We start from the raw sequence: 452965 nt of genomic DNA, 5'->3' as shown, positions 1-452965 counted from the left end.
ACGTCCTGGGCCACGCCCTGCGCATCGCTGTAGCCGATGTTCTTGACGCCGCTCAGATCGACATGACCAACAAACTGGTCACCGAAATCCCGCTTCAGGTTGTCACGGCCTTTTTTGCCGACGGTCAGGATCTTGACCGTCTTGCCATGCGCCAGAAGGTCCGTCGCGTGGTTCCGGGCAAGCTTTGCGATATTGGCGTTGAAACCACCGCAAAGGCCACGCTCTGCGGTCATGACGACCAGCAGATGCACGTCTTCCTTGCCGGTCCCGCGCAACAGGAGCGGAGCGGATTCGCTGCCCGCGACAGAGGCGGTCAGCCCGGCCATCACCGAATTGAAGCGCTCCGCATAGGGGCGCGACATTTCGGCAGCTTCCTGTGCCCGCCGCAGTTTCGCGGCGGCCACCATCTGCATGGCCTTCGTGATCTTCCGCGTGGATTTCACGCTTTCGATCCGGTTTTTAAGGTCCTTCAGAGAAGGCATGCGCCCACCCCCTTACGCGAAATCTGTGGCGAACTCGTCCAGAGCGGCCCGGATTTTATCCTCGGCCTCGCCTTTGATTTTCGGATCTTCCTTGGTGATCCAGTCCAGCAGGTCCTGGTGCTTGCCGCGCAGATGCGCCAGCATGCCTGCCTCGAAGCGACCCACGTCCTTCACGGCGACCTTGTCGAGATAGCCATTCACACCCGCGAAGATCACGCAGACGATTTCCGCGTTGGTCAGCGGCGCGTATTGCGGCTGCTTCATCAACTCGGTCAGACGTGCGCCACGGTTCAGCAGCTGCTGAGTGGCGGCATCAAGGTCGGACCCGAACTGGGCGAAGGCCGCCATCTCGCGATACTGCGCGAGGGACAGCTTCACCGGACCAGCGACGGATTTCATCGCGTTGGTCTGGGCCGAGGAGCCAACCCGTGACACCGACAGACCGGTGTTCACAGCAGGGCGGATACCTTGGTAGAACAGTTCCGTTTCAAGGAAGATCTGGCCGTCGGTGATCGAGATCACGTTGGTCGGAATAAACGCCGAAACGTCGCCCCCTTGGGTTTCGATGATCGGCAGCGCCGTCAGCGACCCTGCGCCATTGTCTTCGTTCAGCTTCGCGGAACGCTCCAGCAGGCGTGAGTGGAGGTAGAAAACGTCACCCGGATACGCTTCACGACCGGGCGGACGACGCAGCAGCAGGGACATCTGGCGATAAGCAACAGCCTGCTTGGACAGGTCATCATAGATGATCAGCGCGTGGCGGCCATTGTCGCGGAAGTACTCGGCCATCGCTGTCGCGGCATAGGGCGCAAGGAACTGAAGCGGTGCCGGCTCGGACGCGGTTGCGGCCACGACGATGGAGTAATCGATCGCGCCGGTTTCTTCGAGACGCTTCACCAGCTGTGCAACGGTGGAACGCTTCTGACCAACCGCGACGTAGATGCAGTAGAGCTTCTTGCTCTCATCATCGCCCGCAGCGTCGTTGTAGGATTTCTGGTTCAGGATCGCGTCCAGAGCCACGGCGGTTTTACCGGTCTGACGGTCACCAATGATCAGCTCGCGCTGGCCACGGCCGATCGGGATCATCGCGTCAACGGCTTTCAGGCCGGTCGCCATCGGCTCGTGAACGGATTTACGCGGGATGATGCCCGGCGCCTTGACGTCCGCGACGCGGCGCTCTTTCGCGTTGATCGGGCCCTTGCCGTCCAGCGGGTTGCCCAGACCGTCAACAACGCGGCCCAGCAGCTCTTCGCCGGCGGGAACGTCCACGATGGAGTTCGTGCGCTTGACGGTGTCGCCTTCTTTGATGTCACGGTCGGTGCCGAAGATCACGACGCCGACATTGTCGCTTTCCAGGTTCAGGGCCATGCCCATGATACCACCGGGGAATTCGACCATCTCACCGGCCTGCACGTTATCCAGACCATGGATACGGGCAATCCCGTCACCCACGCTGAGCACGCGACCGACTTCAGCAACTTCGGCTTCCTGACCGAAATTCTTGATCTGGTCCTTCAGGATCGCAGAAATCTCTGCTGCTTGGATACCCATTTATCCGACCTCTTTCATTGTATTCTGGAGAGAAGCGAGCTTCGAACGGATCGACGTGTCGATCATCTTGGAGCCCACTTTTACGATAAGTCCGCCGATGATGCTCTCATCGACAGTGGCATTGATCGTGACATCCTTGCCGAGACGATCCTTGAGGGACTTGGCGAGCTTGTCCGACTGCGTCTTGGTCAGGGCTTTCGCACTGACGACCTCCGCAGTCACCTCGCCTTTATCCTCAGCGATCTGCTCGCGCAGAGCCGTCAGCAGTTGCGGCAACACGAAGAGGCGGCGCTTGGACGCCATCAATGCCAACGTGTTGGACATGATGGTCGACAGACCCATTTTCGACGCCAGCGCGGAAATCGCGGCGCCTTGCTCTTCGCGTGAGTAGATCGGAGACCCGATCAGGTTGTTGAAATCACCGCTCTCGGCCAGCGCACCAGACAGCGCGTCGAGATCGGATTCGATGGCCGCGACGGAATTGTCGTCCTTGGCCAGATCATACACGGCAGTGGCGTAGCGGGCAGCAATGCCAAAGGAAATCGAAGCTGGTTCGGACACATCCATCCCTTCATAGCTTTGCCCCGGTTTTCGGTCGCAACTGCGCCCGCCGGGGTCGTTCCCAGCAACAGGTGTTAGTCCCCGTCGCAAATCACGGGCGGCATAGCAGAGCCTTTTCGCGCTCGCAACATAGGAAATTCTGGCGCGAATTTTCGCTTTGTTAACGATTTCAGCAACTTGCCCCAAGGTGCGACGGATTGGACCATTGTAAAGGTGACAAAAACACCGCGCTTTGCGGCCAATAGCGCGCGAGTCACACGCGCTAAAGCCGAATTTGTGCGGTCGCGGCGCCCTCCGCCAGACGGCCCCGACTGGACCCGGCTGGAATCGCGGGGCACCTCAAACCGGGTCAGACGCCGAAAATCGTCGCCCCGTTTTCCGCCGCTCCGACCGCCGCGCGGAACGGCGCGAAAAGTTCGCGGCCAACGCCGGTGTGATAGGCGGACAGATCGGCCGTTGCGACCTCGCGCGTGCTCAGATCCACGTCCAGCACCTCCAGCGTCCCGGCTTCGGCATCCAGCCGCACGATGTCGCCGTCACGCAGCCGCGCAATCGGGCCACCATCCAGTGCCTCGGGGCAGACGTGAATGGCCGCAGGCACCTTGCCAGACGCGCCAGACATGCGCCCGTCCGTCACCAGCGCCACCTTCTGGCCCCGCCCCTGCATCACGCTCAGCATCGGGGTCAGCGAGTGCAGTTCGGGCATCCCGTTCGCCTTCGGCCCCTGAAACCGGACCACAACGATGACATCGCCGGTAAATTCGCCCGCCTTGAACGCGGCTTTTGCCTCATCCTGATCGTGGAAGATGCGCACCGGCGCCTCGACGACGCGGTGTTCTTCCTTCACGGCAGAGACCTTGATCACGCCGGTCCCGAAATTACCGGACAACCGCTTGAGACCGCCCGTCGGCTGGAAAGGCGAAGACGCCGGGCGCAGGATCTTGTCGTTCAGCGTGTCCGCCGCGCCATCTTCCCAGGTCAGCGCGCCATCCTTCAGCTTCGGTTCTTGCGTATAGCGTTTCAGCCCCGTGCCCGCGACGGTGCGCGTGTCGTCATGCAGCAGGCCCACCTCCAGCAATTCGCCCATCATGTAGCCAAGACCGCCCGCCGCGTGGAAGTGGTTCACATCGGCCAGACCGTTGGGATAGACGCGCGCCAGCAACGGCGTGACTTCGGACAAATCGGCGAAATCTTCCCAATCCAGCACGATGCCCCCGGCCCGCGCCATGGCGATCAGGTGAATCAGCAGGTTGGTGGAGCCGCCAGAGGCGTGCAGCCCGACGATCCCGTTGGCGAACGCCTTTTCATCGAGGATATCGCAAACCGGCGTATAGTCATTGCCCAGCGCGGACAGAGACAGCGCCCGCCGCGCGCCCTCTTCGGTCAGGGCCGTGCGCAGATCGGTGCCCGGATTGACAAAGCTGGCCCCCGGCAGGTGCAGGCCCATGAACTCCATCAGCATCTGGTTGGTATTGGCCGTGCCGTAGAATGTGCAGGTGCCAGGGCCGTGATAGGCGGCCATCTCCGCCTCCATCAGCTTGTCGCGCCCGACCTCGCCCGCAGCGAATTGCTGCCGAACCTTGGCTTTTTCATCATTGGACAGGCCGCTGGTCATCGGGCCTGCCGGCAAGAACACCACCGGCAAATGGCCAAAGGCCTGCGCCGCGATCACGAGGCCCGGAACGATCTTGTCGCACACGCCAAGGAAAACCGCCGCGTCGAACACGTTATGGCTGAGCGCGACCGCCGTCGACAATGCAATGGCATCGCGCGAGAACAGCGACAATTCCATGCCAGCCTCGCCTTGCGTTACGCCATCGCACATGGCCGGAACCCCGCCCGCGACCTGCGCCGTGCCGCCCACCTTGCGCACCGCCTCGCGGATCTGCGCCGGGTAGGTTTCGAACGGCTGGTGCGCTGAAAGCATGTCGTTATAGGCGGTCACGATCCCCAGATTACCCGCCGATTTCGTGGCGAGCGCGGACTGATCTTCGCCCGCCGCCGCATAGGCATGGGCCTGACCGCTGCAGGACAGGTGCGCCCGCGCCGGTCCATCCGATGCGGCCTTGCGCATCCGCTCTAGGTAGACGCTGCGCGTGGGCTTGCTGCGTTCGATGATCCGGTCAGTGACTTTTTCGAGCGTTGCGTTGAGTGGCATGACGGCCCCCATATGAGGTGAAGTGTGTTAGCGATAACATTACACGGGTTCTTACCGATATTCAAACCGTGGCAATCGGCGGCCCGCACGGGTCAGCCCGCAGGGCCCGCCACCGGCTTGGAGATGCCTTCCAGCACAGGGATGCCTTGGCGTTGCGGCTTGCGCTGCGTGTTGCCCTTGGGCGGATAGACCCGCTTTGACGCCTCGACGATAAAGACGCCGCCCACGATGAAGGCTGGCATGGTGCGCCCCACCTTCTCAAGCAGTTTCGCGGATTTCATCCAGATACGCCGATGCGACGGAAATTGATACAGCGCGCCCAAATGCCTTTCAGGCAGAAACTGGTGCTTTCTAAGCTGCGTCTCAAGCTGGCTCGACGAATAGGGGTGCCCATAGCCAAAGGGCGTCGCGTCCCGGCGCGACCACAATCCGGCCCGGTTGGGCACGATGAACAGCGCCTTTCCGCCCGGCCCAAGGACTCGCCATGCTTCTTCCAGCAGCGCGCTGGGATGTTCAGATGTCTCGAGCCCGTGCATCATGATCAGCCGGTCCACATGCCCGGTTTCAAGCGGCCAGCGGGTTTCTTCGCACAGGACGGACACATTGGGCATGTTGTTCGGCCACGGCATCACCCCTTGCGGCCCCGGCATCAGCGCAACAACGCGGCGCGCGTCCTGCAAATAAGGGCGCAGCAGCGGCACGGAAAACCCATACCCCACCAGCGTCTGGCCCGTTACCTCTGGCCACAGGCTCGCCACCCGCTCGCGCAGGCTGTTTTGCACAGCACGGCCCAGCGCATGGCGGTAATAGAAATTTCGCAGATCCTGCACGTCCAGATGCAAGGCTCCGGTCTCCTGTGGCTTGTCATTGGCGCGTCCCAACGCCACTCTTCAATTGCAGTGTATCAAGCAAAAGACAAATGACCATGCCCCTGGAAATCGTGACCATCCCCTGCCTTGAAGACAATTACGCCTTTCTCGCCCATGATCCAGCCACGGGCAGCACCAGCCTGATCGACGTGCCGGAGGCAGCACCGATCCTTGCGGCCCTGCGCAGCCGCGACTGGACGCTGGACCAGATCCTGATCACGCATCACCACTGGGATCACATCGCCGGGCTGGATGACGTGCTGAAAGTGCATAAAGCGAAAGTGGTCGGCGCTCGGGCCGATATGGGGCGCCTGCCGCCGCTTGGCCAGATGGTGGAGGAAGGCGATACCGTAACCATCGGCGACGAACGCGGAACCGTCATCGACGTGTCCGGTCACACGGTGGGGCATGTGGCGTTCCACTTCCCCGACTCGCACGCCGTTTTCACCGCAGACAGCCTGATGGCCCTGGGCTGTGGCCGCGTCTTCGAAGGCACGAAACCGCAAATGTGGGAAAGCCTGTGCAAGCTCGCCGCGCTGCCGCCGGAGACGATGATCTATTCCGGCCACGAATATACCGAGGCGAATGCGAAGTTCGCGCTTAGCATCGACCCGGACAACGCGGCCTTGCAAAAACGCGCCGCGACCATATCTGAACTGCGTAGCCGCGAGGAACCGACCGTGCCCTCGCTTCTTTCTGAAGAACTTGAAACCAACCCTTTCCTGCGTGCGGACGTTCCCGCGCTTGCCGAGAATATCGGCTTTAAAGGGGCGCCCGCAGTCGATGTCTTTACCGAAATCCGCACCCGGAAAGACAATTTCTGATTGAAAATAACGGCTCAGGTTTCAGGCACTGATGGGAAAAGTGAGCAGTTGTGCAAAAGAAAAACCTTGAAGCTGCCGCCGTATCAACCAAACTCTAAGACTATGAGGCCATGGTTGGTGTTGCCCCTCCCGGGTATGGCGCGTCTGTGACGGCGCCCGCACCGACCCAGATCAGAAGGAGCACAGCCAGTGCCTTCATTCTCGACGACACTTGAACAGGCAATCCACGCAGCGCTGGCGCTGGCCAATGCGCGGCGTCACGAATTTGCTACGCTTGAACATCTGCTTCTTGCGCTGATTGACGAACCCGATGCACTGCGCGTGATGAAAGCCTGTAGTGTCGACACGGAGGAGCTGCGGCAGACTCTGGTCGAGTTCGTGGATGAGGATCTTGCGAACCTTGTCACCGAAATCGACGGGTCGGAAGCTGTGCCGACAGCCGCTTTCCAACGCGTGATTCAACGCGCTGCGATCCATGTCCAATCTTCCGGGCGCACGGAAGTGACCGGGGCGAACGTCCTTGTCGCCATCTTTGCTGAACGTGAGTCGAACGCGGCGTATTTCCTGCAAGAACAGGACATGACGCGGTACGACGCCGTGAACTTCATCGCCCACGGTGTCGCCAAAGACCCGTCCTATGGTGAAAACCGGTCGGTGAAAGGCGCGCCTGAGCCTGAGGACGAGCCGCAAGGCGTGACCGAAGGGGATAAAAAGGAATCCGCGCTCGCGAAATACTGCGTGGACCTCAACAAGAAGTCGCGCGAAGGCGATGTCGATCCGCTGATCGGTCGCTCGCATGAGGTGGAACGCTGCATTCAGGTTCTGTGCCGCCGGCGCAAGAACAACCCGCTTCTGGTGGGCGATCCCGGCGTGGGCAAAACCGCAATCGCGGAAGGCCTTGCGCGTAAGATCGTGCAGCACGAAGTCCCCGAAGTCCTGGCGAATACGACGATCTTCAGCCTCGACATGGGGGCCCTTCTGGCCGGAACGCGCTATCGCGGTGACTTCGAAGAGCGCCTGAAAGCTGTTGTGTCCGAACTTGAGGATCACCCGGATGGTGTTCTTTTCATCGACGAAATTCACACCGTTATCGGTGCCGGGGCGACTTCGGGCGGGGCGATGGACGCGTCCAATCTGCTGAAGCCGGCTTTGCAGGGCGGTAAATTGCGGACGATGGGGTCCACCACCTACAAGGAATTCCGCCAGCACTTCGAAAAGGACCGCGCCCTGTCGCGCCGGTTCCAGAAGATCGACGTGAATGAACCTTCGGTCGAAGATAGCGTGAAAATCCTGCGCGGTCTGAAACCCTATTTCGAAGATCACCACGCGGTGAAATACACGAACGACGCGATCAAAACGGCGGTGGAACTGTCTGCGCGCTACATCAATGACCGCAAGCTGCCGGACAAGGCGATCGACGTGATCGACGAGGCAGGCGCAGCGCAGCATCTGCTGCCCGAATCCAAGCGCCGCAAGACGATCGGCGTCAAGGAAATCGAATCCGTGGTGGCCAAGATCGCCCGCATTCCGCCCAAGAACGTGTCGAAGGATGATGCGCAGGTCCTCAAGGATCTCGAAGTTAGCCTGAAACGCGTGGTCTTCGGCCAGGATGCCGCGATCGAAGCGCTGTCCTCGGCCATCAAGTTGGCCCGTGCGGGTCTGCGTGAACCTGAGAAGCCGATCGGCAACTATCTCTTTGCGGGTCCGACCGGTGTCGGCAAGACCGAGGTCGCCAAGCAACTGGCCGATACGCTGGGTGTTGAGATGCTCCGCTTCGACATGTCCGAGTACATGGAGAAACACGCGGTGTCCCGCCTGATTGGTGCGCCTCCCGGCTATGTCGGGTTCGATCAAGGTGGTCAGTTGACGGATGGCGTCGATCAACATCCGCACTGCGTGCTGCTTCTTGATGAGATCGAAAAAGCGCATCCCGATGTCTACAACATCCTGTTGCAGGTGATGGATCATGGCACGCTGACCGATCACAACGGGCGCACTGTGGACTTCCGCAACGTGATCCTGATCATGACCTCCAATGCTGGCGCGTCCGAGCTTGCGAAAGCCGCGGTTGGCTTTGGCCGCGACCATCGCGAAGGCGAAGATACAGCCGCAATCGAACGGACCTTTACTCCGGAATTCCGGAACCGGTTGGATGCGGTCATCTCCTTCGCGCCGCTGCCGAAGGACGTCATTCTGCAAGTGGTCGAGAAGTTCGTTCTGCAACTGGAAGCGCAGCTTCTGGATCGCGGCGTGACAATCGAACTGACCAAGCCGGCTGCCGAGTGGCTGGGTGACAAGGGCTATGATTCCAAGATGGGCGCGCGCCCCTTGGGCCGGGTCATCCAAGAGCACATCAAGAAGCCTCTGGCGGAAGAGTTGCTGTTCGGCAAACTGTCCAAGGGCGGTGTCGTCAAGGTCGGCGTCAAGAATGGCGAATTGGAACTGCGCATCGAGGGGCCCGGCAATCCGCGCCTCGGCAAGAACAAGCCGCCCCTGCTTACAGCGGACTGATGCGCCGCGCCGTTGCGCTAATCTTTTGCTCCCTCGCCAGCACCTCTCTGGCGGGGGAGTTTCATTTGCAGCCCCCGATTGATTGCCCACTGGGCGAGGATCAGCGCTGCTTCATCCAACAATATGTCGATCGCGATTCCGGGCCTGGGGCGACCGATTATCGCTGCGAAACGCTCAGCTATGACGGCCACAAAGGCACCGACTTCGCGCTGCGCAGTCTTGATGAGGTCGCAAAAGGCGTGCCCGTCATAGCCGCCGCGCCGGGCCGGGTGCGTGCAACGCGCGACGGTTTGCCCGATCAACTGCTCACCGCGCAGAACGAGCATCAGATCGAAGGCAAGGAATGCGGCAATGGCGTCGTCATCACGCATGAGAACGGATGGGAGACGCAATATTGCCACCTGCGGCGCGGCTCCATCACTGTGCGCAACGGCCAGACAGTAGACGCGGGCACGCAGATCGGGTTGGTCGGACTCTCTGGGCGCACCCAATTCCCGCATGTCCACCTGAGTGTCCGTAAGGACGGCCAGCCCATCGACCCGTTCGCGCCAGACGCCACGAGTTGCAGCATCACGCGCCCGGCAGAGGATCTGTGGATCAAGACCCCCGACTACCAGCCCGGCGGGATCATCTCTGCAGGGTTCTCGACACAAATCCCGGACTATGATGCCGTGAAACAAGGACGCGCGGGAATTGACGAACTCCGTCTGGACAGCCCGGCCCTGGTTCTGTGGGGACACGTGTTCGGCAGCCGCCCCGGCGATACGCTGCGCCTGTCCATAACCGGGCCGGACGGAGCGACCGTGATCGAAAAGGACCTCGCCCTTGAAAAAGCGCAGGCGCAACTCTTTCGTGCGATTGGACGCAAGACAGGGGGCGCGTCATGGTTTGGTCCGGGGCAGTATCGGGGCGACGTGGCGCTGATCCGCGATGGCACTGTAATCAGCGACACAACCATTCAGTTGCAGGTCGCCCGGTAACAACTGCGCCTATTTTTCGGTGAACTTGATTTCGATCCGGCGGTTCTGGGCGCGCGCTTCGGGCGTGTCCGCCGGATTGATTGGCTGATATTCCCCATACCCGTTGGCAGACAGACGCTGCGGCGGGATGCCAAGCGCACCGGACAGATAGCGCACCACCGACAGGGCGCGGCCTTGGCTCAACTCCCAGTTATCGGCAAATTCCCCGGTGCCCAGCAGCGGTACATTGTCGGTATGCCCATCGACCTGCAGCACCCAGTCGATACCGGGCGGGATGTCGTTTGCGATCTGGCGGATGATCGACGCCACTTTTGCGATCTCCGTGCGCCCCGCTGCGGATAGGTCCGCGCGGCCCGGATCAAACAGCACTTCGGACGAGAACACAAAGCGGTCGCCCACGACCTGAACGCCTTCTTGATTGCCCAGCAGATCGCGCAACTGGCCGAAGAATTCCGACCGGTATTTCTCCAGGTTTTGGGCCTCTGCAGCAAGCTGTTCCGCCTCTGCCGCCAGCCGCGCACGTTCGGCTTCAAGCCGCGCGCGCTCTGCCTCTTCCAACTGCCGACGCTTGCGTTCTTCGGCGGCGACGCGGGCCAAGGCGGTGTTGAGCTCGGTTCCCAGCGATTGCAACTGCACTTCGCGCGCACTGTCCCTTTCGCGCGCGTCATCCAACAGCGACTGAAGTTCGCCCAGCTGCGTGCGCAATGCGGCAACCTGTTGGTTCAGAAGTTCCGCATTCCGCTGCGCTTCGGTGCTGATCGCCTGCTCTTCGCTCAACTGTCGGCGCGCGGCGGCCAGAAGGGCCGCTTGTTTCTCCGCCTCGCTGGTTTGATCCTGCGCCAGCGTCTCCGCCGCCAGCCGCGCTGCCAGCGCTTCGGCCAGACGCTCGCGCAGCGTGTCGCGGTCAAGATCCGCCGTCTGCGCCGCGCTTTCGACCTGCGACAAGGCGTTGGCCAACTGCGATTCCAGATCAGCCGCGCGCGCGGTCAGCGCCGCCACCTGCGCCTCTGCCGTCGCGCGGTCCTGCGCGGCGCTTGCCTCCAGCGCGGCGATCCGGGCGGCTGCGTCCTGCACTTCCTTCTCAGCCCGCGCTTCGATCTCCGCGATGCGGGCCGCCGCCTCTTCCAGCAAGGCACCCTGCGCCGTCTGGGTGCCTTCCAGCCCCTCCACCCGCGCGCGCGCGGCAGCAAGGTCCGCAACCAGCCCGGTCCGTTCCTCTTGCAGCGCAGCGAGTTGATCGCGCGTCGTGGTCAGTTCCGCCTGCGCTGCGGCCAAATCGCTTTCCAAGCCCCCGGCACGCGCTTCGGCTTCTGCGACCATGGTCCGCGCGTCGGAATTGAGCAGATCGACCTCCTGCATCCGCAGCAGTGCCGCCGCCAATTGCCGGTCCAGATCATCCTGCGCCGATTGCGCCGCAGCAAGCAGCGTCAGCGTATCTTCGGCGCGTTGGCGTTGCTGTTCCAGCGCCAGGGTCATCGCGGTCAATTCGGCATCCGCATCCTGCAACTTTTGGCGCAATGCTTCCGCTGCGGCCGCATCCGCTAGCCGCGCAGCTTCTTCGGCACTCAGGGCCTGCTGCGCCGCGTCCAGATCCGCCGCCAGCGCCTGAGACGTTTCCGTTTGCTCGGCATTGCGCTGCCGCAAATCCGCTATCAGCGCTTGCAACGCATCCCGCCGCGCCGCCGCCAATCGCGCCGCTTCCGCCCCTTCGTCTATTTCCGACCGGGCCTGCGCCAACGCGAGGTTCAGCGCCTCTTGTTCAGACACCAGCGCTGCCTCGCGATCCTGTAGCGCGGCCGTTTGATCTTGCAGCGTGGCTACTCGCCCCAGTGCATCGTCCCGTTCCGCCAAAAGCCCGGCAACCTGCGCCTCAAACGCCGTGATCCGCCCTTCGGCTTCGGACAAGGCTGCGGCGGTCTGATCGCGTTCTCCGGTCAAAGCGGCAATGCGGTCCTGCGCGGTGCCAAGCTGCTGCGTCAGTGTCGCGATCTGTGCGTCATTGGACTGAATGGTTGCAGACAAGGCGCCAACGCGCGCCTGCAATTCCGCGCCTTGTTGTTCGGACAGTCCAAGCGCCTGCGCCAGCGCCGCGACCTCCACCGCAAGCTGGTTCAGCTCGCTTTCCTGCCCGCTGATGGTTTCGCGCAGGACGAATTGCACCACCATGAAGATCGACAAGACGAAGAACAGGACCAGCAAAAGCCCGGTCATCGCATCGACAAAGCCCGGCCAGATCGCCGCCTGAAACCGTTGCCCTGTGCGTCGGGAAAGCGCCATGGTCTATGCGTCCGGCCCGGACCGGACCCGCAACCGGCGCACATTCGTGCGGTCGCCTTTCAGCGTGTCCAGCACTTCGCGCAGGTCGGACCGTAGTTCGCCAACGCTTTCCTGACGTCCGGCGCTGATCTCCTCCAGCAGGCGGAGCATTTGCACATCGATGGACCGCAGCCGCATCCGGCTTTCCGCATCCAGCCCCTCGCCCGCGCCTTGCTTTTCCATCAACCCGATCAGTCGCTCTTGCCCCTCTGCCACACGTTCAAGGGCCTGCGTCGCCGCGTCGCCAGAATCGAACTTATCGACCAGCCGGGTCATCGAATCCGCCAGCTTGCCAAGCTTTTCATCCACCATCGCCCGACTGACATCGGAATCGGTGAACATCTGCTGGAGGCTCTCCATCTGCTCGGCCATGTGATCGACAACGCCGGACAAGGCCGCCGCATCGCCCGCGCCGCCTTCGTCACCAGACGCGAAGCCCAGCCGCGTGATCGAGCTGAGCCATTCTTCAAGCTCGCGGTAAAACCGGTTCTGCCCGTGCCCGGCAAAAAGTTCGAGAAGCCCCACAACCAGCGACCCGGCCAACCCCAGTAGCGACGAGGCAAAGGCCACGCCCATGCCGCCAAGCTGCGCCTCTAGCCCGGTCATCAGCCGGTTGAACACCTCGACGCCGCCTTCGCCATCCTGCGGCGCAAGGCTGCGGATCGTATCCACGACCGCCGGGACTGTCGTCGCCAGCCCGTAGAACGTGCCCAGCAGGCCCAGAAAGATCAGCGTGCTGACGATATATCGGGTGATCTCGCGCACTTCGTCGATGCGCTGCGCGACGGAATCGAGGATCGACCGCGAGGAAGACGCGTTGATCTGCATCCGCGAGCCGCGCGAGCGTAGCAGGGTCGCCAGCGAGGCCAGCAGTTGCGGCGCCTTGCCCGCCTCTTGATCCTCAGCCGCGAAGCTTTCGATCCAGCGGACCGATCCGATCAGTTGGACCACCTGCCAGATGCAGGACACGATGCCGATGATGAACACGAACAGGATGAAACCGTTCAGATACGGGTTCGCCATAAAGACCGGCAGCACGCGCGGCAGTGCAAAAAACGCCCCCATGCCGGTCAGCGCCAGCACGATCAGCATCGAAATCACCTGCCGGATTGGCTGGGAGAAATGTGGTTTTGCCTCTGCCTCAGGCCGTGCCATCGCCTGTTCTTGCCCCCCGGTCACCGCTCATATTGTAGTCTTGGCACAAGGCTACACCACAAAATGGGGCCGGAGCCAATGAATTATGAACAAATCCTTTGCACCCGCCGCACCAGCCAGTCCAAATCGGAATCCGCCAATCCCAATTCGCGTAAATGCAAGGCAGTGTTGTAGAGATATTCGGTGTTCGGCCCGCGCCCACCAACGGCGCTGGCGATGATCTGCGCCTGCTCTTCCAAGGCGATCCCGCCGCAATATTGATCGTGATCGGGGTCAATCACATAGGTCACCGCGCGCACGCGCCGCCCGTCCACAAGTTCGATATCCAGTTCCTTTTCGAGATAGGCAGAGGACACCAGCTCTCGCTCACGCAGATAGGCCAGCGTCGCCTCTTCCGTTCCCGGCGCAGCGCGCAGCGCCACCCCCTCGCAAGAGGTGCCATCGGCCTCGTCCAGCGCCAGCACCAGACCGGGATGGTCGACCGTACCGCGGTGGTGGATCGATCGCATACAGAAGGAACGGGCATAGCCCGGCAGCCGTGCGACAACCTGCTCCGCCACGTCAAAGCCCGGATTCCACAAAAGCGATCCATAACCGAAAACCCACATGCGCGCCTCACTGGTTCTTTGTGTCGCGCCGATCTATAGGGTCCGCGTCCGGAACGACAAGGGGCAGGCGATGCGGCGGTTGGTAACGATAGGTGTCGGAGCGGCGCTTTTGTTCTGCCTTTGGTGGGCGGGCGCGGCGTGGTGGTTCAACACGGGCCTCACCGGCTGGTTCGACGCGCGCCGCGCGGAGGGATGGCAGGCCGAGCTGGAGGCGACAACGTCGGCCGGGTTCCCCGCGCGCGTCGATACCGTGCTGGAAGGCATCGCGCTGGCCGATCCGGGCACCGGCCTTGCGATTGAGGCGGAGAAACTGGTGATCTCCGCGCGCACGATCTGGCCCGGTGATCTTAGCGTCGCTTTGCCCGAAACGCCGATCCACATCGCAACGCCTTGGGACCGCTGGACGATCACGGCGGCAAATGCACGGGCGGATTTGAACCTGCATCCCGGCACTGCCCTGCAATTGGAGGCAATGCAGAAACGCTCCGGTCCGTTTACCCTTGCCCGCGTCGATGGAACATCTGTGCTGGGCGTCGCGGCGTTGGACCTTGCGCTGATCGAAACGGGTGACGCCGCGCAATACGACCTGCGCTTTGACGTCACGGATTTCACCCCCGGCGATGCGATCCGCGACATCGCCTTGTTGCCGCCCGACTGGCCCTTGGTCTTTGACGTGTTGACCGCTGATATCGGTCTTGCGCTGGATCACCCAATTGACCGTACCGCATTGGAGACCCGCCGCCCGCAACCGCAGGCCGTTACGCTCCGCCGGGTAGAGGCGCATTGGGGCGACATGCGGTTTCTTGCGACCGGCGACGTGATCCGCGATCCGCAAGGCCGGGCCGAGGGGCATTTGGTGGTGAAGGCAGAGAATTGGCAGCAGATGCTGGACCTGGCGCAAGCGGCCGGGATGATCCCGCCTGATTTACGTCCGCAAATCGAAGGCATGTTGCGCGGTCTGGCCTCGGGCACCGGCCGGACAGAGGATCTGGACGTGACCTTGCGGTTCGAAAACGGCCTGACACGCATTGGGTTCCTGCCGCTGGGGCCCGCCCCAAGCCTCGTGATCCGCTAGCTGCCTACTTGCAATAGGGTCCGCCGCGATAACGCGCGGTGTCGAAGTGGAAATGATCGCGGTGAAAGCGGTCAGCGCGCGGCCCAAGCACTGTTCCGAAAGGCCCGCAGGCCCCTTTATGCATCTTCCGCAACGCCCCCGATGTGCTGGACGCGCCCCACCCTTCCAAAACCGTAATCAGCCGGTCATTGGCAAGGTAAAAGCCAGAAATGTCGATGGCGCGGCCTTTGCCATGCTCAGATATCCGGGCGCCTTTCTGGTTGTTCCGCGTCCGGCAGGCGTAATGTGCCGCCACGCGCAACCGCGCCAGCCCACCGCCCTTTCGGCGCAGCGCCGGCTTGGCGCTTTGATCGACCCATGTTTTCAAGGCCTGAGCGGTCTCGCAATCCATGACGGAATGTTGTGTGAGCGCCACGCCTGAAACCGATTTGACCCGCACCGCCTCTGCGATGCCGCAGCCTTTGATGCGCCCCGGCACACGCCCGACGACCTCGCCCTGAATGGCGATATCACCGCAGACCGCGCCGCGCCGCAGCGCCCGGCGGCTTTCTTTGGCCCGCTTTTCGGCGCGCTTGGTACGGAAAAAGGGGCGGCGCGAGTTTTCCACCGGCGCGACTTGCGGCGTGGGTGCGACCCCATCGGCGGCGGGCGTCGCAACCGGCGCCGCAATCGTGCTTGCGCCCCCGTCCCGCACGGCTGGGCGCAGCGATGTGTTCGGCGCATTCGCCACTGCGGTGCTGGCCAGCAGCAGGAGAAGCGCCACGAGCCTCATTTTTTCTGTGCCCGGCCGAAATCCGGTGCATCCGTGTCCTGACCGGCTTCGATGATGCCCCGCCGGATCGCGCGAGTGCGGGTGAAATAGTCGAACAGATGGTCGCCATCCCCGGTTCGGATCGCCCGTTGCAGGGCGAAAAGCTCTTCTGTGAAGCGCCCCAGAATTTCCAGCGTCGCGTCCTTGTTGGTCAAAAACACATCGCGCCACATCGTCGGATCAGATGCCGCGATCCGCGTGAAATCCCGGAAGCCAGCGGCAGAGTATTTGATAACCTCGCTATCGGTCACGCGGCCCAGATCGTCGGCCACGCCCACCATCGTATACGCGATGAGGTGCGGCGTATGAGAGGTCACGGCCAGAACAAGGTCATGGTGTTCCGGGTCCATCTCGTCGGTATTGGCGCCCAGCGCCTGCCAGAAGGATGTCAGCCGCGCCACCGCGTCCCGGTCTGCACCCGGCACGGGAACGATGATTGTCCACTTGTTGTCAAACAGTTCCGCGAAACCGGCATTCGGACCACTATGTTCGGTCCCGGCCAGCGGGTGTGCGGGCACGAAATGGACATTGTCCGGCAGATGTGGCGCGACATGATCGATGACGTCCCGCTTGACGGAGCCGACATCGGTCACGGTGCAGCCGTCTGCCAGCACCGGCGCGATCTCTTGCGCCACGCCGCCCATCGCGCCCACCGGGACGGCAAGAACCACCAGATCGGCCCCTTCGCAGGCAGCCGCAGCGCTGTCTTCGACGCGGTCGCAAAAGCCCAGCTTTCGGACGGTGTCGCGCGTCTCTTCGGATCGCGCATAGCCCACGATTTCACCCGCAACGCCGCCGCGCTTCATCGCCCAGGCCATCGACCCCGCGATCAGGCCAAGACCGATCAGTGCAACACGGTTGTAGATTGGCGTGCTCATGCGGCTCTCCAGCGGGTCAGGGAATCAATTACGCGGCCGGTCTGCTCTGCATCGCCCACGGTGATGCGCAACCCTTCGGGAAAGCCATAACCGGTCACGCGGCGCACGATGATCCCGTCCGCTTGCAACGTCGCATCCGCCGCGCCGGCCTCGTCCGGGGAGGCAAACCGGGCAAGCACGAAATTCGTCTGCGACTCGTCGCATTCCACACCAAGCTGCCGCAACGCGCCGGTAAGCCGCGCCCGCTGGTCAGCATTCAGCGCGGAGCAGGTGTCCAGCCAGTCACGGTCGCGCAGGGCGGCCTCGGCGGCGGCAAGTTGCACAACACTTAGATTGAAGGGCTGGCGGATACGGGTCATCACGTCAATCAACGCCTTGGGACCATAGCCCCAGCCGACACGCAGCCCGCCCAGCCCGTAAATCTTGGAAAAGGTCCGCGTCATCAGCACATTGGGCCGCTCCTTGGCCAGCGACCGCCCCCCGTCATAGCCTTCGGCATATTCGGTATAGGCCCCGTCGATCACCAGGATGACACTGTCCGGCAGCCCATCGGCAAGCCGCACAAGGTCTTCATCGGGAAGGATGGTGCCAGTGGGATTGCCCGGATTGGTCAGCAGGACGATCCGCGTCCGGTCCGTCACGGCGCCAAGGATCGCATCCACATCCACGACACGCACCGCTTCGGGCACCTTCACCGGGGTCGCGCCCGCCATGTTCGCAAGGATCGGGTACATGGAAAACCCGTGTTCGGTATAGATGATCTCATCCCCCGGACCGGCAAAAGCCTGCGTGACGAATTGCAGAACCTCGTCCGAACCGACGCCGCAGATCACGCGGTCTGCCTCGACCTGCCACATCTCGGCAATCGCCGCCCGCAAATCTGCGTGATCGGTCGATGGGTAAAGATGCATGCCCGCCGCAGCCTGCGTCAGCGCAGCGATGGCCGAGGGGGGCGGGCCCAATGGGTTCTCGTTCGAGCTAAGCTTGAGCACCTGCGCAACCCCATCCAGATGGGATTTGCCGCCCTCATAAAGCGCAATATCCATGATACCGGGTTGGGGCGTGATGACAGCCATGAAAACCTCCGTTGCGTGACAGGGTTTTAGGCCCGCCCGCCCGCAGTGACCAGTGCCAATTCGCCGCCCCCGGCCCTGCCTCAGACCGCGGCACCTTCGGCAGGTTTCCATTTGAACCGAACCCGCAGAATACCGTGGTCATTGGTGCCGCTGTCCTTGTGATCGTCGAAATCAAGGTGGTCGTTCAGCACCACCATATCGTCGAAGGCCCAGATCCGGCGCTTGGAGTTGTCATAGAACTCCTGACTGAACAGCACATGATCAAGGCTTTCGCGCTGCCCTTTGTAGACATGCGTATAATAGACATCCCGGACCGACCGGTATTCCTGTATCGTCTGCGCCGTATAAAGCGCGTTATCCCCGCCGCCCGACGACAAGGGCGACAGAAACGTCGGCTGCTCTGACAGGATGTTGAGCGTGTTGCTGTCCTTGCCGTCATTCATATCCCCGATCACCACAACCGGCGTATCGGAATTCTTCACCAGCTTGGTGATGATGATGCGCAGCGCGGTCGCCTCTGCGGTGCGCCGGATCGTCGAGAGCGCATACCCGATTGCGTTGGTATGTGGGCTATGCGTGCCCCGGTCATACCATGCCTCGTTCCAGACCTGCGTGGGGCGGCGCGATTTGAAGTGGCAGACAAAGACGTGAATGACCGGCGTATCCTCGCGCGGTTGAAGCCGAACATGCAGAACGGGCCGCGAAAATTCCCGCAGCCAAATCGCCACATCAGGCTGCTGCGGGTCGTCGCCCTTGGTCGACAGGATCATTTCCTCGGGGAACTGGGTGATCCACTCCGGCTCACTCACCAACATGTCGGACCGCACCGCCCCCGCGCACACGATGCGACTGCCGGAATGATCGGGCGGGGTCAGCGGGCGGTGGGTGCTGTCCAGACCGGCCTCCGCCAGCGTGGCGGCCAGCGCGGCGGGGGCCCACAGCTCCTGGAAGCCGATGAAATCGGCGGAGAGCAGCGACAGCGACGCACCTGTAAAGGCGATTTTCCGGTCATATTGCGCCTGCGTCCAACTGGCCCCGTTATACAGCGGCGCGCCCGGCAACTGCAGGTTCAAGAGGTTGAAACTGGTAAAGGAAATGTCCCGCGATGCCATAATTGGCCCCCAACGATTTGTTCAATGGGGCAAGCCTACCACAGGTTGAGCGGCGCGCGGCAAAAAGAAACCGCGCCGAAAAGTCCGGCGCGGTCCCAAAAGCATCTGTGAAAGGGCAGAGCCCGATCAGTTTTTCGCGTAGAATTCGACGACGAGGTTCGGTTCCATCATCACCGGATACGGCACATCGCCCAGCTGCGGGGTGCGCACGAAGGTCGCGGTCAGCTTGGAGTGGTCCGCGTCGATGTAATCCGGAACGTCACGCTCGGGCAGTTGAACGGCTTCGAGGATCGCTGCCATTTGCTTGGAACGATCACGCACTTCGATCACGTCGCCCTCTTTCACGCGGTAGGAGGGGATGTTCACGATGCGGCCATTCACACGCACGTGCTTGTGGTTCACGAACTGACGTGCGGCGAAGATGGTCGGAACGAATTTCGCGCGGTACACAACGGCGTCCAGACGGCGTTCCAGCAGACCGATCAGGTTTTCACCGGTATCGCCCTTCACACGCTCTGCCTCACCGTAGATGCGGCGGAATTGCTTTTCGGTCAGGTCGCCGTAGTAACCTTTCAGCTTCTGCTTGGCGCGCAGCTGGATACCGAAGTCGGACAGTTTGCCCTTGCGGCGCTGACCGTGCTGGCCGGGGCCATATTCACGGCGGTTCACCGGGGATTTCGCACGGCCCCAGATGTTTTCGCCCATGCGGCGGTCAATTTTGTACTTGGCAGCAGTTCTTTTTGTCATCTGCTGATCTCCTCTTCAGTTGTGATGTCGCCTCATCCTGTTCGAAAACCGAAGCCCGGTTTTGCGGGAAAAGACGCACGAGAGGGCGTTGTCCTTTCCCCGGATTTGGCCGGGGCGACAGGCATCCCCTTGCGGGGGCCACCAACACCAATGAGCGCGCGCTTATACGCGCATATCTGCACGAGTCAACAGGCGTGTGACCCGTCCTGTCACACGCGCCTGTTACGCAAGGGCCGCGCAGGCTGCGTGGCGCGGGCATGTCACCACGTGGTCATTCACCAAACCCATGGCCTGAATCGCCGCATACACGATGGTCGGCCCACAGAATCGGAACCCCTGCGCCTTCAAATCCTTGGACATCCGCTCTGACATCGGGGTGAAAGCAGGCACCTCAGCCAGAGAGGCCCAACGGTTCTGGAGCGGCGTTCCATCGACATATTTCCAGAGAAATTGATCGAACCCCTCCGCCTCTTCGATCTTCAGATAGGCCTGCGCGTTAAGGATTGTGGCTTCGATCTTGCCGCGATGACGGACAATGCCGGGGTTGCCCAGCAGCGTTTCGACCTCTGCCGGGCCCCAGTTTGCGATGGTTTCAGGATCGAACCCCTTGAATGCCTCGCGGAAATTTTCCCGCTTTTTCAATATCGTGATCCAGCTCAGCCCGGCTTGGAATCCATCCAGGACAAGCTTTTCCCAAAGCGCGCGGGAATCGCGTTCCGGTACACCCCATTCGGTATCATGGTAATCAATGTAAATTTCTTCAGAGCCGACCCAGCCACAACGATCCATCTCACCCGCCTTGCATAAAATGAGCCACGTTACTGACCATTAAGCCCTTCTTAGGGGAAATGAGCCAGCCTGTAGCGGTGAAGTACGACACGGAACGGCCCACGCATATGCCCCCACGCCACCACCTTGCAAATATTCCGCCCGGAAATTCCAGCCCCCTTGAGTACGCTGTGCGAAAGCGGGACGAGGAAACGCTCAACATGGTGGCGGATGCTGTCCGGTACAAACAGGCGCTTTTGGCCTATCAGCCCGTTGTGCGTGCGCAGACGACGAATTCCGTCGCGTTCTACGAGGGGCTGATCCGCGTTCTGGATGCCACCGGGCGGGTCATTCCCGCAGCGGACTTCATGCCCGTCGTGGAAAATGAGGAACTTGGCCGCACCATCGACACGCTATCGCTGGCCATGGGGTGCAAGGCGCTGGCAGAGGTACCGAATCTCCGTTTGTCGATCAACATGTCCGCCCGCTCCATCGGGTATCGCCCGTGGCTACGCACGCTCAATCGCTGGCTCGACAAGGATGACAGCATCGGGCCGCGCCTGATTCTCGAAATCACCGAAAGTTCGGCGATGACGGTGCCCGAACTGGTGGTGGACTTCATGGACCGCCTGCAAATGCGCGGCATTTGCTTTGCGCTGGATGATTTCGGGTCCGGCTATACCGCGCTGCGCTACTTCAAGGACTTCTTCTTCGATATCATCAAGATCGACGGCCAGTTCATCAAAGGCATCGCCCGCGACCCAGATAACCTTGTTCTCACGCAAGCCATGCTGTCCATCGCCAAGCAATTCGACATGCTCTGCGTGGCCGAAATGGTCGAAACGCCCGAAGATGCCGAGGTGCTAACCAAGATCGGCGTCGACTGCATGCAAGGGTTCAATTTCGGCGCACCGACGATCAAGCCCGATTGGCTTCCCCGGTCAGGGCATATGGCACGCCGCCGGGCGTAGTCGCGTCAAACAGCCTCAGCATCCTTTCGCATATCAGACCACACCGCCGTTGCCGCCACGCATCCAATTCGTTATGCCGGTGGTTGAGTTTGGTGGGTCGGATTGGGTTTTTTGCCCTTCCAAGGCAGAATTTACCCGAGATGTCTCTCCACGATTTAGGCAGAGGGAGAACTCATGACCAATGTAGTAATTGCATCCGCGGCCCGTACGGCTGTCGGCAGCTTCGGGGGAGCGTTTTCGAACACGCCGGCACATGATCTGGGCAAATGTGTGCTCGAAGCGGTGGTGGAGCGCGCGGGGATCGAAAAGGCCGATGTGTCCGAAACCATCTTGGGTCAGGTTTTGACAGCGGCGCAGGGCCAGAACCCGGCGCGCCAAGCGCATATCAACGCGGGCCTGCCGATCGAATCCGCCGCTTGGGGCATCAATCAGGTCTGCGGCTCCGGTCTGCGCGCCGTCGCCCTTGGCGCCCAGCACATCCAGCTTGGCGATGCGGATATCGTCGCCGCAGGCGGTCAGGAAAACATGACCATGTCGCCCCATGCCGCAAATCTGCGGGCCGGTCACAAGATGGGCGACATGAAATACATCGACACGATGATCCGTGACGGACTGTGGGATGCCTTCAACGGCTATCACATGGGCCAGACGGCTGAGAATGTCGCTGAAAAGTGGCAAATCTCACGTGATCAGCAGGACGAGTTCGCGGTCGCCTCTCAGAACAAGGCCGAAGCGGCACAGAAGGCCGGCAAATTCGATGACGAGGTCGTGGCCTTCACCGTCAAGACGCGCAAAGGCGACATCGTCGTCGACAAGGATGAATATATCCGCCACGGCGCGACCATCGAAGCCATGCAGAAGCTGCGCCCGGCCTTCACCAAGGATGGGTCCGTAACCGCCGCCAACGCCTCTGGCCTGAATGACGGCGCGGCCGCCGTTCTTCTGATGTCTGCGGACAACGCGGAAAAGCGCGGCATTCAACCGATGGCGCGGATCGCATCCTATGCAACGGCAGGTCTTGACCCGTCGATCATGGGTGTCGGCCCGATCCACGCGTCGCGCAAGGCGTTGGAAAAGGCAGGTTGGAGCGTCGATGACCTTGACCTTGTCGAAGCCAATGAAGCTTTCGCCGCGCAGGCCTGCGCCGTGAACAAGGACATGGGCTGGGATCCGTCGATCGTGAACGTCAATGGCGGCGCGATTGCGATCGGCCACCCGATTGGCGCCTCCGGTTGCCGCGTTCTGAACACGCTGCTGTTCGAAATGCAGCGCCGCGACGCCAAGAAAGGCCTTGCGACACTTTGCATTGGTGGCGGCATGGGCGTCGCCATGTGCATCGAACGGCCCTGATTTCTAAGGTGGGGGCAGAGCATTTCTTTGCCCCCACCCCGTCGAACGGGCCGCTCCAGTAAAAATTCTTAAAGAAATATTATTGCGCAAGTTGCGCCCGGGAAGTAACAAGATTTCGACACTAAATTGGAGGAGACCCCATGTCCCGAGTAGCTCTAGTCACCGGTGGCAGCCGCGGTATCGGCGAAGCCATTTCAAAAAAACTCAAAGCCGATGGCTACACAGTCGCTGCCACCTATGCAGGGAATGACGAGGCCGCCGCCAAGTTCACAGAGGCGACCGGCATCAAGACCTTCAAATGGAATGTCGCCGATTACGATGACTCCAAAGCGGGCATCGCAAAGGTCGAGGCAGAGCTTGGCCCCATCGACGTCGTCGTTGCCAACGCGGGCATCACCCGTGACGCGCCGTTTCACAAAATGACGCCGGAACAATGGCATCAGGTCATCGACACCAACCTGACGGGCGTTTTTAACACCATCCACCCGATCTGGCCCGGTATGCGCGAGCGTAAATTCGGCCGCGTGATCGTCATTTCGTCGATCAACGGGCAAAAAGGCCAGTTCGCACAGGTCAACTACGCCGCGACCAAGGCGGGCGATCTGGGGATCGTGAAATCCTTGGCACAGGAAGGCGCACGCGCAGGGATTACCGCGAACGCGATCTGCCCCGGCTACATCGCGACAGAAATGGTGATGGCCGTGCCGGAGAAAGTGCGCGAGGCGATCATCAGCCAGATTCCGACAGGCCGCTTGGGCGAACCGGAAGAAATCGCGCGCTGCGTTGCCTTCCTCGCCTCCGATGACGCGGGCTTTATCAATGGCTCCACCATCTCGGCGAATGGCGGCCAATTCTTCGTCTAACCGCCACATAAGCCACTGAATTCAGGGCCGTTCCCTTGGGGAGCGGCCCTTTTTCTGTCTGCAGGTGGGGAATTCCGGACCTGACAAAACTGCGAAACACGTCAAAGTTGTGCTACTTTAGGTTATATTTAAACGCAATTTTGGAGGCTACTATGACCAGTGCACACGGCTCCAGTCAGCTTCGAGGCCTTGATGCCTTTTGTTCACGAGAACATCATTACCACGAGGGCGACCGCTTTGGACGCATGTTTCCCGATCTGTCCCCGCTTTTCACCGACCCGCGCGTTTTGGACAGTCTTGGCCAGCCCGGCGGTGTCATGGATGGTGGGCCAAACGGCACCACATCGCAAAGCAATCCAGTGGGTTTTGTCTTTTTCGGACAGTTCGTTGACCACGACATCACGCTGGATGTGACGTCCAGCCTCGACAGCGTCAACAACCCCGAAAACACGCCGAATGTCAGATCCCCAACGCTTGATCTGGATTGCATCTATGGGCTTGGCCCCGAAGCGCAGCCCTATCTGTACCATCCCGACGGCGCGTTCAAAGGCGTCAAGCTGATCACCGGCGCGGAACTGGGCACTGGGGCACATGCGGCTGATGATTTGGCGCGCGTCGGCGATATCGCCCTGATTGGCGACTTCCGAAATGACGAGAATCGAATCGTCAGCCAGATGCAATTGGCGATGATCCGCTTTCACAATCGCATGTGCGACGACCTGCAGGGCAAATACAGCGGCAAGGAGCTTTACGAAGAGGCGCGGCGGCTTTGCATGTGGCACTATCAGTGGTGCGTCGTGCATGACTTTCTGAAAAGCATCTGCGGCGAAGGTGTCGTGTCCCGGGTTCTGTCCGAGGGACGCAAGTTCTACAAACCCAAATCGCCCTTCATCCCGGTCGAGTTTTCGGTCGCCGGGTATCGCTTTGGCCATTCGATGGTGCCGATGAAGGTCCAGACCCAGCAAGGGGGCAGCATGTTCGAGCTGTTCGGCACGGTGCTTGGCAAGGGCTTTGGGCCGATCTCGGACGCCCGCGCCGTGACGGACATGCACGAGATGTTCGAAACGCATGAGGGGCGCACCGTGCAGCGTGCGGGCCGCGTTGACGCGAAGCTGGCCTCTGACCTGCTGGCGCTTCCCGCCAAGGTCGATCCCGAGGGACGGTCCCTCGCCACGCGCAACATGGTTCGCGGGCAGTCCTTCCTGCTTCCTGCGGGCGAAACACTCGCCCGCGCGATTGGCCGCCCGGAGACCGAGATCGAACAGGTCAGCGATGCGGCCCGCGCGGATGAGCCGGGCCTGCAAGGTGGCACGCCGCTATGGTACTACATCCTGCGGGAGGCCGACCTGATCGGGCGCGAGAATATCGACGGCACCCGCCAACCCGGTGAAGGGCTGGGCCCGGTGGGCGCGACGATCGTGGCAGAAACGGTGATCGGGTTGATTGAACTGGACCCGCGATCTTGGCTTGGTGAGAACCGCAATTGGCGTCCGCAGAACAGCACGACCGATCCAAGTATCGAGTTAAGCAGCATCGGTCACTTGATGACGTATGGCTGACGAAATCGCGTGCATAACGCGATTTTAACGCCACAAACCTATACCGGGGCCGGTTCAGCCGAACAGGAGGCCCCGGTATGCTGCACGGAAATGCCACCCCCCGACTGCCGGTGCGCGATGCGCGCGCCGCCCGGATTGCGGAACTCTCTGCCGAATATATCGATGCCTCGGCAGACCGACGCCAGGAAATCGGCGCAGAGATCGCCGGTTTGATTAACCGGCGCATCATCCCGCTTCACGGCAGTTAATTCAAAATTCGGCGGAATCACCGCGCCGATTTTCCGAACATCCAGCCCCAAACGTTTCGCACCGCTTGCGCGCGTTCGAAATGGGCGCGGCGGATGGCGGCATCGGTGATCTGACTGGTGCGTGCTTCAAGCATGGGTCTCTCCTCGGAACAGGTTTTCTTGATCTGCTCTAAGTATGATGCTTGTGATTAAGCTGACAAATGAGACTTTTCACGGCCTCAGTTTAGTTTTACTTATGTAAAATGCCAGATCGCCTTCCCCCTTTGACCGCCTTGCGCGCCTTTGAGGCGGCAGCGCGTCATATGTCCTTTGCTAAAGCGGCAGAGGAATTGAATGTCACGCCCGCCGCGCTGTCCTTCCAGATCAAATCGCTTGAGGACCACTTGGGCGCGCCCTTGTTCCACAGGCTCAATCGCGCCGTGACCCTGACGGAAGCCGGTGAAACCCTGGCCCCCGGCTGCCGTGACGGGTTCACCGCGCTGGTCGCAGCCTGGACGACAACGCGGCGCCTGCTGGATAGTGCGACGCTGACCGTCACCGCCGGACCCGCCTTTACCGCCAAATGGTTGGCCCCGCGCCTGTACGAATTTGCCCAGAAGCACCCTGCCATCGAACTGCGCTTTTCTGCGGCGCTGCGTATGATGGATTTCGACCGCGACCAGATCGACGTTGCGATCCGCTTCGGTCAAGGTCCAGATCAGGGGCTATGGTCTCTGCCCCTCGCCGAAGAATGGGTGACGCCCGTGATGACACCGGACCTGGCCAAGCGCTACCCGACGGCGCAATCGCTGCGGGACGCCGTGTTGATCATCGACCAATCCATCGATTTTCTCGAACCACCGGTGAATTGGACCACGTGGCTGACAGCCGCGGGGGTGGCGCCTTTTACTGCGCATGGACCGCGCTTTTCCCAAGCGGACCACGCGGTCGATGCGGCATTGGCCGGTGTTGGCGTCACGCTGGGTCGCCGCGCGCTGGTCATCAAGGACATCCACGAGGGCCGGCTTGTCGCGCCCTACAAGATCGCGCTGAACACCCATGCGCGCTTTCGTTTCCTGTGCCGCTCCGGCACGGAAGAGCGCCCGCATATCCGGGCCTTCCGCGACTGGATGCTGGCAGAGATCGAAAAGACGCGCGATGTCACCGAGGCGCTGCACATCGTCGATCCCCCGCCCTTGGAAACGTAAGGCCCCGGACCGTCACAGTCCGGGGCCACTCTTCTTCCGATTTTGCCTGCCGGTGTGACCCGGCCCAGGCGACCTACGGCCACCCCACCCACGCGATCAGTCTGTCAGTGCGACAGACGTTCAATCTCTTCCTTCAGTCGCAATTTCTGCTTCTTGAGATCCGCAATCTCAACGTCGCTCGTACTGGGCGCACGTTGCGCTTCCTCAACAGCGTCACTAAGGACTCGATGCTTTCTCTTCAGCTCCTGCAGATGCGAGCTAAGGGTCATGGGCGTTCTCCTCATTCGTGTTGAATAAGCCGAGTGAACCACAAATTCCGAGTCGCGTCACGCCGCAGTCGCGAAGCCATGCCAAACGCGGATTTTGTTCGACAAATTGCTCAATAAGTGATCGGCGCGCCGCAGCGCAGCACGTCTGAGACCACCTTTGTATAGTGATCCTTGTCACCCGGATGATCCGCCCCGCGGTGCAGGATCAACGGCGCATGCAATTTCAAAGGCGCGCGCCCTTCCTTGCGCCCCCGCATCAAGACAAGCTCCGCCGCCCGGTCAACGCGCGGCGCAAGTGGCAGCACCTCAAGGCTGCCAAGGCAGGAATTCATCGCGCTCAACGCGTCGGCCAGCCGGTCCGCCTTGAGGATCAGATGCAGATAACCGCGTGGTTTCACCCGGCGCGCGCCGATCCCGATCCACTCCGCCAGCGGCAGGTCTTCGCCCAAGGCGGCTTCGCGCACACGGTCGGGCGCGGCGGTGCCATGGGCACGATCATAATATGGCGGGTTGGAGATGACATGATCGAAGGACATCGCCCGCAGCGGCGCTGGCATCTGCGCCAAATCCGCTTGCGTCACGGTGAAGTCTTGCGCGGCCTCAAGCCCGTTGCGACGGGCCAATGCGGCATAGGCGGGCTCACGCTCCACCCCGTAAAGTTGCAATTGCGCGACCCGCACCCCGAGACACAGCGCCGCAGCACCGGCCCCACATCCCAGATCAAGCACCGTCTGACCCGGTTTCGCAGGCACCGACGCGGCCAGCAGCACAGGGTCCACACCGGCCCGATACCCCTTGACCGGCTGCCAAAGGTGAAGTTTTCCACCCAAAAACGCATCTTTTTGCAGGTTTTCAGCCGAAAATTCGGTCACGGGCTGACTTCGATACCATTGTCGCGCATTGCGATGCTGGCGCGGGCGTAATCATCTTCGCGCACCATCATACGGATAGGAAAAACATCCAATCCGCCGTAGAGGTTGCTTATATTTACGTCCAGTTCAAAGCACATTATATCCTCACCAGCCAGAAGCGCTTTGGCAAAAGCGGCGACAGTCGGGTCGGAGGTGCGCAAAAGCTCTTTCATACGCCTGATGTAACGGGGCTGAACCACAGAAGTCGAGAGCCGAACAGGAAACGGAATGGACGCCAGCTACAAACCGCATGATCGAATGGCCGAGCTGCTGGCAGATGAGCTTGCGCAGGTGAATGACCTGATCCGGGATCGCATGGCGTCCGAACATGCGCCGCGCATTCCCGAAGTGACCGCGCATCTTGTCGGCGCGGGCGGCAAGCGTCTACGCCCCATGCTGACCCTCGCCGCCGCGCGCCTATGTGGCTATGACGGCCCCTATCACGTGCATCTGGCGGCCACGGTCGAATTCATCCACACGGCGACGCTGCTGCATGACGATGTCGTCGATGAAAGCAAGCAGCGGCGTGGGCGGCCAACGGCGAACCTGCTATGGGACAACAAATCTTCCGTGCTGGTTGGCGATTATCTCTTTGCCCGCAGCTTCCAGTTGATGACCGAAACCGACAATATCCGCGTGCTGCGTATCCTGTCGAACGCTGCCGCGACGATCGCGGAAGGCGAAGTGCTGCAACTGACCGCCGCTCAGGATCTGGCGACGGATGAGGGGATTTACCTCAAGGTCGTGCGCGGCAAGACAGCGGCACTGTTCTCTGCCGCGACAGAGGTTGGCGGCGTTATCGCCGGCGCGTCCGAGGACGTGATCAAAGCGCTGTTCGATTATGGCGACGCGCTGGGGATTGCTTTCCAGATCGTCGATGACCTTTTGGATTATCAGGGCGTTAGCGCGGCCACGGGCAAGAATATCGGTGATGATTTCCGCGAACGGAAACTGACGCTGCCCGTGATCAAGGCCGTGGCACTTGCGAATACGGAAGAGCGCGGGTTCTGGGAACGCACGATCGAAAAGGGCATCCAGAACGATGGCGATCTGGAAACGGCCCTGACCCTGCTGAACGCGCACGGAACGCTTGAGGCGACCAAGCAAGACGCACTGAGCTGGGCGGACCGCGCCAAGGCCGCGCTGGAACAGCTCCCCGACCATGAAGTGCGCACGATGCTGCGTGATCTGGCCGATTACGTGGTCGAACGGATCAGCTGACACCGCCGCCAAGCGTGGTCGCGACGATCCACCAATCGGGATGTGCCGCTTCGATCTCATAGGCAGCGAATTTGGCGGCTTTGAGCGTGGGATAGATCGCGAAACAGGTCGCGCCGGAGCCGGACATTCGCACTAGACGCACATTCCCGGTTGAGCGCAATTCGCTGAGCGCGGTGTCGATGTCGCGCAGCAGCGCCGCTGCGGGCACCTCCAGATCGTTGCGCTGCCCGGCGAGCCACGCACAGCACGCATCCGCATCGGCAAAGTCCGGGATCACATCCGGCATCGGCGCATTGTCGCGGCTGGCCATTGAGGAAAAGACCTGCCCCGTCGGCACCACCCCCCCCGGATTGACCAGCACAGCAGGCAGTGGCGGCACTTGCACCGGGTCCAGCCTTTCACCAATGCCGCGCATCCGCATCGGCTGGGCGGCGTAACACACCGGCACATCCGCCCCAAGCGCAAGCACCGCGTCCGGATCCAGCCCCGCGCCCGATGCCCACAGCAACGCCGCTGCGTCGGAAGACCCGCCACCGATCCCGGCCCCATGCGGCAAGCTTTTGAACAATCGGATATGCCCGCGCCAATGCGCCAGTTCCGCCGCGCGCCACACAAGGTTGCGCGCATCTGTCGGAACGCCGTCCGCAAAAGGCCCCTGCACGGTCAGCGAAAGCTCCGGTCCCGGCGTGATTTCCAACCGGTCGCCGATATCGGCAAACACGACGAGACTGTCGAGCAGATGATACCCATCTGCCCGCTGGCCCGTCACATGCAGCGTCAGGTTGATCTTGGCCGGTGCCGTGATCTGCACGGCCGATGCTGTTGCTGTGCCCGCGTCAGTTATCGCCCGCGACCTTCAATGGTGGCTTGCCTTCTTCGGCCAGCAGATCGTCCAGACCGATTTCCAGCTTCTTGCGGATGCGGTCCGGGTCGGCCTCGGTATCGACGTTATCACCGTCGATGAAGGATAGCGCCCGCGACCACTGGAATTCCGCCTCGCGGTAACGCCCAACGGCCCAGTACACATCGCCAAGGTGATCGTTCACCACCGGATCGACCGGCATCAATTCCACCGCAAGCTCCATGTGGCCAACCGCCTCATCATAGCGGCCCAGCCGGTAAAGCACCCAGCCCAGGCTGTCCACGATGTAACCGCTATCCGGGCGGGCCGCGACGGCACGTTCGATCATCTCCAACGCTTCGTCCAGCTTGATCTGCTTTTCCACCATCGAATAGCCAAGGTAATTCAACACCTGCGGCTGGTCAGGCTCCAGTTCCAGCGCCGCGCGGAAATCGGTTTCGGCCTTGTCCCACATGTCTTGACGCTCAAGGCTGATGGCCCGCGCATACAGCAGGAACCAACGGTTGCGCGCCGCCTCATCCGTGCGGGCCAAGGCCTTGTCATAGGCATCCGTGGCAAGCGCGAATTCATCCTGCCCGCGATAAACATCGCCCAGCGTCGAATACACGACAGCCAGATCACCATGGGTTTTCGCAAGGTTGTTGAGCGCCTCGATCGCGGCGTCATCCTTGGACAGCTTGCGCAATGCGCTGATCCGGCCAAGCTCTGCCGCGTGGTAATCCACATGATCGCGCGGCATCTGCGCGAAAGCATCAATCGCCAACTCATACTGGCCCAGATCCTCCAGCAAATCCGCGACAAGAAGCAGCGCATCGCTGTGATCGGGGCGCAAAGCCTGCGCCATACGCGCATAAAGCAAGGTGTAATCCGCCTGCGCTTCGTTAATCAGCGCCGCGGCGATGGAGTAATAGACCTCTGCCAGACCATCCTGCGCGGTGTTCACATGGGAGAACGCGACAAGCTCGCCCTTTTCCAACCGCTCCCGCAGCGCCGCGATACCCGGATCGGAAGCTGGCCCGAAAGCATCGTCGAGACGGTCCAAAGCGTCCTGATTGCGATCAAGATTCGACAGGATTTCCGCGCGCGCCATTGCCCCGCGCCGGGTCAGCTGTACCAACCCTTGTTCATCTTCCGAAAAGATCGCCTCTGCCCCGGCGAAATCACCCGTCTGGGCCAGCGCCAAAGCCTTGTGATACAGCGCAAACCCCTTCAGCCCCTGTTGTTCAGAGAGTTCGTCGAACGTGGCGAAAGCGTCTTCAGCGCGCCCCGCACCAAGCTGTGCCCAAGCGCGCACCAGACCATCCACAAGCGGGCCAATGCCACGCTCTTCGCCCTTGCTGCGTTCGATCAAAGCCTCGAAATCGCCGCTGCGCGCAAGGTCGGTCGCCAGCATCATCTGCGCCACTTGGCTGCGCACGCCAGCCTTGTCCATCGCGCGGGCAATCGGCAGCGCGTCGTCGAAATTCCCGCGCAGCAACTGGGCCAATGTCAACGCTTCCTGCAATTCGGGATTGCCACGCTGCATCACCAAAGCGCGGGTGTAATAGCGTGCTGCGGCCGCGTAATCATGCTCTCGGTCGGCGATACGCGCGGCGAGATACGCTCCTGAAAGGCTGTTCGAGAGTGCCCCACTCGCAGGTCCGATAAGGGCCACGGCGGTCAGCGCAGTTCGCATCAACTTCAGCATTACCTGCCTCTTTTTGTCTGCTTCGGTTGATAAGCCTAACAGGTTCAAACCCGCGCGCAACGAAAAGGCTGTGACATCTGCGCGAGCAGCCGCCCAAATCCGGGCAGCGCCGCGACACTATGCGCGTTAAACCCGCCTTAAATCTTGGTGCCTATGATTGAACCGCGCAAAGATGCGGAAATGCGGAAACCGGAATGTCACGGCACACAGCCACACATCAACGTGCACAGACGCGCAAGGCGGCGAACAATTCCGCCGTGTTGCATCACCGCGGCAAACAGATCCCCGTCGTGCTCAAGAACGTGTCGCGCGATGGCGCTGCGGTTGTGCTGAAGGTTGGGTCCGCCAATTTGGCCCTGGATGGCCCGATATTTCTTGAAGTGCCGGGATTTGCGCGGCTGCCCTTTCGTGTCCGCTGGACCGATGACACCAGTTTGGGCGGGGCGTTCGACATCCCCCTCTCCCGCAAGGCCGGTTTCAACGCGCAGCTCGATCGGCTGCTGATGCGGATTGGCCGATAGAATATACCGGCCAATCCCGCCTGAATTTACATATTGGGGTAGTTCGGCCCATCCCCGCCCTGCGGCGTGACCCAAGTGATGTTCTTGCTTGGGTCTTTGATGTCGCAGGTTTTGCAATGCACACAGTTCTGGAAGTTGATGACGAAGCGCGGATCGCTGCCTTCTTCGCGCACGATTTCGTACACCCCGGCCGGGCAATAGCGCTGCGCCGGTTCATCATATTCGGGCAGGTTGACGCGGGTCGGGATCGTCGGATCTTGCAACCGCAAATGCGCGGGCTGGCTTTCCTCGTGATTGGTCATCGAGAAGCTGACATTGGTCAGCCGGTCGAAGCTGATCTTGCCGTCGGGCTTGGGGTAGTCGATCGGCTTGTGCTTGTCCACTTTCTCCGTCGCATCCGCATCGGACTTGCCATGCCCCAGCGTGCCCATCAAAGACAGTCCGAACAGGCTGTTGGTCCACATGTCGAACCCGCCGCCGACGAGTGAGGCGACAAGGCCGTATTTCGACCACAGCGGTTTGACATTGCGCACTTTCTTGAGGTCCTGACCGATCGCACCTTCGCGCACCTCGGCCTCGTAGGCGGTCAACTCGTCGCCCGCGCGCTCTGCTTTGATTGCCTCGAACGCCGCTTCTGCCGCCGCTTTGCCGGACAGCATGGCGTTGTGGTTGCCCTTGATCCGCGGCACGTTGACCATCCCGACCGAGCAGCCCAGCAGCGCCACACCCGGCGCAACCATCTTGGGCATCGACTGATACCCCCCCTCAGAAATCGCACGCGCGCCATATGCCACGCGCTTGCCCCCTTCGAGCAGCTCCTCGACCATCGGGTGATGCTTGAACCGCTGGAATTCCATATAGGGGAAAAGATGGGGGTTCTTGTAATTCAGGTGGACAACAAATCCGACGTAAACCTGATTGTTCTCAAGGTGATAGATGAAGGAGCCACCGCCCGCATTGCTACCCAAAGGCCAGCCCATCGTATGGGTCACAGTACCTTCGCGGTGCTTGGCCGGGTCGATTTCCCAGATTTCCTTCATGCCGATGCCGAATTTCTGCGGCTCTTTCCCGGCGGACAGATCGTATTTCGCGATCACTTCCTTGGCGAGCGATCCGCGCACCCCTTCAGACAGGAACACGTATTTACCGTGCAGCTCCATGCCCGGCTCGTAGCCGGGACCGGGCGTGCCGTCTTCGGACAGACCGAATTCGCCAGCGACCACGCCTTTGACTTCGCCATTCTCACCGTAAACCAGTTCCGAACACGCCATGCCGGGGAACACCTCGACGCCAAGCTCTTCGGCTTGCTCCGCCATCCAGCGGCAGACATTGCCCATCGACACGATGTAGTTGCCGTGGTTGTTCATCAGCGGCGGCATCGGGAAATTCGGCACGCGAATCTGACCGGCCTCCCCGAGCATGTAGAAGTTGTCCTCGCGCACAGGCACGTTCAGCGGCGCGCCCTTTTCCTTCCAATCGGGGATCAGCGCGTCCAGCCCGCACGGGTCCAGAACCGCGCCAGACAAGATATGCGCGCCGACTTCCGACCCTTTTTCCAGAACGACGACGTTCAGATCCGCGTCCAACTGCTTCAGGCGAATAGCCGCGGACAACCCCGCAGGCCCGGCGCCAACGATCACGACATCATATTCCATCGCTTCGCGTTCTATCTCTGCCATGATCGGCTCCCTTTTGGTACTGGCGCTCCACTCTCGCGCAAGAAAGTTTCGCGATTGGCTATCTCAGCGTAATCGGTTTTTCAATCACGACACCGCGTAAATTGTCCCGCTTTGCAGGGCAGTCCAACCGGAAAATGACGAATCAACGAGATTTCAGCACGATTGGCGCCCTCTCCGCCCCGCGCCGCCCTGTGTAAGGCTTATGGCCTGCCCCGATCCGCGGAGGAATCCGGGATATCGGCGGCGCGGTCCCCGATCAGATAGCGCGGCCCGGTGCCTTTTGTGGCCGCCTTGTCTTGCCGGTTATACAGCGCGCAGGCGTCAAGGCTTAGACACCCGCACCCGATACAGCCATCCAACGTGTCACGCATACGCTCCAACAGGGAGATCCGGTCATCCAATTCGGCACGCATCGCCCGCGAGACACGGGCCCAATCCGCCTTTCCGGGCGCGCGGGTCTTGGGCAACCGGTCAAACTCCTGCCGGATCCGCTCCAGCGAGAACCCGAATTTCTGCGCCACCATCAAAAGGCTGAGCCGGCGCAGGTCCGAGCGCTGAAATCGCCGCTGCCCGCCAGCGTTTCGCCACGGATGGATCAGGCCCTGCGCCTCGTAATACCGAATGGCCGACACGGAAAGCCCCGTCCGCCTGGCCAAGGCCCCAATACTCAACCCGTCGGAAACACACATTTTTTCCTCCTTGACCTAAACCTTGGTTGAGCAATTACGCTAACCGTGAAGTCAATTGAAAGGAAGCTGTTATGACTGCGAAACTTGAACATGCGAATTATACCGTGACGGATCCCGACGCGACCGCCGCTTGGATGTGCGATCTGTTTGGCTGGCAGGTCAGATGGTCCGGCGCGTCCAAGAATGGCGGACACACGGTTCATGTGGGAACGCCAGAACAATACGTCGCGCTGTATAAACCCGCCGGGCAGACCCTTGCGCCAAAGGATGATACTTACGAAACCGCTGGTGGCCTGAACCACATCGCGGTCACGGTCGATGACCTCGACGCGATGGAAGGCGCCATCCGCGCGCACGGTTTCGTCACCGGCAATCACGGCGATTACGAGCCGGGCAAACGGTTCTATTTTCACGACACGGACGGCATCGAATACGAGGTCGTAAGTTACGCCTGAAAGCGCCGATGGGATGCGCGCCCTCTTGCATTCCACCGTCCCTTTGGGTCAGGTATCTGGCAACGCAAATTCTCCACCGCCATCTTGGCGGAGCATTGAAAAGACGCCGACCCATGGAAAAAATCCTGATGACCAAGCGCGGTCACGCCGCGCTTGAAAAAGAATTGAAGCATCTCAAATCCGTCGAACGCCCCGCGATCATTCAAGCGATCGCGGAGGCGCGCGAGCTGGGCGACCTGAAGGAAAACGCGGAATATCACTCTGCGCGTGAAAAGCAGGGCTTTATCGAAGGCCGCATTCAGGAAATCGAAGGTGTGCTTGGTCTGGCCGAAGTCATCGACACGTCGAAACTGAGCGGCGCGGTCAAATTCGGCGCGACGGTGACCGTTGTCGACGAGGACACTGACGAAGAAAAGACCTGGCAAATCGTCGGAGAGCATGAGGCCAATATCGAAAAGGGCCTGCTGAACGTCAAATCGCCAATCGCGCGCGCTCTCATCGGCAAGGAAGAGGGTGACAGCGTCGAAGTGCGCACCCCCGGCGGTGAGCGCGCTTACGAAATACTGACGATTACCTACGTTTGACGCCGAAATGGCCGAGGAACAGTCCCCTCCCGCGTCCACCCCGACGCCACTGGGCATTTACGATCGCTCCCGCGACGGCGGGCTGGCGGCAAGTGAACTGATCGCAATTGGCCTGAGCATCCTTTGGCTGATCGGCGTCGCGCTGTTCTTCCTTGTCCTGCCCTCGACGGGACCGGAAACCGCAAATACCGGGCTGCGGGCGGTGCTTGTCGGGATTGCGGTCTTGATGCCGGTCGGGATGATCTGGATCGCCGCCACGGCCGCGCGCGCGTCCCGCGTGATGCGCGAGGAAAGCCAACGCCTGCAAGCGGCCATCGATGCGATCCGGCAGGCCTATATCGCGCAAAATCAGTCGGGCGGCATGGGCGCGGATACGTCGATTACGCGCAAGCTCGACGAGATTGCGGTGGCGGCGCGCAAGACGGAAATCACCCTGGCGACCTTCACATCGACCCGGCACGACGCCAACGCGGCCAAGCCCATAGATGCGGTGGCAGAGCCCGCCCCGGTGGACGATCAGCCAACGCTGGAACTGGGCACGCCGCCCGAAGTCTTCGCCCCGCCCCTCGCAACCGAGGATTTCCTGCGGGCCCTCAACTTCCCGGAAACCGCCGAGGACGAAGAAGGTTTTGCCGCCCTGCGCCGCGCCTTGCGGGATCGCGAAGCGGGGCAATTGATTCAGGCGGCCCAAGACGTGCTGACATTGCTGAGCCAGGAAGGCATCTACATGGATGACCTCAGCCCAGACCGGGCGCGCCCTGAAATCTGGCGCCATTTCGCACAGGGTCAGCGCGGCAAGCCTGTGGCCGGTCTTGGCGGGATTCATGACCGTTCGTCGCTGGCCCTTTCGGCGGCCCGAATGAAACAAGACCCGATCTTCCGAGACGCGGCCCACCATTTCCTGCGCAAGTTCGACCATACATTCGCCGCGTGGGAACCCCAGGCCACCGATCAGGAAATCGCGGCGCTCACCGATACGCGCACGGCCCGCGCCTTCATGCTTTTGGGGCGCGTGACCGGCACGTTCGACTAACGCGTTGCGGTCATGAGGTGCCGCACCGCAGTTCCCGTGACCGATGCGATATTCGGTCGGTATGACAGGGCAAATTCGCGGAATTCCCCCACCGATAAGGGATGCGCAAAAGCGTAACCTTGGAATGTGTGGCAGCCCAGTTCCTGCAAGATTCTAGCGTGCTCCATCGTCTCCACCCCTTCGGCGGTGACCTTCAATCCCATGAGTTTGGACATCCCGATGATCTGCCGCAGGAGACCGCGCGTCATCTCGCAATGAACGATCGGCATCACGAGGCGCTGATCGACCTTCATCACGTCCGGGCGCAAATGCATCAAACCAATCACCGACGCATGGCCAGAGCCGAAATCATCGACCTCGATCGACACGTCCAACTCGCGCAGACGATCCAATCCAAAGGTGAAAAGCTCCGTCTGCTCTTCGACCAAAACGGATTCCAAAATCTCGAACCCGATCTTGGGACCGTTCTGGGACACCCGACGCACGATATTCGCCATATCCGCGTTCTGGATGCGTGACGCAGACACGTTGAAGGACAATTTGGGTATTTCGATCCCGTCCTCGCGCAACTCCTCGGCATAGGCGATTGCCTTTTTGAACACGATGTCATCCACATCGTTCAACGCGGACAGCTGTTCGACCACAGGCAGAAATGTTCCGGGCATGATCCGGCCAAGGACCGGCGAGTGCCACCGCACCAAGGTTTCCACCCCCACGATGTCGAGCGTCTTGGCATCGAATTGCGGTTGGAAATATGGCTCGAATTCTTCGTTGAGAATGCCTTTGCGCACTTCGCGCGCCAAATCCCGCCGGTCCAGCACCTTGCGGTGGAGTTCGGGCGCATATAGCCGCACCGCGTTGCGCCCCTGCTCTTTCGCCTCATACAGCGCCGCGTCCGCGCCGATAATCAGCTGGTCCATCGGCAGCAGACCATCCAGCGTACAGGCCACCCCAAAACTGGCGCCGACGCGCACGGTTTTCCCTTCGAAATCCATGGGCTGTCGTATCCTGTTCAACATGCGCTGCGCCAGCGCCATCCCCTGCTTCGAGGTATTGCCCTTCTCCAGCAGCAGAACAAATTCGTCGCCCCCGACGCGCACTGGCAAATCCCCACGTTTCGTTTCCTCGCGCAGGATGTCGCTCACCTCGCACAGAACGAAATCGCCCGCGGCATGGCCAAGGGTGTCGTTGACATGTTTGAAGTGGTCCAGATCGATCCGCACAATCGTTGCGTCATCACCGGGGCGCCGCGCACGCTCGGCAAGTGCGATATCAAGCGTGCGGCGGTTCGGCAGCCCAGTGAGTGGGTCATGCAACGCCTGCTCTTCAATTTCACGCTTGGCAGCGATGATCGCGGCCCGTTGATGGCGCATCTCCGTAATATCATGCTGGATCGACATGAAACCATAGCATGACCCGTCCTGATTATGCAGGGGCGCGATGCTCAGCCGGATCCAATAATGCTTGCCCGTCTTCGAAGTGTTCTCGATCTCGACTTCGATCGGTTGCTGCGACCGGATTGCCTTGGCCAGTTGCTTCACCGTCGCGGTGTCCGTGACCTCGCTTTGCAGAACCACGCCGGGCCGCTGCCCGATGATTTCATCCGAACTATAGCCAGATAGCTTTTCAAATGCGGGGTTGGCCCAGATCACCCGCGATTGCAGGTCCGTCACCGTAATCGCGTTTGCAGACATCTGCGCCAGCGCCGCCAGTTCGGTCAGTTTGTTGGTCTGCTCTTCGAGCTTGATATGAGGGGCGATGATCACCGCCCGGCCCAGCCACGCGAACACGCTGAAAGCCACGAGCAGAACAAGCGAAATCGCACTGACCGTATTGGTGATGAGCTTCGTTCGGGTGAGGGCCAAACCTTCCGCATCCGGAAGCAATACGACCGCGATTCCGTATTCCGGCAACCGTTGTATCAGTGCTTTGGCACGTTTTTCGACCGGCAGGTTGCTTAGCTCTTCCTCGCTGACAAGCATGGTCGAGGCAGCGACCTCATTGGGCGGGAAAATATCCTGTTTGGGCAATGCGAACTCGGCCATCAATACGCCCTGAATCACGCTACCAGAACGCACAGGAACGGCCAGAAGCACATGCAGATGCCCCTCGCTCGCGCCCACGCTCACGCGCGAAGACGCCGAAGCAATCGAGTTTGCCGAAAGCAGCGCCTGTCCGCGAATGCGCGCCGAAGAAAACACCGCATCGCCGTCCGTCTGAAGCCCGTGCGCGACGATACGCTCGCCAGAGCGATCATACAGCGCCACCCATTTCAAGGTGTCCGGAAGCGGCAGGGTGGACAGGTAATTCTTGATGATGTTGGGGTCTCTCGCCTCGCCCAAAGCGACGTTTACGACATTCGACCGGGTGCCGATAAAGGTGAGGTACTGCTCATGCTTGGTCAGTACGTTTTCAATATTTCGGGCGTCCAAGTGTAGCTGATCACCGACCGCAGATTGCTGCAACTGGCGCAGAAATGGAATCGTGCTGAACCGGGCCGCCATCGCGGCACTCACGACCGCAAGGACCAAAACCACGACAACAAGCGCCCAAAACCGTCGACTGACGGAGGACGCCTTGGCGATCTCTGGCCCCTTGGACGGGTCAACCATATGCCGACCATCCCAAGATCAGCGGTAAGGAACCGCCTTCATACGGAACCAGAAAATTCCAACCAGCCAGCACAGCGGCCTCCAACACAACACACAACGCTGGCAGGTCTGGGGCAAAATTGGAAAAATCTCGTTAGCCCACGGACGAATACTTAAAATGAGCGGGATTATTCGCTGGAACGCCGATTGAGACCCGTGTCTGGGCGGCCAGAGCGCGCCTTCGTTGGTGTATGTGGCATGACTTTCGAAAATGGGCAGCGGCGTAAGGTAATAATTTACTTCGTGGCGCTATCGAGTGGCCGACTTGGATCACGAGGTATGCAATGCAAGCAAAACGTCTTCACAAAAGCCTAGGCTTCAAGATACCGCTTTTGATCAGCCTCATGGTCGGAATCATCCTTGCTGTCATGACGTATCTGTCCGCAAGGACGACACGCATCGGGATCGAGGCGGAAGCAACCGCAAAACTGGAAAGCACGGCCGCTCTTCAAGCCACGCTTGTCTCTACGCTTCTGCAAACGATCGATCGTGATCTGCAACTGCAAGCCACGTCGGAACTTACCTCAAACGCGCTGGACCAGTTCTCAAGCGCCTTTGCCGCCATCGAAAGCCCGATGGAAGTTCTTCAACGTGTCTATATTACGGACAACCCGCATCCAACCGGCGAGAAAGACAAGCTGACTGTTGCAGGAAATGGCAGCGACTATGATGCGCTGCATGCGCGCTATCACCCGTATTTCCACCGTCTCCAGCAGACCATGGGATATTACGACGTGTTCCTGTTCGATACCGATGGCAACCTTGTCTATTCGGTTTTCAAGGAGCTGGACTATGCGACCAATCTGAACACCGGGGAGTGGAAGGATACCGATCTTGGAAATGTTTTCCGACGTGCGCTGAACCTAGCGCCGGGCGAGCCTGCCGTTTTCGAGGACTTCGAACCCTATGGGCCCAGTTTCGGTGCCGCGGCGGCGTTCATCGCTCGGCCGGTTTTCAGCGAGTCGGGGGAGCGTCTGGGCGTACTCGCCTTCCAGATGCCCGTTGGTGAACTGAACGCGACCGTCGCACGTGCGACCGGGCTGGGTGAAACCGGCGAAGCGTTCCTGCTTGGCGAAGATGGGCTGATGCGCACGGATTCCTTGAAAAGCGTGGAAGACGATGTGCTGGCGACACGGGTCCCGGCAGAGGTTCTGACGCTCGCGTTTCAAGATCACACCAGCGCTTTCCCTATGGTCGATCGCAACGGCAATCACGTTACGGCCTATGTCGAAACCCTCAGTTTCCTTGGCACAAATTGGGCTTTGGTGGCAAAGCAAGACACCGCTGAGCTTTTTGCGAAAGAGGCAGAAGCCCTGCGGTCAATAACGTTGAACGGCGCCATAATGTTCATCGCCGCTTTGGGCGTGACCGTCCTTCTTTCCAAATCCATTGCCGCGCCCCTTGCGAAGCTCGCAAAAGCTGTAAGGTCCATTTCGGATGGCGCCTATGACACAACAGTTGAAAACCAGGCTCGGACCGACGAAATCGGCGACATTGGCCGGGCCGTCGAAACCTTCCGTGGCGCGTTATCCGAAGCCGCGGAGGAGGCTCATCTCGGCAGCTTCATCAGCGCGGGATTCGAGGTTTCCGGGGCCCCGATGATCCTGGCCGACACAGATTTTCGGATATTCAAGCTGAATACAGCGGCCAAAAAGATGATGAGAGAGCGTGCGGATGACTTCCGGCAGATCGTCGACGACTTTGATCCTGAAGGGCTCGTCGGTCAGCACATGGATATGTTCCACGCAAATCCGGCCAAGAACCGCGCCACGCTCGCTGCGGTCGAGAAGCTGCCGGCGAAATTGAAGCTGTCCATCGGGAATGCCTATGTTGGCTTGCTCGTCGATAAGGTGGAAGACCGTAACGGCAAGTTGGTCGGCTACATTCTCGAATGGCGTGACCAAACAAACCAAATGGCCAATCAGGTTATTTTGCAGGCCATCGACACACAGCAATGCCGAATGGAAATGGCGCTGGACGGTCGAATCAAATCCATGAACGATCTTATCCTGCAGACAATACAGAAACCGCGGGAGAAGGTTCTGGGGATGGATGCGACGACAATTATTCGTCCGCTGGATGGCGAAGAAGATTTCTGGCCCCGTGTGAGCAACGGCGAAAGCGTACATCAGAGTTTTCTGCTGAAATCTGACGCGGGTGAACGGATCATCGACGGCAGCATCAGCCCGGTGCCAAATCACAAGGGCGAGGTGAACGGGTGCCTTTTGCTGGGCGTCGACGCGACGGAAACCCACAAGCAGATGCATGAAGCCGAAGAACAGCGCAAACGGATGCAGGAAGAGCAAAGCGCTGTGGTCGAGAAATTGAGCGTCAAACTCAAGCAACTCGCTGTCGGGGATTTGACATGCGCAATCAAGGAAAGTTTCGCGCCCGACTACGAGCAGCTGCGCGCGGATTTCAACGAGGCGGTCGACAAGCTGAAAGACGCGATGCGCAGTGTTGTCGCGAATGCGGAACAAATTGACGATGAAGCCACCGCGATCAGTTCTGCGGTCCATGATCTGTCACACAGAACAGAGCGCCAGGCCGCGACACTCGAAGAGACCGCCACAGCCGTGGAAGAGCTGACCGCATCTGTGACGTCTGCCGCCAGCGGCGCCCAAAACGCGGCCGATATCGCAAGCGCGGCCCGCAACCGCGCCAAGGAAAGTGGGCAGGTTGTCGGACAGGCCGTAAGCGCGATGCACGCGATCGAGACCTCTTCAAACGAGATTTCGAAAATCATCAGCGTGATTGACGACATCGCCTTCCAGACGAACCTGCTCGCCTTGAACGCAGGCGTCGAAGCGGCGCGCGCGGGCGAAGCCGGGCGAGGGTTTGCGGTTGTCGCTTCGGAAGTGCGCGCCTTGGCGCAACGCTCCCTAGAGGCTGCCGGGGAAATCAACACGCTGATTACGTCCTCTGGTGATCAGGTCAAACAGGGCGTGTCCTTGGTGGCGGACGCGGGCACCGCGCTGGATCAGATCGTTAATTCCGTGGCAGAGATTTCCGACGTCGTGAACAACATCGCGACCTCAGCTGCGGAACAATCCTCTGGCATTGGTGAGATCAATACCGCGATGAGTCAGCTGGATGAAACCACGCAGCGTAACGCGGCCATGGTCGAAGAAACGACAGCAGCCAGCCAAGCGCTCGCCGCCGAGGCACAGACACTGGTCAAGACGACCGGCCGTTTCGACGTTGGAAACCGAAATGCCGCCGCGGCGCCGAGTGCACCCAAACAGCCAGCCCCTGCCCCCACATTGGCTCCCCCCCCGGCACCTGAACCGAAGCCCGCGCCCGCCGCGTCGGCACCGCCGCTGGACCAAGGCGGGTATCGTTCGCAAGGTTCTGCGGCGCTCGCCGAAGAACCTGCAGCGACGGGGTGGGAGGAATTCTAGGACGTCCCAGACATTCTGCCGGATCGCACGTGGAATGACTTTGTATCAATGCGATCCGGCGCCATGGTCCAGCATGGCAGGATCATTACAGTTGCAAGGACAACTGCGACCTACACAACGGATGATCCTGAACTGCCTGGCTTCCTACAAAGGAAGCGCCCGCTTACAGCCGCTGCCCCGTCGCCGCATCAAACACATGCAGCGCAGCGTTTGGCGCATAGGCCGTCATGGTTGCGCCGGGCGCGGGGTTTTGAGCGCTTTCGACCCGGATGGTCACCGGATCGCTTTGCCCCGCGAGTCTGGCATGAATGACGGTGTCCGCGCCAAGCTGCTCTGCAAACATAACCTGCAAGTCCAGCCTGAGCCCGGCCGCGCCGTCCTGCGGCTCAAGTACAAGATCCTCGGGCCTGAAGCCGATATGCGCAGGCGCCGCCAACTGATCGACCATCGCGCAAGGGCCCGGCAGCGATGCGCCCTCCGGCAGATCGATTTTGAGCCCAGCTGTCACAGGCCGCGCCTCGACAAAGTTCATCGCTGGGGTCCCGATGAATTCTGCGACGAAGCGCGTGGCAGGTTTTTGATACAGCTCCAACGGTGCGCCGATCTGTTCGATTTGCCCCGCATTCATCACAATGATCCGATCCGCAAGCGACATCGCTTCCACCTGATCATGCGTGACATAGATGAATGTCGCCCCCAAACGCACATGCAGGGCACGCAGTTCGGCGCGCAACTGCGTCCGCAATTTGGCGTCCAGATTGGACAACGGCTCATCGAAAAGAAACGCCTTCGGCTCCCGCACGATCGCACGGCCCATTGCCACCCGCTGCCTTTGACCGCCGGACAATTGGCGCGGTTTTCGATCCAGATACTCCTCAAGACGCAGGGTTCGCGCGGCCTCTGCAATCCGGGCCGCGATCTGATCTTTCGGCAAGCCCTCATTGCGCAGACCATATTCCATGTTCCGGCGCACGGTCATATGGGGGTAAAGCGCATAGTTCTGGAACACCATCGCGATGTCCCGCTCTCCGGGTTCAAGATCATTGACCCGATCGCCGCCAATGAACAAATCCCCTTCCGAGACTTCTTCGAGCCCCGCAATCATCCGCAAAATGGTTGATTTCCCGCAGCCCGACGGCCCGACCAGCACGATGAATTCGCCATCCGCGATATCGGCCGACGCGCCGGACACGGCCCGGACCTTACCGGGATAGACCTTACCAAGATTTCTGATCTCGACTTGCGCCATTCTCACTTCTCACTTTCTACCAGCCCTTTGACAAAGAGCTTTTGCATGGCCACCACGACGATGACCGGCGGCACCATCGCCAAGACGGCTGTGCCCATGATGTAATGCCAGACCGGCAATTGTTCCCCGGAATTCACCATCCGCTGAATGCCCATCACGACGGTGTAGAGGCTTTCGTCAGAGGTGATGATCAGCGGCCAAAGATACTGGTTCCAGCCATAGATGAAGAGGATGATGAACAGCGCCGCGATATTCGTCCGGCTCAGCGGCAGCAGGATATCCCAGAAGAACCGCAACGGCCCGGCGCGGTCGATACGCGCGGCCTCGACCAGTTCATCGGGGATGGTCATGAAGAACTGCCGAAACAGGAACGTGGCCGTGGCCGAGGCGATCAGCGGAATGATCAGCCCCTGATAGCTGTTCAGCATCCCCAGCTTGGTGATGACGTCATAGGTCGGAAGGATGCGCACCTCGACAGGCAGCATCAGCGTCAGGAAGATCAGCCAGAAGAACACCATGCGGAACGGAAACCGGAAATAGACGATGGCATAGGCGGCAAGCACCGACACCGCGATTTTGCCAAAGGTAATGCCCAAGGCCATCAGGCCGGAGTTCAGCATCATCTGGCCGACTGGAACGCCGCCTGCCTCGGGCAAGCCACCAGACAGCAATTGGCTGTAGTTTTCCCAGCCCTGATCGCCAAACCAGAGCGGGATTGGCGTGGACGACAGCGCCGATGCCGGATGCGTCGACGCAACAAGCGCCATCCACACGGGAAAGCATAGGAAGAACACACCCGTGATCAACACGGCATGGGTCAGTACGGTAAGATAGAAACGGTTCTCGACCATCAGTAATTCACCCGCCGATCAATGTATCGAAATTGCACGAAGGTCATCGCAACGACCAAAGCCATCAGAACCACCGATTGCGCGGCGGAAGATCCGTAATCCTGCCCGATGAACCCCGTGTTGTAGACGCGGAAGACAAGAATGGATGTGGCGTCTGCCGGGCCGCCCTCTGTCGTGGCGTGGATCAGCGAAAACGTATCGAAGAAGGCATAGACAAGGTTCACGACCAGCAAGAAGAACGTCGTGGGCGACAAAAGCGGGAAGACGATCGTCCAGAACCGGCGCCCCGGCCCCGCGCGATCAATCGCCGCCGCCTCGACCAGCGATTTGGGGATCGATTGCAGCCCGGCCAGAAAGAACAGGAAGTTGTAGCTAATCTGCTTCCATGCCGCCGCGACGATGACCATCCCAAGCGCTTGTTCACCGTTCACATAGTGGTTCCAGTCATACCCAAGCGCGCGCAACCAGTAGGACACGATGCCAAGCGACGGGTTCATCAGGAAGTACCAGATGACGCCAGCCAACGCGGGCGCGACCGCGTAAGGCCAGATCAGGAAAGTCCGATAGACCGTCGCCGCGCGCAGCACCCGGTTCGCGGCAACGGCAAGCGCCAGCGAGATGCTCATCGCAAGGAAGGTCACACAAAGCCCGAAGATCAGCGTGGTGCGGAAGCTTTTAAGATAGCCGGGATCGGCAAAAAGTTCGGTATAGTTCCGCAAGCCGACCCATTCACGCGAGAAGCCGAAGGCGTCTTCGATATAGAAAGAGCTTTCCAGCGCCTGCCATGAGGGCCAGAAAAAGAACACCAGCGTGACCAGGATTTGCGGTGCGACCAGAATGTAGGGCAACCAAGTGTTGCGAAACACGACACGTTTCTGCATGAGTTCGCCTTCAAAAGAAACGGGCCGAGGCAAACACCCCGGCCCGCATCTGGTTTCAGTTATCAGCCGTTGGCTTCTTCGAACTTGCGCAGCAGCGCATTGCCGCGCTCAACCGCCGCGTCCAGCGCCGACTTGGCGTCTTTGTCGCCCGCCCACACGGCTTCCAGTTCTTCGTTGATGATGTCGCGCACCTGCACGAAGCTGCCGAAACGCACGCCTTTGGACGCCGGGGTCGGTGCGTTCAGGCTCAACTGCTTGATCGCCGTGTCCGTCAGCGGATCGGATTCGTAGAAGCCTTGCTCCTTGGACAGCTCGTAAGCGGCGGTGGTGATCGGAACATAACCGGTGTTCTGGTGCCACATCGCTTGCTGTTCAGGCTGCGACAGGAATTGGAAGAACTCTGCAACGCAGGTGTATTCCGGTTGGTCGTGACCGCTAAGCACCCACAGCGTTGCGCCGCCGATGATGGAGTTTTGCGGTGCGTCCGCAACGCTGGTTTCAAGCGGCAGCATGGTTTGGCCAAACTCGAACTCGGTGATGTCTGTCTTGAACCCGCCGTAATAGGCAGAGGAGTTGATCCACAGCGCGGTTTCACCGTTCACGAACTGGGCGCGGCTGTCACCACGGCGCCCGCCATAAACGAACAGGCCCTCTTCGCCCATATCCGCGATGCGCTGGATGTGGTTCACGACCGCGTCGTTATTAAATGTGAATTCGGTTTTCAGCGATGCAAAGCCGTTTTCTTCGGTCGCCATCGGCAGGTTGTGCCAGGCGGAGAAGTTTTCGACATTCGTCCAGGACTGCCAGCCGAAGGAAAACGGCTTGGTCATACCATTGGCCTTAAGCGCACGCGCGGCTTCTTCAACTTCGTCCCATGTGGTGGGCACGGCAACGCCCGCGGCGTCCAGCGCCGTTTTGTTGTACCACAGAACCGGGGTGGAGGAGTTGAACGGCAGCGACAGCAGGTTGTTGTCCGTGTCGGTGTAATAGGAGATCACCGCAGGCAGATAGGCGGATTGATCGAAATCGATGCCGGCGTCTTCCATCAGTTTATAAACGGGATAGACCGCGCCCTTGCCTTCGGCTGCCATCATCGTGGCGGTGCCAACCTCGAACACCTGTGTGATATGCGGCTGCTGACCGGCACGGAACGCGGCGATGGAGGCCGTCATGTTCTCTGTGTAGTTGCCCTTGTAGGTCGCATTGATCTGGCAGCTATCGGAACCCGCGTTGAAGTCGGATGCGAACGTGTCGACCATCTGGCCAAGCTCGCCGCCCATCGCGTGCCAGAATTCAACCTGCGCCTTGTCGGCGGCAATGGCAGAGGATGCAACGGCAATGGATGCCACGGTTGCGCTGAGTACGGATTTCACTGTCATAAGGACTCCCTCGCGCCAGTTTGGCGCTTGCTGGCTGTATCAATCAGACGCGCTTTTCGCGCGCATGACGTGCCAGTTAGTCCAACAGTGTAACGGTCATATGACCGCCTGCCCCGGCGGTCACATTTGTTTTGTCTTACGTTAGGGAACTGAATCCTCAGGATTTCTTGCGGTCGTCCACCACATTCATCTGCGCAAGGCCGCTGCTGCCCAGATCGACAGACGCGAAGGGGCCGCCATGGCACATCTGCGCCGGATCGGTCGGATCGGCCTCGGGCGCTTCCGCCAAAACCTTTTCGGCGAACTCTTCGGCGTTGTCCTTCGGACGATAGCCAAGGAAAGACGCATTGGCGTTATCCACCGGGCAGCGGTCGTTGTTGGACACGCCGTAAGCGACGGTGAAGCCGACTGTTGGCGTATCGATGGCCCGTGTGACCAGTTGGATCAGATCGTCATAGGACAGCCACGTGCCCAGGGCGCGCGGGTTGTTCACCTGTGCCGCCGACAAGATCCGCAGATGGACGGATTCGAGCCCGCGTTTTTCCCAATACATGCGGCCCAGATCCTCGGTAAAGCACTTGGCCAGACCGTAGAACCCATCGGGCCGGTGCGCGACATCGGTGCCGATAAACTCGCGCCGGGGATACATGCCGACCGCGTGGATCGAACTGGCATAGACGATCCGCCGCACCCCGTGCCGGTAACCCGCCTCCCAGATGTTATAGGACCCGACGAAATTCGGCCCCCACAATTGTTCAAACGGGGCTTCGTCCACGATGGCACCGAAATGCACCACCATATCCGCGCCTTCCAACAGCGGTTTGATTTCGTCCATCTGGGCGAGATCCGCTTGCACGAAGGTCTCGCCCTCATACAGCGTGCCGATATCATCGACGATATCAGTGGACAGCAGCGTGTCGCACATCTTTGACAGCGGCTCCCGCAGGTAGGAGCCAAGGCGTCCGGCAGCACCGGTCAGAACGATCTTTTTCATATGACGGCCTTTTCTAGATAGGGTTCGTTGCGGATGATCCGGTCATAAGCGAACGGACTCAAGTCAAGGGTTTGGAACGCGCCGTGGATCAGCCATTCGGCCATGGCGCGCCCCATCGCAGGGGACTGTTGCAGCCCGTGGCCCGAGAACCCGTTGAGGAACAGGAAATTCTCCACCTCCGGATGTGGGCCAAGAACCGCGTTCTGATCCAAGGTGTTATAAGCGTAATGCCCGGCCCATTCGGTCACGATCTTCAGCGCATCGAATTGGGGAATCCGGGTCGCAATCGTCGGCCAGACGTGATCCTGCCAGCGGTTGTGATCCATCGCGAAGTCTGTCGGATCAACTGCCGGGTCCGGGTCGGCGGGGCAGCCCGCAAGGTACGTTTTCGGGCCATCTTGCCGGAAATGCACACCCGAAGGGTCAATCGTCAGCGGCAAGTCCCGATCCAGCGGCTTTTCGGCGCTGAAAATCCATGTGAAACGCTTGCGCGGTTCCACCGGCACATCCAGCCCGGCCATCTTCGCGGTAACGGCCGCGCGCGGACCGCTGGCATTGACAACTTTACCGCAGGACACGGTATCGCCGGAGGCCAGTGTCACATCGGTGATGCGCCCGCCCTGCCGTGTCATGCCGGTCACTTCGCCCTGCACATATTCGACGCCGCGCTCGCGTGCCAATCGGCGGAACCATTCAAACACGATCCCCCCATCCCAATAGCCTTCGTCCTTGCGATTGATCGACCCAAGAACGATCCCGTCAAGATCATAGAACGGATAGCGTTCGGCGATTTCATCGGGCGTCAGAAGTTCCGTTTCCGCGCCGCACGCGCGTTGCACCGCCTGATTGGCGCGCAGCGTATCTGCAAACTGTGCATTATCCGCCAGATAGAGATAGCCGTAATTCTGGATGCCCAGTTCCGGCACTTTGTCGTCTTTCATGTAGTCACGCAGATTTTTCACGAACTGCGCGCCGAACTGAGAAATCCGGATATTCAGTTCTGACGAAAACTGCTGGCGGATGCAGGAATTTGTGTGTGCCGTGGAACAGGCGGTGTAACTGGGGTCGCGTTCGACGACGAGGATCGAACCGTCGAAGCCCAGTTCTTTCAGCCACCACGCTGTCGACGATCCCATGATTGCCCCGCCGACGATTACAACGTCATAGGAGGTCCGGGCGGGTGTTGTGGGGAATACTGCCATCAGATGTCCTCTCCGCTGGCCGCGCGTTCCAGGATCGCGGCAATGTCGTCTTCTGTCAGGCCGTAGTCACGGGCCGCAGCTTCTGCTGTGATGTAGCCAAGCGCAAGATCGCGCCGCACCAATTCGGGATCGCGCGATGCCGCGTCACCGTAGCCAGCGCCACCGGGGAAGGCCATGTGCACCTGCACGCCCGGCGGCACGAATTGTCGCCCCTTGCCGCGCATCGCCACGCCGTCGGAGCGGACGATACGTGTCGCGCCGCCTGCCCCGCCGCCCGCACGCCCCAATGCCGGGTGATCCACGCGGTCCAGCATGGCGGACATGTCGAATTCATATCCTTCGGCTGCGCCCACATCCATATATTGACCAAGCCCGCCCCGGAATTGACCCGCCCCACCGGAATCCGGGCGCAGTTCCTTGCGCCAGACGATCACCGGGCCGACCTGTTCGGTCGCCTCGACGGGCATGGTCATGACACCCGATGGAAAGGCGGTCGCGCTCATCCCGTCCAATGTCGGACGCGCACCGGAACCGCCTGAGTTAAATGTCAGCACTTCGGCGCGCCGCGCGTTCTCTGGCGAGGGCATATCCGTACGCGGGCGTAGGGAAAGCTGGAAATTGCACAAGCACCCCGCCCCTTCCGCCGGAACGATACCGGGCAGCAATTTGTCAAGCGCGGAATAGACTGTATCGGGCACCATGTGACCGATCACATGCCGCAACGCCACGGGTGCCGGGGGCAGCGCATTGACGATGGTGTTCTCTGGCGCAGTGACCTCGAAGGGGGTCAAGGATGCGGCATTATTGGGAATTTCAGGCGCGATAGCGCATTTCAAAGCATAACAAGCATACGCCTTCGTATAGACAAGCGGGACATTTATGCCTTTCTTGTCTACACCGCTGGTCCCATCCCAATCACAGATGATCCGATCCTTTTCAATACGTACCCGTACGCAAAGATCGATGGGGTTGGAATATCCGTCGATCCGCATATGCCCGTCAGCTTCACCCGCTTGCAGGGCATTGATCCGCTCCAACGTGGCGGCGCGCGAATTGCTCAGGATGAAGTCAGAGACCGCGCCAAGGTCGGCCAAACCGAACTCCTGCATCATATCAATCAGGCGGCGATGGCCAATCTCGTTACAGGTCGCGAGGGCGTAGATGTCGCCGACCAGTCGATCCGGCTCGCGCACATTTCCGCGAATGATCTTGAGCAAGGTCTGATCGACCTCGCCGCGCTCGGCGAATTTCATGATGGGCAGGTACAGGCCTTCCTCATGCACGTCATTCGCGTCTGCGCCAAAACCGCGCCCGCCGATATCGGTCACATGTGCGGTACAGGCAAAGAACCCGATCAACCGGCCATCCATGAAGGCCGGAGTAACGACCGTGATGTCATGCTTGTGGCCGGTCCCTTCCCAAGGATCATTGGTCAGATAGACGTCGCCCTCATACATGGACGGCCGTCCGATCCTTCGGATGAAATGCCCCACGGCATCGGCCATCGCGTTCACATGACCCGGCGTTCCCGTCACCGCCTGCGCAAGCATCTCGCCCTGATCGTTGTAAACACCAGCGGACAGATCCCCTGCTTCCCGAACTGATGTTGAAAAGGCCGTGCGAACAAGGGCTTGGGCCTGTTCTTCAACCACGGAGATCAGGCGGTTCCACATGACTTGAAATGCGACTTGGCTGGTCATTCCGCCTCTCCCGCTGCGATCATATCCAAGGTGCCATCGCTTTGTGCCAGAACGTAGCGGCTGGCCGGCACCACAACCGTCGTTTCCGCTTCCGTCACCACGGCTGGCCCGGCGACCCACTGGCCTGCGGGCAGCGCGGCGCGGTCCACTTCCGCGGCTTGCGTCGGTTTGCCCAGCCCCGGATCGAACAGCCTTCGTCTGTGCTGTGGCTGCATTTCTTCTGCACGGACAAGCGGCGTTGCCCGGTCTGTTTTTTCAGCGCGGGTATAGGCGTTGACCGACCAGACCGTGATTTCCACGGCCATGCCCGTCACCGGACGACCAAAGAGCTTGGCATAAGCCGCATCAAACAGTGCCTGAAACGTGTCCGCGTCGGGGGCTGCGGCCTGCTCTGGCGTCAACTGCACCGGGATTTCCCAGCCCTGCCCTGCATAGCGCATGTATACCTTGTGATCGCTGTCGATCTGCGCTTCGGCATCGCAGGACCGTACAAAGCGCGTGGCTTCCTGCTCCATCTCGCTGAACAGGGTTTTGACCATATCCGGGTCGAAATGACTAAGGCGCATGAACACGGAACGGTTCGCTTCGAAGCTGAAAGGCGCGCGCAGGAAGCCGATGGCCGATCCGACACCCGCCCCCTGCGGCACAAGGCAGCGCGAAATCCCAAGTTTTTCGCAAAGCCGCCCGGCATGAAGCGGGGCCGCCCCGCCAAAGGCGATCATGGTGTATTCGGACAGGTCTTCGCCATTCTCAACCGCGTGTACCCGCGCCGCATTCGCCATGTTTTCATCCACGACTTCGGCCACGCCCCATGCTGCCTCATCCGCGTCCATGTTCAGGCGTTCCCCAATCTCTGACTCCAGCGCGCTGCGTGATTTGTCCGGAAACAGCGCGATCGAGCCGCCTGCGAAATTCTCGGGGTCGAGCTTGCCCAAAAGCAGGTCCGCATCCGTCACCGCCGGGCGCGTGCCGCCGCGACCATAGCTGGCCGGGCCCGGTTCCGATCCCGCGCTTTCCGGGCCAACACGGATTTGGTTCATCGCGTCCACATGCGCCAGCGACCCGCCACCGGCACCGATTTCGACCATATCGATCACGGGGATGGAGATCGGCATCCCCGACCCTTTCTTGAACCGATAGCTGCGCGCCACCTCAAAGACCCGCGCCGTTTTCGGGCTTTGATCCTTGATCAGGCAGATCTTGGCCGTAGTGCCCCCCATGTCGAAGCTCAACACCTTGTCCAAACCGTAGCGCGTGGCGATGTCAGCGGCGAAAATCGCGCCGCCCGCCGGGCCGGACTCCACAAGCCGCACCGGGAATTCCGCCGCGCTTTCCAGCGACATGATCCCGCCGCCCGAATGCATCAGGAAGACAGGGCAATCCGCGCCCTCGGCCGCAAGGCGATCCTTGAGCCGCCCCAGATAAGAGGCCATGAGCGGCTTGATATAGGCGTTCGCGATGGTGGTGTTGAAGCGCTCATATTCGCGCATCTGCGGCGAGACTTCCGATGACAGCGACACCGCCGCCTGCGGCATCCTTTCGGCCAGAACCTCGGCGATCAGGCGTTCATGCGCGTCATTGGCATAGGCGTGCAGCAACCCGACCGCGACGCTTTCATACCCGGCGTGTGCAAGCTCATCGACAAGCGTTTCGACCTCGGCCCGGTCCAACGGGATCAGAACCTTTCCAGCCGCGTCCATCCGTTCGCGCAGAACATAGCGGCGGTTGCGCGCCAGCAGCGGCGCTGGCAGCACGAGGTTCAGATCGTATTGTTCGAACCGGCTTTCAGTGCGCATCTCGATCACGTCACGGAAGCCTTCGGTCGTGATCAGCGCCGTTTTTGCCCCGCGCCGTTCGATCAGCGCGTTGGTCGCAAGGGTCGTGCCGTGGATGATCTGGGCGATGCTGTCCGGGGCAATCGAGGCCTTGGCACAAACCTGCCGCATCCCGTCGACAATCGCATCTTCAGGCGCGCCATAGGTCGTCAATACCTTGGTCGAAAACCGGCCCGCCGCCGTTTCCAGAACCACATCAGTGAATGTGCCGCCGATATCGACGCCAAGACGGGTTTGAGACGCTGCCATGAAAGTTCCTCGACACGAATTGAATCACGTCAGCCTAGCGCGGGGTTCTGGATATGCTCAAACTATTATATTGGATCGGAAGGATAGATTTTATTTATCCAGTGCGCGTGCCGTGGCGCTGGCGATCTGGGCGGCCTGCACCACATAGGATGGCGCGGTCTCCGCATCATAGCGCGCCCAGAATTCCAGCGATTCCGGCACCCAGACATAGTCCAACTCATCCAACAGCCCCGCGCGCAGCGGCTCTTCCGCCATGACAGCGGGCAGGCAGGCCACCCCCTGCCCGTCCTGCGCCATGCTGAGGCACGCACTGATATTGGTCGAGGACACGAAGCGCACCGGACTGTCTGACACCGACAAAAAATGCTCATTCAATTGCTCATAGGGCTGCGTGCCCTTGGCATGGGTCAGGATTGGCCTTTGGGCGATCTCTCCTGCTGTGACGCGCCGCCCCGACAGGCCCAGCTTTGGCGCAGCCAGCCAGATCATGCGAAACCGGCCAAGGTCATAATTTCCGGTCGTCTGCCGCGCGAATGGGCCGTTTTGGAGCGCAACGTCCAATTCACGCCGGGCCAGCGCCGCTGAAAGATTTGCGGAAAGATCAATCGTCAAGGCCACGTCGATGCCGGGGAACCGTTCGCGGAAAGCATCCAGAAAACGGCCCAGCCATGCGGCGACCACCATTTCCGTGGCGCCCAATCGCAGCACGCCCTCGAACAGATTGTCGTCACCCGCCGCCTGCATCATGCCATCGACCGCGCGCAGAACCGTGCGCGCCCGCGCCACCAAAGCGCGCCCCACAGGCGTCAGCCGCACCGAACCGGCGTCGCGATCCATCAGCTTTCGGCCCAATTGCGTCTCAAGCCCGCTGATCCGGGCAGAGATATTGGGCTGCGTCGTGTTCAACCGTTCCGCCGCGCGCCGGAAAGAGCCAAGATCGGCCACCTGAACAAGAGCCTCGATCTGTTTCAGCGTGATCTGCGCCATCGGAATTCCTTAACCCATATGGTCAGTAAGGCAGCCCGACATAGTTCTGCGCCATCGCGGCCTGCGCCGCCCTATTGGACCGCAGGAATTCCAGCTCGGCAATCTGCATCCGGCTGTCGAACTCGGACTGTTCCGGAAAACGATGCAGCAGCGACGACATCCACCATGAGAACCGCGAGACCTTCCAGATCCGGGCCAGCGCCGTCTGGGCATAGGCGTCAATCCTGGCAGTGGACCCGCCCTTGTAAAAATCGCACAGCGCTTCGAACAGGTAATGCACGTCGGAGGCGGCGGAATTCAGCCCCTTCGCCCCGGTTGGCGGCACAATATGCGCCGCGTCCCCGCACAGAAACAGGCGGTGCCAGCGCATCGTCTCACACACAAAGGACCGCAACGGGGCGATGGATTTTTCGATCGACGGCCCCGTCACCAGATTGCCCACCTGATCTGCGGGCAGACGCCGCTTCAGCTCGGCCCAGAATTGCGCGTCTGACCAATCTTCCGGCGAGTCATACATCGACACCTGAATGTAATATCGGCTCAGGTTGTCATTGCGCATGGAACACAGGGCAAATCCGCTTGGCGAATTGGCATAGATCAATTCGTCATTCACGGGCGGCGTCTCGCTGAGGATGCCAAGCCAGCCGAATGGATAGACTTTCTCGAACTCCTTGCGATCCTTGGTGGGAATGGTCTTGCGGCTGACCCCGTGAAAGCCATCGCACCCGGCGACGAAGTCACAGTCAATGCGGCGATCATCGCCATGCACGCGGTAGGTGACATAGGGCGCGTCCGTGTCCAGATCATGCAGCTCGACATCCTCGACCTCGAACTCAATCGCGCCGCCCGCCGCCTCACGCGCGGCATACAGGTCCGCCGTGACCTCGGTCTGGCCGTAGACGACGACGGGCCTTCCGGCATGTTCGGTGAAATCGACGCGAAACATCTCCTGCCCGTAGGAAATCAGCGTCCCGTCATGGACGAAACCTTCCGCATGAAGCCGGTCCGCACAGCCCGCTTGCTCCATCAGGTCGACAAGGCCTTGCTCAAGCACGCCTGCACGGATGCGGGACAGGACATATTGCTTGGTCTTGCGCTCCAGCACGATGCTGTCGATGCCGCGCGTGTGCAAAAGCTGTGACAGCAGCAAACCGGATGGACCGCCCCCGATGATGCAAACCTGTGTTTTCATGTGCCCCCTCCCGCAGAGTCGCCCGACATTAGAGTGCTGCCAAGGCCAGAGACAAGCATCGGCACGCCCAGAACGGGCCCGCCGTTCACGCCCCGGCCCTTGGCCTGCGTTCATTCGCGGCCAGCCCGCACAGCACGATCACGCCCGCGCCAAGCAGTTCGGTCAGCGTCACGGTTTCCGAGAACAGGACGTAACCGGCGAACAGGGCAAACAGGATGCGCGCATAAGGGAACGGGGCCAGCGCCGACACCTCTCCAAAGCGGTAGGCTTCGACAGTCAGCAACATACCAAACGTGGCCAACGCCCCGGCGAGGGCCAGAATGCCAAGATCCGGGGCGCTCAGCGCCGACCAGCCCAAAGCCGCCGCCGGCGCAGTGCCGATGGTGGCCACCAAGCCGATCCAGAACATGATCGTCGCCGTCCGCTCCGTGCGGGCCAGCACGCGGTTCTGAAAGATCAGAATCGCAGCCGTGAAGGACGAGGCCAGCCCGATCATGATCCCCGGCTCGAATGCCAGGGTGAACGCGCCACTGGCAAGGATCACCCCCGCAAACCCGATCAGCGTGGTCAGTCCGCGCATCCATCCAAGCCGCTCCCCCAGAACGAAAGGGGCCATGGCGACGACGAAAAGCGATGTGGTGAAGGTCAGGGTGGAGGCCACCGCGAGGTCGAGCATCTGGAAGCTCGCATAGTAAAGCCACCAGCACACAAGGCTGGTCAACCCGCGCACAACAAGCATCGGCCAGCGCGAAGAGCCATAGTGCAATCGCTTGCTGGTCCCGATCCAAAGCGCGACCAGCACAAGCTGGGACAGAGACCGGAAAAAGATGATCTGGCTGAAGGGCACATCGGGGCTGAGAAAGCGCAGCACGGTCACGTCCAGAGTAAAGACAGCCGCCGCCGCGACCAGCAGAACCGCCCCGCGATGGTTGTTGATCTGTGCCGCCGCGCTCATTCCGGGCGATAGGGCACGAAATCTGCGGGATCGCGTGCTGCCACCTTGCGCAGGATGCAGACCCAGGCCGCCAATCCGTCCGCAATGCTGCTGCGCCGGAAAAACTCGTTCGGGGCATGGAAATTTTCGTCGGAAAGCGCGAAGGAAAACATGACCGTATCCAGCCCAAGGATGCGTTTCACCATTTCCGTCAGGGGCAGCGTCGCCCCGATGCGAACCTTGCGCGGCGTGGTGCCTGTGGTCTGCGCCAGTGCGTCGCTTGCCGCACATAGCAGCGGATGGCCGCCGGGCACTGCATAGGCCCCGCAGGCCCCGCGCTCCCCCGTGATCTCAAGCGTCGCGCCTTCGGGCAGCAGCGCCTCAAGATGCGCGATCACCGCGTCCTGCACATGCTGCGGATCTTGCCCCGGAACAAGCCGCATCGTCAGCTTGGCGAAAGCCTCGTTCGGGATCACCGTTTTCGATCCCGCCCCGGTATAACCGCCCCACATGCCGTTCACATCCAGCGTAGGCCGCAGCCATAACCGTTCCAGCGTGTTGAACCCCGCCTCGCCATGGGCGGCGCCGCCGATGGGACCAAGCATGGAGTTCTCATCAAAGGGGATGCCGGAAATCTCCTCCCGCTCTGCCGTGCTGGGATCGGTGACGCCATCGTAGAAACCCGGCGCGGCGATCCGGCCCGATGCGTCATGCAGGCTGGCGATCAGCCGCGACATTTCATGCAGCGCATTGCGCACGATGCCGCCATAGCGCCCGGAATGCAGATCCTGCCCCGCCGTTTGCAGACGGATTTCAAAGCCCGCATTGCCGCGCGACCCGACATTAAGCGCCACGAGATCCGGCAACCACCGCGCGCCATCCGCAGACAAAACCGCATCGGCCTTCAAGAGCGCCCGGTGTTCTTCCAATATGCCGGGAAGCGAGGGCGATCCGGTTTCTTCCTCCCCCTCGATCAGCAGCTTTATGTTCACCGGCAGCGCGCCTTCGACCGCGATAAAGGCGGACAGTGCCTCAAGCGCGATCAGCATCGGCCCCTTGTCGTCGGAAATCCCGCGCCCAAACAGCCGCCCGTCCCGTTCCGTCACGGTGAAGGGCGGCGTCTGCCATTTATCCAGCGGGTCGGCCGGTTGCACATCGTAATGGGCATAGACCAGCAGCGTCGGCTTGCCCGGCGCATCCAGACGTTCGGCATAGATCGCGGGCTGCCCGCTGTGATCCCCCGGTTGCAGGCGTTGCCGGTTCCGGAACCCCGCCATGTCCAGACGCGCTTCGATCTGGCTGCGGGCGTCCTCCATCCCCTGCGCCATCGCGGGATCCGCCCCGACTGAGGGGCAGGCCACAAGCTTGATCAGCGCATCCACCAGCGCGGCCTCATGCGCGAGGGCATGGGAAAGAACGGGATCGGTCATGAACGCTCCGGGTCAGGTTATTCCGCCATCGACGCTGAGTATCTGCGCGCTGATCCACCCGGCCTCGTCCGAGGTCAGGAAACTGGCAGCGGCGGCAATGTCGTCGGCTGTGCCAAGGCGGCGGGTATGGATGCGGCTGACAAGCTGCGCCTGCCCTTCGGGGCCATAGGCCGCCCATTGCCGTTCGGTGGCGGGATTGGACAGGATGAAGCCGGGCGCGATGGAATTCACGGTGATGCCATGCGGACCCAGCTCAAGGCTCAACTGTTTGGTCAGGCCGACCAGCGCGTGTTTGGCGGCGGTATAGGCATGAATACCCGTAAGACTGGGCCGCAAGCCCGCCCCCGAGCTGATGGTCACGATCCGGCCCCAGCCGCTGCGCTTCATCGCGGGCACCAACGCCTGCGACAGATAAAGCGTGGCATCGACATTGGCGGCGAAAATCTCGTGCCACCTGGTTGGATCGACCTCTTCCAGCGGGGTGCCGACCTGCCCGCGCACGCCGCCCGCGGCATTGACCAGAATATCCGGGTCGCCATGATCGGCCCGCAGCCGCGCGGCCATCTCCTGCACCTGGTCTGGCGCGCCCAGATCGGCTGCGACATGGGGCAAGCCCAGCCTTTGGCTTCGGTCGGTCAGCGCCTCGCCCGGCAGATCGCACAACACCACCTGCGCACCATCCGCTGCAAGCCGCTTTGCGATGGCTGCACCGATGCCGCCGACGGCCCCGGTGACAAGCGCGATGCGGGCGCTCATTGGATCACCTTCGTCAATTCGTGGAAAGTGTCCGCCGACATGGGTCTGCGACCGTCTTCGATATCGTGGATCAAGGCGACAAGCCGTGTCAGCAGCGGAGTCTCCAGCCCATGCGCCGCTGCGATCTCGGTAATCGTACCGACCTGCGGATCAACCTCGGTCTTGCGCTTGCGCACGGCCAGGTCGCGGTAAATGCCCGTATGGGTCTTGGCCGTCTTGGCGTTGAACGCCGCCAGATCCGCGATGCTTTTCAACGCCGCCTCTTCAGGCGCGCCGGGCATGAAGGCCGAGGGCTCGAACCCGTTGAAGGGTTTGGGGTCCACCCCTTCGGCAGCGGCGGTGCGCATCACTTCACGCGCCAGCCCGGCAAAGGCGGCGCTGCGCGCGGGATCGGCGAAATTCGCGGTCATACTGTCTTCGGTGAGGGCGGTCGCGAAAAGCATCGCGCCATAGCCCAGCTTGCCCCAAAGATAGGCCCAGATATCGTCGGTGAGGATCGCGTCCGGTTCGAACACCTGCAAAAGCTGGTGCATCTCGCGGGTGCGGTCCCGCGTACTGCCGTCGATTTCACCGACCACGACAGCGCCGCGATTGCCGAAAAGAATGCGGCCTGGTTCGATCCAGTCCGCACCGTAATTCACGAAAGCACCCATCGTCCGCTCCGGCCCGGCCAAAGCGGCGATAACCCGTTCATTCAAGCCATTCTGCGCCGACAGGATGAAGCCGTCCTCGGCCAAGTGCGGCAGCAACGCCTGCACCGCAGCCTCTGTTGCCTGCGCTTTGACCGCCAGAACGACACGGCTGTAGGTGCCGACCAGTTCATCGGGAGTGACGCAATCGACGACCTGCGTGAACTGCTCCACCGGGCCTTCGATACGCAAGCCTTCCGATCGGCAGGCGGTGACATGCTCCGGCACGATATCGACCATTCGAACAGGGTGGCCGGCCCGCGCCCAATACGCACCAAGAATACCGCCGATTGCGCCAGCGCCCCAGATCAACACCTCGTCCTGCATCACGCGGCGCCCTGCGCGGGCCACGGACCTTCCAGCGCCTCGCGCACCTCGGCCACGCCGATATCCCAAAGGGCCTGCATCTCGTCATCGGGGCGCTGCCACGGGCCGCCAAACGCGCCATCCTCCAGCAAATCCCGCACCGCATCCGGGGCGGATGCCTTCATCAAGGCCATATCGACCACCGGCTTTTCGCCTTCGGGGGCTGGCGCATGGGCGAGCCGGGTCCAAGGAAAGTTCTCCATCCAGTTCGCATGAGACGCCGTGGTATCAAGCGATTGCGCCTTGGCCCATGTTTTGGGCGCGTTCCACCAATTGTGAAACTTGATGGATGTGTCGTTGTATTCGGTCATCAATTCCTGCGCGAGCGCACCCACCGGGTTGTTGCCGCCATGGCCGTTCACGATCAGGATTTGCCGAAACCCAGATCGGCGCAGGGAGGCGACCACATCACGCACCACTGCCAAAAGCGTTTCGACCCGCAGGCAAATCGTGCCGGGAAAGGCGTTGAAATACGGGGCCAAGCCATAGGGCATGACCGGAAAGACCGGCACGCCAAGCGGGTCCGCTGCATCTGCCGCGACCTTTTCGGCCAGAATCAGATCGACGCATAGCGAAAGCTGCGCGTGCTGCTCTGTCGAGCCAATCGGCAGAATGCACCGCGGGTCGCGTGCTGCGGCGGCCTCGACATCGCGCCAATTCATGTCCGCTACTTTCATCGGCTTACCCTTCTTCGTTTTCGTTGATGGCTTCGAAGGGCAGTTCATCTGCCCAGCTATGTGCTTCGCGGACCACCTTGGACATCAGTTCGAACAGCATCTGGCGCTCGCCCTCGGACAGCGCCTTGAGCATGCGCTTTTCCTGCGCCTCGAAGGTCGGGCGGGTTTCGTGGATCAGCGCCCAGCCCTTGTCGGACAGGTACAAAGCCTGCGTCCGCCGCCCACCCGGCGCCTTGCTGCGCGGTTTGATCAGCCCCAGCTTTTCAAGCTGCGTGATCGCGCGGCTCAATGTGTTTTTCGGAAACCCCGAGGTCCGCGAGACATCCCGCGCGCTGCCACCATCGGCCAGCGCCAGCGAATAAAGCACGACATATTCTGGCCGTTTCAGCCCGTATTCGTCACTGATCCAGCCATAAAGCGGCGTGTTGTAGAGCAGAGCAAGGTAGTTGATCCGAAAGGTAAACGGGCACGGATTATCCCAAAGCTTCGCTTCAAGCATGTCAGGCGGATCCGCACTATTCGAGGCGTTCAATTTTTCATCACCTGTAGTCCGAGACGCCAACATTTGCCGTGTATCTCCATAGCCCGCAAGGTTCGAGTTCCAAATAGAACTTGACTGATAGTTTATCTCTGCACATTCTGAAAAAGCAAGTTCCAAATGGAACACATGCAAAAACGCAAAGAAACGGACGGGGCTTGCTGCCTCTTCTACCGAACAGGAAGGGAAGATGATGAAATACCATAAATTCCTAACGCCCTTAGCCCTTGCCGTCAGCCTTGGCGCGGCAAACGTGGCGGCGGCGCAGCAGCTTACGATGGGCGTGCGCGGCGGGCCCGAATCCATGGACCCGCATTTTTCGGCTCTTGGCTCGCACGCGGAGGCGGCAAAGCATATTTTCGACACGCTGGTTTGGTCCGGCGATGACCTTCAGATCGAACCCGGCCTTGCGACAAGCTGGAGCCCGGTGGACGAGGACACCTGGGAATTCAAGCTGCGCGAAGGCGTGAAATTCCACGACGGATCGGATTTCGACGCAGAGGATGTGAAGTTCTCGATCGAGCGTATCCCGGTCGTGTCCGGCCCCACCACCACAACCATCTATGTGCGGCGCGTGGCCGATGTCGAAATCATCGACCCGCTGACGATCCACATCCATACCGATGGGCAGGCGGCAACGCTTCCCAATGACTTCATCCGGCTGTTCATCGTCTCTTCCGAGGCGGCAGCCGATTATTCGACGCCCGAAACGGCTGCGCAGGGCTTCAACAGCGGCGCGGCCACAATCGGGACCGGCCCCTACAAGTTCGTTAGCTGGGAGCCGAAAGGCGATCTGGTACTGGAACGGAACGACGATTACTGGCGCGGCAAAGGCGCGTGGGAAACCGTTGTGCGCAAGGAAATCCCCAATGACAGCTCCCGCCTTGCGGCGCTGAAAGCGGGACAGGTCGACGTGATCAACTATGTCTCCTCGGTCGATTACCTCGCCCTGCAGAACGATTCCTCTGTCGATGCGGTGATCGGCGACTCGGTCTATGTGATGAACCTCCAGCTTGATCAGCGCGAAGACACGCCTCTGGTGCGGGCGATCGACGGGTCGGATCTGGATGAAAACCCGCTGCGCGATCAAAAGGTCCGCGACGCGATTGACTATGCCATCGACCGCGAAACGATGGTCGATATCGTTCTGGAAGGGCTGGGCAAACCGGCAAATCAGATGATGCCCCCGGGCTTCTTCGGCTCTTCCGAAGATATCCCGATGCCCGAATACAATCCCGCGAAAGCCAAGGAACTGCTGGCCGATGCGGGCTATCCGGACGGGTTCGAGGTTGACCTCTATTGCACCGCCGACCGCCTGCCGGGCGATGGCGCGATCTGTCAGGGTCTGGGGCAAATGCTGACCCAGGTAGGGATCAAGACCAATGTCAACGCGATCTCCAAAACCGTCTACTTCCCTGCTCAGGCGCGGTTGGAATATTCCATGTTCATGAACGGCTGGGGCACGCTGACGGGCGAAGCGTCTTATACCCTTGGCGGTCTGGCACATTCCAACGACCCCGACGTCAAACTGGGTGCCTTCAACCGGATTGCCTACAAGAACGCGGAAGTCGACAAGCTGCTGCAAACCGGCGCAACCATGATGGACCCCGACGAACGCCGCGCGACCTATGAGGCCGCGATGGAGAAAGTCATGGCGGACAAGGCCTATATCTCTCTGGTCCAGTTGCAGACCGTCTGGGGCGCCAAAGCCGGTATGCTGGAATTCACCCCGCGCTTTGACGAAGACACGCTCGCCTTCTTCATCAAACCCGCGTCGTGATCTGCGCCACACCACACTTGTTCCGGGCGGCCATGCCGTCGCCCGGACACCCCTGAAAGACACGAGGACAGGCAGTGCTGGGCTTTATCATCCAACGGTTCATGCAGGCAGTTGTGGTTATGGCCGTCATGTCCGTGATCGTGTTCTGCGGCGTCTATGCCATCGGTAACCCGATCGACATCGTGATCCCGCCCGAAGCGACCGAGGAAATCCGGCTGAACACGATCCGCCGCCTTGGCCTCGATCGGCCCCTGTATGAGCAGTATTTCATCTTTATCGGCAATTTGCTGCAAGGCGATCTGGGACGCTCGTTCGTCTATAACGTACCGGTTCTGGAACTGATCGGCGGGCGTCTTCCCGCCACGCTGGAACTGGTGCTGATCTCTGTCATCTCTGCCACCGTGATCGGCGTGAGCCTTGGCATCTATGCGGGCTACCGCCCCGATAGCTGGCTGTCCAAGACGATCATGGCGGTGTCGGTGCTTGGCTTTTCCGTGCCGTCGTTTTGGGTCGGTCTGATCCTGATCCTGACCTTCGCCGTCAATCTTGGCTGGATGCCCGCAGGCGGGCGCGGCGACACGGTCGAAATCCTCGGGATCGAATGGTCCTTCCTGACCGCGGACGGGCTGTCCCATATCGTGCTGCCGGCGGTCAATCTTGCCCTGTTCAAACTGGCCATGATGATCCGGCTCGCGCGTGCCGGCACGCGCGAGATCATGCTGACCGATACCATCAAATTCGCCCGCGCTGCGGGCTTGTCGGAGGCCACGATCTTGCGCCGTCACCTGCTGAAACTCATTTCGATCCCGATCATCACGGTGTTCGGGCTGGAACTTGGATCGACCCTCGCCTTCGCGGTCGTCACCGAAACCATCTTTTCGTGGCCCGGGGTCGGCAAGCTGATCATCGACAGTATCAGCGTTCTGGACCGCCCGGTAATGGTGGCCTACCTGATCCTTGTCGCCTTCCTGTTCGTCACCATCAACTTCGTGATCGATCTGGTCTTTGCCCTGATCGACCCGCGCATCCGCCACGGGGCATCGGCATGAGCGATCAAAGCACTCCCCTGCGCCGCTTCTGGGCCGAATTTCGCGAAAACAAGGTCGCGGTCGTTGCGCTTGTCGTGATGGTGTTGATGGGGCTTTTGGCGCTTTTCGCCTCGGTCGTGTCACCGCAAAACCCCTATGATCTGGCCAACCTGTCGCTGATGGATAGCCGTCGCCCACCGGGGTTTGTCGGCTCTGGCGGCTATACACATCTGCTGGGCACTGACCCGCAGGGGCGCGACCTGCTTTCCGCGATTTTCTATGGGCTGCGAATCTCAATCCAGATCGGTCTGGCCGCCGGGTTCGTATCGCTAACCATCGGCACGTTTCTGGGCATTCTGGCCGCCTATCTTGGAGGCCGGATCGAAACGCTGATCATGCGGATGGTCGATTTGCAGCTGTCCTTCCCGGCGATCCTGCTGGCGCTGGTCATCGTGGCAATGCTGGGACAAGGCAAGGCGCAGCTGATCGGCGCCCTCGTTGCCGCGCAATACGCCTATTTCGCGCGCACGGCCTATGGCGCGGCAAAGGCCGAACGCGGCAAGGACTATATAGAAGCCGCCGTCGCCACGCCGCTGTCCACCCGGCTGGTGATGCTGCGCCACCTGCTGCCCAATTGCACCCCGCCGCTGATCGTTGTGGCGACCGTGCAAATCGCCAACTCCATCTCGCTGGAGGCGACGCTCAGCTTTCTCGGTCTGGGCCTTCCCGTGACAGAGCCATCCCTTGGCATGCTGATTTCCAACGGCTTCCCCTACATGATGAGCGGACGCTACTGGATTTCCGTCTATCCCGGTGTCGCGCTGATCATCCTGATCGTGGCGATCAACATCGTGGGCGATCAGGTGCGTGACCAATTCAACCCGAGGCTGCGTCGATGACCGATCCAGTGCTAAGCGTCCGCGACCTGCGCACCCATTTCTTCACCCGGGCCGGTGTGGTCAAAGCGGTCGATGGCGTCTCCTTCGATCTGGCCGCGGGGGAAATCCTTGGCCTTGTCGGAGAAAGCGGGTCCGGCAAAACCGTCACCGGCTTTTCCATTCTGGGCCTGATCGACGCGCCGGGGCGGATCGTCGAGGGCTCCGTCATGCTCAATGGCACCGAACTGACCAGCCTGCCCGAAGCGCAACTGCGCGCGCGCCGGGGCCGCGATATCTCCATGGTCTTTCAGGATCCGATTGCAACGCTCAATCCCATGCTGACCATCGGACAGCAGATGAGACTTGCGATCAACGCCCACGAAAAACTGGGGCGGCGCGCGGCAGAGGCACGCGCGGCAGAGCTTTTGACACAGGTTGGCATCCCTTCTGCCGAGGCGCGTCTGCGATCCTATCCGCATGAATTTTCGGGCGGGATGCGCCAGCGGGTCGCCATCGCGATTGCACTGTTGCACCGCCCGTCGGTGATCGTCGCGGATGAACCGACAACCGCGTTGGATGTATCCATTCAGGCGCAGATTCTCTATCAGATGCGCGATCTGGCCGCGCAAACCGGCACCGCGCTGATCTGGATCAGCCACGATCTTGCCGTGGTCTCCAGCCTCGCCACCAGACTTGCGGTCATGTATGCGGGCCGCATTGTCGAACAAGGCCCAACAGCGACCCTGCTGCGCGACCCGCGCCACCCCTATACCGCGGGGCTGATCGCCTCGCTGCCTGCCACGTCCAAGCCGGGCGAGCCCTTGGCACAAATCCCTGGCACCACGCCATCGCTGCTGTCTCTTCCCCCCGGCTGCCCCTTTGCCCCCCGCTGCGCGCGCCAGACACCGGCCTGCACCGAAGAACCCGCCCTGACAATCGAAGCGGATCGCGGCTGGCGCTGTTTCCACCCGGTCGGGCAAATGCACGAGGAACCCGCATGACCGCCTTTGTCAAAATCGATGGGGTCAGCCGTGTTTTCGGGCCGAACCTGACAACCGGTGAAAAGATCGCGGCGAAACTGGGCGCGCGGGTCGAAACACGCTCCGTCCATGCGGTGTCCGATGTGTCGCTTGAGGTGCGCAAGGGCGAAACCCTTGGTCTGGTGGGCGAATCCGGCTGCGGCAAGTCCACGCTGGGCCGTCTGATCGCCGGTATTCTGCCACCCAGTTCGGGCCGGGTGACCATCGACGGCGTGCCGGTCATGACGCATGGGGTCAAGGCGACGACCCGTGTCCAGACGGTGTTCCAAGACCCTTTTGCCAGCCTCGATCCGCGGATGAAGGTTGGGGACACGGTCGCCGAAGGCCCGATCACCCACGGGCTGACGACGCGCGCCGATGCGGCATCCTATGTGGCGGAATGGTTCCGGAAGGTCGGTCTGGACCCGGTCTGGGCGGACAGGTATCCGCACCAGTTCTCCGGCGGCCAGCGCCAGCGGATCGCGATTGCACGCGCATTGGCGATGAAGCCCGATGTGCTGATCTGCGATGAGCCGGTTGCCTCGCTCGACGTGTCGATTCAGGCGCAGATCATCAATCTCTTTCTTGAACTCACGCGCGATCTGAACCTGACCACCGTGTTCATCAGCCACGATCTGTCCGTGGTGCGGCATGTCAGCGACCGTGTGGCGGTCATGTATCTGGGCCGGATCGTCGAACTCGGCCCTGTGGCTGAGGTGTTCGGAACGCCCGCGCACCCCTATACCGATGCGCTGATCGGCTCTGTGCCCAAGCTGGTTCTGGATGGCGATGAACTGGTCCGGTTCGAGACGATCAAGGGCGAGGTGCCATCGCCCCTGTCACCGCCAGCCGGGTGCTTTTTCCACCCCCGCTGCGCGCTTGCGACGCCCGAATGCAGCCGCGACATGCCGTTGATGCGCCCCGTCGCCGGACGCGCGGAAGCAGACACGCGCGCGGTGGCGTGCCACCACTCGGAACAGCTTGTTCCCGGTTGATCCCCTGCGCGCTGTGACCGCAGGCCTACCCCTGTGCGGGCCAAGTGCCGAATGGTTGCTTTTCAAGCTGCATGGTTCCGTCCTCCCCCCGGAAGATATTGATCCATACCCGCCAATTGGCGTCATCGACCTCCGGGTAGTCCAGCCTGTAATGACTGCACCTGCTTTCCGTGCGAAAGAGCGAGGCGCGTAGCTTCATCTCTGCCGACAGGATCATGTTGCGCGTTTCCCATGCGAGGCGCAGTTCATGCAGATTGGCCGCGCGCAGCATCGGCGCATGGTGGTCGCGCAGCTCCTCGATATAGGCAAGCGCCGCCTGCATCATGGAGGCTTTCTTTACGTAAAGCACGAAATTCGGGATCATCACGCCCTGCAATGTCTGCGTGACCCAAGCCGGGCCATAGCCCGCCTCACGCCGGAGCGGGGCAAGAATCTGGTCCCTGATCTGCGCCAGTCGCGCGTCTGGAATGACCGATGCGGCGCGGCCCGACGCATAGTCTGCCGCCGCCTCTCCGGCGATGGCGCCTTGCACTGCCGACCCCGCCAGGGATGAGCCGATTTGCGTATAAATGCCGCCGGACATATGGCTGCCCAGCGCGTCGCCCGCCGCGTATAGGCCGGGGACCGTCGACGCGCAGCGGTCATTGATCGGCACGAGCCCCTCGGATTTATGGACCGCCATTCCTGCGGAGGCCCCGCCGACATTTGCGCCCGCCCCGAACCCCGGTGGCGGTCCGCCCGGTGCGCCGCCTTCGCCCGCGCCGGGAGGCGGCCCGTCACCGCCCGGCGGGCTATCAAAGTTGCGTTGGAACTCCTCTGGCACAAAAGGGCCACCCGCAACCGGAGTTTCGGCCTGCGGGGCACCGGGCCCACCGGACACCGGGTTGCCCAGCGCATAGGCGCGGTAGTTCATATCAACGCCCAGATCGTGATGCACATCGACTCCGTTGGTCGATGGCACCCGTTCGAACATATCCCCCCACCCATCGAAGGTTGCCGCGGGATGATCCACCCGCGTGGAATGCCCGTCATTCCATTCCTTTCCGGTGATCTTCGCCCCGATCCGATAGGCCATGACGCTGCCATCATGGGTCAGGTCGCCCAGCGGGAAGCCATTGGGTTTGAACCCGCCTGCCCCGGTACACAGGATCACGGATTTCGCCCGGATCGTGATGGTTTCCTCGGCATCCAGCCGAAAGCCTGCCGCCCCTGCGATCCGGCCATCCTCCTTGATCAGATGGGTGATCGTGACACGCTCCAATAGCGGAATGTCCCGGTCTTCGATGGGCCGCATGAACGGGCGGTGCGCCAGCGTCTGGTCGAAATAGCCCCAGCTTTGCAATTCGGCGGCCCGGTCGCGCGAATGTTCAGCCACTTGCCGCGTATAGACCGGGTTGTTGGTCCCCAGCGCAGAGCGCGAGACCGTATCGACGAAATCATCGATGCTGCCGCTTTCCGTCTTTGGGTCAAAGACGAAAAACCCCTTGCCGAACGGCGTCAGACCCGACGCGCCCAGCCGCCCCTTTGAGACGATCATCACCGCCGCACCCTCGTCATGGGCCTTTACCGCCGCGAACAGCCCGGCCATGCCGCCACCGATCACAAGCACGTCTGTGGCATGATCGGTATTGGTGAAACTCTCCGCGTCGATCTCGGCCGCGTTTTGCGCCCAGCCCGCAGCCCCAATGGCGGCAAGCCCTGCACTCGCCCCGGACAGGGCAATGAAATCGCGGCGGGTCGGGGCGGCGTTGTCCTCATGCGTGGTCATGACGCGGCTCCTTTCTGAACAGGATTTGGCGCAGTAGGCCGCGATGGCGCGCCCCAATACAGCTTTGCCAACATCGCAAAACCAATCAGCGCCAACACGATGAACAAGGCGGACATGCGCGGGTCGGTATGGCGCCCTAAGGCAATCGCATGCCACAGCGCCAGCAGGGTGAAGGCCGTCGCCAAGCCGCCATGCGTATAGCGCCACCCCCGATAATGGGTCGCAAGGCGTTTGATGATGGGCTTGCGGAAATAGGCGGTCAGGACGAGCACCAAAAGCAGCACCCAAGCCACAAGCCCCAGGACGAGGCCAAGATTATCCAGCGTGGTGATCATCGTGACGAACGCATCCCAGGGCCGCACCCCGCCTTCCAGCGCACGCGGAAGAACGATCAGCGCCGGATGGAGCAAGATCACCGTCACCGCCGTATAGGCGATGTATTTGTGGACCTTCTGTATCTGCGGCGGTTTGAACACGCTCAGCAGCCAGGTATTGCTTCGCGCCATGAAAAACTGCCCCAGCATCGCCGCAAAGGCGATCAGGGTCGCGAGCGAAATCGCCTCTTTCAACAGCGACCGCCGGGGCGCGTCACCCAAGGCGTAAAAGCTCAGCGGCAGGCCGACAAAGATGACAATCGCGGCAAGGATTGTGGCGCGTTGAATGGTGAGTTTCATGATCGCTACCCCCAAGGCACGACAACGGGAATGGACTTTTCGGGCGACATCTCGATGGCGTCGACCGGGCAATACATCCGGCACAGGTGGCAAATCTGGCAATCGGCAGGATAGGTGATGACAGCCTTGCCATGATCCATCCGGATCACGTCGCATGGGCAGGATTTCACACATTCGCCGCAGCCGATGCAGCCGTTGATACTTTTGATCGTCATGGTTTGCGTCTCATGCCTTGCTGCTATTCGGGCGCGGCGTCCCATTCGATGACAAAGCCACGGGCATAGCCCATCGGCATGCCCATGTTTTCGTACTGCGCGACGCCGGCGAAGTAGTCGCCCCATGTGGGGACGGGCTGGTTCAACTCACCGAACCCCATGATGTTCTGCCGGCCACGCCCATTGGGCTGATCGTTCGGACGCGGGTCGCGGTCGATCACCCCGTCATCCAGATTGACCGCCCAATTGGTGTACGCCCACGGCTCGCCACTCAGCCACACCCAGCCCTCATCGGACACGTCGGACCCGTCCACCTTGGTCCCGCCAAGAAACGGGCCGATCATGATGTTGTAATGCGGGTCGGGCGTGTAATCGGTTGGAAATTCCCAAAAGAAGTCCGTGTCATCGACCATGGCGAACACGAAGGCGTTTTCTTCGGCGCTGGAGATCGACGCGAGATAGCCGCCAGCGGACTGGGCCAACACGGCGGCCTGCACCCAACTGACATTCTCGGTCGGGACTTTGACGGCCTGATAGAAATGGGTGCCACCTTCGGGCCGGGTGAACGCTGTCACCGGGCCGCGTTCCACCGTGATATCTGCAGGCAACGTATCGAAGCTGTCGAAGATCGAATAATTCACCTCGAAACTGGCAGGGCCAATCGTCACCGTCTGCGTTGACCCCACCGGCGGCGGCGTCCCGATGTCGGCGGTTTGGGCATTGGCCCCCGCTCCCAAGAGTAAAAGGATCGCGAGACCGCACCGTGTTCTGCGCATTTGGCTCTCCTGCAAGGCGATGAATCGTCTGTTTCACGAAAGCTGCCGCTGTCCGGCGAACCGGCGCGGCGGCGATTGCGTGGCCAATATGCAAAGGACAGGCCGTCCCGAATTGCGTTTGGTCAATTCGCGGATCGTCCGCTATTTTCGCAAGCGCATCCGCCACCATGAGCCAATCTGATTGGGGTCAGCCGGACTTGCCGCGTGCAGACACGTTGCCCGCGTCCGGGCCGTTATCCGGTGATGCGCAGCCCGACCCGCGCAAAGGCGGCAAGCGCCCGCTCCGCAATGTCGTCACACAGGCAAATAGCGTCAAAATACCGTTTCATGAAACTTTCCGCGTCGGGAGCCGCCTGAAGCAGCAGAGTCTTTTCGAACTCCGCCCACGACATGTCCCCCACCTCGACATGGAACCAAAGCAAGATGGCATGATAGGCGAAGAAATCCGGCATGGGGCGCTTCTTGTATTCGGCGATGGCCTCTTCCGGTCCCTTGGTCATCATCAGGAACATCGCCTTTGGCATGTGATACCAATCGGGGCAAAGCGGATCGAGGACGAGCGCGCGCTCGACCAGCGGCATCCCCTCATCCCACTGCGCGCGGCGCACAAAACACATGCCCAGCATTGCCAGCATATCCGAATGGCATGGGTTCAGCAGCAATGCCCGCTTTGCCGAGGCGCGAAAATCGACGAACCGCTTGGCATGAAAGTTGGCAAGAGCCAGCGCCAGATGCCCGGTCGCGCTGAGAGGGTCGCGCCGAACCGCCTGCACCGCATGTTGCGTCGCACGGTCCAGCTTTCGCGGGTCACCGACATCGGCTGTCATGGTTCTGAAGTTTTCGATTTCGATCATCGCAAGCGCGGCATGCGCGTCGGCCAGGCTGGGGTCTTGGGCGATCACTTATTCCAGACCCCCCGTGACCTCATCCCGGCCCGTTTGATCCAGTTGCGCGCCGCGCTCATAATACCGGGAAAGCCATGCATAACTGTGCCACTTGACGGATGCGGGCGCGCCCAGTTGACGCTGCGCATAACGCCCGATGGGACCATGTTCGACCCCGAAGCGCGCCGCGATACGCGCCACCAATTCATCTTGCACGTCATACATCTTGTTAGTGTCGCTGCGAATGTCGAACCGTTCCGTCGTCAGAACCTTGTCGGCAGCCGCGTCGATGATCTGGACATGCGCTTCGATCCGCGCATTGCGAATGCGGTAGCCGCCTTGCAAAACGAAATCGGGGCGAAAGCGCTGATAAATCTGCCGAATACTCAGCCCGACCAATTTCGCGTTCTCCGTCGTGGCGCGCGACATGACGGACAGCCCGCGGAACCGGGACAGTTCGGAAATAAGGCCTTCGGTCAGAGCAAGCCCCATGGATGCGCAATCCGCGCCCAGCCCGATGCACTCAAAGGGCAATACCGCGATACTAGGCCGATCAGACGGCTTGGCCTGCGGAAGTTCTTCGGCATCCATGGGCTGGGACGCAGCCTGCGCCGGGTCGGGCTGTTGCGAAACCGCGTAAAATACCGGCTCATACCGCCCCTTGGGAATGACGATGCGCAATAAGTCGCTTGCGCCGTCTTGCAGGTAATACTCCTCCAGCTTCTGGCGCAGCGCACGCGCCTGAACCCGAACGATGGTATCGGTCTGCGGATCGAAATTCGGCTCCTTGTCGAAGACTTCCAGCCCGATCGAATAGCCCTTCAGCCGGTCTGAATTCCCGGCAAGACTTTGTTCCACAACATAAATCAGAAAGCGGGAAAGGCGCGGCGCATTGCGAAACTGCCGACTGTCGGCAATCCGCGCCAGATGCGTGCGCACGATGTCGCCAGAGGGCACGGACATATGCCTTAAATCCAATATCGATCCCAACCTTCTCCCCGCCTCTACGGGGGTTTTACTCGGCTCCCATCCGAACGGATTCACCGTGAATCACTTTAAGTGTGTTAAGAAACGTATACATTACATGCTGAGGGTTGTTCGACGCCTCGCCGCATTCATACCAGTCGGAAAACCAACGCGCCACAAGGGGGCTTTGGTCGTAAATATTGCCCGTGGCAAGAGGCCACTTGCGTATGCGGCGCATCCAGCGAAGAACCCAGACCCTCGGAACAGGTGGGACACGTGACTGGGATAATCAAAAGACCGCAAGGCGATCCGCTACGCGAACAGCCTTCAATCGGGTCAAAAGCCGTGCCGCTGAGGCATCTGTCACCCAGCGCCGCTGGCCACATGCCCGAAATGAACCCGCAGCCGTGCAAAACCGACCAGTCCGAAGTGCTTTCGCTGTTCGCGCGTCATTCATTCGAACAGCACTTCCAGACGAACAGCACCTTGCTGCTTCATGGGGAACCTGCGGACGCGGTATACCTCGTTGCCTCTGGAACGGTCCGCTGTTGCACCATCGACGCGGACGGCAGTCGCCAGATCTTTTCCTTCCAGAGAAAAGGTGAGGTGGTTGGCATAACGGATATGGATTACTGGCATTTCACCGCCGAAGCGGTGGACCACGTCATCGTGAAATCCATGCCGAAATCAATTCTTGAACAAGAACTTGCCGTCAATGTTGCCCTGAGACACGAGATCAGAGCCTGGGTGCGCGGCCTTCTTGCGGAAAGAGAGCGGCAGTTGCTGATGCTGTCGAAGTCGAAAGGGCCGGATCGGCTGCTTCACTTCCTGCAGGATTACGCCGCCAAGCGCCCAACGTCCGGCTTCGTCGTGCTGCCCATGTGCCGGCGCGATATCGGCGACCATATCGGCCTGTCGACAGAGGCGGTAAGCCGCGCCTTCAGCCATCTCAAGCGAGCGGGGCTGATTGAGCTGAAATCCTGCGAAAAATACCGCATCGTCGACGATCCCAAGGGGAATTTGGCGGCCCTTCCCAACATCAAGCCTGTTTGATGCAACCGGGTCTGGGCCGTGCATACCGGGGCGATCGCAAATCCCGGCACTGCCACGTTTGACGCACCGGCCCACGCGCGGCGGCGCTAGCTGGCCTTGGCCTTACTGTTCTTGCGGGGCTTCTTCAGCGCCTCGAAACCGATAATCACGTCCAGAAGTTCAGAGGTAATACCGCTTTGTCGCAGCGTGTTCGCCTCTGCCTTCAGATCATCCAGCCGATCCTCGACCGATTGCTCTGCCTGGCTCATCAACGCAAGCCGCGCGGCATTTTCGGACACCATCGCCTCTGCCGATGCCTTGAACAGGGTCGAGAACAGATAGCCCCGGATCAGCGCCTGAAACAGTTCGGCAGGGGGCGCGGTAAAGGTGGGAAGCGTGCGCGAGGACCATGGCCGGGCCTGCAACTCGTGCAAGAGCGCCGTGTTCAACGGAAGAAGCGGCAGGATGTGCTGTTCCTGCGCGCCGCCATCGCTGCGGGCGGTATAGGCAAGATCGACGGCAATTTCAGCCGGAGCCGCATCGCGCCGGATGTCATCCAGATGCCGCGTCAGCGCATTTGCGAGCCGCCCGATCCCGTCAACGGAAGCCGGGGGCAGAAACAGACCGTCATGCAGGATCGACTGATCGGCAAGCGCATCGGCCATCTGCGCCCCAACACAAAGAACCGTCGGCCCGTCGCCGTCCCTGTCCTTGATCGACCGCGCGACCGTCGCCGCCAGCACCTCGTTGTAATTTCCGCACAGCCCATGATCGGAGCCAAAGACAACAAGCACATGCGCGCCCACGGCCCCGGGTGTCTCGCTTGCCCCGTCCATCAGGCCCGCCGCCCGGACGAAGGCATGCAGCCCGTCCTTGACGATCTGGTTATATGCCTCGATCGCTTGGCCCGCACGCTCATAGGGCGCAGAGTTGATGACCGACAGCGTCTTCATGGTGCGTACGACACTATGAATGCTCGACATGCTACCCATTTGGCGCGTCAGGTCTTCAAGCGTCTGTGGCATCTGGCCTCTCCATCGCTGCGCGCGCATGCTGCCCGATGGCCCGCATCCGGCGATGCGCCTCCTCGTCCAGCCCGGCCCCGTTCAGGATCGTTTCAGCAATGTCCGCCAGATCGCGGCGCGCCGCGCCCCGGATATGCTGCATGACCTTGTCGGCGCCGCCCTCCGCCAGCCCGTCCAGCGCCCCGTCATTTGCCGCCGTCAGAATGGCAAGCTGTTCCACCGCGCTCATCGGATCGCGTTCGGCTTGGCGCAGCGCAGTGCGCACCGCAGCGCCGCGGGTGAGCCGCGCGCGGGTCGCGTCATCCAACCGCGTGCCGAACCGGGCGAAATCTTCAAGCTCTTCAAACTGTGACAGGGTCACGCGCAGGTTGCCCGCCACCGACCGGAAGGCCGGGCTTTGCGCCTTGCCACCGACCCGGCTGACCGATTTGCCAAGATCGACGGCGGGAAACTGGTTCTTGCGCACAAGATGGGGCGACAAGTAGACCTGCCCATCGGTGATGGAGATAAGGTTGGTCGGGATATAGGCCGACAGGTTTTCCGCCTGCGTTTCAACGACCGCCAGCGCCGTGATCGACCCGCCACCAGCCGTTTCGGTGAACTGCCCCGCCCGTTCAAGAAGCCGGGCATGGATATAGAAAATGTCACCGGGGAATGCTTCGCGCCCCGGCGGACGGCGCAACAGCAGCGATAGCTCGCGGTAGGATCGGGCATGGTGCGTGAGATCGTCGAACACAAGCAAAACGTCCTTGCCCTGCCCCGAGAAATACTCCGCCATGGCCGTCGCGGCATAGGGCGCGACATAGGACAGGCCCGCCGCCTCTTCGTCCCCGGCCGCCATGACGATCGTCCGGTCCGTCAGACCGCCCGCGCGAATGGCGTTGATCACCTTGGCGACCGCGTCGCCCCGCTGACCGATGGCGCAATAGATGCAGATCACATCGGTGGATTTCTGGTTCAGGATCGCATCGACACAGATGGATGTCTTGCCCGTCTGCCGGTCACCGATCACCAACTGGCGCTGGCCAAGACCAATCGGCACCGCCGCATCGATGGCCTTGAGCCCGGTGGCCAAAGGCCGTGAAATTGCCCTGCGCGCAAGGATGTCAGGGGCTTCTGCCTCCACCGGGCGCAGCATGTCGGCTTTGGACGGGCCTTTACCATCGGTCGGATTGCCCAGCGCGTCCACGACCCGGCCCAACAGACCGTCACCGACCCATGTGCTGACGACGCGGTGCGATCTGAACACCCGCTCTCCAACCGCGACCCGGTCAGACGCGCCCAGCAAGACCACGCCCAACCGGCCCGGCTCAAGGTCAAGCACGATCCCCTGCACACCGCTTTCAAATTCCAGCACCTCGTCGGACAATGCCCGGTCCAGCCCGGAAACAACGGCGATCCCGTCACCCGCTTCGGCGACTTCGCCCACCTCGCTCAGGCGCGGCGCGGGCGATGGGCTTTGCAGCACCAGCTGCAACAGGTCGTCCGGCTCCATCGGGTGAATGTCGGCAGCGTTACGCATCGCGGTCACAGCTTCGCCTCAAGGGCGTTTGTCAGACGGTCCGTCACCAGCGTGTCCAAATCGTCGATATAGGTGTCCACCGTCCATGCCAGCTGCGCGCCGCCCACACGCAGGGCAAGCCCCGGCGATTGGGTGGCGTCGGTGTCAAAGCGCACGGCAATCCCGTCAAACCGATCTTGCAATACCGCGCGGATTTCCTGCTGGATCGATGGGTCCAGCGGCGCGCGGCTCAGGACCACGGCATCGGGCGCGCTGCCTGCCGCCTTTTTCAGATTGCCGTCCATCGTTTCGATCTGACCGGCAAGATGCGCTGCGATCCGCGCTTCAAGCGTTTCATCGGCCAAATCGAAGACCGCCTTGCGGGTCAGTTCCAACAGCGCCTGCCCGCCCGCGCGGTGCAGCTTTGTCACGAAGTTGCGCGTTTCGTCGTCGCGGTGGGTCGCCCATGCCGCGCGCTCGCGTTCGATCCGCTCGCGGGCCTCGGACAGCAGGGCGTCTTTCTCCTTTTGCGCGGCTCTGCGCTCCGCCTCTGACGCTGACGCCTGTTCGGACTGAAGCGCCGCCAACTGGTTTCGGTATTCGGTCTCAGCCCTGCTCGCCTCTTCCTTGGCGCGCGCCGCGACTTCCATCCGTGCGGTGATCTCTGCCTCGCGCGCGTCGATCCCATCAAGGATGGGCCGGTAGAGAAACCGTTTGAGCAGCCAGACAAGCACCAGAAAATTGGCAAGCTGTGCGGCAACTGTGATCCAGTCGATGGACATTGGCTTAGCCGCCCGCCGTCGCCGCGGCTTCCACGGCTGCATTCCAGAACGGGTTGGCGAAGATCAGGATCATGGCAACCACGAAACAGTAGATCGCTGTCGACTCGATCATCGCAAGGCTGACGAAGAGCGTGCGCGACAAGGTAGAAGCCGCGTCGGGTTGCTGCGCGATGGCATTCAACGCCGTGGACGCGGCCTTGCCTTCCCCCAGCGCCGGGCCAATGGCCCCGAAGGAGACGGTCAGCCCGGCGGTGAAAATGGAGATGGCACCAATGATGGCGAGGTCTGTCATGGAGTGTCCTCCTGTGGGTCTGAAGATTTTCGCGGCGCGGTCGCGCTCGATATGTAAACGGTGGCAAGGATGGCGAAGATGTAGGCCTGGATCATGCCGGTCAGCAGGCCAAGCAGGTCCATCACCACCGGAAAGAAGAACGGCGCGACGGTCAGCAGGATGGCCGCGATGACCGCGCCGCTCATGATGTTGCCGTAAAGACGGATCGCGAGGGAAATGCCGCGTGAGAATTCCGAAATGATGTTGAACGGCAGCATGATGAAGGAAGGTTGCAGATAGGTCATGAGATAGCCCCCAAGCCCCCGGCTGGTGATGCCGAACAGCGGGACAGCCACCAGAACGGACAGCGCCAGCGCCGTGGTCGTGGACAAGGATGATGTCGGCGGCTCGAACCCGGGAACGACCAACAGCAGATTGGACGCCGCAACGAACAGAAACAGCGTGCCTGCGAAGTAGATCAGATGCCGCGATGGCCCGCCCGCGATCTCTTCGATCTGGCCCTGGATCGTCTGCACGATGACCTCCAGCGTGGTGCGCCAGCGGTTCGGCGGCACGTCGGCGCGCAGATTTCGGGTGATGATCATGGAGGCCACGGTCAGCACCGCCATCACGATCCACGTGTAGAAAATGGTCGCGTTCACCGCAAAGCCCCATAGGGTTAACATGGTGATTTCGTCGGGCGACAATGTCATTTCGGGCTGCCCTCTGGCTGCGGGGCGCGGGCGATGACCGTTGCGATATGGCGGCACAGGAAAAAGGCCAGACCATATCCGGCAAAGCCCCAAGGCCCGACATGGGTCGCCACAAGCCAGCCCGCCCCAAGAAGGGCCGAAATCCGCAGCGCCGCGCTGATTGCCAGCGTTCTCACCGCGTGTCCGCCCTGCAAGGCGCGCCGCATACCAAGGGCCAGTCCCGCGAAGAACACCACGCTCATGGCGATGCCAGCAGCGCCGCCGATTCCGAACGCGGCCCAATCCAATGCGATCATTCCTCGCCTCCTTCCTTGCTGACCCATGCGCCAGCGATGAATGCCCCGATCACCACGCCGCCAAGGATCAGGGCGATGGTCCACGAAAAGCGTTGCGGCGCGGCATGGTCCAGCCACAGCCCCAGAAACGCCCCGCCCACTGTCGGCACCGCGATGGACCAGCCGATCATCCCGAACGTCCCGATGCCACGCAGCGGGCTGGGGCCCGGATGATCGCGCGAGGATTTCATGCGCTTTGCGTGCCGCGCGATGTCTTCGGCGGGTTTGTCTGGATCGCGGCTCATACTGCCGACCTTTGCAATTCGGCGAAGCGGCGCACCATGTCGGCCTCCAGCCGGGATAGCGCCGACCGGGCCTGCCGCTCTTCCTCGTCCATCTGCACAAAGCTGGTCTTCACCGTCTGCTGGAGACTGCTCAGATCGTCGCCCCGCACCCCGCGCAGCACGGCCACCGAAACCTTGTGCCCCTTTTTGACCAGCAGCCCTTCATCGAGGCCAAAAATCTCTTCCGAGCCATCGGCCAGGTGCAGCGTCATCACCGACGGCACCAGCGCGGTGACGAAATCGACATGGTTCGGCAAGATGCCAAAGGCGCCGGTCGGGGCCACCCCCGTGAGACGCGCGGCGCGCCCTTCGAACAGCGTCGCCATTGGCAGGCGCAAGGTCACGGTCATGTCGGGCGCCATGCTCATGCGGCGTCCTCCAGCTCTGCCAGCCCGCCGATCATGTAATACGCGCTTTCGGGAAGCGGGAAGTCGGTCTGATTCAGGATGGTTTCACACCCGTCGAGCGTTTCTGCGATGGGCACGGTCCTGCCCTTCTGGGTGCTGAAGGCTTCGGTGGTCACGAATGGCTGCGTCAGGAACCGTTCAAGCCGCCGTGCCCGCGCCACGGTCAACCGGTCGGCGGATGACAGTTCTTCCAGCCCCAGCATCGCGATGATGTCGCGCAATTCGTCATAGGCGGCGAGCGTTCCGCGCACCGCCCGCGCAATGTCATAGTGCCGTTGCCCAATCACCGAAGGCGTCAACATGACCGAAGTCGATGCCAGCGGATCGACCGCCGGATAAAGCCCCTCGCTCGCCCGTTTGCGGGACAGGACGACCGATGCCGACAGATGCGAAAAGATATGCGCCGCCGCCGGATCTGTGAAATCATCGGCGGGCACATACACGGCCTGGATAGAGGTAATCGCCCCGCGCGAAGTGGACGTGATCCGTTCCTGAAGCGCCGCAAGTTCGGTCGCGAGTGTCGGCTGATAACCCACGCGCGATGGCATCCGGCCCATCAAGCCAGACACTTCGGAACCGGCCTGCACAAAGCGAAAGATATTGTCGATCAGCAAGAGCACGTCCTGCTGTTTCTCATCCCGGAAATACTCCGCCATGGTCAGGGCCGTATTGCCAATCAGAAACCGCACGCCGGGCGCTTCGTTCATCTGGCCGAACAGCATCACGGTCTTTTCGCGCACGCCTGCTTCGCCCATCTCGCGGTAAAGCTCTTCGGCTTCCCGCGATCGCTCGCCGATGCCGCAAAAAAGGCTGACCCCCTTGTGATGCTGAACCGTGTTGTTGATCAGCTCCGTGATCAGAACGGTCTTGCCCACGCCCGCGCCGCCGAAAAGTCCCGTCTTGCCGCCGCGTTCGATGGGCGACAGCAAATCGATTGCCTTGATTCCGGTTTCCAGGAACGCGGAATGCACGATCCGTTCGCTTAACCGTGGCGGCGGCTGATGGATGGATCGGCGCAACTGCGCGTCGGGCGCCGGGCGTCCATCGATCGGAGCGCCGAACACGTCCAGCATCCGCCCCAACACGGCCTCGCCCACCGGCACCTCGATCGGTCCGCCCGTGGCCTGCACCGGCATACCAAGGCTCAGACCGCGGACCGGCGCCATCGCCATGGCACGCACCGTCCGAGCGCCAATCAGCGCCGACACCTCAAGCGCGACCTCCCCGGCATACAGCAAATCGTGGATACGCGGCACCGCGCCCTCAAACGCGACATCGACGATGCCGCCGCGAATGGCGACGATCACGCCATCGGTCGCCGCCTCGGGCTGTGCAGCAGCGGCCCCCATGGTCAAGCGCGGTCTCCGTCGCTGCGCGTCACGCGCGTTCCCGCAACGCCGTTCAAAATATCCAGCGCATCGCCAAGCTGCCCGATCCCGGCAAAGCCGCCCAGCGCCGCGAAATCGCACGCGGCTTTCAGCTTTGGTCCCATTGATCCTGCGGGCAGTGCCATGGTTTTTCCGTCCTCTGGTGACAGTCTTTCAATCGCTTCGGCACCATCGGACCCGAAATTCGCGTAGACTGCTTTGACATCGGTCAAAAGAAGCAGCGCATCCGCACCGATATCTGCCGCAAGAAGAGCGCTTGCCGCGTCTTTGTCGATCACGGCCTCGACCCCCAGCATCGACCCGTCATTGCGCCGCATTACCGGAATCCCCCCGCCGCCTGCGCAAATGACCGTGACGCCCTGATCCAGCAGCAAACGCAGCACACGTAGATCCGGAATTTCGATGGGCGCGGGTGACGGTACGACCCGCCGCCAATGGTCGCCATCCTGCGCAATATGCCAACCGGCAGCTTTCGCGCGGGCTTCGGCCTCTTCCCGGGAATAGACCGGCCCCACGAATTTTGTCGGGTTCCGGAACGCAGGGTCTGCGGGGTCGACGACAACCTGTGTCAGCAGGGTGGCGACCGCATGATCGTGGCCCAGCGCGTTTTCCAACTCCTGCTCGATCAGATAGCCGATCATGCCCTCGGTCTCGGCCCCCAATACATCCAGCGGGTAGCTTTCATCCGGCTTGTATGCAGCCCCTTGCAGCGCCAGAAGCCCCACCTGCGGGCCGTTCCCATGGGTAACGATCAGCGTATGGCCCGCGCGGACCACCGCCGCCAAGGCCTGCGCGGCGACCCGCACATTGGCGCGTTGCCGTTCGGCTGTCAGCGGGTCGCTCCGCCGCAGCAACGCATTGCCCCCAATCGCTGCGACAACCAGCATCTCAATCCCCCAAAGTTGCGACCAGAACAGCCTTGATCGTGTGCATCCGGTTTTCCGCCTGATCAAAGACGATGGAGGCGGGGCTTTCGAAGACCTCTTCCGTGACCTCCATCGCGTCCAGACCGAATTCCGCCTTGATCTGCGCCCCGACAGAGGTTTCGGCATTATGGAACGCAGGCAGGCAGTGCATGAAGCGGGCGCGCGGGTTGCCGGTTCGCGCCATCACATCCGCCGTGACCTGATAGGGCTTCAGAAGTGCGATCCTCTCGGCCCATTTCTCTTTCGGCTCGCCCATCGACACCCACACGTCGGTATAGATGAAATCGGCCCCCTGCACGGCTGCGTCCACATCTTCCGTCAGGGTCAGACGTGCCCCAGTATCGGCCGCAGTCGCCTTGGCCTCGTCAACGATGCTTTGGTCCGGCCAGCACGCCTTGGGCGCACATAGCCGCACATCCATGCCCATCTTCGCCCCGCCAATCAGCAGGCTGTCACCCATGTTGTTGCCCGCGTCCCCCAGAAAGGCGAAGGCCACCTGATGCAGCGGCTTCTCGACATGTTCCTGCATCGTCAGGAAATCCGCGAGGATTTGCGTCGGATGAAATTCATCGGTCAGCCCGTTATAGACCGGCACACCGGAATATTCCGCCAACTGATCGACCACGCTTTGGCCAAAGCCGCGATATTCGATCGCATCATATATCCGGCCCAGAACCCGTGCTGTGTCTTTGACGGTCTCCTTGTGGCCGATATGCGATCCCGTCGGCCCCAGATAGGTGACGCGCGCGCCCTGATCGAAAGCGGCGACTTCGAAGCCGACCCGCGTTCGGGTGCTGTCCTTCTCGAAGATCAGCGCGATATCCTTGCCTTGCAGACGCGGCTGTTCGGTCCCGGCATATTTCGCCGCTTTCAGGTCCGCCGCCAGCTTGAGCAAAAAGGCGATCTCGCGCGGGGTGAAATCGCGCAGCGTCAGGAAATGTCGGTTCTTGAGGTTATACGCCATTCGATGTCCTTTCAGGTTCAGACCGCGTCGCGGATGGTGGGACAACTCATGCAATGGCCGCCGCCCCGGCCCCGGCCCAGTTCGGCGCCGGGAATGGCCAGAACCTTGATGCCAACCGCTTCCAGCGCCGCATTGGTATCATCGTTGCGGTCATACCCGATGACCACGCCCGGCCGGAGCGCCAGCACATTGTTCCCGTCGTTCCATTGCTCGCGGGAGCGCTCTTCCTTGGTGGCACCGCCTGTCGGCACGATGGTCAGACGCTTGAAGCCGAGCACTTCGGCGACGATCTCGAAGATCGGGCGGGTGTCGTGGCGAAACTGCAAGGGCGCGGCCCCCTCGCCGGGACGGATGTCATAGCAGGTCAATTCGTCCGCGACTTCCTTGAAGGTGGTCACAACATCGCCGCCACATAGCGTGAAGATCGTATCCAGATGCATCGCCGCGCGCGATTTCGGGATCGCAAAGGCCAGCACGCGCTGCGCCGCGCCGGTGTCGAACAGCGCCTCGGCCAATTGCCCGATACCCTGGGGCGATGACCGCTCGCCCATGCCGACAAGCACGGTGCCATCCCCCACTGGCATGATGTCCCCGCCTTCGACCGTCGCGCGCCCGTGGCCGACCGTTGGATCGCCGAAATGGATCGTCGTCCGTCCGGCAAATTTGGGGTGATACTTGTAGATCGCGGTGTTCAGCAGCGTTTCGGGTCTTCGGGCGGGCCAGAACATCGGGTTCACCGAGACCCCATTGAAAATCCACGCGGAATTGTCGCGGGTGAACAGCGCGTTTGGCAGTGGCGGCAGGATGAAGCCGTGAAGGCCAAGGTAACTGCCGAACAGGCCCGACGGCGCAAAGGGCAAGTCATCGGCGGCCAATCCGCCCAGCAGATATTCAGCCAATTGCGCGGCAGGCAATTCGTCCATCCACGCGCGCAGTTCTGGCAGCATACCCACACCGACCTGATCGGGTGTGATCCTGTTATCCAGTATCCAGTTGCGGCCATCGGGAATGTCCAATGTCTCTGCCAGCAGATCATTCACGTCGAGAACCTCGACCCCCTCGTCCCGCATCGTCTGCGCAAAAATGTCATGGTCCTTCTGCGCCTGCTTGACCCAGAACACGTCATCGAACAGCAGATCCTTGCAATTATCCGGTGTCAGTCGGCGATGCGCCAATCCCGGACGGCAGATGATGACCTGCCGCAAGATGCCGGTTTCGGAGTACACGCCAAGGGGATGCTCATTCATTTCGGAGTCTCCATCAAACAAGCGCCGCGATGCTCAGCGCAGCGGTAATGAACACGATCAGGATCAGAAGAAGCGGCCAGATGAAGACGAGCCAGCGGTCATAAGACACCCGCCCGATCGCAAGGCCGCCGATCACGACGGCAAAGGTCGGATTGATCAGGTTCACCAGCCCGTTCGCGGATTGATAGGCGGTGACGACAAGCCCACGCTCTGCCCCCGCGAAATCGGCAAGCGGCGCAAGGATCGGCATCGACAACACCGCCAGCCCCGAAGAGGATGGCACGAAAAAGCTCATGCCCACTTCGATCCAGAACATCAGGTTGATGAAGGCAAGATCACCCAGCCCGGCAAGCGATTGTTCTGCGCTGTGCAGGATCGTGTCGGCGATCCGGCCGTTTTCCATGATGACCACGATGCCCCGGGCAAGCCCGACCACCAGTGCCACGCCCAAAAGATCGCGCGCGCCATCCACGAAATTTCCGGTCAGCTGTTTCTCTCCCATCCGGGCGATCAGACCGATCACGATGGCGGACCCAAGAAACAGGGACCCCATCCGCGCCATCCACCAGCCTTGAGTGGAGACGCCCCAGATCATGACGGCGAAGGTCAGCCCGAAGATGGTCAAGACGATGGATTGCCGGCCCGTCAGCGCCGTGGCCCCGGCCCCGTCCGGCTGGTCCTGCAAAAACACCGCGCGATGCGCCGCGACCTGACTGGCCACGACAGAGCGCGAAATATCCGCCTTCACCCACGCGGCATAGCGCATGACGTAAGCCGCGCAGATGATCAGCCCGCCGATCAGGATCACGAAACGCAACACGATCCCGTCGGTGAACGGCACACCCGCCGCATTCGACGCGATCACCGTGGCAAACGGGTTGATCGTGGAGCCGAGAACGCCAATGCCAGCCCCGACCAGAATGATGGCAACGCCTGTGACCGCGTCATACCCCGCCGCGATCATGATCGGGATCAGAATGGCATAGAAGGCCAGCGTTTCCTCGGCCATGCCATAGGTCGTCCCGCCCAGCGCAAAAAGCGACATCAAGATCGGGATCATCCAGATTTCCCGGCCCTGCAATCGCCGCATCACCGCGCGAATGCCGGTGTCGATGGCGCCGGTCGCGTTCACGATGCCAAGAAACCCGCCCAGAAACAGAACGAACAGCGCAACGTCGATCGCATTCGCGGCATAGCTGTCAGGATCGTAAAAACCCGCTGTCGGGGCCAGCATGACATCCCAGACCCCCTGCGGATTGGGAGCGACCTCTTGGTATGTCCCGACCACCGCGACTTCGCGCCCCACATTGTCATCCATGACACGGTCATAGCTGCCCGCCGGGATGATCCATGTCAGCGCAGCCACCAGAAGGATCAGCAGAAACAGGATTGTATAAGCGGTTGGAAAGCGCGACTCGGTTTGCTGCGGCGCGCTGTTCTGGCTCGATGTGGAATCCGACATGATGTTTGCCTCCGTTCGGCGGCCGATCCGGACCCACAAGGTCGCAAGGATTGGCCGGAAACCTGCCCAAACAGTGTCAGGACAAGGCCGGGCGCGATTGACCTTCGTCAATCTGCGGATGGCACGGGGCCGCGATCCTCGCGAATGCACTGGCCGATTGACGCATATCAAACACTTCTGCCGACCGCCGCGTATCATCCTTGCGAATGACTGCCGCCGAAGGACGGGGTGATATGACGACGCAAGAGGAGGAAATGTCCCGCAAGCTGGGTCTGGGACCACACCGCAAATGGATGCCGTGGCGCACGCTTCTGGCTGTTGGCCTCGTCGCGCTGGGTATAATCGGCTGGGCCGTCTACGCGCGGCTCGGCGCTGACCAGAATGTCAGATATATCACTGAACCGGTGACCCGGTCCGATCTTGAGGTCGTGGTCTCGGCCAATGGCACGGTCGAACCGACAGACATGTTCGAAGTGTCGAGCGAGCTTTCCGGAACAATCCGTGCCGTGCATGTCGATTTCAACGATTTCGTAGAGAAAGGCGAAGTTCTTGCCGAACTCGACGTGGCGCGGCTGGAGGCAACGCTGGCGCTGGAACGGGCCTCGCTCGCCTCGGCGGAGGCCAATGTCGCGACCGCCGAAGCCAATCTTGTGGAAGCCAAGGCCGCCTATGAGCGCGGGATCGAACTGGAAAAGCGCGGGATTTCATCGCGGCAGGATTTCGACGCGAAAGAGGCTGCGTTTTTGAGTGCTGGCGCACAGGTCAAGTCGGCCAATGCATTGCGCGATGTGGCACAAGCAAGCGTCGCACTGGCAGAGGTGGATCTTGCGGCGGCTTCCATCCGCTCTCCGGTGAAGGGCGTGGTACTGGACCGCGCATATGACCCGGGCCAGATCGTCGCCGCCACCTTGTCGGCGCCCGTGCTTTTCACCATCGCAGAAGACCTCACCCGGATGGAGCTGGAGGTCGCCATTGACGAGGCCGATATCGGGTCGGTCGAAATTGGCCAGACCGCGAGCTTTACGGTCGATGCCTATGACGACCGGGAATTCAGCGCCGAGATTTCGCAAGTGCGGCTGGCGCCTGAAACGCTGGACGGTGTTGTGACCTATATGGGCATCCTGATCGTGCAGAATACCGACATGGCGCTGCGTCCGGGGATGACGGCGACTGCGGATATCACCGTCGCATCGATCAAGGACGCGCTTACCGTGCCGAATGCCGCGCTGCGGTTCAGCCCGCCGCAAGAGACCGAAGCCAGCGACAGTTCCGGTTCCGGTCTGGTCGGGATGGTCATGCCCCGCGCGCCCTCCGGCAAGGCCAAATCAGGCACCCATGGGCGCAGCGTTTGGGTGTTGCGGGACGGCGTACCGGTAGAGATCGACGTGGAGATCGGCGACAGCAATGGCAACCAGACGGTGATCCTGTCCGGCGATCTTGGCGAAGGCGACATGGTGATCGTGGACCGCATCGATGGCGACTGATCCTGCGCCCACGCTGATCGAATTGCGCGATGTCTACCGGATCTACGGCCATGGCGAGGCCGAGGTGCGCGCCTTGGATGGCGTGTCTTTCAAGATCACCACGGGGGAGTTCGTTGCCATCATGGGCCCATCGGGCAGCGGCAAATCCACCGCGATGAACGTCCTGGGCTGCCTCGACCGTCCAACGCGCGGGCACTACCTTTTCAATGGGGTAGAGGTCGGCGGCCTTGACCGGGACCAGCGCGCGCTTCTCCGGCGGCACTACCTTGGCTTCATCTTTCAGGGCTACAACCTGCTGCCGCGCACCACCGCGCTGCAAAATGTGGAACTTCCGTTGATCTACAAGGGCATCGGGCGCGCGGAACGCGAAGCGCGGGCGCTGGCGGCGCTGGACCGGGTCGGTTTGGCCAAGCGGTCGCATCATGAACCCTCGGAACTGTCGGGCGGCCAACAACAGCGCGTCGCCATTGCGCGGGCGCTGGCGAGCGATCCAAAGGTCATTCTTGCCGACGAGCCGACCGGAAACCTCGACACCAGACGATCCGAGGAGATCATGGAGTTGTTGCAGGAACTGAACCGGCGCGAAGGGCTGACGATCGTGATGGTCACCCATGAAGATGACATGGCCGAATTTGCCGACCGGCTGATCTGGATGGTGGATGGACAGGTCGAATTCGATCGACCCACCCGCAAGGGAGCCGCCTGATGCTGTGGGAAACCTTCAAACTGGCGCTGCAAGCCATCCGCCGCAACACCATGCGGTCTTTCCTGACGGTTCTGGGGGTCGTCATCGGCGTCGCGGCTGTGATTGCAATGGTGACAATCGGGGCGGGATCATCCGCGCAGGTGACGGCGGATGTGGAAACGCTGGGTGCGAATCGCCTGATGCTGTCGCCGGGGCAAAACCGTATGGGGCCGGGCAGCGGCAGTTCCTCTGCGCGCCCCTTCGATCTGTCCGATATCGACAAGATCGTCGAGCAGTTGGGCAGCATCGGTGTCGCCGTGCCCACCGCAACCGATCAATTGGTCGCCGTGTTCGGGAATGAAAACTATCAGACCAGCGTGACCGGCACTGATTCCGGCTATCTGACACTTTCGGAATGGGAACTTTCCTCCGGGCGGGGCTTTACCGACGCGGAAGAGCGTGGCCGGTCGGTCTGCATTCTGGGCCAGACCGTCGTGGATGAGCTGTTCGGCAGTGTCTCCCCCGTGGGCGAGGATATCCGTCTGGGAACTTTAAGCTGCGAGGTGATCGGCGTGCTGGAACCGAAAGGCGCGTCCACCTTCGGCACAGATCAGGATGATGTCATTATCATCCCGTTCCGAACCTATGCCCGCCGCATTGCAGGCACGATGGACGTTCCGATGATATCTTTGATGATGCGCGATGGCGTCTCGACAGATCGCGCGGTGAACGATCTGACCGCCCTGATGCGCGAAATTCGCCGGATCGGTGCGAGCGACGAGGACGACTTCACCATCAACACGATGGAGCAGCTTTCCGCTATGCTTTCCGGCATCAGTTCCGTCCTGACCGGCCTGTTGTCGGCGGTGGCAGGGGTGTCCCTTTTGGTCGGCGGGATCGGGATCATGAACATCATGCTGGTATCCGTGACCGAACGCACGCGCGAAATCGGTATCCGCATGGCTGTCGGCGCGCAGTCGGGCCAGGTTCTCCTGCAGTTTCTGGTCGAGGCCATCGTTCTGTCATCCATCGGCGGGCTGCTCGGGATCATTCTGGGCATGGCGCTTGGTTTTGTCGGTGCAAACGCGCTTAACGTGCCATTCATCCCGGACCCGAGTATCATCTTGATCGCTTTCGCGTTCTCGGCTGCGGTCGGTGTCGTCTTTGGGTATTTCCCCGCCCGGTCGGCGGCGCGGCTCGACCCGATCGAAGCGCTGCGACACTAGCGGGCGCGCCCCTACTGGCTGGTCGCCATGGTCCGGCGGAAACGGCTGAGCGCGATGGCGAAGAACAGGACGCTCAACCCGATCATCACCAGCATGTCGGACCAGACGATATCAAACCCTGCCCCGCGATACAGGATCGCTTGTGAAAAGGCGACGAAATGGGTCGAGGGAGAGATCTGCATCACCGTCTGCAACCAGACCGGAATGCTTTCAATCGGCGTGGTGCTGCCGGAAAGCAGGTTCATGATGACCAGAACCGGCATGGCCAGCAGACCGAATTGCGGCATGGATGTCGTGAAGGTCGCCAGCAGGATACCCAGCCCGGTGACCGACACGAGATACAGAACAGTGCCCGCGACAAACAACGGGATAGAGCCCGCAATCGGCACTTGCAGAACCCCCTGCACGACCAGCGCAAGCGACAGAACGGCCCCGATCACGATCACAAGACCATTGGCCCATATCTTTGCCAACATGATTTCCGATGCGTTTACCGGCATCACCAGAAGATGCTCGATCGTGCCATGCTCGCGCTCTCGAATAAGCGCGGCGCCCGTCAACAGGACCGCAAGAATGGTGACGTTGTTGATGATCTGCATCACCGACGAGAACCAGATGGATTGCAGGTTCGGATTGAATTGCGCCGTGATCACAAGATTGATGGGCAGCGCGCTGGCCTCGTCGTCGCCCGTGACGAACCGGTTGATTTCCGAGGCGATGATCTGCTGAAGATAGACCGCCCCGTTGCCTGCCTGCGTCATCGCCGTGGCATCGACGTTCAACTGCACCGACGGATAGTTGCCCGCGATGACATCCGCTTCGAACCGGGGGGGAAAGGACAGCACGAATACATATTCGCCACTGTCCATGGCGGCCTCCAGATCCGACAATTCGATCCGCTGCGCCGTGTCGAATTCAGGCGGCAGGATTGCATTGACGATGCGCCCCGTCAGATCGGATTGGTCCAGATCGACATAGGCTATCGCCGCATTGCTGACTTCGGTCTTGGCCCCGGTTGCCACGGCATAGATGGCAAAACTGAACATGTAGACGACCAGAAACAGCAGGATGGGATCGGCCCAGAGGCTGCGCAACTCCTTGACGCCAAGACGATAGATATTGAACAGCCACCGGCCCATCCTAACGCTCCTGCTTTTTCAGAAGGGCAATGGCGATTGCCACGAACAGCACCGCGAAAACTGCCAAAGCGATGTGGTTTTGCCAAAGCTCGTCGAACCCGAGCCCCTTGGTGAAGGTTCCGATACTGATCTGCTGATACCACGACGCCGGAAAGGCCAGACCGAACAGGCGCGCGCCGCCCGACAGGGACGACACCGGCACCAGCAGACCCGAGAAATTGACCGACGGAACAATCGCAATCACCGCGGTCGCGAATGTCGCCGCAACCTGCGTCTTGGTGAAGGTCGAAACAAGCACGCCAAAGCCCGTGGTCGCAATGACATAAAGCACTGTGCCAAGCGCCAAGGCCGTCACAGAGCCTTTGATCGGCACTTGAAACACGACATAGGCCAGCACCAGAAGCGAGGCAAAGCTGATCAGAGCGATGATGACATAGGGCAACTGCTTGCCCAGAAGGAATTCTGCCCGCGTTACAGGGGTGGACCGGAAATTCGCGATGGACCCCGTTTCCTTTTCCCGAACAACGCCGATCGCCGACATCATCGACGGGATCAGGATCAGCATCATCATGATGACCGATGGCACCATGGCGTTCACGCTTTCAAAGGATTGGTTGTAGCGATAGCGCGTTTCCACCCCCGCGCCTGTTGTATCGACGACCTCGCCATAGGTGCTTTCGATCTGCTCGTCCAAATAGGACAGTGCCAGCCCTTGCAGATACCCGCGCGCCGTTTCCGCGCGAAAAGGCATCGCCGCATCGACCGCGACCCTGACTTCCGGCGTTTCACCATCCAGAAGGCTGCGCCCGAACCCCGACGGGATCTCTATCGCGATGGCGATTTCACCCGCGCGCAGCCGTGTCGCCAACTCCTCTGATCCTGCCGCCGGGGCACGTTCCTCGAAAAACCGCGAGCCGGAGAACGCCTCCAATAACTGGCGGCTTTCAAGGCTTTGGTCCTGATCCGCCACCGCATAGGGCAGGTCTTCTACATCGAACGAGATGCCATAGCCGAAGGTCAGCATCAGGATGACCGGGCCAAGCAGCGCGAAGGCCAGCCGCAGCGGATCGCGCATGATTTCCGTCGCCTCGCGGCGGGCATAGGCCCACATGCGCGCCGGATTGAACAGCCCATCGCGCCGCGCCGCATGGTCGGGCTGATCCACCGCACTGGGCTTGGCGTCAACCGGTGCCTCTGCCGCCTCATCGGCGACGGCATCGCGCAGATGGCTGATGAACGCCTCATTGAGCGTTTCGCAGCCACGTTCGGCCACGATTTCATCGGGCGTTCCCACGGTCAGAACGCGGCCCGCATGCATCAGCGAAATCCTGTCGCAGCGTTCCGCCTCGTTCATGAAGTGGGTCGAAACAAAGATCGTCACCCCCTGCTCGCGCGACAGACCGATCAGGAGCCGCCAGAATGCGTCGCGCGCAACAGGATCGACACCGGATGTCGGCTCATCAAGGATCAGGACCTCGGGCGCGTGGATCACCGCAACGGCCAGCTGCAAACGCTGGCGCAGCCCCAGCGGCAGTTCGGTGGGTTTCTGGTCGGCCTCTTCCTCCAATTCGAAGGTTTTCAGCATCTCAAGAACGCGCGGCAGGCGACTGTCATTGGGGATCTGGTAAAGCTCTGCGTGCAGTTCGAGGTTCTGGCGCACCGTGAGTTCGCTATAGAGCGAAAAGGACTGCGACATGTATCCCACGCGCTGACGTGTGCGCATATCGCCCGCATCCAGATGTTCCCCGAACAGCAATGCCTCACCGCTGCTGGCGGGCAGCAAACCGGTCAGCATCTTCATGGTCGTGGTCTTGCCGCAGCCATTGGAGCCAAGAAATCCGAAAATCTCGCCCCGCGCGATTTCAAAATCCACATGATCCACCGCGGTGAAATCGCCGAATTGGCGCGTAAGCGAAATCGCCTGCACGGCAGGCCCATCGCCATTGGGCACGTAAGGCGGCACGGTAACCTCGCGGTGTCCGGCACGCTCATCCTCCGGCAACAAGGAGATAAACGCCGCCTCCAGCGTTGTTTGCCCGGTTTCCTCAAGAAGCTGCGCCGGGGCACCCGTCGCGATGACCTGACCGCCGGACATGGCCGCAAGCCAGTCGAATCGCTCCGCCTCTTCCATATAGGCGGTGGCGACGATGACGCTCATTCCCGGACGATCGGCGCGGATACGGTCGATCAAGTCCCAGAACTGCTGACGCGACAGCGGATCGACACCGGTCGTCGGCTCATCAAGGATCAGAAGGTCGGGATCGTGGATCAGGGCAGAGCAAAGCGAGAGCTTTTGCTTCATCCCGCCAGAGAGCTTGCCAGCGGGCCGGTCGGCAAACGGGTCCAGCCCCGTCGCGCGCAGCAAATCGGCGATGCGTGCGCGGCGCTCTGCCAGCGGCTGCGCGAATAGCCGGCCGAAAAAATCGAGGTTCTCCGCCACCGTCAAAGTCGGATAGAGGTTTCGGCCAAGCCCTTGCGGCATATAGGCAATCCGGTGGTTACAGGCCTTGATATGGGACCGGTCGCGGATATCGCCGTCCAGAACCTGCACCTCGCCGGACTGAAGCGCCCGCACCCCGGCTGAAAGGGCCAGCAAGGTCGATTTGCCAACGCCGTCAGGACCGATCAGCCCGGTCATGCACCCTGCTGGCACCTCAAGGCTGACATCTGCCAGCGCGGCAATGTCACCATAGCTATGAGACACCCCTGAAAGCCGGATCACCGATGATTGCGTCATTCGGGCAGTCTGACAACAAGGTTGGCCGGCCATTCGATGCTTTTATCAAGACGCACATAGCCCATGCCGGGAACGCCAGCGCGCGCACGGTCCAGATAGTCCGCCAGCAGCTCCGGCGAGATGGTCAGGTTGACGCGGAACATCAATTGCTCGCGCTCATCCGCCGTTTCGACGGAACGCGGTGTAAACTGCGCCGTGCTTGCCACGAAAGTCACCGTCGCGGGGATGACGTATTCGGGAAGGGCATCAAGGATGATCCGCGCCTCGTCCCCGATTGCCAGCCGCGCCGCATCGGCAGTAGGCAGAAAGATCGACATATACATGTCCGACAAATCCGTCAGCGTCGCCACGCGCCCGCCCGCGCCAAGGACTTCGCCTTCTTGCGCCAGCACATATTGCACCCGCCCGGGCCGAGGGGCCGTCAAAGCGGCGTCGCGAATAAGCGCCTCCAACCGGTCCACCGCAGCATCAGCCGATGCAATCGTCGCGTCCGCCAGGGAAATCCCCGCCTCAGCCGCAGCCACAGCCGCCTGCGCCGTGTCAAGAACGGTGCGCTGCGCGTCGGCTTGCGCGTCACTGAAGAAGCCGTCCTTGGCAAGCTGTGACACCCGTTTGAATTCAGCCTCTGCCGTCACCAGTTCCGACTTGCGCTGCCGCAACAGCGCCTCGGCCTGTAGCCTTTGCTGCTGCGCCTGAAGCACCGATGCCTGCGCTTGATGCAGCTGGGCCTCCAACTCGTCGGTATCCATCCGGGCGATGACATCGCCTGCCTCGACCCAATCGCCCTCGTCCAGGAGAACCTCTGCGATCCGCCCGGCCAGCTTGGTGGCGATCTCGATCCGCTCGGCCTCGATACGGCCATTCGATGACCGGATGCCCTCCGGCATCGGCGAGGTGAAAGTGTCCTGCCACCAGAATGCCGCCCCGCCGCCGGCGACCAAAAGCGCAATCACAAGGACCAGCCATTTTCTGTTCATGCACGTCTACCCATCCAATTGGTTCCGCGCCCGCGCTCAAAACCACCGCACGCGCGCTTGATTGGTCGTCCAATGCCATCCGCGCGCGTCCAACAAATGACCAATGTCAATCCGCAGGCACAGCCGCGCGATAATCCGGGGGCCAAACGCGCCCGGATTCGCGATTCAGAGACTTGGAAAGGTCGAGCCATGGCAAAAGTCACTTCGCTTCGAAATGAACCCTCATCGCAAGCCAAGACGAACGGAACGCCGCATCGCAAACTGCCGCATGCGCTGCACGTCGCGGCCGAGCCGAAGGCGATTTCCCATGCGCATACGACCATGGAGCAAGCGCTGGACAAAGGGTTGCGCGCGGCCATCGCGAAATTCACCGCCGGACTGTCGCCCATCGCCCTGACCGCCGCCTATGCGGATTGGGCGCTGCATCTGACGGCCGCACCGGGCAAGCGGCTGGAACTGATGGAGAAAGCGGCACGGAAATCTTGGCGGCTTGCCAATTATGCGACATTCTGTGCCACCAATCCGGGCGCGACAGAGACCTGCATCGACCCTTTGCCGCAGGATCACAGGTTCCGCAGCGAGAACTGGCAGAAATGGCCCTACAACCTGATGTATCAAAGCTTTCTGCTGAACCAGCAATGGTGGTACAATGCCACGACCGGGATCGAAGGCGTCACGCAGCAGCACGAGAACGTGGTGGAATTTGCGGCGCGCCAGATGCTCGACGTGTTTTCGCCGTCGAACTACGTTCTGACCAATCCGGACCTGCTGCAACGAACGATCACCCAAGGCGGCATGAACCTTGTGCGCGGCTGGCAAAACCTGCTTGAGGATGCCTCTCGCCTGAATGCCCGGCAAAAGCCCGTCGGCGCAGAGGAATTTCAGGTCGGTGAAAACCTTGCCACGACGCCGGGCAAGGTCGTCTTCCGCAACCGTCTGATCGAACTGATCCAATACGCGCCAACGACCGACAAGGTGCGGCCCGAACCGATCCTGATCGTTCCGGCGTGGATCATGAAATATTACATCCTTGATCTGAGCGAGACCAATTCGCTGGTTCGGTTCCTGACCGATCAGGGCTTTACCGTCTTCATGATCTCCTGGATGAACCCGGACGAAGAAGATCGCGATCTAGGCATGGACGACTACCTGTCGCTTGGCGTGATGGAGGCGGTCACCGCCGCGCAAACCATTGCAGACAGCGATGACATACACGCCATTGGCTACTGCCTTGGCGGAACGCTTTTGTCGATTGCGGCGGCGGCCATGGCCCGTGACGGTGACAAGCGATTGAAAACGCTGACACTCCTCGCGGCGCAGACGGATTTCACCGAAGCCGGAGAGTTGCAGCTGTTCATCAATGACAGCCAGCTGACCTTCCTTGAGGACATGATGTGGAACCAGGGGTATCTGGACACCACACAAATGGCCGGAACCTTCCAGCTTTTGCGGTCGAACGACCTGATCTGGTCGCATGTGATCCACGATTACCTGATGGGCGAACGCACCCCGATGATCGACCTGATGGCGTGGAACGCCGACCCGACACGGATGCCGTACCGGATGCATTCCGAATATCTGCGCAAGCTGTACCTGAACAACGATCTGGCCGAGGGGCGGTATAATTTGGGAGACCGCCCGGTGGCGATTTCGGACATCCGCGCGCCCGTGTTTCTGGTTGGGACGGAACGCGACCACGTGGCGCCTTGGCACTCGGTCTACAAGTTCAACCTGTTGTCCGACACCGATGTGACATTCGTGCTGACCAGCGGCGGGCATAATGCCGGGATCGTGTCGGAGCCGGGCCACCCGCACCGCCACTACCGGATCGCGACCAAGCTCAAGGATGCGGCCTATGCTGATCCGGAACGGTGGATGGCCGAGACTGAGTCCACCGAAGGCTCGTGGTGGTCAGCGCTGGCCGAATGGCTATCCGCGCGTTCGGACGCGCCCGTCGCCCCGCCCCCGCTTGGGGCAAAGGACAAAGGCTACAAACCGCTCTGCGATGCCCCCGGCACCTACGTGTTTCAGGAGTAACCGCAGATGGAAAACGCGCTGTTGAAAGGCAAACGCGGCCTTGTCGTGGGCATTGCCAATGACCATTCCATCGCCGCCGGTTGCGCCAAGGCGTTCCGCGAGGCGGGCGCGGAGCTGGCCGTGACTTATGTGAACGAAAAGTCGAAACCCTATGTCGCGCCCGTCGCGACCGAGGTCGATGCCCCGATCTTCATGCCGCTGGATGTCGAGATCGACGGCCAGATGGAAGCGGTGTTCGACACGGTCCGGTCCCAATGGGGGCAACTGGATTTCGTTCTCCATTCGATTGCCTTCTGCCCGAAAGACGATCTGCACGGTCCGGTCAGCCAATGCTCGAAAGAGGGGTTCGCAAAGGCCATGGATATCTCTGTCCATTCGCTTATTCGGCTGACCCGGCTTGCAGTGCCGCTGATGCCCGAGGGCGGCAGCATTCTGACCATGAGCTATTACGGGGCGGAAAAGGTCGTCGATCACTACAACATCATGGGCCCGGTCAAATCCGCGCTTCAGGGCACTGTGCGGTATCTGGCCGCCGAGCTTGGCCCGAAGCACATCCGCGTCAATGCGCTGTCTCCCGGCCCGGTCCAGACCCGCGCCGGGTCTGGCATCGCCCATTTCGACGCGCTGATCGACGAAGCGCGCCGGCGCGCGCCTGTGCACAGCCTCGTCACGATTGAGGATATCGGCCATGTCGCCGCCGGGCTGGTCAGCGACCTGTCCGCCAAGGTAACGGGCGACACCACCTATGTCGATGGCGGCTATCACGTGATGGCCTGACCATCGCGGCAATCAGAAACGGAGAAGAACCCATGTCCCTTCCAGAAGTTGTGCTTTGCGCCCCCGTCCGAACCGCCATCGGGACGTATGGCGGCACGCTCAAGGACATTCCGGCAACCGAACTGGGTGCGGCCAGCATCCGCGCCAGCCTGAGCCGGGCCGCGCTTGACGGCGCCAGGATCGGCGGCGTCGTGATGGGACAGGTCGTCCAGGCAGGGGCAAAAATGAACCCGGCGCGGCAAGCGGCCATCGGCGGCGGTGTTCCGGTCGAAGTTCCGGCCATGACGGTCAACCGCGTCTGCGGCTCTGGCGCGCAGGCCATCGCGTCAGCCGCGCAAGAGGTGTGGCTTGGCAACCTCTCCAGCGCCGTGGCTGGCGGAATGGAGAACATGGATCAGGCCCCCTATCTGATGGATGGCGGGCGCTGGGGCTATCGCATGGGGCCTGCTGAAATCTACGACAGCATGTTGCGCGATGGGCTGAACGATGCGTTTTCCGACAAGCATTCCGGCTGGCATACAGAGGATCTGGTGGACACGTACCAGATCAGCCGGGACGATCAGGACGCGTGGGCGCTGCGCTCGCAACAGCGCTTTGCCAAGGCCAAGGCCGCTGGGCATTTCGAGGCAGAGATCGTCCCATTCGAGATAAAGACCCGCAAAGGGGTCAGCACTTTCGAGCAGGATGAACATAACCGCCCCGAAACCTCGGCGGAGTCGCTTGCAAAGCTGAAGCCCGCTTTCCGCAAGGACGGCACCATCACGGCAGGCAATGCGCCGGGCCTTAACAGTGCCGGTGCCGCGATGATCGTGGCAGAGCGCGGCTGGGCGGAGCAGCAGCAACTGCAACCGCTTGCGCGCCTCGTGTCTTACGGCATCGGTGCTGTCGAGCCGGGCATGTTCGGCATGGGGCCGGTTCCTGCCGTGCATCAGGCGCTGGACCGTGCCGGCTGGAGCGTCGCTGACCTTGAGCGGGTGGAAATCAACGAGGCCTTCGCCGCCATCGCGATTGCCGTGACACGCGAACTGGGGCTGCCCGAAGAGGTGGTGAATGTCGACGGCGGCTCGATTGCGCATGGGCATCCGATCGGAGCGACCGGCGCGATCCTGACGACCCGCCTGATCCATTCCATGCAACGCGACGGCATCGCGCGCGGGCTTGTCACGCTGTGCATTGGCGGCGGCCAGGGCATTGCGCTGGCTCTCGTAACCATTCGGTGATCCGGGCCGCCCGATCCCCTTCCCCCAACCTGCAGACGACCGGACACACCACCATGCAATTCATCGAGAACAAGACGTTCGACGAGATCACGATTGGTGACACGGCGGAACTGACCCGCACGCTGACCCATCAGGATATCGAACTCTTCGCCGTCATGTCCGGCGACGTGAACCCGGCGCATGTGGACGCCGAATTCGCCAAGACCGATATCTTTCACAAAGTGATTGCCCATGGCATGTGGGGCGGTGCGTTGATTTCGGCGGTTCTGGGAACCGAATTGCCCGGACCGGGGACGATCTATCTCAACCAGAATCTCAGCTTCCGCCGCCCTGTGGGGCTGGGCGACACCGTGACCATCCGCGTGACGGTCACCGATAAAGTCGCCGAACATCACCATGTCACGCTTGCCTGTCTTTGCCTGACGGAAAGCGGCGAGGTCGCCATCGAGGGTGAAGCGCTGGTCATCGCGCCGACTGAAAAGGTGCGCCGCCCGCGTGTCATGCTGCCGGAGGTGCATCTGCATGAGCGCGGCGCGCGGTTCAAAGAGCTGGTCAAGGCGACCCAGGATCTCGCCCCCGTCGTGACGGCCGTGGTCCACCCCTGTGACGCACTGTCCTTGGAAGGGGCGCTTGAAGCCGGGGCGCAGGGGATGATCGTGCCGGTTCTGATCGGACCGAAAGCCAAGATCGAGAGCGTCGCCGCTGAAAACGCGCGCGATCTGTCCGGCGTGCGCATCATCGATGTCCCGCACAGCCACGCTGCCGCGGCCAAGGCCGTGGAATTGGCGCGGGCGGGCGAGGTGGCGATGCTGATGAAGGGCAAGCTCCACACGGATGAACTTCTTGCGCCCGTGGTTGACCGTGATACCGGTCTGCGCACGGAACGGCGGATGAGCCATATCTATGCCTTCGACGTGCCGACTTACCCCAAGCCGCTGATGATCAGCGATGCGGCGATCAACATCTTCCCCCAGCTTCCCGAAAAACGGGACATCGTGCAGAACGCGATTGACCTTTGTCACGCGCTGGGGATCGCCTGCCCCAAGGTCGCGCTGCTTTCGGCGGTCGAAACCGTCACGCTGGGCATCCCGTCGACTGTGGATGCGTCCGCGTTGTGCAAGATGGCGGATCACGGCCAGATCACGGGCGGGCAATTGGATGGGCCGCTGGCGTTCGACAACGCGGTATCTGCATCTGCCGTGGCCGCCAAGGGCATCACGTCGAACGTGGCGGGCGATGCGGATATCCTGATCGTGCCGGACCTCGAAGCGGGCAACATGGTCGCCAAGCAGTTGGTTTATCTGGCCGGAGCCGATGCCGCCGGGCTTGTACTGGGCGCACGTGTTCCGATAGTCCTGACCAGCCGCGCCGATGATGTCATGTCCCGCCTTGCCTCCTGCGCGATGGCGCAGCTTTTCGTCCACCATCACGGCATCGGCGGTCACACATGACGGAACATCGCTTGACCATTTGGACCGCTGCGCGGCGGCACAGCCTTTTGTCCGCCGCCATGCCGGATGCGCGTGACCCAAGCCCCCTGCCCGCCAAACCAACACACACAAATACAATGAACAGGCCAGACCCTATGAACCTGCAAAGCGCGCTTTTGGAACAATCGAATGACTGAAGTTTCGCAAGCAATCGCAGAACACATCCCCCGCGAATTCGGTTGTTCCACACGCCTGGCGCGGCGGGGGTTCCTTATGGGATCGCTGGCGAGCCTTGCGGCCTGCAATGGCGTCGGCCCCGACTATGTGCCGCCCACCATCGCGCTGGATAGCAGCTTCGTCGAAGGCGGCGCGCAGCAGGCGGGCGACGTGGCGGGGCAGCGGTGGTGGACCGAACTCCATGACAAGAAGCTGAATGACCTTGTGGCGCGCGGTCTGGCGCAGAACCTCAGCGTCACCGCAGCGATGCAAGCCGTCGCCGAGGCGCGCGCCAATGCGAAGGCCGTCGGTGTCGGAAACCAGATCAGTGGCGGCGTCAGTGCCTCCGTCACCGGGATCGACGTCAGCGAAGACACCTTTGGCATCATTCCCGATCAGGCCCGATCAGCAACGCTGAGCGCGGGCACCGCATTGGCGGGTGTGGATCGTCGGCGCGAAGCGGCATTGGCCGGGCTAGAGGCGGCAGGGCTGGATGTCGGAACCGCCCGGCTTGCTTATCTGTCGGGGATCGTCGGCGCGTATATCGACGCGCGATATTATCAGGAAGTGCTTGAACTGACGCGCCAGTCCATCGCCAACAACCGGCGCATACTCCAGATTGTCGAACGCGAACGCGCAATCGGGCAAGCCGCTGAACTGGACGTGGCACGAACGACCGCGCAGCTTGCGAATGTTTCGGCCCGGCTGCCCAGCTTGGAATCCGCGTTTCTGGCGAATGTCTACGGCATCGCCGCGCTCTTGTCGGAATCTGCCGACCCCTTGCTGAAGACCCTGCAAGTCGGGGCGCCGCAGCCCGTCGCGCGATCCTCGCCCCGCGTTGGCACACCGGCCAATCTGCTGCGCAACAGACCCGATATCCGCGCGGCAGAGCGGCGCTATGCGGCGGCTGTGGCCGCCATCGGCATCGCAGAGGCGCAGCTCTATCCGACACTGGCGTTGAGCGGGACGATATCGACTTCGGACACGACCGATGCGTCGATCTTCGGGCCAAGCCTGTCGCTGCCCATCTTCAATCGCGGCGCGCTGACCGCAAGGCGCAACGCCGCCATTGCCACCGCCGAACAGGCCGAAACCGCATGGCGCGGTGCCGTGCTGGGCGCGGTGCGCGAGGTCCAGACGGCGCAAAGCGCCTATCGGTTGTCAGGCCGCCGTGTCAGCCGCCTGCGCGACGCGGTGTCAGCGACCCGGAAAGCCTTCGACCTGACAGAGCGGGCCTATAAGGATGGCGCGATCCAGTTGCTTGACCTGCTATCCGCCGAACTGACCCTGACCGAGGCCCGCACCGCGCTGGCCCAAGCGTTGCAGCAATCGGCATCCGATTGGCTGGCGCTGCAAATCGCGACGGGAAGCGGCTGGGCGGCTGGCCCTAACACGCTCCCGGCCAAGGCGGTCGCAAGCGCCGAGTGATGTGAGGCACCAGAAGGCGCCGCACCCCTGCGGCGTCCGAAAATTGACCGAAGTCAATCTGGGTCACATCCAAAACGCTACGTCTGAATCCATCGGGGGAGATGACCGGAGCGCCGGGTCCGCTCGGTTCTGCGACATACCCCCCGATGCATATCACCAATTCGCACTGTCAGGAGAACGCGATGTCCTATGTCAGCAAGATAATCGAAGAGATGCAGGAAGTGGTCAAATCCGGGCAATCCGTTGCCGCCATTCTTCCCGCTGCAGAAGCGCAAAGCACGCATTTCTGGACGACCCAAGATACATTTCTGAACGAGTTGGAAAAGTTTTCCTCCGCGTGGTTCAAGCGCCGCCACGAGGCCACGAAACACGCCATGGAAGCCAGCAAAGAGTTGACCGAAAAAGCCTTTGGCAACCCGGCCGAAGCCATGACCATTCTGTCCAAATGGCAATCGGACATGATGGAAAAGCTGGCCGAAGACGCAAAGGACTACATGGAGTTGGTGACAAGCAGCACGGCAGCGGCTGTCAGCAATGAGGTCGAAGCGGTTCAGGAAAGCGCCGAGACCGTGAAACGTGTGACCAAGACCGCCAAGTCCGAACCGGTTTGATCCCCCTGCGCCGCTGACTCAGCCAAGGCCCACATCCAGAAGCAGCATCACGACCAAGCCGATCATCAAACCCACCGTGGCCTCATCTTGATGGCCACGGCGGTGCGTTTCGGGGATGATCTCGTGGCTGATGACGTAGATCATCGCCCCCGCCGCAAAGACCATGCCCCAGGGCAGCAGAACTTCCGCGACGCTCACCGCCGCCGCCCCGGCCGCACCCGCAATGGGTTCCACAAGGCCGGTCAGACCCGCGACGATGAAAGCGTACCACTTGGAATAGCCCTCGCTTTGCAGGGCCAAGGCGACGGCCAGCCCCTCTGGCGCATTTTGCAGGCCGATGCCGAACGCCAGTTGCAGGCCGGCCTCGACGTCGCCGCCAACAAATCCCACACCCACCGCCAGCCCTTCGGGGATGTTGTGGATCGTGATGGCGAAGACGAAAAGCCAGATCTTGGTCAGGGAGTCGCTTTGCGGTCCCTCCTTGCCGGAACGGAAATGCTGGTGCGGGATCGTGCGGTCCATTAGCCAGATCGCCGCTGCGCCCATTAGGATGCCGATTGCGGCGATGGTCGCGGGCCACCATCCCGGCCCGTAAAGGAGGGCGGAGGCTTCGATACCGGGAATGATCAGCGAAAAGAACGAGGCCGCCAGCATCACCCCCGCCGCAAATCCCAACAGCACGTCCTGCAGGCCGACCGAGAAGGTCCGCCTGAGCAAGACAGGCACTGCACCGACTGACGTCATCAATCCTGCGGCAAGACTGCCAAGAATGCCCGCCGCCAACGGGGTCATTGAGAGGGTCCGGCCGTCATTTGACCCGGCCCGACCAAAAGCGATGTGCCCGAAGGGCGTGTTTCCAGCCCTTCAGGCGTGGCACCGCGACGGCCACTTATACCGCGCAGATGGGCGCAGTTCGGTCCGATCAGGTGCTGTATCGCGCTCAATTGGATCGTGACACCTCGATCTTCTTGGTGTTTTGGGCCACTTCCGCGGGTTTGGGCACCGTCACCGTCAGGACGCCGTCCTTCACCTTGGCAGTCACCGCGTCGCCGTCGATATCGAACGGCAGGGCGATGCTGCGTTGAAAGGCACCGGACATACGCTCCACCTGAAGAAACTGACGGCCCTCTTCGTCTTTCCTCTCTTCGGTTTCGGATTTCTTCTGCCCTTTCACGGTGATCCGGTTGCCCGCCACCGATACGTCAATATCGTCCTCGGTCATCCCCGGCAGCTCGGCGGTGATGCACACCTCCTTGTCGGTTTCGCTGATATTGGACCGCACCGCGAAATCCGCACTGCGCGCCCAGAAGCCGCGATCGAAATCATCGAACAAAGAATCCACTTGCTTGCGCAGCGACACGAGCGGCTCGCTGTTACCGTCCTTATGTTGCAGCCAAGATGTCGGCAGCCAGTCGTGATAAGCCATGTCAGTCCTCCTTCAATATGTTGACGAATGTGCACACCATACCCGGACGGCCCAGCTTGCGTTTGACGTTCGTCAATCCACCACCGGCCCGAAGCGGCGATTGATCAACGTCAAGGAGATCGCAGTCTCGGCCTTTAGAGTATCCTCGTGAGAACAAGGATAACCGATATGAAAAACGGCACGATACTGATTGCGGTCGGTCAGGACGCGGCGATGGATACGCTCGCCGCGAAGCTGGAGACGATCCGCGCCATACCCGCAAAAGTCGCCATCCTGCTTGTCGGCGAAGTTCCCGAATTTCCATACTATGCTGCCAGCATCCCGCCCTACGGGGGCTCTGTGATCCCGCCGGAATGGCAGGAAGCGGTGGTCAAGAACAACGCGGCGCTCAAGGCCAAGCAGGACGAGATCGAAACGCTTCTTCAGCAACATGACGTCGCTGGCGGAGTGTCGGTCATTTCGACCGAGCCGTCGCGGATTGCCGATGCAATCGCGCGCCGCGCAATGCTGTGCGATGTCGCAATGGTCAGCGACGACCTGCGCGATCCCGGCACGCTGTTCCGGCAGGTCGTTTACGGGGTGCTCTTTCAATCCCCGATCGGGGTTCTGTTGAACGATACGGACGCCACGGCACTGCAACAGCCCAAGCGGATTTTCGTCGCCTGGAACACCCATCTGCACACTGCCCGCGCCGTTCATCAGGCCCTGCCCCTTCTACGGCAGGCAGAGCAGGTGACAATCGGAACAATCGATCCGGTGATGAGTGAGTATTACGAGGGTGAAGACCCCGGTGTGGATGTGGCCGGTTGGCTGACGCATCACGGCTGCAATGTCACGGTCCAGCAATATACCAGCGGTGGGAACGAGATCGGACAGTGCATTCTGGACAGGTCGAAAGAGGCTGGGGCCGACTTGATCGTGATGGGCTCTTACAGCCATTCAAGAACCCGCGAAGCGCTGTTTGGCGGAACGACGCGGACCTTGATGGAACAGACAGAGCAGCCCGTGTTTTTGGCGCACTGAGCATTCCTCCCCCCGCGTTTCAGAGCGCCACATGGCGTCCGGTCCGGCACGCGCTAGACCGGACGCCAACCAATCCGCAGGATGGAACCGCGCCCGTCAGCGCGCGGAGGCCGCGCGTGGAACCTTGGACGTATCGGTCTGTGCCTGCCGCGCAATCGGCGGGAATTCGGTGGGCGTGATGGTCTCTTTCTCAAGCAGAAGGGCAGCGCCCGCTTTCAGATCCTCCAGCCGGGAGGACAACACAGCCTTGGCCTGATCATACGCCGCCGCAATCAACCCGCGCACCGCCAAATCGATCTCTCTGGCGGTGGCCTCGGAATAGTCCCTTGAGGCAAAGACCGCGCTTTGCTGGTCCAGATATTGGCCCGGTTTGTCTTCCAGAACCGCCTGGCCGACCCCTTCGACCATGCCGAACCGCGTCACGCATTCACGCGCGATATCCGTGGCCTTCGCCAGATCGTCAGACGCCCCGGTAGACACCTCGTCGAAGATCAATTCCTCTGCCGCGCGGCCCGCCATCAGCACGGCCATCCGGTCCTGCAACTCGGAGAAGGTGATCAAGAAGCGGTCTTCGGTCGGGCGCTGCAAGGTATAGCCAAGCGCCCCGATCGAACGCGGAATGATCGAAACCTTGTGCACCGGATCGGCATGGGGAACATGCGCGGCGACAAGAGCATGGCCCATTTCGTGATGTGCGACACGGGTCCGTTCCGCATCGCCCAGCACCCGTGATTTGCGTTCGACGCCTGCCACGATGCGTTCGACGGCGGCGGTCAGGTCGGCCATTGTCACCTTGTCGCCGCTGCGCCGCGTCGCGACAATCGCCGCCTCATTCACCAAATTCGCAAGATCGGCCCCGGTGAATCCGGGGGTCAGCGCGGCAACCTGATCCAGGTCCACGTCATTTGCCAGTTGAACGCCCTTGGCATGCACCTTCAGGATTGCGGCGCGGCCCTTGCGCTCGGGCCGGTCAACGACGATCTGCCGATCGAAGCGGCCCGCCCGCAACAGCGCCGCATCCAGTACTTCGGGTCGGTTGGTCGCGGCCAGAAGAACGATGCCGACCCGCGGATCGAAACCGTCCAGTTCAGACAGAAGCTGGTTCAGCGTCTGCTCTTTTTCATCGCTGCCACCATAGCCGGACACCGCAGCCCGCGCGCGGCCCAGCGCATCCAGTTCGTCGATGAAGATGATGCAGGGCGCCGCCCCGCGTGCCTGTTCGAACAGATCGCGCACCCGCGCGGCCCCGACACCGACGAACATCTCCACGAATTCCGAGCCAGAGATCGAAAAGAACGGCACCCCGGCCTCCCCCGCCACCGCGCGGGCCAACAGGGTTTTGCCCGTACCCGGCGGCCCGACAAGCAGGATGCCCTTGGGAATATGCGCGCCTAGACGGCCATACTTTTCCTTGTTCTTCAGGAAAGAGACGATTTCCTGCAACTCGCTCTTGGCCTCATCCACCCCGGCCACATCATCGAAGGTCACGCCGGTCTGCGTTTCAAGATACACCTTGGCCTTCGACTTGCCGATATTCACGAGGCTGCCAAACCCTTGCGATCCGGACATGCGCCGCATCAGGATCATCCACAGACCGAAGAACAGAAGAACAGGAAGCACCCACGACAGCAGCGTCGTCAGCCATGTCTGGTCGGACCCGCCCGAGAAAGGAACATCATATTGTTCCAGCTCGGCGGCAAAGTCCGGGTCCACCCGGCGCACGACGAAGTATTCCCGGCCATCTACCGGCTCGCTCAGTCGGCCTTCGACCAGCGTTTCCGTTACCGTGATTTCGGCGATCCCGCCTTTTTCAAGGCTTTCAAGAAATTCGCTATAGGACAGCGGGGCCACGTCGCGATAGCCGATCCAGACCTGTATTCCCATCCACACCAGTGCCGCGATGAGCCAGAAGCCCCAGTTGAACTGTTGTCGCTTTTCCATCGCTTTCCTCGTCATGAACCCGGCCGGGGGCGGCGCGTGATGGCTTAACCGCCGGGGGCCGCGCTGGCCGCCTCATCATAGGCGCGCAGTGCCTCCGCCCCATAGACCGACGCAGGCCCGCCTCCCATCAGAATGGCAACGCCGATCATCTCCGCCACTTCCGCCCGCGTGGCGCCCGCCTTTACGACCGCTTGCGAATGATGCGCGATGCAACCATCGCATCGCACGGAAATCGCGATACCGAACGCGATGAGTTCCTTGACCTTTGTGGACAGCGCCCCCTCGGCGGTTGCCTCCATGACCAGGCGACCGAATGTCGCCGTCGCGCTCGGTATCTCTTCGGCCAGTTTCGCGTAACCGGAGTGATATTCGCTTGCGATAACTGAATAGTCTTTCACCTTCCAAACTCCCTTCCAGTCTGTCCTTGCAGGATATGCACCCGAGCAAGCCCATGTTTGACGTTCATCAATCCCCAGCCCCTTGGGCGCGGGCGGAAGGGGGCGCTCAGGACAAGCCTGCGCGGCGTGCGGAGAGCGCGATCAACACCATGGAAATGCCGGTGCTGAGGAAGTCGATGCCCACCAGCAACCCAAGAAGCACGGCAGAGGCTTCGGACAGCGCGGACAGGATGAATATCCCCAGCGCGATGCTCAGCAGGGCAGAGGTCAGCACCCACCCCCAGCCCCGCGCCGGGCGTACCCAAAACGCGTAGAACGACTGCGCAACCCCGGTCAGCATGAAGATGAACCCGACCAACACCGTCAATGCGACAGCGCCTTGCGTCGGGAAAACGATCAATAGCGCGCCGGTGATCAACGTGATCAACCCGGCAACGATCTGCCATGTAAACAGCCCCGTCCCCCGGAATGGGAACGCCGAAGCGACTGCGACCACGCCGCTGATGAAAAAGAGCCAGCCGATCAGAACGCCGACGATCAGCGAACTGAGCACCGGCATCAAAAGCGCCCCGATCCCAAGGGCGATCATCACGATACCGATCCAAAGCCAGATGTTGCGAAGCCGCGCGATGGCCGCTTCGGGATCGCGCGTTTGCGAGTTGAGCGTCATTTTCTGAATTGTCCTATCATGTGGTTGAAGATCGGGCCGCAAGCGCGACGCGCCCCCGGGCGGGCAGCAACGGGCATCTGGGCGCTATTTGCTCCAGCCATGCACATGCACATCCCGGCCCGAATGGCCTTTCAGGATTCGAACCGCCAAATCCTCTTTTTCCGCGTTCACCGTCCGAACCCACAGCAAGATACCGCCATTGTCGATCTGTTCCGCATAGTAATCTTTGTGGTGGCGCCCGACGCGCCTGGCCAGAAGCGTTCCTAGCACCCCTGCAGGCCCGCCCCCAATGGCAATCGCCGCGATGGAAGCCGCCAAGGTCGACACCGGCGTCAACATCGCCGCCATCGCGACATAGGAGCCCAGAAAGAAGAAACCGCCAGCGATGGCCCCTTCCAATTCGCCAATGGCCTCCTCAGAGACGAACGCCGCACGTGGGGCATCGGGGTTGTCTTCAAGATCCTCAGCGCGCCAATACGCCGATCCCAGCTTTTCCTTGAGCGCGTCCATGCTGCCCAACAGACTGATATCATAGCGGCTGAACCCGGCCATCCGCAGATCGTAAATCGCCTGTTGCAGCGTCTCGAAACTGCCGAAAACACCGACGGCCTCTGGGACGTCGATATATGTGGTTCGATGCGTCGGTTGCTCGGTGGTCATGGTCAGCCTCCTGCGAACACTGACTAAACCTAGCGGGAGGCAAAAGCCGCAGATTGACGTTTATCAATCACCGACCGCATCTTCTTCCCGAAGAGCTTGGCGACCCCGGCAGGATTCGAACCTGCAACCTGCCCCTTAGGAGGGGGCTGCTCTATCCAGTTGAGCCACGGGGCCGCGCGCCGTTGTCTTAGCCGCTTCGCGCGGTGATGTCATGCCCCCAGCAGGTCTGTTCCGGCGCGTCTTTCCGGCCCTTGCCTTGCGCGCTTGCTATGCCTGCGCCCCGCGCGTTATCATCCTGTCAAAAGCATACAGGTACGCCATTGTCCGATAACCCGCACCGCCCGCTCACCCTGCGTGATGTCTCAGCCGCTTCGGGCGTGTCGGAGATGACTGTCAGCCGCGTTTTGCGCAATCGGGGCGATGTGTCCGAAGCGACCCGGCAGAAGGTTCTGACAGCCGCGCGCGACCTTGGCTATGTCCCCAACAAGATCGCCGGTGCGCTGGCCTCGCAGCGTGTGAACCTTGTTGCGGTGATCATCCCATCGCTATCCAACATGGTGTTTCCCGAAGTCCTCTCCGGGATCAACGACGTGTTCGAAGACAGCCCGCTGCAACCGGTTGTGGGCGTCACCGACTACCAGCCCGAAAAAGAAGAACGTGTACTTTACGAGATGCTGTCGTGGCGGCCCTCTGGTGTGATCATTGCAGGGCTCGAACATTCGGAAGCCACCCGTGCCATGCTGGCCGCGTCGGGCACGCCGGTGGTCGAGATCATGGATACCGATGGCAAACCCGTCGACAGCATGGTCGGCATTTCGCACCGCCGGGCCGGGGCGGAGATGGCAAAAGCCATCATCAAGGAAGGCTATGAGCATATCGGCTTCATGGGCACCAAAATGCCGCTGGACCGACGTGCGCGCAAACGCTTCGAAGGTTTCACCGAGGCGCTCGCAAAGGCCGGGATCGAGATCGAGGACCGGGATTTCTACTCCGGCGGCTCTGCGTTGGCCAAGGGGCGGGAGATGACGCAAGCGATGCTGGAACGCTCGCCCGATCTGGATTTCCTTTACTATTCCAACGATTTGATTGGCGCGGGCGGTCTGCTTTGGCTGATCGAACAGGGTGTCGACATCCCGGGCCAGATCGGGCTGGCCGGGTTTAACGGGGTTGAGCTGTTGCAAGGGCTGCCGCGCCAATTGGCCACGATGGATGCCTGCCGCCGCGAAGTGGGCGAAGCTGCCGCCAAGATCATTCTTGAACGCACGGGCGAAGACAGCAGCGGCGAGGCGCGGACCATCACGCTGACCCCGACGATCAGTTTCGGCGACACGTTGCGGCGCCATCGGCGGTGATCACGCTTGGCAATGCGGACGCGCGCCGGGTCTTTCTGGATCGGCATGCCCTGCTTGACGCCCCCTCTGGCGCGCCGAATGGCAGCGCCCTTCTGGACCTGATCACACGGCTTGGCTTTGTCCAACTGGACAGCATCAATACCGTTGCGCGCGCGCATGACTTAACCCTGTTCGCCCGCCGGTCGCGGTATCGGCCCGAACATCTGCGCAGGTTGTACGACCGGGGCGGCGCGCTGTTCGAACATTGGACCCATGATGCCAGCGTAATCCCCCTGGACTTCTTCCCATGGTGGCGCCTGCGGATGCAGCGCGATGCGGACAAGCTGGTTCGACAGTGGCGCAATTGGCGACGCGATGGCTTTGAGGGGCAGATGCAATCGGTCTTGGACCACATTCGCGATCATGGCCCCTGCGGGTCTTCGGATGTGGGGCAGGACGAAAAGAAAGGCTCTGGCGGGTGGTGGGATTGGCACCCGTCCAAGACCGCGCTGGAATATCTGTGGCGCTCTGGCGCACTGGCGGTGGTGCGGCGGGACGGGTTCCGCAAAGTCTATGACCTGACCGAAAGGGTCATCGAAGACGCGCGCCGCAATGAGGTGCCCGAAGCCTCGGAGACCACCGATTGGTGCTGCAACGCCGCGCTGGACAGGCTCGGCTTTGCCACACCGGGCGAGATCGCGAAATTCTGGGATCATCTCACCCCGGCGGAGGCGAAGGCATGGGCGACCGCTGCCCTGAAGCGCGGAGAGATCGCCGAAATCTGCATCACCCAAGCCGATGGAAAACCGCGCAAGACGCTGGCCCGGCCCGATATCGCCACCGACGCAGCGCTTGAAAGGACGGCGCCGGCGCGGTTGCGCGTGTTGTCCCCCTTCGATCCGGCCTTGCGGGACCGCGCGCGGGCACGGCGGCTTTTCGGCTTTGACTACACGATCGAGGTTTTCGTGCCGGAGGCCAAGCGCCGCTATGGCTATTACGTGTTTCCCCTGATGCAGGGCGACCGCCTCGTTGGGCGTGTCGACATGAAAGCGCACCGGGATGCGGACAAGCTGCATGTGCGGGCGCTTTGGCCGGAGCCACGCGTGTCATGGGGCAAGGGTCGCCATGCGGCGTTCGAGGCCGAATTGGACCGGATTCGTCGTCTGGCCGGGGTGGAACATGTGACGTGGGGACAGGACTGGCTGCGCAGTGATTGACACGCGCGCGTTCAGACGCCCTTGATGCGGCCAATGACACGTATCTTGATTCACACCGACGCGCCGCAGCGCCATATCGCCTCATTGTCCGAAAGTTTTCCGGATGTGCAGATCGAAGGCTGCCAACGCAATTCCGACCTGCCCGGCAAGCTGGAAAAGTTCCGCCCGGACATTCTGTTCACGGTCAACATCACCTCTGACGCGCCCTTCCCCCGCGCGGCCATCCTGGCCAGCGAAACACTGGACTGGGTGGCTGTGGCGGGGTCCGGCACGGACCACATCGCGCCATGGGATGCTGACAAGCTGACCGTCACGAATGCTGCGGGTGTTGCCGCAGGCGTGATGTCCGAATTCGCGCTGGCCGCCTTTCTGCATTTCAACCTCGACATACCGGGAATCATGGCAGACCAATCGGCGCGGCACTGGGAGTCCAAGCGCAAGGTACGCTCTGTCGACGGGAAAACGCTGCTGGTCGTGGGGCTGGGCCATACCGGGCGCATGGTTGCCGAACGGGCCAAGGCGCTTGGCATGACCGTGATCGGCACCCGCGCCAACCCGCGCAAGACGCCCTTCTGCGACGAGGTCCACGCGGCTGCCAACCTGCCGCAACTGTGGCACCGTGCGGATTTCATCGCGATCTGCACGCCGGGGCTGCCCTCGACCCGCGGTTTGGTGGATAGCACGGCGCTGTCGCTGATGAAGCCGGACGCGGTTCTGGTCAATCTGTCGCGCGGCGGTGTCGTGGACGAAACCGCCCTGCGCGCCGCCCTGACCGAAGGCCGCTTGCGCGGCGCGGCAATGGATGTCTTCGAGACAGAGCCGCTCCCGGCGGATAACCCGATCTGGGACGCGCCCCGGCTGCTGATCTCGCCCCATTGTTCTGCCGTGCATGATGGCTGGGAAAACGCGGCCGTCAGGCTGTTCTCCGCCAATCTGGCGCGGCGTCTCGCGGGCGAGCCGCTTGAAAATATCGTCGATCCGAAAAGAGGGTACTGACCGATGGGCACGACACATGACGCCGAAGACGACATCCGCAACGAAGATATCCTGATCTATGTGAACGGTGCCCTGAAGCCACGGGCCGAGGCCGTGGTCTCGGTATATGACAGCGGGTTTCTTCTTGGGGATGGCATGTGGGAAGGCATGCGGCTTTACGGTGGCAAATGGGCCTTCTTCGATGCGCATATGGATCGGTTCTTCGATTCCTGCCACGCGGTCAGTCTTGATCCTGGCATGGATCGCGCGGGAATTCTTGAGGCGCTGACCATGACCGCCGAAGCGAATGGCATGACCGACAACGCCCATTGCCGCCTGATGCTGACGCGCGGGGTGAAGGCAAAGCCGTTCCAGCACCCGTCGCTGAGCCGGTCAGGGCCGACATTGGTCATCATCATGGAACATTCCACCCCTTCCACCGACCTTCAGCAAAAGGGCATCCGCCTTGCCGCAGTGCCGCAGGTGCGCGGCCTGCCCCACGCGCAAGACGCCAAGTTCAACAGCCATTCCAAGCTGAACTGCGTGATCGCCTGCCTGCAGGCCGAAGCCGCTGGTGCCGATGAGGCGTTGATGCTGGACCCGCTTGGGTTCGTGAACACCACCAATGCCTGCAACTTCTTCATCGTGCGCAAGGGGCAGCTTTGGACCTCGACCGGGGATTACTGCATGAACGGGGTCACACGCGCCAAGATCATCGAACTCGCGCGCAAGAACGGCATCCCGGTCTTTGAGAAGAACTATTCCCTTTATGAGGCCTATTCGGCGGATGAAGCCTTTCTGACCGGCACATTCGGGGCGCAGACCCCGGTCGCCAGCATTGACGGCAAGCCTATCGGGGACGGGAACCGGCCCATCATGCAGCGCCTTCAGCAGCTTTACAAAGCCGCCATCGCCAAGGATACCGGCGCGTCGCTCTAGCGCCTGTGCATCAGGTCAATTCCGCGTGGAAGCGGTTCAGGTAGGTCAGGATCGAATGCACGGGCCTGCCCGTCGCATCCGCCACCGCATCCGCATGGGGCGGCATATTGGTGCATTCCAGCACGATCGCGCCCACTTCAGGGTGATCTGCACAAAGCTGCCTGGCCGCCTCGATCATTTCGCGGCGCGCAGCCGGGACATCCAGCGTTTCCGCATCGCTGAGGATAGAGCGCGCGAAACTGCCCCGATCCACGCCGATCACCGGGGTGCCGGCCGCCACCCTGGCCGCCGCCAGATGCGCCGGGCTCAGCGACGCTTGGGAAATCGTGATGATCCCCGGCACCTGCCCCGGTGGCAAAACCGCTGCGATGCGCGGCACCTCTTCCAGCGCGGAAGAGGCAACAGGCACCCCGCAGGCCGCCTGAACCTCATCGCGGGCCAATGTCAGGAAGCCGCACGTCGTCGCCAACCCGGTGCAGCCCTGATCCACCAAAGCGCGCCCGGCGGCGATGAATGCCTCTGTCCACGGGCGCGGATCGCTTAGCACGATCGCTTCGGGCGTGGCGCCGGGCACCACATGATAACGCACCGGGAAATCAAAACTCGCCGGATTTCCCACATCCCCAAGGATGCGCGGAAACCGCGTATCGAGCATCAGAATTCCAAGCCGCGCGTTTTTCATGCACTACGCCTAAGGTTGCCATTGGACGGACGCAAGAGCGCTTGACCCTGCCGCGATTTGGGCAATGCTGGCCGCAACCAACAAAGAGAATACCCGTGACAGAACACGTCATCGTCATCGGCGCCGGGATCGTCGGGGCAAGCACCGCCATCTGGCTGCGCCGTTTCGGCCATGAGGTCACCGTCATCGACCGCATGGGCTGGGGGCAAGGGACATCACATGGCAATGGCGGCGTGCTTGCGGCCTGCGCGATGGTGCCCGTGACCGGGCCGGGATTGGTGCGAAAATCGCCGGCCATGCTGCTGGATCCGAATTATCCGCTGTTCCTGCGCTGGTCCTATCTGCCCAAACTCGCGCCGTGGCTGGTGAAATACCTGTCGCACGCAAATGATGCCGATACGCGCCGTATCGCAGATGGGCTGGCCCCGGTCGTGACCGACACCGCCGATCAACACGTGGCGCTGGCCAAGGGCACCCGCGCCGAACGCTTCGTCACGCTCAGCGATTATTCCTATGCCTATGCCGATCGCGCGGCCTTTGACGCGGACCGCTATGCGTGGGACATCCGCGCGGTCCACGGCTTTGTTCCGCGGATCACCGAAGGCGCAGCCGTGCATGAGGCCGAACCCGATCTTGGCCCGGACATCACCTGCCTCGCCACCATGTCGGACCACGGCTATGTGAGCGATCCGGGGGGCTACGTCGCCGCGTTGGGCAAAGAATTCGCCGCGCTGGGCGGCACCTTCGTCAAGGCCGAGGTCAAGGACCTCACCCTGACCGATGGCAAGGTGACGTCTGTCGAGACCAGCGCAGGCCGCTTCGACGCGAACCGGGTGGTGCTGGCGACCGGGGTCTGGTCGAAGCCGTTGATGCGCAAACTGGGACTGAACGTGCCACTGGAGTCCGAGCGCGGCTATCACATCATCTTCGCGAACGCCGAACGCGGGCCGCGCCATCCGATCATGGTTGCCTCTGGCAAGTTCGTGGCCACGCCGATGGCGGCAGGGCTGCGCTGCGCCGGGGTCGTCGAATTTGGCGGGCTGGATGCAGGGGCGTCGAAAGCACCGTTCGATTTCCTGCGCAAACAGGCCCGCAAAGCCTTTCCGTATTTGAACTGCACGGGCGAGATCGAATGGCAGGGCCACCGCCCGGCGCCTTCGGACAGCCTTCCGCTGTTGGGCCAGGTCGGTGACAGCGGCGTCTACACCGGCTTTGGCCATCACCATATCGGCCTGACTGCTGGTCCAAAAAGCGGTCGGCTCATTGCGCAGATGATTTCCGGGCAGCCACCGAACATGGACTTGACTCCGTACCACCCTGCGCGCTTCGCTTGAATCCACAACAAAACAGGGAAATGACCAGATGACCTTTACCAAGACACTTGCCGGAAGCTGCATTGCCGCTGCCGTTGCAATGCCAGCTGTCGCCGCTGAAAAGTGGGATATGCCAATGGCTTATGCGGCGTCGAACTATCACTCCGAAGTCGGCGCCGAATTCGCGCAATGCGTGACCTCCGGCACCGGCGGCGAGATCGAGATCACCACGCATCCGGGCGGCGCGCTGTTCGCTGGCGCGGATATCAAGCGTGCCGTGCAGACCGGTCAGGTTCCGATTGGCGAACGCCTTCTCTCCGGCCACCAGAACGAAAACGCAGTTTTCGGCTATGACAACGTGCCGTTCCTTGCCACGTCCTTCGACGATGCCGAAAAGCTGGCCGATATTGCGCGCCCGACCATCGAAAAACTTCTGGCCGAACAAAACCTGACGCTGCTGTATTCCGTGCCATGGCCGCCGCAGGGGCTGTATTTCAACAAGGAAATCAACTCGGTCTCTGACATGAAAGGGGTCAAGTTCCGGTCCTACAACAACTCCACATCGCGGTTTGCGGAACTGACAGGCATGCTGCCGGTGACGATCGAAGCCGCCGAAATCAGCCAAGCCTTCGCCACCGGCGTTGCCGAGGCGATGATCTCCTCCGGGGCGACCGGCTATGACCGCAAGGTCTGGGAAAGCCTGTCGCATTTCTACGAGGTGAACAGCTGGCTGCCGCGCAACTCGGTCATGGTCAACTCCGATGTCTGGGCCTCTGTCTCGGACGAGAATAAAGCCGTGATCACCGGCTGCGCCGAAACCGCCGCGGCAAACGGCCTGGAGCGGGCAAAATCCTATACCAAGTTCACCATGGATGGCCTGGCCGAAGGCGGCATGACCGTTGGCCCGGCAAGCGACGCGCTGGTGGAAGAGCTGAAAACCATCGGTGACACGATGGCTGCCGATTGGCTCGAAGCTGCGGGTGAAGATGGCAAGGCGATCATCGACGCCTTCAAGGCCGCGCAATAAGCGCACCCGGCCTGGCCCGCCCTGCGAACACGGTGGGCCAGCGCCGCTTTTTTCCGAACCAAGCCAAGAATACCACCGGTGTGCTCAAGGCACCGATCAAGGGGGACGACGTTATGGGGGCCATTCGGCGCGCACTTGATTTTCTGTATATGGTCAGTGGGCTGATTGCTGCGCTCTGCCTTGTCGCGATATTGGGGCTGATCGTCCTGCAAATGATCGCCCGCTGGACCGGCGAGGTCTTCCCCGGCGCACCCAATTATGCAGGCTACGCCATGGCGGCGGCGTCCTTCATGGCCTTTGCCAATGCGCTTGGACGTGGCGCGCATATCCGGGTGTCGATCCTGCTGAACGCGGTTACCGCGCGGGTGAAATGGTTGCTGGACCTCTGGTGTTTCGGCCTGGGCGCGGCAATCGCCGCCTATTTCACCTATTACGCCTATAACTTCGTCTATTGGTCGTGGAAGTTCAAAGATGTCAGCCAAGGCCAAGACGCGACCGCGCTGTGGATTCCCCAATCGGTCATGGTCGCAGGCGGCGCGCTGCTGACTTTGGCCCTGCTCGACAACCTTGTCCATCTCGCCTTGCGCGGCACACATCGCATTTCGAGCGACACGCTCGACGCCCACGCGGAGTAAGACAATGACCGAACTCTACGCGATTGCGATCTTCCTCGGGGTGCTTTTCCTTCTGCTCGGCACCGGCGTCTGGGTCGGACTGGCCCTGATGGGCGTGGCTTGGGTCGGGATGGAGCTGTTCACCACGCGCCCGGTTGGCGATGCGATGATCACGACGATCTGGGCCTCTGCCTCAAGCTGGACCCTGACCGCGCTGCCGATGTTTATCTGGATGGGGGAAATCCTGTATCGCACCCGGCTGAGCGAGGACATGTTCAAGGGGCTGTCCCCATGGCTGGCCCGCCTGCCCGGCGGGTTGGTTCACACCAATATCGTGGCCTGTACGGTGTTTGCCGCCGTATCGGGATCCTCGGCGGCGACGCTGACGACGGTGGGCAAGATGTCGATCCCGGAATTGCGCGCCCGCAAGTACCCTGAAAAGATGGTCATCGGAACATTGGCCGGGGCGGCGACGCTGGGCCTGATGATCCCGCCTTCACTCGCGCTGATCGTCTATGGTGTCACGGTCAACGAATCCATCACCAAACTGTTCTTCGCCGGTGTCTTCCCCGGCCTCGTTCTGGCGCTGATGTTCATGGGCTATGTCGCCGTGACCGCGCTGACCTCCAAGACGTGGAAACCGATGGTCGAACAGGGCATGACCTTTGCGGAAAAGCTGCGGAACTCGCGTTTCCTGATCCCGGTCTTCTGCCTGATCTTCGTCGTCATCGGGTCGATGTATCTTGGCTTTGCCACCGCGACCGAAGCCTCTGCCATCGGGGTGATCGGCGCCCTGTTGCTGGCCGCCGGACAGCGCAGCCTGACGTGGTCCAGCTTTTCCGAAAGCCTGATGGGGGCGATGCGGACCTCTGCGATGATCGCGCTGATCCTTGCCGGGGCCGCGTTCCTGAAACTGTCCATGGGCTTTACCGGGCTGCCCCGCGCCCTTGCCGATACCATCGCATCGCTGGAACTGTCCCGGTTCGAGCTTCTGATGGCGCTGCTGGTGTTCTACATCGTGCTGGGCATGTTCCTTGACGGGATTTCATCGGTGGTGCTGACCATGGCGGTGGTCGAACCCATGGTGCGCGACGCCGGAATTGACCTGATCTGGTTCGGCATCTTCGTGGTTGTCGTGGTCGAAATGGCGCAAATCACCCCGCCCATCGGCTTCAACCTCTTCGTGTTGCAGGGCATGACCTCGCACGAGATGGGATATATCACGCGCGCCGCCTTGCCGATGTTCCTGATCATGGTCCTGATGGTCTTTGCCCTGATTGCCGTGCCGGAAATCGCCACATGGCTGCCGGACAACATCCGACAAACGCGCTAGCGACAGCCAGACCGGACCGCCATGACCACGCCCCGAACGCGCACGCCCTGCCTCGATTTGCAGCCACAACTCCAGCGCCCTGCACCGGACCGCCGGATGATGCAGCGCAGCGGGCATGATGCCGCTGCGAGTAGCCGTGGCGCGGGCGCCTTGGGGTGGGCCAACACGTGATGCTGCGGCTCTGCGCCAAATATTCCCGCCCCTTGCTGGTCGCCGGGCTTGTGATCGGCGTCGGTCTGCCCGGCCTTGCCGCGATGATGGAGCCCTGGCTGCCAGAGATGGTCGCGCTTTTGCTGGTCATCACGGCCTTTCGCATCGGCCATCGCGCCGCTTTCGGGGCCTTGACCGACCTGAGATGGAGCCTGCCCGCCGTCGCGCTGTTGCAGCTTGCCTTGCCACTCAGCCTCATCGGGGCGCTCACCCTTGCCGGGCAGGGCAATACCCCGCTCGCCCTTGCACTGGTGCTTGCCGCCAGCGCCCCCACCATCACCGGCGGCGCGTCGCTGGCCATCATTCTTGGCCAAGATCCTGCCCGCGTTATGCAGATCCTGATCCTTGGCACCGCGCTATTCCCGTTGACGGTTCTGCCGGTGCTCTATTTCGGCCCCGATATCGGCGCGCCCAGCGTGATCGCGCTGTCCGGTCTGCGCCTGCTGGTGGTGATTCTTGGCGCGGCAGGAATCGGCTTTGCCCTGCGGCAGTGGTTGGTTCCGCACCCCACGCCCCGGCAAGTCGAACGCATGGACGGTGCCGCCGTTCTGTTCTTTTCCCTGATCGCCATCGGATTGATGGCCGCGCTGGGGCCGACACTGCGCTCAAACCCGTGGGAGGCACTGCGCTGGGCGCTGGCCGCCTTTACCCTGTGCTTCGGACTGCAAACGCTGGCGCTTGCCGTTCTGCATCGCACACGCCGCCTTCGCCACCTTGCCGGTCCGTTGGCACTGGCTGCTGGAAATCGCAACATTGCGCTGTTTCTCGTGTCGCTCCCGCCCGATACCATGGCCCCGATCATGATATTCGTGGCATGCTGGCAATTGCCCATGTACCTGACACCCATTCTGTTGCCCCGACTTTACCGATTGGCTTCCCCCCATGCCTGACACGCCCCGTATCGCTGCCGTTGGCCTGATCGGTCTGGCCGTCACCTTCGGAGACAAGATGTCCGACGCCGCGAACCGGGCGGCGATTGCCTTCCGCGCGGCTGTAGACGCCGCCGACTGGCCCGAGGTCACGGAAACCGCGTCAACGCTGGTGTCCACCTTTGTCGCCGTTGATCTGATCGACACCCCTTTCGAGGATATGCAAACCCGCCTTCAGGCCTTGTTGGAAACGCGGGACTGGTACGCGGCGGGCCTGCCGGGGGGGCGCAAGCTCTGGACGCTGCCCATGTGCTTCGACGACAGCCGCGCGCCCCAGATCGAAGAGGCGGCGCGGGCTGCGGGCCTTAGTAAGGCAGAGGCGGTGGCCTCCCTTTCCGGGTCGCGGACACGGGTGATCACCTTGGGGTATGCGCCGGGGCAACCCTATCTTGGCACGCTTGACGCGGCATGGGACATCCCCCGCCAGACCGACCTGACGCCCCGCGTGCCTGCTGGCGCGCTCGTCGTGGCCATCCGGCAATTCGTCCTGTTCACCGCCGCGATGCCGACCGGCTGGCGTCACGTCGGCCAAGGCGCATTCCGCACCTTCGATCCGAACCGCGAAACGCCCATCGTCCTGACACCGGGGGATGAAATCCGCTTTGCCCCGATCACCCCCGCCGAACTTGACGAGTTGGAACGCGGTGACAGCCTTGGCGGCGCAACATGGGAGGCACTGCCATGACCGCCCAATTGCTGATCCGAAAAACCGGCCCGGCTGTATCGCTACAGGATCTGGGACGCCCCGGATTTATCGCTCAGGGCCTGTCCCGCGGCGGCGCGATGGACCGTCTGGCGCTTCACGAAGGTGCGGCCCTGTTGCAACGGCCTGTCCGCGCGGCGCTTGAGATGATCGGCAGCGGCGGCACGTTCGAGGTCACGGCAGACACACGCATCGCCCTGACCGGCGCGCCCATGCAGGCGCGAATCGGCGACACCGCGCTGGCATGGAACGCGAGCCACCTGCTGCCTGCGGGCGAGGTTCTGACCATCGGCGGCACAATCGAAGGCGCGATCGGCTATCTGCATCTGGGCGATGGCTTTGACCTGCCGCCGCTGATGGGCGCGCTGTCAGCGCATAACGCGGCGGGGATCGGCTATCCGGTGGTTGAGGGCGAAGCGCTCCCCCTTCGGCCCGACACCGGCACGCAGACCGGCCTGCAATTGCCCCATGATCCACGCTTCGACGGGGGCACGGTACATGTCACGCGATCGCTGCAAAGCCCGCTTTTCGGCGAGAACGCCCTGTACCGACTGACCCAAACCCCCTTCATGCGGGATGCGCGCGCCAATCGGCAGGGGATACGCCTGAACCCCGATGGTGCGGGCTTTGCCGCGGAAGGCGGGCTGACGGTGGTGTCCGAAGTGATCGCGCCGGGCGATATCCAGATCACCGGCGATGGCGCGGCCTATGTTCTGATGTGCGAAAGCCAAACCACCGGCGGCTATCCCCGTATCGCGACAACGCTACCCGGTGATCTGCCGCGCGTGGCGCAGGCCCCGACCGGCGCGACCATCCGCCTTGTCCTGCTGGACCGCGAGGCGGCCATCACCCGCGAAAAGGCGGCCCGCGCGCATATCAAGGCGCTGCCCGGATTGTGCCAACCTTTGATCCGCGATCCCGCAACGCTGCGCGATCTGCTTAGCTACACCCTTGTCAGCGGCGCGGTCAGCGCGCTGGCCGACCCCTTCGAAGGAGACATGCCATGACATCCGTGGACCTCAATGCCGATATGGGCGAAAGCTTCGGGCTTTGGAAAATGGGCAATGACGCCGAGCTTCTGAAAATCATCAGCTCCGCCAACATCGCGTGCGGCGGCCACGCCGGAGACCCCGACGTTATGGAACGAACCATGGCACTGGCCGCGCAGAACGGCGTCGGCATCGGCGCGCATCCGGGTTTTGCCGATATCGCCGGATTCGGACGCTTTCGCATGCACCTGCCGACCGGCACGCTGCAAAACATGGTCCGCTATCAGGTCGCCGCACATACCGGGATGGCCAAGGCCTTTGGGCACGAAGTCCGCCACCTCAAGCTCCATGGCGCATTGGCGAACATGTGTTCCGAGGACGAGGATATGGCCGCCGCCTGCTATGAGGCCGCGCTGTCGGTTGCGCCGGATCTGATCGTCATGGTCCTTGCAGGCACAGCGCAGCAGCGGGCGGTGACACGGCTTGGCTGTTCATGGGCAGGGGAAATCTTTGCCGACCGCGCCTATAACGACGACGCGACCCTTGTAGACCGCTCAAAACCCGGCGCTGTCATTCATGATGCCGCCCTTGCCGGACCGCGCATCGCCAAGATGGTGAAAGCGGGCGCGATCATCACCGAAAGCGGCCAGCATATCCCGGCACAGATCGACACGATCTGCGTTCATGGGGACACGCCGGAGGCGCTGGATATCGCCCGGTCGGTCCGCGCCGCGCTGGAGGCCGATGGCGTCAGCATCACACCGTTCGAGGGGCACCGCTAAGCCCGCGCGCGAAGCCGCCGGGACAAGACCCCTGCCAGCGTGACGGTCAGACCGATCCGAAAGATATGGTGCGCCGTGACGACAACCGGGCTGATCCCAAGGCTCAATGCGATCAAGCCCATTTCAGTCACACCGCCGGGCGCAAAGCTGACGAACAGCGTATCGAAATCGAAGGGCAGGATCGGGGCCAGACCGGTGGCGATACCAAAGGCCACACCCAGCACCAGCAGCACATAAAGGCTGCCCAGCCCGAAGGCGCGCAACAGGTCACGGCGATTTGCCCCGGAAAACGAGGTGCCAAGGGCGGTCCCCACAACCAGTTGCGACACGGCAAGCAGCCACGCAGGACCGGCCAGATGCAGCAGCCCTGCCCCATGCAATCCCGCACTGAGCAGCAAGGGCCCAACCAGATGCGCCGCCGGAAGCCGCAGCTTTGGCCCAAGCCACATGCCCGCGATCGCCAACAAGACAAGCTCCGCCACATCGAACAGCGTCCACCCCGCCTGGGTAAAGCTTTGCCCAGCCGCGCTGCCAACCGCGTGGCCGGACCATATGAAATACAGCGTCGGCACCGCGACGACCACGACAACGATGCGCGCGAAATGCTGCAAGGCCAGAATCCGCACATTGCCGCCCGCCTCTTCGCCCAACGTGACGGCCTCGACCAGGCCACCGGGCATGGCGGAATAGACCGCCGTCACGGGATCATACCCACCCAAGACGCGAAACAGCGCATATCCCATCCCCATGGCAACCAGCACGAAAGCCGTCATCACCAGCAGCGAGGGCCAAATTCCCGGCAGGCGCGCCACAAGATCGGCGGTAAAGCTGGCACCGATCATCACACCGATCAGGCCGACGAAAAGCTGCCGTGGACGCTTGGGGAATTGCAGTTCACTGCGCCCGGTCGCGGAGCGCCAGATTGAAAAGACGCCCACGCTTGCCAACGCGCCCGTCAGATAGGGCATCGGAATGCCCGCAACGCGCGCCAGAAGCGCCCCCAGCAGACCAATGGCGAGCATGAGTGCGGTTTGCGAAAGAATTCGGGGGATCATTGGGGACGTCATCCGCGAACTTTGCGGATAAATCCGGGCCGCCACAAGTCAGGCGCTGCGCCGCCGCACAGATTTCGGCGTTTGCCCGGTCCAGGACCGGAACGCGCGAAAGAAAGATGTGCGGTCGCGGAACCCCAGAAGCAAAGCGATCTCTTCGATGCTCATGGTCGAGTTTTGCAAATAGCTGAGCGCGAGCGCCCGGCGCGTATCCTCCAGCACGTCCTTGAAGCTGGCCCCCTCCTCGCTCAACCGTCGTTGCAGGCTACGCTTGGACAGGGCGAGTTTGCGCGCGATCTGGTCAATCGTCACCTGACCGCCGGGCAGACCCTCGACCAAAGCCTGCCGCACGCGAGCCGCCGTGCTTTTGGGGGCGATCTCTTGCACGAAGCGTTCGGCCAACCCGGCTTCGACCCGATCAGCCAGCGCGTCGTTACGCGTAATCAGCGGCAGGTCCGCATCTTCCGACTTCAAGACCAGACGATAGCCCCTGCCTTGCGTGATGGGACAGCCAAACAGCGCCTCTGCATCGGCCCAGCCGGGGCGCAGTTCTTCGACCTCGATCGCAGCGGGGCGCACGTGAACACCGGTCGCCTCGCGGATGGACAGCGTAAAGTAGGTCAGGTTGAACCAGCCAAGCAGCGCCGGCAACGGGTCCTCTGGCAAAACCGACGCGAAACTGGCCACCAGATGCGTGTCGTAAGAGCTGACATGCATCGACATCGGCATGATCAAAGACTTCAGAATCGCTTTGCGCTGAAGCCCGATCCGCACAGTGGGGCTGCTGTGAAACGCATATTCGGATGAATCGAATTCGCCGCGCGAGAACGCCTCTGCCAGCAGCTTCGGGAACTTGGGCAGCGGCGCTTCGGCATCCAAGCCGTTCCAGATCGCATAATATTCCTGCGCGGTCACAGGCCGGGCATCGGCCTCAAGAAAATCGGGCGGCAGGCCCGCGCGGCGCAGCCCCCGCGCAGGATCAATCCCGAACCGTTCGCACACGAAGCGCATTCCGTCTGCGATCTGGTAACGCCTAAGTTGTGTCACTGTCGCACCATGCATGGATAGGTTGCCACATAATAGGCTGGATTTGGCACGCAATGCAACTCTTGCGCGAGTATATTGTCACTTTCCTTGCCCGTACCGCGACGTCTTCGCGCGTTCCGGGGGCTTTTAACCGATCCCGCCAATCGGTAAGAGGCAGCTGAAACACAAACGAGGCCCTGCCATGTCCTTTGACCGTTCCGTGAAGATTGCTCCGTCCATCCTTGCATCCGACTTCGCCAATTTCGGCGCTGAATGTGCCGCCGTGGAGGCGCAGGGCGCTGACTGGATTCATGTGGATGTGATGGACGGCCATTTCGTGCCCAATATCACCTTTGGCCCGGCCACCTGCGCGGCCATCCGCCCGCATATCAAGGGCGTGATGGATGTGCATCTGATGATTGCCCCGGTCGATCCCTATATCGCGGAATTTGCCAAGGCCGGGGCGGATATCCTGACCGCCCATGTGGAAGCGGGGCCGCATATTCACCGGACGCTACAGGCGATCCGCGCAGAAGGAATGCGCCCCGGTGTCGCGCTGAACCCCGGCACCCCGGCCGAGGCCGTGGCCCATGTTCTGGACTTGGTCGATCTGGTCTGCGTGATGACGGTGAACCCCGGCTTTGGCGGTCAGAAGTTCATCGACATGAGCGACAAGATCGCCACGCTGCGCCGCATGATCGGCGACCGCGACGTGCATATCGAGATTGACGGCGGCGTCGATCCCAAGACCGCCCCCGGTGTCGTCAAAGCCGGGGCAGACGTTTTGGTTGCGGGGTCTGCCGTGTTCAAAGGCGGCTCCGTTTCGGACCCGGCCCCTTACGGGCAGAACATCCGTGCCATCCGCGAGGCCGCGCAAGGCACGTGGGTTTGACGGGCCAAGCCTAACAGGCTTGGCTCGAAAGGCGCGCGGGGCGTCACCCCTTATCCCCGCCGAACAGAGGGCATGATCAGCGACGACAGCGTACGCTGATACAGCCACGTGCCGCCCAGCCGTTGCGCCCGCGCGCCGCTGCCCAGTTTGAACCGCGCCAAACCCGGCGCGTTCACCGTATCCACAAGCCCAAGGTCAAGCGTCGCGACACCGCTTTGGCTTAGCGTCTGCGCGGCCTTGGCCAGCAGCAGGTTATGCGCATTCCACACCCGCCCATCCGGCAGGCTGTGCCCGATGAAATAGGTCGCCCGCGCGCCATGCAGCAGAAACAGCATTCCGGCAATGACCTTGCCCTTGTGCCGCGCTTCGAACAGACGGGCCATTTGCGGGTTGGCCTGCGCATAGGCGAGCGCGAATTCCGGCGGCAATCCGCGATAGCGTCGCGCCTTTCGTTGCGCTTTTTCCGCCTTGATGATCCAGTTCTGAGAATCCGCGATCATGGCGCGTGACGTGACCTGAACCGCGCTCCGCTCCGCCCGGCGCAGGCGGTTGCGCCACTTCTGATGCATCGCCGCGCGCATCGCGTCCGGACCCGCAGCCAGATCCAGTTCCGCCACCGTCGCCGGTGTCATGATCTGCAACAGGCCGGCCCGTTCCAACAGGTGTTCCTGCCCCGGCTCGGCATTGATCAGAACCCGGTGCCCAACCCTGGACAAGCCATCCTTCAGCGCGGAAACGGTCGATCCCGCTGTCCACACAGGCCCGCGCGACACAAGGCCCGTCCACCCCAAAAGCGGGACATAGCGGCTTTGCATCACGCCATACCCGCGATCGGCAAAGGGCACCGTTTCGACCATCTGTCCGAACGCGGCCATCGCGCGGGCATATTCTGCCGTTTGCGTCAGCGGCAGGGGGGATAGAGAGGGGGCAGCATCAAACATCGCCCCGATTTTAAGCGATCATCAACTAAGGCGCGGTTAACATGCCCCCATGAACAAGACGTACACCATCAAGACGGACACCATCATGGGCGTCGACGCCCCGCCCCCGCGCCTGACATTGCGCGCGGCGATCTGGTTGGCCTGTGTCCTCAGCCTGCCCTTCATGCTGCTGGCCGTGGTGGAATTTACCCTGCTGTAAGCCGGATCAGAACTGCCCGGCAAAGGCGTCCTTCAGCTTGTGCTTCAGGATCTTGCCAGTCGGGGCTGCGGGCAGCGCGTCGGCACACACGATCTTCCATGGGCGTTTATACCCGGTCAGCCGTGCGGCCAGCCAGGCCTGCAACGCGGCGATATCCGGAGTGTCGCCGGGGGCCACCTGACAAAAGGCCAGCACCTTTTCGTCGCCTTCCACGACGTGACCCACCACAGCGGCCTGAATGATCTGGGGATGATCGCTCAGCACCCCCTCTACCTCCGGCGGGTACACATTGAAACCGCCGTGGATAATCAGTTCTTTCGACCGGCCAAGGATGGTCACGCGGCCCTCTGCATCGATCGTGCCGATATCGCCGGTGGACAACCAGCCATCGGCGTCCAGCACCTCTGCCGTGCGGTCGGGCGCGCGGAAATACCCTTTCATCACATGCGGCCCACGGGTGCGCAGCTCGCCCTCGGTCGCCCCGCCTGCGACCTCTATCTCCACGCCCGGAAGGGCCGGACCGCAAGAGATGTCGTCATTCGCTTCGGTATGCTGTGTCGCCGCGATTCCGGCTGTTGTCTCGGTCATGCCATACCCATTCTGGAGCGGCACGCCATAGAACGCCTCAGCGCGGCGTTTCCAGTCGGGATCAAGCGGCGCACCGCCGGACGAGACATAGCGCAGCTTGCCTCCTTCAAGCCGGTCGAGGCCCTGTTCCTTCACGTATTGCATCAGCAGGGCGTGCATCTGCGGCACCGCCGACAACAGCGTCACGCCTTCCGTCAGGGCGGTGGCCAGCTTTGCCGCGGAAAACCGCGATTCGAGCCGCGCCTCGGCCCCGATATAGGTCGCCGCCGTCGCAACAGAAGCCAGACCGAACACATGGGTCATCGGCAGGGCGGCATAGATCACATCCTCGGGCGTCATCCAGCGCAGCTTGGCGGAGGTTTGCCCGCCGAACCGCATATTGGCGTGGGTCAGCATGACGCCTTTTGGATCACCTGTGGTGCCGGTGGTATACAGGATCACCGCGACGTCGCGAATATCCTCCGGCGTGCCCGGCAGCGCCTTGGTGTGAACCTGCCCGAATGGCCCGGAGATCAGCGTCGCCCCCATTCGTGCCGCATGCGCCCCCGCATCGGGGGAAACATCGGACAGCATGACAATCGCGGCAGGCTCCGCATGATCGAAGACCCGCTGCAATTCTGCCTCTGTCTGGCGCGCGTTGAAGGGGATGACCGGCGCCTCGCACATGGATGCGCCATATAGGAACGCGATTGCAGAGCAGCTGTTTTCCGCCAGCAACAGAACCCGGTCGCCGGGACGCACGCCCAGATCGCGCAAATGATCCGCCGCCGCCCGCGCTGCCTTGGCCGTTTCGGCCCATGTCCATGCGGCCCCGGTCGTATCGGAAAAGGCCGGCGCCTCTGGCCGGAGCCGGTCCTGATCCAGAAGAAAGTCGTGCCAGAACGCGCTCATGGGAATTGCGGCGTTCGTTTTTCGAGGAAGGCCGCGATGCCCTCGGCGGCTTCGTCCGCACCTGCGGCCCGCGCCATCTCGTTGCGTTCGGCGGCAAGCTGTTCAGCCTCGCTGCGTTCATAGGCGTCGGCGACCAGACCGCGAATGACCTGCTGCGCAACGCGCGGGCCCTTGGCAAGACGGTCCGCGACCGCGTGTGCCTCTTCGCGCGCGCCGCCCGCAGGCGTCAGCGCGTTGACCACCCCCAGTTCCGCGAAACGATCCGAGGTGACCGGCTTCGCCATCAGACACATTTCCATCGACAATTGTCGCGGGATCGCCCGCGCCAGGGCAGAGGTCAGCCCGCCGTCGGGCACCAGCCCCGCCTTCACATAGGCGGCGATGAACTTGGCCCCTTGCGCGGCCACGACCATGTCGCAGGCCAGCATGATGGACAGGCCCGCGCCCGCCGCGCCGCCTTCCACCGCCGCGATCACCGGGACCGGGCAATTGCGGATCGCACGGATCACCGTGTTCAGGTTCTCGATCCGGTTGCGCCGCTCCTGTTCGGGCAAGGTGCTGCGCGCGATCAACTCATTGAGGTTGCCGCCCGCGCAGAAGAAATCGCCTTCGGACGTCAGGATGACAGACCGGATATGCGTTTCCTGCGCCTTCTGCGTGGCTTCGATAATCGCCGCGTAATACTCTGGTGAGATTGCGCCGCGCTTGTCCGTATTGCCGTTCCAGACCACGATCCGATCCGGCAGAATTTCTATCCGTGCGCTCATTTCGCTGCCCTCTTGAACACGCCGGTCGCCTTTGAACAAAGTCGGCCCTCGGCGTCGTGAATTTCTGCTTCCGCGTGGACGATCTTGTATCCGCCCCCCATGACGCGCCCCGTCGCCACGACCTTCCCCAGCTGCGCCGATTGCACGAATGACGTGGTCAGGGAAAGCGTGACAACCGGAACGATCTGGGGACCGCCGTCTGCCAATTGGCGGGACGCGGCGAACCCCGCGGCGGCGTCCAGCATCATCGCATGGATACCGCCGTGAAGCGTTTCGACACGGTTCATGTGCCGTGCCTCGACATCAAGGATCACGCGCGCCGAACCATCCGGCGCGGTGAGGTCGATGTCATAGCCGATCAGCGCCTGCGCGCCGCTACCCGGCGCCTTATGCGGCGGAAAGCGCAAGGAACCGCTCAAGATGCCAATCTTCGTCACCAAAGCGGTGATCGGCCATGATGATCCGCTTCGCGATATGCGCCAGTTCGTATTCCTGGGTCATCGCGATGCCGCCATGCATCTGGATCGACTCCTCGCCAATCAGCCGGCCAATGCGGCCAAACAGGCCCTTGGCGGCAGAGATGTGACGCTCCCGCTCATTGCGGTCGGCTTCCAGATGCCCTGCGGCGTTGATCAGCGCCGACCGGGCCTGCTGCATCTCTGTCAGCATTTCCGCCATACGGTGCTGCAACGCCTGGAACGTGGCCAAAGGCCGCCCGAACTGCTGGCGCGTGCCCAGATATTCCTGCGTGATGCGCACTGCCGTTTCCATCGCACCCAGCGTTTCCGCCATTTGCGCAACGGTCGCCCGCGCCATCACCGCTTCGATCACCGGCAAAGCCTTGCCCGCCTCGGTCATCCGTGCGGTTTCCGGCAGCTTCACCCCGTCGAGGGTCACTTCCGCCGCGCGCCCGCCGGAGATCAGCGGGTAGCCTTGGATCGACAGCCCATCGGTATCCGCCGGAACAAGGAACAGGCTGATCCCACCGGCCTCGCTGGCAGAAACCACGAAGTGATCCGCCGCTTCGGCATTCATCACCACCGCCTTGCGCCCGGTCAGTGCAATCGCCCCGTCCTGCGTGTCCGCCACGGTTTGCACATTGTCGAGATCGTAGCGCGACTGCGGCTCGCCATGCGCGAAGGCCAACTGAGTTTCGCCGCCGATCACGCTTTCGATCAGTTCCTTTTGTGCCGAGCTGCCCGTGGCCGCGATCAGCCCGCCTGCCAGAACCGCCGTGTCCAGAACCGGTTCGACGACCCCGGCGCGACCGAGTTCTTCGAACACGACCGCGATATCGAAACCGCCGCCGCCGAACCCGCCATCCCCTTCGGAAAAGAGCGCGCCGATCACGCCCAGTTCGGCAAGGCCGGACCAGATTTCGGTGCTGTAGCCCTGATCGCTTTCAAGGATCTTGTTGCGCCGGTCCGTGTCGTACTTGTCCGCCAAAAACCGCCGGAGCGTATCCGACAGCATTTGCCGTTCTTCGGTCAGATTGAAGTTCATGCCCGTCCCCCCAATGTCACCTTCGCGATGATGTTCTTCTGAATTTCGTTGGAGCCGCCGAAGATCGAAATCTTGCGGTTGTTGAAGTATTCGCCCGTCGCATCGCCCACGTCGAACGGATCGGGGATCGGTTGGTTGGAACCTTCCAGCGCCTCGGATGCGAAAGGCATGGCATAGGGACCAATCGCCCGGCGCGTCAGGTCATTGAGTTCCTGCCGTACTTCCGAGCCCTTGATCTTGAGCATCGACGCCTCCAGCCCCGGTGCGCCCCCTGCACCCGCAGCGGCGATCATGCGCATGTTGAAGGTGGACAGCGCCATCAGCTCCATCTCGACCTTGGCCAGACGGGCCGCGAAATGCGGGTTCTGCATCAGGGGCTTGCCATTGTCGTTCACCGCCTTTGCCACGCGCTTCACCGTCGACAAAGCCGCGGTGGAAAAGCCCACGCCCGCGATATTCGCGCGCTCATGGGTCAGCAGGTACTTGGCATAGGTCCAGCCCTTGTTTTCCTCGCCGACAAGGTTTTCGACCGGGACTTTCACATCGGTGAACCAGACTTCGTTAACCTCATGGGTGCCGTCCAGCAGGATGATCGGGCGCACTTCGACGCCGGGCGTGTCCATGTCGATCAGCAGGAAGGAAATACCCTCTTGCTGCTTTGCCGACGGATCGGTGCGCACAAGGCAGAAGATCATGTTCGCGTGCTGGCCCAGCGTGGTCCATGTTTTCTGGCCATTCACGATGTAATGGTCGCCCTCACGCACTGCCTTGGTCTTGAGCGAGGCCAGATCGGACCCCGCGCCTGGCTCGGAATAGCCTTGGCACCACCAGTCTTCGCCGGACAGGATGCGCGGCAGCCAATAGTCGTTCTGCTCTTTCGAGCCGAATTTCTGCAAGACCGGCGCCAGCATCGACAGACCGAAGGGCACGATGCGCGGGGCATCGGCGCGGGCCGCTTCCTCTTCATAGATATGGCGCTGCACCGCGTTCCACTCGGCCCCGCCGAATTCCTTGGGCCAGTTTTGCGCCAGCCAGCCGCGCGAATTCAGCGCGCTGTGCCAGTATTCCATGTCCTCTTTGGTCAACCCGCGACCCAGCCGGACTTTCTCCGCCAGTTCCGGCTTCAGCTTTTCAGAAAGAAAGCTGCGCACTTCGTCGCGGAAAGCCAAATCTTCTTCAGAATAGCTCAGATCCATCTTGTCCTCCTCAAGCGGCCTTGTTCAGATCATCAAATGAACGGCCGGTTTCCACAAGTTCCTTCAAAAGCGGGGCAGGCTCCCAGAAGAAGGGATCCTCCTCTGCCCATCTTTCTATGTCGGCAAGCAGGTCCGGCAAGCCGACGATATCCGCCCACATCAGCGGGCCGCCCCAATAGCGCGGGAAGCCATAGCCAAAGAGCAGCGTCATATCGACGTCCAGCGGACGCCGCGCGATGCCCTCGCCCACGACTTTGGCTGCCTCGTTCACCATCGCGGCCATGTATTTGCGCACAATCTGTTCATGGGTGAAGTCCTGCGGCGTGATGCCTTTCGCGCTGCGCTCCGCTTCGATCCATTCCATGATCTTGGGATTAGGTATACCGGCGCGTTTGCCCGCCTCGTAGATGTAATACCCCTTGCCCGTCTTCTGGCCGAACCAGCCTTCTTCGCAAATCAGATCGGGATAGTCCGTGGTCCGCGCACGCGGGTCGATCCCCTCTTCGCGTTTGCGCTTGCGCACGGCCCAACCGATATCCAGCCCGGCAAGGTCGGCCACGGCAAATGGCCCCATCGCAAAGCCGAACGCGGTCAGCGCCTTGTCGATTTCATAAGGGGATGCGCCGTCCAGAACCATATGGTCCGCCGCCGTCCGATAGGTCGCAAGGATGCGGTTGCCGATAAACCCGTCGCACACCCCGGCCCGGACACAGATCTTGCCCAGCCGCTTGCCCAGCGCGAAGCCTGTCGCCACCACATCGGGCGCGGTGGCGTCCGGCACGACCACCTCCAGCAGCTTCATCACATGCGCGGGCGAGAAAAAGTGCAGCCCGATCACATCGGCGGGCCGTTTCGTCGCCGCCGCGATTTCATTCACATCAAGATAAGAGGTGTTCGAGGCCAGGATCGCACCCGGCTTGCAGACCGCGTCGAGTTTTTCGAAAACCTGCTTCTTGACCGACATTTCTTCGAACACTGCTTCGATCACCAGATCGACATCGCTTAGCGCGGCGTAATCCGTGGCCAGTGTCAGCGCCTTTTCGGTCAGGGTCTCGAACCCGGCCTGATCGATCTTGCCGCGTTTCAGCGCGCCTTGCAGGTTGCCGGAAATCCGGCCCTTCGCCGCGTCGGCGGCCTCGGGCGACATCTCAAGCATGACCACCTGCAAACCCGCCAGCAGCGCGGCCGTGGCGATGCCCGCCCCCATGGTGCCGCCGCCAATGACGCCCAGCGCCGACACATCGCGCGGCGCGACGCCCTTGAGTTCCGGCAGGTTGGACACGGCACGTTCCGAGAAGAACGCATGGATCATGCCCTTGCGCTGATCGGTTTGCATCAGCTCCATGAAAATATCGCGCTCGCGCTTCATGCCCTCGGCAAAGGGCAGCTCCACACTGGCCTGAACGGCGCGCACGCACATGGCCGGGGCGATTTGCCCCCGGCCCTTGGCCAGAACGGCCTCATAGGCGGCGTCCCAGTCAATCGGGGCGGGCGGCGGCAGGTCCGACACGGCACGCCGCGCCTTGCCCTCGCCCAGCAATTCCTTGGCAAACGCGATGCCGTTCTCACGCGGGGAGCCTTCGGCAATGCGGTCGATCAACCCGATCTTGAGCGCCTCTGCCGCGCCCGCATGACGGCCGGTCGTGATCAGGTCCAGGGCCGCTTCGACCCCGGTCAACCGCGGCATCCGCTGGGTGCCGCCCGCGCCGGGCAGCAGGCCCAGATGGACTTCCGGAAGACCCACCTTGGCCCCCGGCACCGCCACGCGGTAATGCGCGGCCAGCGCGACTTCCAAACCGCCGCCAAGGCTCGCCCCGTGCATGGAGGCGATCACCAGCTTCGGCGACGCTTCGATCCGCCCGCACAGGTCGGGCAGGAAAGGTTCTGTCGGCGGCTTGCCGAATTCCTTGATATCAGCGCCCGCGATGAACACCCGGCCTTCACCGAGAATCACGATCGCTTTGACCTCGTCATCGGCCTCTGCCTGCAGCACACCATCCAAAAGGCCTTGCCGCACTGCCTGGCCGAGTGCGTTCACTGGCGGATTGTGAATCGTGACAAGGGCGATCTCGCCCTGTTTTTCATAAGCAACAACATCGCTCATTGCGCTCTCTCCTCCCTCTTTCCGATAAGTTTGACTGCAATTCCGGGAAAAACCACCTTTAACCCTGCGTCACTTCACATGCCCGTTCAGCGCGGTGGACGTCTCGGCGGAAATCGGCTTGACTGACATGCGATGAAAACAAGGTGTGCATCATGCCCGCCTGCGACCGGATGTAAGGTGCGAGCATGTCTCCATTGCTCAGTGTACACAACCTGAGGATCGGCTTCGGCAAAGCGCCGGACGTCGTTCAGGACGTGTCGTTCTCGGTCCAGCGCGGGGAGACCTTGGCCCTGGTGGGCGAGAGTGGATCGGGCAAGACCATCACCTGCCGGTCGGTGCTGCGCATCTTGCCGCGCGCCGCGCAAATCCGGGGCGGGCAGATCCTTTTCGGGCCGGAACAGACCGACCTGCTGACGCTGCCCGAACGGCAGATGCGCGATGTGCGCGGCAATCAGGTGTCGATGATCTTTCAGGAACCGATGCGGTCCCTGTCGCCGCTGCACCGGATCGGCAATCAAGTGGGCGAAGTCCTCAAGCTGCATGAAAATGTATCGGCGGATGAGGCGTGCAAACGGGTGCTGGCCGCGTTCGAACAGGTGGGCTTTGCCGATCCTGAACGCGCCTTTCGCGCCTACCCGTTCGAGATGTCGGGCGGCATGCGGCAACGGGCGATGATCGCCATGGCCATGGTGGCGCGGCCGCAGCTTCTGATCGCGGACGAACCGACAACGGCGCTGGATGTGACCACGCAGGCGCAGGTTCTGGGCCTGATCAAGGATTTGCAGCGTGAAACCGGCATGGGCCTGATCCTTGTGACACATGATCTGGGCGTGGTCGCCAATATGGCCGAAAGCGTGGTCGTCATGCGCAAGGGCCGCGTGATGGAGGCCGGGCCTGCCGGACCGATCCTGACGGACCCTGCCCATGGCTATACCCGCAAGCTGCTGGCCGCCGCCCCGACCATCCCCAAAGATATCGAACCCGCGCCCCCCTTGCCGCAAGAGGATCTGATCCTCGAAATGAAGGACGTGTCCAAGACGTTCACCATGAAGTCGCGCGGCTGGCAGGCCCCGCAACTGGTGAAGGCTTGCCAGCAGGTGAACCTGAAACTGCCGCGCGGCAAAACCGTTGCCATCGTCGGGGAGAGCGGTTCAGGCAAGACGACAGCCGCGCGCATCGCCATGGCCGCCGAGACCGCCGATGCCGGTGCGGAAATCTGGTTCCGCCCCCAGAAGGGCGCGGCGCCCGTGGCCGTACATGACATGAACTCTGCCCAACGGGTCGCCTTTCAGAGGCAGGTGCAGATGGTCTTCCAGGACCCCTACTCATCCCTGTCGCCGCGGATGCGTATTCGCCAGGCCCTGACCGAACCCCTGGAAATCCACGGCATCGGCACCTGGGCGGAACGGCGCGACAAGGCCGAAGAAATGCTGCGGCTTGTCGGCCTGAATCCCGGAATGCTGAACCGCTACCCTCATGCGTTTTCCGGTGGCCAGCGCCAGCGCCTGTCGATCGCACGCGCCCTGACGCTGGACCCGGTGCTGCTGGTCTGCGATGAGCCGACCTCGGCCCTTGATGTGTCCGTGCAGGAACAAGTGCTGGAACTGTTGGAGGAAATCCGCGACGAGGCCGGGCTGAGTTACCTGTTCATCAGCCATGACCTTGCCGTTGTTGCCCGTCTGGCCGACGAGGTCGCCGTGATGCGCCAGGGCTATATCGTCGAACAGGCGCCGCCCGCGACGCTTTTCAACAACCCCAGACATCCCTATACTCGTGCCCTGATCGCCGCGCAGCCCAAGCCGGACATTCGCCGCCCCATCGACCTGCTGGAAGTGTCACGGGGCGCGGGCGCGCCGCGCGATTGGCCCGAACCCTTCGGTTTTGATGGCGACGACCCGCCCGCCCTGCGCGAAATCGAACCCGGACACAAGGTGCGCCACCATGCTTGATCGCCTCTTCCTGCGCCCCCTTTTCGCCCTCGGCCTTGTGCTGTTCATGGCCACCGCCATTGCCGCGCAGACCTATGCCGAAAGCGAATTCTGGAAGCAGGAAGTCGACGCGGGCAACATGCCCCCCGTGGCCGAGCGCCTGCCCGACGCACCGCTTGTCGTTGACCTGCGCGCCAAGGGACGTGAACCCGGTCGCCAAGGCGGGACACTGCGCACGATGATCACGCGATCCAAGGATGTCCGGCAGATGGTCGTCTATGGCTATGCCCGGCTGGTGGGATACGACGCGGATTACACGCTGCGCCCCGACATTCTGGAGACCTTCGACGAAGAAGACGGGCGCATTTTCACGCTGAAACTGCGCGCGGGGCACAAATGGTCCGACGGCGCTGATTTCACCTCCGAAGATTTCCGGTACTGGTGGGAAGACGTCGCCAATAATGCAGAGCTGTCGCCCTCCGGCCCGCCGGAATTCCTGCGCGCGGGCGGGCGTTTGCCCGTCGTCACCTTCCCCGATGCGCAGACTGTCCGCTTTGAATGGCCCGTGCGGCACCCGTCATTCCTGCAACAACTGGCGCAGGCGCGCCCGCCCTTCATCTATCGCCCGGCACATTACCTGCGGCAGTTCCACAAGTCCTATGCCGATCCTGACGGTTTGGCGCAGCAGATCCGCAAACGCCGCGTCAATTCATGGGCCGCGCTGCACAACAAATACGACAACATGTACAAGAACGATAATCCGAGCCTGCCGACCCTGCAGCCTTGGATCAGCGCGACCACGGACAAAGGCAGTTCGCGCTTCTTGTTCGTGCGCAACCCCTATTACCACCGGGTCGACAGTCAGGGCATCCAGCTCCCCTATATCGACGTGGTGGAGATGAGCGTGGTTGGCGGCGGGCTGGTCGCGGCCAAGGCCAATGCGGGCGAGGTCGACCTTCAGGCGCGCGGGCTGGATTTCCGCGACACCTCGATCCTGAAGAAGGGCGAAATGGAAGGCGCGGGTTACGTCACCCGCCTTTGGGCCAATGGCGCGGCAAGCCAGATCGCCATCTATCCCAACCTCAATTTCAACGACCCGGTCTGGCAAAAGGTGATCCGCGATGTCCGCTTCCGGCGCGCCCTGTCTCTGGGGATCGACCGGCGGATCATCAACCGCGCGCTGTACTTCGGGCTGGCCAAGGAAGGCGGGATGACTGCGCTGTCGCGATCACCGCTATACGACCCGGACAATCTGCATCGCTGGTCCAGCTATGATCCGGCCACGGCCAATACGCTGCTGGACGAGATCGGCCTGACAGAACGTGACCGGCGCGGTATCCGGTTGCTGCCCGATGGGCGACCGATGGAATTCGTGATCGAAACCGCCGGCGAACGGCAGGAGGTCGAAAACGCCCTTGCCATCATCACCGACACGTGGCGGGATATCGGCATCAAACTGGTGATGCGCCCGCTTGATCGGGACATCCTGCGCAACCGCGCCTATTCGGGCGTGACCATGGCCTCTGTCTGGTTCGGCTGGGACAATGGCCTGCCCACGGCGGAAACGCCGCCCGCGCATCTTGCCCCGACCCAGCAGGAGTTCCTATCCTGGCCGAAATGGGGGCAATACGTCCAGACACGCGGCAAAGCGGGCGAAGCGGCCGATATGCCCGCCGCGCAGGAGTTGCTGCGCCTCGCCGAGGCATGGGACCGCGCACTGACATCGCAAGAGCAGGAAATCATCTGGAAGCAGATGCTGCGCATTCATTCGGACGAACAATTCGCCATCGGCATCCTGGCCGAAGCGCCGCAGCCTGTCGTTGTCTCGGACCGGCTGCGCAATGTGCCCGTAGACGGCAAATGGGCGTGGGAGCCAGGCGCACATTTCGGGGTCCACCGCATTGACGAGTTCTGGTTTGCCGACGCGGAGAGTAATTCGTGACGTTTTTCAAATACGCGGCCTACCGTCTGGTGACGATGCTGCTGACCCTGCTTGTCGTGTCGGTGCTGATCTTCGTCATCATCAACCTGCCCCCCGGCGATTACCTGTCCAACCAGATCGCGGAACTGCGCGCGACCGGTCAGGCCGAAGGCGTCGCCAAGGCGGAGTTTCTGCGCAAGGAATATGCGCTCGACCAACCGATCTGGCGGCAATACCTCGTGTGGATGGGCTTCGCGCCGGGGCCGAACGGCTATTCCGGGCTGCTTCAGGGCAATCTGGGCTGGTCTTTCTATAACGACGAGCCGGTGGCCGATGTCGTCGGCGGCAAGCTGTGGCTGACCGTGCTGGTAAACGTCGCTGCGGTGATCTTCATCTATGCGGTGTCGCTGCCACTGGGCGTGATCGCGGCGGCGCGGTCGAAAACATGGGCCGACTACCTGACGACCTTCATTGGCTATCTGGGCCTCGCCACGCCCAACTTCCTGCTGGCGCTGATCCTGTACTATTACGGGCGCAAGTATATCGGCCTGCCGATTGGCGGCCTGATGGACCCCAGCTTTGAGGGCGAGCCGATGAGCCTCGCCAAGATTTGGTCCGTGCTGGTCCACCTGATCGTGCCCACCTTCGTCATTGGCACCGCGGGCACCGCCGCGATGATGCAGCGTTTGCGGGCGAATATGCTGGACGAGCTGGAAAAACCCTATGTCGAGACCGCCATCGCCAAGGGCATGTCGCCGTCGCGGATGCTGACCAAATACCCTCTGCGCATGGCGTTCAATCCTTTCGTCGCGGATATCGGGAATCTGCTGCCGTCGATGGTCTCCGGCTCTGTCATCATTTCGGTGGTGATGAGCCTGCCGACCATCGGGCCTGACCTGCTGGATGCGCTGCGCACTCAGGACCAGTTTCTGGCGGGCTTCGTTCTGCTGTTCGTCGCCTTCCTGACCTTGGTCGGCACCATGATTTCCGATTTGCTGCTGGTCATGCTGGACCCGCGCATCAAATTTGCCGGACGACGCTCATGAGTATTCTGCCCGACGGACGCTATGTCGACGACGCGCCCTATGACGCGGCAGAGGATCTGTCAGCCATTGAACGCGCCGATCTGGACGCCCCGTCCTGGCTGCTGATGTGGCGACAGTTCCGGCGTCACCGGCTGGGGCTGATCTCTGGCGCGTTTCTGCTGTTCTGCTATCTGATGCTGCCCTTCGCGGGCTTCATCGCCCCCTATGGCGCGAATGAACGCAACGCCCTGCATCTTTACGCCCCGCCGCAAGCGGTGCGTCTTTGGCATGAGGGCGAGTTCGTCGGACCTTTCGTCTATCCCATCACGGCAGAGCGCGACCTGGTCCGGTTCCAATGGACCTATGAGGCGGATCGCAGCACACCGCGTCCGCTGGAATGGTTCTGTGACGGGGCCGAGTATCGGCTGTTTGGCCTGATTCCGACCGATACACACCTGTTCTGCGCCCCCGAGGGGGCAACGGTCTTCTTATGGGGCGCGGACCGGCTGGGGCGCGATGTGTTCTCGCGCATCCTTTATGGCGCGCAGCTATCACTGACCGTGGGTCTGATCGGGATCACCGTCAGCTTCCTTCTGGGCATCACGCTGGGCGCGATCGCGGGCTATTTTGGCGGCGTGCTGGATTGGTTGATCCAGCGCACGATTGAAATCCTGCGCTCCCTGCCCGAACTGCCGCTTTGGCTGGCCCTGTCGGCGGCTGTGCCCTCGAACTGGGGACCGGTTGCGGTGTTCTTCATCATCTCCATCATTCTGGGGCTACTGGATTGGCCGGGCCTTGCGCGGGCCGTGCGATCCAAATTCCTTGCCCTGCGCGAAGAAGAATACGTCCGCGCCGCAGAGATGATGGGCGCCAAACCCGGACGGGTGATCCGGCGCCACCTGCTGCCCAACTTCATGAGCCACCTCATCGCCTCCGCCACCCTGTCGATCCCGGCAATGATCCTTGGCGAAACCGCGCTGAGCTTTCTGGGCCTTGGCCTGCGCGCACCGGCGGTGTCATGGGGCGTGATGTTGAACGACGCGCAAAACCTCGCCTCTATCGAAATCTACCCATGGACGGCGATCCCGATGCTGCCGATCATTGTGGTGGTGCTGGCGTTCAACTTCCTTGGCGACGGGCTGCGCGACAGCCTTGACCCGTATAAAAGCTGACCCGGACCGCGCCCGGCGCGGCCCTGCCCTGCCTTGGGGTTAGCTCAGACCCATTTGGCCATGGGCGGCAAGCTCATCAGCACCGCGTTGGCGTCATGGCCGGTTTCCAGCCCGAATTTCGTGCCCCGGTCATAGACAAGGTTGTATTCGGCATAGAGCCCGCGATGCACCAGCTGCGTGTCCTTGTCCGCATCGGTCCAATCCTGCACCCGGCGGCGTTCCACCAGCGGCACAAAGGCCGGCAAGAAGGCGCGCCCGATATCCTGTATCAGCGCGAAATCTTTGTCCCAGTCGCCGGTGCAATGGTCGTCGAGAAAGATACCGCCGACCCCGCGCGCACGTCCACGATGCGGAATGAAGAAATACTCATCCGCCCATGCCTTGAGCCGGGGATACAGATCGGCCCCGTGCGGGTCCAAACGGGACTTCTGCTCTGCATGAAAATGGGCCGTGTCCTCGTCATATTCGATGCAGGGGTTCAGGTCCGATCCGCCGCCGAACCACCACGCATGTGGCGTCCAGAACATCCGCGTATTCATGTGCACCGCCGGGACATGCGGGTTCTGCATATGCGCCACAAGGCTGATGCCCGACGCCCAGAAGCGCGGATCGTCCGCCATGCCCGGCAGCCCCTTGCGCGCCATCATCGCCGCCTGCGCCCGTTCGCCCAACGTGCCATGCACGACCGAAACATTGACGCCGACTTTTTCGAACACGCGCCCGCCACGCATCACGCCCATCAAGCCGCCACCCGCATCCGAACCGTCGTCGGATTGGCGCTTCGTCTGCGTGACTTCGAACCGTCCGGGGGCGGCATCGGTGCCTGTCTGGCTGTCCTCCAGCCCTTCGAACGCGGCGACGATATCATCGCGCAACTGCCGGAACCACCCAGCCGCCTTGGCCTTGCGACCTTCAAACTCGTCTGTCATCGATTGCCTCCCTTGCCCGGAACGATGCCCGCGTCAGTGCGCCAGCGCCTCGACCGGGTCAAGCAGCGAGCGGCCGCCATCGACCGTCAAAATGTCGCCAGTGATAAAGGCCGACGCATCGCTGGCCAGAAACTGGATCACATGGGTCAGATCCGATGGATTGCCGATTTTGCCCAGCGGGGTGCAGGCCGCAATCTGGTCGCGCCATTCAGGGTTTTCCCGAAGCGCCACCTGCATGGAGGCCGACATCACCGACCCAAGCGCAACGGCATTCACCCGAATACGGTTCGGCGCCAGCGCCAGCGCCAGCGAGCGCGTCATCTGGTTCACCGCCGCCGCCGAAATCGAATAGCCCATCAGCCCCTCGCGGGTGCGGTTCGCCATGATCGACGACAGGTTGATGATCGTGCCGACCGGGCCTTCTTCCTGGTCTTCCGCCTGTTTGATCATCCGGCGCGCGACGGCCTGGCTCAACTTCAGGGCCGTGCCCATATTCTGTTCCAGCAGCGTATCGACGCTGTCATCTTCCGGGTCCGACAAATCCGTCAGAGCGAACTGGCGCGAGGCATTGACGAGGATATCCACCGTATCGAAGGCGTCGATCGTGGCCGAGATCAGGTTCGCGATGGTAAGACGTTCCCGCAAATCCCCCGCGAAATAGCGCAGGTTGCTGGTGTCGTCCTCTTCCTCGCGCGCTTTTTGAAAGTTGGACACAAGCGCAGCCTCGTCCAGATCGGCGCACATGACGTTCGCCCCGGCTTCTGCGAAGTGCCGCGCAACCGCAAGGCCGATGCCGTTGGCCGCGCCAGTAATGATGGCGGTCTTGCCAGCGATGGAAAAGGACATGGAATTCTCTCCGTTTTCGCGTCGAGTCTAGCGCCGCGCGCGCGGCTTGGCCAAGGCCTTGACGATCTTGAACTTGTTTGTGCCGCCGATTTCAGCGAACTCCGCGAAGGAGTCGCGCAGCGCCTGTTCATAAGGCAAGTGGCGGTTGGCCACCATCCACAACGTGCCACCGGGGCGCAGAAGACGCGCGGCAGAGGCGATGAAGGCGCGGCCAAGGTCCGGCTCTGCTGCGCGGCCTGTGTGAAACGGCGGGTTCATCACCACGGCGTCAAAGGCGGTCTCACCCGCCCATGTGGTCGCATCGGCCCAATGGAACCGCGCGCGCGCGTCGGTGACGTTCTGGCGCGCGCAATCCAGAGCCGCGCCCTGCGCCTCTACCAGATGCAATTCGGTGATCTTGGGACAGGCGTCCAGAATGTGTGCGGAGAGATAGCCCCAGCCTGCGCCAAGGTCCGCAACACGGCCAGACAGCGCCGCCGGTACATGCGCCGCCAGCAGCGCAGAGCCGGGATCGACCCCATCGGCAGAAAACACGCCCGGCACCACGTGCCAGCGCCCATCGATCAAGCCCGGCGCCGCAATCCAATCTTCGAAAGAGGCCGCATCAAACCAGAAGAGCTTGCCATGCGCCTTGGCGACGGTGCCCAGAATCTCTGTTCGGGCGCGCACCTCTTTGAGCAACGCATCGACACCATCGGTTTTCTGACCATCCACAAGAACACGCCCTGCCCGCTGGGCCGCACGCGCGATCACATCCCGCGCCGCCTGCTTGGCCCGCGGCAGGAACACCACGGCCAAATCCGCGTCTTCTTCCGCACGCGATACAGTCGTCACGCCTCGCGCCGCCCAATTCGCGGCGGCGGGCATCATGTCTTGCACGACGGTAATCCGCATCGTGCCAAAGACGCTGATATCAAGCGTATCGGGCGCGCAAAACAGCAGGACATGTCCATCCGAGCCATCGACGATGGCCCCGGCCTGCGCGGCAAGGGTCAGACGCGTGGACAAGCGCCGCTTAGTCCTCTTTTTCCATGGTGCATTGCAGCGGGTGCTGATGCCGCCGCGCAAAATCCATGACCTGAGCGACCTTGGTTTCCGCGATCTCGTGGCTGAACACCCCGACCACCGCGACACCTTTCTTGTGAACGGTCAGCATGATTTCAAACGCCTGCGCGTGGTTCATGCCGAAGAAACGCTCCAGCACATGCACAACGAATTCCATCGGCGTGTAGTCGTCGTTCAGCAACAAAACCTTGTACAGCGGCGGGCGCTGGGTCTTGGGACGTGTCTCGACGATGACAGACGCATCGCTGTCATCGGAGTCGCCGTTTGCCATGTTCCAGTCGTCACGTATCATCATGCAAGGGATTCTGTTGGGTCCAATCTGGCTCGGCCTCTATATAGACTGTCTTGAGAATTAGAAAAGAGGCCCGACAGAATGTCACCCAAGCTTACCACCGTTGCATTCGACGCGGATGACACGCTTTGGCACAATGAACGCTTCTTTCACCTGACTCAGGAGCATTTTGCAGAGCTGCTGGCCGATTATACCGACAAGGACCGCCTGATGCAGCGGCTTCTCGCGGCAGAGCGGCGCAACCTTGGTCATTACGGGTTCGGGATCAAAGGCTTCGTGTTGTCGATGATCGAAACCGCCATAGAGGTGACAGAGGAAAAAGTCCCCGCCCGCGTGATCGCGCAACTGCTGGAGGCGGGGCAGGACATGCTGCAACATCCGATCGAATTGCTACCCCATGCGCGCCAAGCAGTCGAGACCGTCGCGCAGTCCCACCGGGTATTGCTGATCACCAAGGGCGATCTGATGGATCAGGAACGCAAGCTGGCGCAATCGGGCATCGGCGAGATGTTCCACGGGGTCGAGATCGTCTCGAACAAGACACCGGAGGTCTACGCCCGGATTTTCGCGGCGCATGGCGACGGGGCCGAGAAATCGATGATGGTGGGCAATTCCATGCGATCCGACGTGGTGCCCATGGTCGAAATCGGCGGTTGGGGCGTGTTCGTCCCGCACGGTCTGGAATGGGAAATCGAAAAGGCCGATCCCCCTGACGGGCATCACCGCTATCGCGACATTCCCGATCTCAGCCACCTTGCCGAGCTGGTAGAGCAAATCGGGTGAGTCTGGACACAAAGCCGCCACATTCCCGCCACATTCCTTGGTTTGGTAAATCCCCCGCCTTCAGCCGCAATATCTAGCGCCAGCGCGTTAACCAAAAAGGTGGATTGCCAATGAATCTCAGGGTTTATCGAAAGCCGCTCATGTGTTAGCGTTACGGTAATAATGAAAAGGCCAGTCGGAAAACCGGCGGTCATGAGGCAGAAAAGGCAGGTTCAACGTGAAGGCGGCACGTATTTCGTCAGCCCGTTTAGGGCTGTTTTTCCTTGCGATCTTGTGGATGTGTTTGATTGTGCCCCTGTCGGCACGCGCAGCACCTTATGCAGCCATGGTGATGGATGCACGCACCGGCGAGGTGCTCCATTCGCGCAACGCCGATACGCGGCTGCATCCGGCATCGCTGACCAAAATGATGACGCTTTATATCGCGTTCGAAGCGGTGGAGCGTGGGGAAATCTCTCTCGACAAGAAGATCCGTATCTCCAAGAACGCGGCGGCAGAGCCTCCGTCGAAGCTGGGGCTGCGCGCCGGGCAGAAGATTGCGCTGCGCTACCTGATTCGCGCGGCAGCGGTGAAATCCGCGAATGACGCGGCCACGGCCATCGGCGAGGCGATTTCCGGGTCGGAGGCCGCCTTCGCACGCCGGATGAACCGGACCGCCAAGGCGCTTGGCATGACCCGCACGACCTTCAAGAACGCGCATGGCCTGACAGAAGCAGGGCACCAGTCCACCGCCCGCGACATGACCATTCTGGGGCGGCACCTGCTGTATGACTTCCCCGAATATTACAACCTGTTCTCGCGCACATCGACCGATGCGGGGATCAAGACGGTGGCCAACACCAACCGGCGGCTGCTGGCAAGCTATCGCGGCGCGGACGGGATCAAGACCGGCTATACCCGCGCGGCTGGCTTTAACCTTGTGGCCTCTGCCGAACGTGGCAATGAACGGGTGATCGCGACGGTCTTTGGCGGCAAATCCTCCACCTCGCGCAACGCGCGTGTGGCCGAGCTTTTGGACATGGGCTTCCGTCGCTCCCCGTCCAGCGCGCCGGTGCGCAAACCCAGCCCGCCGGTCTATGCGGGCGCGGCCACGCAAGGCGGCGCGGGCAAGACAATCCGCGTCAGCGGTGCCGTCAAGAAAAGCCTGCGCCCCATGATCCGGCCCCGGTCCGAACCGGTGCTGGTCGCAAGCGCCGCGCCGAAACCCGCGCCAGAGCCGACCTATGAAGACACCGTGAACCCGGACGATATCGCGCAGGCCCTTGCCGAAGCGCAGATCGAAACGGCGCGGAACGAGGTCAATGTCGGCGCAGATACCCCCACCGAACAAGCGGTCGCGCTGCTTGATGCCTCTGCCCGCCCGGCCCTGCGCCCAGCGGCGCTGTTGGCGACCCCAGCCCCCAAACAGATCCCCACGCAAGAGGTCGTCACCCGCGCCTCGACCTCTGGCGGGCGTCATTGGGGCGTGAATGTCGGGCGCTATCCCAGCCGGTTCAAGGCAGAGACCGTTCTGCTGAAAACCGCACTGACAGAGATGGCGACGCTGGACGGCAGCTTGCGCAAAGTCGTGCGCAACTCACGCGGCTTCGATGCGAACTTCCTTGGGCTGACCCGCGATTCCGCGGAACTCGCCTGCCGGAGACTGCAAGCGCGCAATATCTCCTGCACGACCATCGGCCCCGGCTGATCCTGAAAAATCGTAGCGCCGCCGGGGCATCACCCCGGCGCGTGCTGGCCTATGCGTCCCGCAAGGAGACAGAGGCCAGCAATTCGCGCGTGTAATCCGACTGCGGATTGTCGAACAGCGCATCGGCGCTGCCATATTCGACCACATCGCCCCGCTTCATCACCATCACCTTATGCGACATGGCCCGCACCACGGCGAGGTCATGGCTGATGAACAGATAAGCCAGATCGTGCTTTTTCTGCAAACCACGCAGCAATTCGACGATCTGCACCTGCACCGTCATATCCAGCGCCGAGGTCGGCTCGTCCAGCACCACCAGCTTCGGACGTAGCACCATCGCGCGCGCAATCGCGATACGCTGGCGCTGCCCGCCCGAGAATTCGTGGGGGTAGCGATCCATCGCGGCGGGGTCGAGCCCCACTTCGGTCATGATCTCTGCCACCAGATCGCGGGGGGCGCGATGCGGATCGACCCGGTGAACACCTAGCCCTTCGGCGATGATCTCCGCGCAGGTCATACGGGGGCTGAGGCTGCCGAACGGGTCCTGGAACACGATCTGCATATCCTTGCGCAGCGCCCGCAATTCGCGCGTGCTCCATCCCTGCAAATCCTGCCCCAGATACGCAACGCGGCCTTCGCATTGGATCAGCCGCATGATCGCCAGTGCAAGGGTCGTCTTGCCGGACCCGCTTTCCCCGACGATGCCCAAAGTCTCCCCCGCGCGCACCGACAGCGTCGCGCTGTTGACGGCCTTCACATAGCCTGTGGTCTTGCGCAAAAAGCCCTGCTTGATCGGGAACCAGACTTTGAGGTTCTCTGTCTCCACGATCGTTTCGGCATCAGATGGCGCCGGTTCGGGGCGCCCGGTCGGCTCCGCCCCCAGTAGTTTCTGCGTATATGGGTGCTGCGGATTGGCAAAAAGCGCGTCCGTGGGGCCGCTTTCGACAACGACACCCTTTTCCATCACGAAGACACGGTCAGCGATCTTGCGCACGATGCCAAGGTCATGGGTGATGAACAGCATGCCCATATTCTCGGCCGCTTTCAGCTCTGCCAGCAGGTCGAGGATCTGCGCCTGAATGGTCACATCCAGCGCGGTCGTCGGTTCATCCGCAATCAGCAGATCGGGTTTGTTCGCCAGCGCCATCGCGATCATGACGCGCTGCCGTTGACCGCCGGAAAGTTCGTGCGGATAGGCCTTGAGGCGCTGTTCGGCATTCTGGATGCCGACCTTGTCCAGCAGTTCCAATATCCGCGCCCGTGCCGCATCGCCCTGAACGCCCTGGTGCAACTCAAGACTTTCGCCCAGCTGCTTTTCAATCGTGTGCAGCGGGTTGAGCGAGGTCATCGGCTCTTGAAAGATGAAGCTGATATCGTTGCCCCGGACCTTGCGCAGCAATCGATCCGACGCACCGATCATCTGCTGCCCGTCATATTGGACAGAGCCGGACACCTCGGCGCTATCGCCCAGCAGTGCCACGGTCGACAGGGCGGACACGGATTTACCCGACCCGCTTTCCCCCACCAGCGCAACGGTCTCACCCCGCGCCACGGAAAAGCTGACCCCCTTCACGGCCTCTGTCACCGTGCCATCCTGACGGAAGGCAACAGCCAGGTTCTGAACGTCCAATATCGGTGCAGTCGTCACGAGAAGGTCTTTCTGGGATCGAACGCGTCACGGATCCCTTCGAAGATGAAGATCAGCAGGCTCAACATCACCGCAAACACGGTAAAGGCGGTAAAGGCCAGCCACGGCGCTTCCAGCTTTTGCTTGGCCTGAAGCGTCAATTCGCCCAGCGACGGGGCCGAGGACGGCAGACCGAAGCCCAGATAGTCCAGGATGGCGAGCGAAGAGATCGTCCCCGTCACGATGAAGGGCAGCATGGTCACGGTCGCCACCATGGCGTTGGGCAGCATGTGGCGGAACATGATCTTGATATTGCTGACGCCCAGCGCCTTGGCCGCACGGACATATTCAAGGTTCCGCGCCCGCAGGAATTCGGCCCGCACCACGCCGACCAGACTGATCCAACCAAACGCCACCAGGATCGCCACCAGCAGCCAGAAACTTCGCCCTAGAACGGCGAACAGGATGATGATCACATAGAGCGTCGGCGTCGCGCCCCAGATTTCGATGATACGCTGGAAGAGAAGATCGACCCAGCCACCGAAATAGCCCTGTATCGCCCCCGCGATGATGCCCACGATGGTCGAGGCTCCGGTGACGATCAGCGTAAAGACGATGGACAGGCGGAAACCGTGAATGACCCGCGCCAGAACGTCCCGCTTGGTGCCATCGGTGCCCAGCCAGTTCTGTTCATTGGGCGGCAGCGGCGCCACCCCGGGACGGTTCACCGGCGTGTCGTAGGAATAGGGGATCAACGGCCAGAGCATCCAGCCTTTCTGGAACCCTTCGACCCCGTCGCCATAGCTGCCGTCACGAATGCCGTCGATGACGCCTTCGGGATCGTCAAAGCAATCTTCCATCCCGCCGGACCGGATCAGGCATTGCACTTCCGGCACGGAATAATCCGCCTCGGTCGGGAAATCGCCGCCGAAATCCTGCTCTGAATAGAAGCTGACCATCGGCGTGTAGAAGCTGCCGCGATACTGCACGAGGATCGGTTTGTCATAGGCGAGGAATTCGGCAAAGAGCGACAACACGAAGAGCACGCCAAATATCCAGAGCGACACGTAAGCCCGGCGGTTCTTCTTGAAGTTACGCAAGCGTCGTTTGTTGAGCGGGGACAATGCCATCAGCCCTGCCTCCTCTCGAAGTCGATACGCGGATCGACTAGAACATACATCAGGTCGGACAGGATGCCGACGATCAGACCGATCAGGCCAAAGACGAAAAGCGTGCCGAAAAAGATCGGATAATCCCGCGCGACCGCCGCCTCGAACCCAAGACGGCCCAGCCCGTCGAGCGAGAAGATGGATTCGATAATCAGCGACCCGCCAAAGAAGATGCCAATGAACGCGGCTGGAAAGCCCGCGATCACGATCAGCATCGCGTTACGGAAAACGTGACCATAAAGCACGCGGTTTTCGCTAAGGCCCTTGGCGCGGGCGGTGACCACGTATTGCTTCTTGATCTCGTCCAGAAAGCTGTTCTTGGTCAGCAGCGTCAGCGAGGCAAAGCCGCCAATCGTATAGGCGATAATAGGCAATGTGGCGTGCCAGATGTAATCCTTGACCTTGCCCCAGAAGGACAGTGTGTCCCACACGGTCTGGTCGCTGGTCAGCCCCCGCAGCGGGAAAATCTGAAGGTAGCTTCCGCCCGCGAACAGCACCAGCAGAAGAATGGCGAACAGGAACCCCGGAATCGCATAAAGCGCGATGATCACGCCCGAGGTCCAGATATCAAAGCGCGAGCCGTCCCGCACCGCCTTGGCGACCCCCAGCGGGATCGAGATCGCATAGCTAAGCAGCAGCGACCAAAGCCCCAGCGTCAGGGACACGGGCAGCTTGTCCAGCACCACATCCACCACCGGCTGGCTTTGGAAATAGCTGTCCCCGAAATCGAACCGGAAATAGTCCCACATCATGCCCAGGAACCGCTGCACGGGAGGCTTGTCGAAGCCGAACTCCTTTTCAAGCTGGGCGATATACTCGGGCGGCAGCCCCCGTGAGCCGGCGTATTTCTCGTCGCCGCCCCCGGTTTCAAGCTCGGTCAGGCCTTCGTTGCCATTGCCCCCCGAAAAGCCGCCGAACACGTCCCCCTGCCCCTGCGCGATGGCGATGGCCTGTTCGACCGGGCCACCGGGCACGAATTGCATCAGCGTGAAATTGACCACCATGATCCCGATCAGGGTCGGGATAACCAGCAGCAATCGTCGAAGAATATAAGCGCCCATGGCGGTCGTTACCTCAACGCGCCTGCGGCCTTCAACTCCTCATTCCGGGCCGCATCGAACCACCAGAAATCCAGATGACCCAGCGCATAGGTCGGCAGCGGGTCAGGATAGTCATACTGATCGTAATAAGCGACCCAGGTATCGGGGTTGTACCACAGCGGGATCATGAAGAATTCGTACCGCAAGGCGCGGTCGAGGGCGCGCAGGGTCATGTCTTCTTCCTCGCGCGAGGACGCATTGAGCGACGCATCAATGATCGTATCGACCAGTTCCGATTGCAGCGAGGCGGGGTTGAACAGCGAAATAATCGCATCTTCGGACCCGTATTGCTGGTGCAGCCCCGTGCCGGTGCCAAGGAACGATCGGTACTGATTGGAATAGATCAGGTCAAAATCCTTGTCGCGTTGGCGCACGGTGTATTGCGAGGAATCCACTTTCTCATAGGTCACGTCGATGCCCATGGCCCGCAGGTTGTGGATATAGTTGTCGATCACCGCCACGAGGGTGGGCGGGAAGGTCGCATTGAACAGGAAGGTCAATTCCATCGGCTTGCCGTCTTTCACCCGGCGGCCCTTGTCATCGACAGTCCAGCCTGCCTCATCCAGCAGCTTGAGCGCGCGGCGCAGGTTGCGCCGATCCTGCAACCGTTCCGCATTGGAACTATGGGCGGTGCGCGGCTCTTCGTTCAGCATTTCCTCCGGCACCAGATCACCGAGGGACAGAAGGAATTCACGCTCTGCCCCTTCGGGCGCCCCTTGCGCTTCCAGCCGCGACCCTTGGGTGAAGGAATAGCGCTGCGCATAAAGCCCGTATTGCAGGCTCTCATTCGTCCATTCGAAATTATAGGCCAGCGCCAAAGCTTCGCGGACCCGCTTATCCTTCAGCGTTTCGCGTTGCAAGTTGAACACGATGCCGGTGGGTTCCGGCGGCGTCCCATCCGGGATCGCCTCTTTCTTCACCGCGCCGTTGCGCACTTTGGGGAAATCATAGGATTGCACCCACTTCACCGGATCGGACTCGCCCCGGAATGTATACTCGCCCGCTTTGAAGGCCTCGAACGCGGCCGTGTCGTCAGAGAAATATTCAACACGGATGCTGTCGAAATTGTAGCGCCCCTTGTTGTTCGGCAGATCCCAGCCCCAATAGTCGGGATTGCGCTTGTAAACGACGCGGCGGTTCACCTCGAACGTGTCGAGCATATAGGGCCCGGAGCCGGGAGAGATTTCCAAACGCGGCTCGTCCAAACGCGCGCCGGTTTCTTCGTACCACTTCTTCGACCAGACCGGCACGCCGCCCACCTGATCGATCAGGCTGCGCCGCGAAATGCCGTCTGCGAAATAGAACTTGATTGTGTAATCATCGATCACTTCGGCCTTGGGGATGCGTTTCTTGACCGCGGCCGCATAGGACGGAAGCCCCTGTTCCAGAAGCAGATTATGCGAAAACAGAACGTCATGGGCCGTTACCGGCGTACCGTCAGAGAACCGCGCCTCGGGCCGCATGTAAAAGATCACCCAGCTTTTGTCGGCAGGGTATTCCAGCCGCTCACACAGCAGGCAGTATCCTTCGCCATAGGTATCCGCCGCGCCGGAGGTGCCGACCCCCTCGCCCAGAAGGCTTTCATACATGACGGTTGAAAGAACGGGCGCCCGGCCCCGCCGCGTATAGGGATTCATCGAATCGAAGGTGCCAAGCCGCGCAAAGCTGATCTCGCCGCCCTTGGGGGCGTCCGGATTGACGAAGTCGAAGTGAGGAAAATCGGCGGGATAGGTCAGATCGCCATAGAAGGAATAGCCATGGCTGACGATAGTCTCTTCTTCGGCGCGCAGCTGCCCGGCCGCCAGCGCAAGAGACATCAGAACCAGAAGCCCCAATCGTCGCCCCCCCGAATTAATCCGCGCTGCTGCCGTCGCATCGTTTCGGGGTGCTGTGCGAGTCATGCGTCTGCCCTTCTGGCTTATCCGATTTAGCGTTTAGTTAAGCTAATTTGTCAGCAGTCCAACATTCAAGTTGAGAATGTGTGAACGGCTGTGAAACGCGCAAACAAAAAAGGCCGCGAGGCAGATGCCCGCGGCCCTTCATGCGTCTGGCAGGATCGGCTTAGCCGCCGATGCTGTCCAAGTAGGCAATCACGTTTGCACGGTCTTCGATCTTTTTCAGACCCGCAAAGCCCATTGTGGTGCCGGATGCGTATTTCTTGGGGTTCTGCAGGAAGCCGCTGAGCGCCTCGGGCGTCCAGGCACCCTCAAGCCCTTGCAGCGCGCCGGAATAGCCGAAACCATCGACCGATGCGATTTCACGACCGACGACGCCGTAAAGATACGGGCCTGTTGCGTTCGCGCCATCTTCCAGCTTGTGGCAGGATTGGCATTTCTTGAAGACGTTCGCGCCCTTGTCGACATCGGCAGAAGCGAGAAGCTCGTTGATGTCAGGCCCCTGCTCTTCTTCAGCGCCGCCTTCGGCCGCACCGGTGTCGATGACATATGCCTGCGGGCCGTGGCCGCCGACGTGATACATTTCTTCAGCAACCCATTTGCCCAGAAGAAGAACCAGCCACGCACCGCAAATTGCGCCAACTGCCTTGGTAAGTGTCATCGTGTCCATGATCAGCCTGAGTTCCGTTGGTTGTTCCCGATTTGCGCGCGTATCTATTGCTTCCCTCTCGCGCTGGCAAGGTATACTTACCGCGACCAATCGCCCTGTCAGTAGAGCACGTCGGTTAAGTCGGAGTTACAATCATGTCGAATCGCATCGCGTTTCAAGGCGAATTAGGTGCTTATGGTCACGAAGCGTGCCAAAAAGCCGCCCCTGAAATGATCCCCCTGCCCTGTCGCACCTTTGAAGACACGATCGAGGCAGTCAAATCCGGCGCGGCGGATCGCGCGATGCTTCCGGTTGAAAACACCACTTACGGACGTGTTGCCGATATCCATCGGCTGCTACCCGAAAGCGGTTTGCGTATCATAGGCGAGGCCTTCGTGCGGGTGCGGATCTCGCTGATGGCGCTGCCCGGGCAGCGTATCGACGACATCAAACGGGTGCGGGCGCATCTGGTGCTGTTGCCACAGGCGCGCACTTTCCTTGAGGCGCTGGACATCGCGGTAGAGCCTGCCGCAGACAGCGCTGGCGCGGCGGCGGACATCGCCAAGGACAAGGCGATGGGCGAAGGCGCGCTGGCCAGTGCCATTGCCGCAGATATTCACGGGCTGGAAATCCTGGCCCACGACATCGAAGACCACGGCCACAACACGACTCGCTTCCTTCTGATGGCGCGCGAACCCGATCTGACGCGCCGCGCCGAAACCATGCTGACGACCTTCATCTTCGAAGTGCGCAACATTCCTGCCGCGCTTTACAAAGCGATGGGCGGGTTCGCCACGAATGGCGTCAACATGACCAAGCTGGAAAGCTACATGGTGGGCGGCGCGTTCACCGCCACGCAGTTCTACGCCGACATCGAAGGCCACCCGGACGATCCCGCAGTGGCCCGCGCGTTGGAAGAACTGGACTATTTCACCAACAAGCTGGAAATCCTTGGGGTCTATCCCGCGGATTCAGGCCGCTTCAACCGGTGAGCGGCGCCTACTCCGCCGCGTTCACCCCGTGGCGCGGGCTCAGCTTCGACCACGCATCATATTGCGACAGGAACACCTCGCCGTTCAGCACGTCGAGCATATGGGACGTTTTCAGCCGGTCCATCACCGGGCCTTTGACCTCGGACAGATGGAACCCGACACCCAGATCGGTGAGGCGGCTGTTGATCGCCTCAAGGCTTTCAAGCGCAGAGAAATCGATTTCGTTCACCGCCGGGCACATCAGCACGACATGCTTGATTTCGCAGCCCTCGCTGACGCGGTTCTGGATCAAATCCTCCAAAAAACGCGCGTTCACGAAATAGAGGCTTTCATCCACGCGCAAGGTCAGCAGGCTGGGATCGGTCTTGACCTTGTGGCGCAGCACGTTGCGGAAATGTTGCGTCCCGGGGACCAGCCCGACCTCGGCGAAATGGGGCCGCGATGTTTTATAAAGATGCAGCAGGATCGACAGGATCACGCCAGAGGCGACGCCGATCTCTACCCCCATGGTGAGGGTCAGCAGAATTGTCGCCGCCACCGCCGCGAAATCCTGTTTCGAATAAGCCCATGTCTTTCGCAGGATCGAGAAATCCACAAGGCTTAGAACCGCGACGATGATGGTCGCTGCCAGCGTGGCCTTGGGCAGGAAATACACCAACGGCGTCAATGCGACCGCCGCGATGGCCAGGCCAATCGCCGTAAAGGCCCCCGCTGCCGGAGTCTCTGCCCCTGCGTCGAAATTCACCACCGACCGCGCGAAGCCGCCCGTGACCGGATAGCCCCCGGTGAAGGCCGCGCCGATATTGGCTGCGCCCAGACCGATGAGTTCCTGGTCAGGATCGATGCGCTGGCGCTTCTTGGCCGCCAGCGTCTGTGCAACGGAGATCGATTCGACAAACCCGATGATAGAGATCAGCACCGCAGGCACGGCGAGATCGCGCAGCAGGTCCAGCGAGAAACTGGGCAGGGTGAAAGGCGGCAGACTTTGCGGCACGGTTCCGACGATCTTCACCCCGGCCCCGTCAAGCCCGCCAAGGCCGATAACCAGCGTCGTGACGACCACCGCTGCGACCGGGCCCGCCTTGGTCGCGATATCCGCCATCCGCGCGCCAAGACCCAGCCCCAGCAAAAGCGGTTTCAGCCCCTTGCGAACCCAGAACAGAAATGCCGTCGCCGCAACGCCGATCACCAGCGTCAGAATATTGGTCTGCCCGATATGGGATAGCAGCGACGCGACGATCTCCAGCAGGGTGTGCCCTTCGGCCTCGATCCCCAGAATGTGCTTGAACTGGCTCGCCGCGATCAGCAGGCCCGATGCCGTGATAAAGCCGGCAATCACCGGATGGCTCAGGAAGTTTGCAAGGAACCCCAGCCGGAATATCCCCAGCACCAGCAAGAAGCCCCCGGACATGAAGGCCAGCGTCAGCGCCGCCACGGCATAGCCCGCGGTTCCCTGCTCTGCCACCTGGCCCACCGCGGAAGCGGTCAGCAACGACACCACCGCGACCGGACCCACCGCAAGCGACCGCGAGGTGCCAAACACCGCGTACAGCATGATCGGCACGATCGAGGCGTAAATCCCCGCCTCGGGCGGCAACCCCGCCAGCAGCGCATAAGCCAGCGATTGCGGGATCAGCATGATCGTCACGATCACGGCCGCAATCAGGTCATTGCTCAGGGCGGTGCGATCATAGGCACGGCCCCATTCAAGCATGGGAACATATCGGCGCAGGGCGTTACGCATTCGTCAGTCCACCTTCGCACTGAGCGCTTCGGGCTTGGCCATCCATTCCTTCCCCTTCAGCATGGCCTGCCAGTAAATTGGCGGCAGGATACGTTCCTTCAGCAGCCACGCCGCGCGCGACGGCTTCGTGCCGTCGATCAGGAATTTCGGGAAGGATGGTTTGAGCACACCGCCATAGCCGAACTCTGCCAACACGATCTTGCCCCGCTCCACCGTCAGTGGGCAGGATCCATAGCCGTCATATTGTGCGCAGGCGGATCGGCCTTCGATATCCGCGACGATATTGTCTGCGACTGTGGGCGCTTGTTTGCGTGCGGCAGCGGCGGTCTTGGCGTTGGGCGCGTTCATCACGTCACCAAGGCTCCAGATGTTGTCGAAGCTCTTGTGGCGCAACGTGGCCTGATCGACATCGACCCAGCCCGCCGCATCTGCGAGCGGTGACACACGGATGAAATCCGGCGCCGTTTGCGGGGGGCAGACATGGATCATGTCGAAATCCATCTTGACCGTTTCGGGGGCTGCGTCCGGCTTGGCGACGTTGAAGGTTGCGGTCTTGCCCGGCCCGTCGATGGCGACGAGGTTGTGGAAGAAGTTGAGTGTCGCCCCGTATTTCTGAACATAGGCTTCCAGCGCCGGAACATAGTCCTTTACGCCGAACAGAACGCCGCCCGCGTTGCAGAACTGGATGTCGATATCCTTCAGCGCGCCGCTGCGGAACCACGCATCGCCTGACAGGTACATCGCCTTTTGCGGCGCGCCCGCACATTTGATCGGCATCGGCGGCTGGGTGAAGATCGCCCGCCCTTGGCGCAAGCCCTGCACCAGCTCCCAAGTATAGGGGGCCAGATCGTACCGATAGTTGGAGGTGACACCATTGCGGCCCAGGGTGTCTTCCAACCCGTCAACCGCGCCCCAGTCCAGCTTGAGGCCGGGGCACACGACCAGACGGTCATATTTCACCACGCGGCACCCGTCGAGGATCACCGCATTGTTCTGCGGCTCGAACGCGGCGACGGCCGCCTTGATCCAATGGACCCCATCGGGGATCAGCGACCCCATGGTCTTTGCGGTTTGCTGCGCGTTGAAAATGCCGCCGCCAACCATGGTCCAGCCCGGCTGGTAGTAATGCACATCCGCCGGGTCGATGACTGCGATATTCAGGCTGTTGCGCCGCGCCATCAGGCTGGCCGCGACGGCAATGCCGCCTGCCCCGCCGCCGACAACCACCACGTCATATTGCGCGTCGCCCGTATCGGTCGGGGTCTTGCCGCCATTGGCGATGCGCCGCGCGACGCCGTTCATGTCATAGCCAGCCGCCTTGGTCGCAGCCAGAATATCGGGCATCGGGCGCTTGCCCGCCTCGCTCAGCGACCAAAGCGTGGCCGAACGGGTGCCAGATCGGCAATAGGCAAAGACCGGCCCCGGCAGTTCCGCCATCGCTTTACCAAAGGCGTCTGCATCGTCATCCTGCACCATCCCCGCAACGATCGGGATATAGCGCGCTTCGATCCCCGCAGCCTTGGCGGCGGTCTCGATCTCTTCGAAGCTGGGCTGATCCGCGCCTTCGCCGTCAGGGCGGTTGCAGATGATCGACCGAAAGCCCTGCGCCTTCAGATCGGCCACATCGTCCGGGCTGATTTGCGGGCTGACCGCCAGTTCCGGCGTGATTTGCTTGATATCCATATGCGTGCTCCTCGGTACGCGAAATCAAAAGCCGCCCGGAACCACCGGCACAGCAGAGCCGCCCCGGTCCAGCGCGGACCGGGTGACTGTTCCTCCAACGATCTTGTCAGATCACAGGGCGTTCACCGGCACTTTCAGCATCGGGTTGCCATCCTTGTCGGTCGGCACCTCGCCCGCGCGCATGTTGACCTGAAGCGACGGGATGATCAGCCGCGGCATGGCAAGCTGCGCGTCCCGCTCTGTCCGGAACTTGACGAATTCCTCCTTCGTCTTGCCGCCCCCGACATGGATGTTGTGCGCCTTCTCGTCCCCGACGGTGGTTTCCCACTGAATGTCGCGGCCGTTCGGGCCATAGTCGTGACACATGAACAGGCGCATCGCATCCGGCAGGGCCAGCACCTTCTGGATACTGTCATAAAGCGTCGCCGCATCCCCACCCGGGAAGTCCGCGCGGGCAGATCCGCCATCGGGCATGAACAAGGTATCGCCCACGAAGGCCGCATCCCCGATCACATGCACCATGCAGGCGGGCGTGTGACCCGGCGTATACATCGCGAAGGCCTGCATCGTGCCGATCATGTAGGTATCGCCATCTTCGAACAACGCGTCGAACTGGCTGCCATCGCGCTGGAATTCGGTGCCTTCGTTGAACACCTTCCCGAACGTGTCCTGCACGACCATGATCTTCGATCCGATGCCGATCTTGCCACCCAGCTTCTGCTGAATATACGGCGCCGCGCTCAGGTGGTCGGCATGGACATGGGTTTCGATGATCCATTGCAGCTTCAGGCCGCGCTCTTTGATGTTACGGATCAACCCATCCGCGTGGTCATAGGTGATACGGCCGGCAGCGTAATCGATATCCATCACGCTATCGACAATGGCACAGGCATCGGATGCCGGATCCTTGACGATATAGGAAATCGTGTTTGTCGCCTCGTCGAAGAAGGCGTCGACCTCGGGTTTGACATCCATTTTGACGGGATAGGTCATTGCATCGGGTCCTTTCGTGTCTCAGGCGCTGGCAGCTTTGGCCGCGCCGCGGTTTTGAAGAAACTTGGCAAGGAAAATCCCGGCCACAAGGGCAATCGTGAAGACGATGACCTCCATCCGGCCGGTGCCCAGCGCCGGAAGCGCGCCGCCCGGGCAGAAGCCCGCGATGCCCCAGCCGACGCCAAAGACCGCAGAGCCGCCGATCAGGCGCAGGTCCAGATCGCGCCGCGTGGGCAGATGGAACGTGGTGTCCATCAGCGGGGCCGAACGGCCCAGTACCAGCCGGTAGCCGATAAAGGTCACCACGACCGCGCCGCCCATCACGAAGATCAGCGAAGGATCCCAGGTGCCGAACACATCAAAGAAGTTCAGGACCTTGGCCGGGTTGGCCATGCCGGAAATGGAGATGCCGACGCCAAAGATCAGTCCGATCAGATAAGTTGCAAACAGCCGCATCTTTTATGCTCCCAGCAGGTGACGAACGACGAAGACGGTGATGAAGGTCGCGATCATGAAGCTGATCGTCGCCACGAAGGACCGGGGAGACAACCGCGCCATGCCGCAGACCCCGTGGCCGGAGGTACAGCCGCCACCATAGGTGACGCCCACGCCCACGATCAGCCCGCCGATCATCAGCATCGGGTAAGACACAGGCACCTGCACTGTCGGCATCTCGCCGGTCAGCAGCAACAGCGCCAGCGGGCCAGAGACCATTCCGGCCAAGAGCGCCGCACGCCAAGAGAAATCCTGACCGCTGGACGGAGAGAAGAACCCCGCAAGCACACCGGTCGCGCCGAACACGCGGCCCAGCATCAGCATCAGAAGAACGGAGGCGATACCGATCAGAACACCGCCAGACAACGAAGCGAAGGGCGTAAATGTCGTTTCCATGGTTCAGCTGGCCTTGCAGGTCTTGATGCCGAAGATCGCATAGATCGGGCACATACGCGTGGCTGCGACGACCAGCATCACGATGCCGACCAGCCCGGCAACCCAGGCCCAAAAACCGCTTGCGACACCGGTGAAGGCCAACAGCAGCAAGACGACTCCAAGCACCGCGCGAAATACGCGGTCGACGGTTCCAACATTCACACTCATGGGTTCAGCCCTCCATATCAAAGTTGATAGAGTTCTAACCCATTGCAGTCCTGGCGTCCGTGACAAAGTCACCTTGCCGCCGGGCGCGCAGATATATGAATGTTTTCAGAGGGCTTGCATCGACCGGCCGAACCGGGCCGCAGCCACCAGGCAGCGAGACGGCGCGTCAGACAGAATCGACCACATGCGCCAGCGCATCGCGGTCTTCGATGTCGATCTTGCCGCGAGATTGCACGATCCAGCCCCGGCGCTGAAATTCGTGCAACTGGCGCGAAATGACTTCACGCGCGGTTCCAAGCTCGGTCGCCAATTGCTGATGAGTCACCGAAAGGCTATCCGCCGTGCCCGCCAGTTCCAGCAGGCGGTTCGCAAGGCGTCCATCGATCCGGCCGAAAGCCACATCGTCGATGACCCGCAACAAATCGTGGATGCGGCGCCGATAGGCCGACATGACGAAATCGCGAAAATCAGGCGAGAGCGAGACCATCTCGTCGAATACCGATTTGGGCAGCGCGACGGCACGCACATCGGTTTCGGCCACCCCCTCTGCCGCTTGGGCGTCTTCCGCCAGAACGCAGGCGGTGGTCATCACACAGCTTTGCCCGGCCACGGCGCGGTACAAGACGATCTCCCGCCCGGATTCCGATGTTTGAGACACACGAACCGTGCCTTCAAGCAGGAACAGAAGGCTGTCCGTAGCCTGACCGGGACCGAAAATCTGCTTGCCCGCCGCGACCTTGATGATCCGGCTGCGGGCAACGAGTTCATCGCGCAAAGCGCGCGGCAAAGACCGTGGGCCGGCAAAGCGCTCGGTCCAATCCTCGACTTCGATATGTCTGTCTTGCCGTGTCACAACACGCCCCCTGTTCGCTTGGGTGTGGTCCCACCCTACGCGCCTTCGCAGCCAGTGGGAATATCCGCCAACGCCATGTTGATGCGTGTTTCGTCGCACTTGGCAAAACCCGCCTGACAGACCAGCTAGGTCCGGCTTTTTCGGCGTCAATGTGACTTGGTCACTGACGCAAGGCCGCCCCGATGGCATGCGCATCATAGCATATTTATCAGAAAGGTCTGACATGTCCCTGCTCATTGGCGATACCGTTCCCGACTTCAAAGCCGAAACCACGAATGGCCCGATCCATTTTCACGACTGGATCGGCGACGACTGGGCGTTCTTTTTCAGCCACCCGGCTGATTTCACCCCGGTCTGCACCACGGAAATGGGCCGCACGGCGCAACTGGCAGAGCAATTCGCCAGCCGCAACGTCAAGCCAATCGGCCTGTCCACCGACTCTGTGGCCGAACACAAGCTTTGGATCGAAGACGTCAACGACACGCAAAACACCACGCTGCGCTTCCCGATCGTTGCCGACCCCGATCTGGTGATTTCCAAGCTCTACGAGATGATCCACCCCTCCGAAAGCCAGACGGCGGCAGTACGGTCTGTGTTCATCATCGACCCGCACAAGAAGCTGCGCCTGACCATGACCTACCCGATGAGCGTGGGCCGGAATTTCGACGAAATCCTGCGTGTGATCGACGCATTGCAGACGGCTGACGCCAAAAGCGTCGCCCTGCCGGCCGATTGGCGCCCCGGAATGCGCGCGATCATCCCCCCGTCGATTGGCGATGAAGAGGCCCGTGCGAAATTCCCGCAAGGGTATGAAACGATCCGCCCCTATCTGCGGACGGTCGATCTTGAGGATGCGAAGCGCGACGCATCCTGAAGGCAGGGGGCGGGGCCGCATGACGACCCCGTCCCAAGCTATCGCGGCTTAGGCGCTACGCAGACACCGTTCTTCGATTTCCTTGGCGTATTCCGCCACGCGCAGCTTGAACCGCTTTGTCAGATTGGTTTTGGCCAGTTTCAACGACTGCACCAACAGACGCGCCGACAGGCTGCTGGGTGCAAGACCAAGTTCCACCGACATACGGGTGCGCGTGCGCGACAGCGACATCAGATCGACTTCAAAAGATGTCTCAAGCCCCTGCGAAGTGCCCTTCAGCGCAAGCCGGTTGGGTACGTCATAAACGTCCAGAAGCAAGTGAAGCTCACGCCGCCGTCCGCGCATTGTGAAACGCGTGTCCCACATCATGCCCGCAGCAGGCGCGGACAGATTGTCGACCCGCTGCACCTGCGCGCCACGCCGCATCGCTGATCTTTCGAAGCTTTCGAAATCCGAAACGATCTGGAACACGTCCTCGATTGGCGCGTCGATGTCTTCTATTGCGGAAAAATTCATGCCGATCGCAACTACCCGTTTTGCGTGAGTTTCCCCTCAATCCAGCCGATCTGCAAGCCAGTTCTCCAGCAGAAAATGCGCAATTGCGCCTTTCCGGGCAGGCATCAACACCGGGTGTTCCCCGGCGAAGGCCTGGGCCATGTCCTCTCGCGTGACCCAGATCGCATCTTCGATCTCCAACGGATCGATCGTGATCTCATCGCTTGTCGCCTCGCCCCAGCAGCCGAACATCAACGAGGCCGGGAAGGGCCATGGCTGGCTTGCCAGGTAGCCGACACTGCCCACATGCACACCGGCCTCTTCGAACACCTCGCGCCGCACCGCCGCTTCGAGCGTTTCACCCGGTTCGACGAAGCCCGCCAAAAGCGAATACATCCCCTGCGGCCAGCCCGGAGAGCGCCCCATCAGAACCGAGTTGCCCCGTGTGATCAGCATGATGACGACCGGATCGGTGCGCGGGAAGTGATGCGCGCCGCAAGAGGGGCAGGTCCGCTGCCACCCCGCATGTGTTACCGCGCTGCGCGCCCCGCATTTCGCACAGAACTGGTGGGACAGGTGCCATTCAAACACCGCCTTCGCCGTCGCGGCCAATTCGGCATCGCGCGGCGTCAGCCACGTCATGACGCGGCGCAGTTCGGCAAAGACCTCGTCCTCGGGCATCGCCGGGTGATGCTGCTCTGACGGGTCAAAGAACTGGCCCACTTGCCCTTGGTCCTGCCCGGCCGGCTCCCACGCATCGATGGCCACGGCAAAGCATGGCGCCCCATCCTCACGGCCCAACAGAATCGCACCGTCCAGAGCGCCTTCGAGGATCGGGTGGTCCAGCGGCAACCGCACCAGCCCCGCCGGGCGCGTCTTCGACAGCAACAATTTGCCGCGCCACATGACGATCGCCCGCGCATCCGGATTAAGCCGTGCGCCCTGCAAAGCCAGCGCATCGCCGCGCAGTTCCGCGGCGCGATCCAAGCCGGACCCCCCGAAAGTTACCGTTTCCGCCAATTTCATGCCTGTCCGCTCCCTCGCCTTCATGTCTTGCTCCGCAACAAGCACGACCTACATGACGAATCAACTATCGGTTTGTTTCTTTCTGAAAGTCGATAAATCGAGTTGCGATAGATCAAGGACGGGAGTTTTTTGTTGTTGGAATGTATTTCGCAGAAAAATGACCAATGACACCGTCGAAATAGAGCGCGTTCGTATCTTGGCGACGAGCGACGTGCACATGCATCTGCTGTGCCATGACTACGCGACCGGTGAAACCGTCGACAGTGGTCTGGAACGGCTTGAGCCGCTGATCGCGCAGCTGCGCAAGGAAAGCGCCGAAGAAACCCCGCCCCGGCATGTGATTCTTGTCGATAACGGCGACATGCTGCAAGGCACGGCACTGGGCGATTACATCGCAAATCATCACGACCGGCAGCGCACGCACCCGGTGGCCGACCTGATGAACGGGCTGGCCTATGACGTGATGGGTCTTGGCAACCATGATCTGGATTACGGCCTGCCGTATCTGCAATGGTTCGCGCGCAGTCTGAAGGCGCCAATCGTATCCTCCAACCTCGCGACCTCGCCGCAGTCTGACTGGATCAAGCCGCACGCGATCTTCACCGTGGGCGCGCTGAAGATCGGTTTCCTGTCGGTCCTGCCGCCCCGCGCCGTCAAAGGGCTTTTTGCCCGGCTCGGATCGGCGGTGACGATGCGCGAGATGCGCAGCGCCATGCGGGTCGGAGCGCAAGGGTTGCGCGAACAGGGGGCCGATCTGGTCGTCGGCCTTGCGCATACCGGTTTCGGCGACGCCGATCGCGACAACATCCTCGAAGAGATCGCGCAGGACGGCATGATCGACCTGTTGGTCGGCGGTCATTCTCACCACAGCTTCCCGCAGGACGTGACAGCGGATTCCGATGGCGTCGTCCCTGCAAAAGGGCACCTGTCGAACATTCCCTGCGTTATGCCGAAACATGAGGCAGGCGGCCTTGGACGTGTTGACCTTGACCTGAAACGCAATGGCCGGGGCACTTGGCACGTGGATCGCAGCGATGTGCTGCTGATTGAGCCGGCCCCCAGCGAACAACCGGCGCCGCTAACGCGCAGCGCCCTTGCCTGCGCACATGATGCGACCTGCGCTCATCTCGATCAGCCGATCGGGACGACCGACCGCCCGCTGCACAGCTTCTTCGCACGGATTCAGCCCACTGCGATTCAAGCGTTGATCGCCGCCGCGCAGGCCCGCGCAATCGCCGACATCACACGCGGGACACGGTTCAGCGCCCTTCCCGTCCTGTCAGCCGTCGCATCGCCGCGCGCAGGCGGGCGCGGTGGCCCCCGGAACTATATCGACATTCCCAAAGGGCCGATCCGCACCCGTCACATCACCGAACTAAACGCCTATCCGAACTACCTTTGGGCGGTCGACATGACCGGTGCAGGCCTGCGCCGCTGGCTGACGCATGGCGCGCGGAGCCTGATGCAACTTGGCCCTCCCGGCACCGGTCTGGTGAACCCCGCCATCCCCAGTTTCGACTTCGATACGATCTACGGCATCACCTATACAGTCGACCTTTGCGCCCCTCCGGGCAGCGACAACCGCATTACCGATCTGTGCTGCGATGGACGCCCCGTTGCCGACACCGACCGCTTCATTGTCGCCGTCAACAGCTTCCGCGCCTGTGGCGGCGGCGGGTTTCCGGGCATGGGATCTGATCGCGCCATCTTCCGGCCGGAACTCACCTCAAATGACGTGCTGCAATCCTATGTCCAAAGCGGTGCCCCCCCATGGAACGAGACCCCATGGCGGTTCAAAGACTGCGGCGGCATCCAAAGCTGGTTCTTAACCGGTCCGGGCGCGCTCTCTCATCTGCGGGATATCGACCACCTGTCCCCCGGAACGCCCGAGCCCACACCGAACGGATTTCTTCGCATCCCGGTCACCCTATAACCTTGCATTCCGCCAACGCGCCAATTATCTACCCCCATTGAGAGGTTGGCGCGGGCAGGCACCTCGCCAACCCGGTCAGATCCGGAAGGAAGCAGCCGTAACGAGCCCCGCTTGGGTCGTTGTCCAGCCTCTCACCTTACCCCCTACGAGCTGTTTGAAGATTTGCGTGGGTCGATCATGCGGATCAGAACGCGGTCCCGACGGACGACGTGATGGAACAGCGCCGCACCGGCATGGGCAAGGATCAGCAGGCCCACCACCCAAGGGGCGATAGTTTTGTGGATATAGTCCATGACACCTTCCCACGACTCCCAACTGATACCCAAGCCCCCGTCGATCACCGTCTGGAACAGCCAGGTATTCTGGAATGACGGAATTTCGATGGCGAAGAACAATTGCGACGGCCCGCCTTGTCCAAAGTACCCGGTCAGGGGCGTTACAAACATCGCAATGTAGAGAAGGATGTGAACGGCATGGGCACCCAAATGCTCCAGCCGGGTTCCGGGCGCATCCTCTGGAACGGGCTGCATCCAGCGGGAGATGACGCGCAAGAAGACAAAAACAACAACGCTGACCCCGATGGCGGTATGTGTCGACAACAGCCCGAAATACTCTTCGGTACGCGGCTCTACGTACCACTGCGTCCAGTAGATCAGGGCGTAATTGACGATGAACGCCGCAGCAACGATCCAGTGCAGCGTTATGGCGATCAGGCCGTAGCCGTCGCGCGTATTGGTGATTGAGATGCTACTCACTGCAGAAGTCCTTCTTTGCGTCCTGTCTGGCACCACATCCGGCATTCCGTGAACGTGTGGACTGCGGAAAACATCGATTGGACCGGAAATCACTGCATGGTGAAGCTTTGCAGGGCGGCATCGACCGCGCCGCATGCATCCAGCCCCAAGGCCCGCGAATAAAACGGGCCTGCCTGCGTGCTTTCGGCAGCGGCTGTCAGGCACATGGTATCATCGTCAGCGGGATGGATTTGACCGCTCTGGCTGTCAAATGTGAACTTCTGATCCTCTGCGTCCGAGCAGGTAACCAGCCCAAAGACTGTCGCGGCCGCGTCCGGGTCAGCCGTCAGGCAGAAACCGGCGTATTCCTGATGCTCAATGCGGCCTGTATCCGCGTTCAAGGAAAACAGGACATCGCGGCCCGTCGCGTCGTCGGTGTCTGGCTTGCAGGAATGCAGTTGAATACGCTCCGTCTGACCCCGGTCTTGGGTGTCAATGCAATATCCCAGCATATCCGGCTCATCCAGATTGTCGGAGAGATAGATGATCGGCCCACTGTTTTGCAGTTGCGGCGCGTCGGCAGCGACGAGCGTTGGCAAGAGCAGGAGCGGCATGAAAATCGCGGATCGTATCATTTTGAAACCCTTACAGAGATTTAGTCAATCGTGCGCCGCAGCAGCACGAGGTTGTCGAGAACCAGATTGGAGGACCAGATGAATTCTGCGTCCGCCCCCGGTCGGTCGAACAGGTCGGGGAAGTTGGTGAAGGACGGCTTGTTGTCGACGCCAACGGTATCGTTGTCATAGGTCGTCGCCTGCGGCCACGCACTGTCGTCGAAATCAGGTGCAAACCAATCTGCCGGAACCTCCCAATGCGCCGCCATATAAGCAGTGCCGTCGTTGCTGCGCGGAACCTCACATGCGCTGCTGTCACGCAGCGGGCCGCCCGTGTCGAGGCAGGCGGCATCAATCAGTGGCCCGATGTAGAACGTCTGGGCACGCCAAGTTTCATCGGTCAATCCAACCACTTCTCCGGCGCGGTCGGTGACAAGCATCGTCAAGCCGCCATCCCCCGGACTATAGGAGAAACCCCTGCCCCGTTCTGATCCCAGGCCCAGGTTTTCCTCCCAATCGACCATCTTCACAGCAAGCGTGACGGGGCGTTCGGCAGTAAAGCGCACGACGCTTGAGTTGAACGGCGTGAAGGGCACGGCATCAACCGCCAGCAATTTCCCGTTGGCATAAAGCTCAAAATAATTGTCGCCGAAAAGATAAGCGACGAATTTCTCGCTGCCGCCTGCGTCGATGACTGGCACCGAGTTGATGTCGAATTCAGCAGTGCCCGACGGCCTTACGCCGTTACATTCATTGTATAAATCGCTGGCTTTGGGGGCATCGGCAAACCGTGTGTCCGCCGGAACTGTCCACATGGATCCATCCTGCGCCGTGATTTGCCCCACCGCCGTTGGCCGCCCGCCCGCACACTCATACAAGGATGGGATGGTCGTTGCCGCCGGGCCTGTGGTGATCGATGGTCCTTGGGCATAGGCCGCGCCGACCGGCAGCGCCGCAAACGCAGCTATCACACGCGAATCAAACATCGTCACGCGCCCCCGGACCGTGAGCTTTTATCAGAAGCGTCGCATCGCAGGTGGTTTTCCAACCGCTCAACGAGCATCCCGTCGCCGCGGTGTGACAAGGCAGGATGGCGTTCGCCGCCGGATCATTGGCATGGTAGCGATAGCCGACAGCCGGAGTCACATGCCCACCACAATCGTCGAAGGGGGCTAGGGTATGCGCCGCAAGGATTGCATCACGCGGCGCCGGGCCGTCGATACGCGCACCGCTGAAGGCGATACCTGTGCCGTATGTGTCGGTCACGGGAGTAGTTTCATCCCCGAACACCGGTGCCCCGGGAAGCACATAGTTCTGTTCGGTTGATTGCGTCAAAAAGCTGATTTCGCACTGGACACAGAAATTATTCTCGTCCGGATCGACATTGGGCCGCGCAGCAGCCCGGCATCCCTCAAGCGTACCCGTCACTCGGATTTCGCCCGTCTCAGGATTGAACAATTGCCTGACCGGATCGTCATAAAATTGATCGAGCTTCGAAATGAAGGGACCGTCAACCTCATACACCTCGCCGTTGTCCAGCCAAATCCCTCCCGCATCTTTACCGGTTTGCAAAATATTGGTCGGGCACCACGGGCCGATTGTGTGACCTTCGGGCTCGCCCGAAACCGCGATGACAAAGCATGATGTTTCAGTGCCATCGCTTGGGGTGCAATCGACGATTGAAGGCTCTCCCACGACCGCGTCTTTCGCGACATAGGACGCGAACAGGGCAAGACGATCATGCGCCTCGTCTGCATGGGCAAAAAGCGGCTGGGTAAACCCAACTGCCAAGATGGCACCAAGATACGGCACGTGTTTGTGGCTCATCAACAGCCCCTCAATCTAGTCCCCAACTGAAACAAGCTTAGCTTACTAACCGCAGCCAGCGCAAAAGGTTCCCTGACTTGCCGCCGTGAACCGGGTGGCTCCATTTCTACGGGCGGGCGCCAGATTTCCGTCGGGATATTTTGCAGCCACCGAACGGCGGGACGGTTGGGGTAAAATCTCAGCCCCGGCCACGCCCAATGTCAGGGCAAGGCGCGCGAGCCTCTTCCACCCCTTTGTTGACCAGCAATTTCACCGGCGATATGTAGCGTCCCATGGAAAACACGACACTCATCGCAATGACCTGGTGGCTGGCCTCCTGACAAGGTGGCCGGGTGACCAAACCTATTCCGAGGCCGCCGCACGGGCGGTCTTTTGTTTTCCAAGCTTCCCGATGCGCGGCCCCTCACTTCATGGGAACACGCAAAATGACCAAACCAACCATTCTGACAGGCGACCGCACGACAGGGCCGCTTCACATCGGGCACTATGCCGGCTCACTGGCGAACCGCCTGCGCTATCAGAACAGCCATGATCAATTCCTGCTGCTGGCGGATACCCAGGCCCTGACCGACAATGCCCATGACCCAGCCAAAGTGCGGCGCAACGTGATCGAAGTCGCACTTGATTATTTGGCGGTGGGCATTGATCCCGCGCGCACGACGATCTGCCTGCAATCACATCTTCCGGCGCTGGCCGAACTGTCGATGCTCTACCTGAACTTCGTGACGGTTGCGCGGCTCGAACGGAACCCGACGATCAAGGACGAAATCCGCGCACGCGGGTTCGGGCGCGATATTCCCGCCGGTTTTCTATGCTATCCGGCGGCACAAGCGGCGGACATCACGGCCTTCAAGGCGACGGTCGTACCAGTCGGCGAGGATCAGGCCCCGCTCATCGAACAAACGAACGAGATCGTGCGCCGGATCAACGCAACAGCCGGCAGCCTCGTGCTGCCCGAAGCGCGGGCGATCATCCCCAAGGCGGGCCGATTGCCCGGCAGCGATGGCAAGGCCAAAATGTCCAAATCCGGTGGCAACGCCATTGCGCTGTCCGCCCCGCCCGACGACATCCGCGCCGCTGTCAAGGCGATGTTCACCGATCCGGGCCACCTGCGCGTCGAAGACCCAGGACGGGTTGAGGGCAATGTGGTCTTCACCTATCTCGACGCCTTCGACCCCGACCAGAACGCGCTTGCCGAACTCAAGGCGCACTACCGGCGCGGCGGGCTTGGCGACGGTAAAATCAAGGCACGTCTGGAAGCGATCCTTCAGGACCTTATTGCCCCTATTCGCGCGCGCAGGGCACAGCTATCCCAAGACCGCGGATACGTCCTTGAAGTCATAAAAGAGGGCACAGAACGCGCGCGGGCGCGCACCGAGACGACAAAGCGCGAAGTGGTGAGTGCCTTGGGCCTGTTCCAGCTGTAAGCAAGCAAAGCAGGGCGCGCCGGACGCAAGCCCGTTGCGCCCGCCGCCCCATGCGTCACCCTGCAAAATGCCGCGCGATGCCAGAATACCCGGTCGGCAGTTTGCGCCACAACATTAGGGAACCTGATCCACGACAGATCTGGGCCATTTGTACGGACTTCAGTACGGCATCGGCTGCAAATGATCCAACCGCTCACCTTGCGCCCCCGCAAACCAAGAACCCGATGCGTAGATCAGCGCGACGCCCATCTCCCCTTCATTGTTCGCGAAATACTCCGGGGGAGCGCGAGGGGGCAGCGCCCCCTCGCCTTGGTCGGTGCGCCGCCCGGCGCACCGACCCCATCATGCACCCGGTGCGTCCCTGTCATCGTCGATGATATCGGGCCAATAAGCCGCGGCGGCAGGCCGGAACACGCTCAGATGCCCAAGCTCCTTGACACCTTCCCGCGCCGGGTCCAGCGCCACTTTTTGAACTTCCCGCGCGCCCGGAAAGGCCCGCTCAAGCCGGAATGCCGTTGCGGGCGGGCAAATCGGATCATCCGTCATCGCGATTATCCGCACAGGCGCCTCGCTCTGGGACCAGTCCGATCGGGGCAAGCTGTCATCCGCCAGAAAGCCCGCTTCGCCAGAGGTGCACCACTTGCGCCATTGCCAGAACACCGTGGACGGCACCGTGCTGCCCAAGCGGATCGTCTCACCCGGTAAATACCCCACCGCCCGGATGCCCAACGGCCCCAACACAAACCAAAACAGCCAAACCGCCGCCCGGTATGGCATGGGATGTTCCTTGTGCGATACCAGCCCGCTTGCCACGGTAATGGCCCGGCTGATCCCCTCCAAAGAAGGCTGCTTGGACATCAGCATTCCGCCAATCGAATGCCCGATCATCCAAATCGGCACACCGGGAAAACGGGCGCGCACGGTATCCCGCACCAGCTGTGCATCGTCGATTCCCCAGTTGCGCATGGTTACGCGCGACCGGCGCATCGCCTTCGGGCTGGTGTCCTCCATATCGCGGTAGGTGTAGGTGACGCAGGCAAGCCCGCGCGCCTCCGCCAGCCAGGCCGCGAAGTGGCGGTAAAAGCGCTCTGGCACGCCGGTCGCGCCGTTCAGGATCACGATCGCCTTCGGGGGCTGTTCCGGCGTGAACACTGTCCCGTTCAGACGCACCCCGTCCGCGCTTTCAAATGTAAGTTTCTGAGGCTCCATGGCTTACAGCGGGGCGCAGCAACGCCCCAGCTGTCAAGATAGACGCGGCGGCACGGGTGGCGAAACGCGCCGTCATTTTGTCAAAGCTGGTTCGTCGCGAAGGTGTCGCACGCCGCAACCTGCCCGCTTTGATAGCCCTGCGCAAACCACCGCATCCGCTGCTCGGACGTGCCATGGGTAAAGGTATGCGGGCGCGGCACCTGCCCGGCCTGCCGCTGCAAGTGATCGTCACCGATCATGCGTGCCGCGTTCAGCGCCTCCTCCAGATCGCCCGGCTCCAGCAGCCCCTGCACCGATTGCGCCCAGACCCCGCTGAGGCAATCGGCCTGCAACTCCAGCCGCACTGTCAACTGGTTGGCTTGAACCTGGCTCGACTGACGGCGCGCCTGATCGACCTTGGTCAGAATCCCCAGCTGGTTTTGCACGTGATGTGCAACCTCATGCGCCACCACATAGGCCGCGGCGAAGTCGCCCCTTGCGCCCATCCGCTGGCTGAGCGTCGCAAAGAAGGACGTATCCAGATAGGCTTTCCGATCCGCCGGGCAATAGAACGGCCCTGTTGCGCCCGAAGCACCACCGCACGGGCTTTGCGTCACACTGCTGTAAAGCACGAGCACAGGCGGCACGTAATCCCGGCCAAGCTGCTGCTCAAAGACCTGATCCCAAACCTGTTCCGTCGTGGCCAACACGCGCGACGTAAACTCGGCCGCCTGTTCATCGGCCTGTGTCACCGGCTGCTGCTGCGTTGTCTGTCCGCCGCCCTGCAACAGGGGCGTGATATCGATACCTGTGAAATAGCCCACCGCCAGCAGCAGGATCAGACCCACGCCACCGATACGGCCCGCGCCGCCGCCCACGGACCGCCGCCCGCGACGATCCTCGACATTCCGGCTACCGCGGATACCTCTCAAACGCATTGGCTTTCCCCCATGGATGCACCCTCTTGACTGGTGCTGCTGCACCAAGCGTAACCGACACATAGCGCCAGGAAAACCCTGTGCCAGCCAGGACCGTCGTCGCAGTTAGGTGCTGATCAGGATGTCCTGCGCTGTCAGCCCCTGCCCACCGAAAACCCGCACGACCGGAATACCATCCACGGCCACCATAGCCCCGGTCCCGTCGGACAGATCAAATACGGTGATGCGATCGCGTTCCCCAATCTGTTGGCCGGTATCGGGATCAAGGACAGGGGCCGGGCGCAACCAGCCCACCCCTCCTTCCAGCTCGATCACATCCTCGCCGGGTGTGAAATCGTCGATCTCTACCGTGAGGTAGTCGCTGGAAAGGCCGCCAAACACATCGACGGTGACGCGGTCTTCGCCAGCGCCAAGACGCACGCTGTCGCCTTCGTCCACGATCAGAACATCGTCGCCACTGCCACCAACGACCCGGTCCGGCGTGACGCCGTCCTGATCCACGGAAATCAGGAAATCGTCGCCGGCCTGACCGTTCAGATGGTTGGTGCCGAAACCATCGGCGATATAGTCATCGCCCTGCCCGCCAAGCACCCGGTCATCGCCCCCTTCAAGCTGCGATTCCGCCCCCAAAGGCGCAACATTCACAGGAAACGGTTCGAAATCGTCGGGGCGCACGGCCGCCCGCGTATCAACGCCATAGGCATCCGACCCGTCGCCCAACAGGACGGCGTCGTCCCCTTCGCCGCCGAAGACAAGATCATCGCCCGCGCCAGCATCCAGCAGATCCCCTTGATCGCTTCCCACGATTTCGTCATCGCCCGCCCCCGCCGCGACGTTGATCGCGCCGCTCCGGAATTGCACATCATCCAGAATCGCGTCCGCTTCGCTGCGGCTGATTTCGCCTTCCGCGACCAGAATGTCGTAGGTTGCGTTCAATTCGGCCCGGTAATCTTCGGAGACAAGGCCATCATCCTCTGACGTCAGATCCTCTTGCTCAGGCAGATCATCGCCGGACGACCCGCCGCCCCCATCGGCCATGCCGATCGCCAAACCGACACCAAGGAGCACCAATAACTCAATCATCTCAAATCCCTCCCCAGGTTTGGGACAGGATAGAGGTCCCGCCGCGCCAATCAAGCGTGCTGATACGCGGCGCCTGTTCTGCATCTTCACCCCGCGACCGCCCTTTCTGCCTGTGGACCTTCGCCGCCCGCGCCATTACCTTGCACCAGCACGAGTTAGGGGGCGCGGATGAGCGACGACAGCACGACAGGCTACAAGGTTCTCGCCCGGAAATACCGGCCCGAGACCTTCGCCGATCTGGTGGGTCAGGACGCCATGGTGCGGACGCTCAAGAACGCTTTCGAGGCGGATCGCATCGCGCAGGCCTTCATCATGACAGGCATTCGCGGCACCGGCAAAACGACCACCGCACGGATCATCGCCAAGGGCATGAACTGCATTGGTCCCGATGGCACCGGCGGCCCCACAACCGATCCTTGCGGGCAATGCGAACATTGCGTGGCGATCATGGAAGGCCGCCATGTCGACGTGATGGAGATGGACGCCGCGTCGCGCACGGGTGTGGGCGACATCCGCGAGATCATCGATTCCGTGCATTACCGGGCGGCGTCCGCACGCTACAAGATCTACATCATCGATGAGGTGCACATGCTGTCCACCTCGGCCTTCAACGCGCTTCTCAAGACGTTGGAAGAACCGCCAGAGCATGTGAAATTCATCTTCGCGACCACCGAAATTCGCAAAGTGCCGGTGACAGTGCTGTCGCGCTGCCAACGCTTTGACCTGCGCCGGATCGAACCCGAAGTGATGATCGGCCTGCTGCGCAAGATCGCCACCGCCGAAGGGGCCGAGATCGCCGACGACGCGCTGGCACTGATCACCCGCGCCGCCGAAGGGTCGGCCCGCGATGCGACCTCGCTTCTGGATCAGGCCATATCGCATGGCGCTGGCGAAACGACCGCCGATCAGGTGCGCGCGATGCTGGGCCTTGCCGACCGGGGCCGGGTGCTGGACCTGATGGATATGATCCTGCGCGGCGATGCTGCCGGTGCCCTGACGGAGCTTTCCGCACAATATGCCGATGGGGCCGACCCGCTGGCGGTGCTGCGCGATCTGGCCGAGATCACCCATTGGGTGTCCGTGGTGATGATCACGCCCGAAGCCGCGGAAGACCCCACCGTGTCCCCCGATGAACGCAGCCGCGGACAGGCCATGGCCGACGCGCTGCCGATGCGGGTTCTGACCCGGATGTGGCAAATGCTGCTCAAGGCATTGGAAGAAGTCGCCGCCGCGCCCAACGCCATGATGGCCGCAGAGATGGCGATTATCCGGCTCACCCACGTGGCCGACCTGCCCTCCCCCGAAGATCTGGTGCGCAAGCTGCAAGGCCAGACGCCGCCGCCCCCACCGCCACCCGGTGGCGGCCAGTCCGGGTCGGCCGGGTCCACCGGGGCCAGCGCTGTGCAGGCCCGCGCGCAGGCCATGACCCATCACTCCGGCGGCGCAGGGCCCTCTGGCGGGCCGGTCGCGGCGCTGGCGCAAGACCCGGCGCAGGCTTTGGCGCGCTTTCCCACCTTCGCGCATGTTGTCGATCTGATCCGGACCAACCGGGATGTGAAACTGCTGGTCGAAGTCGAAACCGGGCTGCGCCTTGCGGCCTACCAGCCCGGACGCATCGAATTCACACCGGCGGAAAACGCCGCCTCTGACCTTGCGCAGCGGCTTGGACAGCGGCTGCAACTCTGGACCGGCAATCGCTGGGCGGTCACGCTTGTCAACGGGTGCGATGCTGCCACCATCGCGGAAGAACGCGACGCCGAAGAACTCGCCCGCCGCGCCGAAGCCGAGGCTCACCCGCTGGTGCAAGAGGTGCTTGCCGCCTTTCCCAAGGCCAAGATCGCTGCGATCCGCTCGCCCCAGGAACTGGCAGCCGAGGCCGAAATCGAGGGCCTGCATGAAGTGGAAGACGAATGGGATCCCTTCGAAGAGGATTGACCGCACTGCTTTTGCTGTCGCCCACGGCGACGCGCGCCGGGGCCTGTGATACGCTGCGCCCCGATTGGGATGGCACCCCCGTCGGCGCATGGGACGAGCTGATATATCTGCTGTCCGCACCGGTTTCGATTGCCCTTCTGGTCGGCACGGTCATCGCGCTGCGGGCCAAAAGCGCATGGGGCGGGCTCGCTGCGGTGGCGCTTTGGACGATCTGGACATCGCTGGTCGCGTTCGGCGGGCAGGACCTGCGGATACAGGCAATGCGCGAAGGCTGCGCAGGCGCGCCGACCTTGTTCATCGGGCTTGTCGCTGTCATATGCGTTGCAACGATCCTATATACCGCACCGCGCCCCAAGCGCACTGATTGACGGAGACTGAAACATGTTCAAAGGCCTCGGACAACTCGGCGATATGGCCGGGATGATGAAAAAAGCGCAGGAAATGCAGACCAAGATGGCGCAGTTGCAGGACGATCTGCACAACGTCATGGTGGTGGGTGAAAGCGGTGCGGGTCTGGTCAAGGCGACAGCCTCGGCCAAGGGCGATCTCAAGGCGCTCGATATCGATCCGTCGATCTTCAACGGCGACGACAAGGAAGTGGTCGAAGACCTGATCCTCGCCGCGATCAAGGACGCCCAAGCCAAGGCGGCCGAAAAGGCGCAGGAGGAAATGTCCTCCCTGACCGAAAGCCTCGGCCTACCCAAGGACATGAAGCTGCCGTTCTGACCGGCAGGCTATCGCAAAGGGATCATCGCGGGCCGCATGAGCAGCACCAAGGATATCGACGCCCTGATCGACATGATGGCGAAACTGCCCGGGCTGGGGCCACGCTCTGCCCGGCGTGCGGTGCTGCATTTGATCCGCAAGCGCGCTTTGCTGCTGACCCCGCTCGCGGACATGATGCAAACCGTCGCCGCCACTGCGCGCGAATGCCTGAACTGCGGCAATATCGGCACGGCGGATATTTGCGATATCTGCCAGTCGAACAAGCGCCAGAATGGTGAACTATGCGTGGTCGAAGACGTCGCCGATTTGTGGGCGATGGAACGGTCCGGCGTGTTCAAGGGGCGCTATCACGTGCTGGGCGGAACTTTGAATGCCCTCGATTCCGTTGGGCCGGAAGACCTTCGCATCCCGCGCATTCGCGACCGGGTAGAGGCCGAGGACGTCAAGGAAGTCATCCTTGCACTGAATGCGACCGTTGATGGCCAGACGACCGCCCATTACATCGCGGATATGCTGGAGGGGCAGGTTCAACTGTCGTCTCTGGCGCAGGGTGTGCCCATCGGTGGAGAGTTGGATTACCTCGACGACGGCACGATCACCGCCGCGATGCGCGCGCGCAAAAGCGTTTCCTGACGGCGCGCCCGGCAGGCCAAACGCCGCCCCCCGACCTTGCGAACGAAAAAAGCCCCGGCATTCCGCCGAGGCTTTGTCATGTCGCCAGCGCCGCAATACGGCCCCGGAACGGAACAGCGCCGCTTAGGGCTGTTCGTCCTCATTATCCCCGCCATCTTTGGGCAGGTTGAACAGGCTGTCTGCGTCAACGAGGTTATCTTCTTCCTCATCATCGTCGTCATCGCCCATCAGCGTGAAGCTTTCCAGCCCACCGATGGCAGACGGGATCTTCGGCTCTGGATCCATGTCGAGGCTCTGCTCGGTCGAGACCAGCTTGCGGCGCTCGTCATCGGTCATGACCTCGCCTTCCGCAGCCTTCTTCGCCGCCGCCTTCTGAACCGCCGCGTCCAGTTCGGACTGCTTGGTCAGGCCCAGCGCCACCGGATCGACCGGCTGGATGTTGGCGATGTTCCAGTGCGTCCGTTCGCGAATCGCCTGAATGGTCGGCTTGGTGGTGCCCACCAGCTTGGAAATCTGCGCGTCGGACAGTTCGGGGTGAAATTTCACCAGCCACAGGATCGACGCCGGACGATCCTGACGCTTCGACAGCGGCGTGTAACGCGGGCCACGGCGCTTTTCCTCACCCACGGCAGCCGCGTTGAACTTCAGCTTCAGCTTGTGCAGCGGGTTTTTCTCTGCCGCGTCGATTTCTTCCTGCGTCAGTTGGTTGTTTGCAATCGGATCGAAACCTTTGACCCCCGCAGCGACGTCACCATCCGCGATGCCCTGAACTTCCAGCTCGTGCAGACCGACGAAATCCGCGATCTGCTTGAAGCTGATCGTGGTGTTATCCACCAGCCAGACAGCGGTGGCTTTTGCCATAAGCGGTTTTGCCATTTCAATTGCTCCTTGCGCATACATCTTCCCCGCTGCCTGTCTCCAGACTGCCCCGGGTCTTGGCGGGACGAGTTTCCATTGTGGGGGAACTTGAACGCTATATAGTCAGACCGCGTAGAAATGGAAAGAGTATCATGCGTAGCCTACTGATCCTGCTGTTTTCCGCCACGATGGCGCTGGCCGATGGCGAGAAGGCTGGCGCATTCGATTACTACGTGATGGCGTTGTCATGGTCGCCCAACTGGTGCGAGATCGAGGGCGACGACAAGGAGTCCGACCAGTGCCACCCCCGCCACGATCACGGCTGGACGCTGCATGGGCTTTGGCCGCAATACCATCAGGGCTGGCCTGCCTTCTGCCCCACCGCTGAACGCCCGCCCTCGCGGTCCATGACGCGGGACATGGCCGACATCATGGGCACCTCCGGCTTGGCATGGTATCAGTGGAAAAAGCACGGCAGTTGCACCGGCCTATCCGCTGCCGATTACTACGCCCTGTCTCGCAAGGCGTATGAAAGCGTGGTCCGGCCCGATATCTTCCGCCGCCTCGACAAGACCGTGAAACTGCCAGCCGCCGTGGTGGAAGAGGCTTTCCTGAAGGACAATCCGCAACTGGATGCCGACGGGATCACCATCACCTGCCGCAACCGTCATATTCAGGAAGCCCGCATCTGCCTGTCCAAATCGCTGGAGCCGGTGCCCTGCGGGCGCGATGTCATCAAGGACTGCACACTGCGCGACGCGCTGTTTACGCCTATTCGTTAGGCCTTTCCCCCCACCCTTTGCTGCCATGACATCCGCCTTGGCGCGGAAACTCGCCGTTATCCGCGCGGGTAAGGTATTCCGCCATTTGTCGGCGCAGGCCCCCCGCTTACCCTGCTGAGATATTACCTTCCTCGCCTTGCGCGAGGCCCCTTTTTTGAAACCGATATTCAGGAGGCAAGCATGTTGCCCTTCCAAAGCCGCGTGCAATTTCAAAAGCTGCGTACCGACCTGACGCTTGAGCGCCAGATGACATCCCTGATGGAGCGTGAGATCGCCGCCCTGTCGGACGAGCTTGAATACAATTCCGAGAACTGGGTCCGCATGTGGATCGACACAGCGCAGACCGTCCATTCCGATTGCGGTGACATCACGGCCCAGCGCGGGATCGACGAGACCGGCCAGTTGCTGTGGATGGTGCGCCATGTGGATCGCAAACATGGCTATCATTCGCCCGAAGCCGATCCCGTCGCCGCGATGGAAGAAGCGCAGATCGCATGGGACCGCCGCCGCGCCGTGCGCAAGAACTGGTCCGAGATTACGGCCCTGGCCAGTGACCTGCGGTCCGGCAAGCGCAGCATGACAGTGCTGATTTCGGATGCAGAGAACTCACCGCTATGCGCGGTCGGCATCCGGTCGTTCCTGACACGGATCGGGATGCCCAATATCTCCCGTGCGCCGGGACGGCTTGTCGGGCTGATGATGCTGATCGAACCGCAGGTGGGTTTTGTCATTCACGAAGCGGCAGAGCGTGAGAAACGCGAAACCACCGTGACGGCGCAGCAAGTCACCGCCACGATGAGAACCGCGCGCCAGATGAGTTGAGGGCGCGGCGTTACCCGCCGACCCGCAGCACGATCTTGCCCACATGGGTCGATCCTTCCATCCGCGCATGTGCGGCGGCGGCGTCGTCCAATGCGAATTCCTGATCCATGACCGGGGCGACACGGCCCGCGTCCAGCAGGGGCCAGACTTGGGCGCGCAGGTCTTCGGCGATACGCGCCTTGGCCAAATCGGATTGCGGGCGCAGGGTTGATCCCGTCATCGTCAGGCGGCGCGTCATAAGCTGTGCGAAGTTCAGTTCGGCTTTGGGGCCTTGCAGGAACGCGATCTGCACCAGTCGCCCATCATCGGCCAACGCCTTGATGTTGCGCGGGATATAGCTGCCCCCGACCATGTCGAGGATCAGGTCCGCGCCGCCTTCCGCGCGCATCTTGTCTTCGAAATCGACCTCGCGGTAGTTCCATGCGGCCTCTGCACCAAGGTCAAGGCACGCCTGACACTTCTCTGCCGATCCGGCGGTGGTGAAAACGCGCGCCCCGAAGGCAGATGCCAGTTGGATCGCGGTCGTGCCGATCCCGGAAGATCCGCCATGGACAAGGAACCGCTCGCCCGCCTTCAGCCCGCCGCGCGTGAATACATTGGACCAGACGGTGAAGAAGGTTTCCGGCAGGCAGGCCGCCTCTTTCAGTCCCATTCCAGCGGGGATGGGCAGGCAATGCGCCGCCGGGGTCGCGACATATTCGGCGTAACCCCCACCGGGCAGCAACGCGCAGACCTTGTCACCCACCGCGACTCCTTCGGCGCCGGGGCCAACCTCGACCACCTCGCCCGAGGCTTCGAGGCCCGGCAGGTCGCTGGCTGTGGGCGGCGGCGCATACATGCCCGCCCGTTGCAGCGCGTCAGGCCGATTGACCCCGGCCCAAGCCGTCTTGATCACGACCTGCCCATGCCCCGCGACCGGGCGTGGCCGTGTCACCGGTTGCAGAACATCCGGTCCGCCTGCCTTGGAAATCTCCACCGCGCGCATTGTCTGGGTCATATCGGGGGTCCTCTCGCCTTTTGACGAAAGGCCTAGCATCCGCTGCGAAGGGAGGAAAGCGCCGACGCGGGGCTTAACGCCGGGAGGACCCAAGGATGGTCGCCGCGAACCCGGTCGCAAGCACAACGCAGCAGATCAGCAGAAGCTGCTCGTACTTATGCCCTTCATAAAGCCAGCCCGACACCAACGCGCTGCCGCGCAAGAAGTAGACCAGCGCGCCCAGCATTGCCGCCGCAAAGCTGACGACATAAGCCCAAACGGCGATGCCGCGACCAAGGACCAGACCTATGACAAGCACCGGTGTCAGAAACATAGATGCCGTGCCGGACACGGCGACCGCATCAAACAGGCTTTGACTTTCGGACAGGGTCAGCGCCGTGCCCAGAACTGCGAAACAGATCATCGCCAGACGCCCTCCCAACAAATTGCGCGGCGCGAGCTTCAGCTCTTCGACCACCAGCCGCGCGGCAGAGGACAGCGCCGAATCCAGCGTGGACAGGGCCGAGATCATCAGCGACAGGATCAGCGCAGCAAAGACCCAGCCCGGAAACATCGTGGCCCATGTGCCGATCAGCTCATTCTCATAAGCCGCCCCGACCAGCGCGGCCTGCACCCCGAAGACACCGAAAGCGAGGATCAGCAAGGTCGACAGCCAGAACGCATAGTGAAAGCTGCGCCGTGTCGTGGCCGGATCGTTGAGGAACCCGCGATCCATCATCACCGGGTCATGCACCGGATAGGAAAACACCTGAAGCGCGGCCACCGCCAGCAAGACCCACCCGTTATAGGAACCCGCAACCCCTTGGGCGGTCAGCACCGCCACCGCGTCGAATTGCGGCGTGGTCACAAGCGCGATGAAGGCCGCGCCAAAGACCACCAGAAACACGATCATCTGCATCATATCCGTGCGCAGCGCCGCGCTCAGCCCGCCCCAAGCGGAATACAGCAACGCCATCGCCCCAACGGCGAGCACGGCAACGTCTTTCCACGCGGCAAGCTCGGGCAGAATGGCGGCAAAGATCAAGCCTATGACCAGCAGATTGGCAAAAACCTCGGACAAGAGCCGCAGCGCGATAACAAGATTATAGCAAACCGTTCCCGGCGCGCCGAACCGTTCTGCCAGCCAATCCTGAACCGATCCCGCCCCCTGGGCGCGCAGCCGTCCGACGATGAACCCACCCGTGAGGAACGAGCCATAATAGGCCGCATAGGCAAGCACCCCGGCGCTGCCGTAGTAGTAGCCGAGAATGGCGGAATTCATCAGCGAGCGCGCGAAAATCCACGTCGTCACCTGGCTGAGAACCAGCATCCACAGGCCCGGCGCATCCCCGCCAAGCCCCTGCCCGCGGAAAAAGCCCTCGGCGGTGACACGGCGCGGCGCCACCACAAGGCTGGCCAGCACCACAAGGGCAAAAACACCAAAGATCGTATAGGGTTGCATGGGGGCAGGCTCCGGCTACTGAAGGGTAATGCCCCTTTAGCAGCAGCCGCTTGATGCCCCCAATTGAACTTCTCGTGTATCGCCCGTTATCCGCACCGGTCCCGGCGCGATGCAGCGGCGATGCCGTCAGTCCTGCCGGTCGGTCCACTGGCCCGGCAAATCCACGTCGGGCACCCGCATCGGCGCGCGGACATGCCCCAGCAACCAATTCGGCCCCGCCATCAAACCGCTCAGCAGTTTGTTCTCGCGCACTGTCGCCTTGGCCTTTTCGATCTGCATCACATTGTCGATGCGGCGGTCCAGAAAATCCCAGGTCGCCGCGTGATCGGCGCTGTCATCGCCCAGCCAGAACAACACGGTAGAGCCATACACCCCCGAAAGCGTCGCGCGCTTGGTGTACCAATTCACGTCATCGGACGTGTCGCCCAGCGCAGTCCAGATCTTGTCCGCCGTGCCCCAGATCGCCTTGGCACCGGTCGCCGCATGCATCGGCAACGAGAACAGGATCGTGCCACGCCGCACCGCTTCCTTGTCGGTCACAGCCTCCAACCGGTACCGGACGGCGGCGGCGATCTTGTCGCGAAACCGCAGATCGGACAAATCTTCGGCATCGAGCCGCGCCAGCATCGCCGCATCACCGCGCGCGTGAAAAGCCAGCGCCAGATCGACCGCGCCGCGCGGACACACATTGCGCGCCACGTCGGGCGCAATTTCGGTATCAGCGACGGCGGCCTTGAACGTATCCTCGGACCAACCGTCAAAGGGAACATTGGACAGCGCCGCGTCCAGCAGCCGGTCCTTCATGGCGTCATACGTTTCCGTCATCCTGTCCCCTTTCCGATCTGATGCCCTTAATATGGCACGTCCGATGCATTCGGCCACCATAAGTTCACCGCTGCGCCCCCGCCGCCTGCATTGCGCGCGGGGTAGACAAAGCCATGTTGCCTTGATATACGGCCACTTCCTGCAAATCCTTGCAACTCGAATCTAGAAAGGTGGTGACAACCACATGCAGGTTAGTGTTCGCGACAACAATGTCGATCAGGCGCTTCGTGCCCTGAAAAAGAAGCTGCAGCGCGAAGGCGTTTTCCGCGAAATGAAGCTCAAGCAACATTTCGAGAAGCCGTCCGAGAAAAAGGCGCGCGAAAAAGCTGAAGCGATCCGCCGGGCCCGCAAGCTGGCTCGGAAAAAAGCCCAACGCGAAGGGATGATGTAAGCATCGCCCACCGCTTAGGTGATTAATACGACCCCCGTGGCCACCCGCTGCGGGGGTTTGCTTTTGTGGGCCAGCCTAAACTGGCAGGGCCGTCGTCTTGAACACGGTGCGCAGCGCGAAACTGGACTGCATCTGCGCGACGCCGGGCAGCCGGGCAAGGTGCTGGCGGTGAATACGGGCGAAATCCTCTGTATCCTCGGCCACGACCTTCAGCAGATAGTCGGCGCTGCCTGCCATGAGGTGGCATTCCAGAACATCCGGGATTCGCGCAACGGCTTTCTCAAACGCATCAAGGATGTCGTCCGCCTGCCCTTGCAGCTTGATCTCGACGAATACCGTGGTCGGCACGCCCAGCATCCGCGCATCCACAAGCGCGACGTAATCGCGGATGATCCCGTGTTTTTCCATCCGCTGCACGCGCCGGTGACAGGCTGAGGGGCTCAGATTCGCGGCCTCTGACAAATCTGCATTCGACATACGCCCTTTGCGCTGCAAGGCACGCAGCAGGCGGCGGTCCGTGTCGTCCAATTCCATTTGGCGCAAAATCCTCCCGGCTCTCCGGCGTTCACACGCAATAATATTCACACTCGACTACCGGTGGCGAGATATTTTTCGCCAAACTTTGCGCGAGAAACGGCGCATCTTTAAAGCACACGCATGCAAGAGGAAGCCCATGCTTATCGGATGCCCAAAGGAAATCAAACCGCAGGAATTTCGCGTCGGCGTGACACCGAACGCCGCGCAGGAAGCCATCGCACATGGCCATGACGTCCTGATCGAAACCGGCGCGGGTCGCGGCGCCGGGTTTGAGGATGCGGATTATACCGCTGTTGGCGCGCAGATCGCCGCCACTGCGGCAGACGTTTTTGAACGTGCGGAGATGATCGTAAAGGTGAAGGAACCCCAAAGCGCAGAGCGTAAGATGCTGCGCGACGGGCAGTTGCTGTTCACCTATCTGCACCTTGCCCCCGATCCGGAGCAGACCCAGGACCTGCTGAAATCGGGCTGCACCGCCATCGCCTATGAGACCGTGACCGACGCACAGGGCGGCCTGCCGCTGCTTGCGCCCATGTCCGAAGTCGCCGGTCGCCTTGCGCCGCAAGTCGGGGCCTGGACCCTGCAGAAGGCCAATGGCGGGCGCGGCGTCTTGATGGGCGGCGTCCCCGGTGTCGGCCCGGCCAAGGTCGCTGTGATCGGCGGCGGCGTGGTCGGCACCCACGCGGCCCGCGTTGCAGCGGGCATGGGCGCGGATGTCACTGTTCTGGACCGGTCGCTGCCCCGGATGCGCTATCTTGACGACGTGTTCGCGGGACAGTTCCGCACACGCTATGCCAGCAAGGCGAACACCGCCGAACTGGTCGCGGAGGCTGACCTCGTGATCGGTGCGGTGCTGATCCCCGGCGCCGCCGCGCCCAAGCTCGTCACCCGCGCGCAACTTTCCGACATGAAGCCCGGCGCGGCGATCGTCGATGTTGCCATCGATCAGGGCGGTTGCTTTGAAACCTCAAAAGCCACAACGCACGAAGACCCGATCTATGAGGTCGACGGCATCATGCATTACTGCGTCGCCAACATGCCCGGCGCGGTTGCGCGTACATCGACCATCGCGCTTGGCAATGCCACGATGCCCTTCATGCTGGCATTGGCGAACAAGGGCTGGCGCAAGGCTTGCGAGGACGATCCGCATCTTCTGGCCGGTCTCAATGTGCATGCGGGCAAACTGACCAACGCCCCGGTGGGCGAAGCGCTTGGCCTCGACGCCATCGCACCGCGCGACGCGCTGACGCTGTAACGTCCAAAAGCACAGAAAAAAGGGGACGCCGAAGCGCCCCCATACTCTTACTCAAATCACCGTGCGCGTGGCCCCAACACTCAACAGGGCCACGCAAAAACCTACGATCAGCGTGCTTTCAGCGCGTCGCGGATTTCCGTCAGCAGTTCTTCCTGCGTCGGGCCCGACGGTGCTTCCGGTACCGGCTCGCCTTCTGCGACGGCAGCGTCTTTCACGCGGTTGACCATTTTGACCAGCATGAACACGACCCATGCGATGATCAGGAAGTTGATGATCGCCATGATGAAGTTACCATAGGCAAGGATTGCGGCATCTTCGCCTTCGCCCAGTGCCAGACCCATCGAGCTGAAATCGATACCGCCGGTGAACAGACCGATGATCGGGTTGATCAGGTCGTCGACCAGCGAGGTGACGATAGCGGTGAAGGCGGCGCCGATGATGATACCGACTGCCATGTCCATGACATTGCCCTTGGCAATGAAATCTTTGAATTCTTGAAGCATCTTTGTTTTTCCCGTTGGCTACAACTTAGTGCAGCGCCCACCCACTGTTCGCCGCCGAGCACCTCGTACCACATAGCCGCACAATTAGAAGGGTGTTTTCGGGGGGAATAATCCGCCAATTTGCACCCTAACGCCGATCAGGAGCCCCCGACATGAGCACGCTTTCCGACTTTCCGATCACCCGCAAATGGCCCCCCGCAAATCCCGATATCATCCAGCTTTATGCCTTTCCCACGCCGAACGGGGTCAAGGTCTCCATCATGTTGGAAGAGCTGGGCCTGCCCTATGAGGCGCACCGAGTCACGCTGTCGGATGCCGATGTCAAAAGCCCCGAATTCCTGTCGCTGAACCCGAACAACAAGATCCCCGCGCTGATCGACCCGCACGGGCCGGACGGTGCGCCCATCGGCCTGTTCGAAAGCGGGGCGATCCTGATCTATCTGGCCGAAAAGACCGGCAAACTCACCGGCAAGACCGGCGCGGACAAGGCCAAGGCGATCCAATGGCTGATGTTTCAGATGGGCGGTGTCGGCCCGATGTTCGGGCAGCTTGGGTATTTCCACAAATTCGCGGGCCGCGAAATCGAAGACCCCCGTCCGCGCGAACGCTTCATCACGGAGGCCAAGCGCCTGCTTGCGGTGATAGAGGGCGCGCTGGACGGGCAGGATTGGATCGCTGGCGAATATTCCATCGCGGATATCGCGCTGGCCCCGTGGCTGAACGCGCTGGAATATTACGGCACCAAGGATCTTGTCGGCTGGACGGATTATCCGCGCACCATGGCCTATCTTGCCCGGTTTCTGGAACGGCCCGCTGTGAAAGCCGGGATGAACACACCCCCGCGCGACGCGTAACCGCCGCCCCTGTGGCACTGCCCGGCGTGCCCCCATGCCGGGCGGGAAGCGGTGCCGCAACGCGGCCGCCCGTCACCAAACCTTGGGTTTATCCCGGCAGCGCACCGGTCAGCACATAGCGCAGGATTTGCGCCACCTGCGCCGGCGTGCGGCACATCGCCAGCGCGGCGGCATCGACCTCTTTCAAAGCGTGGTCATGTTCCGGCTGTTGCAGGATAATCAAGCTTTTGCCCAAAGCCGCCGCATAGCCGGCGTCAAACGCGGCGTTCCACTGCTTGTACTTTTCACCAAAGCGTACGACCACCACGTCTGCGTCGGCGATCCCCTTGCGTGTGCGGATTGCGTTGACCATCGCGCCCTTGTGGTCATGCCAATACTTGTTCTCCTCGGCACCAAGGATATCCACGCCGCAATCGTCGCTCGCCGCATGGTCGGTGACCGGCGCAGAGAACGCCACGTCCAGCCCTTCGCAAGCGGCTTCGATCTCGGCCCGCCAATCCGTGTGAATCTCGCCCGACAGGTACACATTCAGCATCATCAATTCTCCTCTTTGCCCCACTCATCGCAAGCAGCGCGCAGAAGTTCAAACCTTTCGCGCGACAATCAGATGGCTCGGCGGTTGCGCGGGATAGTTCCCGGTCTCGATGATCTCGAAGCCAGCGGCCTCTACCGCCGTCTGCAACTGCGCGATGGTGCGGAACTTCACGAACGGGGCTTTGCCAAGCGCCTGCATCACCGGAACCGCCCATGTCATCATCTTGTACCGAAGCCTGGCCGATGGGTCGGTCAGGCAAGGCGTCTTGCAGATCAGCAAACCGCCGGGCTTGAGCAAGCCATGGCATCGCGCCAGCTGTGCGTCGAAATCAGGGACAAGGTGAAACAGGTTGAACCCAAGCACCGCGTCGAAACTGCCCGGCTCGAACCCCGACGCGTGGACGTCGCCGACGACAAACTCGGCTGCCTCCGCCCCGGCGCGGTCCTTGGCCTGCGCAATCATGCCCGGCGCAAAGTCGCTGGCGACCATCCGCGCCACATGCGGTGCAAGACGCAGCGCCGTGCCGCCCGTGCCGCAACCGATTTCCAGAACGTGATCCGTGGGGCGCAGATGGCTCACCACCCGCGCGAGCCCCGCATCATAGTCTTCGGCGTTGCGGATCGGCGTCGCGCGGTATTTCGCAGCAATTCGGTCCCAAAAGGCGGCATCGGTCTGCATAAGCTCTCTCCTAAAATACAGGAATGTTGATATCAGATGGGACCACTGCGCAGAATTGCCAAAATCCGTGCATCACCTATACGTATTTGCATGGATCAAAGCAGCACAGACTTCGATTGGAGCCATATGCGGGCCTTCCTCGCCACGGCGGAAACCGGCTCTCTCTCTGCGGCCGCGCGGGTACTTGGCCTGACGCAGCCAACGCTCGGGCGGCAGGTTGCAGCTTTGGAACAGGCACTTGGCGTCACGTTGTTCGAGCGCGCCGGGCGTAGCCTGACGCTCACCCAGACGGGGACGGACCTGCTGCCCCATGCGCGCCAGATGGCCAAGGCCGCCGCGCACCTGTCCCTGATCGCCACGAGCCAGTCCCAATCAATCGAAGGCGAAATCCGCGTCACCGCGAGCGACGTGTTCTCCGCCTATCTGATGCCGGACGTGCTGCGCCAGGTGCAGGAACATGCCCCGCGCCTGCATGTCGAACTGGTCGCCACCAATGACCTTGCCGATCTGATCAGGAGAGAGGCCGATATCGCCATCCGCCATGTGCGCCCGACAGAGCCGGAGTTGATCGCCCGGCGCCTGACGGACACGACCGCCCATCTATACGCGGCAAGCAGCTATCTTGATGCGCGCGGCGCTCCGCTCGGCGCCGCCGACCTCGCCGGGCATGATTTCGTCGGGTTTGCGGATAATGCGCGTCTCATCGCGCATCTGGCTGAAATCGGCATCCCCGTCACGCCGGACAACTTTCGCATCGGATCGCAGAATGCGCTCGTCGCGTGGCGGCTGGTCCAGCAAGGGTTCGGGATCGCGCCCATGGCGGATGCGGTCGCACGGGATACGCCGGGCATTGTCCGCGTGCTGCCGGATATGCCGCCGATCGTGTTTCCGGTCTGGCTGGTCACGCACCGGGAACTTCATACAAGCCGACGCATCCGGCTTGTCTTTGACATTCTCGCGGAAACGCTTGCGCAGATCTGAAAGAGAGCCACGTCGGGCCGCAGCAAGGCGGGTGGGCCGGTCCGGCGCCCGCGGCGACGGACACCGGGGCGCCCGCACCACAGGGCCAATGATCAACCGCGCAGAACGCCGCCCGTGGCTTTCGTGACCTTTTCCACCACCTTCTGGCCGACCGCTTCGATTTCCTTGTCGGTCAGCGTGGCATCCGTCGGCTCAAGCCGCACGGTAATGGCAAGCGACTTCTTGTCCTCGCCCAAGCTGCCACCGATGAATTCGTCAAAGACACGCACATCGCGGATCAAGGCCTTGTCCGCGCCCGCCGCCGCATTCACCAGATCCAGCGCGGCAACATCCGCGTCCACGACAAAGGCAAAGTCCCGCTCGACCGCTTGCAAGTCGCTGATTTTCAGCGCCCCGCGCGTTGCGCCAGATTTGCGCGGCATCGGGATTTCGCCGGGCCACAGGGTAAAGGCCATCGCGGGGCCTTTGACGTCCATTGCGTCCAGCACTTTCGGATGCAACTCGCCAAAGACGCCCAGCACCTTCTTGGGGCCAAGGCAGATCATGCCATGCCGTCCCGGATGCCACCATTCGCGCGCCCCCCGCAGGATCTGCACCTTGGCAGGCGCGCCCATCGCGGCCAGTACGGCCTCTGCATCGGCTTTCACATCGAACACATCCACGGGCCGCGACGCACCATGCACGTCCTTGGGACCGGTCCGCCCGATCAGCAGGCCACTGATCAATTGGTGTTGTTCTTCCGGCTCCCCCCCATGGAAGGCCGGGCCGACCTCGAACAGGGCCATATCCATGAACCCACGCGCCTGATTGCGCGCCGCCGCTTGCAGAAGGCCGGGCAGCAAGGCCGGACGCATATGGCTCATGTCGCTGGAAATCGGGTTTTCCAGCCGGGTCGTATCCTCACCGCCCCCGAACAGCGCCGCCGACGCCTGATCGATGAAGCTATAGGTCACACATTCATGGTAGCCCAGCGCGGCAGACGTCCGGCGCGCTGCTTGTTCGCGGCGCTGCATCGGCGTCATGACCGGCTTGGGCACCCCGTCAATGCGCGGCAAAGGCTTGCCTTCCAGCTTGGTGAGCGAGGCGATCCGCGCGACTTCTTCGACCAGATCCGCTTCGCCCTGCACATCCGGGCGCCAGCTTGGCACATGTGCCATATCGCCATCCAGCCGGAAGCCCAGCGCGGTCAGCGTGTCGCGCTGCGTCTGTGCCGGGATGTCCATTCCGACAAGGCTTTGCACTCGCGCCGGGTCCAGCTTGTAGGCGCGCGCCACGTCCGGCATTTCGCCCGCCTGCACCGGTTCGGAGGCTTCGCCGCCCGCGTGGTCCAGAATCATCCGCACGGCAAAATCCAGACCGACCGGCGTGAATTCCGGATCGACCCCACGCTCAAACCGGTAGCGCGCGTCAGAGTTGATTTTCAGCGCGCGCCCGGCATAGGCGATCTGCACCGGATCCCAATAGGCGCTCTCGACAAAGACGTTCACGGTGTCATCGGTGCAGCCGGTCTCTTCGCCGCCCATGATACCGGCGATGCTTTCAGGGCCATTCTCGTCAGAGATGACCATCTGCCCGGGCTGGAACGAATAGATCTTGCCGTCCAGCGCCAGAAGTTCTTCGCCCCCCGCCGCGCGGTGGACCCGCAGATTGCCCGCGACCTTATCCGCATCGAAGACGTGCAAGGGGCGGTTCTGGTCGTAGGTGAAGAAGTTGGTGACATCGACAAGGAAGTTGATCGGACGCAGGCCAATGGCGCGCAGACGGTCCTGCAACCACGCCGGGCTGGGGCCGTTCTTCACACCGCGGATCAGACGCCCGCAAAAGAGCGGCGCACCATCCAGCGTATCTTCGTCGATCGACACGGTCAGGCTGGCCGGGAAGGCCCCTGTCACCGGTTCGGCCGTCAGCGGTTTCAGCGTGCCCAAGCCCCGCGCCGCCAGATCGCGCGCGATGCCATGCACGCCCAGCGCATCCGGGCGGTTCGGCGTGATTGCGATTTCGATGACCGGATCGATTTTGGCCGGGTCGTGATGGGCAAGCCAATCGACGAAAGCCTCGCCAACCTCGCCCGAGGGCAACTCGATGATCCCGTCATGCTCCTCGCTCAACTCAAGCTCCCGCTCGGAGGCCATCATGCCAAAGCTTTCAATCCCGCGGATCTTGCCGACGCCGATGGTCGTGTCGATCCCCGGCACGTAGACGCCGGGCTTGGCGATCACGACGGTGATGCCTTCGCGGGCGTTGGGCGCGCCGCAGATGATCTGCTTTTCGCCCTCATCCGTGGCCACTTGGCACACACGCAGCCGGTCGGCGTCCGGGTGCTTTTCGGCTTTCAGCACCTTACCGATGGTAAAGTCCCGCAGCCGCGCCCCGCGATCTTCGACGCCCTCGACCTCAAGGCCGAGATCGGTCAGTGCCTCGGTGATCTGGTCAAGCGTGGCATCGGTCTCAAGGTGGGATTTGAGCCAGGACAGGGTGAATTTCATCATACGCCTCTAAGGGTCGGACAGGTCGCGCCCGCAATGGCAAAGAAATCGGCCGGGTTCAAGGTGGGTGTGCTCAAGCACACCCTACGGGACGGCGGGTGGGGCGATTTTGCGGCACGCAAAGAGCGCCAGCCCCGGCGTCACGGGTAGGAGGGCGGCAATCCCAGCATTTCGTCCAACTGCCGCGCGATCCAGCCATGCGGGATGAAATGCCCACCGGGATGCAAATCCAGCGTGACCCGCCCGCGCGCGCAGCGCGTCCATTCCCTCCGGGCCAGCGTCAGGAACGACACCTGCTGCCAATCCCCCGCATCGCGCCCCGCGCCGCAGCTCAGCCGGTCCCGCCAGAGTTTCACAGGCCATGTCTCGTCCCCGCCCGGACCGGCGGGAAACGGCAGCACCTCGTCGCGCAAGCCATAGACCTGGCGGATTTCACCCGGCGCGGTGGCGCAATCTGTGTCCTGCGGCAACACGCCGGAGATCCCCAGAAGCGCCGCAACATCCGCGCCATCCTCGCACACGAAACGCCACGCCATGTTGCTGCCCCATGAATAGCCGGACACGTAAATCCGGCCCTCATCCACGGGGTAGAGCCGCCGCACATCATCCAGCACCGCCCGCGCAAAGGCGATATCGCGCGAGTCAGCACGGCGAAAATCCCAGCTTCGGCCCAATCCGTTCGGCGCCACCAGAAGCACACCGCGCCGCCGCGTCGCACCGGCAATGCGCTGATGATTGACGATCAAATCGCCCTGACGCCCCCAGCCGTGGAAATGCAGAAGCACGGGCAGCGGCGACGTTCCATCCCAGCCATTGGGCACGCGCAGGTGGTAGGAGCGATCACCCAGCTTGCAAGGGTCTTCCAGCCCGCAGGCCAGAACCGGGGCGGCCAATACCAGCCACAAAAGCGCGATACACCATCTCATGCGCCGCACCCTAGCGGACCGTCCCGTCCTGTCACTTCACCAATGCGTCAGAACCCGGCTGTTTCAACGCAGTCCGCCAATTGCGCCGTTCGGTCAGGCGTATGGGCAATGCCGTTTGACGTTCTACCCAGCCTCGGCGTCGTTCAGTCTGGCCGCGTCACTTATGTTGATCGGGACGCTTGGATTTGTCGGTCTCTTCGGCTTGCGCGCGACCGGACTGCCCCGACTTGCCCCCGTCCGAACTTCCCCCCGGCGACAGACGACCGGCCAGTTCCGACACCTCGCCATGTTCCGCCAGCCGCACTTCGCGGATCAGCCGGATCGTCGGCTTGGCCGCAAAAAAGATCGACCCCACGAGGAAACACCACGTGGCGGGCGTTTGGTAACTTTCGAAGAAGAACAGGACCGATCCGACCACGAACAGAAGCGCCGCGAGGAAATCGACAAGGGTGTAAACAAGCTCATAGGCCGCATAGCGGCGCTGATAGCTTTCACTTTGCCCTGATCTGTCCGGCCAGAAAAACCCGCGTTTTGCCATGGCCGTCCCCTTTTGCCTTAGCGGCTCAGACCGCCATGCAGCGTCGGCACGTCCAGCGCGCTGAACCCGTAGTGGCGCAGCCAGCGCAGATCACTGTCGAAGAAGGCGCGCAGATCGGGGATGCCGTATTTTAGCATCGCGATCCGGTCGATACCCATTCCGAAGGCAAACCCCTGCCATTCGTTCGGGTCGATCCCGCCCGCTTGCAGAACCTTCGGGTGCACCATGCCAGACCCAAGGATTTCCAGCCAGTCGTCGCCTTCGCCAACCTTGAGCGTGCCGCCTTCCCAGCTGCAGCGGATGTCCACCTCGGCGCTGGGTTCGGTGAAGGGGAAGTGCGATGCGCGAAAACGCAGTTCGACCCCGCCATCGACCTCGAAGAAGGCTTTGACGAATTCCTCCAGCACCCATTTCAGGTTGGCCATCGAAATGTCCTTGTCCACCGCAAGCCCTTCGACCTGGTGGAACATGGGCGTGTGGGTCTGGTCATAATCCGCGCGATAGACACCGCCGGGGCAAATGACGCGCAGCGGTGCGCCTTGTGCTTCCATCGACCGGATCTGCACCGGGCTGGTATGGGTCCGCAGCACATGCGGCGGGCGGTTGTCGCCTTCCGCGCGGTGCATGTAGAACGTGTCCATTTCCGCGCGGGCCGGATGGTGGCCCGGAATGTTCAGCGCGTCGAAATTGTACCAATCGGTGTCGATCCGCGGCCCTTCGGCAACGGAAAAGCCCATTTCCGCGAAGATGGCCGTGACCTCTTCGGTCACTTGGCTGATCGGGTGAATGGTGCCATGGCGCCGCGCCCGCGTCGGAAGCGTCACATCCAGCCACTCTGTCCGCAGCCGTTCATCCAGCGCCGCATCCGCCAGCGCAGCCTTCTTGGCCGCCAGTGCGGAGTTGATCTCGTCCTTGAGCGCATTGAGCTTCGGACCGGCCACTTGCCGTTCTTCGGGCGTCATCTTGCCAAGCTCGCGCATTTTAAGGCTGACTTCGCCCTTTTTGCCGACCGCTTGCACGCGCAGATCCTCAAGTGCCGCCTCATCGCCGGCCCCCGCAATCAATGACAGGTATTTTTCGCGCAGATCGTCCATTGCCAAGCCTTTCGCCAAGCCCTCATCACAGCCGCGCTTCTGCTATCATACCGACCCGCCAATGCAAGGCGCAGCGCCCGCCCACCGGCGCATTTCAACCTATGGTATTTAGCATTGGCGGAACGACTATATCGTGTTATTGCGCCAACATATGTGGCGTTGATTACAACTATAATAATATTTTCAGCAGCCGTGGCCATGGGGGTGGTGATGAGCAGTGAACAAGGCATTTGGAAGACCTATGGCGCGATGATTCTGACCGCCGGCGGATCGGCCGCACTGGCGGTGGGCATTTTGGCCTTTCGCGCAGCAGATACGGCAGAGGCGGGCGTCGATCAGGCATTTGGCCTGCTGGCCGCGTCGGAATACGCGGCGCCACCCGATCCATTGGCGGAACCGGCGACCCGCGCGGGCACCTCGCAAGATCAACTATTGCCCGGCGCGCAAATCCCACCGAACCCGTCGCGCCGCGTGCTGTCCCTGGCGGCGGCATTGAAGGCCGAAGACGTGCCGATGATGGATACCTCGGTGCTTACGCCGCCAGACCAGCACGGGGCGGATCATGCGGGACACGACCATTCGGACCATGATCATTCGGGCCACGATCATTCCGCACATGAAGATCACGGCGATGCGCCGCGCCTCGCGGCTTTGGATGCACCGACCAAAACTGACGCGGTTTCCGCACCCGTGCCTTCGGCAACAGACCAGAAATCGCCAGGCAAGCCCGGGAAAAAGGCAAAGGCCCCGGATTGCGTCAGGGTTCTGAAAACCATCGCCAGCCGCGCGACGATCTACTTCAACAGCGGCTCTGCCATTGTCGATGCGCGTGGGAAAGCCGCAGCCTATGTGCTGGCCTCGCAGGTGCAGGCCTGCCCCAATACCAGCGTGACAATCGTCGGCCATGCGGACCCCACAGGCGATGCGAACCTGAACCTTGCGCTTAGCTGGCTGCGCGCGAACAATGTTCTGCACGCGATTACCGCCGCGGGCTTTGACCCGTCGCGCTTTCGCACCCATTCGCACCTGCAAGACCATCCGGCCAAAGGGTGCGAACACTACGATGCGGTTGACCGGCGCACCGAATTTTCAGTGCGCTGGACACCGCCGGACGCAGTCGCACAGAACTGACCGCGCAACTGCGCCGATGCCGCGTTGCAGGGCCACTTAAAAACGATAAAGTGCCCCCGCGACGAGGAGGACGTTTTCAATCATGCGCCAGTATCTTACCCGGATTTTCAGCCGTTCCATCAGCCTGTGCGCCGGCCTGTGTCTGATGACCCTTGCCCTGCCCCAAACGTCGCTGGCGCAATCCTGCGTCACGGTGGGCGAGGCCTGCATTGCCACAGACAGCACCAAGCTGAAGCTGCGGCTTGGCAAAGACGCCGACGATCTGGCCGTGCTCAGCCAATTCCCGGATGTGACCGACCTGTCGATCTCAACAGCGCTGCGTTTTGACGCTGTTATTGATGGCAGCCCGATCGCACAGATGCCAAAGCTTCAACGGCTGTGGATCGACGGGGTGGCCTTAACCGATCTGGCGTTTCTGGACGATCTGCCCGAACTGCAAAGGCTTGGGCTTCTCGACATCGCGCAAACCGACATGGCGCCTGTGGCGCGGCAAACGGCGCTGATCAGCCTGAACCTGCGGTATAACGACTGGCTGACCGCCCTGCCCGTGGCCGGCATGACGGGGCTGAGATACCTCAATATCGGCGACACGGATGTGACCTCCATCGAAGAGCTGCGCGCGCTCTCAAGCCTTGAGACACTGATCATGTTTTGGTCGGGGGTCACAGACCTGAGCCCGATTGAGAATAACACGGGCCTGAAATTCCTGGATATCGCGGGCGCACCGGCCACCAGTATCGCGGCGCTGCACCGCCTGACCGAGCTGGAAGTGCTTTATATGAACAAAAGCGCCGTGACCTCGCTGGACGGGTTGGAGAACGCGACCAAGCTGAAGGAGCTTCACGCTGAAAGATCGGCGCTGGCCGACATCTCCGCGCTGGCGGGAAAGCGTGAACTGAAGATTATCGAGCTTCAGAAAACACAGGTAAGCGACCTGTCCGCGCTCACCGGCCTGCCCAAGTTGCACGAACTTGTGTTCAACGAAACGCCCGTCACCGATATCTCGCCACTGACGGACCTGCCCGCCCTGCGCAAACTGCTGTTCAAGCAAACCGGCGTCACCGACATTTCGGTGCTGGAACAGCACACCGATCTGACCAGCCTGACATTGCCACAACAGCCACTGGATCTGTCGATCCTTGCGGATATGGACAGTGTGCACATTCTGCGGGCGCCCGATCTGCCCGGTGTCGACATGACGCCGATCCTCGACATGGATAAGTTGTTCATGGGCATTCCGGGAGAAGCGCGCGCCCCCATGAAACGCGATGAATTCTTCAAGATGATCCGCGCACGCCCCTGAACGCTTGACGCTGCGCCAAAGCGCATGTGACGCTTGGGGCAGTTTATTTCAGCAGAACGGGCATTGATATGAACCGGTTATTCTTCCTGTGCCTCGCGCTGGCCTCTGGCGCGGCGCAGGCGCAGACCTTTGGGCAATGGTTCTATGGCAATACGGAATTTCGCAGCAACGCGGCTTGGGTGCTGGGCCGGTCGATGCAGGGTGGGATCGATACACTGACGGCGGATTGTTCCCCGCAAGGGGCGATGTTCACGTTTGAGCCGATGCAATCGCTGCCCACCGACCAGGAAGGCGACGTTTTCTTCAACTTCCCCGGCAAATCATTGCGGATGCGCGCCCAGTTTGAGACAGCCGTGGCAGAACCGGGCTGGACCGGCCCCCTGACCGCAGAATTGGCCGAGCAATTGTCGCGGCATAGCTCTGTCACAGTCGCCGCGCCGCACAATGGCCTGACCGAATTCCGCCTGCGCGGCTCGCGCGCGATGCTATCCAACGTGCTGGCCGAATGCGGACCGGGGCAGCTTCCCGCGGCGCAGGCCCGCCTGTCGCGCGACTTCGTGTTCGGAAAAATCGCCCAGGCCTGCAAAGGCAGTTATGCCCCCGATCCCGGCGCGGTGGTGGAAAGTGATCTCGATGGAGATGGGGCGTTCGACTACATCATTCACTGGGGCATGATCCAATGCACCGCGCCAAGCTATGTGGGGATGCGGCGCGGCGCGGGGTTTTGCGGCGCGGCGATGTGCACATCAGACGTCTGGACATCGTCCACCTTCACCCCGTCCGGCTTTGCGCAAGGCATCCTGAATGTGGGGCTGGAGGTCTGGCCCGATGGCGGCCCCTACCCGATGCGGTCAACCGCGCTGCGGCAGACCTGCCCGAACGGAACCTGCATTGAGAACTGGGGCTGGACCGGAACGAAATTCGCCCCGGTAGAGTAACAGGCGCACCCGGTGATGCAGAACGAAAAAACCCGCCCTTGCGGGGCGGGTTTCATAGCTTTGTCGCTGGCCTGAAAATCAGGCGCTCAGCGCGCCTTTCGCCTGATCGACGATGGCAGCAAATGCTTCCGGTTCATGCACGGCGAGATCCGCCAGCACTTTACGGTCCACTTCGATACCGGCCAGGTTCAGGCCGTTGATGAAGCGGGAATATGTCAGCGCTTCGTCATGCGAACGCACAGCCGCGTTGATCCGCTGAATCCACAGGGCGCGGAAATTGCGCTTGCGGTTCTTACGGTCGCGAGTTGCGTATTGGTTCGCTTTATCGACGGCCTGACGTGCGACTTTGAAGGTGCTCTTGCGACGGCCGTAATAGCCTTTCGCCGCCTTGATGACCTTCTTGTGACGGGCGTGGGTTGTGGTTCCACCTTTGACTCGGGACATATCAGCAGCCTCCTATCAGCGATCGTAGGGCATATAGCCCTTGATGATTTTGGCATCGGGAGCGCTGAGCGTCGTCGTGCCGCGTGCGTCGCGAATGAATTTCTTGTGACGTTTGATCATGCCGTGGCGCTTGCCAGCCTGACCGCCGATCACCTTACCGGTGGCCGTCACCTTGAAGCGCTTCTTGGCGCTCGACTTGGTCTTCATCTTGGGCATTTCGGTCTCCTTTTTACGGGTCTTTTAACGCGCGACTCGGCATGCCACACTGGCCGGCCGCGCAAACGAAGCCGCCCTATAGGATGACGGGCCCTGTTTGGCAAGACAAAACCTGCAAGGCGCATCGGATGCGCGGGCGCCGCCAGCCATGCGCTGAGAACATGAACCCCATTCCGAAATTGCAATTGTGCAGGATCACAAAAAGCGTAGAAGGCGCTCAGACGCCAACGCACGCGCCTCTGGCCGGTCAACCCTGCCCGCGTTTACGTAGCGACGGTAACGTCTCTGAAACTAAAGCCGCGCCCCTGTCAACGGGGACCCTTTCCTTTTGGAGATGACATGACCGCTTTTCAAACTCCGCTCTTCAGCGGGAGCGTTCCCGTACCCGCTCGTGATCGTTCCATCGACACCTATATCGCCGCACGTCAGTTCGAACGCCCGACACTGGTGCTTGACCGCGCGCTGGTCGCAGGCCGCTATGATGCGCTGTCCCAAGGTCTAGGCGATGCGCATATCCACTATGCCGTAAAAGCCAACCCGGAGCCGGAGATCATCGCGACCCTTGTGGCCCGTGGCAGCCGCTTTGACGCCGCCTCGCGCGCGGAAATCGCGCTGTGCCTGCAACAAGGCGCCAAACCCAGCGATATTTCTTTCGGCAACACCGTGAAACGCGCATCCGACATCGCTTATGCGCATGGCGTGGGCATCACCCTGTTCGCCGCCGATTCCGAGGAAGAACTGCGCAAGATCGCAGCACATGCGCCCGGCGCCCGCGTCTATATCCGCCTTCTGGTCGAAGCCAGCCAAGCCGACTGGCCGCTGTCGCGCAAATTCGGCTGCGCGCCGGACACCGCGCTCGTGCTGATGGACCTTGCCGCTGGTCTTGGCCTGTTCCCCGTGGGTGTCAGCTTTCACGTGGGCAGCCAGACCCGCCTGCCGGAATTCTGGGCCCCTGTGCTGGATCGCATTGCCGAAACATGGAACGCCGCGATTGCTGCCGGTCACAGCATGGAACTGCTGAATATCGGTGGCGGTTTCCCCGCCAGCTATGATGAAGACGTGATGGCGCCGCGCGCCTATGCGGCCGCCGTGATGGCGGAAGTCACCCGCCGTTTCGGCAAAGTCCCCTATGTCATGGCAGAGCCGGGCCGGGGGCTGGTCGCCGAAGCCGGTCACATCGTCGCCGAAACGCTGCTGGTCGCGCGCAAATCCGACGCGGATGTGCATCGCTGGGTGTATCTTGATATCGGTAAATTCTCGGGGCTGGCCGAAACCATGGACGAAGCGATCCGCTATCGCATCGAAACCGCCAAGGATGCAGAGCCGATGGGCCCCTGCGTTCTGGCCGGTCCCAGCTGCGACAGCGCCGATGTGCTTTATGAAAACCGCCCGGTCATGCTGCCCCTGTCCCTGACAGCCGGTGACCGTGTCGTGATCCGCAACTGCGGCGCCTATACGACGACCTATGCCACGATCGGCTTCAACGGGTTCCCGCCGCTGGACGTTATCGTCCTGTAACGTGGGATGCAGGTCCGGTCGAAGGGAGGCGACTGGACTCACACGTCCCGGCAGGTGGGAGCCACCGGGGCGTGCGCATTTCGCGGGGCGGCGCCTTAACCGACCTTGACGACCATCTTGCCAAAGCTGCGCCCGGTCAGCACGTCATTGAGTGCCTCGGGCGCGTTTTCCAGCCCTTCGACGACTTGCTCGCGGTACTGGACCTTTCCCTCTTTCAGCCAGCCGGTCATCTCGGCGGCGAATTCCTTGTACACTTCGGGCCCGAAGCTGTCGAAGATGATGAACCCTTCGACCTTCACCTTCATCCGCAGGATCGTGCCCAGAATTGCTGGCCCCATATCCGGCCCATCCGGCAGGCCCGGCATGTTGTACCACGCCACCATGCCGCATACCGGCATCCGCGCGAATGGGTTCAGCAGCGGCAGCACTGCATAAAGCACCTTGCCGCCCACATTTTCGAAATACACGTCGATCCCGTCCGGGCAGGCGTCCTTGAGCTGCTTTGCGAAATCATCGGCGCGGTGATCGAGACAGACATCGAAACCCAGCTTGTCGACCACATGCGCGCATTTCTCTGCACCGCCCGCGATCCCGACGACGCGGCACCCTTTCAGCTTGGCGATCTGCCCCACCGTCGCGCCCACCGGACCAGCCGCCGCCGCGACGACCACCGTTTCGCCCGGTTTCGGCTCGCCGATTTTCAACAGGCCCGCATAAGCGGTGTAGCCCGGCATCCCCAGAATCCCCAAGGACCAGGAGGGATTTTCGGGATTCTGGCCAAGGTTCATCACCATGTCGCCATTGGACACGAAGTAATCCTGCCAGCCGCTTGGCGACAACACGTAGTCACCTGCCGCGAATTTCTCGTTATTCGACGCGACCACTTGGCCAACGACCTGCCCGGTCATCACGCCGCCAATCGCCACCGGCTCCGCATAGGATTTGGCGTCGCTCATGCGCCCGCGCATATAGGGGTCCAGCGACAGGTAGACGGTGCGGATCAGCATCTCGCCCGCGCCCGGTTCCGGCACGGGGCCGGTTTCCATCCGCAACGTGTTCTCGTCAGGGGTCCCGACGGGGCGCTCGTTCAGAACGACGCGGCGGTTGGTGTCGGTTGTCTGTGCCATGGGCTGAATCCTCTCTCCCGGTGTTTCGGTTACAGGCGTAACGACCCGCGCAGGCACGCTCAAGGCCCTGCCCGCCGTTCCGGCGGGAAGTGCCGTGACGTCGGTGACGCTGGGTCAGTTCATGAAGTCGGCCAGAACCCGAACGAAGACTTCGGGGATGTCCGGCCAAGTATACCCACCGGGTTGTGTGCGCAGCGCCCACAGGATCAATCCGCCCGCGATCAAAATGCTGACGGCAGAGGCCCGCGGCGCGCGGCTGTCCGACATGGCAGAGATCACTGAGGGGATCGAGAACGTCGCCAGAATAATACCAAGCACAAGCGCCAGATCAGGTTGCATAAAGTCATTCCGATTAAACCATCAGAAGACAGCTTATTCCGGATCGGTCGCGTAAATCAAACGCTCATCACAGGGGGCGACGCGCAGGATGTTGGTGGTCCCGGCCACGTTGAACGGCACGCCCGCAGTCACGAGAATCTGGTCCTCTTTATCGGCATAGCCCTGTTCGCGCGCCGCACGGGCCGCATTGACCACGGCCATCTTGAACCGTTCCAACCCGCCGGTGATGACACAGTTGGTGCCCCAGCTCAGCGCCAACCGGCGCGCGGTTTCCTTCAGCGGTGTCAGCGCAAGGATCGGCACGCGCGGACGTTCGCGCGCCGTCAGCAGCGCCGTGGTGCCCGACTGGGTATAGCAGCAGATCGCCTTGATATCCGTCGTCTCCGCGATTTCGCGCGCGGCCGCCACGATCCCGTGCGCCACCGTGGTCCGGGCCGCATGGCGCGACGCCTCGATAATCTGGGTGTAGGTCGGGTCCTGTTCCACTTCGGTGGCGACATTGTTCATCGTCGTCACTGCTTCGATCGGGTACTGACCCGCGGCACTTTCTGCGCTGAGCATGACCGCATCCGCGCCCTCATAGATCGCGGTCGCCACGTCCGAAACCTCGGCCCGTGTGGGCATCGGGCTTTCGATCATGCTTTCCAGCATCTGCGTCGCGACGATCACCGGCTTGGCCGCAGTCCGGCACTTCCGCACGAGGCGCTTTTGGATCGGCGGCACGTTCTGCACGGGCAACTCAACGCCCAGATCGCCGCGCGCCACCATGATACCGTCGCTGACCTTCAGGATCTCGTCAAAGCGGTCAACCGCGTTGGGCTTTTCGATCTTGGACAGCACCGCTGCGCGCCCCTTGATCAATTCGCGCGCTTCTTCCACGTCGCCTGGACGCTGGACGAAAGACAACGCTACCCAATCGACCCCAAGCTCGCAGACGAAATCCAGATCGGCCCGGTCCTTGTCGCTCAGCGCGGCCAGCGGCAATTCCACATCCGGCACGTTCACGCCCTTCCGGTTGGAGATCGTGCCCCCCGTCACAACGGTACAATCCGCAAAATCCGCGCCGCAGGCATCGACCTTCACGCGGATTTTGCCATCATTGACCAGCAAGGTCGCACCCGGGGCGAGGGCTGCGAAAATCTCTGGGTGGGGCAATGTCACACGGGTCGCGCTGCCTTCCGCCGGATCGAGGTCAAAGCGAAAGGCCGCGCCTTCCACCAGTTCCTCGCTCCCATTCGCGAAGGCACCGACCCGCAGCTTCGGCCCCTGCAAATCGGCCAGAATCCCGATCGGCGAGTTCAGGTCCTCTTCCACCTTGCGGATCATGCGGTGGCGCTCGGCCAATTCCTCATGCGTACCGTGGGAGCAGTTGAGCCGAAACACATCCGCGCCCCGCTCGTGCAAGGTCCGGATCATGTCGTAATTGTCCGATGCCGGCCCCAGTGTCGCTACGATCTTGACGTTACGCGTGCGCTTCATGTTCAAACCTCCCGCAGAGCTTGTTAGCGTTATCATGCAATTCCCTTCCGGGATCAACTCGTATAGGCGGCCCTTGGATGACATGACCATGACATACACGCCATTTTTCACCGAAGGCGAAGACAGAACCGGGCGCTGGTGCGTCAGCTGTGATCACGCCGCAAACACCGTACCGCCCTTTGTGAATGGCGGCGACCTTGGCCTGCCCGCTTCCGACATGGGGCGGCATATCGCGTGGGACGTGGGCGGCGCGGGCGTTGCCAAACGGCTGGGCGAATTGCTGGACAGCCCCGTGATCTGTTCCAACTTCTCGCGTCTCGTGATCGACCCGAACCGGGGCGAAGACGATCCCACGCTGCTGATGAAGCTGTATGACGGCACGATCATCCCGGCAAACCGCTACGCAGGGGAAACCGAACGGGAAGAACGGCTTGACCGGTGCTACCGGCCCTATCATCGCGCGCTGGCCGATATGATGGCCCGGCCCGGTGCGGTTCTATGCTCTGTCCATTCCTTCACGCCGCAACTGAAGGGTCGTCCGCCGCGCCCCTGGCAAGTCGGCGTTCTTTACGCCCATGACAGCCGGTTGGCGCGCCCGCTGCTGGATTTGCTGCACGCCGAACCAGACCTGACCGTCGGCGATAACGAACCCTATTCCGGCCATTTGCCCGGGGACGCGGTGGACCGCCACGCACTTGCCCATGGCCGCCCCAACGTCCTGATCGAACTGCGCAACGACCTGATCGCGGATGAGGCCGGGCAACTTTATTGGGCCGACAGGCTCGCCCCCCTGCTTGACGGCGCCCTGCGCGCCGCCAATCTTTAGCAACAGACACAGACAGGAGACCGCAACATGGACGACCAGACCCAGCTTGAACTCGAAGCCGCGGCCTTCCGCCGCCTGCGCAAGCACCTGATGGAAGACCGCACCGATGTGCAGAATATCGACCTGATGAACCTTGCCGGGTTTTGCCGCAACTGCCTGAGCCGTTGGTACCAGGAAGCCGCCAATGAGCGCGGGATCGAGATGAGCAAGGACGAAGCGCGCGTGATCTACTACGGAATGACGATGGCCGAATGGAAGGCGAAGTATCAGACGGAGGCATCGCCAGACAAGCAAAAGGACTTCGAAAAGTCCTTTGCTGAGAATGTCGGCAAGGCTTGAATCGCCCGGCATCCCTGCGGACGGCACCTGCGCGCCGCCCCGCTTGTTCCGCTAACGTGCCGCGCGCCCGGCCTATGGGGCGCGGCACCGACCGCCAGCGTTACATGGCCGCTTTCAGGCTTTCATCCAGATAGATTTCCCGCAGCCGCGGCGCGACCTTGCCCGGCGTGCCATCGCCCAGCGTCACGCCGTCGATCTCCACCACCGGCATCACGAAAGTGGAGGCCGAGGTGATGAACGCCTCATCCGCGCTCTGCGCCTCTTCGATGGTGAAAGACCGCTCTTCCACTTCCATCTGCGCCTCGCGCGCAAAGCGCAACACAGCGGCCCGGGTGATCCCGTGCAAGATGTCATTCGACAAGTGCCGCGTGATGATCTTGCCGCCCTTGACGATATACGCGTTGTTGGAGGTGCCCTCGGTCACCTTGCCTTCTTCGACCATCCAGGCGTCGTCGCAACCGGCCTTTTTCGCCATCATCTTGCCCATTGACGGGTATAGAAGCTGAACGGTCTTGATATCGCGGCGCCCCCAGCGGATGTCCTCGATAGAGATCACCTTGATCCCCTTCGCCGCCTGCGGATTGGCCGCCAGCCCGGGCTTGTTCTGGGTGAACAATACCACGGTCGGCGTAACCTTCTCCGGGTCGGGGAAAACGAAATCCCGATCATCCGGCGCGCCGCGCGTGATCTGAAGGTAAATCAGCCCCTCGTCGATCCCGTTCAGGCGCACCAACTCGCGATGCACCTCCAGCAGATCGTCCTTGGAAATCGGGGCCGGCATGTCGAGCTCGCTCAACGACCGTTCCAAGCGCACCGCGTGACCGTCAAAATCGATCAGCTTCCCGCCCAGCACCGACGTCACCTCATAGACACCGTCCGCCATCAGGAACCCCCGATCAAAGATCGAGACCTTGGCTTCGTTTTCAGGCAGATACTCGCCGTTGACATAAACTGTGCGCATGGTTCACCCCCACAAGGCTGCAACTGGCGGATGCACGCCCGCCGCGTCATATTTCAATGGTTGCTCCCGGTCTTCGGCCAGAAGCAATGGCCCGTCAAGGTCCACAACAGCCGCACCCTGTGCGACCAGAACGGCAGGCGCCATGGCCAGCGATGAGCCAACCATGCAGCCCACCATCACGTCATATCCCTGCGCCAGTGCCGCCCGGCGAAGCTCCAACGCCTCGGTCAGCCCGCCGGTCTTGTCGAGCTTGATGTTCACCATGTCATACTTGCCCTTCAGCCCGGACAATGATGCACGGTCATGGCACGCCTCGTCAGCACAGACCGGCAGCACACGCTCCAGCTCTGCCAACGCCTCATCGGCCCCGGCAGGCAAAGGCTGCTCGACCATCTCGACCCCCAAGCGCACCAGAACCGGTGCCAGCGTCTTGTAGAGATCGGGCGTCCAACCTTCATTGGCATCCACGATGATGCGGGCCTCCGGCGCACCTGCGCGCACCGCTTCGATCCGCGCCACATCCACTTCGCCGCCGCCCAGCTTGGTCTTGAGAAGCGGACGATGCGCATTCTCGGCCGCCTGCGCACGCATGGCCTCCGGGGCTGCAAGCGACAGTGTATAGGCCGTGATCTGCGGACCCGGTGCGCTCAGCCCCGCCAATTCCCACACCCGCTTGCCCGCGCGCTTTGCTTCCATGTCCCACAAGGCACAATCCACCGCGTTGCGCGCCGCACCCGCTGGCAAAAGATCGGCCAGGGCCGCGCGATCGAAATGCTCCGGCAAACCCTCGATCTGCGCCGCGACGCTGTCCAATGTCTCGCCATAGCGGGCATAGGGCACACACTCGCCCCAGCCCTGCGCATCGCCATCGGACAGCCGCACGGTCAATACCTGCGCCTCTGTCCGAGACCCGCGCGCGATGGTGAATACCTGCGCAAGTTGAAACACATCCCGGCTTACCGCAACGCGCATGACCGCTCCTTCATTGTTCCCAAAATACTCCCGCCGGAGGCGTCCACCGCCCCGGCGAGAACAACATCAGATCGCTTCAAGCGCGTCCACCAGTTTGCCCGCACCAAAGCGGAACGGATCAGTCGCTGGCAAACCCATCTCCGCCTCGACCTTGGCAAGATAGTCCCGCGCCTCGGCTTCGCTCATGTTCTGCGTGTTGACGGAAATCCCGACGACCTTGCAGTCCGGGTTCGCCACCTGCGCCAGCGGAAGCGCCATATCGGCCACTTGCTGCAAACTCGGCAGTTGGTACTCCGGCAAGCCACGCATATGCGCCCGCGTCGGCTCGTGGCTGAGGATCAGCGCATCGGGTTGACCACCATGGATCAGCGCCATCGTCACCCCCGAATAGGACACGTGGAACAGGCTGCCCTGCCCCTCGATGATGTCCCAATGATCAGGATCGTTATCCGGCGTGAGATACTCGATGGACCCCGCCATGAAATCGGCGATCACCGCGTCCAGCGGCACACCGTCGCCGGTGATCAAAATGCCCGTCTGCCCGGTCGCGCGGAAGGTGGATTTCATGCCACGCTCGCGCATTTCGCGGTCGATGCACAGGCCTGTATACATTTTCCCGACAGAGCAATCGGTACCCACAGCCAGCACCCGCTTGCCTGTACGCTTTTTGCCATTGGCAATCGGATATTCGACAGCAGGCACACGCACGTCGAAAAGGTTGCGCCCGGTGGCTTCGGCCACAGCCACCAGATCGGGCTCGTCGCGCAGCAGGTTGTGCAGACCCGAGGCAAGGTCGAACCCTTCCTCAAGCGCCATCACCAACACCTTTTTCCAGGCCTGACTGATCACACCGCCCCGGTTGGCCACGCCGATCACCAGGGTCTTCGCACCGGCGGCTTTCGCCTCTTGCAGCGTCATGTCCGCAAGGCCTAGATCCGCCTTGCATCCGTCCATCCGGAACTGACCAACGGCATTATCGGGCCGCCAATCCTTGATGCCTTGGGCAACCTTGGCAGCCAACGGGTCCGGCGCATCGCCAAGAAACAGAAGGTACGGTGTCTGGATCATCTTTTCCCCCGGGAATCATTGTTTCCTCGGAGTATTTCCAACACCCGCCGCAATGGAATCTCAATTTACTGCAAACACCCCGGCGGAACGCTAAAATTTCCGACAGGACCATGATCTTGCGCAAGATTTGAGCGTGTGAGCGCGCCTTGTCAGGATACGCTGCGGATGCAAAATGCGCCTTGCGTACGGCCGCGCAATTTCCTAGCAGTTTAGACGAAGCACACGAAACAAAATTACCGAGGCCCCGAATGTCATTCCGCCTGCAACCCACACCTGTTGCCCGTCCGAACCGCTGCCAATTGTTTGGCCCCGGCTCGCGCCCCGCGATCTTCGAAAAGATGGCCGGTTCCGCCGCCGATGTGATCAACCTCGACCTTGAGGACAGCGTCGCCCCGTCGGACAAGGACAGCGCCCGCAAGAACATCATCGACGCGATTGGCGACATCGACTGGGGCAGCAAGACCCTGTCGGTGCGGATCAACGGCCTTGATACGCCCTACTGGTATCGTGACGTGGTCGACCTTCTGGAAAACGCGTCCGAGCGGCTTGACCAGATCATGATCCCCAAAGTCGGATGCGCCAGCGACATCTATGCGGTGGACGCGCTGGCCACGGCGGTGGAAACGGCGAAGGGCCGTTCCAAGAAGATCAGCTTCGAGGTCATCATCGAAAGCGCCGCAGGCATCGCCCATGTCGAAGAGATCGCAGCCGCCTCGCCGCGCCTGCAAGCCATGAGCCTTGGCGCGGCGGATTTCGCTGCCTCCATGGGGATGGCAACCACCGGCATCGGCGGCACGCAGGAAAACTACTACATGCTGCGCGAGGGCGAAAAGCACTGGTCCGACCCATGGCACTGGGCGCAAGCTGCGATTGTCGCGGCCTGCCGCACCCATGGCGTTCTGCCGGTGGACGGCCCGTTTGGCGATTTCTCCGACGATGAAGGCTTCCGTGCGCAGGCGCTGCGTTCGGCCACGCTGGGTATGGTCGGCAAATGGGCGATCCACCCCAAGCAAGTCGCGCTCGCGAACGAGGTTTTCACCCCGTCCGAAGCGGCTGTGACCGAAGCACGCGAAATCCTTGCCGCGATGGAAGAGGCAAAGGCCAAGGGCGAAGGCGCGACCGTCTACAAGGGCCGCCTTGTCGACATCGCGTCGATCAAGCAGGCCGAAGTGATCGTGCGCCAGTCCGAGATGATCTCCGGCTAAGCCGCGCTGCCAGCAAATTTCGGCGCAGGCGGTTCGCTGCCTGCGCCCCTGCCCCTAGTCCGGCCAGACTTTCTTGCCGTCGACGCCGGTTTCGGCCACCAGACCAAGGCGCTTGGCCTCATAGTAATAGCCGCGTGCATACCAGCGCACCGCCGCCGCCTCATCCCCGCCAGAGACCAGCCACGCCCCGCGCAAATAGCGCACCGCGTATTTCAGGTTCGTCTCTGCATCCAGAAGATCGGACGGCGCACCGCGAAAGCCCATGCTGCGTGCGGTTGCCGGCAGAATTTGCATCAACCCGTAATAGGGGCCGTTCCGCGCGCCGGGCTGATGGGTGCTTTCGCGCAGGATCACCCGCTGCACCAAGCTGACCGGCACGTCGTTGCGCGCTGCCGCCTCTTCGATCAACGCCCGCAGCGCAGGGGTCTCGTTGGGATATAACGGCACCGAAGTGGCAGATGGCGGATCGGACCGATCCCCATCCCCGCAGGCCGCGGCCAAGCCCAAGAGGGCGATTATGAACAGGGCTTTGAGGCATCGCATCATCATGCGCCCCCTTTGCCTCGCCCCGCTGAGCGCGCCAAGCCGTTTCGCGATCCCGCGCGGGTTCCCGCTTAGGACCGTTCGTCCTTGGGAGAGCCAAGGATCACATAGGTCGTGATCGACGCGACCATGGGCAGACTGCCCAAAACATCGGTGTGGAACGTCTTGTAGGCCTTCAGATCCGCGCATTCGACGCGCAGCAAGTATTCGATATTGCCGGTGATGTTATGGCATTCCACCACCTCCTCCACCGAGGCCATCGCCTGTTCAAACGCGGTCTGCGCAGCCTTGTTGTGCTGGCTAAGCCCCACGCCAAGATAGGCCGCAAAGCCGATCCCCAGCTTGTCGCGGCCCAGCCGCGCGCGATAGCCTTCGATGATGCCCTGCCGCTCCATCTCTTGTACGCGGCGCAGACAGGCAGAGGCAGACAGGCTCACCCGTTCGGCCAGTTCGATATTACTGATTCGCCCATGCGCCGTGAGGATGCGCAATATTTCGCGCGATTTTTCGTCCAATTCCGCCATTCATTGCCCGCCGACCAGTGATCGCCCAATCATTCGCAACCCCATTCGGCGGATTCAACAGCATTCTTTCACGCTATGAGCTATGGACTTCTTTCTGCGCTGGCGCTTTTCGCGTTCGTGTCCTCGATTACGCCGGGGCCGAATAACCTGATGTTGATGGCTTCCGGCGCGAATTTCGGCTTTCGTCGTTCCATCCCGCATATGCTGGGCATCGGCATCGGATTCACCGTGATGCTGATATTGGTGGGCGCGGGTCTGGTCCAATTGTTCGACGCATGGCCGCCCAGCTACCTGCTGCTGAAAACCCTGTCCGTCACTTATCTTCTGTGGCTCGCATGGAAAGTCGCAACTGCGGCGGGCCTGCGCGCGCAGAACGCCAAGGCGCGACCCATGACATTCCTGCAAGCCGCCGCGTTTCAATGGGTTAACCCCAAGGCATGGGCGATGGCGCTGTCGGCGATGACAACCTATGCGCCTGACCGATCCGTGGCGGCGGTGCTGGTGGTGGCTGCCGTGTTCGGCCTGATCAACCTGCCTTCGGTCTCCACCTGGACGATCATGGGCCAGCAGATGGCGCGCTGGCTGACCAACCCGCGCCGCCGGGTCGCGTTCAACGTCACCATGGCGGCGCTGCTGGTCGCCTCGCTCTACCCCGTTCTGCGGCACTGATTGCAGAGCGCGCCCGTCGCTGCCATATAGGCGGCAGCAATCGGGACGTTGAGGCAATGACACAGTACCTGGATTTCGAAAAACCGCTGGCCGAGATCGAAGGCAAAGCAGAGGAACTGCGCGCGATTGCGCGGGCCTCGGAAGAGGAAATGGATGTCTCGCAAGAGGCAGAGGCGCTGGACAAGAAAGCCTCCGCCCTGCTTGCGGATCTTTACAAGTCGCTGACACCGTGGCGCAAATGCCAGGTGGCGCGGCACCCGGATCGGCCACATTGCAAGGATTACATCAGCGCGCTCTTTACCGAATACACGCCGCTGGCCGGGGATCGGAACTTTGCCGACGATCACGCCGTCATGGGCGGTCTGGCCCGGTTCGAGGATCGTCCCGTCGTGGTGATCGGCCACGAAAAGGGCGACGACACGAAATCCCGCATCGAACGGAATTTCGGCATGGCGCGGCCCGAAGGATACCGCAAGGCCATCCGCCTGATGGATTTGGCGGATCGGTTTGGCCTGCCTGTGATCGCCTTGGTCGATACACCCGGCGCCTATCCCGGCAAGGGCGCGGAAGAACGGGGCCAGTCCGAAGCGATTGCCCGCTCGACCGAGAAATGCCTGCAATTGCGGGTGCCGATGGTATCGCTGATCATTGGTGAAGGCGGCTCTGGCGGGGCGGTGGCCTTTGCAACGGCGAACCGTGTCGCGATGCTGGAACATTCGATCTATTCCGTGATTTCACCGGAAGGCTGCGCGTCGATCCTGTGGAAGGATTCCGAAAAGATGCGCGAGGCGGCAGAGGCGCTGCGCCTTACCGCGCAGGATTTGCAAAAGCTGGGCGTGATCGACCGGATCGTTCCCGAACCGCTGGGCGGCGCGCATCGCAACCGGACCGCAACGCTGGATGCGGCACGGGACGCCATCGGAAAGCTGCTGGACGAATTGGTCGATCAGCCGCCCGAAGACTTGATGGCGAACCGCCGCCGCAAGTTCCTGGATATGGGACGTGGCGGACTGGCCGCTTAATCCTATGCCAATGATGTGAGAGGCCCCCGGCGACGGGGGCTGTTTTCTTGGCAAAGCACGGCGACTGCCCTGGCTGAGGTGGAAAAACCTTGGACGGATCAGGCGAAACGTGCTCCTCATGGCGTGACACGCAAAGAAAGCGCCCCAGATGAGCCCGCAGTCGCAGCATGTGGAAACGGTGGATATCAGCGCCTTGTTCGGCCCGCCCGGAAAGGCTCGGGAGGCTTGCGACGCCGCATTGTGGCAAGGGCTGAAACGGACCGGCGCGGTGGTGATCACCGGCTATCCTGATGCGGCGAAGGTCGATCAGCGTGCCCGAACCGGCTTGAAGATTTTTGATCTGAGCGATACGGCCAAGCGCGCGATCGCCTCGCGCGTGATGGTGCCGGGCAACCCCAATACCTATCGCGGGTTCTGGCCGCGCCGGGAAACCGGCCTGCTGCAAAATGAATTCTATGACGTCGGCCCCGAAACCCCTGCCCCCGGCCCGGATTTGCCGCAGATGGACATCTTCACCGAAGCGACCCCGTGGCCTGACCCGGAGCCAGCCCCCGGCTGGCGCGAGACCGTGCGCGCCCATTACGCGCATCTCAACCGGGTGGCGCAGGCGATGATCGTATCGATCGGTCGCTCTGCCGGGTTTGACGAGGCCGCGATCCGCGCGCGCTTTGACGGGGATCATTCGACGCTGCGCTTTCTCAGCTATCCCGCCGGGGCGACCTCGCCGCGGCAGGAACCCGATGGTGCGGTTGTGTCAGGCGGGCAGCATACGGACGAATCCGGGCTGTCGCTTCTGTGGCAAGCGCAGCCGGGGCTGCAAGCGCGGGGCCAGGACGGCGTGTTTCGGGATATCCCGATGGTGGAGAACGCGATTTCCGTGCATGTGGGCGGGGTGATGACCGGCTTGACCCGCGGCACCGTGCCCGCAACGCCGCACCGGGTGCTGGCCGGTGATGGCAGCGCGCGCCAATCGGTCGGGTTTTTCCTTGAACCGGCCCTAAGCGCCCCCGTCACCCCGGCGGATTACAGCGGCGAGACCAGCGCGCGCGAAACCTATGGCTGGCAATTGCTCGACACGTTCTCCAAGCGGGACATCTGGAAAGGCGTGGTGCACCCGCCCGAAAGCGCCGATTAACGCGCCAGCATCCGCAAGCCCTGCGTTACGTCGGACCGCACCGCAAGGCGCAGCCCCGGCTCATCGCCCGCACGCAGCGCCGCGATGATATGGCGGTGATATTGCGGCGGCTCGGTGCGACGCAACCGGCCATAAAGGCTGCGCATCGTCGGCCCCATTTGCAGCCACACAGTCTCTGTCATGGCCAGCATCGCGGGGGCTTGAGCGCGCAGATACAGCGTGCGGTGAAATTCCAGATTGGTGCGGATATAGCGGACCGCATCCCGGTGCGCGACGGCTTCGGCCACTTCGCCATTGATCGCCTGCAACCGCTCGATCAGCGCGATATGCGCGCGCGGCAAGGCACGAGAAGCCAGTTCAACCTCGATCAGCGCCCGAAGTGCGGCCAGTTCCTCGATTCGCTCGGCGGAGAGTTCCGGGGTCGATACTCGCCCGGAAGACGACAGCGACAAAGCGCCCTCCGCCACCAAGCGGCGCACGGCCTCGCGGGCGGGGGTCATGGACACACCGTATTCCTGACCGATCCCGCGCAGCGTCAGCGCCTGTCCGGGCAGGATATCCCCATGCATGATCCGGCTGCGCAGCCGCCGATACACCTGATCATGTGCCGCACTCGTCACGTTGGAGATATTGGGTTTCCGCGCCATTCGGAATTCGTGATCACAAAACGCGCAAAGGTCAACTGCCGCCGCGCATTCTGCCGAAATCAGAAGCGATACTGATGCAAACGATGCCCGTCGGCGCGCAACCAGCCCCGCGCCGCGTCATAATCGCCATAGATGCGCTGCACCGTATCCCAGAACGCCTTGGAGTGGTTCATCTCGGCCAGGTGCGCGACTTCATGTGCGGCGACATATGTCAGCACCTCGGCCGGGGCCATGATCAGCCGCCACGAATACATAAGCGCCCCCGCACTGCTGCACGATCCCCAGCGAGAGCGTGTGTCGCGCAAGGTGATCCGGCTGTATTCGCGGCCCAGCCGCTGCGCATATTGGTCCGACGCATAGGCAAGTTTGGACCGTGCGGTCTGCTTCAGCCACGCCTCCAGCTTGCGGCCCGCCTGATCGGGCGGCCCCGGAATGGCGATCTGGCTGTCCTGCAACACCACGCGCCGCCCCGCGCCCGGCACGATGTGGCGCATTTCCCCAAGGATTGGAATGTCAGACCCAATGCCCACCCCATGATGCGGGGCGGTTTCGGCCAGATGCTTGCGAATCCAGTCCGCCCGCGCCCCGGCAAAGGCGCGCGCCTCGGCCTCGCTTGCCCCACGCGGCAGGGTCAGCGTCACCCGGCCATCCATCCGCGACACGCGCAGCGTCATCCGCCGCGCCCTTGCGGACCGGCGAATTGTCACCTCGACGGGTGGTTCCCCTTGAAGAATCATGTTGCTCATCCCACCTGACCTGCGCGATAGGCTTTGACACTCTGCCCCCCATATGGCAGTTGGCCGGAATCGTCGACAAGACTGCCAAAGTTTTCAAGAGGGATTATCCATGCCCAAGGAAGAATGGGGCACCAAGCGTGTCTGCCCCACGACCGGTAAGCGGTTCTATGACCTGAATGCCGATCCGATCGTTAGCCCTTATACCGGCGAAGTGGTCGAATTGGACACAAGCAAATCCCGCATGATCGCCGCTGACGCGGAAGACGCGGCCACGGCCAAAACCCGTGCTGCATCTGACGGTGAGGATGTCGTGCTGGAAGATGATGACTCGGATGTCGATGTGGAGCTGGACGATGATCTGCTCGACGATGATGCAGATGACGACAACGTCTCGCTCGACGAAATCGCCGACGTCGCGTCCGAGGACGAAGAATCCTGAAAAACAGCGGCGGCGGGGGCGGAATTTCCGCTTGATCCCGCCGCCTGCGCAGCTTAATGAGCACTCCACGGAGCGATCCGTGACCAGAGAATGGGGCATTAGCTCAGCTGGGAGAGCGCCTGCATGGCATGCAGGAGGTCAGCGGTTCGATCCCGCTATGCTCCACCATTCTCACCCTCTCAGACACATGTTTAAACTACCCGTTTGGGCATGGGGACAGCGTCCCTGACGCAGCGTTGTGGCATTTGCACGTGGCCGCGCGGCCTGCGGGCGCTCAGATCTCTCCCAACAGCTTCCACCACAGGAAATCCAGCGGCAGCAGAATCAGAACCGTGATCACAAAGAGTGACAGGGTAATCTTCAGTAAAGGCCGGCTGCTTTCCCCGGCAAGCCCCATCGCAACGATCAGCGGTCCGACCTGATAGGGAAACAGGATGGTCGAAAAGCCGATCACCTGCGTCATCAGAATCGCGCCAGTCGAAAAGCCCGTTGTCTGGGCCAGTTCCAGTGCGAGCGGCGTCAACACGGCCGGCATTCCCGGCGCGGTCGTGAAGATGGCCGTGGCAATTCCCAGAAAGGACAGCGAGATGAAGTTCAGGAAATCGCTGCCCGCCTGGAACGGCAAGAACTGCAAGACAGCATGTGCGATGATATCGCCCAAGCCGCTGCTGTTCACCACGGTGCCAAGTGTCAGCGCCCCCGCGACGAACAGGATCATCGAGAAATCGACCGAAGTCTTGAAGACCGGCGGCGGCACGAATCCCAGTTGCGGCACCATCAGCACCAAGGATGCCGCCAGCCCTATCCAGGCCGCGTTGATCCCGTGAAGCTGATCCGTGGACCAAAAGCCCAATGTCACCAACAAGATCGCCAGAACCGCCAAGGGGTCGCGCTTTGACCCGGTAACGGGGGCGTGGTCCTGCACGGCCGCGCCGACGCGGGCGGGAAAGAACAGCAGCACCAGGCCGACGATGACTGCGGATTTCAGCAGGCCAAGCACCGGATAATGCAGCAGCAGATAGTCCGTATAGCTGAAATGCGCGCCCAGCGATTGCTCGGCCACGCCGGACAGGATGATGTTGGGGATGTTGGACGGAAGGATCGCAAAGCTGGGCATATTGGTGCCGATCGCGATAATAACGGCCACCCCCGTACGCCCCGGAGAGCCCTTTTCAAGGCCAAGCGTATCGGCCAGCGCCATGCCGATCGGCACGAGTACCGCCGCCCGCCCCAGCGAAGACGGCATCACGAAGCCCAAGGCCATGCCCAACACCATCAAGCCCCCGATCAGCGCGGCATAGCTTTTGGACAAATGCGGACGCGCCAGCGCCCCCATGCGCGCACCAAGCCCGGAATGCGTGATCGCCGCGCCGATGACGAAGCCCGCCACAACCAGCCAGATGGCCGTCGATGAGAAACTGGAGAACACCTCTTGCGGGGCGGACACTCCGGTGAGGATCAGCGCGACGAACAGGAAGGTAGACGCCACATAGCCCGGAACAAGCCCAGTCCCCCACAGTGCAAGCGTGATCAGCACGATTGCAAAGGTCATGCCCTGATCCGCCGTCATACCAACGGGATGCGCGATGGATGCCCAAACCGCCAGGACCAGCGAGAGGACAAAGACGGCTTCTTTGAAACGGAACATGGGGGGCCTCAACATCAGAGTTTGCCCAAGCCCTACCCCGGCGGGACACCCTGTGCTAGAACGACAAAATGCCAAATTATGTCGTTTTTCCGCCAAATCACCGCCTGCCGGTTGTCGCGTGGTCTGGCCCCATGCCGGGCGGAGACCAGTTCACCCCGCATAGCGACAGGGACATGGTGCTGTTTTGCTTTGACGGGCTGATGCGCGTTGAGGTCTCTCAGGACCGGTGGTTCATTCCCGACCGCTACGGGATATGGCTGCCGGCAAACACGACGCCCGTGGTCGAACCGGTGGGCCATATCGAATTTCAGGCGTTTCAACTGCACCCGAAGTTCGCCGATCGCATCGCGATGCCTGACCAACCGACTGTGTTGCGGGCGACGCCTCTCATTCGCGGGGTCGCGCGGCGCATGATGCAAACCGATCCCTTGCCGGATGCTGAAGCGCGACGGTTGGGCTGGGTCGTCCTGGACGAATTTGCCCGGCTGGAACGCCCCGACCTGCACCTGCCCGGCAGCCGTGATCCGCGTGTCGCCGCCGTCATGGCGCGCGTGATGGCCACCCCGCATGAGGCAAACAGCCTTGACCATTTGGCGCGCGTGACCGGCACAAGCGAACGCACGCTCAGCCGGCTTTTCCTACGGCAGACTGGACTGACATGGCGCGATTGGCGCGACAGGATGCGCTTCGTTCTGGCGCTTGAGGGGCTTCAACTGGGGCACAGCAGCACCTCGCTTGCTGCGACGCTGGGGTATTCAAGCCCATCGGCCTTTGTCGCGGCGTTCCGACGCCAAAGCGGCATGACGCCGACGGAATGGCGCCGTCGGGGCTGACACACCGTCTGATGGCGCCAGCCCATGCTATCGCACCCAATCTGCCCGTGCCTTCGCCTGCGATCACAAATCGGGTTTCACCGTCCCGTCCGCAAGCCAGCCATCCACCACGGCAAGCGCGGCGTCGGCAAATGCGGGGTCGTTGATGTGGCAGTCAAGCATCGTCAGCGTCGCCGGTGCCGTAATCGCCTTGCCCATCTCATCGACCATCGCGGCCAGCCCTTCTGGATCATGGGCGGGTTGCCCCTCGCGGTCCCATTCCTCGACGCCTTGCATGGGCATCAGCACATGCACCGGCCCCTTAGCTTGGGCCAGACGGCCGGCAATGTCGCGGACCAACGCGCGGCGCTCGTCCGGGGACAGGCCAGAGGATTTGATCAGCCGGTTATGGGCGTGGAAGGGACGGTCTGCATAGGCGTCAGGGATGTCCTGCCAGCCCGCGAAGTCGATCAGGTCCGTACATCCCGGCGCCACGATCTGCGGGATGCCAAGCGCGCCCGCATTTGTCAGACGGTCCGGACCGCCATTGACGACCGAGCCGACCATCAGATTGCCAAGTTCGGGCAACGCGAAATCCATGACGGCGGCGAAGTAGCCTTGCCGCGCCAAGGCCTCGAAGGCCATACCGCCCATGCCGGTGGCGTGAAACACGGCGACCTCAAAGCCCCGCGCTTGCAGCGGGTCGCGCAAGTGTTTCATGTATTTCAGGCAGGATGATCCAAGGCTCATCATGCCGATCACCGGACGATCCGCATTCGGTGTTTCAACCGCCTTCGCAGCGCCCAGCACCGCCCCGGCGGCCTGTGACAGAGAGGATTTGCAAACCGAGTTCAGCCCGTAAAGCCCACCGGCCCACAGGATCATCTGAATGTCGGGGCTAAGGCGGTCCGCCGGGATCAGAGGTGAGAAACTGACGGTGGACACCACGTATTTCGGCACGCCCAGTGGCAATGCCTGCGCACAATCCAGCGCCAAATCCGTGCCCATCGTCCCGCCAAGCGCCAGCATCGCTTCGATCCTGCCCTCGGCATAAAGCTGCGCCGTCAAGGCCGCCGCACCGCGCGCCATGATCTGCATGGCATGGTTTTCGTCGCCCGCATCCATGGCCTCCTGAATGGAGGCCCCGGCGGCTGCGGCCACGGCATGTTTCGACACATCCGCTGGCTGCGACGGATCGCCAAGCACACTCACATCCATTGACACCACCGCGCCGCCCTGCGCCCGAATACAGTCGCAAATATAGTGCAGTTCCTCGTCTTTAGTGTCGTAGGTGCCGATGACCAGAACGGTCTTTGTCATGCTCTATCCCCTCTGGCCGTTTCGCCCGCGCGCCAGCCACGCATTTCTTCGCCTTGCGGATCGCAACGCGGCCTCGCTCCGCCCAGAATGGCCTTCATGAAATCCAGCCACTGTGGCCCCCATCTGGTTCCAACGCCGAAATCGAAAGCGGTTCATTATTGTTACCGTCGGCACAATCAAATTGCGCAGCAGAAAAACTTCTGTCAACGAACAAGCTGTGATCCTTCATCGAAACCGGAAAACACCGTTGGAGTGCGCAAGAAAAGATGACGAAAACGGCAATGAGCACAGTCGATAAGGCGCTCGGATTGCTCCGGCATTTTTCGGTTCAAAGCCCCGAGCTTGGGCTGAGTGAGCTTTCCCGCCTCGCAGGGTACGACAAAACCACAACGCTCAGATGCCTGACCGCGCTGGAGCGAAACGGCTTCGTCGAACAGGATGCGCAAAGCCGGAAATACCGACTTGGGCTTGCGCCGATCAATCTGGCGCAGATCCGCGAACAGTCCTTTCCGGTGCAATCCGTGATCAAGCGGTATCTTGATGAACTGGCCGACGCACTGGGCGAAACGGCCCATGCCACGTTGATCACAGGTGACGCCTTGATCACCGCCGCCATCAGCGAGCCGGACCGGGCGCTGCGCGTCTATGTCGATCCGTCAGCGGAGTTGCCGGCACATGCCACGGCTTCGGGCATTGCGATCACGGCTTTCTCCTCCAAAGACAAGCAGGACGCGGTCGTGAACCGGCAGGATCACGCAGCCTTCACCAAACATACGCCGCAAAACGCGGGCGCGCTGAAAAAGCTGTTGGCCGAATGTCGCGCCACCGGCGTCAGCCATGCGCATGGCACGTTCGAAGACGATGTTATCGGCACCGCCGCCCCCATTTTCGGCCCCGCAGGCACGCCGATCGGCGCGATTGCGGTGGCCGCCGTGTCGATGCGGATGACCCCGGATCTGCAAAACCGAATTGACCAAGCCCTGCGCATTGCCGCGCAAGCGATCACCCGAGACCTTGGCGGCACGCTGCCGGGGCCGGACCAGCCACTAAAGGAGACCTTAGGATGAAAGACGGTAACTTTCTGAAGGAAAACAATGCCCGCCATATGTGGCACCCGATGGCGCACCCGGCGGACTCACTGACCAACCCGCCCGCGATCATCACCGGCGGCGAAGGCGTGCGCATCCGCGATGTGGATGGCCACGAAGCGGTCGATGCGGTTGGCGGGCTGTGGAACGTGAACCTTGGCTACTCCTGCGCGCCAGTGAAAGCGGCCATCGCCGCGCAGCTTGATGCCTTGCCGTATTATTCGACATTTCGGGGCACCTCGAACGATCAGGTGATCGAACTCAGCTACATGCTGCGCGATTTCTACGGCCCCGATGGGCTCAGCCGAGCGTTCTTTACCTCTGGCGGGTCGGACAGCGTCGAGATCTGCCTGCGCTTGGCGCGCCAATATCACAAGATACGCGGGGAGGCCGGGCGCACGAAGTATCTTTCGCTGAAAAAGGGCTATCACGGCACGCATACGGGCGGCGCTTCGGTCAATGGCAACGCCAACTTCCGCACCGCTTATGAACCCTTGATGCCCGGCTGTTTTCATATCCCGGCGCCCTACACCTATCGGAATCCGTTCAACGAAACCGATCCCGAAAAACTCGCCCAGCTTTGCCTGAACGCACTGGAGGACGAGATCGCCTTTCAAGGGGCCAGCACGATTGCCGCCTTCATCATGGAACCTGTTCTGGGCGCCGGTGGTGTGATCCCGCCACATGAAAGCTTTATGCCCGGCGTGCGCGAGATTTGTTCGCGCCACGGTATCCTGTTGATCGCCGATGAGGTCATCACCGCCTTTGGCCGTACCGGAAGTTGGACGGGATCACGCCACTGGGGCGTGCAGCCGGATTTCATGGCGACGGCAAAGGCGATCACCAATGGCTACTTCCCCTTCGGTGCGGCCATGATCGCCGATCATGTGGTCGAAACCTTTGAGAACGACAAAAGCGGCGCGGCCGCAATCGGGTCGGGATACACCTATTCCGGCCACCCGGTTGGCGCGGCCGCCGCTGTTGCCTGCCTCAAGGAAACGCTGCGCCTCAACGTCAAAGACAACGCCGCAGAGCGCGGGACAGAACTGTACGAAGGGTTGAAGCGTTTGGCTGAGAAACACGACATCATCGGAGATGTGCGCGGCGGTCACGGCCTGATGTGCGCCATTGAACTGGTCGCGGACCGGGCCAGCAAGAGGCCGATCGACAAGGCCACCGGCCTGAAGGTGCAAGACGTCGCCTATCAGAACGGCACGATGATCCGCGTGTCTGGTCCCAATATCATCCTGTCGCCGCCCCTGATCATTTCGAAAGAGGACATCGCGGTGATCCTTGACGGTCTGGATGCGGGGCTGTCGGCGGTCTGAACCGGCTTTGGGGCCAATCGCCCGCACGGCACATGGGCCGGGCTTCGTCACTGAGATGCCGCCCGGCCACGTATCACAATCCCATCGCGGCCATGCAGCGCGCGGCGCATCGGCAACCGGCCAGCGCGATGACCGGAATTAACCCGCGTCAGAGCAGCCCGATTGTGGTAGAATGAAAGGATTAATCGAAGACCTTTTTCATATGACGGAGTTACCATGTCCCAAATTTTATTTGGCTATGCCTTCACGCTTTTCACGGCCGTTATTGTCGTCGCCGGTGATTTCGCACTCAAGACCGCTGCCGATACAGGCCGCTCGATCTCGTCATTCTTCGTGATCGCCGGCGTCGTCTTCTACGCGGTTTCAGCGCTGTTCTGGTTCTATGCCATGCATCACGTCACGCTTGCACAAGCGGGCGTGGCCTATTCGATGCTGACGCTGCTGGCGCTCGCTCTGATCGGGGCCATCTGGTTCGGTGAACCGCTTTATGCGCGCGAATATGCGGGGCTCGGCTGCGCGCTTTTGTCCATGCTTCTGATGAGCCGCCTGGCGTGACCGCACGCAGTCCCGGCCCCCAAAAGCACGCTTTGGATCAGCCCGGCGCAACAATGCTGCGCGCCGGGCCCGTCCTTCAAGTTACTTGATCCACGCGTTCACGGTGTCCATGTTCGCTGCGACCCAGTTTTCGGCCACATCGCGCGGGTCTTCTTCGTCACGCCCGATTTGCAGAATCCACTGGTTCACCACGGCCGGATCAAGCTGCATCTGGCTGAGGAACTTCGCGACCGGCGGGTTCCGTTCTTCCAGCGACTTGGAATAGGCCACATAGATCATCGCGTCCGAACTTTCGCAGGCGAATTTCGATGTCTCCAGCCAGTCTTCGGCATCAAGGTTGTGATCCTCGCAGCCCTCGAACCGCGCGGGTTCTTCGATGGGCGAGATTTCATAAGCCGCATGCACCCATTCCGGGGTCCAGTAGTAGAACAGGATCGGCTGTTCGCGCTGGATCGAGGTCTTGAGCTGCGCCTTGAAGGTGGCGTCAGGCAGAACCTCGGCTTCCCACAACTCGGACAGGCCGTAATCCTTAAACTTCACCTGCCACATACGCGTGGATTTCCAGCCCGCATCCCCGGCCCAGTATTCGCCCTTGCCGTTGCCATCCTTGTCGAACATCGCGGCGATTTCGGGCTTTGCCAGATCCTCGATCGATTTGACCTTGTCGGCCATATAGGACGGCACATACATCTTCTGGGTGCCCAGATAGGGCTGGTTCACGCCAACGGTTTTGGCCCCGTCCACATATTCGTCCCAGACGCCCTGGCGGTTCGGCATCCACAGATCGGTATAGACATCCACCGATCCGTCCCCCTTATCCATCCCGGCGGCGATCACCGATCCGTCGCTCAGGCCAGAGACGATTTCTGCCTCCCCGCCCAGCGGCCCTTCGATCACGGCCTGGATCACGTGGCCAATGGCCCGCGCACCTGTCCATGTCAGATCGCCGATCTTCACGGTTTCCTGTGCCCATGCGCCGGACGCGGCGCAGATTGCGGTTGCTGTCAGCACTGTTTTCATCAGTTTCATAACATTCCTTTCTGTTGGACACGCAGCGCACGAGACGCTGCGCCTTTCTTATCGGCGAGTTTTATTCGCCTTCTGTACCACTCGGTCGATCATCATCGCCAAGAGTGCAATTCCGATACCGGCCAGGATGCCCCGCCCGGTTTCCGTGTTTTCAAGCGCTTCGGTCACGACATACCCCATGCCCCCCGCGCCGATCAGCGCGGCGATGACCACCATGGACAGGCTCATCATCACCACCTGGTTGATCCCGGCCATGATCGACGGCAGCGCCAGCGGCAGTTCCACCTTGGTCAGCAGTTGGCGCGGGTTGGCCCCGAAGGCGAGCGCCGCCTCCTTCGTGCTTTCCCCGACCTGCCGGATGCCAAGCGCCGTCAGGCGAACCATCGGCGGCATGGCAAAGATCATGGTGGCCAGAATGCCCGGCGGCTTCCCGATGGAGAAAAACGCAATCGCAGGCAGCAGGTAAACGAAGCTGGGGATCGTCTGCATCACATCGAGAATGGGCGTCATGATGGCATGACCGCGCTGCGATTTGCCGACCCAGATGCCAAGTGGCAACCCGATCACCACGCAGATGATCGACGCGGCAAGCACCAGCGACAGTGTGTCCATCGCGGTTTGCCAAAAGCCGAACAACGCCAGATAGATCAGCGAGGCCGCCACGAATATCGTTACCCGCGGCCCCGCCATCTTGTAGGCCATAAGCACAAGCACCCCCATCGTGATCGGCCACGGCGTACCCACCGTGACAGAGGATATGGCACTGAGCATTCCGCGCAGGAACTTGGTGATCCCGTCGAACAGGAAGCCATAGAACACGGTGACATAGGCAATGCTGTCATCAATCGCCTGACTGACATAGGTATTCAGGTTCACCGGCGGCGCGCCTTCGCGCGCGGGTTCCCGCTGCACGATGCGATTGCCATCCTCGTCACGGGGGAAGGTCACCTTGTCGGGCCGGTCGATCCAGAACAGCGTCGGGAATTCACCGATCACGGCGCAGTCGAACCGATCCTTGAAACCGACCTCTTCGCCTTGGGCAATCGCGCGGTTCTGCTTGATGCAGGTCCGTTCGTCCGGGGCGAATTGCGTGGTCCGGTAGATCATCAGCGGCACGATCAGCAGCACGATCAGCCCGGCCAGACCAAGGCGACTTCGGCGCAATCCGCTGTTCACGGAATGATCGACCCGCCAGCGTTCGTATTGGCGCGCGTATAGCCGGTCCGCGAGCCAGCCAAAAGCCAAGCGGCCAAGCACGAAGACGACGATTGCACCGATCAGGCTTGAATCGCTCCACCCCTCATAGCGGGCCACAAGAAAGTCCTTGTCCGCATTGTCGGCGGCGGCTTTGGAGTATTTGTAGACCAACGCCAGATTCACTGCGGCGATCAGGTCGATCACGAACGAAATCAGGAACAGCAGCCAACTGCCGCGCAGCGCCGCCCAGACAAAGCTGCCCAGCATCGCCGCGACGTTGATATGCCATCGGCCAAGTGCGTTCTTCTGAATTTTCAGGAACGTATCCGCGTAATAGGCGCCATTGGGCCCCGCGAAATCGAGGAACGGTTTACGAAGCTCTTGTTCGGTTGCCATGACCTTAAACCTCCCCCTTGATGCCGTGCAGAAGGGAGTCCTTCGTCACCACGCCCACCGGCTTGTCATCATCGACGATCACGATGGGGTTCTCTTGATCCACAGCCAGCGACACCAGCACATCCAGATTGTCCTCTGGCCCTGCTGTCGGGCAGGCGTCGATTGGCGGCAAGGTGCGCCCACCGGTCTCGTAGGCTTCGACCGGCTGCATCACGGTATGCGCGAAGACCAGCTTCAGCTTTGAAATTCCCGCGACGAAATCCGCGACATAGTCGTCGGCAGGCTTGGTCACGATCTCTTCTGGGGTGCCGGTCTGAACGATCTCGCCGTCTTTCATGATCGCGATACGGCTGCCCATTCGGATGGCCTCATCCAGATCGTGGGTGATGAACAGCGTCGTCTTCTTCATCGTCTTCGACAGCTCAAGAAACTCGTCCTGCAACCCACGGCGGATCAGGGGATCAAGCGCGCTGAACGGCTCATCCATCAGCAGGATATCCGGGTCCGCCGCCATGGCGCGGGCCAGACCCACGCGCTGTTGCATCCCGCCGGACAGTTCACTGGGCAGGCGGTCCCCGTAACCTTCCAGATGAACCAGTTCGATCACACGCTCCGCATGTTGCGCGCGGGTAAAGGCATCGACATTGCGCAGCTCCAGCGCGAAAGCCACGTTGTCGCGCACTGTGCGGTGCGGCAGCAGGGCCATGTTCTGAAACACCATCCCGATCTTGTCGGCGCGCAAAATCCGCAGTTCCTCGGCATTCAACTCACCGACATTCACACCGTTGATCAGGATTTCCCCGCCGGTAGGTTCGATCAGCCGGTTGATGTGGCGCACCAGCGTCGACTTGCCAGAGCCGGACAGGCCCATGATGCAGAACACCTCGCCCTCCCCGACAGAGATCGACACGTCCTTGACCCCGACCACCGCTTCGTAGCGTTCCAGCACTTCGGCCTTGGACAGTTTCTCCCGGCGGACGGCTTCCATCGCTTCCTCGGCCCGGTCGCCGAAGATTTTCCAGACATTCCGTGTGACGACGACGCCTTCCTTGTTCATATCACTCACGCGCGTGCCTTCTCTCTTTTGGGGTCAAGAAAGGGGAGATCGACCACTTTCGCGGCCAATCGCTTCATGTGGCCGTCCAGTTTGCCGACCTCCAGTTCCGCCCCTGGGGCGGCGTTTTCGACCGCGATGCGCGCCATGGCGATGGCATGGCCCATCTGGGGCGAATATGTACCGCTGGTTATGGTGCCGACCTGCTCGCGCCCGACGAAGATACCGTCGCCGTGATGGGGCACTTCGTTCCCTGCAAGGTGCAGACCGACAAGCTTGCGCCGGGTGGCGGCGGCGTTGCGCTCCAGCGCGGCGCGGCCAATGAAATCGGGCTTTTTGAAATCCACCGCGAAACCAAGCCCGGATTCCATCGCATCGGCATCTGGCCCGAACTCGGCCCCCGCAATCATCAGACCCGCTTCGATCCGCAGCATATCCAGCGCCTGACCGCCCATCGGGACCAGCCCTTCGGGCGCGCCAGCAGCCATGAGGCCATCCCAGATCGTCAGCGCATCGTCGCGGTCGCAAAACAGCTCATAGCCCAGTTCACCGGTAAAGCCGGACCGACACAGCATGAACATCGGCCCATCCCGATCGTGCAGACGCGCGATGGTGAAGCCGAACCATTTGAGGTTGTCGAGCGATGGGCGCGAGGGCTGGGTGAACACGACCTCGCGCAGAATATCCCGCGACTTCGGCCCTTGCAGCGCCAGATTGACCATCCGCCCCCCCAGCGACAGAACCCGCGCGTTCAGACCCAAGGCCTCGGCCTGTTCGCGCAAGTGCAGTGCTGAATGATCCGACCCGCAACACCAGCGGAACGCGGTATCTTCAAGGCGGAACAACGTGCCGTCATCCAGCACCGAACCGCGTGCGTCACACATCAATGCATAGAACCCCCGATGCACAGACAGCTTGGAGACATCCCGCGTCAGGCAGTGCTGCAGCAGCGCGACGGCATCGGGTCCGACGATGTCGAACTTGCGCAGTCCGGACATATCCTGAAGCGTCGCGGCCTTCTTGCAGGCCCAGTATTCTTCGACCGCGCCGGTGGCGTCGAAATGGGCCGGCATCCAGAGATCGCGCGCGACATGATAAGAGGATGTCAGCTTCGAGGTTCTGGGATGAAACGCGGAATGGGCGGTCATTTTCGCGGCATCCTCGGGGTTGGCGCGCCATGCGACGGCATGCGTGATGGTGCTGGTTTCTTCGTAAATGCGGATGTGGATATCGGTAGGATTCCAACCATTGATCGGGTCCACATCATCCGGGCAGGCGGTTGAGACGCAGACCAGATCGCTCATCGCCTGCATCGCGACGTAATCCCCGGGCCGGGACCACGCTTCGTCGCTGGCGATGGCATGGTCAGCCGGAGCGATCCACGAATTGAAGAACAGGTTGATGGCAGGCCACGCCGCCCGGCGCCCGATGCCATAAGGCGCGAACGCATCTGAGATGTTGTCCGAGCAGTTGAGATGTCCGGGAAAACCGCGCTCCTCGTACCCGCGCGCGGTGCAGGCCAGCGCAAAGGTATCATGCCGTCCGACTGTATCTTGCCGCACCGCCAGCAGCGGACGAATGTCCTGATCATAGAACTTGTCGTGCAGACCCGGCAGCGGATAGGCGCTGCGCGCCATGGTGCGCGATACGGTGGAGTCGATGAACCGCTCCACCCCCTTGTCCAGCGCCTCGGAACGCATGGCCATGAAGTCAGAGCATTGCTGCCCCTCAACATCGATGATCTGGACGAATTGGCCCTTCTGCAACTCATAGGCCGTCGCCGTGCCACGCGGGATGCGCCATTCGTCCACGACTTTGCCCAACGGGTCGGGCAGACTGATGTCGTTGGCGGCCACGTCCGGCAGCTTGATCTCCACACGGAATGCGCCGCCGCCGCCGGTTTCGATAAAGCCGGGGCGCACGGGCGCGGCAACGAAAATCCGGGCAGCCTGTGGCATCCGAAAGATGTGGCTTTCGCCCGCCGCAGTCATCGGATCGAAGATCAAAAGCCCTCGTGCATCGGCAAGCGCGCCGCCGCGGGCATTGGTCAAAGCCTCCAGCATCCGGCTATCAAAGCCGGAACTGTCCAGCGGGATGGACGCCGCCGCCGACCCCTCAAGCGTCGTGACGCCCAAAGTGGCGGCGTCATCGGCCAGGGCCGTCACCCACGCCTGTGCCCCGCCGTCAATCTGGGTGATCGCCACAACGGCCCCCGCAGGCACGCGCAGGCTTTCCACTGCGCCATAGCCCACATCGGCGCGCAGGACGTTCGGCTGAAGCAGACCCGCATAGCGGCTGGTAAGGCCGGGCTGTGCTGAAACTCTGTTCAGCATGGGATGTGCGATATCGTCGGCATTTCTTCCCGAATCTCCGCATTGACCGCCCATGTAACCGGTTACATGGGCGGTCTGGACCTATTCAATTGACGCACCAAGAAACCACTGAGTTGACATGTAACCGGTTTCAGTGACCCCTACGAAAGGAGATTCGTCAAGAAAATTGCGGAAAGAGTTCCGAAAAATGAGTAACCCACCGGGCAGGATCAGGGACGTTGCCAAAGAAACGGGCTTGTCGATTGCCACGATTTCCCGGGTGATGAACGGGTCAAAGAATGTCAGCCCGCAAACCCGGCAGCGCGTTCTGGAGGCTTGCGAACGGCTCGACTATCTTCCCAATCCCGCCGCACGTGCGTTGTCGACGGCGAAGTCCAGAACCGTGGCCGCGATCATTCCGACCATCGAACACTCGGTCTTTGCAAAGTTCATTTCCGGCATCGAAAACACGCTAAGTGCGCAGGATTATTCGCTGGTCATGGCGATCTCGAATGGCGACCCTGAGGAAGAATTGGCCGCCGCCCGCAAATTGCTGGGCATGGGGGCCGAAGGGTTCATCCTGAGTGGCGCTGCGCATAGCCCCGCCCTGCTAGATCTGCTGGAACGGCGGCGCGTGCCCTTCGCGCTGACATCCGTCTGGGATGCGAAAAGCACCCACCCGACCATTGGCTATGACAACAGCGCACTTGCTGCCGAGGCGGTCGATTACCTTTCGTCGCTCGGACACCGGCGCATCGTGGTGATCCATGGCCCATTGTCGAACAGCGACCGCACGCTTGCCCGCCGTGAAGGCGCGCAGTCCCGACATTCCGGTGGGACCAAGATGACATTCATCGAAACCGACCTCTCCGTCACCGGTGGGCGCAAGGCGATCAGTGATGTTCTGGCCAAGGATGACCGCCCTACCGCCGTGCTGTGCTTTTCGGATGTACTGGCGCTTGGCGTCTATTTCGGGTTGGCAGAGGCAGGTCTGCGCATCCCCGAGGATATGTCAGTGATGGGGTTCGACAATCTGGACTGGGCCAAGGAAACGCACCCCGCGCTGACCACGATCAACCTGCCTGCGGCGCAAATAGGCCGGGCGGTTGCCGCGCAATTCATCGATCATCTTGAGAACGGCGCGCCGCTCCGCTCCACCCATCTGGAGGCAGCGATCGTGCAGCGCGCCTCCGTCAAGGATATCCGCGGCTCGGATGCAGGCTGACCGCCCTACTCCGCCGCCGCGACACTGTCTTCAGCGTTTTCGACGCGCACCGCGCAGAACTTGAACTCGGGGATCTTGCCATAGGGATCGACCGCCGGGTTCGTAAGGATATTCGCCGCCGCTTCGACATAAGCGAAGGGCAGGAACACCATATCGGGGGACACGGCACGGTCCGCACGGGCCATCAGCGTGATCGAACCACGCTTGGTGGTCAGCCGGATCATGCCGCCCGGCGCGACGCCCAGTTTGCGCAAGGCGGAAGGATGGAGAGAGCAGTTCGCCTCTGGCTCCACCGCATCCAGCACGGTCGAACGACGGGTCATCGACCCGGTGTGCCAGTGTTCCAACTGCCGCCCTGTGGTCAGCACCATCGGATATTCCGCGTCCGGCAGATCATCCGGCGGGATTACCGAAGCCGGCGTGAAACGCGCCCGCCCCTGAGGCCGGGGGAACCCATCGCCGAACACGATGGCCTGCCCCGGATCTTCCGGCGAGAGCGACGGATAGGTGACCGCATTCTGCGCTTCCAGCCGGTCCCATGTAATATTATCGAGCGACGCCATGTTCTGCTTCATTTCGGCAAACACTTCCGACGGGTGGGAATAGGTCCAGCCCAGCCCGCAACGCCTTGCCAGTTCGGTGGTGATCGCCCAATCCTCGCGCGCCTTGCCCGGCGGCGACATGGCAGGGCGCCCCATCTGCACCTGCCGGTTGGTATTGGTGACGGTCCCGGTCTTCTCCGCAAAGGCGGAGGCCGGCAGGATCACATCCGCATAATTCGCGGTTTCGGTGATGAAGATGTCCTGCACCACAAGGTGATCCAGCTTGGCCAGCGCGTCGCGCGCATGTTCCACATCGGGGTCCGACATGGCCGGGTTTTCGCCCAGAACATACATCGCCTTGATCGCCCCATCATGAACCGCATCCATGATCTCTGTCACGGTAAGGCCTTTCTCGTTTGAGAAATCCCCTGATCCCCAGACTTCGGTAAAGGCAGAGCGGACGCCATCATCGGTCACTGTCTGATAGTCCGGCAGGAACATCGGGATCAGCCCGGCATCGGACGCGCCTTGCACGTTGTTCTGACCGCGCAGCGGGTGCAGACCCGTACCGGGGCGACCCACATGGCCGGTCATCAGCGCAAGGCTGATCAGGCAGCGCGAATTGTCGGTGCCGTGGATGTGCTGACTGACGCCCATCCCCCAAAAGATCATCGCCGCCTTGGCCCGCGCGAAATCACGGGCAACGGCGCGCAATGTCTCGGCCGGAATGCCGCAGAGCCGTTCCATCCGCTCAGGCGAGAAGTCTTTCAGATGCGCCTTTTCGGCGTCCCAGTTCTCGGTATAGGCGTCGATATATTGCTGGTCATAAAGGTGCTCATCCACGATCGTATGCATGATCGCGTTCAGCATCGACACATCCGCGCCCGGCTTGAACTGCAGCATATGCGTCGCAAACCGGCTAAGCGCCTGGCCGCGCGGGTCCATCACGATCAACTTGCCGCCCCGCTTGGCGAACTGCTTGAAATAGGTCGCCGCGACGGGGTGGTTTTCGATTGGATTGGCCCCGATGACGATGGCGACATCGGCGTTTTCGATCTCGTTGAACGTCGCCGTCACCCCGCCAGAGCCGATATTCTCCATCAGTGCCGCGACAGAGGACGCGTGGCAGAGCCGGGTGCAATGATCCACGTTGTTGTGGCCAAAGCCTTGCCGGATGAACTTCTGAAACAGATAGGCTTCTTCATTCGTGCACTTGGCAGAGCCGAAGCCCGCGACCTCGCGCCCCCGGCCCTTGAGCCCGTTCGCCGCAACATCCAGCGCCTCTTCCCATGTTGCCTCCCGGAAATGGGTCTGCCAATTGCCCGGATCGACGTTCAGCCCCTTGGCGGGGGCATCGTCGCGCCGGATCAGCGGCTTGGTCAGGCGGTGCGTGTGGTGGATATAGTCGAAGCCAAAGCGCCCTTTGACGCAAAGCCGCCCTTCATTCGCGGGCCCATCGATCCCTTCGACATATTTGATGCGGCCATCCTTGACCTTAAGCGACACCTGGCAGCCAACACCGCAGAACGGGCAGACGCTGGCGACTTCGCTATCATAGTCGGCGCTGTCCCCGGTCTGGGCCGCGTCCAGCACGGTGGCGGGCATCAACGCGCCGGTCGGGCAGGCCTGCACGCATTCGCCGCACGCCACACAGGTGGAATCGCCCATCGGGTCATCCATATCAAACACCGGATAGGCATCATGCCCCCGGCCCGCCATGCCGATCACGTCATTGACCTGAACCTCGCGGCAGGCCCGCACACACAGGTTGCACTGGATGCAGGCGTCAAGGTTGACCCGCATCGCCACATGGCTGTCATCCAAGAGCGGAACCCGCTCAGCCTCCAGTGTGGGCAGACGGCTTTCGGTCACACCGTTCAGCGCAGCCATGTCCCACAGATGCGAGGAGCGATCATGCGCGGCATCCCGTTCCGGCTGATCGGCCAACAACATTTCGACCACCATCTTGCGGGCGCTTGTCGCACGGTCCGAGGCGGTGGTGACGACCATCCCTTCGGATGGCTCGCGGATGCAGGATGCCGCCAGCGTGCGCTCGCCCTCGATCTCGACCATGCAGGCGCGGCAGTTGCCGTCGGGGCGATACCCCGGCGCGGGCTTGTGGCACAGATGCGGGATCACCAGACCGCGCCCATGCGCGACTTCCCAAATCGTCATGCCTTTTTCCGCTTCGACCTGTTCCCCGTCGAGCGTGAACCGCACCTTGTCTGACATCGCGCAACTCTCCTGATGGTCTTGGAACTATAACCCCGCTTCGCACATGGGCAGAGGCCCAATTCCGACATGCGTTCTCGAAATCACGGCAAAGCGGCCCGGCAGGTTTCCGATAAAGAACGCTTGTATCGTAACCACCCTGCCGCAAATTGCATGTTCGCCGCACCGTCACCACTGGCAACGCCCGGCATGGTCGCCTATCAAATCACCAGAACGATTGAAGGCGCTCTATGTCCCACATTACTCTTATTCGCCACGGTCAGGCTAACAGCCACGCACAAACCGAAGACGACTACGACCGGCTCAGCCCGCTGGGCCAGCAGCAAGCCGCGTGGCTGGGCACGTACCTGCGCGACACGCATAGCCACCATACCCGCCTGTATTCCGGCACCTTGCGCCGCCACCAGCAGACCGCTGCCGCGATGGATATGGGCATGGATTGCCACGAAGACCCGCGCCTGAACGAGATCGAATACTTCACCATGTCGCAAGCCCTCGAGGCCGAACATGGCATCAGCGCACCACGGGAACCGGCCGATTTCGTCCATCACTTCCCCAAGGTTCTGGGCGCGTGGCAGGACGGCATCATCGAAGGCGCCCCCGAAACCTTTTCCGATTTCGAAACGCGGATTCGCGACGTGATGGCAGAGATCGGGTCCGGGGATGGCCCGGCGCTGGTCGTGACCTCTGGCGCGGTGATCGCCATGTCGATGCGGCTTCATCTTGGGCTCGATATCCCGGCGATGTGCAACGTGTCGCTGTCCATCATGAATGCGTCGATGCACCGGCTCCATCCGATTGGCGGCATGTGGTCGCCCGTCATGTTCAACGCCGTGCCGCATCTGGAACACCCGGAACGGCACCACGCCCAAACCCATGTATGAGGATTCCGATGCGCCTGTATTACGCCCCCGGCACCATTTCTGTCGCTGTCGCCATCGCGCTTGAGGAAGCCGGGCTGGACTACACCCCGGTGCTGGTCGATTTCGCCACCGCACAGCAGACGACGCCGGATTATCAGCAGATCAATCCCAAAGGCCGTGTCCCCGCGCTGGATCTGGGCGGGCCCATCCTGACAGAGACGGGCGCGATCCTCGAATATATCGGCGCGCAAGCGCCGCAGCTGGTGCCGGAAGACGCGGTTGAGGCCGCGCGTATGCGGGCCGTGATGTTCTATCTTGCGTCGACCATGCATGTGAACCACGCGCACAAGATGCGCGGCCACCGTTGGGCCGACCGCGAAGACAGCTGGCAGGACATGGCCGCGAAAGTGCCTGAAACCATGACCGCCTCTGCCGCCTATGTCGAAGACAACTGCATTACCGGCCCCTTGGTCGCAGGAGAGGCGTTCAGCCTCGCAGACCCGTATCTTTTCGTGATCTGCACATGGCTGGAAGGCGACGGCGTGGACGTGTCGCGCTTTGCCCGTATCGCCGCTTTCCGTGAGGCGATGGAAGCGCGCCAAAGCGTCAAGACCGTCCGTGAGAAAGGGATGCTGGCATGACCCATCTGTGGCTGCGCGCAGAACAGCGCCCGAATGAAACCCGCGTCGGGCTGACGCCGGACGGGGCATCCGAACTGATGCGCGCCGGGTTCACAGTGACGGTCGAGGACAGCCCGTCGCGCGTCATCGCCACGGAGGCCTATCGCGCCGCCGGGGCGACCATCGCGCCCGAAGGATCATGGCCAGAGGCCCCAACAGACGCGATCATTTTCGGACTGAAGGAACTGCCCGAGACAGAGACGCCCCTGCCCCATCGGCACATCATGTTCGGCCATGCCTATAAGGGCCAACCTGCCGGTCAGCGCCTTCTGCGCCGATTACAGGCCGGGGGTGGCACGCTGCTTGACCTTGAATACCTTGTGGATGGCGATGGCCGCCGCCTTGCCGCATTCGGCTATTGGGCGGGATATGCGGGCGCGGCGGTTGCGCTGCGCTGCTGGGCCGCGCAGCAAGCGGGCACGATTTGCGGGCCGATCGACGCCTTCGAAAACGCGGCGGCGCTGCAAGCCGATTTGCGCGCCCGGCTGAGCGCATCCGACACGCCCATGCCCCGCGCGATCATCATTGGTGCGCTTGGCCGCGTTGGCACCGGCGCGGCGGACCTGTGTGCGCAGATGGGTGTCGATTGCACCAAATGGGACATGGCGGAAACCGCCAAAGGCGCGCCCTTTCCCGAAATTCTGGATCACGAGATTTTCCTGAACTGCATCCTTGCCCGGCCCGGCACCCCCCTATTCGTGCCCGCTTCTGCCTGCGAGGACGCGCGGCGGCTGTCTGTCATCGGGGATATCGCTTGCGACCCGGACAGCGACTTTTCCCCGATCAAGGTCTATGACCGCACCACGACGTGGGATGCTCCGGCATTACGAGTCCACAATGCGCCGCCGCTCGACGTGACGGCCATCGACAACCTGCCATCCCTGCTGCCGCTGGAAAGCTCGCAGGATTATGCCGGGCAATTGCTGCCCGTGCTGCAAAGCCTGAATGATCCACAGGCCCCGGTCTGGCAGCGCGCCAAGCGGTTTTACGACGACGCGCTGGCCGATCTCACATAAGCGTATCTTCCGCGTCGGCCACGTTCACACCGAACGCATCCAGCGCCGCTTCGAGGTGATCGCTAAGAAGCGGTGTTCCGATCAGGTAATCCGCCGTCGGTGTCGAAGCTTCGGCCCGCGCCGTGCGCACCGCCTCTTCCAGATCGTCGGGTTCGAACGCACCGCGTCCAATCCACATCAACGCGACCAGTTCGGCCTGCGCTTGTTGATCCATCCGTTCGATAAAGGCGCGCAGCTCTGGCTCCGCCCGCTTGATCTCGCGCGCCATCAAAGCCACTTGCGCCACCGATTGCGGTGAAATTTCCAAGTTTTCCATGTCTCGACCTCCCGAGTGTTGCCTGTTGGCAGACAAGCACGGGCGCACGCGCCGCACATTGATACCGATCAATACGCGGGGCGCGGCAGGCCGAGCGGGTCAGGAAAAGATGCGGTAATACAGCCAATCGGGCAGGAACTGCGCGCCCCGGAACAAAAGCGAGAACAGCGCCGGAAAGCTCTTTTTGCGCGCGTCGGAGTTCATCAACTCGAACATTTCGCGTGCGGCGGCCTCCGGTTCCATGATCGCGGGCATCTTGAAATCGTTCTTGTCGGTCAACCGCGTGCGGATGAAGCCGGGATTGGCCACCTGCACCTTGACGCCCGTGTCCCGCAAATCGGCATACATGCATTCCGCCAGCGACATCGTCGCCGCCTTCGACGCGGTATAGCCAATCGAACCGGCCAGCCCGCGATAACCGCTGATGCTGGACGTGATGACGATATGGCCCGCGTCTTTTTCCACCATGCCCGGCACGACCTGGCCCAGCACGCGCAGGAAACCGGTGAAGTTCACATCGGCCATCTGCACGGCCTTTTCCGCGTCCCATTCCTTGGCGCTCATCGGCCAATAGACCCCGGCCAGCAGGACAATGCCGTCGACCTCGCCCACATCGGCGGCGGCGGCTTTGACGCTTTCCATATCCGAGATGTCCATGGTGACCGCGCGTGCGTGCCCCGGAACGCTCGACACGACCTCTGCCAGCTTGTCACCGTCGCGGGCGGAGACGATGACCTCTGCCCCTGCCCGGCTTATGACATGCGCAAGGGCCTCGCCCAGACCTTCACTCGCCCCTACCAACCAATACGTCTTACCGATCCACGCCGTCACGCCACTCGTCCTTCCACCAAAGATTGATTCGGCCGCATCACGGCGACCAATTCCGCGACCTTTATACCAAATTTCCGGAACTGAGAGCGATTGATAATCGTCCCATTGGGCGCCAGATACATCCAATCGGTGACTTTCAGCACATGACCGCCCGCATCTTCGGGCAATCGCAGCTGATACAAAAGCTGCACGGAATCGCCTGATTGCGTGCCGTGCCCCTCGCCGATCACATCCGCAGCCGTCGCCACGATGCGCCCGTCATTGCCAAGCCGAAGATGCCACGCGCGGGTCTGTTCCGTTCCGTTGTCATAGCGGAACACCTCATCCATCACGCCGATATTGCCATCCCAGCGGCAGTCGAACTCCGCCACGAAACGGCTGTTGACGCGGCCCAGCGGGCCATAGATGACGCCCTCGCAAATCAGCGGCCCGTTCAAGTGCTTGCGCAGGTCGAACTGCCCGGATTTGCCCTCGGCGTAATCTGCGGGCGTCTGGGTTTCGAACCCGACAAAGCGGCGGATCAAGCGCAACGCAAGGATGACGATCAAGCCGCCTAAAGCTGCAAAAAGCACTCCGTCCATTGGTCGTTCCTCCTTTCCTGTCGCATTGGTCGGGCAAGGCCGGACCTATTCGCCCGGAACATTGTCCGATGACGACCAACCCCGGCTGACCGGCGCTTTCGGCGGCTCGGGCCGCACACGGTAGATCGCTTTCTTGACCCACAGCTTGAGCGCCTGCCAATGGATCAGGGCCAGAACGCGCCGTGACCCGAAAGGCCGCCGCAACGCCGCCCGCACGATCGAGAGATTGGACAGCGGCTTGCGTTCCCCGGTCAGGGTCGCGATCAGCCCGCCCTCGGCCTGCGTGTAGTCGATCCAGATGCCGACACGGTCCGCACCAATGTCGAAGCGGAACTCATACCCGCCTTCAATTGGCTGGAAGGGCGAGACATAGAATATCTTCTGCGCCTTGATCCGATCCTGCGCCGCGATAGGACGCAGATCGCCATGGGCACACAGATAGGAATGCCGCTCGCCAAAGGTGTTTGTCACCTCGCAGATCACCGCAAGCAGCGCGTCATCGGCGCGGCGGCAGAGCCAGAAAGAGACTGGATTGAACACGTGACCCAGCAGCTTGGGCTGCGCCAAAAGCTCGATCCGGGCGACACCGCTGATCTGATGCTCTGCCAAGACGTCGCGCACCCACGGCGCACCGCGCCCCTGCCCCGGCGCACCGCCATGATCGGCATCATCCAGCGCCAACAGCGCCCGTGCGTTGCGACGAAACAGGGTCGGGCCACGGATTTCGGCCTCGGCATCCAGCAGGACGTAATCGATGGAATAGCGGAACGCATTGCGTATCGCCCCTTTGCGTCCGTGGAACGTCACGCCGCTGATATGATCGATCCCGGCTGTCATTCCGCCGCCAATGCGACCGTATCACGCGACATGATCCGGTCAGCGACCTCGATGCCGCTGGCCAGACCGTCTTCGTGAAAGCCGTGCTGCATCCACGCGCCACAGAACCATGTGCGCGCCGTGCCGTTGAAGCCCCGGACCTGCTGTTGCGCATCCAACACCTCAAGATCATAGATCGGGTGGTGCAGCACGGTCTGGTCATAAATACACGCGTCCCGGATGGTGCGCCGCGTGTTGAGCGTGACAAAATGCGGATCATCCATCGGCACCGGCTGCAGGGAATTGATCCAGTAGGTCAGATCGATCCGGTCCGACGCCGCGCCGTGATCCTCGGCGTAGTTCCAGCTGGACCAGACCTTGCGCGAGCTGGGCATGATCGCTTCGTCGCAATGCAGCGTAATGTCGTTGGGCTGATACTTCACCGCGCCCAGCGCCGCCGTCTCATGCGGCAAAGGATCGTCCAACAGGCGCAGCGTGATGTCGGAATGGGTGGCAAAGACGACCTCGTCGAAAGCTTCCCACGCGCCGCCGGGCAGCTTTACCTGCACACCATCCGCGACCCGCCGCACCGATTGCACCGGTGCGCCCAGCCGAATATCGACACCGCGCGCTTGCATCGCCGCTTGCAGCCGTTCCACATACTGAACCGAACCGCCGTCCACCGTGTACCACTGATGCTGGCCGGTGCTTTGCAACAGCGCGTGGTTCTCGAAAAACTGCATCATCGCAAGGGCCGGGAAATCCATGATCTTTTCGACAGGCGTGGACCAGATCGCACCGGAAAGCGGCAGCAGATAGTAGTCACGGAACCAGTTGCCCGTCCCCATACGGTGCAGGAACTGCCCGATGGTGCGGGTCTTGTCCTCTTGCGCGATACGCAGAGCATTCTGATTGAAATGGACGACATCCCGCACCATCCGCAGAAACTTCGGATTGAACGCGTTGCGGCGCTGCGCAAAGAGCGCGTCCAGCGATTTGAGCCCATATTCCAGACGTCCGCCGGAAATGGATGCGCCGAAGCTCATGTTCGATGGGACGACCGGGACGGACAACTCGTCGAACAGCGCCGTCAGATGCGGGTAATTTGCATAGTTGAAGACAAGAAATCCGGTATCGACCGGTTGATCTCCCCGCTTGCCCGCCATGATCGTGCGCGCATGACCGCCAAGGCGCGGCTCCGCCTCGATCAGCGTGACGGCGTGGGACTGACTCAACCGATAGGCCGCGCCCATGCCAGAGATGCCACCACCAATTACAGCGACCCTGCGCGGGCCAGTTACCACGGATTCAAACGGCATATAGTCTCACCTGCTCATTTTGCGTTCTTTCCTTCTACGCGAGAGGCTGCCGATTGGATGATTTATTCTCAGGTTTTTCTGCCGCGCGAAGGATCATCCACTTTTTTGACGTTTTTTTTTTGATCCAAGCGCGCTGGCACTCCGTAAGCAGAACATGTTTACTGAGATGGATACGGACCTTGCCGAAACGACGCCGCAACAGGCGCTTGTTGGCATTCAGGCCCAGGAGGGTCTGGACAGGATCGTCGAGGACACCAAACCGGTGAGCATGGACAAAGAGAAATGTAACGGCACCGCGGTTTGGGTCGCGCAGATTGAAAGGGTTCGAGACAACAAGGATCGTCAGGCCTTTGCCGAGCTGTTCGGTCACTTCGCACCACGGGTGAAGGGGTTCCTGATGAAGTCCGGCGCGGATGCCGCACTGGCGGAAGAATGCGCGCAGGACGTTATGGCGACGGTCTGGTTGAAGGCACATATGTTCGATCCCTCGCGTGCGTCGGTATCGACATGGATCTTCACCATCGCGCGAAATCGCCGGATCGACATTCTGCGCCGGGAACGCCGCCCGGAGCCCGAGGATCTGCCCTGGGGTCCCGAAGCCGCGCCAGAGCAATCCGATGTCTTGGCACTGCAACAAGAATGTCAGCAACTTGGCAACGCCATCAAGGACTTGCCGGATGCACAACGGGAATTGATTGAAAAAGCGTATTTCGGAGACATGTCCCATTCCGAAATCGCATCTGAAACCGGTCTGCCGCTGGGCACGATCAAATCGAGAATACGGTTGGCGCTGGACCGCCTGCGCCACGTGATGAAGTGAATAGTCATGGTTGAGAAAATTAAACACCACCTTACGCCGGAGATCCTGATGGCCTATGCCGCCGGGACACTGCCCGAAGCGTTTAACCTGATGGTCGCGTCGCACCTGTCGCTTTGCGATACCTGCCGCGCCGAAGCGGCAAGCTATGATGCGTTGGGTGGCGCTGTGCTGGAGGATACCATCGCCGCGCCGATGGACATGGCCTCGGACAGCCTTGAGGCGACGATGGCCCGTATCGCGGCTGGCCCCGTGCAAGAGCGCGCAGCGCCCGGCCCCTCCGACTCTATCCTTCCCGCGCCGCTGCGCGACTATATTGGCGGCGATCTGGACCAGATCCGCTGGCGGCCTGTCGGCATGGGGGTGAAACAGGCAATTCTGACCACATCGCGCAGCGCCACCGCCCGGATGCTGTATATCCCGGCAGGAACTGCCATGCCCGATCACGGCCACAAGGGCACCGAACTGACGATGGTGCTGCAAGGCGCCTTCGCAGATGAGGATGAATATTTCGGTCGCGGCGACGTCGAAACGGCAGATACCGACACGCAGCACACTCCCGTCGCGGATATCCACGAAGACTGCATCTGCCTTGCGGTGACGGATGCGCCGCTTCGCTTCACCGGCATCATCCCCCGCCTGATCCAGCCACTCTTGAGAATTTGACCTCGGGCTCCCCGCGCCACGGTCCGACCCGAGGGCAATAGGCCCCGACCATCCCCCGGTCGGGGCCTTTCTATTTCCGGCATCGCACGGCAATGTCGTGTCAGGGATAGAGCGGAGGAGAAGCCCATGAAGACAGCGTTGATCACAGGCGCGGCGCGCGGCATTGGTCTGGCGACGGCGAAAACGCTGCTGGACCGGGGCTGGCATGTGGCGATGGTCGATTACGACGGCGAAGAACTCGTCCGCGCGTCAGAGGGGCTGGAGAACGCGCGCGCCTGCATCACCGATGTGTCAAAACCCGATGAAATCGACGCGCTTCACGACAAGCTACAAGCCGAATGGCCCGCGCTGACCGCCCTAGTGAACAATGCTGGCATCGCGCGGTTCGGCCCCATGGCGGACATGGATCACGCGCTTTGGCGCGAGGTCATGGCGACCAATCTCGATGCGCCTTTCCTGATGGTGCAGAAATTCCGCCCAATGCTGGAGGCCGCAACCGGCGCGTCCGTGGTCAACATCACGTCGATCTCTGGCTTGCGTGCATCGACCCTGCGCGTGGCCTACGGCACTTCCAAGGCCGCGCTGGAACACCTGACCAAGCAGCAGGCTGTCGAACTTGGCGAGGTCGGCATTCGCGTCAATGCCGTTGCGCCGGGCCCCGTGCGCACGAAGTTGGCCATGGCCGTGCATACCCAGGATATCATCGATGCCTACCACGCCGCGATCCCGTTGAACCGCTATGGCAGCGAACAGGAACTGGCCAATGCGATCTGTTTTCTGGTGTCGGAGGACGCCAGTTACATCACCGGGCAGATACTCGCCGTGGATGGGGGATTCGAATCCACTGGAATCGGTCTGCCGGCGCTTCGTAAGGATTTGCCACAATCCTGACGCAGCCTCGCTGCATTCGCGTCCGCATTAAAACACGTAAACGCCGCACTCCCGCGTAGAGCAGGCAGGTGACACCGGCATTTCGCTTTTCTGGCGGGAAAATCTGGCTGTTCCTCAATTAAACTTCGCAGCGATTCCATGGGCTTGCAGGGATTCAGCCCTTTGTTCGCGAAGTTTTCCGCATACCCCCCCGAAATCCCCCCGGACGTTAGGCATCTCTTAACAGTTTAACGCACATGTTAACGCCGCATCCTCGTTGAAGGGTGGCGCAGGATCGGCATCCGGTCGTTGCACTCGTCAGAAAGACTGACCGTCCGCCGCTAAATACCGCGGCGATTTTTGTCGAATGTCACGAACGGAAGGAATAGACATGTCGAGCATTCTTACGAACACAAGCGCAATGACTGCGCTTCAAACTCTGCGCTCTGTAAACAACGACCTGTCGAGCACGCAAACCGCGATCTCGACCGGTAAGGACATCAACAGCGCCAAAGACAACTCGTCCATCTGGGCGATTTCCAAGGTCATGGAATCCGACGTGTCCGGCTTCAAGGCCGTGTCCGACTCGCTGGCCCTTGGCGAATCCACGCTGGCTGTTGCCTCTGCCGGTGCCGAGCAAATCGTCAACGTGCTCAACGACATCAAGGAAAAGGTCGTCGCCGCAACCGGTGAAAACGTCGACTACACCAAACTGGGCAACGACGTGCTCGAGCTGTCCAATCAGGTGACGTCCATCATCTCCGCCTCTCAGTTCAACGGCATGAACCTGCTGAACGACGATGGCGTGGATCTGACGGTTCTGTCCTCCATCGACCGGGATAGCTCCGGCGGCGTGACAGCGGCGAACATCACCGTGACGGCTGTGGATTTCACGTCGAACCTTGACCTGAGCGACATTGATGTCAGCTCCGCCAGCGCTGCGGAAACGTCGATAGCAGCGATCGAAGCCCACATCCAGACCGCCGTCGATGCGGCCGCGGCCCTGGGTGCCTCGTCCAGCCGGATTTCCGACCAGTCGGAATTCATCTCGCGCGTGACTGATGCGATGCAAACCGGCATTGGCTCGCTCGTCGATGCGGATATGGAAGAGGCCTCGGCCCGATTGACAGCGTTGCAAACCCAGCAATCGCTGGCGGTTCAGTCGCTGTCCATCGCGAACCAGTCGCCGCAGACCATCCTGCAGCTGTTCCGCTAAGACCCTCTGGGCGGTCCCCTCAACCTATCCGCCCGACCTCAGAAGCCGGCCCCCTTGTTCAACCGGGGGGCCGGTTATCGCGGTTCAGGCTTGCCCAGCGATACGATATTGCTATCGGCGACATCCTCGAAGTCGAAATTCTCCAGCCGTGTCGCGCGTTTTCCGGCACGTTCCGCCGCCGTTGTGATCCCTTCGACATCGCGCCGCGCCTGGTCGAAATGGGTTTCCAGCTTGCCAGCGCGTTCGACGACAAGCTCCACATCGCGATGCAACTGCCGCAGCATTTTCCGGATTTCCCCGGCCTGTTCCCGCATCCGCGCGTCCTTCAGAACCGCCCGCATGGTGTTAAGCGTGGCCATGCAGGTGGTTGGTGACACGATCCAGACACGCGCCTCGAACCCTTCGCGGACCACATGCGGCAACCGGGCATGCAACTCGGCATAAATCGCTTCGGAAGGCACGAACATCAGCGCGCCATCGGCGGTTTCACCATCAATGATATAGCGTTCCGCGATAGCCCGGATATGCACCCGCACCGCATTGCCGAAACCTTTGAGAGCACGGTCAGCCGCCTCCTTCGTTTCCGCCTGCGCCAGCGCTTCGAAGTCCTCCAGCGGGAATTTCGCGTCGATCACGATCGGCCCCGGCGGGTTCGGCAAATGGATCAGACAATCGGCGCGCCGCCCGTTGGAAAGCGTCGCCTGAAACGCATAGGCATCGGAGGGCAACGCCTGACTGACGATGTCCTGAAGCTGAATCTCGCCAAACATGCCGCGCCGCTGCTTGTTCGACAGAATATCCTGAAGGCTTAGAACATCGCCGGAAAGCTTGGTGATATTGTCCTGCGCCTTGTCGATGGCGGCCAGACGCTCTTGCAGCGCGCTCAACGAGGTAGCGGTCTGCTTGGACGACCCATGCAGCGTTTCACGCATCCGTTCTTGCATTTCGGTCATCGCCCGCTGCGCACGCATCGCGTTATCCGCAAGCCGGTCTTGCATCTGCGACTGAACCCCGGCCAAGCGTTGTTCGACCAGTTGCGCCAATTGCGCCTGCCCGGAGGTCGCCGTATCCGACACCATCTGCAGCCCGCCGCGCAGTTCTGTCTGCCCCTGCGCCAGCGTTTGCACATTGCGGCCAAGCTGCACCATCTGCGCGGCCAGCGGCTCTGTCAGGCGGGCAGAGCGTCCCGCCCGCACAACGGCAAGGATCAGCAAAACCAGAACCAAAAGCATCAGCCCCGCCCCGACCAGCCCCGCGATCACAAGCGGGTCTTCGAGCGAGAAACTGTATTCGCCGATTTGAATCATGTGCGTCCGAAAAGCCTTTCGATATCGGCGAGTTTCAATTCCACATAGGTCGGCCGCCCGTGATTGCATTGCCCGGAATGCGGCGTGGCCTCCATCTCGCGCAGCAGCGCGTTCATCTCATCGGCGCGCATCCGGCGCCCGGACCGGATCGACCCGTGACAGGCCACCCGGCTAAGGATCGCTTCCAGCTTGGCCTGAACCAGCAGGCTTTCGCCCTGATCGCTGAGTTCATCCAGAATATCGAGCACTAGCGCCCGCGCGTTGACTTCGCCCAGCAAGGCCGGGGTTTCACGCACCGCAATGGCGTTGCCGCCAAAGGGTTCCACCCCAAGGCCGAAGCGCGCCAAGTCTTCGGCGACCTCCAGCAGGCGGGCACGGTCGCCGGCGGAAAGCTCAACGATTTCGGGGATCAGCAATGCCTGCGCGGCAACGCCGTTTTCCGCCATCTGACGTTTCAGCTTTTCATAAACCAGCCGTTCATGCGCCGCGTGCTGATCGACAATCACCATACCCGATGCAGTCTGCGCGATGATGTAATTCTCGTGCACCTGGCCGCGCGCCGCGCCCAGCGGATAGTCCGGTTCGGGCTGATCGGCAGATTGCTCCGGCAGCGCATCGACACGGGCAAAGACCGGCGCGGTTTCCTCGAAGACCGGCATTTGCGCATCATAAGACAGGCTGCGCGCCACGGGTCCGGGCCGGTCCATCTGATAGACCCGCGCGCCCGTGGGTTCGGGCCGCATCGCGCCCAGCGTCGCCCCAGCGACCGTGGTCGATGCGCGATGCCCGGCCTCGGCCAGGGCATGGCGCAGCGCCGAGACGATCAACCCCCGCGCCATACCCGGATCGCGGAAGCGCACTTCGGACTTGGCGGGGTGCACATTGACGTCCACCAGCTTCGGATCACAGTCCAGAAACAGCGCCGCGACGGGGTGACGATCCCGGCTGAGGAAATCGAAATAGGCCGCCCGGAGCGCACCGACCAACAGCTTGTCGCGCACTGGCCGCCCGTTGACGAACAAGTATTGCGCAACCGCGGCCCCGCGCGAATAGGTGGGCAGCGCCGCATAGCCCGTCAGGTGCAGCCCTTCCCGCTCCGCATCGATGCGTAGCGCGTTTTCCGCGAATTCGCGCCCGATCACCCCGGACAGGCGCCCATGCAGCGCATCGAACAGATCGCCGGTTTCGCCCTCGGCCCGGAAGATCTCTCGCGGAGCGTCGCCGGACACGTCGCGCAGGATGAACTGCACGAAAGGCTCCGCCATCGACAAACGTTTGACCACATCTGCAATCGCCTGCGATTCCGCGCGGTCCGTCCGCAGGAACTTGAGCCGCGCCGGGGTCGCATAGAAAAGCTCGCGCAGGGTTACCACGGTGCCGCTGTTCAGCGCGGCTGGACGCACGGCATTGACCGTCCCGCCTTCAACCAGAATTTCTGCGGCATCCTGCCCGGCCACGCGGCTGGTGACGGTCAAGCGCCCCACAGCGCCCAAAGATGGCAGCGCCTCGCCCCGGAATCCGAATGTGTGAATGTTCAGCAGGTCCGTGCCGTCGATTTTGGACGTGGCGTGGCGTGACAGGGCCAGCGGCAGATCGTCAGCGGCAATCCCGCAGCCGTCATCCGTGACCCGGATCAGACGCTTGCCGCCGTCGGCACAATCCACGGTGATCCGGCGCGCGCCCGCATCCAGCGCGTTTTCCACCAGTTCCTTCACGGCAGAGGCAGGCCGTTCCACGACCTCCCCGGCGGCGATACGGTTGATTGCCGCCTCGTCCAGTTGCCGGATGACAGGGTGATTTTCGCTTATGTTGGGGTCTAGATGCGCCATTCCGCGATATCTAGCACGGGCGCGGGCGATTCTGAACCCGCAATTGGGCTCCGGCGCAAACTCAATCGCGCCGGAATACCATTTTGTCGGCCCGCGTATCAGATGGCGGCAAAACCGGCATCAAGCGCATCCAGAATGCTATCGACCTCGGCCTCGGTAATGACCAGCGGCGGCGACATCATGATGTTGTTGCCCCCGACCCGCACCATCGTACCCGCCTCATAGGTCGCTTTGTGCAGCCGTTGCATGGCGTCATTGCCCATCGGCGTTTTCGCCGCTGGGTCGCTGACGACCTCCAGCCCGGTCATCAGCCCGTGACCACCGCGGACATCACCGATGACATCGTATTTCTCCGCAAGTTTCAGGCAGCCTTCGTAAAGCTGGGTGCCGCGCGCCGCCGCGTTGGTCTTGGTATCCAGACGCAGCGTTTCCTCAAGGCAGGCAATCACCGCCGCCGCCCCAACCGGATGCGCCGAATAGGTGTAGCCGTGGTAAATCGCCCCGGCCTCGTCCGACTTTTCGAACACCTCTGCCACCTTGCCGGAAATCAGCGCCGCCCCGACGGGGAAGTAACCCGAGGTGATGCCCTTGGCCGCCGACATGAGGTCCGGCTTGACGCCCCAATGACGCGACCCGCTCCAATCGCCGGTGCGCCCGAAGCCGCAGATCACCTCATCCGCGATCATCAGGATTCCGTGACGGTCGCAGATGTCACGCATCAGCGGCATGAAGGTCTCATGCGGCACAAGAACGCCGCCCGCACCAAGGATCGGCTCCATGATGAACGCCGCGATGGAGCCCGGCCCCTGGAACTGGATTTCGTCCTCTGCCGCTTGTGCAATCAGTTGCGCCAGCCGCGCAGGGTCCGTTTCGTCATAGGGGTTGCGATAGGTATAAGGCGCCGTCAGGTGGAAACATCCTGCCAGAAGCGGCTCGTAATTGATGCGGAACCGGTTGTTGCCATTGACCGATGCGCCGCCGAAATGCGTCCCGTGATAGCCCTTTTTCAGCGACATGAACTTGGTGCGGTTCGGCTCTCCTCGCAGGCGATGATATTGCCGGGCCAGCCGCAGGCAGGTATCGACACTGTCCGACCCGCCGGAGGTAAAGAACACCCGTTCGATCCCGTCTTCAGCAAAGAATTCGCGCACCAGATACGACGCTTCGATCGCGGCCGGGTTCGTGGTGCCCGCAAAGGCCGAATAATAGGGCAGATCGTAAAGCTGCTTGGCAACCGCCTCTTTCACCTTGTCGTTGGAATAGCCAAGGTTCACGCACCACAGGCCGCCCACCGCATCGACCACGGTCGCCCCGTCCAGATCGGTGATGGTAGAGCCTTGCGCGCCCATGATCACCGTCGGCGGATGCTCCATCGCGGCGCCCGGATGACCCATCGGGTGCCACATGTGACGGGCGTTGTTCTCACGTAAGAAATTATCGTCTTTCACGGGGCCGACTCCTTGTTCATTTTCGGTAAGCAGGCCACGAAACCCGGCCCGGGGCAAGCCTTGCACAACGCAGCCCGCCCCGATGCTTGGACCTTTGGTTGATTTCGCCCTGCGGTTAGTCTTCGTCTGGCAGGGCCAGGTTAAGCACGATGGACAGGAACGCCGCTGGCAACAGCCCGGAGGTCAGGAGGATCTGCGCCGTGCGTGGCATGTGTTGCAACGCCTCTGGCACGAGTTGCAACCCAAAGCCCACAGAAAGCGACACGGCGAAGATCACCATGTTGCGGCGGCTCCAATTCACATCCGACAGCATATTCACGCCCGCAGCCGCGACCATTCCGAACATCACGATGACACCGCCCCCCAGCACGTTGATCGGCACGGTAGACACGGCAGCGCCAACCTTGGGCACCAGACCGCACAGGATCAGGATCAGCGCACCGATGGTAACGACATGGCGGCTCATCACCCCGGTCATGGAGATCAGGCCGACATTCTGACTGAAGGAGGTATTGGGCAGCCCGCCGAAGATGCCGGAGATGGCGGTGCCAAGCCCATCGGCATAGGTCGCGCCGGAAATTTCGCGGTCTGTCGCCTCGCGGCCCGCGCCGCCCTTGGTGATGCCGCTGACATCGCCGACTGTTTCAATCGCCGAGATGATCGCCATGAAGCACATCCCGATGATGATCGCGGAATCGAAGGCATATCCCCATTTGAATGGCTCGGGCACCGCAAAGGATGCCGCCCGGCCGATATTGCCGAAATTCACCTGCCCCATGGCCAGCGCCACGAGGTAGCCGACGATCAGGCCGATCAGCACGGCCGAGACGGAGAGCATCCCGCGTGTGAAGAACTTGATCGCAAGCGTCACCACGATCACCACCAGCGCCGGTGTCCACATGGCAAGCGAGCCGAATTCCGGCTTGCCGATCAATGGAACGCCACCCGCCGCGTATTGGATGCCGACCTTGACCAGCGACAGGCCGATCATCAACACGATCAGACCGGTCACCAATGGCGGCAGGGCAAAGCGGATGCGTCCCACGAATGTCCCGATGAAGAAATGGAAGATCCCACCGATAATCACGCCGGTCATCAACCCGGCCAACCCGGCAACGCCCTGCCCGGCCACTGCCGGGATCATCACCGGCAGAAAGGCAAAGGACGTGCCCTGCATGATCGGCAGCCGCGCGCCGACCGGCCCCAAGCCAACCGTCTGAAACAGCGTGGCGACACCTGCAAACAGCATCGACATCTGGATCATGTAGATCATCATTGGGAAATCCGGGCTGTTCGAGCCAAAGCCGAACCCCGCCGCGCCCGCGACGATGATCGCCGGCGTCACGTTGGAGGCGAACATCGCCAGGACGTGCTGGATACCCAGCGGAATGGCCTGACCCAGCGGCGGCATTTCATCGGCGTCGTCATACAGATCGGCATGTGTCATCTTCGGTCCCTTGTTCTGGTCCCCGTCTGTCGCGGGTTGCCCGGAACTATGAGAGCCGGGCAATGCTCAGATCAAGGATTTTCAAGGATTCCAGCGGCTCTGGCGCGCAACTGCCCGCCAGCCGTGCATCGCCGGGCCGATCAACGGACCCGCCGCCGATGCGGGCCCCAGATCGCCGCCAGCGCCAGCGCAACACCGGACACCGTCGCAATCATACCTGCCGCGCTGACGGACGCCGTTTGCCCGATCCAAAGCGGCCCGTATCCGGCAAGCACATATCCGACCACGGCGGTGAGCGCCGCGATCACGACGGATACAAGCACCTGGCTCCCCAGCCGGTTGGTCATCAGCCGCGCCGCCGCCGGTGGGCAGATGAACATGGCAATCACGATGATGGAGCCGACCGCATCAAAGGCCGCAACCGCCGCCACCGCAGACAGGATCACCAGCGCTGCGCTTAATGCAGTCGTGCGCAGACCAAGTGTCCGGGCATGTCCTTCGTCAAAGCTCATCATCGCAAGTGGACGCCACAGGATCACTGTAAATGCGACAATGACCAGCAGAACCAGCACCATTCGCGGCAATTCGGCGGGCAGCCCCGCCAGTGCGACCGGATCCAGCAGGGAATCCCAGCCGATCGCGTCCAACCAGATCAGCCCTTCAAGATTGCCGTAAAGCGCGTGTTCGACATCCAGATGAACCCCGGAGGTATCGGCCTGTTCCAGCAACAGAACGCCAAGCGCGAACATGGTGGTGAAGACGACGCCCATGGCGGCCCCGGCCTCGATCCGGCCCAAGCGGCGAATGGTTTCGATAGCGACCATCGACAGGACCGCTGCCGCCGCCGCGCCCAGCATCATGACGGTGCTGGACACCGTTCCGGCGACAAGAAAGCCGACGACAATGCCCGGCAGCACAACATGGCTGATGGCATCGCCGATCAATGCCTGCCCCCGCAGGATCAGGAAGTTCCCCGGCAGCGCGCACGCAATCGCGACGCAAATCCCGATCAGCATCGGGACGAGTGACAGGCTGACGAATTCCATACCCATCATCCTATCTCCGCCTGTGGGGACAAGCGCGCGTCAAGCGCATCCAGTTGGTCCGGGGTCAACACGGTTTCGATATTGGTCAACCCGTCATACAGCGCTGCTTCCCGCTCCAATGCCGGATCGTTGCGGATTTCGCGCCAGCGGGCCACATCGCGCAACCGGCGAGAGGCTTCGGCGCGCCCTTCCGGCGTTGCGACCCCATCGGCGCGGATTAGACCTTCGCGGATGAGAAGGCGGCGCGTCAGGCTTTCATAGATCGGTTGACCCTGCGCAATCGCAAGCAGCCCTTGCTGCAAATGAACCTCGCGCCGAAACCGGATATGGCGCAGCGCCATCGCCAAAACCCCGCGCTGCGGCGCAAGCAGGAAAGACAGCGCGAAGAGGCCAAAACAACTCAACACGATGATCGGACCTGTCGGCAGATCCGGTGCAATCGCTGAAATCGCCGCCCCCACATAGCCCGAAACGCCGCCAATCAGGCCCGCGATCAACAGCACACGGTCGCTTTGCTCGCTCCAGAACCGGGCGGCGACGGGCGGAATGATCAGCAGGGCCACGATCAGGATAAGGCCGACGATCTTGAGCCCGACAACCGTCACGGCCAGCACCACGGCCATCAGGATCGCCTCGGACCGGCGCGGGTTGTGCCCGGCGACCTCGGCGAAACCGGGATCGAACGCGGCCAGCGTCAAGGGGCGGCGCATCAACAGGATCACGGCGAAGGTCAGCCCGGCGCTCAGCGCAATCAGCGTGGCATCGCCGCGCAGCATTCCGGCGGTTGAACCCAGCAAAAAGCCCTCAAGCCCCGCCTGCTGCCCCTGCCCCACGCTTTGCACGACGGTCAAAAGCACAATGCCGAAGCCGAAAAAGACCGACAAAACCGATCCGATGGCCGTATCTTCGCCCAGCCGTGTCCGGTTCGACAAGAAGCTGACCGCCGCCAGACCAAGCCCGGCGGAGCCGACAGCCCCCACAAGAAGTCCGGGCAAGGACCGACCATCGCCGCCCAGCGCGACCATCACCAGAAAGGCCAGCGCAATCCCCGGAAGGGTGGCGTGGCTGATCGCATCGCTGACAAGGGCGCGCTTGCGCAGAAACAGGAAGGTGCCTGCAACGCCTGCGGATAGCCCCAGCATCATGGCGCCCAAGGTCACAAGGGTCGCGTTATACCCAAGTTGCAGCAGCAGCGCGTCACTCAACATGGATCAGACCGTTTCCGCCAAAGCACCGATAACCTGACCCGCGCCCAGACGCCCACCATAAGCCTTGTGCAAAAGCTCGGGCACGAAGGTCGTGCTTACTGGCCCTTCTGCAATGACCTGCGTGGCCAGAAGCAGCACGTTGTCGAAATATTCCGGCACTGTGGACAGATCGTGATGCACGGCGACGACGGTCCGGCCCTCTTCCGCCAATTCCTTGAGAACACCGATAATCGCCTTCTCGGTCGCGGCATCCACACCCGCGAAGGGTTCGTCCAAAAGGTAAAGATCCGCCTGCTGCGCCAGCGCGCGGGCCAGAAACACGCGCTGTTGCTGCCCCCCCGAAAGCTGGCCAATCTGCCGTTCGGCAAAATCCTGCATCCCGACGCGCGTCAGGCAATGCAAGGCCGCATCCCGATGGGCCTGTCGCACTCGGCCCAGAAGGCCCAACTGCCGATACATGCCCATCAGCACCACATCGATCACCCGTGTGGGGAAATCCCAGTCCACACTGGCCCGCTGCGGCACATAGGCAATGCGGTCGCGCGCCTTGTCCAGCGGAAGGCCGAAGAACTGCACCTGCCCCGCCAGCGGCATCACGATCCCCAGCACCGCCTTGAGCAGCGTCGATTTCCCGGCGCCGTTCGGGCCGACGATGGCCGTCAACTCTCCGGCTCGCACCGTCATGTCTGCGGAAAATACCGCTGGCTTTTCGCCATAGGTCACCGTGATCCCGTGGACCTCCAACGGGGCAGCAGTGGCGGCCCCGGACCTGTCTTCTGGCACCATGTAGTTAACTCTGGATCAATTCGCCATTGAGCCCGGCCGCAGGCACATCGGCCCCAAGCGCACGCGCAATGGTCGTGATATTGTGGTCGAGCATTCCGACATATGTCCCTTCATAGGTGCCAGCCGTACCCATCGCGTCACTGTAAAGTTGCCCGCCCAGCGACAGTGTGCCGCCCTTGGCCGCGACCCCTTCGATCAGCGCGCGGATATTGCGATCCGACACCGAACTTTCCACGAAGACCGCCTTGATCTCGCGCTCTGCCAGCATCTCGACCAATTCGCGGATGCGATGCAAGCCCGCTTCGCTATTTGTGGAAATGCCCTGAACGCCGTGGACTTCCAATCCAAAAGCCCGCCCGAAATAGGAAAACGCATCATGTGCCGTGACCAGAACGCGCCGATGCTCCGGCACTTTGTCCATCGCGTCCAGCCCGTAGGCGGTCAGCGCGTCAAGATCGGCTTGGAATGCCGCGAGGTTTGCGTCGAACGTGGCCGCGTCATCTGGCCGAAGCTCGGTCAGGGCCTCTGCCGTGCGGGCGGCGATCCCGCCCCAGATCGCGGGATCCATCCAGATATGCGGATCGAAGGCATCATGGTATTCGGCATGTGCGATAAGCGGCGTGGCGCCCCCCGCCCGCGCCGCCGCTTCGAGCCGATCCGACACAGCGACAACCGGCTGACGCTTGGCCAGACGTTCCAGCACGTCCTTCATCTGCGCTTCGAGGAACAGACCGTTCCACAGAACAATATCCGCCCGCGTCATCGTGACGATATCGCTACGGGTCTGCCGATAGGAATGCGGGTCGATGCCCGGCCCCATCAGGCCGCGCACATCGACAGCATCCCCGCCGATCCGCGACACCGTGTCCGCGATCATGCCGGTCGTCGCCACGACGTTCAGCTTTTGCTGCGCCAATGCCGCCTTCGGAACCGCCAAAGCGGCAAGAGATGCACCAATCAGTTCGCGACGTGTCAGCATTTCAGACCTTTCCTCACTGCCACATCACAAAATGAGAACAATTCGCAAGAAGTCAAGTTCCTGCGAATTATTCGCAATAAAAATGTCCGGCTTACGTGAATTCGATGAGAAAAGAGGCGCCTTCCGTGGACACGGCGCCAGATGGCTCCAGCGTGATCTGCCCGCCTGCCGCTTCTATCAGGCTTTGAACCACGGATAAGCCCATCCCAGACCCGCCTGCATCGCGGCGCGAGGTGAAGAACGGATCGAACACCCGGTCCCGGTCACCTTCGGCGATGCCCGGCCCGTCATCCGCGACCCGCAAACCCGCATCCACGTCGGAGATCACCATGGCCTGCGCCCCGGCCTCCGCGGCGTTCCGGGCAAGTTGCGTGATCACACGGGCAAGGTCTTGGGCTGCGATGGGCAACCGGGCCTGCGACGTCGCCTTGAGGTCCAGACCACCGGGAAGCTCCGCCGCCGCCAACGCCTCTGCCAGGGTGCATTCACCCTGCGCGGCGGTCAGACGCACCGCCGCATGGGCGCGCAGATCATCCAAGAGCCGCTGCATCCGCGCGCCAGAGTTGTGGATTGTCTGCAACAAGCGGGCGCGATCCCCGGGCGCAAGCCCCGGATCATCCAGCATTTCCGCCGCGCCGCGAATAGCGGTCAGGGGCGATTTCAGCTCATGCGTGACGTGATCTGCATAGGCCGAAAGCCCGCGTGCGCGCCCATGCAGCGTCGCGCCCATCTCGATCACGCTTTGGCCCAGATCGGACAATTCCGCGGTGCCGAAACGGTCTGGCGGCGGCACATCCCGCGCCACCTTCATGGCCTGCGCGTGAGCGGTCAGCGCCCAGACAGGGCGCAACACCAATCGGGACAGCAACCATGCCAGCGCGGCGGTCGCCACCACCGCAAGCCAGAAGATCAGCCAAGCCGTTTCCGCCCAACCCAGAATGTCGCCCGCCAGACGGAACACCGTCAGCCCAAGGATCGGCAAGGCCAGCACCGCCAGCAGCGTCCCGCCCAGCACCAGCAAAAGCGGTGGCCGCCATTTCCGCCTTACCCGCCGCGACATGCGCCCATCCGAATTCCGACCCCATGCAGCGTTTCGATGGCGTCAGGGCAACCGGCCTCTGTCAGCTTGAAGCGCAGGTTACGCAGATGACTGTCGAGTGTCCGGTCCGAAACGACCATGCCCGCGCCCCAGACCCGGTCCACCAGCGCGGGCCGGGCAAAGACGCGCTCTGGCTGCGCCATGAGCAGCGCCAGAATATCCATCTCGCGCCCGGTCAGACCGATAGGCACCCCGCCCACATCGCAATGGTGCCGTTCCGGGTGCAGCCGCAGCCGCCCCCGTGCATATCCGTCAGTGCCCACAACCGGCGCCGCGTCGCGAGTCCGCTTGAGGATCGCCTTGATCCGCCCCACCAGTTCGCGCGGCGAGAAAGGCTTGCTCACATAATCGTCGCCGCCCAGTTCAAAGCCCAAGACGCGGTCGATCTCGTCATCGCGGGCGGTCAGGAACAGCACCGGCACGTCCGACGTCGTCCGCAGTTCGCGGCAAACGGCCAGCCCGTCCATTCGCGGCAGGCCGATATCCAGCACCAGCAGATCGAACCTGCCAGAGCGCGCCTTTGCAAGCCCTTCTGCGCCATCGCCCGCCTCGTCGCAGACCATTCCCGCCTGCCGAACCGCGATCCGCAACACCTCGCGGATTTGCGCGTCGTCATCAATAATGAGGATCTGAGGATCGGACATCTGTCGCCATCTCTGCTTCGAACGTGGCGAGGCTACGCCGCAGGCGCGCGTTGCGAAACCCCCATTCCCGCCAGTCTGCGGGCGCGCTGATTGGTCCGGCCAGCGGGTGATGCAAGCCGCATGTATCGGCCAAACTGCGGCCGGTATGGACAAGGACCGGCAGACGCGCCCCATCGCCAAGGCGGCACAAATAGCGCCAATCCTGCTGGACATCGTGGGTCAGGTTGTAATGCGCGATTGCCCTGTCGAAACTGACGAAGCAGCACAGCCAAACCACGCCAGCCCCAAGTGCCGCGCTGCGTTGGAGCAGCCACAGATTGCTTTGGCCCCGCAGGATTTGCCACAGGGTCAATGCAAGCCCCGCCGCAACCAGCCCCATCCAGATTGCCGCCGCCATGCGCATCCGGGTCAGGCCATAAGTTTCCACGTAAAGATCCAGCCGCAGCAGCGACGAACAGGTCAGCCATACGGTCTGGGCCACCCAGATCAGCAGCAAGTAACGCAGAAACGGCGCCGCAGTGATGAAGGGCCGGGCCAGCAGCGCGAAACCACCGGACAGCAGCGCCAATATGACCAGAGGGTAAGCACCGCGATGCGCATATTCGGCATAACTCATCCCGTCGGGCAGGCCGATCCCGGCGGCCAGAACCGCGACGTCCAGCGTATTTTGCAGCGCAAAAAGCCCGTTGAAGAGGATAAGACTGCGCGCGATGGCACCGCCATTGATGATACCCGGCACGCGGACCGGCCCGAATTTGGCAGGTTTCGGATCGGGGGAAAGCTGCGGCGCGAACCGCGCCAGGTTGACCAGCGGCCAGATGCAAAGCGCAAGGCAAAACCACAGCACCATGCGCCGCAGGTCCGGGGCTTGCGGGCTCCAGTCCAGCACACCGCGCGCCCATTGATCCAGCACCGGATTGGCCGAAAGCAGCAGACCGCAAAAGACAATGCCGACCCCCAAAGGCAGCGCCCAGCCCATCAGTGCCGAACGTGCCCGTCCCGCCATGTCCTGCGCCGCTTCGGGAGCCCGAACCGCTTGGGCCGCGTCACTGCAGGAAAAGATCGGTGCCAGCCACCAGAACCGAAAAGCCCCGCGAAGGCGCCGCCCGGTCAGGGCCATCAGGGCAAGCGGCAAGCCCGCGAAATAGAACAGCAGCGATAAGGGCTGCACCAGTTCGATGACGGGCAAACAGGCGATCAGCGCAATTGCGGCCGCCAGAAAACGACGGCGCGCCGGAATGCGACCGGGCAACAGCTCTGCCGCGGCGGCGATGCAAACAGCGACGAAGACCGCCAGTGACAAACCCGGCGCGACATTCCAGACCAACTGATCCGCCAGCGCGACCAAGGCGACCAGCAATGCCAGATTGGGCAGATGGCTCTCGCCAAGCCAGCCCTGACGCCCCGTGTCCACCGGCGGGCCCGCAGGCTCCGCCACGGGGGCGGACAGCCACCACCCATCCTGTTGCAACCGCAGCGGCACCCCGCGCACCAGATAAGATTTCATTGTCCCGGCTCCTTCCTTTTTGGCAGGTGTTTCACCGGTTTTCGCGCGCCGCCGTGCAGGGGGTGCGGGTAAATTCGTGCAGAGCTTGTGCAGACCCATCGCCTTGCACCCCGCCCTGCCACATGGCACTGTCCGCGCAACTGCGAACAAGGCCCACGCCATGACAATTACACCAGAAAAAACACGCGGCACGGCCACGACCGCACAGCTTCCGCAAGTGACCGAACCGCGCAATCCCGGCTTTGAGCTGGACCTTGGATGGGTGCGGAATCTGCGCGCCAATACCTCGGCCATCGAACGCCGCGCCGCGACGCTGCCGGGCCGCCGGTCGATCAAGAAAGATCACCAAGCCGCTTGGCTCGCGCGGGCGATCACGTGCATCGACCTGACAACACTGTCAGGCGATGACACCGCGCGCCGCGTCGAACGCCTTTGCGCCAAGGCCCGCCACCCGGTACGCACTGAAATCCTGCACGCGCTGGGGCTGGACGGCCTGACCACGGGCGCGGTCTGCGTCTATCACGAAATGGTGCCGACAGCCGTCAACGCGCTGAAGGGCTCCGGCATTCCCGTGGCGGCGGTCTCCACCGGGTTTCCCGCCGGTCTGTCGCCCTTTCACCTGCGCCTTCAGGAAATCCACGAAAGCGTCGCTGCCGGCGCCGAGGAAATCGACATCGTGATCTCGCGCCGTCATGTGCTGGAAGGCAATTGGCAGGCCCTCTACGACGAGATGTGCCAGATGCGCGAAGCCTGCGGACACGCCCATGTCAAAGCCATCCTCGCCACCGGCGAACTTGGCACGCTGCGCAACGTGGCCCGCGCCTCGGTGATCTGCATGTTGGCGGGGGCGGACTTCATCAAGACCTCGACCGGCAAGGAAAGCGTGAACGCCACGCTGCCCGTCACACTGGTGATGCTGCGCGCGATCCGCGAATTCCACGAACGCACGGGCTTCCGCGTGGGTTACAAACCTGCGGGCGGGATTTCCAAGGCGAAGGACGCACTGCTGTATCTGGCACTGATCAAGGAGGAACTGGGCGACCGCTGGCTCAGACCCGATCTGTTCCGCTTTGGCGCATCCTCGCTCTTGGGGGATATCGAACGGCAGTTGGAACACCACCTGACCGGCGCCTATTCGGCTGGCTACCGCCACGCCATGAGCTGAACCGGTGCCGCCTGGCGCCGGAATTTGCAGAAATTCCGGTCCGTTTTCCGCGACGGAAAACGGCCACAATCCGAAGGTCGCGACATGAGTGTAAAAGAAATCTTCGAGTCCATGGAATACGGCACCGCCCCCGAAAGCGCGGCTGAGGCGCTGGCATGGCTTGTCGATCAAGGGGACCGGTTCGGCCATTTCATCGACGGTGCCTTCACGGACCCGCAAGACGGGTTCGACTCGCGCAACCCCGCCACCGGCGAAGTGCTTGCCAAGCTTTCGCAAGCGACACAAAGCGATGTCGATGCCGCCGTGGCTGCCGCGCGCAAAGCACAGCCGAAATGGGCGAAACTGGGTGGGCATGGCCGTGCCAAGGTGCTCTATGCGCTGGCCCGGTTGCTGCAGAAACACGCGCGGCTTTTTGCCGTGCTCGAAACGCTGGATAATGGCAAGCCGATCCGCGAGTCGCGCGACATCGACATCCCGCTGGCCCAGCGACATTTCTATTACCACGCCGGCATGGCGCAGCTGATGGATTCCGAATTGCCGGACCGCGAGGCGCTTGGCGTTTGCGGTCAGATCATTCCGTGGAACTTCCCGCTTTTGATGCTGGCCTGGAAGGTCGCACCGGCGCTTGCGATGGGCAACACCGTTGTCCTGAAACCTGCTGAATACACCTCGCTGACCGCGCTGCTCTTTGCCGACATCTCGCGCCAGGCCGGGCTGCCAGCGGGCGTTCTGAACATCGTGACCGGCGATGGCGCAGTCGGAGAGATGATCACCGCCGCCGATGTGGACAAGATCGCCTTCACCGGCTCGACCGAAGTAGGCCGCAAGATCCGCGCCGCCACCGCTGGCAGTGGCAAGGCGCTGACCCTCGAACTGGGCGGGAAATCCCCCTACATCGTGTTCGACGATGCCGATCTCGACAGTGCGGTCGAGGGGCTGGTGGACGCGATCTGGTTCAATCAGGGGCAGGTCTGCTGCGCGGGCTCGCGCCTGCTGGTACAGGAACCGGTGGCCGATACCTTCTATGCCAAGCTGACCGCCCGCATGGACAAGCTGCGCGTGGGCGATCCGCTCGACAAGTCCATCGATGTGGGCGCTGTGGTCGATCCGGTCCAGCTGCGGACGATCACGCAGATGGTCGACGCGAACACCGAGGGCACGCGGCATGTGGCGGCCTGCGACGTGCCGGAGGGCTGCTATTACCCGCCGACACTGATCCGCGACCTCTCCCCCGCCGACGCGCTGATGCAGGAAGAGATTTTCGGCCCGGTCCTCGTCTCCACCACGTTCCGCACCCCGTCCGAGGCGGTCGAGATCGCCAATAACTCGCGCTACGGGCTTGCTGCGACCGTGTGGACGGAAAACGTCAATCTCGCGCTCGATATCGCGCCCAAGCTTGCGGCGGGGGTCGTCTGGGTCAATGCGACCAACCTCTTCGACGCGGCGGCAGGCTTTGGCGGCGTGCGCGAAAGCGGCTTCGGACGTGAAGGCGGCTGGGAAGGGCTGACAGCCTATACCCGCCCCAAAACCAAGGCCAAGCCAATCAAGGACACCGCGCCCTTCACCGGGAATGGCGCGCCGGAACCCGGTATCGACCGCACATCAAAGCTTTATATCGGGGGCAAGCAAGCCCGTCCCGATGGCGGCTATTCGGCCCCTGTCTGGGGCGCAAAGGGCCAACTTCTGGGCCATGCCTCGATCGCCGGGCGCAAGGATGTGCGCAATGCGGTAGAGGCCGCAACAGCCGCCGCAGGCTGGGCCAGGACGACCGGGCATTTGCGCGCCCAGATCCTTTATTACATAGCGGAAAACCTGTCGGCCCGCGCCGATGAGTTCGCAGCCCGCATCAATGAGATGACCGGCAAGCGCGACGGCGCGGCAGAGGTGCAAACCTGTATCGAACGGCTGTTCACCTATGGCGCATGGGCCGACAAGTTCGATGGCGCGGTAAAAGGCGTTCCCATTCGCGGTGTCGCCGTTGCAATGCGGGAACCGGTGGGCGTGATTGGTGCGCTGTGCCCGGCCGAAGCCCCGCTGCTTGGCCTGATCTCGCTGATGGCCCCTGCCATGGCGATGGGCAACCGCAGCGTGCTGTGCGCTTCCGAAACCTTCCCGCTGGCGGCAATGGATTTCTATCAGGTGCTGGAAACATCGGATGTGCCCGCCGGCGTCGTCAATATCCTCTCCGGCCCTCATGCAGACACCGCCCCGCATCTGGCACGCCATCTGGGCGTTGATGCGGTCTGGTCCTTCGGATCCGGCGCGCTGAGCGAAACGGTAGAGCGGGAAGCAGCAGGCAACCTGAAGCGGACATGGGTCAATAACGGCCTTGCGCGCGACTGGTCCAAGCCCGAAGGCGAAGGCCGCGCCTTTCTGGACGCGGCCACCGAAATCAAGACAATCTGGATTCCCTACGGCGAGTGAGGCGCGGCCTTAATTGCTGGCCGTCGTCTCCAACCCTTCGGGCGTGCCGACAACGACAAAACGCAGGTTGTCCGGCTGATACAGCCACTTGGCGACCGCGTTCGCCTCTTCCAGCGTGACGGCATTCACCTTGTCGTTGCGCGTCGCAATATAGTCGATTGGCAGGCCCTGCGCCTGCATCCCCACAAGGATGCCCGCAATGTTGGAATTCCCGTCGAACCGCAGCGGATAGGCCCCTGTGAGATAGAGCTTCGCCGCGTTCAATTCTTCCTCTGTCACGCCGTTTTCAGCGATCTTGGACCACTCGTCACGGATCACATCCACCGCTTCGGCGATGCGGTCATTGGCCGAGGACACGCTGCCCTGATAAGTCGCGGCGTAGTCCTTGGGCGACAGGTAAGAATAAACGCCGTAGGTCAGCCCACGTTTCACGCGCACTTCCTGTGTCAGACGGCTTTCAAACCCGCCCGCACCAAGCACTTGATTCAGCAGATAGGCCGCGAAGAAATCCGGGTGGTCCCGTTCGACCCCCGCATGGCCGAAAATCGCAACCGACTGCGGGGTGTCGAAGGGCACGACTTCAATTCCGCCGGTGATCGAAACCTCGGCCTGCGTCGGCATCGGCGCACCGGATTCGGGCAGGTCGCCCAGCACGGCGTCGATCACGCGGCCCAGCGTTTCCGCATCGATATTGCCCGCCGCGCCGATGACCACCCGGTCGCGCGCAAAGGCGTTGTGATGCGCTGTCACCAGATCATCGCGGGTCAGGGCCGATACGCTGTCTTCGGTGCCATCCGGGGACGTCGCATAGGGATGATCCCCATAGGCCGCGGCATCGAAGGCCCGCCGCGCAAGGGCACGCGGGTCGGTTTCATCGGAGCGAATATTGGTCAGCAACTGGCGGCGGACACGTTCAATCGCGTCATCGTCAAAGCGCGGCTCTTGCAGGGCGGCGCGCAGAAGCTCGATCGCTTCGTCCTGTGTCTCTGTCAAAAAGCGCGCAGTGACAGAGATATTATCATCGCTCGCATCAAAACCGAAAGAGGCTGCCAGCTCTTCGCCCCGGCGGGCAAAGGCCCGCGCGTCGAGTTCGCCCGCCCCTTCTTCCAGCAGCGACGTCATCAGGATCGTCGACCCGCGTTTGCCGGGCACATCCAGCGATGCGCCGCCTTGAAACTGGATTTCCAGCGCAACAAAGGGGATCGAGGGTTCTTCGACCAGCCAGGCTTTCAGCCCACCGGGAGAAGTAACTTCCTGAATATCGACCTCCGCCCACGCGGGGAAAGCCACGAACGCAGCGACGAGAAATGCGACGACATGTTTCATTGGGACACCTCAGCGGCTTTCATCAAGTAACCTGTCACCGATCCTTCGGGGCGCAGCACCGCGCGGGCAGCTTCGATCACGTCTTCTTCGGTGACGGCTTGCAAAAGGTCAGGCCATACCTGCACATCTTCCACCGTCAGGCCAGACGTCATCGCCCGACCATAGCGGTTGGCAATCCCATCGACATTGTCGCGGGCATAGATTTCGGACGCCCGAACCTGCATCTTGATCCGGTCCATCGCTTCCGTATCGACGCCATCTTCGATGAACTGCGCCAAGACCCGGTCCAGCGCGGCTTCGGCATCCTCAAGCGCAATACCCGGTTGTGGCACGATCACGACATCAAAGGTCGTCTCGTCCAGCGAGGTGCCGGAATAGAACGCGCCGGTATAGATCGCGATCTGTTCTTCGAACTGGAGTTTCTCTGTCAGGTAAGAGGTGGTGCCACCGCCCAAAAGCTCGGCCAGGATACGCAGCGCGGCGGCTTTCTCCTGATCGCCCGGATTGCGTTCCGGCGCGATATAACTGCGGCTGACATATTCGGTCGAAACCCGCGGATCGTGGAAGATCACGCGGCGTTCGGCGTTTTGGGGCGGCTCTTCACTGCGCGCGCGCGGCTGGATGTCCGGGTTTGCGGGGATCACGCCGTAATGCTGTTCAGCCAGCGTGCGCACTTCCTCGGGCGTGACATCGCCCGAAACCACAAGGATCGCATTGTTGGGCGCGTAATGCGCTTCGTAGAAGGCAAGAACGTCGTCCATATCCAGACGCTCCATCTCGTGCTTCCAGCCAATGATCGGCACGCCGTAGCGATGGTTCAGGTATTGCGAGGCGTTCAGCTGCTCTCCGAACAAAGCGCGTGGGTTATTTTCGGTGCGCTGGTTCCGTTCTTCCAGAATGACCTGCCGCTCCGTCAGGATGTCATCTTCGGTCAGACGGATATTGCGCATCCGGTCCGCTTCCATCTGCATCATCAGGTCCAGCCGGTCGGCTGCGACGCGCTGGAAATAGGCGGTGTAGTCATAGCTGGTGAAAGCGTTGTCCTGACCGCCATTGGCCGACACGACGCGCGAAAACTCACCCGATTCCAAGGTGTCGGTGGCTTTGAACAGCAGGTGTTCAAGAAAATGCGCCACGCCGGACGTCCCGGCAGGTTCATCCGCCGATCCTGCCCGATACCAGACCATATGCTGGACAACCGGCGCGCGGTGATCTTCGACGACCACAACCTCCATCCCGTTGTCCAAGGTGAAATGAGTGACCATCTCATCCGCCCACGCAACCACGGGGGCACATAGAACGGTGGCAGCAATCAAAGCACGGCGCAGCATCGGCAATCCTTTCATGCGGTGTTGCACGGTAATGTACGCCCGCGCGTGATCCATTCAAGCGCGGTATCGTTAATGTGAGATTACTCGGGAGGCGCGCTGGGAGTTTTTGCGCCCGCACGGCGCCAGCGACGCTGTTCCGCCTTCGCATCAAGTGCCTGCCGCCGGTAGACATTGTTGTAGATGTCTTCGCGCACGATGCGGATTTGAGTAAACCGCCCACGGCGGCGGCGGAAATCCTCGTCCGCAACGGCAAGTTCCTGCCGGATTGCTGCCTCACGTCCAAATCGAGACGCATAGTTCACGACCGCCCCATCGGCACCGGGGATAACCCCGGTATCGGCAGCGCGGCGTCCACCCAAGGCAATCGCGCTATCCTGCAACGGATATTGATCCGTCCGGTTCGCGCCACCCGGCGTCGGTTCTGGCAAAGAGGACAGATCTTCGGGCGCTTGCAACGGCTTACCGGGCGTGATCTTGAATTCGTCCGGCCCATCGCTGGGGCGCGCGAGTTCGCGCAGACTCTTGTTCTCGCATGCCGAGACAAGGGTCATTGCCACCAAGATCAAACCGATCTGAAACAGACGCATGCGTGCGCTCCACTCTCCTTCGTCCACCTTCCTTACGCCAAGCGGCGGGGGAATGTCACGGGTCAATGTTTGCGCACTGCGCGCCCATCCGGTGTCACGATCACAAGCCCGATGGCCCCGGCGAAAATGAAGATGTCCGCGACGTTGAAACTGTAGGGGTTACGGATGCCGCAGCAGGACATGTTCAGAAAATCCAGAACATAGCCGTACAAGACCCGATCAATGACATTTCCCATGGCACCGCCGACGAGAAGCCCGGCGCAAACCAGCCCGAGCCTCGACATTCTCGTGCGCCGGACCCACCACAGAACCCAGCCGCAGACCAGCAGCGCCAGCCCGATCCAGACCCACGCGTTCACCGCGTCGCCCCCGATCCCGAAATTGATCCCGTGGTTTTCGCCGTAGCGCAGGTTCAGCAAGGGCGGCAGCACGTCGATCGACAGGACGCGCCAAAGCTCCATCGAATGGATGACGATGTACTTGCTGGCCTGATCGGCCAGAAACGCCACCATTGCTGCCCAGAAAACAAGGTTCATATCAGTGCCGGAAGTGTCGCATACCGGTGAAGACCATCGCGAGACCGGCCTCATCCGCTGCCGCGATCACTTCGTCGTCGCGCATCGATCCGCCGGGCTGAATCACGCAGGTCGCCCCCGCCGCGGCCGCTTCCATCAAGCCGTCCGGGAAGGGAAAGAACGCATCCGACGCCACGGCGCTGCCTTGGGTAAGCGGCGCGGGCAGGCCCAGCGCCTCGGCCATGCGTTCAGCCTTTTTCGCCGCGATCAGCGCGGAATCCACACGGCTCATCTGGCCTGCACCCACACCGACGGTCGCGCCGTTCTTCACATAGACAATCGCGTTGGACTTCACATGCTTTGCCACGGTCCATGCAAAGCGCAGATCGGCCATCTGTTCCGACGTGGGCTGCACCTTGGTCACAACGCGCAGTTCTTCGGCAGGCACGAAGCCCGTGTCCTTGTCCTGCACCAGCCATCCGCCAGAGAGTTGCTTGACCGCCAATCCCGCCGCGCGCGGATCGGCCAGACCATCTGTGGTGAGCAGGCGCAGGTTCTTCTTGGCGGCGAAGACTTCCTTCGCCGCATCGCTTGCACCCGGAGCAATCACGACTTCGGTAAAGATGCCGGTGATTTCCTTGGCGGTTTCCTCGTCCAGCGGCTGGTTCAACGCAACGATGCCACCGAAGGCAGAGGTGCGGTCGCAATCGAACGCCTTCTGATACGCCTCTTTCACGGTGCTGCCGGTCGCGACGCCGCAGGGGTTGGCATGCTTGATGATGACACAGGCCGGGCCATCCTTGGGGGCGAATTCGCTCACCAGCTCAAAGGCGGCATCGGTGTCGTTGATGTTGTTATAGCTCAGTTCCTTGCCCTGATGCTGCTGCGCCGTCGCCACGCCGGCGCGGCCCGATCCATCGGCATAAAAGCTGGCCGCCTGATGCGGGTTTTCGCCATAGCGCAGTTCCTGCACCAACTGGCCGCCAAAGCTGCGCCGACGCGGCGCGTCGCCAACTTGACCCGCCATCCACGTGCTTACCGCCGTGTCATAGGCCGCCGTGCGCGCATAGGCCGTCTGTGCAAGCCGCTGGCGCAGGGCATAGGTCGTGTAACCGTCATTCGCTTCGAGCTCCGACAGGAAGACCGCATAATCCTCGACATCCACGATGATATTGACGAAGCCATGGTTCTTTGCGGCCGAGCGGATCATCGCCGGGCCGCCAATGTCGATATTCTCGATCATCTCGTCATAGGCCGCGCCGCGCGCCAGAGCCTTTTCGAACGGGTACAGGTTCACAACGACCAGATCGATTGCGCCGATGCCATGCTCGTTCATCGATGCCACGTGATCGTCATTGTCGCGCAGCGCCAGCAGGCCACCATGCACAACCGGGTGCAGGGTCTTGACCCGGCCGTCCATCATTTCGGGAAAGTTCGTCACATCGCTGACATCCTTGACCTCGCAGCCCGCAGCCCGCAGCGCATTCGCCGTGCCGCCGGTCGACAGCAATTCGACACCGCGCGCGATCAGCGCTTGTCCGAATTCAGCAAGTCCGGTCTTGTCGGATACAGAAATCAAGGCGCGGCGTACGGGGTAAAGATTGGTCATCGAACGTCCTGTCATGTGTCTTGGGGCATCGGCAGATGATCCTGCACGAGATCGCGCACGCCTATGGCAGTATCTTGCGGTTTCGACAAGGACCAGCGCACCCGCGTTGCGTAATCGACGGCTTTGCCGGACAGCACGATCTGCTGGCTTGCACGGGGTTTGAGCCGGTTGGATTCGAGGTACACCGACGGCTCCAGCGTGACAGGCTGCCCTTCGCTGCGGAACACCCAGACTTCGCCGCTTTTAAGCACGACAGACACCGCCGCCCCGCCCAAATCCAGTGTGGCATGCGCCTCCGGGTGCAGATGAAAGCGGATGTCAAAGGGGATACCGTCCAGTTTCTTCTGGTTCATCGCCTTGTCAAAGCGCCGGCGATCCGCGTCCTCCAGCGCCAGAAGAAGGTCTTCGCCCGCCATCCCGCGCCCGTCAAAGGTCAGCTCCAGCGTGCGCGCATGTGTCAGGCCATGCGTGGCCACATAGCCGTCATGCCCGCCCTGAAATCGCAACCCGTCCGAGGCGTGGCTGATCTCGATCGGGACATGAGTCGGCGTATCCACCAGCATCTCGCGCGCCGTGACACGGTCAGCATCGCCCAACCGCGCGCTGGAATAGCCATCCAGACAAAGGGTCGAATGGGACGGCGTCGCGCGCCCCGCCCGTCGCCAATCCGCGCCAAAACTCGCGCCCGAGCCGCAATTGACGATCAGGGCCCGCCGCCCGGAGGTCATTTCAAAGGCCAAGGTCGAGGCATGGGCATTGAAGCTCGCAGCCCCGGTCGGTGGCGGGCTGGCATCGATGATGACACTGGTGCGCCCCGCCGACAGCCGTGCAAAGCCCATCGACAAACCGTCCGGCGCCCGGGTTTTGACACCCGATGCCGCCAGAGCGTGATCCAGACGCCCTTCCATGCCGCGCCCGCCGCCATGGAACCGCGCGAGCGACCCATCCGCGTGGCGCAACGTGCGAAGTGTCGGCGCGATACGGTCAATCGCCCCCAAATGCGCTTTCGGCAGCGGCTTTTCCGCTTCGCTAAGGGCGGCTGCCGCCCATGTCAGCAATGTGAAGACCTCGAGCAATTCCTGCGGATTGCGCGTGGGCACGCCGCCTTCTTCGTTGATCTGGGCATCGCATTCCTTGGCAAGCGCCGCTACGGCGGGTTCGGCCAAACGCTCCAACCCTTCCAACGCCAGCCCGGCATAGATCAGGCCGGTCAGCGCCTCGAACCGGGGCAGGCCCGGCGCGGCGCTATGCCAACGACGCGACAGGAACAGCGTCTGCTGCGCCAAGGACCGGTGAAATGCCTTCGACTGCGCGCTTTCCTGACCACGCAGCAGGAAGATCGCATGGTTGATCCAACGGATCAGGCGACGCCCAGTCAGGTCAGGCGTCCAGCCTGGCCCGACACCGCCGCCATATCGGTCAATCCATGCCCAAAGCCATTCTGTTGCGGTGGCGCGCGCCTTCAGGTCGCCGACGGCGGCAAGATCGTCCAGCCACGCAAAGCCGTGCAGTTCCGCCTTGAAGGCCGAGTCGGGCGGCGTGATCTCCCAGATGCTTTGATTTTCCGCTGTCACCAGATAGCCGGCAAACAGGAAATTGCCCGCAACCAGTTGTCGCCCACGGGCAAAGCTGCCGATCGTGCGGGGTTCTGGCGCGGTCACAAAGGCAGACGACGCCTTCGCACGCGTCGCAAGCCGCGCATGAATGCGGTCGAGAAGCCGGGCGCCGCGGGCGCTCAAACTGATCGGATCGCTCATTGTCCTGCCTTCAACGCTCTACCGGCGTAATTGGGCACAGGATACCGACAGATGCACCACGAGTCACCGTCTGATTTTGCGTCAGGCGTGTTTGCGCAAGGGCGCGATGTAAAACCCGTCCATGCCGCCTTGCTCAGCCCAGAAATCGGGGCGCAGCCGCAGGCCGCCTTCCGTGCTGCGCCATTCCGACTCGATCCACGGCTGTTCCAGCGCGGCGGTATCGATCTGCAGGTCCGGATGACGCTCCAGCGCCTCTTCGATCTGAACCTCACCCTCGTCCGGCAGCAAAGAGCACGTGCAGAACACCAATTGCCCGCCCGGACGCAGAAGCGTCACCGCGTGGTCGATCATCCGCGCTTGCAGGTCGATCAGGCCGAAAAACTCGGACCCGTCCTTGGCGAAGGGCAGATCGGGATGGCGCCGCAAGGTGCCCGTGGCCGAACAGGGCGCATCCAGCAGCACCGCATCCCATTGTCCGCTCACTTCAAGCGCATCCGATTGGAGCAGTTCAGCCGTCAGCCCGGTCCGGGAGAGGTTTTCGCGCACGCGCTCTAGCCGCTTGTCCGACAAGTCCACCGCTGTCACATCCTTGCCCGCAGCGGCAAGCTGCATGGTCTTGCCCCCCGGCGCGGCGCACAGGTCAAGTACTTTGTGGCCATCCACAAGACGCGCCGGAATTGCGGCAGCCGCATCCTGCACCCACCACGCCCCCTCGGTATAGCCGGGCAAGCCACTCACCTGCCCCGGATCGGTCAGGCGCACGGTTCCCGTGGGCAGCAGCGTCCCGCCAAGTTGCTTGGCCAGTTCTGCCGCATCGCCCCGCGCAGAAAGATCCAGCGGAGCGCCCGCCGCATGCGCCTCTTCCATCGCGCGGACAGTATCGCGGCCCCATGCCGCCAGAAGCGGGGCGCGCAGCCAATCGGGAATACGCGGCGTCGGCAGGGTCAGCCAATCCTGAGCCGCATGGTCCGCCAACTTGCGCAGCACCGCGTTGACCAGCCCCTTGAGCCGCCCGTGCCGCTTGCTGCGCGACGCGATGGACACAAGGTCGTTCACGACCCCATGGGCCGCCGCACCTTGCGCCAATTCCAATGCGCCGATCCGCAGCAAATTGTGTATGGGCAGTGGGGGCGTTTTTTGGACGTGATCAGTCATCAGGCGATCCACGCGGTCCATGTTGCGCAGCACATCGGTCGCCAATCGCTGCGCTCTGGCCCTGTCGGGCGGGGACAAACGCTCCAACGCGCCGCCCGCGATCAGATCGCTCATCAATTTCCCGTCGCCGGTAATCCGGTCAAGAAGATATGCCGCGCTCCGACGCGCCGCGATGCCATCTGCGCTCATGGAAACCCTTGCCTTGCTGAACCGGGCGCGTATATCAGCCCCATGGCTGACATGGAAACCCCGAAAGAACGCCCTGACCTGCCGCCCGCGGCGCAACGCGCTTTGTCCGAAGCGGCCGAACGCCGTGCCAAGGCCGAAGCAGAGGCCGCTGCGATGCCGAAGGAACTGGGCGGGCGCGATGGCCCGGAACCCGTCCGATACGGCGACTGGGAGAAAAAGGGCCTTGCCGTCGACTTCTGACGCGCCCCGCGACCTTTGGCCGCTTGGCCCCAGCGCCTTTGCAGTGGTCGAAACGCAAGGGCGGGACTAAAGCTGACACCATGACAGACACGTTGCCACCCTGCCCCGAATGCGGTTCCGCCTATACCTATGAGGCGGCCAGCCTGCTGATGTGTCCCGAATGTGGGCATGAATGGTCGCCAGGCGCCACCGCTGGCCCTGAAATCCGCGACGCGGTCGGCAATGTTCTGGCCGATGGCGACACGGTGACGGTCATCAAGGATCTAAAGCTCAAAGGCACGTCCAGCACGATCAAGGTCGGCACGAAGGTGCGCGGCATCCGGCTTGTCGAGGGCGATCACGACATCGACTGCAAAGTGCCCGGCCACGGCCAAATCGGGCTGAAGTCGCAATTCCTGAAGAAAGTGACCGGCTGACCCCGGCTTAAAGCGTTCGATACCAGAATTGCAGCGGCTTTGCGGTTTCTGCCGCCGCGCCCACATCTTTCCAGTCAAATTGCGCAATGACGCCATCCAGCGGCGCATAGCCGCGCGCGCGCCAGAACCCGTCAAGGGGCCGATATTCTGCCGGGCGTGCCGGATGGTCCTGCGGCCGCATCACGCTGCAAAAGGCGCTGGCCGTGAAACCAAGACGCCGCGCATGGGCTTCGCGATGATCGAAGAAGGCGTGGCCGAACCCTTGCCCACGATACCCCGGCAGCAGCACGCTTTCCGCACAATAGAATATCTGCGCCAAATCCAGACCGCTGTCATCGAAAGCAGCGGCGAAATCCTCTGCATGGTCGGCCAAAGGCGCGCCGGTCGACGCCCCGACAAGCCGCGCCCCATCAAACGCGCCCACGACGATCGCACGATCGCTTTCGGCATAGGGGCGCAGATACGCCTCCTCATAGGCCGCGTCCCCGTCATAGAGATAGGGCCAGTCGCGAAACACTTCGATCCGCAAACGCGCCACATCCGGCAACGCCGCGCTCAGGGCCGCCCCGGTCAGCGCCCGGACCCTCATCAGGCGACCTGCCGCATCCAATCCGCGAGATTGTAATAGGTCGTGACGCGGGTGATCTTGCCATCCGCCACGTCAAAGAACGACCCCGCGGGCAGACGGTAGGTCTGACCTTTCGCTTCAGGCAGTCCCGCATCGGTTTCCAGATAAGTGCCGTTGACGATGTATTCCGCCGCCGCGCGCGTGCCGCCTTGCGCCTCGAAGACGACCATACCGGTCAATTCCTCGCGGTAGCAGCGGCTCATATGGGCGCAAAACTCGGCAAAGAGCGTCTTGCCGCGGCGAATCTCGCCCTCGTTCACGTGATGGGCCACATCCTCGGACAAGCAGTCCAACATGCCGGGCACATCGCCAGCGTTGAACGCTGCAAAATAGGTTTCGATCACTGTCACGATTTGCTCTCCAATGGCGCGCCGAAGCGTTCGGTCAGCCGGTCTATGATTTGGTCACGCGCCATGCGGTAGTTTTCCAGCTTGGCCTCGCGGGTTTCGCCCAACCCCGTCGGATCGAGGATCGGCCAATACTCCACATCCAGATGGAAATAGCGCGTCAGCTCCAGGGCCCGGCGCTGGCTGGCCGGGGATAAGGCAATCACCAGATCGAAGGAGGACAGGTCATCGCCCCATTCTTCCATCTCATCGAAACTGCGCGAGCGGTGACGCGACAGTTCGACCCCCTTTTCCTGACACACGGCGATGCAGAATCCATCGATCTCCATATCGTTATGGACGCCGACCGACTGCACATAGGTGCCCGTGCCATAGAACTTCTTCATGATGCCTTCCGCCATCGGCGAACGTACCGCGTTATGGTCGCAGCAGAACAGCACCGACTGAGGAAGTCCGTTCATGGTTTAACCGCCGAAATGCAGCACGCAGATCAGGGTAAACAGGCGGCGGGCCGTGTCGGGGTCCATCTCCACCTTGCCTTCCAGACGTTCCTGCAGAACGCGGCTGCCTTCGTTGTGGATACCGCGCCGCGCCATGTCGATGGTCTCGATCTGGCTGGGGGCCGCTGTCTTCACCGCCTCGAAGTAGCTTTCGCAAATCTGGAAATAGTCCTTCACCACCTGCCGAAACGGGCTGAGAGACAGGTGGAACTCCGCCGCGCGCTCATCGGCTTCTGTGTTGACGTCGAAAACCAGCCGCTTGTCCCGAATGGACAGGCCAAGGTGGTACGGCCCCTCGGGAACGGCGCGGTCGTCGCGCGCTGGCAAGACGAAAGTGTTGTCCTCGAGCAGGTCAAACAGCGCAACCTTCCGCTCTTGCGCGATCTCCGGCGTGGGCGGCGGCAGGTTGGCGTCATCCAACTCGATCTGTGTAATCCGGGACATAAGTTACGACCTTTCGACCAACTTCGGCGTTTTGCATAACGGGTTGCCGCAGGCTGGGCAATCACGGATCAGCGATGACGCGGCGCGCGGCCGCAACCGCAGGGCGGGCTGTGCATTTCGCAAGCTGACCCGCCCGCCGCAGATGCGCCGCGTGCAGGATTACCGGTTCAGCTTGGATAGACGCGCCGTCACGGACAACCCGTGCGCCTCAAGGCTCTCGGAGGTGGCAAGCACCTCTGCCGCGGGGCCAATCGCACGCAGGCTATCTGCGCTCATCTTCGCCAGTGTCGTGCGCTTGAGAAAATCCATCACGCTGAGACCGGAAGAGAACCGCGCCGACCGCGCCGTGGGCAGCACGTGGTTCGGCCCGCCGATATAGTCGCCGATTGCTTCGGGCGTCCATTGCCCAAGGAAGATCGCGCCCGCATGGGTGATCTTCTCGGCCAAGGCGTCGGGATCGGCCACGCAAAGCTCCAAGTGTTCGGGCGCGATCCGGTCCGACAGCGCAGCCGCCTCATCCAAATCCCGCGCCACGATCACAGCGCCGTAGTCGCGCCAACTGATGCCAGCAATGGCGCGCCGTTCCAGTGTCTCAAGCCGTTTGTCCACCGCCTCGGCCACCGCCTTGCCAAACGCCGCATCCGTGGTGATCAGCAGCGACTGCGCGCTTTCGTCATGCTCGGCCTGGCTGAGCAAATCCAGGGCGATCCAATCAGGGTCATTGTCGCCATCGGCGATCACCAGAATTTCCGACGGGCCCGCGATCATGTCGATGCCGACACGTCCGAAAACCCGGCGCTTGGCGGCTGCGACAAAGGCATTGCCGGGCCCGGTGATCTTGTCGACCGCCGCGATGGTTTGCGTGCCGTAAGCCAATGCCGCAACAGCCTGCGCCCCGCCAATACGGTAGATTTCATCGACACCTGCGATCTGCGCCGCCGCCATCACCGCCGGGTTCACGGCGCCATCCGGGGTCGGCACGACCATCGCCAGACGCTGCACCCCGGCCACCTTCGCAGGAACCGCATTCATCAGCAGCGACGACGGATAAGACGCCAGCCCGCCGGGCACATATAGCCCTGCCGCCGAAACCGGTGTCCAGCGCCAGCCCAGCCTCGCGCCGCTTTCATCGGTCCAGCTTTCGTCAGAAGGCATCTGCCGTTCGTGATAGGCGCGAATACGTTCTTCTGCCAGAACCAGCGCCGCGCGCACCTCTTCGGGCGCATCGTCCGCCGCCGCCGCGACCTCCTCGGGCGTCATGCGCATGGTTTCTGGTGTCAGGGCGACACGGTCGAAACGTTCGGTCAGCTCCAGCACGGCGGCATCCCCGCGCGCCCGCACATCGGCGATGATCCCGGCGACGACATCATCGACATCGGGGCTGTCTTCGCGCTTGGCGTTCAACAAGGTTTGAAACTGCGCCTCGAAATCCGTTGCGGTCGTCTCAAGAAACTGCGGCATCTGGCTCTCTCCTGTCGTCACGCCTGCCGATATAGCTGCGACTGGCACATGTCCAGAACACCGGCCATTCGTCCCGTAAGAACACTGCGCGCGGCACGCGCGCTCCGTTTGGTTGAAGCTGGCAGGTGGTTAAAGCGTGTGGCCCGGCGCCATGCCCGAGGGCGCCTTATAGGGCCGGGTCACGTCGCGCAGCCCGGCTTCCAGCGCCTCCACTGACAGACGAATCGCGCCATCCCCGGCCAGTGTCAGAAGCACTTCACCGGCTGCGTCCTCGCCCGGCTCGAACGTGACGGACAAAAGCGAAAGGATGACATCCTTGTCCGACCGGTCCAGCCCTTGGCTTGCCACGCTCAGCACATTTTCGAAGACCAGCACGGATTGCACCCGTTCAGGCGCGTGCCTTTGCTTTCCTTCGTCTTCCCAGCGGAACCGGTTCACCAGCAGCGCGAATTGCCGCTTGCTGGCCCGCCAAGCGATTTCCGTCACGGGAAACACGGCATCCTGAACCAGCGTGGAGATCACCTTCAAATCCTCGGCGTCCAGTGCGCCAAGGTTCAGTGGCGCCTCGCGCCCGTCTTCAAACCGTGCGTCCTCGCTCATTCGCCCGAAATCCGTTCGATCTTGGCGCCGACGCCGGAAAGCTTGCGCACCACATGTTCGTAACCACGGTCAAGGTGATACACCCGCGCCACGCGAGTCTCCCCCTCGGCCGCCAGACCGGCAAGGATCAGACTGACGCTTGCCCGCAGGTCCGTCGCCATCACTGGCGCCCCCTTGAGCCGGTCGACGCCCGTCACCTTCGCTGTCCCGCCATGCACGTCGATCTGCGCACCCATGCGCATCAGCTCCGGCGCGTGCATGAAGCGGTTTTCGAAAATCTTTTCTTCCAGAACCGAGGTTCCTTCGGCGGTGCAAAGCAGCGCCATCATCTGCGCCTGAAGATCCGTCGGGAAACCGGGGAAGGGTTCGGTCGTCACATCGACCGCCTGAATCCGGCCGTTTTTGCGCCGCACCTTCAGCCCCGCTTCGGTTTCTTCGACCGACACGCCCGCCGCGTCCAGCTTTTCCACGAAAGCCGACAGCAGTTCGATCCGCCCCCCCAGCAATTCGACCTCGCCGCCGCAGATCGCGGGGGCAAGCATGTAGGTGCCAAGTTCGATCCGGTCCGTGACCACCTGATGCGTCGCCCCGCCCAGCCGATCGACGCCCTGGATGGTGATGGTCGATTCGCCCTCGCCTTCGATCTGCGCGCCCATCGCCCGCAGGCAGCGCGCAAGATCCACGATCTCCGGCTCGCGCGCAGCATTTTTCAGAACTGTCGTTCCCTTGGCGAGCGTCGCCGCCATCAGCGCGTTTTCCGTCGCACCGACGCTGGCAAAAGCGAAATTCACTTCGCCGCCTTTCAACCCGTTCGGGGCCTTGGCGTGCACATAGCCGTCTTTCAACTCAAGCTCTGCGCCCATGGCTTCCAGCGCCTTGAGGTGCAGATCAACCGGCCGCGCCCCAATGGCACAGCCACCCGGCAGCGAAACTACCGCGTGACCGAAGCGCGCCAGAAGCGGCCCCAGCACCAGAATCGACGCCCGCATCTTGCGCACGATGTCGTATTCCGCCGTCTGACTGGTCAGGGCATGGCTCGACAATGCCAGAACCCGGCCATCGGCGAGGGAAGAGACCTCTGCCCCCAAGGACTGCAACAGCGTCGTCATCGTGCGGATATCGCTGAGTCGCGGCGCATTGGTCAGAGTCAGCGGCTCATCGCTCAGCAATGTCGCCGGCATCAGCGTCAAACACGCGTTTTTCGCGCCCGCGATCGGGATTTGCCCGTTAAGCGGGCCGTTGCCCGTGACCAGAATGCTATCCATCTTGCTCGTCCTTGCCTGTCTTTTCCGCGCCCGAGGCCGCCATTTGTTGCGCAGAACGCGCCTTGGCCTGCGCCTTACGCCGGGCCATGTTCGCTTTCAATGCCGCCTTGAGCCGTGCTTCGCGGTCCGGCTGCTTTTTGCCCGTGCTCTTATCTGCCATGCCGCCTTGTTAACGCAGGGGGCAAAAACCGTCCAGATAGCCCTTGCACGGTTCTGCGAATGCCGCTACATGCGCGGGCCACGGGATCTGGCTGCAGTAGCTCAGTGGTAGAGCACTCCCTTGGTAAGGGAGAGGTCGGGAGTTCAATCCTCCCCTGCAGCACCATCCCCTTTCCCCGCATAAAGAAATCGCCAGTCAGAAGCGCGACGCGCGGGCTATGGCGCAAGCCGGTCTTGGCAATGGTGCGCCGCCCCGCTTTGAACGGGGCGACTTGAATTGCGGGTAAGTGCGGTCAGCCCCGCAGGGACGCTTCGCGAATCTGACTAAGGGTTTGGCGCGGGGTGATCGCCTCTGCCGCGACGTTCAAATCCAGCACTGCACCGCTCGGCGCGGCGAGGGCGCGTTCAAAGGCGGCGGCGAAATCTTCCGTCCGCTCCACCCGCTCGCCGTGAAAGCCATAGGCCTGCGCCAGTTGAGCGAAATCTGGGCTGACCATATCGGTGCCAGAGACTCGTCCCGGATATTGTCGCTCCTGGTGCGCGCGAATCGTGCCATAGATGCCGTTATTGACCACCAGAACAATGGGCTGTGCCCCGGCCTGTGCCGCGGTTGCGAGCTCTTGGCAGTTCATCTGGAAATCACCGTCACCGGCAAAGCAGACGACGCATCGGTCCGGGGCGGCGACCTTGGCAGCAATTGCGGCGGGCAGGCCATAGCCCATCGCCCCCGATTGCGGGGCCAGCAGCCGCGCCTCCGGCCCGAATTTGAAGAACTTGTTCGGCCAGACGGTGAAATTCCCTGCCCCGTTGGTCAGGATCGCATCGGCGGGCAGCACCTCGCGCAGATGGGCGGTGACGGCGACCATATCCACCGGCGATGGCTGCGCCGGAGCATCGAACCCGGCCTCGAACCCCGCACGGGCTTCTGCGCGCCATGCGGCCCACTCCCCGGTAACAGGCTGCAATTGTGCGGCAAAACCATTATGGCCCGCATGAATGCCCAGGCTCGGCACGTAGATCTTGCCGATCTCCGCGTCCGAGGCATGGACGTGAATCAACGCTTGGCGCGGCACAGGCACATCCAGCAAGCTGTAGCCATCGGTCGTCATTTCCCCGAAGCGCAGATTGAGCGCGAGGATGACATCCGCCTGCGTGATCAGCCGTTTGACGTTGGCCGGCATTCCGACACCGGCCTCCCCCGCATAAACCGGCGAGAAATTGTCGAACTGGTCCTGATACCGGAACGCGCAGATGACAGGAATATCCGATGCTTCTGCAAAGGATTGCAGCGCGGCGCGCCCGTCTTCCGTCCAATTCGCACCGCCCATCATGATGAGAGGGCGCTTGGCCGCGCGCAGCATGTCCAGAGCCTCGCCCACGGCCGCATCCGGCGCAACCGGCGATGTCAGGCGCAGCGGGGCCGCAAGCGGGGCCACATCGCTTTGGGACGACAACATGTCTTCGGGCAGCGCGATGACGACCGGACCGGGCCGCCCGCTGACAGCAACGCTCCAGGCGCGGGCGACGATTTCGGGAATGCGGTCGATGCGGTCAATCTCAACCGCCCATTTGGCGACAGTGCCGAACATCGCGCGGTAGTCGATTTCCTGAAACGCTTCGCGCCCCTTCATATCCGTTCCGACCTGACCGACGAAAATCAGCATCGGCGCGCTGTCCTGCATCGCCGTATGCACCCCGATGGACGCATTGGTGGCCCCGGGCCCGCGCGTGACAAAGCAAATGCCCGGCGCGCCGGTCAGCTTGCCCCAAGCCGCCGCCATGAAGCCCGCGCCGCCCTCGTTCCGGCACAGCACGAAATCGAACGCGCCGCCCGTGTCATGCATCGCATCCAGCGCCGCGAGATAGCTTTCGCCCGGCACCCCGAAGCATTTCCGCGCGCCCAGCGCCACAAGGCTTTCCACAAGGATTTGCCCGCCGTGTCTCATCTTTTGCCCTTTCCGCATGGATTGGCGCCAACCTGCCGCGCGCATCCGAAAGTGGAAAGCCCAAAAGAGCAACACCCCGCAGCGCGGCGGGGTGCTTTGATCCAGAACGGGTTCGGATCAGAAGGTGAAGAAATCTTCTGTCAGCCCATCATCCGCCGAAATCCGTTCCAGGAAGACAAGCTGCAGCGCATCGGTGCCTGTGTCGCCATCGTGGTCAGCCACCAGCCAGGACGAATTGCGCACCCCTTCCAACGCGATCAACCCGGTGGAAAGCGCCGTGGTCAGGTCGGTGTTCATCTCGGCAAGGATGCCGGTGATATCCAGCAGATCGCCATCGTCCAGCGAGAAATCCTCGACCGTGTCGCCCGCCTCTGCGATGCTGGAGAAAACGAAGATATCCGCGCCCGCGCCGCCGTTCAGTTCATCGATCCCAGCGCCGCCGTTCAGGATATCGTCGTTGGAGTTGCCTTGCAGCTCATCCCTGCCCGCACCGCCATTGAGAATGTCGTTGCCTGCTTCGCCCCGAATATCATCGTCGCCATCGCCGCCATCGACTACATCCGCACCAATTCCGCCACGGATGTCATCATTGCCTGCGCCGCCTTCCAGCGTATCGTCGCCATCATCACCGTAAATCTTGTCGATGCCGTCGCCGCCATGGATCGTGTCGTCGCCTTTGCCGCCATAAAGCTTGTCATTGCCCGCGCCGCCATCGACCACGTCGTTCCCGTCATCGGCATAGACCTTGTCATTGGCATCGCCCGCATCGACCACATCATCGCCAGCGCCGGCCCGAACGGTGTCGATTCCGCCGCCGGAGGAAATGATGTCGTTGCCCATGCTGGTATCGATCTTGTCGATCCCGGCCCCGGTCGTGACCTGATCGGCGCCATTGCCCGATTGGATCGTATTGTTGCCATCGCCCGCATTGATCACGTCATCGCCAGACCCCGCAGAGATCGAATCGACCCCATCGCCGGTGGTGATGATGTTGTCGCCTTCGCCCGCCGAAATCTTGTTATTCCCGGCCCCGGCGTTGATCTGATCCGCGCCCGAACCCGTGGTGATCTTGTCGGTGCCGGAGCCAGCTTCGATGATGTTGTCACCGCCCTTGTCGGTGATCTTGTTCGTGCCGTCGCCCACATCGATGTAATCGGCCCCGGCATCGGTCTTGATCGTGTCATGGCCTGCGCCGGTCACGATTTCATTGATGCCGCCTGTGTCGGTAATCTGGTTGTTGCCGCTGCCTGCATTGATCACATCGTTGTTTCGGCCGGTGGTGATCTTGTCCTTGCCGCTGCCCGAGGTGATGGAGTTGACGCCATCGCCCGCGACGATCTTGTTGTCGCCATCGCCTGCATCGATCACGTCATCGCCTGCCCCGACGCGGATCGTGTCGCGCCCGCGCCCCGCGGTGATCGCATTATTGCCGCTTGTCGCGGTGATCTGGTTGTCCCCGTCGCCGGCATCGATCACGTCATCGCCTGCGCCAGCGTTGATCTTGTCCTTGCCGGAGCCTGCAACAATCGTGTCATCGCCGCCAAGCGTGTCGATCTTGTTGATGCCATCGCCCGCATCGACGGTGTTGTTGCCCGCGCCAGCCTTGATCGTGTCTGCGCCGGAGCCTGATGTGATGATGTCGTCACCACCGTCGGCATAGACACTGTTGGTCCCCTCCCCGGCATCGATCTGGTTGTCGCCCTCATCGCCGTAGATCTTGTCGTTCCCGGCGCCGCCATCGATCACATCGTTCCCCGCACCGCCGTAGATCTTGTCGTTCCCGGCCCCGCCATCGATCACGTCATCGCCGTTGCCGCCATAGGCTTTGTCGTTGCCAGCCCCGGCCAGCAGCGTGTCGTTCCCGTCCTCGCCGTAAAGGCAGTCATGCGCGTCACCGCCATCGACGGTGTCATTGCCCGCACCCCCATAAAGCTGGTCGTTCCCGGCATTGCCCGAAATGCTGTTATCCGCTTCATTGCCAAAGCCTTTATCCTTGCCGGACCCGAAGATCAGGTTCTCGATGGTGGTCCCCGACGCGATGTAAAGCGCCTTGCCATCGATCTTGCCGCGCACGCCGGATTTCAGCGATACGAAGGTCGGCGTGTTGACCGCGCTGATATCCAGCGTATCGGTGCCGCCATCCGTATCTTCGATAGTCCCGGCGGCCAGCGTCCAGTTGTCGCCGAAATCAGCGCCAATCACGTAAACATCGTCACCCGTCGCGCCACCGGTATCGCCGCCCTCATCGCCGCTGTCGTCACCGGTATCGGGATCGACGCCCGTGCCTTCGATATCAAGGATCGCGTTCATATCCGCATTTGGCGTCAGCCCTTCAAGCACCGCCAGTTCGATCTGGTTGCCGCCGTGGTTCAGCATCAGCAGGGCACCGCCTGACGTGGACTCGAGCGTGAACACCCCTTCGGCGATCGGATCGCTGCCCGCATAGCCAATTGCAGACAAAAGGTCCGACACATCGATCTTGTCACCCTGCGCCAGCGAAAAATCGGTGATCGTGTCCCCCGCATCGGCGACGGCATCGTACACGAACAGATCCGCGCCGGTTCCGCCGGTCAGCGCGTCAGCCCCCGCCCCGCCGATCAGCGTGTCGTCACCGCCTTCGCCAAAGATCACGTCATCCCCGCCACCGCTGGACAGGATGTTATTCGCATCATTCCCGATGATGTAATCGTCGCCATTACCGGTGATCGCATTCTCGATCACCGTGTTGCGCCCGATAGAAAAGTTGCCAACCCGCCCGTTCAGGTCGGAATAGGTTTCCTCCACAAGGCTGAGCGTCTGGTTGTAGAACCGGCTTCCAAGGTCGATCGTATCCTCGCCATCGCTGTCCACGATGGCCACCGCATGGGTGCCCGCAAGGTCCATGCCGAACTGGGTCAGGTCAGTATTGTCGCCATAAGTGGTGTCGCCGACGCGCACATTCGTTGGCGTGCCGTACAGTTCCTGAATCGCCGCAATATCCCCCAGTTGCAGTGTCGCAAGGTACATATGCGTCGCGTCTGTCCAGGAATTTTCCGATTGCGAGAAGTACGACATGACCGACGTTTGCCAGCTGTCATTGGCATAGCCCGCGTCCCGGTCATAATCCGCGCTACCGTTATAATCGCCAGTGTGGCCAAGACCCAGCGCATGGCCGATCTCGTGCATGAAGGTCTGCAGGTAATAGTCGCCGTAATTGGCCCAGGAGCTGTGGATGTTGATGTTGGAATACAGAATATGCCCGCCCGACACCGGCGAGGAGGCATAAGCCCCAGAACTGGTATCGTCGAACCGGAAATCCGCTTGTGTTTCCGTCGTTTCAACGAAGTTTAGCCCGCTCACCGCCGACCACGCCTCAAACGCGTCGCGCGCCGTTTCCGCGCCATAGCTGGTCAGCTTGGTCACGTTGTAGGTCAGCGTGTCGCCCGTCTGCACGTCGAAGTGCCGCGACACAGTACCGAAATCGCCCCAGAACCCGTCAATCAGGTAGTCCGCGATCTGGTCATAGTCATAGACCTGCTTGCCGCCGGAAACTGCGATATCGCCGGTTTCCAAGTTGCCGCTTGTGTGAGTGTCAGAAGAGGTGCTGTTCGGGTCGAGCGCTTGGCAGAGGGTGCACATGGGTCGGGTCCTCGGTTCAGAAAGGCTGGAATTACAGAGGGATGTCGGAAATCACGGCCAGTTGACGCCCGAAATCGCGCAGCATTTCTGCGTTGAGCGGGGCATCAATGACGGAAAGATCAATCACCGGGCCTTCGCCGGTGGCGCCATCACGCAGGGTCCAGGCAATTTGGCCGGACAGGTGGTGAGCGCTCGTTTTGTGAACCACAAACCGCAACAGGATGGAAAGCCCGCCTGACGCCTGATCGACCAGCCGCACATCGCGCCCGGCAGACATCTCTTTCAGGCCCTCGCGCATCCCTTCGCACACAGGCGTCTGATGCGGGTCGTCACACAGGATGCCGATCGAAACCGAGGCCGCAGAACCTGCCATGGCAGCCGTGCTAAGCGACAATACCAAGGTGGTCACAGGCCAGACGGCGCACTTGCCGAAAAAGGTCATGGGGGGAGGTCCAGAAAAAACGGTTGGAACTATTGGTTGAAGTTCGCGCCGTTCTGGCTGCTGAAAGACTCACTAAACCGGCATGAGGTTAAATCGTGGGCAGCATTCGGACGAAATTATGACATTCGCGCCTGCGCGCCGCGTGGCGGTGCCTGAAAACAGTCCGGACGCGGGTTTCAGGACCGCTGGCATTGGCTGTCATCTCGGGCTACATCCGGGCGACGGACCCCAGATTGAAGCGTCACGAGAGGCAAACATGGAACAGGCGGAGGGAAGCTGGTCGGATTGGCTTGCGGATCGCAGCCTGCGAACGGTGATCGGCGCGGCCCGTTGCCTGCCTTACGAGTCCCGCGTGCGCAGCTTTGGAAAGTTGGTCGAACAAGGCATCGCGCCGATGATCGGTTATCGCAAGCGAGCCGAAGAGCAGCTTTCGCTGATTTATCCGGAACGCAGCGATGAATGGCGTCAACGTACCGCCGCGCGGGTCTGCAACAATTTTGGCCGCACCTTCATCGAAAACTACTCGCCCGCCGGGTTCGCCAAGGCTGTCGAACGGTCGGTGGTCTCGGGCGAGGGGCTTGCGCATCTGAAAGCCGCAAACGGGCGTCCGGTGCTGTTCATCACCGGTCATTTCGGCAATCACGAGGCCCCGCGCATGGCGCTCACCCAGCGCGGGTACAGGATTGGCGGGCTCTATCGGCCGATGTCGAACCCCTATGTGGAAGCGCATTACAAGCAGACCATGCTTTCCATGTCGGGCGACGTATTCGCACAAGGCCGACGCGGCACCATGCAATTCGTGCGGATGCTGCGCGATGGCGGTATGGGCACACTGTTGTTCGACGTGCGCGCAACAGCCTTTCCGCGCATGGACTTCCTTGGTCACCCGGCCCACACCGCGACCTCTGCCGCCGATATTGCCCTGAAGCTAGAGGCGCTGGTCATCCCCTATTTCGCGACCCGCACCGCCGATGGCGTGACCTTCGACATCGCCATCGAAGCGCCCGTTCCGCTGACCGATCAAGCCACCATGATGCGCGAAATGACGGCGCGGCTCGAAACCCGCATCCGGGCAAACCCCGAACAATGGTTCTGGGTACACAGGCGCTGGAATTGACCCCGCCCCCCGTGTCATATCGGGGCAAACGCACGAGGACATGCAGATGAAAATCGCCAACAGGGACATCGGCCCGAACCATCCGCCGCTGGTCATCGCCGAAATCGGGATCAACCATAACGGCTCGCTCGACGTGGCCAAGGAAATGGTCCGGCTTGCCGCGGCGTCGGGCTGCGAGATGATCAAGCACCAGACGCATATCGTCGAAGACGAGATGACCGAAGAGGCCAAGCAGATCTTCCCGCCCAATGCGGATGTGTCGATCTGGGAGGTCATGGAGCGTTGCGCCCTGTCGCGCGAGGATGAGGCGGAACTGAAGCGCTATTCCGAAGAGCTCGGGATGATCTGGATTTCCACGCCCTTCTCCCGCGCGGCCTGCGATTTCCTCGAAACGCTGGATGTGCCCGCCTACAAGATCGGGTCGGGTGAGGCCGACAACCTGCCGCTGATCCGGCATATCGCATCCAAGGGCAAACCGGTGATCATGTCGACCGGGATGCAGTCCATCGACACCGTGCGCGCCTCTGTCGCCATTCTTGACGAGGCGGGCATCGACTATGCCCTTCTGGAATGCACCAATCTCTATCCCTCCCCTGCCGAAATCGTTTCGCTGCGCGGCGTGACGGACCTGAAGGCAGCCTTCCCGAAGGCGGTTGTCGGGTTCTCGGACCACTCCATCGGGCCGGAAATGGCGCTGGCCTCGGTCGCGCTTGGGGCGTGTATTCTGGAACGGCACTATACCGATACGCGCTACCGCATCGGACCGGATATCGCCTGTTCGATGGACCCGAGCGAGCTGCGCCACCTGATCGACCGGTCCAAGGAAATCTGGATCGCGGCCAACAACCCGAAGGAACGGACAGCCTCCGAAGAAGCGGTGTATCGCTTTGCCCGCGCCTCCGTCGTTGCCGACAAGGACCTGCCAGAGGGCCATACCATCACGGAATCCGATATTTGGGCGCGCCGCCCCGGTTCGGGCGAAATTCCGGGCTATGAATTCGACAAGGTCGTGGGCAAGACCCTGACCCGCGCGGTGACGCGCAACACCCAACTGACCTGGGCAGATCTGAAGTAAGGCGGGGCCAGCACGCGCTGGTGCCATCCGCCCGTAGGGTGCGCTTCAGCGCACCCCGCCGCCAAGCTCATCGGATGTCCAGCAGCCCCTCATCGGCCCAGCCGCGCACGATCTCCCCTTCGCGGTCGAAATCATGGGGCGTCTTGTAGCCTTCAGGATTGTAATAGGTCGCCGTTTTCCCGAAATCGAAACCGAACAGCGCGATTTCCTCGGCCTGTTCCAGCCGGATCAGCCAAGAGATCGCCATGAATCCAGAGGACGGGCGCCGCCCGATCAGATTCCGATCCGCCAGCCACCACTTGAACGGATAGAACAGCGTCCGCGCCACATTATCCGCCCCGAAAAACAGGTAGTGCCGCATCTTCGGGATCAACATCAGGAAGTAATCCGGATCGAATTTCTGGATCACCTCGGTTTCGCTCAACTCCGGCGTCAGTCCGACCATATCCGTCCGGCTGCCCTGCGACGCGGTATCGACCACGAAGCCTTTGTTCAGCCGGATGATAACGTCGAACCCGTCGATCTCGCTGCCCTGCTCTTTATGGAACAGACTGCGCGCATTGCCGACAATGGCGACCCGCTTACCCGCAATCAGCGAAGCCATGCGCGCATTGGATCCCGATTGCAGCTTGATCGCCCAACCGCGCGGAGCCAGCCACAAGTAGCGGCGTGGCCAGGCAATGACCTTCGCCCAATTCATCCGATATCGCCACCATATCGCTGCCAGTAATCCACCGCCCAAGGCACGCGCCCGCGCCCCCAATGCGGACCGATTCCCCAGATGCCCTTATGCACCAGATCAATGGGCCGCGGCTCTCCGTGGAAGGCCAGAACGCGACATTGCGGCCCGGGCGGGTTGGGATGTTTGACAAGCCCCATCAGCACTGGCTGACGCAGATGCCACTTGAAGCTGACCACCCATTCGCGCGGCCAATAGGCAAGCCCGCCATCGATTTCGCCTTGCAGATAGACCTGCTCAATCCGGTATTTCGCGACCATCCCATCGTGATCGGCCATGAACTTGTCATAGACCTCCGGATGTTGGCCCGCCGTAAAGGCAAAGATCGAGGTCATCGCCTTCGGCTCTGCATTGGCGTCCGGGTTGCGCCAGTTCTCGGAACTGTCGATCACAAGCACGTCGCCCGGGGCCTCGAACAGCACATCCAGCGGGCCGGTCACGATACTATCGAGATCAAGGAACAGGCAGCGCCCGGTGATGTCGTAAAGCTCGCGCTGGAAAACGGTCAGCTTGGCCCAGCCACCTTTCTTCCAGTTGAACTCCGACAGGCCCATATCGGGGATCGGGAATGTCTCCACCCCCGGCACGATCCCGGTCGTGTCATCGGTCAGGCAGATGAAGCGGAAATCGCCGCTCAGGTTCTCCCGCACGACATTATAGAGCACGTTCACATAATCGGGCCCATATAGCGTGCCCCATTTCATGCAGATGACGTTCCGTTCCATATGCCCTGCCCGGTTAAAGATTTACTCTTCCTTATACCGACCGGGTGTCGGCCAAAAGATCAATCGCATGGACTGAAATCCGCAGTATTTTGCCAATTGGGGCTTTGGATTTGGCGCGCAGATGTTACATGACCCCCCTGATCAATCGCGAAAGACGTGACCATATGGCCAATCTGAACCCCGTGAAAGCGCTTAAAGCATGGGAAAAAAGCCTGCACCAGAAGTACAACACGGACTTTTCGACGCCTGAAAACCGGCGCAAGGCACAGTTTTACATCGATTGGCTGGATCACGCGGTGCTGCGTCGGCGCTGGACCAATGAGGAAGAGATCGTGCCCGGGGTCTGGCGGTCGAACCACCCGACCGAAGAGCGGTTTCGCGAGATTTCCAAGCGCGGGATTTCGACCATCCTGAACCTGCGCGGCACGCCGCAACGCCCGATCTATGTGCAGGAAGTGATGCTGTGCCAGGAACTTGGCCTGAAACTGATCGACGTGCCGATGTCTGCCCGCGCCGCCCCGCGCAAGGACACGCTCGCCAACCTGATCGACGTGTTTCGCAAGATCGAACGCCCCTTCCTGATGCATTGCAAATCGGGGGCTGACCGCACCGGTCTGGCCTCCGCGATCTATTTGATGGAGATCGAGGGCAAATCCCTGTCGGATGCCAGCAAGATGCTGTCGCCGCGCTATTTGCATTTCCGGCAGTCGAAGACGGGTGTGCTGGACCGCGTTCTCGAAGCCTATGCCCCGTTTGAGGGCAAAAAGTCCTTCGAGGAATGGGCCCGGGATGACTATGAACCGCAGCAGGTTGCCTGATACGGCGGCTTGACCTATAGCCAAATGGCTTTGGCTCAGGTGGGTGATATGGCGCGTAAATTGCTATTCGTGACAGGGACGCGGGCCGATTTCGGCAAGCTGGAACCTCTGGCGGCAGAGGCGCGCGATGCCGGGTTCGAAATCAGCTTTTTCGTGACCGGCATGCACTTGCTCGAACGCTATGGCCTGACCAAGCTGGAAGTGCAGCGTTTTGAGGGCGCGCAAGTGCATGAATTCCTCAACCAGCGCCCTGGCGATCCGCAAGATATCGTTCTGGCCAAGACCGTCACCGGGTTTTCCGATTTTCTGGCCGAACATCAGCCTGATCTTGTCATCGTCCATGGGGACCGGATCGAAGCATTGGCGACCACAATCGTCTGCGGCACGAACAACATCCGCTGCGCCCATGTGGAGGGCGGCGAAGTGTCCGGCACGATTGACGAGGTTTTCCGCCACTGCAACACCAAGCTGGCCCATAGCCATTTCGTCAGCTCCGACGTCGCCGCCGACCGGGTGCGCCGCATGGGCGAAGACACCGCAGCGATCCATGTCATCGGCTCGCCCGAGCTTGATTTCCATTCGCGCCCATCTGGTGTGACACTGGAGGAGGTCAAAGCCCGCTATCAGATTCCCTTTGACGAATTTGGCATTTGCACGTTCCACCCGGTCACGTCCGAACAGGCCAATATGGCCGATCAGGCGCGCTCCCTGTTCGAGACGATTACCGCCTCGGGCCGTAACTTCGTCGTCATCCTGCCGAATAACGATCCGGGCGCAGAGGGCATTCTTGAGGCCATCGCCGCCCTGCCGCAGGATCAATTTCGCGCCTATCCCTCGATGCGGTTTTCCTACTTTTCCGAATTGATGAAACACGCCGCCTGCATGGTCGGAAATTCCTCCGCCGGTGTGCGTGAGGCCCCGTTTCTTGGCATCCCGTCGCTTGATGTTGGCACCCGCCAGACAAACCGCGCCGCAAGCGATTCCGTCACCGTCTGTTCTGCATTCGACACCGATACCATCGCGGATTTCCTTGCGAATAACTGGGGCCAGCGTCATGCGCGCCATAGCGGGTATGGCGAAGGCCGCGCCGCGACCCGCTTTGTCGAGGTGTTGAACACCCCTGAATTCTGGTCGCGCGGGCTGCAAAAGGTCTTTCATGACCCCGGCTAAACTGCCACTGCGGGCCTATATGCTGGCGACCCGCGCGCTGCACCCTCTGGCGCCGTTGCTGCTGCGTCGTCGCCTGAAACGCGGCAAGGAAATGCCGGGCCGGTGGCGCGAGAAACTGGGCCACGCAACCCTGCCGCGCCCGCACGGCACGCTGATCTGGCTGCACGCTGTCGGACTGGGCGAGACTCTCGCCTTGCGCGGCCTGGTCGATCAGATGGCACAGCTGTCCCCCGATGAGCATTTCCTGATCACCTCCGGCACTCGCGCCTCCGCCGAAGTGCTGGAACGCAATATGCCCAACCGCACGCTTCACCAGTTTCTGCCCATCGACACGCCCGGCTACGCGCGCCGTTTTCTGGACCACTGGCAGCCCGATCTGGCGATCTGGGCCGAACAAGAAGTCTGGCCCGGCCTTGTCTTTCAGACCGATCAGCGTGGCATCCCGCTTGCCATGGTCAATGCCCGGCTGGACGAAGCGGCGTTCACGGCCCGTAGCAAGGCCCGCGGCGTCTATTCCGACATCCTTGGGCGGTTCGCGCTGCTCTCTGCACAGGATGCTGCGAGCGCGGTGCATCTGGAACAGCTTGGCGCGGCGGATGTGCGTGTCGACGGCTCTCTCAAACCGGCGGCACCTGCATTGACCGCAACGGCGGAGGATCTGGAACGGTTGCGCATCATCACTGCCGACTCCAAGGTTTTTCTGGTGGCCTCGTCCCATGCAGAGGACGAACGCGAGGCGCATCGCGTCGCAGTGACCTTGCCGCGCGATTGGGTAACCGTCATCGTCCCGCGCGAGCCGGAACGCGCATCTGGCCTGCTTCAGCAATGGGGCGACGACGCCTGCCCCTTGGACGCGGCCAACACGGCGGCCCGGATCATCGTCGATGGCCGGTTTGGGACACTGGGCGCATGGTATCGCCTTGCGGAGATCGCCCTGATCGGCGGCAGCTTTGGCCCCGTCGAAGGCCACAACCCATGGGAAGCCGCCACCTTGGGCGCGGCCATCGTCAGCGGGCCCAGAACCGCGAATTTTGCGATCGATTACAAGATGTTGCGCGAAGCGAATGCCTGCTATGCCGCGACAGATGCGGACAGCTTGCGCAGCGCCGTACTGGCAGAGGATCACAAGACCCGCGCCGACGCCGCACAGGACATCACACAGCGCCAAGCAGCACGGATCGCGACGCTGGCGCAGGACGTAACCGCGTTGCTTAGGACCGCGCGATGAACAGTTTCCCATCCACGCGGCTTCGGTTCTTCATGGTGTTCTGGCGGTTGGTCTGGGTCGTCGGTCTGCCGATCATCCTGATCTATCTGTGGCGGCGCGGCAGACGCGACCCGCTTTATGCAAAGCACATGGCAGAGCGGTTCGGACAATACGCACCCGTATCCGGCGAGCATGTCTGGATTCACGCGGTCAGCCTTGGTGAAATGCGATCCGCCCTGCCATTGACGCGCGCCCTTCTGGACCGGGGGGAGCAGGTGGTGACAACCCACTTCACCCCCGCAGGGCGCCGCGAAACCGAACGCGCCTTTCCCGACGAAGTCGCAAGCGGACAGTTGCGGCCCGTTTGGGTTCCTTTCGACGACCGACGCGCCTATCGCCGGTTTTTCAAGACGTTCCGCCCGAAATATGGCTTGGTGATGGAGGTCGAACTCTGGCCTGGCATGATCATGTCTTGCCATGCACAAGGCGTGCCCTTGTATCAGTGCAATGGGCAGTATCCGACGCGCAGCTTTGAGCGGGACAGGGATAAATGGCTGTCCCGCGTCCAATTGGTGCCCGGCCTTGCCGGGGCGATGGTCAAGAACAAGGTGCAAGCCGACCGCTTCCGCAGCATCGGCCAGACCAATGTCGCCATCACCGGCGAATTGCGCTTTGATCAAGCCGTGCCAGAAACGCAGCGCCACGCGGCCGACCGCGTGCGCCCCCGCTTGGCGGGCAGTCGCCCCGTCGTAACCTTCGCCAGCGTCGTCAAAGGCGAGGACGCCGCTTTCCTGAAAGCCATGCGCATGGCTTTGACCCATGCCGAAGAAACCGGCGCGCCCCGCCCCTTCTTCGTCTATGTCCCCCGCGCCCCGGAACGCTTCGACCAAACTACCGAGCTACTGGAAAATGCGGCCCTCAACACAATACGCCGCAGTATGGCACTGAACGACGCCTTCGACCCTGCATCTGATATGTCCGGCGCGGATGTGCTGCTTGGTGACAGCCTGGGCGAGATGTTCTTCTACCTTGGCCTGTCGGATCAGGTCGTCGTGGGCGGCGGGTTCGTGGCGCAAGGATCGCATAACATCATTGAACCTTTGGTGATGCATAAGCCGGTCATCGTCGGCCCGGAAATCTGGACCATTGAGTTTCCCGCATATGAGGCGATCGAAGCGGGCGTTTGCCGCCAGCTCTCCGCTGATGACCTGGGCCCCGCGCTGTCTCAGCCCGCGCCGCAACCCGACATCAACGGCTTTCTTGCAACCCATGGCGGTTCGGTAGACAAGATTCTTGCAGCAATCGATGCGTTTCAAACCGGGAAAGGCGCAGCATGACCGAACCGACCATTCTTGTTCTGGGATCGGGCTCCATCGGGACGCGCCATGCGGACAACATCGAGGCGCTTGGCGCGCGGGCAGATCGCGTCTCTTTGCGCGCTATGGGGCAGGATGGCGTGCTGCGCCATATCGAAACCGCAGACGCGCAAGGTGCCGTGATCGCGACGGCCACCCAATTGCGGTTGCCTCTTGTCACCGCCTGCGCCGCGCGCGGCCTGCCGGTCTATATCGAAAAACCGCTCGCCTATCGCCCCGAAGAGCTTGCTGCGCTTTACGATGCGCTGGCCCCGATTTCCGATCGTTCCATGGCCGGGTTCATGATGCGCTATCACCCGCTGTTGCCTGCCTTGCAGGAGGCGGTGCAGGCCGCGCAGGTCTATCGGTTCGACGCCGAGATCGGGCACGATGTGACCCAGTGGCGGCAGAACTGGTCTTTTGCCGAGAGTTACGCCGCGCTGCCCGAAGGCGGCGGGGTTCTGCTTGATCTGTGCCACGAACTCGACCTTGCCCATGTGCTGTTTCCAGACAGTGCGGTGAAGGACGTGCTCAGCCTTGGTCATTCCCGTTTCCCCGGTGTCGACATGGCGACACAGATCGAACTGGCCGGACCCAGCGTGACGGGCAGCGTTTCGATGGACTACCTGTCGCCGGTCTCTCTCCGGCGGATGCGCCTGCGCGGGCAAAGCGCGGCGATAGAGGTCGACATGCTGGCCAGTCGCTTCACCACCTACCGCCCGGATACCGCCCCGGACATCACTGAAAAACCGTTTGAGCGGAATACCATGTTCATGGACGCCATGCGCGACTTCCTCGCCCTGATCGCCGGGCAGGCACCGTCGGCAGCAGCACCGCGGGTTGAACTGGCCCGCCTCTCCTGCGAGAAAATCGCAACTGCATGGGCCACACGGTCCTTCACGGGAACCATCGAAAAGGAGTTCGCATGATCCTTGGTCATATCGGTGTGCGCAAAGGCTCCAAAGGGGTGCCGCGCAAGAATTTCCGCGAGTTGTGCGGCAAACCCCTGATCGACTGGTCGCTGGATCAGCTTCTGGCCAGCACGCGGGTGGATGCTGTCGTCGTGTCCACCGATGATCCCGAAATCTACGATCACGCGATCGCCAAGGGCACGCTGGAAATCGGGCTGCGCCCGGATCATCTGGCCACAGATGGCGCGGGCAAGTGGGGCGTCTGGCAGCACGCGCTTGAGGTGTCCGAAGAAAAGCTTGGCCAGCCTGTGACGGCGTTTCTCGACCTGGATTGCACCGCCCCGATGCGCGCGCCGGAAGATATCGGCAATGCGCTTGATCTGTTCTTTGCCCAGCGCCCCGACATGGTGATGTCCTGCTGCGAGGCGCGCAAGAACCCCTATTTCAACCTGGTGGAAGAGGACCAGTCGGGGATGCTGCACGTGTCCAAGCCACTGCCCGGCGGTGTGGTCGCGCGCCAGCAAGCGCCGCAGGTTTGGGAACATGCCGCGTCGACCTATGTGGTGGACCCCGCCTATCTGCGCCGCGCCAACGGCATTTTTCAGGGCCGCGTGATCCCATATATCATGCCGCCAGAGCGGTGCATGGATATCGACACACCGCTGGATTTCGAAATCGTGGAATTTCTCATGTCGAAAAGGATCGCCGCCCATGACTGATCTGTCAGATCGCACCATCTTCATCACCGGGTCAGGCGGTGTTCTGGGTTCGACCTATGTGCGCCGGATGCTGGAGGCCGGAGCGCGCGTCATCGCCACCGACCTGCCCGGCCATCGGGCCGAAGCGCTGCAAGACACCCATGGCGATCACGAAAACTTCGGGTTCTACGAACTGGATGTCGGCATCGAAGATCAGGTCACCAAGGTGTTTCAGCGCGTTCTCGAAGACGGTTGGAAACCCAACGTGGTGCTGAACAATGCGGCCATCACCGGCGAGATGCTGATGGGCGCGGGCAAACCTTTTCCCGATTTCGCCGATACCAGTGTCGAGGATTTCGAACGCACCATGCGCACGAACCTCACGGGCGCATTCATGGTCGCGCGGCAGATGGATCGCGATATCGTTGGTAAATGGCCCTGCACGCTGGTCAATGTCGCGTCGATGTATGCGCTGAACGGGGCGCATCACCCGATCTATGACGGAATGCCTTTCAAGAATTTCTCTGCCTATGGCGTGTCCAAGGCGGGTATTCACGGGCTGACCGTATGGCTCGCCGGGTATTGGGCCGGGCGGCAAGCCACCGTCAATACCATCGCGCCGGGTGCGGTGTTCAATGGCCATTCGGAAGAGTTCCAGCGCCGCGTCGGCGAGTTGATCATGGCCAATCGCATGGCCCAGCCCGATGAGATTGCAGATGTCATGCTGTTCCTCAGTTCCGCGCAGGCGGGCTACATGACCGGGCAACTGGTGAATGTGGATGGGGGTTTCAGCGCTTGGTAGCCGGCGCAGTTACCTTACGTCGCGCAGGCTTGTTTCAGCAGGGAGCTTGCGCCTAGGCTGTTCTCGGATCGCGGGTGGGAATCGCGGCCATAGGGAGGACATCCATGACGCATTCTGACGCGCCCGCTACGGGACGCGCGGCGCTGACACTGGAAGAAGCCGTCGCAAAAGTCACATCCGACGAACCCGCCTTCGCCCTGACGGAGGCCGAAATTCGCGGCGTGACCTACAAGGTTTTCAAGAACGCTCCGCCCCATTTGCGCGCCTTGATGGAGGCAAGCCGCGCAAGCATGGACAACGGCGCGGCGGAATATCTGGTGTTCGAGGGGCGCCGCTGGACCTATGATGCATTCCGCGCCGAGGTGTATCGCCTTGCCCATGCACTGGAAACCAAGCTTGGGGTGACGCGCGGCACCCGTGTTGCGCTGGCGATGCACAATTGCCCCGAACTGCTGTTCGGCATGATGGCGATTACGTCTTTGGGCGGCGTGGTGACATTCCTCAATGCGTGGTGGACCACCGAAGAGCTTGGCTACGCACTGGAAGACAGCGGCGCACAGATCGTTCTGGCGGATAGCCCGCGCGTTGCCCGACTTGCCCCGCTCGCAGGGTCGATGGACCTTACCGTGATCGGTGTGCATGACGGCGAAGCGACCGCGCCACAATCGCTGACCGATCTTGTTGCCGGGATTGAGAAAACCGATCCCCCCGAGGTCGAGATCGACCCGGATGACGATATGTCGATCATGTATTCCTCTGGCACGACGGGCCACCCCAAGGGCGTTGTGCAGACCCACCGGGGCGCGACGAATGCGGTGTTCACGTGGCTGATGCAATTCGTGATGGCCCCGCTGATGGACCCGACTATCGACCCGGACAGCCGCCCGCGCCCGGCCGGCCTTATCGTCACGCCGCTGTTCCACGTTACAGCCACACATCCCGTGTTCCTGTTGTCACTTCCTGCGGGTGCCAAAATGGTGATGATGGGCCGATGGGATGGCAAACGCGCCGCCGAGATCATTCGCGACGAGGGCATCACCCGCTTTCTGGGCGTGCCGACACAGTGCGAAGACCTCCGCCAAGCGGCGCTTGAGATGGGGCTGTCGCTGGAAACGCTCGACTACATGGGATCCGGCGGGGCCAAGCGCCCGGCCGCACAAGTCCCCGACCTTGCCAAAGCCTTCCCCAATGCGCAGGTCGCCACGGGCTGGGGCATGACAGAAACGAACGCGGTCGGGATCGGCATGATCGGCGAGGAATACGAAGCCAAGCCCGGCGCGGCAGGCCGCCCGCACCCGCCGCTTCAGGAATATCGCTTTCTGGACGATGCCGGTCACGACGTTCCGCGCGGCGAAATCGGGGAAATCACCGTCAAAAGCCCCTGCAACATGCGCGAATATCTCAACCAGCCCGCGGCCACCGCCGAAGTGCTGAAGGACGGTTGGCTCAGCACCGGCGATCTTGGGTATATGGACGAGGATGGCATCATCTTCATCGTTGACCGCAAGAAGAACATCATCATTCGCGGCGGCGAGAACATCGCCTGTCTGGATGTGGAAGGTGCGCTGCACAGCCACCCCGCCATTGTCGAGGCCTGTGCCTTTTCCGTGCCGCATGACCGTCTGGGCGAAGTCGTCGGTGCTGGCGTACAGATCCGGCCCGGGCACAGCGTCACGGCCGAGGATATCCAGACCTACCTCAAGGATCACATCGCGCATTTCAAAATCCCCGAACATCTTTGGCTGTTCGACGAACCGCTCCCTCGGGGGACAACCGATAAACTGGAAAGGCGCGGGCTACAGGCCCAGTGCCTCACAACACTGAAGGAGCAGGCCGGTGTTTGATTTGACCGGAAAGGTGGCGCTTTTGACCGGGGCGTCCAAGGGCATGGGGCTGGAAATGGCCAAGGCCCTCCACACCCAAGGCGCGACGGTGGTGATCTCCGCGCGCAAGCAGGACCAACTGGACACGGCCCGTGCCGAGATCGGCGCGCGCGCCCATGCGGTCAGCGCCAATATGGCCGAAAAAGAGCAGATCGAAGCGTTGGTCGCAAAAACCCGCGAGATCGCAGGCCCTATCGATATCCTGGTCGGCAATGCTGGCGTGAACCCCTATTACGGCGCAACCTCCGGCATTCCCGATGATGCCTATGACAAGACGATGGAGGTCAATGTCCGCGCCAACCAATGGCTGGCGAACATGGTGGTCAGCGATATGGAAACGGCAGGCGGCGGTGCGATGATGTTCACCTCGTCCATCGGTGCGTTCAAGGCATCCGATACGCTGGGCACATATGGCATGTCCAAACTGGCACTGATCGGGCTGGTGCGGAACATGGCGATGGAATGGGGTCCGCTTGGCGTGCGCGTCAATGCGATCTGTCCGGGGCTGGTCAAAACCGATTTTGCCCGCGCCCTGTGGGACGATCCGAAAACCGAGGAACGCATCAACAAGAGCATCCCGCTGCGCCGTCTGGGCGAGCCGGATGATTTCGGCGGCGTGGCGGTGTTCCTCGCTTCCGATGCAAGTAAATACGTCACCGGGCAGGCGCTGACCGTCTGCGGTGGCTCCAGCATGTGGGCCTGAAACTATGGAACTGAAAGACAAGATTTGCGTCGTCACCGGCGCGGCAAGCGGAATCGGCAAAGCCCTGTGCGAAGCCATCGCGGCAGAGGGCGCAAAAGCGGTGGTCGCGGTTGACCTTGACCTGGCGGGCGCCGAGGCGACGGCCAAGGATGTCGGCGGGCAGGCCTTTCAGGTGGATGTGTCGGACGAGGCGCAGATCGCCGCGATGATCGACACGGTCGAGGCAGAGATTGGCCCGATCGACCTGTTCGTGTCCAATGCGGGCATCCTTTCGATCGGGGGGCCGGAAGTGCCGAACTCGCAGTGGCAAAAAATATGGGAAATCAATGTGATGTCCCATGTCTGGGCGGCACGGCACCTGGTGCCGAAGATGATCGCACGCGGCGGGGGCTACCTTTTGAATACAGCGTCGGCGGCGGGTTTGCTCAATCAGGTCGGGTCGGCCCCTTACGGCGTGACAAAGCACGCGGCGGTGGGCATGGCTGAATGGCTGTCGATGACCTATGGCGACCAGGGCATCAAAGTATCCTGCCTGTGCCCGCAAGCGGTGCGCACAGAGATGACGCGCGGGCACGAAGAAGGCGTTGCCGCGCAAGACGGTATGCTGGAACCCGCGGACGCGGCCCGCGCCTGCATCGAAACGATCCGGGCCGAAACCTTCCTTGTCCTGCCGCATCCTTCGGTGCTGGATTACATGCGGATGAAAACCGCTGATTACGATCGCTGGCTGAGCGGCATGCGCAAGCTGAACCAACGGTTCGGCGGCCGGGTGGAAGGCTAACCGCCCTCGCGCCGTTTTCTGGCACAGAAAACGTCCCGGAAACCGTGATCGGTTTCCGGCGCCCCACGTGGCCTAACTGCGGGTCACTGGCCGCATCAGCCCTTCTTGGGCAACCGACGCGACCATCTTGCCCGAACGGTCGTAGATCGATCCGCGATTGAAGCCGCGCCCGCCGCCCGACCATGGGCTGTCCATCGTATACAGGTGCCAATCCTCGAACCGGCAGGGCGCGTGGAACCACATCGCGTGGTCAAGGCTTGCAGTCATCACCCCACCTTTGAACCACGTCACCCCATGCGGGCGCAGCGCCGACCCCAGCAGGTTCATGTCGGACGCATAGGCGAGCAAGCAATGTTGCATCTGCGGGCTTGAGCCCTGCGCGGCCTGCATCCGAAACCACAGATGATTGCGGTCGTCTGTCGGTTCCGGGTCAAAGAAATCGCGCGGCGCAACCTCGCGAATGTCGATAGGCCGCGGGCGCAGGAAATCCGCGCGGTGCTTTTCCGGTATCTTGTCGATGACCTCGCCCCGCAGCACATCCCGGTCTTTCCAGTGTTCTGGTCCCGTCACATCCGGCATCTCGTGCTGATGTTCCCACCCGGCTTCGTCGATATGGAAGCTGGCGGACATGTTCAGAATTTGCTTGCCGTGCTGAATTGCCACCACCCGCCGGGTGGTAAAGCTGCCGCCATCGCGCGCGCGGTCCACCTGGTAGATCACCGGGATCGACGGATCGCCGGGCCGGATGAAATAGGCGTGCAGGCTATGGCAAAGCCGGTCGGGAACCGTCCGGTAGGCTGCCGCAAGCGCCTGCGCGATGACCTGACCGCCAAAGATGCGGGTCGAAGTTTCGCCGCCCGATCCGATCCCACGGAACAGGTCGACCTCAAGCGGTTCGACATCCAGCAGTCTCAGAAGCACCTGATGTTCTTCAGCCATGCGCGCGCGCCTTTGCATACTCAATGAACGTGTCGAACGCCGCAGGGTTTGCCATGCTGTCGCGATTGACCACCGTCTTTGGATCCCCGCCCAGCAACAGCTTTTTCACCGGAACTTCAAGCTTCTTCCCGGACAGGGTGCGCGGCACTTCCGCAATCTGCACGATCTCATTCGGGATGAACCGCGCTGACACTGCCTCGCGGATCGCGCCGTTGATCTTGTCCTTCAGCGCATCGTCCAGTGGCGTTCCTTCTGCCAGCACGACGAACAAGGGCATGAAGCTGTCGCGTCCCAGAAATTCCAAATCCACCACGAGGCTGTCGATCACCTCGGGCAAGCCTTCGACCGCCTGATAGATTTCTGCCGATCCCATCCGCAATCCCTTGCGGTTGATGGTGGCGTCAGACCGACCGTAAATCACCGATCCGCCCTCGGCCGTGATCTCGATCCAGTCGCCATGCCTCCAGACACCCTCGTATGTATCGAAGTAGCTGTCCTTCAGTCGCGACCCGTCTTCATCGCCCCAAAAGCACAGCGGCATGGACGGCAAAGGTTCTGTACAGACCAGTTCCCCCACCTCGCCCACGACCTCATTGCCCTCCGCATCGAAGGAGCGGACCGCGTTGCCCAGCGCGCGGCACTGCATTTCGCCCGCCCGTACCGGCAGCATCGGGTTGCCAAGCACGAAGGCGCCTGCAAGGTCTGTCCCGCCGGAGATCGGCGCGAGCCAGAGATCGCGTTTCACATCCGTGTAGATCCAGTCATAGACATCGGAACTCAGCGGTGACCCGGTGGAGCCAAGCGCCCGCAGCGCGGACAGGTCCAGATCACGCGGAGTGACGCCAAACTTGCGGCACCCGTCGAAATAGGCCGCGCCCGCCCCGAAATTGGTCACGCTCTCATCCGCCACGAAACGCCAGATCACCCCCATATCGGGATGATTGGGCGCGCCATCATAAAGGCACAGCGTCGCCCCCTGCCCCAGCCCCGTCCACTGGGCGTTCCACATGATCCAGCCGGGGGATGTGAGCCATTGAAAGCGGTCCTGCGCCGTCAGGTTCTGGTGCAACGATTGCTTGCTGGCCTCCAGCACGATGCCGCCATGGCCATGAACAATCGGCTTCGGGTTTCCGGTCGTGCCAGAGGAATAGACGATCCAAAGCGGATGCTCGAACTCGACTTCCAGCGGGGTGAAAGGTACGTCGCGCCCGGTCATCGTGGACCAAGCGACATGTTCCGCAGGCACCGGATGCAGCATCGGAACCGTGACCCTATGGGTCAGTGATGGCAGCCCGGCGGCAATCGTATCGTTGATCGCGCTTCGGTCGATTGGCTTGCCCGCATGGATGTAGCCATCCTGCGCGATCAGCACCTTGGGTTCGATCTGACGGAACCGGTCAAGGATCGCCACATGGCCCATATCCGGCGCGCAAAGCGACCAGATCGCGCCCAGCGACGCCGTGGCGAGGAAAGCAATCAGCGCTGTTTCGGTGTTGGGCAGGATCGCAACCACACGGTCGCCCTTGCCGATGCCCATCTCAGTCAGGTGCGCGGCGACACTGGCCACCTGTCGCCGCAATTCGGACCATGTGACCTCGCTCCGGCCGAAGCTTTCCGATTGCACGATCAGCGCGGGTTTGTCCTGGGTGCGATCCGCATGGCGGAGCGGCTGCGCGGCATAGTTCAGCATCCCGCCCTTGCCCCACTGCGCGCCCGGCATATCACGTGACACAAGGAATTGCGTGGGCTTGGTGCCGACAATATCGAAATAGTCCCAGATGCTCTCCCAAAACGCCTCCAGTTCCGTCACCGACCAGTCCCAGGCGGCATTGTAATCGGCAAAACTCAGACCGCGTTCTGCTGCAAGCCAGCGCAGATAGGCCGCCATCGCGGTGTCTTGCGCAAAGGCGTCACTCGGGCTCCAAAGGATTTCGCGGCTCATTGCAGGGCTCCGTGGATCAGCGCCTTGAGCTGCGGACGCACCGGGTAGCTCGAAGACGGGGAAAGCTGTGTGAAGAAAACGACCGACAGGGCGTGGACCGGATCGACCCAGAAGAAAGTGGACGCCATGCCGCCCCAACTGAAATCACCGACCGAGCCGGGGCAGCGCGCGCGGCCCGGATCAAGGACCACGGCACCGCCAATGCCAAAGCCCATCCCATCCATCGGCTGCTCTGCGAAAGAAGTCGGCCCCATGCTGGCAATGTCGCCCCGCAGGTGATTGCGCATCATGAACGACAGGGTATGTGGCGACAGCAACCGGTCGCCGCCTATCGACCCGCCCCGACGCAGCATTTCAGCGAATTTCATGTAATCGTCGATGGTCCCGACAAGCCCGCCACCGCCCGAAAAGGTCTGCGCGTCCAGATAGGGCGATTTGTCCGACCGGTCCGTAAGCCGCAGCGTTTCCGAGGATTTTTCCGCGGCGTTGAACTCCATCGCGTCGCCGGCCAGCGGCGTATAAAGGCAGGCGAACCGGTCCCGCGCGTCCATCGGCACAGTGAACGCGGTGTCGCGCATCCCCAGCGGGCCGATGATCCGGTCTGCAAAGAAACGATCAAGGCTCTGGCCAGACACCGCCTCGACCACGCGGCCAATCACGTCGATCCCGACGGAATATTCCCAGCGTTCGCCCGGCGGGAATGCCAGCGGCAGGGTGGAGAGTTCCGCGGTCCGCTCCGCCAGCGATCCGCTGCGCGCAGAAAAGACGAGCTTGCGCGCGGCCATCTCATCGGGCAGCACCCCCGGATTGAACGGATAGCTGAACCCCGCCGTGTGGGTCAGGCATTGATGCAGGGTCGGCACTGCGCAAGGCTTTGTCTGATCAATGCGGGTTGCGCCCTGCACCAACGCCCGGCATTCGGCAAATTCCGGCAGGATGTCCGACAGCGGCTGGTCCAGATGTATCCGCCCCTCTTCCAGCAGCATCATCAGCGCGACAGAAGTGACCGGCTTGGTCATCGAATAGATGCGCGCGACCGTATCGCGTTCGAATGGCAGGTGGGCGGCAACATCGCGAAGCCCGGTTTGATGGAAATACGCCTCTAGCCCGTCCTGCAATATCAGGACCGACGCGCCCGGCAGCTTGCGCGCGTCTACATATCCCTGCATCCAATCCGCGATCCGTCCAAGTCGCTGCTGATCGAAACCTGCCATGCCCGCCTCCCTCTTGTCGGGAACAGTTTGGCCCGGTGACGCGACGCTCTCAAGGCCAAACCATTGACGCAAGATGCAGGACACGTAGCGTTTCAGGTGAATGACAGGGAGGAACGTCATGAAACTCTATTTCGCGCCCAACAGCCGGGCGGTTCGTATTGCATGGCTGCTGGAAGAGCTGGGGCTTGAATACGAATTGCAGCGCTTTGCGTTGGGGCACCCGGACATGCGGTCAGACGCGTTCCGGCGCGTCAGCCCAATGGGGCGGGTTCCAGTGCTGGAGGATGGCGATGTGACGCTGGTCGAAAGCGGTGCGATTGTCGAATATCTGCTTATCCGGCATGGCAATGGCAAATTCCGCCCGGCAGAGGACAGCACGGAGTTCCCAACCTATCTTCAATGGCTGCATTACAGCGAAGGTATGCTGATGCCGCCCGTGAACAATTACATGGTCGAAACCTTTTTCCTGCCGCCCGAACGGCGGTCCGAAGAACATGCGGGCCGCGCCAAACGGCTGCTGGGCCGGATGCTTGGCGGGGTAGAGCACGCGCTGGAGGGCAAGGAGTACCTGACCGGGGCGTTTTCCGGGGCGGATGTGATGACCGGCTCCGCCATCCTGTCGATACGCCAAATCGGCATCGACTTCAGCGAAGCGCCCAATTGCAACGCCTATGCCGACCGTTTGGCGGCGCGGCCCGCCTATCACAAAGCGCTCGCCCTCTGATTTCCGGCTGCGCATAAACGCGCGCCTTGCATCGGCGGTTTTCAGCGGGTGCCGACACAGGCCGATACTTGCAAAAAGTGTTAACGCGGCATTAACATTTTGGACTATGCAACCAGAAGGAATAGAAAATTGACGAAGTTATTATCTTCTATCGCAGTTGTTTTCGTATGTGCGACGCCTGTCTTTGCAGACCCCACGATCGGCCTTGGGCTTAATTTCACCTTTGGTGGTGGCCAGGTGAACCCCGGTGTGGGCTTGCGGGTTTTCTCCAATGATGAAGAAGACGAAGGCGCCGCATCTCTGGGTATTGATTACATGTTTGGTAGCCAAAGCTGGCGCGGTTCGATCGGCGCGGCCTATCTGATGGACAACACCTATGTGGAATTGAACGGCGGCTATGATTTTGGCCGCGGCACGTTTGATTTCGGTCTTGGTGGTGGCTGGGTTGATACCGATGGCGGTAGCAGCGGATCGGAAACACCGCCAGCAACGGAAAGCGGCCCGACCTAACGCGGCCGACGGCCGAACAGGGCGGCATTTCATTCCCTGACCGGCACATCCAATCGGTACGAACAAGGCCGGGCAGTCCATATGCGATCTGCCCGGCCTTAACATGTCGTCCCCTGACAAAGCCCAAGGCCGCGTGACGCGCCCCGGCACAGCAGGTCGGTTACACCTCCAGCCACTCCTTGCGGATATCGTCCCGCTCTTTGAGTTCCGCAGGCGTGCCTTCGAACACCACATGACCATGCCCCATCACATAGACGCGGTCCGCGATATCAAGCGCGATGGCCAGCTTCTGTTCCACCAGCAATGTCGCGATGCCCCGCTTGGCGATCTCTTGCAGCAGGTCCGCCACGCGCTGGACCATTTGCGGTGACAGCCCTTCGGTCGGCTCGTCGATCATCACGAAATCAGGGTCGCCCATCAGCGTCCGGCACATGGTCAACATCTGCTGTTCACCGCCGGACAGAACCGATGCCTCCACATCGGCGCGCCGCCCGAGGTTTTCGAACATGTTGAACATGTCCTGCATCGCCCAGCGCCCCGCACCGTCCTTCTGACCGGGCTTCAACCCCAGCACAAGGTTCTGGCGGGTCGTCAGACCCGGAAAGATGTCGCGGTTTTCCGGCACATATCCGATCCCCAGATTGGCAACCTCATAGGCCTTCTTTCCGGCGATCTCCTGCCCGCGAAATTTGACCGATCCAAAGGGTTCGACCTCGCCCATCACCGCCTTGCAGGTGGTGGACCGGCCAACGCCGTTACGCCCCAAAAGGGCAACGATCTCGCCCTCGCCGATGGACATGTTCACGCCCTGAAGGATGTGGGACTTGCCGTAATAGGCGTGCAGATTCTCGATTTCCAGCATTAGTGTTCCGCCTCCAGCGCCGCGCCAAGATAGGCCTCTTGCACGCGGGCATTGCCGCGCACCAATTCCGGTGTGTCCGTTGCGATGATTTCGCCATAGACCAGCACGCTGATCCGGTCGGCAAGGCCGAACACCACGCCCATGTCATGTTCCACCATGATCAGCGTCTTGTTCTCTGTCACCTTGCGGATCAGATCGACGATATAGTCGGTTTCAGAATGGCTCATCCCCGCAGTCGGCTCGTCCAGCATGATGACATCCGCACCGCCAGCGATGGTGATGCCGATCTCAAGCGCGCGCTGTTCGGCATAAGACAAGACCCCGGCAGGCAGATCGCGCCGTGCAGTCAGGTTGATCTGCTCCAAGATCGCTTCCGCCCCTTCGGTCAGTGCCCGTTGGCGGCTGACCATGTTCCAGAACGAATACTTGTATCCCTGGCTCCATAGCAGCGAACAGCGCACGTTTTCGAACACCGTCATGCGCGGAAAGATGTTGGTGATCTGGAACGATCGCGACAGGCCCCGGCGATTGATCTCGAACGGGGCCATCCCCTCAAGGTCATGCCCGTGCAACCGGATAGAGCCGGAACTTTTCGGGAACCGGCCCGTGATCAGATTGAACAGGGTGGACTTGCCCGCCCCGTTCGGCCCGATGATCGCATGGCGTTCGCCCTTGCCGATGGAGAGATCGACGCCTCGGATGATCTCTGTTTTGCCGAAGCTCTTGCGCAGCCCGTCTAGCTGCAATGCCGGAACGCTCATGCTGCACCTCCATCGGGGCTATTGGCGTCATGCCATGCGGCGGCCATGTCCGGCGCCGTCTTCTTGGTCAGCCAGAAGCCGACAACCGTAACCGCAATCGCGACGATCCACGGCAGGGCGGAATGGCTGTCGAAACTGGTCCAGAACAGCGTCATCTCGTCGTCGCCCACGGCCGCATGACGATAGTGAAAGATCATCTCGATCAGGGCAGACGCACCAAGCACGGTGAAGAGCCCCGGAATCAGCGTCTTGAGATAGGGCACGATCAGGCGCCCCGCCTTGCCAAGCCGCAGCGCGGGCACATGCATCATGATCAGCCCCGCAAGGCCGCCGGGGAAATACATCACCGTCGCTACGAACAGGATGCCCGCGTAAAAGCCCCAAAGCTCGGTTTCGAGGCTGAGAACGGTCTGCACCAGCGTGAAGACAATCGCACCAAGAACCGGCCCGAAAAAGAAGCCTGCACCGCCCAGGAAGGTCACCAGCAGGATCAGCCCGGACGTGGTGAGGTTGAGGTTTTCTTCGGTCAGGATCTCATAGTTGATCGCGAAAAGCGCCCCCGCGATCCCGGCAAAGAACCCGGATGCGACAAAGCTGTAGAAGCGCACCCAGCGTGCGGAATACCCAAGAAACTCTGCCCGTTCCGGATTGTCGCGCACTGCATTGGCCATCCGTCCCACCGGCGTGCGCGAGAACAGGTACATCAACGCGGCAGACACCATCAGCCAGAAGGCAATCAGGTAATACACCTCGATCTGTTGCAGGAATTCGATGCCGAAGAAGGGCAGCCCATAGGTCCGGTCGCCGGAAATCCCCTCTTCCCCGCCGAAGAATACGACGATGATGACAGAGCAAGCCGCGATCAACTCCCCCACCCCAAGCGAGATCATGGCAAAGACCGTGCCGGCGCTGCGGGTCGAAAAACTGCCGACGATCATGGCCAGCACCATGCCGACCAGCCCGCCGAAGATCGGCATCACCGGCAGCGGGAGCATGGCAAAAAAGTCGGACATGTTCATGATGTGAACGGTCGCGAAACCGCCCACGCCCATATAAACCGCGTGACCGAAGCTTAGCATCCCGCCCTGCCCCAGCAGCATGTTATAGGCGAGCGCGAAGATGATCGTGATCGCCATTTGGTTCATGATGGTGATGGCGGAATTGGCCTGAAAGAACAGCGGCATCACGATGACCAGCGCCCCGGCGATGAGCCATGGGATCAACGGTATCGTCAGGCTACCGGCGCGCAGACGCTGCGCGGGTTTGGTCGGGTCTGTGGCGAAATCTTCAGTCATGCGTCACGCTTCCCAAACAGCCCATAGGGGCGGAAAATAAGGATCAGAACCATCAGGATATACGGCAGGATGTCGGCGATCTGAGGCGAGGTCAGCGTCCAAAGATCACGCCACGCGCTGTCCCAGATCGGCTCCGGCTTGGTGAAGCCCAGCGTGGTCAGCAGGTCTTCCATCCGCAGGTTGTAGGCTTTGGCGAAGGTCGTGATCCATCCGATCAGCAGTGAAGCCACCAGTGCCCCCCACAAAGAGCCAAGCCCGCCGATCACGATGGTCACGAAGACGATGGAGCCAAGCACGAAGGCCATCCCCGGAAAGGTGGACAGAACCGGCCCGGCGATCACCCCGGCGACACCCGCCAGCGCGGTCCCGACGCCGAAAACGCCCATGAAGATCAGCGGAACGTTATGGCCCAGCGCCTCGACCGTGCGCGGATAGCTTAGCGCGGCCTGAATGATCATGCCGACCCGCGTGCGCGTCAGCACATAAAGCAGACCGATAAAGATCAGGACCGAGGTAAAGATCATGAAGACCTTGAAGGCCGGGATCGAATTTCCCGCGATGGAAAAGGCGGTGAATTGCAGGCTTTCAGGCGCTTCATAGGGCATCGCATTCTTGCCCCAGATGAATTGCACCAGTTCTTCGATCAGCAACGCCAGTCCGAAAGTAAAGATCAGCTCCGGTACGTGGCCATATTGGTGCACACGTCGCAAACCGTATCGTTCGACCCCCGCGCCCAATACGCCCACGACCAGCGGCGCGATCAAGAGCCCCATCCAGAAGCCCAGATAGATGCTGATCTGATAAGCGAAGTAGGCGCCAAGCATGTAGAAGCTGGCATGGGCGAAGTTGAGCACACCCATCATCGAGAAAATCAAGGTAAGCCCGGCCGACAGCATGAACAGCAAAAGTCCTGTCACAAGCCCATCGATCAGGTTGACGAGAATAAGATCCATCGATCCCTCCGGTCGGGAAATGTGGCCGCGCCGCGCGGTCGCGCAGGGGACATCATTTATTCAGTTGAACTGGGTACGACCGGCCTGCTGCGTTTTGGGCCAGCCCGGCGTATCGAACGGCCTGCCCCATAAGCAGGGCAGGCCATGTGCCAGTTACGGCCGGCGCATCTTGCAGGTTGTTGCGCTATCCATCGACGCCATTTCGATCGTCGACTCGGTCAGGATACCGTAGCCGGACGTATCGTAATCGAACTCGATGTTCTCGTCGGTATGGACGCCCACATTCATGTCCTGGATCAACTGGTGATCCTGCGGGCGCATGAAGACCTTGCCGCCCCACATGCTCTCGTATTCCATGCCTTCAAGCTGCTTGGCCACTTCGACGACATCGTCCGCTGTGCCCGCCCCTTCGATGGCTTGCGCCAGCATACCGATCACGTTGAAGATACGGCTCTGGTCGATATTGCCTTCCGGGTACTTTTCCTTGAACGCGTTATAGGCCGCACGCGCTTCTTCGGATGCAATCGGATTGATCCCCCCTTGCGAGATCAGGCGAATGCGCCCCTTGCCGGTGTCCCCGAAGGCCGCCGTGATACCGGAACCCGCCGCGTAGTAGGTGTAGATCGGGCCCTCAAAGCCGTTTTCGATCACCGATTTGCCAAGGCCCAGCATGTCTGCACCCCAGTTCCCGGTAATGACCGCGTCCGCACCCGAAGCGTTGATCTTGCGGCTATAGGGGGTGAAGTCCTTCACCTTGCCAATCGGGTGCAACTCGTTCCCGACGATTTCGATATCGGGCCGCTTCTCACCAAGGAACTTGGTGGCCGCTGCGGCGACCGCCTTACCAAAGGAATAGTCCTGACCGATGATATAGACCTTCTTGATGTCTTCATTGGCGACAATCACATCGGTCAGCGCGTCCATCTTGATGTCCGCATTCGCGTCAAACCGGAAGTGCCAGAAGTTGCATTTGTCATTGGTCAGCGCCGGATCGACCGCCGCATAGTTCAGGAACAGAACGCGGCTATCCGGGTTGCGGCGATTATGCTTGTCGATCGCATCGGTCAGCGCGTTTGCCACGCCCGAAGAGTTCCCCTGCGCGATATAGCGGATGCCTTGGTCAATCGCGACCTGAAGCTGGATCAGTGACTCCTTGGGGCTGATCTTGTTGTCGAACGCCACGATCTCAAAGTTGCGCCCGTCCAATACGCCCCCGTTTTGATTGACCATGTAATCGGCTGCGAACTCATATTGGTGCAGACCATTTGTCCCGGTGCTGGCGAAGGGCCCCGACAGCGGGTCGATAAAGGCAATTTTGACGTTTTCGGCGAAACCGGAAGCAGCTGACAAAGCTACCGCCAGCGCGGCGCCAAGGCCGAGCTTGAGTGATTTTTTCATTGTTGTCCTCCCTAGACAAGTGCCCGACACGGCCTTTTGCGGCCATTCTCCTCACGTCGGGTCAACTTGAAGGGTTGCATATCGGCGTAATAAGTCAACCTTTGCGCCGATAAACGTGACGTAGCGTCAAGACCCGCGCAGGAAACGCAGCCCGCTTTCCGCGAACAGCGGAACATAGGCGCCCAGCTTCAATGCGCGCTCCGGGTTGGAGGCATTTCCGTCCAGCCCGCGCTTGAGAACGCCCTGGCAGATCCCCGCCATCCGGAAGAACGAAAACGCCACGAACACATTCAGGTCCGCGACATCCGCAAGCCCGCGTCGCTCGCAATATTTGGCGACGAATTCCGCATCCGACGGCAAGCCCATCGCCTTACGGTCAATCCCCGCCAAGCCGCGCCCTTCGGCGCCTGCCGGCAATTGCCACTGCATGATGACCTGCGCCAGATCCGCAAACGGATGCCCGATGGTCGAAAGCTCCCAATCCAGAATGGCAAGGCACTTCGTCCCTTCGGACGCAAAGATCATGTTGTCGATCCGGTAATCGCCATGCACCAGCGTGCGCTGTCCGTCATCTTCGGGAAGCTGTTCGCCAAGCTCTGCGATCAGGCTGTTCATCGCCGGGATATCGACCGTTTCGGATGCGCGGTACTGCTTTGTCCAGCGCCCGAGTTGCCGCTCAAGGTAGTTGCCTTGCGGTCCGTAATCGGACAGGCCCGTCGCTTCGAGATCGACCTCGTGCAGCGCGGCCAGCGCGCGGTTCATGTCGTCGATGACACCGGCGCGCGTTTGCGGCGTTTCGTCCTTCATCGTCGGTTCGTTGAAATTGCGCCCGTCCACGTGGTCCATGATGTAGAACATGGACCCGATCACATCGTCGTCCTCGCACAGAATATGCATCTTCGCGACCGGCACATCCGTGTCCCAAAGCGCGGCCTGCACCCGAAATTCCCGGTCGACCTGATGCGCGGATTTCAAAAGCTGCCCCGGCGGCTTGCGGCGCAGCACATAGTTGCCCGCGCCGGTTTTCAGCAGGAAGGTCGGGTTGGATTGACCGGTCTGGAATTTGATCGCCTCAATCGGACCATCAAACCCCGGAAGCTTGTCTTTCAGATACGCGGCCACCGCGCCGGTATCGAGCGTTTGCGTGTCCATGAGTGTCCTCCCAGTCGGTACGTGCTATGTGCGGCCCCGCCCTGCGGTTTTGCGGGCCCGGCCTTGCAGCTCATCAAATTGGTCTCGGCACGTCCCCCAACCGCCAAAAGCGGCAAAGCGGGAGGCGCTGCGGGGCGGGGCGTCATCCGGTCAACTGTAGCTCAACAGGTCCGGCGCCGCATCAAAATGCGGTGTCGCGTTGAACTCGGCCAGCATCATACGCCCGCGCGAAAAGATAAAACGGTGTAAGGAACTGTTCTTCACCTGAAGGTTCAGCTCCATCATCATCGGGTCCGGCGCGCCAAGCGTGCTGGCGACGATCTGGCCGATCACACCGCCAGACGACACAACCAGAACGCGGCGCGCGTCGGTATCGGTGGCAAAGCCAAGGGCATCCGCCACCCGCCCGCGGAATTCGCCCCAGCTTTCCGCCGCCCCGGCGATATGGTCCTGCTGCCATTCAAGGATCGTATCGCGCAGGGTTCGGAAATGGGTCTTGCGGTCCTGCATGACCGGCTCGGGGGCCTGCCCCCCGAACCGCGTGTTGAGCAAGTCGTGAAAGTCATACTCGTTAAAGCCCGCGTGCCGTTCGGTGGTGCCGTCGAACCCCATCTCGGCCAGTGTCTCCACCTGCCGGTCAAGGGTTCCGGTCACCATCCGGTCAGGCACCCAGCCCGTACGCCGCAGATGCGCCGCGACCGCACGGGCTTGGCGACGTCCCAGATCGCTCAGACGGTCATAATTGTCTGAGCCGAAGGCCGCCTGCCCATGCCGGACGATAACAAGTTCGGCCATTCAGAGCACTTCAAAGAGGCCAGCAGCCCCCATGCCGCCGCCGACACACATGGTGCAGACCACGTATTTCGCGCCACGCCGTTTGCCTTCGATCAGCGCCGTGCCGACCATCCGCGCCCCGGACATGCCATAGGGGTGGCCGATGGAAATCGCGCCGCCATTCACGTTCAACAGCTCGTCCGGGATGCCCAGCTTGTCGCGGCAATACATCACCTGAACCGCGAAGGCTTCGTTCAGTTCCCACAGGCCGATGTCGTCCATCTTCAGCCCATGCGCTTCAAGCAGCTTTGGCACCGCATAGATCGGCCCGATGCCCATCTCGTCCGGCTCGCACCCTGCGGCCATGACGCCCACATAACGACCCAGCGGCTGCAGGCCTTTCTTTTCGGCCAGACCAGCTTCCATCACCACGGCGGCAGAGGCACCGTCGGACAATTGCGAGGCGTTGCCAGCAGTGATGAACTTGCCTTCCTTGATGTGGATACCGTCCTTGAAGACCGGCTGCAGCCCGCCCAGCGACTCCGCGGACGTACCGGGGCGGTTGCCCTCATCCTTGGCCAGCGTCACCTCATGTTCGGTGATTTCCTTGGTCTCGCGGTTCTGCATCTTCATGATGGTCGTGATCGGCGCGATCTCGTCATCCAGGCGGCCCGCTTCTTGCGCCGCATGGGTCCGGTCCTGGCTTTGCGCGGCGTATTCATCCTGCGACTCGCGGCTGATGCCATAGCGTTCCGCCACGGTTTCCGCCGTTTCCAGCATGCTCATGTAGATCTCAGGCTTGGTTTCCCTAAGCCAGGAATCTGCGTTCACCCGCATATCCGGCGTCTGCACAAGCGAGATACTTTCGACACCCCCGCCGATGGCCACATCCATACCGTCATGGACGACCTGCTTGGCTGCAGTTGCAATCGCCATCATGCCAGAGGCACATTGGCGATCCATCGACATGCCTGCGACCGTCACCGGCAAGCCGGCGCGAATGGCGGCCTGACGCGCGATGTTGCCGCCCTGATACCCCTGCTGAAGCGCAGAGCCGAGAAGCACGTCCTGGACCTCGCCACCATCGATCCCCGCGCGCTTCACAGCGTGCTCGATCGCATGGGCGGCCAGCGCCTGAGGCGTCGTGGCATTGAGCGAACCGCGATAGGCCTTGCCAATCGGTGTCCGCGCGGTGGAGACGATAACTGCGTCACGCATGTGGATAGTCCTTCCTTCTGAAAATCTGTGTCACCAGCCGAGCTTGATGCCTTCGGCCGTGGCTGCCTTGCGGGCATACTTTCGGGTTTGGCCGAAGGCGTCTTGCAACTCCTCCTGCCCGTCTGGATCGGTGATCTGGTCCCATTGTGCGGCGACGGCTTCGGGCGTGACCTCGCCATCGATGCGCACGCCTTCGGTCTCATAGACACGGGTTTGCGCAAAGCAGCCTGCACCGGCACTCAGGATCGTGCGGGACGGGCCATTTTCGCTTACCAGATACAGAACGCCGGGCGTGATCGTTTCAGGCTTGAGCAGTGCCAACGCCTCTTCCGGCATCAGGTCTTCGGTCATGCGCGTGGCGGCCGTCGGGGCCAGAGTGTTCACGCGAATATCATCACGCGCCCCTTCGATATGCAGCACGTTCATCAACCCCATCATCGCCGCTTTCGCCGCGCCATAATTGGACTGACCGAAATTGCCATACAGCCCCGACCCGGACGAGGTCAGCACGATGCGGCCATACTTGGCCTCGCGCATATGCGGCCAGACGGCGTGACAGCAATTGGCCGTCCCCATCAGGTGCACATCCACAACCTTGCGGAAATCGTCCAGGGACATCTTGGCAAAGGTCTTGTCGCGCAAGATACCGGCATTGTTGACCAAAATGTCGATCCGACCCCAGCGATCCATCGTCTTGGCGACCATATCCTGCGCCTGAGCGGCGTCGGACACATCCGCACCATGGGCCATTGCCGCGCCGCCCGCAGCTTCGATTTCGGCCACGACATTTTGCGCGGCGTCCGACCCGGTAAGGCTGCCATCCGTGGCAACCCCCAGATCATTGACCACAACCTTGGCCCCGCGTTCGGCCAAGGCCAGCGCGTGACAGCGGCCAAGGCCAACCCCCGCGCCGGTTACGATGGCAACCCGATCGTCGAAACGAATGCTCATCGGTCAGCCCTCCAGCGCGGCGCGGAACAGGTTCGGCCCGCTCATGACCTGAATTCCCCCCGACACCGGCAGGATCGCGCCCGTCAGATAGGCACCGCCGCGCCCGCACAGGAACTGCATGCAGCCTGCGATATCCTCGGGGCTGCCAACGCGGCCCAGCGGCACGTCTTCTCCGACCTTTTCACGGGTTTGTTCATCCGCTGTGGCAAAGGCGGTCATGCGCGACACAAACGGCCCCGGGGCCAGCGCATTGACGGTGACGTGATGCCCGGCCAGTTCCTTGGCCATGATCCGCGTGATCTGGTGTACCGCCGCCTTGGACGCAGCATAGGAATAGGCCCCGTCGCCCAGCGGCGCATCCCCCATGACAGAGCCGACATTGACCACGCGCGTCGGGTCTTCGGGCGTGGCGGTCTTGATCAAAAGCGGCAACAGCTTTTGCGTCAGATGGAACAGGCCCGCGTTATTGACGCCCATGACCTTGCCCCACGCATCGAAGGGAAACTGCCCCATCGGCGCGCCCCAGCTGATGCCCGCATTGTTCATCAGGATATGCAGCTTGTCGGTGCGCTTCTCGACCTCTGCCGCCAAGGCGTCGACACCCTCCTCAGAGCCGACATCGCCCTCGAACCCTTCGGCAGATCCGGGCGTGCCCAGCGCATTCAATTCTTCCGCAACCGCGGCACATGCGCCTTTCTTGCGCGACGCGATCAGCACATGCGCGCCCGCCTGCATCAGCCCCTCGGCGGCCATGCGGCCAATCCCCGTGGCGCCGCCGGTGACAAGGGCGACCTTGCCCTTCAAGGAAAACAGGTGTTCCGGTGTCATTGTCATCTCTCCCATCAGATTTCGCGCAAGCGGGCGACAATCGCGGCATGATAGCCGTAATCCCCAAGCCATTCGGCGGCGACCCGCGCGCGTTTCATGTAAAATCCCATATCGAATGCATCGGTCATGCCGATGCCGCCATGCATCTGAACGCCTTCCTGCACCGCCAGCGTCACCGTCTGCGTCGCCCGTGCCTTGGCCAACGAAACGGCAAGCGTGGCCTGCGCCGGATCTTCATCCAGCTTCCGGCCCGCATGCGCGATGGCAGAGGCGGTCACTTCGGTCTCGCACCACAGATGCGCGGCGCGGTGCTGCAAGGCCTGAAACATGCCAATCGGCACGCCGAACTGCTTGCGTTCCTTCAGATACTCGACCGTCATCGCAAAAGCCCCCGCCGCGACACCGCCCATTTCAGCGGCAAGCGCGGCCTGACCGGCTTCCAGCGCGGGACGCAGGACAGTCATCGCATCATCGACCTGCCCCAACACGTCATCGCCCGTGGCCGCCACCGCGTCAAAGGTGATCCGCGCCGCGTCGCGGCTATCGACCAGGCTCATCGCGCTGCGGGTGATCCCATCCCGATCCGTTGGCAGATCGAACAGCGTCAGCCCCTCGCCGGTGCGTGCCAGAACCAGAACGCGGTCGGCGCTCATCCCGTCGCAGACAAAGGTCTTGGCCCCGGAAATCCGGAACCCGTTGCCATCGGCCACGGCCTCCATCTGCGCGGCATCCGGGTCATGCTTCGGCCCTTCGTCCACGGCCAGCGCATAGATCGTCTTGCCTTCCGCGATGCCACGCAGCGCGGCGCTCGCCCGGTCATTGGCGACCTGTCGCAGCGCGGTCGCCGCGATTACTGCCGTGCCGATGAAGGGAGAGCAGACAAGCGTTTTGCCCATCTCTCCGGCAAGAATTCCTGCTGCGGCATGGCCCATATCGGCCCCGCCCGCCTCTTCCGGCACCAGAACACCGGTCCAGCCCATCTCGGCCATCTGCGCCCAAAGGGCAGGATCATGCACCTTGCCAGCATCGCGCAGCCCGCGCAGATGGCTGACCGGCGCGGCATCGTCCAGAAACCCGCGAGCGGAATCGGCCAGCATGGTTTCGTCTTCTGTTTTCAACAAACTTGTCATGCAGGCAGCCCCAATACGCGGCGGGAAATGATGGACAACATGACCTCGGACGTGCCGCCCTCGATCGAATTGGCCTTTGACCGCAGCCAATCCGCCGGAAGGCTTCCGTGTGCGCCGTCCCATTCCAGCGCATCCGACCCACCGGCCAGCATCATCACCTCGTTCCGGCGCTTGTTCAGCTCCGTCCCGTAGTATTTCAGCATGGCAGACGCGTCGCCGACACTGCCGGTCTTGGCCATGTCCTTGTAGCGTTCCAGCGTCAGCCCCATAGCCAGCGCGTCGATCTCGCAGGTCATGGCACCGGCGCGCAGCACGGGATCATCGGCCCCGTCCAGCATCGCGCCAACGCCGCGCCCACCCAGCAGACCGCCACCGCCGCCAGAGATCATCTCGCGCTCATGCGTCAGCAGGTACTTGGCCACGTCCCAGCCACGGTTCTCTTCACCGACAACCTGTTCGCGCGGCACCTTCACATCATCGAAGAAGGTCTCGCAGAACGGCGAACTGCCCGAGATCAGCCGGATCGGGCGGGTGGAGACGCCCTCGCTCGACATATCGATCAGAACAAAGCTGATGCCCTTGTGCTTGGGCGCGTCCTTGTCGGTGCGCAGCAGGGCGAAAATCCAGTCGGCCTTGTCCGCGTAGGAGGTCCAGACCTTTTGGCCGTTGACCACGAAGTGATCGCCCCGCGGTTCTGCCCGCGACTGGACAGAAGCCAGATCGGACCCAGCGCCCGGTTCGGAATAGCCCTGACACCAGCGCACCTCGCCGCGCGCGATGGGCGGCAGGTAATGCGCTTTTTGTTCATGGGTGCCGAAATGCAGCAAGGCGGGGCCAAGCATCCAGATGCCAAAGCTTTGCAACGGGCTGCGCGCCTTGATGCGGCGCATTTCCGATTGCAAAATCTTGTCCTCGTCACGGCTTAGACCACCGCCACCATAGTCCTTGGGCCATGTCGGCACAGTCCAGCCCTTGGCGGCCATCCGCTCCAGCCAGACTTTCTGCGCCTCGGATTGGAACTGCCAGCGCTTGCCGCCCCAGCAGATGTTTTCCTCACCGCTCCCACCATCGCGCATCTCTTCGGGGCAATTGGCCTCAAGCCAATCGCGCACCTCAGCGCGGAACGCGTCAAGCGCCTCCGTCATCGATTTCCTCCCTTGAAAGTGCCGCCACGTTCCACCCGATCCGGGTTTACAGCGGCACACAGTCACAGGCAGGATCACCCAAAGATTGTAAAACGTCACCCCGTTTCGTTACGTCACGAGACCACGCTGCGGGGGATCATGGGAGGATCAGATGAAAGCAATGCTCAGCACCGCCCCCGGCGGACCCGATACGCTGGAATGGACGCAGATGCCCATGCCGGAGCCGAAGAAGGGCGAGGTCCGCATCGCGGTAAAGGCGGCAGGGGTAAACTTCCCCGATACGCTGATTATTCAGGATTTGTATCAGATCAAACCGCCACGGCCCTTCGCGCCCGGCGGTGAAATCGCGGGCGTGGTCGAGGCCGTCGGCGAAGGGGTCGATACCCTTTCCGAAGGCGACCGCGTGATCGCGACGCCGGGCTTTGGCGGCTTCGTCACGCATCTATGCGTGCCCGCCGAGATCTGCATCCCGATTCCCGACACGATGCCCTTCGATGAAGCCGCCTGCTTCATCTTCACCTATGGCACGTCGTTCTATGCGGTGAAGGATCGCGGCTATCTGGACGAAGGCCAAACGTTACTTGTGCTGGGCGCGGCGGGCGGTGTCGGCTCTGCCGCGGTGGAGCTTGGCAAAGCCATGGGCGCGCGGGTGATCGCCGCCGTGTCGTCGGAAGACAAGGCGCAATTCTGCCGCGAGATCGGCGCGGATGAAACAATCATCTACCCGCGCGACATGGACCGCGCGGCGCAGAAGGAGTTCTCGAACAAGATCAAGGAACTCGCGCCCAAGGGAATCGACGTGGCCTATGATGCGGTCGGCGGTGCCTATGCAGAACCGGTGATCCGCGCCATGGCGTGGAATGGCCGGTTCCTGGTCGTCGGCTTCCCCGCCGGGATTCCGAGCATTCCGCTGAACCTCACACTGCTGAAATCCTGCCAGATCGTCGGCGTGTTCTGGGGCGCGGCGACGCGCATGGACCCGAAGGGGCACAAGGCCAATCTGGCCTCGCTGTTCCGGATGCATGCGGAAGGCAAGATCAAGCCGCGCGTGACCGCGTCCTATCCGATGGAAAAGGCGGCGGAGGCGCTCCACCACATTGCGGACCGCAAAGTTCTGGGCAAGATCGTCGTCACCGTCGATTAAAGCCCGTCCAGATGGCTGATATCGTTGAAACCACGGACATTCATCCGACCGTCCTGCACGACGATGCGGCTGATGGAGCCATTGGCCGCGCCGTGAAAGGCAAAGGGTTCGGACCCGGTGGCAATCGCCAGGGCGGCAGCGATCACGCCGCCATGGACCACAACCGCAACTTGCTGGTCGGAATGGGCCTCGGCCACGCGCATGATCCCGCGCCGGACACGCTCGAAAAAGGCTTCGCGCCGCTCGGCATTGGGGATCTCGCCCCAGTCCTGCCGCTCTATCGCGCGCTGATAGGCCGGGTCGCGCTCTGCCGCCTTGATGCGGTAGAGCCCGCCATCCCAATCGCCCAGATGGACTTCGTGCAGGTCAGGGTCTTCGACCGGCACAAGCCCCAGATGCCCGGCCAGCGGCGCGGCGGTCTGATGCGTGCGGCGCAGCTTGGTCACGTAAATGGCCCGGATCGGCGCATGGCGCAGACGCTCGCCCACACGTTCAGCCTGGCGTTCCCCCTGCGGATGCAGCGCCGGGTCGCCATGCCCGTCCTTCATCGCGAAAGACTGACCCGGACGCGCCGGTTCGCTTTCGCCATGACGCACAAGAAGAAGATCCGCCGCCCCCGCGGGCGGTGCATAGACCGGTTGCCGGTATTCCTGACCCATCGGTGTCCCCCAATTCAGTGTTACAGATAAGGAGCATATCTCATGTCGAACCGCCAGATCATCGTGGCAGAACTGCCCCAGGGTGAGCTAACCGAAAGCCACTACAAGCTACAAGACGCGCCAATGCCGGAACCCGGCGACGGTGAGGTGCTGCTGCGCACGGTGCTGATGTCCATCGATGCGGCAAACCGGGCATGGATGCAGGGCGCCAGCTACCGCGCAGCCGTGAAAGCCGGCGATGTGATGCCGACCTATTCCATCAGCGAAGTGATGAAATCCAACTCGCCGCGCCTGAAGGAAGGTGATCTTGTCGCCTGCGAAGGCGAATGGGCCGACTACATCACCATGCCCGCCCATAAATGCCAGAAGATGCCCCGCGTGCCACGTCTGGAAAACCTGTTGTCCGTCTTTGGCATTGCCGGCAAGACCGCCTTCCACGGGCTGATCCAAGTGGGTCAGCCGCTGGCGGGTGAAACCATCGTCGTCTCTGCCGCCGCCGGTTCCGTGGGCGGCTATGTCGGGCAGATCGGCAAGGCGCTTGGCTGCCGGGTCGTCGGGATCGCGGGCGGCCCGGAGAAATGCAAATGGGTTGTCGATCACCTGGGCTTCGATGCCTGTGTCGATTACCGCGAAGCGGGCCTGTTCAAGGCGCTGCGCTCCGAATGTCCCAATGGCGTTGATGTCTATTTCGACAATGTCGGCGGCGACGTGCTGGAAGCGGTGCTGGCGCTGATGAACGAACGTGGCCGCGTTGCCTGCTGCGGCGCGATCAGCCAGTACAACACGACGAACCCAAGCGGCCCGCGCAACCTGCCCGGCGCAGTGGTGATGAAACGCCTGCGCATGGAAGGCTTTATCGTGATGGATTTCGCCCGCGACGACGAAAAAGCCACCCGCGCCTTGCAGGCTTGGGTCGAAAGCGGCGCGATCAAAGTCGAAGAGGACGTGGTCGAGGGGCTGGAAAACGCGCCCAAAGCGCTGATCGGCCTGCTGGCGGGCGACAACAAAGGCAAGCGCATGGTGCGTGTCGGGGCGGACCCGGCATGAGCGCGATCGCAGACGCCAAGGCCGCGATGGAGGCGCAGATCGGCCAAGAGGTCGGCGTCTCCAACTGGATCACGGTCGATCAGGCGATGATCGACCAATTCGCCGAAAACACCCATGATGATCAGTGGATTCACGTGGACCCGGAGCGCGCCGCCAAGGAGACGCCCTTCGGTGGCACGATCGCCCATGGGTTCCTGACCCTAAGCCTGGCATCGCGGTTTGCCTATGACTGTTTCGACATGGCACCGGGGCAGGTGATGGGGATCAACTACGGCTTCAACAAGCTGCGGTTCCTGAACCCGGTCAAGGCCGGTGTCCGCGTGCGGGGGCGCTTTACCATGTCGGCCGTGACACAGCGCAATGACACCGACCTGCTGCGCGAGACCCAGTTGACCGTAGAGATCGAAGGTTCGGATACACCCGCGCTGGTGGCCGATTGGTTGGGCCTGTCGGTCTTTGCCAAAGACGCCTGACGCTTGAGAACCTGCGCGCGCGCCCCTAACTTGCCTCTGGCCGGACCAACCGGCATTGAGCGGGGCGCGCGACACATGACGACAGACCACATCGGCAATCCGACAAGGGGGTCGCAAGCGTGACCGCTGTCGCAACGTGGTTCAACAGAACTTTTACCGATCTTGCCCGCCAGATGCGCTGGTCCTACCTGCCGCCGCTCATGGTCTATTTCGCCGCCGGGGTGTCGGGGCTGACTTCCGTTGTCGGGGCGTTCTTCCTGAAGGATTATCTGGATCTATCGGCCGCGTTCATCGCGGGGCTGTCCTTCTGGGCTGGTCTGCCGTGGATTTTGAAGATGCCGATGGGCCATATCGTGGACCTGTTCTGGCGCTGGAAATCGCTGCTGATCCTGCTGGGGGCCGGGCTGATCGCGCTGTCTTTGCTGATCATGTACGGGCTGGTCACCCGCCCCGGCGAGATGCGCGAGATCGCCCCCTTGGCCACGTGGTATGTGATCGCGCTGATGCTCTCACCCTCTGGCTTTGCCATTCAGGACGTGGTGGCAGACGCGATGACGGTGGAAGCCGTCCCGCATACGGACGCCAACGGGCAAGAGCTGAGCACAGAGCAATCCCGCGCCTTGCACACGACCATGCAAACGCTGGGCCGGGTCGCGATTATCTCTGGTCTCGTCTTCGTTGCAGCGGTGAATATCTGGGTCTTTTCCGGGGCCAAAAGCCTGCCGCGCGACGAGAAACTGGCCCTGTATGGGCAGATTTACCTCGTGGCGCTGGTGATTCCGCTGATCTCTGTCAGCGGCATGGCGCTGCACGCGATGATGCTGCGCCTGCGTGCAAAACGCGGCCTGCCCGCCCCGCCCCCGCAGGAAGAGACGCAGGTTGATTGGGAAATCCTCGGCGGCGGCCTCGCCTTCGTGGTGCTAAGCGTGGGTTTGGGGCTTTCGGGCCTGACATATGCGCAGGAAATCGTCTTCGCCACGTCGATGGCCGTGATCCTTTTCCTGATCTCGCGCCTGCTGCGCGCGCTTGAGACCGAAGCCGCCCGCGTCCTGATTGGCACCGCTGCCATCATTTTTGTCTTTCGTGCAGTGCCCTTGCCGGGATCCGGCCTGACATGGTTCGAAATCGACGTGCTGGCCTTTGATGAACGGTTCCTGTCGATCCTGTCCCTGATCACATCGCTGCTGGCTTTGCTTGGCCTGTTCCTGCTGCGCCCCTTGATGGCTGAACGGTCGATTGCCCATATCGTCATGCTGCTGACCATCGCGGCGGGCGTGCTGTCGCTGCCGAACCTGGCGCTGGTCTATGGGCTGCACGAATGGACTGCCGCGCAGACCGGCGGCATCGTGGATGCCCGGTTCATCGCCATATTGGACACCGCGATTGAATCGCCCTTGGGGCAGATCGCGATGGTGCCGATGCTGGCCTGGATTGCCCGGAATGCGCCAAGCCACCTGAAGGCGACGTTCTTCGCGGTCATGGCCTCCTTTACCAATATGGCGCTGTCCGCCTCCAGTCTCGGGACCAAATACCTCAATCAACTGTTCACCGTGACCCGTGCCAGCGTCGACCCTGAAACCGGGGCTGTTACCTCCACCGCGGATTACAGCCAGCTAGGCGCTTTGCTGATTATCGTGGCGCTTATCACGCTTGCAGCACCGCTTCTGACGATCCTCTTTGTTCAAAATTCGCGCTTCCGTACAGAGGATTAACACCCCAAGTTGAACTTGGCGCTTGTCACATGACAGTCATGGCCGCAGGCTAGGCAAGGTCCAGATCAAGAAAACGGAGACGTCCGATGACTACACTTCGATTCACCTGTCTTGCCGCCGCTTTTGCCGTCGGCCTGACCGCACCGGGCTTTGCCCAATCCACCTTGCGGATCGGGTTGCAGCAGGAACCAACGGTTCTGGACCCAACCAGCGACGCCACCGCCTCCATCGACGGGATGCTGGCGCAAAATGTTTTCGAATCGCTCACCGTCGTGGACGAAACCGGCGCGGTTCATCCGCAACTGGCCACCACGTGGGAGATTTCCGACGACGGGCTGACCTATACCTTCAAACTGGTCGAAGGCGCGACGTTCCATGATGGCACAAGCCTTGACGCCGAGGACGTGAAGTTCAGCTTTGACCGCGCGATGGCCGAAGACTCGACCAACCCGTCCAAGGGCATCTTCGAGCCAATCGAAAGCGTGACGGTCATCGACCCGGCGACAGTAGAAATCAAGCTGACGCGCAAGGACGCCTTCTTCCTGTTCAACCTCGCGCAGGGCGACGCTTCAATCATCGCGCCGGAAAGCGTCGATGCGAACGCCACCACCCCCATCGGCACCGGCCCGTTCAAATTCGACGGCTGGACGCGCGGCGACCGTCTGACCCTCATCAAATACGAAGACCACCGCGCGGCGAGCGATGTCGCCATCGACAAGGTCGAATTCCGGTTCATCGCCGATCCTGCCGCCGCAACCGCGGCATTGATGGCCGAAGAACTGGACGCATTCCCCGGTTTCCCCGCGCCCGAACTGCTGGAACAATTCGAAGCCGACCCGCGTTTCAAGGTCGTCGTCGGCTCGACCGAGGGGGAGGTGATCCTGGCCCTCAACAACGCGCGGGCGCCCTTTGACAAGATCGAAGCGCGGCAGGCTGTCAGCCACGCCATCAACCGGGACGAAATCATCGACGGCGCCATGTACGGCAAAGCCGTTCCAATCGGCAGCTTCTACCCGCCGCATGGCCCCGCCTATGTCGATCTGACGGGCCTTTATCCCCATGACAGCGAAAAGGCCAAAGAGCTGTTCACAAGCGCTGGTGTCGCCGGGTCCGAGATCACCCTGCGCGTGCCGCCCTTCCCCTATGCGACCCGTTCGGGCGAGATCGTCCAAGCGGAACTGGCCAAAGCGGGGGTGACCGTGAAGGTCGAGAATGTCGAATGGGGCTTCTGGATCGATGAGGTCTACAAGAAGAAGAACTATGACATGACCATCATCGCGCATACCTCGCCCAATGATCTGAGCAATTTCGCGCGCGGCAAGGATTACTTCTACGGCTTCCAATCGGATGATTTCGACGCGCTGTGGAATGCCATCAAGACCGAAACCGACACCGACACGCGCATGGGCCTTCTGAAGGACGCGCAGAACTTCGTGGCCGACAACGCCATCCACGCGTTCCTGTTCCAACTGCCCAAGCTGGGCATCTACCGGGCCAATGTGGACGGGTTCTGGGCGGCGTCGCCGGTGCTGTACCAGCCGCTGTCCGCTGTGACCATCAAGTGAGGACCGGACCCGCGACCAAGGCCGGGGCGCGCGTCGCCCCGGTCAGCCGGTAAGCCGCAATGCAAGTCTTTCTTCTGCGCCGGAGCCTCGGCTTTCTCGCCACGCTTTTCGCCGTGTCGGTCATCGTCTTTCTGGTGATGAACGTACTTCCGGGCGATCCGGCTGTGACCATCCTTGGCATCGATTCCACCGAAGACGCGCGCGCGGCCCTGCGCGCGGAACTCGGCCTCGACCGGCCGCTTTGGCAACGCTATGGCGCATGGGTCTGGGATGCGGTTCGGGGCGATTTCGGCACCAGCTATTTCTTCCGCGTGCCGGTCTCGGAACTGATCGCAGAGCGTTTGCCGCTGACGCTGCCCCTCGCCGCGTTCGGGATGCTGGCCACCGTGACGCTTGGCGTCACGCTTGGCATCATCGCAGCCGCCCAACACGGCCGGCCCGGTGACTGGGCCATCATGCTGCTGAGCCAATTGGGCATCGCGATCCCGGCCTTCTGGTTGTCGATCCTGCTGGTGCTATTGTTTGCGGTGAAGCTGCGCTGGTTGCCGCCCGGCGGTTTTCCCGGCTGGGATGATCCGGTTCTGGCCCTGCGCTCGCTAATCCTGCCGACGGCCGCTTTGGCCCTTGTGCAATCGGCGGTGCTGGCGCGCGTGACGCGATCTTCTGCGCTTGAAGTCATGCGGCTGGATTTTGTCCGCACCGCCCGCGCGACCGGGCTGGCACCGCGCCGCATTCTGGGCCGTCATATCCTGCCCAACGCGCTGGTGCCCATCGTCACCATCGTCGGGATGCAGGTGGCCGGCGTTGTGACCGGCACCATCGTAATCGAAAACGTCTTCTACCTGCCCGGCCTTGGCCGCCTTGTCTTTCAGTCCATCGCAAATCGGGATCTTTTCACGGTGCAGGCCCTTGTCGTGCTGTTCGCCGCCATCGTCGTGACCGCCAACTTCCTTGTGGACATCGCCTATGTGCTGATCGATCCACGCCTCAAAGGACGATTGGCATGATCCGGCGCGCGCCCGTCAACCTGTGGATCGGCGGTGCGCTGGTGGCGATGATGACGGCCATTGCCCTTCTGTCACTGGTCTGGACCCCCTACGATCACACCCTTCTTGATATTCCCGCCAAATTCGCCGCCCCCTCGGCAGAGCATTGGCTGGGCACCGATCAACTGGGCCGCGACGTGGTCAGCCTGCTGATGGCGGCATCCGTCAACTCGCTGACCGTCGCCTTCGTCGCGGTTGGACTTGGCGGGGCGATTGGCACCCTTCTGGGGCTGGCCGCCTCCGCATGGGGCGGCTGGGTCGAGGCCATCGTCATGCGTCTGGTCGATCTTGGCTTTGCCTTTCCCGCGCTGCTCTTCGCGATCATGCTGGCCGCGGCCTTTGGGCCATCGCTGAGCAATGCGATCCTTGCCATCGCGTTCATCAACATCCCCGTCTTCGCGCGGGTCGCACGCGGGGCGGCAAACCAGATCTGGACGCGGGATTTCGTACTGGCGGGCCAGGCCGCTGGCATGGGCCGTGCCGCGCTGACCCGCGACCACATCCTGCCCAACATCGCAGCCCCGATCATCGTGCAGGCCACGATCGAATTTGCCGTCGCGATCCTGGCCGAAGCGGCTCTCTCCTATCTGGGGCTGGGCGCTCAGCCGCCAATGCCGTCATGGGGACGGATGCTGAGCGAAGCGCAAACGCTGATGTATCTCGCGCCGGAACTGGCGATTTATCCGGGGCTGTGCATCATCCTTGCCGTGCTGGGCTTTGGCCTTTTGGGCGACGGCCTGCGCGATGTCACCGATCCGCGACTGGCGAGGACACGCGCATGATCCGGGCCAGTGGTATCACCGTGCGCTTTGGCTCACACGCGGCGCTGCGCGATGTGTCACTTCAGCTTGATCCCGGCCAACGGCTCGGCATCGTGGGCGAGTCCGGCAGCGGCAAATCCATGCTGGGGCTGACGCTAATGGGCATGTTGCCCAGCAGCGCCAAACTGGATGGGCAGTTGCATGTGGATGGTCAGGACATGTCCACCGCCGCCGACCGCCAGTGGCGCAGCTTGCGCGCGCGGCGGGTTGCGATGGTTTTTCAGGAACCGGCCAGCGCGCTGAACCCCCTGCGCCGGGTGGGTGACACCGTGATGGAACCGCTCCGCCTGCATCTTCGGTTGGACCGTAAAGCGGCGCAGCAGCGGATGCTGGAACTTCTGGACGAGACCGGGATTCAGGAACCTGCCTTGAAGGCCCGGCAATACCCGCACGAACTTTCAGGCGGACAACGCCAGCGCGTGCTGATCGCACTGGCCCTCGCCTGTGATCCGGCGCTTCTGATCGCGGATGAGCCGACGACCGCGCTTGATGCCCATGTGGGGCTGCGGATCACCGAATTGCTGGTCAGGCTGGCTCGGGATCGCGGCATGGCGCTGGTCTTTATCAGTCACGATCTCGCGGCGGTGGCCCGTACGGTTGATGATGTTGCCGTGATGTATGGCGGCGAGGTTGTCGAACGCGGCCCCGTGGCCGAGGTGCTGCGCGCGCCGCAGCATCCCTATACCCAAGGTCTTCTGGCCGCGCGCCCGCCACTGGATGCAGGGCAACTGCGGCGGCGCCTGCCCGTGGTGCCGGGCAATGTTCCGGCCATGGCCGATCTGCCACTTGGGTGCCGTTTTGCCGGTCGCTGCCATGTCGAACTGCCCCGCTGCGCGGCAACGCGCCCGTCGGAAACATCCCTGTCGCCCGGCCGCAGCGCCGCGTGCCATCACCTGCCGGACCCATCGATATGAGCGCCCTGCTGGACATTCAAAACGTGACGCGCCGCTATCCGAGGCCGCGCCAGAGACTACTGCATCGGCCGGAACCTCTGGTCGCGCTGGACAATGCTTCACTGACCTTGAACGCCGGGGAGACCTACGGGATCGTGGGCGAAAGCGGGTCTGGCAAGACAACGCTGGCACGGCTTGTCATGGGGTTCGAGGCCCCCGATAACGGGCGCGTCTTGCTGGGCGGTGAAGACCTGCACGCCCTGCCCGAACACATCTTGCGCCAGCGCCGCCAGACCTTCCAGATGGTATTTCAGGATCCTTTCGGCTCTCTTGATCCGCGCCGCCCGGTCGGCTGGTCCGTGGGCCAACCCCTGCGCGCAACCGGGCAGCAGCCCGCCCCGGCGCAGATTGCACAGACCTTTGAGCGCGTGGGCCTGAGCGCATCGGACGCGGAACGGTATCCGCATGAATTCTCGGGCGGGCAGCGCCAACGCATCGCCATTGCCCGCGCCATCATCACGAAACCCCGCCTGCTGGTCGCGGATGAGGCCGTTTCGGCACTGGATGTGTCGGTGCGTGCGCAAATCCTCAACCTGCTGCTGGACCTGCAAGACGAATTCGGCCTTGCGATGCTGTTCGTCACCCATGACCTCGCCGTGGTTGCGAACCTGTGTGACCATCTTCTCGTGCTGCGTAACGGTCGGACCGTCGAACAAGGACCGGCGCAGGCAATCCTGACGAACCCGCAGACGGATTATACCACCATGCTGCTGGATGCGGCGCGGGTCACCCCCGCCGGCCACAGCGCCCCGGCCCGAACAACCACCTGAAAGCAGACCGCACCATGACCCGATTTGTGCATATCACCGACCTGCACGTCTCCGCCCCCGATACGGACGATCCGAACCGACAGACCGACACCGTCGGCACCTTGGACAAACTTCTTGACGCGCTTGAGCGGCTGGACCCGCAGCCCGACTTCGTGCTGGCCTCGGGCGATCTGACCAATATCGGCGATGAGCTGAGCTATCGACTAGTCAAATCACGGCTGGAGCGTGTGACCCCTCCGGTCATCACCACTCTGGGGAATCATGACAAGCGCGAGGCCTGGCATGCGGTTTTCCCCGGCCACCCAGCCGCGCCCGATGGCCCTGTCGACAGGGATGACATGGTGGCGGGCGTGCATGTGATTGCGCTGGACACATCCGTTCCGGGCAAAGTCTCTGGCGCGCTGGACGATGGACAACTCGCCACCGCCGCAAAGACCTTTGCCAAACACCCCGACGCGCGAAAGGTGGTCGCGATTCATCATCCGCCGCGCCTTGATCCGGAAGGGGCCGTGTGGACGTCCCTTGACCAGCGAAGCACCGATGGTTTGGCAGAGCTGATCCGTTCATATGATGTGGCCGCCGTTCTGTGCGGTCACGTGCATATGAACCGCGTCGCTTTCTGGGAAGGCGTGCCGCTGGTGGTGACGATGGGTCAGCAGTCAACCGTCGATCTGACGCGCAGCGATGCGCTACGGGTGATCGAAGGCACCGGCTTCGCGATTTGCGATCTGGCCCCGTCCGGCTTTCAGGTGACCTTCGTGCCGCTGCAAGACTCGCGGCTGATCAAGGAAATCCCGGTTGAGCGTTTGATCGCGTTTTCCTGACCGCCGTAAGGCCCCGCCGGAATCCAGTGTCCGCCGGGGTCGCGGTCAGCCCGTTACAGGCACCAGATGGTTGTCCCATTGGCGCGAATGCTGAACCGGCTGGCCCGGTCCAAGAACAAGGCCCGTGCCGCTGGTGACGACGAAGCCTTTTGCCTCGGGCGCGATGCCGCAGACATCGGTGATCGCCTGCGTGCGCTGCATCTCCAGCGTCTGGGTGGAAAACTCTTGCACCAAGCCGCCGCGCGGCGATGTCACCGCCAGCGTTCCGCCGTTCATCGCGATACTGCCAAGATACCCATGCATGGCACGTGCCGTGTCCGCGCCGCAAAGCTGCGCTGGCCCGCCCTCGGACAGTTTGTGCAGCCCCAAAAGCGGCGGCGCCTCGGACACATCGCCTTCCCATTGCATCGCAAAGCCGACCCGGCCATCCCCCGCAACCGCCAGATGCCGGATGGAATTCTTGTGCAGCGCGGCATCCAGTTCCACCTGCGCCAGCGCCTGCCCGTCCAGTGACAGATAGGTCAGATTGGGCCGCATCGTGGGGATGTTCAGCTTGGTGCGTCCGGTTTCGGGATGGGTTTCGATACCGCCATTGGCCACCACCAAGGTCCGGCCATCGGGCAACAGCTTGATGTCATGGGGGCCAATGCCGTGGGATTCGAATTCGCCGATCCGCTTATAGCCCGCACGCACATCCCAGACCCCGACAACCCCGCGCGCTGCGTCGAAATCGTTTTCCGTCGTCAGAAGAATGTCCCCGCCTTCGGCAAAGACCCCGTGGCCATAGAAATGGCGTCCCTCTGGCGCATCGAGGCGCACAATCTGCGCACCATTGGCGCAGTCGATGACAATGGCGAAATTGCCGGGTCGCCGGGCAAAGGCGACCGCCTCTGCGCGGATCGGATGCGCTGCCGCTGCATGCCCGCGCGAGGGCAACGGCAATTCAAAAATGATCTGACCGTCATGGGCCAGACCGCACAACACATAGCCCCCATCCGGTCGGCGCGCTGCGCTTAGAAATGCAGGGCCACCCGCATCGGCCCATGTCGGGCGCGGGCACAACCCCGCTGCCAAAAGCCCCGTCAGAAAGGATCGCCGCCCCTGCATGACACGCCCCCGCATCAGTCGCCATCCATCGAGTTGAACCCGGCTGCGATGCCCAGCCTTGGGCCGACATGTTCGGACAGGACCGACCGAATGTCGCGAACGCTTTGTTGCAACGCTTCGACCCGGAACCGCTTTGCCGGATCGGCCACACCGGCAAAGATCGGATCGTCCAGCCGGTCTGCGCGCTCCAGCGCAAGTTCGAATTTTCGGTCGAGCTCTGCATCGCTGTCCGAAATCAGACCGGCCAGTTCCCGGAGCGAGGCCAGCGACAGCACCACATGGCGCAGCGACCTGCCAGAGCGACGCGCCTCTGCCCGGTTGGGACGTGGGCGGTCGAAGGTGCCCAAGGGACGCCCAAGCCGGGTGTCGGCGTTGAATTCCAGCCCCGTGGACAAGGCGGTGAACACTTGCCGCGTCGCCTCGTCCGCGCTGCGATAGGTGTCATTGCCCGGATGCGCCAAAAGCGCGCCATACCCGTCTTCCCATCCCGCCCGGATCGCAGCTGCATTCCGGTGAATGTCCTGCGTGATGGCGGTGATCAAACGGCATTGGTATTCCGCTGTCTGCGCATCTTTGAAGGCCGGATCATACAGCAGGTATTCCAGCGCATAGAACCCACGCGCGGCAATCGACACGCTGGCAAAGCTGTCCGCCGCATCCAAGGCCGGGTCCGCATCGCGGATAAGCGCGCCCAGCGCCTTGGGCGTCGATCCGCGCGGGTCCGGCCAAAAGGCGAGCGCAAAGGCGCGGTCGCCCTGTTCGGATGGGCCAAAGCGCAGATGCGCGACGCCGATCCATGCATCGAATGCGGAATGATAGGCCGTCTGAAGCGCCTCTGACTGCGGGCGGCAATCGGCCTCTGCGGCATCCGCAAGCTTGGCGGTTTCGGAGTCCAACAAGGCATAACGCGGCAGGATATGCGCCTGCACGATTGCCTCGGACTCCGCCGCCTGCACGATATGTGCGGCAGGCAACAGGATGCTTAGGGCGAGAGAGAGAAATCTCATGTCACAGACTTTCCAAAAACTTGATCAGGGCATCACGGTCGACGGGGGGCATGTCAACGACGCTGTCGCGATGCGGCTGCGCCTCGCCGCCATGCCACAGGATCGCCTCCAGCAGGGAGCGCGCGCGCCCGTCATGCAGGAACTGCGTGTGGCCCGACACCTGGCTGGTCAGGCCGACACCCCAAAGCGGCGGCGTCCGCCATTCAGTCCCGGTCGCCCGGGCTTCGGGCCGGTTGTCGGCCAAGCCCGGCCCCATGTCATGCAAGAGCATGTCGGTATAGGGCCAGATCAACTGAAAGCTTTGCTCCGGTTGATCCTTGAGGCGATGGGTCACAAAGGCGGGTCGGTGGCAGGACGTGCATCCGGTGGCATAGAACAACTCTTTGCCGCGCAGCACCTCCGGGTCGTCCACATTGCGCCGCGCCGGAACCGCAAGATTGCGGCTGTAGAAGGTCACCAGGTCCAATCCTTCGTCGTCGATCTCAAAGCCGCGATCATCCCCGTCGCCATGGGGGGCCGCCTGGCAATCGGCCTGAAGATCGGTGCATTCACCGGAAGCCGCCGGGAAGATCGGGTTGGAGATCCCGATATCGCCGACAAAAGCGGATGCCGATTGTTCCTTGATGGTCGGATTGCCCGCCTTCAAACCGAACCGCCCCAACATGGGCTGGCCGAATTCATGGGACCAGACGATATTCGCGCGCCCGGAAATCCCGTCACCATCGGCATCGTCAGGGTCGGCAAGGGCAAGGATATCGGCGGCAGGCACCGCTTCGAGCAACCCCAGACCGATCATCTGCGGCGCAACACGGGGGCTGAGCATCGCATCGGGATGCAGCGGACCGTAGCCCAGATCAGCGGCGGTGTAGGTCGGGCGGCGCAGCGTGACGACCTGCCCGCCTGACAGCGGGACCTCCACCGGGTCGTAATCCACCTGCAGCCGGTATTCAGCCGGGTGGCCCGCGACGCTGAAGTCCTGCAATTGCGTGCCATAGGTCGGGTCCGGCAGGCTGGCGATATAGTCCTTGATTTCGGGGATCGCATCTTCGGGCTTGCCCGGAATGGAAATGCGCAGGAACATCGAAATCGCGTTGTCTTCCGCGTTTTCCGGCGCATGACCGCGCCCATCCTTGATGTGACAGCGCTGGCACGAGCGCGCATTGTAAAGCGGGCCCAATCCGTCAGACGCCAAGGTCGAAGAGGGTGACGACACCCAGATCTTGCGGAACAGACCGTTGCCGACCTTGAAATCCAGCTCATGCTCGAAGGAGATATTGCCGGAGGGCTGCGAAAATGCATTCGCGTCCGGCGTCACGCGCACGGTTGCAGCCCCGGCCGACATCTCTTCGAACCGGCCCGGCGCGCTGAAATCCGACGTCAAAGCGGTCGCGGCGGCGATGCGCGCGGCCTCCGCTTCGGTTCGGGGAATGATGTTCAGGTGAGGTTCGTCAAGTGGCCCGGCCACGGCGACGGATGCCGCCGCAGCCAATGCCGCAGCGAGGCTACTCGGCCTCGTCCATTTTGGAAGCGTTAAGCTGTGCATAATTCTCCGCACCGACACGTTCGTACAGGTCTAGCTGTGTCTCCAGGAAGTCGATGTGACCCTCTTCGTCAGTCAGAAGCTCTTTGAAAAGCTCCATCGTGACATAGTCCCCGGCCTCCCGGCAGTATTCGCTTGCCTCTTTATACATGGCGCGCGCTTCTTGCTCTGCGGCCAAATCGCACTCCAGCGCTTCTTTCGGGTTTTGGCCGATACGCAAAGCGTCGAGTTTTTGCAGATTCGGATGCCCTTCAAGGAAGATGATCCGTTCAATCAGCTTGTCCGCGTGGTTCATCTCTTCGATGCTTTCCTCGCGGCTTTTCTTGGCCATGTGGCCCAGCCCCCAGTCCTCTTGCAGCTTGTAGTGCAACCAATATTGGCTGATCGCAGTCAGTTCGCTGCGCAGAGCACGGTTCAGATATTCGATGACCTTTGCGTCGCCTTGCATGTCCCAGATTCCTCTATGAGTGCCGCTGGCTGACCTGAAACGGCTGGCTTACGGAGCATTGGTACCTGCAACTTATCGTTTTGGCGCATCGTGTCCAGAAAGAGAGACATGCAGCCCCCGCAATCTGCTTCCTTGTTCAAGGCACGATACACCTTGCGCGGCGTAATGATGGTCATCGGGTCCGCCGCCCGCATCCACTCGATTGCCGAATGGATGTCGTGATCGGTGATGTGCATGCAGTGACAAACGATCATGGCGGCGGAACCTTTGCGTGCTTACTGGAAAACGGCATCCGGGTTGTCGAGGCTGTCAGACCCTTCGAAATCGATGGCCGATACGCCCAGAGCGGCGACAACGCGTTCGATGGTCTTGGTCTGATCGATCAGGCCGTTCACACCGCCCATGACCAGTGCTTCGCCCGCCGCATTGCCGCGTTCCAGCATCATGTCATAGGCAAAGCCGGCTTCTGCGGCGGTCTTGATCCGGCCCAGCGCCATCATGGTCTGCGACAGTTTCACCGTCATCTCAGCATCCAGCGTCGCGTCATGTTCCGCGACCAGATCGGACAGCGACGGCCCAGTGACGAGCGAGCCATCGACCCGCACATATTCGCCCAGATAGACGTTCTGAACGCCCATCCCGTCGTAATAGTGGCTGTTATGGGTGTTGTCGGAGAAGCAATCATGCTCTTCCTCGGGGTCGTTCAGCATCAGGCCAAGGCGCATCCGCTCCCCTGCTTGTTCCCCATAGGACAGCGAGCCCATACCGGTCAGCATCGCGCTGATTCCGGCATCCTCATCGGCCATGACCTCGGCCCGCGCGGCGCCGCCATCGGCCCATTGTGCGGCCATCCATTCCAGGTCGGACACCAGCAGATCGGATGCGGCTTTCAGATATTCACTGCGCCGGTCGCAATGACCGCCTGTGCAGTCGTCACCCGTGGCGTAATCGGTCCAGGGGCGCGCTCCGGCACCGGCCGCGTGACCATTCAGATCCTGGCCCCACAGCAGAAATTCAATCGCGTGGTAACCGGTCGCTACGTTGGCCTCGACCCCATCCGCTTCTTGCAGGGTTTCTTCCAGCAGCGCGGGCGTGATCTTGGATGCATCAACGGTTTCGCCCGACAGCGTGAAGCTGGGCGTCGCGATGACATTCAGGACAGCGGCCTCGTTCTCGTCGCTCGGCCCGCCATAGGAGGCGTCAACATAGTCGATCAGCCCCTCGTCCAGCGGCCACGCATTCACCTTGCCTTCCCAGTCATCAACAATCGCATTGCCGAACCGGTACACTTCGCTTTGCTGGTAAGGCACGCGCGCCGCGATCCATGCGGCTTTCGCCTGCTCCAGCGCCTCTGCGGACGGGTTCGCGATCAGCGCATCCACCGCCGCCTGAAGCCGCTTGGCCGTTGTCAGGCTATCCGCATATGTCGCCTCTGCGATATCGGCATAGGTGTCGAGCACGGCGGCTTTCGTCACCTGCCCGTCTGCCATCGCTGCGGAGCCAAGGCTCAGTGCCGCGGCGCTCGTTACTAGGATCAAGGATTTCATTCGTTCAAGTGTCCCGTTCAGTGAAGGATTGTCGGTGTATCAAAACTGTTGCCGGCCTTTACGGCCATGCAACGCAGCGCCAAGCCGAACTCTTGCGCCAGCCCGACAAGTGCCGGCGCCATATTCGGATTGACCATGGTGGTCGCGATCATCAGCGCATCTTCCCGTTCGCCTTCGCTGGCATAGCCGATGAAGTTGGCAAAGCAGGATTCATCCGCCCCAAGGCATTTGCACGATACGTGATGCCGCATCAGCGGTCGCCGCGCATGGCGCGTGCACAAGGCGCAAAGCTGTTCGAAGGATTTCACCGCAAGCCGCCCCTGATGCGGGCCAAGCGCGGTCGCGAAATCGTTCTGGACCTGATCTTGCGACTCCGGGCCATCGCACCACAGGCGCAGATACAGCACTGCCCCCGCCTCGACCGGACCCAGTTCGGTCACGAAACCGACCGGCGCGCCGCCGCGATGTCGTCCCATCCCGCTCATTTCGTCAGGATCAGTTTTCCCGCGCGGGTGATCCGCAGCGTATAGAGTTGATCGCCCAGCTTGATCTGCGCCAGACCGCCGCCCTTGGTCAGATCGCGGGCATCATAGACCGGCGTTGCGTTCTCAACCGGCAGGGTCGTTTCCTTTGCGATATTGATCATCATTTCGTAACGCGCTCCCCGTGTTCCATTCGATCCATGATCCATTCCAGATTCAGAAGTCCCGGCAGCCCAAGATCGAACGCCTGCATGAGGGTTTCCACCCTGTCGCCATGCACCGGCTTCGCGGTTTCATTCGCAGATTTCATGCGCCAGCCCCTGTCAGGTCTAAGTTGTCGGCTTGCCCCGAGACTCGCGGCTGGCTATCTCGGCAAAACTGAGTTGTTTAGTCAGATATGTCAACCCGACAAAATTAGTTGGGTATCAAATTTGCGCGCGCAGGGCTTAGCTGCCCAAGTTGGCAGCATCGCGCACGAAAAAGGGCCGCGCCACCCCGGCACGGCCCCTTACAGTGAATGGATGGCGCCTCAGCGCTTCTTGCGCCGTTTCACGTTGCCGCCGCGTTGGCCCGCGCGGCCCGCCGTCGAGCGGCCCGAGGATTTCACAGCCGCCTCGGACGCCGCTTCGACCGCGCTTTGCCGCGCAAGTGGGTCGTCATGCACGGCAAGGTCCACCGCTTCAAGCCGCTTGACCTCGTCCCGCAGGCGCGCCGCCTCTTCGAATTCGAGGTTCTCCGCCGCCTTGCGCATATCGGCACGCAGACCGTCCAGCACCGCCTGAAGGTTTTGCCCGGCCTTGGCGTGATCCACCTTTGCGGTAACGCGGTTCATGTCCACGTCACCCTGATACAGCCCCGCCAGAACGTCATCGACGTTTTTCTTGACGGTGGCCGGGGTGATCCCGTGCTCTTCATTATATGCGATCTGCTTGGCCCGGCGGCGGTCGGTCTCGGCGAGCGCCCGTTCCATCGATCCGGTGATCTTGTCAGCATACATGATGACACGCCCATCCGCATTCCGCGCCGCCCGGCCAATGGTCTGGATCAACGAGGTTTCAGAGCGCAAGAAGCCCTCTTTATCCGCGTCCAGGATCGCCACCAGACCACATTCGGGAATATCCAACCCCTCGCGCAGCAGGTTGATGCCGACAAGAACATCGAACGCGCCAAGCCGCAGATCGCGCAGGATTTCGATCCGTTCGATCGTGTCGATGTCAGAGTGCATGTAGCGGACCTTGATCCCCTGCTCGTGCAGGTATTCGGTCAGATCCTCGGCCATACGCTTTGTCAGCGTTGTGACAAGCGTCCGATACCCATCGGCAGAGACGCGCCGCACCTCGTCCAGCAGATCGTCGACCTGCATGTCCACCGGCCGGATTTCCACCAGCGGGTCCAGCAGGCCGGTGGGGCGAATGACCTGTTCGGTAAAGACACCGCCCGCCTGATCCAGTTCCCATGCCGCCGGGGTGGCAGACACAAACACCGATTGCGGGCGCATGGCATCCCATTCCTCGAACTTGAGCGGTCGGTTATCCATGCAGGACGGCAGCCGGAAGCCGTGATCGGCCAGCGTGAACTTGCGGCGGTAGTCGCCCTTGTACATGGCGCCAATCTGCGGCACCGAGACGTGGCTTTCATCGGCAAAGACAATCGCGTTATCCGGAATGAACTCGAACAGCGTCGGGGGCGGCTCGCCCGGGGCGCGGCCCGTCAAATAGCGCGAATAGTTTTCGATCCCGTTGCAGACGCCCGTGGCCTCCAGCATTTCAAGATCGAAATTCGTGCGCTGCTCAAGCCGCTGGGCTTCCAGAAGCTTGCCCTCGCCCACAAGCTGATCGAGCCGTCCGCGCAGCTCTTTCTTGATGCCATTGATGGCCTGCTGCATGGTCGGCTTCGGCGTGACGTAGTGCGAATTGGCGTAGACGCGGATGCGGTCCATCGAGTCGGTTTTCTCACCGGTAAGCGGATCGAATTCCGTGATCGCTTCCAATTCTTCCCCGAAGAAGGACAAGCGCCACGCGCGATCCTCAAGGTGGGCCGGGAAAATCTCAAGACTGTCGCCCCGTACACGGAACGCGCCGCGCTGAAATGCCTGATCGTTGCGGCGGTATTGCTGCGCCACAAGGTCCGCGATCACCGCGCGCTGATCATAGGTCTTGCCCACAATCAGATCCTGCGTCATCGCACCATAGGTTTCCACCGACCCGATACCGTAAATGCACGAGACCGACGCCACGATCACAACGTCATCGCGTTCCAGCAAAGCCCGCGTGGCCGAATGGCGCATCCGGTCGATCTGTTCGTTGATCTGGCTTTCTTTCTCGATATAGGTGTCCGACCGCGGCACATAGGCTTCGGGCTGGTAATAGTCATAATAGCTGACGAAATACTCGACGGCGTTGTCGGGAAAGAAGCCCTTGAACTCGCCGTAAAGCTGGGCCGCCAGTGTCTTGTTCGGGGCAAGAATGATCGCCGGGCGCTGCGTTTCTTCGATCACCTTGGCCATCGTGAACGTCTTGCCCGTCCCGGTCGCGCCCAGAAGCACCTGATCGCGCTCCCCGTCCAGCACGCCGCCGGCCAATTCCTTGATCGCCGTCGGCTGATCGCCCGCAGGCTGGAATTCCGTCTGCATGACAAGCCGCTTGCCGCCTTCCAGTTTCAGCCGGGATCGCACGTCCTCGGCGGGGGCGTTCATCAGGGCGGGCGACTTATCGGAATGGACATGGGGCATGGGCGGTCTCCTTGATAGGCAATGTGTCACGGGTGGGGCGGGATGCAAGGGGGGCTGCGGACAGAAATTGGCAGCAGCCGACACGCGGCCGACCGGGGCTGCACCGCGCCCGCGCGCTTGACCGCTACGCAGCGCAGGGCAAGGATGGTCCCATTTCACCGGAGGATTTCAGATGATGCGCGTCTTCATTGGGCTCTTGTTGGTTCTCAGCGCCTGCACCCATGTGGGGTATGACCGGGTGCCGCGCGGGACGTTCTCCGGCACGCTTCTGGTGGTGTGGACCGGGCCGAATGCGGACAGCTTTCTTGGCGATGGCGACTTCATCTATGTTCCCCTGATCGGGGACGAACTGACCTTTACGCGCGGCGAGCGCGCCATGGCCTCAGGTGGCAGCCGCATCATCCAGCCGGAGCCGTTCTATACCGATGGCGGATCGATCCCGCGCTCGGTCCAGTCCCTGCGCGGGTTCAACGCGTGGGGCTATGGGCCGGCCTATATCATCCATGACTGGCTGTTCGTTGCACGCAAATGCCTGAACGACGAAGCTGCGGGCCTGCCAGAAGCGGAAGTCACGCCCGAGATGCGCAAAATCCGCGACATGAGCTTTGCCGAAAGCGCGCGGGTCATGGCCGAAACCATCAAGACGCTGGTGCGGGACCATTCGGTGCAGGGCGGCGATACGCTGTCCGGCCCAGTCATTTCCGGTGTGACAGCCGGCCCGGTCTCGCACCGCTTGTGGAACGAAACTGGTGCCTGCAAGGGCCTTAGCGACGAGGACGCGCAATTGGTCAGGGAAATCCAGACAGGCACCAAGGGGCGCAGCCTGACCGCGCTTTTGTCCAGTTCGCGCGCGACCCCGCTGCGTTTGAGCCGCACGCGCGATGCGTTCCTTTACGGATATGTTAAGTTCTGAGCGGCGCAATGCCCCTAAACTGAGACAATTCGCATCTTGCCGGGATGCGGCGCCGCGCCCTATATGAATGGCAGCAACCTGCAATTGGCGGAGCCACCAAATGATGCGCGCACGAATCTACAAACCAGCCAAGACAGCCATGCAATCGGGCACTGCCAAGACGCATGAATGGGTGCTGGAATTCGCGCAAACCTCTGCCCGTGAAGTCGATCCGCTGATGGGTTGGACCTCGTCCAGCGACACGCAAACCCAAGTGCGGCTGACCTTCGACAGCAAGAAAGAGGCGTTGGATTACGCGCATGACCATGACATCGACGCGGTGGTGCAGGAACCCAAGCCACGCAAGATGAATATCCGCCCGCGCGGCTATGGCGAGAATTTCGCCACCGACCGGCGCGGCGTCTGGACCCACTAAACGCCCTGCCCGCCGATGGGCCCATCAATACCGCGCTTGCCTTGCCCGACATGCAAAGGCTTGCGATATCCGCCCGTTGAAGGCAGAAGATGGACAAGCGGTCCCTTAGCTCAACTGGATAGAGCAGCTGACTTCTAATCAGCAGGTTGAGGGTTCGAGTCCTTCAGGGATCGCCATTTTCGCAGGAACCGCCCGGCCATGCGATTCCGGGTCCGGCGCGCATGTGAATTTCGGGAAGACCCGTCACCTAAACGCCGACAAGCACCCTGCCGTCGATGCGATGCACCGCCGCCGCCGTGCCGTAGACCTCGCGTAGCATCGCCTCTGTCACGACATCTTGCGGTGCGCCCTGGGCGACGATGCCGCCATCCTTCATCGCCACGATCTCATTGGCATAGGCCGCCGCGTAATTGATATCGTGCAGGACGATCACGATGGTCCGCGCGTGGTGCTGTGCCAAATCCTGCAATGTCCGCATCAACCCCCGAGACGCCGCGATGTCGAGGTTGTTCAGCGGCTCGTCCAGCAAGATGTAATCCGTGTCCTGCGCAAAGATCATTGCCACCTGCGCGCGCTGCCGTTGCCCGCCGGACAAACTGTCCAAACGGCGCTCTGCAAGGGCCTGTAGCTCGAAGGTGGCCAAGGCGTCTTCGACCTTTTCGCGGTCCGCCGCCGTTGGACGCCCCTTGTGATAGGGATAGCGTCCAAACCCGACCAATTCCCGCACTGTCAGCAAAGGCGCGGCTTCGCTGGCTTGCGGCAGGATTGCCAGCCTGCGGGCCAGCACGTCGTTGGCGCAGGCGCCGATTTCCAGATCATCCACCATGATCCGCCCGCTCTGCATCGGGATCAGCCGCGCGATCAGCGAAAGCAGTGTCGATTTCCCTGCCCCGTTCGGTCCGATCAGTGCCTTCACCCCACCGGCATTCAGCGTCAGATCCACGCCGCGCAGAACGGGCGTTTCATCGCGATCATAGCTCAGGTCCGTGATGGTGATCATCGGGGTGTTCTCCGCAACAGCAGGGTCAGAAACACAAGACCGCCGAGCACATCGACGACCACGACAAGGGGGGTGCTGGACTGCAAGGCGCGCTCCAACACCAATTGCCCGCCGACCAGCGTGATGGCGGACACCAATCCGGCAGAGGGCAGCAAAACCGCATGGGACACGGTGGGGGTGATCTGCCGCGCGACGCTGACCACCAGAAGGCCAAGAAACGCCATTGGCCCGACCAGCGCTGTCGATACAGACACCAAGACCGACACAAGGATCAGCACTTGGAAGAGACCGCGCCTGGGGCTTTCGCCAAGACTGATTGCGGTCTGCTCGCCCAGCGCCAGTACATCGAGCCGGTGGCGCATATGCCACGCTGCCCCAAGCGCCGCCAAGGTAAGCGCACCCGCTAGCGCCAGCAGCGGCAACTCTACCCGCGCGAAACGCGCAAAGGAATTCGCTTGGACCACCATGAATTCGTTGGGATCGATGATGCGTTGCAGAAAGCTGGTAACCGAACGAAAAAGCCCGGCAAAGATGATGCCAGTCAGGATCATGCGGAACAGGTCGCTTCCGCCGCGTCTGAGCAATGTGCCAAACAGCGCCAAAGCCGCGCCCATCATCAGCACCGTATTGACGAGGAACTGCCCGATCGCTGGCAATTGCATGAAGCTTTGCCCGCCCAGAACGAAAATCAGCGCGGTGAGTGTCAGCAGGTAAAGCGCGTCGAACCCCATGACCGAGGGCGTCAGGATCGAATTGCGCGTGATGGTCTGGAACAGCACCGTGGCACTGGATACGGACAGCGCAACCAGCAGCATGGCGGCCAGCTTGTTGGCGCGGAACGGCAGCACAAAGCCCCAATTGCCACGCGCGCCCCACACCAGATAGAGCGCGATGCACAGGCACAGGCCAAGTGTCAAAAGCAGCAAACGCCTACCAAACATGGCGCTTTGCTCCATGCAACAGCCACAGGAACAGACCAGCGCCGATCGCACCGAACACGGTCCCCACCGGTATCTCGTAAGGATAGCGGATGATCCGCCCGAAGATGTCGCAGGCCAGAACAAGGGCCGCGCCGCTCATGGCTGTCAGGGGAAGGGTTCGGCGCAGATTGTCGCCCGCAAGCCGCGCCACGATATTCGGCACCACCAGACCGACGAAGGGGATCATGCCCACCGTCACAACGGTCAGCGCGGTGACGATGGAAATCGCCAGCAGCCCCAGCACCATCGTCTGCCTGTAATTGAGCCCCAGATTGATGCTGGCAGTCCGGCCCATTCCGATAATGGCGAATTGATCCGCCGCCAGATAGGCCAGCCCGGCGACCACGGCCACCAGCCAAATCAGTTCATACCGTCCCTGCAAAACACCGGAGAACTCGCCGTTCATCCAGATTTCCACGTATTGCAGCAGATCCGCCTGATAGGCGATGAATGTCACCACCGCGCCAAGAATGCCCCCATAAATCAGCCCGACTAGCGCCACCAGCAGGGGCTGGACCGGCGGCAAGCGTTGCACGATGGCCAGAAATCCTACGGCCGCCCCCAGCGCGGTTATCGACGCCAGCAGCATCTTCACCAGGATCGATGCCCCCGGCGCGAAAAGCGTGACCAGCAGAATGCCAAGCGCCGCCCCTTGCCCCGTTCCCGCTGTCATCGGCTCCACAAAGCGGTTGCGGACCAGCATCTGCATGATCGCACCGCTCACTGCCAAGGCACCGCCCGAGATCACGACAGCAATGGTGCGCGGCCCCCGGCTGACCACAAGCAAGTCAATCGCGCCCGGCTCGGACCACAGGGCGGCCCAAGACAGGTCGATCACCCCGACAAAGAGCGAGATGATCGACAAAGCGACAAGCATACCTGCAAGGGCCAGCGCCATGGCTTCAGCCCCCGACCAAGGCGGCGTTGATTTCGTCCAGCGTCAGGGTCATCGACTGGATGCCGCCGCCCGCGATATAGATCGGCGCGGCGCTCAAATGCACGATATGCCCGGTCTTCCAGGCGGTTGTCTCGTGCACCAAGGCATTGTCCAACGTCGCCCGCGCGCCCTGGCTTTGCTGCCCGATCGCCGCCATACGGTCGATCACCAGAAGGATGTCCGGGTTGGCTTCGCGGATGAACTCAAAGCTGATCGCCTCGCCATGGTTGGTCATCTGCACGCCATCCACCGCTTCGGGCAGTCCAAGCGCCTCATGCAGCCAGCCAAAGCGCCCCGCCGCACCGTAGGCGCTGATTTTCGGCCCGTTGGTCATCACGATCAGCGCCGTGCCCTTGCCCGCCAACGCCTGCCGGGTGGCGGCCAGTTTCGCCTCGAACTCTGCGGTCAGCGCGGCGGCCGCGCCCTCTTTGCCGAACAGTTTGCCATAGGCGGCCAGCCGGGCAAGCCCGTCGCCAATCGTGTTCTGCGAAATCGTCATATCCAGCGTCGGTGCAATGCGCGCCAATTCAGGCACCTGTTCGGAACTGCGCCCGCCGGCGATAATCAAATCCGGCTGCAACGCGAAGAGCGCCTCGAAGTCCGGCTCAAAAAGCGATCCGACAGCCTCGGTCCCGGCGGCAGCCTCTTCCAGATAGGACAGGAACACGGGCCGGACGAGGCCCACGGGCTGCACACCAAGCGCGGCCAGACTGTCGAACGCCGCCAGATCGAACACCGCCACTTTTTCCGGCGCGGCGGGCGCTTCGACCACGCCTTGAGATGTCTCGATGCGGACCGTGTCTGCCAGTGACGGGGCCGCGAATAACAGCGCCATCAGGCTGAGGATTCTGATCATGGATGTGTACCTTTCTTGATTTGTGACGCCGGGAAAAGCAGGTATTTACCAGCCCGGACGACCGGCGTAGGGATGGGTGAAATCATGCATTTGGAGACAACCCCATGCCGAAAATCACCGGGTATTATCGAACCGAGAACGCCTCTAAGTACTTGCAACAATTGTGCAAACACTTCGCCCACAAGGTCGAGACGTCCTATGATGCGCAAAAGGGTTGGGTCGCTTTCGACATGGGCAAAGCCCACCTGTCCGCCGATGCCGAAGGCCTGACCGTCACCTCCGAGATCAGCGATCCCGCCAAGGTGCCGATGCTGCATAACGTAATCGACCGGCACCTTGAGACATTCGCCTTTCGCGAAGAGGTCAAGACCATGGATTGGACTGCCGAATAAGCCGCCCAACGACGCGAAACCCGACGCCCTGATGGGCGCCGGGGTCAGGTCAAACCAAGGTTTCGACCATGGATCAAACATGGGTCAAAACAGGATCTCTGCACTTAGCCGGATAGAGCGGCCCGGCTCGTATAGCGGCTCCACTACGCCGACGAATTCCTGCCCATAGGTGGCACGGCTGACATATTGCGCGTCGAAGATGTTGTTCACCTCTGCGCGCAGCGTCAGGTTGTCCATCCGCTTTGGCGAATACTCCATGAAGGCGTTGGCGACGGTATATCCGTCGATCTCTGGCCCGCGTCCGCCGGTGGTTTCGTCATAGGTATCGTCGAAATCCAAGGCGACCTGCAAATCGCCGCCCAGCAGCAAGCCATTGTCCAGACGGTGCGCGACCTGGAATGTCAGGAAATCACCCATCGGCATGGTCAGATAGTTGCCGGTATAGGAATCCGCCGCGCGCCCGTTGATGCTGGTATCGATCCGCGCGAAACCGGCACGGAAGAACCCGTTTTCCCATGCGGTGCCGACGCCGATCTCGAACCCGCGCGATTCCACATCCACCGATAGTCCGGGGCCGCCGCCATAGCTGGCCGCGCGCGCATCGTCGATATTCGTGCCAAAGACCTTGCCGTCGATCACCCACGCCCCGACGCTGTAGCTTGCGGCGAGATACAGGTTATCCGCCGTTGTCGGATCGATCCCATCGGTTGGGTAGGTCCATGCGGAGTTGAGAATGTAGTTCTCCGCCAGCTCCAGCCCGCCCCAGACATGGGAATACCCGGCACTGATCGTCAGCGCATCGGTCAGGTCATATTCGCCCGAGACGTTGCCCGAAACACCGGATTCCAACTGGGTCGATCCATCCGTTCCCTCGAAATGCTGAAAATCGGCACGCCCCCCGAAGGACAGGCGCGTTCGGTTATCCGGCTCCATCCGGACCTGCGCGAACACACCGACATTGCGCAGCTTTTCGCTTGTGTGATCGACCGGCGCGGTGCTGGACAGATCGTCATATTCCAGATCGCCCTCGTCTGAATAGAAATCGACACCCGCATTGACCTCGCCCCAGCCAAGCTGGAACCGGTTGGAAAATTCGCCGCTGAAGCTGGCCGTTTCACCCCGGATCGACTGATTGGTGGTCAGATCGCTTTCATCGTTGAACAGCTCCGTCCCGCTATAGGCCAGACGCGCGGTCGGGTTCCACACCGCGGTGGGGGTCGTGTCGCTGTAGCTGAGCACGAGATTGGTGCGGTCCAATTCATAGGGGCGGGTCGAAGGCAAAGGACGCCCGACAAGGATTGCACCGATATTGGCGCGATAGGGCCGGTTTTCATCGTCGATCACGCGCTCATACGACAGTTCGATCCGGTCGCCGGATTTCGCCTCATACGCGACTTTGCCAAGCCCGCTCAGCAGATCGGTGCCCGACCCAATGATATCCGCGCCATGCCCGTCTTCGCGTAGCCCGCCATCGGCGGTCTTGAAGAAGCCAAGATACTCGAACCCGCCCTGACGGCCAAACATCGTCAGGTTATGCGACGTGATATCGCCATTGCTGTCATATTCGACCTTGTAGCGCCCGCCAGCGGTCTGGCCGTCGGACAGCAGATCGCTGGCATCCATCGTCTCATAGGCCAAGGCGCCGCCCAGCGCCCCCGGCCCCGCATCCGCCGGGGCAACGCCGGGATCGACCCGCGCCGCTTTCAGCAAAGCCGGGTCGATCAGCGTGGTCGTGTTGTGGTGGAACACCTTGTTGTTCTGCCGCGCCCCATCGATCGAAATGGCCAGATTGTTCTCTTCGATCCCGTTCACATAGACCTTCTGTGACATGGGAATGGAACTGCCGACCGCGATGGTCGGCTCGGCCACGAACAACTCCGACAGATCGGCGGGATTGCTCAGCGCCAAGCCTTCGCTGGTGACAGAGATGGCGTCCTCTTTCATCCCCGGCACGGATGGCATTTCCAGAACGATTGTTCCCAGAAACGCATCCTCTTCCATGCTTTGCGCCGCACTGGCACCGGGAATGATCCCGGCGGCCAGATAGGCAATGGCGTGTGTCTTTCTCACGGGTCATTCTCCCTCGAAAATTCTGTGTGGCGGCCGGCAGATCGATCTGCACGCATCCCGCCCTTTGGACCGAAAAGCGCGCACCGCCCCCCGTAGAAAGGGGCGGTGCCGTGTTGCTTAGAATTTGATGGAGGCCGTCAGGCTGACGGTTCGGCCCGGTTCGTTCAGTTGGACGACCCGGCTGCTATCAAGCCCGTCGGAACTGCGCACTGCGAAGGTCTCGTCGAACAGGTTGTACACATCCAGACGCACTTTCAGATTGTCCATCTGGCGCGGCTTGTATTCGGCATAGACGCTCACGACCTCATATCCCGGCAGTTCGATCGAGGTGTCGTCATTTTCCAGCGCGATCTGGGCGGTGCCGCCAAGGCGCAGTTCCTCGGACACGTCATAGCCCGCTTCCAGCCCGAAGATATGACCAACCGGACGCCCCAGATAATACGCGGTCGTGGCCACTGTGTCGTCGTTGGCTTCGACATCGGCATAGGTGTAGTTCAGCGTGGCAAAGCCGCGTGTGCCGACAAAGCTGATGGACCCGTCAAAGCCTCGCGATCTGAGATCCGTCAACGCGCCCCGCGCGCCGCTGGTGGGCAGAACGGCAGCAATATCCGTGATATCGGTATCGAACAGCGCCGCTTTCGCCGCCCACGGACCGTTTTCATACCGCACACCAAGACGCAGCGCCTTTGCACGCGACGTGGTGAAGTCCGAATAGTCCCAAGCAGTGCCGTAGTTGACCAGCGCGGCCTCACCCAGTTCGTAGCCGCCCCAAGTGGATGCGGCCCCGGCGTTCAGCGTCCAGTTGTCGTTCAGCACCAAATCGACAGAGCCATTGACGCTCAGCCCGCTGTCATCGAAGTCCGACCCGTCAGCGCCATCGAACGACGCCCAGTCATAGCGCGCCCCGTAAGAGACTGAGACCCGGTCCGTCAGATCCTGCCGCGCCTGTGCGAAGATGCCGATATTGGTCAGCTCTTCGCGCCCGCTGGATGCGCGCGGGCTGACTGTGTTGTCATAGCCTTCGGCGCTTTCGTTGAAGAAATCGAGCCCGACATTCAGCGTGCCATTGCCCAGATCGAACTCATTGCGCGCCACGCCGCTGAAGCTTTTGTTGACGCCGTAAAGGTTGCCGACATCCATCGCCTGCTCGTTATAGCTCAGCTGGACATAGGGGGCGAAGATGCCTGTGGGCTGCTCGTCCTCATAGGTGAAGGTATAGGATTTCCGCTGCGAGAACGCGGCATACAGAACCGTATCGCGGCCGACGACTCCGGCGAAATCCGGGCGGATGAACCCGCCTTGTGACGCGCGCAGGCCGGAATCGGTTGTTTGCGATGCCGAGAAGCTAAGCCGTTTGCCGGTTTCCGTCGTATAGGCGAACTTGGCGATATAGTCCGTCAGGTCCGCAGCCGTGCCGACGACCGTGGCACCCGAACCATCGTCGTAATCCTCGCCCGTGGCGCGCGTGCCGCTTAGCAGATATTCGAAGCCGCCGGTTTGCCCGAACGCGGTCAGCGTGTTGCGGAAGCCCTGCCCGTTGCTGCCATAGGACAGCGTATACATCCCGCCAAAGGGATCGCTCGGCTCCAGAAGGTCGCGCGCGTCCTTGGTGGTATAGCTGATGGACCCGGCCAGCGCACCGGCCCCTTGATCCGCCGGTGCCAGACCCGCGCTGACTTCGACCGATTTCAGCAAGGCCGGATCGATCAGAACGTTGCCCGCATGGTGGAATGCCGATTTGTTCTGCCGCGCCCCATCGATCGTGACCGATAGCAGGCTTTCTTCGATCCCGTTGACGAACACCTTTTGCGCGATGGGCGCACCGCCACTGGCCGTGATCGAAGATTCGCCCGCGAACACGTCCGCAATGGACGACGCCGACCGCTGTTCGATCTCTTCTGTGGTGATTTCGTCATTGCCAAGCACCGCCTGTGCATTGGCGCTTTGAATACGGATCGTCCCCAAATCCAAAGGCGCATCATCTTGCGCGGACGCAAGCGTGGCCACTGAACATGTAAGAACTGAGAGCGCGAGGCGACTCGCCGCAGTTTTCGTGTCCATCGTCCATTCCCTAACAACTGTTATTCGCTTGCTAAGAAGGGACAGGCCGTCCGGCTCGCTATTTCGGCGCTTAGTTACCTATTTTTGTCGGGTATAAAAGTGGAAAGGCACCAACACGCGCATACGGAAGGCGAATCTGTGGCGATTGGAACACAGGGAATGCCCTGCCGAGGGCAAATGCCCGCGCTGCGGGCATGTCAGGCGGTGCCGACCGGTACGCTGTCGGGCCTCATGTCATCGGGGCGGCTGGCAAGGTATCCTTCTAGACGCGCCCGGATTTCGGTGGCTTCGGGCATGTCGAACAGGTTGTGCATCTCGTCCGGATCGGCCTGTAGATCGTAAAGCTCCCCCGCGCCGGAATTGAGATCGACGGTCAGCTTGTGGGTACAGGTCCTGACGGTCCGCAATTCCAGCGCAACGCCGACACGGCCAGGCAACAACCCCCATTCGTTCAGTGCGAAATCGCGCGTGGCATCGGGCGTTTCGAACAATGGCCGCAGGCTTTCACCATGCATCTGGTGCAGCGGCCTCGCCTCTCCATAATCCAGAAACGTCGGTGCCAGATCCAGCGTCGAGACAGGCTGATCCACCGCGGCGCCAGCCCGCACCCCCGGCCCGCGCACGATCATCGGTACGCGCAACAGCCCTTCATAATGCATTGGACCCTTCAGAATCAGGCCGTGATCGCCCAGCCAGTCGCCATGATCCGAGATATAGATCACGATCGTATTCTCATCGATCCCGGCCTCCTGAAGCGCGATCATCAACCGCCCGACCTGATGGTCGATGAAGGAAATCTGCCCATAGGTATTGGCGATGATTTCCCGCAGCTGCGCGTCGGTCTGCGGCGGGATACGGCTATACGCCTTGCGCAGATCGGCGAATTTTGGGTCCGCTGGCTCGTTCTCCATCGCGGCCTTGTGCCACCATGGCTTGCCCTCGAAGTCACGCGTCCGGTTCCGGGGCAAATCCACCTCGTCCGGGTCATGCAGCCGCGACCAGGGCTCCGGGCAATCGAACGGGTGATGCGGGTCCGGAAAGCTGACCCAGGTGCAGAAGGGTTTCTGCCTATCGCGCCCGTGTTTGAGCCAGTCAATCGCGCGGTCCGCTGTCCAGGGCGTGTTGTGCCATGCCACCGGAAGCCGCGAATGCCATGTCTGCGCTGCGCCCTTGGTGTCGCCCGCATTTTCCCACATCAGCCTGGTCTTCTCATCGCCCCGCCCGTCCATGTGGTAAAACCGTTCGTAATGCTGACCTGCCGGCGGCTTTTCCGGTGCCCACCAGTTATGGCCGACAAGCATCAACTCGACATGCTGGAACCCCATATAGGGGCCATACCAATCCGCATCATATTGCGTGGAAGAGCGCAGGCATTCCGGCGTCCCCGTAGGCTCATAGGTGTGATAGGTCGAAAAATGAGCCTTGCCGAAATAGCTGGTCTGATACCCTGCCGCACTCATGGCACCGGCAAAGCCCTTTTGCCCGACCTCTGGATCCAGATCGATCCCGTTGTCATGCACGCCGTGGGTTCGGCACAGCTGCCCGGTCAGGATCGAGGCGCGCGCAGGCTGACACACCACTGTCGGCGTGATGCAGCCGGTAAAATGCGCCCCCTCTGCCGCGAGTTGATCGAGATGTGGCGTCTTGACCTTGCGCCCCATGAACCCGAGGCAATCGGCACGCTGCTGGTCAGAGGAAATCAACAGGATATTGGGGCGGCTCATGGTTTGATTTCCGTTGGTTTGCGAATGGCAAGGACAAGAACCAAAAGGGTCAACCCGACAAGAACTGCGGCGATGGGATTGGTGAACAGGAACCACGGATCACCGCCAGTTGCGGCAAAGGCCTGCCGCGCGGTTTCTTCCAGTTTGTCGCCAAGGATAAATGCGATGACGAAGGGCAGCGGCGACATGCCCACCCGGCGCATGAGATACCCCAAAAGGCCGAAGCCAATCGCGGCCCACATGGCGGACAAACGCGTTTCCTGCACATAGATTGCGGTCAGCGTCAGCATCAGAACAACGGGCAGCAACAGGTGCTTGGGCACGCGCGCCATCACGCCCACCACCCGCATGAACGCGCCGCCGATCGTCCAGTTGAACAGGTTCGCGATCATCATGATGGTGAACAGCCCGAAGGCCATGACCAGTTCGGGGTTCACGGTATCGGTGGTGAACTTGAAGACCGTTGGACCAGGGTTGAAGCCGCCGATACTCTCGGTCGCGAGGATCAGGAACACCGCCGCCGCATTGCCGGGGATTCCAAGGCTTAGCACCGGGATCATGTTCGCGCCGGAAACGGATGAATTGGCCGCCTCGGTCGCGGCAATCCCTTCGGCGGCACCTTGCCCGAATTGCGTGGCCTCCGGCCGCTTTGCCGCGTGCCGGCGTGCGCTGGACCCATAGCCCATCGTCGCCGCAAGCGTGGACCCGATCCCCGGCAACGCGCCGATGGCCGTGCCAATCACCGCAGACCGCCCGATATACGGCAGCAGCTTACGGATATCGGACCAACGCAGCGACTGATCCGCGGCTTGCGTTGGCGCCTGCGTTTCGCGGGTATTGCGCCGATCCTGCCAGAGATCGTCTAGCGATTTGAACACTTCGCCAAGGACCAGCACGCCCAGTACAGAGGTCGCGATGGGAAAGCCCTGCGCCAACGCCTGCGTTCCCATGGACAGGCGCGGGTAGAAATCTTCGCCCGTGCCGATGAACACGGCCAAAAGCCCCAACCCCATGGAGATTACGCCCTTCCCCACCGATCCGCCGACGACGGACGCGATGAAGCCAAGCGAAAAGATCAGCAGAGCCGTCTTTTCCGGCAGATCCAGATAAGCCTCGACCAGCAGGGCAAGAAACGGCGCGGTCAGGATCAGAACGATGTCCGAAAACGTATCCCCTGTCGCAGATGAAAAATGCGCGATCTTAAGCGCCTTCTTGGCGTAACCGGCGCGCGTCATCGGGTATCCGTCCAGCGTCGTCATATAGGAATCCGGCGTGCCGGGCGTGTTGAACAGGATTGCGGGAACCGCCCCGCCAATTGTCGCGCCCTTCATGACGCCGATGAGGAACCCCATCACGGGCAGCAGCGCATCGGGCGAAAACCCAAAGACAGAGATCAGGATCGGCAGCGAAATCGCCATCGCCATGGGACCGGCCAGCCCCGGCGTTGCACCCACCGCGATGCCCAGCAGGAACCCCGAAAGCACCATCACGATGGTCATCGAAATGGCCACGCCAAACAGGCTGAACGCCTCCGGCCCCTGGAACACAGCCAGTATCCCCAGCCAGATATAGTCGAAGACCGTCATTCACACATCGCCATTGGGCGGCAACAGCAGATTATCGAACGGCCAGTCGAAAACCGCGATCATTGCCAAACTCGCGCCAAGGCCGACAAGCAGCGCCTGCAAGGTCAGACGCCCTTGTACGGCCGAAATCAGTGCGGCAATCACGAAGGTGCATCCGGCGACGAAGCCAAGATATTTCCAAGGCGCGGTATCGCGCAGCGGGCGGTAGTCCAGATCCTGACCGGTAAAGGTGTTCGCCACCCAGACCGCCGCCGGACCGGTCCACCGCATCAGCGCAAAGCCGACCGCAAAGCAGACCAGCAGCAGGGCTATGAACCAAAGGTTCGCCCCGGAAAGCGATCCCGATGGGACACGCTCGCCGCCGATCAGGAGTATCAGCGCGCCCAGACCGATCACACCTGCGGCCACGGTTGGGGCCAGACTGTCCCCGATCGTCACCCTGCGCCGGACCTGTTCGATCAGCCCGGTATCCACATCCATCGGAATCCAGATCACCACCATCACCACGGCAATGGCAAGGCAGACAAGCGCGACAGACCGGTTCGCGCGAGACCCGCGCTTTGGATCATCCAATGGATTAACCCCTTGGGTTCGTGTGGCCCCACACCACGGCGGACAGGGCCAGCTCAGGATTACTCGGACGCGGCGTCCAGCAATGCACCGGCAGAGCTGTAACCGCCCGCCACAAGTGCATCAAGTTCCGCCCCCTTAAAGACAGTCGCGCCGCCGAACGCGCTATCGATCAGGGCACCCGCCTTGGTCGATGTATCGGATGCAACACTGCCAATGGCATCGGCAAGGGCCGTGCGCGCCTTTTCCGGCATGTCAGCCGGACCGATGAAAAGGAAATAGCCATCGGCGACGAAATCAACGCCCAGATCCGCCATGGTCGGCGCTTCCGGCGTTTGGTCCAGCGGCTTCGACAATGCAGAGGCAAGGTTCACAAGATCCCCTGACGCGACACCTTTGCGCTGGATACCCGCCATGAAACCGATATCCATATCGCCGGCATTCACGCCATCCATCACGGCCCGCCCACCGCGCACCTGCACGATGTTGAACTCCACATCATTCGCCTTGCCCAGCAAATAAGCCAGATCGGACAGCTTGGGGGACATCGTGCCAAAGCGGATATCTTCGCCCGCCTTCGCCGCCGCCACGACGTCGGCAAAGCTGGTCCAGCCTTTGGAGGACGCCGCGACAACCGCCATCTGGAAACCCGCTGTCGTCACGATGGGGGTGAACTGATCGGGCGTCATGCCCGCATTGGCCGCGGCCATATTGTAGCCAAGCGTCTCGGTGACGACCATGCCGATCACACTGCCGTCATTCGGCTCATCCTTGATCGCAGCCGCAAGGTTCAGCCCCCCCTTGCCGGTCACTTGTTCCGGGATGAACTGCCAGCCCAGCTTCTCTTCCAGCGCCTCGGCCACAAGCCGTGCCTGCGTATCCGCCCCGCCACCTGCCGAGAAGGCAATCATCAGCTTCACCGGACCGGGCGGCGCCCAATCAGCGGCCTGCGACGCGGACCCGATCACCAACGCGGACAGGGCAGCTGCAACTGTTTTCATCAAGTTTTTCATTCTGTGCTCTCCTTGGCACGAATTTCCCCCTCAAAAGAGGTAAGCTCGGTTGATCCGTCAACAATGAAAGTTGACGCGCCCTTGTTCGGTTGTCACCATGCTTCGACCCACGGAGAGGCGCATGGACGGCAAACTCAAAGACCAGTATCTGCAGGATCAACTTCCGATTCATAGGTTTATTTCCTATAGGGTGTTGCGCCTGCATTCCAAACTGAACGCACAGGCAGCGCGGATTTTGAAGGAAACCTGCGGCCTGTCGCTGGCACAATGGCGTGTTGTTGCGGTCGTTGCGACAGAAGACGGCATTACGCCGTCGAAAATCAGCCGCTTCAGTCAGATGGATAAGGGTCAATTGTCCCGCTGTGTCAAAGCGCTGGTCGATAGCGGCCTGATGGTCACACGTGACGACCCGGCGGATCAACGCATCCAGCATTTGAGCCTGACGGCAAAAGGGCACGAGATTCACGAGCGTACATTGCCCCGTATGCTCAATCGGCAGGATCGTTTGCTGCTTGGCCTGTCGGATGTCGAGCGAGAAGTGATCTTTTCCGCCTTCGACAAGCTGGAAGTGATCGCGGACGCTGCGGACGACCCCGCAGACGAGTGATGCCCGACCGCATCGCGCGGCGCAGCGGCACAAACGTCCTTGTTATCAATTCGAACAAACACCAGGCGCGTGGCACACGCTTTGCCCACGCCATTATACCGTCACCGATCTGCGCGCCTGACGTGATCCCGCCGCAGAAAACGTAAACGCCCCTCACGCCCTTCAAACCTGCCCGCCCCCCGGAAGGAGGGGCCGCCGGTTTCACCGGATATGTCTGCAAAGTCGACTGGACCGCCCTCCCCCGCGATGGGCTTCGCACGTATTGCGCGCTTGCGGACCCAAAACTGACATACTACCATTCCAGTTAGAGTTTGCGGGTTTAGGGAGGATAAAACCGTGACAAATTTCCCAAGGGTCGACGCCGATGAAGGCGTCACACGGCAGGTCTTGGCGGACCACGCCACCATGATGATGGTGTCATTCCAGTTTCAGGAAGGTGCCAGCGGCAAGCTGCACAGCCACCCGCATGTGCAATCCACCTATGTCAAATCCGGCGCGTTCCGCTTCACGATGGGCGAGAAGCAATTCGACGTGGGTGCCGGGGACAGCTTTATCATTCCCTCGGGGGTTACCCATGGCTGCGTCTGCCTTGCGCCGGGCGAGTTGATCGACTGTTTCACCCCCCGCCGCGACGACTTTTTGTGAAAGGCCACACCATGCTTACTGTCGAAATTCGTCACGCCGTCAGCCAGAATGAAACGCGCGGTATGGACACCACGGCGCTGCGCAGCGCCTTTCACGCGCCGGGACTGTTCGCCAAGGGCGAAGCGCGGCTGGTCTACACCCATTACGATCGCATGATCGTCGGCGGCATTTGGGCCGGGGATGCCGCCCTCGTGCTGGATGAGGTCAAACCCTGCGGCACGGCCTCCATTCTCGACCGGCGAGAGATCGGCATCCTGAATATCGGCGCGCCCGCCACTGTTTCGGCCAATGGTGTCGATTACCAGTTGGCCAAGGGCGACATCCTTTATCTGGGCAAGGGCGAAGGCCCGATCACCTTCGCGGCAGGCGGCAGGTTCTATATAGTGTCGACCCCAGCGCATCAGCCCTTGCCAGCCAAGCTGGTAACGATGAAGGACGCCGCGCAGCTAAAGCTTGGATCGGCGGAGACCGCGAATGACCGCACGCTCTACCAGTTCATCCACCCCGCCGTCATGGAAAGCTGTCAATTGGTGATGGGATATACCGTGCTGCATGGCGGTTCTGTCTGGAACTCGATGCCGACGCACACCCATGACCGCCGGATGGAGGCGTATTTCTACTTCGACATGGAGGAACCCAACCGCGTGTTCCACATGATGGGCGAACCGGATGAAACACGGCACATCGTCATGAAAAGCGAAGAGGCCGTAATCTCGCCCCCGTGGTCGATCCACTGCGGCTGCGGCACCGGCAGCTATACGTTTTGCTGGGCCATGGCAGGCGACAATGTCGATTTCACCGATGTGGACCCGGTCGCATTGGAGGAATTGCGATGAAGGCCTTTGATCTGACGGGCAAGACTGCCCTTGTCACCGGGGCCAATACCGGGATCGGTCAGGCCATCGCCATTGGTCTGGGCGAGGCCGGGGCGCATGTGATTTGCGCCGCCCGGCGGGCGTGCGACGAAACTCTGTCGCGCATCGACAGCGGCGCGCATCTGGCGCTCGACCTCTCGGACCCGATGGCCGCGAGGGATGTCTTTGCTGACCAGCATATCGATATTTTGATCAACAATGCCGGGATCATCCGGCGGGAGGACAGTATCGCCTTTTCGGAAGCCGATTGGGATGACGTGATGGATGTGAACCTCAAGGCGGTGTTCTTCACCTGTCAGGCCTTCGCCAAAGCGGTACTGGCCCGTTCTGGTTCCGGGAAGCCTGGCACCGGGAAGATCGTGAACATCGCATCCCTTCTGTCCTTTCAGGGCGGCATTCGCGTGCCGTCCTATACCGCGTCAAAGCATGGGGTGGCGGGGGTGACGAAAATCCTCGCGAATGAATGGGCGGCTCAAGGGATCAACGTGAACGCGATTGCGCCGGGCTATATCGCCACCAACAATACCGAAGCCCTGCGCGCCGATGCGGCGCGGAACGCGGCCATTCTTGAACGCATTCCGGCTGGACGCTGGGGCGATGCGGCAGATATCGCGAATACCGCTGTCTACCTTTCGGCACCCGCGTCGGATTACGTCCATGGCGCGGTCCTGAATGTCGATGGAGGTTGGCTGGCACGCTGACCCCGGGCCACTCACAAAGCCCGGGGACGCGGCCCGTATGCTGCGGTCAAATTACTGCAGCATATTCGGCAGTGTCATCGAGATGGCGGGGATGAAGGTGATCATCATCAGCGCCACGAAGATCGCCGCATAGAAGGGCCAGATGGTGCGCACGGCTTGCTCCATCGGCAGTTTCCCGACAGCACAGCCCACGAACAGGCACGAACCAACCGGCGGCGTACACAGGCCCAGCCCCAGATTGACCAGCAGGATCATCCCGAATTGAAGCGGGTCGATGCCAAGGCTGTTGGCGACGGGCAGGAAGATCGGCGTACAGATCAGGATCAGCGCGGCCATGTCCATGATCATCCCAAGGATCAGCAGCGCGGCGTTGATCATCAACAGGATCAGGATCGGATTGTCGGTCAGACCGGTCAGCAGGGTCACGGTCTTGGCCGGAACCTGATAGAAGGTCAGCATATAGGCAAAGGCCCCGGCACAGGCGATCAGGATCATCACCATCGCCGTCGTGCGCACCGCCTGGCCCACGGCAAGCTTGAAATTGGCCCATGTGATGTTGCGATAGACCAGCAACGTCACGACAAAGGCATAGATCGCGCCGAAGGCACCCGATTCCGTCACCGTGAACACGCCGGACAGAACGCCGCCCACAATTATCACTGCCGTCATCAGGCCGGGAATGGCGCTGGCAAAGGTCAGCGCCAGCGCGGTCCAGCCGGGGAACTTCTCGGCCTTGTAGCCGCGCTTGACCGCAACCAGATAGGCCGCCACCGCAAGGCAGACACACATCAGGATGCCTGGCACGACACCGGCCAGAAACAGCTTGGAGATCGAAATCCCCCCGCCCGCCGCAATGGCGAAAATGATCATGTTGTGACTGGGCGGAATGATGATCCCCGCAATGGAGGACGTGACCGTCACGTTCACAGCGTAATCGGCGTCATAGCCCTTTTCCTTCATCACCGGCACAAGGATCGACCCCAGCGCCGAGATATCCGCCACCGCAGAACCGGAGATGCCGCCGAACAGCATGGACGAGAACACGTTGACGATCCCCAGACCGCCCCGCACCGCCCCCACGGCAGCAGAGGCGAAGCGGACAAGCCGCATGGCAATCCCGCCATGGAACATCAATTCGCCGGCGAAGATGAAGAACGGGATCGCCATCAGCGAGAACACGTTGATGCCCGAGATGATCCGCTGGAAGCCGATCATCAGTGGCAGACCCTCGAACCAGAAGGCCGCGATGGCGGACACGCCCAGTGCGAAGGCGACCGGAACGCCGATCACGACACAAAGGGCGAAAAGCCCAAGCAGAACCAGAAGCCCCATGGTTTACCTCTAATCGAAGGAGTCTTTGCGCGTGTCCACCCCGACCCAAAGCCGGATCAGGTGGCCAAGCGAAAACAACATGACAAGCCCCCCGCCGATGGTCAGCGGCAACGACCGCAGCCCCTCCGGCAGGTGAATAAGCGGGATCATCGATCCCCATTTGAACATCGTAAGCTGCGCGCCATACCACAGCATCAGACCACCGAAGCCCGCCAGGATCAGATCGGTCAGAACAATCAGCAGGGTCTTGAAACGGGGCGGAGACGACGTGCGCAGCAAGGTCACGGACAGGTGGGTATTCTCATGAATCCCCACAGCGGCCCCAAGAAAGGCGATGACCATCACCAACAGCAAGGCCGCCTGTTCCACCCATGTCGGCGTCGCGTTCAGCACGTAGCGGCCAAAGACGAGCCAGCCAAAAATCACCGTGAGAAAGACGAGCGACGTGCCCGTAATACCCCGGCAAAGCGCTGCAATCGCATCCAGAACCCGGTCCATCTGCCGGAGCCAGCTGGGCGCATCGTTGGGAAGGGACTGATTGGACATGGAGCCTCTCCTGAAGGCGCGCCCGACATCATGCCGGACGCGCGAACCTGCAGCAGCAGGGCGTTAGTCGGTGGCTTGGATCAGCTCGACCAGCGGACGCAGATCCGGGTTGGACGACAGATAGCCCTCATAGACCGGTCCCATGGCCGCCTGGAATGGCGCCTTGTCGGCGATCTCGTTGGTGACAACACCGCCAGATTCGACCTTGGCGCGGCTTGCTTCCTCACGCTCGGCCCAAAGCGAATGCTGAAGCTCGGCGGATTCCATTGCCGCCTCTTTCACAGCGGCCTTCATCTCGTCCGACAACCCGTTATAGGAGTCAGCATTGATGCACAGGCATTCCGGGATGATCAGGTGCTGGCTCAGCGAATAGTATCCCGCGACCTCGAAGTGACCGGTGGATTCGTAGGACGGCCAGTTGTTTTCCGCCCCGTCCACAACACCGGTCTTCAGCGCTTGGTACACTTCCGCGAACGCCATCGGCGACGGGTTGCCGCCCAGTTCTGCGATCATGCCGGAATACAGATCATTGTTCATGACCCGCACCTTCATGCCCGCAACATCCGCAGGCGTGTTGATCGGCTTGCCACCGTTATAGAACGACCGCGCACCCGCGTCGTACCACGCAAGCGGGATCAAACCCTTTGCTTCCATCCCGGCCGAGATCATCTCGCCGCCCTCGCCATTGAGAACGCGGAACATGTGCGGCACGTCCTTGAAGATGAACGGCAAAGACACGACGTTCGCTTCAGGGGCGATCGGGCCGATGGGGCCAAGGTTGAAGTTACCCACTTCCAGACCGCCAAGACGGACCTGCTCAATCGCGTCCGGCTGGCTGCCCAGCGTGCCGCCATGGAACATCTGCAAAGTGATTTCGCCACCGGTTTTCTCTGCGAGAAGTTCGGCGAATTTGTCCATCGCCACGGTGTTCGGATAGCCATCGACGTGGATATTCCACCCGCGCCAATTTTCCGCCATGGCTGCGCTGGACAAGACCGTTACAGCGGTTGCAACGCCGAAAAGCGAAGCTGTCAATTTCTGGTACATGAGTTCCTCCCTAAGATTATGCGACCAGTTATGAAAAAGGTGACCGGGGACGGTCAGGAAAAGAGCAGCCCCCCGTTGATGTCGATGTTCGCGCCGGTGATGAACGCGGCCTCCTCCGATGCGAGATAGGCAACAAGGTTCGCCACATCCTCCGACGATCCCTCCCGCTTGAGCGGCGTCGCATTGGCGACATTGCTGCGCACTTCGGATTTGGTGAACGTGTTGTGGAAATCCGTGTCGATCATGCCCGGGCAGACGGAATTGACGCGAATCTTCGGGCCAAGCTCTTTCGCAAGCCCGCGCGTCATCGTCATCACTGCCCCTTTGGACGCAGCATAAGCCACGGCCCCCGGTCCGCCGCCATCACGTCCGGCCTGGCTGGCCAGACCGACGATTGCGCCACCTTCAGACATATGCGGCAGCACGGCCTGCGCGGTATAGAAGAAAGACGTTGCGTTCAGATCCATCACCTTGTTCCAGTGATCGATATCCATCTCTGCCAAGGTTTTGCGCGCCACCAGCCCGCCGGTCACATGCACGAGAATATCGACCTTGCCGCCGAATTCGGACACGGCCGCATCGACCAGCGCCTGAACATCCGCCGCTTTGGTCATGTCGCCCTGCATCGCCAGCGCGCGCCCACCATTTTCGGTGATCTCGGCCACCGCGCTGTCCGCGCCCTCTGCCGAGCTGTGGTAGTTGATCGCCACTGCGGCCCCGTTGGCCGCAAGGCGCATCGCGCACGCCCTTCCGATATCGCGGCCGCCGCCGGTCACGATTGCGACCTTGCCCGCCATGGAAGAAGCCTTCGTATCTTGCATAGTCGTCCCCCCTTGAACCCGGCCCTCGCCCTGAGAAGCAAGTTGCGGGTTGATTTGGCAGATTAGACGACTAGTATACCAGTCATGTCAAGAGATATTCTGACCCCACATCGCTGCAAGAGCCACGGCGCGAGGCATGGCACCAGCGAAGGGCAAGGAAGTGAAGGAAGGCAGGGTCCTAAGCAGGGGTTTTGGATTCCGCCAATTCGGTCTAAGTGGGGAAAAACTGAAGGCATGTGATGCAGGGATTTTCAGAAGTTTTCGAACGACGCACCGCCGCTGACGTGGTCTTCGATCAGTTGCAGCAGGACGTCACGACGCTCAAACTGCTACCGGGCACACGTCTGTCCGAGGCCGAAGTCGCCAAGCGGTTCGGGGTCTCACGCCAGCCTGTCCGCGATGCGTTTGCACGGCTCGCCAATCTCGACCTGCTTTTGATCCGCCCGCAAAAGGCCACAGAAGTGCGCGGCTTTTCGATGGAACGTATCGCCCATGCCCGCTTTGTCCGACTGGCCGTCGAACTGGAAGTGATCCAACGCGCCTGTGCCATCTGGGACGACGCGCGCGAGAAGGAGCTGTCGCGCATCCTCGACACGCAATACGAGGCCATCGCCGCCAAGGACATCACCGCCTTCCACGCCAGCGACTATGCCTTTCACAAGGGGATTTGCGATCTGGCCGGATATCCGCTGGCATTCGAAACCATCCAGTCGTGCAAACACAAAGTCGATCGGCTTTGCGTTCTCAGCCTTGGCCGTCAGGACGAGGTCGACACGCTTTTGAATGATCATGCGCGGATTGCAGACGCCCTGTCGCGCGGGGACGTAAAAGACGCCACAGACAGCGTTCGCCTGCATTTGTCCCGGCTGGATGACACTATTGCGGATATCCACGCCAAACATGTCGAATATTTCGAATAGACAACGTATTTCGGCTGGTTGAAATCAAAACAACCGCTGGTTGCGAACGGCGTGCTGCGCTCCCCAATATCCGGCTGAAGGTCTGTCGATAGGCGGACCTTCGCCAATGCGCACTCTGCAGGGCAACACGCAACTCCCGCCATACGAGTGGGCCATGGCAACCGGCGACCACCGCTTCCGCCGCCAGGCATCTTCCAACGCGCTTCACGGACAGATAGGTGCGATGCGGCATGATACTCAGGGCATCCCGGTCCACATGATTGCGAAATTCGGACTGGAATTGCACCCCTCGTGGATCGAAGCCCTCACGCCCCGTTTTTGCGATTTGCGCCTAGAAGCAGTGATTATCACGCGCAAATCCACGCTCAAACCGATCTACGGGCTACCGCACCTCCCGCGCTTTGAAGGACGTCCAGCCATTCACGCGGCCCGTTCATTGAGGCGCTTTCCGCGGCAAGAAAACGCGCGCTTTTCAGGCGCGATCCCCCAAGTCACCAACCGCGCCCAACGCGATTCAGAGGCGCCTGAGCCTGAACAAACAGGTTACGAAATTCCGCGCCAAACCGGATGTTCGTATCGGCTTGTCTAAATCGGCGAAAAGAGATCAACCCCAGATTGACACCCCTCACCCCGCCCCCTACGCTGAGCGCGGGTGTATAGATGGAGTGGTAATTACCGAACGCCAAATAGAAATGAGATAAACAAATGAGCAGAATTGTACTGGCGTCCATGGTCTCCCTTTTAGTAACGATCATATTTGGGACCGTTTTCACAGTCGGTACTGAGAAATTATTGGTTTGGTATATTGTATTCGGCTTTATCGCGTACGCGATATCGACACTTTTGGACGCATTGTTCCCTGAGAACAGATAAAATTGGACGTCCCGATGCGGCCGCATGTGCCGCTCTTTCCGGGACTATTTAAGCGCATTGCCTTTCTCCGGGCCGGCCAAAGCGCGCGGCCCGCGAGACACCGCCAAACCCTCACGACCCGCCGGGTCAGGGCCAAGGGCGTTTTTCTTCCAACAAGCGAACGATGGGCGCGAAATAGAGCGTTTCAGACGCGGTACCAGATGCGAAATCCGCTTCCAGCCGCCTGAACACCTCCGCCCCTTGTATCGTCACTTCGCGCAGGCGATCTGCACGGACGGGTTTGAAACGATACCCATCTTCGCGCAGGCTACGGGCATCTTCGTCCTCGTGGTCACGAACGATTTTGGCCAAGCTGCGCACAGCGCGGGTCAAGGCGACCTCCGCCTCCCAGTAACCGGGATTGTTGGAAATCTTGCCCGCCCCCCGCTGCAACGCCCGCCCCGCACAATCGGGCCGGTAGACGGGATCTATCCGCGCGCAGGTTTCAAAGACGCTTTCAATCGCCGCAACAACACGGTGGGTCTGCGCCTCGCTCAACCCGCCGGACTCGAGCCCCTGCGCAAGGGCGCTGTTTCCAAACGTCAAAGCCACGCAAATGATCGCCCACACATGTTTCATCGGATCACATGCACCGCACAATTGACGTGGCGGACGACGAAGGCTGCGGTTGATCCCCACAGGATGTCGCCAACACCGGGCCGATGCGACGCCATGATCACAAGGTCGGTTCCGTTCTTGGCCGCGTATTCCGCGATTGCGCGCCCCGGCGATCCTTCCAAGATGACCGTCTTTCCCCCCGGAACCTGCGCTGCGGCGGCGTCCATCGCAGCCTTCACCCCTTCGCGCGTCGCCTCGATCAGATCGGTCGGCACGTATTGGATGGCATAGCTTGGCGGCGTCTCGAATACATGGAGCAACGTCACCTCTGCCCCATCGTCGCTCAACGCTTTGGCGATCCTCGACGGGACAATGAAATCGCTGTCACTTTCAAATGCGATCGGGATCAAAATGTTGGAATACATAGTGGCATCCTCCTTTGGTTGTCGGACAAAGGTAAACCCTGCCCGACGCCCGATCCTTGATTCATGTCAGGTCGTGCCGTGTTTTCCGATCTCCCAACCGGTGGCGTCGACCAAACGCTTCTGCCCGCGATCATGCGGCAACTCTTCCAACGCTGTACCCATCGAATCGTTCCAACGATTAAGATACCCGAAAAGGGCGACAACCGCTGTGATCTCGACAATCGCCTCCTCGGACCAGTGTTCCCGCAAGCGCGCGCCCACCTCTTCCGTCACCATGTTCGGGACCGACGCCGCCGCGTGGGCAAAGGCCAGCGCTGCCTTTTCCGCGTCAGTATAATGTGGGCTGTCTTCGAAATCGTAAACGCTGTTCAGCCGCTCTTCGGAGGCGCCGAACCGTTCGGACGCGAGGATCATGTGCGCCTGGCAGTAAAGGCACCCGGAAGCGAAGCTTGAAACATAGCCGACAAGACGTTTGAATTCGAGCGTCACCGCGCCGTAATCGCCCATCACCGCCTTGTTGAGTTCCGTATAGGCCCGCGCGATCTCGGGACGCCGTGCCATAGTGCGAATCGAGTTGGGAATCCCGCCCAACGTTCCGCGAAAAAAGCTGAACTCCTCAAGCAGTTCAGGTGTCATTTCGTCTTCTTCCAATGCTGCAATCAATGGCATTGTGGTCTCCTCCAGTTCCATCGGCGGGACCGTAGGGCATTGGTAACCTGTCGTTAAGGTGCGTTAACCATAAAAGACGCATGGTTACGCGCGCGCTTGCCCTTTTGCTTTTGATCAGCCTGCCGCTCCCCGCGACGGGGGGCGCATGGTTGCGCGAAGAGGGCACGACATTTCTGTCGCTGGGCTTCGAGGCGCGGCGCTTTGAGGCAACGGGTCACTCGCTCTCACGGCAAGAGCTTTATATCGAGCATGGCCTGCGCCCCAAGCTGACTATTGGCGCCAAGGGCAATCTGGACAGCGACAGCACCGCGACGGGTGAAATTTTTGCCCGTTTCCCGCTGCGCGCGGATGACTGCCCCGGCCGGATCGCCGCCGAAATCGGGATCGGCGGAGAGCATGACGGCTTTGTCATTGCCCCCTATCTGCGAACCGGGGTGTCATGGGGGCGCGGCATCAAAATCGCCCGGAAATCCGGCTGGGTGAACGTGGATGGTGCGGTCGAGTGGCCCATCAAGAACGCGACGGAAGACCCGCTTTGGAAGCTTGACGCAACCGTCGGCCTGTCCCTGTCGGAGCGCAGCCAGATCATGTTTCAGGCCTTCTTCGAAAGCAGTTCCGGCCGCAACCGCGTAACGCTGAACCCGTCCTATATCTTCCGCACCAAGAATGGCACACGCTATGTCGGTGGGATCGCGCATCGCACTGGCACGGACGGATATACCAGCCTCCGCTTCGGGATTTGGCGAGAATTTTAGATTTCGTGTAAAGGCTACACTTACCAAGAGTTGAACTCTGCTTTGCAAAATGCGCTCGGCTGTGGCGTTGTCCGCGCAGCGATGAGTAATGATCATCTGTTTAAAGAGTGCGCTGACCTATGCTGTGGCTTGCAGGTTTACTTGGCTTGATGGCTGTCGGGGCTTTCGCCCTGTTCGATTTCTCCACGCCGAACGAGTCCGACGAGATGGAGGACTTGCCCGACATCGCGGAAGGGCTGGAATTGATCGATGGCACACCCGTTGCAGAGGCGTCCTCTGACACCGCAGATGCGGAGGCCGACGATCAAGCGCCGCCCTCGAAAAGCACCTCCGAAAATGACGTGGACAGCCCGCCGCTGTCGCTGGAAACATTTGCCATCGCCTCGGACAAACGGGAGGACGGGCTGGACAGTTCGAATTTCGACGGGCCAGATTACGACGGAACTGACGAAGACCCGCTTGATGTCGAAATCCTCGTTGGCGAAATGCTGGGCGATCCGACCGTAGACGACGGAATGACTCTTGCGGAGGAATTGGCCGCCGCCGCGAAACTTCTTGCAGTGAGTGAGGATGCGCCCGAAGCCGATGGTTCCGAAACGGATGCGTGGGATCAATGGTTCGGCGAAGACCCGGACCTGTCGGGCTTTGACCCGGATACAGACGAACTCTTCGTTATCTGGGACGATACATCTGGCGACGTGCCCGACCTGACCATCGTGCCCGGCGCGGACGCAACCCAGATCCGCTTGGGCGACGCCATGATCGGCAAGATCGAAGCTGGCCTGCACATCACCGCCGACAATATCGCGCTTATGCCGCTAAGCACCGCGCAAGGACTTGGCTGGGCCCCGGCTTAAGCGGTGCGTGCGTTCGATGCCTGCGCCGCAAGGGCTGATATTCCCAAAACGAGGCTTTACATCCACGGCTTGAAGCGTGTAAGCGCTCGGCTTCGCTGACTGGCCTCTGGACGAGTCGGCGTTCTCTACGCCCTGTGCTGGACGACATCCCGGCCTGCGGCGGTTCCTGTATCTAGCCCGAAAGGAGACCCCGATGTCGATTGCACCTGAAGAAAAGCAGCGCTTGATGAAAGAATTCGGCGCGAAGGAAGGCGACACCGGTTCCCCGGAAGTACAAGTCGCGATCCTGACCTCGCGCATCAACACGCTGACAGAGCACTTCAAAACGCACAAGAAAGACAACCATGGCCGTCGCGGCCTGCTGAAAATGGTTGCTCAGCGCCGTAAGCTGCTGGACTACGTCAAAGGCAAGGACGACGCGCGCTATCGCGATCTGATCGGACGCCTCGGCATTCGCCGCTAATCGGTTTCGATCCCGGAATTCAGACGCGCGCCCCCTCGGGCGCGCGTTTTTCGTTCCGGCGCTCGACACAGTATCGACCGCAAGCCGTTCTCTTTTTCCCCGCGCCCACGTACACAGCGATCATGGACAGTTTGCCAATCTTCCTCGTCACCGCCCCGGGCCTCGAAAGCTATCTTGCCGACGAAGCGCGCGAACGCGGCTTCAACGTGACCGAGCAAATCCCCGGCGGCGTCACTCTGGACGGCACATGGGACGACGCCTTGCGCGCCAATATCTGGCTGCGCGGCGCCACCCGCGTCCTTGTCCGTGTCGCCGAATTTCGCGCGCTGCACCTCGCGCAGCTCGACAAACGCTCCCGCAAGCTGCCGTGGTCGGACTGGCTGCGCCCCGATGTTCCGATCCGCGTAGAAGCGACCTGCCGCAAATCGCGGATTTACCACCACCGCGCGGCGGCCCAACGTGTCGGCCGCGCCATCACCGAAACGCTGGGCGCGACGGTCGATGACAAGGCGGCATTGACGCTGAAAGTCCGGATCGAGGATGACCTGTGCACGATCTCCATCGATACGTCCGGCCCGTCGCTGCACAAGCGCGGTTTGAAACAGCAGGTGAACAAGGCCCCGATGCGGGAAACTCTGGCCGCTTTGTTTCTGCGCGCGGCGGGGTATGACGGAACGCAACCGGTCTATGACCCGATGTGCGGCTCTGGCACCTTCCCGATTGAAGCGGCGGAAATCGCCCTTGGCCTCGCCCCCGGACGCGCCCGCAGCTTCGCGATGTATAACCTTGCCTCCAGCCTCAGACCGGAACGCGCAGACCTGCCCGCCCCGAAAGAGACATCGCTGCGGTTCTACGGCTCTGACCGGGACAATGGCGCAATCGCCATGTCGCGCGCCAATGCGGAGCGCGCCGGCGTGGATCATGTGACAAGCTTCGACATGAAACCCATCGCCGAGGCGACGCCGCCCGAGGGTCCGCCGGGCCTTGTCATCCTGAACCCGCCCTATGGTGGGCGGATTGGCAACAAGAAGCCGCTTTATGGATTATACGCTGCCATTGGTGAGACCCTGCGAACGAATTTCACCGGGTGGCGCGTCGGCCTCATCACGTCAGAGCAGTCCCTGGCCAAGGCCACCGGCCTGCCTTTTGACGCGCCCGGCCCCTTGGTGGATCACGGCGGCATCAAGATCCGGCTTTGGCAGACCGGCACGCTTTGACCGCCGCAAGCGTCTAAAATTTAACGAAAGATCAACCTGTCTTCACGTAAGCATGTTGGGTCGGTGACGAACCGGCCCAGTGCTTGTTGAAGAAGACCAGGTATGAATATTGCCCTTGCCCAAAGCGAAATCGCGCATTTCCTCGACTGCGGCAGCCGCGCCATAACCGACCTTTGGGCGGCGCGCAGATTGCAGCGGTCTGTATTCGTGGATCACCGCACCACGCCAGAGCTGTCGCACTCTTCGGTTTATGACGTGCTTGATTATTACATCCAGACAGAAGTCATCGCCCCGGGCGAGCCCGCGTCAGAGGTCGAGGCATGGCTTTGCGCCGTGGACGAACTGGTCGAATCCGACACATGGCAGACGCAATCCTTCGAAGACACGGCCTTTGAGCTGATGCAGATGTATATGGATTTCTCCGGCACGCCCTGCCCGCCGATGGAACTGGCCGTGCGCGGGACCAAGGTGCTGACCGCCTATTTCTGCCTGCTGCGGTTTGTCGAGAATGACAACCAGTCCGACGCGCAGCAGGATCTTCCCCTTAGCCTGGAATATTGACGGCGCGCTGCGGTGCAACGGCCCCGGTTGGCAAGGTCAGGCGGCCTCCAAACCGCATCCCTGCTGCACTACCGCGCGAAAGTGCCGCGAAAAAGAGCATTTCCCTTTAGCGATAAAATGCGGTAGGGGCAGCACTATCTGAGACGTGACGCCTTTGGCCCCCGGGCGCGTGCAAGAGGATGAGGGGGGCGGCGGCAATGGGGCCGCCAATGCAAAAGCCAGACCCGGGAACGCCTGGGAGTGCTGGCAACAGGAAACGACGATGTTCAACATATCCAGAAAATCCATTCAGTGGGGCGAAGAAACGCTCACGCTGGAAACAGGTAAAGTGGCCCGTCAGGCAGACGGGTCCGTCATCGCAACGCTGGGCGAAACCAGCGTGATGGCGAACGTAACTTTCGCCAAGTCACCGAAGCCGGGTCAGGACTTTTTCCCGCTGACGGTTCACTACCAAGAAAAATACTATGCTGCGGGCAAGGTGCCCGGTGGCTTCTTCAAGCGCGAGGCACGGCCGACCGAAAAGGAAACGCTGACTGCGCGCCTGATCGACCGTCCGATCCGCCCGCTGTTCGTCCCCGGCTTCAAAAACGAAGTTCTGGTGATGTGCACCGTGCTCAGCCACGATCTGGTCAACGACCCGGACATCGTGGCGATGATCGCTGCATCCGCTGCGCTGACCATTTCCGGTGCGCCGTTCATGGGCCCGATCGCGGGCGCGCGCGTTGGCTTCGAGGACGGTGAATACGTCCTGAACCCGACCGTGGACGACATGCAGGATCTGCGCCTGAACCCTGATCAACGCCTCGACCTGGTCGTTGCCGGGACCAAAGACGCGGTGATGATGGTGGAATCGGAAGCCTATGAGCTGACCGAAGAAGAAATGCTCGGCGCGGTGAACTTTGCGCATCAGCAAATCCAGCCGGTCATCGACCTGATCATTTCGCTGGCCGAAGAAGCCGCGAAAGAGCCGTTCGACTTCCAGCCGCCGGATTACTCCGACCTGTTCGAAGCGGTCAAAGCCGCTGGCGAATCCGCCATGCGCGATGCCTATGCCATCACCGACAAGCAAGAGCGTACCGCTGCCGTTGCCGCCGCCAAGCAGGCGATCATCGACGGGCTGAGCGAAGAACAGCAAGAAGACGCGAACCTTGGTTCTGCGCTGAAAAAGCTGGAATCCTCTGTCCTGCGCGGCACTGTCGTGAAAGAAGGCAAGCGGATCGACGGTCGTGCGCTGGATCAGGTACGCAGCATCGAATGTGAAACCGGCCTGCTGCCGCGGACACACGGTTCTGCGCTGTTCACGCGCGGCGAGACTCAAGGTCTGGTCGTGACCACGCTGGGCACCGGCGATGACGAACAGTTCATCGACGCGCTGCATGGCAACTTCAAATCCAACTTCCTGCTGCACTACAACTTCCCGCCCTATTCGGTCGGCGAAGCAGGTCGCGTGGGCCCTCCGGGTCGCCGCGAGATCGGTCACGGCAAACTGGCATGGCGTGCCCTTCAGGCCGTTCTGCCCGCCCCGACTGACTTCCCCTACACGGTGCGCGTGGTTTCCGAGATCACCGAATCCAACGGCTCTTCGTCGATGGCGTCGGTCTGCGGCGGCTCGCTGTCCATGATGGACGCCGGTGTTCCGCTGAAAGCGGCGGTTGCCGGTGTTGCGATGGGTCTGGTTCTGGAAGACGACGGGTCCTACGCGGTCCTGACCGACATCCTTGGTGACGAAGACCACCTTGGCGACATGGACTTCAAAGTGGCCGGGACCGAAGCCGGGATCACCTCGCTGCAAATGGATATCAAGGTCGCAGGCATCACGCCCGAGATCATGGAGAAGGCACTGGCGCAAGCCAAGGAAGGCCGTCTGCATATCCTTGGCGAGATGAACAAGGCCCTGTCCGAGACATCGGATTTCTCCGTCCACGCACCGCGCATCGAAACGATGACCGTGCCCACCGACAAGATCCGTGAAGTGATCGGTTCGGGCGGCAAGGTCATCCGCGAGATCGTGGAAGTGTCCGGCGCGAAGGTCGACATCAACGACGATGGCGTGATCAAGATCGCGTCGCCGAACGGTGAAGCCATTCAGAAAGCCTATGACATGATCTATTCGATCGTGGCAGAGCCGGAAGAAGGCCACATCTACAAAGGTACGGTTGTGAAGATCGTCGATTTCGGCGCCTTCGTGAACTTCTTTGGCAAGCGCGACGGTCTGGTCCACGTGTCCCAGATCGAAAACCGCCGCCTGAACCACCCCTCCGACGTTCTCAAAGAAGGTCAGGAAGTGTGGGTCAAGCTGCTTGGCTTCGACGATCGCGGCAAGGTTCGCCTGTCGATGAAGGTCGTGAACCAAGAGACCGGCGAAGAGCAGGCTGAAGAGCCGAAGAAGAAGAAAGAGAAAGTAAGCGACGAAGAGGAATAATCCTCTCCACGTGCTTGTTTCCAGGGGCCCGGGCAATACTGCGCCGGGCCTCTTTTTTGCTTCCCTCATAGCAACAGTGACGTGCGGTCCGGTAGAATATTTCTGGACAGCCCCGGTTTACGCAACAAATCTGTCGCCACTACTGGGAGGAAATAATGAAACTAAATGCAGCCATCTGCGCGGTGGCCCTTTGTCTTGGCCAACCCGCGCTTTCCACAACACTCGACACATTCACCGGCTTTGTCGGTTTCGGCGACAGTCTCAGCGACGCGGGACGGTTCGGTCAACTTATCCCGCCGAGCAATGGCGGGCGGTTCACCGACGGCATCACGTGGATGGAGGTTCTGGGAAACGAGTTCACCGCCCGCGGCGACAACGCGTATAACATGGCGCTTGGCGGCGCGACCGCGGGGCCGGTCAACACCAACCTGCCGGGCTTTGCCTTTGTCGATTCCATCACGCCGCGCGATCCGGGCGATCCGAACGACATTCCGCTTGTGAACCTTGCGACCCTGTCCGATCAGGTCGCGTCCTTCGCGGCGGCGGGCTTTGACAGCATGGTCGGTGACAATCCCTTGGTCACGATTCTGCTGGGCGGCAACGACTTCCTGCAAAACCCCTTGGCCGATCCCTTGGCCGTCATCCAAAACATCGCGGATGGCATTGTGCAGACGGCCAGCCTTGGCGCTCAATTCGACAGCTTCATGGTGGCGAACCTGCCTGATTTCTCGGTCCGGCCTTCGCTTTTCTATGCCGATGCCGCGCTCAAGGCGGATATCCGTTCTCAAAGCATCGGGTTCAACTTCCTGCTCGATGCGGCGATGACCTCGCTTGCCGGGGCCACGGGGCTGGAGATCGAGATTTTCGATCTCTTCTCCACCGCCGATGCCGCGTATCAGGACGCGATCAGCGCAGGTGTTATCCTGGACGATACATGCGTCGACAGCCTGAACGGGTTGGCTCCCGATCCGGCCTGCGACGAGCCGAGCGAATCCGCCAACTATCTGTTCATCGACGATGTGCATCCGGGTGATTTCGCGCAATCGCGTTGGGGCGCGGCCGCTGTGGCGCAGGTGCAAGGGCGCCTGTCGCCGGTGCCGCTGCCAGCGGGGGCGGTGTTGCTGCTGACGGGTGTGGCCGTTCTTGCAGGAAAGCGCGCGCGCCGGGCCTGACACAGAAACGCGACGTGAAGGAACATCACCGCCGCCTTGTGGACCAAGGGCGGCGGTGACACAGTGCCGCCGGAATCAGCCGTTCACAAAGGGAGTCGGAACATGCTGGAAAAGCGCGAATTCTACATCAACGGAGAATGGGTCGCCTCGCAGGGAGGCAAGGACCATCACGTGATCGATCCCTCGACAGAGGAGCCTTGCGCCGTCATCACGCTGGGAACCGAGGCCGACGCCAATGCGGCCGTTGCCGCAGCCAAGGCCGCTTTCCCGGGCTGGATGTCCACACCGGTGGAAGAGCGGATCGCCCTGATCGAAAAACTGATCCAAGTCTACGAATCCAAGGGCGAGGAAATGGCGCAGGCGATCAGCGTCGAAATGGGCGCGCCCATCGACATGGCCCGTACCCAGCAGGTCGGGGCAGGTGTCTATCACCTGAAAAACTTCGTCAAAGCCGCCAAGGATTTCCAATTCATCAAGCCGCTTGGCGATCACGCCCCCAATGACCGCATCATCCATGAGGCCGTCGGCGTTGCGACGCTGATCACGCCCTGGAACTGGCCGATGAACCAGGTCACGCTGAAAGTCGGCGCGGCGGCGGTTGCGGGCTGTACCATGATCCTCAAACCTTCCGAAGAAAGCCCGCTGGATGCGATGCTGTTCGCGGAAATGATGGATGAGGCAGGCTTCCCCAAAGGCGTCTTCAACCTTGTGAATGGCGACGGCGTCGGCGTCGGCACCGTGCTGACCGGACATCCCGATGTGGATATGGTCAGCTTCACCGGGTCGTCCCGCGCGGGGCGTCTGATCTCCAAGAACGCGGCGGAAACGCTCAAGCGTGTGCATCTGGAACTGGGTGGCAAAGGCGCGAATATCGTCTTCGACGATGCGGACGAGAAAGCCGTCAAGCGCGGCGTGCTGCACATGATGAACAACACCGGCCAATCCTGTAACGCCCCGTCGCGGATGCTGGTGCAGCGCGGCATCTATGACAAGGCGGTCGAAGAAGCCCAAGCCGTCGCCGAAAGCGTGACCGTCGGTCCGGCGTCCGCAGAAGGCCGCCATATCGGTCCGGTCGTGAACGAACTGCAATGGAACAAGATCCAGGACCTGATCCAGAAGGGTATCGACGAAGGCGCACGGCTGATCGCTGGCGGCACCGGACGCCCGGAAGGTTTCAACAAGGGGTTCTATGTCCGTCCAACCGTCTTTGCGGATGTGAACAACGACATGACCATCGCGCGCGAAGAAATCTTTGGCCCGGTGCTCAGCATGATCCCCTTCGACACCGAAGAGGAAGCCGTGCAGATCGCCAATGACACCGTGTATGGTCTGACCAACTATGTGCAGACGCAGGACGGCGGACGGGCGAACCGGGTTTCGCAGCAATTGCGCTCTGGCATGGTTGAACTGAACGGCCAGTCGCGCGGCGCGGGTGCCCCGTTTGGCGGCATGAAACAGTCCGGCAATGGCCGCGAAGGTGGTGTCTGGGGCATCGAGGACTTCCTCGAAGTCAAATCCGTCTCCGGCTGGGCCGCCGAGTAAACCGAAATACCTTGGTTCCCCCCTGCAACTGCCGTAAAATCCGGTGTATCGCAGGGGGGAGCGAAGTTGACCGATTTATTCTCAGATTTCGAGGCAGAGACCGTTCTCAAACGGGACGAGTTCTCGGAAACCGTTCTGGGGCATCGGCGTTCCAACCCATCCGAAAAACTTGTTCTGCGGCGTCTGGATACGGTGCCATGGTATTTCCGCGCGCTGTCGCAATGGCTTGCACGGCGGGAAGTCCGTGGCCTGAAGGCCGTGCAGCGCATCGAGGGTGCCCCGGACCTGATTGACGCCGATACCTCTGGCATCCTGCGGGTCTGGACACCGGGCACGCCGCTGCAATTGGCCCGTCCTGCCGATGCGAAGTGGTATCACGATGCAAAACGTGTGCTGCGCGAAATGCGGCGCGCGGGCATTACCCATAACGATCTGGCCAAGCCGCAAAACTGGCTGATGCTGCCCGATGGGCGCGCGGGTGTGATCGACTTTCAACTGGCCCATGTGTACCGGCGAAAGGGCAAGATCTTTCGGATCGCCGCGCGCGAGGACTTGCGGCACCTGCTCAAGCAGAAACGCCGCTATGCGCCCGATCTTCTAACCCCGTCCGAGAAACGGATGCTGGCGCGCAAATCCCTGCCCGCGCAGCTTTGGATGGCGACAGGCAAGCGGCTGTATAACTTCGTCACGCGCCGCCTGATGCATTGGTCCGATGGTGAAGGCGATGGCGATGTACTTGCCCTGCACGGTGACGCGCTGCGGCAGGCGTTTTTGGACGCAGGCGCGCGTGAAGTACAATTCGCGACCTACCCCATGCCATCCGGCGGACGCGGGCTTTATGCCTTTGTCGAGGCCGAAACGGACCTCGCGCCCGACACGCCGGTCCCGGTGACGTTGACCCAGCGCGTATGCAAGATGCCGAGCGGGCCAGAGGGGGCAATCTGGACGGAGATGCTGCATCTGATTGCCAATAATCGCGTGGACGAGATCGAGGCGCTTCTGGACAAACACCCGGATCTCAGGCCCGGTGTACGCGCCGTGATGCAAGGGCGGCTAAACCTGACGGACCGGCACCGCTGACCGGTCAGAACGGGGCCTTACTGCGGAACCGCATCGACACGCCACCATCCGGGTGTTTCAAGCGCAATTCTTCGGAATGCAACATCAGCCGCGGAAAGTCGCGCGCTGGCCCCGTGGCGTAGAACGGATCACCCAGAATGGGATGTCCCATCGCAAGGCAATGCACGCGCAGCTGATGGCTTCGCCCCGTTTTGGGGAACAGCCGCAGCCGCGCCGTATCGCCTTCGGACTTCATGCGTTTCCACGCGGTTTGCGCGGGTTTGCCTGTCTCATGGCAGACCATCTGCTTGGGGCGGTTCGGCCAGTCCACGATCAGCGGCAGGTCGATCTCGCCCGAGGCTTCCTCGGGCACGCCCCAGACCCGCGCGACATAGGTCTTCTTGGTCATCCGCTTTTCGAATTGCAGACCCAGATGGCGCTGTGCGTGCGGCGTGCGGGCAAAGACCATCACGCCCGAAGTATCGCGGTCGAGCCGGTGCACCAGCAGGATTTCAGGAAACGCCTCTTGCAGGCGCGACAGAAGACAATCGGCCAAATCCGGCCCCTTGCCCGGCACCGAAAGCAAGCCCGATGGCTTGTCAACGACCATAAGCTCAGCGTCCTCATGGACGATATTCAGCGGCGTATCGGGGGGGACGTAACGTTCCATGCGCTCCCGTGGCAAATCGCCGTTGGGTTTGCAAGCCCGCCGGTGCAGCATGCGCCGAAAGAGGAGGAACAAATGCACCCAACGATCACACGCATGCAAGAGGTTGTCGCCAAAGGGAACGAAGACGACATCCTGACCCTATTGGCCGAAGACGTCGCCTTCATGCCGCCGACCTATTGGAAAACCTGGACCGGGCGCGAACCCGTCGCCGCTGTGCTTGGCCATGTGGGCCGTGTGTTCAGCGACTTCCGGTATCGCCGGATCATGGGCGCGGACAAGGATTGGGCGCTGGAATTTCAGTGCAAGGTCGGGGACTACGACGCGGTCGGTGTTGACCTGATCACGCTGAACGACGACGGGCTGATTCAGACCTTCGAGGTTGTCATGCGCCCCTACAAATCCGTCGGCGCGCTGCGCGAAGCCATGAACGCGGCGGTGATGACCGATGCCCGGTTCCTCAAGTTCCGCGAGGCGCTTTCCTGAACGTGGCCAGCAGCGACCAGCTGTAGATCACCAAGGCCGCCCAGATCATCGGGAAGGCAATCAGGCGGGCCCCGTCGAAGGGCTCGCCAAAGATCACAACGGCGCAAAGAAAGATCATCGTCGGCGCGATGTACTGCAAAATGGCGATGGTCGACAGTTTCAGCCCCTTGGCGCCATTCGCATAAAGCATCAGCGGAATCGCCGTCACAAGCCCGCAGCCAAGCAGCATCCACGTGTCGTAGGCGCTTGTCCCAAACGCACCATTGCCATTCACGCTCTGCCACAGGACCACTGCAATGGCGGGCGGCGTGAGGATCAGAACCTCAAGCAAGAAACCCTGATTGGGACCGATGGGCAGCATCTTCTTGAAATACGCATAGAAGCCCCAGCTGACGAACAGCGCGACCGCAGGCCAAGGCAAACTGCCCGCGTCGATGGTCAGCACCAGTACGGCCCCCAGCGCCAATGCGATGGCGATCATCTGCGGCGGCGTCAGGCGTTCGCGCAGTAAAAGCGATCCCAGCGCGACCGAAAACAGCGGGTTGATGTAATAGCCCAGCGCCGCATCCAGCGTCCGCTCATTGGCAATTGCCCAGACATAGACGCCCCAGTTCACTGAAATCAGCGCCGCTGTCACGCAGCCCATCGCCAACATGCGCGGGGTGCGCAGCGCGGTCAGAAGATCGCCGGTCCGGCGCAGGATCATCAGCACCAAGGCGGCGACCGGCACCGACCACAGCACGCGATGCGCCACCACTTCGACCGGAGAGATATGGTCCAGCGCCTTCATATACAGCGGCAGGAACCCCCACAGGAAATAGGCGGAAACGGCAAAGGCCAACCCGGCGGGAGTATCTTCGTTTTGCGTGCTCATGGCAAAATATAGCGCAGCGCGGCGCGCCTTGGTCAATAAGACGCGCCATGCTGTTTTGTGATGGACCGCATCGCCAAACCGCGAGGGTCGCAGGCCGCCCCGCGCGCTAGAGCTTTACCCGTTCCGATTTGGGATCATACATCGGCTTTAGGCTGGCTTCGGCATCGACCAGCGTTCCGGCCACATCGATCTGATAACGCGACGCCAAGACCTGTTCGACGCTTTCGCCCTTGCAGGGCACATAGCCCAGCCCCATCGCACCGCCCAGCGCGTGACCATAAGCACCCGACGACAGATAGCCGACGATCTCGCCGTCGCGCAGGATCGGCTCGTTGTGATACAGCAACGGCTCCGGGTCAGTCAGGCGGAACTGCACCATGCGGGCATTCAGCCCGGCGTCCTTCTTGCGCAGTACGGCGTCGCGCCCGATGAAGTCCGGCTTGGCAGTTTTCACGGCAAAGCCGAGGCCCGCTTCAAGCACGTGATCCTCGCAGGTGATGTCATGGCTAAAGTGACGGAAGCCTTTTTCGATCCGGCACGTATCCATCATGTGCATCCCGCACAGCGTCAGCCCCATGCCCTGCCCGGCCTCGTACAGGGTTTCAAAGACGTGACCCGCCATATCGGCGCTGACATATACCTCCCAGCCAAGCTCACCGACATAGGTCACCCGGTGAACCCGTGCGAGGCCCATGCCGATTTCGATCTCTTGCGCGGTGCCGAACGGATTGACGGCGTTCGAGAAATCCGCCGGAGACACCGCCTGAAGCAGTTTGCGCGCATTCGGCCCCATCACGGCAAGGACGCCCTCGCCCGCCGTGACATCGGTGATGACAACCTGCGCCTCCCGCTCGCGCGCGCGGCGCATCATCCACGTCTGATCGGCAAGGCGCGTCGCGGCGGGGGTCACCACCAGATAGGCCGTCTCTGCCAACCGCGTCACGGTCACATCCGCCTCGATCCCGCCCGCCGGGTTCAGGAACTGGGTGTAGACGATCTTGCCCACCGGAACCGACATATCCGCGCCGCAGACATAGTTGAGGAAGGCTTCAGCCTCTGGCCCTTCGACGCGCAGCTTCCCGAAGGAGGACATGTCATACATGCCGACATTTTCCCGCACGGCCATATGTTCGGCCCGCACATTGTCGAAGAAATTCTGCCGTTTCCATGAATAGGCATAGTCCGGCGATTGGCCCTCTTCCGCGAACCAGTTGGCGCGTTCCCACCCGGCAAGTTCGCCAAAGACAGCGCCCTGTTGCGCAAGGTGCTGGTGAAACGGCGTGCGCCGGACCCCGCGGGCCGTGGCCTTTTGACGATACGGGAAGTGATCGGCATATAGCAGGCCGAGCGTTTCCGTACTGCGATCCATCAGGTAGGTCTTGTTGCCCTGAAACGGCTGCATCCGCGAGATGTCCACATCGCCCAGATCGAACGGCTTTGCCCCGTCCTGCATCCACTGCGCCAGCGCCATGCCCGCGCCGCCCGCCGACTGGATGCCAATCGAATTGAACCCGGCTGCGACCCAGACATTGTCCATCTCGGGCGCGAGGCCAAGATGATAGGCATCGTCCGGCGTGAAACTTTCCGGGCCGTTGAAGAAGGTGTGAATCCCCGCCTCCGCCAGCATCGGCATCCGCGCGACGGCCTTTTCGAGGATCGGCTCGAAATGGTCGAAATCCTCAGGCAATTGGTCGAATTCAAAGCTGTCGGGGATCGGGCCCCATGGCTTGGAAACGGGCTCGAACGCCCCCAGCAGGATTTTCCCGGCGTCCTCCTTGTAGTAAGCGTGTTCATCCGGCACCCGCAGCACCGGAAGCTGCGTCAGACCGGGGATGCTTTCGGTCACGATATAGAAATGTTCACACGCCTGAAGCGGGACATTGGTGTTCAGCATCAGGCCCACATCGCGGCCCCACATGCCCGCGCAGTTCACCACATGGTCACAGGCGATATGGCCCGATGTGCCATCCTCGCCCTGCCAATCCACACCCGTGATGCGGCGGCCTTCGCGGGTGACGCCCGTCGCCTTGGTGCGTTCAGCCACAACGCCGCCGCGCTGGCGGGCGCCCTTGGCGAGCGCCTGCGCGATATTGGCCGGATCGCCCTGTCCATCCTTGTCGAGATAGACCCCAGCGACCACATTTTCGAGATTCAGGTGTGCGTAGCGCGCCTTGATCTCGTCCGGGGTGATCTCATCCACTTCGACACCGAAGGCCCGCGCCATCGCCGCCTGGCGGAAGATTTCCTCGCGCCGCTCTTCGGTCAGCGCCACGGTGATGGAGCCGCACCGCTTGAACCCCGTCGCCACCCCGGTTTCCGCTTCGAGATCGCCGTAGAGTTCCTGGCTGTACTTGGCGAGCTTGGTCATATTCGCCGTCGCACGAAGCTGCGCGATCAGCCCTGCCGCGTGCCATGTGGTGCCGGAGGTGAGCTGCTTGCGTTCCAGCAGAACCACATCGGTCCAGCCGAGTTTCGTCAGGTGATAAGCGACAGAGCAGCCGATCACCCCGCCGCCGATGATGACGGCGCGCGCATGTGCAGGAATTTCAGGCATGGGTATCATCCTTGTGCATGAAGTGGGATCGGATCGCCTTTGGCGATCCGACCGAGAGGGGGGCGTTGCCCCCCGCCGCGCGATGCGCGACTCCCCCCAAAGTATTTTTCAACAGGCGAAACACGCGATCAGACAAGGGAGTGCCCCTTTGCGCGCAGACGGTTGGCAAGTTCCGCGATATGGGCCGGGCCGACCTCACAGCAGCCGCCCAGAATGGTCGCGCCGTGATCCAGCCAGCCCATCGCGTGATCGGCATAGGCCTGTGCGGAGAGATCGCTGCGCGCTGTCAGGGCCTTGGCCGTTGTGTTGCCTTTTATAAAGGCCTCTGTGATTTCCGTGAACCCGTTGGCATAGGCCCCAAGCGGGCGGTTCGATGTCGCCAGAGCCTCCAGCGCGGCCGGGATCGCTTCGGGCGCGGAACAGTTGATGAGCACGGCATCCGCTTCTTGGGCGATCGTGGCGGCCTCTGCCACGGGTTCACCGGAACGCAGGCGGTGCCCATCGCGGTCATCGACGGTAAAGCAGAGCCAGACCGGGCGGTTGGTTTGGCGGCCCGCTGCCAATGCCGCGCGCCCGGCGGCGATGCTGGGAAGGGTTTCAAAGAGCAGCAGGTCAACGCGCGGCGCCAGCAGCTTGGCAACCTCGGCATAGATCGCAACGGCCTCGTCGTGGTCGGGCATCAGGTCCGCGCGGTAACTGGCCCCGATCGGGCCGATAGAACCGGCGACCCGGCAGCGGTTTCGGACCGGCTCCACCGCATCAAGCGCGGTTGTGATCAGCGCGCCAAGTTGGTCTTCCATATTTGGCAGGGCCGTACCTTCGGCGGCGTAATGGTTGCTGTCGCCGCCGCGCAGTCGATCCCGGTGCAGCGCGTAGGTGTTGGTTGTCGCCACGGTTGCCCCGGCATCCGCGTAGTCTGTGTGAACCGCGGTGACGCTTTCAGGTGCGTCGAGAAGCGACTGCGTCGCCCAAAGGGGCGTCGCCACGCCGCCAGCCCGTCGGATCAGTTCCTGGCCCATGCCACCGTCGAGAAGGGTGATATCTGTCATGCGAGGCTCCGGATTGTGTGGCGCAGGATCAGCTTGTGCGGGACCAGCACCAGCCCAAGGTAAGCCCGCCCGGTCCAGTGGTTGAACCAGATGGACGTGGTGACGGCGGTGCGCGCGGATGTGCGTTCCGTCAGCAGCGTGAAGGTCAGGTGCTTGTCCTGCAGGCCCACGCAATAGCGATCGGGCGTTTCCTCAAGGACGGGCAGCGACGCCATCAGCCTGGCCCCATCAGCGCCTTCGGTCTTCAGCCCGAAACGCCCCGCCAGCCGGTTGCGCAGGTCCAGCGCGACTTGCGCCCAGCCGGGCATCTGGCTGAGCCCATATTCATGGATCGCCCGCGCCGTCGCCAGATCGCGGCCCAGCATACCTTCGTGCCGGTCCTGCCAATCGGGTGGAGACGCGGGCGGGAACGTTGTCATGCGCGCAGCCGCTCGTTTTCCGGATCCCACAGCGGGGCGTCCGGTTGCACCACCGCCTTGCAGCGCGTGCCGTAGATGTCGATCTCAAGCTCGGTCCCCGGTGTGGCCAGATCGGTGCGCAACATGCCCAACGCAATGGACGCCCCGACGCGGTAGCCATAACCGCCGCTTGTGGTTTCGCCGACGACCTCGCCGTCATGCCAAATCGTTGACATATAGGGCGCGTCCTGCGCGCCGGCATCGACGATAAGGGTGACGAAGCGCTTCGTAACGCCGGATTGCTTTTCGGATTGGATCGCGGCCTTGCCGGGGAAATCCTGCGGCTTGTCCAGCTTGACGAACCGATCCAGCCCGCCTTGCAGCAGGGTGTAGTCGGTGGACAGATCGCCCTTCCACGCGCGATAGCCCTTTTCGAGCCGCAGGGAATTCAGCGCATACATGCCAAAGGGTTTAAGCCCATGCGGCGCGCCCGCCTCAAGCAGCTTGCCGTAGATGGCGGGCGTGTCTGCCACCATCGAATGCACTTCCCAGCCAAGTTCCCCTGCGAAGGACACGCGCACAAGCTGCACCCAGATACCGTCGATCTGGGCCGATTGGTGCGTCAGCCAAGGCTGTGTCAGATCGGCATCCGTAACCGCGGCCAGTACATCGCGCGATTTGGGGCCCGTCAGGATTTGGCACGAGAAGTCGCGCGTCACATCCGTCAGGCGGAACACCGCGTCCTCGGGCATATGGCGCTGCAACCACTCCAAATCGTGCCACTGCGCCGCCGCGGCCGTGATCAGGAAGAAGAAGTCATCCGCCATGCGCATGGCCGACATTTCTGTCACGATCCGGCCGCGATCATCCGCAAAATAGAGCAGACCGATCCGCCCAACCTTGGGGATACCGCCGGTGCAGAGCCCCCGCAGAAACTCAGCCGCGCCTTCGCCCTGCAACCGATAGCGGGAAAAGCCCGGCAGATCGAGAATACCGCAATCGTCGCGGACCGCTTCGCATTCTTCCTGCACACGCACCCGCCACGGGCCTTCGCGGTCCCATGTATGCGTGGCCTCTTCCGAGGTATCATCACCGGGCTTGGCGAACCAATTGGCACGCTCCCACCCGTTATAGGCGCCCATGACGCCGCCCATTTCCACGATTTTGTCATGGACGGGGGAAAGCTTGCGGTCGCGCGCAGCGGGCCATTCGTGATGCGGGAAATGCATTGCGTACTCGTGGCCGTAGACCTCCATCGCCTTGTCGATGCAGTACTGCTGGTCCGTGTAATCCGTATAGCGGCGCGGATCGACGGCCCACATATCCCATTCGGTCTGACCTTCCGTCACCCATTCGGCCAACACCTTGCCCGCGCCGCCCGCTTGCGTGATCCCGAAGGTGAAGACGCAGGCCTCGAACGCATTGGGCACGCCCGGCATCGGGCCGATCAGCGGCAGACCATCGGGCGCATAGGGGATCGGGCCGTTGATCACACGCCCAACGCCCGACGCGCCAAGCAGCGGCACGCGTGCCATTGCGTCTTCGATATACCATTCCAGTCGTTCCAGATCGTCCGGGTAAAGCTGGAAGCTGAAGTCCTCCGGCATCTGGTCTTCCGGTGTGATCCAGTGCGCCTTGCAGTTACGCTCATAGGGGCCAAGGTTCAGGCCGGTCTTTTCCTGCCGCAGATAGTAAGAGCTATCCACATCGCGCAGCAGCGGTAGCTTGCGGCCATTTTCTGCCGTCCATTTTTCAAGCTCTTCGACAGGCTCGGTCAGGAAATACTGGTGGCTCATCACCGCCATCGGCACGGTGCGGCCGCCGAACGGTTTGAACCACTCGCCCACACGCTGCGCATAGTAGCCCGCCGCGTTGACCACCTTTTCGCAGCGGATGTCACCCTTTTCGGTGTGCACGATCCACTCGCCGTTCTCGCGGCTGACGCCCGTTGCCGGGCAGAACCGTTCGATCCGCGCGCCCATCTGCCGCGCACCCTTGGCCAAGGCCTGCGTCAACTGCGCCGGGTCGATATCGCCGTCATCCGGATCCCACAGCGCGCCTGCAAGATCATGTGTTTCAAGGAACGGGTAATGGTCCTTCAGGTCACTGACCTGCATCATCTCAAGGTCGAGCCCCTGATACCGCCCCATCGACCGCGCGCGCTCGAACTCCATCACCCGCTCGCGCGTGTGGCCCAGCCGGATAGAGCCGGTGACATGGTAGTTCATCGGGTAATCCACCTCTTCGGCGAGGCGTGAATACAGATCCAGCGAATAGCGCTGCATGTTCATGATCGCCCACGAGGTCGAGAAGGACGGGCAGTTGCCCGCCGCGTGCCACGTCGATCCGGCGGTCAGTTCGTTCTTTTCCAGAACCACGCAATCCCAGCCCGCTTTGGCCAGATGATACGCGCAAGATGCACCAACAGCACCGCCCCCGATGATGACCACACGGGCCGTTGTCGGAAAGTCTGTCATCGCTTAGTCCTCCTGTTGCGGCACGTCGTCCGCGATGTCGTAGTAATCGCCTTTCCAGCGCGTGAAGATATGCTTGTGCAGCCGCAGCCCTGTCGGCCCGTCGATTGCACCCAGCGAAAAGCTCATCCCGTCCTCGGCATGTGCCTTCCAGAACAGAAAACATCCGCAATTCGGGCAAAAGCCGCGTTTCGCGGTGGGCGAGGCCTCGAACCAGCGGACCTCTCCGGTGATGTCATAGGCCGCATCGGGGGCATAACCGCTCGCCCAATAGTGACCGGATTGCTTGCGGCATTGTCCGCAATGGCAGGCCGCTACGCTGTCGCCGCCGCCATCCACGCGGAACCGAACATTCTGGCAATTGCAGCTTCCCTCCAGCATCACGCGCCCTCCGTCATGCCTTGCCCGGCGCGGGCGATATGCCCAGCAGCACGCCATAGATCACGAAACACACGGCCAGCGCGCGGCGCAGCCATACATTCATGACAGCGGCCAGCGCTGTCCGGCCCAGCCCCGCGCCCAGCGCCGTGAACCCGCAATAGCTGAGTGTCGTCAGAGTCAGCGCGGTGGGCATGATGACCCAAATCTGCTGACCGATGGGCACATCCGGTTGAACGAACTGGGAAAACGCCGCGAGGTAGCCCGCCACCGACTTTGGATTGATCGTCGCAATGGCCAACGCGCGCAGATAGATGCCGCGCGACGAGGGCGTGACCGTGACCGGCTTGTTGGCATAAAGCCAGCCCCGCACGCCCAGCCAGATCAGAAATCCCGCACCGATCAGCTTTGCGATGGAAAACGCGGTGGGCGATGCCGCAATAAGGGCCGTGACGCCCAGCGCCGACAGAACCAGAAACGCGCTTGCCTGTGTCAGGATCGCCAGTACGCCCGGCAAGGCCCGCACAAAGCCCAGATGCATCCCGTTCTGAATGCAATTGACCGCATTCGGCCCCGGCGTCGTCACGAAGACGATCCAGAACAGCGCGAAAACGGTCCAGGCCTCGAAGCTCATCAATACACCGGCGGGGCAATGACCCAGATGGCCGTCGCGACCTCCGGGTAGGGGTTGGCCCAGCGGAACGGCTCGCCACGAATGCGGAAGCTGTCGCCGGGATGAATGGTGAAGTCCCGTGCGCCGATCGTCAGATCAAGCCGCCCGGACAAAAGGTATCCGACCTCTTGCGTTGGCCGCGTGACGGTTTCGCCGATTTGCGATCCGGGTTCGAAGGTGGAATGAACCATTTCGAAATCGTCGGTCAGATCGGGCGACAAGAGTTCCTCCACCAAACCTGAAACCCGTGATCCGAAAGGCCGGCGCGTCCCGCGCCGCACGACGAACCCATCCTCGGCCTGATCGGTCGATTGGTGCCGCGCCAGCATCGACACCGACACATCCAGGGCAGCGGCAAGGTGGCGCAGATCGGTGATCGACGGCTCGGAAATGTCCCGCTCCACCTGACTAAGCCACCCGACAGAGCGATCCATCCGCGTCGCCAGTTCAGTCAGAGTCATCCCCCGCGTCTTGCGCAAAGCACGCAGATCAGCGCCAAGCGTATGCGGAGGGTCGTGCAGCATGTCGGTCCTTTGAAACGCGCAGGCGGTGAAATTTCGCTCTTGAATTTCATTCTGCCCTGATTCCGTGAAATCGCAATCCATTTTTTCACGGCGACGATGAAAAATCGCGCGCGCGCCGAAAATTCAGCCACTTTCGGCGCGTCCAGTTAAGGACAACGCAACCTCGATCGGTAAACCTGACAGCGGGAGGACAAACGCACGAACCTCAAGGAGTTTCCCCATGTGCTTGTCTGCTGAAGCCTTCGCCCTGTTCCTGTCGCTCTTGCCGATGGACATTATCACGACCACACCGGGTGAAATCACGATCCACGCAACCGTCAAGGATGCCCATTGGCTGCAAGTCGGCGACCGATGGTGCACCGACGCCGTCTGATCAGCGCGCGAACACGTCGTTTAGCAGGGTTTCCAGCGCGTCGGCGTCGCTTTGCGTGAACGCATCGGGCTGATCGCTGTCGAGATCGAAGACCGCGATCACCTCGCCCGCCGCGTTCCGAACCGGAAGAACAAGTTCCGACCGGGTGGAGCTTGCGCAGGCGATATGCCCATCAAATGCGTCGACATCCGCAACAAGCTGCGTTTCGCCCGTCCGTGCTGCCGCGCCACAGACCCCGCGTGCAAACGGGATCTGAAGGCAGCCATGCCCCCCTTGATAGGGCCCGATCTTGAGAAGTTCCGGCGCGGTCACACGGTAAAACCCCGTCCAGTCGAACCGGTCATCGCTGTGATGCACCTCGCAGGTGACGGTCGCCATCAGCGCGACCTCGTCTGTTTCGCCTTCCGTCAGCGCGGCGATTGTCTTGGCCAATTCGGAATAATCAACACGCATCACGCGCCCCTTTCTTGATGTTTACGGGGGAAACTGCCGCCCGTGTCAGACCCGTTCGATGGCGATGGCGGTTCCCTCGCCCCCACCGATACAGATCGCGGCAACCCCACGTTTCAGGTTTCGTTTCTCCAACGCGTTGAGCAACGTGACCATGATCCGCGCGCCCGATGCGCCGATTGGATGGCCCAGCGCACACGCGCCGCCATTGACGTTCACGATGTCATGGCTCAGCCCCATTTCATGCATGAAGGCCATGGGCACGACCGCAAAGGCTTCGTTCACTTCCCACAGGTCCACGTCATCTTTCGACCAGCCGATCCGGTCGAGCAGTTTCTGCGCCGCCGGAACCGGAGCAGTGGTGAACAAGCCCGGCGCTTGCGCATGGCTGGCGTGGCCCATGATGCGCGCCCGCACCTGAAGCCCTTGCGCCGCTGCGGCCTCTTCGGACGCAAGGACAAGCGCCGCAGCCCCGTCCGAGATCGACGACGAATTCGCCGCCGTCACCGTGCCACCGTCGCGGAACGCGGGCTTCAATTGCGGTATTTTGTCGGGGCGCGCGTTTTTCGGCTGCTCATCGGCCGAGACTGTCGTACTGGCCCGGCGGCTGCGAACCTCGACCGGGGCGATCTCTCCCTCGAACGCGCCGGAAGCTTGCGCATCAAGCGCGCGTGACAGGGAGGTCAGGGCATACTCATCCTGCTTTTCACGGGTGAACTGGAACGCCTCGGCGCAGTCCTCGGCAAAGGTGCCCATCAGACGGCCCTTGTCATAAGCATCTTCGAGCCCATCCAGAAACATGTGGTCAATCACCTGCCCATGGCCAAGCCGCGCGCCGCCGCGCATCTTTGGCAGCAGATAAGGCGCGTTCGTCATCGATTCCATGCCGCCCGCAACCATCACATCCGTCTGGCCCAAGGCGATCTGGTCGAACGCCACCATCGCAGCTTTCATGCCGGACCCGCACATCTTGTTCAGGGTCGTGGCGGGCACTTCTTCGCCAAGCCCTGCGGCGAATCCCGCCTGCCGCGCCGGCGCCTGCCCTTGCCCCGCGGGCAACACGCAGCCCATCAGAACCTCGTCTATCTGGTGCGCCCCGGCGGCATCCATCGCCGCGCGGATCGCCGCACCGCCCAGTTCGGACGCGGCCATGCCCTGCAATTCCCCTTGGAATCCGCCCATCGGCGTCCGGGCTGCCCCTGCAATTACGACTGTCTTCATTGTAATTTCCTCCCCTCGGCGCGGACTCACAAAAAAGTAAGGTTTTGACCCTATGTATCCGGCGTAGATGATAAAAAGCGGTACAGCATGAACCTTAGCAGCACAACAGACGGCAATCGCCGAGTCGTCACAGTGAACGAAAGCCGAATTGACGCTGCCGTCGCTCTGACCTTCAAGGAACAGATGCGCACGGAAACGGAAAGCGGTCCTGATACGGTGATTCTGGACCTACAACAGGTCCAATTCGTTGACTCCAGCGGCCTCGGTGCGATTGTCGCAGCGATGAAAACCATGGGCAAAGGACGTACCCTTGCGCTGGCCGGGCTGAACCCGACCGTCAGCAAGGTGTTCCAGCTGACCCGGATGGATTCCGTCTTTCAGCTTTTCCCGACGCTGGATGACGCGCTGGACAGCCTCGACGCATGACGCAAAGGGTTGCAACAATGTCCACAGAGGCGTCGCCAGTAATCGTCAAGATGAAGTTCCGCAGCGGGCCGCTCGCCGTGCGGGCCGCCTTGGCGCATATCGTTTCCGAACTTCAACCGATGAACTGGTCAAAAGAAGACCTCGGCACGGTCGAAATCGTCTTGGCGGAAGCGCTCAACAACATTGTGGAGCATGCCTATACCGGCGAGGATGTCGCCGGACCGATTGCAATCGATTGCCGCGCACAGACAAGCGCTCTGCATGTACGTATCATCGACGATGGTCACCCCATGCCTGATGAGCAACCGCCCGAATTGACGGAAGCGAATCTGGACATGGATCTGCTTGACCTGCCCGAGGGCGGGTTCGGTTGGTATTTGATCCGCAAACTGGCAAACGACGTCGAATACCGGCGCGAAAACAACCAGAACGTACTCGACCTGCATCTCGCCTTGGCGGCCAGCGCCTGATCCCGGCAAACTGGCCCGCCCGTCGCGTCTGGCGAGCTTCCGTCCCGGCGGACCACGACAATCACGTTTGCGCTGACGGAAGCAAATTTCCTTAGCCCAATGGCGGACGGGGACACCTGCCCCGCAGACGACCCCAAGCAAGACACCCGCCCTTTGCGGACCTGTCGCAATGGCTTGAAGCCCCCCCCAAAAAAATCCACCGACAGCCCTGCACCAAAGCGTCCCGGCGCCTGGTTTTCGGCACCTATCTTCGGGCTGCTTTAACCATGCCACAATCGGCGACCAAACTACCTTTTTTCCTCCACAATTCCGCCCCGATAAACCGTCATAAACGGTCTTGTAGCTGCATATGGCTTCCCCCGGTGTCGCGTGTAACAGCCCCCACCCAGTACGCGACATCGGGGACTATACCCTCCCGCATTGGCTTCTCCGTTTGGCTGGTCTACGTTCCGACGAACACCGCAGCACGGAGCCTTTGATGCGCGATTTCCACTTTCCCGGCCGATCCCCTGTTCTTGCCCAGAACGGAGTATGCGCAACCTCGCACCCATTGGCAGCAGAGGCGGCCGTCGCCGTGTTGAAAGACGGAGGCAACGCAATGGATGCCGCCATCGCGGGCGCGGTTCTGCTTGGCATTTGCGAGCCTCAAATGACCGGCATCGGCGGCGATTGCTTCATTTTGTGGTCCCGCCCGGGCGAAGACGTTTGCGCCATGAACGGATCAGGCCGGGCCCCCGCTGCCGCCACCGCAGACGCCCTGCGAAATAGCGGCGCGACGGCCGTGCCGCTCAATACACCGGACGCGGTCACGATCCCCTGCGCGATTGACGCCTTCTGCACCCTTGCGGAAACCGAAGGCAAACTGGGCCTGGACCGCCTTTTGGCCCCAGCTATCCATTATGCGCAGGAAGGCGTGCCAGTCGGGCCGCGCACCGCGTTTGACTGGAAGAACGACGCCAAAACCCTGCAAGGCGCGGCCCGCGACCATTACCTGTTCGGTGACGACGCCCCCACGACCGGCCAGATTTTCCGCGCGCCGGGCCAGGCTGAAGTTCTGCGCCGAATCGCCAAAGACGGACGCGACGGCTTCTATTCCGGCGAGGTGGCAGAGGACATGCTGACCGCGCTGACAGAATTGGGCGGCGTACATACAGCCGAAGACTTCGCCGCCGCAGCCTGTACACCGGCGACGCCCGTCTCTGGTTCCTACAAGGGGACCGAACTGTTCGAGCATCCGCCCAACGGCCAAGGCGCGACAGCGATCCTGATGCTGAACATCCTGAAGCATTTCGATATCGCCAGCCTTGATCCTTTCGGCGCACAGCGCGCGCATCTGGAAGCCGAGGCCGCGAAACTTGCCTATGACGCGCGCAATCGCCTGATCGCAGACCCGGATCATACCACGCGGCTTGCCCATATGCTTGCGCCCGAAACCGCAGAAAAGCTGGCGGCACTGATCGACCCCGCCAAGGCGATGGCAGCCGCTGCGCCGCTGACCGAAGCGGTGCACAAAGACACGGTCTATATCACCGTCGTTGACCGCGACCGCATGGCTGTCTCGTTGATTTATTCGATCTATCATGGCTTTGGCTCCGGCATTGCCAGCCCGAAATTCGGCATTCTTCTGCAAAATCGCGGCGCGGGCTTCTCGTTGGAGCAGGGTCATCCGAATGAATTGGCCGGTGGCAAACGCCCCATGCACACGATCATCCCGGCAATGCTGGCCGAAAAAGGTCGTGTCACCATGCCGTTCGGCGTGATGGGCGGTGCCTATCAACCCAATGGACATGCTCGCGTTGTCAGCAACATGACGGATTTCGGCATGGACCCGCAGACCGCAATCGATGCGCCGCGCGCCTTTTCAGACGCAGGCACGATGAAAGTGGAACGCGGATATTCCGAAAACGTGCGCGCGGAACTGGAGGCGATGGGCCATTCCGTCGAAGTGCCGGACACACCGATTGGCGGCGCGCAGGCTATTCGGATACTGGAAAACGGTGTTCTGGAAGGCGCGTCCGATCCCCGTAAGGACGGCTGCGCGATCGGCTACTGACCCTTCTGGGTCAGTTCAGCTGGAAGTGCAGCGGGTAGTAGCCATCCTGAAACGGACCGAACAGGTCCGGGATATCCGGGTGGTCAACCGGCTCGCCGCTGTAATCTGCGACAAGGTTTTGTTCCGAAACGTAAGCCACGTAATAGCTTTGGTCGTTCTCGGCCAACAGATGATAATATGGTTGATCTTTTTCCGGACGACTATCTTCGGGAATGGCCTCATACCATTCCTCTGTATTCGAAAATTCCGGATCCACGTCAAAAACCACCCCTCGAAAGGGATGTTTTCGGTGACGAACAACCTGACCCAAATAATACTTTGCGCGCGTATGATACATAATTTTGCAGCCCCTATCGCCCGTTACTAGACAAAGTAACCCAACTTTGTCCATTTTTCCCTTCGATTTTTTGAGAAACAGTCTGTGAACCTCAGTAATACAGTACTGTTTGGCGACCAAGCCGAAGCCGGTGCTTACCAGTTGAGCAAACCGGGCGAAAGGTCCGATCTTCGCGCCGCCCTGAGGGCATGGAACACGTCCGCGTGAACAACAAAAGATGATTTTACCAGCCTCGAATCTGGGTTAAACTGCCAAAAAATGAAAAGGCGAGAGAGGCAGATGAGCAGAACCTTTCGCGCGCTGATTTTGATGGGCCTCGTGGCGTCTTGCGGCAGCAGTTACAATTCTGCGCCGCGTGAGTTGGACAACGCCTGTTCCATCCTCAAGCAGCGCCCACAATACGCACAGGCGTTCCGCGCGACGGAACGCAAATGGAGCGTGCCGATGCATGTGCAGATGGCAACGATCTATCAAGAGAGCAAGTTTATCTCTGACGCGCGCACGCCGTTCAAATACACGCTGGGTGTGATCCCGATGGGGCGGCAAAGCTCTGCCTTTGGGTATGCGCAGGCGCTGGACGGCACATGGGACGAGTATCGCAACGAAACCGGCAAGCGCGGTGCGCGGCGGGATCGGATCGACGATGCCTCCGATTTCATGGGCTGGTACATGAACAAAACGCGCGAGCGTAACGGCGTTTCGCTTGGCGATGCGCGCAACCAGTATCTTGCCTATCACGAAGGCCATACCGGTTACGCGCGCAAGACCTACACCAGCAAGTCGTGGCTGATGCGGGTGGCTGCCGATGTCGATAAGCGGGCGGACCGCTATCAGGTGCAGCTTGCCGGGTGCAAGGCCCGGACACGCTGACACCGGTTACTAGCGTCCCGCGCCGTAGCGGCTGGTATCAAACAGGGCGTTGCGGAAGGATCCTCCCTTTTGCAACGCGCCAAGCACGACTTCCGTGCGCAGCCCATTCCCGTCATTGATCACCCATTTGCGCAGCTCGACCGGGGCACCGGTGAAGTAGAGCTGGATATTGCCGTATTCCGGATGCTCCGGGTCTTGCGCGGTCACGATGGTCGCCGTGCCGTCAAAGGAATGGCCCGTCACCATATCGGCGCGGCCCAGGTCGACATTGCGCGCAAGGATGATCGACAGCGGCGTTTGCGCCAGCGGATAGCTTTCCGGGGGCGCGTTCGACTTGTCGTCAAGGATCACAACCGTATTGGAGCCGGCAATGACAACCGTACTATCCGGCGGGTTGTATTCGAACCGCATCTTGCCGGGGCGTTTGATAATCACCGTGCCGGTCGAGATCGTGCCATCGTCGTTGACCTGCGTGAACTCCCCCTTGGCGGTGGTCAGATTGTTGAGATAGCCGGAAAGTTCCGACAGGCTCAGCTTGTCCGCAAAGGCCGGTGCCGCCATGACAACGGCCAGCACCATAGCAATCAGTCGCATCGTGAAATCCTTTTCACCAGTCCGTTGCCCCTGACATAGGGGCCACGGCGGTGATATGCGATATCAATTCGCGGTTATCGGCGGGGAACTACTGTTCCGGGACAAGGATTTCCCGCTTGCCCACATGGTTGGCCGACGACACGACGCCCTCGTCCTCCATCTGCTCCACCAGACGTGCGGCCTTGTTATAGCCGATCGCCAGTTTCCGCTGGATGTAGGATGTCGAACACTTGCGGTCCTTGATGACGATCGCAACGGCCTGATCGTAAAGCGCGTCCTCACCATCGGTGTTGCCGCCGGTATTCAGCCCCAGCACCGCATCGATATTGTCCGCCTTCGCCTCGTCCGGGCCTTCGACGACACCGCCAACATATTCCGGCGGACCAAAGGCCTTGAGGTGATTGACGATCTCTTCGACCTCTTCGTCCGACACGAAAGGCGCGTGACAGCGGGTGATCTTCGCCCCGCCCGCCATGTAAAGCATATCGCCCATGCCCAGAAGCTGTTCGGCCCCCATTTCGCCCAGAATGGTGCGCGAGTCGATTTTCGACGTCACCTGGAAGGAAATCCGGGTCGGGAAGTTCGCCTTGATCGTACCGGTGATAACATCGACCGACGGGCGCTGCGTCGCCATGATCAGGTGGATGCCCGAGGCCCGCGCCATCTGCGCAAGACGCTGGATGCAGGCTTCGATCTCCTTGCCGGCAACCATCATAAGGTCGGCCATTTCATCGACGATCACGACGATATAGGGCAGTTTCTTCGGTTCGATCTCTTCCGTTTCGAAAATCGGATCGCCGGTTTCTTCGTCGAACCCGGTCTGCACCGTCCGCGAGAACATCTCGCCCTTGGCCAGCGCATCGGCGACGCGGGCATTGTACCCGTCGATATTCCGCACACCCATCTTGGACATCTTGCGATAGCGTTCTTCCATCTCGCCCACGGTCCATTTCAGGGCCACGACCGCTTTCTTGGGATCGGTTACAACAGGCGACAGAAGGTGTGGGATGCCGTCATAGACCGACAGTTCCAGCATCTTCGGGTCGATCATGATCAGGCGGCAGTCATCCGGCGTCAGCTTGTACAGCAGCGACAAGATCATCGTATTGATCGCCACGGACTTACCGGAGCCGGTTGTCCCCGCGATCAGCAGGTGCGGCATCTTTGCAAGGTTCGCCACGACCGGATCGCCGCCGATATCCTTGCCCAGCGCCAAGGGCAGCTTCTGGTTGCCGTCGCCAAAATCACGGCCCGACAGGATTTCCCGGAAGCTCACCATCTCGCGGTTCTCGTTGGGCAGCTCGATACCGATCACAGAGCGGCCCGGCACGGTGGAAACCCGCGCAGACAGTGCCGCCATGGAACGGGCAATGTCATCCGCCAACCCGATCACGCGAGAGGCTTTCAGGCCCGGGGCCGGTTCAAGTTCGTACATCGTCACGACGGGGCCGGGACGCACGCTGACGATGTCGCCTTTGACGCCATAATCGTCCAGCACGCTTTCCAGCATCCGCGCGTTTTCTTCCAGCGCATCGTCACTCAAATGGTGCCGTTCGATCGTGTCCGGGCTGGCCAGCAGGTTCAGTGGCGGCAGTTCGAAATCGTTATTCGCACTGTCAAAGAAGGTTGGCTGCGCCTCGGCTTGGGCGCGGGTCGACGGCACGACGGGCTTGCGCACCGGGGTCTGAACCACGCGCTGCTTGGGCTGCGCGACCGGAATGGCGGGTTGCGCAGGCTCTGTCCCTTGAAGGGGCAGCGCATCAACCTCCGGCTCTGCCTCGAATTCGGTATAGGGCGCTTCCGCGACAGGCGCGGGCGGCACCGCCGGGGCGGCCACGGGCGCTGTAGGCGCGGCAGGCGCTGCCATGGCCGGAGCGGCGGCAGCGGTCAGTGGCGGTTCGGGCGGCAGGCCCGGCGCGGCCATCAGCGGCGGCTCGGGCGGGATCTCTTGCGGGGCGGGACGCTGCTGCACAATCAGCGGCTCCGGTCCACGGCCACGGCCTTTGGTCAGCGGTGCGACGGTGGCCGACTGGATCGCAGGGTTTGCCCGCACCCGTGCGCGGATCGCATCGGCAATACGCGCTTTGACGCGGGTGTCGTCCTGCGGGTCCATCGCGCCGTCCATGTCGTCATCGTCGATCAGCGGGATATCAAGTTCCGCTTCCGACGATTGTTCCGGGCGCTTGATCAGCGACGGGATACGCGCCAGCAGACCCGGCTTTTCCGGCTCTGTCATCGCGGGGTCTTCGGGTACGAAAGCAACCTGTGCGGCGGCGGCCTCTTCAGCGGCAATGCGCGCTTCTTCGCGCCGTTCGGAGCGGCGGGCGCTTGCGGTGGCAACAGCGCCGACACCGGCACGTGCGCCCCGGCCCAGCATAGTCGCGATCATACCATAGGCCAGCACAAGGCTGACCAGCAGCCAGCGCCCGATCCGCGACAATTCTGCGCGGGAAAAGCCCAGAACGAATGCCCCGAAGACGACAATTGCAACGCCCATGAGAAAGGACATCAGCTTGACGGCGAAGGCAGAGCCAAGCGGCACGACGGTCAGGATCGCACCAATCACCATGTCGCCGAACAGCCCGCCCAGCCCAAAGCTATGCGTCTGGAGCCACATTCCGCTTGGCGGCAAGGTCGCGGCATAAATCGCGAAGGCGGCAATCCAGATCGGCGCAAAAATCAAACGGCCAATCGCGCGCTCCGTACCCTGATGCAGGGCAAAGCGCAGACCCCAGCCGCCAAAGATCAGCGCCAAAGTGACCGCGCCCCAACCGACGATGGTAAAGAGCACACCCGCGATGGATGCCCCTGTCCGGCCCAGCCAGTTCTGTGCCGGGCGGTCCGTGGATACCATCCAGTTCGGATCATCCGGCGAATAGGACCAGATCATTGCGGTGACCAACACGCACAGCACCAGCAGGCCAATCCCGATCAACTCTTTGCTGCGCTTTTCAATCGCCGCTGCAGTGTCGCTGTCCAGCAATGGTTCCCGTTGTCGTGCCTGATATGCCATCCCGCCTAACCTCTTGTTATTCATTGATACAGACAGTCACGAAGCAACGTCAGCCCCGCTTCTGTCTCGTTTTTTGGGGCCACCAAAGCGGCCCGAACATACCCCTGACCGGGGTTAAACCCATCGACGTCCTGCGCCAGATATGCGCCCGGCAGAACCCGCACGCCCGTTTCGCGCCACAGCTTGAGCGCCGCAGCCTCGCCATCTTCGACCGGCAACCACAAGAAGAACCCCGCATCGGGCGTCTTGTACCCGGGCACATTGCCCAGCACGCGATCCGCGATTTCATACTTTTCGCGATAAAGCCGGCGGTTCTCATCCACATGCGCCTCGTCCGACCAGACCGCCTGCGCCGCCGCCTGAAGCGGCAGGGGCAAGGGGGTTCCGGCATAGGATCGCAACTGCTTGGCCGCCTTGATCGTTTCCGGCCCGCCAGCCAGAAATCCTGACCGCAACCCCGGCAGGTTGGACCGCTTGGACAGCGAATGGAACACGGTGATCCGCTCCGGGTCCGCGCCTTTCGCCTCTGCGACACTCAAAATGCCCGGCGGGGGCGTGTCGCGGTAAATCTCGCTATAGCATTCATCCGCGAAAATGCGGAAATCGTACTTTTCAGCCAGATCGATCAGATCGGACCAATAGGTTTCGCTTGCAATCGCACCCTGCGGGTTGGCGGGCGAGCAGATGTAAACGGCCGTGCAGCGCGCAAGCTGGTCTTCCGGCAAAGCCGCGAAATCCGGCAGGTGCCCAGTCTGTTCCGTGGCATTCACGAATACCGGCTGCGCCCCGACCGCAATCGCGGCAATCATATAGACCTGATAGAACGGGTTCGGCATCAGGATCGTCGGCTGCTGGCCGTTCTTACGCTCGGCGCACAGCGCCATCGTCGCGTTATAAAGCCCTTCGCGCGTCCCGTTCAGCGGCATCACATGCTGATCCGCATCCAAGGTCACATCATAACGCCGCGCCACCCAGTCGCAGAACGCCTGTCGCAGCCCCGGCGTGCCCTCATTGGGTGGGTAAGAGTTGAACCCAGCCGCATTGGCCGCAATCACCTCGGTGACAAAGGCCGGGAAAGCGTGCTTGGGCTCTCCAATCGTCATATGCACGACCTCGCCGCCCGGTTCATGCACATCCAGAAGGGCGCGCAAACGCGGGAACGCATAGGCCGGAAGGTTCGCAAACCGCTCGGGAAACATGCCAGTACTGCCTCGAATGCGGGATCGTTGCGCCCCGCTTTGAGGTCAAACTAACAGAGCGTGAGTCGCCGCGTCCAGCACAACAAAGTTAACGTGGCAAATTTGTGGCTTTTCGGACAGCGCCGCCCTTTCAGGCCAGCGCCGCTTCTGCCGCGGCCCCAAGGCGCAGCAAGCGCACATCCTGCCCCGGCCCGGCCATCAATTGGATGCCGCAGCTTGGCACACCCGTGGGCAAGGTCAGTCCACACAGGCCCATCAGGTTCCCGATCCGGGTGTTGCGCAGCGCCAGCAGATTTTCTGCGATGAAGTAGTCGCTGTCGGTTTGCAACCGCGCCAATTCCGGCGGCAGGCTGGCAGCCGTCGGCACCAGAACCGCGTCGAACCCGGCTGTTGCCGCCGCATAGGCCGCGCGAATATCGGCGAGCCGCCGCCAGCGGGCAACGTAATCGGACGCGCTGACCTCTCCGCCCAGGCGGAAGCGGGTCAGCACTTCGGCGAACATCTTGTCCGGCGCGGCTTCGATCACGTCTTTCCAAAGTCCGTAGGCCTCTGCCGTGTACAGCGAACCGCCAAAGCCCATCGCCTCGGCCAGCTCCGGGACCTTGATCCGCTGGATTGTCGCGCCTGCGGCCTCCAGCCGGCGCACGGCGTCATCGAATGCGGTACCGGGCGCATCGCGCACATCCTCCAGCGCAATCGTCTCAAGCACCGCAAGACGTGCGCCGCGCAGCGACGCCCCGCCAAGATCAGGCGCGACGGTGCCTTCCATCGCAGCAAGCAGCAGCGCGGCGTCCTCCACCGTGCGGGTCAAAGGCCCAACCGTGTCAAAGCGCAGGCAAAGCGGCACGACCCCATCAAGGCTTAGCCGGTCATGCGTCGTTTTCAGACCAACCAGATCGTTCCACGCGGCGGGCAGGCGCACAGACCCGCCGGTATCCGACCCGATCGCCGCCGGGGCCAGACCAAAGGCCACCGAGGCCGCCGCCCCCGAAGACGACCCACCCGGAACCGCCCCCGCATCGTTGATATTGGGCGAAGTTTCGGTCGACGGATTATACCCCAGACCGGAAAACGCCAGTTCACTCATATGGGTCTTGCCCAGACAGACCAGCCCCATCGCCGTCGCGCTTTGCAGCACCCGCGCGTCGCGTGTTGGCACCCGGCCTTCCAACAGGAGAGAGCCCGCTTCGGTCACGATCCCTGCCGTGTCGAACAGGTCTTTCCACGAAATCGGCACGCCATCCAGCGCAGAAAGCCGCATCCCGGTGCGCGCGCGACCCCGTGCGGCATGTGCCTCGGCCAGGGCCCGGTCCGGCGTCAGGCGCGCATAAATCCGGCCACTTTGCGGATGGGCCTCGGCAGTCTCCAGATAGGCTGATGTCAGCTCCACCGGGTCCACCTGCCCTGCCGCGATCCCGCGCCCCAGCTCTGCTGCGCTCTTGCCTTGCCATTCGACCATGCCTGTCCCCTGCAATGTAACGCGGCGACGGTAACGACACGATAGCGCATGGACAATCCCAAGCTGCGGGCCAATATCTGCGACATGGATACCGATATCGTCATAACCGGCGGCGGCCTCGCCGGAACCAGCCTTGCATTGGCGCTTGCCCAGACCGGAATGACCGTGACTCTGGTTGATGCGCTCTCCGTCGACGCGCAGCGGCAGACCGATTTCGACGGCCGCTCCTATGCGATTGCCCTGTCCTCACAGCGCCTCTTGCAGACGCTCGGGATTTGGCCTGCGCTGGACGCCGACGCGCAGCCGATGCTGGATATCAAGGTCACGGATGGCCGCGCGGGCGAAGGCCCGTCGCCGTTCTTCTTGCATTTCGATCACGCCGAAATCGAAGAAGGCCCGATGGGCTACATGATCGAAGACCGGCACTTGCGCCGCGCTCTGCTGGACGCAGTTGCGACGACTTCGGGCATTACCCACCGACCATCGACGCAAGTGACCGCGCAAAACACCGCTGGACCCGGCGTTACAGTGACGCTGAGTACGGGCGATACGATCTCGGCGGCACTGCTGATCGGGGCCGACGGACGCAGCAGTGGCACCGCAGAGCGCGCTGGAATTCGCCGCATGGCATGGGGCTATGACCAAACCGCGCTGGTCTGTGCCATCGCCCATGAAAAACCGCATAACGGTGTGGCGCATCAGTTCTTCATGCCCCCCGGACCGCTGGCGATCCTGCCGCTTACAGGGAACCGCAGTTCGATCGTCTGGTCGGAAACCACGCAGAACGCGGCACGGATCAATGCGCTGTCAGACGCCGCATATCTGGAGCATCTGCGCCCCCGGTTCGGCAGTTTCCTGGGCGAGATTTCACTTGCCGGTGCGCGGTTCACCTATCCGCTGGGGCTGAGCCTCGCCAATAGTTTCATCGCCCCGCGCCTCGCACTGGTGGCCGATGCCGCGCATGGAATGCACCCGATTGCGGGGCAAGGTCTTAATGCCGGGCTGCGGGACGTGGCCGCCTTGGCCGAGGTGCTGTGCGACGCGCGCCGACGCGGCGAAGACCTTGGCGCGCCGACCGTTCTGGACCGTTATCAGCAATGGCGCCGCTTCGACACAGCCGCGCTCGCCCTGGCGACGGACAGCTTCAACCGCCTCTTCTCCAATGACAATCCCATCCTGCGTTTTGCTCGGGATATCGGGATGGGTGCGGTCCAGTCGATCCCCGCCCTGCGACGCGGCTTTATCCGCGAAGCGGCAGGGCTGACGGGCGAGCTTCCCAAGCTGCTGCGCGGTCAGCCGCTTTAACCGGGTATCTGACTGGGGAGTTTGAGGGGGCAGCCCCTCAATGCCTGCGTGGCATGAACGCGAACTATCACGCGCGCCGAATGGCGCTCCGGCAGGTCACGCATGGCTCAGGACAGGGCGCGTGCCTCGTCTTCCAGCATGATCGGGATGCCGTTACGGATGGGAAAAGCCAGCCGCGCACGGTCTGAAACAAGCTCCTGACGCTCTGCATCATAGCTCAGCGTGGCCCCGGTCAAAGGACAGACCAGCGCCTCCAACATGCGCCGGTCGAACCCGGTCTGCCGTTCCGGCGTTTCGCTCATTGAAGTACCTCGTCACTTTGTCCGCCGCGCAGGGCGAATTCGATCAATGTCACCAGCGTTTCGCGCCGGGTGCTCAGGGATGGGGCTTCCAGCAGCGCCTGTTTGTCTTCCGGTTCGAAGTCCAGCATCATCGCCAGCGAATTGACGAGCAGCTCATCCTCTGCATCTTTCAGCGTTTCCCAATCCGCCGACAGCGACCGCGCATCGAAGTAGCGGCCCAGCAATTCCAGAAACGCCTCCCGGTCAAAGCCAAGGTCCTGCTCCACCGATCCCAGATCGCGCTGGAACCCGTCCCATGACACGTTGCAACGGCGGTAGGGCGTGAAGCCGGACACCTCATCCAAAATGCGGAAGCGGCACACACCGCTTAAAGTGATCATGTAGCGCCCATCCTCGGTTTCCGAGAACTGGGTGACGCGCCCGACACAGCCGATCTTGTGCAGGGCAGCTTCGTCCTTGTCCGGCTGCGCATGGGTCTGGACCATGCCGATCAGCCGTTCGGGTGTTTTCAGACTGTCTTCCAGCATCTGTAAATAGCGCGGCTCGAACAGATGCAGCGGCAACCGCGATCGCGGAAGCAGCAATGCCCCGGGCAAAGGAAAAATCGGGATGATGTCGGGTAGGTCGCCATATGTCAGCATACTGCGCAACCTAGTCTCGTTTCACGATCAGGCAAATATCATCGAGCTCAAACGACGACGTCCGTTCAACACGACCGGGTCGTTCGGCTTGAGCGCATCAAAGACGGTGAAAAGCTGCTGTTTGGCAGCACCATCGTTCCACTCGCTGTCGCGACGATACAGCTCAAGCAGCTGGTCCACCGCCCCCTCTGCATCACCGGCCGCATGAAGCGCCTGCGCCAGATCGAAGCGCGCCTGATGATCGTCGGGCGCGGCCTCGACCGCGGCCTGCAATTCGGCCACAGGCCCGGCATTGGCTGCTTGCCGCGCAAGTTCCAGCTGCGCATGGGCCGCTTCCAGTTCCGGGCTGGTCGAGATTTCGACCGGAGCGCCGTTCAGGATCGCCTCGGCCTGATCCAGATCGTCCATCGCGATATGCGCGCGCACCATGCCACCATACGCTGCGGCGTTTTGCGGATCTTCGCCAAGGATCGCGGCAAAGGTCTGCGCCGCATCCACCGCCGCACCATCGGTCAGCATCTCTTCGGCCGCCGCGACGGCGTCAGCCAGCGTATCGCCGGGCGATTGCCCGCCAGAGGCCGCAACGACCCGGTCCACGAAGGCTTTGATTTCCGATTGCGGGACCGCGCCCTGAAAGCCGTCCACCGGCTGCCCTTGCCAGAAGGCATAGACCGTTGGGATGGATTGAATGCGCAACTGGCCGGCGATGTTCTGCGCCTCGTCCACGTTGACTTTGACCATCTGGACCGCGCCCTTGGCCGCGCGCACCGCGTCCTCAAGCATCGGGCCCAAGGTCTTGCATGGGCCGCACCACGGCGCCCAGAAATCCACGATCACGGGCACTGTCATAGACGCGTCCACGACATCCGCCATGAACGTCGCTTCGCTACCGTCCTTGATCAGGTCGGCGCCACCTGCGGTTTCGCCACCAAGATTGAGATCGACCATTTCATCCTCCGATAGCAGCATTCTCTTACCGCCCTATATGGCGACAAGCACTGCGCGTGCCAAGGGGCTGCCGTTCGCGAGGCGGTTTCGCCGCATCAAAGATCGAAGCTGGCAAAGACCGGTGCGTGATCCGACGGCTTTTCCCAGCCACGCACATCGCGCAGCACACGGCTTGAATGACCGGCATTGGCGATATCGGGCGTGGCCCAGACATGATCCAGCCGCCGACCCTTATCCGCCGCAGACCAGTCCTTTGCCCGATAGGACCACCAGGAATAAAGCTGCCCCTCGGGGATGTCCTTGCGCGTGATATCGACCCAGCCGCCCGCATCCTGTGTCTGCGCCAGTTGTTCCACCTCGACAGGCGTGTGGCTGACAACCTTCAAAAGCTGCTTGTGGCTCCAAACATCGTCCTCGCGCGGGGCGATATTGAGATCGCCCACAAGAATGGCCTTCTGGGGTCGGTCCGAATGGAACCAGTCGCGCATCTCTGTCAGGTAATCGAGTTTTTGCCCGAATTTCTCGTTCACCTCGCGGTCAGGCACGTCGCCCCCCGCCGGAACATAGAAGTTATGCACCGTCACACCGTTTTCGAGCCGCGCCGCCACGTGGCGCGCGTGCCCCAGCGATGCGAAATCCTCGGCCCCGACCTCTTCAATCGGCAGTTTCGACAGGATCGCGACGCCGTTATATCCCTTTTGCCCGCGCGCAACCATGTGCCGGTAGCCAAGCGCGGCGAACCCGTCCAGCGGGATTTTGTCGACCGGGCTTTTGCATTCCTGCAGGCACAGGACGTCGGGTGCTTCTTCGGTCATGAGCTTTTCGACCAACCCGGCCCGCAGCCGTACCGAGTTGATGTTCCACGTCGCCAATGTGAATGCCATGGGGCTCCCCTCCGTCTAACTGAACGCCCGACGGCCCTACCCGCTTTTGCCCCCATGCACCAGAGAGCGCGGCGCACCGCATAAGCCACCCGCCCCGGCGAGCAGACAAAAAAAGACCGGGCACAAGGCCCGGCCAGTTCCAACAGGGAGGTGCAGGCCATAACCCGGGCCTGCGGCGGGAACAGAAAACCTAATGAAACAAACCCCGAATACCAACCTTGATTTGTATCAATCGCAACTCGCTATGCGACCAATCTGTAACCACCGGATTCGGTCACAAGAAGGCGGGCGTTTGACGGGTCTGGTTCAATTTTTTGTCTCAACCGGTAGATGTGTGTCTCTAATGTATGTGTCGTCACACCAGCATTGTAGCCCCACACCTCGTGCAAAAGCACGTCCCGCGGCACGACGCCTTCGGTCGAACGGTACAAGAACTTGAGAATATTGGTTTCTTTTTCAGTCAGACGAATTTTCCGATCATCTTCCGTGATCAACATTTTCATCGCAGGCTTGAATGTATACGGCCCAAGCTGGAACACCGCGTCTTCGGATTGCTCGTGCTGCCGCAATTGCGCCCTGATCCGCGCCAGAAGCACCGGGAACTTGAACGGTTTGGTCACATAATCGTTCGCACCAGCGTCGAGACCCAGAATCGTGTCGGCGTCGCTGTCATGGCCGGTCAGCATCAGGATCGGGCTTTTCACGCCCTGCTTGCGCATCAACCGGCAAAGTTCGCGCCCATCCGTATCGGGCAGGCCCACGTCCAGGATGACAAGGTCATAGATCGCTTCCTTGGCGCGCTCCATCGCCTGGGTGCCGTTGCCGGCTTCGAAGACATCGAAATCTTCGGTCATGACGAGTTGCTCGCTCAGCGCCTCGCGCAGATCTTCGTCGTCATCGACCAGCAAGATTTTCTTGAGTTGCCCCATGATCGAGCCCTCCTGTTGCGTGTTGAAAGATAAGTGCGGGTGCCTCACGCAATAGGCAATATTTGCGACAATCGCCTCACAGGCTCGTGTTGTTCACGACGACATTTACGACAGAATGTTTCAATTTCCCGGCCCAATGGTTACATCGGGCAGGACTGATACCCGGATGACTCATGACTTTTGCCCCTGACTTGAACGAACGTCTTGCCCGTGCCCGCGCTGATTTGCGTATGGGTCTGCCCGTCGTTTTGGAAGGCGCGCAGCCGATGCTGGCCTTCGCCGCCGAAACGATATCGGAGCAACGCCTCGCCGGTGTTCAGGCGATGACCCCCGACGCCGTGATCGCGATTACGGATCACCGGGCGCGCGTTCTGAAAGCTGCGGCTTATGACGGCGACCTTGCCCGGATCGAATTGCCGCCCGATGCGCGCCTGCCCTGGGTCTTGGGCGTGGCTGATCCGGCGGATGATCTGAAAACACCCATGAAGGGGCCACTGATTGCCCAACGTGGCGGCGATGCGGCGGCGCACCGGGCGGCGTTGCATCTGGTCAAATCTGCGCGCCTGCTTCCGGCAGCCTTGTTGTGCCCGTCTCCCTCCATTGGCTTTGCCACCCAAAACGATCTGACTCGCCTGCCGCTCGCGCAGGTGATCCCGGCGCTTGCCGCGCCCAATGTGCTGGCCCCGGTCGTTTCCGCCCGGCTGCCGTTGTCCGTGTCTGAGGCCGGACGCTTGCATGTGTTCCGCCCCGAAGATGGCGGCGAGGAACATTACGCGGTCGAAATCGGCCGCCCCGACCGCGACAAGCCCGTTCTGGCCCGGCTGCACTCTGCCTGCTTCACGGGCGATGTTCTGGGCAGCCTCAAATGCGATTGCGGGCCGCAACTGCACGGCGCATTGGCTCAGATGGGCCAAGAAGGCGCGGGCGTGCTGCTATACCTCAACCAAGAGGGGCGCGGCATCGGGCTGGCCAACAAGATGCGTGCCTATTCGCTGCAGGATCAGGGCTTCGACACGGTCGAGGCGAACCACAGGCTGGGCTTCGAAGATGACGAACGCGATTTTCGGCTGGGCGCGGATATTCTGGCGCGGATGGGTTTTTCAAAGGTCCGGTTGCTGACCAACAACCCCGCAAAAATCGCGATGATGGAAAACTGCGGCATCTCCGTGACCGAGCGTGTCCCCCTGAAAGTGGGGCAGACGCCGCAGAATGCCGGGTATCTTGCGACCAAGATGGCGAAGTCGGGCCACCTGCTGTGATCCGCAAAGTGCATCCGGGTGATATGGTGCTGACCCCGCGCGGACTGCGCTTCCTGGGCCAGACCTATCCCTGCACGATTGGGCGCGGTGGTCTGACTGCGGACAAACGGGAAGGCGATGGCGCAACGCCGCGCGGCCTCCACCGGATTGTCGGGATGCTTTACCGTCCTGACCGGATCGCCCCGCCGACCGATTGGGCCGTACCGATTCTGCCCGGCGATCTGTGGTCCGACGATCCAGACGACGCTGACTATAACCTGATGGTGCGCGCGCCCTATGGCGCGAGCCACGAGGTCTTGCGCCGAGCCGATCCGCTTTATGATCTGGTGCTGCTGACCGATTGGAACTGGCCTTATGCCCGCAAGGGGCGCGGCTCTGCCATCTTCATCCATCAGTGGCGGCGGCCGGGCTATCCGACGGAGGGCTGCGTGGCCCTGCCACGCGAAGCCCTGCACCATATCGCGCCGCTCATCCGGTATGAGACGCGCCTGATCGTCACCTGAGCGCTGCCCAGAATCGCCGCCTGACCGATCCTCAAGCGGCGGGCACACGATCCCCGAAAATGGCAGACCCGACCCGCACATGGGTCGCGCCAAGGGCAATCGCGCGTTCGAAATCGCCGCTCATCCCCATTGAAAGGCCGGGCAACCCGTTGCGCGCCGCGATCTTGGCCAGCAGCGCGAAATGCAGCGACGGCTCTTCATCCACGGGCGGGATGCACATCAGCCCCACCACCGGCAGGCTCAGCTTGCGGCACTCCTCCACAAAGCTGTCAGCATCGGCGGGCAACACCCCGGCCTTCTGCGCCTCTTCGCCCGTATTCACCTGAATGAACAGATCGGGACAGCGCCCGGTTTCATCCGCGATTCTGGCAATGGCCCCGGCCAGCTTGGGCCGATCAACGGAATGGATCGCATGAGCCAGCTCCATCGCGGCCCGCACCTTGTTGCTTTGCAGCGGACCGATGAGATGCAGTTCCACCCCGTCATATCGGTCCATCAGCGCGGGCCACTTGCCTTGCGCCTCTTGCACGCGGTTTTCGCCGAACACGCGATGACCGGCATCCAGCACGGCCTCCACCCGCTCAATCGGCTGCACCTTGCTGACAGCGATCAGTTTGACGGTTCCGGCATCCCGGCCCGCCGCTTCTGCGGCCTGCGCGACTCGCGCTTGAATATCATGAAGTCCAGTCATGGCCCCGATATGCCATGAAGCGGGTCAAAGGACACCCGCAAAAGAAAAGGGGCGACGCCGAAGCATCGCCCCAAATCTGTCAGATGTCAGATCAACTTAGAAGTTGAAGCGAACACCCAGGTCAGCAGCTGTTGTGCCGCTGGAGTACTTCACGATACCACCGCGGAGCGACGTACCGCCACCCAGGGAGTGGTTGAAGTCGATACCGTAGGATTCTTCGTCGAAGTAATCCGCGTCAGCAACGTATGCTTCGATGTTGGTGGATGCGCCAACGTCGAAACGACCTGCCAGAACCCAGTGGTCGCCGTCTGTGCCGTTGTCAGCATATGCCAGCGTCACGTTGGCCGGGCCGATGTCGCCGCTCACAGAAGCAGTAACTTCGGTGTCGGTGTCGACGTCGGAGTCTTGCAGACCCAGAGCGAACGTCCAGCCGTTCCATGCGTATGCACCGTAGATCGCTGCGCGGTCACCGTCCAGATTGCCGTCGCCAGCAACCGAGTCAGTTTTGTCGAACGACGCGTGAACTGTGAAGTCGCCGTATGTGTAGATGACTTCAACGCCACCCAGACCTGCGGAACCACCTTCATCGGAGTCGTAAGCTGCGCCACGGAAGTTGTACGCTGTGTACTCGTAGCCCAGGCCTGTGAGACCCAGATCGATCGGGTATTGACCCGGCATGGATTCCAGAGCGCCGAAGATGTTGCCAACGCCGACTTCCAGGCCGCCAGCGCGTGCGAAGAAGCGAACGCCGTTCATGCCTGTGCTGACACGGTCACCGCGGAAGGTGCCGGACGGGGAGAAACCGTCTGCGGCAACGTCGCCGGTGTCGATCGGATCGTCGTTGTCTTGCTGCATGCGAACGCGTGCACCAAAGGTCACGCCGGCATCGGACTCAGCAGTCGCGTCGATTTGCAGACGGAAACGGCTGGTGATGGTTGTTTCGTTGGCTGCGTCTTCTTGGTAGTACAGACCGAAACGGCCGTAACCACCGAAGGTTACGTCCGCTGCTGCAACGCCGGCTGTGGCGACGAGAGCGGTCGTAGCGAAGAGAACTTTTTTCATGAGTTTTCCCTCGGTTTTCTATTCAATCCCAAACCGGGGAATCCGGTGAGGGTACGGACAAACCTTTCGCTCTTTTCCCCCCTCCTTTGCAAGCACCGTCCAATTTCTGCCATCAACATCGCCGCAGATGGTGCAGCTTTGCCACACCCGCCGAAACCGCCTCTCGCAAAGCCCATGAACATATGGCCCTTGCCGCTTATGCGCCGCTCCGTTAGGACATTGAGGAATTACGGTAATAACAAGGCAGCGGTGTCATATGCGGCGGACCTTTCTGAACTACGCGATCCTTTTGCTGTGCATCGGCACCCTTGCCGCATGTGGCGGACGCAGTGGCGGCGGTGGCGGCCTTTTTGGCGGGACGACGTCCTCTGACCCGGACCTTGCGCTACCTGAAAACCACCCGCAGCGACTCGAAACCGAGAACACGATCTGGAACATCTTCAACCGCAAGTCGACAGAGAACGTCGTTCTGGTGAATCGCTATATCTGGGCAGCCTCGCTTGAAGTGCTCGATTTCCTGCCAATTCAGACGGTCGATCCCTATACAGGTGTGATCGTCACCGGCTATGGCACCCCGCCGGGCGGTGGGCGGTCCTATCGGGCGACGGTTCTGATCGACGATCCGGCGCTGGATGCGCGCTCTCTCAATGTATCGCTGCAAACGCGCAGCGGCACGGCTGACCCGGCCACGGTACGCGCCATCGAAGACGCGATCCTGACCCGCGCGCGTCAACTCCGTGTTGCTGACAACAAGCTTTAAGTGCGCAGCACATCGCTGTAAGGAAGCGCCGGGCCGTAACGCCCGGCGTTTTTGCTTTGTGAAGGACCCCAGAGAATGACCCGCTACGCGCCAAATGAAATCGAGGCAAAATGGCAGAAGGCTTGGGATGACGCCGGCCTGTTCAAAGCCGTGCGCGATACCTCCCGCCCGAAATACTACGTGCTGGAGATGTTCCCCTACCCGTCTGGCCGCATCCATATCGGCCATGTGCGCAACTACACGATGGGCGACGTGGTCGCGCGGTTCAAAGCCGCCAACGGGTTCAATGTGCTGCACCCGATGGGGTTCGATGCCTTCGGTATGCCTGCCGAGAACGCGGCGATGGCGAGCGGCGGTCACCCCAAGGAATGGACCTACAACAATATCGACGACATGGTCGCGCAGATGAAGCCGATGGGTTTCAGCCTTGACTGGGAACGCATGTTCGCGACCTGCGACCCGGAATATTACGGCCAGCAACAGGCGCTGTTCCTCGATTTCCTCGAAGCGGGGCTGGTGTATCGCAAGAACGCCGTGGTGAACTGGGATCCGGTCGATATGACCGTGCTGGCGAATGAACAGGTGATCGACGGCAAGGGCTGGCGCTCTGGTGCGGATGTGGAACGCCGCGAGTTGACGCAATGGTTCTTCAAGATTTCCGACATGGCCGGGGAGCTGCTCGACGCGCTGGAGGGGTTGGAGAACTGGCCCGCCAAGGTGCGCCTGATGCAGGAAAACTGGATCGGCCGGTCGCGCGGTCTGCAATTTGCGTTCTCTACCGTTGATGCGCCGGACGGCCATGACCGGATCGAAGTCTATACGACCCGTCCCGACACGCTGATGGGCGCGTCCTTTGTCGGCATTTCCCCCGACCACCCGCTCGCCAAGGTGCTGGAGCGTGACAACCCCGACATTGCGGCCTTCTGCGCCGAGGCGCGCAAGGGCGGCACCACTGCCGAGGCGATCGAAAAGGCCGAGAAACTGGGCTTTGACACCGGCATCACCTGCCGCCACCCGTTCGATACCTCGCTTGAACTGCCCGTCTATATCGCCAACTTCATCCTGATGGATTACGGCACCGGCGCGATCTTTGGCTGCCCGGCCCATGACGAGCGCGATCACGAGTTCGCCAAGAAATACGGCCTGCCGATCAAAGCGGTCTTTGTCCCCGAAGGTGAATTGCCGGGCGATCCGGATGACTTCGTGCAAGACGCGGCGCTGGTCGCCCCCAAGGATGTAGAGGCCCGCTATGTGCTGGGCTTTGCCGGAGAGGAAATCCAGACCGGCACGCAGGCGATCGAAACCGCCATCGACTTCTGCGAAGCCAACGGTGTCGGTCAGGGCGTTACCAAGTACCGCCTGCGCGACTGGGGTCTGTCGCGTCAGCGCTATTGGGGGTGCCCGATCCCCGTGGTGCATTGCGACAGCTGCGGCGTGGTGCCGGAGAAAAAGGAAAACCTGCCCGTCCAGCTTCCCGACGACGTCAGCTTTGACGTGCCCGGCAACCCGCTGGACCGCCACCCCACATGGCGCGATGTGCCCTGCCCGAATTGCGGCAAACCGGCCCAGCGCGAGACTGACACAATGGACACTTTCGTGGACTCGTCCTGGTATTTCGCCCGCTTCACCGCGCCGCGTGCCGATACGCCCACGGTCATGGAAGACGCCGAATACTGGATGAATGTCGATCAATATATCGGCGGCATCGAACACGCGATTCTGCACCTGCTGTACAGCCGGTTCTTTGCGCGCGGGATGCAGATCACCGGCCACCTGCCCGAAAAGTCGAAAGAGCCGTTCAACGCGCTCTTTACGCAAGGCATGGTGACGCACGCGATCTTCCAGACGCGCGATGCCAATGGCCGCCCGGTCTATCACTACCCTGAAGATGTGGAATTGCGCGATGGCAAGGGCTTCTTGAAGGACGGCACCGAAGTCGAGATCATTCCCTCTGCCAAAATGTCGAAATCCAAGAACAACGTCGTCGACCCGATGCAGATTATCGAAAGCTACGGCGCGGACACGGCCCGCTGGTTCGTGCTGTCCGATTCCCCGCCCGAACGGGATGTGGAATGGACCGCCGCAGGCGCGGAAGCCGCGTTCAAGCATCTGGGCCGCGTGCATCGCATCGTGTCCGAAATCGCCGCCAGCGATGGCGACGGCACGGGGGATGAGGAGTTGCTGCGCGAAATGCACAAGGCGATCCACGATGTGACCATGGGGATCGAATCCTTCGGCTTCAACGCAGCCATCGCGCGGCTTTATGGCTTTACCAACACGCTTGCCAAATCCAAGGCGGGTGCAGCGGCGAAGAAGCAAGCAGCAAAGGCGCTGGCGCAACTGATGCAGCCGATGACGCCGCACCTGTCCGAAGATCTTTGGGCGGCGCTTGGCCTTGAGGGGCTGTGCGCAGCGGCAGACTGGCCCAAGGCGGATGAGGCGATGCTGGTCGATGATGTCGTCACGTTGCCCATTCAGGTCAACGGCAAACGCCGCGCGGAAATCGACGTGCCCAAGGACATGGACAAAGCAGAGGTTGAAAAACGCGCGCTGGCCCATGATGCTGTGCAGCGGGCGCTAGACGGGGCGGCGCCCAAGAAGGTGATCGTCGTCCCCGGGCGGATCGTCAATGTCGTGGCTTAACCGACGTCTTTTCCTGATTGCCCCGCTGGCGCTTGCCGCCTGCGGGTTCACACCTGTCTATGGCCCCGGCGGCACCGGGACCAAACTGCGTGACAATGTGCTTGTCGCCGCCCCCAAGGATCGGAACGGCTACCTTTTGGTGCGCCAGATCGAAGAACGGCTGGGCCGCCCGTCAAGCCCGGCCTATAACCTGTCGCTCACGCTCCAGACCGAAACGCAGGGCCTGGGCATCGACGAAGACGGCAATATCGACCGTTACAACCTGATCGGGGCGGCGGGCTATGTGCTCAGCGATGCGGCGACGGGGCGGGAAGTGTCCTCGGGCACGGTGAACAGCTTCACCGGCTATTCTGCGACCGGCTCGACCGTGGAAACGCTGGCCTCCGAACGGGACGCTTATGAACGCCTGATGGTGATCCTTGGCGATCAGATCGTCACGCGTCTGCTGTCGGCGCAATTGCCGGAATGACCCGCACTGCATTCGAAAAGGGTGCGGCCGGATGAAACTGTCAGCGCGCGACGCCTCCTCTTATTTCGCCAAACCGGACCAGAATGCATCCGGGCTGCTGATCTATGGCGCGGATGCAATGCGCATCGCCCTGAAGCGGCAAGAAGTCATCAAGGCGCTGGTCGGCCCGCAGGGCGAAGAGGAAATGCGCCTGACGCGCCTTCCAGCGGGCGAAGTGCGCAAAGAACCTTCGCGGGTGCTGGACGAAATCAAGGCATCGGGCTTCTTCCCCGGCCCGCGGGTGGTCTTCGTCGAGGACGCAACCGAACAGACCGGCCCTGCGATTTTTGCCGCGCTGGAAGAATGGGCACCGGGGGACGCACAGATCATCGTCACGGCGGGGCAACTCAAGGCCACCTCCAAGCTGCGCAAGGCGTTCGAGTCGAGCCGTACAGCCTATGCCGCCGGGATCTATGACGACCCGCCTTCGCGCGAGGAAATCGAACGCATCCTGCGTGACGCCGGGATCACCGCCCCTGACCGCGACGTGATGACGGCCCTGACGGATTTGTCCCGCGAGCTTGATCCGGGCGACTTCCGCCAGACGATGGAAAAGCTCGCGCTTTACAAGCTGAACGACCCGGCGCCGCTCGGCGCTGAGGATATCGCAGCCTGCGCCCCCGCCTCGACCGAAGCGGATACCGACGACATCCTGAACATCATCGGCGAGGCGCGCACACCTGAAATCGGCCCGCTGATGCGACGCCTGCAAGCGCAAGGCGCGCAGCCTGTGTTTCTGCTGATCTCCGCCATGCGCCATTTTCGCACGCTTCATGCGGCGGCCTGTGATCCGGCGGGTCCGGCACAAGGCATGTCCCGGATGCGCCCCCCGGTCTTCGGGCCAAGGCGCGACCGGATGATCCGACAGGCGCAGGCATGGGGGCTGCACAAGCTGGAAACGGCACTTGGCATCATCACCGATACCGATCTGGCGCTGCGGTCCGCTGGGCAAACCGCGCCGCAAATGGCGCTGGTCGAACGCGCCTTCATTCGCTTGTCGATGCTGGGCGCACAGCGCTGACGATCAAGGCGTGACCGTCAGGGCGCTGAGAACATGGCCAACATCTCTACCTCGGTCTTTTTGTCAGTGTTTCCAGCAAACGCATAACCATCCGGCTTGCAGTCGATATAGATTTCCCCGGTCAGTGGCAGCCCATTGGCATCGTCCAAAGTGCCGATCCCAATATAGCAGACGCCGTTCATCGGCCCCGGAGCGGTCAGCCGGTAAAACAGGCTGCTGCCGCAGGATTTGCAAAACGCACGTTCCGCCCAGTCAGAGGAGCGGTAGACCGCCAGGCCCTCCTCTGTGTCGAACCTCACCTGGTCCGCCGGAACCTCGACACCCAGAAAAACCCCGCCCGAAAACCGGCGGCACATGCCGCAATGGCAGGCGTGAACATGGTCAGGGTCCTGCGTGATTTCGAACCGAACCGCCCCGCAATTGCATCCGCCTGTCCGTGTCATGACAATCGCTCCGCTCTGCTGCTGAATATCGTTAGCATCGCATAGCCTCCTGACAATTTGTGACACCTGCTTGCAGCGCCCGCGCAATCGCGCCATCGTTTCGCACAACAGGGAGGATTCACATGTACAAAGTCATCGGCACCGTCACAACACGCGCATTCCGCGTGATGTGGGCTCTCGAAGAGCTTGGCCAACCTTACGAGATCGTCGCCGCAGGCCCGCGGTCCGAGGAAGCGCGCAAATACAACCCGTTGGGCAAAATCCCGGCGCTTGTGGACGGAAAGGAAACGCTGACCGACAGCGTCGCGATCATGACCTACCTGGCCGACAAGCATGGGGCGCTGACCGCCCCTGCCGGAACGATCGCGCGCGCACGTCAGGATGCCATGACCCTATGGCTGGTCGATGAGTTCGACGCCGTGCTCTGGGCGGCCGCAAAGCACAGTTTTGTTTTTCCCGAGGAACGGCGCGTGCCGGAAATCAAACCCTCCCTGCGGGATGAGTTCGCGCACAACGTCGAACATTTCGCGACCCGTATCGAAGGCCCCTTCGTCATGGGCGACACGTTCACCATCGCCGATATCCTCGCCGTGCATTGCCTCAACTGGGCGATTGGCGCGAAGTTCCCGGTGGAGAATGCGGCGGTGAACGCCTACGCGAAAAGCCTCCGCGCGCGTGAGGCTTTCAAGTCGGTCCGCGCGAAAGCGGAATGAACCGCCCGTAGGGTACGCTTCAGCGTACCCACCCCGCCGCGTGCCGTCCGGCCCAGGCCCCCGTGGCAACGCACGCGGTGAGCAGCCAGCCGCCCGTCGGCGCTTCCCAGTCCAGCATTTCCCCGGCACAGAATACGCCGGGGCGTGCGCGCAGCATGTACCCGTCATCAAGCGCGTCAAACGGCACACCGCCCGCGGTAGAGATCGCGCCGTCCATGTCCCCCAGTCCTTGGACCGGAACATTCAGCCCCTTGATCGTCGCCGCCAACACTTCCGGCGCCTTGGGCAAGGGGCCCGCCCATTCGCGCAGCAAAGCCAGCTTGATCGGCGTCAGACGCAAGCTCTTGCGCAGATGGTTGGACAGGCTGTCCTTGCCGCGCGGACGGCTCAGCCGTTCGGCCACGTCCTGTGCCTTCAGGTCGGGCAACAGATCCACCAGCAGCCCCCGCCCCGCGCGCACCGCAGCGCTGACCGTGTAAATCCCGCCACCTTCCAGACCATCACCGGAAATCACCGCCTCGCCACGCGATGTGACATCGCCCGCGCGCCACGCGACGCCCTTGATCGGCGCACCGCGAAACTTCTCCATATGCGCCGACCACTCCACCCGCAGCCCCACATTCGCAGGTTGGAACGGCACGCTGGGCACCCAATCGGCCCAGGCCCCATCCGATCCAAGTCGGGACCAGCTCGCCCCGCCGCAGGCAAGAACGGTAACATCGGCCAGAACGCGCTGCGCGCCTTCTTTCGTATCAAATTGCAGCCCGTCGCCAGACCACCCGGTCCAGCGCCAGCCGGTCCGCAAGGTGACGCCCGCTTGATCCAGCCGCGCCAACCATGCCCGCAGCAGCGGCGACGCCTTCATCGCTTCGGGGAACACGCGCCCGGTCGATCCGGTGAAAAGGGCAATTCCCAGCCCTTCGGCCCAGTGCTGTACCGCCCTGTTGTCGAACGCTTCCAACGCGGGGCGCAGGGCATCCGCCCGGTCGCCATACCCCGCCATCAGCTTGTCCCGACCCCCGTCAAACGTCAGGTTCAGCCCCGACTTTCCAGCCATCAGGAACTTGCGTGCAGGGCTTGGCTTGGCGTCATACACGGTGACTGTAAGCCCAGCCTCTGCCATCACCTGCGCAGCCATCAACCCCGCCGGTCCGGCACCGATAACCGCCGCGCTTACGATGACGGCAACCCGCCTTTGATCTCCACCACACGCTGCGGATACGGGATCGTGATGTCATGGTCTTTCAGCGCGTTCCAGATCAGGAACAGCACGTCCGAGGTGTACTTGTTGTCACCATCATCGATCCCGTTCACCCAGAACTCGACCGCGAAATCAATGCCGCTATCCCCGAAGCCCCGCAATTCGCAATCGGGCGGATAGGGCTTGTCGAGCACACCGGGATGCGTCGCCACGGCCTTTTCGATGATGTCCGGCACCAGATTGATGTCCGTATCATAGCTGACCGAGAACTCGGCCTCATACCGGTTGCCGCTGCCACTGTCGGAGTAATTGACCACCCGCGTGGTGATGAAATCCTCGTTCGGCACCACGATCCAGCGCCCGTCATAGGTTTCAAGGATGGTCGCGCGCGCCATCATCTTGATAATCGTCCCTGCCTCGCCGCCATCAAGCTCGACATAGTCGCCAACCGTCGCCTGACCTTCGACCAGCAGGATCACACCAGAGATGAAGTTGGACGCGATCTTCTGCAAACCGAAGCCCAAACCAACACCAATCGCGCCCCCCAGCACCGCCAGCGCGGACAGGTTGATCCCCATGATGTTCATCAACAGCAGGAAAGCGATCCCGAAGATGATGAACTCGACCGACTTCGCCGCGAGTTGCCGCAGGGAAGGACGCATCTCTTCCTGCTTGTGAATGAACTGCGTCGATTGCTCATTCGACCAACGCCCCAGCCAGAACAGCACAGAGCCCGCGATCAACCCGCGCACGATCGACATGACCGAGAAAGATATATTGCCAAGCTGCACAACGGTTTCGGTCAGCTTCGCCTGCACGATGTCCAGCAGTCCCAGCGTGTAAAGCGCGCCGATCGGGATCAGCACATAGCGCCCGAACACCTTCAGGAAGGGATCGGTGAAGATGTCACGCACAAGGGCGCGCAGTGCAAGGAACAGGAATACCCGCTTGCCAAAGGCAATCACCGCCCCGCTGTCAAAGATCGACCGGACGATGCTTTCGCCAATCCCGGTAAACACATACGCCAACAAGGGTAGAAGCAGCGCCAGAAACCGCATCACGAACAAACGCGGCTTGGTCAGCAGGTTCTGGGTCTCACCGGGATCCAGCAACCGCTCCAACAAAGGCCGCAACTTGCGCGCAACAAAAACCGCGCCCAGATAGGCAACAACCAACAGCGCGAATTGCGACCACGCCTCGGGGCTCAGAAGCCACCCCTTCGCGATGTCCCACGCCTGCAGCGCATAGCCTACGGCCTGCTGGACGATCTCGGGCTGGCTTTCCAGATCGAACTCCACGCGCACCTCACTTGCATTTGCCAAATTCCGAGCCACTCTTGGGCCAAGGAGCCGTTTCATGCAAGAGCCAGACCCGATCTGCCCCCTCTGCCTGCGCCCCATCCCGCGCGACGCGCCGCAATCCGTGCACCACCTCATCCCCAAGCTGAAAGGCGGCAAGGGCGGGCCAACAGTGCTGCTGCATCATATCTGCCACAAGGAAATCCACGCCACGCTCAGCGAAGCCGACCTCGCTCGCAACTACAACACGCCAGAGGCGCTGCGCGCGCATCCCAGGCTGGCCAAGTTCGCCGACTGGATTGCAAAGCGCCCACCCGGCTTCCTGTCCAAAACGCCAAACAGACGCCGCTGATAGCGTATTTCGCCTGTTTTCAAATACTTCGGGGGGAGTCGCCAAAGGCGACGGGGGCAGGGCCCCCTCAAGCGGCGAATGCGGCCCTTGGGCCGCTCCGCAAGATCAACCAGTGCACAGCGCCTTGATGGCCTGCGCGATTTCCGGATCCGCCGCGCAGGTGTCAGCGGCAATCTCACGCGCCGCGCCGACGACATCGCCGTCGACAACCCGATCGATCAGGCCGAATTGCAGCGCTTCATCGGCCAGTATCTTCTGCCCACCCATCAGGATCAGCTTGGTCCGCGCCGGTCCGATCAGTGCGGCCATACGCCCCGGATCCGAGGGTTGCGGCAAAAAGCCCAGTTTCATCACCGGGTAAAAGAATTTCGCCCCCGGCACCGCAAGCCGAATGTCACAAGCCAGCGCCATCCCCATGGCACCGCCCGCAAGCGTGCCGTTCAGCGCCGCGATGGTCAGTCCCGGCAAACCGGCAATGGCCCCCGACAAACGTTCCCACAGTGGCGACACCGCAAGCCCCGCGCGCGCCTCCTCCAGATCTGCGCCCGCGCTGAAAACCTTGCCCTCGCCCGTCAGGATAAAGGCCCGCGCGCTTTGCGCCCCTTCCGCGATCTCCGCCAGTTCCTCCAGCATCGCACCGGTCAGAGAATTTGCCTTCTCCGGACGGTCGATCCTGACCACCATAAGCCCGTTATCCTGTTCTACCCGGATCATGCAGTTCGCTCCCTTTCCCGTTTCGTCAGGTGTAGGCGCACAGGCGCGGGCGGTCCAGCCACTCGCAAGTTTTCGCCGCTACCCCTTGACCCGCCCCCGCCGCTAAATCACCATCCGCGCAAATTTCAAGAAGGTCCGGGAGCATCCATGACAATCCGTTTTTTCGCCGCCAGCCCGCTGGTTTCAACAGTGTCGCGCGCGGCGATCTGCCTTGCCTTGGCGGCCCCAGCTAGCGCCGATGTGACCAGTGCGCAGGTCTGGGCCGACATGAAATCCTATATGGAAGGCACCGGGTATCAGACCACCGCAACCGAAACCCCAACCGGCAGTGGGCTGACCGTTTCCGATATCGAAATGTCCATCGACATCCCCGGCGAAGAGGAAGCCGGCGGCACTGCCAAGGTGCTGATGAATCAGATCGTCTTCAACGATAATGGCGATGGCACCGTCACCGTGCAGCTGCCCGCCACTATCCCCATGCAATTTCAGGCCGAGGCTGACGGTGACATCGTTTCTGCCGGAACGATCACAATGACGCAAACGGGCGCGAACATGATCGTGTCAGGCGACCCGAACGACACGACCTATGACTACACGGCCCGCGAAATCGTGGTGTCCATGGATGACCTCACCGTCGAAGGCGAGGGCGTCCCGACAGAGCAAATGAACATCACCATGTCCGTGAATGACGTGACCAGCCAGACCCGGATGACCGTCGGCGAGATGCGCGCACTCGATCAATCGTTCAAAGCCGCCAGCCTTGATTACACCTTTGGCATGAAAGTGCCCGAAGGCCCGGAACAGGGCAGCTTCATCATTACCGGCACCATGACGGAACTGGACGCAGCCTCCACGGGGCAAATGCCTCTGGACCTCGCGGACGGAACACTTTCCGGGTTTGTGGCGTCCGGTATGCAGGGCACGGGTGCCTTCACCTTCGCGAGCGGCTCGTCCAGCATGACCGGCGACACGCCTGACGGAAAAATCATGGGCAACAGCTCCTCCCAGGGGGGCGAGCTGACCGTCGGCATTGGCCCGGATGGCATCGGATATGCTGTGGATGTTTCCAACATGGCGACGGAAATGACCGTGCCGGACTTGCCGTTCCCCATCGCGCTTCAAATGGCGAAGTCGGCGTTCAATCTGAAATTCCCGGTGACCACCAGTGATGAAGAACAGGATTTCGCCTTTGGCTTCACGCTGGGTGCGGTCACGGTTTCTGACATGATCTGGAGCCTGTTCGACCCTGCGGGGCAACTGCCACGCGATCCTGCCACGATTTCCGTCGACCTGACGGGCAAGGCAACGATGCTGATCGACGTGTTCGACCCGGCGCAGACTGCCACGCTCGAAGCGGGTGCCCAACCGGGCGAGATCAACGCACTCGACATCAACGGTCTCGAAGTCTCTGCCGTCGGTGCCAGCCTGACCGGCAATGGCGGCCTGACCTTCGACAACTCCGCCACCGGCAGCCCGAATGGGATGCCCCAGCCGGTCGGCGCGATCGATCTGCGTCTCGAAGGGGCGAACGCGCTGATAGACACCTTGGTCAACATGGGCCTTGTGCCGCAAGATCAGGCGATGGCCGCGCGGATGATGATGGGTCTTTTCGGCGTGCCGCAAGGCGACGACACCCTGACCTCCAAGATCGAGTTCACCGAAGGAGGCGGGATTTTCGCGAATGGGCAACAGATTCAATAATCGGCTCGCCGGTGATCTGAATTCAAGCGAAGGGGGCTGCGGCCCCCTTTTTTCATGGCCCAAGGACGCGCGCCCCGCTTGCAGTCGAGCCTGCCGCGGTCTACCTCCTCTGCATGAACAGAAATCTCCAAGATGTAACACAGGCGCTGCTTGATGCGGCGGCCAAAGCCGGGGCGGAAGCCGCCGACGCCATCGCGCTGCAAGGCACCGCTTTGTCGGTCGATGTGCGGCAGGGCAAACTGGAACATGCCGAACGCGCCGAGGGCATTGATCTGGGCCTGCGCGTTTTCGTCGGCAAGCGGCAGGCGAATGTCGCGATCTCCGACGCCAGCCCGCCCGCGATCCAAACCATGGCAGAACGCGCGGTCGCCATGGCCCGTGAGGCACCAGAAGACCCTTATGCGGGGTTGGCCGACCCCAGCGCGATTGCGACCCAATGGGATTGCGACGCGCTTGAAATGGCGGATCCCGCCGATGAACCCGCGCCCGAAGCGCTTCAGGCCGACGCGGCAGAGGCCGAGGCCGCTGCGTTGGCCGTCACCGGGATTACGCAAGTGCGCGCTGCCAGTGGCACCTATTCCGCCCGCGATGTTCATATCGCGGCGAGCAATGGGTTTTCCGGCGGATACCGCCGCACGTCTCGGTCCATTTCCTGCGGGGCAATCGCGGGCACCGGGCTGGGCATGGAACAGGATTACGATGGTGACACGCGCATTTTCCAATCGGACTTGCGCGATGCGGCTGAGATCGGCAGGCGCGCGGCGGAACGGGCCCTTGAACGGTTGGACCCGCGCAAACCGCCGACCGGCGCGTTCCCCGTCCTGTTTGACGAACGGATTTCCAGCACTTTGATCGGCCATCTGCTTAGCGCGGCCAACGGGGCCTCTGTCGCGCGCGGCGCGTCTTGGTTGCGCGATCGGTTGGGATCGCAGGTGCTGCCCAAAGGGATCAACCTGATCGAAGACCCGCACCGCCCACGCGCGCTGGCCTCTCGCCCCTTCGATGCCGAAGGGCTTGCCACGCGCAAACGCGTGATCGTCGATGACGGGACACTGACGGGCTGGACGCTGGACCTTGCCACCGGGCGCAAGCTGGATCTGCCCTCCACCGCCAATGCGGTGCGCGGGGTGTCCTCGCCCCCCTCGCCCAGCACGTGGAATGTCGAATTGACACAAGGCAGCGCTGACCGCGACTCCCTGCTGCGCGACATGGGCACCGGGCTGATCGTGACCTCGATGATCGGATCGACGATCAACCCGAATACAGGGGACTATTCGCGCGGGGCCGCCGGCCTTTGGGTGGAAAATGGCGAGATCGCCTATCCGGTCAACGAATGCACGATCGCCGGGAACCTGCTGGACATGCTGGCCAGCCTCGTGCCCGCCAATGACGCACGTCCGTGGCTCAGCCGCGTCGTGCCCTCGCTGCTGGTCGAAGGGATGACCCTTGCCGGAAACTGATCTCGCGCTGCTGATCCGGGCGGCGCGTGGGGCGGGCGAAATCGCGCTGCGATATGCCGGACACACCGCCAAGCGCTGGGAAAAGCCCGGCGGGGCGGGGCCCGTCACCGAAGCCGATCTGGCGGTGAACGACTATCTCGCAGAGACATTGCGCGCGGCCCGTCCCGATTACGGTTGGCTGAGCGAAGAAACCGAGGATTCGACTGCCCGGCTGAGCGCAAAGACCGTGTTCATCGTCGATCCGATTGACGGCACCCGCAGCTTTATCGAAGGCGGGCGCACTTGGGCACATTCCATCGCAATCGCCCATGAGGGCGTCACCGTCGCCGGGGTCGTCTTTCTTCCGGCACGAGACAGGCTGTTCTCGGCCGCCAAGGGCGAAGGCGCGGCCCTGAACGGCGCACCCGTCGCCGCACGCCAGACAGACAACCTACGCGACGCGCAAATCCTCGCAGCCCGGCCCATCACCGATCAGAAGTTCTGGAACGGGCCGGTGCCGGAATTCGTGCGTGCCTATCGCCCCTCGCTTGCCTACCGGATGGCCTTGGTCGGGCAAGGCAGGTTCGATGGGATGATTACGTTCCGCCCGACATGGGAATGGGACATCGCCGCCGGATCATTGATCGCCTCCGAAGCAGGGGCCACCGTCACCGACCGGCGCGGTGCCACGCTGCAGTTCAACAAGGCCGATCCGCGCACCAGCGGCGTTATCTCGGCCGCGCCGAACCTGCACCGGGCGCTCGCCCGCGCCCATAACAGCGCCGATGGTGAGTAGGGTCAGGCCGCTCTGCCGTCCCTGACCCGGGAGGCGGAAGCCTTTTGACTGGCTTCGGACCGGGCCAGCGCCGCGGTCGCTTCCAGCAACATGCCTTCCCAGACCTTCAGCTTCGCGTCCAACACGGCGCGCTGCGCCTCATCCACACAGGGCAGCCGTTCGTGGATCAGTTTGATCTGTTCGTGCGCGGCGATCTGAATGGCCCGGTGATGACGGGCGTTGAATGTCTGAAACAGGAACAGCGCGCGTGCCTGCAACGCACTGGCGCGCGGATCGTCCCGCCGGACCGCGTCGCCCGCCATATCGAAGGCGGCCTGAACATCCGCCAGAGAAACCGATGCGCCCCACTCCGTCTCAACCGTATAATCCGGGTCGGTCTGTGCGACGGGGTGTTCGCCAGTATGCGCGTCAGTATTCTCCGGGGCCGCGCTGCCAGTTTCCGATGCGGGTGCAAAAACACGCTGCCCCTTTCCGGGATGGCAGGGGAACTGGAAAGCGAACGGCATCGGCAATACTCCTTCTGAAGCCATGACTGCACGCAAGGCGCTTTTAACCTCGCAGTTGGCATGGTGTGTGCACGATTCGGATGAACAATCGGTTCAAAGACGGCGACTGCCGTTGACCCTTGGGCCGTTTCCCGTAAACCGATAGATAACCTGTACCGAAAGGAAACCGCATGCCTCAACGTCTTCACCTCGTTTTCGGAGGAGAGCTCGTCGATCCGAGCCGCAATGTTTTCAAGGATGTAGATGACCTGCATATCGTCGGCATCTATCCCAATTACGAAGCGGCCTATGACGCGTGGAAAGCCGAAGCCCAGCGCACGGTGGATAACGCGCATATGCGGTACTATATCGCGCATCTGCACCGCCTTCGGGACGAAGAGGCCGAAGCGTCCTCGACCGAAGAACTCGGGTAAGGTCCTCGCGTGTCGGGCCGATCTCTTAGCCTGCAGGCTTACAGAACGCTGTCCCGGCGCGGCCCCGTGCGCGCGCGCGACCATGAAACCCCGCGCCCGCCGGGCGAGGTCGTCTGGTTTCACCTTGGCCACATCAAGGATCATGCCGCCGTTCTCGACATCATCGACCGGCTGGTTGTCCATCGCACTGGGGTCAATGTTCTTCTGACCACAAGTCCGGGACGGTCCCATCCGAAAACCCGGATCGACGACCGCCCGGGCCTGATCACCGAGCAGGTGCCAGACGAGCACCCTCATGCCGTCGACGAATTCCTGGACCATTGGCGGCCCGATATGTGCCTTTGGCTTTGGGGCGGGCTGCGGCCCAATCTGGTGCATGAAACATCCCGGCGGAACATTCCGATGCACCTGATCGCCGCAGAGCCCGCCGGGTTCGACAGCCGCCGCGACCGCTGGCTTCCCGAACTGTCCCGGCAGGTTTTGCGCAGCTTCGTATCGGCAACGGCGGCCTCCAGCCCCGCGCTGGAACGGTTGGCGCGGTTGGGGTTGCCGCGCGAAAAGATGGAACTGCAGCCAAAGCTGCGTCCAACCGGGCGCGTGCTGCCCTGCCAATCCTCTGATCTGGACGAGATCACCCAGTATCTGGCCGGACGCCCCGTATGGCTGGCCGCGCAGACCCAGAAACAGGAATGGTCGCCGGTTCTGCGCGCTCACCGCGCCGCTTTGCGCAATGCACACCGCTTGCTGCTGGTTCTGGAACCGACCGAAAGCACCGACCTGGAAGAGTTGTGCGCCCTGATCGATCGCCACGGCCTGACACGCGGCATTTGGGGCAATGGGGAATGGCCCGACGAAACGGTGCAGGTTTTGATCGCCGACATCCCCGGCGAGCTTGGCTTGTGGTACCGGTTGGCGACGGTGTCCTTCCTTGGCAGCTCACTCGGTGCCGGTCAGGCGGGGATCGACCCGTTCGAGGCTGCCGCCTTGGGTACGGCGATCCTGTATGGACCGAATGTGGGCAGCCGCCTGAACAGCTACACGTTGCTCGCGAATGCGGGTGCGGCGCGCATCGTCAATGACGCGGACTCGCTCGCCACTGCCGTGCACCGGCTGGTCGCGCCCGATCAGGCGGCGGTGATGGCCCATGCGGGCTGGGACGTGACCAGCCAAGGCGCAGAGGTGGTGGACGGCGTCGTGGACCTGATCCAAAACGGGTTGGACGACCGCGCCGCAACCAAGGAACACCCGTGAGAGAGCCTGCCTTCTGGTCCGACCCGTCTGATATCCGCAGCCGCCTGCTTGCCCCGATTGGCGCGCTCTATGCCCGTGCCACGGCGCGGCGTTTGGCGGGCGGCGCGAAAGAGCGGCTGGATATCCCTGTCATCTGTGTCGGCAACATCAACGCGGGCGGGACCGGCAAAACCCCCGTCACCATCGCGTTGGCCGAACGGCTGCGCGATCTCGGTCACCGACCGCATGTGGTCTCGCGCGGATATGGCGGCACGCTGACCGGTCCGGTGCATGTCGATCCAGCCCGGCACAAAGCCAGCGAGGTCGGGGATGAACCGCTGTTGATCTCCGCCTTCGCAGATGTCTGGGTCGCAAAGGACCGTGGTGCAGGCGGGCGGGCCGCACAAGAGGCCGGGGCGAGCGTGATCGTGCTGGATGACGGGTTCCAAAACCCCGCATTGGAACAGGATCTGAAAATCGTCGTCGTCGACGCGCAGCGCGGCTTCGGGAATGGCCGCTGCATCCCCGCCGGGCCATTGCGCGAACCCTTGGCGACCGGCCTCGCGCGGGCGGACGCCCTTGTGACGGTGGGCGATGCTACGGTGCAACGCCAGTTCGACACCCCGCTGCCAGCCGATTTGCCACGCCTCGCGGCAGAGTTGAAACCGCTTCAGACCGGGATGGACTGGACCGGGCAGCCATGGCTTGCCTTTGCGGGCATCGGCCACCCGGAGAAATTCTTCAACACGCTACGCAAGCTCGGCGCGACTCTTGCCTTGACCGTCCCGCTGGACGACCATGAACCGCTCACGCCCGGCTTGCTGACACGCCTTGAAAGGGATGCCCTGGCGGCAGGTGCACAGCTTGTCACAACGGAAAAGGATGCAGCCCGCCTGCCCCGTGCTTGGCGCGGTAAGGTCCTGACCCTGCCGGTACGGCTGCATTTCGATGACGAAGACCAGATGAAAGCGCTTCTGGCACAATTCCCTGCCCCCTGATCCCGATACAAGATCCGTATGAAGGAAGGTGGGGGAGTTTGAGGGGGCTCGCCCCCTCAAAGCCTGCGTGGCTTGAACGCAAATAGGTCCGATGCGCGCCGGGGCGCGCACCGCAAGATCACGGCCGGTGCGCGCAGATTACAGCGCGTCTTCGATGACCTCGGCCAGATCGTCATATGCCATGTTGGAATAGGTCTTGCCGTCGATCACAAGCGAGGGCGTGGACTCGATCCCATGCGTTTCGGCGTTCTGCTGATACCATGCGACGAGGGTTTGCAGCTTCTCGCCGTCGCGCAGGCACGCATCAAGTTGCTCACCATCGACACCAGCGATCCGCCCGATCTTGCTGAGTTCTTCGACAATATCCGCCGGCGCGCCCGCGCGCACCCATTCGGACTGTCCTTCAAAGATCATGTCCGTGATGCCAAAGAATTTCTCCGGCCCGGCACAGCGCGCCACGGCAGATGCCCACAGCCCGTAGCGATCGAAATAGACCTCGCGGAAGATGAACTTCACCTTGCCGGTATCCACGTAATCCGCCTTCAACTGCTTGAGCTGGTTCGCATGGAACGACGCACAATGCGGGCAGGTGTAACTGGCATATTCGATGATGGTCACCGGCGCATCGGGATCGCCCATCACCATGTCTTCGATGGTGGAAATGTCGATTTCCGCCTCTTGCGCATGGGCCGCGCCGACAAGGCCGCCAGAGAACGGAGTCGATGCGATCGAGCCGGAGTTCGATCCCTGACCGTTCAGAAACCATGCTCCTCCCGCGAGGGCCAGAGACGCCAGGGCGATAACCTTAAGTCGAGACATACGCTATCCTTTTAGCTTGTCGATTTAGAGATGATGTTCGTGCCGAGCCGTTCAAGCGCCTGCCGCAGCCCCGGATCGGACACTGGGGCAACCTGTTCAGTCACGGCTTTGCGCGCCTCGGGTGGCAGCGGCGCGGGGTCTTTTGCCTTGGCCCGCGGGGTAAAGGCCACCTGGCCCTCCGCAAACCCGGTCGGCGCAGTTTGGGTGATCCGCACCCGTGCGATGGCGTTGTAGCCATATACGGAATTGACCCGCTCGCGCAGTTGTTCCTTTTGCATTTCCAGCATCGGCGCTTGTGCCCCGGTGGTCAGCAGCACCAAGGTCGCGCCAAAGCCGCCCCGGCCATAGCTGACCTCGACCGGGCGGGAAATTGCGGCGGCATCCGGGCCGGCGATTTCCTCCCAATGGGTCAGAAGACGCGATTGCGCAAATCCACGCGACGCGCTCGCATCCCGAATACGCCCACGCAACAGCGCGCCCGTCTGGGTAAAGCCGAATTTTCGGGGCGACCCACCTTTGGGTCTGGACGTTGACATTTCGCGCGCTCTCATTTGCAACAGGCCGGAGTTTACGACGGGACGCCGACCGGCACCAGACACACCACCGCGATGGAGACATAAAACTTGCGTGAGACTGCGGCCCAAGACCTGCTGGACTGGTATGATACGCATGCCCGCACGATGCCGTGGCGGGTGCCGCCTGCCGATCGCAAGGCGGGTGTCGCCCCGGACCCCTATCATATCTGGCTGTCCGAAGTGATGCTCCAGCAAACCACCGTCGCAGCGGTGACGGAGTATTTCCGCAAATTCGTCGCCCGCTGGCCCACCGTCGCCGATCTGGCTGCGGCGGAGGATGCCGATGTCATGGCCGCTTGGGCGGGCCTTGGTTATTATGCCCGTGCGCGCAACCTGCTGAAATGCGCCCGAACCGTAGCATCGGAATATGGCGGGCAGTTTCCGCGCACCCGCGCCGGGTTGGAAAAGCTGCCCGGCATCGGCCCTTATACCTCTGCCGCGATCTCCGCGATTGCCTTCGACCAGCCAGAAACCGTCGTGGATGGCAATGTCGAACGGGTCATGGCGCGCCTCCATGACGAACATACACCGCTGCCTGCCGCAAAGCCGATCCTGACCCAGCAGGCCGAGGCCCTGACGCCGCAGCACCGTCCCGGAGATTACGCGCAAGCCGTGATGGATCTTGGCGCGACGATCTGCACCCCGCGCAATCCCGCTTGCGGCCTGTGCCCGTGGCGCACGCCCTGCACCGCACGGCAGGCGGGTACGGCACCGGAGTTACCAAAGAAAACGCCCAAGAAGGCCAAACCGGTCCGGCGCGGTATTGCCTATGTGGGACGCCGCGCGGATGGCGCGTGGCTGCTGGAAACACGGCCCGACTCCGGGCTTTTGGGCGGGATGCTGGGCTGGCCCGGCTCCGACTGGTCCGAGGCCCCCGCCCCGCCCCCCGCGCCGCCTGTCGATACCGATTGGCACCCGCTTGAAGGCGAGGTGCGCCATACCTTCACGCATTTCCATCTGATTCTGGCGATCCAGACCGCTTGGCTGCCGCAGGACGCCGCCCCATCCGCTGGTGGTTTCGTGCCCAGCGCAGAATTCCGCCCTGCCGATCTGCCCACGGTCATGCGCAAAGTGTTCGATCTGGCCCAAACATCGCTGCGTTAGGATTTGCTGCACAGCGCCCTGATACGCTATCACCAAGCGCAGCACCTGAATCGAGGACGAACATGCCGCCTCAAACCATATCCCCCGCAGAACTTTCGGATTGGCGCCGCGCCGTGCCGTTCTTTTTGGCCTACGCGCTGGCACCGCTAGCGTGGATTTCAGCGATCTACGGGGGCTGGACCGTGCTTTTGGTGCCCTTGGTCGCGTGGTACGCCTTTGCCGCGCTGGATTATGTCGTCGGCCTGAACAAAGACAACGCCGACCCAAACGCAACCGACGCGGACCTGACGCTGTACCGGATGGTCACGCTTTTTTGGACACCGGTGCAGGCTGCGTTGCTGCTGTCGCTTCTGTGGTACGTCCCGCAGGCGGAACATCTGTCCACGCTCGAACGCATCCTCGTGTTCTTTGGTGTTGGCGTCGTCACCGGGACGGTCGGAATCAACTTCAGCCACGAATTGATGCATCAGACCAACAAGCTGGAACGCTGGATGGCGGATATCCTGCTGTCCATGGTGCTGTATTCGCATTTCCGGTCAGAGCATTTGCTGGTTCATCACCGCTATGTCGGCACCCCACGCGATGCGGTGACCGCGCGCTATAATGAAGGGTTCCACCGCTTTTATCCAAGGGTCCTGCGTGAGAGCCTGACCTCTGCCTTCCGCGCCGAAGCGCACAGGCTGGAAAAGACCGGGAAGCGCTGGACCGATGCCGCAAACCCGTTCTGGCGGTATTGGGCGCTGCAGGCCACCTTTGTCGTGCTGGCACTGCTGCTGGGCGGATGGTCGGGGCTGGCGCTGTTCCTTGTGCAGGCCGGGACCGCGATCTGGCAGCTTGAACTGGTCAATTACGTCGAACATTACGGGCTGACGCGCAAACATCTGGGCGACGGGAAGTACGAACATGTACGCCCGCATCACAGCTGGAACGCCGCGCATCGTGTTTCGAACTGGTTGCTGATCAATCTCCAACGGCACTCGGATCACCACTACAAACCGGACCGGCGGTTCCCCGTCTTGCAGAATTATTCCAACTCCGAAGCGCCGCAATTGCCCTTCGGGTATCCGATAATGACCATCGCCGCGATGATCCCGCCGCTGTGGCGCCGCGTGATGAACCCGCGCGTGCGCGCGTGGCGCGACCGGTTTTACCCGGAGATTACCGATTGGACGCCCTATAATACCGGCCAAACACCCCTGCCCCGATAAAGCTTTCTTAAGACGCCTGTCGTAAGGTTTGCCGCACGGATGCGACGGATCGAACGGGGTATCTATGGGCAATGCTGCTATCGCTTACGAACATGTCAGGCTTCCAAAATGCCTGTTGGTCGAAGATTCCGACTTTGACCGGCGCAGAATCTCGCGGGTTCTCGACCGTGGCCGTCGCGTCGATCTGAACAGCGTCCCCAGCCTGTCGCAAGCACGGTATTTCCTGGCACGTGACCGGTTCGACGTGATCCTGCTGGACAATGCACTGCCGGACGGGCTGGGCGTCGATTTTGCGCTGGAACTGCGCCAAGATGCCCGCCACGCCGCCGTACCCATCGTGATGGTCAGCGATTATCCGACGCCATTTATCTACGACAAGGCGATGGCGGCAAAGATCAACATCGTGGTGTCGAAAGACGATTTCCAACCCAAACATCTGCGCGATGCGCTCAAGCAAGCGGGCGCGCGCAGCAGCGCGCGGATGTAATCCGGCCAGACCAGGTGGCGGCAGACCCAAGCGGCTTTCAACGAAAAAAGCCCCGCCAATGAAGGCGGGGCAAGGTGTAGTGCCTGTTGGATAGGTAGGCCCTGGCAGGCCGCAGGCACCGGCGGTTTTCGTGAAATTATTGTTCGCGCATCTCGGCGCGAATTTGTTGGCGCAGCACGTCGATTGGCACGGTTTTGCCATCGCGTTTGAAGCACCAATAGGTCCAACCGTTGCACGATGGCGCGCCTTCCAGCGCGGCCCCGACCTGATGGATAGACCCTTTGACATCGTCGCCGATCAGCGTGCCGTCGGCCCGCACCTTGGCCTTGTGCCGTTGGTTCATGGAGAAAAGCTCTTCGCCCGGGCGCAACATCCCGCGTTCGACCAACTGGCCGAAGGGAACGCGCGGCTCCGACCGTTTGGAGACGCTGACACTCAGCGCTTCGCGGTCGAACTTGCGCACCTTCGCAATCCGCGCCGCCGCTACCGTACGATAGCTTTCTTCGCGCTCGATCCCGATGAACTCGCGGCCCAGCATCTTGGCCACCGCGCCCGTTGTGCCCGTGCCGAAGAACGGGTCAAGCACGACGTCACCGGGATTGGTGGACCCCACCAGAACGCGGTGCAGCAGGCTTTCCGGTTTCTGCGTCGGATGCGCCTTGTCACCTTTGGAATCCTTCAGCCGTTCGTGCCCGTTGCAGATCGGCAGAACCCAGTCAGAGCGCATCTGGATGCCCTCGTTCAAGGCTTTCAACGCTTCGTAGTTGAAGGTGTATTTACTGTCCTCGGACTTGCCCGCCCAGATCATCGTCTCATGCGCATTCGTAAGGCGCTTGCCCCGGAAGTTCGGCATCGGGTTCGACTTGCGCCAGACCACGTCGTTCAGAATCCAGAACCCTTCGTTCTGCAGCGCCGCGCCGACACGGAAGATATTGTGGTAAGATCCGATCACCCAGATCGCCCCGTTGGGCTTGAGCAGCCGACGCGCGGCTTTCAGCCAGGCTGCGGTGAATTCGTCATATGCGCGGAAGCTGGAAAACTGGTCCCAGTGGTCATCCACAGCGTCAACACGGCTGTTATCGGGCCGGTGCAGATCGCCTTTTAGCTGAAGGTTATAGGGCGGATCCGCAAAAATCAGATCCACCGATGCCGCAGGCAGACTGTTCATCACATCGATGCAGTCACCCGCAATAATCTGGTTCAAAGGCAGCGCCTCAGCGCCCTTCACATGTTTCGTCATCTCTGCCTCGTGATCGGCACATGTTGTGCTCGTTTGTTGGCTCCAAGATGATTCAGCGGCGATTCCCGGTCAAATTCTTTTTTGAATCCAATTGGTTAAGTTTTGCCTTGATACAAGATATTGTGGACGGGCTTGAAGGAGCGTCTATGATGTGGGCTTGCACCAAGATCCTGAAGCGCCGTCATGTGGCTTTTTGATCCATAGCCCATGTTGGTCTCCCATCCGTAGCCCGGATGCTGTTGCGCCAAATCCACCATGATTTGGTCGCGCCTCACTTTTGCCACAATTGAGGCCGCCGCAATCGACAATGATTTGCCGTCGCCCTTGATGACCGGTGTCGCGGGCAGGGTCAGCCCGCGCGGCAGCAGGTTACCGTCGATCAGCACATGGCCGGGTGTGGTTGCCAGCCCTTCGATCGCGCGCAGCATCGCAAGGTGGGACGCGCGCAGGATGTTGATTTCGTCGATCTCCTCGACGCTGGCCTCCCCGATAGAGACAATGGCCCGCGCCAGAATCTTAGGCAGCAGCGCATCGCGCCGCTTAGCTGTTAGCGCCTTGGAATCGTTCAGCCCCTCTGGAATGTCTGTCGGATCAAGGATGACTGCCGCCGCCAGAACAGGCCCGGCCAAGGGACCGCGCCCGACCTCATCCACTCCGGCGACGATGCCGCCGATCTGTGTCTCCAAGCTGTAATCCGGCATTGCCTCTTTCGGTCCCCTGAAACGCTGATTGCCTGACCCATCGCAAATCTACTGCGTAGATACCACCGTCCCGACGGAGCGCGACGGTTTGCCGGTCGCCTTGCCGCCCCCACATGCAGGCCGCCCGAACGAAAAAGGCGCGGCGCTCCCCCAGAGAGACTGCCGCGCCTGCCGGGCTTTTTGACGGGCCGGGTCTGGACGCATCGCACCCTGCCCGGCCCCGATCACCCCTGGCCTGCTTTACTCGTTACACACCTGCCTATACCGCCAGAGGGTGTTGTTCAGTTGTGACGTTTGACGCGGCGCGGCAGCGGGCGCGGCTCGACACGGTGGCTATGTGCCTGCGGGCGGTGGATCGTGTCGCGATGCACATGCGGGCCATTGTGGCGATGCACATGTGCACCACTGTGCCGATGCACATGTGGGCGTTTCTTCGGGTGGACATACGGCTTGACCACACGGTGACCGTGGCCGCGCGTCGACACGTCGGGCTTGTCCCGGCGGTTATCCGCGATGATCGCGCCCACAACTGCAAGCCCCAGCAAAGCGGCCAGCGCGCGTTCCGTGTCGCGATCCCCGGCCTGCGCCCCCTGCGGTGCAAGCGCCGTGATCGCCAGGGCCAAGGCCGCGACGCCCGTGATGAGTTTCCGATGCAATGTATAAGCCATGGTTCCGGCTCCTTTCGCCTGATCTTCCAGATGGCACCGAACCGAAGCCCGGCGGTGATGCGGTCAAACTGGCTGCCCCCCGCCCAGACAGGCAATATCGCCCCCTTGATATTGGATAACAGCCGCCGCAACCACTTGTGGATATTGAATGACGCGGGCTGCACAGGCATTGTCACGCCCATGACACGCATTCTTCTTTCCGGGCTATTCGCCCTACTGACAGGGTTTGGCGCGACGGCTGCATCGGCCGAGTGCTATGCCGATTACAAGGCGAAGCAGGGCTCGCCCCTGCGGCTGCACTACGGCGTGGCCGAACTGCGCGGGGAATGCTCCGTCGCGTCGGCGCGCGCCCAATTGAACAAACGCCTTGCCCGTCAGGGCTGGACGCTTCTTAACGTCGTGTCGGTCTTTGGACCGGAAGGCTTGCAATCGAGGAAGGCTGATGCCGGATCCTACTACCTCCGCTTCTGAGACCCGGCGTTTCGTCGCCATCGGGATCGGGGCGATTGTCGCCCTGCTGCTGGTCGTCGCCGTGTTGCTGTTTCTGACCCTGCCCGACGCCAATGCGTTCAACGCACGGGTCGAACGGATTTTCATGGAGAACGACCTGACGACGCAGGCCGAGATCAAGCTGCTGGAAATCCTCGCCCAGTCCGGCACCGCGTTTTCGGACACGCTGGTCAGTTACCGGGTGGTGATCTTCATCCTGCTGGTCTTTGGCACCGCAATGCTGATCGCAGCGCTGGTCTTTTTGCTGATGCTGGTCGCGCTGAACCGGCGGATGGCGCAGGTCGAACGCTCTGGCATTCAGGTGTCGTCGCTGCTGATCTCGCGCGAGGAGAACACCGTCTATCTCAACAACATGGAATTCAAGCTGACCGAAGCTGCGATGGAAACCATGTCCGTGCTGGCCGAGGCGCGGATGGATGATGACGTGGTCACAGGCGTAGAGCTTGAGGCGCTGATCACCGGGCGGGACGCTTCCGATTGCGAGGAAGCCGCCGGGGCGACCCGGATCAAAAGGCTGCGTGACGGGCTTGGCAACCAGATCGTCAGCGCGCTTCTGGTCAAGAATATCGCGCGGCGCGGCTATATGCTTGCGGTCGAAAAAGACGTGATAAAGGTGCTTTGACGCCTCTGGCATTCGCCGCGCCCGCGATGCAATGTGCCCCTGACACAGCAGTTGGAGGACCTGTCATGCCCGCACCAATCAACCCGTTCAAAGCGGCCCTGAAAGAAGGCCGCGTCGTCTATGGCTGCTGGATGGGGCTGGCCGCGCATAACGCGGCAGAGATCGTGGGCACCGCCGGTTTTGACTGGCTGGTGATCGACAACGAACACTCGCCCAACGATCTGCGCTCCACCCGCGACTCGCTCATGGCGCTGAAAGGCTCTGACAGTCACGCCGTTGTGCGTGTGCCCGTGGGCGAGCCGTGGATCATAAAACAGATGCTCGACGCCGGGGCGCAGACAATCATCGTCCCCATGGTCGAAAGCGCCGAACAGGCCGAGATGCTGGTCAAGGCCATGCGCTACCCGCCCCATGGCATTCGCGGTGTCGGCTATTCGATGACCCGGTCCAGCATGTTTTCGCAAATCGCCGATTACGGGACCACTGCCGATGATCAGGTCTGCCTGATTGTTCAGGTGGAAAACCGGGCCGGGCTCGCCGCGCTGGACGACATTCTGGCGGTGGACGGGATTGATGGCGTATTCATTGGCCCGGCCGATCTGGGGGCTGATCTGGGCTTCATGGGCGATCTGATGAACCCGCAGGTCGTCAGTGTCATCATCGATGCAATTGCGCGCATCGCCGCTTCGGACAAGGCCGCCGGTATCCTGACCACGAATGAAGAGATGATTGAAAAAGCCCGCGACGCTGGCGCGCAGTTCATCGCCGTCGGGCTGGATGTGCTTATCCTTGCCGGGGCGGTCCGGGAGCTTGCGGCAAAGTACAAAGCCTGACCGCGCCTACCTTCACCTCTGATTAATCAAACCGCCTAGAGCGGGCCGTCCAAGGCAATGGTCGCGGCCCGCGCGCGCTATTCCTTGGGCAGGTTGATATCCCAGCGGGCGGATTAGGGCGCAATCGTATTAACTTTGAGGCAACATTGTGGCTGCTCTCGCCTTCGCAAAAAATTAGTGTTGATTTTAAGCAAAGGCCGCAGGTTTGGCGTTTGCAGTAACCAGTACTTTATTTTGGGGGGCGACGATGCATCCGACCGGCAAGAAAGACGCGTTCGAAACTCTTGGCATTTCACCTGACAGCGATCAGGCAACGATCGAAGCGACCTTTCGTGCGCTGATCCGGTCCTACCGGCCCGAGATGGCGCGCGAAGATCACGCGGCGGCGATGGCCCTGCTGAACCGGATCGATGCGGCTTTCGACCTGTTGCAGACGAAGCCCTCTAGCCAGCAACGCGATGCGCTGCGGCGCACGATTGCATCGACCGCGCAACAAGCGGTGGCAAAAGCCCACGCCGCGCCGCAAACTCATCCGGCGCCGCGTTCGACGCCGCACACCAAGGCCCGGCGCGCCCCTTCGACCGCAAAACCACGGCGCACCGAGCCAGAGGTGACGCGCATCGCCCGGCGCCCGCAAAACAGCATCTTTTCCAACGCCTTGCGCGCCATGTCACCGGACGCACGCAGCGATGTGGTCATCTACGTCTGACCGCTGCAACCGGCTTGACGCGTTTTTCTGTACGATTGAACTGGCCCTGCCCGCCCAAATCGGGTATCCGCCGCTCGGTTTGAACAAGGACAAGGACCGATGGGCTACAAAGTCGTCGTCGCCGGCGCCACGGGCAACGTGGGCCGCGAAATGCTGAACATCCTGGCCGAGCGCCAGTTCCCCGTGGATGAGATTGCCGTGCTTGCGTCGCGAAAATCTCTCGGCACAGAGGTGTCGTTTGGCGACAAGACGCTGAAGACAAAGGACCTCGACACGTTCGACTTCACGGGCTGGGACATGGCGCTGTTCGCCATCGGTTCCTCCGCGACCAAGGAATACGCTCCCAAAGCCGCCGCTGCGGGTTGCGTCGTGATCGATAACTCCTCGCTCTATCGCTATGATCCGGACATCCCGCTGATCGTACCGGAAGTGAACGCGGACGCGATTCACGGCTATTCCAAGAAGAACATCATCGCGAACCCGAACTGTTCCACCGCGCAGATGGTCGTGGCGCTCAAGCCGCTGCATGACCGCGCGAAGATCAAGCGCGTGGTTGTGTCGACCTACCAGTCGGTATCCGGCGCGGGCAAGGATGGCATGGATGAGCTTTGGGATCAGACCAAGGCCGTCTACAACCCGGTGACCGAGGTGGAACCAAAGAAATTCACCAAGGAAATCGCTTTCAACGTGATTCCGCATATCGACGTCTTCATGGAAGATGGCTCCACCAAGGAAGAGTGGAAGATGGTGGCCGAGACGAAGAAAATCGTCGACCCCAAGATCAAGGTCACCGCGACCTGCGTGCGGGTGCCGGTTTTTGTTGGCCACTCCGAAGCGATCAACCTTGAGTTCGAAGACTTCCTTGATGAGGACGAGGCCCGCGACATCCTGCGCGAAAGCCCCGGCATCATGGTGATCGACAAGCGCGAAGACGGTGGCTACGTCACGCCGAAGGAATGTGTCGGCGATTTCGCGACCTTCATCAGCCGCATCCGTCAGGACAGCACCATCGACAACGGTCTGAACCTGTGGTGCGTGTCCGACAACCTGCGCAAAGGTGCCGCTTTGAACGCGGTCCAGATCGCGGAACTGCTGGGACGCGAGGTTTTGCAGAAAGGCTGATCTTTGCCGACTGCACGATTTCTAAGGGGGCGCTGCACGAAGCGCCCCTTTTTCTTTGCCCGCCGCTCAGGCAATCTGGTCTCAACCTGAACTGGAGTGCTTTTCATGCGTGCCGTTGCGCTTTCCCTTGCCCTGTTTCCCCTGCCTGTGTTGGCGGATACCTTCACCGTGCCAAGCCGCGCGACCGAAGCGGTGATCTTCCCCCAAGGGGGCCTGATCACCCACGAAGTCACCGTGACCTTGCCCGCGGGCACGCACACGCTGAACTTCGACAGCCTTCCGCAGATTAACACCGATGCCGCGAACTACTTCGTCGATGCGCCGGGGATGGAGCTTGGGCCAATCCGGTTCCGCCGGGACAACACGCCGCCCAGAACCGCGCCCGACTCGCCAGAAATCACCGCCGCAAGGGACGCCGTGCGCGCCGCCGAACGCGCCATTCGCGAGGTCAAGGACGCGGCCGAGGCAGAAGAACTGACCGCACAAGCCGCCGAGGCCCGTATCGCCTTTCTCGCCGCTTTGGGGGCCAGCGATGCCCTGCCGCAAGATGCAACGAGCCTGGCCGAAATCGCGCAAATGATCGCGACGCAGACGCTGGCTGCCAAGCAAACCGCGCAAGCCGCCCGGATTGCCGCGCGCGTCGAACGTGAAAAGCTGGACGCGCTGAAGGACGATCTGACCCGCGCGCAACAGGCGTTGGCCGCGCTTGTGCCAGAGCGCGAAGACCGCGTGTTCCTTGCCGTTGATGTCACCGTGAGTGAGGACATGACCGATGTTCCGGTCCGCCTAACCTTTAGCGCGAATGCCTATTGGCGGCCCGCTTATGATTTGCATTTGTCATGGGCCGATGATGCGACGCTGACCGTGGATCGCGGTGCATGGGTGGTGCAGAATACAGGCGAGAACTGGGAAAACGTGGCCCTGACCCTGTCGACCCAGAATATCGGGCAGACCGATCCGGGCAAGGTCTGGCCGTGGCTGCGCCGCCTGCATGACGGGCAGATTGCGCGGGGGTTGAGCACCGCCAAGATGGCCGATGCCGCCGCGCCCCGCATGGAAGAGCTCGCTGTGACGGCAGAGGCCGCGCCCTCCTACAGCACGCAAGGTCTGGCGCTGGTGTATGCCTTTGAGACGCCGGTATCGCTGGCAAGCGGTGCGGATGATGTGCGGATGCCATTCGACAGCCTCGACTTCGCGGCGGAGATCTTTGCCCGTGCCGCGCCGCTGACCGACGACACGGCCTTTGTCATGGCGAAATTTACCAATACCAGCGATCAGCCCCTGTTGCCGACCGGGCAGGCGCGGCGCTTTTTCGATGGCGGTTTCGTCGGTGCCAACGGCTTTGACACCATCGCGCCGGGACAAGAGGCGGAACTGGGGTTCGGCCCGATCACCGGCCTGACCTTGGATCGAACGGTTCTGCGCCGTAACGAGGGCGACCGGGGGATCATCACCCGATCCAATGAAAGCTCTGAAGAGGTGCGGATCGACATCGCCAACCTGACGGAGCGCGCATGGTCCGTGGAGTTGATCGACCGCATCCCCTATTCCGAGCAGGAAGACCTCGTGATCGACTTCACAGCGCAGCCCAAGCCTGACGTAACGGACCGCGAAGATGATCGCGGCGTGCTGCAATGGACGCTGGATATGGCCCCGGGCGCGGCGACCTCTGTCACCACCAGATGGACGATGAAATGGCCCGAGGGCCAGATCGTTCAGTAATCGCGCGAGCCACCAGATCGCGCCAGACCGTGCCACAGGCTGAATGCCGCGTGGCACGGTTCGGTCATCAGACCGGCTGGAATTCGTCAGCGGGCGGAGAGTAGAACTCCAATTCGCCCGCGCCCATGTTCAACCAAAGCCCATGCAGGCTGAGTTGACCGGATTCGACCCGCTCCGCCACGAAGGGGAAGGTCACAAGATTTTCCATCGACGCCAGAACCGACAGCTTTTCAAAGGCTTGGGCCTGTTCATCGGGGTCGGAGATCGCCTCCACCTCCGGGAATTTCGGCGCAAGAATATCCATCCAGCGCCCGACAAAGCTGTCTTTGCGCTGCAGATCGGGGGCGTCACCTTTGCACATATCGATGCAACCCTGCACGCCGCCACATTTGCTGTGGCCCAGCACGATCAGGTGCGAAACCTTCAGAACCGTCACCGCATATTCGATCGCGGCAGAGGTGCCGTGGTTGCCGCTATCGGGTTCGAATGGCGGCACGAGGTTGGCGATATTGCGGTGAATGAAGAACTCACCTTGGTCGGCGCCAAATATGGACGTGACATGAACACGGCTATCGCAGCAGGAAATCACCATCGCGCGCGGGCGTTGGCCCTCTGTGGCCAGACGTTCATACCAAGAGCTGTTCTCGGCATAAGTCGTGGCTTTCCAACCGTGATAGCGTTGCTGCAAATAGGCGGGTAGGGGCTTTAATCTGTGCATGTCCACTCCATTCGTTCCGCTCGAATTATAGAACTTTTGAGCAGAATTCGAGTGAAAAGTCCGAACTGGTGCAACGATTTGAGAACACTTCTCGCGCATGTTCCGATCGGTGGGAAACGATAGTGTAGTGGTGAAAAAGTGACTTCGATCAGACAACTCATACAGGATGAACCGGCCAGCCTCGATCACGATCAGCTGGGCGCATTGTATACGCAGCTTGGCGCGCTTGGCGCTGAAGACGTCGTGCGCCGCGCCATGGAAGAGTTGGCCCTGCGGTTAAGCCATGCGGAACGTCAGTACCGTCAAAATGATCTTGCGGAGCTGCGCAAAGGCGTGCGGTCCCTCGTGGCGATTGCAGAACAGATCGGCATGCAGAAAGTGGCACTTGTCGCGGCGGATGTGCGCAAAACGATCGACCAGAACGATGACGTTGCCATCGCGGCGACCTTGGCGCGTCTTTTGCGTGTGGGCGAACGGTCACTGACCGCGATCTGGGATTTGCAGGACCAAGTTTGATCGCGGCGGCTTTCCGATTGACGGCTTTCCGAATATCGCCCCCGGCCAACCGGCACCGGGGTGCGCGTATTTCGATTCCGTTCCCTGCACGATCGCTTTAAGGTTTCGGGCAACACCTGTTCATCAAAGGTTGCCCGATGCCCCTGACCTTCTCCAAACCGGACCCCGCCGCAATTCCGCTGCACCTGATCGCCTCGGATCAGCTGGATGATGCCCTCGCCGCGCTGCCGGACACAGCCCGCACATGGGCGCAAACACAGTCCTTCAAGGCTGGACATGGCGAACTTCTGACCGTCCCCGCGCCCGATGGCACATGCGGCCTTGCGATGGTCGGCCTTGGCTCTGCGCAGGACCGGGCGCGCACCCGCTTCCCCCTCGCCGCAGCGCGCCGGGCTTTACCGGACGCCACCTTCGACCTTGTCAGCGACCTGCCGGAGGATGCTCTCGCCGCAGAATATCTTGGCTGGCTTCTGGCGGGCTACAGCTTTTCGCGCTACCGGACATCGCCTGCGCCCAAGGCCCGGCTGCTTGCGCCCCAAGACCCGGCCCTCGCCCACCGGCTGGAGGTCATCGCCACGGGGGAGGCATTGACCCGCGACCTGATCAACACCCCGGCCGAAGATATGGGCCCCGCAGACCTTGCCGACGCGGCCAAGGCGCTCGCAGACCAGATGAGTGCCAAGATCGAAATCACCGAAGGCGAGGCCCTGCTCGACAAGAACTTCCCCATGATCCACACCGTCGGGCGCGCGGCCGACCGTGCCCCCCGGCTGATCGACATGCGCTGGGGGGAAAGCGGCCCGCAACTCACGCTTGTTGGCAAAGGTGTGTGCTTCGACACTGGCGGACTCAACCTCAAGCCCGGCGCGTCGATGGGATTGATGAAAAAGGACATGGGCGGCGCAGCGACCGTACTGGGCCTTGCGCATATGATCATGGCGCTCCAGCTTCCATTGCGCCTGCGCGTCCTGATCCCCGCTGTCGAAAACGCCGTGGCGGGTAATGCGTTTCGCCCCGGCGACATCCTGACATCCCGCAAAGGTCTGACGGTCGAGATCAATAACACCGACGCCGAAGGACGGCTGGTCCTTGCCGACGCCCTCGCCCTCGCGGATGAGGACACGCCCGATCTGGTGGTTTCCATGGCCACGCTCACCGGCGCGGCCCGCGTCGCCGTCGGCCCCGACCTCGCCCCCTTCTACACGGACTCGGACACACATGCCGAAAGCCTGAGCCGCGCAGCCGGCAAAACCGCCGATCCGGTCTGGCGCATGCCCTTCCACGCCCCGTACGAGAAAATGATCGAACCGGGCATCGCGGATCTCGACAACGCACCCTCTGGCGGTTTTGCCGGCTCCATCACTGCCGCGCTGTTTCTGCGCCGCTTCGTCGACAACGCGCCCTATATGCATTTCGACATCTACGGGTGGAACCCCACCGCCGCACCGGGTCGCCCGAAAGGCGGCGTCGGCATGGGGGCGCGGGCGCTGCTCGACGCGCTGCCAGACATGCTGGACCTATGACGGACCCGCGCGTCACCCCCGCAAATGACCGGGTCGCGCATGTGTCCCTGCAAGGCATCATCCAGGCGCCCAGCTATGTCGCAGGCACCCCGCAACTCGTCAGCGCCATCGTCACCGACCTTTGCCGCACGCCAAATGGGCCGCGGGACCGCCAACTGTTGCGCGGCGAAACCTTCCACGCGCTCGACAAACAAGATGGTTGGGTCTTCGGTCAGGCAAAGCGCGACCAATATGTCGGCTGGATCGAAGAGGCGGCATTCGTCCCGGCGCTGCCCGCCCCCACGCACAGAATCTGCGTCGCGCGGACCTACGCGAAAACGACCAGTGGCCTCAAAACCCAAGGCAGGGTCACCCCACTCCCCTTCGGCAGCCGCGTTACGGTCATAGGCCAAAGCGATCAGTGGTCCGAAATCACATGGTCCACCGGCACCCTGTCCTCAAACCGCTTTGTACCCAGCCAACATCTTGCCCCCGTGCCGTCTCCGGAAACGGACCCGGCAGCCGTCGCCGAACGGCTGATCGGAACACCTTACCTCTGGGGCGGAAATTCCAGCTTCGGTATCGATTGTTCTGGCCTCGTCCAAGCTGCCCTTCTGGCCTGCGACATCCCCTGCCCCGGCGACAGCGACCAACAAGCCGCAGCTTTCGCAGAGATCCCCCAGGGTAACCTCGCCCGCGGCGATCTGGTCTTCTGGAAGGGCCATGTGGGGATGATGCTGGACGGCACCCGCCTCATCCACGCCAATGCCCACCACATGTCCGTGACGATTGAGCCGCTCGCACAGGCGATCGCACGGATCAGCCAAAAAGAATTCGGCGACATGACCGGCTGCGCGCGCCCACGACCTTCATTGTTCTGAAAATACTCAATGGCACGCGGTGGCCAGGCTCAACGCCCGAAGTTCATTCCACCGCCCGGATCAACTTGCGCTCCAGCACCCGCAACACCGATTTCAGGTCGTGCCCGCGTCGCAAGATCCGGCCATCCATGCCAACAACCGCATACATTCCCTGCTTGCCGCGCAGCTTCGGTCGCTTCTCGATCCTGTAGATCGGCGTCTCCGCCGTCCTGCGAAACACGGAAAAAACCGCAACGTCCTTCAAGGACGAAATCCCGTAATCGCGCCACTCGCCCGCCGCGACCATGCGGCCATAAAGTGACAGGATCGGCCCAAGCTCGGTTCGGTGAAAGGCAACCACCGGGTTTTGAAACTCCCCGCCGGTGCCTGTCGGTACTTGCATGTTCATAGCTCAAGACTTGCGCCAATTTTCCGACATGGCAAGCATTGAAAACGGGCCCACGTGAACGGGATTGTCGGAATCGCGGCGATACGTTACGAATATCATCAGGGGCGAGGAGGAATGAAACACAATGACACCACAGGAGCGCGCAGAGCGGTCAGCCGCCACCATGCTGGGCAATGATCCGGCCAGCCAAGGCTTGGGGATGCAGATCGAAGCCATTGCACCGGGCCGGGCCACGTTGTCGATGATCGTGCGCCCCGACATGGTCAATGGTCACGCGATTGCCCATGGGGGCTTCATCTTCACCCTTGCAGACAGCGCCTTCGCTTTCGCCTGCAACACCTACAACAAGGTGACCGTCGCGCAGCAAAACCAGATCACCTATGTCAGTCCCGGCCGCGCGGGAGAGCGCCTGACGGCAGAGGCGGTCGAAGTCACCCTGACCGGCAGATCCGGCACATATGACGTCACGGTTCGCGGAGAGGACGGACGCACCGTGGCCCTGATGCGCGGCTTGTCCCGCACGATAAAGGGTCAGACGTTTCCTGAGGAGGAGGAACAATCATGAAGGATCTCACACCGCCCAAAGACAGCCTCGGCCCGATCGAAATCGCCTCGCGCGACGAAATCGCCGGGCTGCAACTGCAGCGGATGAAATGGTCATTGGCGCATGCCTATGAAAACGTACCGCATTACCGAGCTTCCTTCGACGCGGCCGGGGTCCATCCGGACGATCTGACCTCGCTGGACGATCTGGCGAAATTCCCTTTCACGGTGAAACAGGATTTGCGCGACAATTACCCCTTCGGCATGTTTGCCGTTCCGCGCGAACAGGTGGCGCGGATTCATGCCTCTTCCGGGACGACCGGACAGCCGACGGTCGTTGGCTATACGCAGAATGATCTGGAAATGTGGGGAAGCGTCGTGGCACGCAGTCTGCGCGCGGCGGGTCTGCGTTCGGGCGATCTGCTCCATAACGCTTATGGCTACGGCCTGTTTACCGGCGGGCTGGGCATCCATCTGGGCTCTGACGCGTTGGGGCTATGCACCGTGCCGATCTCTGGCGGGATGACCCCGCGACAGGTCCGCCTGATCAACGACTTCAAGCCCAAGGGCATCACCGTCACACCATCCTACGCGCTGTCGATCCTGGATGAATTCGCGCGCGAGGGGATCGACCCGCGCGATACTTCGCTGGAGGTCGGTATCTTCGGCGCAGAGCCGTGGACCAACGCGATGCGCAAGGAGATCGAGCAAGCCTTCGACATGCACGCGGTCGATATCTATGGCCTGTCCGAAGTGGTCGGCCCCGGTGTGTCGATGGAATGCGTGGAAACCAAGGACGGGCTGCACATCTGGGAAGATTATTTCTATCCCGAAATCATCGACCCGGACACAGGCGCTGTCTTGCCCGACGGCGAGTTGGGCGAACTGGTCTTCACATCGCTGGCGAAAGAAGCGTTTCCGATCATCCGCTACCGCACGCGCGATCTGACCCGGCTGCTGCCCGGCACCGCACGGTCCATGCGGCGGATGGAAAAGGTTACAGGCCGCAGCGACGACATGATGATCCTGCGCGGCGTCAACGTGTTCCCGACACAGATCGAAGAATGCCTGATGCAGGTGGCCGGCCTCGCACCGCATTTCCAGATCGAACTGAGCAAACCAGACCGGATGGATGTGATGCAGGTGCTATGCGAGGTGGCCGATGCCAGCGTCGACAGCACGCATAAAGGCCGGGAATTGGCCGCGCTGGTCAAACAGACGGTCGGTATCTCCGTGCAGGTGGAGGTACGAGAGATCGGCGGCGTCGCACGTTCCGAAGGCAAGGCCGTGCGGATCGTGGACAACCGGCCCAAGGGGTGACCCACGCCGTTTGCGCGGGTCGGGTCAGGCGGTTTCCAGACAGTGGCGGCGAAACGCGCGTTTGAGCATATCAAGCTCGGCGCGCAACAGGTCGATTTCGGCCCGAATATCGTCGCCCAGCGCCTCGCCCGCGATCAGGGTAAAGTCCCAGATCTGCTCCCCATCGACCTTGTCCACGACGACAAAGGTCTGCACCCCGTCGGCAATCGCATCCGCCGGGATGGGAAACTGTACCAGCCAGCCATCCTCGACCTCTTCGACGGTGACGAGCGGCACGGGCTTATCCAGATGCAGCACCTCGATCTGCGGCACGCCAGTCGCATGGGTCAGCACACCGCGCCACACGCCTTGCTGAATTTTCGTGGTCGCAACCTGCAAATTGCTCATCAGTCGCTCTCCTCACATGGACGCGCGGGGGCGCCGGGCAAATGTCACATCGCGCAAAATCACCTGGTTCATTTCCGGCCCCTCGAAAATCAGATCGACCCACGCTTTCTCGACACGCCGTTCATTCAGGTTGGTATAGGCAAGGTCGAACTCCACCTCGACATGAGCGTCGGTCAGCGGCAGCTCGCGCACGACCTGTTCGGTATTCGGGCCGTGCTTGATGTTCAGACGGGCGAAAATCTCGATCGGCTGTTCCATCTCCACAATGGTGGTGAGCCGGATAAGATGGCTTTTGCGCAGCCCGACGACCGCCTCTTCCGGCAGGTCAATCACCATCGACAGGTAAGACCCGTCAAAGCGGAACACGTCCATCCGCAGGCCATAGGGCGCAAGGTCTTCTTCGCGCAGGTTGCGCAACTGGCGCAGGGTCACCTCGGAAAAGGCGCAGTCGTGGAACATGGTCACTTCCTTGCCCAAGGTCGCCTTGTTCTGAACCGAGCTGATCCCCGGAATTGGCAATGGTCCGCGCCAGAGTTCGGGGCGCCATCCCCAATCCGCGTTATAGGGGCGAGGAAAGTTGTTGGAGCCGACAGCAGGAAGCGCCAGACGCTCCTCCGCTTTGTAGATCAGGCTTTCCAGATGCACCCGAAGCGCACGGGCGCGCTGCCGCTGCTGACGCAACACATCAAGATCGGTCCGGGTCGCTTGCCGCGCTGCACGGGCCCATCGCCGCATCGTGCGCTGGAAAAACACCGTGTCGAGCAATCCGCCGCCTTCTTGTCCCATCGCTGTCGTTGCCCATTCTGGTCTGCTCATCGCCTTATCACGGCGAGTGGTTTCAATCTAATAAACCACGCAGCAACCCGCCAAGCCCTTTTCGAGTTTCAGGTGCACCGGTGGCCGTGTTTCCCGCCAGATCAGAGGCCAGCGAGGCATCATGCGACCGCATCGCCAGCGACGACAGCACCTGCTGCCCCTGTGCCCCGGCAATCACGCCGCCCGGCGGGGCATAGGCCGCCATGGACATCATGTGACTGCCGATGCGGATCACGCCGCGCCAATGGGCCGGGTCCGCGCCATCCGGCACGTCGCCGCGCAGATGAGCCAGCGCCACATCGCCGTCTTGCCGCATCTCCACGATCTCGCCCTGCCCTTGGACCAGCGCGGTCAGCACATGCGCCGCAACATCGTCGTCAGCAGCAGGCGCAACCGCGACAGAGATCATGCCCAGCGCCGCATCCTGCGCACCACCCCGACCGCCAAGGCTGTCACAGCGCGCAAGAACGGTGAAATCCCGGCTATGGACGCGCTTGTCGAGACAGAAGCCATTCGGCGGCACGATGGCGATCTCGCCCCGCGCCATCTTCGCGCTGCGCAACGCATGGTTCTTGCGCGCACCGTCGGGCGTTTCCTGCTGCTCTATCGGTTCAAATAACGAAAACCCACCATCACTACTGTCCGCCGAACAGGCGGACAGGCCTACCGTTACTACAAGCGTGACGATGGACCTCTTACAGGTCCATGTACTCATGTTTCTCTGCCTTGCCCCCGGGATGCGTGACCGCGCCCTTGTAAGTCTCGCCCACCAGTTTCGCGAATTTCCACAGCGCGCCAGAGGCATAGATCGTCTCGCGCGGGCCGTCCCACGCCGCTTTACGCTCGTCCAGCTCGTCCTGCGTCAGATCAACGGACAATTCGCCGCTGATGGCGTCGATGGTGATGATATCGCCATCTTGCAGCAGCGCAATCGGACCGCCGTGATAGGCTTCGGGGCCGACATGGCCGACACAGAAGCCGCGCGTCGCGCCAGAGAACCGGCCATCGGTGATCAACGCGACCTTTTTGCCCATGCCCTGACCGGACAGCGCCGCGGTCGTGGCGAGCATCTCGCGCATACCGGGGCCGCCTGCCGGGCCTTCGTTGCGGATGACGATCACTTCGCCTTCCTTGTAGGCGCGGTTTTGCACGGCTTCAAAGGCGTCCTGCTCGCACTCGAAAACGCGGGCCGGGCCGACAAAACGCTGATGCTGCGCTTCGATCCCGGCAACCTTCACGATAGCGCCTTCCGGGGCCAGATTGCCCTTCAGCCCGACAACGCCGCCGGTCTTGGTGATCGGGGTCGAAACGGGATGGATCACCTTGCCATCCGCTTCCAGTGCGATCTTATCCAGTTCCTCGCCGATGGAATACCCGGTCGCGGTCATGCAGTCTTCGTGGATCAGACCCGCCTTGCGCAGTTCTTTCATCACCACATAGACGCCGCCGACCTCGTAAAGGTCTTTCGCAACGTATTGGCCGCCGGGCTTCAGATCGACGAAGTAAGGCGTGTCGCGGAAGATGTCGCAGACGTCCTCAAGGAAGAATTCGATCCCCGCCTCATGCGCCATCGCAGGCAGGTGCAGACCGGCATTGGTCGACCCACCGGTACAGGCAACCACACGCGCCGCGTTTTCCAGCGACTTCTGCGTGACAACGTCACGGGCCCGGATATTCTTTTCGATCAGGTTCATGACCGCAGCGCCGGAGGCCTCGGCATATTGGTCACGGCTTTCATAAGGCGCAGGCGCACCAGAGGAGTTCGGCAGCGCCAAACCAATCGCTTCGGACACACAGGCCATGGTGTTCGCTGTGAACTGACCGCCACAAGCCCCTGCCGACGGGCAGGCGACGCGTTCCAGCACATCCAGAGCAACGTCCGACATCTGGCCATTCTGGTGACGCCCGACCGCTTCGAACATGTCTTGCACCGTCAGATCGCGGTTCGCGAAATCGGCGGGCACTTCGGGGTTGTTCGGCGCTTTGCCCGGCAGGATCGATCCGCCGTATAGGAACACGGACGGCACGTTGAGACGGATCATCGCCATCATCATGCCCGGCAGCGATTTGTCGCAGCCCGCAAGGCCCACCAGCGCGTCATAGCAATGGCCGCGCATGGTCAGTTCCACCGTGTCGGCAATCGCCTCACGCGACGCGAGAGAAGACCGCATGCCCTCATGGCCCATCGCGATCCCGTCGGTGACAGTGATCGTCGTGAATTCCCGCGGTGTGCCGAAAGCCGATTTCACGCCCATCTTCACTGCCTGTGCCTGACGGTTCAGCGCGATGTTGCAAGGCGCGGCCTCGTTCCAGCAAGTCGCAACGCCGACCAGAGGTTGGTGAATTTCGTCCTCGGTCATTCCCATCGCGTAATAGTAGGACCGATGCGGTGCGCGTGCCGGTCCTTCGGTCACGTGACGGCTGGGCAGCTTGGACTTGTCGAACTGTTTCTTCAGCATCTGGCTGGGCCTCCCGGAATAGCTTTAAGTCCGAATATCGGAGGGCATGGAGCCTCGCAAGGGATAACGCTGCCGAAAAAGCCGCAACGCCGCGCGCTTGTAATCGCTTGGTGGCAACCCTACCCTTATGGTCCAAACGAAAGGGTGGCACGGGCCGCCGGCAGCACGGGCGGCTCATGGAACGTTCCCTTTTCGCCTTCATCTGGAAGTATTCGAAGCGCGATCAGATCTTATTGCTGGTGGTAACGTTAATCACGTTCCCCTTCCTTTACGCGACCTTGGAACTGCCCAAGCAGATCATCAATGACGCGATTTCCGCCGACAGCACGGTCATTGACGCCTTCGGCTATGAGTTGACGCAGATCCAGTACCTGATGGCGCTCAGCTTTGCCTATCTGGGCGCGGTGCTGGCCCATGGGCTGCTGAAAATGCGGCTCAACACGATGAAGGGCGTGCTGGCCGAACGGATGCTGCGCCGCTTCCGCTATACGCTGCTGGCGCGCATGATGCGCTTTCCCAAAAGCTATTTCCAGCGCACCAGTCAGGGCGAACTGGTCTCCATGATCACGTCAGAGGCCGAACCAATGGGCGGCCTGATGGGCGACGCCGTCGCGCAGCCGCTGTTTCAGGCGGGCCAGATGATCATCATCATGGTCTTTTTGTTCCTGCAATCGGTCTGGTTCGGGCTGGCCGGTATCGCGCTGATCCCGCTTCAGGCCTGGCTGATCCCGATCTTGCAGCGGCAGATCAACCAGTTGAACAAAAAGCGGATCATACAAATCCGATCGCTCGCGTCCGAGATCGGGGAAACCGCCGCCGGGATGCAGGATTTGCGTGCAAGCGGTGGCTGGCGCTACCGCCGGGCGCAATTCACAGAGCGTCTGGGCCGCCTCTTCGACATCCGGTTCCAGATCTACCAGAAAAAGTTCTTCATGAAGTTTCTCAACAACTTCATCACGCAACTGACGCCCTTCTTCTTCTACCTCGTGGGCGGCGTTCTGGCGATCCGCGGGGAAATTTCGGTGGGGGCGCTGGTGGCCGCGCTGGCCGCGTATAAAGACCTGTCCGCCCCCTGGAAGGAGCTTTTGACCTTCTACAACCAGGTGCAGGACATGTCGCTGCGCTGGGAAATCGTGACAGAGCGCTTCGATCCCCCCGACATGATCGACAAGAAACTGTTCGAAGGCTTCCCCGAAACCATTCCGCATCTGCGGGGCGATATTTCGCTGCGCAATGTGACCGTGCGCGGCGCGTCGGGCGCGGCCATTCTGGAAGACATCACGCTGGATATTCCCGCGGGCAGCAACGTGGCGATCAAGGTCACCGGCCAGACCGAACGCGCGGCGCTGGCAGATGTGCTGACCCGCGAAGTCCTGCCATCGCGCGGGCAGGTCTTTGTCTCTGGACAGAACCTTAACGATCTGCACCAAGCCGTGATCGCTGCCCGGATCGGCTATGCGCAGTCGCGCCCCTATTTCTTTGACGGAACGCTTGGCACGAACCTTTTGATGCCGCTCCGCTCCCACCCGCCGCAAAGCCCGGAACGCCCGGCCCCCGGCGACCGCCACCGGATCGAAGCCTACCGCTCTGGCAACAGCACGGACGACCTGAACGAAGACTGGACCGATCCCGGCATCGCGGAATTCGTGACCGATGGCGACGTGCGCGGCTGGTGGTTCCAACTGACCAAGGCCATGGGCATCGACGAGTTCATGTTCCGGCGGATGCTGACCTCCTTCGTCGATGAGAAAAAGCACGAGAAGCTGGTCGAGCAAGTCATCGCATTGCGCGGCGAGGTCTGGCAGGCGATCGAAGACAAGGGGCTGGATGACGTGGTCTATCGCTTCGATCCGGACATGTTCAATCCGGCCGTTCCCCTTGGCAGCAACCTGATCTTTGCCTCGCCGCTGCGGTATATCTCGCAAGAAGAATTGATGAACGAACGCGGTTTCATCGCCATGGTCCTGCGACATGGGCTGGGTGAACAGATCATCGCGATTTCCCAGACCGTGATCGAAACGCTTGATCAGACCTTCGGCAAAGACGGCACCGAACACCCGCTGTTCCAGGCGCTCGGCATCGACGACGCGCTTTACGAAAAACTCACAGAAATCGCGGAACGCCGCCGCATCAAGGGCGATGGCGCGCTCACAGAGGATGAGTTCACGCTGCTGCTGACGATCCCGTTCCTGTTCACCGCCGAACAGATCGGCCCCGCCTTCCCCGAAAGCTTCAAGGATGAAATCGTGGCGATCCGCAAATCGCATGGGGCCGCGCTACGCGAGGCATCGAAGGAGTTCTTCAGCGCCATCGAGCCGGACTCATATTTCCCGCGTCTGACGTTGATCGAGAACCTGCTTTATGGACGGATTTCGGCCGTGGCAGGCGCGCGCGGCGAAATGGTCGCGGATGTGGTTGCGGAGGTTCTTGAAAAGCACGGAATGCGGCAAACCGTGGCGGAAACGATCTGGGATGTGCCCACCGGCATCGGCGGCAGCAATATGCCCGGCGTCTTCCTTGAACGTGCCGCCTTCAGCCGCGCCGCGATCAAGCGCCCCGATATCCTGATCCTGGACAAGGTGCTGGCCTCGCACGATTCTGCAAGCCGCGAACGAACCCGCGCCGAATTGCGCAACTTGATGCCCGAAACAACGCTGATCTTCATCGAAGACGAATTCGGCAATCCCGCCAATTACGACATCTACATCGAAGTCGAAGACGGGCGCATCGACGGCGTGGAGCGGAAGGACCTTCTGGATCGCGGCGGCCCCGGCACGGACGACTTGCAACGCAAGGTCCGGATTATTGCCAATTCGGAACTGTTTGCCGATCTCGACCCGCGCAACCAGCGGCTTCTGGCCTTCTCCGCGCAGTGGTATCGGGCCCGCAAGGGCAAGACCGTATTCCGCCGCGGCGATGCGGCAGACGCCGTCTATCTATGTGTTCGCGGCAAGGCAGAGCTGAGCTTTACCGAAGCCAAAGCCAATGTCCACGTTCCGATCACCACCGTCGAATCGGGCAGGGTCATCGGCGATCTGGCCGTCATCCTGAACGAAGAACGCAGCGTGGACATGGTCGCGCTGGAAGACACCGTCTTTCTACGGATCGGCGCGCCCGAATATCTTGCCGTCGTGCAAAACGATATGCAGGTGGCGTTCAGCCTGTTGCGCACGGTGGCGGGGCACCTGTCCAACACCGCAACCCTGATCCGTGACAGCGGCATCGAAATCCCGCGCGACTTTACCACGCCGCCAGCCGGTGACGCGCCGGCGGATAGCAAGGACGATACGTGAATTACACGCCCCACGAAGACCTGGTCCGGCCCGCGCGGGACGGGCGCAATGGCCTGATACGGACGGCGCTGTCCTGCGTCCTGATGATCGCGATAATCATCGTATCGACCATGTTGCTGTACGATTTCGTGCAGGGCGCCGCGGCATCTTTCGGGCATTTCGTGACCATCGAAGACCTCGCGGCGGCACGGACACCGGCGCTGATGCTGCTCATGCTGTTCAGCTTTGCGCTTTGGCTTGCCGCGCTTTCGGTCGCGCTGCGCTTTATGCACAAACGTACATTGCGCCCCGTTTTGGGACAATCCGTCTGGCCAGAGTTTTTCCGGGTGCTGGCGGCGCTTGTTCTGCTGAACATCGTGCTGCTTCTGCTGCCGCCCTGGGGCATGTTCGCGGATACCGAACCCGGCTTGCCCGTCGCCACATGGCTGTCGCTGCTGCCGCTGTCGCTTCTGGCGGTCCTTGTGCAAGTTTCAGCCGAGGAGATTCTGTTCCGCGGCTACTTGCAACAGCAGATCGCCGCGCACACCCGGTCGCCCATCGCCTGGATCGGCCTGCCCTCGGCGCTATTCGCCATCGCGCATTACGACCCGTCGCTGGGGTCCAACGCATGGATCGTGGTGGCATGGGCTGGGCTATTCGGCGCGCTGATGGCCGATTTGACGGCGCGCTCCGGCTCTCTCGGGCCCGCCATTGCGGTGCATTTCGTCAATAACGCCTTCGCCATGCTGATCCTGTCACCCATGGAAAGCCTGTCGGGCCTCGCCCTGCGACTTTACGCCTTCCCGATGGCCGATGAGGCCGCCATGCGAGAGCTTCTGCTGATCGATTTCGCGTTCATGCTGGTCAGTTGGCTGGCGGCGCGTGTCGCGTTGCGCTCCTGATTGCAATTCGGACGGCTCGGGGCTATCTCCTGCGCAGTTTAACAGACCCGAAGGCAACCTGATGAACTGGATCACCAACTACGTCCGGCCCCGGATCAACTCGATCTTCTCGCGCCGCGAAACACCGGACAACCTGTGGACCAAGTGCGAGTCCTGTGGAACCATGCTGTTCCATAGGGAGCTTTCGGACAACCTGAACGTCTGCACCAACTGCAATCACCACATGGCGATCACGCCGCGTGAACGATTCCACGCGCTGTTCGATGGCGGCATCTTCACCGAAGTCGCCGTGCCGCAACCGGTGGCCGACCCGCTGCATTTCCGCGATCAGAAGAAGTATCCCGACCGCCTGCGCACCGCCCAGAAAGACACGGGCGAAACAGAAGCGATGCTGGTCGCGTCCGGCGAAATCGGGCGCACGCCGATCATCGCCGCCGGGCAGGATTTCTCGTTCATGGGCGGGTCCATGGGAATGTATGTCGGCAATGCGATCATCGCGGCTGCGGAAGAGGCGGTAAAGCTGCACCGCCCGCTGATCCTGTTCTCTGCCGCCGGTGGCGCGCGGATGCAGGAAGGCATCCTGAGCCTGATGCAAATGCCGCGCACGACCGTAGCCGTGCAGATGCTGAAAGAGGCCGGCCTGCCCTATATCGTGGTGCTGACGCACCCGACGACCGGCGGTGTCACGGCCTCCTATGCGATGCTGGGCGACGTGCATATCGCCGAACCCAATGCGCTGATCTGCTTTGCCGGGCCGCGTGTGATCGAACAAACCATCCGCGAAAAGCTGCCCGAAGGCTTCCAGCGGGCCGAATACCTGCTGGATCACGGGATGCTGGACCGCGTGACGCCGCGCACGGAAATGCGCGATGAGTTGATCACCATCACCCGGATGATGATGGGCCTGCCGCCGGCGGTGAAAGGGGAATTGCCCGCGCCGGAACTTGATGCGCAAGACGGGGCTGCCCCGGGCGGAAACGAAGAGCCCAAGACGTGACATCCTCTTCCGACGTCATCCTGGAACGGATGATGACGCTGCATCCCAAGGTGATCGATCTCACCCTGGACCGGGTCTGGAACCTGCTGGACAAGCTCGGCAATCCGCAAAACGATCTGCCGCCCGTGATCCATATCGCTGGCACCAATGGCAAGGGATCGACGCAAGCGATGATCCGCGCCGGGCTGGAGGCCGAGGGCAAGCGCGTCCACGCCTTTACCTCGCCGCATCTGGTTCGCTTTCACGAGCGCATCCGCCTTGCCGGTACGCTGATTTCGGAACCCGACCTGACCGCCGTTCTGGATGAATGCGCGCGGGCCAATGGCGACACGCCGATCACGTTCTTCGAGATCACGACCTGCGCAGCGCTTTTGGCGTTTGCCCGGACCCCTGCCGATTTCACTTTGCTTGAGGTCGGACTTGGAGGACGGCTGGACGCCACCAATGTCATCGAAAAGCCGCGCATGACGGTGATTACCCCGGTCTCGATCGATCACGTCCAGTTTCTGGGCAACACCGTCGACAAGATCGCGGCGGAGAAGGCCGGTATTCTCAAACGCGGCGTGCCTTGCGTCGTCGCCCGGCAGGTGGATGCCGCCGAAGAGGTAATCGAAGCGCGCGCCGCGGCGCTGGGGGCGCCCTTGTCGGTCCAGAACCAGCACTGGCATGTGGAAGAAGACCACGGGCGGATGACCTATCAGGACGATCGCGGGCTCTTGGACCTGCCGATGCCTGCCCTGCTCGGGGCGCATCAGGTGCAAAACGCGGGAACGGCAATCACGGTGCTGCGCGCGCTTGGCTTCGGCGACATCGCCTGCGAGGCGGCGGTGACCGACGTCACCTGGCCCGCCCGGATGCAACGCCTGCGCTCCGGGCCCTTGATAGACGCGGCGCCCGATGCCGAATTCTGGCTGGACGGGGGGCATAATGCCGCTTGCGCGCAAAGCCTTGCCGAAAGCCTGACCCGGCTGCCAAAGCGCGAAACACACCTGATCTGCGGCTTGATGAACACCAAGGATGTAGCCGGATACATGGCACCGCTGACATCACATGCGGACAGTCTGACCGCGGTGTCCATTCCGGGCGAAGCGAACACGCTTCCGGCTGTAACCATCGCAGAGGCCGCCGCGCAGGCGGGGCTGTCCGCGCGGCAGGCGGGTAGCGTTGCTGACGCCGTATCGGCCATCGCCGCTGAAGCGCCGGAGGCCCGCATCCTGATCTGCGGATCGCTGTATCTGGCCGGAACGGTCCTGCGCGACAACTCATAGCGCCCGGCACCCTGACACAATTCAGGACACTGGCGACTGGCGCGCGACGTTGACAACCTTAGCGCGAACCCCCTACATTTTGTGGCATAAGGAGCCGGACCACGCAGAATTGGTTGGCACAATGGGCAGATTACGCGGGAACACCCCGCCAAAGCAGGAGGGCAGCGATATGCAACTTCTTGGATTGGTGAAAAGCCACTCGAAACTTCCAGTGGACCTCCGGCGCTCTCACCTGCAACTGCTGATGCTCGCGCTCTCGCTTTTCTGTGTCGCGGTGATCCTTGTCGTGATGCAGCCGCTCAACCCTGATCGTCCTGCCGAAAACGGACCGATTTCTGCAACGCGGGCCGCATCGCTCGCCGATGTTGCGACCAAGGGCGATGCCACACCGTTGGTTCGACTGGACTGACCACGCGCCCGGATCGGGGCGCCTTTAGCCGGTCGCGAAAATGCGCGTCATCTCTGATTTGAAACGGCCCCATGTCATCGTCGCGTGATTGCCCGCATAGCCGTGATAGTGCGACTTGCCCGAAGAATTCGGCAACCCGGCCCAGATCTTCGCCAGATTGTTCATGAAGCTGGTCTGGGACATTTCCCCCCTCAGAAATTTGCTCAACCCCGCGTCTTCGAGCAGGCGATCCCCCAGCAAATCCTGAACCTGCGGGGAAAACACCGCCGTTTCGGGCACGCCGAGCTGCTGTACCAGACGGCGCAGCGTTTTCGGGATGAACTGATACCGTCCAATGGCGTGCGGCTGCCCCGGCGTGGCATCGATCCACGCATAGATTTCGCGGATCGTCATCTGCGTGGGGGCTTTGCGCGGCTTGATCCGCGCGCCATATTGCACGGCGTCATAACCTTTCCGCCCCGCTTCGGCCTTGGCGATCAGCGTGCGCAATTGCGCGACCCGGCCACCGGCATAGGGGGCAAAGCTGGTAGGCGGGAGAGGCGCCTGAACCGCACTGCGCGGCAGGACCGGAGCAAGCAAACTTCCCGCTTCGCGCCCGGAAAACAGGCTGGACGGACCTTCGGCAGGTGCGCTTGCCCGCGTGGAGATGACGATTGCTGCGTCGGACCCGGATGCACGAGGAAGAAGTGCCTTGCGCGACGTGCCAAGCGAGGTTCCGGCAAATAGCGACTGCGGACCGGCGAAAACGGAATGGGGAAACGCACATAGCAAAATGAACGCGAAAAAAGCGGCAACTCGTAACACCTTGGCAACCCTTCTGGCTGTCTACAATTCACGATCCCTTCCTACCTGCGGACACTTAATTTTCCACTTTTGTTCTGCATTTGATCTATTTTCTGATGGCGCGCGCCTCTTTCCGCTTTGCGCAGAAGCAGGTAACTAGGCGCAGGGCAGACCGCCGGGACAAGAACATGAAACCTATCCGGCTCTTATCGGGCTTTTTCACAGTCGGCGTCTGGACATTGGCCAGCCGCATACTTGGCTTCGTGCGTGACGCGATGATCCTTGCCTTCTTGGGCACAGGCCCCTTGTACGAGGCCTATGTCGTCGCCTTTCGCCTGCCCAACATGTTTCGCCGCTTCTTTGCGGAAGGCGCGTTCAACATGGCCTTCGTGCCGCTTTTCTCCAAAAAGCTGGAAGGGGACGAAGACGCCCGCCGCTTTGCCGAGGATGCTTTTTCCGGGCTGGCGACGGTTCTTATTGTACTGACGCTGATCGCCATGGCCGCGATGCCTTGGCTGATCCTCGCGCTGGCCTCTGGCTTCAAGGGGCAAGAGCAGTTCGGCCTTTCGGTCGAATTCGGGCGTATCGCGTTCCCCTATATCCTGTTCATCTCGCTCGCCGCGCTGCTATCGGGCGTGTTGAACGCGACCGGGCGTTTCGCGGCCGCCGCCGCTGCGCCCGTGCTGCTGAATGTCATTCTGGTCACCGCGATGACGGTCGCCGCAGGGCTGGGCGCGGATGTGGCCCGCGCGCTGATCTGGGCAATCCCCTTTGCCGGTGTCGCGCAGATGGCGCTGGTCTGGCATGCCGCCGCGCGGGCTGGTTTCCGGCTGCGTTTGCGGGTGCCGCAGATGACGCCGGATCTCAAACGGCTTGTCATCATTGCCATCCCGGCTGCGTTGGCCGGTGGCGTGGTGCAGGTGAACCTTCTGGTCGGGCAACAGGTCGCGAGCTTTTTCGACCGGGCCGTGGGCTGGCTTTACGCCGCGGACCGGCTTTATCAACTGCCACTTGGCGTCGTTGGCATTGCCATTGGCATCGTGCTGCTGCCCGACCTGTCGCGTCGCTTGAAGGCACAAGATGATGCGGGCGCGCGCCACGCGCTCAGCCGTGCGGGCGAAGCATCCCTTGCGCTGACGATCCCATCGGCCGTGGCGCTTGTGGTAATCCCGCTACCGCTTGTTTCCGTCCTGTTCGAACGTGGCGCGACAACCGCTGATGACAGCGCCGCGATTGCCGTGGCCGTGGCGATCTATGGTCTTGGGCTACCTGCATTTGTGCTGCAAAAGATCCTGCAACCGCTTTACTTCGCGCGCGAGGATACCCGCCGCCCGTTCCATTATGCGGTCGTCGCGATGGTGATCAACGCGGTGCTGGCGATAGGTCTCGCCTTTGCGCTTGGGCCTGTCATGGGCTGGATCGGACCGGCGATTGCGACCTCTGCCGCCGGGTGGGCCATGGTGTGGCTGTTGCGACGCGGCGCGCGCCCCATGGGGGATGTCGCACAGTTCGACGCGCGGTTCCGCAGCCGTATCTGGCGCATCGTCGCGGCGTCGCTGGCGATGGGCGTGGTGTTGTGGATCGCGAACGCTCTTTTGGGGCCTGTGCTGGGCATGGCTTATTGGCGCTATCTCGGGCTGCTCGCACTGGTTCTGATCGGCTTGGTAAGCTACGGGCTTTTCGGTCAAGCCATGGGGGCGTTCCGCCTTGCGGAATTCAAAGCCAACCTGCGGGGCCGTTGAGCCAAACCCCCGGCAAGACAGGTTAGCGTTGGCGCATCCGCGCCAGCAACGCCGCCCGCGCCCCCGGAACAAGCACAAAGCACATCGCGAACCCGGCGATGAACCCTGTGAGCTCCGCGACCCAGGTGCGGTCCGCCCCGAAAAGCGCGCCAAAGACCAACTGTATGCCCATCAGCATGGCGATCAGCGAGAACGCCTGCATCTGGTTCGCCCCGGTCGCGCGGGCGCGTGTCCACAAGATGAAGGTGAAGCCGCCAATAAGCCCGTAGGCGCCGGGATAAGCCCCGACCAGCCAGACCTGTTCATCCAGCAGCCCGCCATAGACCAACGCGCCAAGGATGCTCGCCGCGAAAAAGATCGCGGGCACAGCGAAATGACTGATCACTTCGCCCACCAGCTTTCCCATCGCCAGAAAGATCACCGATGCGATGGCCATATGAAGAAAGCCCAGATGCAGGAACGGGTAAGTCACGAAGCGTAGCAGGATGTCACCGGGATATTGCCGGTTCTCGATCATCCAGTCGAAATGCTGGGGCGAAAAGCCGAACTGTTCGATCAATGCAAGCCGCCAGCCCACAGCTTGCGGGCCACCGACCCAGCCGGCCTCGCCTGCGGCAAGCACCGCTTCGACCCCGAAAAGCGCGAGGAACATCACCAGCACAACCGGCGGCAAAGGGTTCACCGGGTTTGGGTCATAGCCTGTCTTGCCGTCATCCATTTAGGTGTCTCCTGCTTGACGCTTGCCCCGGCGGGGAGTAACCGAACCCGGCCCAATTCACCAGAGTGATGCAGATGTCAGACAGCCAGTTCGCCCCCCGAGTTTTCTCCGGTATCCAGCCATCCGGCGGTTTGACGCTGGGCAATTACCTTGGCGCGATCAAGCGTTTCGTGGGGATGCAGGATGAAGGCGGGTTCGAAACGGTCTACTGCATGGTTGATCTGCACGCGATCACCGCGCGCCTGCTGGATCCAAGCGAGCTTTCGCACAACACCCGCGAACTTGCGGCGGGCTTCATTGCCTCGGGCATCGATCCGGCGAAATCCATCCTGATCAACCAAAGCCAAGTGCCGGAACATGCACAACTGGCATGGATTTTCAACTGTGTGGCGCGGATGGGCTGGATGAGCCGCATGACCCAGTGGAAAGACAAGTCCGGCAAGAACGCCGAAGCCGCGTCGCTGGGGCTGTTCGCCTATCCCGCGTTGATGGCAGCGGATATCCTGATCTACCACGCGACGCACGTCCCGGTGGGCGAGGACCAGAAACAGCACCTTGAGCTGACCCGCGACATCGCCGCGAAGTTCAACCACGACTACGGCGTCGAGTTCTTCCCGATAACAGAACCGGTCATCGAAGGCGCGGCCACCCGCGTCATGAGCCTGCGGGACGGGTCCAAGAAGATGTCGAAATCCGACCCCTCGGATGCGAGCCGGATCAACATGACCGACGACGCGGATGCGATCGCCAAGAAAATCCGCAAGGCCAAGACGGATCCGGACGCGCTGCCTTCCGAAGCAAAGGGGCTGGAAGACCGCCCCGAGGCGCGCAACCTCGTCAATATCTATGCCGGGCTTGCCGATATGAGCGTGGATCAGGTTCTGGCCGATCACGGTGGGGCGCAGTTCGGGCAGTTCAAACCGGCGCTGGCGGAACTCGCGGTCGAAAAGCTCGCCCCGATTTCGTCGGAAATGGCGCGGCTGATGGACGACACGGCAGAGATCGACCGCATTCTGGCCCATGGTGCCGAACAGGCGCGCGCGATCACTGCGCCGATCCTTGCCCGCACCTATGAAATCATCGGCATGGTGCGCTAAGCGCAGTTTATAAAAGATTGTGCGCTAAGCGCGCCCGGTAAATCACCACAGCGCCGCCCGCGCCTGTGCGCGCTGCGGGAAGTTTATCGACATTCCCCGCGGCCTGCGCCACGGTCCCGTTCAAAGACGCGGAGACATGGCAATGACGACAGGATTCTTCTGGGACGAACGCACCTTCTGGCATGGTGGCGGCAATTACGCATTCACCTTGCCGGTGGGCGATCTGGTGCAACCGCTCGCCGCCGGTGGACTGCCCGAAAGCCCGGAAACAAAGCGCCGCCTCAAGAACCTGATGGATGTTACCGGCATCACCGCAGATCTGGCGGTTCAGACCGCACCGATGGCGCTTGAGGCCGATCTGGCCCGCATCCACCCACAAGATTACTTGTCGCAGTTCAAGGCCCTGTCCGATGCGGGCGGAGGAGAGCTTGGCGCGCGCACGCCCTTCGCCAAGGGCGGGTACGAGATCGCCGCCCTGTCTGCCGGGCTTGCCAAGGCCGCCGTTGCCAAGGTGCTGGAGGGCACGCTCACCAATGCTTACGCCCTATCGCGCCCACCGGGGCATCACTGCCTGCCGGATTTCCCGAACGGGTTCTGCCTGTTTGCCAATATCGCCATCGCGCTGGAAGCCGCCCGCGCGACGCGGCCCGGACTGAAAGTCGCGGTTCTGGACTGGGACGTTCATCACGGCAACGGCACCGAGGCGATCTATTACGACCGCGACGATACGCTGACGATTTCCCTGCATCAGGATGGCAACTACCCTCTCGACACCGGCGATATCGCCGACCGTGGGCGCGGCGGGGGCGCTGGCTACAACATCAACCTGCCCATGCATGCAGGCAGCGGGCATACCGCCTATCTGCATGCGATGGACAATGTGGTGATCCCCGCGATCACCGCCTTCAAACCGGACCTGATCGTGGTCGCCTGCGGCTTTGATGCCAGCGTGATCGACCCCCTGTCGACGATGCTGGCCACCGCAGACACGTTCCGCCAGATGACCACGCGGATCAAAACGCTTGCCGAAAAGCTATGCGACGGCAAGCTCGTACTGGTGCACGAAGGCGGCTATTCCGAGGTGTATGTGCCCTTCTGCGGCCACGCCACGCTAGAGGCACTGTCCGGCAGCAAGATCACCGCGCCCGATCCGTTCGAGGCAGGCTTCGCCCGCCGCCAACCCGCCCCGCCAATGGACGCGTTTCTCAGGTCGGAGATCGACAGGATGGCAGAAGAACTGGGGCTATAGAGCCAACGGAACGGCCCCGGCCCGCCAAGGCGACCACAGGACCAGCGCGGGAATTCCGGGTCAGCGCAGGCTGAACGCGAAGGTCTTGGGATCGAACGCCAGACGGTTCTTGCCCAGCTTTGAGAACAAGCGGACAAGATGCCTTTTCCGGACGAAGGACGAATACGTCCGAAATGGCACCAAATGGATATCGCCGAAGCCGTCCACCAAAATGAACCTGCGTGTCCCGTCCCTGTTCGACCCCAGGACGATATTGGATGCGTTCACATCATTGGTCGGGATGTCGCTGCGCAGCAATGCCATGCCGAACACGTTCAGCGCGTCCAGCGCCGCTGCGTCGAACAGATCGTCAGCCAGCAACTCGCGCAGGCTCGGACCGATATCCCGGCCCTCTAGTGTTACATTCTCGACGACCTGGATGGGTTCTCCATCCAGAAACGTGAAGCCATGCAGCATCGTCGTCGGAAAATCCGGCCATGTGGCCTGTTGGCGCAGAACCGCAGAGACATAGGCACGGTATTCCTTGCGCACGATATGTGTTCTGTAACTGGGAAGGACGCGCAGCAAAAAGCTTTTCAGATCGCGCTTCTTCAGCCTTCTTTCATCGACCCGCTTTTGCTTCTTGAACAGGAACTCTGGAAAGTCGCGTGATTTATAGACATACCGCTCCCCACCTTCTGCAACCAGTTCAAGCGACTCTGCGCTCAAATCGGAGAGTTGGGCTGTCTTGGGTATCACGTGGTCTCCCTTTCGGATTTGTGCTGCGCGGAAAATTCGGCTGGTATACATGCCGGAACTGCCAATCGTCAATTCCTCGCCCCCATGCGGAAGCGATCTGCCGACGGCGCGCCCTGCCCTTGACAACCGGTGCGATCAAACCGACATACAAAGCAATATGTAAATGAGTTTAACATGCCCGAAAAGAACCCTGCCGCACTCGAATTTCTGCTGACGCGCCGGTCGCGCCCGGCCAAGACCCTGACCGCACCCGCGCCAGACCGCGACACGCTGCGCACGCTGCTGACCGCTGCGGCACGGACCCCCGATCATGGCAAGCTGGAGCCCTTCCGCTTTATCGTGCTGGAACCCAAGGCGCTGGCGCGTCTGGCAGAGATCGCAACCCGGCGCGGCGCGGCGATCGGGATGGCCCCGGACCGCATCGCGAAGGGCAGAAGCCAGTTGGAGCAAGGCCAGCTTTGCGTGGTCGTCGTGGAAAGCCAGAAGGAACACGACACAATTCCCGATCTGGAACAGACTTACACCGCCGGGGCTGTCTGCCTTGCCTTGGTCAACGCCGCCCTTGCAGCGGGCTGGGGCGCGAACTGGCTGACAGGTTGGATGGCGCATGATCGCGGCTTCATGCGCGAGGGGCTGGGCCTGGAACGTCACGAACGCATCGCGGGGATGATTTATCTGGGCACCGAAACCTCAGCCCCGCCAGAGCGGCCGCGCCCGGATCTTGACGCGATCACCACCTGGGTCGACGAATGATACTGACCGCCTTTTTCAAAGCTCTGGGCCAAATGACGGACCCACGCTTTCGCCGCGTCCTGCTGCTGGGGATTGGTTTGACAATCGTGCTGTTGATCGGGGCGACCATGGGCTTTGTCTGGCTGGCGGATTGGCTGGTCGGGGACGACGCGAAACTGCCATGGATCGGAGAAGTGCGCTGGCTCGACAATCTCGCGGGTTGGGGATCGGCGCTGCTGATGATGGTTCTGTCGGTCTTCTTGATGGTGCCGGTCGCCTCTGCCATCACGTCGATGTTTCTCGACCGGGTGGCCGATGCGGTCGAAGACATCCACTACCCGCACCTGCCCCCGGCAACAGAGGTAACATTCCTCGACGGGCTGCGCGATACGCTAAGCTTTCTGGGGCTGCTGATCGTCGCCAATATCGCGGCGCTGATCGTCTATGCGCTGCTGCCCTTCGCCTCGGTCTTTATCTTCTGGGCGCTCAATGGCTTCTTGCTGGGACGGGAATATTTCACGCTGGCGGCAATGCGCCGCGTCGGCCGGGACAACGCCAAGCAGCTTTGGCGCGCCCACGGGACGACGATCTGGATAGCCGGAACGCTGATGGCGATACCGCTTTCGATTCCGCTGGTGAACCTGCTTGTCCCGATCATCGGGGCGGCGACGTTCACGCATCTGTTCCACATGCTTTCGGGAACGGCGCGGCGTTAGCTTTCGGGCGGCCCCATGCGGTTGAACCAATCGAGATCTTCGATGGTGATCCAGCCGGACAGGATAATTCCCGCGATAATCAGCCAGAGCACCACGGAAATCCCCGTGGTGATCCAAGCCTTGCGCTTGAGGTTATGCACCTCGGGGGAGCCCGCATGCGTGCCGGGCACCACGTCGCCGCGGTCGCCCTGTGTTTCGATGCGGAACGGGATCACGATCAGAAAGGTCATGAACCAGATCACCGCGAACAGTACCAGCGCCGAGGTCGGTCCCATGAGTTACACCTGCTCCAGTTCGGTCAATGTGCCGTTCATATCCTTCGGGTGCAGGAACAGCACAGGCTTGCCATGCGCGCCGATCTTCGGCTCGCCATTGCCCAGAACGCGCAGGCCGCTTGCCTTCAGGTGGTCGCGCGCTGCGAGGATATCATCCACCTCATAGCAGACATGGTGAATCCCGCCTGATGGGTTCTTCTCCAGAAAGCCGTTGATCGGGCTGTCATCGCCCAGCGGGTAGAGCAGTTCGATCTTGGTGTTGGGCAGTTCGATGAACACGACGGTCACGCCATGGTCGGGCTCGTCCTGCGGCGCGCCAACCTTCGCGCCCAAAGCGGTGCGATACTGCTCTGCCGCGGCTTCCAGATCCGGCACCGCAATCGCTACGTGGTTCAGCCGTCCAATCATCCCTCAATCTCCCTGAATGTACGTTGGGGCGGTTTGACCATGCCTGCATCCGCAAGACAAGTCATCCGAAACGTGATGTCGTTAACGCCGCATTAGCGATCAATACCTAAAACTTGAGTCGTAAATGAAAAGCCGGAGTAGCGGCCATGGATGATAACGACACACTTTCCCTGTTCACACGACCGCCTACGGCGGCGCGGCCATTGCTGGGGCTGACCGTTCTGGTGGTCGAAGACAGCCGGTTCGCCTCTGAGGCGTTGCGCCTGCTTTGCTTGCGATCCGGCGCCCGTATACGCCGCGCGGATTGTCTGCGCTCTGCGCATAGACATCTGCAAGTGTACCGGCCCACGGTCGCAATCATCGATATCGGCCTGCGGGATGGCAGCGGCGCCGAATTGATCCGCGAGATGAACGCCTCTCAACCCCGGACAGAGGTGATCCTGGGCATGTCCGGCGATCCCGATGGCGAAGCGATGGCCATGAGCGCCGGTGCGGATGGCTTTCTTGCCAAACCCGTGACGTCCCTTGGCGGGTTTCAGGAAACGATCCTGTCCCTGCTGCCGTTGGATCGCCGCCCCAATGGCCCGCGCAGCATCTCGAATGACGAGATTATTCCAGACCCCATCGCCTATCAGGACGATCTGGCCCACATGGCGGATATCATGGATACGGGCGTGGATGAGCAGACCATGGACTACGTCGCCCAGTTTCTGGCCGGTGTCGCCCGAAGCGCCGACGACGATGCAATGCTGGCGGCGGTTGAACAACTGACGCGGAAACGCGCGGTCGGCGGTTCTACCGGGTCAGAATTGGCGCAGCTCGCCGGGCTGGTGCAGCAGCGTCTGGAACGCAAGATCGCGATGTAATCCGCCGCCCAACGCTCAAAGCGCCGGATCGGACGCCGCGCGCACAAGCCGTGTCAAATCGGCCAAACGCTCTTTCTGCTGCCCGGCCTCGTCGAAATTCTGCGGGCTGAGCCAGACCTTGAAGGCCTCGTCCAATGCGGGCCACTCCCGGTCTATCGCGGCAAACCAGGCGGTATCGCGATTGCGCCCCTTCACGACGGCGGCTTGCCGGAACACCCCTTCATAGCTGAGGCCGAGCCGTTGCGCGGCGCGCCGTGATGGCATGTTCAGCGCGTCGCATTTCCACTCATAGCGGCGATACCCGGCCTCGAACGCCCACTTCATCATCAGATACATGGCTTCCGTCGCCGCCCGCGTGCGCTGCAGCTTGGGGCTGAAATTGATATGCCCCACTTCGATGGAGCCTGCCTTCGGCGCGATCCGCAGATAACTTGCCACGCCTTCCCAATCGCCGGTTTCCAAATTGCGAATAGCAAAGAACATCGGATCCTCGCCCGTTTCGACCTCTCGCACCCAGCGGTGATACTGCGCGGCAGAGGAAAACGGGCCATAGGGCAGGTAATCCCAGACCGCGTCCCCACCAATATAGGCGCGATACAGCAGCGCGGCATGCGAATCGGCGCTCAAGCGGGCGACCTGCGCGTAGCGCCCGGTCAAAATCTCGCCCTCAGGTTGCGGCGGCGGCGTCCAACCCACAACCGGAGGTCCAAAACCTTTGTGATCGTCGTTCTTCATGACGCCACCGTATGGTTTCTTTCGCGCCGATTGTATCGAAATCTTTAAGAAAAGCGCGGTTTTCAGGGCGTGAGCAGCGCCGCGAAACAGTTTGTTCCGGAAAACCGGGGTATGCCGTAATTTGGCCCCTTCCTACACTCACTCCTGCCGAACTGGTGCGAGATACCATTGCGGACAAATACAAGGGTTAGCGATAATGATCACTCTGTTAAAAGACTTTTGCCGGAAAGAAGACGGCGCAATCACGGTCGACTGGGTCGTCCTGACTGCCGCTGTCGTCGCACTCGGCGTTGCTGCTGGTATCGCCATGACGGCCAGCACCACAGACCTGAGCAACGACATCTGGACCTATATGGACAGCCTCAACCTGTTCTGATCAGCGCATCATGCGCGGGTCGTCCCCAAGGTCCACGCCCGGGAACACCTTTGTTTCAAGGGTCGTTGCATCCAGCGAGAACAATCCTCGCATGATCCACGCTGCATAGGCGCGGACATCGCGCGTGGGTTCCAGATCGCGGCCTTGATACAGTTCGGCTTGTCCCAATCCGGGCCAGGCACCGCCGACTTGCCCGCCACGCAATGCGCCCCCTGCATAGATCATGACACCGCCCGTGCCATGGTCGGTACCGCGCGTGCCGTTTTCACGCGCCGTTCTTCCAAATTCCGTCATCACCACCACGCCCGTCTTGTTCCAGACCGGCCCGGTCAACTCCTCTTTAAGCGTCAAAAGCACATCGGCGAGGCGTTCCAGCGCCTTGGGCAACGCGCGGTGCTGATCCTGATGTGTATCCCAACCGTTCAACGAAAATGCCGCGATACGCGCGTCAGACCGGAGCCGTTCCGCCGCAAAAGCGGCCGTGCGAATATGGCCCGGACGGCGTTTTCCGCCAGCATCCACGTCGGCGCCAGCCAGCAACTCCGCCTCTTGCAGCACGGCGTGCATCTTTGGGTCGTCCTGCATCACCAACTCCATCAGCCGCAATGCCTGGGGGCTGAGCGTCAAATCCGCCTCTGCCGACCAGTTCGCAACCGGGGCCGATCCGCGCAGCAGATACATGTCACCGCGCCCAATCGCATAGGCCGTGTCGCCCGAGACCCCCGGCACCGTCTGCAAAAGCCGGTTCAGCCATCCGTCCCGCGCGCCTTCCGCCAAGGACATGGTTCCCGCCTCCAGCAAATCCTGCCCGTCGAAATGGCTGCGCTTGTCTCGATAGGGCGTCGATACCGCGTGAACGAAGCCAAGATCGCCCGCCGCCCACATCGGCATCAAGGGGCGCATAGCTGGGTGCAGCGCGAAAAAGCCATCCAGATCCGGCGACCCGATCTCCGGCCCGCCGGCCAGCGTGCGCCGCAATTCCGGCCAAGCCGGATCGCCATAGGGCTGCACAGCGTCCAACCCGTCGAGCGCGCCGCGCAAAATGATCACCACAAGGCGATTGTCCCAGGGACCGGCAGCGAAACTGACTGGCGTCAGAAAAGGTGAGGCCGCGGCGGAGCATCCGATCAGGTTCAACAGGCGGCGGCGGGACAATGTCATAGCCAGACCCTCATCTTTTCTGGAACGCCGGGCAGGACAGAACCAGCCCGATCGCCTCGGATTTCGATTCCGCCGCGCCCGCTGCAAACTGCACCGCCTCACTGGCATAGCTGCCAAGCGCTGTGCGGACGAATTCGCGCGGGTCCGGCAGGGATGGGACCAATTGCTCTGGCGCGGCCATTGCCCATGTGATCCGTGCGGACAGCCCCTGCGGCGTCAGCCAATGGCCATCCTCTTCCGGCCAGCCATCCGGGCCAATCGGCAACTGCCAGATTTGCCCCATCATCGCCATCGGCCGCAGGAACCCCTGCCGCATCTCCTTCTCGGTCAGTGGTTGGATACGTTCCGGCGCCACGTTCAACGCGCGCAGGGTCGACGCCACGAAATCCACCGGAAGCTTGGCATTGCCGAGGCCAGGCTGCCACGCTGCGTCATGTTCCAGCAACGCCTGATAGACCTGCGCCAAATCGCCGTCCGTCTCGCGGAAGCGGGTCGCCAGATGCGTCACCAGCGCAGGGTCAGGATCATCCGATACGAAATGCACAGCCAGCTTTCGCGCAATATGCTGCGCCGTTGCCGGATGCGCCGCCAGATCATCCAGCGCCGCCCGCACCGGGGCCATGGTCGGCTTGCCGTCATATGTGGTGCCCAGAACGGTTTCGGCCCCCGGTTCCGAATAATCCTTGCGAAACTTGAACCCCCGGTTCGGCTGAAAGGACATGCCCGCGAACAGCTCTGCCAACTCGCGCACATCGGTTTGATTATAGGGACCATCCACGCCCAGCGTATGCAGTTCCAGCACTTCACGGGCGAGGTTTTCATTCAAGCCACGGCTTTTCCCGCGCCGCGCCGCCGCGACCGAATTCGGGCCGATGGATTTATGCTGATCCAGAAAATGCAGCATCACCGGGTGCGTCACACAGGCAAAGAGCAAATCGGAAAACCGGCCTGTCAAATGCGGGCGGATCGCCTCTTCGATATAGGGGGACGTGGCGCGCTTGATGACGCCCGCCTTGCCGTATGCCGTGAAGTGGTCAGCCCAGAAATAGACAAGCCGTTCCCGCAGCGCGGTCTTGGTATGGGCGCGCCGTAGCAAGGTTTGCCCAAGCCACCCCAGCATGTCCTGACGCGCGGCCTTCTTGACGAGGTTCTGTTGCTTGCGCAGCGCCTCGCCTTCGGGCGTCCCCCGGACCTTGCTGCGCTTTTTGTACAGGGCCTGCATCTCGACCATGCGCGCGCGAAAATCGTCGAAGGGCTGGATCGGGAAGCGTTCGGCTATCTCATCCGGGCCATGCAGCCCGGACAACATGCTTTCAATATCCCGCGGCGCATCAATCGCCGGAGATAGTCCACAACCGAAACGAATTTCGGCAAGATCGGGATCGAATACCATGACCTATATATAGCAGGTCACCAGCGCCGAAACATATCCCGCGTGTCAGTCCTGCGGAATTACGCGCAAGCCCAGTTCCATCAACTGTTCGGGCGCAGGTTCGGAGGGCGCGGCCATCATCAAGTCCTCGGCCCGCTGGTTCATCGGGAACAGGATCACCTCGCGGATATTCTGTTCGTCGGCCAGCAGCATCACGATCCGGTCGATCCCCGCAGCACAGCCACCGTGCGGCGGCGCGCCATATTGGAACGCGTTGACCATGCCGCCAAAGCGCTTGCGCACCTCGTCCGCCGGATAGCCCGCGATTTCGAATGCCTTGAACATGATTTCCGGCTTGTGGTTCCGGATCGCGCCGGACACCAACTCATAGCCGTTGCACGCAAGGTCGTACTGATAGCCCAGAACCTCCAGCGGATCGCCTTCCAGCGCCGCCATTTCGCCCTGTGGCATGGAGAACGGGTTGTGTTCGAAGTCGATCTTGCCGGTTTCTTCGTCCTTCTCGAAGATCGGGAAATCCACGATCCAGGCAAAGGCAAAACGATCGGTGTCGGTCAGGCCAAGCTCATCCCCGATCACGACGCGCGCCTTGCCCGCGACGGTTTCGAAGCTCTTGGGTTTGCCGCCCAGGAAGAAGGCCGCATCACCGACGCCAAGGCCAAGCTGCTGGCGGATCGCTTCGGTCCGTTCGGGGCCAATGTTCTTGGCCAACGGTCCGGCCGCTTCCATCCCGTCCCCCTGATCGCGCCAGAAGATATACCCCATGCCGGGCAGACCCTCTTTCTGGGCGAAGGCGTTCATCCGGTCGCAGAATTTGCGCGATCCGCCACCGGGGGCCGGAATGGCGCGAATTTCAGTGCCGTCTTGCTCAAGAATTTTGGCGAAAATCGCAAAGCCGGAGCCTGCGAAATGTTCCGACACGACCTGCATCTTGATCGGGTTGCGCAGGTCAGGCTTGTCGGTGCCGTACCACAGCGCCGCATCCTTGTAAGAGATTTGCGCCCATTCCTGATCAACCTTGCGGCCACCGCCGAATTCTTCGAACACGCCGGTCAGCACGGGCTGGATCGCGTCGAACACGTCCTGCTGCGAGACGAAGGACATCTCCATATCGAGCTGGTAGAAATCCGTGGGCGAACGGTCGGCACGCGGGTCTTCGTCGCGGAAACAGGGCGCGATCTGGAAATATTTGTCGAAACCGGACACCATCAACAACTGCTTGAACTGTTGCGGCGCCTGCGGCAGCGCATAGAACTTGCCCGGATGCAGACGCGACGGAACAAGAAAGTCGCGGGCGCCTTCGGGCGAGGACGCGGTGATGATCGGCGTCTGATACTCGCGGAAGCCCTGATCCCACATGCGACGGCGCATGGAGGCCACGACATCCGACCGCAGCGTCATGTTCTGCTGCATCTTCTCGCGCCGCAGATCGAGGTAGCGATAGCGCAGACGGGTTTCTTCCGGGTATTCCTGTTCACCAAATACCATCAGCGGCAGTTCGGCAGCTTCGCCCAGAACCTCAAGGTCGCGGACAAAGACTTCGATCTCGCCCGTCGGGATCTTACTGTTCACAAGGCTTTCATCGCGCGCCTTCACTTCGCCATCGATGCGGATGCACCATTCGGACCGGACCTTTTCGACCTCGGCGAAAACCGGGCTGTCGGGGTCACACAGAACCTGCGTCATGCCGTAATGGTCCCGCAGGTCGATAAACAGAACGCCGCCGTGATCTCGCACGCGGTGAACCCAGCCGGACAACCGGACGGTTTCGCCGACATTCTTGGCAGTCAGTGCGGCGCAGGTATGGGTGCGATAGGCGTGCATCAGGGCGTCCTTCTCGGGGCGTTTCATCTGGCGCTGATACATCGCCCTGACCGCCGGAAGTCAAGGGCCGCGCCACGTTTTCCCCCCGTAGACTGCGCGTTCCTGGATCGAACTGGGCTGCGCGCACCGGCCTGACGGCCACCGAAGCCCCTATGGCGTCACGTCATAGCCAAGCCCGGCCTCGACATGCAGGTCAAGCTGCGACCGGATATGATCCAAATCCTCCGGCGCGATATCCTGCCGGGTTTGTTTTCTCTTTGCGCTCGGCGGCCCCACCTGTTCCGTCACCGCAACCCATGATACGTTCGCTGGAACGGCGAATTCCTGCGCCAGCTTGGTCAATACCGACGCTGGATCGCGCCGCGCATCTTCATAGCGAACAACCGCGACATTTCCCGCCCGGTGTCGAAAACCCAGATGCGCTGCGAGCTTGATCCGCCGCATCTCAAGCACATTCCTGTAACGCCGCCCCTCGATCGGGTGGCGGTCCAACTGCATGACCTCACCGCGCAGGCTACGATCATGCCGATGCCCGAACAGATCCCATTGCTGACGATCGGGTCGTGCCTTGCTGTCCCATTCCGCGCGGATGAAGTCGGAAAAGCTCAAGCCATCCAGATGCGCTGCGGGCGCGAACTGCCGTGAATAGAAGCTGAGAACCCAATCGAGCGGGTCGCGGACGACAACAACGATCAATGCATTCCGCGAAATCGCCGGGGCGGTGCAGTAACCATGCTTCCATCCGTAATGAAAGCACGGTGCCGCACCAAGATTTCGCTGCAAAAGCGTATGAACATAATTGGTGCCAGAGCGCCGCTCACCGAATATCTGAAAATGCGTAATGTCGGCCCCGTTAGATTGCGAAACAGCGACGTTCTGCGCCACATCACCCTGTACCGTCATTGACAGACGCTCCTCCAAGCCAGCCCTTCGCGCCGAATAACGGCTCAATCTGCGCGGCAGCGTAGTCAACGCCGCCCGTGATGCCAAGCAAAGCAACGCACCGCGCAGAACGTGGAAACCCTCGGCCCCGCCGATGGCGCGGCACCAGATGCCATCAGTTTCATCACCCGCCACAACAAGACCGACGGTCAGACACGATCAGCTTGTATGCGCGGGAGGAATGATGGCATAGACAACCAAAGTTTTTTTGGGTTTGAGCAGTTGAAGTATAGGCCGGACATTGATGGGCTTCGCTCTGTTGCGGTCATACCCGTCGTTTTGTACCACGCAGGCATGCCCGGATTTACCGGCGGCTTTGTCGGCGTCGATGTATTCTTCGTCATTTCCGGTTTTCTGATCACCACAATCGTGGCCAACGAAATCGCCGCGGGAAAATTCTCTCTCGCCTCCTTCTACGAGCGGCGCGCACGGCGCATCTTGCCGGCACTGCTGGTCATGGTCCTCGCAGCCTTCGCAGTCGGTTTTTTCGTCCTGCTACCGGGTGAATTGCGGGACTTGGGCAAGTCTGCGATCGCGACAGGCGTCTTCTTGTCGAATGTCTTCTTCCTTAGAGCTTTCGACTACTTCTCGCCCACAGCAGAATTCGCGCCGCTTTTGCATACTTGGTCGCTTGCTGTCGAAGAGCAGTTTTATTTGTTCTTCCCGCCCCTGCTCATGTTCTTCGCGTGGATGGGATGGCGCCGAACGGTCTGGATTGTCTTGGGGCTCTCGGTGATCTCATGCATCGCCGCAGTGGCCTTGCTGCCACTCAAACCCGACTGGGTGTTCTATTTGATCCCGTTCCGCACTTGGGAACTGGGTGCCGGGGCGATACTTGCGCTTGGCATGTATGGGCCGCCGAAACGCCGCGCGGTTCGGGAGTGTCTCGCACTGCTTGCCATCATCGGAATTGTCATTCCAGTCTTTGCCTATGACTCGAATACCGCGTTTCCTGCGCTGACCGCCCTGCCCCCTGTACTTGGCGCCACGATACTGATTTGGGTCGGTGCCAATGGTGGTGGCAGTCTCGTCAACACACTACTCTCTCGCCGCGCGCTGGTTTGGGTGGGGCTGATCTCATACTCGCTATACCTGTGGCATTGGCCCATCCTCTCCTACATCCGCATCCTGTTAGGCAGCACGGACATACCCTGGGACTTTGCCACGCTGGCGGTGGTCGCCTCCGTCGCGATGGCATGGCTATCTTTCCGCTTCGTCGAACGCCCGTTTCGCGCGCATTCAGGCGGCTTCGGACCTCGCTTCATCTTCGTCTCATCGGCATGTTCGCTGGCGGTCGTCTTGGGGATAGGCGCAGTCCTCTATTTCGGCAAAGGCCTGCCGGCACGGATGTCAAGCGACGTCGTGACCATCGCAGCCTTCGCCACTGACCAGAACGAGCGCAGGTCCGAATGCTTCAATCGCCTCGCAAGCGACAGCTTGTGCGCCATTGGGGCAGCGTCTGATGTGGAAGAGGACGCGGATTTTCTCTTCTGGGGCGACAGCCACGCAGATGCGATGATGGTCGGTATGGACGAAGCCGGAAGGCTATCGAATGAACGCGGCCTCTTTGCAGGGCATAGTGGATGCCCGCCCATCCTGAGTATCCAAAGGACGTCGGGCGGCAGCCAATGCACGGCCTTCAATGAAAGCGTTATGACATGGCTGGAAGGACGGACGGATATTCCCGTTGTCATTCTGGGTGCGCGCTGGACGATCTCTGCAGAGGGGACGCGCTATCGCGGGGAAGCTGGAAAGGATGTCGCCCTTGAATGGATCGGCGCATCTTCCGCCGCACCCGTACCGTCGGAAAATGCAACGCTCGTACAGGCAGGCCTGCAGGAAACCGTAAGGCGGATATTGGCCACCGGACGCCATGTCGTCCTGCTTGGGCCGATCCCGGAAATCGGGCATGATGTGCCAACATCTATCGCGCGGAATAAGCTTCTGGGCTGGACGCCAATTCCTGCCGTTTCAACCAGCGCCTACCAAGGACGCACGGAACGGACAGAGCAAATTCTGAACTCCGTGGCCGATGAATCGGAGGATGTGCGATATCTCCCTCTGTCGGGCGTTTTTTGTGATGCCGACTTTTGCCGCTCCACCGACCGGGGCGGTGTGCCGCTCTATTACGATGATGACCATATCAATCAAACGACCTCGCTCAATCTCCTGCCCCCGCTGCTTATTGAAATCTGGCAGTAGAGCGTATGTACCGACTGCCGGGTACGGTCTGTATGCGTTGCAAGAGCTTCTTGTGGCGAAACGCATCATCTTGCGTAAACGCTGGCCCCAACCGTTCAGTAACGGCCCAGAGCGTCGTTCATGTTTTCTGTCGTCCTCGAATGCTGCGCTTGACTGGGAACAAATCAAGGTACAGCGCCGCGCAGTGTTAGCGGCCATGACACCAGTAGTTGCGCACGGGGGCCCACCTTGGAACAGACAAGCGACAAGCTGGACGATTTAGTCAATCAGTTCTGGCTGCTGGAAGACACGGCATTCCGCGCGGTTGCTGACAAGGCATCCTCTCTGCCCAAATATATCCAGTCGAGTGTAAGGCCATATTTAGCGGACAGCGCGCTTGCGGCGTCGATCGGGATTCTCCGGGTGCCGTTTTCCCAGTTGGTATATTGCGTCGGGTTAAAGCCATGATGCTTCGCCCACTCTTTGCGATTGCAGTCGGAAAAGCCTTCACGCACACGCCTTAAGCGGGCGGCAATATCTGGATATGTTTTTAAGTCTGCCATGTTCGGTTGATGGATCAGGAAGGCTTCACGTTCTCCTCGCCTTTCGAAGATTATTTGATGGGGAAGTTATTTGCACGCGCAAAACCCGCCGTGATGGCGGGTATGCGGACGATCAGATATTTTTAGAAGTTGGTTGCGGGAGCAGGATTTGAACCTGCGACCTTCAGGTTATGAGCCTGACGAGCTACCGGGCTGCTCCATCCCGCGCCAAATTCACCTCTAATTTGGTTATGAGGTGGTATCGTAAGAGAGATACGTATTATCTCGGCGGCTTTTTAGGTTTGGCGGTGACCTACTCTCCCACATCTTAAGATGCAGTACCATCGGCGCTACAGCACTTAACGGCCGGGTTCGGGATGGGACCGGGTGTTTTGCTTGCGCTATGACCACCAAACCGAAAAAACCGTCGAGATTTCCAAGTCATGTAC

Annotated in this window: 445 protein-coding genes, 5 tRNA genes, 1 rRNA gene and 1 other RNA gene (1 of these 452 cut by a window edge); 187 read left to right on the top strand and 265 right to left on the bottom strand. The window is 61.7% G+C overall.

The features are described 5' to 3' along the window. The 5 genes from E4Z66_RS08535 to E4Z66_RS08515 all read right to left on the bottom strand — a co-directional run. Positions 1 to 482, bottom strand: the 5' portion of a protein-coding gene (locus E4Z66_RS08535; protein ID WP_136462574.1) for a F0F1 ATP synthase subunit gamma. It extends 400 nt beyond the left edge of the window; the window shows 482 of its 882 coding nt (coding positions 1-482); the start codon lies at positions 480 to 482; its stop codon lies off the left edge, out of view. 12 nt (positions 483 to 494) lie between these two features. Beyond that, positions 495 to 2033, bottom strand: a complete 1539-nt coding sequence (gene atpA / locus E4Z66_RS08530) for a F0F1 ATP synthase subunit alpha (RefSeq protein ID WP_136462573.1) — start codon at positions 2031 to 2033, stop codon at positions 495 to 497. Beyond that, a complete protein-coding gene (locus E4Z66_RS08525) occupies positions 2034 to 2594 on the bottom strand; it encodes a F0F1 ATP synthase subunit delta (protein WP_136462572.1) in 561 nt (186 codons plus the stop codon). A 349-nt stretch (positions 2595 to 2943) separates the two neighbouring features. Further along, a complete protein-coding gene (gene edd, locus E4Z66_RS08520; RefSeq protein WP_136462571.1) occupies positions 2944 to 4752 on the bottom strand; it encodes a phosphogluconate dehydratase in 1809 nt (602 codons plus the stop codon). 92 nt (positions 4753 to 4844) lie between these two features. Continuing rightward, positions 4845 to 5594: a class I SAM-dependent methyltransferase gene (locus E4Z66_RS08515; RefSeq protein ID WP_136463067.1), complete on the bottom strand. Its 750-nt coding sequence runs from the start codon at positions 5592 to 5594 to the stop codon at positions 4845 to 4847. A 77-nt stretch (positions 5595 to 5671) separates the two neighbouring features. On the opposite strand from E4Z66_RS08515, the gene gloB reads away from it, so the two are divergent. The 3 genes from gloB to E4Z66_RS08500 all read left to right on the top strand — a co-directional run bounded on the left by gloB (position 5672) and on the right by E4Z66_RS08500 (position 9936). Beyond that, on the top strand, positions 5672 to 6445 hold the full coding sequence (gene gloB, locus E4Z66_RS08510; RefSeq protein WP_136462570.1) for a hydroxyacylglutathione hydrolase: 774 nt from the start codon (positions 5672 to 5674) through the stop codon (positions 6443 to 6445). A 189-nt stretch (positions 6446 to 6634) separates the two neighbouring features. After that, entirely contained in the window at positions 6635 to 8956 is a 2322-nt protein-coding gene (clpA, locus tag E4Z66_RS08505) for an ATP-dependent Clp protease ATP-binding subunit ClpA (protein ID WP_136462569.1), read from the top strand. A 65-nt stretch (positions 8957 to 9021) separates the two neighbouring features. Continuing rightward, positions 9022 to 9936: a M23 family metallopeptidase gene (locus tag E4Z66_RS08500; RefSeq protein WP_246035937.1), complete on the top strand. Its 915-nt coding sequence runs from the start codon at positions 9022 to 9024 to the stop codon at positions 9934 to 9936. Between the two features lie 9 nt (positions 9937 to 9945). Here E4Z66_RS08500 and E4Z66_RS08495 read toward each other — a convergent pair whose 3' ends face one another. The 3 genes from E4Z66_RS08495 to E4Z66_RS08485 form a co-directional block, all read right to left on the bottom strand. After that, a complete protein-coding gene (locus E4Z66_RS08495) occupies positions 9946 to 12213 on the bottom strand; it encodes a peptidoglycan -binding protein (RefSeq protein WP_136462567.1) in 2268 nt (755 codons plus the stop codon). A gap of 3 nt (positions 12214 to 12216) precedes the next feature. Then, on the bottom strand, positions 12217 to 13407 hold the full coding sequence (locus tag E4Z66_RS08490) for a biopolymer transporter ExbB (protein WP_246035936.1): 1191 nt from the start codon (positions 13405 to 13407) through the stop codon (positions 12217 to 12219). 83 nt (positions 13408 to 13490) lie between these two features. Further along, the gene (locus tag E4Z66_RS08485) at positions 13491 to 14015 is read right to left on the bottom strand and encodes a gamma-glutamylcyclotransferase (protein ID WP_136462566.1); all 525 of its coding nucleotides are present in this window, start codon (positions 14013 to 14015) and stop codon (positions 13491 to 13493) included. A gap of 70 nt (positions 14016 to 14085) precedes the next feature. Here E4Z66_RS08485 and E4Z66_RS08480 point away from each other — a divergent pair, with 70 nt between their 5' ends. Further along, complete coding sequence (locus tag E4Z66_RS08480; RefSeq protein WP_168797758.1) at positions 14086 to 15090, top strand: DUF2125 domain-containing protein; 1005 nt, start codon at positions 14086 to 14088, stop codon at positions 15088 to 15090. A gap of 4 nt (positions 15091 to 15094) precedes the next feature. Here E4Z66_RS08480 and E4Z66_RS08475 read toward each other — a convergent pair whose 3' ends face one another. The 6 genes from E4Z66_RS08475 to E4Z66_RS08450 all read right to left on the bottom strand — a co-directional run bounded on the left by E4Z66_RS08475 (position 15095) and on the right by E4Z66_RS08450 (position 20503). Further along, entirely contained in the window at positions 15095 to 15862 is a 768-nt protein-coding gene (locus E4Z66_RS08475; protein WP_136462564.1) for an extensin-like domain-containing protein, read from the bottom strand. Further along, complete coding sequence (locus E4Z66_RS08470; protein ID WP_136462563.1) at positions 15859 to 16779, bottom strand: prephenate/arogenate dehydrogenase family protein; 921 nt, start codon at positions 16777 to 16779, stop codon at positions 15859 to 15861. The genes E4Z66_RS08475 and E4Z66_RS08470 overlap by 4 nt, the downstream gene beginning before the upstream one ends. Further along, the gene (gene hisC, locus E4Z66_RS08465; RefSeq protein WP_136462562.1) at positions 16776 to 17855 is read right to left on the bottom strand and encodes a histidinol-phosphate transaminase; all 1080 of its coding nucleotides are present in this window, start codon (positions 17853 to 17855) and stop codon (positions 16776 to 16778) included. Before hisC ends, E4Z66_RS08470 begins: the two co-directional genes overlap by 4 nt. An 80-nt stretch (positions 17856 to 17935) precedes the next feature. Then, positions 17936 to 18967: an endonuclease/exonuclease/phosphatase family protein gene (locus E4Z66_RS08460; protein ID WP_136462561.1), complete on the bottom strand. Its 1032-nt coding sequence runs from the start codon at positions 18965 to 18967 to the stop codon at positions 17936 to 17938. Between the two features lie 126 nt (positions 18968 to 19093). Next, positions 19094 to 19714 (bottom strand): 30S ribosomal protein S4, encoded by a 621-nt coding sequence (gene rpsD, locus E4Z66_RS08455; protein ID WP_136462560.1) that lies wholly within the window; start codon positions 19712 to 19714, stop codon positions 19094 to 19096. A gap of 222 nt (positions 19715 to 19936) precedes the next feature. Continuing rightward, positions 19937 to 20503: a DNA-3-methyladenine glycosylase I gene (locus E4Z66_RS08450; RefSeq protein ID WP_136462559.1), complete on the bottom strand. Its 567-nt coding sequence runs from the start codon at positions 20501 to 20503 to the stop codon at positions 19937 to 19939. A gap of 107 nt (positions 20504 to 20610) precedes the next feature. Between E4Z66_RS08450 and E4Z66_RS08445 the strand changes: the two genes are divergently transcribed. The 6 genes from E4Z66_RS08445 to E4Z66_RS08425 all read left to right on the top strand — a co-directional run bounded on the left by E4Z66_RS08445 (position 20611) and on the right by E4Z66_RS08425 (position 26660). Next, the gene (locus tag E4Z66_RS08445) at positions 20611 to 21453 is read left to right on the top strand and encodes an EAL domain-containing protein (protein ID WP_136463066.1); all 843 of its coding nucleotides are present in this window, start codon (positions 20611 to 20613) and stop codon (positions 21451 to 21453) included. A gap of 174 nt (positions 21454 to 21627) precedes the next feature. Beyond that, on the top strand, positions 21628 to 22803 hold the full coding sequence (locus tag E4Z66_RS08440; protein WP_136462558.1) for an acetyl-CoA C-acetyltransferase: 1176 nt from the start codon (positions 21628 to 21630) through the stop codon (positions 22801 to 22803). Between the two features lie 140 nt (positions 22804 to 22943). After that, positions 22944 to 23666, top strand: a complete 723-nt coding sequence (phbB, locus tag E4Z66_RS08435; RefSeq protein ID WP_136462557.1) for an acetoacetyl-CoA reductase — start codon at positions 22944 to 22946, stop codon at positions 23664 to 23666. Between the two features lie 152 nt (positions 23667 to 23818). Further along, on the top strand, positions 23819 to 25225 hold the full coding sequence (locus E4Z66_RS08430) for a peroxidase family protein (RefSeq protein ID WP_136462556.1): 1407 nt from the start codon (positions 23819 to 23821) through the stop codon (positions 25223 to 25225). 77 nt (positions 25226 to 25302) lie between these two features. After that, positions 25303 to 25473 carry a hypothetical protein gene (locus E4Z66_RS19645; protein ID WP_168797757.1) on the top strand — a complete coding sequence of 57 codons (171 nt, stop codon included), beginning with the start codon at positions 25303 to 25305 and terminating at the stop codon, positions 25471 to 25473. Positions 25474 to 25715: 242 nt separating this feature from the next. Beyond that, positions 25716 to 26660: a transcriptional regulator GcvA gene (locus tag E4Z66_RS08425; protein ID WP_136462555.1), complete on the top strand. Its 945-nt coding sequence runs from the start codon at positions 25716 to 25718 to the stop codon at positions 26658 to 26660. 104 nt (positions 26661 to 26764) lie between these two features. On the opposite strand, the gene E4Z66_RS08420 is transcribed toward E4Z66_RS08425, so the two are convergent. From E4Z66_RS08420 to E4Z66_RS08410, 3 genes are all read right to left on the bottom strand, one after another. Beyond that, on the bottom strand, positions 26765 to 26929 hold the full coding sequence (locus tag E4Z66_RS08420; RefSeq protein WP_136462554.1) for a YdcH family protein: 165 nt from the start codon (positions 26927 to 26929) through the stop codon (positions 26765 to 26767). A gap of 110 nt (positions 26930 to 27039) precedes the next feature. Then, positions 27040 to 27801 (bottom strand): tRNA1(Val) (adenine(37)-N6)-methyltransferase, encoded by a 762-nt coding sequence (locus tag E4Z66_RS08415; RefSeq protein WP_136462553.1) that lies wholly within the window; start codon positions 27799 to 27801, stop codon positions 27040 to 27042. Next, on the bottom strand, positions 27798 to 28013 hold the full coding sequence (locus tag E4Z66_RS08410) for a putative signal transducing protein (protein WP_136462552.1): 216 nt from the start codon (positions 28011 to 28013) through the stop codon (positions 27798 to 27800). Before E4Z66_RS08410 ends, E4Z66_RS08415 begins: the two co-directional genes overlap by 4 nt. Before the next feature lie 55 nt (positions 28014 to 28068). On the opposite strand from E4Z66_RS08410, the gene E4Z66_RS08405 reads away from it, so the two are divergent. After that, positions 28069 to 29061, top strand: a complete 993-nt coding sequence (locus E4Z66_RS08405; RefSeq protein ID WP_136462551.1) for a polyprenyl synthetase family protein — start codon at positions 28069 to 28071, stop codon at positions 29059 to 29061. Here E4Z66_RS08405 and E4Z66_RS08400 read toward each other — a convergent pair. Further along, positions 29054 to 29872, bottom strand: a complete 819-nt coding sequence (locus E4Z66_RS08400; protein WP_246035935.1) for a 4-(cytidine 5'-diphospho)-2-C-methyl-D-erythritol kinase — start codon at positions 29870 to 29872, stop codon at positions 29054 to 29056. The genes E4Z66_RS08405 and E4Z66_RS08400 overlap by 8 nt on opposite strands. Positions 29873 to 29897: 25 nt before the next feature. Beyond that, entirely contained in the window at positions 29898 to 31610 is a 1713-nt protein-coding gene (locus E4Z66_RS08395) for a tetratricopeptide repeat protein (RefSeq protein WP_246035934.1), read from the bottom strand. A 194-nt stretch (positions 31611 to 31804) separates the two neighbouring features. On the opposite strand from E4Z66_RS08395, the gene E4Z66_RS08390 reads away from it, so the two are divergent. Next, positions 31805 to 32131 carry a PilZ domain-containing protein gene (locus E4Z66_RS08390; protein WP_136462549.1) on the top strand — a complete coding sequence of 109 codons (327 nt, stop codon included), beginning with the start codon at positions 31805 to 31807 and terminating at the stop codon, positions 32129 to 32131. Positions 32132 to 32157: 26 nt separating this feature from the next. On the opposite strand, the gene E4Z66_RS08385 is transcribed toward E4Z66_RS08390, so the two are convergent. Beyond that, positions 32158 to 33810, bottom strand: coding sequence for an electron transfer flavoprotein-ubiquinone oxidoreductase (locus E4Z66_RS08385; RefSeq protein WP_136462548.1), 1653 nt, complete (start codon positions 33808 to 33810; stop codon positions 32158 to 32160). Positions 33811 to 34010: 200 nt separating this feature from the next. Next, entirely contained in the window at positions 34011 to 34499 is a 489-nt protein-coding gene (soxR, locus tag E4Z66_RS08380; protein WP_136462547.1) for a redox-sensitive transcriptional activator SoxR, read from the bottom strand. A gap of 71 nt (positions 34500 to 34570) precedes the next feature. Between soxR and E4Z66_RS08375 the strand changes: the two genes are divergently transcribed. The 3 genes from E4Z66_RS08375 to E4Z66_RS08365 all read left to right on the top strand — a co-directional run bounded on the left by E4Z66_RS08375 (position 34571) and on the right by E4Z66_RS08365 (position 36571). After that, complete coding sequence (locus E4Z66_RS08375) at positions 34571 to 34954, top strand: VOC family protein (RefSeq protein ID WP_136462546.1); 384 nt, start codon at positions 34571 to 34573, stop codon at positions 34952 to 34954. Between the two features lie 113 nt (positions 34955 to 35067). After that, positions 35068 to 35538 carry a transcription elongation factor GreA gene (gene greA, locus E4Z66_RS08370; RefSeq protein ID WP_136462545.1) on the top strand — a complete coding sequence of 157 codons (471 nt, stop codon included), beginning with the start codon at positions 35068 to 35070 and terminating at the stop codon, positions 35536 to 35538. A 7-nt stretch (positions 35539 to 35545) separates the two neighbouring features. Beyond that, complete coding sequence (locus tag E4Z66_RS08365) at positions 35546 to 36571, top strand: hypothetical protein (protein ID WP_136462544.1); 1026 nt, start codon at positions 35546 to 35548, stop codon at positions 36569 to 36571. Here the strand turns inward: E4Z66_RS08365 and E4Z66_RS08360 are convergent. Then, the gene (locus E4Z66_RS08360; protein WP_136462543.1) at positions 36568 to 39183 is read right to left on the bottom strand and encodes a putative bifunctional diguanylate cyclase/phosphodiesterase; all 2616 of its coding nucleotides are present in this window, start codon (positions 39181 to 39183) and stop codon (positions 36568 to 36570) included. The two genes, E4Z66_RS08365 and E4Z66_RS08360, sit on opposite strands and share 4 nt — an antisense overlap. A gap of 407 nt (positions 39184 to 39590) precedes the next feature. Between E4Z66_RS08360 and E4Z66_RS19930 the strand changes: the two genes are divergently transcribed. Next, complete coding sequence (locus E4Z66_RS19930; RefSeq protein WP_168797756.1) at positions 39591 to 42623, top strand: methyl-accepting chemotaxis protein; 3033 nt, start codon at positions 39591 to 39593, stop codon at positions 42621 to 42623. Between the two features lie 163 nt (positions 42624 to 42786). Here E4Z66_RS19930 and ugpC read toward each other — a convergent pair whose 3' ends face one another. The 16 genes from ugpC to E4Z66_RS08275 form a co-directional block, all read right to left on the bottom strand. Further along, a complete protein-coding gene (gene ugpC, locus E4Z66_RS08350; protein ID WP_136462541.1) occupies positions 42787 to 43872 on the bottom strand; it encodes a sn-glycerol-3-phosphate ABC transporter ATP-binding protein UgpC in 1086 nt (361 codons plus the stop codon). Positions 43873 to 43874: 2 nt separating this feature from the next. Then, a complete protein-coding gene (ugpE, locus tag E4Z66_RS08345; protein ID WP_136462540.1) occupies positions 43875 to 44723 on the bottom strand; it encodes a sn-glycerol-3-phosphate ABC transporter permease UgpE in 849 nt (282 codons plus the stop codon). Continuing rightward, positions 44723 to 45604 (bottom strand): sn-glycerol-3-phosphate ABC transporter permease UgpA, encoded by an 882-nt coding sequence (ugpA, locus tag E4Z66_RS08340; RefSeq protein WP_136462539.1) that lies wholly within the window; start codon positions 45602 to 45604, stop codon positions 44723 to 44725. The genes ugpE and ugpA overlap by 1 nt, the downstream gene beginning before the upstream one ends. Before the next feature lie 62 nt (positions 45605 to 45666). After that, positions 45667 to 46983, bottom strand: coding sequence for a sn-glycerol-3-phosphate ABC transporter substrate-binding protein UgpB (ugpB, locus tag E4Z66_RS08335; protein WP_136462538.1), 1317 nt, complete (start codon positions 46981 to 46983; stop codon positions 45667 to 45669). Positions 46984 to 47140: 157 nt separating this feature from the next. Then, positions 47141 to 47977, bottom strand: coding sequence for an NAD-dependent epimerase/dehydratase family protein (locus tag E4Z66_RS08330; protein WP_136462537.1), 837 nt, complete (start codon positions 47975 to 47977; stop codon positions 47141 to 47143). Further along, positions 47974 to 49179, bottom strand: coding sequence for an NAD(P)/FAD-dependent oxidoreductase (locus tag E4Z66_RS08325; protein ID WP_136462536.1), 1206 nt, complete (start codon positions 49177 to 49179; stop codon positions 47974 to 47976). Before E4Z66_RS08325 ends, E4Z66_RS08330 begins: the two co-directional genes overlap by 4 nt. After that, a complete protein-coding gene (locus E4Z66_RS08320; RefSeq protein WP_136462535.1) occupies positions 49179 to 50879 on the bottom strand; it encodes a hydantoinase B/oxoprolinase family protein in 1701 nt (566 codons plus the stop codon). The genes E4Z66_RS08325 and E4Z66_RS08320 overlap by 1 nt, the downstream gene beginning before the upstream one ends. Beyond that, positions 50876 to 52963: a hydantoinase/oxoprolinase family protein gene (locus tag E4Z66_RS08315; RefSeq protein WP_136462534.1), complete on the bottom strand. Its 2088-nt coding sequence runs from the start codon at positions 52961 to 52963 to the stop codon at positions 50876 to 50878. Before E4Z66_RS08315 ends, E4Z66_RS08320 begins: the two co-directional genes overlap by 4 nt. 90 nt (positions 52964 to 53053) lie before the next feature. Next, positions 53054 to 53950: a LysR family transcriptional regulator gene (locus E4Z66_RS08310; RefSeq protein WP_136462533.1), complete on the bottom strand. Its 897-nt coding sequence runs from the start codon at positions 53948 to 53950 to the stop codon at positions 53054 to 53056. A gap of 22 nt (positions 53951 to 53972) precedes the next feature. Continuing rightward, positions 53973 to 55142, bottom strand: a complete 1170-nt coding sequence (pobA, locus tag E4Z66_RS08305; protein ID WP_136462532.1) for a 4-hydroxybenzoate 3-monooxygenase — start codon at positions 55140 to 55142, stop codon at positions 53973 to 53975. Positions 55143 to 55227: 85 nt separating this feature from the next. Beyond that, complete coding sequence (locus tag E4Z66_RS08300; protein ID WP_136462531.1) at positions 55228 to 56097, bottom strand: DMT family transporter; 870 nt, start codon at positions 56095 to 56097, stop codon at positions 55228 to 55230. Continuing rightward, on the bottom strand, positions 56094 to 57506 hold the full coding sequence (locus E4Z66_RS08295) for a M20/M25/M40 family metallo-hydrolase (RefSeq protein WP_136462530.1): 1413 nt from the start codon (positions 57504 to 57506) through the stop codon (positions 56094 to 56096). Before E4Z66_RS08295 ends, E4Z66_RS08300 begins: the two co-directional genes overlap by 4 nt. A 12-nt stretch (positions 57507 to 57518) precedes the next feature. Continuing rightward, positions 57519 to 58262 carry an SDR family NAD(P)-dependent oxidoreductase gene (locus E4Z66_RS08290; RefSeq protein WP_136462529.1) on the bottom strand — a complete coding sequence of 248 codons (744 nt, stop codon included), beginning with the start codon at positions 58260 to 58262 and terminating at the stop codon, positions 57519 to 57521. Next, the gene (locus tag E4Z66_RS08285; RefSeq protein WP_246035933.1) at positions 58259 to 59302 is read right to left on the bottom strand and encodes a ketopantoate reductase family protein; all 1044 of its coding nucleotides are present in this window, start codon (positions 59300 to 59302) and stop codon (positions 58259 to 58261) included. Before E4Z66_RS08285 ends, E4Z66_RS08290 begins: the two co-directional genes overlap by 4 nt. After that, positions 59278 to 59994, bottom strand: a complete 717-nt coding sequence (locus E4Z66_RS08280; protein ID WP_136462528.1) for a creatininase family protein — start codon at positions 59992 to 59994, stop codon at positions 59278 to 59280. The genes E4Z66_RS08285 and E4Z66_RS08280 overlap by 25 nt, the downstream gene beginning before the upstream one ends. Before the next feature lie 4 nt (positions 59995 to 59998). Beyond that, positions 59999 to 60493 (bottom strand): MarR family winged helix-turn-helix transcriptional regulator, encoded by a 495-nt coding sequence (locus tag E4Z66_RS08275; protein WP_246035932.1) that lies wholly within the window; start codon positions 60491 to 60493, stop codon positions 59999 to 60001. A 229-nt stretch (positions 60494 to 60722) separates the two neighbouring features. Here E4Z66_RS08275 and E4Z66_RS08270 point away from each other — a divergent pair, with 229 nt between their 5' ends. From E4Z66_RS08270 to E4Z66_RS08250, 5 genes are all read left to right on the top strand, one after another. Further along, positions 60723 to 62312, top strand: a complete 1590-nt coding sequence (locus E4Z66_RS08270) for an ABC transporter substrate-binding protein (protein ID WP_246035931.1) — start codon at positions 60723 to 60725, stop codon at positions 62310 to 62312. A gap of 74 nt (positions 62313 to 62386) precedes the next feature. Continuing rightward, positions 62387 to 63361: an ABC transporter permease gene (locus tag E4Z66_RS08265; RefSeq protein ID WP_136462525.1), complete on the top strand. Its 975-nt coding sequence runs from the start codon at positions 62387 to 62389 to the stop codon at positions 63359 to 63361. Further along, the gene (locus tag E4Z66_RS08260; RefSeq protein WP_136462524.1) at positions 63358 to 64239 is read left to right on the top strand and encodes an ABC transporter permease; all 882 of its coding nucleotides are present in this window, start codon (positions 63358 to 63360) and stop codon (positions 64237 to 64239) included. Before E4Z66_RS08265 ends, E4Z66_RS08260 begins: the two co-directional genes overlap by 4 nt. Continuing rightward, positions 64236 to 65219 (top strand): ABC transporter ATP-binding protein, encoded by a 984-nt coding sequence (locus E4Z66_RS08255; protein ID WP_136462523.1) that lies wholly within the window; start codon positions 64236 to 64238, stop codon positions 65217 to 65219. Before E4Z66_RS08260 ends, E4Z66_RS08255 begins: the two co-directional genes overlap by 4 nt. Further along, a complete protein-coding gene (locus E4Z66_RS08250) occupies positions 65216 to 66232 on the top strand; it encodes an ABC transporter ATP-binding protein (RefSeq protein WP_136462522.1) in 1017 nt (338 codons plus the stop codon). Before E4Z66_RS08255 ends, E4Z66_RS08250 begins: the two co-directional genes overlap by 4 nt. A 25-nt stretch (positions 66233 to 66257) precedes the next feature. Here E4Z66_RS08250 and E4Z66_RS08245 read toward each other — a convergent pair whose 3' ends face one another. The 6 genes from E4Z66_RS08245 to E4Z66_RS08220 form a co-directional block, all read right to left on the bottom strand. Next, positions 66258 to 68000 (bottom strand): FAD-dependent oxidoreductase, encoded by a 1743-nt coding sequence (locus E4Z66_RS08245; RefSeq protein WP_136462521.1) that lies wholly within the window; start codon positions 67998 to 68000, stop codon positions 66258 to 66260. Then, the gene (locus tag E4Z66_RS08240; RefSeq protein WP_136462520.1) at positions 67997 to 68674 is read right to left on the bottom strand and encodes a ferric reductase-like transmembrane domain-containing protein; all 678 of its coding nucleotides are present in this window, start codon (positions 68672 to 68674) and stop codon (positions 67997 to 67999) included. The genes E4Z66_RS08245 and E4Z66_RS08240 overlap by 4 nt, the downstream gene beginning before the upstream one ends. Before the next feature lie 5 nt (positions 68675 to 68679). Next, positions 68680 to 68889 carry a 4Fe-4S dicluster domain-containing protein gene (locus E4Z66_RS08235; protein WP_136462519.1) on the bottom strand — a complete coding sequence of 70 codons (210 nt, stop codon included), beginning with the start codon at positions 68887 to 68889 and terminating at the stop codon, positions 68680 to 68682. A 23-nt stretch (positions 68890 to 68912) separates the two neighbouring features. Then, positions 68913 to 69575, bottom strand: coding sequence for a C-type lectin-like domain-containing protein (locus tag E4Z66_RS08230; protein WP_136462518.1), 663 nt, complete (start codon positions 69573 to 69575; stop codon positions 68913 to 68915). Between the two features lie 323 nt (positions 69576 to 69898). Beyond that, positions 69899 to 70567 carry a tetratricopeptide repeat protein gene (locus tag E4Z66_RS08225; protein WP_136462517.1) on the bottom strand — a complete coding sequence of 223 codons (669 nt, stop codon included), beginning with the start codon at positions 70565 to 70567 and terminating at the stop codon, positions 69899 to 69901. After that, positions 70568 to 71512 (bottom strand): hypothetical protein, encoded by a 945-nt coding sequence (locus tag E4Z66_RS08220; RefSeq protein ID WP_136462516.1) that lies wholly within the window; start codon positions 71510 to 71512, stop codon positions 70568 to 70570. It lies immediately after the preceding gene. 387 nt (positions 71513 to 71899) lie between these two features. Here E4Z66_RS08220 and E4Z66_RS08215 point away from each other — a divergent pair, with 387 nt between their 5' ends. Beyond that, positions 71900 to 72568: a Crp/Fnr family transcriptional regulator gene (locus tag E4Z66_RS08215; RefSeq protein WP_136462515.1), complete on the top strand. Its 669-nt coding sequence runs from the start codon at positions 71900 to 71902 to the stop codon at positions 72566 to 72568. 86 nt (positions 72569 to 72654) lie between these two features. Here the strand turns inward: E4Z66_RS08215 and E4Z66_RS08210 are convergent, their stop codons facing one another. From E4Z66_RS08210 to E4Z66_RS08150, 13 genes are read right to left on the bottom strand one after another with little or no spacing between them, the layout of a single operon-like run. Beyond that, positions 72655 to 73572, bottom strand: coding sequence for a F0F1 ATP synthase subunit gamma (locus E4Z66_RS08210; RefSeq protein WP_136462514.1), 918 nt, complete (start codon positions 73570 to 73572; stop codon positions 72655 to 72657). After that, positions 73556 to 75094: a F0F1 ATP synthase subunit alpha gene (locus E4Z66_RS08205; RefSeq protein WP_136462513.1), complete on the bottom strand. Its 1539-nt coding sequence runs from the start codon at positions 75092 to 75094 to the stop codon at positions 73556 to 73558. The genes E4Z66_RS08210 and E4Z66_RS08205 overlap by 17 nt, the downstream gene beginning before the upstream one ends. Positions 75095 to 75099: 5 nt before the next feature. Further along, positions 75100 to 75855 carry a F0F1 ATP synthase subunit B family protein gene (locus tag E4Z66_RS08200; RefSeq protein ID WP_136462512.1) on the bottom strand — a complete coding sequence of 252 codons (756 nt, stop codon included), beginning with the start codon at positions 75853 to 75855 and terminating at the stop codon, positions 75100 to 75102. A gap of 4 nt (positions 75856 to 75859) precedes the next feature. Next, entirely contained in the window at positions 75860 to 76147 is a 288-nt protein-coding gene (locus tag E4Z66_RS08195; RefSeq protein WP_136462511.1) for a F0F1 ATP synthase subunit C, read from the bottom strand. Beyond that, the gene (locus E4Z66_RS08190) at positions 76144 to 76839 is read right to left on the bottom strand and encodes a F0F1 ATP synthase subunit A (protein WP_136462510.1); all 696 of its coding nucleotides are present in this window, start codon (positions 76837 to 76839) and stop codon (positions 76144 to 76146) included. Before E4Z66_RS08190 ends, E4Z66_RS08195 begins: the two co-directional genes overlap by 4 nt. Next, positions 76836 to 77135, bottom strand: coding sequence for an ATP synthase subunit AtpR (locus E4Z66_RS08185; protein ID WP_136462509.1), 300 nt, complete (start codon positions 77133 to 77135; stop codon positions 76836 to 76838). The genes E4Z66_RS08190 and E4Z66_RS08185 overlap by 4 nt, the downstream gene beginning before the upstream one ends. Further along, complete coding sequence (locus E4Z66_RS08180; protein WP_136462508.1) at positions 77132 to 77419, bottom strand: AtpZ/AtpI family protein; 288 nt, start codon at positions 77417 to 77419, stop codon at positions 77132 to 77134. The genes E4Z66_RS08185 and E4Z66_RS08180 overlap by 4 nt, the downstream gene beginning before the upstream one ends. Next, positions 77416 to 77826: an ATPase gene (locus E4Z66_RS08175; protein ID WP_136462507.1), complete on the bottom strand. Its 411-nt coding sequence runs from the start codon at positions 77824 to 77826 to the stop codon at positions 77416 to 77418. The genes E4Z66_RS08180 and E4Z66_RS08175 overlap by 4 nt, the downstream gene beginning before the upstream one ends. Next, a complete protein-coding gene (gene atpD / locus E4Z66_RS08170) occupies positions 77823 to 79214 on the bottom strand; it encodes a F0F1 ATP synthase subunit beta (protein ID WP_136463063.1) in 1392 nt (463 codons plus the stop codon). Before atpD ends, E4Z66_RS08175 begins: the two co-directional genes overlap by 4 nt. A gap of 2 nt (positions 79215 to 79216) precedes the next feature. Beyond that, the gene (arcC, locus tag E4Z66_RS08165; protein ID WP_136462506.1) at positions 79217 to 80140 is read right to left on the bottom strand and encodes a carbamate kinase; all 924 of its coding nucleotides are present in this window, start codon (positions 80138 to 80140) and stop codon (positions 79217 to 79219) included. 1 nt (position 80141) lies between these two features. After that, on the bottom strand, positions 80142 to 81143 hold the full coding sequence (locus tag E4Z66_RS08160; protein ID WP_136462505.1) for an ornithine carbamoyltransferase: 1002 nt from the start codon (positions 81141 to 81143) through the stop codon (positions 80142 to 80144). Between the two features lie 17 nt (positions 81144 to 81160). Further along, on the bottom strand, positions 81161 to 82390 hold the full coding sequence (locus tag E4Z66_RS08155; protein ID WP_136462504.1) for an arginine deiminase: 1230 nt from the start codon (positions 82388 to 82390) through the stop codon (positions 81161 to 81163). A 13-nt stretch (positions 82391 to 82403) separates the two neighbouring features. Continuing rightward, a complete protein-coding gene (locus tag E4Z66_RS08150) occupies positions 82404 to 83852 on the bottom strand; it encodes a YfcC family protein (RefSeq protein WP_136462503.1) in 1449 nt (482 codons plus the stop codon). A 233-nt stretch (positions 83853 to 84085) separates the two neighbouring features. On the opposite strand from E4Z66_RS08150, the gene E4Z66_RS08145 reads away from it, so the two are divergent. Genes E4Z66_RS08145 through E4Z66_RS08135 form a run of 3 tightly spaced genes read left to right on the top strand, consistent with a single transcriptional unit; the run spans position 84086 to position 87247 of the window. Continuing rightward, positions 84086 to 85336: an efflux RND transporter periplasmic adaptor subunit gene (locus E4Z66_RS08145; RefSeq protein ID WP_136462502.1), complete on the top strand. Its 1251-nt coding sequence runs from the start codon at positions 84086 to 84088 to the stop codon at positions 85334 to 85336. After that, positions 85326 to 86042: an ABC transporter ATP-binding protein gene (locus tag E4Z66_RS08140; protein WP_136462501.1), complete on the top strand. Its 717-nt coding sequence runs from the start codon at positions 85326 to 85328 to the stop codon at positions 86040 to 86042. The genes E4Z66_RS08145 and E4Z66_RS08140 overlap by 11 nt, the downstream gene beginning before the upstream one ends. Next, complete coding sequence (locus E4Z66_RS08135) at positions 86042 to 87247, top strand: ABC transporter permease (protein WP_136462500.1); 1206 nt, start codon at positions 86042 to 86044, stop codon at positions 87245 to 87247. The genes E4Z66_RS08140 and E4Z66_RS08135 overlap by 1 nt, the downstream gene beginning before the upstream one ends. Before the next feature lie 11 nt (positions 87248 to 87258). On the opposite strand, the gene E4Z66_RS08130 is transcribed toward E4Z66_RS08135, so the two are convergent. The 3 genes from E4Z66_RS08130 to E4Z66_RS08120 are packed head-to-tail and all read right to left on the bottom strand — an operon-like array spanning position 87259 to position 92100. After that, entirely contained in the window at positions 87259 to 88386 is a 1128-nt protein-coding gene (locus tag E4Z66_RS08130; protein WP_136462499.1) for an ABC transporter permease, read from the bottom strand. A gap of 1 nt (position 88387) precedes the next feature. After that, positions 88388 to 91123: a ribosome-associated ATPase/putative transporter RbbA gene (gene rbbA, locus E4Z66_RS08125; RefSeq protein ID WP_136462498.1), complete on the bottom strand. Its 2736-nt coding sequence runs from the start codon at positions 91121 to 91123 to the stop codon at positions 88388 to 88390. Beyond that, entirely contained in the window at positions 91120 to 92100 is a 981-nt protein-coding gene (locus E4Z66_RS08120) for an HlyD family secretion protein (RefSeq protein ID WP_136462497.1), read from the bottom strand. The genes rbbA and E4Z66_RS08120 overlap by 4 nt, the downstream gene beginning before the upstream one ends. 189 nt (positions 92101 to 92289) lie before the next feature. Between E4Z66_RS08120 and E4Z66_RS08115 the strand changes: the two genes are divergently transcribed. The 6 genes from E4Z66_RS08115 to E4Z66_RS08090 all read left to right on the top strand — a co-directional run bounded on the left by E4Z66_RS08115 (position 92290) and on the right by E4Z66_RS08090 (position 99819). Further along, on the top strand, positions 92290 to 94137 hold the full coding sequence (locus tag E4Z66_RS08115) for a PHA/PHB synthase family protein (RefSeq protein WP_136462496.1): 1848 nt from the start codon (positions 92290 to 92292) through the stop codon (positions 94135 to 94137). A gap of 18 nt (positions 94138 to 94155) precedes the next feature. Further along, positions 94156 to 94914 (top strand): enoyl-ACP reductase FabI, encoded by a 759-nt coding sequence (gene fabI / locus E4Z66_RS08110; protein ID WP_211097143.1) that lies wholly within the window; start codon positions 94156 to 94158, stop codon positions 94912 to 94914. A gap of 32 nt (positions 94915 to 94946) precedes the next feature. Then, the gene (locus E4Z66_RS08105; RefSeq protein WP_136462494.1) at positions 94947 to 96134 is read left to right on the top strand and encodes a thiolase family protein; all 1188 of its coding nucleotides are present in this window, start codon (positions 94947 to 94949) and stop codon (positions 96132 to 96134) included. A gap of 53 nt (positions 96135 to 96187) precedes the next feature. After that, entirely contained in the window at positions 96188 to 97585 is a 1398-nt protein-coding gene (locus tag E4Z66_RS08100) for a bifunctional enoyl-CoA hydratase/phosphate acetyltransferase (RefSeq protein WP_136462493.1), read from the top strand. Between the two features lie 252 nt (positions 97586 to 97837). After that, a complete protein-coding gene (locus tag E4Z66_RS08095; protein WP_168797755.1) occupies positions 97838 to 99208 on the top strand; it encodes an efflux transporter outer membrane subunit in 1371 nt (456 codons plus the stop codon). A gap of 182 nt (positions 99209 to 99390) precedes the next feature. Continuing rightward, a complete protein-coding gene (locus E4Z66_RS08090; RefSeq protein WP_136462491.1) occupies positions 99391 to 99819 on the top strand; it encodes a hypothetical protein in 429 nt (142 codons plus the stop codon). Between the two features lie 18 nt (positions 99820 to 99837). Here E4Z66_RS08090 and E4Z66_RS08085 read toward each other — a convergent pair whose 3' ends face one another. Both E4Z66_RS08085 and E4Z66_RS08080 read right to left on the bottom strand, forming a co-directional pair. Next, positions 99838 to 100611 carry a ZIP family metal transporter gene (locus tag E4Z66_RS08085; RefSeq protein WP_136462490.1) on the bottom strand — a complete coding sequence of 258 codons (774 nt, stop codon included), beginning with the start codon at positions 100609 to 100611 and terminating at the stop codon, positions 99838 to 99840. A 148-nt stretch (positions 100612 to 100759) separates the two neighbouring features. Next, positions 100760 to 101245 carry an Hsp20/alpha crystallin family protein gene (locus E4Z66_RS08080; protein WP_136462489.1) on the bottom strand — a complete coding sequence of 162 codons (486 nt, stop codon included), beginning with the start codon at positions 101243 to 101245 and terminating at the stop codon, positions 100760 to 100762. A gap of 168 nt (positions 101246 to 101413) precedes the next feature. Between E4Z66_RS08080 and E4Z66_RS08075 the strand changes: the two genes are divergently transcribed. Next, positions 101414 to 102268 carry a universal stress protein gene (locus E4Z66_RS08075; protein ID WP_136462488.1) on the top strand — a complete coding sequence of 285 codons (855 nt, stop codon included), beginning with the start codon at positions 101414 to 101416 and terminating at the stop codon, positions 102266 to 102268. Positions 102269 to 102364: 96 nt separating this feature from the next. On the opposite strand, the gene ftsH is transcribed toward E4Z66_RS08075, so the two are convergent. From ftsH to E4Z66_RS08050, 5 genes are all read right to left on the bottom strand, one after another. Beyond that, entirely contained in the window at positions 102365 to 104209 is a 1845-nt protein-coding gene (gene ftsH / locus E4Z66_RS08070; protein ID WP_136462487.1) for an ATP-dependent zinc metalloprotease FtsH, read from the bottom strand. Between the two features lie 44 nt (positions 104210 to 104253). Beyond that, positions 104254 to 104607: a carboxymuconolactone decarboxylase family protein gene (locus E4Z66_RS08065; RefSeq protein WP_246035929.1), complete on the bottom strand. Its 354-nt coding sequence runs from the start codon at positions 104605 to 104607 to the stop codon at positions 104254 to 104256. 106 nt (positions 104608 to 104713) lie between these two features. After that, complete coding sequence (locus E4Z66_RS08060; protein ID WP_136462486.1) at positions 104714 to 105277, bottom strand: HdeD family acid-resistance protein; 564 nt, start codon at positions 105275 to 105277, stop codon at positions 104714 to 104716. 84 nt (positions 105278 to 105361) lie between these two features. Further along, entirely contained in the window at positions 105362 to 105937 is a 576-nt protein-coding gene (locus tag E4Z66_RS08055) for a hypothetical protein (protein WP_136462485.1), read from the bottom strand. 97 nt (positions 105938 to 106034) lie between these two features. After that, positions 106035 to 106111, bottom strand: a tRNA-Arg gene (locus tag E4Z66_RS08050). Between the two features lie 146 nt (positions 106112 to 106257). Here E4Z66_RS08050 and E4Z66_RS08045 point away from each other — a divergent pair. From E4Z66_RS08045 to E4Z66_RS08030, 4 genes are read left to right on the top strand one after another with little or no spacing between them, the layout of a single operon-like run. Beyond that, a complete protein-coding gene (locus E4Z66_RS08045; RefSeq protein WP_136462484.1) occupies positions 106258 to 107289 on the top strand; it encodes a LacI family DNA-binding transcriptional regulator in 1032 nt (343 codons plus the stop codon). Then, on the top strand, positions 107286 to 108485 hold the full coding sequence (locus tag E4Z66_RS08040; protein WP_136462483.1) for a winged helix-turn-helix domain-containing protein: 1200 nt from the start codon (positions 107286 to 107288) through the stop codon (positions 108483 to 108485). Before E4Z66_RS08045 ends, E4Z66_RS08040 begins: the two co-directional genes overlap by 4 nt. A gap of 33 nt (positions 108486 to 108518) precedes the next feature. Further along, on the top strand, positions 108519 to 109481 hold the full coding sequence (locus E4Z66_RS08035) for a D-2-hydroxyacid dehydrogenase (protein ID WP_211097127.1): 963 nt from the start codon (positions 108519 to 108521) through the stop codon (positions 109479 to 109481). 3 nt (positions 109482 to 109484) lie between these two features. Then, complete coding sequence (locus E4Z66_RS08030) at positions 109485 to 110399, top strand: aminotransferase class IV (RefSeq protein ID WP_136462481.1); 915 nt, start codon at positions 109485 to 109487, stop codon at positions 110397 to 110399. 10 nt (positions 110400 to 110409) lie between these two features. Here the strand turns inward: E4Z66_RS08030 and E4Z66_RS08025 are convergent, their stop codons facing one another. Further along, positions 110410 to 111081: an aspartate/glutamate racemase family protein gene (locus E4Z66_RS08025; RefSeq protein WP_136462480.1), complete on the bottom strand. Its 672-nt coding sequence runs from the start codon at positions 111079 to 111081 to the stop codon at positions 110410 to 110412. 95 nt (positions 111082 to 111176) lie between these two features. Between E4Z66_RS08025 and E4Z66_RS08020 the strand changes: the two genes are divergently transcribed. The 8 genes from E4Z66_RS08020 (at position 111177) to E4Z66_RS07985 (ending at position 118981) form a co-directional block, all read left to right on the top strand. Next, positions 111177 to 112415: an NAD(P)/FAD-dependent oxidoreductase gene (locus E4Z66_RS08020; RefSeq protein ID WP_136462479.1), complete on the top strand. Its 1239-nt coding sequence runs from the start codon at positions 111177 to 111179 to the stop codon at positions 112413 to 112415. 28 nt (positions 112416 to 112443) lie between these two features. Continuing rightward, complete coding sequence (locus E4Z66_RS08015; protein ID WP_136462478.1) at positions 112444 to 113421, top strand: TRAP transporter substrate-binding protein; 978 nt, start codon at positions 112444 to 112446, stop codon at positions 113419 to 113421. A 113-nt stretch (positions 113422 to 113534) separates the two neighbouring features. Beyond that, positions 113535 to 114056 (top strand): TRAP transporter small permease, encoded by a 522-nt coding sequence (locus E4Z66_RS08010; RefSeq protein ID WP_136463061.1) that lies wholly within the window; start codon positions 113535 to 113537, stop codon positions 114054 to 114056. Between the two features lie 4 nt (positions 114057 to 114060). Further along, complete coding sequence (locus E4Z66_RS08005) at positions 114061 to 115368, top strand: TRAP transporter large permease (RefSeq protein WP_136462477.1); 1308 nt, start codon at positions 114061 to 114063, stop codon at positions 115366 to 115368. A gap of 170 nt (positions 115369 to 115538) precedes the next feature. Then, positions 115539 to 116468 (top strand): hypothetical protein, encoded by a 930-nt coding sequence (locus E4Z66_RS08000; protein ID WP_136462476.1) that lies wholly within the window; start codon positions 115539 to 115541, stop codon positions 116466 to 116468. After that, entirely contained in the window at positions 116461 to 117192 is a 732-nt protein-coding gene (locus tag E4Z66_RS07995) for a 5-oxoprolinase subunit B family protein (RefSeq protein WP_136462475.1), read from the top strand. The genes E4Z66_RS08000 and E4Z66_RS07995 overlap by 8 nt, the downstream gene beginning before the upstream one ends. Beyond that, positions 117189 to 118217 carry a 5-oxoprolinase subunit C family protein gene (locus E4Z66_RS07990; protein ID WP_136462474.1) on the top strand — a complete coding sequence of 343 codons (1029 nt, stop codon included), beginning with the start codon at positions 117189 to 117191 and terminating at the stop codon, positions 118215 to 118217. The genes E4Z66_RS07995 and E4Z66_RS07990 overlap by 4 nt, the downstream gene beginning before the upstream one ends. Further along, complete coding sequence (locus E4Z66_RS07985; RefSeq protein ID WP_136462473.1) at positions 118214 to 118981, top strand: LamB/YcsF family protein; 768 nt, start codon at positions 118214 to 118216, stop codon at positions 118979 to 118981. Before E4Z66_RS07990 ends, E4Z66_RS07985 begins: the two co-directional genes overlap by 4 nt. Here the strand turns inward: E4Z66_RS07985 and E4Z66_RS07980 are convergent. Both E4Z66_RS07980 and E4Z66_RS07975 read right to left on the bottom strand, forming a co-directional pair. Continuing rightward, a complete protein-coding gene (locus tag E4Z66_RS07980) occupies positions 118978 to 120003 on the bottom strand; it encodes an AbrB family transcriptional regulator (RefSeq protein WP_168797754.1) in 1026 nt (341 codons plus the stop codon). The two genes, E4Z66_RS07985 and E4Z66_RS07980, sit on opposite strands and share 4 nt — an antisense overlap. An 81-nt stretch (positions 120004 to 120084) precedes the next feature. Further along, positions 120085 to 121080: a helix-turn-helix transcriptional regulator gene (locus E4Z66_RS07975; protein ID WP_211097126.1), complete on the bottom strand. Its 996-nt coding sequence runs from the start codon at positions 121078 to 121080 to the stop codon at positions 120085 to 120087. A 181-nt stretch (positions 121081 to 121261) separates the two neighbouring features. Between E4Z66_RS07975 and rpe the strand changes: the two genes are divergently transcribed. Further along, on the top strand, positions 121262 to 121951 hold the full coding sequence (gene rpe / locus E4Z66_RS07970) for a ribulose-phosphate 3-epimerase (RefSeq protein ID WP_136462470.1): 690 nt from the start codon (positions 121262 to 121264) through the stop codon (positions 121949 to 121951). A gap of 50 nt (positions 121952 to 122001) precedes the next feature. On the opposite strand, the gene E4Z66_RS07965 is transcribed toward rpe, so the two are convergent. Next, positions 122002 to 122892 carry a GNAT family N-acetyltransferase gene (locus E4Z66_RS07965; RefSeq protein ID WP_136462469.1) on the bottom strand — a complete coding sequence of 297 codons (891 nt, stop codon included), beginning with the start codon at positions 122890 to 122892 and terminating at the stop codon, positions 122002 to 122004. Between the two features lie 49 nt (positions 122893 to 122941). Here E4Z66_RS07965 and E4Z66_RS19640 point away from each other — a divergent pair, with 49 nt between their 5' ends. Beyond that, positions 122942 to 123091, top strand: coding sequence for a hypothetical protein (locus tag E4Z66_RS19640; protein WP_168797752.1), 150 nt, complete (start codon positions 122942 to 122944; stop codon positions 123089 to 123091). 6 nt (positions 123092 to 123097) lie between these two features. Here E4Z66_RS19640 and E4Z66_RS07960 read toward each other — a convergent pair whose 3' ends face one another. Genes E4Z66_RS07960 through E4Z66_RS07935 form a run of 6 tightly spaced genes read right to left on the bottom strand, consistent with a single transcriptional unit; the run spans position 123098 to position 130140 of the window. After that, the gene (locus tag E4Z66_RS07960; protein WP_136462468.1) at positions 123098 to 124570 is read right to left on the bottom strand and encodes a class I adenylate-forming enzyme family protein; all 1473 of its coding nucleotides are present in this window, start codon (positions 124568 to 124570) and stop codon (positions 123098 to 123100) included. Next, positions 124567 to 125337 carry an oxepin-CoA hydrolase, alternative type gene (locus E4Z66_RS07955; protein WP_136462467.1) on the bottom strand — a complete coding sequence of 257 codons (771 nt, stop codon included), beginning with the start codon at positions 125335 to 125337 and terminating at the stop codon, positions 124567 to 124569. Before E4Z66_RS07955 ends, E4Z66_RS07960 begins: the two co-directional genes overlap by 4 nt. Next, positions 125334 to 125756, bottom strand: coding sequence for a PaaI family thioesterase (locus E4Z66_RS07950; protein ID WP_168797751.1), 423 nt, complete (start codon positions 125754 to 125756; stop codon positions 125334 to 125336). The genes E4Z66_RS07955 and E4Z66_RS07950 overlap by 4 nt, the downstream gene beginning before the upstream one ends. Next, on the bottom strand, positions 125725 to 126840 hold the full coding sequence (locus E4Z66_RS07945; protein WP_136462465.1) for an acyl-CoA dehydrogenase family protein: 1116 nt from the start codon (positions 126838 to 126840) through the stop codon (positions 125725 to 125727). The genes E4Z66_RS07950 and E4Z66_RS07945 overlap by 32 nt, the downstream gene beginning before the upstream one ends. Further along, positions 126837 to 128036 (bottom strand): acyl-CoA dehydrogenase family protein, encoded by a 1200-nt coding sequence (locus E4Z66_RS07940; protein ID WP_136462464.1) that lies wholly within the window; start codon positions 128034 to 128036, stop codon positions 126837 to 126839. Before E4Z66_RS07940 ends, E4Z66_RS07945 begins: the two co-directional genes overlap by 4 nt. A gap of 10 nt (positions 128037 to 128046) precedes the next feature. Next, positions 128047 to 130140 (bottom strand): FAD-dependent oxidoreductase, encoded by a 2094-nt coding sequence (locus tag E4Z66_RS07935; RefSeq protein WP_136462463.1) that lies wholly within the window; start codon positions 130138 to 130140, stop codon positions 128047 to 128049. A gap of 185 nt (positions 130141 to 130325) precedes the next feature. Here E4Z66_RS07935 and E4Z66_RS07930 point away from each other — a divergent pair, with 185 nt between their 5' ends. From E4Z66_RS07930 to E4Z66_RS07915, 4 genes are read left to right on the top strand one after another with little or no spacing between them, the layout of a single operon-like run. Further along, positions 130326 to 132089, top strand: coding sequence for an ABC transporter ATP-binding protein (locus tag E4Z66_RS07930; RefSeq protein WP_136462462.1), 1764 nt, complete (start codon positions 130326 to 130328; stop codon positions 132087 to 132089). Then, entirely contained in the window at positions 132082 to 134010 is a 1929-nt protein-coding gene (locus E4Z66_RS07925; RefSeq protein WP_136462461.1) for an ABC transporter substrate-binding protein, read from the top strand. Before E4Z66_RS07930 ends, E4Z66_RS07925 begins: the two co-directional genes overlap by 8 nt. Next, positions 134007 to 135035, top strand: coding sequence for an ABC transporter permease (locus E4Z66_RS07920; protein ID WP_136462460.1), 1029 nt, complete (start codon positions 134007 to 134009; stop codon positions 135033 to 135035). Before E4Z66_RS07925 ends, E4Z66_RS07920 begins: the two co-directional genes overlap by 4 nt. Next, positions 135032 to 136186, top strand: a complete 1155-nt coding sequence (locus E4Z66_RS07915) for an ABC transporter permease (protein ID WP_136462459.1) — start codon at positions 135032 to 135034, stop codon at positions 136184 to 136186. The genes E4Z66_RS07920 and E4Z66_RS07915 overlap by 4 nt, the downstream gene beginning before the upstream one ends. Positions 136187 to 136230: 44 nt before the next feature. Here E4Z66_RS07915 and hemF read toward each other — a convergent pair whose 3' ends face one another. Genes hemF through clpS form a run of 4 tightly spaced genes read right to left on the bottom strand, consistent with a single transcriptional unit; the run spans position 136231 to position 139318 of the window. Continuing rightward, positions 136231 to 137115: an oxygen-dependent coproporphyrinogen oxidase gene (hemF, locus tag E4Z66_RS07910; RefSeq protein ID WP_136462458.1), complete on the bottom strand. Its 885-nt coding sequence runs from the start codon at positions 137113 to 137115 to the stop codon at positions 136231 to 136233. A 33-nt stretch (positions 137116 to 137148) separates the two neighbouring features. Beyond that, positions 137149 to 137961 carry an SDR family NAD(P)-dependent oxidoreductase gene (locus E4Z66_RS07905; protein ID WP_136462457.1) on the bottom strand — a complete coding sequence of 271 codons (813 nt, stop codon included), beginning with the start codon at positions 137959 to 137961 and terminating at the stop codon, positions 137149 to 137151. 27 nt (positions 137962 to 137988) lie between these two features. Further along, on the bottom strand, positions 137989 to 138969 hold the full coding sequence (locus E4Z66_RS07900) for a class I SAM-dependent methyltransferase (RefSeq protein WP_136462456.1): 981 nt from the start codon (positions 138967 to 138969) through the stop codon (positions 137989 to 137991). A gap of 7 nt (positions 138970 to 138976) precedes the next feature. Beyond that, entirely contained in the window at positions 138977 to 139318 is a 342-nt protein-coding gene (gene clpS, locus E4Z66_RS07895; RefSeq protein WP_136463060.1) for an ATP-dependent Clp protease adapter ClpS, read from the bottom strand. Positions 139319 to 139399: 81 nt separating this feature from the next. Between clpS and E4Z66_RS07890 the strand changes: the two genes are divergently transcribed. Next, positions 139400 to 140101, top strand: a complete 702-nt coding sequence (locus E4Z66_RS07890; protein WP_136462455.1) for an HAD family hydrolase — start codon at positions 139400 to 139402, stop codon at positions 140099 to 140101. A gap of 277 nt (positions 140102 to 140378) precedes the next feature. Beyond that, complete coding sequence (locus tag E4Z66_RS07885) at positions 140379 to 141788, top strand: D-alanyl-D-alanine carboxypeptidase family protein (protein WP_136462454.1); 1410 nt, start codon at positions 140379 to 140381, stop codon at positions 141786 to 141788. 49 nt (positions 141789 to 141837) lie between these two features. On the opposite strand, the gene E4Z66_RS07880 is transcribed toward E4Z66_RS07885, so the two are convergent. The 5 genes from E4Z66_RS07880 to E4Z66_RS07860 all read right to left on the bottom strand — a co-directional run bounded on the left by E4Z66_RS07880 (position 141838) and on the right by E4Z66_RS07860 (position 148252). Further along, complete coding sequence (locus tag E4Z66_RS07880; protein ID WP_136462453.1) at positions 141838 to 143436, bottom strand: ABC transporter ATP-binding protein; 1599 nt, start codon at positions 143434 to 143436, stop codon at positions 141838 to 141840. After that, positions 143433 to 144545 (bottom strand): ABC transporter permease, encoded by a 1113-nt coding sequence (locus E4Z66_RS07875; RefSeq protein ID WP_136462452.1) that lies wholly within the window; start codon positions 144543 to 144545, stop codon positions 143433 to 143435. Before E4Z66_RS07875 ends, E4Z66_RS07880 begins: the two co-directional genes overlap by 4 nt. Beyond that, positions 144545 to 145645 (bottom strand): microcin C ABC transporter permease YejB, encoded by a 1101-nt coding sequence (locus E4Z66_RS07870; RefSeq protein WP_136462451.1) that lies wholly within the window; start codon positions 145643 to 145645, stop codon positions 144545 to 144547. The genes E4Z66_RS07875 and E4Z66_RS07870 overlap by 1 nt, the downstream gene beginning before the upstream one ends. A gap of 8 nt (positions 145646 to 145653) precedes the next feature. Continuing rightward, positions 145654 to 147585, bottom strand: a complete 1932-nt coding sequence (locus tag E4Z66_RS07865; protein ID WP_136462450.1) for an extracellular solute-binding protein — start codon at positions 147583 to 147585, stop codon at positions 145654 to 145656. 160 nt (positions 147586 to 147745) lie between these two features. Further along, positions 147746 to 148252: a c-type cytochrome gene (locus E4Z66_RS07860; protein WP_136463059.1), complete on the bottom strand. Its 507-nt coding sequence runs from the start codon at positions 148250 to 148252 to the stop codon at positions 147746 to 147748. 131 nt (positions 148253 to 148383) lie between these two features. Between E4Z66_RS07860 and E4Z66_RS07855 the strand changes: the two genes are divergently transcribed. Then, positions 148384 to 149220: a prephenate dehydratase gene (locus E4Z66_RS07855; RefSeq protein ID WP_136462449.1), complete on the top strand. Its 837-nt coding sequence runs from the start codon at positions 148384 to 148386 to the stop codon at positions 149218 to 149220. A 7-nt stretch (positions 149221 to 149227) separates the two neighbouring features. Here E4Z66_RS07855 and E4Z66_RS07850 read toward each other — a convergent pair whose 3' ends face one another. The 7 genes from E4Z66_RS07850 to E4Z66_RS07820 all read right to left on the bottom strand — a co-directional run bounded on the left by E4Z66_RS07850 (position 149228) and on the right by E4Z66_RS07820 (position 155591). Beyond that, complete coding sequence (locus E4Z66_RS07850; protein WP_136462448.1) at positions 149228 to 150964, bottom strand: SulP family inorganic anion transporter; 1737 nt, start codon at positions 150962 to 150964, stop codon at positions 149228 to 149230. Between the two features lie 3 nt (positions 150965 to 150967). After that, positions 150968 to 152647, bottom strand: coding sequence for a bifunctional protein tyrosine phosphatase family protein/NAD(P)/FAD-dependent oxidoreductase (locus tag E4Z66_RS07845; protein ID WP_136462447.1), 1680 nt, complete (start codon positions 152645 to 152647; stop codon positions 150968 to 150970). 111 nt (positions 152648 to 152758) lie between these two features. Further along, positions 152759 to 153640 (bottom strand): MBL fold metallo-hydrolase, encoded by an 882-nt coding sequence (locus E4Z66_RS07840; RefSeq protein WP_136462446.1) that lies wholly within the window; start codon positions 153638 to 153640, stop codon positions 152759 to 152761. 21 nt (positions 153641 to 153661) lie between these two features. Continuing rightward, positions 153662 to 154096 carry a DUF6691 family protein gene (locus tag E4Z66_RS07835; RefSeq protein ID WP_136462445.1) on the bottom strand — a complete coding sequence of 145 codons (435 nt, stop codon included), beginning with the start codon at positions 154094 to 154096 and terminating at the stop codon, positions 153662 to 153664. A 3-nt stretch (positions 154097 to 154099) separates the two neighbouring features. Further along, entirely contained in the window at positions 154100 to 154531 is a 432-nt protein-coding gene (locus E4Z66_RS07830) for a YeeE/YedE family protein (protein ID WP_136462444.1), read from the bottom strand. A gap of 3 nt (positions 154532 to 154534) precedes the next feature. Beyond that, a complete protein-coding gene (locus E4Z66_RS07825) occupies positions 154535 to 154738 on the bottom strand; it encodes a YgaP family membrane protein (RefSeq protein ID WP_136462443.1) in 204 nt (67 codons plus the stop codon). 166 nt (positions 154739 to 154904) lie between these two features. Continuing rightward, positions 154905 to 155591 carry a Crp/Fnr family transcriptional regulator gene (locus E4Z66_RS07820; RefSeq protein WP_246035926.1) on the bottom strand — a complete coding sequence of 229 codons (687 nt, stop codon included), beginning with the start codon at positions 155589 to 155591 and terminating at the stop codon, positions 154905 to 154907. Between the two features lie 223 nt (positions 155592 to 155814). On the opposite strand from E4Z66_RS07820, the gene E4Z66_RS07815 reads away from it, so the two are divergent. Beyond that, entirely contained in the window at positions 155815 to 156465 is a 651-nt protein-coding gene (locus E4Z66_RS07815) for a peroxiredoxin (RefSeq protein WP_136462442.1), read from the top strand. Positions 156466 to 156513: 48 nt separating this feature from the next. On the opposite strand, the gene E4Z66_RS07810 is transcribed toward E4Z66_RS07815, so the two are convergent. Continuing rightward, entirely contained in the window at positions 156514 to 156981 is a 468-nt protein-coding gene (locus E4Z66_RS07810; protein ID WP_136462441.1) for an SRPBCC family protein, read from the bottom strand. Between the two features lie 36 nt (positions 156982 to 157017). Beyond that, entirely contained in the window at positions 157018 to 157986 is a 969-nt protein-coding gene (gene nudC, locus E4Z66_RS07805) for an NAD(+) diphosphatase (protein WP_136462440.1), read from the bottom strand. A 157-nt stretch (positions 157987 to 158143) separates the two neighbouring features. Here nudC and E4Z66_RS07800 point away from each other — a divergent pair, with 157 nt between their 5' ends. Next, the gene (locus E4Z66_RS07800; protein WP_168797750.1) at positions 158144 to 159919 is read left to right on the top strand and encodes a bifunctional metallophosphatase/5'-nucleotidase; all 1776 of its coding nucleotides are present in this window, start codon (positions 158144 to 158146) and stop codon (positions 159917 to 159919) included. A gap of 38 nt (positions 159920 to 159957) precedes the next feature. Continuing rightward, positions 159958 to 160056: signal recognition particle sRNA small type (gene ffs, locus E4Z66_RS07795), an RNA gene on the top strand. Positions 160057 to 160062: 6 nt separating this feature from the next. Here the strand turns inward: ffs and E4Z66_RS07790 are convergent. From E4Z66_RS07790 to E4Z66_RS07775, 4 genes are all read right to left on the bottom strand, one after another. Further along, entirely contained in the window at positions 160063 to 160674 is a 612-nt protein-coding gene (locus E4Z66_RS07790) for a cytochrome b (protein WP_168797749.1), read from the bottom strand. 89 nt (positions 160675 to 160763) lie between these two features. Further along, positions 160764 to 161267, bottom strand: a complete 504-nt coding sequence (locus E4Z66_RS07785; protein ID WP_168797748.1) for an RICIN domain-containing protein — start codon at positions 161265 to 161267, stop codon at positions 160764 to 160766. Positions 161268 to 161308: 41 nt separating this feature from the next. Beyond that, on the bottom strand, positions 161309 to 162253 hold the full coding sequence (locus E4Z66_RS07780; protein ID WP_136462436.1) for a hypothetical protein: 945 nt from the start codon (positions 162251 to 162253) through the stop codon (positions 161309 to 161311). Further along, positions 162246 to 163094, bottom strand: a complete 849-nt coding sequence (locus E4Z66_RS07775; RefSeq protein ID WP_136462435.1) for a hypothetical protein — start codon at positions 163092 to 163094, stop codon at positions 162246 to 162248. Before E4Z66_RS07775 ends, E4Z66_RS07780 begins: the two co-directional genes overlap by 8 nt. Positions 163095 to 163519: 425 nt before the next feature. Between E4Z66_RS07775 and trpS (E4Z66_RS07770) the strand changes: the two genes are divergently transcribed. Further along, positions 163520 to 164521, top strand: a complete 1002-nt coding sequence (gene trpS / locus E4Z66_RS07770; protein WP_136462434.1) for a tryptophan--tRNA ligase — start codon at positions 163520 to 163522, stop codon at positions 164519 to 164521. A 342-nt stretch (positions 164522 to 164863) separates the two neighbouring features. On the opposite strand, the gene E4Z66_RS07765 is transcribed toward trpS (E4Z66_RS07770), so the two are convergent. The 3 genes from E4Z66_RS07765 to E4Z66_RS07755 form a co-directional block, all read right to left on the bottom strand. Next, a complete protein-coding gene (locus tag E4Z66_RS07765) occupies positions 164864 to 165730 on the bottom strand; it encodes an alpha/beta hydrolase family protein (protein WP_136462433.1) in 867 nt (288 codons plus the stop codon). A gap of 80 nt (positions 165731 to 165810) precedes the next feature. Beyond that, positions 165811 to 166647 (bottom strand): KPN_02809 family neutral zinc metallopeptidase, encoded by an 837-nt coding sequence (ypfJ, locus tag E4Z66_RS07760; RefSeq protein WP_136462432.1) that lies wholly within the window; start codon positions 166645 to 166647, stop codon positions 165811 to 165813. A gap of 105 nt (positions 166648 to 166752) precedes the next feature. After that, complete coding sequence (locus E4Z66_RS07755) at positions 166753 to 167730, bottom strand: calcium-binding protein (protein WP_136462431.1); 978 nt, start codon at positions 167728 to 167730, stop codon at positions 166753 to 166755. 168 nt (positions 167731 to 167898) lie between these two features. Between E4Z66_RS07755 and E4Z66_RS07750 the strand changes: the two genes are divergently transcribed. Genes E4Z66_RS07750 through recR form a run of 4 tightly spaced genes read left to right on the top strand, consistent with a single transcriptional unit; the run spans position 167899 to position 171024 of the window. Then, entirely contained in the window at positions 167899 to 169665 is a 1767-nt protein-coding gene (locus tag E4Z66_RS07750) for a DNA polymerase III subunit gamma/tau (RefSeq protein WP_136462430.1), read from the top strand. Beyond that, positions 169662 to 170033, top strand: coding sequence for a hypothetical protein (locus E4Z66_RS07745; RefSeq protein ID WP_136462429.1), 372 nt, complete (start codon positions 169662 to 169664; stop codon positions 170031 to 170033). The genes E4Z66_RS07750 and E4Z66_RS07745 overlap by 4 nt, the downstream gene beginning before the upstream one ends. A 13-nt stretch (positions 170034 to 170046) precedes the next feature. Beyond that, entirely contained in the window at positions 170047 to 170391 is a 345-nt protein-coding gene (locus E4Z66_RS07740) for a YbaB/EbfC family nucleoid-associated protein (protein ID WP_136462428.1), read from the top strand. Between the two features lie 36 nt (positions 170392 to 170427). After that, the gene (gene recR, locus E4Z66_RS07735; RefSeq protein ID WP_136462427.1) at positions 170428 to 171024 is read left to right on the top strand and encodes a recombination mediator RecR; all 597 of its coding nucleotides are present in this window, start codon (positions 170428 to 170430) and stop codon (positions 171022 to 171024) included. A 123-nt stretch (positions 171025 to 171147) separates the two neighbouring features. On the opposite strand, the gene E4Z66_RS07730 is transcribed toward recR, so the two are convergent. Next, the gene (locus E4Z66_RS07730; protein ID WP_136462426.1) at positions 171148 to 171900 is read right to left on the bottom strand and encodes a DUF1013 domain-containing protein; all 753 of its coding nucleotides are present in this window, start codon (positions 171898 to 171900) and stop codon (positions 171148 to 171150) included. Between the two features lie 134 nt (positions 171901 to 172034). Here E4Z66_RS07730 and E4Z66_RS07725 point away from each other — a divergent pair, with 134 nt between their 5' ends. Further along, a complete protein-coding gene (locus E4Z66_RS07725; RefSeq protein WP_136462425.1) occupies positions 172035 to 172664 on the top strand; it encodes a ribonuclease T2 family protein in 630 nt (209 codons plus the stop codon). Between the two features lie 180 nt (positions 172665 to 172844). Continuing rightward, complete coding sequence (locus E4Z66_RS07720; RefSeq protein ID WP_136462424.1) at positions 172845 to 173486, top strand: hypothetical protein; 642 nt, start codon at positions 172845 to 172847, stop codon at positions 173484 to 173486. 10 nt (positions 173487 to 173496) lie between these two features. Here the strand turns inward: E4Z66_RS07720 and E4Z66_RS07715 are convergent, their stop codons facing one another. From E4Z66_RS07715 to E4Z66_RS19845, 4 genes are all read right to left on the bottom strand, one after another. Continuing rightward, entirely contained in the window at positions 173497 to 174483 is a 987-nt protein-coding gene (locus E4Z66_RS07715; RefSeq protein WP_136462423.1) for an NAD(P)H-quinone oxidoreductase, read from the bottom strand. Between the two features lie 73 nt (positions 174484 to 174556). Next, a complete protein-coding gene (locus E4Z66_RS07710; protein WP_136462422.1) occupies positions 174557 to 175924 on the bottom strand; it encodes an SLC5/6 family protein in 1368 nt (455 codons plus the stop codon). Positions 175925 to 176050: 126 nt separating this feature from the next. Next, the gene (locus tag E4Z66_RS07705) at positions 176051 to 176749 is read right to left on the bottom strand and encodes a COQ9 family protein (protein WP_136462421.1); all 699 of its coding nucleotides are present in this window, start codon (positions 176747 to 176749) and stop codon (positions 176051 to 176053) included. A gap of 64 nt (positions 176750 to 176813) precedes the next feature. Continuing rightward, entirely contained in the window at positions 176814 to 177038 is a 225-nt protein-coding gene (locus tag E4Z66_RS19845) for a hypothetical protein (protein WP_246035994.1), read from the bottom strand. Here E4Z66_RS19845 and rpsU point away from each other — a divergent pair. Continuing rightward, the gene (rpsU, locus tag E4Z66_RS07700) at positions 176982 to 177140 is read left to right on the top strand and encodes a 30S ribosomal protein S21 (RefSeq protein ID WP_246035983.1); all 159 of its coding nucleotides are present in this window, start codon (positions 176982 to 176984) and stop codon (positions 177138 to 177140) included. The genes E4Z66_RS19845 and rpsU overlap by 57 nt on opposite strands. A gap of 75 nt (positions 177141 to 177215) precedes the next feature. On the opposite strand, the gene E4Z66_RS07695 is transcribed toward rpsU, so the two are convergent. Next, positions 177216 to 177674: an Lrp/AsnC family transcriptional regulator gene (locus E4Z66_RS07695; protein ID WP_136462420.1), complete on the bottom strand. Its 459-nt coding sequence runs from the start codon at positions 177672 to 177674 to the stop codon at positions 177216 to 177218. 139 nt (positions 177675 to 177813) lie between these two features. Here E4Z66_RS07695 and ald point away from each other — a divergent pair, with 139 nt between their 5' ends. After that, positions 177814 to 178932: an alanine dehydrogenase gene (ald, locus tag E4Z66_RS07690; RefSeq protein ID WP_136462419.1), complete on the top strand. Its 1119-nt coding sequence runs from the start codon at positions 177814 to 177816 to the stop codon at positions 178930 to 178932. A 107-nt stretch (positions 178933 to 179039) separates the two neighbouring features. Here the strand turns inward: ald and mscL are convergent, their stop codons facing one another. Next, a complete protein-coding gene (mscL, locus tag E4Z66_RS07685; protein WP_136462418.1) occupies positions 179040 to 179435 on the bottom strand; it encodes a large-conductance mechanosensitive channel protein MscL in 396 nt (131 codons plus the stop codon). Positions 179436 to 179587: 152 nt separating this feature from the next. Between mscL and E4Z66_RS07680 the strand changes: the two genes are divergently transcribed. Next, a complete protein-coding gene (locus E4Z66_RS07680) occupies positions 179588 to 180289 on the top strand; it encodes a glutathione S-transferase family protein (protein ID WP_136462417.1) in 702 nt (233 codons plus the stop codon). Positions 180290 to 180377: 88 nt separating this feature from the next. Here E4Z66_RS07680 and E4Z66_RS07675 read toward each other — a convergent pair whose 3' ends face one another. After that, a complete protein-coding gene (locus tag E4Z66_RS07675; RefSeq protein ID WP_136462416.1) occupies positions 180378 to 180827 on the bottom strand; it encodes a YtoQ family protein in 450 nt (149 codons plus the stop codon). A gap of 45 nt (positions 180828 to 180872) precedes the next feature. Next, on the bottom strand, positions 180873 to 181502 hold the full coding sequence (locus tag E4Z66_RS07670; RefSeq protein ID WP_136462415.1) for a class I SAM-dependent methyltransferase: 630 nt from the start codon (positions 181500 to 181502) through the stop codon (positions 180873 to 180875). 90 nt (positions 181503 to 181592) lie between these two features. Between E4Z66_RS07670 and E4Z66_RS07665 the strand changes: the two genes are divergently transcribed. Beyond that, the gene (locus E4Z66_RS07665) at positions 181593 to 182483 is read left to right on the top strand and encodes a LysR family transcriptional regulator (RefSeq protein WP_136462414.1); all 891 of its coding nucleotides are present in this window, start codon (positions 181593 to 181595) and stop codon (positions 182481 to 182483) included. A 92-nt stretch (positions 182484 to 182575) separates the two neighbouring features. Here the strand turns inward: E4Z66_RS07665 and pheT are convergent, their stop codons facing one another. From pheT to pheS, 4 genes are all read right to left on the bottom strand, one after another. After that, the gene (gene pheT / locus E4Z66_RS07660) at positions 182576 to 184969 is read right to left on the bottom strand and encodes a phenylalanine--tRNA ligase subunit beta (protein ID WP_136462413.1); all 2394 of its coding nucleotides are present in this window, start codon (positions 184967 to 184969) and stop codon (positions 182576 to 182578) included. Positions 184970 to 185109: 140 nt separating this feature from the next. Continuing rightward, positions 185110 to 185895: a CE1 family esterase gene (locus E4Z66_RS07655; protein WP_136462412.1), complete on the bottom strand. Its 786-nt coding sequence runs from the start codon at positions 185893 to 185895 to the stop codon at positions 185110 to 185112. 157 nt (positions 185896 to 186052) lie between these two features. Further along, on the bottom strand, positions 186053 to 186433 hold the full coding sequence (locus E4Z66_RS07650) for a YrhK family protein (RefSeq protein ID WP_136462411.1): 381 nt from the start codon (positions 186431 to 186433) through the stop codon (positions 186053 to 186055). 17 nt (positions 186434 to 186450) lie between these two features. After that, on the bottom strand, positions 186451 to 187527 hold the full coding sequence (gene pheS, locus E4Z66_RS07645) for a phenylalanine--tRNA ligase subunit alpha (protein ID WP_136462410.1): 1077 nt from the start codon (positions 187525 to 187527) through the stop codon (positions 186451 to 186453). A gap of 210 nt (positions 187528 to 187737) precedes the next feature. On the opposite strand from pheS, the gene E4Z66_RS07640 reads away from it, so the two are divergent. The 3 genes from E4Z66_RS07640 (at position 187738) to E4Z66_RS07630 (ending at position 190899) form a co-directional block, all read left to right on the top strand. Further along, positions 187738 to 188658: an OmpA family protein gene (locus E4Z66_RS07640; protein ID WP_168797747.1), complete on the top strand. Its 921-nt coding sequence runs from the start codon at positions 187738 to 187740 to the stop codon at positions 188656 to 188658. A gap of 82 nt (positions 188659 to 188740) precedes the next feature. Further along, positions 188741 to 189961 (top strand): leucine-rich repeat domain-containing protein, encoded by a 1221-nt coding sequence (locus E4Z66_RS07635; RefSeq protein ID WP_136462408.1) that lies wholly within the window; start codon positions 188741 to 188743, stop codon positions 189959 to 189961. A gap of 68 nt (positions 189962 to 190029) precedes the next feature. Beyond that, on the top strand, positions 190030 to 190899 hold the full coding sequence (locus E4Z66_RS07630; protein ID WP_136462407.1) for a hypothetical protein: 870 nt from the start codon (positions 190030 to 190032) through the stop codon (positions 190897 to 190899). A 78-nt stretch (positions 190900 to 190977) separates the two neighbouring features. Here the strand turns inward: E4Z66_RS07630 and rplT are convergent, their stop codons facing one another. Together rplT and rpmI are read right to left on the bottom strand one after the other, a co-directional pair. Next, the gene (gene rplT, locus E4Z66_RS07625) at positions 190978 to 191343 is read right to left on the bottom strand and encodes a 50S ribosomal protein L20 (RefSeq protein WP_136462406.1); all 366 of its coding nucleotides are present in this window, start codon (positions 191341 to 191343) and stop codon (positions 190978 to 190980) included. A gap of 15 nt (positions 191344 to 191358) precedes the next feature. Further along, positions 191359 to 191559: a 50S ribosomal protein L35 gene (gene rpmI, locus E4Z66_RS07620; RefSeq protein ID WP_136462405.1), complete on the bottom strand. Its 201-nt coding sequence runs from the start codon at positions 191557 to 191559 to the stop codon at positions 191359 to 191361. A gap of 339 nt (positions 191560 to 191898) precedes the next feature. On the opposite strand from rpmI, the gene E4Z66_RS07615 reads away from it, so the two are divergent. Then, positions 191899 to 193077, top strand: coding sequence for a type III PLP-dependent enzyme (locus E4Z66_RS07615; protein WP_136462404.1), 1179 nt, complete (start codon positions 191899 to 191901; stop codon positions 193075 to 193077). 95 nt (positions 193078 to 193172) lie between these two features. Here E4Z66_RS07615 and E4Z66_RS07610 read toward each other — a convergent pair whose 3' ends face one another. The 3 genes from E4Z66_RS07610 to pyk form a co-directional block, all read right to left on the bottom strand. Further along, a complete protein-coding gene (locus E4Z66_RS07610; protein WP_136462403.1) occupies positions 193173 to 194204 on the bottom strand; it encodes an NADP-dependent oxidoreductase in 1032 nt (343 codons plus the stop codon). Positions 194205 to 194318: 114 nt separating this feature from the next. Then, on the bottom strand, positions 194319 to 194543 hold the full coding sequence (locus tag E4Z66_RS07605) for a hypothetical protein (RefSeq protein WP_136462402.1): 225 nt from the start codon (positions 194541 to 194543) through the stop codon (positions 194319 to 194321). A gap of 33 nt (positions 194544 to 194576) precedes the next feature. Continuing rightward, a complete protein-coding gene (gene pyk / locus E4Z66_RS07600) occupies positions 194577 to 196022 on the bottom strand; it encodes a pyruvate kinase (protein ID WP_136462401.1) in 1446 nt (481 codons plus the stop codon). Positions 196023 to 196110: 88 nt separating this feature from the next. On the opposite strand from pyk, the gene E4Z66_RS07595 reads away from it, so the two are divergent. Both E4Z66_RS07595 and E4Z66_RS07590 read left to right on the top strand, forming a co-directional pair. Next, positions 196111 to 196848: an N-formylglutamate amidohydrolase gene (locus tag E4Z66_RS07595; protein ID WP_136462400.1), complete on the top strand. Its 738-nt coding sequence runs from the start codon at positions 196111 to 196113 to the stop codon at positions 196846 to 196848. 27 nt (positions 196849 to 196875) lie between these two features. Next, entirely contained in the window at positions 196876 to 197187 is a 312-nt protein-coding gene (locus E4Z66_RS07590) for a DUF1244 domain-containing protein (protein WP_136462399.1), read from the top strand. A gap of 100 nt (positions 197188 to 197287) precedes the next feature. On the opposite strand, the gene E4Z66_RS07585 is transcribed toward E4Z66_RS07590, so the two are convergent. The 3 genes from E4Z66_RS07585 to dgcN form a co-directional block, all read right to left on the bottom strand. After that, complete coding sequence (locus E4Z66_RS07585) at positions 197288 to 198148, bottom strand: D-amino-acid transaminase (RefSeq protein ID WP_136462398.1); 861 nt, start codon at positions 198146 to 198148, stop codon at positions 197288 to 197290. 3 nt (positions 198149 to 198151) lie between these two features. Further along, positions 198152 to 199120 carry an N-acetyl-D-Glu racemase DgcA gene (gene dgcA, locus E4Z66_RS07580; protein ID WP_136462397.1) on the bottom strand — a complete coding sequence of 323 codons (969 nt, stop codon included), beginning with the start codon at positions 199118 to 199120 and terminating at the stop codon, positions 198152 to 198154. Between the two features lie 66 nt (positions 199121 to 199186). Continuing rightward, entirely contained in the window at positions 199187 to 200188 is a 1002-nt protein-coding gene (dgcN, locus tag E4Z66_RS07575) for an N-acetyltransferase DgcN (protein WP_136462396.1), read from the bottom strand. A gap of 248 nt (positions 200189 to 200436) precedes the next feature. Between dgcN and E4Z66_RS07570 the strand changes: the two genes are divergently transcribed. Then, positions 200437 to 201393, top strand: a complete 957-nt coding sequence (locus E4Z66_RS07570) for an L-malyl-CoA/beta-methylmalyl-CoA lyase (RefSeq protein ID WP_136462395.1) — start codon at positions 200437 to 200439, stop codon at positions 201391 to 201393. A gap of 54 nt (positions 201394 to 201447) precedes the next feature. On the opposite strand, the gene E4Z66_RS07565 is transcribed toward E4Z66_RS07570, so the two are convergent. Together E4Z66_RS07565 and E4Z66_RS07560 are read right to left on the bottom strand one after the other, a co-directional pair. Beyond that, entirely contained in the window at positions 201448 to 201936 is a 489-nt protein-coding gene (locus E4Z66_RS07565; protein ID WP_136463057.1) for a lytic transglycosylase domain-containing protein, read from the bottom strand. 71 nt (positions 201937 to 202007) lie between these two features. Further along, complete coding sequence (locus E4Z66_RS07560) at positions 202008 to 202460, bottom strand: Lrp/AsnC family transcriptional regulator (protein WP_136462394.1); 453 nt, start codon at positions 202458 to 202460, stop codon at positions 202008 to 202010. Between the two features lie 75 nt (positions 202461 to 202535). Between E4Z66_RS07560 and E4Z66_RS07555 the strand changes: the two genes are divergently transcribed. The 3 genes from E4Z66_RS07555 to E4Z66_RS07545 all read left to right on the top strand — a co-directional run bounded on the left by E4Z66_RS07555 (position 202536) and on the right by E4Z66_RS07545 (position 205286). Further along, positions 202536 to 203129 carry a LysE family translocator gene (locus E4Z66_RS07555; protein ID WP_136462393.1) on the top strand — a complete coding sequence of 198 codons (594 nt, stop codon included), beginning with the start codon at positions 202536 to 202538 and terminating at the stop codon, positions 203127 to 203129. Positions 203130 to 203185: 56 nt separating this feature from the next. Then, the gene (locus tag E4Z66_RS07550) at positions 203186 to 204151 is read left to right on the top strand and encodes an acetyl-CoA carboxylase carboxyltransferase subunit alpha (protein WP_136462392.1); all 966 of its coding nucleotides are present in this window, start codon (positions 203186 to 203188) and stop codon (positions 204149 to 204151) included. Positions 204152 to 204299: 148 nt separating this feature from the next. Next, positions 204300 to 205286 carry a 2OG-Fe(II) oxygenase family protein gene (locus E4Z66_RS07545; protein ID WP_136462391.1) on the top strand — a complete coding sequence of 329 codons (987 nt, stop codon included), beginning with the start codon at positions 204300 to 204302 and terminating at the stop codon, positions 205284 to 205286. On the opposite strand, the gene E4Z66_RS07540 is transcribed toward E4Z66_RS07545, so the two are convergent. Further along, entirely contained in the window at positions 205283 to 205933 is a 651-nt protein-coding gene (locus E4Z66_RS07540) for a GntR family transcriptional regulator (RefSeq protein ID WP_136462390.1), read from the bottom strand. The two genes, E4Z66_RS07545 and E4Z66_RS07540, sit on opposite strands and share 4 nt — an antisense overlap. Positions 205934 to 205992: 59 nt before the next feature. Further along, on the bottom strand, positions 205993 to 206679 hold the full coding sequence (locus E4Z66_RS07535) for a M48 family metallopeptidase (RefSeq protein ID WP_136462389.1): 687 nt from the start codon (positions 206677 to 206679) through the stop codon (positions 205993 to 205995). Positions 206680 to 206779: 100 nt separating this feature from the next. On the opposite strand from E4Z66_RS07535, the gene E4Z66_RS07530 reads away from it, so the two are divergent. Together E4Z66_RS07530 and E4Z66_RS07525 are read left to right on the top strand one after the other, a co-directional pair. Then, a complete protein-coding gene (locus E4Z66_RS07530) occupies positions 206780 to 207109 on the top strand; it encodes a TIGR02300 family protein (protein WP_136462388.1) in 330 nt (109 codons plus the stop codon). A gap of 92 nt (positions 207110 to 207201) precedes the next feature. Beyond that, positions 207202 to 207277 (top strand) — tRNA-Ala (locus tag E4Z66_RS07525). Positions 207278 to 207383: 106 nt separating this feature from the next. On the opposite strand, the gene E4Z66_RS07520 is transcribed toward E4Z66_RS07525, so the two are convergent. Then, positions 207384 to 208757, bottom strand: a complete 1374-nt coding sequence (locus E4Z66_RS07520; protein WP_211097125.1) for an SLC13 family permease — start codon at positions 208755 to 208757, stop codon at positions 207384 to 207386. Between the two features lie 131 nt (positions 208758 to 208888). On the opposite strand from E4Z66_RS07520, the gene E4Z66_RS07515 reads away from it, so the two are divergent. Then, positions 208889 to 209590, top strand: a complete 702-nt coding sequence (locus tag E4Z66_RS07515; protein WP_168797746.1) for an AraC family transcriptional regulator — start codon at positions 208889 to 208891, stop codon at positions 209588 to 209590. A 63-nt stretch (positions 209591 to 209653) separates the two neighbouring features. On the opposite strand, the gene E4Z66_RS07510 is transcribed toward E4Z66_RS07515, so the two are convergent. Then, complete coding sequence (locus tag E4Z66_RS07510) at positions 209654 to 210889, bottom strand: Tm-1-like ATP-binding domain-containing protein (protein ID WP_136462385.1); 1236 nt, start codon at positions 210887 to 210889, stop codon at positions 209654 to 209656. A 281-nt stretch (positions 210890 to 211170) separates the two neighbouring features. Here E4Z66_RS07510 and E4Z66_RS07505 point away from each other — a divergent pair, with 281 nt between their 5' ends. The 3 genes from E4Z66_RS07505 (at position 211171) to E4Z66_RS07495 (ending at position 213860) form a co-directional block, all read left to right on the top strand. Continuing rightward, complete coding sequence (locus tag E4Z66_RS07505) at positions 211171 to 211956, top strand: IclR family transcriptional regulator (protein ID WP_168797745.1); 786 nt, start codon at positions 211171 to 211173, stop codon at positions 211954 to 211956. After that, a complete protein-coding gene (locus tag E4Z66_RS07500; protein ID WP_136462383.1) occupies positions 211953 to 213305 on the top strand; it encodes an aspartate aminotransferase family protein in 1353 nt (450 codons plus the stop codon). Before E4Z66_RS07505 ends, E4Z66_RS07500 begins: the two co-directional genes overlap by 4 nt. 216 nt (positions 213306 to 213521) lie before the next feature. Next, positions 213522 to 213860 carry a DMT family transporter gene (locus E4Z66_RS07495; protein WP_136462382.1) on the top strand — a complete coding sequence of 113 codons (339 nt, stop codon included), beginning with the start codon at positions 213522 to 213524 and terminating at the stop codon, positions 213858 to 213860. An 81-nt stretch (positions 213861 to 213941) separates the two neighbouring features. On the opposite strand, the gene E4Z66_RS07490 is transcribed toward E4Z66_RS07495, so the two are convergent. The 4 genes from E4Z66_RS07490 to E4Z66_RS07475 are packed head-to-tail and all read right to left on the bottom strand — an operon-like array spanning position 213942 to position 219869. Continuing rightward, positions 213942 to 214889: an ABC transporter substrate-binding protein gene (locus E4Z66_RS07490; protein ID WP_136462381.1), complete on the bottom strand. Its 948-nt coding sequence runs from the start codon at positions 214887 to 214889 to the stop codon at positions 213942 to 213944. 48 nt (positions 214890 to 214937) lie between these two features. After that, positions 214938 to 216482: an ABC transporter permease gene (locus tag E4Z66_RS07485; protein ID WP_136462380.1), complete on the bottom strand. Its 1545-nt coding sequence runs from the start codon at positions 216480 to 216482 to the stop codon at positions 214938 to 214940. Between the two features lie 4 nt (positions 216483 to 216486). Beyond that, positions 216487 to 217539, bottom strand: coding sequence for a quaternary amine ABC transporter ATP-binding protein (locus E4Z66_RS07480; protein WP_136463056.1), 1053 nt, complete (start codon positions 217537 to 217539; stop codon positions 216487 to 216489). A 5-nt stretch (positions 217540 to 217544) separates the two neighbouring features. Then, on the bottom strand, positions 217545 to 219869 hold the full coding sequence (locus E4Z66_RS07475) for a DUF1989 domain-containing protein (protein ID WP_136462379.1): 2325 nt from the start codon (positions 219867 to 219869) through the stop codon (positions 217545 to 217547). Positions 219870 to 220056: 187 nt separating this feature from the next. Between E4Z66_RS07475 and E4Z66_RS07470 the strand changes: the two genes are divergently transcribed. Beyond that, on the top strand, positions 220057 to 221073 hold the full coding sequence (locus E4Z66_RS07470; RefSeq protein ID WP_136462378.1) for a LacI family DNA-binding transcriptional regulator: 1017 nt from the start codon (positions 220057 to 220059) through the stop codon (positions 221071 to 221073). Positions 221074 to 221078: 5 nt separating this feature from the next. Here E4Z66_RS07470 and fdhF read toward each other — a convergent pair whose 3' ends face one another. Further along, positions 221079 to 223847: a formate dehydrogenase subunit alpha gene (gene fdhF, locus E4Z66_RS07465; protein ID WP_136462377.1), complete on the bottom strand. Its 2769-nt coding sequence runs from the start codon at positions 223845 to 223847 to the stop codon at positions 221079 to 221081. Positions 223848 to 224077: 230 nt separating this feature from the next. On the opposite strand from fdhF, the gene E4Z66_RS07460 reads away from it, so the two are divergent. From E4Z66_RS07460 to E4Z66_RS07450, 3 genes are read left to right on the top strand one after another with little or no spacing between them, the layout of a single operon-like run. Continuing rightward, positions 224078 to 224731: a histidine phosphatase family protein gene (locus E4Z66_RS07460; RefSeq protein ID WP_136462376.1), complete on the top strand. Its 654-nt coding sequence runs from the start codon at positions 224078 to 224080 to the stop codon at positions 224729 to 224731. Between the two features lie 8 nt (positions 224732 to 224739). After that, positions 224740 to 225351 (top strand): glutathione S-transferase family protein, encoded by a 612-nt coding sequence (locus tag E4Z66_RS07455; RefSeq protein WP_136462375.1) that lies wholly within the window; start codon positions 224740 to 224742, stop codon positions 225349 to 225351. Further along, on the top strand, positions 225348 to 226406 hold the full coding sequence (locus E4Z66_RS07450) for a saccharopine dehydrogenase (protein WP_136462374.1): 1059 nt from the start codon (positions 225348 to 225350) through the stop codon (positions 226404 to 226406). The genes E4Z66_RS07455 and E4Z66_RS07450 overlap by 4 nt, the downstream gene beginning before the upstream one ends. On the opposite strand, the gene E4Z66_RS07445 is transcribed toward E4Z66_RS07450, so the two are convergent. The 5 genes from E4Z66_RS07445 to E4Z66_RS07425 all read right to left on the bottom strand — a co-directional run bounded on the left by E4Z66_RS07445 (position 226399) and on the right by E4Z66_RS07425 (position 230269). Beyond that, positions 226399 to 226722, bottom strand: a complete 324-nt coding sequence (locus tag E4Z66_RS07445) for a DUF3775 domain-containing protein (RefSeq protein ID WP_136462373.1) — start codon at positions 226720 to 226722, stop codon at positions 226399 to 226401. The two genes, E4Z66_RS07450 and E4Z66_RS07445, sit on opposite strands and share 8 nt — an antisense overlap. 99 nt (positions 226723 to 226821) lie before the next feature. Then, on the bottom strand, positions 226822 to 227553 hold the full coding sequence (locus E4Z66_RS07440) for an SDR family NAD(P)-dependent oxidoreductase (RefSeq protein ID WP_136462372.1): 732 nt from the start codon (positions 227551 to 227553) through the stop codon (positions 226822 to 226824). Beyond that, positions 227550 to 228134, bottom strand: a complete 585-nt coding sequence (locus tag E4Z66_RS07435) for a DUF3833 domain-containing protein (RefSeq protein WP_136462371.1) — start codon at positions 228132 to 228134, stop codon at positions 227550 to 227552. Before E4Z66_RS07435 ends, E4Z66_RS07440 begins: the two co-directional genes overlap by 4 nt. A gap of 45 nt (positions 228135 to 228179) precedes the next feature. Continuing rightward, positions 228180 to 228971 carry a DUF1365 domain-containing protein gene (locus E4Z66_RS07430; RefSeq protein ID WP_136462370.1) on the bottom strand — a complete coding sequence of 264 codons (792 nt, stop codon included), beginning with the start codon at positions 228969 to 228971 and terminating at the stop codon, positions 228180 to 228182. Further along, on the bottom strand, positions 228968 to 230269 hold the full coding sequence (locus E4Z66_RS07425; RefSeq protein WP_136462369.1) for an NAD(P)/FAD-dependent oxidoreductase: 1302 nt from the start codon (positions 230267 to 230269) through the stop codon (positions 228968 to 228970). Before E4Z66_RS07425 ends, E4Z66_RS07430 begins: the two co-directional genes overlap by 4 nt. 268 nt (positions 230270 to 230537) lie before the next feature. Here E4Z66_RS07425 and E4Z66_RS07420 point away from each other — a divergent pair, with 268 nt between their 5' ends. The 4 genes from E4Z66_RS07420 (at position 230538) to E4Z66_RS07405 (ending at position 233838) form a co-directional block, all read left to right on the top strand. Next, positions 230538 to 231089, top strand: a complete 552-nt coding sequence (locus tag E4Z66_RS07420) for a sigma-70 family RNA polymerase sigma factor (RefSeq protein WP_246035982.1) — start codon at positions 230538 to 230540, stop codon at positions 231087 to 231089. 6 nt (positions 231090 to 231095) lie between these two features. After that, positions 231096 to 231752, top strand: a complete 657-nt coding sequence (locus tag E4Z66_RS07415; protein WP_136462368.1) for a ChrR family anti-sigma-E factor — start codon at positions 231096 to 231098, stop codon at positions 231750 to 231752. A gap of 126 nt (positions 231753 to 231878) precedes the next feature. Beyond that, positions 231879 to 232643, top strand: a complete 765-nt coding sequence (locus tag E4Z66_RS07410) for an SDR family NAD(P)-dependent oxidoreductase (RefSeq protein WP_136462367.1) — start codon at positions 231879 to 231881, stop codon at positions 232641 to 232643. Between the two features lie 370 nt (positions 232644 to 233013). Beyond that, entirely contained in the window at positions 233014 to 233838 is an 825-nt protein-coding gene (locus E4Z66_RS07405) for a flagellin N-terminal helical domain-containing protein (RefSeq protein WP_136462366.1), read from the top strand. Positions 233839 to 233912: 74 nt separating this feature from the next. Here E4Z66_RS07405 and E4Z66_RS07400 read toward each other — a convergent pair whose 3' ends face one another. From E4Z66_RS07400 to E4Z66_RS07350, 11 genes are all read right to left on the bottom strand, one after another. Continuing rightward, entirely contained in the window at positions 233913 to 235145 is a 1233-nt protein-coding gene (locus tag E4Z66_RS07400) for a DNA recombination protein RmuC (RefSeq protein ID WP_136462365.1), read from the bottom strand. Continuing rightward, on the bottom strand, positions 235142 to 236974 hold the full coding sequence (gene mutL / locus E4Z66_RS07395; protein WP_136462364.1) for a DNA mismatch repair endonuclease MutL: 1833 nt from the start codon (positions 236972 to 236974) through the stop codon (positions 235142 to 235144). Before mutL ends, E4Z66_RS07400 begins: the two co-directional genes overlap by 4 nt. Positions 236975 to 237072: 98 nt before the next feature. Further along, positions 237073 to 238422 carry an aminotransferase class III-fold pyridoxal phosphate-dependent enzyme gene (locus E4Z66_RS07390; RefSeq protein WP_136462363.1) on the bottom strand — a complete coding sequence of 450 codons (1350 nt, stop codon included), beginning with the start codon at positions 238420 to 238422 and terminating at the stop codon, positions 237073 to 237075. A 115-nt stretch (positions 238423 to 238537) separates the two neighbouring features. After that, positions 238538 to 239869 (bottom strand): uracil-xanthine permease family protein, encoded by a 1332-nt coding sequence (locus E4Z66_RS07385; RefSeq protein ID WP_136462362.1) that lies wholly within the window; start codon positions 239867 to 239869, stop codon positions 238538 to 238540. Between the two features lie 140 nt (positions 239870 to 240009). Continuing rightward, the gene (locus E4Z66_RS07380) at positions 240010 to 240924 is read right to left on the bottom strand and encodes a metal ABC transporter permease (RefSeq protein ID WP_136462361.1); all 915 of its coding nucleotides are present in this window, start codon (positions 240922 to 240924) and stop codon (positions 240010 to 240012) included. Further along, positions 240921 to 242123: a metal ABC transporter permease gene (locus E4Z66_RS07375; RefSeq protein ID WP_136462360.1), complete on the bottom strand. Its 1203-nt coding sequence runs from the start codon at positions 242121 to 242123 to the stop codon at positions 240921 to 240923. The genes E4Z66_RS07380 and E4Z66_RS07375 overlap by 4 nt, the downstream gene beginning before the upstream one ends. Positions 242124 to 242126: 3 nt before the next feature. Next, entirely contained in the window at positions 242127 to 242909 is a 783-nt protein-coding gene (locus E4Z66_RS07370; RefSeq protein WP_136462359.1) for a metal ABC transporter ATP-binding protein, read from the bottom strand. Positions 242910 to 242913: 4 nt separating this feature from the next. After that, positions 242914 to 243888, bottom strand: coding sequence for a metal ABC transporter solute-binding protein, Zn/Mn family (locus tag E4Z66_RS07365; protein ID WP_136462358.1), 975 nt, complete (start codon positions 243886 to 243888; stop codon positions 242914 to 242916). Between the two features lie 91 nt (positions 243889 to 243979). Then, a complete protein-coding gene (locus E4Z66_RS07360) occupies positions 243980 to 244948 on the bottom strand; it encodes a sensor histidine kinase (protein ID WP_136462357.1) in 969 nt (322 codons plus the stop codon). After that, on the bottom strand, positions 244933 to 245631 hold the full coding sequence (locus tag E4Z66_RS07355) for a response regulator transcription factor (protein ID WP_136462356.1): 699 nt from the start codon (positions 245629 to 245631) through the stop codon (positions 244933 to 244935). Before E4Z66_RS07355 ends, E4Z66_RS07360 begins: the two co-directional genes overlap by 16 nt. Beyond that, on the bottom strand, positions 245603 to 247138 hold the full coding sequence (locus E4Z66_RS07350) for a DUF4153 domain-containing protein (protein WP_168797744.1): 1536 nt from the start codon (positions 247136 to 247138) through the stop codon (positions 245603 to 245605). The genes E4Z66_RS07355 and E4Z66_RS07350 overlap by 29 nt, the downstream gene beginning before the upstream one ends. Before the next feature lie 160 nt (positions 247139 to 247298). Between E4Z66_RS07350 and deoC the strand changes: the two genes are divergently transcribed. Both deoC and E4Z66_RS07340 read left to right on the top strand, forming a co-directional pair. Next, positions 247299 to 248303: a deoxyribose-phosphate aldolase gene (deoC, locus tag E4Z66_RS07345; protein WP_136462354.1), complete on the top strand. Its 1005-nt coding sequence runs from the start codon at positions 247299 to 247301 to the stop codon at positions 248301 to 248303. Positions 248304 to 248387: 84 nt separating this feature from the next. Then, the gene (locus E4Z66_RS07340; protein WP_136462353.1) at positions 248388 to 250727 is read left to right on the top strand and encodes an aldehyde dehydrogenase family protein; all 2340 of its coding nucleotides are present in this window, start codon (positions 248388 to 248390) and stop codon (positions 250725 to 250727) included. A gap of 9 nt (positions 250728 to 250736) precedes the next feature. Here the strand turns inward: E4Z66_RS07340 and E4Z66_RS07335 are convergent, their stop codons facing one another. From E4Z66_RS07335 to E4Z66_RS07305, 7 genes are all read right to left on the bottom strand, one after another. Continuing rightward, on the bottom strand, positions 250737 to 252053 hold the full coding sequence (locus E4Z66_RS07335) for a M16 family metallopeptidase (RefSeq protein ID WP_136462352.1): 1317 nt from the start codon (positions 252051 to 252053) through the stop codon (positions 250737 to 250739). Further along, complete coding sequence (locus E4Z66_RS07330) at positions 252050 to 253384, bottom strand: M16 family metallopeptidase (protein WP_136463054.1); 1335 nt, start codon at positions 253382 to 253384, stop codon at positions 252050 to 252052. The genes E4Z66_RS07335 and E4Z66_RS07330 overlap by 4 nt, the downstream gene beginning before the upstream one ends. Positions 253385 to 253464: 80 nt before the next feature. Beyond that, a complete protein-coding gene (locus E4Z66_RS07325; RefSeq protein ID WP_136462351.1) occupies positions 253465 to 253971 on the bottom strand; it encodes a DUF3035 domain-containing protein in 507 nt (168 codons plus the stop codon). 62 nt (positions 253972 to 254033) lie between these two features. Further along, complete coding sequence (lspA, locus tag E4Z66_RS07320) at positions 254034 to 254507, bottom strand: signal peptidase II (protein WP_136462350.1); 474 nt, start codon at positions 254505 to 254507, stop codon at positions 254034 to 254036. 1 nt (position 254508) lies between these two features. Then, positions 254509 to 256095, bottom strand: a complete 1587-nt coding sequence (gene purH, locus E4Z66_RS07315; RefSeq protein WP_136462349.1) for a bifunctional phosphoribosylaminoimidazolecarboxamide formyltransferase/IMP cyclohydrolase — start codon at positions 256093 to 256095, stop codon at positions 254509 to 254511. Between the two features lie 11 nt (positions 256096 to 256106). Beyond that, the gene (locus E4Z66_RS07310; protein WP_136462348.1) at positions 256107 to 257852 is read right to left on the bottom strand and encodes a heparinase II/III family protein; all 1746 of its coding nucleotides are present in this window, start codon (positions 257850 to 257852) and stop codon (positions 256107 to 256109) included. An 81-nt stretch (positions 257853 to 257933) separates the two neighbouring features. Further along, on the bottom strand, positions 257934 to 259196 hold the full coding sequence (locus tag E4Z66_RS07305; RefSeq protein ID WP_136462347.1) for an RsmB/NOP family class I SAM-dependent RNA methyltransferase: 1263 nt from the start codon (positions 259194 to 259196) through the stop codon (positions 257934 to 257936). A gap of 42 nt (positions 259197 to 259238) precedes the next feature. Here E4Z66_RS07305 and E4Z66_RS07300 point away from each other — a divergent pair, with 42 nt between their 5' ends. Then, the gene (locus tag E4Z66_RS07300; RefSeq protein WP_136462346.1) at positions 259239 to 259436 is read left to right on the top strand and encodes a DUF1674 domain-containing protein; all 198 of its coding nucleotides are present in this window, start codon (positions 259239 to 259241) and stop codon (positions 259434 to 259436) included. Positions 259437 to 259516: 80 nt separating this feature from the next. Further along, the gene (locus tag E4Z66_RS07295) at positions 259517 to 259852 is read left to right on the top strand and encodes a zinc ribbon domain-containing protein YjdM (RefSeq protein ID WP_136462345.1); all 336 of its coding nucleotides are present in this window, start codon (positions 259517 to 259519) and stop codon (positions 259850 to 259852) included. Between the two features lie 7 nt (positions 259853 to 259859). Here E4Z66_RS07295 and E4Z66_RS07290 read toward each other — a convergent pair whose 3' ends face one another. The 8 genes from E4Z66_RS07290 to E4Z66_RS19635 form a co-directional block, all read right to left on the bottom strand. Continuing rightward, positions 259860 to 260441, bottom strand: a complete 582-nt coding sequence (locus tag E4Z66_RS07290) for a GNAT family N-acetyltransferase (protein WP_136462344.1) — start codon at positions 260439 to 260441, stop codon at positions 259860 to 259862. Beyond that, positions 260441 to 260830, bottom strand: a complete 390-nt coding sequence (locus E4Z66_RS07285; RefSeq protein ID WP_425456117.1) for a ketosteroid isomerase-related protein — start codon at positions 260828 to 260830, stop codon at positions 260441 to 260443. The genes E4Z66_RS07290 and E4Z66_RS07285 overlap by 1 nt, the downstream gene beginning before the upstream one ends. Beyond that, on the bottom strand, positions 260827 to 261288 hold the full coding sequence (locus E4Z66_RS07280) for an arsenate-mycothiol transferase ArsC (protein ID WP_136462342.1): 462 nt from the start codon (positions 261286 to 261288) through the stop codon (positions 260827 to 260829). Before E4Z66_RS07280 ends, E4Z66_RS07285 begins: the two co-directional genes overlap by 4 nt. Before the next feature lie 3 nt (positions 261289 to 261291). After that, the gene (locus tag E4Z66_RS07275; RefSeq protein ID WP_136462341.1) at positions 261292 to 261771 is read right to left on the bottom strand and encodes a UPF0262 family protein; all 480 of its coding nucleotides are present in this window, start codon (positions 261769 to 261771) and stop codon (positions 261292 to 261294) included. A gap of 159 nt (positions 261772 to 261930) precedes the next feature. Then, complete coding sequence (gene hisD / locus E4Z66_RS07270) at positions 261931 to 263232, bottom strand: histidinol dehydrogenase (RefSeq protein ID WP_136462340.1); 1302 nt, start codon at positions 263230 to 263232, stop codon at positions 261931 to 261933. 129 nt (positions 263233 to 263361) lie between these two features. After that, positions 263362 to 263832: a DUF2948 family protein gene (locus tag E4Z66_RS07265; RefSeq protein ID WP_136462339.1), complete on the bottom strand. Its 471-nt coding sequence runs from the start codon at positions 263830 to 263832 to the stop codon at positions 263362 to 263364. Beyond that, positions 263829 to 265097 carry a UDP-N-acetylglucosamine 1-carboxyvinyltransferase gene (gene murA, locus E4Z66_RS07260; RefSeq protein WP_136462338.1) on the bottom strand — a complete coding sequence of 423 codons (1269 nt, stop codon included), beginning with the start codon at positions 265095 to 265097 and terminating at the stop codon, positions 263829 to 263831. Before murA ends, E4Z66_RS07265 begins: the two co-directional genes overlap by 4 nt. Next, positions 265090 to 265257, bottom strand: a complete 168-nt coding sequence (locus E4Z66_RS19635) for a hypothetical protein (RefSeq protein WP_168797743.1) — start codon at positions 265255 to 265257, stop codon at positions 265090 to 265092. The genes murA and E4Z66_RS19635 overlap by 8 nt, the downstream gene beginning before the upstream one ends. A 90-nt stretch (positions 265258 to 265347) precedes the next feature. Between E4Z66_RS19635 and E4Z66_RS07255 the strand changes: the two genes are divergently transcribed. Further along, a tRNA-Thr gene (locus tag E4Z66_RS07255) sits at positions 265348 to 265422 on the top strand. A 127-nt stretch (positions 265423 to 265549) separates the two neighbouring features. Here E4Z66_RS07255 and E4Z66_RS07250 read toward each other — a convergent pair. The 3 genes from E4Z66_RS07250 to E4Z66_RS07240 all read right to left on the bottom strand — a co-directional run bounded on the left by E4Z66_RS07250 (position 265550) and on the right by E4Z66_RS07240 (position 271262). Next, on the bottom strand, positions 265550 to 267202 hold the full coding sequence (locus tag E4Z66_RS07250; RefSeq protein ID WP_136462337.1) for a thiamine pyrophosphate-dependent enzyme: 1653 nt from the start codon (positions 267200 to 267202) through the stop codon (positions 265550 to 265552). Positions 267203 to 267319: 117 nt separating this feature from the next. Further along, positions 267320 to 270820 (bottom strand): M10 family metallopeptidase, encoded by a 3501-nt coding sequence (locus E4Z66_RS07245; RefSeq protein ID WP_136462336.1) that lies wholly within the window; start codon positions 270818 to 270820, stop codon positions 267320 to 267322. 31 nt (positions 270821 to 270851) lie between these two features. Beyond that, on the bottom strand, positions 270852 to 271262 hold the full coding sequence (locus E4Z66_RS07240) for a hypothetical protein (protein ID WP_136462335.1): 411 nt from the start codon (positions 271260 to 271262) through the stop codon (positions 270852 to 270854). Between the two features lie 256 nt (positions 271263 to 271518). On the opposite strand from E4Z66_RS07240, the gene E4Z66_RS07235 reads away from it, so the two are divergent. Continuing rightward, positions 271519 to 272379, top strand: a complete 861-nt coding sequence (locus E4Z66_RS07235) for a lysophospholipid acyltransferase family protein (RefSeq protein WP_136462334.1) — start codon at positions 271519 to 271521, stop codon at positions 272377 to 272379. A 46-nt stretch (positions 272380 to 272425) separates the two neighbouring features. Next, a complete protein-coding gene (locus E4Z66_RS07230; RefSeq protein WP_136462333.1) occupies positions 272426 to 273454 on the top strand; it encodes an N-acetylneuraminate synthase family protein in 1029 nt (342 codons plus the stop codon). A 67-nt stretch (positions 273455 to 273521) separates the two neighbouring features. Here E4Z66_RS07230 and E4Z66_RS07225 read toward each other — a convergent pair whose 3' ends face one another. Then, positions 273522 to 274154: a glycosyltransferase family 29 protein gene (locus E4Z66_RS07225; RefSeq protein WP_136462332.1), complete on the bottom strand. Its 633-nt coding sequence runs from the start codon at positions 274152 to 274154 to the stop codon at positions 273522 to 273524. Continuing rightward, positions 274151 to 274918 (bottom strand): glycosyltransferase family protein, encoded by a 768-nt coding sequence (locus E4Z66_RS07220; protein WP_136462331.1) that lies wholly within the window; start codon positions 274916 to 274918, stop codon positions 274151 to 274153. Before E4Z66_RS07220 ends, E4Z66_RS07225 begins: the two co-directional genes overlap by 4 nt. 164 nt (positions 274919 to 275082) lie before the next feature. On the opposite strand from E4Z66_RS07220, the gene E4Z66_RS07215 reads away from it, so the two are divergent. The 10 genes from E4Z66_RS07215 (at position 275083) to E4Z66_RS07170 (ending at position 285246) form a co-directional block, all read left to right on the top strand. Continuing rightward, positions 275083 to 275736 (top strand): fused DSP-PTPase phosphatase/NAD kinase-like protein, encoded by a 654-nt coding sequence (locus E4Z66_RS07215; RefSeq protein WP_136463053.1) that lies wholly within the window; start codon positions 275083 to 275085, stop codon positions 275734 to 275736. A 48-nt stretch (positions 275737 to 275784) separates the two neighbouring features. Beyond that, positions 275785 to 276906 (top strand): UDP-N-acetylglucosamine 2-epimerase, encoded by a 1122-nt coding sequence (gene neuC, locus E4Z66_RS07210; protein ID WP_136462330.1) that lies wholly within the window; start codon positions 275785 to 275787, stop codon positions 276904 to 276906. Further along, positions 276893 to 278134 carry a 3-deoxy-D-manno-octulosonic acid transferase gene (locus E4Z66_RS07205; RefSeq protein WP_136462329.1) on the top strand — a complete coding sequence of 414 codons (1242 nt, stop codon included), beginning with the start codon at positions 276893 to 276895 and terminating at the stop codon, positions 278132 to 278134. Before neuC ends, E4Z66_RS07205 begins: the two co-directional genes overlap by 14 nt. After that, positions 278131 to 279450, top strand: a complete 1320-nt coding sequence (locus E4Z66_RS07200; protein ID WP_136462328.1) for a 3-deoxy-D-manno-octulosonic acid transferase — start codon at positions 278131 to 278133, stop codon at positions 279448 to 279450. The genes E4Z66_RS07205 and E4Z66_RS07200 overlap by 4 nt, the downstream gene beginning before the upstream one ends. Then, on the top strand, positions 279447 to 280397 hold the full coding sequence (locus tag E4Z66_RS07195) for a Gfo/Idh/MocA family protein (RefSeq protein WP_136462327.1): 951 nt from the start codon (positions 279447 to 279449) through the stop codon (positions 280395 to 280397). The genes E4Z66_RS07200 and E4Z66_RS07195 overlap by 4 nt, the downstream gene beginning before the upstream one ends. Next, entirely contained in the window at positions 280394 to 281098 is a 705-nt protein-coding gene (locus E4Z66_RS07190) for an acylneuraminate cytidylyltransferase family protein (RefSeq protein ID WP_136462326.1), read from the top strand. Before E4Z66_RS07195 ends, E4Z66_RS07190 begins: the two co-directional genes overlap by 4 nt. Continuing rightward, positions 281091 to 281879 (top strand): SDR family NAD(P)-dependent oxidoreductase, encoded by a 789-nt coding sequence (locus E4Z66_RS07185; RefSeq protein ID WP_136462325.1) that lies wholly within the window; start codon positions 281091 to 281093, stop codon positions 281877 to 281879. Before E4Z66_RS07190 ends, E4Z66_RS07185 begins: the two co-directional genes overlap by 8 nt. 104 nt (positions 281880 to 281983) lie before the next feature. Next, positions 281984 to 283723 carry an AMP-binding protein gene (locus E4Z66_RS07180; protein WP_136462324.1) on the top strand — a complete coding sequence of 580 codons (1740 nt, stop codon included), beginning with the start codon at positions 281984 to 281986 and terminating at the stop codon, positions 283721 to 283723. Beyond that, positions 283716 to 284465: an SDR family NAD(P)-dependent oxidoreductase gene (locus tag E4Z66_RS07175; RefSeq protein ID WP_246035922.1), complete on the top strand. Its 750-nt coding sequence runs from the start codon at positions 283716 to 283718 to the stop codon at positions 284463 to 284465. The genes E4Z66_RS07180 and E4Z66_RS07175 overlap by 8 nt, the downstream gene beginning before the upstream one ends. A gap of 4 nt (positions 284466 to 284469) precedes the next feature. Further along, positions 284470 to 285246: an SDR family oxidoreductase gene (locus E4Z66_RS07170; RefSeq protein ID WP_136462323.1), complete on the top strand. Its 777-nt coding sequence runs from the start codon at positions 284470 to 284472 to the stop codon at positions 285244 to 285246. Positions 285247 to 285318: 72 nt separating this feature from the next. Here E4Z66_RS07170 and E4Z66_RS07165 read toward each other — a convergent pair whose 3' ends face one another. From E4Z66_RS07165 to E4Z66_RS07155, 3 genes are read right to left on the bottom strand one after another with little or no spacing between them, the layout of a single operon-like run. Next, positions 285319 to 286185: an acyl-CoA thioesterase gene (locus E4Z66_RS07165; protein WP_136462322.1), complete on the bottom strand. Its 867-nt coding sequence runs from the start codon at positions 286183 to 286185 to the stop codon at positions 285319 to 285321. Further along, positions 286178 to 288127, bottom strand: a complete 1950-nt coding sequence (locus E4Z66_RS07160; protein WP_136462321.1) for an acetoacetate--CoA ligase — start codon at positions 288125 to 288127, stop codon at positions 286178 to 286180. Before E4Z66_RS07160 ends, E4Z66_RS07165 begins: the two co-directional genes overlap by 8 nt. Then, positions 288124 to 289341 carry a serine hydrolase domain-containing protein gene (locus tag E4Z66_RS07155; RefSeq protein WP_246035920.1) on the bottom strand — a complete coding sequence of 406 codons (1218 nt, stop codon included), beginning with the start codon at positions 289339 to 289341 and terminating at the stop codon, positions 288124 to 288126. The genes E4Z66_RS07160 and E4Z66_RS07155 overlap by 4 nt, the downstream gene beginning before the upstream one ends. A gap of 118 nt (positions 289342 to 289459) precedes the next feature. On the opposite strand from E4Z66_RS07155, the gene E4Z66_RS07150 reads away from it, so the two are divergent. Both E4Z66_RS07150 and E4Z66_RS07145 read left to right on the top strand, forming a co-directional pair. Then, positions 289460 to 290065: a glutathione S-transferase family protein gene (locus E4Z66_RS07150; protein WP_136462320.1), complete on the top strand. Its 606-nt coding sequence runs from the start codon at positions 289460 to 289462 to the stop codon at positions 290063 to 290065. A gap of 99 nt (positions 290066 to 290164) precedes the next feature. Next, a complete protein-coding gene (locus E4Z66_RS07145; RefSeq protein WP_136462319.1) occupies positions 290165 to 290575 on the top strand; it encodes a hypothetical protein in 411 nt (136 codons plus the stop codon). Positions 290576 to 290735: 160 nt separating this feature from the next. On the opposite strand, the gene E4Z66_RS07140 is transcribed toward E4Z66_RS07145, so the two are convergent. The 12 genes from E4Z66_RS07140 to E4Z66_RS07085 all read right to left on the bottom strand — a co-directional run bounded on the left by E4Z66_RS07140 (position 290736) and on the right by E4Z66_RS07085 (position 303042). Continuing rightward, positions 290736 to 291437: an ABC transporter ATP-binding protein gene (locus tag E4Z66_RS07140; protein ID WP_136462318.1), complete on the bottom strand. Its 702-nt coding sequence runs from the start codon at positions 291435 to 291437 to the stop codon at positions 290736 to 290738. Then, entirely contained in the window at positions 291437 to 292198 is a 762-nt protein-coding gene (locus E4Z66_RS07135) for an ABC transporter ATP-binding protein (protein WP_136462317.1), read from the bottom strand. The genes E4Z66_RS07140 and E4Z66_RS07135 overlap by 1 nt, the downstream gene beginning before the upstream one ends. Continuing rightward, positions 292195 to 293493: a branched-chain amino acid ABC transporter permease gene (locus E4Z66_RS07130; protein WP_136462316.1), complete on the bottom strand. Its 1299-nt coding sequence runs from the start codon at positions 293491 to 293493 to the stop codon at positions 292195 to 292197. Before E4Z66_RS07130 ends, E4Z66_RS07135 begins: the two co-directional genes overlap by 4 nt. Beyond that, positions 293490 to 294446: a branched-chain amino acid ABC transporter permease gene (locus E4Z66_RS07125; protein ID WP_136462315.1), complete on the bottom strand. Its 957-nt coding sequence runs from the start codon at positions 294444 to 294446 to the stop codon at positions 293490 to 293492. The genes E4Z66_RS07130 and E4Z66_RS07125 overlap by 4 nt, the downstream gene beginning before the upstream one ends. A 153-nt stretch (positions 294447 to 294599) precedes the next feature. Further along, positions 294600 to 295844: a branched-chain amino acid ABC transporter substrate-binding protein gene (locus E4Z66_RS07120; protein ID WP_136462314.1), complete on the bottom strand. Its 1245-nt coding sequence runs from the start codon at positions 295842 to 295844 to the stop codon at positions 294600 to 294602. A gap of 126 nt (positions 295845 to 295970) precedes the next feature. Next, positions 295971 to 296996, bottom strand: a complete 1026-nt coding sequence (locus E4Z66_RS07115; RefSeq protein ID WP_136462313.1) for a phosphotransferase family protein — start codon at positions 296994 to 296996, stop codon at positions 295971 to 295973. 150 nt (positions 296997 to 297146) lie between these two features. Beyond that, positions 297147 to 297791, bottom strand: coding sequence for a histidine phosphatase family protein (locus E4Z66_RS07110; RefSeq protein WP_136462312.1), 645 nt, complete (start codon positions 297789 to 297791; stop codon positions 297147 to 297149). Further along, complete coding sequence (locus E4Z66_RS07105; protein ID WP_136462311.1) at positions 297792 to 298988, bottom strand: acetyl-CoA C-acyltransferase; 1197 nt, start codon at positions 298986 to 298988, stop codon at positions 297792 to 297794. It lies immediately after the preceding gene. Between the two features lie 30 nt (positions 298989 to 299018). After that, complete coding sequence (locus E4Z66_RS07100) at positions 299019 to 299939, bottom strand: SDR family NAD(P)-dependent oxidoreductase (RefSeq protein WP_136462310.1); 921 nt, start codon at positions 299937 to 299939, stop codon at positions 299019 to 299021. Positions 299940 to 299942: 3 nt separating this feature from the next. Continuing rightward, positions 299943 to 300767 carry an SDR family NAD(P)-dependent oxidoreductase gene (locus E4Z66_RS07095; protein WP_136462309.1) on the bottom strand — a complete coding sequence of 275 codons (825 nt, stop codon included), beginning with the start codon at positions 300765 to 300767 and terminating at the stop codon, positions 299943 to 299945. A 14-nt stretch (positions 300768 to 300781) separates the two neighbouring features. Beyond that, positions 300782 to 301897, bottom strand: a complete 1116-nt coding sequence (locus E4Z66_RS07090) for an acyl-CoA dehydrogenase family protein (RefSeq protein ID WP_211097124.1) — start codon at positions 301895 to 301897, stop codon at positions 300782 to 300784. After that, positions 301894 to 303042: an acyl-CoA dehydrogenase family protein gene (locus E4Z66_RS07085; protein WP_136462308.1), complete on the bottom strand. Its 1149-nt coding sequence runs from the start codon at positions 303040 to 303042 to the stop codon at positions 301894 to 301896. The genes E4Z66_RS07090 and E4Z66_RS07085 overlap by 4 nt, the downstream gene beginning before the upstream one ends. A 151-nt stretch (positions 303043 to 303193) precedes the next feature. Here E4Z66_RS07085 and E4Z66_RS07080 point away from each other — a divergent pair, with 151 nt between their 5' ends. Next, entirely contained in the window at positions 303194 to 304186 is a 993-nt protein-coding gene (locus E4Z66_RS07080; RefSeq protein ID WP_136462307.1) for an NADPH:quinone oxidoreductase family protein, read from the top strand. On the opposite strand, the gene E4Z66_RS07075 is transcribed toward E4Z66_RS07080, so the two are convergent. Further along, positions 304183 to 304845, bottom strand: coding sequence for a histidine phosphatase family protein (locus E4Z66_RS07075; RefSeq protein WP_136462306.1), 663 nt, complete (start codon positions 304843 to 304845; stop codon positions 304183 to 304185). The genes E4Z66_RS07080 and E4Z66_RS07075 overlap by 4 nt on opposite strands. 42 nt (positions 304846 to 304887) lie before the next feature. Here E4Z66_RS07075 and E4Z66_RS07070 point away from each other — a divergent pair, with 42 nt between their 5' ends. The 9 genes from E4Z66_RS07070 to E4Z66_RS07030 all read left to right on the top strand — a co-directional run bounded on the left by E4Z66_RS07070 (position 304888) and on the right by E4Z66_RS07030 (position 314056). Next, the gene (locus E4Z66_RS07070; RefSeq protein WP_136462305.1) at positions 304888 to 305892 is read left to right on the top strand and encodes an NADP-dependent oxidoreductase; all 1005 of its coding nucleotides are present in this window, start codon (positions 304888 to 304890) and stop codon (positions 305890 to 305892) included. After that, on the top strand, positions 305889 to 306365 hold the full coding sequence (locus E4Z66_RS07065; protein WP_136462304.1) for a MaoC family dehydratase: 477 nt from the start codon (positions 305889 to 305891) through the stop codon (positions 306363 to 306365). Before E4Z66_RS07070 ends, E4Z66_RS07065 begins: the two co-directional genes overlap by 4 nt. Before the next feature lie 173 nt (positions 306366 to 306538). After that, entirely contained in the window at positions 306539 to 308077 is a 1539-nt protein-coding gene (locus E4Z66_RS07060; protein WP_136463049.1) for a folate/biopterin family MFS transporter, read from the top strand. 86 nt (positions 308078 to 308163) lie between these two features. Beyond that, positions 308164 to 309642 carry an ABC transporter substrate-binding protein gene (locus tag E4Z66_RS07055; protein WP_136462303.1) on the top strand — a complete coding sequence of 493 codons (1479 nt, stop codon included), beginning with the start codon at positions 308164 to 308166 and terminating at the stop codon, positions 309640 to 309642. 59 nt (positions 309643 to 309701) lie between these two features. Then, complete coding sequence (locus tag E4Z66_RS07050; protein WP_136462302.1) at positions 309702 to 310649, top strand: ABC transporter permease; 948 nt, start codon at positions 309702 to 309704, stop codon at positions 310647 to 310649. Further along, positions 310646 to 311470: an ABC transporter permease gene (locus tag E4Z66_RS07045; RefSeq protein WP_136462301.1), complete on the top strand. Its 825-nt coding sequence runs from the start codon at positions 310646 to 310648 to the stop codon at positions 311468 to 311470. Before E4Z66_RS07050 ends, E4Z66_RS07045 begins: the two co-directional genes overlap by 4 nt. After that, positions 311467 to 312423 carry an ABC transporter ATP-binding protein gene (locus E4Z66_RS07040; protein WP_136462300.1) on the top strand — a complete coding sequence of 319 codons (957 nt, stop codon included), beginning with the start codon at positions 311467 to 311469 and terminating at the stop codon, positions 312421 to 312423. The genes E4Z66_RS07045 and E4Z66_RS07040 overlap by 4 nt, the downstream gene beginning before the upstream one ends. Continuing rightward, entirely contained in the window at positions 312420 to 313232 is an 813-nt protein-coding gene (locus E4Z66_RS07035) for an ATP-binding cassette domain-containing protein (protein WP_136462299.1), read from the top strand. Before E4Z66_RS07040 ends, E4Z66_RS07035 begins: the two co-directional genes overlap by 4 nt. A gap of 14 nt (positions 313233 to 313246) precedes the next feature. Then, positions 313247 to 314056: a metallophosphoesterase family protein gene (locus E4Z66_RS07030; RefSeq protein ID WP_136462298.1), complete on the top strand. Its 810-nt coding sequence runs from the start codon at positions 313247 to 313249 to the stop codon at positions 314054 to 314056. Positions 314057 to 314101: 45 nt separating this feature from the next. On the opposite strand, the gene E4Z66_RS07025 is transcribed toward E4Z66_RS07030, so the two are convergent. From E4Z66_RS07025 to uvrB, 10 genes are all read right to left on the bottom strand, one after another. Next, the gene (locus E4Z66_RS07025) at positions 314102 to 315163 is read right to left on the bottom strand and encodes a DUF1513 domain-containing protein (protein ID WP_136463048.1); all 1062 of its coding nucleotides are present in this window, start codon (positions 315161 to 315163) and stop codon (positions 314102 to 314104) included. A gap of 14 nt (positions 315164 to 315177) precedes the next feature. Beyond that, positions 315178 to 316170 (bottom strand): imelysin family protein, encoded by a 993-nt coding sequence (locus E4Z66_RS07020; RefSeq protein WP_136462297.1) that lies wholly within the window; start codon positions 316168 to 316170, stop codon positions 315178 to 315180. A 1-nt stretch (position 316171) separates the two neighbouring features. Beyond that, the gene (locus tag E4Z66_RS07015) at positions 316172 to 317713 is read right to left on the bottom strand and encodes a di-heme oxidoreductase family protein (protein WP_136462296.1); all 1542 of its coding nucleotides are present in this window, start codon (positions 317711 to 317713) and stop codon (positions 316172 to 316174) included. Continuing rightward, positions 317673 to 318158: a bacterioferritin gene (gene bfr, locus E4Z66_RS07010; protein WP_136462295.1), complete on the bottom strand. Its 486-nt coding sequence runs from the start codon at positions 318156 to 318158 to the stop codon at positions 317673 to 317675. Before bfr ends, E4Z66_RS07015 begins: the two co-directional genes overlap by 41 nt. Further along, positions 318125 to 318352: a (2Fe-2S)-binding protein gene (locus E4Z66_RS07005; RefSeq protein ID WP_342773448.1), complete on the bottom strand. Its 228-nt coding sequence runs from the start codon at positions 318350 to 318352 to the stop codon at positions 318125 to 318127. Before E4Z66_RS07005 ends, bfr begins: the two co-directional genes overlap by 34 nt. A gap of 81 nt (positions 318353 to 318433) precedes the next feature. Next, entirely contained in the window at positions 318434 to 319705 is a 1272-nt protein-coding gene (locus E4Z66_RS07000) for an imelysin family protein (RefSeq protein ID WP_136462293.1), read from the bottom strand. Positions 319706 to 319722: 17 nt separating this feature from the next. After that, a complete protein-coding gene (locus tag E4Z66_RS06995; RefSeq protein WP_425456116.1) occupies positions 319723 to 320181 on the bottom strand; it encodes a hypothetical protein in 459 nt (152 codons plus the stop codon). Between the two features lie 5 nt (positions 320182 to 320186). Further along, positions 320187 to 320354, bottom strand: a complete 168-nt coding sequence (gene hemP, locus E4Z66_RS06990; RefSeq protein WP_425456115.1) for a hemin uptake protein HemP — start codon at positions 320352 to 320354, stop codon at positions 320187 to 320189. Next, positions 320351 to 320497, bottom strand: a complete 147-nt coding sequence (locus E4Z66_RS19630; RefSeq protein ID WP_168797742.1) for a hypothetical protein — start codon at positions 320495 to 320497, stop codon at positions 320351 to 320353. Before E4Z66_RS19630 ends, hemP begins: the two co-directional genes overlap by 4 nt. 219 nt (positions 320498 to 320716) lie before the next feature. Then, entirely contained in the window at positions 320717 to 322918 is a 2202-nt protein-coding gene (gene uvrB / locus E4Z66_RS06985; RefSeq protein ID WP_136462290.1) for an excinuclease ABC subunit UvrB, read from the bottom strand. Between the two features lie 172 nt (positions 322919 to 323090). Here uvrB and E4Z66_RS06980 point away from each other — a divergent pair, with 172 nt between their 5' ends. The 3 genes from E4Z66_RS06980 to E4Z66_RS06970 all read left to right on the top strand — a co-directional run bounded on the left by E4Z66_RS06980 (position 323091) and on the right by E4Z66_RS06970 (position 324422). Beyond that, positions 323091 to 323831, top strand: coding sequence for a DUF1353 domain-containing protein (locus E4Z66_RS06980; RefSeq protein ID WP_136462289.1), 741 nt, complete (start codon positions 323091 to 323093; stop codon positions 323829 to 323831). A 103-nt stretch (positions 323832 to 323934) separates the two neighbouring features. After that, positions 323935 to 324246 carry an ETC complex I subunit gene (locus E4Z66_RS06975; protein ID WP_136463047.1) on the top strand — a complete coding sequence of 104 codons (312 nt, stop codon included), beginning with the start codon at positions 323935 to 323937 and terminating at the stop codon, positions 324244 to 324246. Between the two features lie 99 nt (positions 324247 to 324345). Next, positions 324346 to 324422, top strand: a tRNA-Arg gene (locus E4Z66_RS06970). A gap of 71 nt (positions 324423 to 324493) precedes the next feature. On the opposite strand, the gene E4Z66_RS06965 is transcribed toward E4Z66_RS06970, so the two are convergent. From E4Z66_RS06965 to E4Z66_RS06950, 4 genes are read right to left on the bottom strand one after another with little or no spacing between them, the layout of a single operon-like run. Beyond that, positions 324494 to 325246, bottom strand: a complete 753-nt coding sequence (locus E4Z66_RS06965) for an iron ABC transporter ATP-binding protein (protein WP_136462288.1) — start codon at positions 325244 to 325246, stop codon at positions 324494 to 324496. Further along, a complete protein-coding gene (locus E4Z66_RS06960; RefSeq protein WP_136462287.1) occupies positions 325243 to 326187 on the bottom strand; it encodes an iron chelate uptake ABC transporter family permease subunit in 945 nt (314 codons plus the stop codon). Before E4Z66_RS06960 ends, E4Z66_RS06965 begins: the two co-directional genes overlap by 4 nt. Beyond that, positions 326177 to 327124, bottom strand: coding sequence for an ABC transporter permease (locus E4Z66_RS06955; RefSeq protein WP_136462286.1), 948 nt, complete (start codon positions 327122 to 327124; stop codon positions 326177 to 326179). The genes E4Z66_RS06960 and E4Z66_RS06955 overlap by 11 nt, the downstream gene beginning before the upstream one ends. Before the next feature lie 4 nt (positions 327125 to 327128). After that, positions 327129 to 328019: a siderophore ABC transporter substrate-binding protein gene (locus E4Z66_RS06950; RefSeq protein ID WP_136462285.1), complete on the bottom strand. Its 891-nt coding sequence runs from the start codon at positions 328017 to 328019 to the stop codon at positions 327129 to 327131. 104 nt (positions 328020 to 328123) lie between these two features. Here E4Z66_RS06950 and E4Z66_RS06945 point away from each other — a divergent pair, with 104 nt between their 5' ends. Then, positions 328124 to 328411, top strand: a complete 288-nt coding sequence (locus tag E4Z66_RS06945; RefSeq protein ID WP_136462284.1) for a DUF2218 domain-containing protein — start codon at positions 328124 to 328126, stop codon at positions 328409 to 328411. An 84-nt stretch (positions 328412 to 328495) separates the two neighbouring features. On the opposite strand, the gene E4Z66_RS06940 is transcribed toward E4Z66_RS06945, so the two are convergent. The 6 genes from E4Z66_RS06940 to E4Z66_RS06915 all read right to left on the bottom strand — a co-directional run bounded on the left by E4Z66_RS06940 (position 328496) and on the right by E4Z66_RS06915 (position 337435). Beyond that, positions 328496 to 330481, bottom strand: coding sequence for a TonB-dependent receptor (locus E4Z66_RS06940; RefSeq protein WP_136462283.1), 1986 nt, complete (start codon positions 330479 to 330481; stop codon positions 328496 to 328498). A gap of 117 nt (positions 330482 to 330598) precedes the next feature. Beyond that, entirely contained in the window at positions 330599 to 332542 is a 1944-nt protein-coding gene (locus E4Z66_RS06935) for a TonB-dependent receptor domain-containing protein (RefSeq protein WP_136462282.1), read from the bottom strand. A gap of 197 nt (positions 332543 to 332739) precedes the next feature. Beyond that, complete coding sequence (locus E4Z66_RS06930; protein WP_136462281.1) at positions 332740 to 334266, bottom strand: sulfatase-like hydrolase/transferase; 1527 nt, start codon at positions 334264 to 334266, stop codon at positions 332740 to 332742. Next, positions 334263 to 335852 (bottom strand): tripartite tricarboxylate transporter permease, encoded by a 1590-nt coding sequence (locus tag E4Z66_RS06925; RefSeq protein WP_136462280.1) that lies wholly within the window; start codon positions 335850 to 335852, stop codon positions 334263 to 334265. The genes E4Z66_RS06930 and E4Z66_RS06925 overlap by 4 nt, the downstream gene beginning before the upstream one ends. Further along, positions 335853 to 336425 (bottom strand): hypothetical protein, encoded by a 573-nt coding sequence (locus E4Z66_RS06920; protein ID WP_136462279.1) that lies wholly within the window; start codon positions 336423 to 336425, stop codon positions 335853 to 335855. Between the two features lie 59 nt (positions 336426 to 336484). Then, positions 336485 to 337435 (bottom strand): Bug family tripartite tricarboxylate transporter substrate binding protein, encoded by a 951-nt coding sequence (locus E4Z66_RS06915; RefSeq protein WP_136462278.1) that lies wholly within the window; start codon positions 337433 to 337435, stop codon positions 336485 to 336487. Positions 337436 to 337556: 121 nt separating this feature from the next. On the opposite strand from E4Z66_RS06915, the gene E4Z66_RS06910 reads away from it, so the two are divergent. From E4Z66_RS06910 to kduD, 4 genes are all read left to right on the top strand, one after another. Further along, positions 337557 to 338042 (top strand): MarR family winged helix-turn-helix transcriptional regulator, encoded by a 486-nt coding sequence (locus E4Z66_RS06910; RefSeq protein ID WP_168797741.1) that lies wholly within the window; start codon positions 337557 to 337559, stop codon positions 338040 to 338042. Between the two features lie 336 nt (positions 338043 to 338378). Continuing rightward, positions 338379 to 338687, top strand: coding sequence for a cupin domain-containing protein (locus E4Z66_RS06905; protein ID WP_136462276.1), 309 nt, complete (start codon positions 338379 to 338381; stop codon positions 338685 to 338687). An 11-nt stretch (positions 338688 to 338698) separates the two neighbouring features. Next, a complete protein-coding gene (gene kduI, locus E4Z66_RS06900; RefSeq protein ID WP_136462275.1) occupies positions 338699 to 339523 on the top strand; it encodes a 5-dehydro-4-deoxy-D-glucuronate isomerase in 825 nt (274 codons plus the stop codon). After that, positions 339520 to 340263: a 2-dehydro-3-deoxy-D-gluconate 5-dehydrogenase KduD gene (kduD, locus tag E4Z66_RS06895; protein ID WP_136462274.1), complete on the top strand. Its 744-nt coding sequence runs from the start codon at positions 339520 to 339522 to the stop codon at positions 340261 to 340263. The genes kduI and kduD overlap by 4 nt, the downstream gene beginning before the upstream one ends. A gap of 51 nt (positions 340264 to 340314) precedes the next feature. Here kduD and E4Z66_RS06890 read toward each other — a convergent pair whose 3' ends face one another. The 4 genes from E4Z66_RS06890 to E4Z66_RS06875 form a co-directional block, all read right to left on the bottom strand. Next, complete coding sequence (locus E4Z66_RS06890; RefSeq protein ID WP_136462273.1) at positions 340315 to 341595, bottom strand: TRAP transporter large permease; 1281 nt, start codon at positions 341593 to 341595, stop codon at positions 340315 to 340317. Between the two features lie 9 nt (positions 341596 to 341604). Next, entirely contained in the window at positions 341605 to 342141 is a 537-nt protein-coding gene (locus tag E4Z66_RS06885; protein ID WP_136462272.1) for a TRAP transporter small permease, read from the bottom strand. Between the two features lie 63 nt (positions 342142 to 342204). Then, positions 342205 to 343188, bottom strand: a complete 984-nt coding sequence (locus E4Z66_RS06880; RefSeq protein ID WP_136462271.1) for a TRAP transporter substrate-binding protein — start codon at positions 343186 to 343188, stop codon at positions 342205 to 342207. A gap of 53 nt (positions 343189 to 343241) precedes the next feature. Beyond that, positions 343242 to 344009, bottom strand: a complete 768-nt coding sequence (locus E4Z66_RS06875) for an SDR family NAD(P)-dependent oxidoreductase (protein ID WP_136462270.1) — start codon at positions 344007 to 344009, stop codon at positions 343242 to 343244. A gap of 239 nt (positions 344010 to 344248) precedes the next feature. Here E4Z66_RS06875 and E4Z66_RS06870 point away from each other — a divergent pair, with 239 nt between their 5' ends. Both E4Z66_RS06870 and E4Z66_RS06865 read left to right on the top strand, forming a co-directional pair. Further along, the gene (locus E4Z66_RS06870) at positions 344249 to 344929 is read left to right on the top strand and encodes a GntR family transcriptional regulator (protein ID WP_136462269.1); all 681 of its coding nucleotides are present in this window, start codon (positions 344249 to 344251) and stop codon (positions 344927 to 344929) included. A gap of 154 nt (positions 344930 to 345083) precedes the next feature. After that, entirely contained in the window at positions 345084 to 345518 is a 435-nt protein-coding gene (locus E4Z66_RS06865; RefSeq protein WP_136462268.1) for a hypothetical protein, read from the top strand. Positions 345519 to 345928: 410 nt separating this feature from the next. Here the strand turns inward: E4Z66_RS06865 and E4Z66_RS06860 are convergent, their stop codons facing one another. From E4Z66_RS06860 to E4Z66_RS06850, 3 genes are all read right to left on the bottom strand, one after another. After that, positions 345929 to 346420 (bottom strand): hypothetical protein, encoded by a 492-nt coding sequence (locus E4Z66_RS06860; protein WP_136462267.1) that lies wholly within the window; start codon positions 346418 to 346420, stop codon positions 345929 to 345931. Beyond that, complete coding sequence (locus E4Z66_RS06855) at positions 346417 to 346824, bottom strand: universal stress protein (protein ID WP_136462266.1); 408 nt, start codon at positions 346822 to 346824, stop codon at positions 346417 to 346419. Before E4Z66_RS06855 ends, E4Z66_RS06860 begins: the two co-directional genes overlap by 4 nt. Before the next feature lie 66 nt (positions 346825 to 346890). Next, entirely contained in the window at positions 346891 to 347493 is a 603-nt protein-coding gene (locus tag E4Z66_RS06850) for a carboxymuconolactone decarboxylase family protein (RefSeq protein WP_136462265.1), read from the bottom strand. Positions 347494 to 347573: 80 nt separating this feature from the next. Between E4Z66_RS06850 and E4Z66_RS06845 the strand changes: the two genes are divergently transcribed. The 9 genes from E4Z66_RS06845 (at position 347574) to E4Z66_RS06805 (ending at position 357562) form a co-directional block, all read left to right on the top strand. Beyond that, positions 347574 to 348248 carry a hypothetical protein gene (locus E4Z66_RS06845; protein WP_136462264.1) on the top strand — a complete coding sequence of 225 codons (675 nt, stop codon included), beginning with the start codon at positions 347574 to 347576 and terminating at the stop codon, positions 348246 to 348248. Between the two features lie 119 nt (positions 348249 to 348367). Further along, positions 348368 to 349105 carry a hypothetical protein gene (locus E4Z66_RS06840; protein WP_136462263.1) on the top strand — a complete coding sequence of 246 codons (738 nt, stop codon included), beginning with the start codon at positions 348368 to 348370 and terminating at the stop codon, positions 349103 to 349105. A 193-nt stretch (positions 349106 to 349298) separates the two neighbouring features. Continuing rightward, positions 349299 to 349568, top strand: coding sequence for a 30S ribosomal protein S15 (rpsO, locus tag E4Z66_RS06835; RefSeq protein WP_136462262.1), 270 nt, complete (start codon positions 349299 to 349301; stop codon positions 349566 to 349568). Positions 349569 to 349690: 122 nt separating this feature from the next. Then, positions 349691 to 350785, top strand: a complete 1095-nt coding sequence (locus E4Z66_RS06830) for a THUMP domain-containing class I SAM-dependent RNA methyltransferase (protein ID WP_136462261.1) — start codon at positions 349691 to 349693, stop codon at positions 350783 to 350785. 102 nt (positions 350786 to 350887) lie between these two features. Then, positions 350888 to 351346, top strand: coding sequence for a hypothetical protein (locus E4Z66_RS06825; protein WP_136462260.1), 459 nt, complete (start codon positions 350888 to 350890; stop codon positions 351344 to 351346). Positions 351347 to 351608: 262 nt separating this feature from the next. Next, positions 351609 to 353768 (top strand): polyribonucleotide nucleotidyltransferase, encoded by a 2160-nt coding sequence (gene pnp, locus E4Z66_RS06820; RefSeq protein ID WP_136462259.1) that lies wholly within the window; start codon positions 351609 to 351611, stop codon positions 353766 to 353768. Positions 353769 to 353923: 155 nt separating this feature from the next. Next, positions 353924 to 354940, top strand: a complete 1017-nt coding sequence (locus tag E4Z66_RS06815) for an SGNH/GDSL hydrolase family protein (protein ID WP_136462258.1) — start codon at positions 353924 to 353926, stop codon at positions 354938 to 354940. A 102-nt stretch (positions 354941 to 355042) separates the two neighbouring features. Continuing rightward, positions 355043 to 356482, top strand: a complete 1440-nt coding sequence (locus tag E4Z66_RS06810; RefSeq protein WP_136462257.1) for an aldehyde dehydrogenase family protein — start codon at positions 355043 to 355045, stop codon at positions 356480 to 356482. Between the two features lie 66 nt (positions 356483 to 356548). Next, positions 356549 to 357562, top strand: a complete 1014-nt coding sequence (locus E4Z66_RS06805; RefSeq protein WP_136462256.1) for a serine/threonine protein kinase — start codon at positions 356549 to 356551, stop codon at positions 357560 to 357562. A gap of 4 nt (positions 357563 to 357566) precedes the next feature. Here the strand turns inward: E4Z66_RS06805 and E4Z66_RS06800 are convergent, their stop codons facing one another. Beyond that, complete coding sequence (locus E4Z66_RS06800) at positions 357567 to 358211, bottom strand: RluA family pseudouridine synthase (RefSeq protein WP_136462255.1); 645 nt, start codon at positions 358209 to 358211, stop codon at positions 357567 to 357569. A gap of 72 nt (positions 358212 to 358283) precedes the next feature. Between E4Z66_RS06800 and E4Z66_RS06795 the strand changes: the two genes are divergently transcribed. Continuing rightward, the gene (locus E4Z66_RS06795; RefSeq protein ID WP_136462254.1) at positions 358284 to 358694 is read left to right on the top strand and encodes a nuclear transport factor 2 family protein; all 411 of its coding nucleotides are present in this window, start codon (positions 358284 to 358286) and stop codon (positions 358692 to 358694) included. Here E4Z66_RS06795 and rarD read toward each other — a convergent pair. From rarD to E4Z66_RS06755, 8 genes are all read right to left on the bottom strand, one after another. After that, positions 358669 to 359568 (bottom strand): EamA family transporter RarD, encoded by a 900-nt coding sequence (rarD, locus tag E4Z66_RS06790; protein ID WP_136462253.1) that lies wholly within the window; start codon positions 359566 to 359568, stop codon positions 358669 to 358671. The two genes, E4Z66_RS06795 and rarD, sit on opposite strands and share 26 nt — an antisense overlap. Positions 359569 to 359674: 106 nt before the next feature. Continuing rightward, positions 359675 to 362122, bottom strand: a complete 2448-nt coding sequence (locus tag E4Z66_RS06785) for a GcvT family protein (protein WP_136462252.1) — start codon at positions 362120 to 362122, stop codon at positions 359675 to 359677. A gap of 128 nt (positions 362123 to 362250) precedes the next feature. Then, positions 362251 to 363171 carry a homocysteine S-methyltransferase family protein gene (locus E4Z66_RS06780; RefSeq protein ID WP_136462251.1) on the bottom strand — a complete coding sequence of 307 codons (921 nt, stop codon included), beginning with the start codon at positions 363169 to 363171 and terminating at the stop codon, positions 362251 to 362253. Then, entirely contained in the window at positions 363168 to 363590 is a 423-nt protein-coding gene (locus E4Z66_RS06775) for a DUF2867 domain-containing protein (RefSeq protein ID WP_136462250.1), read from the bottom strand. Before E4Z66_RS06775 ends, E4Z66_RS06780 begins: the two co-directional genes overlap by 4 nt. Beyond that, entirely contained in the window at positions 363587 to 366046 is a 2460-nt protein-coding gene (locus E4Z66_RS06770) for a GcvT family protein (protein ID WP_136462249.1), read from the bottom strand. Before E4Z66_RS06770 ends, E4Z66_RS06775 begins: the two co-directional genes overlap by 4 nt. 3 nt (positions 366047 to 366049) lie before the next feature. Next, complete coding sequence (locus E4Z66_RS06765; protein ID WP_211097123.1) at positions 366050 to 366424, bottom strand: GFA family protein; 375 nt, start codon at positions 366422 to 366424, stop codon at positions 366050 to 366052. A gap of 13 nt (positions 366425 to 366437) precedes the next feature. Further along, a complete protein-coding gene (locus E4Z66_RS06760; protein WP_136462247.1) occupies positions 366438 to 367055 on the bottom strand; it encodes a LysE family translocator in 618 nt (205 codons plus the stop codon). Beyond that, positions 367055 to 367618, bottom strand: a complete 564-nt coding sequence (locus E4Z66_RS06755; protein WP_136462246.1) for a helix-turn-helix domain-containing protein — start codon at positions 367616 to 367618, stop codon at positions 367055 to 367057. Before E4Z66_RS06755 ends, E4Z66_RS06760 begins: the two co-directional genes overlap by 1 nt. Before the next feature lie 220 nt (positions 367619 to 367838). Here E4Z66_RS06755 and E4Z66_RS19625 point away from each other — a divergent pair, with 220 nt between their 5' ends. Then, on the top strand, positions 367839 to 367991 hold the full coding sequence (locus tag E4Z66_RS19625; protein WP_168797740.1) for a hypothetical protein: 153 nt from the start codon (positions 367839 to 367841) through the stop codon (positions 367989 to 367991). Here E4Z66_RS19625 and E4Z66_RS06750 read toward each other — a convergent pair whose 3' ends face one another. Together E4Z66_RS06750 and E4Z66_RS06745 are read right to left on the bottom strand one after the other, a co-directional pair. After that, positions 367992 to 368444: a GAF domain-containing protein gene (locus tag E4Z66_RS06750; protein ID WP_136462245.1), complete on the bottom strand. Its 453-nt coding sequence runs from the start codon at positions 368442 to 368444 to the stop codon at positions 367992 to 367994. 45 nt (positions 368445 to 368489) lie between these two features. Continuing rightward, a complete protein-coding gene (locus tag E4Z66_RS06745) occupies positions 368490 to 369662 on the bottom strand; it encodes a thiolase family protein (protein WP_136462244.1) in 1173 nt (390 codons plus the stop codon). 87 nt (positions 369663 to 369749) lie between these two features. Between E4Z66_RS06745 and E4Z66_RS06740 the strand changes: the two genes are divergently transcribed. The 3 genes from E4Z66_RS06740 to E4Z66_RS06730 all read left to right on the top strand — a co-directional run bounded on the left by E4Z66_RS06740 (position 369750) and on the right by E4Z66_RS06730 (position 372611). Further along, complete coding sequence (locus E4Z66_RS06740; protein ID WP_136462243.1) at positions 369750 to 370088, top strand: STAS domain-containing protein; 339 nt, start codon at positions 369750 to 369752, stop codon at positions 370086 to 370088. A 17-nt stretch (positions 370089 to 370105) separates the two neighbouring features. Then, a complete protein-coding gene (locus tag E4Z66_RS06735; RefSeq protein ID WP_168797739.1) occupies positions 370106 to 370558 on the top strand; it encodes an ATP-binding protein in 453 nt (150 codons plus the stop codon). A 478-nt stretch (positions 370559 to 371036) separates the two neighbouring features. Next, positions 371037 to 372611 carry a gamma-glutamyltransferase family protein gene (locus E4Z66_RS06730; RefSeq protein WP_136462241.1) on the top strand — a complete coding sequence of 525 codons (1575 nt, stop codon included), beginning with the start codon at positions 371037 to 371039 and terminating at the stop codon, positions 372609 to 372611. A 10-nt stretch (positions 372612 to 372621) separates the two neighbouring features. Here the strand turns inward: E4Z66_RS06730 and hspQ are convergent, their stop codons facing one another. Next, entirely contained in the window at positions 372622 to 372948 is a 327-nt protein-coding gene (gene hspQ / locus E4Z66_RS06725) for a heat shock protein HspQ (RefSeq protein ID WP_136463046.1), read from the bottom strand. A gap of 279 nt (positions 372949 to 373227) precedes the next feature. On the opposite strand from hspQ, the gene E4Z66_RS06720 reads away from it, so the two are divergent. After that, entirely contained in the window at positions 373228 to 373818 is a 591-nt protein-coding gene (locus tag E4Z66_RS06720) for a transglycosylase SLT domain-containing protein (RefSeq protein WP_136462240.1), read from the top strand. Between the two features lie 9 nt (positions 373819 to 373827). Here the strand turns inward: E4Z66_RS06720 and E4Z66_RS06715 are convergent, their stop codons facing one another. From E4Z66_RS06715 to E4Z66_RS06700, 4 genes are all read right to left on the bottom strand, one after another. Next, positions 373828 to 374412: a LolA family protein gene (locus tag E4Z66_RS06715; protein WP_136462239.1), complete on the bottom strand. Its 585-nt coding sequence runs from the start codon at positions 374410 to 374412 to the stop codon at positions 373828 to 373830. A gap of 88 nt (positions 374413 to 374500) precedes the next feature. Next, complete coding sequence (locus tag E4Z66_RS06710; RefSeq protein ID WP_136462238.1) at positions 374501 to 377425, bottom strand: DNA translocase FtsK; 2925 nt, start codon at positions 377423 to 377425, stop codon at positions 374501 to 374503. A gap of 20 nt (positions 377426 to 377445) precedes the next feature. Further along, positions 377446 to 378624 carry an aminotransferase class I/II-fold pyridoxal phosphate-dependent enzyme gene (locus tag E4Z66_RS06705; RefSeq protein ID WP_136462237.1) on the bottom strand — a complete coding sequence of 393 codons (1179 nt, stop codon included), beginning with the start codon at positions 378622 to 378624 and terminating at the stop codon, positions 377446 to 377448. A gap of 130 nt (positions 378625 to 378754) precedes the next feature. Next, on the bottom strand, positions 378755 to 380083 hold the full coding sequence (locus E4Z66_RS06700) for an amidase (RefSeq protein ID WP_136462236.1): 1329 nt from the start codon (positions 380081 to 380083) through the stop codon (positions 378755 to 378757). A gap of 48 nt (positions 380084 to 380131) precedes the next feature. On the opposite strand from E4Z66_RS06700, the gene E4Z66_RS06695 reads away from it, so the two are divergent. Next, entirely contained in the window at positions 380132 to 381388 is a 1257-nt protein-coding gene (locus tag E4Z66_RS06695) for an FAD-dependent monooxygenase (RefSeq protein ID WP_136462235.1), read from the top strand. 107 nt (positions 381389 to 381495) lie between these two features. Here E4Z66_RS06695 and E4Z66_RS06690 read toward each other — a convergent pair whose 3' ends face one another. The 5 genes from E4Z66_RS06690 to E4Z66_RS06670 all read right to left on the bottom strand — a co-directional run bounded on the left by E4Z66_RS06690 (position 381496) and on the right by E4Z66_RS06670 (position 385092). Beyond that, positions 381496 to 381690, bottom strand: coding sequence for a Trm112 family protein (locus tag E4Z66_RS06690; protein WP_136462234.1), 195 nt, complete (start codon positions 381688 to 381690; stop codon positions 381496 to 381498). Continuing rightward, positions 381687 to 382331 carry an LON peptidase substrate-binding domain-containing protein gene (locus E4Z66_RS06685; protein WP_136462233.1) on the bottom strand — a complete coding sequence of 215 codons (645 nt, stop codon included), beginning with the start codon at positions 382329 to 382331 and terminating at the stop codon, positions 381687 to 381689. The genes E4Z66_RS06690 and E4Z66_RS06685 overlap by 4 nt, the downstream gene beginning before the upstream one ends. Positions 382332 to 382358: 27 nt before the next feature. After that, complete coding sequence (gene trxA, locus E4Z66_RS06680) at positions 382359 to 383279, bottom strand: thioredoxin (protein ID WP_136463045.1); 921 nt, start codon at positions 383277 to 383279, stop codon at positions 382359 to 382361. A gap of 95 nt (positions 383280 to 383374) precedes the next feature. Next, positions 383375 to 384163, bottom strand: a complete 789-nt coding sequence (locus tag E4Z66_RS06675; RefSeq protein WP_136462232.1) for an exodeoxyribonuclease III — start codon at positions 384161 to 384163, stop codon at positions 383375 to 383377. 242 nt (positions 384164 to 384405) lie between these two features. Beyond that, positions 384406 to 385092 carry a response regulator transcription factor gene (locus E4Z66_RS06670; protein ID WP_136462231.1) on the bottom strand — a complete coding sequence of 229 codons (687 nt, stop codon included), beginning with the start codon at positions 385090 to 385092 and terminating at the stop codon, positions 384406 to 384408. Between the two features lie 173 nt (positions 385093 to 385265). Between E4Z66_RS06670 and ribA the strand changes: the two genes are divergently transcribed. Beyond that, a complete protein-coding gene (ribA, locus tag E4Z66_RS06665) occupies positions 385266 to 386351 on the top strand; it encodes a GTP cyclohydrolase II (RefSeq protein ID WP_136462230.1) in 1086 nt (361 codons plus the stop codon). An 8-nt stretch (positions 386352 to 386359) separates the two neighbouring features. Further along, complete coding sequence (locus E4Z66_RS06660; protein WP_136463044.1) at positions 386360 to 386854, top strand: L,D-transpeptidase family protein; 495 nt, start codon at positions 386360 to 386362, stop codon at positions 386852 to 386854. A 31-nt stretch (positions 386855 to 386885) separates the two neighbouring features. On the opposite strand, the gene E4Z66_RS06655 is transcribed toward E4Z66_RS06660, so the two are convergent. Beyond that, positions 386886 to 387545, bottom strand: coding sequence for a YggS family pyridoxal phosphate-dependent enzyme (locus tag E4Z66_RS06655; protein WP_136462229.1), 660 nt, complete (start codon positions 387543 to 387545; stop codon positions 386886 to 386888). 96 nt (positions 387546 to 387641) lie between these two features. After that, a complete protein-coding gene (locus E4Z66_RS06650) occupies positions 387642 to 388607 on the bottom strand; it encodes a porin (protein WP_136462228.1) in 966 nt (321 codons plus the stop codon). A 256-nt stretch (positions 388608 to 388863) separates the two neighbouring features. On the opposite strand from E4Z66_RS06650, the gene E4Z66_RS06645 reads away from it, so the two are divergent. The 4 genes from E4Z66_RS06645 (at position 388864) to holA (ending at position 393539) form a co-directional block, all read left to right on the top strand. Beyond that, positions 388864 to 389367 (top strand): DUF3576 domain-containing protein, encoded by a 504-nt coding sequence (locus E4Z66_RS06645; RefSeq protein WP_136462227.1) that lies wholly within the window; start codon positions 388864 to 388866, stop codon positions 389365 to 389367. Positions 389368 to 389442: 75 nt separating this feature from the next. Next, the gene (gene leuS / locus E4Z66_RS06640; RefSeq protein WP_136462226.1) at positions 389443 to 392010 is read left to right on the top strand and encodes a leucine--tRNA ligase; all 2568 of its coding nucleotides are present in this window, start codon (positions 389443 to 389445) and stop codon (positions 392008 to 392010) included. Then, complete coding sequence (lptE, locus tag E4Z66_RS06635) at positions 391997 to 392479, top strand: LPS assembly lipoprotein LptE (protein WP_136462225.1); 483 nt, start codon at positions 391997 to 391999, stop codon at positions 392477 to 392479. The genes leuS and lptE overlap by 14 nt, the downstream gene beginning before the upstream one ends. A gap of 31 nt (positions 392480 to 392510) precedes the next feature. After that, positions 392511 to 393539, top strand: a complete 1029-nt coding sequence (holA, locus tag E4Z66_RS06630; RefSeq protein ID WP_136462224.1) for a DNA polymerase III subunit delta — start codon at positions 392511 to 392513, stop codon at positions 393537 to 393539. 17 nt (positions 393540 to 393556) lie between these two features. On the opposite strand, the gene E4Z66_RS06625 is transcribed toward holA, so the two are convergent. Next, a complete protein-coding gene (locus E4Z66_RS06625; protein ID WP_168797738.1) occupies positions 393557 to 393982 on the bottom strand; it encodes a GFA family protein in 426 nt (141 codons plus the stop codon). Between the two features lie 122 nt (positions 393983 to 394104). Between E4Z66_RS06625 and E4Z66_RS06620 the strand changes: the two genes are divergently transcribed. Continuing rightward, positions 394105 to 394695 carry a glutathione S-transferase family protein gene (locus E4Z66_RS06620; RefSeq protein WP_136462222.1) on the top strand — a complete coding sequence of 197 codons (591 nt, stop codon included), beginning with the start codon at positions 394105 to 394107 and terminating at the stop codon, positions 394693 to 394695. Positions 394696 to 394714: 19 nt separating this feature from the next. On the opposite strand, the gene E4Z66_RS06615 is transcribed toward E4Z66_RS06620, so the two are convergent. Together E4Z66_RS06615 and E4Z66_RS06610 are read right to left on the bottom strand one after the other, a co-directional pair. After that, positions 394715 to 395875, bottom strand: coding sequence for a TIGR03862 family flavoprotein (locus E4Z66_RS06615; protein WP_136462221.1), 1161 nt, complete (start codon positions 395873 to 395875; stop codon positions 394715 to 394717). Beyond that, positions 395869 to 397182 (bottom strand): mechanosensitive ion channel family protein, encoded by a 1314-nt coding sequence (locus tag E4Z66_RS06610; RefSeq protein WP_425456133.1) that lies wholly within the window; start codon positions 397180 to 397182, stop codon positions 395869 to 395871. Before E4Z66_RS06610 ends, E4Z66_RS06615 begins: the two co-directional genes overlap by 7 nt. Positions 397183 to 397252: 70 nt before the next feature. On the opposite strand from E4Z66_RS06610, the gene E4Z66_RS06605 reads away from it, so the two are divergent. Beyond that, positions 397253 to 397546, top strand: a complete 294-nt coding sequence (locus tag E4Z66_RS06605) for an HNH endonuclease (protein ID WP_136462219.1) — start codon at positions 397253 to 397255, stop codon at positions 397544 to 397546. A gap of 105 nt (positions 397547 to 397651) precedes the next feature. Here the strand turns inward: E4Z66_RS06605 and E4Z66_RS06600 are convergent, their stop codons facing one another. Further along, a complete protein-coding gene (locus tag E4Z66_RS06600) occupies positions 397652 to 398260 on the bottom strand; it encodes an enoyl-CoA hydratase/isomerase family protein (protein WP_136462218.1) in 609 nt (202 codons plus the stop codon). 147 nt (positions 398261 to 398407) lie between these two features. Here E4Z66_RS06600 and E4Z66_RS06595 point away from each other — a divergent pair, with 147 nt between their 5' ends. From E4Z66_RS06595 to E4Z66_RS06585, 3 genes are all read left to right on the top strand, one after another. Further along, positions 398408 to 399961 (top strand): DUF2125 domain-containing protein, encoded by a 1554-nt coding sequence (locus E4Z66_RS06595; protein WP_136462217.1) that lies wholly within the window; start codon positions 398408 to 398410, stop codon positions 399959 to 399961. A gap of 113 nt (positions 399962 to 400074) precedes the next feature. Beyond that, on the top strand, positions 400075 to 401421 hold the full coding sequence (locus E4Z66_RS06590) for a TldD/PmbA family protein (RefSeq protein ID WP_136462216.1): 1347 nt from the start codon (positions 400075 to 400077) through the stop codon (positions 401419 to 401421). Next, entirely contained in the window at positions 401408 to 402196 is a 789-nt protein-coding gene (locus tag E4Z66_RS06585) for a 3'(2'),5'-bisphosphate nucleotidase CysQ (protein WP_136462215.1), read from the top strand. The genes E4Z66_RS06590 and E4Z66_RS06585 overlap by 14 nt, the downstream gene beginning before the upstream one ends. A gap of 2 nt (positions 402197 to 402198) precedes the next feature. Here E4Z66_RS06585 and E4Z66_RS06580 read toward each other — a convergent pair whose 3' ends face one another. Then, complete coding sequence (locus tag E4Z66_RS06580) at positions 402199 to 402702, bottom strand: hypothetical protein (RefSeq protein ID WP_136462214.1); 504 nt, start codon at positions 402700 to 402702, stop codon at positions 402199 to 402201. A gap of 170 nt (positions 402703 to 402872) precedes the next feature. Here E4Z66_RS06580 and E4Z66_RS06575 point away from each other — a divergent pair, with 170 nt between their 5' ends. The 3 genes from E4Z66_RS06575 to lpxK all read left to right on the top strand — a co-directional run bounded on the left by E4Z66_RS06575 (position 402873) and on the right by lpxK (position 405343). Then, a complete protein-coding gene (locus E4Z66_RS06575) occupies positions 402873 to 403115 on the top strand; it encodes a DUF4170 domain-containing protein (RefSeq protein WP_136462213.1) in 243 nt (80 codons plus the stop codon). A 66-nt stretch (positions 403116 to 403181) separates the two neighbouring features. Further along, a complete protein-coding gene (locus E4Z66_RS06570; protein ID WP_246035916.1) occupies positions 403182 to 404366 on the top strand; it encodes a 3-deoxy-D-manno-octulosonic acid transferase in 1185 nt (394 codons plus the stop codon). Then, positions 404363 to 405343: a tetraacyldisaccharide 4'-kinase gene (lpxK, locus tag E4Z66_RS06565; RefSeq protein WP_136462209.1), complete on the top strand. Its 981-nt coding sequence runs from the start codon at positions 404363 to 404365 to the stop codon at positions 405341 to 405343. The genes E4Z66_RS06570 and lpxK overlap by 4 nt, the downstream gene beginning before the upstream one ends. A 138-nt stretch (positions 405344 to 405481) precedes the next feature. On the opposite strand, the gene E4Z66_RS06560 is transcribed toward lpxK, so the two are convergent. Then, the gene (locus E4Z66_RS06560; protein WP_136462208.1) at positions 405482 to 406162 is read right to left on the bottom strand and encodes a DsbA family protein; all 681 of its coding nucleotides are present in this window, start codon (positions 406160 to 406162) and stop codon (positions 405482 to 405484) included. Between the two features lie 11 nt (positions 406163 to 406173). Then, entirely contained in the window at positions 406174 to 406698 is a 525-nt protein-coding gene (locus E4Z66_RS06555; protein WP_136462207.1) for a DUF721 domain-containing protein, read from the bottom strand. A gap of 87 nt (positions 406699 to 406785) precedes the next feature. Here E4Z66_RS06555 and mutY point away from each other — a divergent pair, with 87 nt between their 5' ends. The 3 genes from mutY (at position 406786) to E4Z66_RS06540 (ending at position 409536) form a co-directional block, all read left to right on the top strand. Further along, positions 406786 to 407841, top strand: a complete 1056-nt coding sequence (gene mutY, locus E4Z66_RS06550; RefSeq protein WP_136462205.1) for an A/G-specific adenine glycosylase — start codon at positions 406786 to 406788, stop codon at positions 407839 to 407841. A gap of 62 nt (positions 407842 to 407903) precedes the next feature. Beyond that, positions 407904 to 409049: an alkane 1-monooxygenase gene (locus tag E4Z66_RS06545; protein WP_136462203.1), complete on the top strand. Its 1146-nt coding sequence runs from the start codon at positions 407904 to 407906 to the stop codon at positions 409047 to 409049. A gap of 64 nt (positions 409050 to 409113) precedes the next feature. Continuing rightward, on the top strand, positions 409114 to 409536 hold the full coding sequence (locus tag E4Z66_RS06540; protein ID WP_136462201.1) for a response regulator: 423 nt from the start codon (positions 409114 to 409116) through the stop codon (positions 409534 to 409536). Positions 409537 to 409672: 136 nt separating this feature from the next. On the opposite strand, the gene E4Z66_RS06535 is transcribed toward E4Z66_RS06540, so the two are convergent. From E4Z66_RS06535 to E4Z66_RS06525, 3 genes are all read right to left on the bottom strand, one after another. After that, positions 409673 to 410776, bottom strand: a complete 1104-nt coding sequence (locus tag E4Z66_RS06535) for a site-specific DNA-methyltransferase (protein ID WP_136462200.1) — start codon at positions 410774 to 410776, stop codon at positions 409673 to 409675. A 95-nt stretch (positions 410777 to 410871) separates the two neighbouring features. After that, complete coding sequence (locus E4Z66_RS06530) at positions 410872 to 411477, bottom strand: ribonuclease HII (protein ID WP_136462198.1); 606 nt, start codon at positions 411475 to 411477, stop codon at positions 410872 to 410874. Between the two features lie 281 nt (positions 411478 to 411758). After that, positions 411759 to 412145 carry a hypothetical protein gene (locus E4Z66_RS06525; RefSeq protein ID WP_136462197.1) on the bottom strand — a complete coding sequence of 129 codons (387 nt, stop codon included), beginning with the start codon at positions 412143 to 412145 and terminating at the stop codon, positions 411759 to 411761. A gap of 180 nt (positions 412146 to 412325) precedes the next feature. On the opposite strand from E4Z66_RS06525, the gene E4Z66_RS06520 reads away from it, so the two are divergent. The 6 genes from E4Z66_RS06520 to E4Z66_RS06495 all read left to right on the top strand — a co-directional run bounded on the left by E4Z66_RS06520 (position 412326) and on the right by E4Z66_RS06495 (position 417663). Beyond that, the gene (locus E4Z66_RS06520) at positions 412326 to 412616 is read left to right on the top strand and encodes a hypothetical protein (RefSeq protein ID WP_136462195.1); all 291 of its coding nucleotides are present in this window, start codon (positions 412326 to 412328) and stop codon (positions 412614 to 412616) included. Then, positions 412588 to 413277, top strand: a complete 690-nt coding sequence (locus E4Z66_RS06515) for a winged helix-turn-helix domain-containing protein (protein WP_136462194.1) — start codon at positions 412588 to 412590, stop codon at positions 413275 to 413277. The genes E4Z66_RS06520 and E4Z66_RS06515 overlap by 29 nt, the downstream gene beginning before the upstream one ends. Before the next feature lie 65 nt (positions 413278 to 413342). Then, the gene (locus E4Z66_RS06510; RefSeq protein WP_136462192.1) at positions 413343 to 414110 is read left to right on the top strand and encodes an HpcH/HpaI aldolase family protein; all 768 of its coding nucleotides are present in this window, start codon (positions 413343 to 413345) and stop codon (positions 414108 to 414110) included. A gap of 247 nt (positions 414111 to 414357) precedes the next feature. After that, on the top strand, positions 414358 to 414819 hold the full coding sequence (locus E4Z66_RS06505) for a hypothetical protein (protein ID WP_136462191.1): 462 nt from the start codon (positions 414358 to 414360) through the stop codon (positions 414817 to 414819). A 99-nt stretch (positions 414820 to 414918) separates the two neighbouring features. Continuing rightward, on the top strand, positions 414919 to 415941 hold the full coding sequence (locus E4Z66_RS06500; protein WP_136462189.1) for an aspartate-semialdehyde dehydrogenase: 1023 nt from the start codon (positions 414919 to 414921) through the stop codon (positions 415939 to 415941). 105 nt (positions 415942 to 416046) lie between these two features. Beyond that, positions 416047 to 417663, top strand: coding sequence for a DUF4139 domain-containing protein (locus tag E4Z66_RS06495; RefSeq protein ID WP_136462188.1), 1617 nt, complete (start codon positions 416047 to 416049; stop codon positions 417661 to 417663). Positions 417664 to 417730: 67 nt separating this feature from the next. Here the strand turns inward: E4Z66_RS06495 and E4Z66_RS06490 are convergent, their stop codons facing one another. Then, positions 417731 to 418381 carry a carbonic anhydrase gene (locus E4Z66_RS06490; RefSeq protein WP_136462187.1) on the bottom strand — a complete coding sequence of 217 codons (651 nt, stop codon included), beginning with the start codon at positions 418379 to 418381 and terminating at the stop codon, positions 417731 to 417733. Between the two features lie 138 nt (positions 418382 to 418519). On the opposite strand from E4Z66_RS06490, the gene E4Z66_RS06485 reads away from it, so the two are divergent. From E4Z66_RS06485 to E4Z66_RS06475, 3 genes are all read left to right on the top strand, one after another. Next, the gene (locus tag E4Z66_RS06485; RefSeq protein WP_246035915.1) at positions 418520 to 418897 is read left to right on the top strand and encodes a hypothetical protein; all 378 of its coding nucleotides are present in this window, start codon (positions 418520 to 418522) and stop codon (positions 418895 to 418897) included. Between the two features lie 137 nt (positions 418898 to 419034). Then, positions 419035 to 420420: a leucyl aminopeptidase family protein gene (locus E4Z66_RS06480; RefSeq protein ID WP_136462186.1), complete on the top strand. Its 1386-nt coding sequence runs from the start codon at positions 419035 to 419037 to the stop codon at positions 420418 to 420420. After that, positions 420417 to 421280 carry a C40 family peptidase gene (locus E4Z66_RS06475; RefSeq protein WP_136462184.1) on the top strand — a complete coding sequence of 288 codons (864 nt, stop codon included), beginning with the start codon at positions 420417 to 420419 and terminating at the stop codon, positions 421278 to 421280. Before E4Z66_RS06480 ends, E4Z66_RS06475 begins: the two co-directional genes overlap by 4 nt. 43 nt (positions 421281 to 421323) lie before the next feature. Here E4Z66_RS06475 and E4Z66_RS06470 read toward each other — a convergent pair whose 3' ends face one another. Next, positions 421324 to 421668, bottom strand: coding sequence for a DUF2794 domain-containing protein (locus tag E4Z66_RS06470; protein ID WP_136462183.1), 345 nt, complete (start codon positions 421666 to 421668; stop codon positions 421324 to 421326). Positions 421669 to 421792: 124 nt separating this feature from the next. On the opposite strand from E4Z66_RS06470, the gene paaI reads away from it, so the two are divergent. Further along, the gene (paaI, locus tag E4Z66_RS06465) at positions 421793 to 422233 is read left to right on the top strand and encodes a hydroxyphenylacetyl-CoA thioesterase PaaI (RefSeq protein WP_136462182.1); all 441 of its coding nucleotides are present in this window, start codon (positions 421793 to 421795) and stop codon (positions 422231 to 422233) included. Then, positions 422230 to 423531: a phenylacetate--CoA ligase PaaK gene (paaK, locus tag E4Z66_RS06460; RefSeq protein ID WP_136462180.1), complete on the top strand. Its 1302-nt coding sequence runs from the start codon at positions 422230 to 422232 to the stop codon at positions 423529 to 423531. The genes paaI and paaK overlap by 4 nt, the downstream gene beginning before the upstream one ends. A gap of 24 nt (positions 423532 to 423555) precedes the next feature. Here paaK and E4Z66_RS06455 read toward each other — a convergent pair whose 3' ends face one another. Genes E4Z66_RS06455 through ilvD form a run of 4 tightly spaced genes read right to left on the bottom strand, consistent with a single transcriptional unit; the run spans position 423556 to position 427193 of the window. Continuing rightward, positions 423556 to 423918 (bottom strand): hypothetical protein, encoded by a 363-nt coding sequence (locus tag E4Z66_RS06455; RefSeq protein WP_136462179.1) that lies wholly within the window; start codon positions 423916 to 423918, stop codon positions 423556 to 423558. A gap of 12 nt (positions 423919 to 423930) precedes the next feature. Next, on the bottom strand, positions 423931 to 424704 hold the full coding sequence (locus E4Z66_RS06450) for a DUF6478 family protein (protein ID WP_136463042.1): 774 nt from the start codon (positions 424702 to 424704) through the stop codon (positions 423931 to 423933). A 52-nt stretch (positions 424705 to 424756) separates the two neighbouring features. Further along, positions 424757 to 425449 (bottom strand): hypothetical protein, encoded by a 693-nt coding sequence (locus E4Z66_RS06445; protein ID WP_136462177.1) that lies wholly within the window; start codon positions 425447 to 425449, stop codon positions 424757 to 424759. Then, on the bottom strand, positions 425430 to 427193 hold the full coding sequence (gene ilvD / locus E4Z66_RS06440; RefSeq protein ID WP_136462176.1) for a dihydroxy-acid dehydratase: 1764 nt from the start codon (positions 427191 to 427193) through the stop codon (positions 425430 to 425432). Before ilvD ends, E4Z66_RS06445 begins: the two co-directional genes overlap by 20 nt. A gap of 176 nt (positions 427194 to 427369) precedes the next feature. On the opposite strand from ilvD, the gene E4Z66_RS06435 reads away from it, so the two are divergent. From E4Z66_RS06435 to E4Z66_RS06415, 5 genes are all read left to right on the top strand, one after another. Next, positions 427370 to 430486 carry an ABC transporter transmembrane domain-containing protein gene (locus tag E4Z66_RS06435; RefSeq protein ID WP_136462175.1) on the top strand — a complete coding sequence of 1039 codons (3117 nt, stop codon included), beginning with the start codon at positions 427370 to 427372 and terminating at the stop codon, positions 430484 to 430486. Then, on the top strand, positions 430483 to 431367 hold the full coding sequence (locus E4Z66_RS06430) for a CPBP family intramembrane glutamic endopeptidase (RefSeq protein ID WP_136462174.1): 885 nt from the start codon (positions 430483 to 430485) through the stop codon (positions 431365 to 431367). Before E4Z66_RS06435 ends, E4Z66_RS06430 begins: the two co-directional genes overlap by 4 nt. Before the next feature lie 61 nt (positions 431368 to 431428). Further along, the gene (gene accD, locus E4Z66_RS06425) at positions 431429 to 432364 is read left to right on the top strand and encodes an acetyl-CoA carboxylase, carboxyltransferase subunit beta (protein WP_136462172.1); all 936 of its coding nucleotides are present in this window, start codon (positions 431429 to 431431) and stop codon (positions 432362 to 432364) included. A gap of 29 nt (positions 432365 to 432393) precedes the next feature. After that, positions 432394 to 433632 (top strand): bifunctional folylpolyglutamate synthase/dihydrofolate synthase, encoded by a 1239-nt coding sequence (locus E4Z66_RS06420; RefSeq protein WP_136463041.1) that lies wholly within the window; start codon positions 432394 to 432396, stop codon positions 433630 to 433632. Between the two features lie 169 nt (positions 433633 to 433801). After that, entirely contained in the window at positions 433802 to 434041 is a 240-nt protein-coding gene (locus E4Z66_RS06415; RefSeq protein ID WP_136462171.1) for a hypothetical protein, read from the top strand. A 24-nt stretch (positions 434042 to 434065) separates the two neighbouring features. On the opposite strand, the gene E4Z66_RS06410 is transcribed toward E4Z66_RS06415, so the two are convergent. Next, positions 434066 to 434845, bottom strand: a complete 780-nt coding sequence (locus E4Z66_RS06410; protein WP_136462170.1) for a hypothetical protein — start codon at positions 434843 to 434845, stop codon at positions 434066 to 434068. A 167-nt stretch (positions 434846 to 435012) separates the two neighbouring features. Here E4Z66_RS06410 and murJ point away from each other — a divergent pair, with 167 nt between their 5' ends. Further along, a complete protein-coding gene (murJ, locus tag E4Z66_RS06405; RefSeq protein ID WP_136462168.1) occupies positions 435013 to 436566 on the top strand; it encodes a murein biosynthesis integral membrane protein MurJ in 1554 nt (517 codons plus the stop codon). 22 nt (positions 436567 to 436588) lie between these two features. On the opposite strand, the gene E4Z66_RS06400 is transcribed toward murJ, so the two are convergent. Further along, positions 436589 to 437284: a rhomboid family intramembrane serine protease gene (locus E4Z66_RS06400; RefSeq protein WP_136462167.1), complete on the bottom strand. Its 696-nt coding sequence runs from the start codon at positions 437282 to 437284 to the stop codon at positions 436589 to 436591. Between the two features lie 74 nt (positions 437285 to 437358). Here E4Z66_RS06400 and trpS (E4Z66_RS06395) point away from each other — a divergent pair, with 74 nt between their 5' ends. Continuing rightward, the gene (gene trpS / locus E4Z66_RS06395; RefSeq protein ID WP_136462166.1) at positions 437359 to 438381 is read left to right on the top strand and encodes a tryptophan--tRNA ligase; all 1023 of its coding nucleotides are present in this window, start codon (positions 437359 to 437361) and stop codon (positions 438379 to 438381) included. A gap of 142 nt (positions 438382 to 438523) precedes the next feature. After that, positions 438524 to 439630, top strand: a complete 1107-nt coding sequence (locus tag E4Z66_RS06390) for a class II histone deacetylase (protein WP_136462165.1) — start codon at positions 438524 to 438526, stop codon at positions 439628 to 439630. Positions 439631 to 439690: 60 nt separating this feature from the next. Here E4Z66_RS06390 and E4Z66_RS06385 read toward each other — a convergent pair whose 3' ends face one another. Then, positions 439691 to 440368, bottom strand: coding sequence for a YrbL family protein (locus E4Z66_RS06385; protein WP_168797737.1), 678 nt, complete (start codon positions 440366 to 440368; stop codon positions 439691 to 439693). A gap of 174 nt (positions 440369 to 440542) precedes the next feature. On the opposite strand from E4Z66_RS06385, the gene E4Z66_RS06380 reads away from it, so the two are divergent. Further along, the gene (locus E4Z66_RS06380) at positions 440543 to 441121 is read left to right on the top strand and encodes a nitroreductase family protein (protein ID WP_136462163.1); all 579 of its coding nucleotides are present in this window, start codon (positions 440543 to 440545) and stop codon (positions 441119 to 441121) included. Then, positions 441118 to 441816 carry an EI24 domain-containing protein gene (locus E4Z66_RS06375; protein WP_136462162.1) on the top strand — a complete coding sequence of 233 codons (699 nt, stop codon included), beginning with the start codon at positions 441118 to 441120 and terminating at the stop codon, positions 441814 to 441816. The genes E4Z66_RS06380 and E4Z66_RS06375 overlap by 4 nt, the downstream gene beginning before the upstream one ends. Here E4Z66_RS06375 and E4Z66_RS06370 read toward each other — a convergent pair. Together E4Z66_RS06370 and mce are read right to left on the bottom strand one after the other, a co-directional pair. Next, positions 441813 to 442091 carry a DUF1467 family protein gene (locus tag E4Z66_RS06370; RefSeq protein WP_136462161.1) on the bottom strand — a complete coding sequence of 93 codons (279 nt, stop codon included), beginning with the start codon at positions 442089 to 442091 and terminating at the stop codon, positions 441813 to 441815. The genes E4Z66_RS06375 and E4Z66_RS06370 overlap by 4 nt on opposite strands. A 3-nt stretch (positions 442092 to 442094) precedes the next feature. Beyond that, positions 442095 to 442499, bottom strand: coding sequence for a methylmalonyl-CoA epimerase (gene mce / locus E4Z66_RS06365; RefSeq protein ID WP_136462160.1), 405 nt, complete (start codon positions 442497 to 442499; stop codon positions 442095 to 442097). Between the two features lie 146 nt (positions 442500 to 442645). Here mce and E4Z66_RS06360 point away from each other — a divergent pair, with 146 nt between their 5' ends. Next, the gene (locus E4Z66_RS06360; RefSeq protein ID WP_136462159.1) at positions 442646 to 443365 is read left to right on the top strand and encodes a response regulator; all 720 of its coding nucleotides are present in this window, start codon (positions 442646 to 442648) and stop codon (positions 443363 to 443365) included. Between the two features lie 15 nt (positions 443366 to 443380). On the opposite strand, the gene E4Z66_RS06355 is transcribed toward E4Z66_RS06360, so the two are convergent. Then, positions 443381 to 444100, bottom strand: a complete 720-nt coding sequence (locus tag E4Z66_RS06355) for a GNAT family N-acetyltransferase (RefSeq protein WP_136462158.1) — start codon at positions 444098 to 444100, stop codon at positions 443381 to 443383. A 196-nt stretch (positions 444101 to 444296) separates the two neighbouring features. On the opposite strand from E4Z66_RS06355, the gene E4Z66_RS06350 reads away from it, so the two are divergent. Then, positions 444297 to 444476 (top strand): hypothetical protein, encoded by a 180-nt coding sequence (locus tag E4Z66_RS06350; protein ID WP_136462157.1) that lies wholly within the window; start codon positions 444297 to 444299, stop codon positions 444474 to 444476. On the opposite strand, the gene E4Z66_RS06345 is transcribed toward E4Z66_RS06350, so the two are convergent. From E4Z66_RS06345 to E4Z66_RS06330, 4 genes are all read right to left on the bottom strand, one after another. Further along, on the bottom strand, positions 444477 to 445637 hold the full coding sequence (locus E4Z66_RS06345; RefSeq protein WP_136462156.1) for a DUF1501 domain-containing protein: 1161 nt from the start codon (positions 445635 to 445637) through the stop codon (positions 444477 to 444479). 10 nt (positions 445638 to 445647) lie between these two features. Continuing rightward, a complete protein-coding gene (locus tag E4Z66_RS06340) occupies positions 445648 to 447030 on the bottom strand; it encodes a DUF1800 domain-containing protein (protein WP_136462155.1) in 1383 nt (460 codons plus the stop codon). A gap of 45 nt (positions 447031 to 447075) precedes the next feature. Further along, the gene (gene aspS, locus E4Z66_RS06335; RefSeq protein ID WP_136463040.1) at positions 447076 to 448851 is read right to left on the bottom strand and encodes an aspartate--tRNA ligase; all 1776 of its coding nucleotides are present in this window, start codon (positions 448849 to 448851) and stop codon (positions 447076 to 447078) included. 150 nt (positions 448852 to 449001) lie between these two features. Continuing rightward, the gene (locus tag E4Z66_RS06330; RefSeq protein ID WP_136462154.1) at positions 449002 to 449754 is read right to left on the bottom strand and encodes a sulfotransferase domain-containing protein; all 753 of its coding nucleotides are present in this window, start codon (positions 449752 to 449754) and stop codon (positions 449002 to 449004) included. A 111-nt stretch (positions 449755 to 449865) separates the two neighbouring features. Between E4Z66_RS06330 and E4Z66_RS06325 the strand changes: the two genes are divergently transcribed. Further along, positions 449866 to 451995: an acyltransferase family protein gene (locus E4Z66_RS06325; protein ID WP_136462153.1), complete on the top strand. Its 2130-nt coding sequence runs from the start codon at positions 449866 to 449868 to the stop codon at positions 451993 to 451995. Between the two features lie 266 nt (positions 451996 to 452261). Here E4Z66_RS06325 and E4Z66_RS06320 read toward each other — a convergent pair whose 3' ends face one another. The 3 genes from E4Z66_RS06320 to rrf form a co-directional block, all read right to left on the bottom strand. Further along, complete coding sequence (locus tag E4Z66_RS06320) at positions 452262 to 452537, bottom strand: helix-turn-helix domain-containing protein (protein ID WP_136462152.1); 276 nt, start codon at positions 452535 to 452537, stop codon at positions 452262 to 452264. 130 nt (positions 452538 to 452667) lie between these two features. Next, positions 452668 to 452744, bottom strand: a tRNA-Met gene (locus E4Z66_RS06315). Between the two features lie 72 nt (positions 452745 to 452816). Beyond that, a 5S ribosomal RNA gene (gene rrf, locus E4Z66_RS06310) occupies positions 452817 to 452931 on the bottom strand. Positions 452932 to 452965: the final 34 nt, after the last annotated feature.

It is taken from the genome of Aliishimia ponticola, assembly GCF_004803475.1.
Classification (GTDB): Bacteria; Pseudomonadota; Alphaproteobacteria; order Rhodobacterales; family Rhodobacteraceae; genus Aliishimia; species Aliishimia ponticola.
This window is presented reverse-complemented; position numbering and strand designations above follow the sequence as displayed.

Bases quoted from the DNA above. Each gene is read 5' to 3' on its own strand.
- E4Z66_RS07235 (WP_136462334.1), top strand. From the start codon at position 271,519: ATGGAACAGGCGGAGGGAAGCTGGTCGGATTGGCTTGCGGATCGCAGC.
- E4Z66_RS08160 (WP_136462505.1), bottom strand. From the start codon at position 81,143: ATGGCGTATAACCTCAAGAACCGACATTTCCTGACGCTGCGCGATTTC.
- kduD (WP_136462274.1), top strand. From the start codon at position 339,520: ATGAAGGCCTTTGATCTGACGGGCAAGACTGCCCTTGTCACCGGGGCC.
- E4Z66_RS07590 (WP_136462399.1), top strand. From the start codon at position 196,876: ATGGACGACCAGACCCAGCTTGAACTCGAAGCCGCGGCCTTCCGCCGC.
- E4Z66_RS07245 (WP_136462336.1), bottom strand. From the start codon at position 270,820: ATGTGCACCCTCTGCCAAGCGCTCGACCCGAACAGCACCTCTTCTGAC.
- E4Z66_RS06360 (WP_136462159.1), top strand. From the start codon at position 442,646: ATGGATGATAACGACACACTTTCCCTGTTCACACGACCGCCTACGGCG.
- E4Z66_RS06590 (WP_136462216.1), top strand. From the start codon at position 400,075: ATGAACAGAAATCTCCAAGATGTAACACAGGCGCTGCTTGATGCGGCG.
- E4Z66_RS07340 (WP_136462353.1), top strand. From the start codon at position 248,388: ATGAGTGTAAAAGAAATCTTCGAGTCCATGGAATACGGCACCGCCCCC.
- E4Z66_RS07865 (WP_136462450.1), bottom strand. From the start codon at position 147,585: ATGACTCGCACAGCACCCCGAAACGATGCGACGGCAGCAGCGCGGATT.
- E4Z66_RS06975 (WP_136463047.1), top strand. From the start codon at position 323,935: ATGCGCGCACGAATCTACAAACCAGCCAAGACAGCCATGCAATCGGGC.
- atpD (WP_136463063.1), bottom strand. From the start codon at position 79,214: ATGGGGGCCGCTGCTGCACAGCCCGAGGCGGCGACCGATGGCGTGATC.
- E4Z66_RS07430 (WP_136462370.1), bottom strand. From the start codon at position 228,971: ATGACAGCCGGGATCGATCATATCAGCGGCGTGACGTTCCACGGACGC.
- E4Z66_RS07640 (WP_168797747.1), top strand. From the start codon at position 187,738: ATGAGCAGTGAACAAGGCATTTGGAAGACCTATGGCGCGATGATTCTG.
- holA (WP_136462224.1), top strand. From the start codon at position 392,511: ATGAAACTGTCAGCGCGCGACGCCTCCTCTTATTTCGCCAAACCGGAC.
- E4Z66_RS07205 (WP_136462329.1), top strand. From the start codon at position 276,893: ATGACCCCGGCTAAACTGCCACTGCGGGCCTATATGCTGGCGACCCGC.
- recR (WP_136462427.1), top strand. From the start codon at position 170,428: ATGAGCAGCACCAAGGATATCGACGCCCTGATCGACATGATGGCGAAA.
- E4Z66_RS06925 (WP_136462280.1), bottom strand. From the start codon at position 335,852: ATGACGGTCTTCGACTATATCTGGCTGGGGATACTGGCTGTGTTCCAG.
- E4Z66_RS07125 (WP_136462315.1), bottom strand. From the start codon at position 294,446: ATGGATCTTATTCTCGTCAACCTGATCGATGGGCTTGTGACAGGACTT.
- bfr (WP_136462295.1), bottom strand. From the start codon at position 318,158: ATGCAAGGCGACGCAAAGGTCATCGAATATCTGAACCGTGCTCTGCGC.
- E4Z66_RS06730 (WP_136462241.1), top strand. From the start codon at position 371,037: ATGCGCGATTTCCACTTTCCCGGCCGATCCCCTGTTCTTGCCCAGAAC.
- E4Z66_RS07915 (WP_136462459.1), top strand. From the start codon at position 135,032: ATGAGTATTCTGCCCGACGGACGCTATGTCGACGACGCGCCCTATGAC.
- uvrB (WP_136462290.1), bottom strand. From the start codon at position 322,918: ATGCCCCATGTCCATTCCGATAAGTCGCCCGCCCTGATGAACGCCCCC.
- deoC (WP_136462354.1), top strand. From the start codon at position 247,299: ATGACAATTACACCAGAAAAAACACGCGGCACGGCCACGACCGCACAG.
- E4Z66_RS08055 (WP_136462485.1), bottom strand. From the start codon at position 105,937: ATGACCACCGAGCAACCGACGCATCGAACCACATATATCGACGTCCCA.
- E4Z66_RS07380 (WP_136462361.1), bottom strand. From the start codon at position 240,924: ATGATGGGTATGGAATTCGTCAGCCTGTCACTCGTCCCGATGCTGATC.
- E4Z66_RS07985 (WP_136462473.1), top strand. From the start codon at position 118,214: ATGACATCCGTGGACCTCAATGCCGATATGGGCGAAAGCTTCGGGCTT.
- E4Z66_RS07825 (WP_136462443.1), bottom strand. From the start codon at position 154,738: ATGAGTGTGAATGTTGGAACCGTCGACCGCGTATTTCGCGCGGTGCTT.
- E4Z66_RS08080 (WP_136462489.1), bottom strand. From the start codon at position 101,245: ATGGCTTATCACGACTGGCTGCCGACATCTTGGCTGCAACATAAGGAC.
- E4Z66_RS07035 (WP_136462299.1), top strand. From the start codon at position 312,420: ATGAGCGCCCTGCTGGACATTCAAAACGTGACGCGCCGCTATCCGAGG.
- E4Z66_RS06870 (WP_136462269.1), top strand. From the start codon at position 344,249: ATGCAGGGATTTTCAGAAGTTTTCGAACGACGCACCGCCGCTGACGTG.
- E4Z66_RS07800 (WP_168797750.1), top strand. From the start codon at position 158,144: ATGACCAATGACACCGTCGAAATAGAGCGCGTTCGTATCTTGGCGACG.
- E4Z66_RS08105 (WP_136462494.1), top strand. From the start codon at position 94,947: ATGTCCCTTCCAGAAGTTGTGCTTTGCGCCCCCGTCCGAACCGCCATC.
- E4Z66_RS07990 (WP_136462474.1), top strand. From the start codon at position 117,189: ATGACCGCCCAATTGCTGATCCGAAAAACCGGCCCGGCTGTATCGCTA.
- E4Z66_RS08215 (WP_136462515.1), top strand. From the start codon at position 71,900: ATGCCCGAAATGAACCCGCAGCCGTGCAAAACCGACCAGTCCGAAGTG.
- ugpE (WP_136462540.1), bottom strand. From the start codon at position 44,723: ATGGTCGAGAACCGTTTCTATCTTACCGTACTGACCCATGCCGTGTTG.
- E4Z66_RS08195 (WP_136462511.1), bottom strand. From the start codon at position 76,147: ATGACAGACCTCGCCATCATTGGTGCCATCTCCATTTTCACCGCCGGG.
- E4Z66_RS08270 (WP_246035931.1), top strand. From the start codon at position 60,723: ATGATGAAATACCATAAATTCCTAACGCCCTTAGCCCTTGCCGTCAGC.
- E4Z66_RS08210 (WP_136462514.1), bottom strand. From the start codon at position 73,572: ATGCCACAGACGCTTGAAGACCTGACGCGCCAAATGGGTAGCATGTCG.
- E4Z66_RS07585 (WP_136462398.1), bottom strand. From the start codon at position 198,148: ATGCGCACAGTTTATGTCAACGGCGAGTATCTGCCTGAAAACGAAGCC.
- E4Z66_RS06780 (WP_136462251.1), bottom strand. From the start codon at position 363,171: ATGACAGATATCACCCTTCTCGACGGTGGCATGGGCCAGGAACTGATC.
- E4Z66_RS06865 (WP_136462268.1), top strand. From the start codon at position 345,084: ATGGCAACCGGCGACCACCGCTTCCGCCGCCAGGCATCTTCCAACGCG.
- E4Z66_RS07995 (WP_136462475.1), top strand. From the start codon at position 116,461: ATGCCTGACACGCCCCGTATCGCTGCCGTTGGCCTGATCGGTCTGGCC.
- E4Z66_RS08115 (WP_136462496.1), top strand. From the start codon at position 92,290: ATGGCAAAAGTCACTTCGCTTCGAAATGAACCCTCATCGCAAGCCAAG.
- E4Z66_RS08190 (WP_136462510.1), bottom strand. From the start codon at position 76,839: ATGACATTGTCGCCCGACGAAATCACCATGTTAACCCTATGGGGCTTT.
- E4Z66_RS08410 (WP_136462552.1), bottom strand. From the start codon at position 28,013: ATGAAAGAGCTTTTGCGCACCTCCGACCCGACTGTCGCCGCTTTTGCC.
- E4Z66_RS06645 (WP_136462227.1), top strand. From the start codon at position 388,864: ATGCGGCGGACCTTTCTGAACTACGCGATCCTTTTGCTGTGCATCGGC.
- E4Z66_RS07780 (WP_136462436.1), bottom strand. From the start codon at position 162,253: ATGTTTGATTCGCGTGTGATAGCTGCGTTTGCGGCGCTGCCGGTCGGC.
- E4Z66_RS07495 (WP_136462382.1), top strand. From the start codon at position 213,522: ATGTCCCAAATTTTATTTGGCTATGCCTTCACGCTTTTCACGGCCGTT.
- E4Z66_RS06955 (WP_136462286.1), bottom strand. From the start codon at position 327,124: ATGGCGCTGGCCCTTGCAGGTATGCTTGTCGCTTTGTCGATCATCTCG.
- ypfJ (WP_136462432.1), bottom strand. From the start codon at position 166,647: ATGCGTTTGAGAGGTATCCGCGGTAGCCGGAATGTCGAGGATCGTCGC.
- E4Z66_RS07595 (WP_136462400.1), top strand. From the start codon at position 196,111: ATGACATACACGCCATTTTTCACCGAAGGCGAAGACAGAACCGGGCGC.
- E4Z66_RS06450 (WP_136463042.1), bottom strand. From the start codon at position 424,704: ATGGGACAAGAAGGCGGCGGATTGCTCGACACGGTGTTTTTCCAGCGC.
- E4Z66_RS07115 (WP_136462313.1), bottom strand. From the start codon at position 296,996: ATGGACACGCAAACGCTCGATACCGGCGCGGTGGCCGCGTATCTGAAA.
- E4Z66_RS07630 (WP_136462407.1), top strand. From the start codon at position 190,030: ATGAACCGGTTATTCTTCCTGTGCCTCGCGCTGGCCTCTGGCGCGGCG.
- E4Z66_RS06890 (WP_136462273.1), bottom strand. From the start codon at position 341,595: ATGGGGCTTCTGGTTCTGCTTGGGCTTTTCGCCCTTTGTGTCGTGATC.
- E4Z66_RS19930 (WP_168797756.1), top strand. From the start codon at position 39,591: ATGACGTATCTGTCCGCAAGGACGACACGCATCGGGATCGAGGCGGAA.
- E4Z66_RS06415 (WP_136462171.1), top strand. From the start codon at position 433,802: ATGCAACTTCTTGGATTGGTGAAAAGCCACTCGAAACTTCCAGTGGAC.
- E4Z66_RS07120 (WP_136462314.1), bottom strand. From the start codon at position 295,844: ATGAAAAAATCACTCAAGCTCGGCCTTGGCGCCGCGCTGGCGGTAGCT.
- rpe (WP_136462470.1), top strand. From the start codon at position 121,262: ATGTCCTTTGACCGTTCCGTGAAGATTGCTCCGTCCATCCTTGCATCC.
- trpS (WP_136462166.1), top strand. From the start codon at position 437,359: ATGTCAGACAGCCAGTTCGCCCCCCGAGTTTTCTCCGGTATCCAGCCA.
- E4Z66_RS06745 (WP_136462244.1), bottom strand. From the start codon at position 369,662: ATGAAGACAGTCGTAATTGCAGGGGCAGCCCGGACGCCGATGGGCGGA.
- E4Z66_RS07535 (WP_136462389.1), bottom strand. From the start codon at position 206,679: ATGAGCAACATGATTCTTCAAGGGGAACCACCCGTCGAGGTGACAATT.
- E4Z66_RS07505 (WP_168797745.1), top strand. From the start codon at position 211,171: ATGAGCACAGTCGATAAGGCGCTCGGATTGCTCCGGCATTTTTCGGTT.
- E4Z66_RS06995 (WP_425456116.1), bottom strand. From the start codon at position 320,181: ATGGGACGACATCGCGGCGGCGCGCCGGTCGGTTTCGTGACCGAACTG.
- edd (WP_136462571.1), bottom strand. From the start codon at position 4,752: ATGCCACTCAACGCAACGCTCGAAAAAGTCACTGACCGGATCATCGAA.
- E4Z66_RS08420 (WP_136462554.1), bottom strand. From the start codon at position 26,929: ATGACCCTTAGCTCGCATCTGCAGGAGCTGAAGAGAAAGCATCGAGTC.
- E4Z66_RS08295 (WP_136462530.1), bottom strand. From the start codon at position 57,506: ATGACCGATCCCGTTCTTTCCCATGCCCTCGCGCATGAGGCCGCGCTG.
- E4Z66_RS07720 (WP_136462424.1), top strand. From the start codon at position 172,845: ATGTTGCCCTTCCAAAGCCGCGTGCAATTTCAAAAGCTGCGTACCGAC.
- E4Z66_RS06945 (WP_136462284.1), top strand. From the start codon at position 328,124: ATGCCGAAAATCACCGGGTATTATCGAACCGAGAACGCCTCTAAGTAC.
- ftsH (WP_136462487.1), bottom strand. From the start codon at position 104,209: ATGGAAAAGCGACAACAGTTCAACTGGGGCTTCTGGCTCATCGCGGCA.
- E4Z66_RS08485 (WP_136462566.1), bottom strand. From the start codon at position 14,015: ATGTGGGTTTTCGGTTATGGATCGCTTTTGTGGAATCCGGGCTTTGAC.
- E4Z66_RS07935 (WP_136462463.1), bottom strand. From the start codon at position 130,140: ATGAGCGATGTTGTTGCTTATGAAAAACAGGGCGAGATCGCCCTTGTC.
- E4Z66_RS06705 (WP_136462237.1), bottom strand. From the start codon at position 378,624: ATGTTTCCCGAGCGGTTTGCGAACCTTCCGGCCTATGCGTTCCCGCGT.
- E4Z66_RS08325 (WP_136462536.1), bottom strand. From the start codon at position 49,179: ATGGCAGTATTCCCCACAACACCCGCCCGGACCTCCTATGACGTTGTA.
- leuS (WP_136462226.1), top strand. From the start codon at position 389,443: ATGACCCGCTACGCGCCAAATGAAATCGAGGCAAAATGGCAGAAGGCT.
- E4Z66_RS08150 (WP_136462503.1), bottom strand. From the start codon at position 83,852: ATGTCGGATTCCACATCGAGCCAGAACAGCGCGCCGCAGCAAACCGAG.
- rpmI (WP_136462405.1), bottom strand. From the start codon at position 191,559: ATGCCCAAGATGAAGACCAAGTCGAGCGCCAAGAAGCGCTTCAAGGTG.
- E4Z66_RS07085 (WP_136462308.1), bottom strand. From the start codon at position 303,042: ATGACGGAGGCGCTTGACGCGTTCCGCGCTGAGGTGCGCGATTGGCTT.
- E4Z66_RS07090 (WP_211097124.1), bottom strand. From the start codon at position 301,897: ATGACAAGTTTGTTGAAAACAGAAGACGAAACCATGCTGGCCGATTCC.
- E4Z66_RS08330 (WP_136462537.1), bottom strand. From the start codon at position 47,977: ATGAAAAAGATCGTTCTGACCGGTGCTGCCGGACGCCTTGGCTCCTAC.
- E4Z66_RS06390 (WP_136462165.1), top strand. From the start codon at position 438,524: ATGACGACAGGATTCTTCTGGGACGAACGCACCTTCTGGCATGGTGGC.
- E4Z66_RS07545 (WP_136462391.1), top strand. From the start codon at position 204,300: ATGAGCCCGCAGTCGCAGCATGTGGAAACGGTGGATATCAGCGCCTTG.
- E4Z66_RS07445 (WP_136462373.1), bottom strand. From the start codon at position 226,722: ATGGAAAACTTGGAAATTTCACCGCAATCGGTGGCGCAAGTGGCTTTG.
- E4Z66_RS07570 (WP_136462395.1), top strand. From the start codon at position 200,437: ATGTCATTCCGCCTGCAACCCACACCTGTTGCCCGTCCGAACCGCTGC.
- E4Z66_RS07410 (WP_136462367.1), top strand. From the start codon at position 231,879: ATGAAGACAGCGTTGATCACAGGCGCGGCGCGCGGCATTGGTCTGGCG.
- E4Z66_RS08155 (WP_136462504.1), bottom strand. From the start codon at position 82,390: ATGAATGAGCATCCCCTTGGCGTGTACTCCGAAACCGGCATCTTGCGG.
- E4Z66_RS06535 (WP_136462200.1), bottom strand. From the start codon at position 410,776: ATGACGAAACATGTGAAGGGCGCTGAGGCGCTGCCTTTGAACCAGATT.
- E4Z66_RS06695 (WP_136462235.1), top strand. From the start codon at position 380,132: ATGGACAATCCCAAGCTGCGGGCCAATATCTGCGACATGGATACCGAT.
- E4Z66_RS07555 (WP_136462393.1), top strand. From the start codon at position 202,536: ATGAGCTATGGACTTCTTTCTGCGCTGGCGCTTTTCGCGTTCGTGTCC.
- E4Z66_RS06445 (WP_136462177.1), bottom strand. From the start codon at position 425,449: ATGAGTACATGGACCTGTAAGAGGTCCATCGTCACGCTTGTAGTAACG.
- E4Z66_RS07360 (WP_136462357.1), bottom strand. From the start codon at position 244,948: ATGTCGCGGCGGGTAAGGCGGAAATGGCGGCCACCGCTTTTGCTGGTG.
- E4Z66_RS07550 (WP_136462392.1), top strand. From the start codon at position 203,186: ATGACACAGTACCTGGATTTCGAAAAACCGCTGGCCGAGATCGAAGGC.
- E4Z66_RS08200 (WP_136462512.1), bottom strand. From the start codon at position 75,855: ATGTCCATCGACTGGATCACAGTTGCCGCACAGCTTGCCAATTTTCTG.
- E4Z66_RS07615 (WP_136462404.1), top strand. From the start codon at position 191,899: ATGACCGCTTTTCAAACTCCGCTCTTCAGCGGGAGCGTTCCCGTACCC.
- E4Z66_RS06470 (WP_136462183.1), bottom strand. From the start codon at position 421,668: ATGAACATGCAAGTACCGACAGGCACCGGCGGGGAGTTTCAAAACCCG.
- E4Z66_RS06375 (WP_136462162.1), top strand. From the start codon at position 441,118: ATGATACTGACCGCCTTTTTCAAAGCTCTGGGCCAAATGACGGACCCA.
- E4Z66_RS07455 (WP_136462375.1), top strand. From the start codon at position 224,740: ATGCGCCTGTATTACGCCCCCGGCACCATTTCTGTCGCTGTCGCCATC.
- E4Z66_RS06655 (WP_136462229.1), bottom strand. From the start codon at position 387,545: ATGACTGGACTTCATGATATTCAAGCGCGAGTCGCGCAGGCCGCAGAA.
- rpsD (WP_136462560.1), bottom strand. From the start codon at position 19,714: ATGACAAAAAGAACTGCTGCCAAGTACAAAATTGACCGCCGCATGGGC.
- E4Z66_RS08035 (WP_211097127.1), top strand. From the start codon at position 108,519: ATGACACGTATCTTGATTCACACCGACGCGCCGCAGCGCCATATCGCC.
- E4Z66_RS06455 (WP_136462179.1), bottom strand. From the start codon at position 423,918: ATGAGCAATTTGCAGGTTGCGACCACGAAAATTCAGCAAGGCGTGTGG.
- lspA (WP_136462350.1), bottom strand. From the start codon at position 254,507: ATGAACCTTGTTTTCTGGGCAGCAATGGTGGCGTTTCTGGCCGATCAG.
- trxA (WP_136463045.1), bottom strand. From the start codon at position 383,279: ATGGTCGATCTCAATCTTGGTGGCGAAACCGCAGGTGGCGCCGACCTG.
- E4Z66_RS08480 (WP_168797758.1), top strand. From the start codon at position 14,086: ATGCGGCGGTTGGTAACGATAGGTGTCGGAGCGGCGCTTTTGTTCTGC.
- E4Z66_RS07835 (WP_136462445.1), bottom strand. From the start codon at position 154,096: ATGCGGCTGTTTGCAACTTATCTGATCGGACTGATCTTTGGCGTCGGC.
- ilvD (WP_136462176.1), bottom strand. From the start codon at position 427,193: ATGCTGAAGAAACAGTTCGACAAGTCCAAGCTGCCCAGCCGTCACGTG.
- E4Z66_RS07135 (WP_136462317.1), bottom strand. From the start codon at position 292,198: ATGAGCGTTCCGGCATTGCAGCTAGACGGGCTGCGCAAGAGCTTCGGC.
- E4Z66_RS07185 (WP_136462325.1), top strand. From the start codon at position 281,091: ATGACTGATCTGTCAGATCGCACCATCTTCATCACCGGGTCAGGCGGT.
- E4Z66_RS06875 (WP_136462270.1), bottom strand. From the start codon at position 344,009: ATGCAAGATACGAAGGCTTCTTCCATGGCGGGCAAGGTCGCAATCGTG.
- E4Z66_RS08010 (WP_136463061.1), top strand. From the start codon at position 113,535: ATGGGGGCCATTCGGCGCGCACTTGATTTTCTGTATATGGTCAGTGGG.
- E4Z66_RS07095 (WP_136462309.1), bottom strand. From the start codon at position 300,767: ATGACACCGGAACACCTGTTTTCCTTGAAGGGCAAGGTCGCCCTTGTC.
- E4Z66_RS06540 (WP_136462201.1), top strand. From the start codon at position 409,114: ATGGGCAATGCTGCTATCGCTTACGAACATGTCAGGCTTCCAAAATGC.
- arcC (WP_136462506.1), bottom strand. From the start codon at position 80,140: ATGCTGGTTGTCGCAGCGATTGGGGGCAATGCGTTGCTGCGGCGGAGC.
- E4Z66_RS07460 (WP_136462376.1), top strand. From the start codon at position 224,078: ATGTCCCACATTACTCTTATTCGCCACGGTCAGGCTAACAGCCACGCA.
- E4Z66_RS07265 (WP_136462339.1), bottom strand. From the start codon at position 263,832: ATGAGCGAGGACGCACGGTTTGAAGACGGGCGCGAGGCGCCACTGAAC.
- E4Z66_RS07840 (WP_136462446.1), bottom strand. From the start codon at position 153,640: ATGACCTATCCCGTCAAAATGGATGTCAAACCCGAGGTCGACGCCTTC.
- E4Z66_RS07250 (WP_136462337.1), bottom strand. From the start codon at position 267,202: ATGAGACACGGCGGGCAAATCCTTGTGGAAAGCCTTGTGGCGCTGGGC.
- E4Z66_RS08060 (WP_136462486.1), bottom strand. From the start codon at position 105,277: ATGACGCTCAACTCGCAAACGCGCGATCCCGAAGCGGCCATCGCGCGG.
- E4Z66_RS08240 (WP_136462520.1), bottom strand. From the start codon at position 68,674: ATGAAACTCACCATTCAACGCGCCACAATCCTTGCCGCGATTGTCATC.
- E4Z66_RS06420 (WP_136463041.1), top strand. From the start codon at position 432,394: ATGATGACGCTGCATCCCAAGGTGATCGATCTCACCCTGGACCGGGTC.
- nudC (WP_136462440.1), bottom strand. From the start codon at position 157,986: ATGAAATTGGCGGAAACGGTAACTTTCGGGGGGTCCGGCTTGGATCGC.
- pheT (WP_136462413.1), bottom strand. From the start codon at position 184,969: ATGAAATTCACCCTGTCCTGGCTCAAATCCCACCTTGAGACCGATGCC.
- E4Z66_RS07275 (WP_136462341.1), bottom strand. From the start codon at position 261,771: ATGTCCCGGATTACACAGATCGAGTTGGATGACGCCAACCTGCCGCCG.
- ugpA (WP_136462539.1), bottom strand. From the start codon at position 45,604: ATGCAGAAACGTGTCGTGTTTCGCAACACTTGGTTGCCCTACATTCTG.
- E4Z66_RS07065 (WP_136462304.1), top strand. From the start codon at position 305,889: ATGAGCGCGATCGCAGACGCCAAGGCCGCGATGGAGGCGCAGATCGGC.
- E4Z66_RS07160 (WP_136462321.1), bottom strand. From the start codon at position 288,127: ATGAGCCGCGAAATCCTTTGGAGCCCGAGTGACGCCTTTGCGCAAGAC.
- hspQ (WP_136463046.1), bottom strand. From the start codon at position 372,948: ATGTATCATACGCGCGCAAAGTATTATTTGGGTCAGGTTGTTCGTCAC.
- lptE (WP_136462225.1), top strand. From the start codon at position 391,997: ATGTCGTGGCTTAACCGACGTCTTTTCCTGATTGCCCCGCTGGCGCTT.
- E4Z66_RS07450 (WP_136462374.1), top strand. From the start codon at position 225,348: ATGACCCATCTGTGGCTGCGCGCAGAACAGCGCCCGAATGAAACCCGC.
- E4Z66_RS07980 (WP_168797754.1), bottom strand. From the start codon at position 120,003: ATGCTCGCCATTGGTCTGCTGGGGGCGCTTCTGGCGCGCGTTGCGGGC.
- E4Z66_RS07670 (WP_136462415.1), bottom strand. From the start codon at position 181,502: ATGCAGACCGATGCCGCCTTTTGGGACCGAATTGCTGCGAAATACCGC.
- E4Z66_RS06840 (WP_136462263.1), top strand. From the start codon at position 348,368: ATGCTGTGGCTTGCAGGTTTACTTGGCTTGATGGCTGTCGGGGCTTTC.
- E4Z66_RS07165 (WP_136462322.1), bottom strand. From the start codon at position 286,185: ATGGCTGAAGAACATCAGGTGCTTCTGAGACTGCTGGATGTCGAACCG.
- E4Z66_RS07055 (WP_136462303.1), top strand. From the start codon at position 308,164: ATGACTACACTTCGATTCACCTGTCTTGCCGCCGCTTTTGCCGTCGGC.
- E4Z66_RS07435 (WP_136462371.1), bottom strand. From the start codon at position 228,134: ATGGACGGAGTGCTTTTTGCAGCTTTAGGCGGCTTGATCGTCATCCTT.
- E4Z66_RS06795 (WP_136462254.1), top strand. From the start codon at position 358,284: ATGCACCCAACGATCACACGCATGCAAGAGGTTGTCGCCAAAGGGAAC.
- E4Z66_RS06845 (WP_136462264.1), top strand. From the start codon at position 347,574: ATGGTTACGCGCGCGCTTGCCCTTTTGCTTTTGATCAGCCTGCCGCTC.
- E4Z66_RS07300 (WP_136462346.1), top strand. From the start codon at position 259,239: ATGGCTGACATGGAAACCCCGAAAGAACGCCCTGACCTGCCGCCCGCG.
- rbbA (WP_136462498.1), bottom strand. From the start codon at position 91,123: ATGACGCAATCATCGGTGATCCGGCTTTCAGGGGTGTCTCATAGCTAT.
- E4Z66_RS08095 (WP_168797755.1), top strand. From the start codon at position 97,838: ATGGGATCGCTGGCGAGCCTTGCGGCCTGCAATGGCGTCGGCCCCGAC.
- mscL (WP_136462418.1), bottom strand. From the start codon at position 179,435: ATGCTTCAAGAATTCAAAGATTTCATTGCCAAGGGCAATGTCATGGAC.
- E4Z66_RS06685 (WP_136462233.1), bottom strand. From the start codon at position 382,331: ATGCTGACATATGGCGACCTACCCGACATCATCCCGATTTTTCCTTTG.
- E4Z66_RS07015 (WP_136462296.1), bottom strand. From the start codon at position 317,713: ATGCACAGCTTAACGCTTCCAAAATGGACGAGGCCGAGTAGCCTCGCT.
- E4Z66_RS07215 (WP_136463053.1), top strand. From the start codon at position 275,083: ATGGCCAATCTGAACCCCGTGAAAGCGCTTAAAGCATGGGAAAAAAGC.
- E4Z66_RS07810 (WP_136462441.1), bottom strand. From the start codon at position 156,981: ATGAATTTTTCCGCAATAGAAGACATCGACGCGCCAATCGAGGACGTG.
- E4Z66_RS06380 (WP_136462163.1), top strand. From the start codon at position 440,543: ATGCCCGAAAAGAACCCTGCCGCACTCGAATTTCTGCTGACGCGCCGG.
- E4Z66_RS06880 (WP_136462271.1), bottom strand. From the start codon at position 343,188: ATGTACCAGAAATTGACAGCTTCGCTTTTCGGCGTTGCAACCGCTGTA.
- ald (WP_136462419.1), top strand. From the start codon at position 177,814: ATGCTTATCGGATGCCCAAAGGAAATCAAACCGCAGGAATTTCGCGTC.
- E4Z66_RS06355 (WP_136462158.1), bottom strand. From the start codon at position 444,100: ATGAAGAACGACGATCACAAAGGTTTTGGACCTCCGGTTGTGGGTTGG.
- E4Z66_RS08445 (WP_136463066.1), top strand. From the start codon at position 20,611: ATGCCCCCACGCCACCACCTTGCAAATATTCCGCCCGGAAATTCCAGC.
- E4Z66_RS07100 (WP_136462310.1), bottom strand. From the start codon at position 299,939: ATGAGCATTCGTTTCGACGATCGGGTTGCCATCGTAACCGGCGCGGGG.
- clpS (WP_136463060.1), bottom strand. From the start codon at position 139,318: ATGATACGTGACGACTGGAACATGGCAAACGGCGACTCCGATGACAGC.
- E4Z66_RS06320 (WP_136462152.1), bottom strand. From the start codon at position 452,537: ATGGCAGACTTAAAAACATATCCAGATATTGCCGCCCGCTTAAGGCGT.
- E4Z66_RS07650 (WP_136462411.1), bottom strand. From the start codon at position 186,433: ATGGCAAAACGCGGGTTTTTCTGGCCGGACAGATCAGGGCAAAGTGAA.
- E4Z66_RS08220 (WP_136462516.1), bottom strand. From the start codon at position 71,512: ATGTCCGTGCCCTCTGGCGACATCGTGCGCACGCATCTGGCGCGGATT.
- trpS (WP_136462434.1), top strand. From the start codon at position 163,520: ATGACCAAACCAACCATTCTGACAGGCGACCGCACGACAGGGCCGCTT.
- E4Z66_RS06525 (WP_136462197.1), bottom strand. From the start codon at position 412,145: ATGGCTTATACATTGCATCGGAAACTCATCACGGGCGTCGCGGCCTTG.
- E4Z66_RS07080 (WP_136462307.1), top strand. From the start codon at position 303,194: ATGAAAGCAATGCTCAGCACCGCCCCCGGCGGACCCGATACGCTGGAA.
- E4Z66_RS07775 (WP_136462435.1), bottom strand. From the start codon at position 163,094: ATGAGCCACAAACACGTGCCGTATCTTGGTGCCATCTTGGCAGTTGGG.
- E4Z66_RS07530 (WP_136462388.1), top strand. From the start codon at position 206,780: ATGCCCAAGGAAGAATGGGGCACCAAGCGTGTCTGCCCCACGACCGGT.
- E4Z66_RS06575 (WP_136462213.1), top strand. From the start codon at position 402,873: ATGCCTCAACGTCTTCACCTCGTTTTCGGAGGAGAGCTCGTCGATCCG.
- E4Z66_RS07045 (WP_136462301.1), top strand. From the start codon at position 310,646: ATGATCCGGCGCGCGCCCGTCAACCTGTGGATCGGCGGTGCGCTGGTG.
- E4Z66_RS07475 (WP_136462379.1), bottom strand. From the start codon at position 219,869: ATGCTGAACAGAGTTTCAGCACAGCCCGGCCTTACCAGCCGCTATGCG.
- E4Z66_RS07725 (WP_136462425.1), top strand. From the start codon at position 172,035: ATGCGTAGCCTACTGATCCTGCTGTTTTCCGCCACGATGGCGCTGGCC.
- E4Z66_RS07815 (WP_136462442.1), top strand. From the start codon at position 155,815: ATGTCCCTGCTCATTGGCGATACCGTTCCCGACTTCAAAGCCGAAACC.
- E4Z66_RS06915 (WP_136462278.1), bottom strand. From the start codon at position 337,435: ATGAAAAACTTGATGAAAACAGTTGCAGCTGCCCTGTCCGCGTTGGTG.
- kduI (WP_136462275.1), top strand. From the start codon at position 338,699: ATGCTTACTGTCGAAATTCGTCACGCCGTCAGCCAGAATGAAACGCGC.
- E4Z66_RS08375 (WP_136462546.1), top strand. From the start codon at position 34,571: ATGACTGCGAAACTTGAACATGCGAATTATACCGTGACGGATCCCGAC.
- E4Z66_RS07945 (WP_136462465.1), bottom strand. From the start codon at position 126,840: ATGAACTTCAATCTGACCGAAGAACGGCAAATGCTGTCGGATACGCTC.
- E4Z66_RS07310 (WP_136462348.1), bottom strand. From the start codon at position 257,852: ATGAGCGATCCGATCAGTTTGAGCGCCCGCGGCGCCCGGCTTCTCGAC.
- E4Z66_RS06815 (WP_136462258.1), top strand. From the start codon at position 353,924: ATGAAACTAAATGCAGCCATCTGCGCGGTGGCCCTTTGTCTTGGCCAA.
- E4Z66_RS07350 (WP_168797744.1), bottom strand. From the start codon at position 247,138: ATGAAATCTTATCTGGTGCGCGGGGTGCCGCTGCGGTTGCAACAGGAT.
- E4Z66_RS07030 (WP_136462298.1), top strand. From the start codon at position 313,247: ATGACCCGATTTGTGCATATCACCGACCTGCACGTCTCCGCCCCCGAT.
- E4Z66_RS08460 (WP_136462561.1), bottom strand. From the start codon at position 18,967: ATGGCATCGCGGGACATTTCCTTTACCAGTTTCAACCTCTTGAACCTG.
- E4Z66_RS06855 (WP_136462266.1), bottom strand. From the start codon at position 346,824: ATGTATTCCAACATTTTGATCCCGATCGCATTTGAAAGTGACAGCGAT.
- E4Z66_RS06885 (WP_136462272.1), bottom strand. From the start codon at position 342,141: ATGTCCAATCAGTCCCTTCCCAACGATGCGCCCAGCTGGCTCCGGCAG.
- E4Z66_RS08135 (WP_136462500.1), top strand. From the start codon at position 86,042: ATGCTGTGGGAAACCTTCAAACTGGCGCTGCAAGCCATCCGCCGCAAC.
- E4Z66_RS08405 (WP_136462551.1), top strand. From the start codon at position 28,069: ATGGACGCCAGCTACAAACCGCATGATCGAATGGCCGAGCTGCTGGCA.
- E4Z66_RS08300 (WP_136462531.1), bottom strand. From the start codon at position 56,097: ATGAGCGCGGCGGCACAGATCAACAACCATCGCGGGGCGGTTCTGCTG.
- E4Z66_RS08310 (WP_136462533.1), bottom strand. From the start codon at position 53,950: ATGGCGCAGATCACGCTGAAACAGATCGAGGCTCTTGTTCAGGTGGCC.
- E4Z66_RS08425 (WP_136462555.1), top strand. From the start codon at position 25,716: ATGCCAGATCGCCTTCCCCCTTTGACCGCCTTGCGCGCCTTTGAGGCG.
- E4Z66_RS08395 (WP_246035934.1), bottom strand. From the start codon at position 31,610: ATGCTGAAGTTGATGCGAACTGCGCTGACCGCCGTGGCCCTTATCGGA.
- E4Z66_RS06950 (WP_136462285.1), bottom strand. From the start codon at position 328,019: ATGATCAGAATCCTCAGCCTGATGGCGCTGTTATTCGCGGCCCCGTCA.
- E4Z66_RS07305 (WP_136462347.1), bottom strand. From the start codon at position 259,196: ATGAGCGCAGATGGCATCGCGGCGCGTCGGAGCGCGGCATATCTTCTT.
- E4Z66_RS06480 (WP_136462186.1), top strand. From the start codon at position 419,035: ATGCCCCTGACCTTCTCCAAACCGGACCCCGCCGCAATTCCGCTGCAC.
- E4Z66_RS07170 (WP_136462323.1), top strand. From the start codon at position 284,470: ATGGAACTGAAAGACAAGATTTGCGTCGTCACCGGCGCGGCAAGCGGA.
- pnp (WP_136462259.1), top strand. From the start codon at position 351,609: ATGTTCAACATATCCAGAAAATCCATTCAGTGGGGCGAAGAAACGCTC.
- rpsO (WP_136462262.1), top strand. From the start codon at position 349,299: ATGTCGATTGCACCTGAAGAAAAGCAGCGCTTGATGAAAGAATTCGGC.
- soxR (WP_136462547.1), bottom strand. From the start codon at position 34,499: ATGTGTGTTTCCGACGGGTTGAGTATTGGGGCCTTGGCCAGGCGGACG.
- E4Z66_RS08120 (WP_136462497.1), bottom strand. From the start codon at position 92,100: ATGAACAGAAAATGGCTGGTCCTTGTGATTGCGCTTTTGGTCGCCGGC.
- E4Z66_RS07605 (WP_136462402.1), bottom strand. From the start codon at position 194,543: ATGCAACCTGATCTGGCGCTTGTGCTTGGTATTATTCTGGCGACGTTC.
- E4Z66_RS06370 (WP_136462161.1), bottom strand. From the start codon at position 442,091: ATGGGACCGACCTCGGCGCTGGTACTGTTCGCGGTGATCTGGTTCATG.
- E4Z66_RS08430 (WP_136462556.1), top strand. From the start codon at position 23,819: ATGACCAGTGCACACGGCTCCAGTCAGCTTCGAGGCCTTGATGCCTTT.
- E4Z66_RS07280 (WP_136462342.1), bottom strand. From the start codon at position 261,288: ATGAACGGACTTCCTCAGTCGGTGCTGTTCTGCTGCGACCATAACGCG.
- E4Z66_RS19630 (WP_168797742.1), bottom strand. From the start codon at position 320,497: ATGAAATCTGCGAATGAAACCGCGAAGCCGGTGCATGGCGACAGGGTG.
- E4Z66_RS07230 (WP_136462333.1), top strand. From the start codon at position 272,426: ATGAAAATCGCCAACAGGGACATCGGCCCGAACCATCCGCCGCTGGTC.
- E4Z66_RS06850 (WP_136462265.1), bottom strand. From the start codon at position 347,493: ATGCCATTGATTGCAGCATTGGAAGAAGACGAAATGACACCTGAACTG.
- E4Z66_RS06605 (WP_136462219.1), top strand. From the start codon at position 397,253: ATGCAAGAGCCAGACCCGATCTGCCCCCTCTGCCTGCGCCCCATCCCG.
- E4Z66_RS08205 (WP_136462513.1), bottom strand. From the start codon at position 75,094: ATGCGTAACGCTGCCGACATTCACCCGATGGAGCCGGACGACCTGTTG.
- E4Z66_RS07190 (WP_136462326.1), top strand. From the start codon at position 280,394: ATGATCCTTGGTCATATCGGTGTGCGCAAAGGCTCCAAAGGGGTGCCG.
- accD (WP_136462172.1), top strand. From the start codon at position 431,429: ATGAACTGGATCACCAACTACGTCCGGCCCCGGATCAACTCGATCTTC.
- E4Z66_RS08250 (WP_136462522.1), top strand. From the start codon at position 65,216: ATGACCGCCTTTGTCAAAATCGATGGGGTCAGCCGTGTTTTCGGGCCG.
- E4Z66_RS07040 (WP_136462300.1), top strand. From the start codon at position 311,467: ATGATCCGGGCCAGTGGTATCACCGTGCGCTTTGGCTCACACGCGGCG.
- hisD (WP_136462340.1), bottom strand. From the start codon at position 263,232: ATGCCGCAGTTTCTTGAGACGACCGCAACGGATTTCGAGGCGCAGTTT.
- E4Z66_RS08390 (WP_136462549.1), top strand. From the start codon at position 31,805: ATGTCACGGCACACAGCCACACATCAACGTGCACAGACGCGCAAGGCG.
- E4Z66_RS07415 (WP_136462368.1), top strand. From the start codon at position 231,096: ATGGTTGAGAAAATTAAACACCACCTTACGCCGGAGATCCTGATGGCC.
- E4Z66_RS08130 (WP_136462499.1), bottom strand. From the start codon at position 88,386: ATGGGCCGGTGGCTGTTCAATATCTATCGTCTTGGCGTCAAGGAGTTG.
- E4Z66_RS07680 (WP_136462417.1), top strand. From the start codon at position 179,588: ATGAGCACGCTTTCCGACTTTCCGATCACCCGCAAATGGCCCCCCGCA.
- E4Z66_RS07845 (WP_136462447.1), bottom strand. From the start codon at position 152,647: ATGGATATCAAGCAAATCACGCCGGAACTGGCGGTCAGCCCGCAAATC.
- E4Z66_RS06400 (WP_136462167.1), bottom strand. From the start codon at position 437,284: ATGGATGACGGCAAGACAGGCTATGACCCAAACCCGGTGAACCCTTTG.
- E4Z66_RS07295 (WP_136462345.1), top strand. From the start codon at position 259,517: ATGACAGACACGTTGCCACCCTGCCCCGAATGCGGTTCCGCCTATACC.
- E4Z66_RS06600 (WP_136462218.1), bottom strand. From the start codon at position 398,260: ATGATCCGGGTAGAACAGGATAACGGGCTTATGGTGGTCAGGATCGAC.
- E4Z66_RS08450 (WP_136462559.1), bottom strand. From the start codon at position 20,503: ATGGATCGTTGTGGCTGGGTCGGCTCTGAAGAAATTTACATTGATTAC.
- E4Z66_RS07765 (WP_136462433.1), bottom strand. From the start codon at position 165,730: ATGGAGCCTCAGAAACTTACATTTGAAAGCGCGGACGGGGTGCGTCTG.
- E4Z66_RS07335 (WP_136462352.1), bottom strand. From the start codon at position 252,053: ATGAAACATGTCGTCGCATTTCTCGTCGCTGCGTTCGTGGCTTTCCCC.
- E4Z66_RS06490 (WP_136462187.1), bottom strand. From the start codon at position 418,381: ATGCACAGATTAAAGCCCCTACCCGCCTATTTGCAGCAACGCTATCAC.
- E4Z66_RS07925 (WP_136462461.1), top strand. From the start codon at position 132,082: ATGCTTGATCGCCTCTTCCTGCGCCCCCTTTTCGCCCTCGGCCTTGTG.
- E4Z66_RS06340 (WP_136462155.1), bottom strand. From the start codon at position 447,030: ATGGTATTCGATCCCGATCTTGCCGAAATTCGTTTCGGTTGTGGACTA.
- E4Z66_RS08100 (WP_136462493.1), top strand. From the start codon at position 96,188: ATGCAATTCATCGAGAACAAGACGTTCGACGAGATCACGATTGGTGAC.
- E4Z66_RS08365 (WP_136462544.1), top strand. From the start codon at position 35,546: ATGGCCGAGGAACAGTCCCCTCCCGCGTCCACCCCGACGCCACTGGGC.
- E4Z66_RS07070 (WP_136462305.1), top strand. From the start codon at position 304,888: ATGTCGAACCGCCAGATCATCGTGGCAGAACTGCCCCAGGGTGAGCTA.
- E4Z66_RS06960 (WP_136462287.1), bottom strand. From the start codon at position 326,187: ATGTTTGGTAGGCGTTTGCTGCTTTTGACACTTGGCCTGTGCCTGTGC.
- E4Z66_RS06580 (WP_136462214.1), bottom strand. From the start codon at position 402,702: ATGCCGTTCGCTTTCCAGTTCCCCTGCCATCCCGGAAAGGGGCAGCGT.
- E4Z66_RS07560 (WP_136462394.1), bottom strand. From the start codon at position 202,460: ATGGCGGAATTGGACGAAAAATCGCGCGAAATATTGCGCATCCTCACG.
- E4Z66_RS08175 (WP_136462507.1), bottom strand. From the start codon at position 77,826: ATGAGCATGGCGCCCGACATGACCGTGACCTTGCGCCTGCCAATGGCG.
- phbB (WP_136462557.1), top strand. From the start codon at position 22,944: ATGTCCCGAGTAGCTCTAGTCACCGGTGGCAGCCGCGGTATCGGCGAA.
- E4Z66_RS08180 (WP_136462508.1), bottom strand. From the start codon at position 77,419: ATGAGCCGCGATCCAGACAAACCCGCCGAAGACATCGCGCGGCACGCA.
- paaK (WP_136462180.1), top strand. From the start codon at position 422,230: ATGAAGGATCTCACACCGCCCAAAGACAGCCTCGGCCCGATCGAAATC.
- E4Z66_RS07710 (WP_136462422.1), bottom strand. From the start codon at position 175,924: ATGCAACCCTATACGATCTTTGGTGTTTTTGCCCTTGTGGTGCTGGCC.
- E4Z66_RS19645 (WP_168797757.1), top strand. From the start codon at position 25,303: ATGCTGCACGGAAATGCCACCCCCCGACTGCCGGTGCGCGATGCGCGC.
- E4Z66_RS07490 (WP_136462381.1), bottom strand. From the start codon at position 214,889: ATGAAACTGATGAAAACAGTGCTGACAGCAACCGCAATCTGCGCCGCG.
- E4Z66_RS08360 (WP_136462543.1), bottom strand. From the start codon at position 39,183: ATGGTTGACCCGTCCAAGGGGCCAGAGATCGCCAAGGCGTCCTCCGTC.
- E4Z66_RS06675 (WP_136462232.1), bottom strand. From the start codon at position 384,163: ATGGCATTCACATTGGCGACGTGGAACATCAACTCGGTACGGCTGCGG.
- E4Z66_RS08255 (WP_136462523.1), top strand. From the start codon at position 64,236: ATGACCGATCCAGTGCTAAGCGTCCGCGACCTGCGCACCCATTTCTTC.
- E4Z66_RS06830 (WP_136462261.1), top strand. From the start codon at position 349,691: ATGGACAGTTTGCCAATCTTCCTCGTCACCGCCCCGGGCCTCGAAAGC.
- dgcN (WP_136462396.1), bottom strand. From the start codon at position 200,188: ATGATCCAGACACCGTACCTTCTGTTTCTTGGCGATGCGCCGGACCCG.
- E4Z66_RS08470 (WP_136462563.1), bottom strand. From the start codon at position 16,779: ATGAGCACGCCAATCTACAACCGTGTTGCACTGATCGGTCTTGGCCTG.
- E4Z66_RS08245 (WP_136462521.1), bottom strand. From the start codon at position 68,000: ATGACCACGCATGAGGACAACGCCGCCCCGACCCGCCGCGATTTCATT.
- hemF (WP_136462458.1), bottom strand. From the start codon at position 137,115: ATGACAGACGAGTTTGAAGGTCGCAAGGCCAAGGCGGCTGGGTGGTTC.
- E4Z66_RS06710 (WP_136462238.1), bottom strand. From the start codon at position 377,425: ATGGCATATCAGGCACGACAACGGGAACCATTGCTGGACAGCGACACT.
- E4Z66_RS07510 (WP_136462385.1), bottom strand. From the start codon at position 210,889: ATGACAAAGACCGTTCTGGTCATCGGCACCTACGACACTAAAGACGAG.
- E4Z66_RS06770 (WP_136462249.1), bottom strand. From the start codon at position 366,046: ATGACAGACTTTCCGACAACGGCCCGTGTGGTCATCATCGGGGGCGGT.
- E4Z66_RS08140 (WP_136462501.1), top strand. From the start codon at position 85,326: ATGGCGACTGATCCTGCGCCCACGCTGATCGAATTGCGCGATGTCTAC.
- E4Z66_RS07955 (WP_136462467.1), bottom strand. From the start codon at position 125,337: ATGAGCGCACGGATAGAAATTCTGCCGGATCGGATCGTGGTCTGGAAC.
- E4Z66_RS06715 (WP_136462239.1), bottom strand. From the start codon at position 374,412: ATGCGACTGATTGCTATGGTGCTGGCCGTTGTCATGGCGGCACCGGCC.
- E4Z66_RS07005 (WP_342773448.1), bottom strand. From the start codon at position 318,352: ATGCGGGCGGCGGACCCGATGACCATCATTACGCCGCGCAAGGTGTAT.
- gloB (WP_136462570.1), top strand. From the start codon at position 5,672: ATGACCATGCCCCTGGAAATCGTGACCATCCCCTGCCTTGAAGACAAT.
- ribA (WP_136462230.1), top strand. From the start codon at position 385,266: ATGACTTTTGCCCCTGACTTGAACGAACGTCTTGCCCGTGCCCGCGCT.
- E4Z66_RS07485 (WP_136462380.1), bottom strand. From the start codon at position 216,482: ATGGCAACCGAACAAGAGCTTCGTAAACCGTTCCTCGATTTCGCGGGG.
- E4Z66_RS07850 (WP_136462448.1), bottom strand. From the start codon at position 150,964: ATGCGTAACGCCCTGCGCCGATATGTTCCCATGCTTGAATGGGGCCGT.
- E4Z66_RS06910 (WP_168797741.1), top strand. From the start codon at position 337,557: ATGGACGGCAAACTCAAAGACCAGTATCTGCAGGATCAACTTCCGATT.
- E4Z66_RS07665 (WP_136462414.1), top strand. From the start codon at position 181,593: ATGGATCAAAGCAGCACAGACTTCGATTGGAGCCATATGCGGGCCTTC.
- E4Z66_RS06560 (WP_136462208.1), bottom strand. From the start codon at position 406,162: ATGTCTCGACTTAAGGTTATCGCCCTGGCGTCTCTGGCCCTCGCGGGA.
- E4Z66_RS06625 (WP_168797738.1), bottom strand. From the start codon at position 393,982: ATGACACGGACAGGCGGATGCAATTGCGGGGCGGTTCGGTTCGAAATC.
- E4Z66_RS07225 (WP_136462332.1), bottom strand. From the start codon at position 274,154: ATGAATTGGGCGAAGGTCATTGCCTGGCCACGCCGCTACTTGTGGCTG.
- E4Z66_RS07050 (WP_136462302.1), top strand. From the start codon at position 309,702: ATGCAAGTCTTTCTTCTGCGCCGGAGCCTCGGCTTTCTCGCCACGCTT.
- E4Z66_RS06510 (WP_136462192.1), top strand. From the start codon at position 413,343: ATGCCCGCACCAATCAACCCGTTCAAAGCGGCCCTGAAAGAAGGCCGC.
- E4Z66_RS07875 (WP_136462452.1), bottom strand. From the start codon at position 144,545: ATGGCATTGTCCCCGCTCAACAAACGACGCTTGCGTAACTTCAAGAAG.
- E4Z66_RS08025 (WP_136462480.1), bottom strand. From the start codon at position 111,081: ATGAAAAACGCGCGGCTTGGAATTCTGATGCTCGATACGCGGTTTCCG.
- E4Z66_RS07885 (WP_136462454.1), top strand. From the start codon at position 140,379: ATGTGTTTGATTGTGCCCCTGTCGGCACGCGCAGCACCTTATGCAGCC.
- E4Z66_RS06800 (WP_136462255.1), bottom strand. From the start codon at position 358,211: ATGGAACGTTACGTCCCCCCCGATACGCCGCTGAATATCGTCCATGAG.
- E4Z66_RS07140 (WP_136462318.1), bottom strand. From the start codon at position 291,437: ATGCTGGAAATCGAGAATCTGCACGCCTATTACGGCAAGTCCCACATC.
- E4Z66_RS06500 (WP_136462189.1), top strand. From the start codon at position 414,919: ATGGGCTACAAAGTCGTCGTCGCCGGCGCCACGGGCAACGTGGGCCGC.
- E4Z66_RS07740 (WP_136462428.1), top strand. From the start codon at position 170,047: ATGTTCAAAGGCCTCGGACAACTCGGCGATATGGCCGGGATGATGAAA.
- E4Z66_RS07705 (WP_136462421.1), bottom strand. From the start codon at position 176,749: ATGACGGAAACGTATGACGCCATGAAGGACCGGCTGCTGGACGCGGCG.
- E4Z66_RS07405 (WP_136462366.1), top strand. From the start codon at position 233,014: ATGTCGAGCATTCTTACGAACACAAGCGCAATGACTGCGCTTCAAACT.
- greA (WP_136462545.1), top strand. From the start codon at position 35,068: ATGGAAAAAATCCTGATGACCAAGCGCGGTCACGCCGCGCTTGAAAAA.
- E4Z66_RS06860 (WP_136462267.1), bottom strand. From the start codon at position 346,420: ATGAAACATGTGTGGGCGATCATTTGCGTGGCTTTGACGTTTGGAAAC.
- E4Z66_RS08475 (WP_136462564.1), bottom strand. From the start codon at position 15,862: ATGAGGCTCGTGGCGCTTCTCCTGCTGCTGGCCAGCACCGCAGTGGCG.
- E4Z66_RS07110 (WP_136462312.1), bottom strand. From the start codon at position 297,791: ATGGCCGAACTTGTTATCGTCCGGCATGGGCAGGCGGCCTTCGGCTCA.
- E4Z66_RS06930 (WP_136462281.1), bottom strand. From the start codon at position 334,266: ATGAGCCGCCCCAATATCCTGTTGATTTCCTCTGACCAGCAGCGTGCC.
- E4Z66_RS06755 (WP_136462246.1), bottom strand. From the start codon at position 367,618: ATGCTGCACGACCCTCCGCATACGCTTGGCGCTGATCTGCGTGCTTTG.
- E4Z66_RS06650 (WP_136462228.1), bottom strand. From the start codon at position 388,607: ATGAAAAAAGTTCTCTTCGCTACGACCGCTCTCGTCGCCACAGCCGGC.
- rarD (WP_136462253.1), bottom strand. From the start codon at position 359,568: ATGAGCACGCAAAACGAAGATACTCCCGCCGGGTTGGCCTTTGCCGTT.
- E4Z66_RS07220 (WP_136462331.1), bottom strand. From the start codon at position 274,918: ATGGAACGGAACGTCATCTGCATGAAATGGGGCACGCTATATGGGCCC.
- E4Z66_RS08085 (WP_136462490.1), bottom strand. From the start codon at position 100,611: ATGACCCCGTTGGCGGCGGGCATTCTTGGCAGTCTTGCCGCAGGATTG.
- E4Z66_RS08275 (WP_246035932.1), bottom strand. From the start codon at position 60,493: ATGCTTGAAGCGAAGCTTTGGGATAATCCGTGCCCGTTTACCTTTCGG.
- E4Z66_RS07655 (WP_136462412.1), bottom strand. From the start codon at position 185,895: ATGAGATGGTGTATCGCGCTTTTGTGGCTGGTATTGGCCGCCCCGGTT.
- E4Z66_RS06785 (WP_136462252.1), bottom strand. From the start codon at position 362,122: ATGCCTGAAATTCCTGCACATGCGCGCGCCGTCATCATCGGCGGCGGG.
- E4Z66_RS07195 (WP_136462327.1), top strand. From the start codon at position 279,447: ATGACCGAACCGACCATTCTTGTTCTGGGATCGGGCTCCATCGGGACG.
- atpA (WP_136462573.1), bottom strand. From the start codon at position 2,033: ATGGGTATCCAAGCAGCAGAGATTTCTGCGATCCTGAAGGACCAGATC.
- E4Z66_RS06545 (WP_136462203.1), top strand. From the start codon at position 407,904: ATGCCGCCTCAAACCATATCCCCCGCAGAACTTTCGGATTGGCGCCGC.
- E4Z66_RS07400 (WP_136462365.1), bottom strand. From the start codon at position 235,145: ATGATTCAAATCGGCGAATACAGTTTCTCGCTCGAAGACCCGCTTGTG.
- pobA (WP_136462532.1), bottom strand. From the start codon at position 55,142: ATGAAAACACAGGTTTGCATCATCGGGGGCGGTCCATCCGGTTTGCTG.
- E4Z66_RS06825 (WP_136462260.1), top strand. From the start codon at position 350,888: ATGAATATTGCCCTTGCCCAAAGCGAAATCGCGCATTTCCTCGACTGC.
- E4Z66_RS07180 (WP_136462324.1), top strand. From the start codon at position 281,984: ATGACGCATTCTGACGCGCCCGCTACGGGACGCGCGGCGCTGACACTG.
- E4Z66_RS07965 (WP_136462469.1), bottom strand. From the start codon at position 122,892: ATGTTTGATGCTGCCCCCTCTCTATCCCCCCTGCCGCTGACGCAAACG.
- E4Z66_RS07240 (WP_136462335.1), bottom strand. From the start codon at position 271,262: ATGACCTTTTTCGGCAAGTGCGCCGTCTGGCCTGTGACCACCTTGGTA.
- E4Z66_RS07520 (WP_211097125.1), bottom strand. From the start codon at position 208,757: ATGTTCCGTTTCAAAGAAGCCGTCTTTGTCCTCTCGCTGGTCCTGGCG.
- E4Z66_RS07565 (WP_136463057.1), bottom strand. From the start codon at position 201,936: ATGCGATGCCTCAAAGCCCTGTTCATAATCGCCCTCTTGGGCTTGGCC.
- E4Z66_RS07200 (WP_136462328.1), top strand. From the start codon at position 278,131: ATGAACAGTTTCCCATCCACGCGGCTTCGGTTCTTCATGGTGTTCTGG.
- E4Z66_RS06720 (WP_136462240.1), top strand. From the start codon at position 373,228: ATGAGCAGAACCTTTCGCGCGCTGATTTTGATGGGCCTCGTGGCGTCT.
- E4Z66_RS06475 (WP_136462184.1), top strand. From the start codon at position 420,417: ATGACGGACCCGCGCGTCACCCCCGCAAATGACCGGGTCGCGCATGTG.
- E4Z66_RS07075 (WP_136462306.1), bottom strand. From the start codon at position 304,845: ATGGGTCAGGAATACCGGCAACCGGTCTATGCACCGCCCGCGGGGGCG.
- E4Z66_RS06620 (WP_136462222.1), top strand. From the start codon at position 394,105: ATGTACAAAGTCATCGGCACCGTCACAACACGCGCATTCCGCGTGATG.
- E4Z66_RS08015 (WP_136462478.1), top strand. From the start codon at position 112,444: ATGACCTTTACCAAGACACTTGCCGGAAGCTGCATTGCCGCTGCCGTT.
- E4Z66_RS07715 (WP_136462423.1), bottom strand. From the start codon at position 174,483: ATGACCCAGACAATGCGCGCGGTGGAGATTTCCAAGGCAGGCGGACCG.
- E4Z66_RS06810 (WP_136462257.1), top strand. From the start codon at position 355,043: ATGCTGGAAAAGCGCGAATTCTACATCAACGGAGAATGGGTCGCCTCG.
- E4Z66_RS07675 (WP_136462416.1), bottom strand. From the start codon at position 180,827: ATGATGCTGAATGTGTACCTGTCGGGCGAGATTCACACGGATTGGCGG.
- E4Z66_RS07730 (WP_136462426.1), bottom strand. From the start codon at position 171,900: ATGGCAAAACCGCTTATGGCAAAAGCCACCGCTGTCTGGCTGGTGGAT.
- E4Z66_RS08490 (WP_246035936.1), bottom strand. From the start codon at position 13,407: ATGGCACGGCCTGAGGCAGAGGCAAAACCACATTTCTCCCAGCCAATC.
- E4Z66_RS19845 (WP_246035994.1), bottom strand. From the start codon at position 177,038: ATGTTGCTTGAGCTTCATTTCGCGGAAAACGCCTTCGCGCTGCAGCTT.
- E4Z66_RS08385 (WP_136462548.1), bottom strand. From the start codon at position 33,810: ATGGCAGAGATAGAACGCGAAGCGATGGAATATGATGTCGTGATCGTT.
- E4Z66_RS08090 (WP_136462491.1), top strand. From the start codon at position 99,391: ATGTCCTATGTCAGCAAGATAATCGAAGAGATGCAGGAAGTGGTCAAA.
- E4Z66_RS06735 (WP_168797739.1), top strand. From the start codon at position 370,106: ATGTCCACAGAGGCGTCGCCAGTAATCGTCAAGATGAAGTTCCGCAGC.
- E4Z66_RS07500 (WP_136462383.1), top strand. From the start codon at position 211,953: ATGAAAGACGGTAACTTTCTGAAGGAAAACAATGCCCGCCATATGTGG.
- hemP (WP_425456115.1), bottom strand. From the start codon at position 320,354: ATGATGATCAATATCGCAAAGGAAACGACCCTGCCGGTTGAGAACGCA.
- E4Z66_RS06555 (WP_136462207.1), bottom strand. From the start codon at position 406,698: ATGTCAACGTCCAGACCCAAAGGTGGGTCGCCCCGAAAATTCGGCTTT.
- E4Z66_RS06935 (WP_136462282.1), bottom strand. From the start codon at position 332,542: ATGGACACGAAAACTGCGGCGAGTCGCCTCGCGCTCTCAGTTCTTACA.
- E4Z66_RS08280 (WP_136462528.1), bottom strand. From the start codon at position 59,994: ATGAAAGTAGCGGACATGAATTGGCGCGATGTCGAGGCCGCCGCAGCA.
- E4Z66_RS08075 (WP_136462488.1), top strand. From the start codon at position 101,414: ATGAAAAACGGCACGATACTGATTGCGGTCGGTCAGGACGCGGCGATG.
- E4Z66_RS08185 (WP_136462509.1), bottom strand. From the start codon at position 77,135: ATGATCGCATTGGATTGGGCCGCGTTCGGAATCGGCGGCGCTGCTGGC.
- E4Z66_RS07960 (WP_136462468.1), bottom strand. From the start codon at position 124,570: ATGAGCGCGTTCTGGCACGACTTTCTTCTGGATCAGGACCGGCTCCGG.
- E4Z66_RS06775 (WP_136462250.1), bottom strand. From the start codon at position 363,590: ATGACAACGTTCCCGCCCGCGTCTCCACCCGATTGGCAGGACCGGCAC.
- E4Z66_RS08440 (WP_136462558.1), top strand. From the start codon at position 21,628: ATGACCAATGTAGTAATTGCATCCGCGGCCCGTACGGCTGTCGGCAGC.
- murA (WP_136462338.1), bottom strand. From the start codon at position 265,097: ATGGATAGCATTCTGGTCACGGGCAACGGCCCGCTTAACGGGCAAATC.
- E4Z66_RS08315 (WP_136462534.1), bottom strand. From the start codon at position 52,963: ATGGCAGCGTCTCAAACCCGTCTTGGCGTCGATATCGGCGGCACATTC.
- E4Z66_RS08495 (WP_136462567.1), bottom strand. From the start codon at position 12,213: ATGGCGCTTTCCCGACGCACAGGGCAACGGTTTCAGGCGGCGATCTGG.
- purH (WP_136462349.1), bottom strand. From the start codon at position 256,095: ATGACCAATCTTTACCCCGTACGCCGCGCCTTGATTTCTGTATCCGAC.
- aspS (WP_136463040.1), bottom strand. From the start codon at position 448,851: ATGCACGCCTATCGCACCCATACCTGCGCCGCACTGACTGCCAAGAAT.
- hisC (WP_136462562.1), bottom strand. From the start codon at position 17,855: ATGGCTGTCATCACGCCCCAACCCGGTATCATGGATATTGCGCTTTAT.
- E4Z66_RS07890 (WP_136462455.1), top strand. From the start codon at position 139,400: ATGTCACCCAAGCTTACCACCGTTGCATTCGACGCGGATGACACGCTT.
- E4Z66_RS07155 (WP_246035920.1), bottom strand. From the start codon at position 289,341: ATGGCAGGTTTCGATCAGCAGCGACTTGGACGGATCGCGGATTGGATG.
- E4Z66_RS06330 (WP_136462154.1), bottom strand. From the start codon at position 449,754: ATGACGGTACAGGGTGATGTGGCGCAGAACGTCGCTGTTTCGCAATCT.
- E4Z66_RS07375 (WP_136462360.1), bottom strand. From the start codon at position 242,123: ATGTTGAGTGACGCGCTGCTGCTGCAACTTGGGTATAACGCGACCCTT.
- E4Z66_RS07330 (WP_136463054.1), bottom strand. From the start codon at position 253,384: ATGCTGCGCCGTGCTTTGATTGCTGCCACCGTTCTATGTGCCCCCGTG.
- E4Z66_RS06980 (WP_136462289.1), top strand. From the start codon at position 323,091: ATGATGCGCGTCTTCATTGGGCTCTTGTTGGTTCTCAGCGCCTGCACC.
- E4Z66_RS08235 (WP_136462519.1), bottom strand. From the start codon at position 68,889: ATGACGATCAAAAGTATCAACGGCTGCATCGGCTGCGGCGAATGTGTG.
- E4Z66_RS06700 (WP_136462236.1), bottom strand. From the start codon at position 380,083: ATGGTCGAATGGCAAGGCAAGAGCGCAGCAGAGCTGGGGCGCGGGATC.
- E4Z66_RS19640 (WP_168797752.1), top strand. From the start codon at position 122,942: ATGAACAAGACGTACACCATCAAGACGGACACCATCATGGGCGTCGAC.
- E4Z66_RS07695 (WP_136462420.1), bottom strand. From the start codon at position 177,674: ATGGAATTGGACGACACGGACCGCCGCCTGCTGCGTGCCTTGCAGCGC.
- E4Z66_RS07425 (WP_136462369.1), bottom strand. From the start codon at position 230,269: ATGCCGTTTGAATCCGTGGTAACTGGCCCGCGCAGGGTCGCTGTAATT.
- E4Z66_RS06765 (WP_211097123.1), bottom strand. From the start codon at position 366,424: ATGCTGGAGGGAAGCTGCAATTGCCAGAATGTTCGGTTCCGCGTGGAT.
- mce (WP_136462160.1), bottom strand. From the start codon at position 442,499: ATGATTGGACGGCTGAACCACGTAGCGATTGCGGTGCCGGATCTGGAA.
- E4Z66_RS07025 (WP_136463048.1), bottom strand. From the start codon at position 315,163: ATGCAGGGGCGGCGATCCTTTCTGACGGGGCTTTTGGCAGCGGGGTTG.
- E4Z66_RS06515 (WP_136462194.1), top strand. From the start codon at position 412,588: ATGCCGGATCCTACTACCTCCGCTTCTGAGACCCGGCGTTTCGTCGCC.
- E4Z66_RS06690 (WP_136462234.1), bottom strand. From the start codon at position 381,690: ATGAGCGAAACGCCGGAACGGCAGACCGGGTTCGACCGGCGCATGTTG.
- E4Z66_RS07385 (WP_136462362.1), bottom strand. From the start codon at position 239,869: ATGACACATGCCGATCTGTATGACGACGCCGATGAAATGCCGCCGCTG.
- fdhF (WP_136462377.1), bottom strand. From the start codon at position 223,847: ATGTCAGACAAGGTGCGGTTCACGCTCGACGGGGAACAGGTCGAAGCG.
- E4Z66_RS06520 (WP_136462195.1), top strand. From the start codon at position 412,326: ATGACACGCATTCTTCTTTCCGGGCTATTCGCCCTACTGACAGGGTTT.
- ugpC (WP_136462541.1), bottom strand. From the start codon at position 43,872: ATGGCGCAAGTCGAGATCAGAAATCTTGGTAAGGTCTATCCCGGTAAG.
- E4Z66_RS07365 (WP_136462358.1), bottom strand. From the start codon at position 243,888: ATGCTGACACGTCGCGAACTGATTGGTGCATCTCTTGCCGCTTTGGCG.
- pheS (WP_136462410.1), bottom strand. From the start codon at position 187,527: ATGGACGATCTGCGCGAAAAATACCTGTCATTGATTGCGGGGGCCGGC.
- E4Z66_RS19625 (WP_168797740.1), top strand. From the start codon at position 367,839: ATGTGCTTGTCTGCTGAAGCCTTCGCCCTGTTCCTGTCGCTCTTGCCG.
- E4Z66_RS06670 (WP_136462231.1), bottom strand. From the start codon at position 385,092: ATGGGGCAACTCAAGAAAATCTTGCTGGTCGATGACGACGAAGATCTG.
- E4Z66_RS07635 (WP_136462408.1), top strand. From the start codon at position 188,741: ATGCGCCAGTATCTTACCCGGATTTTCAGCCGTTCCATCAGCCTGTGC.
- E4Z66_RS06750 (WP_136462245.1), bottom strand. From the start codon at position 368,444: ATGCGTGTTGATTATTCCGAATTGGCCAAGACAATCGCCGCGCTGACG.
- E4Z66_RS07515 (WP_168797746.1), top strand. From the start codon at position 208,889: ATGCCGGGCGGAGACCAGTTCACCCCGCATAGCGACAGGGACATGGTG.
- ugpB (WP_136462538.1), bottom strand. From the start codon at position 46,983: ATGACAGTGAAATCCGTACTCAGCGCAACCGTGGCATCCATTGCCGTT.
- E4Z66_RS06435 (WP_136462175.1), top strand. From the start codon at position 427,370: ATGGAACGTTCCCTTTTCGCCTTCATCTGGAAGTATTCGAAGCGCGAT.
- E4Z66_RS07370 (WP_136462359.1), bottom strand. From the start codon at position 242,909: ATGGTGCCAGAAGACAGGTCCGGGGCCGCCACTGCTGCCCCGTTGGAG.
- E4Z66_RS06505 (WP_136462191.1), top strand. From the start codon at position 414,358: ATGCATCCGACCGGCAAGAAAGACGCGTTCGAAACTCTTGGCATTTCA.
- E4Z66_RS07420 (WP_246035982.1), top strand. From the start codon at position 230,538: ATGGACAAAGAGAAATGTAACGGCACCGCGGTTTGGGTCGCGCAGATT.
- E4Z66_RS07610 (WP_136462403.1), bottom strand. From the start codon at position 194,204: ATGGCACAGACAACCGACACCAACCGCCGCGTCGTTCTGAACGAGCGC.
- E4Z66_RS07905 (WP_136462457.1), bottom strand. From the start codon at position 137,961: ATGTCCTTTTCCATCGCTGGCAAGACCGCCATCATTACTGGCGCGGCC.
- mutL (WP_136462364.1), bottom strand. From the start codon at position 236,974: ATGGCGCATCTAGACCCCAACATAAGCGAAAATCACCCTGTCATCCGG.
- E4Z66_RS07290 (WP_136462344.1), bottom strand. From the start codon at position 260,441: ATGAGGGTCCGGGCGCTGACCGGGGCGGCCCTGAGCGCGGCGTTGCCG.
- E4Z66_RS08005 (WP_136462477.1), top strand. From the start codon at position 114,061: ATGACCGAACTCTACGCGATTGCGATCTTCCTCGGGGTGCTTTTCCTT.
- E4Z66_RS06740 (WP_136462243.1), top strand. From the start codon at position 369,750: ATGAACCTTAGCAGCACAACAGACGGCAATCGCCGAGTCGTCACAGTG.
- E4Z66_RS08320 (WP_136462535.1), bottom strand. From the start codon at position 50,879: ATGACCAGCCAAGTCGCATTTCAAGTCATGTGGAACCGCCTGATCTCC.
- E4Z66_RS07130 (WP_136462316.1), bottom strand. From the start codon at position 293,493: ATGACTGAAGATTTCGCCACAGACCCGACCAAACCCGCGCAGCGTCTG.
- E4Z66_RS08260 (WP_136462524.1), top strand. From the start codon at position 63,358: ATGAGCGATCAAAGCACTCCCCTGCGCCGCTTCTGGGCCGAATTTCGC.
- E4Z66_RS07150 (WP_136462320.1), top strand. From the start codon at position 289,460: ATGAAACTCTATTTCGCGCCCAACAGCCGGGCGGTTCGTATTGCATGG.
- E4Z66_RS08030 (WP_136462481.1), top strand. From the start codon at position 109,485: ATGGGCACGACACATGACGCCGAAGACGACATCCGCAACGAAGATATC.
- E4Z66_RS06350 (WP_136462157.1), top strand. From the start codon at position 444,297: ATGATCACTCTGTTAAAAGACTTTTGCCGGAAAGAAGACGGCGCAATC.
- E4Z66_RS06345 (WP_136462156.1), bottom strand. From the start codon at position 445,637: ATGACATTGTCCCGCCGCCGCCTGTTGAACCTGATCGGATGCTCCGCC.
- E4Z66_RS06530 (WP_136462198.1), bottom strand. From the start codon at position 411,477: ATGCCGGATTACAGCTTGGAGACACAGATCGGCGGCATCGTCGCCGGA.
- rplT (WP_136462406.1), bottom strand. From the start codon at position 191,343: ATGTCCCGAGTCAAAGGTGGAACCACAACCCACGCCCGTCACAAGAAG.
- E4Z66_RS06495 (WP_136462188.1), top strand. From the start codon at position 416,047: ATGCGTGCCGTTGCGCTTTCCCTTGCCCTGTTTCCCCTGCCTGTGTTG.
- E4Z66_RS07060 (WP_136463049.1), top strand. From the start codon at position 306,539: ATGCGCTGGTCCTACCTGCCGCCGCTCATGGTCTATTTCGCCGCCGGG.
- E4Z66_RS08290 (WP_136462529.1), bottom strand. From the start codon at position 58,262: ATGAGCGCCCGCATCGCGCTTGTCACCGGGGCCGTCGGCGGCATCGGT.
- E4Z66_RS07830 (WP_136462444.1), bottom strand. From the start codon at position 154,531: ATGGAAACGACATTTACGCCCTTCGCTTCGTTGTCTGGCGGTGTTCTG.
- E4Z66_RS07355 (WP_136462356.1), bottom strand. From the start codon at position 245,631: ATGTCCGATCCTCAGATCCTCATTATTGATGACGACGCGCAAATCCGC.
- E4Z66_RS07870 (WP_136462451.1), bottom strand. From the start codon at position 145,645: ATGGGCGCTTATATTCTTCGACGATTGCTGCTGGTTATCCCGACCCTG.
- paaI (WP_136462182.1), top strand. From the start codon at position 421,793: ATGACACCACAGGAGCGCGCAGAGCGGTCAGCCGCCACCATGCTGGGC.
- E4Z66_RS07755 (WP_136462431.1), bottom strand. From the start codon at position 167,730: ATGATTGAGTTATTGGTGCTCCTTGGTGTCGGTTTGGCGATCGGCATG.
- murJ (WP_136462168.1), top strand. From the start codon at position 435,013: ATGAAACCTATCCGGCTCTTATCGGGCTTTTTCACAGTCGGCGTCTGG.
- E4Z66_RS07540 (WP_136462390.1), bottom strand. From the start codon at position 205,933: ATGGCGCGGAAACCCAATATCTCCAACGTGACGAGTGCGGCACATGAT.
- E4Z66_RS07325 (WP_136462351.1), bottom strand. From the start codon at position 253,971: ATGCGTCTGTTTCAGATCGGTTTGATCTTGGTGGCAATGACCCTTGTC.
- E4Z66_RS19635 (WP_168797743.1), bottom strand. From the start codon at position 265,257: ATGGCAGATAAGAGCACGGGCAAAAAGCAGCCGGACCGCGAAGCACGG.
- E4Z66_RS07940 (WP_136462464.1), bottom strand. From the start codon at position 128,036: ATGGATCTGAGCTATTCTGAAGAAGATTTGGCTTTCCGCGACGAAGTG.
- E4Z66_RS07750 (WP_136462430.1), top strand. From the start codon at position 167,899: ATGAGCGACGACAGCACGACAGGCTACAAGGTTCTCGCCCGGAAATAC.
- E4Z66_RS06965 (WP_136462288.1), bottom strand. From the start codon at position 325,246: ATGATCACCATCACGGACCTGAGCTATGATCGCGATGAAACGCCCGTT.
- E4Z66_RS07930 (WP_136462462.1), top strand. From the start codon at position 130,326: ATGTCTCCATTGCTCAGTGTACACAACCTGAGGATCGGCTTCGGCAAA.
- E4Z66_RS07855 (WP_136462449.1), top strand. From the start codon at position 148,384: ATGTCGAATCGCATCGCGTTTCAAGGCGAATTAGGTGCTTATGGTCAC.
- dgcA (WP_136462397.1), bottom strand. From the start codon at position 199,120: ATGCGCGTTGCGGTAAGCCGGGATGTGTTTCAACTTGCGCAGGTATTC.
- E4Z66_RS07000 (WP_136462293.1), bottom strand. From the start codon at position 319,705: ATGAAATCCTTGATCCTAGTAACGAGCGCCGCGGCACTGAGCCTTGGC.
- pyk (WP_136462401.1), bottom strand. From the start codon at position 196,022: ATGAAGCGCACGCGTAACGTCAAGATCGTAGCGACACTGGGGCCGGCA.
- neuC (WP_136462330.1), top strand. From the start codon at position 275,785: ATGGCGCGTAAATTGCTATTCGTGACAGGGACGCGGGCCGATTTCGGC.
- E4Z66_RS06595 (WP_136462217.1), top strand. From the start codon at position 398,408: ATGACAATCCGTTTTTTCGCCGCCAGCCCGCTGGTTTCAACAGTGTCG.
- E4Z66_RS07020 (WP_136462297.1), bottom strand. From the start codon at position 316,170: ATGAGATTTCTCTCTCTCGCCCTAAGCATCCTGTTGCCTGCCGCACAT.
- E4Z66_RS08000 (WP_136462476.1), top strand. From the start codon at position 115,539: ATGCTGCGGCTCTGCGCCAAATATTCCCGCCCCTTGCTGGTCGCCGGG.
- E4Z66_RS06760 (WP_136462247.1), bottom strand. From the start codon at position 367,055: ATGAGCTTCGAGGCCTGGACCGTTTTCGCGCTGTTCTGGATCGTCTTC.
- E4Z66_RS07785 (WP_168797748.1), bottom strand. From the start codon at position 161,267: ATGCCGCTCCTGCTCTTGCCAACGCTCGTCGCTGCCGACGCGCCGCAA.
- E4Z66_RS08145 (WP_136462502.1), top strand. From the start codon at position 84,086: ATGACGACGCAAGAGGAGGAAATGTCCCGCAAGCTGGGTCTGGGACCA.
- E4Z66_RS07105 (WP_136462311.1), bottom strand. From the start codon at position 298,988: ATGCGTGACGCAGTTATCGTCTCCACCGCGCGGACACCGATTGGCAAG.
- E4Z66_RS07480 (WP_136463056.1), bottom strand. From the start codon at position 217,539: ATGAACAAGGAAGGCGTCGTCGTCACACGGAATGTCTGGAAAATCTTC.
- E4Z66_RS07470 (WP_136462378.1), top strand. From the start codon at position 220,057: ATGAGTAACCCACCGGGCAGGATCAGGGACGTTGCCAAAGAAACGGGC.